At 70.1% G+C, this 356,603-nt stretch carries 292 protein-coding genes, 1 tRNA gene, 1 rRNA gene, 10 pseudogenes and 1 riboswitch; of the genes and pseudogenes, 123 read left to right on the forward strand and 181 right to left on the reverse strand.

Features of this window, described 5'->3' with window-relative positions:
- Positions 1–66: 66 nt before the first annotated feature.
- The 3 genes and pseudogenes from ACWCRD_RS26745 to ACWCRD_RS26755 form a co-directional block, all read left to right on the forward strand.
- Positions 67–8,289, forward strand: a pseudogene (locus ACWCRD_RS26745) (SDR family NAD(P)-dependent oxidoreductase); the annotation flags it as partial.
- A gap of 122 nt (positions 8,290–8,411) precedes the next feature.
- Complete coding sequence (locus ACWCRD_RS26750; protein WP_450968576.1) at positions 8,412–14,750, forward strand: type I polyketide synthase; 6,339 nt, start codon at positions 8,412–8,414, stop codon at positions 14,748–14,750.
- 72 nt (positions 14,751–14,822) lie between these two features.
- On the forward strand, positions 14,823–17,924 hold the full coding sequence (locus ACWCRD_RS26755; protein WP_450968577.1) for a type I polyketide synthase: 3,102 nt from the start codon (positions 14,823–14,825) through the stop codon (positions 17,922–17,924).
- Between the two features lie 83 nt (positions 17,925–18,007).
- On the opposite strand, the gene ACWCRD_RS26760 is transcribed toward ACWCRD_RS26755, so the two are convergent.
- The gene (locus tag ACWCRD_RS26760; RefSeq protein WP_450968320.1) at positions 18,008–19,234 is read right to left on the reverse strand and encodes a cytochrome P450; all 1,227 of its coding nucleotides are present in this window, start codon (positions 19,232–19,234) and stop codon (positions 18,008–18,010) included.
- Positions 19,235–19,910: 676 nt separating this feature from the next.
- Here ACWCRD_RS26760 and ACWCRD_RS26765 point away from each other — a divergent pair.
- Positions 19,911–20,494: pseudogene (locus tag ACWCRD_RS26765) on the forward strand (IS110 family transposase); the annotation flags it as partial.
- Positions 20,495–21,086: 592 nt separating this feature from the next.
- Here ACWCRD_RS26765 and ACWCRD_RS26770 read toward each other — a convergent pair.
- The gene (locus ACWCRD_RS26770; RefSeq protein ID WP_450968321.1) at positions 21,087–21,302 is read right to left on the reverse strand and encodes a hypothetical protein; all 216 of its coding nucleotides are present in this window, start codon (positions 21,300–21,302) and stop codon (positions 21,087–21,089) included.
- A 19-nt stretch (positions 21,303–21,321) separates the two neighbouring features.
- Here ACWCRD_RS26770 and ACWCRD_RS26775 point away from each other — a divergent pair, with 19 nt between their 5' ends.
- Positions 21,322–21,804 (forward strand): hypothetical protein, encoded by a 483-nt coding sequence (locus tag ACWCRD_RS26775; RefSeq protein ID WP_450968322.1) that lies wholly within the window; start codon positions 21,322–21,324, stop codon positions 21,802–21,804.
- A 96-nt stretch (positions 21,805–21,900) separates the two neighbouring features.
- On the opposite strand, the gene msrB is transcribed toward ACWCRD_RS26775, so the two are convergent.
- From msrB to ACWCRD_RS26795, 4 genes are all read right to left on the reverse strand, one after another.
- Complete coding sequence (gene msrB, locus ACWCRD_RS26780) at positions 21,901–22,308, reverse strand: peptide-methionine (R)-S-oxide reductase MsrB (protein WP_450968323.1); 408 nt, start codon at positions 22,306–22,308, stop codon at positions 21,901–21,903.
- A 13-nt stretch (positions 22,309–22,321) separates the two neighbouring features.
- A complete protein-coding gene (gene murC / locus ACWCRD_RS26785; RefSeq protein ID WP_450968324.1) occupies positions 22,322–23,710 on the reverse strand; it encodes a UDP-N-acetylmuramate--L-alanine ligase in 1,389 nt (462 codons plus the stop codon).
- A 147-nt stretch (positions 23,711–23,857) separates the two neighbouring features.
- Positions 23,858–24,331, reverse strand: coding sequence for an indole-3-glycerol phosphate synthase (locus tag ACWCRD_RS26790; RefSeq protein WP_450968325.1), 474 nt, complete (start codon positions 24,329–24,331; stop codon positions 23,858–23,860).
- A gap of 133 nt (positions 24,332–24,464) precedes the next feature.
- On the reverse strand, positions 24,465–25,304 hold the full coding sequence (locus ACWCRD_RS26795; RefSeq protein WP_450968326.1) for a pyrimidine reductase family protein: 840 nt from the start codon (positions 25,302–25,304) through the stop codon (positions 24,465–24,467).
- 37 nt (positions 25,305–25,341) lie between these two features.
- Here ACWCRD_RS26795 and zapE point away from each other — a divergent pair, with 37 nt between their 5' ends.
- The 8 genes from zapE (at position 25,342) to ACWCRD_RS26835 (ending at position 31,944) form a co-directional block, all read left to right on the forward strand.
- Positions 25,342–26,448, forward strand: coding sequence for a cell division protein ZapE (gene zapE, locus ACWCRD_RS26800; protein ID WP_450968327.1), 1,107 nt, complete (start codon positions 25,342–25,344; stop codon positions 26,446–26,448).
- Between the two features lie 191 nt (positions 26,449–26,639).
- A complete protein-coding gene (locus ACWCRD_RS26805) occupies positions 26,640–27,032 on the forward strand; it encodes a hypothetical protein (protein WP_450968578.1) in 393 nt (130 codons plus the stop codon).
- 98 nt (positions 27,033–27,130) lie between these two features.
- Entirely contained in the window at positions 27,131–27,709 is a 579-nt protein-coding gene (locus ACWCRD_RS26810; protein WP_450968328.1) for a carbonic anhydrase, read from the forward strand.
- A gap of 8 nt (positions 27,710–27,717) precedes the next feature.
- Positions 27,718–29,175 (forward strand): SulP family inorganic anion transporter, encoded by a 1,458-nt coding sequence (locus ACWCRD_RS26815; protein ID WP_450968329.1) that lies wholly within the window; start codon positions 27,718–27,720, stop codon positions 29,173–29,175.
- A gap of 101 nt (positions 29,176–29,276) precedes the next feature.
- Complete coding sequence (locus ACWCRD_RS26820; protein WP_450968330.1) at positions 29,277–30,089, forward strand: slipin family protein; 813 nt, start codon at positions 29,277–29,279, stop codon at positions 30,087–30,089.
- A gap of 178 nt (positions 30,090–30,267) precedes the next feature.
- On the forward strand, positions 30,268–30,819 hold the full coding sequence (locus tag ACWCRD_RS26825) for a YbhB/YbcL family Raf kinase inhibitor-like protein (RefSeq protein ID WP_450968331.1): 552 nt from the start codon (positions 30,268–30,270) through the stop codon (positions 30,817–30,819).
- A gap of 69 nt (positions 30,820–30,888) precedes the next feature.
- A complete protein-coding gene (locus ACWCRD_RS26830; protein WP_450968332.1) occupies positions 30,889–31,746 on the forward strand; it encodes a polysaccharide deacetylase family protein in 858 nt (285 codons plus the stop codon).
- Positions 31,747–31,764: 18 nt separating this feature from the next.
- Positions 31,765–31,944 carry a hypothetical protein gene (locus ACWCRD_RS26835; RefSeq protein WP_398960511.1) on the forward strand — a complete coding sequence of 60 codons (180 nt, stop codon included), beginning with the start codon at positions 31,765–31,767 and terminating at the stop codon, positions 31,942–31,944.
- Positions 31,945–32,092: 148 nt separating this feature from the next.
- Here the strand turns inward: ACWCRD_RS26835 and ACWCRD_RS26840 are convergent, their stop codons facing one another.
- Both ACWCRD_RS26840 and ACWCRD_RS26845 read right to left on the reverse strand, forming a co-directional pair.
- Positions 32,093–32,764, reverse strand: coding sequence for an ABC transporter (locus ACWCRD_RS26840; protein ID WP_450968333.1), 672 nt, complete (start codon positions 32,762–32,764; stop codon positions 32,093–32,095).
- Positions 32,761–33,633 carry an ABC transporter ATP-binding protein gene (locus ACWCRD_RS26845; RefSeq protein ID WP_450968334.1) on the reverse strand — a complete coding sequence of 291 codons (873 nt, stop codon included), beginning with the start codon at positions 33,631–33,633 and terminating at the stop codon, positions 32,761–32,763. The genes ACWCRD_RS26840 and ACWCRD_RS26845 overlap by 4 nt, the downstream gene beginning before the upstream one ends.
- Positions 33,634–33,686: 53 nt before the next feature.
- On the opposite strand from ACWCRD_RS26845, the gene ACWCRD_RS26850 reads away from it, so the two are divergent.
- The 6 genes and pseudogenes from ACWCRD_RS26850 (at position 33,687) to ACWCRD_RS26875 (ending at position 39,556) form a co-directional block, all read left to right on the forward strand.
- Positions 33,687–34,403 (forward strand): peptidyl-tRNA hydrolase, encoded by a 717-nt coding sequence (locus ACWCRD_RS26850; RefSeq protein WP_450968335.1) that lies wholly within the window; start codon positions 33,687–33,689, stop codon positions 34,401–34,403.
- A 109-nt stretch (positions 34,404–34,512) separates the two neighbouring features.
- Positions 34,513–34,602: pseudogene (locus tag ACWCRD_RS26855) on the forward strand (DUF4142 domain-containing protein); the annotation flags it as partial.
- A gap of 169 nt (positions 34,603–34,771) precedes the next feature.
- Positions 34,772–36,082 carry a DUF692 domain-containing protein gene (locus ACWCRD_RS26860; protein ID WP_450968336.1) on the forward strand — a complete coding sequence of 437 codons (1,311 nt, stop codon included), beginning with the start codon at positions 34,772–34,774 and terminating at the stop codon, positions 36,080–36,082.
- 72 nt (positions 36,083–36,154) lie between these two features.
- Entirely contained in the window at positions 36,155–36,913 is a 759-nt protein-coding gene (locus ACWCRD_RS26865; protein WP_450968337.1) for a DUF4142 domain-containing protein, read from the forward strand.
- A 103-nt stretch (positions 36,914–37,016) separates the two neighbouring features.
- Positions 37,017–37,817: a TIGR04222 domain-containing membrane protein gene (locus tag ACWCRD_RS26870; protein WP_450968338.1), complete on the forward strand. Its 801-nt coding sequence runs from the start codon at positions 37,017–37,019 to the stop codon at positions 37,815–37,817.
- A 98-nt stretch (positions 37,818–37,915) separates the two neighbouring features.
- Positions 37,916–39,556 carry an alpha/beta hydrolase gene (locus tag ACWCRD_RS26875; RefSeq protein WP_450968339.1) on the forward strand — a complete coding sequence of 547 codons (1,641 nt, stop codon included), beginning with the start codon at positions 37,916–37,918 and terminating at the stop codon, positions 39,554–39,556.
- Between the two features lie 22 nt (positions 39,557–39,578).
- On the opposite strand, the gene hemQ is transcribed toward ACWCRD_RS26875, so the two are convergent.
- The gene (hemQ, locus tag ACWCRD_RS26880) at positions 39,579–40,310 is read right to left on the reverse strand and encodes a hydrogen peroxide-dependent heme synthase (protein WP_365832890.1); all 732 of its coding nucleotides are present in this window, start codon (positions 40,308–40,310) and stop codon (positions 39,579–39,581) included.
- A gap of 4 nt (positions 40,311–40,314) precedes the next feature.
- The gene (gene hemG, locus ACWCRD_RS26885) at positions 40,315–41,805 is read right to left on the reverse strand and encodes a protoporphyrinogen oxidase (protein ID WP_450968340.1); all 1,491 of its coding nucleotides are present in this window, start codon (positions 41,803–41,805) and stop codon (positions 40,315–40,317) included.
- Between the two features lie 129 nt (positions 41,806–41,934).
- On the opposite strand from hemG, the gene ACWCRD_RS26890 reads away from it, so the two are divergent.
- Complete coding sequence (locus ACWCRD_RS26890; RefSeq protein ID WP_450968341.1) at positions 41,935–42,909, forward strand: DUF4349 domain-containing protein; 975 nt, start codon at positions 41,935–41,937, stop codon at positions 42,907–42,909.
- 48 nt (positions 42,910–42,957) lie between these two features.
- Positions 42,958–44,346, forward strand: a complete 1,389-nt coding sequence (locus ACWCRD_RS26895) for an FAD-dependent oxidoreductase (protein WP_450968342.1) — start codon at positions 42,958–42,960, stop codon at positions 44,344–44,346.
- Between the two features lie 100 nt (positions 44,347–44,446).
- On the opposite strand, the gene ACWCRD_RS26900 is transcribed toward ACWCRD_RS26895, so the two are convergent.
- Complete coding sequence (locus tag ACWCRD_RS26900) at positions 44,447–44,767, reverse strand: hypothetical protein (RefSeq protein WP_450968343.1); 321 nt, start codon at positions 44,765–44,767, stop codon at positions 44,447–44,449.
- A 125-nt stretch (positions 44,768–44,892) separates the two neighbouring features.
- Between ACWCRD_RS26900 and ACWCRD_RS26905 the strand changes: the two genes are divergently transcribed.
- On the forward strand, positions 44,893–45,717 hold the full coding sequence (locus tag ACWCRD_RS26905; protein WP_450968344.1) for a rhomboid family intramembrane serine protease: 825 nt from the start codon (positions 44,893–44,895) through the stop codon (positions 45,715–45,717).
- Between the two features lie 16 nt (positions 45,718–45,733).
- Here ACWCRD_RS26905 and hemE read toward each other — a convergent pair whose 3' ends face one another.
- On the reverse strand, positions 45,734–46,810 hold the full coding sequence (hemE, locus tag ACWCRD_RS26910) for a uroporphyrinogen decarboxylase (protein WP_450968345.1): 1,077 nt from the start codon (positions 46,808–46,810) through the stop codon (positions 45,734–45,736).
- Between the two features lie 168 nt (positions 46,811–46,978).
- On the opposite strand from hemE, the gene ACWCRD_RS26915 reads away from it, so the two are divergent.
- The 3 genes from ACWCRD_RS26915 to ACWCRD_RS26925 all read left to right on the forward strand — a co-directional run bounded on the left by ACWCRD_RS26915 (position 46,979) and on the right by ACWCRD_RS26925 (position 50,038).
- The gene (locus ACWCRD_RS26915) at positions 46,979–47,608 is read left to right on the forward strand and encodes a DUF3000 domain-containing protein (RefSeq protein WP_390696428.1); all 630 of its coding nucleotides are present in this window, start codon (positions 46,979–46,981) and stop codon (positions 47,606–47,608) included.
- Between the two features lie 222 nt (positions 47,609–47,830).
- A complete protein-coding gene (locus ACWCRD_RS26920; protein WP_030939825.1) occupies positions 47,831–48,493 on the forward strand; it encodes a response regulator transcription factor in 663 nt (220 codons plus the stop codon).
- A gap of 240 nt (positions 48,494–48,733) precedes the next feature.
- Complete coding sequence (locus ACWCRD_RS26925) at positions 48,734–50,038, forward strand: HRDC domain-containing protein (protein WP_450968346.1); 1,305 nt, start codon at positions 48,734–48,736, stop codon at positions 50,036–50,038.
- Between the two features lie 7 nt (positions 50,039–50,045).
- Here the strand turns inward: ACWCRD_RS26925 and ACWCRD_RS26930 are convergent.
- A pseudogene (locus tag ACWCRD_RS26930) lies at positions 50,046–50,494 on the reverse strand (hypothetical protein); the annotation flags it as partial.
- On the opposite strand from ACWCRD_RS26930, the pseudogene ACWCRD_RS26935 reads away from it, so the two are divergent.
- The 3 genes and pseudogenes from ACWCRD_RS26935 to ACWCRD_RS26945 form a co-directional block, all read left to right on the forward strand.
- A pseudogene (locus tag ACWCRD_RS26935) lies at positions 50,495–50,921 on the forward strand (LacI family transcriptional regulator); the annotation flags it as partial.
- A 128-nt stretch (positions 50,922–51,049) separates the two neighbouring features.
- Positions 51,050–52,276 carry a thiolase family protein gene (locus ACWCRD_RS26940; protein WP_344401850.1) on the forward strand — a complete coding sequence of 409 codons (1,227 nt, stop codon included), beginning with the start codon at positions 51,050–51,052 and terminating at the stop codon, positions 52,274–52,276.
- Positions 52,273–54,399 carry a 3-hydroxyacyl-CoA dehydrogenase NAD-binding domain-containing protein gene (locus tag ACWCRD_RS26945; protein WP_450968347.1) on the forward strand — a complete coding sequence of 709 codons (2,127 nt, stop codon included), beginning with the start codon at positions 52,273–52,275 and terminating at the stop codon, positions 54,397–54,399. Before ACWCRD_RS26940 ends, ACWCRD_RS26945 begins: the two co-directional genes overlap by 4 nt.
- A 444-nt stretch (positions 54,400–54,843) precedes the next feature.
- Here ACWCRD_RS26945 and ACWCRD_RS26950 read toward each other — a convergent pair whose 3' ends face one another.
- Positions 54,844–55,860 carry a hypothetical protein gene (locus ACWCRD_RS26950; protein WP_450968348.1) on the reverse strand — a complete coding sequence of 339 codons (1,017 nt, stop codon included), beginning with the start codon at positions 55,858–55,860 and terminating at the stop codon, positions 54,844–54,846.
- A gap of 129 nt (positions 55,861–55,989) precedes the next feature.
- Here ACWCRD_RS26950 and ACWCRD_RS26955 point away from each other — a divergent pair, with 129 nt between their 5' ends.
- Complete coding sequence (locus ACWCRD_RS26955; protein WP_450968349.1) at positions 55,990–56,880, forward strand: NAD(P)-dependent oxidoreductase; 891 nt, start codon at positions 55,990–55,992, stop codon at positions 56,878–56,880.
- Between the two features lie 35 nt (positions 56,881–56,915).
- Entirely contained in the window at positions 56,916–57,290 is a 375-nt protein-coding gene (locus ACWCRD_RS26960; protein WP_450968350.1) for an NTP pyrophosphohydrolase, read from the forward strand.
- Between the two features lie 27 nt (positions 57,291–57,317).
- Here the strand turns inward: ACWCRD_RS26960 and ACWCRD_RS26965 are convergent, their stop codons facing one another.
- The 9 genes from ACWCRD_RS26965 to ngcE form a co-directional block, all read right to left on the reverse strand.
- Positions 57,318–58,814, reverse strand: a complete 1,497-nt coding sequence (locus ACWCRD_RS26965; protein WP_450968351.1) for an amino acid permease — start codon at positions 58,812–58,814, stop codon at positions 57,318–57,320.
- A gap of 147 nt (positions 58,815–58,961) precedes the next feature.
- Positions 58,962–60,890, reverse strand: a complete 1,929-nt coding sequence (dxs, locus tag ACWCRD_RS26970) for a 1-deoxy-D-xylulose-5-phosphate synthase (RefSeq protein ID WP_450968352.1) — start codon at positions 60,888–60,890, stop codon at positions 58,962–58,964.
- A gap of 259 nt (positions 60,891–61,149) precedes the next feature.
- Positions 61,150–62,475, reverse strand: coding sequence for a sugar ABC transporter permease (locus ACWCRD_RS26975; protein ID WP_450968353.1), 1,326 nt, complete (start codon positions 62,473–62,475; stop codon positions 61,150–61,152).
- A complete protein-coding gene (locus ACWCRD_RS26980) occupies positions 62,472–63,263 on the reverse strand; it encodes an ATP-binding cassette domain-containing protein (protein WP_450968354.1) in 792 nt (263 codons plus the stop codon). The genes ACWCRD_RS26975 and ACWCRD_RS26980 overlap by 4 nt, the downstream gene beginning before the upstream one ends.
- Positions 63,264–63,512: 249 nt before the next feature.
- Positions 63,513–64,622, reverse strand: a complete 1,110-nt coding sequence (locus ACWCRD_RS26985) for a sugar ABC transporter substrate-binding protein (RefSeq protein WP_450968355.1) — start codon at positions 64,620–64,622, stop codon at positions 63,513–63,515.
- A 122-nt stretch (positions 64,623–64,744) separates the two neighbouring features.
- Positions 64,745–65,944, reverse strand: a complete 1,200-nt coding sequence (locus tag ACWCRD_RS26990; protein ID WP_450968356.1) for an ROK family transcriptional regulator — start codon at positions 65,942–65,944, stop codon at positions 64,745–64,747.
- 205 nt (positions 65,945–66,149) lie between these two features.
- On the reverse strand, positions 66,150–67,073 hold the full coding sequence (locus ACWCRD_RS26995) for a carbohydrate ABC transporter permease (protein WP_450968357.1): 924 nt from the start codon (positions 67,071–67,073) through the stop codon (positions 66,150–66,152).
- A 6-nt stretch (positions 67,074–67,079) separates the two neighbouring features.
- Entirely contained in the window at positions 67,080–68,006 is a 927-nt protein-coding gene (locus tag ACWCRD_RS27000) for a carbohydrate ABC transporter permease (RefSeq protein ID WP_344401837.1), read from the reverse strand.
- Positions 68,007–68,064: 58 nt separating this feature from the next.
- Complete coding sequence (gene ngcE / locus ACWCRD_RS27005; RefSeq protein ID WP_450968358.1) at positions 68,065–69,519, reverse strand: N-acetylglucosamine/diacetylchitobiose ABC transporter substrate-binding protein; 1,455 nt, start codon at positions 69,517–69,519, stop codon at positions 68,065–68,067.
- A 368-nt stretch (positions 69,520–69,887) separates the two neighbouring features.
- Between ngcE and ACWCRD_RS27010 the strand changes: the two genes are divergently transcribed.
- Positions 69,888–73,691: a GH92 family glycosyl hydrolase gene (locus ACWCRD_RS27010; RefSeq protein WP_450968359.1), complete on the forward strand. Its 3,804-nt coding sequence runs from the start codon at positions 69,888–69,890 to the stop codon at positions 73,689–73,691.
- A gap of 207 nt (positions 73,692–73,898) precedes the next feature.
- On the opposite strand, the gene ACWCRD_RS27015 is transcribed toward ACWCRD_RS27010, so the two are convergent.
- On the reverse strand, positions 73,899–74,972 hold the full coding sequence (locus ACWCRD_RS27015; RefSeq protein ID WP_450968360.1) for a lytic polysaccharide monooxygenase auxiliary activity family 9 protein: 1,074 nt from the start codon (positions 74,970–74,972) through the stop codon (positions 73,899–73,901).
- 580 nt (positions 74,973–75,552) lie between these two features.
- On the opposite strand from ACWCRD_RS27015, the gene ACWCRD_RS27020 reads away from it, so the two are divergent.
- Together ACWCRD_RS27020 and ACWCRD_RS27025 are read left to right on the forward strand one after the other, a co-directional pair.
- The gene (locus tag ACWCRD_RS27020; RefSeq protein ID WP_450968361.1) at positions 75,553–76,416 is read left to right on the forward strand and encodes a helix-turn-helix domain-containing protein; all 864 of its coding nucleotides are present in this window, start codon (positions 75,553–75,555) and stop codon (positions 76,414–76,416) included.
- 45 nt (positions 76,417–76,461) lie between these two features.
- A complete protein-coding gene (locus tag ACWCRD_RS27025) occupies positions 76,462–76,899 on the forward strand; it encodes a hypothetical protein (RefSeq protein WP_450968362.1) in 438 nt (145 codons plus the stop codon).
- Positions 76,900–77,167: 268 nt separating this feature from the next.
- On the opposite strand, the gene ACWCRD_RS27030 is transcribed toward ACWCRD_RS27025, so the two are convergent.
- From ACWCRD_RS27030 to acnA, 4 genes and pseudogenes are all read right to left on the reverse strand, one after another.
- Positions 77,168–77,413, reverse strand: coding sequence for a DUF397 domain-containing protein (locus ACWCRD_RS27030; RefSeq protein ID WP_450968363.1), 246 nt, complete (start codon positions 77,411–77,413; stop codon positions 77,168–77,170).
- A gap of 192 nt (positions 77,414–77,605) precedes the next feature.
- Positions 77,606–79,162 carry a HAMP domain-containing sensor histidine kinase gene (locus tag ACWCRD_RS27035; RefSeq protein ID WP_450968364.1) on the reverse strand — a complete coding sequence of 519 codons (1,557 nt, stop codon included), beginning with the start codon at positions 79,160–79,162 and terminating at the stop codon, positions 77,606–77,608.
- Between the two features lie 29 nt (positions 79,163–79,191).
- A pseudogene (locus tag ACWCRD_RS27040) lies at positions 79,192–79,350 on the reverse strand (DNA-binding response regulator); the annotation flags it as partial.
- Positions 79,351–79,513: 163 nt separating this feature from the next.
- The gene (gene acnA, locus ACWCRD_RS27045; RefSeq protein ID WP_450968365.1) at positions 79,514–82,231 is read right to left on the reverse strand and encodes an aconitate hydratase AcnA; all 2,718 of its coding nucleotides are present in this window, start codon (positions 82,229–82,231) and stop codon (positions 79,514–79,516) included.
- A gap of 445 nt (positions 82,232–82,676) precedes the next feature.
- Between acnA and ACWCRD_RS27050 the strand changes: the two genes are divergently transcribed.
- The 5 genes from ACWCRD_RS27050 to ACWCRD_RS27070 all read left to right on the forward strand — a co-directional run bounded on the left by ACWCRD_RS27050 (position 82,677) and on the right by ACWCRD_RS27070 (position 88,037).
- Complete coding sequence (locus ACWCRD_RS27050; RefSeq protein ID WP_450968366.1) at positions 82,677–84,206, forward strand: helix-turn-helix domain-containing protein; 1,530 nt, start codon at positions 82,677–82,679, stop codon at positions 84,204–84,206.
- A gap of 372 nt (positions 84,207–84,578) precedes the next feature.
- Positions 84,579–85,550 (forward strand): ABC transporter ATP-binding protein, encoded by a 972-nt coding sequence (locus tag ACWCRD_RS27055; RefSeq protein ID WP_450968367.1) that lies wholly within the window; start codon positions 84,579–84,581, stop codon positions 85,548–85,550.
- Positions 85,547–86,293, forward strand: a complete 747-nt coding sequence (locus ACWCRD_RS27060; protein ID WP_450968368.1) for an ABC transporter permease — start codon at positions 85,547–85,549, stop codon at positions 86,291–86,293. The genes ACWCRD_RS27055 and ACWCRD_RS27060 overlap by 4 nt, the downstream gene beginning before the upstream one ends.
- A 29-nt stretch (positions 86,294–86,322) precedes the next feature.
- Positions 86,323–87,438 carry a sensor histidine kinase gene (locus ACWCRD_RS27065; RefSeq protein WP_450968369.1) on the forward strand — a complete coding sequence of 372 codons (1,116 nt, stop codon included), beginning with the start codon at positions 86,323–86,325 and terminating at the stop codon, positions 87,436–87,438.
- Positions 87,435–88,037 (forward strand): response regulator transcription factor, encoded by a 603-nt coding sequence (locus ACWCRD_RS27070; protein ID WP_232646950.1) that lies wholly within the window; start codon positions 87,435–87,437, stop codon positions 88,035–88,037. Before ACWCRD_RS27065 ends, ACWCRD_RS27070 begins: the two co-directional genes overlap by 4 nt.
- Positions 88,038–88,047: 10 nt before the next feature.
- On the opposite strand, the gene ACWCRD_RS27075 is transcribed toward ACWCRD_RS27070, so the two are convergent.
- From ACWCRD_RS27075 to ACWCRD_RS27145, 15 genes are all read right to left on the reverse strand, one after another.
- Entirely contained in the window at positions 88,048–88,212 is a 165-nt protein-coding gene (locus tag ACWCRD_RS27075; protein WP_232646949.1) for a hypothetical protein, read from the reverse strand.
- A gap of 78 nt (positions 88,213–88,290) precedes the next feature.
- Positions 88,291–89,127 carry an ABC transporter permease gene (locus tag ACWCRD_RS27080; RefSeq protein ID WP_450968370.1) on the reverse strand — a complete coding sequence of 279 codons (837 nt, stop codon included), beginning with the start codon at positions 89,125–89,127 and terminating at the stop codon, positions 88,291–88,293.
- Positions 89,124–90,104, reverse strand: coding sequence for an ABC transporter ATP-binding protein (locus ACWCRD_RS27085; protein ID WP_450968371.1), 981 nt, complete (start codon positions 90,102–90,104; stop codon positions 89,124–89,126). Before ACWCRD_RS27085 ends, ACWCRD_RS27080 begins: the two co-directional genes overlap by 4 nt.
- A 31-nt stretch (positions 90,105–90,135) precedes the next feature.
- Entirely contained in the window at positions 90,136–91,242 is a 1,107-nt protein-coding gene (locus ACWCRD_RS27090) for a thiopeptide maturation pyridine synthase (protein WP_450968372.1), read from the reverse strand.
- Complete coding sequence (locus ACWCRD_RS27095; protein ID WP_450968373.1) at positions 91,239–93,641, reverse strand: lantibiotic dehydratase; 2,403 nt, start codon at positions 93,639–93,641, stop codon at positions 91,239–91,241. The genes ACWCRD_RS27090 and ACWCRD_RS27095 overlap by 4 nt, the downstream gene beginning before the upstream one ends.
- A complete protein-coding gene (locus ACWCRD_RS27100; RefSeq protein ID WP_450968374.1) occupies positions 93,638–95,491 on the reverse strand; it encodes a TOMM precursor leader peptide-binding protein in 1,854 nt (617 codons plus the stop codon). The genes ACWCRD_RS27095 and ACWCRD_RS27100 overlap by 4 nt, the downstream gene beginning before the upstream one ends.
- Before the next feature lie 13 nt (positions 95,492–95,504).
- Entirely contained in the window at positions 95,505–96,923 is a 1,419-nt protein-coding gene (locus ACWCRD_RS27105) for a nitroreductase family protein (protein WP_450968375.1), read from the reverse strand.
- Between the two features lie 4 nt (positions 96,924–96,927).
- Positions 96,928–97,905: a lantibiotic dehydratase C-terminal domain-containing protein gene (locus ACWCRD_RS27110; protein ID WP_450968376.1), complete on the reverse strand. Its 978-nt coding sequence runs from the start codon at positions 97,903–97,905 to the stop codon at positions 96,928–96,930.
- Positions 97,898–100,549 carry a lantibiotic dehydratase gene (locus ACWCRD_RS27115; protein WP_450968377.1) on the reverse strand — a complete coding sequence of 884 codons (2,652 nt, stop codon included), beginning with the start codon at positions 100,547–100,549 and terminating at the stop codon, positions 97,898–97,900. The genes ACWCRD_RS27110 and ACWCRD_RS27115 overlap by 8 nt, the downstream gene beginning before the upstream one ends.
- Positions 100,546–102,126 carry a SagB family peptide dehydrogenase gene (locus ACWCRD_RS27120; protein WP_450968378.1) on the reverse strand — a complete coding sequence of 527 codons (1,581 nt, stop codon included), beginning with the start codon at positions 102,124–102,126 and terminating at the stop codon, positions 100,546–100,548. Before ACWCRD_RS27120 ends, ACWCRD_RS27115 begins: the two co-directional genes overlap by 4 nt.
- The gene (locus tag ACWCRD_RS27125; RefSeq protein WP_450968379.1) at positions 102,123–103,772 is read right to left on the reverse strand and encodes a TOMM precursor leader peptide-binding protein; all 1,650 of its coding nucleotides are present in this window, start codon (positions 103,770–103,772) and stop codon (positions 102,123–102,125) included. The genes ACWCRD_RS27120 and ACWCRD_RS27125 overlap by 4 nt, the downstream gene beginning before the upstream one ends.
- Positions 103,765–105,747, reverse strand: coding sequence for a hypothetical protein (locus ACWCRD_RS27130; RefSeq protein WP_450968380.1), 1,983 nt, complete (start codon positions 105,745–105,747; stop codon positions 103,765–103,767). Before ACWCRD_RS27130 ends, ACWCRD_RS27125 begins: the two co-directional genes overlap by 8 nt.
- Positions 105,748–105,867: 120 nt before the next feature.
- Positions 105,868–106,035, reverse strand: coding sequence for a thiomuracin/GE37468 family thiazolyl RiPP peptide (locus ACWCRD_RS27135; protein WP_232646937.1), 168 nt, complete (start codon positions 106,033–106,035; stop codon positions 105,868–105,870).
- A 58-nt stretch (positions 106,036–106,093) separates the two neighbouring features.
- Positions 106,094–106,261 (reverse strand): thiomuracin/GE37468 family thiazolyl RiPP peptide, encoded by a 168-nt coding sequence (locus ACWCRD_RS27140; protein ID WP_232646936.1) that lies wholly within the window; start codon positions 106,259–106,261, stop codon positions 106,094–106,096.
- Positions 106,262–106,321: 60 nt separating this feature from the next.
- Complete coding sequence (locus ACWCRD_RS27145) at positions 106,322–107,395, reverse strand: LLM class flavin-dependent oxidoreductase (RefSeq protein ID WP_450968381.1); 1,074 nt, start codon at positions 107,393–107,395, stop codon at positions 106,322–106,324.
- Positions 107,396–107,813: 418 nt separating this feature from the next.
- On the opposite strand from ACWCRD_RS27145, the gene ACWCRD_RS27150 reads away from it, so the two are divergent.
- On the forward strand, positions 107,814–109,853 hold the full coding sequence (locus ACWCRD_RS27150; protein ID WP_450968382.1) for a radical SAM protein: 2,040 nt from the start codon (positions 107,814–107,816) through the stop codon (positions 109,851–109,853).
- 191 nt (positions 109,854–110,044) lie between these two features.
- Positions 110,045–110,464 carry a winged helix-turn-helix transcriptional regulator gene (locus tag ACWCRD_RS27155; protein WP_450968383.1) on the forward strand — a complete coding sequence of 140 codons (420 nt, stop codon included), beginning with the start codon at positions 110,045–110,047 and terminating at the stop codon, positions 110,462–110,464.
- A gap of 147 nt (positions 110,465–110,611) precedes the next feature.
- Here the strand turns inward: ACWCRD_RS27155 and ACWCRD_RS27160 are convergent, their stop codons facing one another.
- Positions 110,612–111,304, reverse strand: a complete 693-nt coding sequence (locus ACWCRD_RS27160) for a M24 family metallopeptidase (RefSeq protein ID WP_450968384.1) — start codon at positions 111,302–111,304, stop codon at positions 110,612–110,614.
- 454 nt (positions 111,305–111,758) lie between these two features.
- On the opposite strand from ACWCRD_RS27160, the gene modA reads away from it, so the two are divergent.
- From modA to ACWCRD_RS27175, 3 genes are read left to right on the forward strand one after another with little or no spacing between them, the layout of a single operon-like run.
- Positions 111,759–112,583, forward strand: coding sequence for a molybdate ABC transporter substrate-binding protein (modA, locus tag ACWCRD_RS27165; RefSeq protein WP_450968385.1), 825 nt, complete (start codon positions 111,759–111,761; stop codon positions 112,581–112,583).
- Positions 112,580–113,434 carry a molybdate ABC transporter permease subunit gene (modB, locus tag ACWCRD_RS27170; RefSeq protein WP_450968386.1) on the forward strand — a complete coding sequence of 285 codons (855 nt, stop codon included), beginning with the start codon at positions 112,580–112,582 and terminating at the stop codon, positions 113,432–113,434. Before modA ends, modB begins: the two co-directional genes overlap by 4 nt.
- Positions 113,431–114,516, forward strand: a complete 1,086-nt coding sequence (locus ACWCRD_RS27175) for an ABC transporter ATP-binding protein (protein WP_450968387.1) — start codon at positions 113,431–113,433, stop codon at positions 114,514–114,516. Before modB ends, ACWCRD_RS27175 begins: the two co-directional genes overlap by 4 nt.
- Before the next feature lie 69 nt (positions 114,517–114,585).
- Here ACWCRD_RS27175 and ACWCRD_RS27180 read toward each other — a convergent pair whose 3' ends face one another.
- Positions 114,586–115,044 (reverse strand): DUF6299 family protein, encoded by a 459-nt coding sequence (locus tag ACWCRD_RS27180; protein WP_450968388.1) that lies wholly within the window; start codon positions 115,042–115,044, stop codon positions 114,586–114,588.
- A 251-nt stretch (positions 115,045–115,295) separates the two neighbouring features.
- Here ACWCRD_RS27180 and ACWCRD_RS27185 point away from each other — a divergent pair, with 251 nt between their 5' ends.
- Complete coding sequence (locus tag ACWCRD_RS27185; RefSeq protein WP_450968389.1) at positions 115,296–115,490, forward strand: DUF5999 family protein; 195 nt, start codon at positions 115,296–115,298, stop codon at positions 115,488–115,490.
- A 9-nt stretch (positions 115,491–115,499) separates the two neighbouring features.
- On the opposite strand, the gene ACWCRD_RS27190 is transcribed toward ACWCRD_RS27185, so the two are convergent.
- Together ACWCRD_RS27190 and ACWCRD_RS27195 are read right to left on the reverse strand one after the other, a co-directional pair.
- On the reverse strand, positions 115,500–115,898 hold the full coding sequence (locus ACWCRD_RS27190; RefSeq protein ID WP_450968390.1) for a RidA family protein: 399 nt from the start codon (positions 115,896–115,898) through the stop codon (positions 115,500–115,502).
- Positions 115,895–117,070, reverse strand: a complete 1,176-nt coding sequence (locus ACWCRD_RS27195; protein WP_450968391.1) for an acyl-CoA dehydrogenase family protein — start codon at positions 117,068–117,070, stop codon at positions 115,895–115,897. Before ACWCRD_RS27195 ends, ACWCRD_RS27190 begins: the two co-directional genes overlap by 4 nt.
- A gap of 125 nt (positions 117,071–117,195) precedes the next feature.
- Between ACWCRD_RS27195 and ACWCRD_RS27200 the strand changes: the two genes are divergently transcribed.
- Together ACWCRD_RS27200 and ACWCRD_RS27205 are read left to right on the forward strand one after the other, a co-directional pair.
- Entirely contained in the window at positions 117,196–118,788 is a 1,593-nt protein-coding gene (locus tag ACWCRD_RS27200) for an AMP-binding protein (protein WP_450968392.1), read from the forward strand.
- A gap of 15 nt (positions 118,789–118,803) precedes the next feature.
- Positions 118,804–119,616: a PaaX family transcriptional regulator gene (locus ACWCRD_RS27205; RefSeq protein ID WP_450968393.1), complete on the forward strand. Its 813-nt coding sequence runs from the start codon at positions 118,804–118,806 to the stop codon at positions 119,614–119,616.
- Positions 119,617–119,650: 34 nt separating this feature from the next.
- Here the strand turns inward: ACWCRD_RS27205 and ACWCRD_RS27210 are convergent, their stop codons facing one another.
- Both ACWCRD_RS27210 and ACWCRD_RS27215 read right to left on the reverse strand, forming a co-directional pair.
- Positions 119,651–122,041: a bifunctional salicylyl-CoA 5-hydroxylase/oxidoreductase gene (locus ACWCRD_RS27210; RefSeq protein WP_450968394.1), complete on the reverse strand. Its 2,391-nt coding sequence runs from the start codon at positions 122,039–122,041 to the stop codon at positions 119,651–119,653.
- Complete coding sequence (locus tag ACWCRD_RS27215; protein WP_450968395.1) at positions 122,026–122,853, reverse strand: enoyl-CoA hydratase family protein; 828 nt, start codon at positions 122,851–122,853, stop codon at positions 122,026–122,028. Before ACWCRD_RS27215 ends, ACWCRD_RS27210 begins: the two co-directional genes overlap by 16 nt.
- A 300-nt stretch (positions 122,854–123,153) precedes the next feature.
- Between ACWCRD_RS27215 and ACWCRD_RS27220 the strand changes: the two genes are divergently transcribed.
- Entirely contained in the window at positions 123,154–123,612 is a 459-nt protein-coding gene (locus tag ACWCRD_RS27220) for an ATP-binding protein (protein ID WP_450968396.1), read from the forward strand.
- 15 nt (positions 123,613–123,627) lie between these two features.
- Here ACWCRD_RS27220 and argF read toward each other — a convergent pair whose 3' ends face one another.
- Entirely contained in the window at positions 123,628–124,635 is a 1,008-nt protein-coding gene (gene argF / locus ACWCRD_RS27225; RefSeq protein WP_450968397.1) for an ornithine carbamoyltransferase, read from the reverse strand.
- 61 nt (positions 124,636–124,696) lie between these two features.
- Positions 124,697–125,920, reverse strand: a complete 1,224-nt coding sequence (locus ACWCRD_RS27230) for an arginine deiminase (RefSeq protein ID WP_450968398.1) — start codon at positions 125,918–125,920, stop codon at positions 124,697–124,699.
- A 131-nt stretch (positions 125,921–126,051) separates the two neighbouring features.
- Here ACWCRD_RS27230 and ACWCRD_RS27235 point away from each other — a divergent pair, with 131 nt between their 5' ends.
- Together ACWCRD_RS27235 and ACWCRD_RS27240 are read left to right on the forward strand one after the other, a co-directional pair.
- Positions 126,052–127,221: an SPFH domain-containing protein gene (locus ACWCRD_RS27235; RefSeq protein WP_450968399.1), complete on the forward strand. Its 1,170-nt coding sequence runs from the start codon at positions 126,052–126,054 to the stop codon at positions 127,219–127,221.
- Between the two features lie 166 nt (positions 127,222–127,387).
- Entirely contained in the window at positions 127,388–128,281 is an 894-nt protein-coding gene (locus tag ACWCRD_RS27240) for a hypothetical protein (protein WP_450968400.1), read from the forward strand.
- A gap of 296 nt (positions 128,282–128,577) precedes the next feature.
- Here the strand turns inward: ACWCRD_RS27240 and ACWCRD_RS27245 are convergent, their stop codons facing one another.
- From ACWCRD_RS27245 to ACWCRD_RS27265, 5 genes are all read right to left on the reverse strand, one after another.
- A complete protein-coding gene (locus ACWCRD_RS27245; protein WP_450968401.1) occupies positions 128,578–129,828 on the reverse strand; it encodes an MFS transporter in 1,251 nt (416 codons plus the stop codon).
- A gap of 2 nt (positions 129,829–129,830) precedes the next feature.
- Positions 129,831–131,939: a RiPP maturation radical SAM C-methyltransferase gene (locus ACWCRD_RS27250; protein ID WP_450968402.1), complete on the reverse strand. Its 2,109-nt coding sequence runs from the start codon at positions 131,937–131,939 to the stop codon at positions 129,831–129,833.
- A gap of 231 nt (positions 131,940–132,170) precedes the next feature.
- Positions 132,171–134,765: a polynucleotide kinase-phosphatase gene (locus ACWCRD_RS27255; RefSeq protein ID WP_450968403.1), complete on the reverse strand. Its 2,595-nt coding sequence runs from the start codon at positions 134,763–134,765 to the stop codon at positions 132,171–132,173.
- Entirely contained in the window at positions 134,762–136,234 is a 1,473-nt protein-coding gene (locus tag ACWCRD_RS27260; protein ID WP_450968404.1) for a 3' terminal RNA ribose 2'-O-methyltransferase Hen1, read from the reverse strand. The genes ACWCRD_RS27255 and ACWCRD_RS27260 overlap by 4 nt, the downstream gene beginning before the upstream one ends.
- Before the next feature lie 42 nt (positions 136,235–136,276).
- Positions 136,277–136,507: a winged helix-turn-helix domain-containing protein gene (locus tag ACWCRD_RS27265; RefSeq protein ID WP_450968405.1), complete on the reverse strand. Its 231-nt coding sequence runs from the start codon at positions 136,505–136,507 to the stop codon at positions 136,277–136,279.
- Positions 136,508–136,641: 134 nt separating this feature from the next.
- On the opposite strand from ACWCRD_RS27265, the gene ACWCRD_RS27270 reads away from it, so the two are divergent.
- Together ACWCRD_RS27270 and ACWCRD_RS27275 are read left to right on the forward strand one after the other, a co-directional pair.
- Positions 136,642–136,941: a hypothetical protein gene (locus tag ACWCRD_RS27270; protein ID WP_450968406.1), complete on the forward strand. Its 300-nt coding sequence runs from the start codon at positions 136,642–136,644 to the stop codon at positions 136,939–136,941.
- Between the two features lie 127 nt (positions 136,942–137,068).
- On the forward strand, positions 137,069–137,578 hold the full coding sequence (locus tag ACWCRD_RS27275) for a hypothetical protein (RefSeq protein ID WP_450968407.1): 510 nt from the start codon (positions 137,069–137,071) through the stop codon (positions 137,576–137,578).
- 1,179 nt (positions 137,579–138,757) lie between these two features.
- On the opposite strand, the gene ACWCRD_RS27280 is transcribed toward ACWCRD_RS27275, so the two are convergent.
- The 5 genes and pseudogenes from ACWCRD_RS27280 to ACWCRD_RS27300 all read right to left on the reverse strand — a co-directional run.
- A complete protein-coding gene (locus ACWCRD_RS27280) occupies positions 138,758–139,225 on the reverse strand; it encodes a helix-turn-helix domain-containing protein (protein WP_450968408.1) in 468 nt (155 codons plus the stop codon).
- Positions 139,226–139,683: 458 nt separating this feature from the next.
- A complete protein-coding gene (locus ACWCRD_RS27285) occupies positions 139,684–140,064 on the reverse strand; it encodes a hypothetical protein (RefSeq protein ID WP_450968409.1) in 381 nt (126 codons plus the stop codon).
- A gap of 1,199 nt (positions 140,065–141,263) precedes the next feature.
- Complete coding sequence (locus ACWCRD_RS27290) at positions 141,264–141,863, reverse strand: recombinase family protein (protein ID WP_450968410.1); 600 nt, start codon at positions 141,861–141,863, stop codon at positions 141,264–141,266.
- Positions 141,864–142,262: 399 nt separating this feature from the next.
- On the reverse strand, positions 142,263–143,975 hold the full coding sequence (locus tag ACWCRD_RS27295; RefSeq protein WP_450968411.1) for a recombinase family protein: 1,713 nt from the start codon (positions 143,973–143,975) through the stop codon (positions 142,263–142,265).
- Positions 143,976–144,014: 39 nt separating this feature from the next.
- Positions 144,015–144,128, reverse strand: a pseudogene (locus ACWCRD_RS27300) (hypothetical protein); the annotation flags it as partial.
- Between the two features lie 408 nt (positions 144,129–144,536).
- Here ACWCRD_RS27300 and ACWCRD_RS27305 point away from each other — a divergent pair.
- Positions 144,537–145,592: a DNA-binding protein gene (locus tag ACWCRD_RS27305; protein WP_450968412.1), complete on the forward strand. Its 1,056-nt coding sequence runs from the start codon at positions 144,537–144,539 to the stop codon at positions 145,590–145,592.
- A 302-nt stretch (positions 145,593–145,894) separates the two neighbouring features.
- Here the strand turns inward: ACWCRD_RS27305 and ACWCRD_RS27310 are convergent, their stop codons facing one another.
- The 14 genes from ACWCRD_RS27310 to ACWCRD_RS27375 all read right to left on the reverse strand — a co-directional run bounded on the left by ACWCRD_RS27310 (position 145,895) and on the right by ACWCRD_RS27375 (position 157,151).
- Positions 145,895–146,113, reverse strand: coding sequence for a hypothetical protein (locus ACWCRD_RS27310; protein WP_450968413.1), 219 nt, complete (start codon positions 146,111–146,113; stop codon positions 145,895–145,897).
- Between the two features lie 43 nt (positions 146,114–146,156).
- Entirely contained in the window at positions 146,157–146,468 is a 312-nt protein-coding gene (locus tag ACWCRD_RS27315; RefSeq protein WP_450968414.1) for a hypothetical protein, read from the reverse strand.
- Positions 146,469–146,536: 68 nt separating this feature from the next.
- Positions 146,537–147,373: a hypothetical protein gene (locus ACWCRD_RS27320; RefSeq protein WP_450968415.1), complete on the reverse strand. Its 837-nt coding sequence runs from the start codon at positions 147,371–147,373 to the stop codon at positions 146,537–146,539.
- Complete coding sequence (ccmA, locus tag ACWCRD_RS27325; protein WP_450968416.1) at positions 147,360–148,283, reverse strand: heme ABC exporter ATP-binding protein CcmA; 924 nt, start codon at positions 148,281–148,283, stop codon at positions 147,360–147,362. The genes ACWCRD_RS27320 and ccmA overlap by 14 nt, the downstream gene beginning before the upstream one ends.
- 4 nt (positions 148,284–148,287) lie before the next feature.
- Positions 148,288–149,295 (reverse strand): sporulation-delaying protein SdpB family protein, encoded by a 1,008-nt coding sequence (locus ACWCRD_RS27330; RefSeq protein ID WP_450968417.1) that lies wholly within the window; start codon positions 149,293–149,295, stop codon positions 148,288–148,290.
- Positions 149,289–149,843, reverse strand: a complete 555-nt coding sequence (locus ACWCRD_RS27335; protein WP_450968418.1) for an SdpA family antimicrobial peptide system protein — start codon at positions 149,841–149,843, stop codon at positions 149,289–149,291. Before ACWCRD_RS27335 ends, ACWCRD_RS27330 begins: the two co-directional genes overlap by 7 nt.
- Before the next feature lie 120 nt (positions 149,844–149,963).
- On the reverse strand, positions 149,964–150,620 hold the full coding sequence (locus ACWCRD_RS27340) for a sporulation delaying protein family toxin (protein WP_450968419.1): 657 nt from the start codon (positions 150,618–150,620) through the stop codon (positions 149,964–149,966).
- 161 nt (positions 150,621–150,781) lie between these two features.
- On the reverse strand, positions 150,782–151,816 hold the full coding sequence (locus tag ACWCRD_RS27345) for a hypothetical protein (RefSeq protein ID WP_450968420.1): 1,035 nt from the start codon (positions 151,814–151,816) through the stop codon (positions 150,782–150,784).
- Positions 151,817–152,331: 515 nt separating this feature from the next.
- Complete coding sequence (locus ACWCRD_RS27350) at positions 152,332–153,552, reverse strand: amidohydrolase family protein (RefSeq protein ID WP_450968421.1); 1,221 nt, start codon at positions 153,550–153,552, stop codon at positions 152,332–152,334.
- A 32-nt stretch (positions 153,553–153,584) separates the two neighbouring features.
- Positions 153,585–154,730: an MAB_1171c family putative transporter gene (locus tag ACWCRD_RS27355; protein ID WP_450968422.1), complete on the reverse strand. Its 1,146-nt coding sequence runs from the start codon at positions 154,728–154,730 to the stop codon at positions 153,585–153,587.
- The gene (locus tag ACWCRD_RS27360; RefSeq protein WP_450968423.1) at positions 154,727–155,206 is read right to left on the reverse strand and encodes a hypothetical protein; all 480 of its coding nucleotides are present in this window, start codon (positions 155,204–155,206) and stop codon (positions 154,727–154,729) included. Before ACWCRD_RS27360 ends, ACWCRD_RS27355 begins: the two co-directional genes overlap by 4 nt.
- Positions 155,207–155,322: 116 nt before the next feature.
- Positions 155,323–155,775 (reverse strand): helix-turn-helix domain-containing protein, encoded by a 453-nt coding sequence (locus ACWCRD_RS27365; RefSeq protein ID WP_450968424.1) that lies wholly within the window; start codon positions 155,773–155,775, stop codon positions 155,323–155,325.
- A gap of 85 nt (positions 155,776–155,860) precedes the next feature.
- A complete protein-coding gene (locus ACWCRD_RS27370; protein ID WP_450968425.1) occupies positions 155,861–156,004 on the reverse strand; it encodes a hypothetical protein in 144 nt (47 codons plus the stop codon).
- A gap of 223 nt (positions 156,005–156,227) precedes the next feature.
- A complete protein-coding gene (locus ACWCRD_RS27375; RefSeq protein ID WP_450968426.1) occupies positions 156,228–157,151 on the reverse strand; it encodes an LLM class F420-dependent oxidoreductase in 924 nt (307 codons plus the stop codon).
- A 238-nt stretch (positions 157,152–157,389) separates the two neighbouring features.
- On the opposite strand from ACWCRD_RS27375, the gene ACWCRD_RS27380 reads away from it, so the two are divergent.
- A complete protein-coding gene (locus ACWCRD_RS27380) occupies positions 157,390–157,554 on the forward strand; it encodes a hypothetical protein (protein WP_181922541.1) in 165 nt (54 codons plus the stop codon).
- A gap of 24 nt (positions 157,555–157,578) precedes the next feature.
- Here the strand turns inward: ACWCRD_RS27380 and ACWCRD_RS27385 are convergent, their stop codons facing one another.
- From ACWCRD_RS27385 to ACWCRD_RS27400, 4 genes are all read right to left on the reverse strand, one after another.
- Positions 157,579–158,049, reverse strand: a complete 471-nt coding sequence (locus ACWCRD_RS27385) for a DUF6099 family protein (RefSeq protein ID WP_450968427.1) — start codon at positions 158,047–158,049, stop codon at positions 157,579–157,581.
- Positions 158,050–158,246: 197 nt separating this feature from the next.
- Positions 158,247–158,573: a nucleotide pyrophosphohydrolase gene (locus ACWCRD_RS27390; protein WP_450968428.1), complete on the reverse strand. Its 327-nt coding sequence runs from the start codon at positions 158,571–158,573 to the stop codon at positions 158,247–158,249.
- Positions 158,570–159,769 (reverse strand): ATP-binding protein, encoded by a 1,200-nt coding sequence (locus ACWCRD_RS27395; protein ID WP_450968429.1) that lies wholly within the window; start codon positions 159,767–159,769, stop codon positions 158,570–158,572. Before ACWCRD_RS27395 ends, ACWCRD_RS27390 begins: the two co-directional genes overlap by 4 nt.
- A gap of 75 nt (positions 159,770–159,844) precedes the next feature.
- Complete coding sequence (locus ACWCRD_RS27400) at positions 159,845–160,234, reverse strand: cell division protein SepF (RefSeq protein WP_450968430.1); 390 nt, start codon at positions 160,232–160,234, stop codon at positions 159,845–159,847.
- A 234-nt stretch (positions 160,235–160,468) separates the two neighbouring features.
- On the opposite strand from ACWCRD_RS27400, the gene ACWCRD_RS27405 reads away from it, so the two are divergent.
- The gene (locus ACWCRD_RS27405; protein WP_450968431.1) at positions 160,469–162,208 is read left to right on the forward strand and encodes a hypothetical protein; all 1,740 of its coding nucleotides are present in this window, start codon (positions 160,469–160,471) and stop codon (positions 162,206–162,208) included.
- A gap of 6 nt (positions 162,209–162,214) precedes the next feature.
- Here ACWCRD_RS27405 and ACWCRD_RS27410 read toward each other — a convergent pair whose 3' ends face one another.
- Positions 162,215–162,730, reverse strand: a complete 516-nt coding sequence (locus ACWCRD_RS27410) for a YceI family protein (protein ID WP_450968432.1) — start codon at positions 162,728–162,730, stop codon at positions 162,215–162,217.
- A gap of 144 nt (positions 162,731–162,874) precedes the next feature.
- Between ACWCRD_RS27410 and ACWCRD_RS27415 the strand changes: the two genes are divergently transcribed.
- Entirely contained in the window at positions 162,875–163,399 is a 525-nt protein-coding gene (locus ACWCRD_RS27415; RefSeq protein WP_450968433.1) for a MarR family winged helix-turn-helix transcriptional regulator, read from the forward strand.
- A 65-nt stretch (positions 163,400–163,464) separates the two neighbouring features.
- On the forward strand, positions 163,465–166,584 hold the full coding sequence (locus ACWCRD_RS27420) for an FAD-binding and (Fe-S)-binding domain-containing protein (RefSeq protein ID WP_450968434.1): 3,120 nt from the start codon (positions 163,465–163,467) through the stop codon (positions 166,582–166,584).
- A gap of 10 nt (positions 166,585–166,594) precedes the next feature.
- On the opposite strand, the gene ACWCRD_RS27425 is transcribed toward ACWCRD_RS27420, so the two are convergent.
- Together ACWCRD_RS27425 and ACWCRD_RS27430 are read right to left on the reverse strand one after the other, a co-directional pair.
- Positions 166,595–167,329: a YcnI family protein gene (locus ACWCRD_RS27425; protein WP_450968435.1), complete on the reverse strand. Its 735-nt coding sequence runs from the start codon at positions 167,327–167,329 to the stop codon at positions 166,595–166,597.
- A gap of 39 nt (positions 167,330–167,368) precedes the next feature.
- Complete coding sequence (locus ACWCRD_RS27430; protein ID WP_450968436.1) at positions 167,369–167,968, reverse strand: hypothetical protein; 600 nt, start codon at positions 167,966–167,968, stop codon at positions 167,369–167,371.
- Between the two features lie 108 nt (positions 167,969–168,076).
- On the opposite strand from ACWCRD_RS27430, the gene ACWCRD_RS27435 reads away from it, so the two are divergent.
- From ACWCRD_RS27435 to ACWCRD_RS27445, 3 genes are all read left to right on the forward strand, one after another.
- The gene (locus ACWCRD_RS27435) at positions 168,077–168,535 is read left to right on the forward strand and encodes a DUF5990 family protein (protein WP_450968579.1); all 459 of its coding nucleotides are present in this window, start codon (positions 168,077–168,079) and stop codon (positions 168,533–168,535) included.
- Between the two features lie 246 nt (positions 168,536–168,781).
- Positions 168,782–169,111: a DUF6153 family protein gene (locus tag ACWCRD_RS27440; RefSeq protein WP_450968437.1), complete on the forward strand. Its 330-nt coding sequence runs from the start codon at positions 168,782–168,784 to the stop codon at positions 169,109–169,111.
- Positions 169,112–169,203: 92 nt separating this feature from the next.
- The gene (locus tag ACWCRD_RS27445; RefSeq protein ID WP_450968438.1) at positions 169,204–169,842 is read left to right on the forward strand and encodes a DUF305 domain-containing protein; all 639 of its coding nucleotides are present in this window, start codon (positions 169,204–169,206) and stop codon (positions 169,840–169,842) included.
- Positions 169,843–169,974: 132 nt separating this feature from the next.
- Here the strand turns inward: ACWCRD_RS27445 and ACWCRD_RS27450 are convergent, their stop codons facing one another.
- The 4 genes from ACWCRD_RS27450 to ACWCRD_RS27465 form a co-directional block, all read right to left on the reverse strand.
- Positions 169,975–170,928: an XdhC family protein gene (locus tag ACWCRD_RS27450; protein ID WP_450968439.1), complete on the reverse strand. Its 954-nt coding sequence runs from the start codon at positions 170,926–170,928 to the stop codon at positions 169,975–169,977.
- 136 nt (positions 170,929–171,064) lie between these two features.
- Positions 171,065–175,153: a molybdopterin-dependent oxidoreductase gene (locus ACWCRD_RS27455; RefSeq protein ID WP_450968440.1), complete on the reverse strand. Its 4,089-nt coding sequence runs from the start codon at positions 175,151–175,153 to the stop codon at positions 171,065–171,067.
- Between the two features lie 172 nt (positions 175,154–175,325).
- Positions 175,326–175,772 carry a hypothetical protein gene (locus ACWCRD_RS27460; RefSeq protein WP_450968441.1) on the reverse strand — a complete coding sequence of 149 codons (447 nt, stop codon included), beginning with the start codon at positions 175,770–175,772 and terminating at the stop codon, positions 175,326–175,328.
- Positions 175,773–175,807: 35 nt separating this feature from the next.
- Positions 175,808–176,344 carry a DUF2231 domain-containing protein gene (locus tag ACWCRD_RS27465; RefSeq protein WP_450968442.1) on the reverse strand — a complete coding sequence of 179 codons (537 nt, stop codon included), beginning with the start codon at positions 176,342–176,344 and terminating at the stop codon, positions 175,808–175,810.
- Positions 176,345–176,448: 104 nt separating this feature from the next.
- On the opposite strand from ACWCRD_RS27465, the gene ACWCRD_RS27470 reads away from it, so the two are divergent.
- The 6 genes from ACWCRD_RS27470 (at position 176,449) to ACWCRD_RS27495 (ending at position 181,705) form a co-directional block, all read left to right on the forward strand.
- Complete coding sequence (locus ACWCRD_RS27470) at positions 176,449–177,102, forward strand: helix-turn-helix transcriptional regulator (RefSeq protein ID WP_450968443.1); 654 nt, start codon at positions 176,449–176,451, stop codon at positions 177,100–177,102.
- A gap of 242 nt (positions 177,103–177,344) precedes the next feature.
- The gene (locus ACWCRD_RS27475; RefSeq protein ID WP_450968444.1) at positions 177,345–177,971 is read left to right on the forward strand and encodes a hypothetical protein; all 627 of its coding nucleotides are present in this window, start codon (positions 177,345–177,347) and stop codon (positions 177,969–177,971) included.
- A complete protein-coding gene (locus ACWCRD_RS27480) occupies positions 177,968–179,302 on the forward strand; it encodes a copper resistance CopC/CopD family protein (protein WP_450968445.1) in 1,335 nt (444 codons plus the stop codon). Before ACWCRD_RS27475 ends, ACWCRD_RS27480 begins: the two co-directional genes overlap by 4 nt.
- A gap of 61 nt (positions 179,303–179,363) precedes the next feature.
- Positions 179,364–180,398, forward strand: coding sequence for a cupredoxin domain-containing protein (locus ACWCRD_RS27485; protein ID WP_450968446.1), 1,035 nt, complete (start codon positions 179,364–179,366; stop codon positions 180,396–180,398).
- Positions 180,399–180,518: 120 nt separating this feature from the next.
- Positions 180,519–181,034, forward strand: coding sequence for a hypothetical protein (locus tag ACWCRD_RS27490; RefSeq protein WP_450968447.1), 516 nt, complete (start codon positions 180,519–180,521; stop codon positions 181,032–181,034).
- The gene (locus ACWCRD_RS27495) at positions 181,022–181,705 is read left to right on the forward strand and encodes a cupredoxin domain-containing protein (protein WP_450968448.1); all 684 of its coding nucleotides are present in this window, start codon (positions 181,022–181,024) and stop codon (positions 181,703–181,705) included. Before ACWCRD_RS27490 ends, ACWCRD_RS27495 begins: the two co-directional genes overlap by 13 nt.
- A 16-nt stretch (positions 181,706–181,721) precedes the next feature.
- Here ACWCRD_RS27495 and ACWCRD_RS27500 read toward each other — a convergent pair whose 3' ends face one another.
- The gene (locus tag ACWCRD_RS27500) at positions 181,722–182,132 is read right to left on the reverse strand and encodes a hypothetical protein (protein ID WP_450968449.1); all 411 of its coding nucleotides are present in this window, start codon (positions 182,130–182,132) and stop codon (positions 181,722–181,724) included.
- A gap of 196 nt (positions 182,133–182,328) precedes the next feature.
- Between ACWCRD_RS27500 and ACWCRD_RS27505 the strand changes: the two genes are divergently transcribed.
- Positions 182,329–182,766, forward strand: a complete 438-nt coding sequence (locus tag ACWCRD_RS27505) for a transcriptional repressor (RefSeq protein WP_099931868.1) — start codon at positions 182,329–182,331, stop codon at positions 182,764–182,766.
- 23 nt (positions 182,767–182,789) lie between these two features.
- On the forward strand, positions 182,790–184,988 hold the full coding sequence (katG, locus tag ACWCRD_RS27510; protein WP_450968450.1) for a catalase/peroxidase HPI: 2,199 nt from the start codon (positions 182,790–182,792) through the stop codon (positions 184,986–184,988).
- Between the two features lie 22 nt (positions 184,989–185,010).
- On the opposite strand, the gene ACWCRD_RS27515 is transcribed toward katG, so the two are convergent.
- Positions 185,011–185,799, reverse strand: a complete 789-nt coding sequence (locus tag ACWCRD_RS27515; RefSeq protein WP_450968451.1) for a restriction endonuclease — start codon at positions 185,797–185,799, stop codon at positions 185,011–185,013.
- Positions 185,800–185,913: 114 nt separating this feature from the next.
- Here ACWCRD_RS27515 and ACWCRD_RS27520 point away from each other — a divergent pair, with 114 nt between their 5' ends.
- The 3 genes from ACWCRD_RS27520 to ACWCRD_RS27530 all read left to right on the forward strand — a co-directional run bounded on the left by ACWCRD_RS27520 (position 185,914) and on the right by ACWCRD_RS27530 (position 187,699).
- Positions 185,914–186,366: a hypothetical protein gene (locus ACWCRD_RS27520; protein ID WP_450968452.1), complete on the forward strand. Its 453-nt coding sequence runs from the start codon at positions 185,914–185,916 to the stop codon at positions 186,364–186,366.
- 95 nt (positions 186,367–186,461) lie between these two features.
- Positions 186,462–187,382, forward strand: a complete 921-nt coding sequence (locus tag ACWCRD_RS27525; RefSeq protein ID WP_450968453.1) for a hypothetical protein — start codon at positions 186,462–186,464, stop codon at positions 187,380–187,382.
- A 122-nt stretch (positions 187,383–187,504) separates the two neighbouring features.
- Positions 187,505–187,699: a hypothetical protein gene (locus ACWCRD_RS27530; RefSeq protein ID WP_450968454.1), complete on the forward strand. Its 195-nt coding sequence runs from the start codon at positions 187,505–187,507 to the stop codon at positions 187,697–187,699.
- Here ACWCRD_RS27530 and ACWCRD_RS27535 read toward each other — a convergent pair.
- The gene (locus ACWCRD_RS27535; RefSeq protein WP_450968455.1) at positions 187,686–188,291 is read right to left on the reverse strand and encodes a nitroreductase; all 606 of its coding nucleotides are present in this window, start codon (positions 188,289–188,291) and stop codon (positions 187,686–187,688) included. The genes ACWCRD_RS27530 and ACWCRD_RS27535 overlap by 14 nt on opposite strands.
- 156 nt (positions 188,292–188,447) lie before the next feature.
- Here ACWCRD_RS27535 and ACWCRD_RS27540 point away from each other — a divergent pair, with 156 nt between their 5' ends.
- Positions 188,448–188,807 (forward strand): hypothetical protein, encoded by a 360-nt coding sequence (locus tag ACWCRD_RS27540; protein WP_450968456.1) that lies wholly within the window; start codon positions 188,448–188,450, stop codon positions 188,805–188,807.
- A gap of 387 nt (positions 188,808–189,194) precedes the next feature.
- Here ACWCRD_RS27540 and ACWCRD_RS27545 read toward each other — a convergent pair whose 3' ends face one another.
- On the reverse strand, positions 189,195–190,082 hold the full coding sequence (locus ACWCRD_RS27545; RefSeq protein ID WP_450968457.1) for an extracellular catalytic domain type 1 short-chain-length polyhydroxyalkanoate depolymerase: 888 nt from the start codon (positions 190,080–190,082) through the stop codon (positions 189,195–189,197).
- Between the two features lie 595 nt (positions 190,083–190,677).
- Here ACWCRD_RS27545 and ACWCRD_RS27550 point away from each other — a divergent pair.
- On the forward strand, positions 190,678–191,076 hold the full coding sequence (locus ACWCRD_RS27550) for a hypothetical protein (RefSeq protein WP_450968458.1): 399 nt from the start codon (positions 190,678–190,680) through the stop codon (positions 191,074–191,076).
- A gap of 225 nt (positions 191,077–191,301) precedes the next feature.
- Here ACWCRD_RS27550 and ACWCRD_RS27555 read toward each other — a convergent pair whose 3' ends face one another.
- The 3 genes and pseudogenes from ACWCRD_RS27555 to ACWCRD_RS27565 form a co-directional block, all read right to left on the reverse strand.
- Positions 191,302–192,048 carry a polysaccharide deacetylase family protein gene (locus ACWCRD_RS27555; RefSeq protein WP_450968459.1) on the reverse strand — a complete coding sequence of 249 codons (747 nt, stop codon included), beginning with the start codon at positions 192,046–192,048 and terminating at the stop codon, positions 191,302–191,304.
- Positions 192,049–192,894: 846 nt separating this feature from the next.
- Positions 192,895–193,116: a helix-turn-helix domain-containing protein gene (locus ACWCRD_RS27560; RefSeq protein WP_450968460.1), complete on the reverse strand. Its 222-nt coding sequence runs from the start codon at positions 193,114–193,116 to the stop codon at positions 192,895–192,897.
- Positions 193,116–193,526 (reverse strand): annotated as a pseudogene (locus ACWCRD_RS27565) (DUF2975 domain-containing protein); the annotation flags it as partial. The pseudogene ACWCRD_RS27565 and the gene ACWCRD_RS27560, both read right to left, overlap by 1 nt.
- On the opposite strand from ACWCRD_RS27565, the gene ACWCRD_RS27570 reads away from it, so the two are divergent.
- From ACWCRD_RS27570 to ACWCRD_RS27580, 3 genes and pseudogenes are all read left to right on the forward strand, one after another.
- Positions 193,526–193,825 carry a hypothetical protein gene (locus ACWCRD_RS27570; RefSeq protein ID WP_450968461.1) on the forward strand — a complete coding sequence of 100 codons (300 nt, stop codon included), beginning with the start codon at positions 193,526–193,528 and terminating at the stop codon, positions 193,823–193,825. The pseudogene ACWCRD_RS27565 and the gene ACWCRD_RS27570 sit on opposite strands and share 1 nt — an antisense overlap.
- A gap of 190 nt (positions 193,826–194,015) precedes the next feature.
- Positions 194,016–194,483, forward strand: a complete 468-nt coding sequence (locus tag ACWCRD_RS27575; protein ID WP_450968462.1) for an SHOCT domain-containing protein — start codon at positions 194,016–194,018, stop codon at positions 194,481–194,483.
- Positions 194,484–194,761: 278 nt separating this feature from the next.
- A pseudogene (locus ACWCRD_RS27580) lies at positions 194,762–195,082 on the forward strand (ABC transporter permease); the annotation flags it as partial.
- A 10-nt stretch (positions 195,083–195,092) separates the two neighbouring features.
- Here the strand turns inward: ACWCRD_RS27580 and ACWCRD_RS27585 are convergent.
- Together ACWCRD_RS27585 and ACWCRD_RS27590 are read right to left on the reverse strand one after the other, a co-directional pair.
- Complete coding sequence (locus ACWCRD_RS27585) at positions 195,093–196,421, reverse strand: class I SAM-dependent RNA methyltransferase (protein WP_450968463.1); 1,329 nt, start codon at positions 196,419–196,421, stop codon at positions 195,093–195,095.
- 92 nt (positions 196,422–196,513) lie between these two features.
- Entirely contained in the window at positions 196,514–198,568 is a 2,055-nt protein-coding gene (locus tag ACWCRD_RS27590) for an APC family permease (protein ID WP_450968464.1), read from the reverse strand.
- 383 nt (positions 198,569–198,951) lie between these two features.
- Between ACWCRD_RS27590 and ACWCRD_RS27595 the strand changes: the two genes are divergently transcribed.
- Entirely contained in the window at positions 198,952–199,623 is a 672-nt protein-coding gene (locus ACWCRD_RS27595; RefSeq protein WP_030939613.1) for a potassium channel family protein, read from the forward strand.
- Positions 199,623–200,300 carry a potassium channel family protein gene (locus tag ACWCRD_RS27600; protein WP_200699747.1) on the forward strand — a complete coding sequence of 226 codons (678 nt, stop codon included), beginning with the start codon at positions 199,623–199,625 and terminating at the stop codon, positions 200,298–200,300. Before ACWCRD_RS27595 ends, ACWCRD_RS27600 begins: the two co-directional genes overlap by 1 nt.
- A 159-nt stretch (positions 200,301–200,459) precedes the next feature.
- Here ACWCRD_RS27600 and ACWCRD_RS27605 read toward each other — a convergent pair whose 3' ends face one another.
- The 9 genes from ACWCRD_RS27605 to ACWCRD_RS27645 all read right to left on the reverse strand — a co-directional run bounded on the left by ACWCRD_RS27605 (position 200,460) and on the right by ACWCRD_RS27645 (position 209,200).
- On the reverse strand, positions 200,460–201,221 hold the full coding sequence (locus ACWCRD_RS27605) for a DUF3159 domain-containing protein (RefSeq protein ID WP_450968465.1): 762 nt from the start codon (positions 201,219–201,221) through the stop codon (positions 200,460–200,462).
- 3 nt (positions 201,222–201,224) lie between these two features.
- On the reverse strand, positions 201,225–201,623 hold the full coding sequence (locus ACWCRD_RS27610; protein ID WP_115909545.1) for a single stranded DNA-binding domain-containing protein: 399 nt from the start codon (positions 201,621–201,623) through the stop codon (positions 201,225–201,227).
- A gap of 180 nt (positions 201,624–201,803) precedes the next feature.
- A complete protein-coding gene (locus tag ACWCRD_RS27615) occupies positions 201,804–202,490 on the reverse strand; it encodes a response regulator (RefSeq protein WP_450968466.1) in 687 nt (228 codons plus the stop codon).
- On the reverse strand, positions 202,487–205,033 hold the full coding sequence (locus tag ACWCRD_RS27620) for an ATP-binding protein (protein WP_450968467.1): 2,547 nt from the start codon (positions 205,031–205,033) through the stop codon (positions 202,487–202,489). Before ACWCRD_RS27620 ends, ACWCRD_RS27615 begins: the two co-directional genes overlap by 4 nt.
- Positions 205,034–205,155: 122 nt before the next feature.
- Complete coding sequence (locus tag ACWCRD_RS27625; RefSeq protein WP_450968468.1) at positions 205,156–205,848, reverse strand: ABC transporter ATP-binding protein; 693 nt, start codon at positions 205,846–205,848, stop codon at positions 205,156–205,158.
- A 71-nt stretch (positions 205,849–205,919) separates the two neighbouring features.
- A complete protein-coding gene (locus ACWCRD_RS27630; protein WP_450968469.1) occupies positions 205,920–207,098 on the reverse strand; it encodes an alginate lyase family protein in 1,179 nt (392 codons plus the stop codon).
- A gap of 206 nt (positions 207,099–207,304) precedes the next feature.
- On the reverse strand, positions 207,305–208,066 hold the full coding sequence (locus ACWCRD_RS27635; RefSeq protein WP_344401773.1) for a DUF3710 domain-containing protein: 762 nt from the start codon (positions 208,064–208,066) through the stop codon (positions 207,305–207,307).
- Position 208,067: 1 nt separating this feature from the next.
- Complete coding sequence (dut, locus tag ACWCRD_RS27640) at positions 208,068–208,619, reverse strand: dUTP diphosphatase (protein ID WP_450968470.1); 552 nt, start codon at positions 208,617–208,619, stop codon at positions 208,068–208,070.
- Complete coding sequence (locus ACWCRD_RS27645; RefSeq protein ID WP_450968471.1) at positions 208,616–209,200, reverse strand: PaaI family thioesterase; 585 nt, start codon at positions 209,198–209,200, stop codon at positions 208,616–208,618. The genes dut and ACWCRD_RS27645 overlap by 4 nt, the downstream gene beginning before the upstream one ends.
- 58 nt (positions 209,201–209,258) lie before the next feature.
- Between ACWCRD_RS27645 and ACWCRD_RS27650 the strand changes: the two genes are divergently transcribed.
- A complete protein-coding gene (locus tag ACWCRD_RS27650) occupies positions 209,259–209,723 on the forward strand; it encodes a DUF3093 domain-containing protein (protein WP_450968472.1) in 465 nt (154 codons plus the stop codon).
- Positions 209,724–209,729: 6 nt separating this feature from the next.
- On the opposite strand, the gene ACWCRD_RS27655 is transcribed toward ACWCRD_RS27650, so the two are convergent.
- The 4 genes from ACWCRD_RS27655 to ACWCRD_RS27670 form a co-directional block, all read right to left on the reverse strand.
- Positions 209,730–210,653: a hypothetical protein gene (locus tag ACWCRD_RS27655; RefSeq protein WP_450968473.1), complete on the reverse strand. Its 924-nt coding sequence runs from the start codon at positions 210,651–210,653 to the stop codon at positions 209,730–209,732.
- Between the two features lie 13 nt (positions 210,654–210,666).
- Positions 210,667–210,963, reverse strand: coding sequence for a DUF4193 domain-containing protein (locus tag ACWCRD_RS27660; protein ID WP_005481602.1), 297 nt, complete (start codon positions 210,961–210,963; stop codon positions 210,667–210,669).
- A gap of 395 nt (positions 210,964–211,358) precedes the next feature.
- Entirely contained in the window at positions 211,359–212,594 is a 1,236-nt protein-coding gene (locus ACWCRD_RS27665; protein ID WP_450968474.1) for a sensor histidine kinase, read from the reverse strand.
- Between the two features lie 6 nt (positions 212,595–212,600).
- The gene (locus ACWCRD_RS27670) at positions 212,601–213,254 is read right to left on the reverse strand and encodes a response regulator transcription factor (protein ID WP_003993508.1); all 654 of its coding nucleotides are present in this window, start codon (positions 213,252–213,254) and stop codon (positions 212,601–212,603) included.
- A gap of 429 nt (positions 213,255–213,683) precedes the next feature.
- Here ACWCRD_RS27670 and ACWCRD_RS27675 point away from each other — a divergent pair, with 429 nt between their 5' ends.
- Complete coding sequence (locus ACWCRD_RS27675; protein ID WP_450968475.1) at positions 213,684–213,848, forward strand: hypothetical protein; 165 nt, start codon at positions 213,684–213,686, stop codon at positions 213,846–213,848.
- Positions 213,849–214,011: 163 nt separating this feature from the next.
- On the opposite strand, the gene ACWCRD_RS27680 is transcribed toward ACWCRD_RS27675, so the two are convergent.
- On the reverse strand, positions 214,012–214,827 hold the full coding sequence (locus tag ACWCRD_RS27680; protein WP_450968476.1) for an inositol monophosphatase family protein: 816 nt from the start codon (positions 214,825–214,827) through the stop codon (positions 214,012–214,014).
- Positions 214,828–214,835: 8 nt separating this feature from the next.
- On the reverse strand, positions 214,836–215,963 hold the full coding sequence (locus ACWCRD_RS27685; protein ID WP_450968477.1) for a ferrochelatase: 1,128 nt from the start codon (positions 215,961–215,963) through the stop codon (positions 214,836–214,838).
- 231 nt (positions 215,964–216,194) lie between these two features.
- Here ACWCRD_RS27685 and ACWCRD_RS27690 point away from each other — a divergent pair, with 231 nt between their 5' ends.
- The 3 genes from ACWCRD_RS27690 to sepH all read left to right on the forward strand — a co-directional run bounded on the left by ACWCRD_RS27690 (position 216,195) and on the right by sepH (position 220,161).
- A complete protein-coding gene (locus ACWCRD_RS27690) occupies positions 216,195–217,433 on the forward strand; it encodes an MFS transporter (protein WP_450968478.1) in 1,239 nt (412 codons plus the stop codon).
- Complete coding sequence (locus tag ACWCRD_RS27695) at positions 217,393–218,712, forward strand: D-arabinono-1,4-lactone oxidase (RefSeq protein WP_450968479.1); 1,320 nt, start codon at positions 217,393–217,395, stop codon at positions 218,710–218,712. Before ACWCRD_RS27690 ends, ACWCRD_RS27695 begins: the two co-directional genes overlap by 41 nt.
- 402 nt (positions 218,713–219,114) lie before the next feature.
- Positions 219,115–220,161, forward strand: coding sequence for a septation protein SepH (gene sepH / locus ACWCRD_RS27700; RefSeq protein ID WP_450968480.1), 1,047 nt, complete (start codon positions 219,115–219,117; stop codon positions 220,159–220,161).
- A gap of 548 nt (positions 220,162–220,709) precedes the next feature.
- On the opposite strand, the gene ACWCRD_RS27705 is transcribed toward sepH, so the two are convergent.
- The gene (locus tag ACWCRD_RS27705) at positions 220,710–221,561 is read right to left on the reverse strand and encodes a sulfurtransferase (RefSeq protein WP_450968481.1); all 852 of its coding nucleotides are present in this window, start codon (positions 221,559–221,561) and stop codon (positions 220,710–220,712) included.
- 285 nt (positions 221,562–221,846) lie between these two features.
- Between ACWCRD_RS27705 and ACWCRD_RS27710 the strand changes: the two genes are divergently transcribed.
- The 4 genes from ACWCRD_RS27710 (at position 221,847) to ACWCRD_RS27725 (ending at position 226,265) form a co-directional block, all read left to right on the forward strand.
- On the forward strand, positions 221,847–222,650 hold the full coding sequence (locus tag ACWCRD_RS27710) for a VOC family protein (protein WP_450968482.1): 804 nt from the start codon (positions 221,847–221,849) through the stop codon (positions 222,648–222,650).
- A gap of 600 nt (positions 222,651–223,250) precedes the next feature.
- Positions 223,251–224,459 carry an argininosuccinate synthase-related protein gene (locus ACWCRD_RS27715; RefSeq protein ID WP_450968483.1) on the forward strand — a complete coding sequence of 403 codons (1,209 nt, stop codon included), beginning with the start codon at positions 223,251–223,253 and terminating at the stop codon, positions 224,457–224,459.
- A 59-nt stretch (positions 224,460–224,518) separates the two neighbouring features.
- Positions 224,519–225,250, forward strand: coding sequence for a 2OG-Fe dioxygenase family protein (locus tag ACWCRD_RS27720; protein ID WP_450968484.1), 732 nt, complete (start codon positions 224,519–224,521; stop codon positions 225,248–225,250).
- 46 nt (positions 225,251–225,296) lie between these two features.
- Positions 225,297–226,265, forward strand: a complete 969-nt coding sequence (locus ACWCRD_RS27725; RefSeq protein ID WP_450968485.1) for a DMT family transporter — start codon at positions 225,297–225,299, stop codon at positions 226,263–226,265.
- Here the strand turns inward: ACWCRD_RS27725 and ACWCRD_RS27730 are convergent.
- Positions 226,200–227,192, reverse strand: coding sequence for a helix-turn-helix transcriptional regulator (locus ACWCRD_RS27730; protein WP_450968486.1), 993 nt, complete (start codon positions 227,190–227,192; stop codon positions 226,200–226,202). The two genes, ACWCRD_RS27725 and ACWCRD_RS27730, sit on opposite strands and share 66 nt — an antisense overlap.
- A 279-nt stretch (positions 227,193–227,471) precedes the next feature.
- Between ACWCRD_RS27730 and ACWCRD_RS27735 the strand changes: the two genes are divergently transcribed.
- Positions 227,472–227,612, forward strand: a complete 141-nt coding sequence (locus ACWCRD_RS27735) for a hypothetical protein (protein WP_450968487.1) — start codon at positions 227,472–227,474, stop codon at positions 227,610–227,612.
- Positions 227,613–227,617: 5 nt separating this feature from the next.
- Positions 227,618–228,430: a hypothetical protein gene (locus tag ACWCRD_RS27740; RefSeq protein WP_450968488.1), complete on the forward strand. Its 813-nt coding sequence runs from the start codon at positions 227,618–227,620 to the stop codon at positions 228,428–228,430.
- A 289-nt stretch (positions 228,431–228,719) separates the two neighbouring features.
- On the opposite strand, the gene ACWCRD_RS27745 is transcribed toward ACWCRD_RS27740, so the two are convergent.
- The 4 genes from ACWCRD_RS27745 to ACWCRD_RS27760 are packed head-to-tail and all read right to left on the reverse strand — an operon-like array spanning position 228,720 to position 234,089.
- Positions 228,720–229,370, reverse strand: coding sequence for a thymidine kinase (locus ACWCRD_RS27745; protein ID WP_450968489.1), 651 nt, complete (start codon positions 229,368–229,370; stop codon positions 228,720–228,722).
- 45 nt (positions 229,371–229,415) lie between these two features.
- On the reverse strand, positions 229,416–230,609 hold the full coding sequence (locus tag ACWCRD_RS27750; RefSeq protein WP_450968490.1) for an alkaline phosphatase family protein: 1,194 nt from the start codon (positions 230,607–230,609) through the stop codon (positions 229,416–229,418).
- Positions 230,609–231,205, reverse strand: coding sequence for a DUF5998 family protein (locus tag ACWCRD_RS27755; protein ID WP_450968491.1), 597 nt, complete (start codon positions 231,203–231,205; stop codon positions 230,609–230,611). The genes ACWCRD_RS27750 and ACWCRD_RS27755 overlap by 1 nt, the downstream gene beginning before the upstream one ends.
- 55 nt (positions 231,206–231,260) lie before the next feature.
- Complete coding sequence (locus ACWCRD_RS27760; RefSeq protein ID WP_450968492.1) at positions 231,261–234,089, reverse strand: bifunctional acetate--CoA ligase family protein/GNAT family N-acetyltransferase; 2,829 nt, start codon at positions 234,087–234,089, stop codon at positions 231,261–231,263.
- 208 nt (positions 234,090–234,297) lie between these two features.
- Between ACWCRD_RS27760 and ACWCRD_RS27765 the strand changes: the two genes are divergently transcribed.
- Positions 234,298–234,579 carry an HPr family phosphocarrier protein gene (locus tag ACWCRD_RS27765; RefSeq protein ID WP_030605519.1) on the forward strand — a complete coding sequence of 94 codons (282 nt, stop codon included), beginning with the start codon at positions 234,298–234,300 and terminating at the stop codon, positions 234,577–234,579.
- A 140-nt stretch (positions 234,580–234,719) separates the two neighbouring features.
- Here the strand turns inward: ACWCRD_RS27765 and ACWCRD_RS27770 are convergent, their stop codons facing one another.
- The 4 genes from ACWCRD_RS27770 to ACWCRD_RS27785 all read right to left on the reverse strand — a co-directional run bounded on the left by ACWCRD_RS27770 (position 234,720) and on the right by ACWCRD_RS27785 (position 239,564).
- The gene (locus tag ACWCRD_RS27770; protein ID WP_450968493.1) at positions 234,720–235,412 is read right to left on the reverse strand and encodes a GntR family transcriptional regulator; all 693 of its coding nucleotides are present in this window, start codon (positions 235,410–235,412) and stop codon (positions 234,720–234,722) included.
- A gap of 186 nt (positions 235,413–235,598) precedes the next feature.
- Positions 235,599–236,363 carry a M23 family metallopeptidase gene (locus ACWCRD_RS27775; RefSeq protein ID WP_450968494.1) on the reverse strand — a complete coding sequence of 255 codons (765 nt, stop codon included), beginning with the start codon at positions 236,361–236,363 and terminating at the stop codon, positions 235,599–235,601.
- A 12-nt stretch (positions 236,364–236,375) separates the two neighbouring features.
- A riboswitch (cyclic di-AMP (ydaO/yuaA leader) is annotated at positions 236,376–236,572 on the reverse strand.
- 203 nt (positions 236,573–236,775) lie between these two features.
- Positions 236,776–238,164 (reverse strand): M16 family metallopeptidase, encoded by a 1,389-nt coding sequence (locus tag ACWCRD_RS27780; protein WP_450968495.1) that lies wholly within the window; start codon positions 238,162–238,164, stop codon positions 236,776–236,778.
- A complete protein-coding gene (locus ACWCRD_RS27785) occupies positions 238,161–239,564 on the reverse strand; it encodes a M16 family metallopeptidase (protein ID WP_344401754.1) in 1,404 nt (467 codons plus the stop codon). Before ACWCRD_RS27785 ends, ACWCRD_RS27780 begins: the two co-directional genes overlap by 4 nt.
- A gap of 261 nt (positions 239,565–239,825) precedes the next feature.
- On the opposite strand from ACWCRD_RS27785, the gene ACWCRD_RS27790 reads away from it, so the two are divergent.
- Entirely contained in the window at positions 239,826–242,282 is a 2,457-nt protein-coding gene (locus ACWCRD_RS27790; protein ID WP_450968496.1) for a DNA gyrase/topoisomerase IV subunit A, read from the forward strand.
- On the opposite strand, the gene ACWCRD_RS27795 is transcribed toward ACWCRD_RS27790, so the two are convergent.
- Entirely contained in the window at positions 242,279–243,370 is a 1,092-nt protein-coding gene (locus ACWCRD_RS27795) for a CobW family GTP-binding protein (protein WP_450968497.1), read from the reverse strand. The genes ACWCRD_RS27790 and ACWCRD_RS27795 overlap by 4 nt on opposite strands.
- A gap of 321 nt (positions 243,371–243,691) precedes the next feature.
- On the opposite strand from ACWCRD_RS27795, the gene ACWCRD_RS27800 reads away from it, so the two are divergent.
- Positions 243,692–244,231: a DUF6082 family protein gene (locus ACWCRD_RS27800; RefSeq protein ID WP_450968498.1), complete on the forward strand. Its 540-nt coding sequence runs from the start codon at positions 243,692–243,694 to the stop codon at positions 244,229–244,231.
- A gap of 145 nt (positions 244,232–244,376) precedes the next feature.
- The gene (locus ACWCRD_RS27805; RefSeq protein WP_450968499.1) at positions 244,377–244,613 is read left to right on the forward strand and encodes a hypothetical protein; all 237 of its coding nucleotides are present in this window, start codon (positions 244,377–244,379) and stop codon (positions 244,611–244,613) included.
- Between the two features lie 159 nt (positions 244,614–244,772).
- Here ACWCRD_RS27805 and ACWCRD_RS27810 read toward each other — a convergent pair whose 3' ends face one another.
- Positions 244,773–245,936 (reverse strand): citrate synthase/methylcitrate synthase, encoded by a 1,164-nt coding sequence (locus ACWCRD_RS27810; protein ID WP_450968500.1) that lies wholly within the window; start codon positions 245,934–245,936, stop codon positions 244,773–244,775.
- Between the two features lie 109 nt (positions 245,937–246,045).
- On the opposite strand from ACWCRD_RS27810, the gene ACWCRD_RS27815 reads away from it, so the two are divergent.
- From ACWCRD_RS27815 to ACWCRD_RS27830, 4 genes are all read left to right on the forward strand, one after another.
- A complete protein-coding gene (locus ACWCRD_RS27815; protein WP_450968501.1) occupies positions 246,046–247,299 on the forward strand; it encodes a citrate synthase in 1,254 nt (417 codons plus the stop codon).
- 78 nt (positions 247,300–247,377) lie between these two features.
- Positions 247,378–248,319: a sucrase ferredoxin gene (locus tag ACWCRD_RS27820; RefSeq protein ID WP_450968502.1), complete on the forward strand. Its 942-nt coding sequence runs from the start codon at positions 247,378–247,380 to the stop codon at positions 248,317–248,319.
- A 101-nt stretch (positions 248,320–248,420) separates the two neighbouring features.
- Complete coding sequence (locus ACWCRD_RS27825; protein WP_450968503.1) at positions 248,421–250,091, forward strand: ATP-binding protein; 1,671 nt, start codon at positions 248,421–248,423, stop codon at positions 250,089–250,091.
- Positions 250,088–250,768 (forward strand): response regulator, encoded by a 681-nt coding sequence (locus ACWCRD_RS27830; RefSeq protein ID WP_450968504.1) that lies wholly within the window; start codon positions 250,088–250,090, stop codon positions 250,766–250,768. Before ACWCRD_RS27825 ends, ACWCRD_RS27830 begins: the two co-directional genes overlap by 4 nt.
- Positions 250,769–250,822: 54 nt before the next feature.
- Here ACWCRD_RS27830 and ACWCRD_RS27835 read toward each other — a convergent pair whose 3' ends face one another.
- The 3 genes from ACWCRD_RS27835 to ACWCRD_RS27845 all read right to left on the reverse strand — a co-directional run bounded on the left by ACWCRD_RS27835 (position 250,823) and on the right by ACWCRD_RS27845 (position 253,622).
- Positions 250,823–251,875 (reverse strand): ABC transporter substrate-binding protein, encoded by a 1,053-nt coding sequence (locus ACWCRD_RS27835; RefSeq protein ID WP_450968505.1) that lies wholly within the window; start codon positions 251,873–251,875, stop codon positions 250,823–250,825.
- Positions 251,876–251,938: 63 nt separating this feature from the next.
- Positions 251,939–252,802, reverse strand: coding sequence for an ABC transporter permease (locus ACWCRD_RS27840; RefSeq protein WP_450968506.1), 864 nt, complete (start codon positions 252,800–252,802; stop codon positions 251,939–251,941).
- Between the two features lie 4 nt (positions 252,803–252,806).
- A complete protein-coding gene (locus tag ACWCRD_RS27845) occupies positions 252,807–253,622 on the reverse strand; it encodes an ABC transporter ATP-binding protein (RefSeq protein WP_450968507.1) in 816 nt (271 codons plus the stop codon).
- Positions 253,623–253,783: 161 nt separating this feature from the next.
- Between ACWCRD_RS27845 and ACWCRD_RS27850 the strand changes: the two genes are divergently transcribed.
- The gene (locus ACWCRD_RS27850; protein WP_450968508.1) at positions 253,784–254,476 is read left to right on the forward strand and encodes a response regulator; all 693 of its coding nucleotides are present in this window, start codon (positions 253,784–253,786) and stop codon (positions 254,474–254,476) included.
- A gap of 90 nt (positions 254,477–254,566) precedes the next feature.
- On the opposite strand, the gene ACWCRD_RS27855 is transcribed toward ACWCRD_RS27850, so the two are convergent.
- From ACWCRD_RS27855 to ACWCRD_RS27880, 6 genes are all read right to left on the reverse strand, one after another.
- Positions 254,567–256,159, reverse strand: a complete 1,593-nt coding sequence (locus ACWCRD_RS27855) for a solute symporter family protein (protein ID WP_450968509.1) — start codon at positions 256,157–256,159, stop codon at positions 254,567–254,569.
- On the reverse strand, positions 256,156–256,713 hold the full coding sequence (locus ACWCRD_RS27860; protein WP_450968510.1) for a DUF485 domain-containing protein: 558 nt from the start codon (positions 256,711–256,713) through the stop codon (positions 256,156–256,158). The genes ACWCRD_RS27855 and ACWCRD_RS27860 overlap by 4 nt, the downstream gene beginning before the upstream one ends.
- A 69-nt stretch (positions 256,714–256,782) precedes the next feature.
- On the reverse strand, positions 256,783–257,466 hold the full coding sequence (locus ACWCRD_RS27865; RefSeq protein ID WP_450968511.1) for a response regulator transcription factor: 684 nt from the start codon (positions 257,464–257,466) through the stop codon (positions 256,783–256,785).
- The gene (locus tag ACWCRD_RS27870; RefSeq protein ID WP_450968512.1) at positions 257,463–258,614 is read right to left on the reverse strand and encodes a sensor histidine kinase; all 1,152 of its coding nucleotides are present in this window, start codon (positions 258,612–258,614) and stop codon (positions 257,463–257,465) included. Before ACWCRD_RS27870 ends, ACWCRD_RS27865 begins: the two co-directional genes overlap by 4 nt.
- A complete protein-coding gene (locus tag ACWCRD_RS27875) occupies positions 258,611–259,135 on the reverse strand; it encodes a DUF1453 domain-containing protein (protein ID WP_450968513.1) in 525 nt (174 codons plus the stop codon). Before ACWCRD_RS27875 ends, ACWCRD_RS27870 begins: the two co-directional genes overlap by 4 nt.
- Positions 259,136–259,349: 214 nt before the next feature.
- Positions 259,350–261,473: a DNA gyrase/topoisomerase IV subunit B gene (locus tag ACWCRD_RS27880; protein ID WP_450968514.1), complete on the reverse strand. Its 2,124-nt coding sequence runs from the start codon at positions 261,471–261,473 to the stop codon at positions 259,350–259,352.
- A 442-nt stretch (positions 261,474–261,915) separates the two neighbouring features.
- Between ACWCRD_RS27880 and ACWCRD_RS27885 the strand changes: the two genes are divergently transcribed.
- On the forward strand, positions 261,916–262,146 hold the full coding sequence (locus ACWCRD_RS27885; RefSeq protein WP_030945102.1) for a DUF7455 domain-containing protein: 231 nt from the start codon (positions 261,916–261,918) through the stop codon (positions 262,144–262,146).
- Positions 262,147–262,261: 115 nt separating this feature from the next.
- Here the strand turns inward: ACWCRD_RS27885 and ACWCRD_RS27890 are convergent, their stop codons facing one another.
- The 7 genes from ACWCRD_RS27890 to ACWCRD_RS27920 all read right to left on the reverse strand — a co-directional run bounded on the left by ACWCRD_RS27890 (position 262,262) and on the right by ACWCRD_RS27920 (position 273,791).
- Positions 262,262–263,107, reverse strand: a complete 846-nt coding sequence (locus ACWCRD_RS27890; protein ID WP_450968515.1) for a S1 family peptidase — start codon at positions 263,105–263,107, stop codon at positions 262,262–262,264.
- Positions 263,108–263,243: 136 nt separating this feature from the next.
- Positions 263,244–264,773: an RNA polymerase sigma factor gene (locus tag ACWCRD_RS27895; protein ID WP_450968516.1), complete on the reverse strand. Its 1,530-nt coding sequence runs from the start codon at positions 264,771–264,773 to the stop codon at positions 263,244–263,246.
- Positions 264,774–265,199: 426 nt separating this feature from the next.
- A complete protein-coding gene (locus ACWCRD_RS27900; RefSeq protein ID WP_450968517.1) occupies positions 265,200–266,087 on the reverse strand; it encodes a FadR/GntR family transcriptional regulator in 888 nt (295 codons plus the stop codon).
- A gap of 161 nt (positions 266,088–266,248) precedes the next feature.
- Positions 266,249–268,264, reverse strand: a complete 2,016-nt coding sequence (locus tag ACWCRD_RS27905) for an ATP-binding cassette domain-containing protein (protein ID WP_450968518.1) — start codon at positions 268,262–268,264, stop codon at positions 266,249–266,251.
- An 89-nt stretch (positions 268,265–268,353) separates the two neighbouring features.
- Complete coding sequence (locus ACWCRD_RS27910) at positions 268,354–269,112, reverse strand: NUDIX hydrolase (RefSeq protein WP_030939512.1); 759 nt, start codon at positions 269,110–269,112, stop codon at positions 268,354–268,356.
- Between the two features lie 131 nt (positions 269,113–269,243).
- Positions 269,244–271,163, reverse strand: coding sequence for a glycogen debranching N-terminal domain-containing protein (locus ACWCRD_RS27915; RefSeq protein ID WP_450968519.1), 1,920 nt, complete (start codon positions 271,161–271,163; stop codon positions 269,244–269,246).
- A gap of 855 nt (positions 271,164–272,018) precedes the next feature.
- The gene (locus ACWCRD_RS27920) at positions 272,019–273,791 is read right to left on the reverse strand and encodes a DUF4192 domain-containing protein (RefSeq protein WP_450968520.1); all 1,773 of its coding nucleotides are present in this window, start codon (positions 273,789–273,791) and stop codon (positions 272,019–272,021) included.
- 131 nt (positions 273,792–273,922) lie between these two features.
- Between ACWCRD_RS27920 and ACWCRD_RS27925 the strand changes: the two genes are divergently transcribed.
- The gene (locus tag ACWCRD_RS27925; RefSeq protein ID WP_450968521.1) at positions 273,923–276,088 is read left to right on the forward strand and encodes a RecQ family ATP-dependent DNA helicase; all 2,166 of its coding nucleotides are present in this window, start codon (positions 273,923–273,925) and stop codon (positions 276,086–276,088) included.
- A gap of 304 nt (positions 276,089–276,392) precedes the next feature.
- On the forward strand, positions 276,393–277,028 hold the full coding sequence (locus ACWCRD_RS27930) for a hypothetical protein (protein ID WP_450968522.1): 636 nt from the start codon (positions 276,393–276,395) through the stop codon (positions 277,026–277,028).
- Positions 277,029–277,367: 339 nt separating this feature from the next.
- On the opposite strand, the gene ACWCRD_RS27935 is transcribed toward ACWCRD_RS27930, so the two are convergent.
- From ACWCRD_RS27935 to ACWCRD_RS27945, 3 genes are all read right to left on the reverse strand, one after another.
- Complete coding sequence (locus ACWCRD_RS27935; protein WP_450968523.1) at positions 277,368–278,006, reverse strand: hypothetical protein; 639 nt, start codon at positions 278,004–278,006, stop codon at positions 277,368–277,370.
- Between the two features lie 68 nt (positions 278,007–278,074).
- Positions 278,075–278,776: a ribonuclease HII gene (locus ACWCRD_RS27940; RefSeq protein ID WP_450968524.1), complete on the reverse strand. Its 702-nt coding sequence runs from the start codon at positions 278,774–278,776 to the stop codon at positions 278,075–278,077.
- 81 nt (positions 278,777–278,857) lie between these two features.
- On the reverse strand, positions 278,858–279,481 hold the full coding sequence (locus ACWCRD_RS27945) for a TetR/AcrR family transcriptional regulator (protein ID WP_450968525.1): 624 nt from the start codon (positions 279,479–279,481) through the stop codon (positions 278,858–278,860).
- 184 nt (positions 279,482–279,665) lie between these two features.
- Here ACWCRD_RS27945 and ACWCRD_RS27950 point away from each other — a divergent pair, with 184 nt between their 5' ends.
- Positions 279,666–281,213: an MFS transporter gene (locus ACWCRD_RS27950; RefSeq protein ID WP_450968526.1), complete on the forward strand. Its 1,548-nt coding sequence runs from the start codon at positions 279,666–279,668 to the stop codon at positions 281,211–281,213.
- 310 nt (positions 281,214–281,523) lie between these two features.
- Here the strand turns inward: ACWCRD_RS27950 and ACWCRD_RS27955 are convergent, their stop codons facing one another.
- The 3 genes from ACWCRD_RS27955 to ACWCRD_RS27965 form a co-directional block, all read right to left on the reverse strand.
- Positions 281,524–282,441, reverse strand: a complete 918-nt coding sequence (locus tag ACWCRD_RS27955; protein WP_450968527.1) for an ADP-ribosylglycohydrolase family protein — start codon at positions 282,439–282,441, stop codon at positions 281,524–281,526.
- Between the two features lie 12 nt (positions 282,442–282,453).
- Positions 282,454–283,113 (reverse strand): histidine phosphatase family protein, encoded by a 660-nt coding sequence (locus ACWCRD_RS27960; protein WP_344401721.1) that lies wholly within the window; start codon positions 283,111–283,113, stop codon positions 282,454–282,456.
- Between the two features lie 133 nt (positions 283,114–283,246).
- Positions 283,247–283,852 (reverse strand): YdbC family protein, encoded by a 606-nt coding sequence (locus ACWCRD_RS27965; protein ID WP_450968528.1) that lies wholly within the window; start codon positions 283,850–283,852, stop codon positions 283,247–283,249.
- 161 nt (positions 283,853–284,013) lie between these two features.
- Between ACWCRD_RS27965 and ACWCRD_RS27970 the strand changes: the two genes are divergently transcribed.
- Positions 284,014–284,547 (forward strand): TerD family protein, encoded by a 534-nt coding sequence (locus tag ACWCRD_RS27970; RefSeq protein ID WP_450968529.1) that lies wholly within the window; start codon positions 284,014–284,016, stop codon positions 284,545–284,547.
- Positions 284,548–284,554: 7 nt separating this feature from the next.
- Here the strand turns inward: ACWCRD_RS27970 and ACWCRD_RS27975 are convergent, their stop codons facing one another.
- The 3 genes from ACWCRD_RS27975 to nrdR form a co-directional block, all read right to left on the reverse strand.
- The gene (locus tag ACWCRD_RS27975; protein ID WP_450968530.1) at positions 284,555–285,271 is read right to left on the reverse strand and encodes a DUF6215 domain-containing protein; all 717 of its coding nucleotides are present in this window, start codon (positions 285,269–285,271) and stop codon (positions 284,555–284,557) included.
- A 163-nt stretch (positions 285,272–285,434) separates the two neighbouring features.
- Positions 285,435–288,329, reverse strand: coding sequence for a vitamin B12-dependent ribonucleotide reductase (locus ACWCRD_RS27980; RefSeq protein ID WP_450968531.1), 2,895 nt, complete (start codon positions 288,327–288,329; stop codon positions 285,435–285,437).
- Between the two features lie 163 nt (positions 288,330–288,492).
- A complete protein-coding gene (gene nrdR, locus ACWCRD_RS27985) occupies positions 288,493–289,053 on the reverse strand; it encodes a transcriptional regulator NrdR (RefSeq protein WP_450968532.1) in 561 nt (186 codons plus the stop codon).
- 564 nt (positions 289,054–289,617) lie between these two features.
- Here nrdR and lexA point away from each other — a divergent pair.
- Positions 289,618–290,397: a transcriptional repressor LexA gene (lexA, locus tag ACWCRD_RS27990; RefSeq protein ID WP_115909488.1), complete on the forward strand. Its 780-nt coding sequence runs from the start codon at positions 289,618–289,620 to the stop codon at positions 290,395–290,397.
- Positions 290,398–290,552: 155 nt separating this feature from the next.
- On the opposite strand, the gene ACWCRD_RS27995 is transcribed toward lexA, so the two are convergent.
- The 4 genes from ACWCRD_RS27995 to ACWCRD_RS28010 all read right to left on the reverse strand — a co-directional run bounded on the left by ACWCRD_RS27995 (position 290,553) and on the right by ACWCRD_RS28010 (position 297,783).
- Positions 290,553–292,529 (reverse strand): ATP-dependent DNA helicase, encoded by a 1,977-nt coding sequence (locus tag ACWCRD_RS27995; protein ID WP_450968533.1) that lies wholly within the window; start codon positions 292,527–292,529, stop codon positions 290,553–290,555.
- A 223-nt stretch (positions 292,530–292,752) separates the two neighbouring features.
- Positions 292,753–293,562: a GNAT family N-acetyltransferase gene (locus tag ACWCRD_RS28000; protein WP_450968534.1), complete on the reverse strand. Its 810-nt coding sequence runs from the start codon at positions 293,560–293,562 to the stop codon at positions 292,753–292,755.
- Positions 293,563–293,640: 78 nt separating this feature from the next.
- Positions 293,641–295,578, reverse strand: a complete 1,938-nt coding sequence (locus ACWCRD_RS28005; protein ID WP_450968535.1) for an IucA/IucC family protein — start codon at positions 295,576–295,578, stop codon at positions 293,641–293,643.
- Between the two features lie 405 nt (positions 295,579–295,983).
- Complete coding sequence (locus ACWCRD_RS28010) at positions 295,984–297,783, reverse strand: diaminobutyrate--2-oxoglutarate transaminase family protein (protein ID WP_450968536.1); 1,800 nt, start codon at positions 297,781–297,783, stop codon at positions 295,984–295,986.
- Positions 297,784–297,921: 138 nt separating this feature from the next.
- Between ACWCRD_RS28010 and ACWCRD_RS28015 the strand changes: the two genes are divergently transcribed.
- On the forward strand, positions 297,922–299,154 hold the full coding sequence (locus ACWCRD_RS28015; RefSeq protein ID WP_450968537.1) for a trypsin-like serine peptidase: 1,233 nt from the start codon (positions 297,922–297,924) through the stop codon (positions 299,152–299,154).
- 87 nt (positions 299,155–299,241) lie between these two features.
- On the opposite strand, the gene hflX is transcribed toward ACWCRD_RS28015, so the two are convergent.
- From hflX to miaA, 6 genes are all read right to left on the reverse strand, one after another.
- Positions 299,242–300,735, reverse strand: a complete 1,494-nt coding sequence (gene hflX, locus ACWCRD_RS28020) for a GTPase HflX (RefSeq protein WP_450968538.1) — start codon at positions 300,733–300,735, stop codon at positions 299,242–299,244.
- A gap of 145 nt (positions 300,736–300,880) precedes the next feature.
- The gene (locus tag ACWCRD_RS28025) at positions 300,881–302,422 is read right to left on the reverse strand and encodes a M1 family metallopeptidase (RefSeq protein ID WP_450968539.1); all 1,542 of its coding nucleotides are present in this window, start codon (positions 302,420–302,422) and stop codon (positions 300,881–300,883) included.
- Between the two features lie 118 nt (positions 302,423–302,540).
- A complete protein-coding gene (locus ACWCRD_RS28030) occupies positions 302,541–304,664 on the reverse strand; it encodes a RelA/SpoT family protein (RefSeq protein WP_450968540.1) in 2,124 nt (707 codons plus the stop codon).
- 298 nt (positions 304,665–304,962) lie between these two features.
- Positions 304,963–305,853 carry a diaminopimelate epimerase gene (dapF, locus tag ACWCRD_RS28035; protein WP_450968541.1) on the reverse strand — a complete coding sequence of 297 codons (891 nt, stop codon included), beginning with the start codon at positions 305,851–305,853 and terminating at the stop codon, positions 304,963–304,965.
- A 107-nt stretch (positions 305,854–305,960) separates the two neighbouring features.
- Positions 305,961–306,464, reverse strand: a complete 504-nt coding sequence (locus ACWCRD_RS28040) for a hypothetical protein (RefSeq protein ID WP_450968580.1) — start codon at positions 306,462–306,464, stop codon at positions 305,961–305,963.
- A 108-nt stretch (positions 306,465–306,572) separates the two neighbouring features.
- Positions 306,573–307,511 (reverse strand): tRNA (adenosine(37)-N6)-dimethylallyltransferase MiaA, encoded by a 939-nt coding sequence (gene miaA, locus ACWCRD_RS28045; RefSeq protein WP_450968542.1) that lies wholly within the window; start codon positions 307,509–307,511, stop codon positions 306,573–306,575.
- 182 nt (positions 307,512–307,693) lie between these two features.
- Between miaA and ACWCRD_RS28050 the strand changes: the two genes are divergently transcribed.
- Positions 307,694–307,963 (forward strand): hypothetical protein, encoded by a 270-nt coding sequence (locus tag ACWCRD_RS28050; RefSeq protein WP_450968543.1) that lies wholly within the window; start codon positions 307,694–307,696, stop codon positions 307,961–307,963.
- A gap of 63 nt (positions 307,964–308,026) precedes the next feature.
- Positions 308,027–308,296, forward strand: coding sequence for an antitoxin (locus tag ACWCRD_RS28055; protein ID WP_450968544.1), 270 nt, complete (start codon positions 308,027–308,029; stop codon positions 308,294–308,296).
- Between the two features lie 71 nt (positions 308,297–308,367).
- Here the strand turns inward: ACWCRD_RS28055 and ACWCRD_RS28060 are convergent, their stop codons facing one another.
- Genes ACWCRD_RS28060 through ACWCRD_RS28075 form a run of 4 tightly spaced genes read right to left on the reverse strand, consistent with a single transcriptional unit; the run spans position 308,368 to position 312,336 of the window.
- Complete coding sequence (locus tag ACWCRD_RS28060; RefSeq protein WP_450968545.1) at positions 308,368–309,105, reverse strand: class III extradiol dioxygenase subunit B-like domain-containing protein; 738 nt, start codon at positions 309,103–309,105, stop codon at positions 308,368–308,370.
- Positions 309,106–309,159: 54 nt separating this feature from the next.
- Positions 309,160–310,677 carry a tRNA (N6-isopentenyl adenosine(37)-C2)-methylthiotransferase MiaB gene (gene miaB / locus ACWCRD_RS28065; protein ID WP_450968546.1) on the reverse strand — a complete coding sequence of 506 codons (1,518 nt, stop codon included), beginning with the start codon at positions 310,675–310,677 and terminating at the stop codon, positions 309,160–309,162.
- 58 nt (positions 310,678–310,735) lie between these two features.
- Positions 310,736–311,389 carry a response regulator gene (locus tag ACWCRD_RS28070; protein WP_450968547.1) on the reverse strand — a complete coding sequence of 218 codons (654 nt, stop codon included), beginning with the start codon at positions 311,387–311,389 and terminating at the stop codon, positions 310,736–310,738.
- On the reverse strand, positions 311,389–312,336 hold the full coding sequence (locus tag ACWCRD_RS28075) for a sensor histidine kinase (RefSeq protein ID WP_450968548.1): 948 nt from the start codon (positions 312,334–312,336) through the stop codon (positions 311,389–311,391). The genes ACWCRD_RS28070 and ACWCRD_RS28075 overlap by 1 nt, the downstream gene beginning before the upstream one ends.
- 182 nt (positions 312,337–312,518) lie before the next feature.
- On the opposite strand from ACWCRD_RS28075, the gene ACWCRD_RS28080 reads away from it, so the two are divergent.
- Both ACWCRD_RS28080 and ACWCRD_RS28085 read left to right on the forward strand, forming a co-directional pair.
- The gene (locus tag ACWCRD_RS28080; protein WP_344401700.1) at positions 312,519–313,004 is read left to right on the forward strand and encodes a cation:proton antiporter regulatory subunit; all 486 of its coding nucleotides are present in this window, start codon (positions 312,519–312,521) and stop codon (positions 313,002–313,004) included.
- Between the two features lie 4 nt (positions 313,005–313,008).
- Entirely contained in the window at positions 313,009–314,229 is a 1,221-nt protein-coding gene (locus tag ACWCRD_RS28085; RefSeq protein ID WP_450968549.1) for a cation:proton antiporter, read from the forward strand.
- Positions 314,230–314,989: 760 nt separating this feature from the next.
- Here the strand turns inward: ACWCRD_RS28085 and ACWCRD_RS28090 are convergent.
- On the reverse strand, positions 314,990–315,394 hold the full coding sequence (locus ACWCRD_RS28090) for a pyrophosphohydrolase domain-containing protein (RefSeq protein WP_450968550.1): 405 nt from the start codon (positions 315,392–315,394) through the stop codon (positions 314,990–314,992).
- Positions 315,395–315,506: 112 nt separating this feature from the next.
- On the opposite strand from ACWCRD_RS28090, the gene ACWCRD_RS28095 reads away from it, so the two are divergent.
- Positions 315,507–316,508, forward strand: coding sequence for a TAXI family TRAP transporter solute-binding subunit (locus tag ACWCRD_RS28095; protein WP_450968551.1), 1,002 nt, complete (start codon positions 315,507–315,509; stop codon positions 316,506–316,508).
- Between the two features lie 8 nt (positions 316,509–316,516).
- Here ACWCRD_RS28095 and ACWCRD_RS28100 read toward each other — a convergent pair whose 3' ends face one another.
- Both ACWCRD_RS28100 and ACWCRD_RS28105 read right to left on the reverse strand, forming a co-directional pair.
- The gene (locus tag ACWCRD_RS28100; protein WP_450968552.1) at positions 316,517–317,920 is read right to left on the reverse strand and encodes a sensor histidine kinase; all 1,404 of its coding nucleotides are present in this window, start codon (positions 317,918–317,920) and stop codon (positions 316,517–316,519) included.
- A 9-nt stretch (positions 317,921–317,929) separates the two neighbouring features.
- Complete coding sequence (locus ACWCRD_RS28105) at positions 317,930–318,616, reverse strand: response regulator transcription factor (protein WP_450968553.1); 687 nt, start codon at positions 318,614–318,616, stop codon at positions 317,930–317,932.
- 295 nt (positions 318,617–318,911) lie between these two features.
- Between ACWCRD_RS28105 and ACWCRD_RS28110 the strand changes: the two genes are divergently transcribed.
- The 8 genes from ACWCRD_RS28110 to ACWCRD_RS28145 all read left to right on the forward strand — a co-directional run bounded on the left by ACWCRD_RS28110 (position 318,912) and on the right by ACWCRD_RS28145 (position 325,294).
- Positions 318,912–319,688, forward strand: a complete 777-nt coding sequence (locus tag ACWCRD_RS28110) for an amino acid ABC transporter ATP-binding protein (protein WP_030947272.1) — start codon at positions 318,912–318,914, stop codon at positions 319,686–319,688.
- Between the two features lie 80 nt (positions 319,689–319,768).
- Positions 319,769–320,605, forward strand: a complete 837-nt coding sequence (locus ACWCRD_RS28115; protein ID WP_450968554.1) for a glutamate ABC transporter substrate-binding protein — start codon at positions 319,769–319,771, stop codon at positions 320,603–320,605.
- A gap of 118 nt (positions 320,606–320,723) precedes the next feature.
- The gene (locus ACWCRD_RS28120) at positions 320,724–321,389 is read left to right on the forward strand and encodes an amino acid ABC transporter permease (protein WP_450968555.1); all 666 of its coding nucleotides are present in this window, start codon (positions 320,724–320,726) and stop codon (positions 321,387–321,389) included.
- Positions 321,386–322,306 (forward strand): amino acid ABC transporter permease, encoded by a 921-nt coding sequence (locus ACWCRD_RS28125; RefSeq protein WP_450968556.1) that lies wholly within the window; start codon positions 321,386–321,388, stop codon positions 322,304–322,306. Before ACWCRD_RS28120 ends, ACWCRD_RS28125 begins: the two co-directional genes overlap by 4 nt.
- A gap of 175 nt (positions 322,307–322,481) precedes the next feature.
- A complete protein-coding gene (locus ACWCRD_RS28130; protein WP_450968557.1) occupies positions 322,482–324,083 on the forward strand; it encodes an FAD-dependent monooxygenase in 1,602 nt (533 codons plus the stop codon).
- Positions 324,084–324,201: 118 nt separating this feature from the next.
- On the forward strand, positions 324,202–324,249 hold the full coding sequence (locus ACWCRD_RS28135) for a hypothetical protein (protein ID WP_309506048.1): 48 nt from the start codon (positions 324,202–324,204) through the stop codon (positions 324,247–324,249).
- A 32-nt stretch (positions 324,250–324,281) separates the two neighbouring features.
- On the forward strand, positions 324,282–324,866 hold the full coding sequence (locus ACWCRD_RS28140; protein ID WP_450968558.1) for a cysteine dioxygenase: 585 nt from the start codon (positions 324,282–324,284) through the stop codon (positions 324,864–324,866).
- Positions 324,863–325,294, forward strand: a complete 432-nt coding sequence (locus tag ACWCRD_RS28145) for a rhodanese-like domain-containing protein (RefSeq protein ID WP_450968559.1) — start codon at positions 324,863–324,865, stop codon at positions 325,292–325,294. Before ACWCRD_RS28140 ends, ACWCRD_RS28145 begins: the two co-directional genes overlap by 4 nt.
- Positions 325,295–325,460: 166 nt before the next feature.
- Here ACWCRD_RS28145 and recX read toward each other — a convergent pair whose 3' ends face one another.
- Together recX and recA are read right to left on the reverse strand one after the other, a co-directional pair.
- Positions 325,461–326,366: a recombination regulator RecX gene (gene recX, locus ACWCRD_RS28150; protein ID WP_450968560.1), complete on the reverse strand. Its 906-nt coding sequence runs from the start codon at positions 326,364–326,366 to the stop codon at positions 325,461–325,463.
- Positions 326,367–326,369: 3 nt separating this feature from the next.
- Positions 326,370–327,494: a recombinase RecA gene (gene recA / locus ACWCRD_RS28155; RefSeq protein ID WP_450968561.1), complete on the reverse strand. Its 1,125-nt coding sequence runs from the start codon at positions 327,492–327,494 to the stop codon at positions 326,370–326,372.
- 361 nt (positions 327,495–327,855) lie between these two features.
- Here recA and ACWCRD_RS28160 point away from each other — a divergent pair, with 361 nt between their 5' ends.
- On the forward strand, positions 327,856–328,662 hold the full coding sequence (locus ACWCRD_RS28160; protein WP_450968562.1) for a hypothetical protein: 807 nt from the start codon (positions 327,856–327,858) through the stop codon (positions 328,660–328,662).
- Between the two features lie 30 nt (positions 328,663–328,692).
- Here ACWCRD_RS28160 and ACWCRD_RS28165 read toward each other — a convergent pair whose 3' ends face one another.
- Positions 328,693–329,958 (reverse strand): AI-2E family transporter, encoded by a 1,266-nt coding sequence (locus tag ACWCRD_RS28165; protein ID WP_450968563.1) that lies wholly within the window; start codon positions 329,956–329,958, stop codon positions 328,693–328,695.
- Between the two features lie 60 nt (positions 329,959–330,018).
- Positions 330,019–330,213 (reverse strand): DUF3046 domain-containing protein, encoded by a 195-nt coding sequence (locus ACWCRD_RS28170; protein WP_030947308.1) that lies wholly within the window; start codon positions 330,211–330,213, stop codon positions 330,019–330,021.
- A gap of 80 nt (positions 330,214–330,293) precedes the next feature.
- Here ACWCRD_RS28170 and ACWCRD_RS28175 point away from each other — a divergent pair, with 80 nt between their 5' ends.
- Entirely contained in the window at positions 330,294–331,238 is a 945-nt protein-coding gene (locus ACWCRD_RS28175; RefSeq protein WP_450968564.1) for a hypothetical protein, read from the forward strand.
- An 11-nt stretch (positions 331,239–331,249) separates the two neighbouring features.
- On the opposite strand, the pseudogene ACWCRD_RS28180 reads toward ACWCRD_RS28175, so the two are convergent.
- Positions 331,250–331,372, reverse strand: a pseudogene (locus ACWCRD_RS28180) (AzlD domain-containing protein); the annotation flags it as partial.
- Positions 331,373–331,553: 181 nt separating this feature from the next.
- Here ACWCRD_RS28180 and ACWCRD_RS28185 point away from each other — a divergent pair.
- The 3 genes from ACWCRD_RS28185 to ACWCRD_RS28195 are packed head-to-tail and all read left to right on the forward strand — an operon-like array spanning position 331,554 to position 338,289.
- Positions 331,554–336,599 carry an ATP-dependent helicase gene (locus ACWCRD_RS28185; RefSeq protein ID WP_450968565.1) on the forward strand — a complete coding sequence of 1,682 codons (5,046 nt, stop codon included), beginning with the start codon at positions 331,554–331,556 and terminating at the stop codon, positions 336,597–336,599.
- Between the two features lie 56 nt (positions 336,600–336,655).
- Positions 336,656–337,492, forward strand: a complete 837-nt coding sequence (locus ACWCRD_RS28190; protein WP_450968566.1) for an Fpg/Nei family DNA glycosylase — start codon at positions 336,656–336,658, stop codon at positions 337,490–337,492.
- Positions 337,493–337,524: 32 nt separating this feature from the next.
- Positions 337,525–338,289, forward strand: coding sequence for an SDR family NAD(P)-dependent oxidoreductase (locus ACWCRD_RS28195; protein WP_450968567.1), 765 nt, complete (start codon positions 337,525–337,527; stop codon positions 338,287–338,289).
- On the opposite strand, the gene ACWCRD_RS28200 is transcribed toward ACWCRD_RS28195, so the two are convergent.
- The 9 genes from ACWCRD_RS28200 to ACWCRD_RS28240 form a co-directional block, all read right to left on the reverse strand.
- Entirely contained in the window at positions 338,237–338,515 is a 279-nt protein-coding gene (locus tag ACWCRD_RS28200) for a hypothetical protein (protein ID WP_450968568.1), read from the reverse strand. The genes ACWCRD_RS28195 and ACWCRD_RS28200 overlap by 53 nt on opposite strands.
- Positions 338,516–338,768: 253 nt before the next feature.
- Positions 338,769–339,143 (reverse strand): helix-turn-helix domain-containing protein, encoded by a 375-nt coding sequence (locus tag ACWCRD_RS28205; protein ID WP_450700374.1) that lies wholly within the window; start codon positions 339,141–339,143, stop codon positions 338,769–338,771.
- 109 nt (positions 339,144–339,252) lie between these two features.
- Positions 339,253–339,798, reverse strand: a complete 546-nt coding sequence (locus tag ACWCRD_RS28210) for a CinA family protein (RefSeq protein WP_450968569.1) — start codon at positions 339,796–339,798, stop codon at positions 339,253–339,255.
- Positions 339,795–340,517, reverse strand: coding sequence for a CDP-diacylglycerol--glycerol-3-phosphate 3-phosphatidyltransferase (gene pgsA / locus ACWCRD_RS28215; protein ID WP_450968570.1), 723 nt, complete (start codon positions 340,515–340,517; stop codon positions 339,795–339,797). The genes ACWCRD_RS28210 and pgsA overlap by 4 nt, the downstream gene beginning before the upstream one ends.
- Positions 340,514–341,983, reverse strand: a complete 1,470-nt coding sequence (gene rimO / locus ACWCRD_RS28220; protein WP_450968571.1) for a 30S ribosomal protein S12 methylthiotransferase RimO — start codon at positions 341,981–341,983, stop codon at positions 340,514–340,516. The genes pgsA and rimO overlap by 4 nt, the downstream gene beginning before the upstream one ends.
- 98 nt (positions 341,984–342,081) lie before the next feature.
- Complete coding sequence (locus tag ACWCRD_RS28225; RefSeq protein ID WP_450968572.1) at positions 342,082–342,921, reverse strand: helix-turn-helix domain-containing protein; 840 nt, start codon at positions 342,919–342,921, stop codon at positions 342,082–342,084.
- 243 nt (positions 342,922–343,164) lie between these two features.
- Entirely contained in the window at positions 343,165–345,858 is a 2,694-nt protein-coding gene (locus ACWCRD_RS28230) for a DNA translocase FtsK (protein ID WP_450968573.1), read from the reverse strand.
- A 124-nt stretch (positions 345,859–345,982) separates the two neighbouring features.
- Positions 345,983–346,666: a response regulator gene (locus tag ACWCRD_RS28235; protein ID WP_115909444.1), complete on the reverse strand. Its 684-nt coding sequence runs from the start codon at positions 346,664–346,666 to the stop codon at positions 345,983–345,985.
- 244 nt (positions 346,667–346,910) lie between these two features.
- Complete coding sequence (locus ACWCRD_RS28240) at positions 346,911–352,382, reverse strand: HAMP domain-containing protein (RefSeq protein ID WP_450968574.1); 5,472 nt, start codon at positions 352,380–352,382, stop codon at positions 346,911–346,913.
- Between the two features lie 376 nt (positions 352,383–352,758).
- Between ACWCRD_RS28240 and ACWCRD_RS28245 the strand changes: the two genes are divergently transcribed.
- The gene (locus tag ACWCRD_RS28245; RefSeq protein WP_450968575.1) at positions 352,759–355,512 is read left to right on the forward strand and encodes a SpoIIE family protein phosphatase; all 2,754 of its coding nucleotides are present in this window, start codon (positions 352,759–352,761) and stop codon (positions 355,510–355,512) included.
- A 52-nt stretch (positions 355,513–355,564) separates the two neighbouring features.
- Here ACWCRD_RS28245 and ACWCRD_RS28250 read toward each other — a convergent pair.
- From ACWCRD_RS28250 to rrf, 3 genes are all read right to left on the reverse strand, one after another.
- A tRNA-Thr gene (locus ACWCRD_RS28250) sits at positions 355,565–355,640 on the reverse strand.
- A gap of 95 nt (positions 355,641–355,735) precedes the next feature.
- Positions 355,736–356,398, reverse strand: coding sequence for a DegT/DnrJ/EryC1/StrS family aminotransferase (locus tag ACWCRD_RS28255; protein ID WP_450968581.1), 663 nt, complete (start codon positions 356,396–356,398; stop codon positions 355,736–355,738).
- Between the two features lie 114 nt (positions 356,399–356,512).
- Positions 356,513–356,603, reverse strand: a 5S ribosomal RNA gene (rrf, locus tag ACWCRD_RS28260); the annotation flags it as partial.

A 356,603-nucleotide genomic window follows, 5' to 3' on the forward strand; every position in this document is an offset into this window, starting at 1 on the left:
CACTTCACCCAACACGGCCGACGCACCCGACAACTCCCCGTCAGCCACGCCTTCCACTCCCCCCACATGGACCCCGCCCTCCACGACTTCCACCACACCGCCACCCAACTCCACTTCCACACCCCCCACATCCCCATCGTCTCCACCCTCACCGGACACCTCGCCACCCCCGAACAACTCACCTCCCCCGACTACTGGACCCACCACATCCGCCAAACCGTCCGCTACCACCACGCCACCCAGACACTCCAGGAACTCGGCGTCACCATGTACGTCGAAGTGGGCCCGGACGCCGCGCTCACACCCGTTACTCCCGGCGCCGTCCCAGTGCTGCGACGGGGGCGCGACGAGACGCGTTCGGTCCTCTCCGCGCTGGCCGCCGCCCACACGCGCGGCGCTCATGTCGACTGGGGGACATTCGGCGTCGAGCCGGACACGGCACTGGACCTGCCCACCTATCCGTTCCAGCGCGAGCGGTACTGGATGCGCGCCACGGCGCGGCCGTCCGAGGCCGGGCCGGTGCTGAGCGATCCGGTGGAACTCGCCGCGGGCGGTGGGCTGTTGTTCTCCGGCCGGGTGGGCCTGGGGCCGTTGCCGTGGCTCGCCGACCACGCCGTGGACGGCACGCCGCTCGCTCCGGCCAGCCTCTTCGCCGAACTGGCGCTGCGCGCGGGCGAGCGGGTCGGCCACCCGGTGGTGGACGAACTGACCCTGGAGGCACCGCTGCTCCTGCCGACCGAGGGCGCCGTATCGGTGCAACTGACCGTCGGGGACGTGGACACGGACGGCCGACGTCCGTTGGCGGTGCACGCCCGGTCCGACACGGACGACCCCTGGGTGCGCCATGCCTCCGGAGCGCTGGCCGCGGACGACGCGGTCGCCCCCTCGGGTGAGGACGGGGTGTGGCCTCCGTCCGGTGCGGTGGCCGCCGACGTCGAGGACGTGTACGCGCGGCTCGACGCTCTCGGGTACGGCTACGGGCCGGCCTTCCGGAACCTGCGGGCCGCCTGGCGCCTGGGTGACACGCTGCTGGCCGAGGTGGCGCTCCCCGCCGAAACGGCCGATGGCACCGAGGAGTTCACCGTCCACCCGGCCCTGCTGGACGCGGCCCTGCATCTGCTGCCGGTGCGGCACGAGACGGATGACGAGGTGGTGCTGCCGTTCTCCTGGTCGCGACTGCGGCTGCACGCCACCGGCGCACGCGTGCTGCGGGTGCGGCTGGAGCCCGTCGGTACGGACTCGGTGTCGTTGCTGGCGACCGATCCCGCGGGCGATCCGGTGCTGTCGGCGGAGTCCCTCGCGCTGCGTGCACTGCTCGCCGGCGCCTTGACGGCGACGGCACGGCCCATGGTCGATCCGCTCTACACGATCGAGTGGGTCTCCGCGCGAACAGGGACGGTCGGCGGCATGGAAGAGGCGCGCACGGTGACGGAGCGCGTCGACGACACTCCGGGCGCCGCGTCGCGGACCCTGGCGCTGGTGCAGGGGTGGCTGGCGCGGGAGTCGGACGACGACGCCCGGCTCGCCGTGGTCACCTCCGGCGCGCTCGCCGCCACCGCGGACGACACCGTGCCGGGCCTGGCAGCCGCGTCCGTATGGGGACTGATGCGTACGGCCCAGAGCGAGCATCCGGGGCGGTTCGTGCTGGTCGACAGCGACGGGACGCCGGAGTCCGAGACCGCGCTGCCTGCGGCGCTCGCCACCGGCGAGCCCCAACTCGCCCTCCGCAAGGGGCAGATCCTGGTACCCCGGCTCACCGAGGTGCCCCGGGGCGCCACGGCACACGGCGACGCGGAGACGCCCCCTCGTGACCCGGCGCAGGGCACCGTGCTGATCACGGGCGCCACCGGGGCGCTGGGCGCACTCGTCGCGGAGCGCCTCGTCACCCGGCACGGGGTACGGCATCTGCTGTTGACCAGTCGCCGAGGCCCCGAGGCCCCCGGTGCCGGGGAGTTCATCGACCGGCTCACCGCGCTCGGCGCGGAGGCCACGCTCGTGTCCTGCGACACCGCCGATCGCGAGGCACTGGACCGGCTGCTCGCCTCCGTCCCGGCCGAGCACCCCCTCACCGCCGTCGTCCATGCTGCCGGACTGCTCGACGACGGGGTGCTGGCGGACCTGACCGCCGAGCGGTTGGACACGGTGCTGCGGCCCAAGGCCGACGCGGCGCTGCTGCTGCACGAGCTGACCGTCGACCACGACCTGGACGCGTTCGTACTCTTCTCCTCCGTCACCGGGATCCTCGGCACAGCGGGCCAGGCCAACTACGCAGCCGCCAACGCCTACTTGGACGCTCTCGCCCAGCACCGCCACGCCCTGGGGCTCCCCGCGACGTCCATCGCCTGGGGGCTGTGGGACACCGGCGACGGCATGGCGGGCGCGCTCGACGCGACGGACCTCGCCCGGCTCACCCGCGGCGGACTCGCCCCGCTCTCGCCCGAGCAAGGGCTCGGCCTGTTCGACGCGGCGCTTCACTCACCGCTCCCGCTGCTGGTCGCGACCCGCTTCGCGCTCGCGGCGCTCCGGTCGCCGGACACACCGGCCCCCGCGCCGCTGCGCTCGCTGGTCCGTGCCGTGCCCCGTCGAGCGGCCGTCGCCTCGGCGGGCGGCTCCCTGGCCGAGCGGCTGGCCGCGCTGCCGCCCGCCGAGGCTGAACGCGAGGTGGACGAGCTCGTCCGCGCCACGGTGGCCACGGTCCTCGGACACACCGACAGCCGGGCCGTCACCCGCGACCGGGCTTTCGGCGATCTGGGCTTCGACTCGCTCGCAGCCGTCGACCTGCGCAACCGGCTCGGCGCCGCCACCGGCCTGCGGCTGCCCACCACCCTGGTGTTCGACCACCCCACTCCGGGCGCGCTCGGCGTACGGTTGCTGGACGAACTGCTCGGCTCCCGCTCCGGGTCCGCGCGGGCCGTCATCACCGCCCCCGTCGGCACCGGGGCGGACCGGGATACGGACGCCGTCGCCGTCGTCGCCATGGCCTGCCGGTTCCCAGGCGGGGTGACCTCGCCCGAGGACCTGTGGCGGCTGGTGACGGACGGCACGGACGCGATCTCCGGCTTCCCCGCCGACCGGGGCTGGGACCTGACCGCCCTGTACGACCCGGAGGGAGGCCGCCCCGGGACGTCGTACACCCGCGAGGGCGGGTTCCTGTACGACGCCGCCGCATTCGATCCCGAGGTGTTCGGGATGAGCCCCCGGGAGGCCCTGACCACCGACCCGCAACAGCGGCTGCTGCTGGAGACGGCCTGGGAGACCTTCGAGCGCGCCGGCATCGACCCGCGCTCCCTGCGCGGCTCCCGCACCGGGGTCTTCGCCGGCGTCATGTACAACGACTACGGCGCCCGTCTGCACCAGGCCCCGCAGGCGGCGGAGGAGGTCGAGGGCTATCTGGTCAGCGGCAGCGCGGGCAGTGTGGCCTCAGGGCGGGTGTCCTACACGTTCGGTCTGGAGGGACCGGCGGTCACCGTCGACACCGCCTGCTCGTCCTCCCTGGTCGCCCTTCATCTCGCGGCCCAGGCCCTGCGCAACGGCGAGTGCGACCTGGCCCTCGCGGGCGGCGTCACCGTCATGGCCAGTCCGGCCACCTTCGTCGAGTTCAGCCGCCAGCGCGGGCTCTCCGCCGACGGCCGCTGCAAGTCGTTCGCGGCAGCGGCCGACGGCACCGGCTGGAGCGAAGGCGCCGGACTGCTGCTGGTCGAGCGACTGTCCGACGCCCGCCGCAACGGCCACCAGGTTCTGGCCGTCGTACGCGGTTCGGCCGTCAACCAGGACGGCGCCAGCAACGGCCTCACCGCACCCAACGGGCCCTCCCAGCAACGTGTCGTCCGACAGGCGCTGGCCAACGCAGGGCTGAACACGGCGGACGTGGACGCCGTGGAGGCACACGGCACCGGCACCCGCCTCGGCGACCCCATCGAGGCACAGGCCCTCATCGCCACCTACGGACAAGACCGGCCCGCCGAACGCCCACTGTTCCTGGGCTCGGTGAAGTCGAACATCGGGCACACCCAGGCCGCGGCCGGCGTCGCCGGCGTCATCAAGACGGTCATGGCGATGCGGCACGGGACGCTCCCCCGCACCCTGCACGTCGACGAACCCACCCCCCACGTCGACTGGACAGCAGGCGCCGTCCGACTCCTCACCGAATCCGTGCCCTGGCCGGAGCACGACCGGCCCCGCCGGGCCGCCGTCTCCTCCTTCGGCATCAGCGGCACCAACGCCCACGTCATCCTCGAACACGTCCCGGATCCCGCACCGGAGACCGAAGAACGCTCCGGCGCACCCGTGCTCTGGCCGCTGTCGGCACACACCCCGCAGGCACTGCGTGCCCAGGCGGCGCGGTTGGCGGAATTCCTGACCGCTCGACCGGACGTCGACCCGGCCCGCGTGGCCCGCGCACTGGCGACCGGGCGGGCAGCGCTGGAGGACCGGGCCGCCTTCGTGGCCGCGGACGTGGAGGAAGCCGTAGGCGCGCTGATCGCGCTGGCCGTAGGCGAGGAGTCCGGAACCACCGCACCGTCCCAGGAGCCACGAACGGCGTTCCTGTTCACCGGGCAGGGCAGCCAGCGCGCCGGGATGGGACGCGAACTGTACGCCACAGAGCCCGCCTTCGCCGAAGCCTTCGACGCAGCCTGCGCCGCACTCGACCCCCACCTGGACGTGCCGCTGCGCGACGTCGTCTTCGCCGACGACCCCACCCTCCTCAACCAGACCCGCTACACCCAACCCGCCCTCTTCGCCCTCGAAACCGCACTGTTCCGACTCCTCCACCACCACGGCGTACGCCCCGACGTGCTGCTCGGTCACTCCATCGGGTCGGTGACCGCCGCCCATGTGGCCGGGGTGCTGTCGCTGATCGACGCGGCCACCCTGATCGCTGCCCGGGGCCGGCTGATGCAGGAGCTGCCGCCGGGCGGCGCCATGGCCGCTCTGTCGCTCTCCGAGGCGGAGACCCGCCCGCTGCTCACCGGGCTGGAGGAGCAGGTCGGCATCGCCGCCCTCAACGCTCCGCGGTCCACGGTCGTCTCCGGGACCGAGGACGCCGTACGGGAGGTCGTCCGGCAGGCATCCGAACTGGGCGCACGCACGAAGACGCTGACGGTCAGTCATGCCTTCCACTCGCCTCTGATGGAGCCGGTACTCGCGGCGTTCCGCGAGGCAGTGGCGGGACTGACCTTCGCCGCACCCCACATTCCCGTGATCTCCGACCTCACCGGCCGGGCCGCCGGCGCCGAGGAACTCGCCTCCCCGGACCACTGGGTGCGTCATGTCCGCGAGACCGTGCGTTTCGCCGACGGGCTGCGGACCCTGGCCACGGACGGCGTGAGCGTGTTCGTGGAGCTGGGACCGGACGCCGTGCTGACCTCGCTGACCGGCGACACACTGGCCGACGCCGTGACCGTTCCCCTGCTGCACCGTGACCGGTCCGAAGCCGGGGCTCTGCCGGAGGCACTGGCCGCGCTGTGGTGTGCCGGGGTCCCGGTGGACCGCCGGTCGTGGTCCGGACCGAAACCCGGTGCCCTGGCCGAGCAGCTGCCGACCTATCCGTTCCAGCGTGAGCGCTACTGGCTGGACGTACCGGCACGGCCCGCTGTGCCGGCCGACGACGGCTCGCGGCCGCATCCGCTGCTGGACGGGGCGGTCCGGCTCGCCGACGACACCGCGACGGTCCACACCGGCCGGCTGTCCCTGGACGGCCACCCCTGGCTGGGCGAACACGCCCTGTTGGGAACACCAGTCCTGCCCGGCACGGCGCTGCTCGAACTGGCCCTGCACGCGGGCCGCGAGTCCGGCTCGCCCGTGGTGGAGGAGCTCACTCTCCAGGCCCCGCTGCCGCTGTCGGAGCAGCAGGCGGTACGGGTCCAGGTGGTCGTGTCCGGCGCCGACGACGAGGGACGCAGGACCTTGACCGTGCACTCCCGGACGGAAGGGGCCGACTGGACCCGGCACGCCTCGGGCGTCCTGGCGACCGACACGGTTCCCGCCGCCGCGCCCACCGCAGGGTCGTGGCCTCCGCCGGACGCGGAACCAGTGGATCTCAGCACCGCCTACGAGACGTTGGCATCCCTCGGTTACGCGTACGGGCCGCTGTTCCAGGGGCTGCGGGCCGCCTGGCGACGGGACGGGGCCTGGTTCGCCGAGGTCGCTCCCGGCGCAGGCGCCCCGGCCACCGAGGAGTTCACGCTGCACCCCGCGCTGCTCGACGCCGCGCTCCACCCGCTGGCGCTGGAGGGTCCGGGTGCCTCGGGAGGACTGCGCGTGCCCTTCTCATGGGAGGGCGTGCGCTGGTACGGCAACCACCGTGCCGGGCCACTGAGGGTCCGGCTCACGCCCGAGGGTCCGGACCGTGCCGCGCTGTCACTGACCGACGAGACCGGGGCACCTGTGCTGACCGCCGAGGCGGTGCTGGTGAGGGAGGCCGATCCCGCGGTCCTGACGGCGGCCCGCCGACCGGCCCGAGTGCTGCACCGCGTGGACTGGGTACCGACGACCGTGCCCACAAGGGCCGCGGACTGGCTGCCGTTCGACCAGGCCGACACCGCGGGCTCCGCGCCGTACACGGTGCTCCAGGCGGACGACGGGCTGACGCCCTTCCGGCTGCTGGAGATCCTGCGCGACTGGCCGGCCGACGAGGGCCACGCCGCCACCCGGCTCGTCGTCGTCACCCGGGACGCGATCGCGGTGCGGCCAGGCGAACCTCTGGCCGGACTGGCACAGGCACCGCTGTGGGGTCTCGTACGCACCGCGCAGACCGAGCACCCCGGCCGGTTCGTGCTCGTCGACACGGACGGCACCGCCGCCTCCGAGGCCGCGCTCGGCACGGCACTGGCGAGCGGGGAGCCACAACTTGCCCTGCGTGAGGGGCGGTTGTCGGTGCCGCGGCTGGCGCCGATCACGGTCCGGAACAGTGGCTCGCCGTTCCGGGCGGCGGGACGCGGCACGGTACTGCTGAGCGGGGCCACGGGCGCGCTGGGCGGGCTGCTCGCCGAGCACCTCGTCGTCCACCACGGCGTCCGCCATCTGCTGCTGACCAGTCGGCGGGGCCCCGACGCACCGGGGGCGTCCGCCCTCGTCGAGCACCTCACCGCCCTCGGCACCGAGGTCGTGCTCCGCGCCTGCGACATCGCCGACCGCACGGCTCTCACAGAGCTGCTGGCGTCGGTGTCGCCGGACCACCCTTTGAGCGCCGTCGTCCACGTGGCGGGCGTCACGGCGGACGCCACGCTCGAGTCGCTCACCGAGGACGCGTTCGCCGAGGTCATGCGTCCCAAGTCCGAGGCCGCCCAACTGCTGCACGAACTCACCCGGGGGCTGGCCCTGGACGCGTTCGTCCTGTTCTCCTCGGTCGCCGGGGTCGTCGGCAACGCGGGCCAGGCCAACTACGCCGCCGCCAATGCCCACCTCGACGCCCTCGCCCAGCACCGGCAGGCACTCGGTCTGCCCGCCGTGTCCCTGGCCTGGGGGCTGTGGGAGACCGAGGAGGGTATGGGGAAGGCTCTCGGCCCGGCGGATCTGGCCCGGATCGCCCGCACCGGTATCTCCCCGCTCGGGACGGCCGAGGGGCTGGACCTCTTCGACGCCGCACTGGCCTCAGGACAGGCGGCCCTGGTCCCCGCGCGCCTCGACCTGACGGCCCTGCGTGGGCTCGACGACCCGGACCGCGTCCCGCCGCTGTTGCGCGGCCTGGTCCAGCCGAACGCGCCGAAACCACGGGGCGCGGCGCAAGAGGGCGCGCGCCGGCGGGACGACGCGGTCGCGCCGTGGGTGCGCAAGCTCGCCGAGGCGTCCGCCGCCGACCGGCCACGTATCGCGCTCGACCTGGTGCGCGGCGCGATCGCCGAGGTCCTCGGCCACGCCCCGAACCGGCCCGTTCCCGCGGACCGGGGCCTGCTCGACCTCGGCTTCGACTCGCTGACCGCGGTCGAACTGCGCAACCGGCTGGGCGTGGAAACCGGTCTACGGCTGCCCACGACGGTGCTCTTCGACCAGCCGACCGCCACCGCGCTCGCCACGCACCTGTTGGACGAACTCGCGGACCGGTTGCCCGGCGGCGCGGCCACGGCCCTCGCGCGGATCGCGGAACTCGAGGCCGCGTGCGCCGACGACACACTCGGTGCCGAGGCCCTGGACCGGATCGCCGCTCGCCTGAGCACCGTGCTGGCGCGCCTCGTCCCCGACCAGGGCGGCGCCCCCGACGACGGCGCCGCGACGGCGTCCGCCCAGCTCGACCAGGCTTCCGACGACGAGCTCTTCCAACTCATCGACGGTCAGCTCGGAACTGAGTGATCCACCGCGGTCCCACACGACCGCACGCTCCGCACACCCCGTATGACCCGTAGGGCTCGTCTGACGAGGAGAGTTGACGCCGCATGACGAACGAGGCCAGGCTCCGCGACTATCTGAAGCGCGTGACGAACGATCTGCTGCAGACCAGGGAGCGGCTGTCCCGCGTGGAGGCGGAGCGGCACGAGCCGATCGCGATCGTCGGCATGGCGTGCCGCTATCCGGGAGGGGTGCGCTCACCCGAGGACCTGTGGCGGATCGTCGAGTCCGGCACCGACGCGATCACGCCGTTCCCCGAGAACCGCGGCTGGGACACCACGGGGCTGTACGACCCCGATCCCGAGCGTGCCGGAAGGACGTATGCGCGGGAGGGTGGTTTCCTGCACGACGCGGACCGGTTCGACCCGGCGTTCTTCGGCATCAGCCCGCGTGAGGCGCTCGCCGTGGACCCCCAGCAGCGGCTGCTGCTGGAGACGGCCTGGGAGACCTTCGAACGCGCGGGGATCGACCCCCGCTCCCTGCGCGGCTCCCGCACCGGGGTCTACGCCGGGGTGATGTACGGCGACTACGGCGGCCGTATCCGCAAGGCGCCGGATGGCCTGGAGGGATACATCGGCACCGGCAGCGCGGGATCGGTCGCCTCGGGGCGGCTGTCGTACACCTTCGGTCTTGAGGGCCCGGCGGTGACGGTGGACACGGCGTGCTCGTCCTCGCTGGTCGCCCTGCACCTGGCCATGCGGTCACTGCGGGAGGGTGAGTGCGATCTGGCGCTGGCCGGCGGCGCCACGGTGATCTCCACACCCGGACTCTTCGTGGAGTTCAGCCGACAGCGGGGGCTGTCCCCGGACGGCCGCTGCAAGGCCTTCGCGGCCGCGGCGGACGGTACCGGCTGGGGCGAGGGTGTAGGGCTGCTGCTGGTGGAGCGGCTGTCCGACGCCCGCCGCAACGGTCACCCGGTGCTGGCCGTCGTACGCGGTTCGGCCGTCAACCAGGACGGCACGAGCGGCCAGCTCTCGGCCCCGAACGGCCCGTCGCAGCAGCGGGTGATCCGGCAGGCCCTGACGGACGCCGGGCTCGGCGCAGCCGACATCGACGCGGTCGAGGCGCACGGTACGGGCACCCGGCTCGGGGACCCCATCGAGGCACAGGCGCTGCTCGCGGCGTACGGCCACGACCGACCGTCCGAACGGCCTCTGCTGCTGGGGTCGTTGAAGTCGAACATCGGGCACACCCAGGCCGCCGCGGGCGTCGGCGGCGTCATCAAGATGGTCCAGGCGATGCGCCACGGCCTGCTCCCCCGCACCCTGCACGTCGACGAACCCACCCCCCACGTCGACTGGACCGCCGGCGCCGTCCAACTCCTCACCGAAGCACGCGAATGGAGGCCGGACGAACGGCCTCGCCGGGCCGCCGTGTCCTCCTTCGGGATCAGCGGCACCAACGCCCACGTGATCCTGGAGGAGGCACCGGTCCCGCAATCCGCGGAGTCCGGTGCGGCAGCCGGGGAGGTCCCGGCTCCGTGGCTGTTGTCGGGTCACAACGAGCAGGCACTGCGGGACCAGGCGGCCCGCCTGCGCGAATACGTCGAGACACACCCCGACACGGAACTCGACGCCGTGGCCAAGGTACTGGCCGACGGCCGCGCCCACCTCGACCACCGAGCCGTCCTCACCGCCGAGAACCGGGACGAGCTGGTACAGGCGCTCGACGCCCTGTCCGGCGGGGTCGAGAGCCCGAACATCGTGCGGGGCTCCGTCACCACCCCCGGCAAGGTGGTGTTCGTCTTCCCCGGCCAGGGCTCCCAATGGGACGGCATGGCCACCCACCTCCTGGCCACCTCCCCCGTCTTCGCCGACCACCTCACCCAAGCAGCCCACGCCATCCAGCAACACACCGGCTGGAACCTCCTCGACGTCCTCGCCAACACCCCCGACGCACCCCCCGCCGACCGCGTCGACGTCATCCAACCCGCCCTCTTCGCCGTCATGACCAGCCTCGCCAAACTCTGGCAACACCACGGCATCCACCCCGACGCCGTCATCGGCCACTCCCAAGGCGAAATCGCCGCCGCCTACACCGCCGGAGCACTCACCCTCGACGACGCCGCCAAAATCGTCACCCTCCGCTCAAAAACCCTCCTCACCCTCGCCGGCACCGGCACCATGGCCTCCCTCCCCCTATCCGCCGACGACACCCGCACCCTCCTCACCGACCACACCGACCTCCACATCGCCGCCCTCAACGGACCCACCACCACCGTCATCGCCGGCGACACCGACCAACTCCACCACCTCGTCACCACCCTCAACGAACAGAACATCCAAGCCCGCACCATCCCCGTCGACTACGCCTCCCACACCCCCCACGTCCACCCACTCCACAACACCCTCCTCGACCTCCTCGCCGACATCCGCCCCAAAGCAAGCACCACCGCCTTCTACTCGACGCTGACAGGCACCCCACTCGACACCACCCGACTCACAGCCGACTACTGGTACGACAACCTCGCCAACCCCGTCCTCCTCCACCCCACCATCCAAACCCTCCTCAACGACGGCCACACCACCTACATCGAAACCAGCCCCCACCCCGTCCTCACCACCCCCCTCCAAGACACCACCAACAACACCGCCGTCATCACCGGCACCCTCCGCCGCAACCACGGCACCCTCACCCGCTTCCACCAATCCCTCGCCCACCTCCACACCCACGGCCACCCCACCCACTGGCACACCCCCACCCCCACCACCCACCCCACCAACCTCCCCACCTACCCCTTCCAACACCACCGCTACTGGCTCGAAGGCCCGGCGGCACACGGCGATGCGGGCAGTCTGGGACTCGACTCCAGCGACCATCCCGTGCTGTCTTCGATCACCACACTCGCGGAGGGCGACTCGGTGGTCCTCAGCGGGCGGCTGTCGACGCAGTCCCAGCGCTGGCTGGTGGACCATGCCGTGGGCGGAACCGTGCTGCTGCCCGGTACCGCGCTCCTTGAGTTCGTCCTCCAGGCCGCGCAGGCGGTCGGCCGCAACAAGGTCGACGAGCTGACCCTTGAGTCGCCCCTCGTCCTCCCGGGGCGCGGCGCGGTGCGTGTGCAGGTCGCCGTGGAGGCAGCCGACGACGACGGTGGGCGCAGGATCACCGTGCACTCCCGGCCCGACGGAGCGGAGCCCGACACGCAATGGACGCGTCACGCCACGGGCGTGCTCGCTCCCCCGGCACAGGTGCCCGCGGCCTCCGAGTGGGCTGTCTCCTGGCCCCCCGCAGACGCGGACCCGCTGGATGTGACGGACCTTTACGACGAACTCGCCGATCTGGGCTACGAGTACGGGCCGACCTTCCGGAACCTGTCCGCGGCCTGGCGCTCGGGCGACACCGTGTACGGGGAGGTCGCGCTCGCGTCCGAGTTCCACGACGACGCCGCCCGGTTCGCCCTGCATCCGGCGCTGCTCGACTCTGCCCTGCACACGATGGGCCTGGGCGGCTTCCTGGGCTCGGGGGTCCGGTTGCCGTTCAGCTGGAACGGGGTCTTCCTGGCGGCCACCGGGGCCACGGCGCTGCGCGTGGCGATCGCTCCGGGTACGGGCGGGGAGGACTCGGTGACGGTGTCCGTCGCCGACCCCGGCGGCGCCCTGGTGGCCGCCGCCGAGTCGCTCACTCTGCGGCCCGTCGCCCCGGACCAGTTGGCGACCGTACGGCGGCCTTCCGGGGCCGCCCGGTCCCTGTACGAGCTCGGCTGGACCGAACTGTCGCTCGCCGGCACGGAGCCCGGTGTGTCGTACGAGGTCCTGGACGCCACGGAGGTGTCCGCGGGCAAGGTTGCGTCGGCGGTCCGGGACGGGGTGACGGATCTGCTCGGCCGGTTGCGGGAGCGGCTGGCGGAGCCGGAGTCGGCTCCGGACGTTCCTCTCGTGGTGCTGACCCGGCGCGCCGTCGCCGCCGCGCCGGGTGATCCGGTGGATCTGGCGGCCGCGCCGCTGTGGGGTCTGACCAGGTCAGCCGCCACCGAGCACCCCGGCAGGGTGGTCGTGGTCGACATCGACGGCACGCTTGCGTCACGGGATGCCCTCTCCGCCGCCGTGGCCACGGGTGAGCCGCAACTCGCCCTGCGTGACGGCCGGTTGCTCGTACCCCGGTTGGCTTCCGCCACGGTGGACGAGGGTGTGGCACTGCCCGGGGACGGTTCCGCGTGGCGGCTGGAGACGCCCGGGGGCTCGCCGGACGACCTGCGGGCCGCAGCGCACCCGGCGGCGGACGCGCCGCTCGCCGCCGGTGAGGTGCGGCTCGCGGTGCGCGCCGTCGGCCTCAACTTCCGCGATGTGCTGAGCGTCCTGGGCATGGTCCCGGCGGGTTCTCCGCTCGGTACGGAGGCGGCGGGCACCGTGTTGGAAGTCGGTCCGGGTGTGGAGGGGCTGACCATCGGCGACCGGGTCTTCGGGCTGGTGCCGGGCGCCGTCGGCCCGCGGGCCGTGGCGGACCGGCGGCTGCTCGCCCGGATCCCGGAAGGCTGGTCATTCGCGACGGCGGCGGGTGTGCCGGCCGTCTTCACCACGGCCTACTACGGTCTGGTCGAACTGGCCGGGCTGCGCGCCGGGGAACGGCTGCTGGTCCACTCGGCCGCGGGCGGTGTCGGCCTCGCCGCGCTGCAGGTCGCCCGCCACCTGGGGGCCGAGGTGTTCGCCACCGCGAGCCCGGCCAAGTGGGGTGCGCTGCGGGCGCTGGGCCTGGACGACGCACACCTCGCGTCCTCTCGTACAACGGAGTTCGAGGAGCACGTGCGCGCGGCCACGGACGGGCAGGGTGTCGACGTCGTGCTCAACTCGCTCACCGGCGAGTTCGTCGACGCTTCGCTGCGGCTGCTGCCGTCCGGCGGTCGGTTCGTAGAGATGGGGATAGCCGATCTGCGCGACCAGCCCGGGATCGACGCCGTCCGGCCCGGTGTGGCGTATCGGCCGTTCGAGCTCCTGGGGATGGATCCCGAGCGGGTCGGGGAGGCCCTCGCCTCGGCGCTGGAGCTGTTCGAGCAGGGCGTACTGGCACCGCTGCCGGTTACCACCTGGGACGTACAGCAAGCCCCGGCCGCGTTCCGGTACTTCTCCCAGGCCAAGCAGGTGGGCAAGGTCGTGCTCACGCTCCCCTCCCCTCAGGAGCGGGGGACCGTCCTGATCACCGGGGGCACCGGCACGCTGGGCTCGGCGCTCGCCCGCCATCTGGTGAGGGAACACGGGGTACGGAGCCTGCTGCTGACGGGCCGACGCGGCGCCGAGTCACCTGGTGCCGAAGAACTCGCGTCCGAACTCAGGGAGTTGGGTGCCCACGTACGGATCGAGCCATGCGACACGGCCGACCGGGACGCCCTCGCCGAGCTCCTGGACTCCATCGACCCCGCACGACCGCTGACCGACGTCATCCACGCGGCAGGCGTCCTGGACGACGGAGTGCTGGCCTCCCTGACAGAGGAGAAGGTGGCGGCGGTGCTGCGGCCCAAGGTGGACGCGGCCTGGAACCTGCACGAGCTGACCCGTGGCTCGGACCTGTCGTCGTTCGTGCTGTTCTCCTCCGCTTCGGGCCTGCTGGGCGGGGCCGGGCAGGCCAACTACGCGGCAGCCAACGTGTTCCTGGACGCCCTGGCCGGGCACCGGCGCGATCTCGGTCTGCCCGCCGTGTCGCTGGCGTGGGGCATGTGGGAGAACGCGAGCGGCATGACCGGGCACCTGGCTCAGGCAGACCTGGCCCGCATCACGCGCGGCGGTCTCGTACCGATGACCCTGCCAGAGGGCATGGCTCTGTTCGACGCGGCGCTGGAGGACGGCCGGCCGCTGCTCGTCCCGGCACCGCTGGACCTGGCGGGACTGCGGGCGGACGCCGGCTCCGCCTCGGTGCCCACCGTGCTGCGGGCACTGGTACGCGGACCGGTCGTACGGCGTGCCGCGCAGGGCGCCCAGACGGCGGCGGGGACCCTCGCGGAACGGCTGGCTGCACTGCGCGGACCGGAGCGCACACGGACCGTGCTCACCCTGGTGCGTGAGCAGGTCGCCGCGGTCCTCGGGCATCTCACGCACGACGACATCACGGCCGACCGGCCCTTCAAGGAGATCGGCTTCGACTCGCTGACCTCCGTCGAACTGCGCAATCGGATCTCCACCGCGACGGGGTTGCGGCTGCCGACGACGCTCGTCTTCGACTTCCCGACCCCCGAGGCGCTCGCCGGGCACCTGGTCGGGCTGCTCGCACCGGACGACCCCGCGGCGGAACTCGACCGTCTGCTCGCGTCGATCGCCGTCGACGCCCCCGGCTTCCCACGGCTCAGGGAACGCCTGCGTGCGGCCCTGTGGCGGTGGGAGGAGGAGACGCGGGACGGCGATACGGCGGCCGAGGCCCCCGCGGACGACCCCGACTTCGCCGAGGCCAGTGACGAGGACCTTTTCCGTGCCCTCGACGAGGAGCTCGATGCGACCTGACCTGCCTGGATCGGAGAGGACAGAGAAGAGAGTGCGATGGCGATGAGCAACGAGGAGAAACTACGCGACTACCTGCGCCGGGCGACCACCGATCTACGGCAGGCCCGCCGCCGTGTGCGGGAACTGGAGGAGAGGGACCACCAGCCGATCGCGATCGTCGCGATGAGCTGCCGCCTCCCCGGCGGGGTCACGTCGCCCGAGGACCTGTGGGAGCTCGTGTCGAAGGAGCGGGACGCGGTCTCCGGCTTCCCGACGGACCGGGATTGGGACATGGAGGCACTGTACGACCCCGACCCGGACCGGGCCGGTACGGCCTACACCCGTGAGGGGGGATTCCTGCACGACGCGGGCGAGTTCGACGCCGCGTTCTTCGGCATGGGGCCACGCGAGGCGGTGGCCACGGATCCGCAGCAGCGGCAGCTCCTGGAAGTCGCGTGGGAGACGTTCGAACGGGCCGGGATCGCGCCGGAGTCACTGCGCGGCAGCCGGACCGGCGTGTTCGCCGGAGTGGTCGCCCAGGCGTACGTTCCACCCGCAGGGCGGGTGCCCGACGGGTACGAGGGCCATTTGATGACCGGCAACGCGACCAGTGTGGCGTCCGGGCGGGTCGCCTACCATCTGGGCCTCGAGGGTCCGGCCGTCACGCTGGACACCGCCTGCTCGTCGTCGCTGGTGGCGATGCATCTGGCGGCGCAGTCGCTGCGGCGTGGCGAATGCGATCTGGCGCTCGCGGGCGGGGTCACGGTGATGGCCACGCCACTGCTTCTCGTCGAGTTCAGCCGCCAGCGCGGCCTGTCTCCGGACGCCCGGTGCAAGGCGTTCGCGGCGTCCGCCGACGGCACGGGATTCGCCGAGGGGGTCGGCCTGGTGCTGCTGGAGCGGCTGGCCGACGCCCGCCGCGCCGGACACCGGGTGCTCGCCGTCCTGCGAGGCTCCGCGGTGAACCAGGACGGGGCGAGCAACGGGCTGACGGCTCCGAACGGCCCGACCCAGGAACGCGTCATCGAGCAGGCGCTGGCCGACGCCCGGCTGGCCCCGCAGCAGGTGGACATGGTCGAGGCACACGGCACGGGCACCCGGCTCGGTGACCCCATCGAGGCACAGGCGCTGATCGCCGCCTACGGGCGGGGCCGGGCCGACGGCGAGCCGCTGCTGGTGGGGTCCCTCAAGTCGAACATCGGGCACACGCAGGCCGCGGCAGGCGTCGCCGGGGTCATCAAGACGGTACTGGCGATGCGGCACGGTGTCCTGCCCAAAAGTCTCCACATCAAGGAGCCCACGCCTCATGTCGACTGGTCGGCGGGCGCGGTGGAACTGCTCACCACCGCCATGCCCTGGCCGGACCGGAACCGGCCGCGCCGGGCTGGGGTCTCGTCTTTCGGGATCAGTGGGACGAACGCGCACGTGATCCTGGAACAGGCACCGACGGACACGTCCGGCGTCCCCGAGCCCGTCCTCGAAGGGGCCGACCCCGCGGAACCGTCCCCGGTCCGGCAGCCCACGCCGACGACGCCGTGGCTGTTGTCTGCTCGGACCAGGTCCGCGCTGCGTCACCAGGCCGCGCGACTGGCGGACCATCTGGCCACCACGCCCGACGCGGATCCCGTGGCCGTGGGCCGCACTCTGGCACTGGGACGGAACGCCTTCAAACACCGGGCTGTCGTCCTGGCGGTCAGTCCGGACGAGCGACTCGCCGCGCTGCGGAGCGTCGCCACGGGCCGCCCCGACCCCAGGGTGGTGACCGGCACGGCCGCCGAACGGCTGTCCACGGCCTATCTCTTCACCGGCCAGGGCAGCCAGCGCCCCGGCATGGGGCGCGAGTTGTACGAGCACCAGCCGGTTTTCCGGCAAACGGTGGACGAGCTGTGCGAGGCCTTCGACGAGCTTCTGGAGCGCCCCCTAAAGCCACTGCTCTTCGCCGCGCAGGACAGTGCGGAAGCAGAGCTGCTCGACCGCACCGAGTACGCCCAACCCGCCCTGTTCACCGTAGAGTTGGCGCTTTTCCGGCTACTGAGGAAGCTGCTTCCGGAGCCGGACTACCTGGGCGGCCACTCCATCGGCGGCCTCACGGCCGTCGCGGCGGCCGGTGCCCTGTCCGCGGCCGACGCCTGCACTCTGGTCGCCGCGCGGGGCCGCCTGATGGGCAGCGGGCCCTCGGGCGGGGCGATGACGGCCTGCGAGGCCTCCGAGGAGGAGGTGCTCGCCCTGCTCGCCGACTACCCCGGGCAGGTCGACATCGCCGCACTCAACACCCCAGCCTCGACCGTGGTCTCGGGCGACGCGGACGCGGTGGCGGAAATCGCGGCACGTCTCGCCGACCGCGGCCGACGCACCCGCACGCTGCGGGTCAGCCACGCCTTCCACTCGGCCCACATGGACGACATCCTCGACCCCCTGCGCCAGGTCGTCTCGTCCCTGCGCTTCACCGAACCGACCCTCCCGGTCGTCTCGGACCTCACCGGTCGTCCGGTGGGCGTCGAGGACCTGCGGCAACCCGACTACTGGGCCCGTCAGTTGCGATCTCCCGTCCGCTTCGGATCACTGGTGGCCGCGCTGTACGAAGCGGGCGTGACCGCCTTCGTCGAAGTGGGCCCGGACGCGGTGCTGGCACCTCTGGTGCCCGCCTGCCTGCCTGCCAACGCCGCCCCCGTCGTCGTACCGGCCCTGGTGCGGGACCGCTCGGAGCAGAGCTCGCTCGCCACGGCGCTGTCACGGCTGCACGCGGCCGGAGGCGCGGTCGACTGGCGGACCTGGTACGGCGAACAGCCGGCCCCGGGAGCCGACCTGCCGACGTACCCGTTCGAGCACCATCGCTACTGGTGGCCACCCACGACGCTCGCGCCGTCCGTCCCGGACTCCGTGCCGCCGCCGTACGCCGCGCCCGAACCCGTGGCCGACGTGGCCGAGCCACCGCCCACCGTACTGGAGGGCGAGGGCTCGATGCTCGACCTGGTCCGGGTGCACACCGCGGATGTTCTCGGACACGCCTCGCCCGGCGTGATCGGCGAGGAGGACAACTTCCTCGACATCGGCCTGTCGTCCTTCAGCGCACTGGAGGTGCGCAACCGCTTGTGCGAGGCCACTGGACTGCTGCTGCCGCCCGTGCTGCTGTTCGACCATCCCACGCCCGGCGCCGTGGCCCGGTTCCTGGAGGAGCAGTTGCCGGCGGCCTGACGCACGGAGGGCGGCGGTACCGGCAGGACTTCGGTACCGCCGCCCTCCGTCTCGGATCGACAGGCGCGGCTCGGGGCGCGCCTTCACCAGGTGACGGGAAGCCTCACGATCCCCTGAACGGAGCCGCCGGGTTTCGTGCCGAGCCGTTCGACCGGTTCGGCGAGTCGCAGGGCAGGCATCCGCTCGGTCAACCGGTCCAACGAGATCTCCAGTTCCGCCCGGGCCAGGTTCTGTCCGATGCACTGGTGGACGCCGTACCCGAAGGCCAGGTGATGGCGAGTGCCCCGGCCCACGTCGAGGGTGTCGGGGTCGGTGAACACGTCGGCGGAACGATTGGCCGCGGCATTCGGCAGATAGACCCCGTCGCCCTCCTTGATGACCACGGAGCCGACCTCGATGTCGGCCGCCGCCACGCGTTGCAACTCATCGGCGACGGACAGGAACCGCAGCAGTTCCTCCACCGCCCCGGGTATCAGGCCCGGATCGGCCCGAAGCCGGGCCCACTGCTCGGGGTGCTCCAGCAGGGTCAGGATGCTCAGCCCGATCATGTTGGCCGTGGTCTCGTGGCCCGCTACCAGGAGGAACATCGCAATGGACGCTATTTCCTCCCGGCTCAGGTCACCGGTGGGCAGCCGGGTCTCGATGAGTTCGTCCAGCAGTCCGGGGGCCGCCCCGCGCGCATCGGCCCTGCAGAGTTTCGCGCCGATCAGTTCGTCGAAGTAGCCGACGAGAGCGGCACCCGCGGCGGCCGCTTCCTCAGCGGTGCCGGTCGCCATGAGCATCCGGCGGGTCTGCTCCTCGAAGAACTCGTGGTCCACGTAAGGGACTCCGAGAAGCTCGCAGATCACGGTGGACGGTACCGGCAGCGCGAACTGGGTGACCAGGTCCGCCGACTCGTCCTCGGCCAGCAGGGCGTCGATCCGCTCGTCCACGATCCTCCGGATCGAGGGCCTGAGTCCGGTCACCCTCTTCACCGTGAAGCTCGGGATGAGCATGCGGCGCTGGATGTCGTGCTCAGGCGGGTCCATGCCCACCAATGCGGTGAGCTTCGCGGCCGCCATCCGGGGCACCAGGACGGGGAAGTCCGGCCGGGTGCGGTCCGAAGACAGCCGCGGATCGACGAGAAGCCGCCGTGTCTCGCCGTAGCCGGTCACCACCCAGGCCACCCGCCCGTCGTAGAGCCGTACCCGGGACACCGGCCCACGCTCCCTCAACTCGGCGTATCCGTCCGGCGGGTGATACGGACAGGTGCGGGACATCGGAAACTCCGGCAACTCCGCGGATGTCCGCAGCAGGTCGTCACCGCTCATATCGCTCTCCCAGCTTCGGGACTTGTGAGAGGCCGCCCCTTCGGGCGGGGTCGCCCATGGAAATCCCGGATCCTCCGGGACTGCGATTAAGCAGCTCTAAACCGCGCGCGTGACCGTGTCGTGGATCTTGTAGCTGTCGAGGTTCGGTCGCCCGCGGTCCGCCAATTCGGCCGGGGGATCCCGTACTGCGATTGAGCCTTCGGCTGTCCTCGGTCGCGGCGTCGGCACATGACGCGTCCGTTGGCGAACTCGTTGACGGGGCCTTCCACACCGGAGCGGATCGCGTACGTCGGCCCCATCCACGCGACGGCTTCAATCCGCCCCACTCTGCAGCGCAGACTCCCGCCGATGGACAGACAAGGCGTACGCCGCGACCCTCGCCACCAGCGCACCCATCTCGGAATCGGCACCAGACGCCACACCGGGCCGCCTCGTGCCTCACTGCCCGCCCATTACCTTCCGCGTAGAGCCCGGTTCGGGTTCGTGGCCTCCGGGGCCGGTATGGCTCTTTGCCCCTGTCCTTCATGATCCGGGGGGGTGCTGTCGCCGGTCCCGGCGGCACCGGTTGATCGCTGATCGAAGCGTGTCCGCCTTCGGGCAGGGCTGCGTAATGTGGCTGCCGATCTCCGGGTACCGGGGCGGGTCACCGGTTGTGACTCCGGGGAGGGAAAGCCCGGTGACCCGCAACGACTTCACATCGATCGATGTGTTCTGCGCCCTGGACGTGGGCAAGTCCACCCAGCACGGCACGGCTTTGCCGGCCGACGGCCGTACGACCTTCGACAAGCCGCTGCCCAACGGCGAGCCCCAGCTGCGGGAGCTGTCCGCCCGCCTCAAACGCAAGGGAAGAGTCCTGGTCGTGGTCGACCAGCCGGCCTCCATCGGCACCCTGGCGGTGACCGTCGCCCGCGCTTGTGGATGCGAAGTCGCCTATCTGCCGGCCTGTCGATGCGCCAGGTGGCCGATTGCCACGCCGGCGCCGGCAAGACCGACGCCCGCGACGCCTACGGCGTTGCCGATGCCGCCCGCACCATGCCCCACCTGCTGCACAGCATCGAAGCCGACGAGAGTGTCCGGGCCGAACTGACCATGGTCCTGGGTTACGACGACGACCTCGCCCGGGACGCCACCCGCACCTCCAACCGGCTGCGCGGACTGCTCACCTCGATCCATCCGACCCTGGAACGCGTCCTGGGACCAAGGCTGCGCCACCCGGCGGTCCTGGCCGTGCTCCAGACCTTCGGCTCCCCGGCCGCTCTGGCCCACTGAACGGTCCATCTGACCTCGTACGGAGCCCACCACGACGGTCCGCCGGGACAGCGGCGCGACATCTTGGCCGTCGACGCGGCCCGGCATCAGAAATGGCAGCTCGCGGCAGAGCTCACGCAGGACGCCGGCCGTCACATCGCCTGGACGGCCGGCCGGTCACTGCACACCGACACTGACCGGGCACCGCGGCAGGATCTGGGACCTGGCAACCCTTGAGATGCATGGCCGCCCCCACGCCTTGACAGCTGGTCAGGACGGGACGGCCAGGCTATGGGACCTCGACTCGGCGACGACGACGTCCGAACTCGGGGACCACGGTGCTCCGGTGGGAGGCGTGGTGGCTACAGAGGCGACGGCCGCCAACTCGCCGTGACTGGCTGCGACAGCGGCGAGTTGCGGGTATGGGACCTGGCCACAGGACATCTCCTGTGGACCGCCCCGGCCCATACGGATCCCAGCTGGTCCATGGTGGGCGTGCGCTACGAGGGGGTCTCCGCAGTGGCCAGCGCGGGCGAAGACCGGGTGATCCGCTACTGGGAACTCGCCACCGGAGCTCCGCTCGCCACCACACACCTGTCCGCCATCAATAGTCGGCAGCGACGAGTCCCTCGGACTCCTCAACGAGGATCGTCCTCATGCCGACGCCGTCTCCGATCTCGCCGCCGCGTCGTTGGACGGATCCATGTACATCCTCAGCGCGGGCGAGGGCGGTGTCGCGCAGTTGCATCCGCTGGACGGCAGCAGCACTGCACGGCAGGTCACCGGCCACATCACTGTGATCACCCGCCCGCGCGTTCATCGCCACCTTCTTCCGCGACGTGGCGCGCTATCTCGGCGGGCCGGACGACGCTGCCCGCGTTGCGGCGCGAGAGGAGGTCGCAGGCGTCATCTCCTCGACGGGCGCCCGCGTGGTCCTCGCCCACTCCCTGGGAAGCGTCGTGGCCTACGAGGCCCTCCACGCCCACCCGGAACTCGAAGTCGACCTGTTCCTGACACTCGGCTCCCCCCTCGCACTCCGCCACGCAGTCTTCGACCGCCTGTCACCCGCTCCGCTCGCCGACACCGGCGAACGGCCCACGGGGGTGCGCCGGTGGGTCAGCCTGTCCGATCACGGGGACATCGTCGCCGTCCCTCGCCCCTTCAAGCGGCGCTTCCCGGCAGTCGATCTCGATCTCACGAACAGCATCGCCCCCTTCGCCTTCCACCGCGTGGCCCCCTGTCTACGGTCCTCTGCTGTGGCCGCGACGTTGGCGCCGTACCTCGTCAAAGACACCGATGTACGCGGATCCGATGCCAACTGATCCGAGAGAGAGTGGGCGACCACACCGCCGATGCCCCGCGCTGAACCTCCGCGCGGGGCATCACTGCTACTCATGGCACTACAAAGCGGCCTCCGGTCACTCCTCGTCCGGCGCCAGCCGCAGCGAGATCGAGTTGATGCAGTACCGCTGATCGGTGGGCGTCGGGTACCCCTCACCCTCAAACACGTGCCCCAGATGCGACCCACACCGCGCGCACCTCACCTCGGTGCGCACCATGCCGTGCGAGCGGTCCTCGATCAGCTCGACCGCGTCGGTGTCCTTCGGGTCGTAGAAGGACGGCCAGCCGCAGTGCGACTCGAACTTCGTGGTGGAGGTGAACAGTTCGGCGCCGCACGCGCGGCACGAATAGACGCCCGTCGTCCTGGTGTCGGTGTACTCACCCGTGAAGGCGGGCTCGGTCGCAGCCTGGCGCAGGACGGCGTACTCGGCCGGGGTCAGCTCCGCACGCCACTGCTCGTCCGGCTTTTCGACGTCGTACGACATGAAGCTCAGCCCCTTACTTCGCGAGACGGTCCAGGATGCGCGGTCCGAGGTCGGTGACGTCGCCCGCGCCCATGGTGAGAACGAGATCACCCGCCTTCGCCATTCCCGCCACGACCTCGGGCACCTCGGCCTTGTCGTGGACGGGCGTCACGTCCGCGCCCGCGGCCCGGGCCGCCTCGATGATCAGCTCGCTCGTCACGCCGGGGATCGGGTCCTCGCGGGCCGGATAGATGTCGAGGACCACCGACGCGTCCGCCAGGGCCAGCGACTGCCCCATCTCCTTGCCGAGCTCCTGCGTCCGTGAGAACAGGTGCGGCTGGAAGACGACCAGGATCCGCGCCTCGCCCGCCGCGGCGCGCATGGCCTCCAGGTCGGCGGTCATCTCGGTCGGGTGGTGGGCGTAGGAGTCGATGACCTGGACTCCGGCAGCCTCGCCCTTCAGCTGCAGTCGGCGCTTCACACCGGTGTACGCGGCCAGGGCCGGGGCCAGCTCGGCGGCGGGGACGCCCAGCGCGACGCCCGCCGCGAGGGCGGCCACGGCGTTGTGCGCGTAGTGACGGCCGGGCACGGAGACGGCGAAGGTGAGCTCCTGCCCCTCCAGCAGGACCGTGACCTCGCTCTTCAGCCCCTGCGGTACGACCGACAGGACCCGTACGTCGGCGTCCTCGGCCTCGCCGTAGGTCACCGTCTTCACCGAACCGGCCAGCCGCCGGGTCAGCTCACGCGCACCCTCGTGGTCGGCGTTGATCACCAGCGTTCCGCCGGGCACGATCCGTCCGGCGAACGTCTCGAAGGACTCGTAGATCTCGTCCATGGACGCGTAGTTGGCGTGGTGGTCCAGCTCGACGTTGAGGACGATCGCGACCTCGGGCGCGTACTTGTGGAAGCTGCGGTCCGATTCATCGGCCTCGGCGACGAAGATCTCACCCTCGCCGTGCAGGGCGTTGGAGCCGGGCGCGTCCAGGTCGCCGCCGATCGCGTACGAGGGCTTCAGCCCCAGCTCGCTCAGCGAGACGGCCAGCATCGAGGTCGTGGTCGTCTTGCCGTGCGTACCGGCGACCGCGATCGGCCTGAGCCCGTCCATCAGCGAGGCGAGGGCGTCGGACCGGTGCACCACCGGAATCTCCAGCTCGGCGGCCCGGGCCAGCTCCGGATTGTCCTTCCGGATCGCCGAGGACACGACGACACAACTGGCGTCGTCGGCGAGATGCTCCGCCGCATGCCCGATATGCACGGTCACACCCAGCGCCCGCAGCGCCTCGGCCGTAGCGGACTCCTTCGCATCACTACCGGCAACCTTGCCCCCGCGCTGAGCAAGAATCTTCGCAATCCCCGACATCCCGGCCCCACCGATGCCGATGAAATGCGGTCGCTCCATGGCGGGGGGAAGGCCGGGTGCCATGCGTGTCTCCCTGTACGGCTGGTCTTTCGGATGTCTCAGCGCCCCAGCCTATTGCCTCCGGTGACGACACCCCCCTAGGGGCGCGGGGAACTGCGCGACAAGCCCCCACCAACCCGCATCCGCAAAACACCCAAACCCCTACGGCGCCTATGCCTTACTGTGCGAAAACAGCTTCAGCACAGGCACACCCACCTTGTGCCGCGCCCGAGACGCCCAGTCCCGATGAAAGAACTCCTCCACGTAGTGGGGATCGGTCAGCACGATCACCTCATCCGCCCCCACCTCGTCCACGAGCCCCTTCAACGCATCCAACGGATGATCCTCGATCAGCCGCCCCTCAGCGGAGCTGCCCGCAGCCTGCAAGGCCCGCAGCGACACCTCCAACGCGCGCTCCCCGAAGGGCCTCGCGGCCTCCCCCTCGGGGACGTCCCGCTCGCGTGCGACCTCGTCCAGCTCGCCGAGCGCGACGTCGTCGATGGCCCGCAGCAGGCGGTCCGCCTGGTCGCCGCGGGGCTGGAGCAGCACGTGGAAGGAGACCTCCTCGTCCCCGTGCAAGCTGGTGACGAACTCCACGTCTGCGGACGTCAGGGCCTTCTCGATCATCAATACGCTTGTGAACACCGGGCGCCCCTTCTGCGGAAACCATCCTGCCCCGTGCTGTCACGGGGACTGCGAGATTCAGTGTGCCCGCCCCGGGCAAAGCGGAACGGTAGGTTCCGTCGTTTTCGGGACCGGCGGTACCGCTGAACGATTCTCAGGGCCGCCGGTAGCGGGTGAAGAGGAAACCCTCCTCCTCCAGCAGCGACGCGAGGACGAAGCGCTGCGGAACCGCGACCGACGGTCCGCCCGCGATGCGCTGTGCGTCGCCGGCGGTGAGCATCGGGGAGACGGCGAGGCAGAGCTCGTCGAGCACTCCGGCCGCCACCAGCTGGCCGAGCAGCCTTGGACCCCCCTCGGTCAGCAGCCGGGTGTACCCGAGCTCGCCCAGGGCCCGTACGGCGCGGGCCGGCTCCACGCCCACCCCGTCACCGGCGATCACCACCCGGGCGCCGGCCTTCTCGGCGGCGGCGACCCGGTCCGGGGCCGCCGCGGCGCCCGTGAGGACCAGGGTCGGCACCACCGGCGAGGTGAACAGCGGGAGGGAGAAGTCCAGGTCCAGGCTGGCGCTGACCACCGCGATCGCCGGCGCCGGCGCCTGCCCGGCCGCCTGTCGCAGCTCCGCGAACTCCGCCCGCGCGCGTGCGGGCCGGTACCCCTCCTGACGTACCGTTTCCGCACCGACGACCACGACGTCCGCCAGCCCGCGCAGGGTGCCGAAGATCCGCATGTCGGCGGCGCTGGAGATCGGCTGCGAACGGCCGTCGTGCTGGGCGGCCCCGTCGAGCGTGGAGACCATGTTCGCGCGCAGCCACGGGACGGGTCGGCCCCCCGCGGTGGGTTCGGGGTAGGCATAGGCGGCGGCTAGTTCGGCGAGGCTCCACTCGCGGTCGGCCGGGGCCTCGGGCCCGCCGGCCCCACCGGTCACACCCTCCTCACCGGGAGTTCCAGGGGCTTTCGGCACTGTCTCGTCGGTCACAGGGAACAGGCGTCGCATGTCGTGCAGTGTGGCACGGCGCTTAGCATGGGGAACCGTGTCGTCCTCCCCTTCCGCCCCCGGCCTCAGCCCGATAGCCGACGCGGCCCCGCTGTCCCTGTGCGCCCGCGCGCCGCACGTCCCCGCGGACCGCCTGGTCGCCGAGATGGTGCCGCCGCCGCGCTTCGACTCGGTCCGCTTCAGCACCTACATACCGGACCCGAACCAGCCCAGCCAGACCGAGGCGGTCCGCGTCCTCGAAGGCTTCGCGGCCGGGCTCGGCGGGGCACACGCCGTCGGCGGCGGTAAGCGCGGCTTCTTCGGATTCGGGAAGCCGAAGGCGCCGAAGATCCCGGCCGGCCCCCGCGGTGTCTACCTCGACGGCGGTTACGGCGTCGGCAAGACACACCTCCTCGCCTCCCTCTGGCACGCCACCCCGGCGGAGCCCGCGCTCAAGGCGTTCGGCACGTTCGTCGAGCTCACCAACCTGGTCGGCGCCCTCGGTTTCCAGCAGACCGTGCAGACCCTGAGCGGCCACCGCCTGCTGTGCATCGACGAGTTCGAGCTCGACGACCCCGGCGACACCGTCCTCGTGTCGACCCTGCTCGGCCGGCTCGTCGACGCCGGAGTGGCGCTCGCCGCCACCTCCAACACCCTTCCCGGCAAGCTCGGCGAGGGCCGTTTCGCGGCGGCCGACTTCCTGCGCGAGATCCAGGGCCTGTCCGCCCACTTCCGCGCCCTGCGCATCGACGGCGAGGACTACCGCCACCGCGGCCTGCCCGAGGCACCGGCACCCTTCTCCGACGAGCAGGTGACGAAGGCGGCGTACGCCACCCCGGGCGCCTCGCTCGACGGCTTCCCGCACCTCCTCGACCACCTGGCCAAGGTCCACCCCAGCCGGTACGGCGCGCTGACCGACGGCCTGAAGGCGGTCTGCCTCACCGACGTCCGCCCCGTCCCCGACCAGTCGACGGCCCTGCGGCTCGTGGTGCTCGCGGACCGGCTCTACGACCGCGAGGTGCCGGTGCTGGCCTCCGGGCTGCCCTTCGACCGGCTGTTCAGCGAGGAGATGCTGAACGGCGGCTACCGCAAGAAGTACTTCCGGGCGATCTCCCGGCTCACCGCGCTGGCGCGCGACGGCAAGGGACTCGCCGAGAGCGACTAGTTCACGCCACCCCACCAGCACATTTCAGGCTCTCTTCAGCTCGAAACGCTAAGTTAACCCAGCAAATACCTCCGCCGGGTTAACCTGCTTCTTGACCATACGTTGACCCGCATCTGACCCTTCATTGGTCAGTGGTTGAGCCGGCGTTGGTACAGACAAGAGGCGTGAAGCACCTGGAGGGGGGGGCGTACATGTTCCGGATCACCACGGCCCGGACCGCGATTGCGGTTCTCGCCGCCGTCCTGCTCGCCCTCCAGTTCTTCGCATCCACGGAGTCCTTCACATCCGCGCACACGGGCCGTCAGGTCGAGGCCAAAGCCCAGACCGGAATCAAACTGTCCGGGAAGGCACTGCGCAACGACTCGGTCACACACCGCCACTGCGGCCACTCCGGGGACCCGACCGGTCCCCTGCGCACCCGCGACCGGCACCGCGCCGCGGACAGCACACCCGAGGGTCCCGAGCGCGCCGTACCGGTCAAGGACCCGGCCGCCGCTGACGAACCAGCCGCATCCGGGGCCCCTCTGACGTCGAGACCCTCGACGCATCACGCTCCGGCAGCACTTCAGGTCTTCCGCTGCTGACAGCAGAGCGGCTCTTCGCAGAGCAGTTCCCCCACACCTGTCCTGCCCCACCCCACACCGACGCGCCGTCGTGGCGCGCCAGGAGGAGTCACCACATCATGCAGCCCCTCATCGACAACGCCCGTACGTTCGGACAGCGCCCTGAGGAGTTCGCCAAACTCGCCGAAGGCCAGTCCCCGCAGGTGCTGTTCATCACCTGCTCCGACTCCAGGGTCGTCCCGGCCCTGATCACCGGTGCCCGCCCGGGCGAGCTCTTCGAGCTGCGCACCGCGGGCAACATCGTCCCGCCGTTCGCCTCCGAGCACCCCACCAGCGAGGCGGCCACCATCGAGTACGCCGTGGAGGTGCTCGGGGTCGACGACATCGTCGTCTGCGGCCACTCGCACTGCGGCGCCGTCGGTGCCCTCGTGCGCGGCGACGACCTGACCGCCGTCCCCGCCGTACGCGACTGGCTCGCGCACGCCACCCCGCGCCCGGCAGGCGCGGTCGAGGACCCGGCCGTCACCGAGGGCGTGCAGAGCCACGTCCTGACGCAGCTGCTGCGGCTGCGCTCGTACCCTTTCATCGAGAAGAAGCTGAAGGACCGTCAACTGTCCCTGCACGCCTGGTACTACGAGGTCCACACCGGCGCCGTCCTGGCGCACGACACCGCCTCCGACCTCTTCAAGGCCCTGTGAGCGCCGCGATGACGACCAAATACCCTTACCTGAGGCAGGACTTCCTCGCCTCCATAGTCGTCTTCCTGGTCGCGGTACCGCTGTGCGTCGGCGTGGCGGTCGCCTCCGGCGTCCCGGCGGAGCTGGGCCTCGTCACCGGCATCGTGGGCGGCCTCGTCACCGGGTTCCTGCCCGGCAGCAGCCTCCAGGTCTCGGGGCCGGCCGCCGGCCTGACCGTGCTCGTCTTCGAGGCCGTCAGCGAGTTCGGCGTCGGCACGCTCGGCGTGATCGTGCTGATGGCCGGTCTGCTCCAGCTCGCCATGGGCTTCCTCAAGATAGGCCGCTGGTTCCGGGCGATATCCGTCTCCGTCGTCGAAGGCATGCTCTGCGGCATCGGCCTGGTGATCATCGCCGGGCAGATCTACGCGGCGGCGGGCCTGAAGGCCCCGTCGAGCGGCCTCGGCAAGATCGCGGGGCTGCCGGGGGCTTTCGCCGACGCCCTCGGCAGCACCGAGGCCCTGGCCTCGCTCGCGATCGGGGCGGGCACCATCGCCGTCATCGTGCTGTGGAAGAAGCTGCCGAAGGCGGTGCAGTCCGTACCCGGTGCCCTCGCCGCGGTGGTCCTGGCCACGGTCGCCACCCTGGCCTTCGGTCTGCCGGTCGCCACCGTCACGGTGGAGGGCCTGTTCGGTGTCATCCAGATGCCCGGGGCCTCGGCCTTCGGCGAGCTGGCCACCCCGGCCATCTGGGGCACGATCGTCGCGTTCGCGCTGATCGCCTCGGCGGAGAGCCTGTTCAGCGCGGCGGCCGTGGACCGGCTGCACGACGGTCCGCGCACCGAGTACAACAAGGAGATGGTCGCCCAGGGCGTGGGCAACACGGTCTGCGGTCTGCTCGGCGCCCTGCCGATGACCGCGGTGATCGTGCGCAGCTCCGCCAACGTCAACGCGGGCGCGAAGACCAAGGCCTCGCGGGTGCTGCACGGCGCCTGGCTCCTGCTGTTCGCCGCCGCGCTCCCCTCCGCCCTCGCGCTGGTCCCGATTCCGGCCCTGGCCGGCATCCTCGTGCACGCGGGCTGGAAGCTGATCCCGTTCCGCCAGATCTCGTCGCTGTGGCGCAGCCACCGGGGCGAGGCACTGATCCTCGTGGTGACGGCCGTGTCGATCGTCGCGGTGAACATGTTCGAGGGCGTGCTCATCGGTCTGGCCCTGTCCGTGGTCAAGACCGCATGGGAGGCCTCGCATCTCAAGACCGAGGTCATCGACAAGGGCGCGGGGCCCATCCAGGTCCACCTCTCGGGCAACGCCACCTTCCTGCGGCTGCCGAAGATCCTCGACAGCCTGGAGGCGCTGCCCCAGGACCGCCCGGTCGAGCTGGACCTGTCCGGGCTGCACCACCTGGACCACGCCTGCCGTACGGCGCTGGAGAACTGGGCCGAGCGGCACAGCGCGGTCGGCACCGAACCGGTGCGGGTCACGGCCGCATAGCTCGCCGGTGGCTGGTCCCGGGTCCGTCGTGGCCCGGGACCAGCCACCGGGCATATCGTTACAGGAGCAGACATACCAGCCCTCTGGCAGAGGGGGTCGTGATGGTTCCTGAGCTGGTGACGGCGGCCGTGGTGGCCGGTTCCGCGGGGATCGTCTACCTCGCCGCGGCGGCGAAGGTCGTCAAGCAGTTCGAACGCGGAGTGGTCTTCCGCCTCGGGCGGCTCGCCGGTGCCGTGCGGGAGCCCGGATTCACGATGATCGTCCCGTTCGTGGACCGGCTCAGCAAGGTGAACATGCAGATCGTCACGATGCCGGTGCCGGCCCAGGAGGGCATCACCCGGGACAACGTGACGGTGCGCGTGGACGCCGTCGTCTACTTCAGGGTGGTCGACGCGGCGAACGCACTGATCAAGGTCGAGGACTACAAGTTCGCGGTCTCGCAGATGGCGCAGACATCGCTGCGGTCGATCATCGGAAAGAGCGAGCTGGACGACCTGCTCTCCAACCGCGAGAAGCTCAACGAGGGCCTGGAGCTGATGATCGACAGCCCGGCCATCGGCTGGGGTGTGCAGGTCGACCGGGTCGAGATCAAGGACGTGTCCCTGCCGGACGCGATGAAGCGCTCCATGGCCCGCCAGGCGGAGGCCGACCGGGAGCGGCGGGCCCGGGTCATCAACGCGGACGCCGAACTCCAGGCCTCCAAGAAGCTTGCCGAGGCCGCCAAGCAGATGTCCGAGCAGCCCGCCGCGCTCCAGTTGCGACTGCTGCAGACGGTGGTCGCGGTGGCCGCCGAGAAGAACTCCACGCTCGTGCTCCCCTTCCCCGTGGAGCTGCTGCGGTTCCTGGAAAGGGCGCAGGAACACCAGCCGCCGCCTGCGCCGGCGCCCCCGCCGGATCAACAGATCGAGACATGACACGTGCGACCGGCGTGGTTCCCGCGCCGCGCGCCGGCAGATCCGGCCCCATAGCGGTACGGACCGGAATCTTCTGCCCTCGGGCAGGAGAGGGCGTCGAACGCCCGGCACGACGTTCGCGGTGACGGGGCCCTGGCGCAGGTAGCGGGGGCGCAGGGGCGCGGCTAGCGTTTCGTCCATGCATCGCAGGCTCGTGATCGTCGCCGCCGCGGCGGCAGTGGGGCTCGCCTCGGGGTGCGGGGACGACGGCGGTGGTACGTCCGTCCCCCCACCCAGCGCCGCGCGGCGGATCACCGTGACGAGCAGCGCCTTCTCCGAGGGCGGCACCGTCCCCCGCAGCTACACGTGCGACGGGGCGGACGTATCACCGCCGCTGAGCGTGTCCGGCGTGCCGGACGGTACCGCCGAACTGGTCGTGCTGGTCGAGGACCCGGACGCCCCGCAGGGCACCTTCGTGCACTGGCTGATGTGGGGCATCGACCCGCACGACACCCACTGGGCCGCGGGCCAGGTACCCAAGGGCGCCACACAGGGCCGCAACGGCTTCAAGAAGAACGCGTACGGCGGCCCCTGCCCGCCCAAGGGCAAGCCCCACCACTACGTCTTCTCGGTCTACGCCACCGACAAGGCCCTCACGCTGTCGGCCGACGCCACGGCTGACGACGTCAAACGCGCGCTGACCGGCCACACGGCGGCCTCGGGCACCCTGACGGGCCGCTACGGGCGCTGATCGCCGGGCGTCGACCGGAGCAGTGCGCCGATACACGATTCACCCGCTTCATCCCTTTATGTTCGTACGATGATCAGTCTCGTACGACCTGTACGCGTACGCCGAGCAGCCGCCGCCTGTGCACTCGGGGCCATGCTCACCGCCTGTGGCGCCCCCGAGGCGTCCCACGCCGCTCGCCCGGCCCCCTCCGCGACCTCCGCCGGCCCGTCCCGGCCACCGACCCTGGCTCCCGGCCCCGCCGGTCTCACCCCGGTCTTCAAGAACGGCCCCCGTACACAGGGCAGAACGGTCGCCCTCACCTTCGATGCCGACATGACCGCCGATCAAGGAGCGCGGGCCGCGGCGGGCGAGCGGTTCGACAATCCGGAGCTGATCGCGACGCTGCGGGCGCTGAAGGTTCCGGCGACCGTGTTCATGACCGGGCGGTGGGCGGACGAATACCCGGCGCAGGCGCGGTCCATCGGCCGGGACCCGCTCTTCGAGGTCGCCAATCACTCCTACAGCCACTACAGCTTCACCGGGAACTGCTACGGCCTGCCGACCGTCTCCGAGGACCGGATGCGGTCGGACGTGGAGCGTGCGTACACCGCGTTCCGCAGGGCCGGGGTGCCGGACGCGAGGCCGTACTTCCGCTTCCCGGGCGGCTGTTACGACCGGCAGGCCCTGAGGGCGCTGGCCGCGACCGGCGTCACCGCCGTGCAGTGGGACGTGGTGAGCGGCGACGCTTTCGCCACGGACGCGGACGCGGTGGCCCGGCAGGTGCTGGAGGGGGTGCGGCCGGGCTCGGTCGTCGTCATGCACTGCACACGCAGCGCGGCGCCGGCGACCGAGCAGGCGGTCCGCCAGATCGTGCCGGAGCTACGCAAGCAGGGCTACCGGTTCGTAAAGGTGTCCGAACTGATCGGGGCCGCAGGGGGTCGGCAGTGAGCGGCTTACGCTGGGCATGTGAGCGAGGACTACTGCACCATCCGCGACGCGACGAAGCCGCCCCGGGCGGACGGGCCGCCGTATGCCGAGTGCGTGCTCTGCCGCGAGCCGACGGAGTACCCGGAGTCGTACAAGGGGATCACCCTGTGCCCGGTGTGCGAGTGGCAGGAGGCTCAGCGCACCGCCTGCTCAGGCTGAGCAACGGGACGCGAGGGCGAAGGTCACCGCGCCCCTCAGGGGCGCGGTGAACTGCGCGACCAGCCCCCACCGGCCCGCAGGATCACCACCTCTGCCAGCGCAGCACCGGCCCGCAGGGTCATCACCGCGCTACCAGCGGAGCGTCCGCTCAAGGTGAGCGGCGGGACGTGAGGGCGCAGGTCGCTGCGACGGCCGCTGTTGCGAGGACGGCTGCCGTGGTCAGTGGGAGCAGGGGGACGGGGATCCTGCCCGACTGGGAGCCGGCGACCAGGTCGCTGACTGCCGCCTGGGCCGGGGAGCCCGTGGTCACCGCCGACAACAGCGCCGTGAGCAGCATCGCCGGGACCGCTCGGCCGGGTGCGCGCAGTACCGGCCAGTTGGTCAGTGCGCCGACCGCCGTGCCGAGCAGTGCGCAGGCCTGCGCGGCGAGGAGCCCGGCCGCGGCCGCCGGCAGCGGTGCGATCCGGGTCCGGTTGTCCGTGCTGACCGGCGCGCTGATCAGGGTCACGACGAGGACCGCGGCCGTACCGAGCGCCGCCGCGGCGATCAGGGCCACCAGCAGCCGGGCCAGATGCGCCCGCCCCGGCCCGGAGGCCGCGGCCACGCAGGCACGGGCCGCGGGCGGTTCGACGGTGACGCAGATCCGTACCAGCCAGGCGGCGACGGGCAGCAGGGCCGCGGCAGCGTAGCCCAGTGAGTCGAGGACGGGCTGCCCGCTCTGCACACCGATGCCGAGGAACGCCGCGTACAGGATGACCGGCGGCAGCCAGCGCTGCGAGCGCAGCAGAAGGGCGGCCTGGTAGCGCAGGAGGGCGGTCATCGGCGGCGGTCCTTGGCGTGTTCGTCGATGGGCTGCACGCTGACCACGTGCCAGGGCGGGCGGGCCGTCAGCAGGGTGCGCAGCACGACGTCCGAGTGGGAGGCGGGGACGGTGAGGCGGTAGCTGCCGGGCGCGGCCTCCTCCGCGGAGACGAGCGCGCCCAGTGCGTCGACGGGCGGCTGCCCGCCCTGCGGGCCCTGCACCTCGACCACCACCTGCGGGCCGTCGTGAGCCGCGGCGGTCTCGCGGGCACGGCGTTCGAGGCCGCCGTCGCGCACGGTGTACGTGGTGTCGGGCGCCCCCGCCAGACGGCGCGGGTCGTGGTCGACGAAGACCACGGCGCAGCCCGCGGCGGTGCGCTCCGCGACGGCCCGCTCCAGCTCGTCGCGGGCGGCCGCGTCCAGGCCCGTCCAGGCCTCGTCGAGGACGAGCAGCTCCGGCTCGGCGAGCAGTGCCTGCGCGACGGCGACCTTCTGGCTGCTGCCCTTCGACAGCTGGGCCATGGGGGTGCGGGCATGGGCGGCTGCCCCGAAGCGGTCCAGCCACTCGCCCGCGGCGCGGATCGCCGTACGGCGGGAGAGGCCGTGGACGGTGCCGAGGTGGGTGAGGTAGCCGTGCGGGGTGAACGGGAGGGCCGACGGGAAGCGTTCGGGAACGTAGGCCGTGCGGGGGCGGCCGGTGATGCGGCCCTCGCTGGGGGCGTCGAGGCCGGCCAGCAGACGCAGGAGGGTGGACTTGCCGGTGCCGTTCGGTCCTTCGACGCGGGTCAGTGTGCCCGGCGTCACGGCGAGGTGGACGCCGCGTAAGACCCAGGGGCCGCGGATGCCGTAGCGGCGGCCGACGTTGTCGAGCCGAAGATCACGTTGCATGGAGGCATCCTCGCAAAGTGGCACTGCCCGGCACCCCCTTAAGGTTGGCCGATGTGAGCCAAGATGTGACGTCCGCCGACGACAGCCCTTTCCGGTCCGAGCCCAACGAGCGCGATCAGGCACCCCAGTTCGTGCTGCCTCTCGTCGTACACGTCGAGAAGGCCGCGCCGCCCGCCCGTACCGACGCACTGGAGACCGCCGCCCGGGCCGTACTGGTGATGCTCAGCGACGAGCGCTCCCTCGGCGACGGGGAGTGGGCCCAGGTCATGCGGGACTGGCAGGACGCCCGCATCCGCAAGGTGGTGCGGCGCGCCCGCGGTGCCGAGTGGCGGCGGGCCGAGGCGCTGCCCGGGATCACGGTGAGCGGCAAGTCGGCGGAGGTACGGGTGTTCCCGCCGGTACCGCTCGACGGATGGCCCAAGGACCTGGCCAGGCTGCAGGTCTCCGGCACGGATCTCGACGATCCGGAGCCGCCGGCGAAGGCGGATCCCGCGGTGCCGGTGCTGTGGCTGAACCCCGCTCTCGGCATGTCCGCCGGCAAGGCGATGGCACAGGCGGGGCACGGTGCCCAACTGGCCTGGTGGGAGCTGTCGGACGAGGAGCGGACGGCCTGGCGGGACGCGGGTTTCCCGCTCGCCGTACGGAGCGCCGACCCGGAGCGCTGGGGCCGACTGACCACGAGCGGACTGCCGCTGGTGCGTGACGCGGGCTTCACCGAGATCGCGCCCGGCTCCTGCACGGTGGTGGCCGATCACCCGGCGCTGCGCTGACCTGGATTGCCGTGCTGGACGCACCGCGCTGGACGTGCAGCTTTACCGTCCCGTTTGGTTTTTTACCTGTTGTTTGAACAACGGGGGTGCGCCGCGCGTACTTCCCCGCATGCGGATCAACGGTACGGCCCTGCTCGTCGCGGCCGTCGTCGTCACCATCGGAGCCATCGCGTTCCCCGTGTGGTCCTACGCCGACCGGTACGACCGGCCGGATCCGGTGGACTCCGTGGGTGTGCTGCGGTGAGCCGAGCCGGCCGGACCGAACCTCAAATGTTGCTCTGAAGGTTCCGGCCACGGGATTCACGTCCGAGCGGCGGGGCCATACCCCCGTCACGTTCTTCGAGGAGCCGGCAGGGAGGGGACGGACCATGAACCGACTGGGAACGGGCATCGGGTGGCGGCCGGAGATCGCCGACGCCGTGGAGCGCATGCCGGGCATCGACTGGGTCGAGGCCGTGGCCGAGAACGTGTGCCCCGGGCACCTTCCCGAGTCGCTGCTGCGGCTGCGCGCCCGCGGGGTGGCCGTGATCCCGCACGGCGTCTCGCTCGGCCTCGGCGGCGCCGACCGGCCCGACGAGCACCGGCTCAACGCACTCGCCGAGCGGGCCGAGGCGCTGGGCGCGCCGCTGGTCACCGAGCACATCGCTTTCGTACGGGCCGGTGGGCCGCTGACGGCGTCCCCGCTCCTGGAGGCCGGGCATCTGCTGCCCGTACCGCGCACCCGGGACGCCCTCGACGTGCTGTGCGAGAACGTCCGCATCGCGCAGGACGCGCTGCCGGTGCCGCTCGCCGTCGAGAACATCGCCGCGCTGATCTCCTGGCCGGGCGAGGAGCTGACCGAGGGGCAGTTCCTGTACGAGCTCGCCGACCGGACGGGCGTACGGCTGCTGATCGACGTGGCCAACCTGCACACCAACCACGTCAACCGCAGCGAGGACCCGGCCAAGGCGCTCGCGGAGCTGCCGCTGGAGGCCATCGCGTACGTCCATGTAGCGGGCGGCTTCGCACGCGACGGCGTCTGGCACGACAGCCACGCCCACCCGGTGCCGCAGCCGGTCCTCGACATCCTGACCGACCTGGCCGCACGGGTCTCGCCGCCCGGGGTGCTGCTGGAGAGGGACGAGAACTTTCCCGAACCTGCCGTGCTGGAGGGGGAGTTGGAGGCGATCCGGGCAGCCGTGGCGAAGGGACGGGCGATACGCGAGGAGACCGTGGCAGAGGCGGCGGAGGCGGTCGTGGGCTCCGTCGCCGCCCCCGCGACCGACTCCGCCCGCCAGCGGCTCGGGCTCGCTCAGACCGCCCTGCTGTCCGCGCTCGTCGCCGGGACGCCCGTGCCGGAAGGGTTCGACCGGGTGCGGCTGGGGGTGCAGGCGCGGGCGCTCGCCGGGAAGCGGGCGGATGTCGTGGCCAAGGTCGCGCCCGAGCTGCCGGTGATCCTCGCGGAAACGTACCGGCCCGCCTTCCTCGCGTACGCCCAGCGTCACCCGATGACCGGCGGCTATCGCCGGGACGCCCTGGACTTCGCCGGGCAGCTGCTGCTCGACGGAAGCCTCGGGGAGGGGCGGGCCCGGCGGGAACTCAGGGAGTGGTGGCTGGAGCGGTCGGGGCCCGTCCCGCGCTCGCGGCGGCCGGCGGTGAGGATGGCCAGGGCGGCCCGGAGGGTGCTGCTGCACCGCTGAGCGCCAGGGTGACAGCCGCAACAGCGGGGCCCACCGAACCCCGCAGTAATATGCCGTGCCGTAGGAGGCACCATGCGACCGCGACCACCTGTCACCGGCCGAGGCATATTCAGCGGCACCGGGGTCATCATCATCGGCCTGACGGCCACCCTGCTGGCGTTGATCTTCCCGATCTGGTCGTACGCCGACCGGTCCGGCACCGGCGTCAGCGCCGACGTACTGAACGCCGACACCGTCTCGACGCAGTACGGTCCGCTGTCCGCGCTCGACCGCGACTTCATCACGAAGGTCCGGTTGGCCGGCCTGTGGGAGCTGCCCGCCGGACAGCAGGCCGAGCAGAAGGGCACCACCGACGCCGTACGGACCGCGGGCCAGCATCTGGTCCTGGGGCACACCTTCCTCGACCAGCGGGTGCGGGACGTGGCGGCCAAGCTCGGGCTGCAGCTGCCCAACGAACCCAACGACCAGCAGAAGCAGTGGCTGGCGACGCTGAACGCGGCGCAGGGCACGGACTACGACAGCAAGTTCGCCAACATCCTGCGGCTGGCCCACGGCAGGGTGTTCTCGGTCGTCGCCCAGGTCCGCGCGAGCACCCGCAACTCGCTGGTGCGTGCGCTCGCCGACGACGCGAACACGACCGTGCTGGACCACATCAAGGTCCTGGAGGCCACGGGCTACATCAACTGGGACGCCCTCGCCCAGGGCATGGCCTCCCCGAGCACTCCCCCGCCGGCCGATCCGACCACGGGCCCCGGCCCCGTCGTCCCGCTCGAGCCGTCCTCCTCGCCGACCTACACGCTGCCGCCGGCCGCCTCCAGCCCGCCGCCGTGACCGCCGCCGGGCCGACAAACGGAACGTCACATACCCACAACACTCCGTCCGCATGGTGAACAAGGCATGGCATTTCCCCGGGCATCTGGCATAGAAACGCGGCATGTTCTGGGTTGTTCTCCTGCTGCTGGCCTGGGCCGCCGCCGGCACCGCGTGCACGCGGTTGTGCCTGGCCGCCGTACGTGCGGCGGCCGGGGACGCGGACGTCGGAGCACCTGCCCGGCGTCATGATCTGACGCTCTACGAGGCCGCGTTCCTGTCCGGCGGACCCGGCAGGGTCGCCGATCTGACCATGGTCTCCATGGCCCGGCAGCGGCGTCTGCTGCTCGCCCACACGGGCTGGGCGACGGTGGTCGACCCGCGCGGCCGGGACGACATGGAGCGGTCCGTCATAGGGGCCATCGGACCCGGGGGACAGAGCCGCATCGCCCCGGTCCGGGCCGCGGCGGCCTCCGCGGACGCGGTCGCCGGCCTCGGCGACCGGCTCGTCGACGCGGGCCTGGCCGTGCCCGCCGATGCCCGGACCACCGTCGCTGCCGGAGTGCGCCAGGTGCAGCTCGCAGCGGTGGCCGTGCTCGTACTGGGCGCGGTCGCGTTGCTGGTGCCCGCCCAGCCGGACATGCCGCGCGGCCTGGTCGCCCTGTGGTTCGCGCTGCCGCTCGCGCTGACGCTGAGCTGCCTCGCCATCGCCCGGGTCGAGGCCCACCCCTACTCGCGCTGGGCCTCCCCGGCCGGGCAGCGGCTGCTGGGCGCCCTGACCAGGCGTGCCTCGAACGGTGACGACCGCACGTATCTCACCACCGTCGCCGTACGAGGCGTCCGCGCGATCGGCGAACCGGACCTGCGCGCGGCCTTCGCGCACCGCGACCAGTCCTGGCGCGAACCACACGCCAGGGGCGCATAGGGGGCATTGAGGCCGACACCGCCGGGGCGGTGCTTGCCTTCTGCATGCACCGAACGAAACATCCCTTTTGTCGCTGCCATGCACCGAAGGGATACGCCATGAGAGCTGCCGCCCTCTACTCGGCCGCCGGATCATTGCTCCTGACCGCCCTCGCGGCCGCCCCGGCAGGCAGCACCCCCGTCGCCCCGGACGCGGCCGAGCTGCAGGGCACGGCGGTGGCCGCCGCGCGCGCCCGGGCGGCCGGCATCGAGTTCGGGAAGTGCGCCGCCGCGCAGGACATGCCGGGCACCATGGAGTGCGGCACGGTGTCCGTGCCGCTCGACTACGCGCATCCCCATGGCAAGCAGATCAAGCTGACCGTCAGCCGGGTGACGGCCACGCACAAGGACCCCCAGAACAGCAAGCGGCGGGTGCCCCGGCAGGGCGCCCTGGTCTACAACCCCGGCGGGCCCGGCGGTGACGGACTGTACTTCCCACTCGTCGGGATGCTCCCGGAGTGGAAGCGGCTCGCGGCGGCCTACGACCTGATCGGCTACTCCCCGCGCGGCGTCGGCAGGTCCTCGCCCCTGTCCTGCGAGGAGCCCAAGCTCTTCTTCAAGGCACCCTCGCAGGCGCCGACGTATCCCTCGGAGGCGTACAAGCAGGAGCGCATCAAGGAGGCCAAGGCCTATGCGACAGGCTGCGCCAAGCGGTCCGGTGGGGGGCTGCAGTACTTCAACTCGCTCAACAACGCCCGTGATCTGGACGTCGTGCGGGCGGCGCTGGGAGAGGGGAAGCTGACGTTCATGGGTGCCTCGTACGGCACCTACTTCGGGGCGCTGTACGCGACGCTGTTCCCCTCGCATGTGCGGCGGATGGTGTTCGACTCGGCGGTGAACCCGGATCCCGAGCAGATCTGGTACCGCAACAACCTCGACCAGTCGGCCGCGTTCGAGAAGCGCTGGGCGGACTTCCGGGAGTGGATCGCCCGGCACGACGACGTGTACGGGCTGGGGAAGACGGCCGACGAGGTGCAGGCCAGCTATGAGAAGGCGAGCGAGCGGCTGGCGGCGAAGCCGGCGGGCGGCAAGGTGGGACCGGCGGAGCTGCAGGCGGCGTTCCTGTCGGCCGGGTACTACGACGACTACTGGGCGACCCGTGCGAAGGCGCTGTCGGCGTATCTGAAGGGCGATGCGAAGCCGCTGGTCGAGCAGGCCGGTCCGGCCACCGAGACGGCCGCCGAGGCGGAGAACACCAACGCGGTGTACACCGCCGTCGAGTGCAACGACGCGCCCTGGCCGACGGACTGGAAGGTCTGGGACCAGGACAACACGCAGCTCGCGCGCGTGGCCCCCTTCGAGACCTGGGACAACGCGTGGATGAACCTCCCGTGCGCCTACTGGCCGGCGCCCCGGCAGCAGCCCCTCGATGTGCGGACCGGGCCGGGTGAGCTGCCGCCGACGCTGATCCTGGCCGCCGAGCGGGACGCGGCGACGCCGTACGACGGTGCCGTGGAGCTGCACCGGCGGCTGAACGGCTCGGTCCTGGTGACCGAGCGGGGGGCGGGCACGCACGGCATCGCGGGCGGCCCGAACCGGTGCGTCAACGGCTACCTGGACGCGTATCTGCTGGAGGGCCGGCTGCCGGAGGAGCAGGCGTCCTGCGCCCCGCACGCGGAGCCGAACCCGGCCGCGACGGACGGCCGGGCCCACCCGGCGCCCATCAAGGAGAACCTGAAGGGCAAGACCGCCCGGCCGTGACCACCCGACAACCGGGCCGGGGCTACGCCAGGCCCGCGACGAGTTCCGCGATGTCCTTGCGGCGCCCCGTGTAGAACGGGACCTCCTCGCGGACGTGCATGCGGGCCTCGGAGGCGCGCAGGTGGCGCATGAGGTCGACGATGCGGTACAGCTCGTCGGCCTCGAAGGCCAGGATCCACTCGTAGTCGCCGAGGGAGAACGAGGCGACCGTGTTGGCGCGCACGTCCGGGTAGCCGCGGGCCATCTTGCCGTGGTCGGCGAGCATGCGGCGGCGGTCCTCGTCGGGCAGCAGGTACCAGTCGTAGCTGCGCACGAAGGGGTAGACGCTGACGTAGTTGCGGGGCGTCTCGTCGGCGAGGAAGGCCGGGATGTGCGAGCGGTTGAACTCGGCGGGGCGGTGCAGCGCCATGTTCGACCAGACGGGCTCCAGGGCGCGGCCGAGCCTGGTGCGGCGGAAGAGGTTGTACGCCTCCTGCAGCTGGTCGCTGGTCTCCGCGTGCCACCAGATCATGAGGTCGGCGTCGGCGCGCAGGCCCGACACGTCGTACGTGCCGCGGATCGTCACGTCCTTGGCGGCGAGCTGGTCGAACAGCTCCTGGACCTCGTCGGCGTAGCCCGCGCGGTCCTCGGGCAGCACGTCCTTCAGCTTGAAGACGGACCACAGGGTGTAGCGGATGACCTCGTTGAGGTCCTTGGCCAGCTTGCCCTTGTTCGCGATGCGGTCCGGGGCGGTGGTGGGGGCGTCGTCACTCATGTCGCTATTCTCCCGCTCCGCCGTGCAGACTCTGCACCGGGTGGGCGGTGAGCTCCTCCACACCGCTCAGGTCCCCGCCGATCTGGTCCACGGCGGCGTACGCGCTCGCGATGCAGGCCGGGATGCCGACGCCGTCGTACTGGGCGCCGCAGACGGCGAGGCCCGGCAGCTTGGCGACGTGCTCGCGGATGCGGGCCACGCGCGCGTGGTGGCCGACGGGGTACTGGGGCAGGCCGTCGGTCCAGCGGGTGACGCGGGTTTCGAGGGGCGTGGCGTCCAGTCCGGTGGCCTCGCGCAGGTCGTGACGGGAGACGTCCACCAGGCCGGCGTCCTCGCGCTCAAGGATCTCGGTCTCGCCGTACCGCCCGACGGAGGTGCGCAGGACGACCGTGTCCGGGTTCTCCTCGGCGATCCAGCCCCACTTCTGGGACGCGAAGGTCGACGCCTTGATGGTGCGCCCGTCGACCGGCGGGACGAGGAAGCCGCTGCCCTGGGGGAGGGCGGTGTCGGCACGGCGGTAGGCGAGGGTGACCAGGGCCATGGAGGCGTACTCGACGGCGGCGAGCTCGGTGGCGGCCTCCGGGGCATCCGGGCGCAGGAGGCCGGCGGCCGCGGGGGCGGGGACGGCCACGACGACGGCGTCCGCGTGCAGCACACGGTCTCCGGCGACGACGCGCCAGCCGCCGGAGGTCCCGCGGCGCAGCTCGGTCACCGGCGTCCCGGTCAGGATCTCGCCGCCGCGTGCGCGCACCGAGTCCGCCACCGCGAGGGGCAGGCTGCCGATGCCGCCCCGGATCCCCATGAAGACCGGTCCGGTCTGCTGGGCGGCGGCCATCCTGGCCTGGAGCTCGCGGACGCCCTGAGTGAGCGAGTCGTGCGTCTTGGCGACCTGGTACAGCTGCGGGACCGCCGAGCGCATCGAGATGCGGTACGCGTCGCCCGCGTAGACACCGCCGAGGAGGGGTTCCACCAGGCGGTCGACGACCTCGCGGCCGAGCCGGGCCGCCACGTACTCCCCGACCGCGATGTCGTCGCCGACCTCCGTGCGCGGCAGGTCGGCGTCGCGCTCGATGCGGGCCAGGCCCTCCTCGGACAGGACGCCGGTCAGCGCGGCGGCGGTGCCGGGGACGCCCATGACGTGGCCCTTGGGCATGGGGCGCAGGGCGCCGCGGGTCCAGATCGAGGCCGTCGCCGTGGCCGGCGGCTGGAGCCGGTCGTCGAGGCCGACCTCGCGGGCGAGAGCCACCGCCTCCGGTCTGCGCGCCAGCATCGACTCGGCGCCGAAGTCCACGCGGGCGCCCGCGACCTCGCCGGGCAGCAGCTTGCCGCCGACGCGGTCCGACGCCTCCAGCACGGTCACCCGCGCGCCCCGCCGCAACAACCGGTGGGCGGCGGCCAGTCCGGCGATCCCGGCTCCGACGACGACGACCCGCCCGGTGCCCGTACGACTCTCCACTTCGCGCATGTCCTCAAGCGTCTCAGACCCCTCTGACAACCCGTCGGCGACCTGGTGTCCTTCACGAGTCCCGACCGTGACCGCATCGGGACCGTCCTGGTCCAACGTCCCGGCCCTTCGGGGCGTCGAAGGAGCGTCAGTCACGACGACCCTCGGGGGTACACCCACATGCGCGCACCACGTCCCGTACGACCCGTCCCGGCCCTGGCCGCGCTTCTTCTCGCCGCGGCACTCGCGCTCACCGGATGCAGCGGGAGCAACTCCGACTCCGGTGGCAGCAGCACTGCCGACAAGGCCGCCCGCAGCGACGGGAAGGCCGCCGCGCCGGGTGGCGAGAGGAACGCGAGCGGCGCCGGGGCCACCAAGCGGACGCCGAAGCTCACCGCGAGCAGCATCATCCGCACCGCCTCGCTGACCGTGCAGGTCAAGGACGTACCGAAGGCGCTCGACGAGGCCCGCACGGCCACCGAGAACGCGGGCGGCTATGTCGGCGACGAGACCACCGGCCGGGACGAGAAGGGCCGCGAGCGCACTCGTGTCGTGCTGCGTGTGCCGGTCGGCAAGTACGACGAGGTCCTCGCCGGCCTCCAGGGCGCGGGCAAGCTCCTCGACCGCACCGCGAAGGCCGAGGACGTCACCGACCAGGTCGTCGACGTGGACAGCCGCATCAAGTCGCAGCGGGCGAGCGTCGCCCGGGTCCGGGAGCTGATGGACCGGGCCGGCAAGCTCAGTGACGTGGTGGAGCTGGAGGGCGAGCTGAGCAACCGGGAGGCCGACCTGGAGGCGCTGCTCGCCCAGCAGGCGTCCCTGAAGGACCGCACCAGCCTCGCGACGATCACCCTGTCCCTTTCGGAGACACCGGTGAAGGCTGCCGCGAAGGACGAGAGGCCCGGGTTCCTGGACGCGCTGGCCGGCGGCTGGGGCGCGTTCCTGACGATGCTGCGCTGGCTCGCCGTGGCCTTCGGCGCGGTGCTGCCGTTCGCCGCGGTGGCTGCCCTGATCGCGCTGGTGTGGCTGCGGCTCGTCCGGCCCCGGCTGCCGCACCGCCCGGCCCCCGCGCCCATGACCACCGCACTCGGTCCGCTGCCGACGGCCCGTCCGGCACCGCAGACACCGGACACGCGCGAGAACGACCAGGACTGATCGGCACGAGGCCCGGCCTGAAATGCCGCGCCCCCGTAGCGTGTTCGCATGGACATGAGCGCTACGAGGGAACGACTGGTCGTGATCGGCGGCGACGCCGCGGGGATGTCCGCGGCATCGCAGGCACGCCGCCTGAAGGGCCCCGACGAACTGGAGATCGTGGCGTTCGAGCGCAGCCACTTCACCTCATACTCGGCGTGCGGCATCCCGTACTGGGTGGGCGGCGACGTCGACGAACGGGACCGGCTGATCGCCCGTACGCCCGAGGAGCACCGCGCGCGGGACATCGATCTGCGCATGCGGACGGAGGTCACGGAGATCGACGTGGCGGGCGGCCGGGTACGCGCGCGTGACGTCGATTCCGGCGACGAGTCCTGGACGTCGTACGACAAGCTCGTGATCGCGACCGGTGCCCGCCCGATCCGCCCGGACATGCCCGGCGTCGACGCCCCCGGTGTGCACGGCGTGCAGACACTGGACGACGGCCAGGCGCTCATCGACTCCCTCACGCGCGCGCGTGGCCGTCGCGCGGTGGTCGTCGGGGCGGGCTACATCGGCGTGGAGATGGCGGAGGCTCTCATCAAGCGCGGCTACGAGGTGACCGTCGTCAACCGCGGCAGCGAGCCGATGTCCACGCTCGACCCCGACATGGGCCGCCTGGTGCACGAGGCCATGGAGGGCATGGGCATCACCATGGTCGACGACGCCGAGGTCACCAAGGTGCACACCGGCGAGGACGGCCGGGTGCGGGCGGTGGCCACCGAGGACGCCGAGCACCCGGCGGACGTGGTGATCCTGGGCATCGGCGTACGCCCTCAGACGGCGCTGGCCAAGGCGGCCGGGCTGCCCCTCGGTTCCCATGGGGGCCTGCTCACCGACCTGTCGATGCGGGTGCGCGGGCACGAGAACATCTGGGCCGGCGGCGACTGCGTGGAGGTCCTCGACCTGGTCTCGGGCCAGGAGCGCCACATCGCCCTCGGCACCCACGCCAACAAGCACGGCCAGGTCATCGGCACCAACATCGGCGGCGGTTACGCCACCTTCCCGGGCGTCGTCGGCACCGCGGTGTCGAAGGTCTGCGACCTGGAGATCGCCCGCACGGGCCTCCGGGAGAAGGACGCCCGCCGGGTCGGCCTCCAGTTCGAGACGGTCACCATCGAGTCCACCAGCCGAGCCGGCTACTACCCGAACTCCTCCCCCATGACGGTGAAGATGCTCGCCGAGCGGCGGACCGGCCGCCTGCTCGGCGTCCAGATCGTCGGCAGGGAGGGCGCTGGAAAGCGCGTCGACATCGCAGCGGTGGCCCTGACGGCCGGAATGACGGTGGAACAGATGACAGCCCTGGACCTTGGCTACGCCCCACCGTTCAGCCCGGTCTGGGACCCGGTACTGGTAGCCGCCCGCAAGGCATCACGAGCGGTGGCTCAAGGCTTTTAGGGGCGCGGGGCTGTGTCGATCTGCGGCTCCGCCGCATGGGCGCGACCAGCCACAACAGATCCGCAGCCGGCAATCAACCCGCGCCCCCACGACGAAACCCCTACGCCGAACCATTGATCCGTTCAATAGCCTGACGCGCCTGCTCCGCCGGAGGCCGCGGCGGCAACGACGACACAGACGCCGTTGCCGTCACAGCCGCCGGCTGCTCCCCCGCCGGCTTGGCATGCGCAGCATTCCGTACGGACCGCAGCCGGTGGCTCACCGCCTCGTCCAGCGTCACCGGCCGCTGCATCTGCGAAGCCAGCCGTCCGGCCTCCTGGCCGAGCCGTGCGACGTCCTCCCAGGGCAACCTCACCACCAGGGAGATCTCCGCCTCCCCGTCGGGCGTGGCGTGCATCGGAGGAGTAACTCGGTCGTTCATCGCCTGTTCCTCACGTCGTCCCCGCGACCCGCCTTCCCCGTGCCGCGGGCGGTTGAGGAGACATACGCACGCGCGCGTGACGGCGTTCACCGATTCGGGCGGTCCACCGGGGGCACTAATTCCTTGTGGTCATACCCGTCCATGACGTGAACCCGGTGCGGCGCACCCCCTGGGTGACGTACGCACTGATCGCCGCGAACGTGTACGTCTTCCTGTCCACGCCCGGCATCGCCGGTTCCGTGGCGGGCGACAGCAGCCTGTCCCAGTTGTGCCATCTGCAGGCGTTCCTGGACCACTACGCGGCCGTACCAAGGGAGTTGATCCACCACCAGATGCCCCGGGTGGTCCCCACCGGCGACATAGGAGTGGGCGCGCACGGGGCGGGCTGTGTGGTGGCGCCGCCGAGCTACGACAAGTCGCCGCCCGTGTCGGTCTTCACCGCGATGTTCCTGCACGGCAGCTGGCTGCACCTGCTCGGCAACATGCTCTTCCTGCTGATCTTCGGCAACAACGTCGAGGACCGCATGGGGCACATCAGGTACGCGCTGTTCTACGTCGTCTGCGGTTACGCGGCGTCGTACGGCTTCGCGCTGGCCAACGCCGACTCCTCCGACCCGCTGATCGGTGCGTCGGGAGCCATCGCCGGGGTCCTGGGCGCCTATCTGGTGCTGTATCCGAAGGCCAGGGTCTGGATCCTCGTGCCGTTCCTGCTCTTCCTGCCGTTGAGACTGCCGGCCTGGCTCGTGCTGGGCTTCTGGTTCGTGCTGCAGGCCCTGTACTCGTCCGGCGAGGGCGTCTCCACCGCGGGGACGGTGGCGTACGCGGCGCATGTCGTCGGCTTCCTCGTCGGCATGCTGCTCGCCTGGCCGCTCAAGCCGGGCACGCCCCCGCCGCCGGAACCGCGCGGCCTGGTGTTCGGCAGGAGGGCGCGGCCCCGGCACACGTGGTGAGCCGTCGAGAAGAGCTCTAGCGGGCCGTCTGCGTGTGGACGTACTCCGCGAGCCGGGTCAGTGCGTCCGGGTCGGTGGACGGCATGACGCCGTGGCCGAGGTTGAAGATGTGGCCCTCGAGTCCCGCGGCCGAGTCGAGGACCTCGCGGGTCTTGGCCTCGACGGCCTCCGTGGAGGCGAACAGGACGGTCGGGTCGAGGTTGCCCTGGAGCGCCTTGCCGGGGCCGACCCGGCGGGCCGCCTCGTCGAGCGGTACACGGAAGTCGACGCCCACGACGTCCGCGCCCGCCTCGCCCATCAGCTGCAGCAGTTCGCCCGTGCCGACACCGAAGTGGATGCGCGGCACGCCGTACCCGGCGACCGAGTCGAGGACCTTCGCGGAGGCGGGCAGCACCGAGCGGCGGTAGTCGGCCGGGGCGAGGGCGCCGGCCCAGGAGTCGAAGAGCTGGACGGCCGAGGCACCCGCCTCGATCTGCACCTTCAGGAAGACGGAGGTGATCTCCGCGAGGCGGTCGAGCAGGTCGGCCCAGAGCTCGGGGTCGCCGTACATCATCGCCTTGGCGTTCTCGTACGTGCGCGACGGGCCGCCCTCGACGAGGTAACTCGCAAGGGTGAAAGGCGCCCCGGCGAAACCGATGAGGGGGGTCGCGCCGAGCTCGCGCGTCAGCAGGCCGATCGCCTCGGTGACGTACGAGACGTCCTCGGGGGTGAGGTCGCGCAGCTGGGCCAGGTCGGCGCGGGTGCGGATCGGGTGCGCGACGACCGGGCCGACGCCGGGCTTGATGTCGAGGTCGATGCCGATGGCCTTGAGCGGGACGACGATGTCGCTGAAGTAGATCGCCGCGTCCACGCCGTGCCGGCGCACCGGCTGGAGGGTGATCTCCGTGATGAGTTCGGGGCGGGTGCAGGACTCGAGCATCGGGACGCCCTCGCGCACCTTGCGGTACTCGGGCAGGGAGCGCCCGGCCTGCCGCATGAACCACACGGGCGTGTGCGGCACGGGCTCGCGCCTGCACGCCTTGAGGAAGGCCGATTCGTACGTCGCTGCCTGCTGTGTCCGGGCCTGGCCCGCGGGGCTCTCGTTCGCACTCACGACCGCAAGTCTCGCACGGCGCCGCGGGCGCTACGGCCGGGGTTCATGAGGCACTATCCGGACATGCGGACCCCGCACGGGTGTCCCTCCCTGCGCGAAGCCCCCGTTCCCCTTAATCTTCCCCGCATGGCTGCGGCTCAGGGACGACTGTCGGACGGCGCTGACGGAATGGACGACACCAAGGAGGGGGATCGGAATGGCGGTGGTACGCCTCCTCCGTTGCCCTTTCGGGCTGCCGTCGACGCGCTGAGGACCGCGCGGCTGCGGCCGCAGATCGAGATCGAGCCGGCGCCGGCGCCCAAGCGGCTCGCGCCCTTCGCGTACGCGTTGGAGGCGACCGTCGTCGACGGCGACCAGGACCTGGCCGACGGCCGCCTGGTGCTGCTGTACGACCCGGACGGGCACGACGCCTGGCGGGGCGCCTTCCGGCTGGTCACGCTGGTGCGCGCGGAGCTGGAGCCGGAGATGGCCGCCGACCCGCTGTTGCCGGACGTGTGCTGGTCCTGGCTGACCGGCGCGCTGCAGGCACGCAGTCTGTCGTACGGCGAAGCGAGCGGCACCGTCACCCGGGCGAGCTCGCACTACTTCGGCGGTCTGGCGGAGCGCCCGGCGGCCTCGCAGATCGAGATCCGTGCCTCCTGGACGCCCCGAGAGGGCCTCGGCGGGGTTCCGGACACGGCATCCCACCTGGCCTCCTGGTGCGATCTGCTGGCCCAGGTCGCGGGCCTGCCGCCGGCCGGTCCGGGCGACGCGTCGGTCGTGACGCTGCCGCAGCGGCGGGACCCGCAGGCACGCTGACCGGCACCTCGGTCGTCGCCTTGACCGTCACTTTGTCGATACGGCCACTTTCGGTCACGAACAGGGCCGCGAACGAACTGATTCGTTCATCGCACGATCGATCGCGTGTCCGAATTGCACTAATTGATACTCACTAAATCGTGATCTTTCCCTAAAGGACTTCGGGTTTGGTGCCGAAGACGACTGTGACCTTGAAAGCCGTCCCGCACCCCAGGAGGCCTGGTGTCCGTTCTCCTCGAGCAGCCCGCAAGCCTGGTCGCCTACCGCCCGAACAAGCCGACCGCCATGGTGGTCGTGGCCGATCCCCGCGTCCGCTCCACCGTGACCCGCCATCTGTGGGCGCTCGGTGTGCGTGACGTCATCGAGGCCTCATCCATCGCGGAGGCTCGTCCCCGCATCGGCAACCCCCGCGACATCTGCGTCGCCGACGTCCACCTGCCCGACGGCTCCGGCCTCACCATCCTCTCGGAGACCCGCGCGGCGGGCTGGCCCAACGGCCTCGCCCTGTCGGCCGCCGACGACATCGGTGCCGTGCGCAACGCCCTCGCGGGCGGCGTCAAAGGCTATGTCGTCACCGGCACCCGTACCAACGTCGGGCTCCCCACCCGACCGGGCGCCGCCCCCATCGGATCCGCCGCCGCGCGCATGCACCGCCGCCCCCCGGGTGCCCCGAGTCACCCGGGTGGCTACCGCGAGCTCTCCGGCCGCGAGGTCGAGGTGCTGCGACTGGTCGCTGAGGGCCAGTCGAACAAGGCGATCGGCGTTTCGATGGGCCTGTCCGCGCTGACCGTCAAGAGCCACCTCGCCCGCATCGCCCGCAAGCTCGGCACGGGCGACCGCGCCGGGATGGTGGCGGTGGCCCTGCGGACCGGCATCATCCACTGACCCGTAGGTCTCTGCCCCTCACCTCTCCCCTCCCCCTCTTCCCCCTCCCCTCCCCGCCGCTCTCCCCTGTACATCTCTGCCATTCACGGACGTGAACAGGATCGGCCGCTGATTCTCCGCCCGTGTCCCACCTGTCGTGAACCGGATCTTTCACCGACCTGACTGGTTTACGACCCCCAGGCGCCCGTCGACGGAACGTTACGTCGGCGGGCGCTGTCCATACACAGATACCCTTGACACGTGACCGACGCCCAAGAGACCGCAGCAGACAGCTCACTGCGAACCACCGGAGGCGCCCCTCCGGAAGACGGCGGAACATCTGTTACGGGGGCGCCGAACGCAGAACCGAGCCCGGAGCCGACCCCTTTGCTCGAGCCGCGCGAGGGCATCCCGCCCGTGATCGCCGACGCGGACGCGCTCGCCGAGGTGGTCGCCGCCTTCGCGGCCGGTTCAGGGCCCGTCGCCGTCGACGCCGAGCGCGCGTCCGGCTACCGCTACGGACAGCGCGCTTATCTGGTGCAGCTGCGCCGCGAGGGCGCCGGGACCGCGCTGATCGATCCCGTGGCCTGTCCCGATCTCTCCGGCCTGGGTGAGGCGCTCTCCGGCGTCGAGTGGGTGCTGCACGCGGCCACTCAGGACCTGCCGTGTCTGCGCGAGATAGGCATGGTGCCGACGCGGCTGTTCGACACCGAGCTCGCGGGACGTCTCGCCGGGTTCCCCAGGGTCGGCCTCGGCGCCATGGTCGAGAACGTCCTCGGCTTCGTACTCGAAAAGGGCCACTCCGCCGTCGACTGGTCGACCCGCCCGCTGCCCGATCCGTGGCTGCGGTATGCGGCGCTGGACGTCGAGCTCCTGGTGGATCTGCGCGACGCGCTGGAGAAGGAGCTGGACCGGCAGGGCAAGCTGGAGTGGGCCAGGCAGGAGTTCGACGCGATCGCCTCGGCTCCGCCGCCGGAGCCCCGCAAGGACCCCTGGCGGCGTACGTCCGGGATGCACAAGGTGCGGCGGCGCCGGCAGCTCGCCGTGGTGCGGGAACTGTGGCAGACGCGGGACCGGATCGCCCAGCGGCGGGACGTGTCGCCGGGCAAGGTGCTCGGGGACGCCGCCATCGTGGAGGCGGCGCTCTCCCTTCCGGGCAACGTGCACGCGCTGGCCGCCCTGAACGGGTTCGGGAACCGGATGGGGCGGCGTCAGCTGGAGCAGTGGCAGGCGGCGGTGGATCGCGCCAAGGCCCTGGCGGAGGCGCAGCTGCCGGCGCCGGGGCAGCCGGTGACCGGGCCCCCGCCGCCGCGCGCCTGGGCCGACAAGGACCCGGCCGCCGCGGCCCGTCTGTCGGCGGCCAGGGCGGCGGTGTCCGCACTGGCCGAGCAGCTGAACATGCCCCAGGAGAACCTGATCACGCCGGACACGGTGCGGCGGGTGTGCTGGGAGCCGCCGAAGGTCGTCGACGCGGACTCGGTCGGTGCGGCGCTGGCGGGTTTCGGCGCGCGGGCCTGGCAGGTCGAGCAGGTGACGCCGGTGCTGGTCGCCGCGTTGTCCGCCTAGGAACACCTCACCTGGTCGCCCCCCTCGTGAAGCCGTTGTAGATGTAGCGCTGCAGACACAGGAAGACGATCAGTGTCGGCAGGATGACCAGAATCGCTCCTGCCGAGATCGTTTCCCAGTGCGCGCCGAACGGGCCCTTGAAGCGGAACACGGATGTCGAGATCACGCCAAGATCCTGGGACGGCATTTGAACATCCCGAAGCTGTTGACGATCTGGAAGGTCGCCACCTGGGTGGTGACGCCGGGCACCAGGGCGGCGAGCAGGAAGAGCGCCACCACCAGTTTCTCGAAGCGGAACGTGAACCGGTCGATGGCGTACGCCGTCATCGAGCCGATGAGGACCGTGCCGCCGATGGCGAAGACCAGAGTGAAGGCCGTGTTGCCGAAGGCCGAGAGCATCCGGCCGTCCTGGAACGCCGTCACGTAGTTGTGGAAGTTGAGCGGATCGTCGGGCAGGGGTCGATCCTGGTCGACTTCCGGCTGGACGATCCGCAGGTGGCCGCGGTCGAGCGGCTCGGGATGCCGGTGGTGGCCGTGGGGCACCCCGCGCTGACGGGCGGACTGACGTCCGTGTGGACCGACGACGCGACGGCCGTGACGGAGGCCGTGCGGTATCTCGCGGCGTTGGGGCATCGGCGGATCGCGCGGGTGGGAGGTGCGGCGGCCCTTGGGCACACGGCGACGCGGACTTCCGCCTTCGACGGGGCGGCACGCGTTCTTGAACTGGCGGGGACTGTCTGCGATGAGTCATGACGTGCATGGGTTCGGGGCGGATGTGGCCCGGACCTTGTTCGGGGTGATCACCGGCGAAGGACCGGGATCGCATGCCGTACCCACGCCGGTGCTCACTCCGCGTGGCTCGACGGCACCTCCAGGAGTGTGACGTTCACCGCTCCAGCCGTCAGGGGTGTGCAGGCACGTTACCCGCAAGTAGCATGGGCCTGAGCGCGCGCTCAGCGCTTGCGCTTGCGCCGTGCAGCAGTGCCATCCCGCATCTGGAGGAGAGCCATCGTGCCTCGTACCGTCAGGGACGTCGTCTTCGTCGACGGCGTCCGTACCCCGTTCGGCAAGGCGGGCCCGAAGGGCATCTACCACGAGACCCGTGCCGACGACCTCGTCGTGAAGGCGATCCGGGAGCTGCTGCGCCGCAACCCGGGTCTCGACCCCAAGAAGATCGACGAGGTCGCCATCGCCGCGACCACGCAGATCGGTGACCAGGGGCTCACCCTCGGCCGCACGGCCGGCATCCTCGCCGGGCTGCCGCAGTCGGTCCCGGGCTACTCCATCGACCGCATGTGCGCCGGCGCCCTGACGGCCGTGACGACCACCGCCGGTTCGATCGCCTTCGGTGCGTACGACGCCGTCATCGCCGGTGGCGTCGAGCACATGGGCCGCCACCCGATGGGCGAGGGCGTGGACCCGAACCCGCGCTTCGTCAGCGAGAAGCTGGTCGACGAGTCCGCGCTGTTCATGGGCATGACCGCGGAGAACCTGCACGACCGCTACCCGACGATCACCAAGCAGCGCGCCGACGAGTACGCCGTGCGCTCGCAGGAGAAGGCCGCCAAGGCGTACGCCAACGGCAAGATCCAGCAGGACCTGGTGCCGATCTCGGTGCGCCGCACCAACGCCGAGGCCGGTGAGACGGGCTGGGGCCTGGTCACCGCCGACGAGCCGATGCGCCCGGGCACCACCCTGGAGAACCTGCAGGGCCTGAAGACGCCGTTCCGTGTGCACGGCCGCGTCACCGCCGGCAACGCCGCCGGTCTGAACGACGGTGCGACCGCCTCGATCATCGCCTCCGAGGACTTCGCCCGCGAGAACAACCTGCCGGTCAAGATGCGCCTGGTCTCGTACGCCTTCGCGGGCGTCGAGCCCGAGGTCATGGGCTACGGCCCGATCCCGGCGACCGAGAAGGCCCTCGCCAAGGCGGGCCTGTCGATCGAGGACATCAACCTCTTCGAGATCAACGAGGCCTTCGCCGTCCAGGTGCTCGCCTTCCTGGAGCACTACGGCATCGCCGACGACGACGCCCGAGTGAACCAGTACGGCGGCGCGATCGCGTACGGCCACCCGCTGGCCTCCTCCGGCGTCCGTCTGATGACGCAGCTGGCCCGCCAGTTCGAGGAGCAGCCGGAGGTCCGCTACGGCCTCACCACCATGTGTGTCGGCTTCGGCATGGGCGCCACGGTGATCTGGGAGAACCCGAACCACAAGGACGCCGGAGGCAACAAGTGAGCACCACCGAACTCCTGAAGGGCGCGGCCGAGCTGTTCCCCGACGAGGTCGTGACGTCCGCGCACGTACGCCACCTCGACCTGCCGTTCGGCGCCGGGCGCTTCGCCCTGATCACGCTGGACAACGGCTTCGACCACACCAAGCCGACCACCTTCGGCCCGGCCTCGCTGGCGAACCTGAACACCGCCATCGACCAGGTCGAGAAGGAGGCCTCGGCCGGCGAGATCGTCGGTGTCGGTATCACCGGCAAGCCGTTCATCTTCGCGGTCGGCGCCGACCTCAAGGGCGTCGAGCTCCTCAAGGAGCACAAGGACGCGCTGGCCATCGGCAAGGGCGGCCACGAGGTCTTCAAGCGCCTGTCGGGCCTCGCGGTGCCGACCTTCGCGTACTACAACGGCGCCGCGATGGGCGGTGGCGTCGAGGTCGGTCTGCACTGCAAGTACCGGACCGTCTCGAAGGCGCTCCCCGCCTTCTCCCTCCCCGAGGTCTTCCTTGGTCTGGTCCCCGGCTGGGGCGGCTGCACGATCCTGCCGAACCTGATCGGCGCCGACAAGGCCGTCTCGGTGATCATCGAGAACAGCCTCAACCAGAACAAGCAGCTCAAGGGCCAGCAGGTCTTCGACCTCGGTATCGCGGACGCGATCTTCGAGGGTGCGGACTTCCTGGAGCAGTCGCTGATCTGGACCGCTCAGGTGCTGAAGGGCGACGTCGAGGTCGAGCGTCCCGTGATCGACCGCGGTGAGGCCTGGGACCAGGCCGTCGCCAAGGGCCGTTTCATCGCCGACTCCAAGGTGCACGGCGCCGCTCCGGCCGCCTACCGCGCCCTGGACATCATCGCCGCCGCCAAGAACGGCGACCTGCAGCAGGGCTATGACGCCGAGGACAAGGCCCTCGCCGACCTGATCATGGGTGGCGAACTGCGCGCCGGCATCTACGCCTTCAACCTGGTGCAGAAGCGCGGCAAGCGTCCCGCCGGAGCGCCGGACAAGTCGCTCGCGCGTCCGGTCACCAAGGTCGGTGTCGTCGGCGCGGGCCTGATGGCCTCGCAGCTCGCCCTGCTCTTCCTGCGCCGCCTGGAGGTGCCGGTCGTGCTGACCGACATCGACCAGGAGCGCGTCGACAAGGGTGTGGGCTACGTCCACGCCGAGATCGACAAGCTGCTCGGCAAGGGCCGGATCAACCAGGACAAGGCCAACCGCCTCAAGGCCCTGGTCACCGGTGTGCTGGACAAGGCCGAGGGCTTCTCCGACGCCGACTTCATCATCGAGGCCGTCTTCGAGGAGATCGGCGTCAAGCAGCAGGTGTTCGCGGAGGTCGAGGCGGTCGCGCCGGCGCACGCGATCCTCGCCACCAACACCTCCTCGCTGTCCGTCTCCGAGATGGCGTCGAAGCTGAAGAACCCCGAGCGGGTCGTGGGCTTCCACTTCTTCAACCCGGTCGCGATCCTCCCGCTCCTGGAGATCGTCCGCGGCGAGCAGACCGACGACGCCTCGCTGGCGACCGCCTTCGCGGTGGCCAAGAAGCTGAAGAAGACCGCGGTGCTGGTGAAGGACGCCCCGGCGTTCGTCGTGAACCGCATCCTCACCCGCTTCATGGGCGAGATCCAGAACGTCATCGACGAGGGCACCCCGGTCGAGGTCGCCGAGAAGGCCGTCGAGCCGCTCGGTCTGCCGATGTCCCCGCTGGTGCTCCTGGAGCTGGTGGGCCCCGCGATCGGTCTGCATGTCTCGGAGACCCTCAACCGGGCCTTCCCGGACCGCTTCACGGTCTCCCCGAACCTCGCGGCCGTCGTCAAGGCGGGCAAGCGCGGCTTCTACGTCTACGACTCCGGCAAGCCGGAGCTGGACCCGGAGGTCGCCGCGCTGCTGAAGCAGGGCGATGTCGTCCTGACCGAGGAGCAGGTCCGTGACCGTGTCCTGGACGCCGTCGCCCAGGAGATCGGGCTCATGCTCGACGAGGGCGTCGTCGCCGAGGCCCAGGACATCGACCTCTGCCTGATCACGGGCGCCGGCTGGCCCTTCCACCTGGGCGGCATCACGCCGTACCTGGACCGCGAGGGTGTCTCCGAGCGCGTGAACGGCAAGAAGTTCCTGGCTCCGGGCCTCGCAAGCGTCCCCGCGTAGCGCTCCGCTTCGTACGCCGGTGCCCTGCATGCCGACCTTGGTGTGCAGGGCACCGGCGTTTCGTGCGCCCCAACCGGGGGTTCCGCTCCCGGGCCCCCGGTGCCGGCCTGAACGGCCTGGTCCTCGACCGCCGGACGGGCTGAGGTGGCCGGCAGCGGCGCTCCAAAGCCGCCGGACGGGCTGGAAGTCACTGGGAGCGGCGTTCAGGAACCACCGGGCGGGCTGGAGTTACCGGCACGGGCGTTCAGAACTCGCCGGACGGCATGCAAATGCCCGGGCCTGCGCTCAGAAAACCGCGAGCGCCTTCAAACTGCCGACCTGCCCGGCGCCCCGCAAGGGGCGCGGGGCCGTATCCATACGTGGCTCCGCCGCGTGGGCGCGAGCAACCATCCCCCGGCCCCCGGCCGCCGCCGTACAAGCCCAACGCCCCGCCCCTCGGGCGCCTCAGACCTCCCGCCAGGCCTCCAGCGCCAGCCCCGTCTCCTCCTTGCGGCGGGTGAGCAGCAACCGTCCGGTGGACGGGGACAACGTTGCTGCCACCACGCGGCCGTCCTCGTCCACCGCGAGGGACACCGTGGCGTCCGAGGGCAGGGCCGGGCCCGACTCGGTCCACCAGGCGCCGGCCGACTCCTGCTCCGTCGGGTACGCGGCGAAGGCGACCCGGCCGCTCGCCGAGCGCTGTGCGAGCAAGGTGCAGTCGTGGCCGTCGAGTTCGCAGCGCACCGCGGAGACGGGGCCGGGTCCCGCGGAGGGCAGCAGGGTGACGGGCTTGGCGCCGGGGCGCCAGGCGCACAGGTCGCCCGGCTCGTCGGTGTAGAAGAGGGTCGTACCGTCCGGAGACGTGGCCAGCGCGCGCAGGGTGTCCGGGCGGACCTGAGCCTCCAGCGCCTCCTCCAGGGACGGCTGGGCGCCCGCCTCCTCCTGCCGCCAGTGCAGGATGCCGCCGGGGACGGCCGCGTACACCTCGACGCGCCCCGACTCCCCCGTCACCGCCGCCAACTCCCCCTGTACATCACGCCCCTTGAGGTCCTGCCAAGGCTCCCAGCCGCCCTTCTCCTTCTGCGCGACCATGCTCACCCCGCCACCGTTGTTGCGGACGAAGACATGGGCGCGTCCCTCGGCGTCGACGGCGACGGCGGGCGGGCCGGTACGGGATCCCTTCCTGTCCGGGTGCCCGAGCGGAGCCCAGTCGAGGGCGGCGAGCCGGGGCCGGAAGTGGGTGGAGTGCACGAGGCCCGCCTCGCCGGACACGGTGGGCCGCCAGGAGACCAGATGGGCGTACGAGTCGCTGCCCTGTCCGACCGCGGGCGACGGGTGCAGCTGCTGCTCCCCGCCGACCCGGTGCGGGGCCGTCCACGGGCCGCCTGGTGAGCGCTCCGCCCGGCACAGCAGGGCGTCGTCGGTGGGGAGGTAGACACTGAGCCGGCCGTCACGGCCGCGTAGGAGCCAGTCGCCGTTCACCGCTTCACTCTAGGCCGGGCGACACACGGGACGCGGCCCGGCCCCTGCGTCCTCGTACGTGCGGCCGGGCGCCGAGGGGGCAGGCTGTTCCTGAGCAACCACAGCAACAGTGAGAAGGAAGCCGATCTCATGACCGACAAGCGCACCGTGAGCATCCTCGGCACCGGCATCATGGGCGCCGCCATGGCCCGCAACCTCGCCCGCGCCGGCCACTTCGTCCGCGCCTGGAACCGCACCCGCGCCAAGGCCGAGCCGCTGGCCGCCGACGGGGCGCACATCGCCGACACGCCCGCCGAGGCCGTCCAGGGCGCCGATGTCGTCCTGACCATGCTCTACGACGGTCCGACCACCCTGGACGTCATGCGCCAGGCGGCCCCCGCGCTGCGCCCCGGCGCCGCCTGGGTGCAGTCGACCACGGCCGGCATCGAGGCGGTCACCGCACTGGCCGCGTTCGCCGCCGAGCACGGCCTCGTCTTCTACGACGCCCCGGTGCTCGGCACCCGGCAGCCGGCGGAGGCCGGGCAGCTGACCGTGCTGGCCGCCGGGCCCCTCGAGGGCCGGGCGGCGGTGGAGCCGGTGTTCGACGCGGTCGGCGCCCGCACGCTGTGGACCGGGGACGACGGCACGGCCGGCAGCGCGACCCGGCTGAAGCTGGTCGCCAACAGCTGGGTCCTCGCGGCGACCGCGGCGACCGGTGAGGTGCTCGCCCTCTCCCAGGCCCTGGACGTCGACCCGCAGAACTTCTTCGACCTGATCGCGGGCGGCCCGCTCGACATGGGCTATCTCAAGGCCAAGGCCGGCCTGGTCCTGAACGACCAGCTGTCTCCGGCCCAGTTCGCGGTGGCCACGGCCGCCAAGGACGCCCGTCTCATCGTCGAGGCCGGGCGGGAGAACGGCGTCCGTCTGGATGTCGCCGCCGCGACCGCCGAACGCATGGAGCGGGCCGCCGCGCAGGGCCACGGCGAGGAGGACATGGCCGCCGCGTACTTCGCCAGCTTCGACGAGAAGCCGGTGGACTGAGCGGCCGGCGGCGGCCGCTGTGCGAACCTTGCCGCATGAGTGAGAGCGACCCCCTGCTCGTGATCGTGGATGCCGCGAACGTCGTCGGGTCGGTGCCCGACGGCTGGTGGCGTGACCGGCGGGGGGCCGCGGAACGCCTCCGCGACCGGCTCGCGGCCGACGGCCTTCCCGGCCACCTGGGTCCCGTGGAGATCGTCCTCGTGGTGGAGGGCGCGGCGCGCGGGGTGGAGACGGTGCCCGGCGTCCGGGTGGAGTCGGCGCCGGGCAGCGGGGACGACCACATGGTCGACCTGGTCGCCGGGGCGGGGGAACGCCCGGTCCTGGTGGTGACCGCGGACCGGGAACTGCGGCGCAGGGTGCGGGATTTGGGGGCGGAGGTATCGGGACCCCGTACCGTCAGGCCTGTGTGACGACGGAACTGCCCCGCCCCGGCGGCCTCAGGACCTCGCCGCCCCCGTCTGCTCGCCCCGCGCCAAACGGCTGTGGGAGCGGCCGTAGAGGAAGTACACGACGAAGCCGATCACCATCCAGATGGCGAACCGGAGCCAGGTCTCGGCCGGCAGGTTCAGCATCAGCCACAGCGAGGCGCACACCGACAGGACGGGGATGACCGGGACCCACGGGGTGCGGAAGGCGCGGTGCAGGTCGGGGCGGGTGTTGCGGAGGATGATCACGCCGATCGCGACGACGACGAAGGCGAAGAGCGTGCCGATGTTCACCAGTTCCGCCAGTTCGCTGAGGCTGGTGAAGCCGGCGACGATCGCGATGATCACGCCGAGCAGGATGGTCGGCCGGTGCGGGGTCCTGAACCGCGGGTGGACGTGCGAGAAGAAGGTCGGCAGCAGTCCGTCGCGGCTCATCGCGAAGAAGACCCGGGTCTGACCGAGCAGCAGGATCATGCAGACGGTGGTCAGGCCGACGGCGGCACCGAAGCTGATGAAGCCCGCGAACCAGGGGTGCCCGGTGGCCTTGAAGGCGTCGGCGAGCGGGGCGCTCACGGACAGCTTGGTGTAGTGCTCCATCCCGGTGACGACGATCGACACGGCGACATACAGCACCGTGCAGATGACGAGCGAGCCGAGGATGCCGCGCGGCATGTCCCGCTGCGGGTTCCTGGTCTCCTCGGCGGCCGTGGCGACGACGTCGAAGCCGATGAACGCGAAGAAGACGACGGACGCGGCGGTGAAGATGCCCATCACGCCGAAGTTGGAGGGCGCCCAGCCGAACATCAGCTGGATGAGCGGGGCCTTGAGGCTGCCGCCCGCCTCCACGGTCTGCGACTTCGGGATGAACGGCTTGTAGTTGTCGCCCTTGACGAAGAACAGGCCCGCGACGATCACGGTCAGGACGACGGTCACCTTGATGGCGACGACGACGGACGTGACCCGCGCGGAGAGCTTCGTGCCGACCACGAGGATCGCGGTCAGCACCAGGACCAGGGCGGCGGCGAGGATGTCGAAGCCGAAGCCGTGCGCCCCCTCCCTGCCGCTCAGCCTCTCGGGCAGATGCAAGCCGGCGTTGTCGAGGAGCGAGGCGATGTACCCGGACCAGCCGACGGCCACCACCGCCGTACCGAGCGCGAACTCCAGGACCAGGTCCCAGCCGATGATCCAGGCGGGCAGTTCGCCCAGGGAGGCGTACGAGAAGGTGTACGCCGAGCCGGCCACCGGGACCGTGGAGGCGAACTCGGCGTAGCAGAGCGCGGCGAGGCCGCAGGCGACGCCGGCCGCGACGAAGGCCAGGGCGACGGCCGGGCCGGCGTTGTTCTTGGCCACCGTGCCGGTGAGGACGAAGATGCCGGTGCCGATGATGACGCCGACGCCGAAGACCGTCAGATCGAGCGCGGAGAGGGATTTCCTGAGCGCGTGCTCGGGTTCCTCGGTATCCAGGATGGACTGCTCGACCTTCTTCGTCCGGAAGAGGGTGCTGCTCACGGGCTGACCTCCCACGCTTCGTCGTCCTCGACATGATCGAGAGGGGGCGTAGTGCGTATGCCCCGACGCGGGCGGATTCACGCGGATGGGCCGCTTCCACCACCCCTGGTGGCGGTGGAAGCGGCCCATCCGGTCGGGTCGTGCGGGTCAGTCGCGCGCGGGCTCCACCGAGTCGACCTCGGCCGCCTCACGGTCGAAGCGGCCGTCGAGCTTGGAGACCAGGCCGGTGACCTGGCGGGCGATGTCGGGGGCGGTGAGCCCGATCTCCGTCATGACCTCGGCGCGGGAGGCGTGGTCGAGGAAGCGCGGCGGGATGCCGAAGTCGCGCAGCGGTACGTCGACGCCCGCGTCGCGCAGGGCCTGCGCGATCGACGAACCGACACCACCGACACGGGAGTTGTCCTCGACGGTGACGACCACGCGGTGCCGCTCCGCGAGGGGCGCCATGGCCTCGTCGACGGGCTTGACCCAGCGCGGGTCGACGACGGTGGTGGAGATGCCCTGCTTGTCGAGCAGGGAGGCGATCTCCAGGCACATCGGAGCCAGGGCGCCCACGGAGACGAGCAGCACGTCCGGGGTGTCCGTGCCGGGCTCGCGCAGGACGTCCATGCCGCCCACCCGGCCCACGGCGGCTACGGCGGGGCCGACAGCGCCCTTGGAGAAGCGCACCACGGTCGGCGCGTCCTTGACCTCGACGGCCTCCCGCAGCTGGGCGCGCACCTGGTCGGCGTCGCGCGGCGCGGCGAGCCTGAGCCCCGGCACGACCTGCAGGATCGACATGTCCCACATGCCGTTGTGGGAGGGCCCGTCGGTGCCGGTGATGCCGGCCCGGTCCAGGACGAAGGTGACCCCGCACTTGTGCAGCGCGACGTCCATCAGGACCTGGTCGAAGGCCCGGTTGAGGAAGGTGGCGTAGACGGCGAAGACGGGATGCAGTCCGCCGGTGGCGAGGCCCGCCGCGGAGACGGCGGCGTGCTGCTCGGCGATGCCGACGTCGTAGATCCGGTTCGGGAAGGCGTCCGCGAACTTCTTCAGGCCGACCGGCTGCAGCATCGCCGCGGTGATGGCGACGATGTCCCCCCGCTCCCGGCCGAGCCGGACCATCTCGTCGCCGAAGACGGACGTCCAGTCGGCACCGGAGGCCTTGATGGGCAGGCCGGTGTCGGGGTGGATCGGACCGATGCCGTGGAAGCGGTCCGCCTCGTCCTGGAGGGCCGGCTGGTAGCCGCGGCCCTTCTCGGTGAGGCAGTGCACGATCACCGGGCCGCCGAACCGCTTGGCCCGCGCGAGGGCGGACTCCAGGGCCTCGATGTCGTGACCGTCGATGGGACCGACGTACTTCAGGCCGAGGTCCTCGAACATGCCCTGCGGTGCGATGAAGTCCTTGAGGCCCTTCTTCGCGCCGTGCAGCGTCTCGTAGAGCGGCTTGCCGACGACGGGCGTGCGCTCCAGCAGGTCCTTGCCGCGGGCCAGGAACCGCTCGTACCCGTCCGTCGTACGAAGAGTCGCCAGGTGGTTCGCGAGGCCGCCGATGGTCGGGGCGTACGAGCGCTCGTTGTCGTTGACGACGATGACGAGCGGGCGGTCCTTGGCGTCGGCGATGTTGTTGAGGGCCTCCCAGGCCATGCCGCCGGTCAGGGCGCCGTCACCGATCACGGCGACCACGTGGTCGTCGCGCTCCAGGATCTGGTTGGCCTTGGCCAGGCCGTCGGCCCAGCCGAGCACCGTGGAGGCATGGCTGTTCTCGATGACGTCGTGCTCGGACTCGGCCTGCGAGGGGTAGCCGGACAGGCCGCCCTTCTGCTTCAGCTTCGCGAAGTCCTGGCGGCCGGTGAGCAGTTTGTGCACATAGGACTGGTGGCCCGTGTCCCACAGCACCTTGTCCTTCGGGGAGTCGAAGACGCGGTGCAGGGCGATGGTGAGCTCGACGACGCCCAGGTTGGGGCCGAGGTGGCCGCCGGTCTTGGAGACGGCGTCGACGAGGAAGGTCCGGATCTCCTCTGCCAGCTGGTCCAGCTGCTCCAGGCTGAGCCGGTCCAGATCGCGCGGTCCCCTGATGCGGGTCAGCAGCGGCACCCGTGCCTCCTTGCAGTAGAGCTGTTGCCGGGCTCGTCGAGTCTAATGTTCCGCCCGTACGCCCGACGCCCGGGCAGTGCGTGATAGGTCACGCGATCGGCTGTACCCAAGACCGGCCTTGCCTATGACATGACTGTGCCCGGCGCCGCCGTTGGCACCGGGCACAGGTGTGGAGAGGGGCGCGGGGAACTGCGCGACCAGCCACAACGGACCGGCACCCGCAATACCACCGCACCCCCGACGGCGCTCCGCGCGGCCGCTATGCGCGACCCGCAGCCTTCTGACTCCTACGGCTGACGGAGTCGATGACGACCGCACCGAGCAGAACCGCACCCGTGATCATGTACTGGATGGACGTGTTCATGTTGAGCAGGTCCAGTCCGGTCTGGATGGACTGGATGACCAGCATGCCGAGGAGGGCGGACCACACGGTGCCACGGCCGCCGAACAGCGAGGTGCCGCCGATGACCGCGGCTGCGATGGCCAGCATCAGCGTGTTGCCGCCACCGGCGTTCAGCGTGGCGCTGGCCGTCTGACCTGCGAAGAACATACCGCCGATGGCCGCGAAGCCGCCGGAGATGGCGAACACGGTGATCCGGACCATCGGCACGTTGATACCGGCGCGGCGGGCCGCCTCGATGCCGCCGCCGACCGCGAAGACCTTGCGGCCGTAGGTGGTGCGGCGCAGCACGAAGTCGACGACCACCAGTGCCGCGAGGAAGATCACCAGGGCGTTGGAGACACCGGAGGAGTTGTTCAGCACGGCCGCGGCGGCGAAGGACGCCACGGCGAGTACGGCGACCCGCAGCAGGATCTCGCTGGTGGGCCGGAACGGCACCCCGGCCTCCTTGCGCCGGCGCTGCTCCATGAACGAACCCACGAGCATGGACAGCACGCCGAGGCCGGCCAGCAGGTAGGCGCCGATGATGGCCTGGTCCATGAAGAAGGAGCTCTGGCCGAGCAGGTGCACCGGGCCGGAGTCGGACGGGATGTTGATGGTGCCGCTGGAGCCCAGCAGCCACAGCATCAGACCGTTCCAGCCGAGGAAGCCGGCCAGGGTGACGACGAACGCCGGTACGCCGATCTTCGCGAAGAACCAGCCGTGCAGGGCACCGATGCCGACGCCGATCAGAATCGACAGGACCAGGGCCAGCCAGGCGTTCACGCCGTGGGTGACCACGAACACGGCGAACAGGGTCGAGGCAAGGCCGCTGACGGAGCCGACGGAGAGGTCGATCTCGCCGAGCAGCAGCACGAACACCAGACCGATGGCGAGCATGCCGGTGGCCGAGAGGAAGTAACTGATGTTGGAGAGGTTGTCGGCGCTGAGGAAGCGGTCGTTCTTCAGCTGGAAGATCGTCCAGATGACGATCAGGCCGATGACGACCGGCAGCGAGCCCAGCTCGCCGCCCTTCACCTTGCGCTTGAACTCGGTGAGGTAGCCCCTGAGGCCCTCTTCACGGATCAACAGGCGCGGGTCGACGACGGTGACGGCCGCGGCCGTGGGGTCGTCGGCGGGAGCGACGGTGTTCTGGTGCTCCAGCTCCGGCTGTTCTTTGCTCACGGTGTTGGACGTGTCGCTCACTTTGCCGCCTCCGTGCTGCGACGCCCCGCACGACGGGTCACGGCGTTGTCCGTGGCACCGGTGATCGCGGCGATGATCTCTTCGTGGCTGGTGTCCTTCACCGGGAAGGAACCGTTGTTCCTGCCCAGGCGCAGAACGGCGACGGTGTCCGCGACCGCCTTCACGTCGGCCATGTTGTGGCTGATCAGGATGACGGCGAGGTTCCGCTCGCGCAGCCGCTCGACCAGGTCGAGGACCTGCGCGGTCTGCTCGACGCCGAGGGCGGCGGTGGGCTCGTCCAGGATGACCAGCTTGGGGTCGCCGATCAGGGCGCGGGCGATGGCGACGACCTGGCGCTGACCACCCGACAGGCTCGCGATCGGGATGCGCACGCTCGGGATGCGGATCGAGAGCGTGCTCAGCAGGTCGCGGGCCTGCTTCTCCATCGACACCTCGTCGATGACCCTGCGGCGCAGCAGCTCGCGGCCCAGGAAGAGGTTGCCGACCACGTCGAGGTTGTCGCACAGGGCGAGGTCCTGGTAGACCGTCGCGACACCGATTCCCTGGGCGTCGTGCGGCTTGTTGATGCTCACCGGGTTGCCCTGCCACTCGATGACGCCCTCATCGATGGGGTGGACACCCGCGATCGTCTTGACCAGGGTCGACTTTCCTGCACCGTTGTCGCCGACGAGCGCGACGACTTCTCCGGCGTGGACCTCCAGATCGACGTCGGTGAGGGCCTGGACCGCACCGAATCGTTTGGAGACTCCGCGCAACGCCAGCACGGGCGTAGCGGACACGTGAACCATCTCCTTCGCCGCCTGACCGGCGGGGATGCCGCGCTTGGGGTGAATGCGCGGAGTGATGTGCTCAATCGCACGAGGTTTACAAGATGAACATGTTCGAAACCGCCGCCCAAGGCAACGGTTCCGTCCGACGCCCGTCCCGGCAGCGGGGTATGAAGGCCGGGGCGGGCGTCGGACAGGTTCGCGGGGGCCGCGGTGCGGCCCTTGCTCGCGGGTGGGAACGCTCGGGGTGAGCGCTCCCACCGGGGAGTGCTACTGGAGCCCGGCGGTCTTGCAGGCCGAGGCGAACTGCGCGGTGCAGATCTGCGCGACCGTGTACAGGCCGTCCTTCACCACGGTGTCCTTGATGTTGGCCTTGGTGACCGACACCGGGGTCAGCAGCTGCGAGGGCACCTTGTCGCCGGAGCCGCTGGTCTGGGTGGTGGTCGTCAGGGACGAGATGCTCTTGCCCTGGAGCAGGTCGACCGCGAGGGTGGCCGCGGCCTCGGCCTCCGGCTTGAAGGCCTTGTAGACCGTGGCGGACTGGGTGCCCGCGACGATCCGCTGGATGGCCGCCAGCTCCGCGTCCTGACCGGTCAGCGGGATGCCCGAGATGCCGGCGCCCTTCAGCGTGGTGGCGATACCACCGGCCATGCCGTCGTTGGCGGAGTAGACGCCCGCGATGTTCTTGGCGCCGAGCTGGGTGATGGCCGCGGACATCTTCTGGGCGGCGACGGTGTCCTTCCAGAGGCCGGACTGCTCGTAGGCGATGTTCACCTTGCCGTCCAGGACGCTGTGGGCGCCCTTCTTGAACTGCGCGGCGTTCGGGTCGTTGTCGTCACCGTTGATCATGACGACCTTCGACGACTTGGTCGCCTTGGAGCCGAGCGCGGTCAGCAGCGCCTGGCCCTGCAGCTCGCCGACCTTGACGTTGTCGAAGGAGACGTAGGCAGAGACGGGACCCTGGGCGAGGCGGTCATAGGCGACGACCTTGATGCCCTTGTTGACCGCCTGCTGGATGGAGGACTTGATAGCGGCCGAGTCCTGGGCGCTGATCACGATCACCTTGACACCCTTGGTGATCATGGTGCTGACCTGCTGCGCCTGCGTGGTCGCGTTGGCGTTGGCGTTGGCGTACTGCACGTCACAGCCGGAGCAGAGCGCCTTGACCTTGGTCTCGAAGTACGGCTTGTCGAACTTCTCGTAGCGCGTCGTCACGCTGTCGGGAAGCAGCAGGCCGATGGAGCCGGTCTTGGAGCCACTGCTGCTGGAAGAGCTGTTGGAAGAGCTCTTCTTGTCGCCGGCCTTGCCACAGGCGGCCAGCGTGAGGGCCATCGAAGCCGCGACGGTACCGACGACGACTCTACGCATCGTTGCGTTCATTTGGAGGTGCCTCCCTGACAGGGCCGCAACGCTGCGGCCGAGGTGGCTGGAAGTCAACTCGGCCACGCGTGCGACGTCAAGAAGTAAATACTTAACGAGATGGCAACGGCGTCATGCGTTCTCTAAGTGAAGGCAGGTGTCACAGTCGACAAGGTGCCGTCCAAAAGGGTCGAATCGCCCATCTCGCTGAGCGCGAGAGCGAGCGCTCCGAGCACCTCCGCACGGCCCCCAAGTGCCCCCGGGAGAACGGACAGTTGGCGCGCTGCACTGGGGATGGCGTAGCGGCCGACTGACTCCCTGATCGGCCCGAGCACCAGCTCACCGGCCTCGGCGAGATCACCGCCCAGGACCACGCGGCTCGGGTTCAGCAGATTGCAGAGATTGGCGACTCCAGAACCGATGTGACGGCCGACGTCGGCGATCACCCGACGGCAGCCCGGGTCTCCGTCCCTGGCCAGTCGCACGACGCCTTCCATCGTCAGGTCGGTGCCGTGGCTCGACTGGAGCAACGGAAGCACATAGCGCGCTGCCGCAAAGGTTTCCAGGCATCCCCGGTTACCGCAGCGGCAGACAGGGCCGGATTCATCGAGTGTAATATGTCCGATTTCTCCTGCGGTGCCACCGGGACCCCGATAGATCTTCCCGTCGATCACCAGACCCGCGCCGACACCGCTCGCGACCTTGATGTACGCCAGGTCCCTGACCCCCCGGCCACTGCCCCAGACCAGCTCGCCGAGGGCGCCGAGGTTGGCGTCGTTGTCCACGTGCACGGGCACGCCGAGCCGCCCTCGCAGCTCCTCTGCGGGCTTGGTGCCGATCCAGCCGGGCAGGATCGCGGACGAGCCGAGGGTGCCGGACTCGACGTCGATCGGACCGGGCACACCGAGGCCCACGCCCGCGACTTTGGACCGGTCGACACCCGTTGCTGCAATCAGGCGATTGACCAGCTCTTCCGCCCGGTCGAAGCCCTGCGCGGAGGAGGCGTCCACGTCCAGCGGCTCGGACTCCTCGGCCAGCACCTGGTGGGCGAGATTCCCGACCGCGACGCGCAAATGCGTGTGCCCGAAGTCCACGCCGATGACGATCCCCGCGTCACCGCTGAGGGAGACGCTGCGGGCTCTTCGGCCGCCCGCCGATGTGGGCGTGACCTCGACCGTTCCGCCGTCCTTGAGCTCGCGGACGATGTTGGAGACCGTTGCCGCGGACAGCCCTGTGGTCCTCGCGATCTCCGCCTGCGTGAGTGACCCGGCCAGCCGGACGGCCCGTACGACCCGCTCCAGGTTGGCTCGGTGCAGTGACGACTGCGACCCCGGAGTCTCCACGACGACCTCCTGCGCGCGGGACCGCTTCAATGAGGCCCCGTCTATGTCCAACTAGTGAACTCTAAGCTGAGCTGTTCGGGTCGCCTCCCGTCAAGAGGTTGAACTGTTTCCGGGCCGTTGAACACACCCGGACGCACGCGCACAGACGCGTGCGCGCCGTTCCCCCGAGCCCCGGGGAACGGCGCGCACGCCGGGCGTGGGAGCGCTACTTCAGCGCGCCCGCCGTCAGCCCCTGCACCACCTGCCGCTGGAAGACGATGTACGCCGCCAGCACCGGCAGCATCGCCATCACCAGGCCGGCGAAGAGCCCTGACCAGTCGCCCTTGTACCCCTGGCTGGCCGCCAGCTGCACCAGGCCCTGGGTGAGCACGCGCTTGTCCGGATCGGTGTTGAGCACCGTCGGCAGCATGTACTGGTTCCACTGTCCGAGGAAGTTGAAGATCCCCACGCTGATCAGGCCGGGCTTGGCCATCGGCAGCATGATCTGGAAGAACGTCCGGCTGTGCGAGGCCCCGTCGACGAAGGCCGCCTCCGCGACCGAGGTCGGCAGGGTGCGGAAGAACGCGGTCAGGAAGAAGACCGTGAACGGCAGCGAGTAGGCGATGTAGACCAGGATCAGGCCGTGGATGGTGTTCAGCAGGCCCATGTTGTTCACGACGTAGAACAACGGGACCAGCGCCAGCATGATCGGGAAGCTCATGCCGCCGATGAAGAGGAAGTAGATGAAGCGGTTGCCCGGGAAGTCGAACCGGGCGAGCACATACGCCGCCATCGAGCCCAGCACCAGCGTGCCGATGAGCGAACCGCCCACCACCAGGATGGTGTTGAGGAAGTAGTCGCTCATGTTGGCGTCGGTCCAGGCCCGCGCCCAGTTGTCGAAGTGCAGCTTGTCCGGCAGCGCCCAGGGCGAGCTGAAGATGGAGCTGTCGTCCTTGAAGGAGGTCATCACCGCCCACAGCAGCGGCATGACGACCATGAACGCCCACAGGACGAGCATCCCGTGGGAGAAGACGTTGAGGACGTTGCCCTCCTTCTTCTCCTGGGCGGGCGCCCTGGGCGGCACGTCGACCTTGGAGACGGAGGCACCGGACTCGGCCGGTACGGGGGCAGGGGTATCGGTCGTCTTCATGTGTGATCAGTACTCCAGCCGCTCGCGCCGGCCCAGCCGCATCACGATCGCCGCGAAGGCCAGCGTGACGATGAGCAGGGCGACGCCGATGGTGGTCGCGTAGGCGGCCTGTCCGTCACGGAACGCCTTCTGGTACACGTACAGGACCATGACGGTGGTCGAGTAGTCGGGACCGCCGGGCCCGGTCGTCATGATCTGTACGACCGCGAACGACTCGGCCCCCAGCGCGAGGATGCCCATGTAGACCCAGCCGGACTGCACGGTGTCCCAGAGCAAAGGCAGGGTGATCCGGAAGAACGTGCTGACGCGGCTCGCCCCGTCCAGCAGCGCGGCCTCGTACAGGTCCGCCGGAATGGAGGCCATACCGGCGGAGAAGAGGACCACGAAGAAGCCGACCGAGGACCAGACCAGCACCGCCATCACGCACCACAGGGCCAGGCTCGGGTCGCCCAGCCACAGCGGCTGGACGCTGTCGAGCCCGATTCCCCGCAGCAGGGAGTTGATCGCGCCGCTGTCCGGGTTGTACGCGAAGGCGAACAGCAGGGCGACGATCGCGATCGAGAGCACCTGCGGGAAGAAATAGACGATTTTGTAGAAGGACGAACCGCGGACACCGGAAATCACCGGGCCGCCCCGCCTTCTCCGCCCGCCGACATTGATCATGAAGGCGAAGAACAACGCCAGACTGATCGTCACCACCGGCAGCACCAACGCGAACAGCAGGCTGTGCTGCAACGACTTCCAGAAGATCTCGTCGTCGAGCATCCTTTTGTAGTTGTCGAAGCCGACCATCTTGAATTCGGGGCTCAGGCCGGTCCAGTCCGTGAACGAGTAGTAGATGGACTGGATGAACGGCCAGACGACGAACAGCGCATAGAGCCCCAGGGGCAGCGCCAGAAACCCCACGATGAACCGGTACTTGCCGTGCTGCATTACTACCTACCCCGATCTCTGGGCGGGTGCTGCCTGTGTTGCCGGTGGTGACGGACCCTCACTGGTGCTTGTAGTGCTTGATCGACGAGTCCTTGGCGGCCGCGTCGGCGAAGCCCTGGATCTTCTTGATGGCTTCGGCCGGGGTGATACGGCCGGCCATCATCTCACCGAGGCCCGCCACACCGATCTGCTCCTTCTGCAACTGGACGTACCAGTCCTGCAGGCGTGGATTCAGCACATTGTTCCCGGCCAGCTTCAGCGCCGCGACACCGGACTTCAGACCCGGGGTCAGGGAGATCCCGGTGGTGCCGCCGTTGAACGCGGTCAGCGACTTGACCTTGGTGGTGAAGTTCTTCGAGGAGGCCTCGCTGAGCATGATGCGCAGCTGCTCCATGCCGCCCTCGGGGTTCTTCGCCTTGGCCGGGACGATGAAGGGCTCGCCGCCGGAGGCCCAGATCGTGCCGAAGGGCATCTTGTCGGAGCTGTCGATGCCGGTGGGCGCGGAGACCGCCAGGTTGAAGTCGGCGGGGATGACGTTCGCCGACTCGTTCTCCACCCAGGAGCCGTTCGGGATGAACAGCGCCTTGCCCTTGGCCCACGCGGTCTGCGACTGGATGTGATCGAGGCCGGGGGTGCCCTGGAGGATGTAGCCCTTCTTGTAGAGCTCGTAGTAGGCGTCGAAACACGCCTTGACGGCCGGGTGCTTCCAGGCGTTCGGCTCGAGGTTGTCGATGGCGTCGAGGACCTCGCGGCCGCCGACCTTGCCGATCATCGGGTACAGCGAGAAGGGGATGTAGTACGGGTACTTGCCCGCGTACGTCCAGCCCGCCATGCCCTTCTTCTTGGCCTTCTCGCACACGGCGAGCATCTCGTCCCAGGTCTTCGGGTACTGCGCGTCGAGCGAGTCCAGCGCCTTCTGCGAGTACCAGACGCCGTACACCGTGTAGGCGTAGTACATGATCCAGACCGGGTTGCCGTCGAACTGGCCCATCTCCACGATGCCGGGGCGCAGCGTGTCGCGGACCTTCTTGTTCGGGTCGTCGTAGGAGGGGGCGTCGAGGAGCGGGGTGAGGTCGGCGAGCTGGTTCTTGCCGACCAGGACGCCCATGTCCATCTGCTCGGCGCCGGAGTTGTCGATGAGGTCCGGCGGGGTGCCCTGGTTGAAGCGGGGCTGGAGCGTGGACTGGATCTTCTGGGTGGCGGAGAACTTCACCTTCGCCTCGGGGAAGTTCTTCTCGTAGATCTTCACGGCGTCCTGGGCGTACTCCTTGCCGAAGCCGCCGTCGAACAGGACGAACTCCATGCCCGCGGTGTCGTTCACGCCCAGCGGGTTCTTGGCGGTCTTCTTGCCCGCCTTGGCCTTGCTCCCGTTGCCGCCACCGCCACTGCTGGCGCAGGCCGACAGGAAGCTCATCGTGGGTACGGAGATCAGTCCGAGCGCAGCGGACCGCTTGATCAGATCGCGGCGGCCGACACCCGCGTTGCCGGTGTTCTCGGCGGAAGTGGATCCCATGCTCAAGTCCTCGCCTTCTCCAGGACTCAGGCGGTGAACCGGATCCTCCCCGGCACCGCGGTCAGGTTCAGCAGGGTCGTGCAGGAAGTGCGGATCGTGAAAGAACGGATCGGGTGAATCGCCGACAGGTATAGTCCACTTCCCGCCAACGGAGCAAGATCGAATGCAAGGTTGGCCAATGGTCTTATCCGAGTTGAGACCTCCAGGAAATATGAGGCGCCTGTGGCCACCTTGCCGGAAAAATCCGCGACATACGCCCCGAATGCCACAGCCAACACCCTTGACATCACTGAGCACTTGACCCACTACTGGTCTCTGCGCGTCGCATTTGACAACGTTGTCCGGAGCGGCAGGGAGGGTGTCTGCGTATGCGGCACAGAGCTCGGCACAGGTGGGGTCCGGCGGTCGTGATCATGGCCGCCTTCGTCATGGCGGTGGGCTCGCAGGGGGCGGCGGTCGCCCTGCTCGACGCGCCGCCCAAGGCGGACCGGGAGTTCGCCTCCTCCTTCGAGGCGGGCGATCCGGCCCCGGACTGGCTCAACACCGTCGACACGGCGGTGGACGGCAGCAAGCGGGCCTCGGGGGTCGACGGCGGCTACAGCACCGGCATCCCGGGCAATGTGACCGACCATGTCACGGATGTGCGCGCCAGTGCCGAGAACACGGACGGCGGCGAGGTGAAGGAGAACCTCGTCGACGGCGAGTCCGGCACCAAGTGGCTGGCCTTCGCGCCCACCGGCTGGGTCGAGTTCGACCTGGACAAGCCGATCAAGCTGGTGACCTACGCGCTGACCTCGGCCAATGACGTGGCCGAGCGCGATCCGAGGGACTGGACCCTGCAGGGCTCCACGGACGGCAAGGACTGGAAGACCGTCGACACCCGCTCCGGCGAGTCCTTCTCCGAGCGCTTCCAGACCAGGTCGTACGACCTCCCCGAGCCGGCCGAGTACCAGCACTTCCGGCTCGACATCACGAAGAACAACGGCGCGGACATCCTGCAGCTGGCCGATGTGCAGTTCTCCACGGGCGGCAGCGGCGGCCCGGTCCCGCAGGACATGCTCTCGCTGGTGGACCGCGGCCCGAGCGGATCGCCCACCGCGAAGGCGGGCGCCGGGTTCACCGGAAAGAGAGCCCTGCGTTACGCCGGACGGCACACCGCCGGCGGGCGGGCGTACTCGTACAACAAGGTCTTCGACGTGAACGTGGCCGTGGGCCGGAACACCCGGCTGTCGTACCGGATCTTCCCGTCGATGGCGGACGGGGACCGCGACTACGACGCCACGAACGTGTCGGTGGATCTCGCCTTCACGGACGGCTCCTATCTGAGCGATCTCGGCGCGAGGGACCAGCACGGGTTCGCGCTGTCGCCGCAGGGCCAGGGCGCCTCGAAGGCCCTCTACGTCAACCAGTGGAACAACGTGGCCTCGCAGATCGGGTCGGTCGCCGCCGGAAAGACGGTCGACCGGATCCTGGTGGCGTACGACTCCCCCAGGGGCCCGGCGAGGTTCCGCGGCTGGCTGGACGACATCGCGATCAGGCCGGTCGCGCCGGAGCAGCCGAAGGCCCATCTGTCCGACTACGCGCTCACCACCCGCGGCACCAACTCCAGCGGCGGCTTCTCACGCGGCAACAACCTCCCCGCGACCGCCCTGCCGCACGGCTTCAACTTCTGGACGCCGGTGACCAACGCGTCCTCGCTGAGCTGGCTGTACGACTATGCGCGTGCGAACAACGACGACAACCTGCCGACGATCCAGGCGTTCAGCGCCAGTCACGAGCCGAGCCCGTGGATGGGCGACCGGCAGACCTTCCAGGTGATGCCGTCGGTCGCGCCGAGCGCCCCGGACACCGGGCGTCAGGCCCGTGAGCTGGCCTTCCGGCACGAGAACGAGACCGCGCGGCCGTACTACTACGGGGTGCGGTTCGAGAACGGGCTGAAGGCCGAGATGGCCCCGACCGACCATGCGGCGGCGCTCCGGTTCACCTACCCCGGTGACGACGCGAGCGTGATCTTCGACAATGTGACGGAACAGGCGGGCCTCACGCTCGACAAGGACAACGGGATCGTCACCGGCTACTCGGACGTGAAGTCCGGGCTGTCGACGGGCGCGACCCGGCTGTTCGTGTACGGCGTGTTCGACAGGAAGGTGACGGACGGCTCGTCGAGCGGGGTCAAGGGCTATCTGCGCTTCGACGCCGGCGAGGACCACACGGTCACCCTCCGGCTCGCCACCTCGCTCATCAGCATCGACCAGGCCGAGGACAACCTCCGCCAGGAGATTCCGGACGGCACGTCCTTCGACGCGGTGAAGATTCGCGCCCAGCGGATCTGGGACCGCCTGCTCGGCAAGGTCGAGGTCGAGGGCGCGACGCCGGACCAGCTGACCACGCTGTACTCGTCCATGTACCGGCTGTACCTGTATCCCAACTCCGGCTTCGAGAAGGTCGGTTCGACGTTCCGGTACGCCTCCCCGTTCTCGCCGATGCCCAGCCAGGACACACCGACGCACACCGGCGCGAAGATCGTGGACGGCAAGGTGTACGTCAACAACGGCTTCTGGGACACCTACCGGACGACCTGGCCGGCGTACTCGCTGCTGACACCGGGTCAGGCGGGCGAGATGGTGGACGGTTTCGTGCAGCAGTACAAGGACGGCGGCTGGACCTCGCGCTGGTCCTCCCCCGGATACGCGGATCTGATGACCGGCACCTCCTCGGACGTGGCGTTCGCGGACGCGTACATCAAGGGCGTGAAGTTCGACGCGAAGGCGGCGTACGAAGCGGCCGTGAAGAACGCGACGGTGGTGCCGCCGATGTCGGGCGTGGGCCGCAAGGGCATGGCGACCTCGCCCTTCCTCGGCTACACCACGACCTCCACCAACGAGGGCTTCTCATGGGCGATGGACGGCTACAACAACGACTACGGCATCGCCCGGATGGGCCAGGCTCTCTACCAGAAGACCGGTGACGAGCGGTACAAGGAGGAGTCCGAGTACTTCCTCAACCGCGCTCAGGACTATGTCAACCTCTACGACAAGTCGGCCGACTTCTTCCAGGGCCGAAACGACCGGGGCGACTGGCGACTCGACGCGTCCAAGTACGACCCACGGGTGTGGGGGTACGACTACACCGAGAGCAACGGCTGGGGGTACGCCTTCACGGTCCCGCAGGACACCCGGGGACTGGCGAACCTGTACGGCGGCAAGGGCGCGCTGGCCCAGAAGCTGGACCGGTTCTTCTCGACCCCGGAGACGGCCGACCCGCAGTTCGCCGGGTCCTACGGGGGCGTCATCCACGAGATGACCGAGGCCCGGGACACCCGGATGGGCATGCTCGGGCAGTCCAACCAGCCCGCCCACCACATCCCCTATCTGTACGACGCGGCCGGACAGCCGTGGAAGACGCAGGAGAAGGTGCGCGAGATCCTCTCGCGGCTCTACACCGGCAGCGAGATCGGCCAGGGCTACCACGGCGACGAGGACAACGGCGAGCAGTCGGGCTGGTACCTCTTCTCGGCCCTCGGCTTCTACCCGCTCGTCATGGGCAGCGGCGAGTACACCATCGGCTCCCCGCTGTTCACCAAGGCCACCGTGCATCTGGAGAACGGCCACGACCTGGTGGTCAAGGCGCCCGGGAACAGCCGGAGGAACATCTACGTCCAGGGTGTGCGCTTCAACGGGCAGGCGTGGAACTCGACTTCGCTCCCCCACTCGCTGCTCGCCAGGGGCGGGGTCCTGGAGTTCGACATGAGCGCGAAGCCGTCGTCGTGGGGCACGGGCCAGAACGCGGCGCCCGTGTCGATCACCCAGGACGACAAGGTGCCGACACCGCGCGCGGACGTGCTGAAGGGCGGGGGGCCGCTGTTCGACAACACCTCGGCCACGGACGCGACGGTGACCTCCGTCGACCTCCCGGTCTCCGGGCCGGTCAAGGGCCTTCAGTACACGCTGACGTCGTCCGCCGACCGCGCGTTGGCGCCGACCGGCTGGACGCTCCAGGGATCGGACGACGACGGCACCACCTGGCAGACACTCGACAAGCGGTCCGGCGAGTCCTTCACCTGGGACCGGCAGACACGCGCGTTCACCGTGGGCTCCCCGGGGACGTACGGGAAATACCGTCTGGTCCTCGACGGCGAGGCGGTGCTGTCGGAGGTCGAACTGCTCGCCTGAGCAGTGGCGTTGGTTACCTGCCGCCTCAACTGGTTTGACAGGGCTGTCGGTTGAGGCGGTAGGGTCTTGCGCAGACCGTGCGACAACGTTGTCGTCGCATCCGGTGTCGCAGAGCCAGCACCACCCGGGCAGGTACTCCCCCGGCCTGCACCGGCTCGCGGACCCGGTGGCCGACCCATCGCCACCGGGTCCGCCCCGAGCGGCCCTTCAGCCGACGCGGCAGGGCAGGTTCGTCGCCGTGTCACCGCCGTCGCCCGTGACGACGTATCCGAAGGTCGTGCTCTTCCCCGGATCCAGCGAACCGTTCCAGTCGGCGTTGTGGACCATCACGTCCTGGCCGTCGTAGGTCGCGTTGCCGTTCCAGAGACTGTCGGCCTTCTGGCCTCCCGGCAGCGTCCAGTCGACCATCCAGCCCAGCATCGGGACGTCGCCGGTGTTGGTGACGGTCACCTCGGACTGGTAGCCGCCGCTCCAGCTGTTGGTGGTCCTGCGGACGGCCTCGCACTTGCCCGGTACGGGGTCGGTCGGGTTGCCGGGGTCGTGGATGCCCGTGACCTCGCCGTGGCCGCCGTCGAAGACGACGTCGGAGCAGGAGTAGAAGGTCTCCGCGCTGTCCGAGCGCTGCCAGACCATGTAGATGATGTGGCGGCCCGACTTGTTGGCGGGCAGCTGCCCCGTCCAGGAGTAGTTGGCCTCGACCGTGCCCGGGGTGCCGTGGAGGGGCGGGTGGTCGACGCTGAGGAAGGGCTTGTCCTCGATGTCGGCCCAGGTGAGTGGCTTGGTCGGGTCGAAGCCGTCCTTGGTGATGTAGACGTAGAACCAACCCGGGTGCGCCGCCCAGGCGTTGTACGAGAAGTCGACGGTCGCGCCCGAGGTGAGATGGGTGAGCGGCCAGTCGCCCCGCGCGAGGTTGAACCCGGTGAAGTTGGGGTTGCCGCCGCTGCAGAGCTGACCGTCCGGGACGAAGCCGCGGGTGCGGCCGGCGCCGTCGGAGCGCAGCACGGAGAACCAGTTGTAGAACGGCGTGGTGCCGCTGGCCTGTTGGGCCGCCTTGCAGGCCGGATTGACCGGTTTGATCTCACCGGTGCTGGTGAGGGCGTCCTGCCAGCACAGGAAGGTACGACTGCCGGGTTTCATGGGGGTGCCGTGCGCCTCCGCCTTGCCGCCTGCCGTGATGACGAGGGCGAAGGCGGGGAGGGTGGCGAGGAGCGAGACGAGGACGAACAAGAGAGCCCTGGTGGTTAATCGGCGCGCCGGTCGGCGCGTTATTGTCAGGATCATGACATTCGTGTCCTTCAAGTACGGCCGGGTGGATGCGGGTGTGCGGGTATGAGCGAGGCGGGAGCGACCCGGGGCGGCGGGTTCCGGTCCGCCGTCCCATATGGGAGCGCTCCCACCTCACCCTGGTGGAAAGTAGCGCTGCTTGGCTCACTTGTAAACGACTGGCGCAGTGGTCGTCCCGGGCCGCAGCGGCACGACACGCGACGAGTCGGTCTGGTTCCTGAGGAACTCGAAGAACACAGGTCACTTCTTTCGCGCGCCCCAGCGCCTTTTCGTGCGCCGTTCTGAATTTCGCGCGCCGCCCGCGCTCCCTGCTTCCACAACTCGGAACTCTGTCCGGCGACTTCGGAGAAAGTACGACTGGCCCTGCGTTGTTTCAACGACGGGAAGGGTGACAGAAGCGCTGATCACAGAGGTCTCGTGGGCTCGTCCACGCCCCATGACCACGCTGGCGCGATCATGCCAATGTCTATCAGCTCTATTCTCTTTGAGCGATGCATAATGATGGGATCGAAGAGCTAGGAACTTTCCGTGCATGGCCGCTCAGGTTCAGGGTACGTGCACCGTCTAAGGAGCGGCGATGACACCCCCCGTGGACCCCAGTCTCAACCGGCGAAAGCTACGCCTTGCCCTGCGGCAGGCGCGTGAGCGTGCCCGGATGACCCAGCGTGAGGCCGCCGAGCGGGTGGAGTGGTCGCAGTCGAAACTCATTCGGGTGGAGACCGGCACGGTCAGTGTGTCCGTCAGCGATCTACGGGCCCTCATGGCCTTGTACGACATCACCGACTCCGCCACCAGGCAGGAACTCGAGGATGCAGCCCGGGGCAGCAAGGGGCCCAGTTGGTGGTCCAGGTATCACGACGTCGCCACGCCCCAGTTCGCCCAGTACCTGGGATATGAGAGCGCCGCAACGTCTCTGCACACCTATCACCCCATCGTCGTCCCCGGCCACCTCCAGACACGGGGTTACGCGGAGGCGCTCCTCGCCCCTCGCGGTCTGAGTCCTGAACGGGCGCGCCGGGTCGTGGATTTGAGGCTGGAACGGCAGGAGAGGATGTTCGACGTCTCCGCCGCCGGCCCCGTGACCACCTTTGTCCTGGACGAGGCCGCGCTACGGCGCCAGATCGGAGGTGAGGAAGTGCTTGCCGAGCAGCTCCAGCAGCTGCTCGACTTCAGCGAACGCGACAAAGTCACGATCCGGGTACTGCCTTTCAAGGCCGGAGCACATTACAGCACCCTCGGCAGTTTCGTCCTGTTGGGCTTCTCCGACGACGACGATCTGCTGTATTTGGAGCACGCCGCAGGCAGCATGACCGGCGGCGAAGACCTGGAACTGCTGGCCCGTTACCAGGAGTGCTTTCAAACGATCACGGATCTGGCACTCGGCGCCACCGAGTCTCTCGACCTGATCGATCACATCAAGCAAGACCTCGCTGGCCGCTAGTTCTGCGGCACCGACGGCTGGTGGTGAGCCAGGGGGAGGACCGACGTGGTCTTCAGGTCGATATGGCAGGGCCTGCGACAGCCGTGGGCCCGCAGCGAAGAACCCGGTACCGAAGCGACCGGGCTGTCCGACGTGGAACTGAAAGCGCAGGCCATCCAGGACGAGAAGCAGTCGCAGAACCTCATAGCCATAGAGAAGGCCCGGGGCTCGATGAAGCTGAGGTTGGTGCTCGCCCTCGGCGGCCTGGGACTGATCGCCTTGATCGTGCTGGTCGTGGCGTTGGTGGTCGCCCTCCGAGCGGCCGCTCACCTCAAGCTTCCCTGGCACCCGATAGCCACCGTCGTCTGCACGCTACTGGGCTCGTCAGGTGTCAGCGGCCTGGTGGGCTGGCGGGTGAGGAAGAAGATCCTGACGCGCCCTCAGGCCGCCGCTCAGTCGGAGAATCCCCCGGCAGGCGATCCGGACCAGGTGGGGACGACATAGTGGTGATCCCCGCCCGCCACACTCCCGTGCCGACGGCCACGGACAGTGCCACGACCACCCACAGGATCCGTTTGGCGAGCAGGTTGTCGACGAGGAGTGACGCGAGGGCAGCGGCCACAGTCGCCGCCGCGCCGGCGCTGAGCGCGTAAGTGACGGCCCCGCCCACCACCGCGGACCGTTTCCGTGTCCTCTTCCCCGAATGCTGCACCGCTGATGCCCCGGCACCCATAGAGGCCCCCTACCTACTGCCGATGGCTGTTCAATGACGTCACGGGCCCTCTAACTCCCCCTGCATCACCGCACGGACGAACTCCGTCCAAGCAACGGCGGCGAAGCTCAGATGTGAGGGTCCGGGCCTTTTGGAGTCGCGCGCGAGCACTCGGTCCTCCCCCACGGCGACCTCCACGCACTCGGTCTCATTGCCACACATGCTGCTCCTGCGCCACAAGGGTTGCCCCTTATGCACCACCTCAGCCCTCCTGCCCCCCGATGCGCCCGGGCAGTGCCCATCCATGTTAGTGGACGGTTGTGCACCACCGCAGGCAAGTACCCCCAAACGTCAGGCCGGGAACCACACGCGGCAGCCGAATGACTACACACGGCTACTGATACTCAGCGTAGAGGAGCCGCATCTCCGCAGCCATACCCGATCCGGTCCATATGCCGTACGCCATTGCGAGCGACACAGCCCACGCCGAGCAGCCCACTACATTCGCATTCCCAACCTGCGTCCGGGGCAACCGCCTTGTCCTTCATTTGGCTCAAGTCGCCTTGTTTGCTGGCGGTTTGAGGCCAGCAGAATGCCCGCGTCCGCCTCGTCGGTCGCCGGCAGCTCGACGGTGAACTCCGTGTGCCCGGGGCGGCTGTTCACATCGATCCGTCCGCCGTGCGCTTGGACGATCGCCGCCGCGATGGCCAGCCCGAGCCCCGACCCGCCCGCCGTCCCCGGTGCGCGTGAGCGGGACGTGTCGGCGCGGGTGAAGCGCTCGAAGACCTTCGGGAGCAGGTCCGGGGAGATGCCGGGGCCGTTGTCCCGCACCCGGACGACGCACCGCTGTGGCATCGCTTCCACCTCCGCGACCACCGTGGTGCCCGCGGGTGTGTGCACACGGGCGTTGGCCAGCAGGTTGGCCACCGCCTGCTGGAGGCGGGCCGCGTCGCCGGTGACCAGGGGCGGGGTCTCGGTGAGGGGGAGGGCGAGTTGCCAGTCGTGGCCGCTGCCTGCCGCCCGTGCGGCCCAGAGGGCCTCGGCGACCACGGCCGCGAGGTCGACCTCGGCGGACTGGAGGGGCCGGCCCTCGTCCAGGCGGGCGAGCAGCAGCAGGTCCTCCACCAGGCCTGTCATACGGGCCGACTCCGCCGAGACGCGGCGCCAGGCCAGTACCGGCTCGATGCGGTCCGTGCCGCGGTTCATCAGTTCCGCGTAGCCCGCGATGGACGCGAGGGGGGTGCGCAGTTCGTGGCTGGCGTCGGCCAGGAAGCGGCGCATCCGTTCCTCGCTGCGCCGGCGTTCGGCGAGGGAGGACTCGACGTGGTCGATCATGCGGTTGAGGGCGGCTCCGACCTGGCCGACCTCACTGGCGGGGTCGGTGTCCCGGGCCGGGACGCGGGTGAGGCCGGTGACCTCCCCGCGGGCGAGCGGGGAGCGGGAGACCTCGACCGCGGTGGCGGCGACCCGGCCGAGGGGGCGCAGCTGACGTCGTATGACCACGGCGCAGACGATGCCCGCGACGGCAAGGCCGGCGGCCGCGACGCCCGCCTCCGCCTCGACCAGTCCGTCGATCATGTGCTGTACGCGGTCCATGGGGAGTCCGGCGAGGACGCGGACCCCGTCCGAGTCGAGCCCGGCGAGCCGGTAGGTGCCGAGGCCGGGGACGGTGACGGTGTGCTTGGAGCCGTTGGGTGCGATGCCCTTCAGGGCGGTGCGCTGGAGAGCGGTCAGGTTCTGCGGCGGGGCGTCCTGGCTGACGATCGCCGCCGAGAGGACCCTGCCGTGGCCGTCCAGGCGGGCGGCGATCATGCCGACGGGGTGACCGTTCTCGGTGAGGAAGGAGAGGTTCGCCTTGTCGTCCCGGTGCAGAGCGGCCCCGCCCAGACTGCGCTCGGCGGCATTGCCGACGCGGCCGTCCAACTCGCCCATGAGGGAGGCCCGTTGGACCACGGCGGTGGTGAACGTCATCGCCGCGCACACGACGACGAGGGTGGCGCCGACGAAGAGCAGCAGTCGGGCGCGCAGCGAGCGGGCGACCGGGCGGGCGGTCATCTGCCGTCCTCCGTCGGCGTGATGGTGTCAAGACCGTCGATGCGGTGCTCCACGGCGTCGCGGGCGGTGAGCGGGAGGGCGGGGAGTTCCGGGTTCTCGTGGCGGAGCCGGTGCAGGACCTGGATGCCGTCGAGTTCGGGCGGCATCCCGTCGAGTACCACGGCGTGCGGGGCGCAGTGGGCGATGCGCCGTGAGGTGCCTGACATGTCTCGATACTGTCCCGGTCCGCTGAGGGAACCCTGTGTTCCACCTGAGGGTGGGTGATGACCTGGGATTTCCCGGCCGGGACACGGCGAGGGCCGCACCCCCGGCGTACCGGGGATGCGGCCCTCGACTGCCTTGCTGCGCCGCTTACTTGCGGATCAGGCTGCGCAGCACGTACTGCATGATGCCGCCGTTGCGGTAGTAGTCGGCCTCACCGGGGGTGTCGATGCGGACGACCGCGTCGAACTCGACGCCCGTGTCGGTGGTGACCTTGACCGTGCGCGGCGTGGTGCCGTTGTTGAGCTCCTCGACGCCCGCGAAGGAGAAGGTCTCCTCGCCGGTCAGACCGAGGGACTCGGCGTTCGCGCCCTCCGGGAACTGCAGCGGCAGGACGCCCATGCCGATGAGGTTCGAGCGGTGGATGCGCTCGTACGACTCAGCGATGACGGCCTTGACGCCGAGCAGCGCGGTGCCCTTGGCGGCCCAGTCGCGGGACGAGCCGGAGCCGTACTCCTTGCCGGCCAGGACGACCAGCGGGATGCCCTGCTCGATGTAGTTGCGCGAGGCGTCGTAGATGAAGGAGACGGGCGCGTCGGGCTGGGTGAAGTCGCGGGTGTAGCCGCCCTCGGTGCCCGGCGCGATCTGGTTGCGCAGGCGGATGTTGGCGAACGTACCGCGGATCATGACCTCGTGGTTGCCGCGGCGCGAGCCGTAGCTGTTGAAGTCGCGGCGCTCGACGCCGTGCTCCGTGAGGTACTTGCCGGCCGGGGTGTCGGCCTTGATCGCACCGGCCGGGGAGATGTGGTCGGTGGTGACCGAGTCGCCCAGCTTGGCGAGCACGCGCGCGCCCGTGATGTCGGAGACCGGGGTGGTCTCCATCGTCATGCCCTCGAAGTACGGGGGCTTGCGGACGTAGGTCGACTCGGCGTCCCACTCGAAGGTGTTGCCGGTCGGGATCGGCAGCGCCTGCCACTGGGCGTCGCCCGCGAAGACGTCCTGGTAGGACTTGTTGAACATGTCCTCGCCGATGGCGTTGGCCACGACGTCGTTGACCTCGGCCTCGGAGGGCCAGATGTCCTTCAGGAAGACCGGGTTGCCGTCCTGGTCGATGCCCAGGGCGTCCTTGGTGATGTCCACCTTCATGGAGCCCGCGATGGCGTACGCGACGACCAGCGGCGGGGAGGCCAGGTAGTTCATCTTGACGTCGGGGTTGATCCGGCCCTCGAAGTTCCGGTTGCCGGAGAGGACCGAGGTGACCGCGAGGTCGTGGTCGTTGACGGCCTTGGAGACCTCCTCCGGCAGCGGGCCGGAGTTGCCGATGCAGGTGGTGCAGCCGTAGCCGACGAGGTTGAAGCCGACCTTGTCGAGGTACGGGGTCAGGCCCGCCTTGTCGAAGTAGTCGGTGACGACCTTGGAGCCCGGGGCGAGGGTGGTCTTGACCCACGGCTTGCGGGTCAGGCCCTTCTCGACCGCCTTCTTGGCCACCAGCGCGGCGGCGACCATGACGTACGGGTTCGAGGTGTTGGTGCAGGACGTGATGGCGGCGACCGTCACCGCGCCGTGGTCGATCTCGTACGTCGAGCCGTCGGGGGCGGTCACGGTGACCGGGTTGGACGGGGCGCCGTTCGGGGCGACGGCCGGGGCGTCGGAGGCCGGGAAGGACTCCTGGCCCGCCTCGTCCACGACGTCCACGTAGTTGCGTACGTCCGTCTTGAACTGCTCGGCGGCGTTCGCGAGGACGATGCGGTCCTGCGGGCGCTTCGGGCCGGCGATGGAGGGGACGACCGTGGACAGGTCCAGCTCGAGCTTCTCGGAGAAGTCCGGCTCGGCCTTCGGGTCCAGCCAGAGGCCCTGCTCCTTGGCGTACGCCTCGACGAGCGCGACCTGCTGGTCGGAGCGGCCGGTCAGGCGCAGGTAGTTCAGCGTCTCGTCGTCGATCGGGAAGATCGCGGCGGTGGAGCCGAACTCCGGCGACATGTTGCCGATGGTGGCGCGGTTGGCGAGGGAGGTGGCGGCCACACCCTCGCCGTAGAACTCGACGAACTTGCCGACGACGCCGTGCTTGCGGAGCATCTCGGTGATGGTCAGCACGAGGTCGGTGGCGGTGGTGCCGGGCTTGAGCTCACCGGTCAGCTTGAAGCCGACGACGCGCGGGATCAGCATGGAGACCGGCTGGCCGAGCATCGCGGCCTCGGCCTCGATGCCGCCGACGCCCCAGCCCAGCACACCGAGGCCGTTGACCATGGTGGTGTGCGAGTCGGTGCCGACGAGGGTGTCGGGGTAGGCCTGGCCGCCCCGGACCATGACGGTACGCGCGAGGTGCTCGATGTTCACCTGGTGGACGATGCCGGTGCCGGGCGGGACGACCTTGAAGTCGTCGAAGGCCGTCTGGCCCCAGCGCAGGAACTGGTAGCGCTCGCGGTTGCGGCCGTACTCCAGCTCGACGTTCTGCGCGAAAGCCTCGTTGGTGCCGAACTTGTCGGCGATGACGGAGTGGTCGATGACCAGCTCGGCCGGGGAGAGCGGGTTGACCTTCGCGGGGTCGCCGCCGAGCTCCTTGACGGCCTCACGCATGGTGGCGAGGTCGACGACACAGGGCACGCCGGTGAAGTCCTGCATGATCACACGGGCGGGCGTGAACTGGATCTCCTGGCTGGGCTGCGCCTGGGAGTCCCAGCCGCCGAGAGCGCGGATGTGGTCGGCGGTGATGTTCGCGCCGTCCTCCGTGCGGAGCAGGTTCTCCAGCAGGACCTTGAGGCTGTACGGCAGTCGGGCCGAGCCCTCCACCTTGTCCAGCCGGAAGATCTCGTACGACTCGTCGCCCACCTGCAGCGTGCTGCGGGCGTCGAAGCTGTTCGCCGACACGACAGTCTCCTTCATTGATGTGCGCGTACTCACCACGATCCTGCCGCCACGGCATCTCGGCCGATCCGCTAAGGTAAGGCTAAGTTAGGCGTGCCTTACCGAGGTGGCGGCTGTGGTGCTCCTCGGCAGATATCTCGATGTCGAGATAACTCTAGTACATGGGGCCGGGATGGTCATGCCCGACCTCGTCACAGCCGCACCCTCACGCCTCCGTCCACCGCGCCCGCACGACTGGTCCCGCCAGGCGATTATCCGGCGAAAAGGGGCATTTGGCGCGGGCGGCCATCAGGGCGCAGGGTCTGGGTACTCGCCTCCCGCGGGGAAGTCCGTCCGAGCGGAGGGAGGCGTTCGCCCACCGGCCCCCCATGAGGCGGCGTTGACGGCCCGTCACTCGAATGGACCCTCTTCACGTGCCTCATCTCATATCTGAGATAGCCTCAACCCCATGGCAGACGACTACCTCGTACGCATCGGCAAGCTCATCCGTGACGCCCGGCAACATCGTGGCTGGACACAGGCCCAGCTCGCGGAGGCACTCGGCACCAGCCAGAGTGCCGTCAACCGCATCGAGCGCGGCAATCAGAACATCAGCCTTGAGATGATCGCTCGAATCGGGGAAGCCCTGGAGAGCGAAATCGTCTCCCTGGGCTACGCGGGGCCGATGCATCTGCGGGTGGTCGGCGGCCGTCGGCTGTCCGGCGCCATCGACGTCAAGACGAGCAAGAACGCCTGTGTGGCGCTGCTGTGCGCCTCCCTGCTCAACAAGGGCCGCACGGTGCTGCGCCGGGTGGCGCGGATCGAGGAGGTCTACCGGCTCCTGGAGGTGCTGGGCTCCATCGGTGTGCGCACGCGCTGGATCAACGACGGCGTGGACCTGGAGATCGTGCCGCCCGCCGAGCTGGACATGGCGGCGATCGACGCCGACGCCGCCGTACGGACGCGGTCCATCATCATGTTCTTCGGTCCGCTGCTGCACCGCATGGACCACTTCAAGCTCCCGTACGCGGGCGGTTGCGACCTGGGCACGCGGACCATCGAGCCGCACATGATCGCGCTGCGCCGGTTCGGCCTCGACATCACCGCCACCGAGGGGCAGTACCACGCGCTGGTGGACCGGACCGCGCGGCCCGACCGGCCGATCGTGCTGACCGAGCGCGGGGACACCGTCACCGAGAACGCGCTGCTGGCCGCCGCCCGCCACGACGGCGTCAGCGTCATCCGCAACGCGTCCTCCAACTACATGGTCCAGGACCTGTGCTTCTTCCTGGAGACGCTGGGCGTCAGGGTCGAGGGCATCGGTACGACGACCCTCACGGTGCACGGTGTGCCGCAGATCGACGTCGACGTCGACTACTCCCCCTCCGAGGACCCGGTCGAGGCGATGAGCCTGCTGGCCGCCGCGGTGGTGACGGAGTCGGAGCTGACGGTGCGTCGCGTGCCCATCGAGTTCCTGGAGATCGAGCTGGCGGTCCTGGAGGAGATGGGGCTCGACCACGACCGCACGCCCGAGTACTTCGCGGACAACGGCCGTACCCGGCTGGTGGACCTCACCGTGCGGCCCTCCAAGCTGGAGGCGCCGATCGACAAGATCCACCCGATGCCGTTCCCGGGCCTGAACATCGACAACGTCCCGTTCTTCGCGGCCATCGCGGCCGTGGCGCAGGGCAAGACACTGATCCACGACTGGGTCTACGACAATCGCGCGATCTACCTGACGGACCTCAACCGCCTTGGCGGCCGCCTCCAACTCCTCGACCCGCACCGGGTGCTGGTCGAGGGCCCGACCCGCTGGCGCGCCGCCGAGATGATGTGCCCGCCCGCCCTGCGGCCCGCCGTGGTCGTCCTGCTGGCGATGATGGCGGCCGACGGCACGTCCGTGCTGCGGAACGTGTACGTCATCAACCGGGGTTACGAGGATCTGGCGGAACGGCTGAACTCGGTCGGGGCGCAGATCGAGATCTTCCGGGACATTTGATATACCGATGCCGATGCCGCCGCACCCAGTCTGACCTGCTACTTAGCGGGTCGGACAGGGGTGCGCCGGGAGTGCCCTGGTCAGCGGGCCAGGGAGACGATCGATTCGCCGGCCTCCAGTTCCTCGGAGGCGTAGAAGTGGCGCAGGGCGTGGAAGCCGTGTTCCCGGGACGGTTCCCACACACGAGCGTCGTCGTCGCTGTCCTCCTCGGGCGCAGCGACACTTGCCGGTTCACGCGCCCGCGCTATAGTGCCGAAACCCCCGATCACTGTCTTGAGGACCCCCGGGTGAGCAGGGGTTGACTTTTGTCATCTCGCGCTCGTGACAGGGCGGCACTGCCGAGCCCGGTCACCGGACGGGAGTCTGGTGACCATGGCAACGACACAGGCGGTGCTGACGGCCGAAGGGCTGCGGTACCGGTACGGAGAGACCGTCGCACTCGCAGGCGTGGACCTGCGGGTCGACCCGGGAGAGTGCGTCGCGCTGCTCGGACCCAACGGGGCCGGGAAGTCCACACTGGTGGCGCTCGCGGTCGGACTGCTCGCGCCGCAGCAGGGGACCGTGCGGATCCTGGGCGGTGATCCGCTCCGCGCGACGACCCGTCGGCGGCTGGGCGTGGCGCAGCAGACCCTGGGATTCCCTAACACGCTGACCGTGGGCGAGCTCGTGAGCGGTGCCGCCGTCCGCGGCGGGCTGCCGGCGACCGCGGCTGTGCCGGTCCTGGAGGAACTCGGGCTGACCGATCTGGCGCGCAGGCGGGTGGCGAAGCTGTCGGGCGGTCAGAAGCAGCGCGTGCAGTTGGCGATGGCACTGGTCACCGAGCCGGCGCTGCTGGTCCTTGACGAACCGACGGTCGGCCTGGACACCCAGGCCCGGCGGCACTTCTGGGAGATCCTGGCGCGGCGCCGGGCACAGGGCACCGCCGTGCTGGTGACCACGCACCTGATCGAGGAGTCGGCCGCGGTCGCGGACCGTGTGGTGGTGCTCGACCACGGTCGGGTACTTGCGGACGGGTCGCCGCAGGAGCTGGTCTCCCGCCTGCCGGACCGGACCGTGACCGTCCGGACCACCCTCGACCAGGACGGACTGGAGCGCCTGCCGGGTGTGCTCAGGCTCGGGCGGGAGCACGGTCTGGTGACGATCCAGACGCGTTCGCCGGAGGACCTGCTGCGCGTGCTGCTGGACCGGGACCCGCAGGTGTCGGAACTGCGGGTACGGGACGCCGGTCTGGAGGAGGCCGTGGTTGCACTGACCGACGGCGGGGAGGCGGTCGGACCTTCCCCGTCCGCGCCGTCGCGGACTCGTGGAACCTCAGGACGCACTCACGAAGGCAGCAAGGCATGAACATGATGACGGTTCGGGTCTTCCGCGCCGAACTGCGGGACGAACTACGGTCGATCGTGCGGGAACCCACCTCGTTGTTCTTCGGCGTCCTCATGCCGGTCGGGATCTTCGTGCTGTTCAACCTGCTGTACGGGCACGATGCCGTGCAGGGCCTGTCGGCCGGTACGGCGATGGTGGCCACGTTCGGCACCTACGGGGTGATCACTGTGGCCTCGCTGCAGCCGGGGATCGGGGTCGCACAGGACAGGGACCTGGGCTGGCTGCGCATGAAGCGGGTGTCCGCCGTACCGATCTGGATCAGCCTCACCGCCAAGGCCACCGCCGCGCTCCTGTACGGCGTGGGCGTGCTGGTGCTGATGGGGGCGGCGGCCGCGGCCTTCGGCACGCTCCACGCCTCGCCCTGGGCGCTGTTGCGGGTGGCGCTGGTGCTGCTGCTGGGCAGTGTCCCGTTCACGCTGTTCAGCGTGGCTGTCGGTTTCCGGTTCCGCACGGGCGCGACGAGCGCGCTGCTCAATGCGGTGCTCTTCCCGCTGGCGGTGCTGTCCGGGCTGTGGATGCCGATCCGGTTGCTGCCCTCGGTCGTCCGGGACATCGCCGAATTCCTGCCCACGTACCACCTCGCCCAGCTCGGGCTCGCCCAGCTGGGTCAGGGCACCTCCCTGCTCCACGTGCTCGCCTTGGTGGTCACCACAGTTGTGGCGGCCGGTGTGGCGGCGGCGTCCTACCGGCACGCGCGGATCTGAGGCCGGTCCGACATGGGCAGGACGTGGACATGAGCGGCTTCGACGGTATGGCTGCCGGGTCCGTGGCCGAGCGCCTGCGGACCTGGGAGTGGATCTATCTCGGCTACCTGGTGTTCCTGCCGGCGCAGCCGTACTTCTCCCCGGATCCCGCGTGGTGGGAGTGGCCGCTGGCGATCGTGGTGTGCGCGGCCACGGTCCTGCTGTACGCGATCGCCCTGCTGCGGAGCCGGTCCGCGTGGGGCGTCTGGGCGTCGGTGGTCCCGATGGCCGTGCTCGGCGCGCTGGCCACGCCGTTCAACGCCGCCGCCAGCGTGCTGTTCATCTATGCCGCGGCCGCCGCGGGCAACTCGCTGCCGTGGCGGGTCGCGCGGCGCTGGTTCGCCGGCCTGACCGTGCTGGACTGCGCCACGGCACTGCTGTCACAGGTACCGGTGTCCTACCGGCTGCTGGGTTTCGGTTCGGCGCTCGTCATGATCTGGGTGATCGGGCTGCTCGAACTCAGGCAGCGCGACCGGAGGCAGGAGCTGGAGAACCAGCGGCTCCGTAACGACCAGGTCGAACTGCTCGCGACCCTGGCGGAACGCGAACGCATCGCGCGTGACCTCCACGACCTGCTCGGGCATTCGCTGACCGCGGTGGTGATGCGCGCGCAGCTGACCAAGGAACTGGTGCTCGCCGATCCCGAACGGGCGCGCGCCGAGTCCGAGGAGATCGAGCGCAACGCACGGGAGGCGCTGGCCGCGGTGCGCAGCACGGTCACCGGCTGGCGGCGGACCAGCGTCCGGGCGGAGCTGGAGGTGGCACGGCGTACGCTGGCCGGGACCGGGGTGACGTTGCGGGTGAACGTCGACGGCGAGCCGGCCCTGGTCGCGGCGACCGACCACGAGCTGGGGCTGGCGCTGCGCGAGGCGGTGACGAACGTGGCCCGGCACGCGCGGGCCTCCAGCTGCCACATCGGACTGGACACGGACGGGGAACGGGTGCGCTTGGTGATCGCGGACGACGGGATCGGCGGCGACGCCCCGGAGGGCACCGGGCTGACCGGGCTCCGGGAGCGGATCACGAAACTCGGGGGCTCGGTGCAGCGCTCCGGCTCCGCCGGCACGACGCTGGTCATCACGGTGCCGGTGGAGGCGGCCGGATGATCCGGGTGGTGCTGGCCGAGGACCAGGGCATGGTGCTGGGCGCGTTCGCGTCCCTGCTGGACCTGCAGGCGGACATCACGGTGGTGGCGACCGCGACCGACGGCGACGGCGCGCTGGCCGCGGTGCGCGAGCACCGGCCGGATGTGCTGGTGACCGACATCGAGATGCCCGGCCGTACGGGTCTCGACCTGGCCGTGGAGCTGAACCGCCTGGGTGACCCCACCCGGGTGCTGATCGTGACCACGTTCGCGCGCAGTGGCTACCTGCGGCGCGCGGTCGACGCAGGGGTGTCCGGGTATGTGCTCAAGGACGCACCGATCGGTGAACTGGCAGCGGCCCTGCGCCGGGTGCACGCGGGCGAGCGGGTGGTCTCGCCGGAGCTGGCGGTGGCCGCGTGGGACGCGGCCGATCCGTTGACGGAGCGGGAACGTGAGCTGCTGCGCGCGGTCGCGGAGGGGGCGGGCAACGCAGAGATCGCGGCGCGCCTGTGCCTTGCCGAGGGGACCGTCCGCAACTACCTCTCCAGTGCCATGGCCAAGCTGGGCGCGCGCAACCGGACCGAGGCGGCCCGGGTGGCCCGGACCCGCGGCTGGCTCTGAAGGCTGCCCGTCAATCGCGGTCCCGGTTACGGCCGTTGGTGAGCGCGTAGAGGGTTCCGAGCAGTATTCCGCCCACCACGCAGACACCGACCCCCATCGTGGAGCTGATCATGAAGCCGCTCACGACGAGGGCCGCGAAGACCATCGGTGCGGCGGTCCTGAGGTTCCTGTTCATCTGTCGTACTCCTTCTTCCTCTTCTTCTCGGACTCTTCTTCTCGGACTCTTCTTCTCGGACTTCTTCTTGAGGTGGTCTCAGCCGAGCGCCCGGGACATGAATCCCCTGATGCCGATCACCGCGGTGACCGCCATGGCGAACAGCAGCACCAGTGCGTCCGTCCACAGCGGGATCGACGACGGCGGACCGGGCAGTGCCGCGGCTCGCAGTCCTTCGCTCACGTACGTCAGCGGGTTGATCGCGGAGATCACCTGGAACCACCTCAGGTGACCGAGGGACGACCAGGGGTACTGGACGGACCCCGTGAACGTCAGCGGGGCCATGACGAGCGAGAAGGTGACACCGATGCGGTCCGGCGACACGATCGTGCCCAGTGTGAGACCGAGGCCGGCCCCGGTCGCCGAGCCGAGCAGCAGGATCAGCAGCGCGCCCGGCCAGGCGGTGAGCGGCCAGCCGGCGCCGCCCAGCACGAGGAACCCGACCGGCGCCATGACCAGCCCGGCGAACAGGCCGCACAGTGTTCCGAACACCATCTTGGCGACGGCGACCAGCTCTCCCGGCAGCGGTGCGAGCAGCCTGTCCTCGATCTCGCCGGACCACGAGAAGTCCATGATCAGCGGCATCGCGGTGTTCTCCAGGGAGACCAGCAGCGCGTTGAGCGCCATGACGCCGGGCAGCAGGGTCGCGCCGAAGTCACCCCTGGTGTAGCCGGCCTCGCCGAGCACCTTGCCGAAGACGAAGAACAGCAACAGCGGCTGGACGATCACCTGCAGCAGGAACGCGGTCGGCCGACGGGTGGTGGTGTACACATCGCGCCACAGCACCGCCAGGAAGGTCCGCGCCACGGAACCGACGTCGCCACGCGGTCGCCGGGCGGCCTCGACGGCCTCGGCGCCTTCGCTCACGGTGGTCATCGCAGTTCCCTTCCGGTCAGACTGATGAACACGTCTTGGAGGCTCGGCCGGGCGATCGACAGATCGACCAGCTCGACCCCGCGGTCGACGATGGTGCGCAGCACGTCCGGCAGCAGGACCGACGGGTCCTTCTCGGTCCGCACCCGGAAGTACTGGCTGTCGTCGGTCCCGGACCCGCTCGGCGCGTCGTGCTCGGCGGTGCCGGAGCCGGGCAGATCCGTCAGCGCGGCGAGGATCTCGGCGCTCGGCACCTGCGCACCGCGTACCTGTGCGGTGATCGTGGTGCCGCCCTGCAGTGCCCCGGTCAGCGCGCGCGGCGTGTCCAGCGCGAGAAGCCTGCCGTGGTCGACGACGCCGATGCGGTCGGACAGGCTCTCGGCCTCGTCCATGTCGTGGGTGGTGAGCACCACGGTGACGCCCCGGTCGCGCAGTTCGCGGATGCGTTCGTGCAGGAACAGCCGTGACTGGGGATCCAGGCCGGTCGACGGCTCGTCGAGGAACAGCACTTCGGGCGCGTGCATCAGGGCCCGCGCGATGACGACCCGCTGCGCCTGGCCGCCGGAGAGCCGCTCGACCCGTTGGCCGGCCTGCTCGGTGAGCCCCATCAGGTCGAGCAACTCCTCGGCGCGGCTGGTCCGTTCGTCCTTGCCGACGCCGTGGTAGCGCGCGTGGAAGAGCAGGTTCTGCCGTACGTCGAGGGAGCGGTCCAGGTTCTGGCGTTGTGGTACGACGGCGAGCAGTCGCTTCGCCGCGGCCGGCCGGGCCACCACGTCCGTACCGAAGACCAGGCACCGGCCGGACGTCGGCCGTATCCGGGTGGTCAGCACACCGACGGTGGTGGACTTGCCGGCCCCGTTCGGGCCGAGCAGGCCGAAGACCTCGCCCCGGTCGACCGTGAAGCTCAGACCGTCCACGGCGGCCGGTGCGTGCGGGTGGTAGCGCTTGACGAGTTCACTGACGGAGACGGCGTGGGTCACGGTTTCGTCCTTCCTCGGGTTCGTGGGCCGGTCACAGCCGGCCGCCGCTGTCGACGAAGCCGATCAGGTCTTCGATCCGGTCCATCGCGGTCACTCCGTGTACGTCCTCGACGGCGCGGGAGACGACGTGGCAGATCAGGTTGCGTTCCATCTCGCCGATGCCGAGCCGGTACATGTTGAGGTAGAGCCAATTGAGCACGACCCGGTACTGCTGGAAGGTGTTCCAGCCGCCCAGTTGGTCGGCCGCCGTCCGGTGGCCGCCCAGGACCCGGTGGAACTCGCTGCGGTCCGACCAGGCGCTCCAGGTCGAACCCCATGCCTCCGGCTCGCCGTTCATGTCGGTGCTGAGTGCCAACTCGCCCGTGCCGATCAGCTCGTTGGCCCGATTGCGATAGCGGAGCAGGGTGTCGAGGAGGTCGCTGAACGGGACGACGTCGTGGTAGTCCGCCGCCCCGGTGATCTCGACGACCCGCTGCCGGAAGGTACCGGCGTTGGCGTCGTAGACCTGGTCGAAGCGTGCGCGCAGACCGTCGGGCATCTTGGCCAGGAAGGCGTCGGCGTGTCCGCGGTAGGACATGTAGCCGTAGGTCACCGGCGGCAGGAAGCGGTTCGCCGCCCCGATGAACAGGTCCACCGCGAGCGCCATCTTCGAGCCCCCGCCACGGATCCAGCCGAGGATGTCGAACACGAGGTCGTTGGTGTCGACGTAGTAGTCGGCGAGCAGGTCCGCCGCGGCCGGTCCGCCGAGCACGTACTGGCGCCGGTCGTAGGGCTCGGTCTCGACGGTGTTGTTGGGCGCCCAGGGGGTCAGCGGCCCGCGTTCGCACTCCACCTCGGCCAGCCGGACGTGCTCGGCGTGAGCTGCCTGCTCGTCGAGGAGGACGGTCGACGGATGCGCCCGCAGGTACGTCTCCAGCACGTCGGCCACGGCCGGTGCGACGACCTCGTCGAAGACCTCGGCACCCGCCTGGATCGGGATACGCACATGCGGCCCGCGCCGCCAGTGCGGCTGGTAGTACACCCTGGCCGCCGAAGGGGCCACGGCCGTGATGAAGGGGCGTACCGCGTCGAGCAGCAGATCGGTGCGGTCGCCGTCGTGGTGGAACACGTTCACGGTGCGCCACACGGACTCTGTCATTCCTGGTCTCCTCGGCAGTCGAGCTCGATGACGTATTCGGTCACTCTCGGCACGCCGTGGTGGTCGAGGAGAGCGGCCTCGGGCTTCGGTGTGACCTCCTGGAACACCGCCGCGGCGGCCGGATCCCCGGCCAGCCGCTCGAAGGCCAGGACGAGGGGCGGCGATCCGATGTCGACGTACATCGGTTTGCGGCTACGGTCGCCCGCGAACGAACCGGCCGGGACCGCGCCCATGCGCAGCACGGACACGAAGAACCTCGGCGGGAGGCCGTGCCCGGTCAGCCAGGTCGTCAGCGTGAGCAGGAAGTCCGCGTCGGACTGGCCGGCCGCGCGGCGCGGGAGCGTTCCCGGCTGCGCCACCCAGGTGGCCCGCCGGAGCACCACCTGCCCGATGCTCAGCCGCGGCGCGTGCAGGACGCGGCCCTGTCCGCTCCCGGCGCTCGCGTCGTGCAGGAGCGGCTGGTCGGGGCGCAGCAGCAGGGGATTCTCGCCGAACGCCTCGATCAGCAGGGCCATGACCGGCGGGAGCTGCCGCTCGTAGGACAGTCCGCCGTGGACCGGGCGGACGACCGAGCCGCCGTCGAACAGGGCGGGCAGTCCGTCGCCGTCCAGGCCGACATTCAGCCGGGCAGGCGGCGGGTAGTCGAGCCGGTATGGCAGGGCCGCCTCGCGCTGGTTGAGCGAGGTGGCGAGGGTGTGGGTGAACTCCGCGTACATCGGCGTGCCCGGGTACACCGCATCGACCGGGAGCGGGTCGTCCGCGACGTAGCGCAGCAGTCGGCGAACGTGTGAACGGGCCCGGCCGAACCCGGAGTTCACCGCGTTGACGACCAACTTCTCGCCGTCGCGCTGCGCGTACACGGCGACCGAGCCGACCGGGCGCACCCAGGGCGGCAGCGCGTCGAGGACCTGCTCGATCCGCTGCCGGTCCGGCAGCGCGCGCCGGATCTCGGCGACCAGGTCCACCAGGTGGCGCACCTCCGGGACCGGGCTGGCCGCCAGGGTTGCGGTCAGCCCGGTCATGTCGAAGGCGACCGCGGCGGGGTGCAGCCGCCTGGCCTCATGGCCGTCGCGGACGAGTTCGGCGTAGAACCGGTCGAACGGCACCGGCGCCTGCGCGCCGAAGCGCTCCCGGATGAACGCGGCGACCGCCAGTCTGAACGGCAGCGTGTGGTCGAAGACCGCGAGCAGCCGGCAGGCGAGAGCCAGGTCGTCCAGTGCGTCCTGCCAGGACGGCAGCCCCGCCTCGACCAGGACTCCGGGGACGACCGACTGCTCGGTCACCACGTCCCGCAGCTTGCCCGTGATGCCGACGTCCCGCAGCCGTTCGTGGAGCGCCGCCCCGAGCACGACCCGGTCGGCTCCCTTGGCGCTCCCGTACGTCTGCAGCCCCTCCCGGACCGGAACCAGTTCGAGAACCCGTTCGGCCAGCTGCCGCAGCGGGTCGATGCCGTGGTCGTCGAAGTCCGGCTGGAGCAGGAGCAGTCCGCTCGCCACGAGTGAGCGCAGATATCCGGACGCCTGCTCGGGCGGCGCGGGAAGGCCCGCCGCGAGCGCGGCGAGGGTCGGCCGAGCGGCGGCGGCCCGCAGGCAGTGCCGCAGCGGCGGTGTCAGCGGCAGGGTGAGGAGGTCCTCCGCCGGTGCCGGGCCGAGGAACCGGACGGTGTCGGCCTCCAGCCGCGCACTGGGGTTGATCCGGACCGTCGCCCCGGACGACCTTTCGGCCAGGGGGGTGAGGACCGACAGGTCGAGTTCGACGATCGACCGCGCCCCCTCGGTCGCGGTCCAGCGCAGGGCCGGCCCGTCCGGAACGAACCGGCCGAGGCCGCTGGCGGTGAACGTGCTGAACGGGCTGGTCTTGACGGCGGCGCGGGCGACGTAGAGGGCCAGCCGGATCAGTTCCTGCCGGCCGGGCCTGCGCCCGAGCACCTGGTGCAGGGTGGGGCTGGCATGGGCGAGGCCCTGGTCGAACCGGGGATCCGCGCTGGTCTCGCGCAGGGCGGCGTCGATGGACCGGGACGCCTCGGCCAGTACGGCCGGCAACCGCTCACGGTCGGCGCGGTAGCGCCCCAGCCTGCGGCCGAACTCGGCTATGTCCGCGGCGAGTTCGTCACCGAGGGACGCGGCGACCCGGGGGTCGGCGAGCAGCCGGCCGGGGTCACGCTGCTGGTGGACGGTGCGGCGCAGTGCCACCAGCCTGGGCTTGGCCCCGGGGTCGCCGAGCGCGCCGATCACGTCGTGGCAGCGGTCGGACAGTCCCGCGGCGGCGGCCGTCAGCTCGGCCGCGGTACCGGCGAGCGCGAGCAGCTCGCTCCGCAGGCCGTGGTCGACGAGCCGGTCGACCACGTCCGCGGGCAGGCCCGCGACGCGTACTCCGAAGGTGGTGGCGTGGCGGGTCATGGGAACGGGTGGGGGTGGGGGTTGAGGTCGGTGTCGGTCAGTGGGCGCGGCGCGTGGCCGAGCCGGTGGGGCACCTCCCGCAGCCGCGGCAGCCCGGTGGTCCGCCGGTTGCGGTGGCCGAAGGTCATGGACAGCGCACCGGGCGCGATCACCTTCACGCAGTGCAGGTCGGCGGCTTCGTGCAGGGGCGAGGTCTGGTCGACGACCACGACGTCCATGCCGCCCGCCAGCATCCGGCCGACGGCCTCGGTCAGGTCGTCCCGCAGGTCGGTGTGGAGCGGCCACGGGCTGCGGGCGATCACCTCGTCCCAGCCGGTCATGCGGTCGCCGTCGAGCAGGAACGAGAAGCGGTCGAACGCCTCCGGTGTCGCGGCGCACAGCGCGTGGTCGGTCATGATCCGCACCAGTTCGGGGTCGGCGGCCATCCGCCTGGCCCGTTCGGCTTCGGCCGGGTACCTGGTCAGCTCCTGTTCGACGATGGGCGCCAGTTCACCGAGGGCGGTGAGCACGGCGGCGACCGGGTCCAGCGCCGAGCCGCTGGTGCAGACGACCTTCGGCCGCCTCTCGTCACCGGTGCTGTCCTGCGCGAGCACCCAGAACGCACGGATCCCCTCGGTCAGGGTGATGTCGAAGGCCCGCACACGGTAGCCGTGGCGTTCGATGCGTTCCGCGACGAGCCGGATGCGCGGATCCGGTGCGCGGGCAAGGTCCACCTCGGGCACGGGCAGCCTGGCGTACCAGGTCATCAGGAACGCGTCGCGCTCGACGACCTCCAGGATCCCGTGCAGGACCGCTTCCTCGATGCAGCCGCCGAGCGCGCAGCCGTTGGAGATCTCGAAGGTGAACGGCTTGTCCGCCCGGGTGCCCGGCTGCAACGGCATCCGGTAGTACGCGTGGGTCTCCGGCACGAGCACCGGCCGGGCCCGGCCGAACGAGTACGCCCACACCCAGGACACCTCGGCGTCCTCGGTGAACGGCTGGTACTGGCAGTCCGGCTCCAGGTAGCGCTCCGGGGCGAGCAGGCCGAACGTACGGGGGTCCAGGGCATCCTCGGCCAGTTCCGCGTAACTGCCGCGCACGGTGGTCCGCTTGCCCCAGGGCCACTGGCCGCCGAGCCGTTCCAGTGCCTCGGCGACCGCGGTGGCCCGGCTCGACGCGAAGTCACGGGTGCGCCCGAACCCCGCCTCGCCCCGGTAGCCGTACTCGGCCAGGACCGCTTCGGTCAGCGGGACCATCGAGTCGCGCATGCCGCGGGGCGGGGCGACCACACCGGTCTCGGCGTCCACGTAGAGCCGGGTCAGCCGGGACTCGGAGAGTTCGCGGATCCTGCTGGAGCGGGCCCGGGGCTTGGGCCGGGCGAGGGGCACGATCTCGGCTCGTGCGGCCGTGTCGTCGGGCAGCTCGCCGCAGACCGCGCACAGCGGGTCCGGGAGGAACGCGTGCCGGGTCAGCGACAGGTCGCGCAGGCCGAGGTACCAGCAGCGGTCCCCGGCGACGCCCGACTGCAGCACGTCGCACACGGCCTCGGCGGCGAAGCCGGACAGCCAGGCCGAGGGCCGGGTCGCGATCCGCTCGTCCTCGCGCAACTCGCCCGTCCAGGGCGCCCGTTCGGGCGCGCTGGAGCGCCATTTCTGCAGGCACCAGACGCAGCCGGGCTCGCCGGGCCGGACCACCGGGCCGATCACGGCCCGGTCGAGTTCGGTCCACACCGGCAGCCAGGGCTCGCCCCGGTCCTGCGCCGCGGTCCAGTCGCCGGTGTCCCAGCCGTCGCGCGCCACCACCAGCATCGACGGCGGGCGCCGGGCGATGGCGTCGGCCAGCAGGCCGTCGCCGAGTACGGTGTCGCTCACGAGCCGTTCCCTCTCACCAGGTCAGCCGGAACTCGGGGCGCGGCCCGGCGGGGTGCTCGGTGCCGAACTGCGCCACCAGCAGGCTCCGCTTGCGCCCCTCCAGGCCGAACCAGCCGTCCAGCAGGTGCGTGAGCACGTCGTTCTGGATCCGGCCCGCCACCTCGGCGGCTGCGGCGGCGAGGCAGGCCCGGTGCAGTGCGGCACCGGCCGCCGCCTGCTGCACGCGGTACCAGCGGGAACCGAACCGCTCCTCGGCCGCCTCGGCGTCCCCCACCGGCAGCAGCCATACGTTCGCCGTGCGGGCACCCTGCTGGGTCAGCGCGGCAAGGGAGGCTTCGCGCAGCACCTGACGGGGGTTGCCGCCCTCGCCGACCGGTTTCAGCTGGTGCTCGTCGGGCAGGTAGCGGTAGGCGCCGTCCGGGACCCCGGGCACGTCGGCGATGACGCAGTAGAACTCGACCAGGTTCGCCGGGAGGTCCCAGCGCACCGGCCGGCCGTAGGCGGTGAGGATCGCGGCCAGCGTGCCGATGGGCATGCTCGCGCCGCTGAAGCCGCGCATGGCCGCACGACGGTTGCGCGTTCCGGCCCGCAGGTCCGCCTCCGCATGCGGCAGGCTGATCCGTCCGGTCTCCCCAGGGGGCGCGGAGGGCAGCGGCTGCGGGGCTGGGCGGCTCTCGGTGAGCACGGCCGCATGTGCGGCGAAGGCGCGCGGGAAGGCGGACAGCGCAGGGCCCTCGAACGCGGCGGGCACCGGTGCGACGAGCTCGACGACCGCGTGCACCCCTTCGCTGCGCGGGTCGAGCCCCAGCAGCTCGGTGAGGTCGGCGTCGGGGAAGCACAGCCGGGCCGTGGCGTCCTCGTCGGCGGCGGCCACCAGCGCCTGGGCCACCTGGATCCCGGCCTCCAGGCAGGCGAGACGGTAGTACATCTCGCCGTACTTGGCGGCCAGCCGCCAGAACACATTGGTCTGCACGAGGATCGTCGTGGCCGGCCGGGACGCCGCCCAGCTCCGGTGGTCACCCGAACGCAGCCGCACCAGGTCGTGCCGGGCCGGGTCGTAGTAGTAGACGCCGGCGGGCACCTCCGAGTCGGGCCCGGCGATCACATACCACTCGGCGCTGTACCGGGCGCCCCCCGACGGCGTCGGACGGCGGGTCACCAGCCACTGCAGCGGATCGTCGTCCGGGATGGCCTCGAAGCTGTCGGTGAAGGGCAGCATGTCCAGCGGGGTCAGCCACTGGGCCCGGGTGATGCCGCCGAGTTCGGCGAGCTGCCTGCCGAGCCGGTGCTCGGACTTCTCGGGCGGCCAGGGCAGCGGGTGCCGCGGTGCGCCCGGGTAGCTCTTGACCACCCGGGGCGGGTACGCCTCCGGGTTCGCCACCTCGGTCGGCGTGTGCACGTTCTCGTGGTAGCGGGTCGCCTCGTTGCTCATGGGGTCACACGCCGCACAGGTCGAAGGCGGTTCTGGTCAGGAGCAGCCGCAGGTGGGACTCCTGGGCCAGGCTGATGCCCAGCCGGTTGCACATCAGGTGCATGCACCGTTCCACGATCAGCTGCGGGACCAGGTGGTTGATGTGCTGCAGCACATCGGCGGGAGCCTCGAAGTCGGGGTAGGCGTCCAGCTGACCCAGCAACTCCAGTTCGACCAGGGTGTCGTTGGCCTCCCGCACGGTCTTCAGCCAGTTGCTCGCCACCGACGAGTCCGGCAGCGCCACCCCCCTGGTCGCCGCCCACACCGTCTCCAGGCCGGCGCGCAGCTGGGCCTTGTTGGCGTCGAAGTACCGCTCGAAGTCCGACGATTCCAGCAGCTGGGCGGCGGAGCCGCCGCTCTCGACCATGAACCGTGCCTGGTAGGCGAGTTCGGGCAGGATGCCGGTGAAGACCGTACGGTTGGCGGCCATCATGGCGAAGGCGTCCATGGCGCGCTGTCCCGGGGTCCGGCCGCGGGCGATCAGTTCGACCGCCAGGGCGCTTGCGGCCATGAACTGCTTCTCGACGGCCTCCAGTGCGCGGCCGCTGCCGAACACAGAGGTCTCGGGCACGTAGTCGATGAACGCGACCGAGTTGTCCGGGTGCAGCACCGTGTCGTAGTCGGTCATCTGCTCCAGCGCGGCGAGTGCGGCGGCGGACTCGGTGTAGCCCTGCTCGGTCAGTTCGGACTGCGACGGCGACGTGCGGTAGAACTCCGCGGCCGTCGCCTCGATGGCCGAGCGGACCTCCTCGGCCTGCTCCGGGCGGGCGCGCACCCGCAGCCGGACGTGCGGGCCGCCCTCCCAGTAGCGGAGGAAGAAGAAGCCATCGGCCAGCCCGGCCCGGCCCAGCCGTTCGACGACGGGCCTGACGACGCCGACGATCACGGCGTCCTGGTCGCCGTGGTAGAAGAGGTGGGCGCTGACCCAAGTGTGCTCAGACATATGTGACTCCGGGCTCGTTCAGTTCCACGATGTACTCCGCCACGTGCTCGCCGCGGACCTGGCCGGGGTCCGGCAGCATCTCGCTGATCTGCACGATCGCGTCGGGTTCGGCGAGTCGGCGTTCCAGGCCGAGCAGCAGCAGCGCGCTCGCGAAGTCCACGTAGTTCGGTTTGGTGTCGTTGCTCGGCCCCTGCCTGTTCTCGCCCTGGCCGAGAAAGGCCGGGTCGAGCACGGTGACGAAGCACCGCTCGGGGATGCCGTGTTCGGCCAGCCAGGCGGCTGTTTTCAGCATCCAGGCCGCACCGGTCTCGGCATCGGCCCGCCGGGGCAGCCGGTCCGCGCGGGTCATCCACATGGCGCGGCGCAGCACCACGCCGCCCACCATCAGCCGGGGCAGGTGGCGTACGCCGTCGTCCGCCCGCGGGTCCGAGGTCATCCTCAGCTCGGTGTGCGCACCGAACCAGGTGTTGGACTCGCCGAACGCCTCGATCATGAAGCGGGCGGCGGGCGGCAGCAGCCGGTCGGCGCCGAGACCCGGGTGCACCGGGCATATCCGCCTGCCCAGCCGCCGCGACACCAGCGCGAGCAACCCGTCGTCACCGCTGTGCACATAGAGGTCGTTGACCGGTACCCGGTCGTCGTCCGTGCGCGTGCTGCGGACACCGGGGTAGTCGACGACCAGCCCCACGCCCGGCTTGCGGACGTTGACGGCGGAGCGGGCCACGGCCTCGAACTCGGCGAAGAGCATGTCGCCGCGGTGCACGGCCGGCCCCGGTTCGTCCGGGACGTCGGCGTGCAGGTCGAGCACGTCCAGGATCTGCCGTACCCGGTTGCGGCCGCGGCCGAAGCCGCAACCGATGCTGTTGACCACCAGTTCCGGCCCGCGCACGGCGTCGGCGAGCTGGCAGTAGACCGCGAGCGAGGTCGGTGTGCGGACCCAGTCCGGCCATTCCTTGGCCAGCGTCCGCACCTCCTCGGGGTCGACGCGGACCACGCCGTCCCCGTCGGGCCTCCGCTCGCCCAGCAGCCGCTTGACGGCGGTGCGCAGGCGGTGCAGCTCGCGCACGGCCCCGACCGGGCTGTCCGCGGCGGCGAACCGGCTGTGTGCGAGGAGCGACCCCTGCCCGGCCGGGCCCGAGGCGGCGCCGGCGGACTGCTCGGCCAGCACGTCCCGGTAGAACACCAGCAGCGGGATCTGCGCGCCGGCCGGGTAGCGGCTGCGGAACATCTCGCTGAGCGTGAGCTTGAACGGCAGATCGGGACCGATCAGGCCGAGCAGGGTACGCACCGCGTCCAGGTCGTCCAGCAGCGGCCGCCAGCCCGCCCGGTCCAGTACGGCCGTCGTTCCGGGGTGCACGGCGTTCTCGTAGAAGCTGTACCGGGCGAACTCCTGGGCCATCTTCGGGCTGTGGGCGTGGGCGTGGTCGCCCACCTCGCGCAGTGCCGTGTCCAGTCCGCGGACGACGGCTTCGCGGACGGCGACGCGGTCGCCGGGTTCGGTGACCGCCGGGTAGCTCGACAGGGCCTCGGCCACCCCCAGCAGGGTCCGGTCCAGCCGTTCCAGGCCGGGCTGCCGGCGCTGCCGCAGCCAGGCACGCAGGTCGCCGACCGGGTCCGCGGACTGGTCGGCGAGCGGCGGGACCAGTTCCAGCAGGCCCAGCGTCACCAGCCGGCGCAGGAACACGTCGACCTGGTTCCCGTCCGCGGCCAGGGCCAGGAGCTCGCCGCGCAGGTCGTCGAAGGTGCTCCGGCCCGTGGTCAGTTCCAGCACGCGGCGCAGGGTCGGGGTGAGCGCGAGGGTGTGCACGTACTCCCCCGGCCGACGGCCCAGGAACAGCAGGGCGCCGTCCAGGGCCGTGGCGCTGGGGTTGATCCGGATCCGGCAGCCGCCGACCAGCTCGGGGCGTTCGCAGACCGCGCGCGCGATCCGGTGCAGCGATCCGACGCTTGCCTCGGTCGCGGTCACCGCGGTGAGCTGCCCCCCGGCCGGCTGGACGAGGTCCTCGGCCCGGCCCCAGGCGGCCAGGCCGCTGCTGGTGAACGTGGAGTACGGGCTGGTCTTCGCCGCGGAACGGGCCAGGTACTGCGCCAGGCGCAGCACGGTCTGGCGCTGCGGGGCACGACCGGTGTCGAACCACTTCCGCAGGGCCAGGAACATGTCCGGGTTGGCGTGCACGAGACCGAGCTGGAACGCGGGCAGCCGGGCCGCGGCGAGCAGGGACTCGTAGCTCGCGGCCCAGTCCTGTTCGAGCTGCTCCGGCAGTGCCGCGAGCAGGCGGTCGCGTTCGTCGAGCCGCGCCGTCCATTCCCGTACCGGGCCGGCCAGTTCGGCGGGGAGGCCGGCCAGCCGTTCCGGGCCGACGTGCCGACCGCGGTGCACGGCCCTGCGCACCGCGACGAGCCTGGCCTTGAGCTCGCCGTCGCCGGTGGCGCCGACCGCCGCGTGCAGCAGGTCCGACAACTCGCCGGCCGCCACGGCGATCTCGGCGCGCAGCGGTACCAGGCTGGTGGCGGTGCGCCAGCTCCGCACGCAGCGCAGTCCTTCCAGCGCGGCGAGCGGGCTGCCGGCGAGGCGGACCACGGCGGCCGGAGCGAGCACGTACTGCGCCGGCTCGGGGCCGGTTTCCTGCGACCTGTCCCTCACTGAGCCCCCTCCGGTTCGACGGGCACGATCACGCGACCGCCCGGGCCGGTCCTGGCCAACAGGATCTGGAAGACCGGGGCGTGGCGTTGTTCGGTGAGTCCGAGCGCCGCGCGCACTCCGTCGGCGTGGTAGGCGTTGACGATCCGGCCGGAGACTCCCTGCGCGGCGGCCGCGACGCACACGCGGTGCGCGAGCAGTCCGGCCTCCTGGTTGAGCACCCGGTAGCCGCGGTCGCCGAAGGTGTCGAAGGCCCAGTCGCGGTCGACGACGAGATGGACGACGGCGTTCATGTTCCGGAAGACCGGTCCGGGGATGGTGACGCGTTCGATCGCGGTGAGGGCGTCCGTGCCGCCCTGCCCTGTGTCGGGGGTCGCCGGGCGGACCGGGTGCAGCGCGCCGGTGCCCTGGTCGAGCCGGTAGCAGCCCGCAGGTATGCCGGTGAGGTCACCGACGGTCAGGAAGATCTCCACCGGCACCGGCGCACCCGCCGGGACGGCATCGCTGCTGACCCCGGTGCGTACCCGGGCCAGCCGTGCCCACAGTTCGGGTCCGTCGACCTGCGAGGCGACCGGCCGGAAGATCCCGGGACCGGAATCGCGGGCCCGCAGCACCTGCGCCAGGTCCACTTCCGGAGCGGCCGTCCGGGGCGGGGCCAGCGGTTCGGCTGCGGGCAGCGCGGGCGCGGCCGGTTCGGCCGTCGCGAAACCCCCGGTGTCGGTGCGGAGGGACGCGCGGTTGACCGCCGTCAGCGTCGGACATGCCTGCGCGACCCGCAGTCCGCTGCGGACCACGTACGGCTCGATCGGGTCGAGGGTCCCGGCCAGTGCCGCCGCCGTTTGCACCGCCTCCCGGCGCCGGATTCCAGGGTCGGCACCGGCGAGGTGCAGCGGCAGGACCACGAGCGCCGGCTCCTCGTCGGGGTCGAGCCCGAGCAGCTTGTTGACCGGCTCGTCGACGAACTGGTGGTGCACATGGGCCCGCAGGCCCATGGACCGCGCCACCAGGTCGAGGTTCCCGGTGAGCAGACCGGCCTCCTGGGTGCACAGCCGGTAGGCGTAGTCGCGGTAGATGTAGGCGGCCTTGGAGAACAGCCCGGAGAGCACGAGTACGGCCTGAGGCGGCGCACCCGTGGATCCGGTCGCCCGGGCCAGCAGCTCCCGGTGGTCCCCGTCGCGCAGCCGCACCAGCGAGTGGTGCGGGGCGTCGTAGTGGTGGACGCCCTCGGCCAGGCACACGTACAGCTGGACGGCGAACAGGCAGCGCGCCGACGCGACCATCCGGTGGTAGGGCCAGGTCCCGTTGGTGTCGAACTCCTGCCGGGAGATGCCGTAGCCGTAGCGCAGCAACGTGGAGAGCGCCTGCTCGTCGAGCGCCTCGACCCCGGTCAGCCGCCGGGGCACCCTGGTCGTCAGCGGGCGCCGGGGCAGGCCCCGGTAGATCTTGAACTTCAGCGGCTCGTCCGGGTTGGCGTACTCCGACTGCCGGGTCTCCATCGCCTCGGCGAGGTCCTCCAGGCTGACCCGCAGGAACTCCCGGCCCACGCGGGCCTCGTGCTCGATCACGGCTGCCCCGGTCACGGGAAGGGATGCGGGTGCGGGTTGCGCACCTCGGGCAGCCTGGGCAGCCCGGTCACCCGCCGGGCCGTGTGTCCGAAGGTCATCGGCACCGACCCCGGTGCCATCACCTTGACGCATGTGAAGCCTCCAGCTGTCTGTTCCATGGAGGTGGTGTCGACGGCGACGACGTCCATGCCGGCCGCCGCGAAACGCCGGACGCACTCGTCGAGATCCGCGCCGATGTCGGCGTTGACCGGCCACGGCCGGCGTTCGAGTCCCTGCTGCCAGGTCGATGTCACCGGGTCGTCGAGCAGGAACGAGTACCGGTCGAAACTGGCCGGATCGGCCGCGCAGAGCAGGTGGTCGGCCATCGACACGACCTCGTCCGGGTGGCCGGCCAGATGCCGGGCGCGCTCGCTCCAGCCCGGATCGAGCGCGAGGATCGTCACGTACTCGACGGTCTGGCTCAGCTCGTGCAGCGCGGCCAGGATCGCCTCGGCCGGGCGCAGTCCGCTGCCGCCGGTCGACACGGCCCTGGGCCGGCCGGTCCCGGTGACGTCCTCGGCCAGGGTCCAGAACGACGGGATCCCGTGCTCCCGCGTGGAGTCGAACACGTGCACCCGGTACCCCTGGCGCTCGATGCGCTCGGCCACCAGCGGGATACGGCGATCGGGCACCGTGGCGAGGTCGATGCGAGGCAGGGGAATCTGCCCGTACCAGGCCATCAGGAAGGCGTCGCGTTCGGCGACCTCGAGGACGCCGTGCAGCACGGCCTCCTCGTAGCAGCCCCCGAGCGCGAAACCGCTGGAGATCTCACAGGCGAACCTGCGCTCGCCGGCGGGCATCGGCGACCGGTGGTAGACGAAGCTCTCCGGCACCAGTACCGGCCGGCCGCGGCCGAAGGAGTACCCCCACACCCAGTCGGTCACCGCGTCCTCGGTGAACGGCCGGTAGGGGAAGTCCGGGGTCAGGAACCGGTCGTCGGGATACAGGCCGAGCGAGCGCGGATCGATCGCGGCACCGGCCACGTCGGCGTAACCGGCCCTGACGCCGGTCCGCCTGGCCGGCGCGTACGCGGCGAGCCGTTCGAGCGACTCGGCCACCGCGATGGACCACGCGGAGGCGAAGTCCCTGGTGCGGCCGTAACCGGCCGGCTCCATCGGGGCACCGGGTACGGCCAGAACGGCCCCGGTGAACGGAAAGGCGTGCTGGGTGTAGGCGGTGACCGAGGGGATCAGGCCGCTCTGCTCGTCGACGTAGGCCGCCCGGAGTGCGCCCTGGTCCAGCGGGCGGACGCGGCTCGACTCCGGCGACAGCTTCGGCCGCGCCTCCCGGACGGGCCTCGCCGCCTGCTCGGTGTCGGCCGGCAGCACCGAACACGCCGGACAGTGCGGATCGTTGAGGAAACCGTGGCGGGACAGCGCGAGCGTGGCCGTGTCGACGATCCAGAACCGCTGGGCCCCGGGCCGGACCGCGGCCAGTTGGGCGACGGTGTCGGCCAGGAAGCTCGGCAGCTCCCGGTCCGGCGCCACGGCCGCCATCTCGGCGGCGCGTTCGGTGGAGGCCGACGCGGCACGACGCGTGCGCAGGCACTCCGGACAGCCCGGCGCCCACGGTCCCACGACCACCTGATGTGGTTCGCGGAGCACCTGCGGCTGGTCAGCCATGGACGACCACGGCACGCACGACGAACGGACAGGCCCGGGCCACGGAGGCATCGTGGTCCAGCGGGACCGCGACCACCCGGCCGCCTTCCCGGGTCAGCCCGGCCACGACCTCTTCCAGGGGCGCCGAACGGGGCCGCGCCCCGGCCGCATCCTCGGCGGCGGTCCCACGCAGGGCCACAGGCAGCTCGGGCACGGGCGCCGGCGCGTAACCGGGCTGGTCCGTGACCCGGGCCTGGTAGGCGAGCAGGGTCCGCTCCAGCCCCTGCTCCAGCGCCACGCCCGCCTCCAGGTCGCTGACGTACGCGACCGTGCCGGTCGGGGTGGTGAACGCGAACGTGGGCAGGCCGAGCAGGCCGGACAGGTCGTGGACCTCGAAGGACTGCTCGACGATGCCCAGCAGCTTCAGGTAGCGCTCACCGCGCGGGGTCAGCTCAGCGGTGTCCATGTCCAGCCGCGGCAGTGGTCCGGCGGCGGCCGAAAGTGCCTGCGCGACGCGGTCGTTGGCCGCCGCCACCACCGCGGCGCGCACGGCGTCGGACCAGTCCAGCCCACTGGCCGCGGTCCGCGCGGGGAAGACCTCCGCGGCGTCGACCGTGACGTGTTCACCGGTCAGCACGTCCAGGCCGTACAGCCTCTCGCCCTTGCGGGAGTCGGCCATGACGGCCGCGTAGCGCTCGAACGCGTGCCGGACGGCCCGCTGGCGCGACTCGACCACGGTCTCGCCGCAACCGTGGACCGGGAAGGGACCACCGGCCAGGCCGACCGGGTCGGAGACCACGACCTCGCTGACGAACAGCGGCAGTTGCTCGTAGTCGCGCTCGGTGACCTCGGCGAACACACCGGTCCGCGGGTCGACGAAGTCCACCGCGCGCCGGGCCAGTTCGTCGTCGTCGACAGGAGCCGCGGCGGCCAGGGCGGTCAGCCGCGCCGGGTCGTCGGGAACCACGGGCCGGGCGAGTGGGTGCGGCAAAAACGCGTGCTTCGAGGTCTCCAGCGTCTCCAGGTCGAATCGCACCAGGTGAGCGGCCCCGCTGCCCTCGTCGATTCCGGTGAGATGGCGGAACGCCGCGAAGCACAGCTGGTTGGCGACCAGTGCGACGGTGGGTCCGCGCAGGAACTCGCTCGGGGCCACCTCGGGGTGGTCCCGCAGATCCGCACCGGTCAGGTCCGAGGTGAGTGCGGACAGTCGACGCCACGCCGAATCCCACGCGGTGGCCTCGTCGTCCTTGCCGATCACCGGGCCGATCCACGCCTCGTCACCCGCCACCAGCGCCTGCCCGAACGCGGCGCCCGCGGCGATGGCGGCTGCGGGCAGCAGCCGGGCCCGTTCGATCATGGGGCGGTCGGCGACGTGCAGCACCATGGTGGCGTCCGCAGTCAGCAGGTCGAGCGGCCGGGCGTCGGCCTCCAGGTACTCGATCCGCTGCTCCGGGTCCTGTTCACGGGACGCGGCCAGGTGCTCGTCGACGCGGTCGCGGTCGAAGTGCGACTCGGCGAACGGTGCGAGCCGTACCGTACGCACACCGGCGCGCAGCTGCGAGTTGGCCAGGGCCTGCAACAGCGGACCGGATCCGGTCAGCACGAGGGAGCTGTTGCGATAGGTCTCGAAGCGCAATTCCGGCGAATCGGTGAAGTACTCGATGAACGAGATGTTGGCCGCGTAGGTGGTGGCCAGCTCGCCGGACAGGGTGTGCGGACGGTCGTCCAACACATTTTTTACGTAACCCTTGCCCTGCAGGAGCAGAATCAGTTTCGCCAGTGCGCTACGGCTGGATTCCGGCACGGCGGCGCACAGCTCGCCGAGCGTCCTGGTGCCGTCGAGCATCGGCGCGATCCGCTGGATGAATTCGTACGTCGACGCGCCCTTGAGTATTGACCCGCCCAGGTTGCTGCGGATGTACGCACCCTCCGGAACGCGCATGACGTAGACGTCACCGCGCAGTCGTGGCCGTATCCGCTCCACATCGACTCCCATGACCACCGCTTCTTTGCAAATTCATTGACAACTGGCCAGCAGGAAGGGCCGAGAGCCACCCGGTCCCTTTTGGTGAACACGCACCGGCTAGAGCACATGTGCCGAGAATTCAGCGCCCGATCAGGTGCAGGAGCAGCACGGGCAACAGCAGCAGCAGCTGCTCTGGCCCTTTGACGCGGACAGCTCCGTCAGGCCGTAACCGGCCGTCACCGACGCGGGCACCACCTCGCCCAGGTCCACCAGCTCGAAAGCGCTGTCATCCAGCACCAGGCTGTCGAAGTCCTCCATGTCGTTCACCTCCTTCGCCTGTCTCGTGCGGAGCACATGTGCCGGGGCAGGCCCCGGATCAGGTGCAGGAGCAGCAGGGGCAGCAGCAGCAGCAGCTGCTGGCGCCGCCGGAAGCGGACAGCTCCGTGAGGCCGTAGCCGGCCGTCACCGACTCGGGCACCACCTCGCCCAGGTCCACCAGCTCGAAGGCGCTGTCATCCAGCACCAGCTCGTCGAATCCCTCCATGTCTTTCACCTCCTTTCGGCGTACGGCCGATGCGGTCCCGATCGGGACCGGCACCGACGGTCAGAGTGCTTTCACCTCCGGCAGAACCTGGTCACAGAAGAGCTCCAGGGTCTGCCGAGCTTCGGGGAGCGGCATCGCGCCGAAATCGACCTGCCACAGGATCTGGTCGACGCCGCCGATGTCCTCGTTGAAGGCACGGATGCGGTCGATGACCGTGGCCGGCGATCCGACGATCGCACCGCCTTCGGTGTAGAGCTTCTTGGGCTGCATGCCGCGCAGCATCCAGCCGAACCCGGAGTAGCCGCGGTAGGCCGAGGACTCCCGCCTGTCCCAGGGGCTCACTGCCTCCGCCCATACGTCGAGGTAACGACGCAGGTAGGTCTCCGCGATCTCGGCCGCGCGCTCGTCGGTCTCGGCGACCACCAGCGGCAGGCTGGCCGAGACCCGGGGCCGCAGTTCCGAATCACCGTGCGCCGCCTGGAAGGCGTTGCGGTAGAGGGTCAGCTGGGCGCGGAACTCGTGCGGCGAGATCATCGGCGTGATCAGCAGCCCGAGCCCCTCCGTGCCCAGCCAGGTGAAGCTGTCCGGTGTGCGCACCGCGGCACCCCACATCGGCGGGTGCGGCTGCTGGGTGGGCCGCGGCAGTCCGGTCACGTCGCGGTAGGAGAAGAACGGCGTCTGCTCACTGACCTTCTCCTCGGTCCAGATCCGCCGCACCGCGCGGATCGTCTCGCGGAATCGGTCGACGCTCTCGTCCATCTCCACACCCAGCGCGTCGAACTCGTCCGGCAGGTACGCCCGGGCGAACCCCACGTCGAGCCGGCCACCGCTGATCGCGTCCACCTGCGCGGCTTCCGCCGCCAACTGGATCGGATGGTGGAAGACCGGCAGGACGCATCCGGTGATCAACCGGACCGAGCTCGTCCGAGCGGCCACCGCGGACAGGAAACCCAGCGGGCTGGGGCAGTAACCGCCGTAGTGATGCAGATAGTGCTCGGTCATCTTGACCGAATCAAGGCCACCGGCCTCCGCCTGGACCGACAACTCAAGCGCATCACGGAAATAGGTCTGCGGAGATTTCATCTCCGGCGTGCAGTCAGGAAGAAAAGAAAGCCCGAAGCGCACCGATACCACACTCCATATATCCGCCGGATGAATTCCGGAGGTTCACTGCCCGAACACTGGGGCCGGTCGGCACGCCACCAGGTGTTTCGGCGCTGACGCTACATGGGGGCACTGGGGCCGTCAATTACGCCCCGACATTTTTACGAATCTCAAATAAAGCTCAAATCTGGCCCGGTATCCTCGGGGATACTTACGGTGCCTGGGGTGCGTTATTGACGCCAATGCGCGCCGCTGGAAATGTTGGCGGCAATTGGCGGCCATTGACCGTGGCCTTGCGTCGGGGCAACGGCACCGCAAAGCGGAGCCGGGCCGGACGGGACGGACCGGCGGGGACGACTCCCTCCTTCCTCCTCACGCACGAACGGGCGCGCGAGGGCCACTCCGGCGTCCGAAACATTCGTCTTGCTCGATTTATTTGGATGTGACTATGACCTCCGCCATCGAGACGAACGACGTCGCCCGTACCGGCGCGCAGCCGCTGGTGCCCGACGGGCGGAAACCCGTCCAGCTCCTCGAGTTCACCGCGATGCAGGGGGTCCGGTACAGCGTCACCCTCGGCTACCTCAAGGCGGCCGCGATCGCCGACCCCGTACTCGACGCGGCATGCGACTTCCGGATCAGCGTGCGCGAGCAGAGCGGCGGGGAGCAGGCGACGAAGGAACTGCTCGACACCTGGGACGAGCCGTTCGTCGTCGCGCTGACGGTGTTCTTCTGGAACCGCGCCCAGTCCCTGGAGCTGGCCCGCCAGGTGAAGGAGCGCTGGCCGGACTGTCGCGTCGTCGTCGGCGGAAACGACGTCAGCTACCAGCAGGAACCGCTGTTCGCCGAGGCGCCCTGGCTGGACGTGCTGGTGCACGGCGAGGGCGAACTGCGCTTCCGTGACCTGCTGCACGCCTTCCTGACCGACGGGGACCTCGCCGCGATCCCCGGCATCAGCCACTGGCGCGACGGCGCCGTCGTCACCAACCCGGACGCGGACCGCATCACCGACCTCGACCAGGTCGTCTCGCCGATTCTCACCTCCGTGTACTCGGACGAGGAGATCACCGGCTCGTCCATGATCGTCTACGAGACCAACCGGGGCTGCCCGTACGGGTGCGCCTTCTGCTACTGGGGAGGCGCGACCAACTCCAAGGTCCGCCAGTTCGACCTGGAGCGGATCTTCGCCGAGCTGGACCGGCTGATCCGGCTGATGCCCCAGGACGCGACGCTGTTCATCGCGGACGCGAACTTCGGCATCCTCGGCCGCGACCGGCAGATCGCCGAGCACATCGTGGAACTCTGCCGGCGGTACAACAAGCGGCTGATCGTCAGCACCAACTGGGCGAAGAACGGCAACGAGCGCATCGTGGAGATCGCGAGCATGCTGCACGCCGCCGACCTGACCGGTGCGATCACACTGTCCGCGCAGTCCTTCGACGCGGACGTGCTGAAGATCGCCAACCGCGCCAACATCCGCACCGACCACTACCGCCGGCTGCTGTCCCGCTTCCGCGAACTCGACGTCCCCACCTACACCGACCTCATCTGGGGCCTGCCCGGGGAGACGTTCGACAAGTACCTCAACGGCGTCGAGGAGGTGCTGACCGCGGGCGGATCGCCGGTGATCTATCCGTTGCTGCTGCTGAACAACACCGAGTACTCGCGCGACTCCTTCCGGGACGAACACGCGTTGAGGACGCGCTGGATGCCCGCCGACATCACCAATCCCGAACTCGTCGCCGACGTGGTCGTGGAGCACGGGTGCATGACCGCCGACGAGTGGGTGCGGGGCATGGAGTTCCGGGTGTCCATGACGCTGTTCCAGAAGATCCTGCTGCGCTGCGCGCTCCGCGTCCTCCATACGACCACGGGCGTCCGCATGGTCGACCTGTGCCGCCAGCTGTGGTCGTTCCTGCTGGACGACTGTGCCGACCCGTTCATGCGTGCCGTGGCGCGCGATGTCTCCGCCGTCTACCGGGACCCGTCCTCCCTGGACATGGCGATGCTGAAGACGGTCATGGGCAACCGGGCCATCGTGCCCGAAGAGGTGCACTACCAGGCGTTGTTGTGCCGCGCCGTGCGCACCGGGCGTGCCACCGCGGACCTGCTCAAGGCGGCGGTCGACCACCTGTGCACCTGGCTGGCCGGCACCGGGTTCGAGGTCGACCGCGTCCTGGTCGACGGTGCGCTGACCCTTGACATCGCGGCGACGACGATCCTGCGCGCGAGTCTGCACGGGGAGCTCTCCGAGACGGACTTCGCCGTCCCGAGGCGGGGCTGGGACCTGCTCGTCGCTTCGGGGGACGTGCCGTCGAGCCTCGACACCGGCAACCAGGGGAGCATCGTGCGCGGCACGGTGTGGGCGCCACCGCGCTGGATCCACTTCCCGATCAGTGTCTACGCGCTGTCCATCTGGCACGGTACCGGCCGGCCGCTGTACGACCTGCTGTTCGCTCTGCCCGACGAACTGCCGGCCGTCGCGTGACCCGTGCGCACCCGCCGGGCCCTGTCACCTGGGGTGCCACCCCTTATTGACACCTTTTTGTCTGGACAACATCATGAACACATCACCTGCACCACCTGACCAGGGTGCATCATGCGCACTACGCGCAGCCCGGGATGATTCATCTCCGTCTCAAGGCGGCTGCTGCGCCCCATGGATATCAAGGGGGGACCATGACCACCGAACGCCCCGTCCACAGCCCCGACAGCACCTGCCGCGCCATCATCGACCAGATCAGCGACAAGTGGTCGATGACCGTCATGGCGGTCCTCGACGAGCCGAGGCGGTTCAATGAGATCAAGCGCCACATCGACGGCGTGACCCACCGGGTCCTGACCCAGACCCTTCGTCGCCTGGAGCGCAACGGGATGATCACACGCCGAGTGCTGCCGACCTCACCGGTCGGGGTCGAGTACTCCCTCACTCCACTCGGCGAATCTCTGAGGGAACCGTTCAACCGGTTGCACGCCTGGACCGTCGCCAACACAGACCAGATCCGGGCGCACCAGATGGCATACGACCGGCGGGCGCACTGCTGCCCGGACCAGGACTCCTCAGTGCCACACCGGCCGCGGGGACCGGAACCCGCCTGATCCGCCGACGGGCACGCGGCCCCGGCGGATGACACATGGAACACGGACGCGGGTGCGGGGAGGGCGCGGCGGCGTCTCCTGCCGTAGGTGCACCGTGTCCATGATCACGCGGGCGTGGCGGAAGGAAGCGCGACCACGCCTTCGTGATCAGAGGGTGAGCAGCTCCTCGTGGAAGCCGCCGAACTCCCGTTCCCGGTCGATGAGATGGATCTCCAGGATCCAGTGGCAGGTGCGCCCGGCCTTGTCGGTGCGGCGCAGTGGGGTGTCGTTGGCGGGGGTGATGTACGACTCCGCGTCCGCTCCGTCGATCCGTTCGTGGGGGAACTCCCCGACCAGATGCCCGGCGTGCCAGCCGCCCAGCTCCCACCCGGCCGCGGCGGCCATCCGCTCCACCTCGGCGTACAACCGCTTGCCCGTGATGTCGGAGTCTGCCTCGAAGAAGCGGCGGCCCGCGGCGAAGATCTCCGGCAGGTCGTCGCGAAGTCGCTGCTTGACCGGGTCGTCGCCGAGGACGAAGGTCCGGCCGAAGTCGGCCTCGTACTCCTCGAAGATCGGCCCGAAGTCGGCGAACACGATGTCGTCCGTGCCGATCACCCGGTCCGGCGGATTCTCCCTGTACGGCACCAGCGTGTTCGGGCCGGAGCGCACGATCCGCTTGTGCCAGTGCCGGGTCGTGCCGAACAGCTCGTTGGCCAGGTCCCGGATCCGGTCGCTGACCGCCCGCTCCCCCTGCCCGGGCGCGATCAGCCCGCGCTCCTCGACCTCCGCGAAGAGCCGCACGGCCTTCGCCTGGGCGTCCAGCAAGCGCTGCGCACGCGTGGGTTCGTCATCGTCCGCCATGGGCCGAACGTAGTTACCCGGATCGTTCACGGCAACGACCGGTGTAGTGACGGGCCCGCGTCCTTGAGGACGTCGTGCAGGAGTGGGCCCGTGAAGGTGTGCTGCCGGTCGGTCCGGGTCGCCGGTGAGGACGGGTTCCGCCGCGGGTCGTGCGGCCGTACGGGCAGCTGCGAGGGTCGGACTCACGGGCTGCCACCTCCCGCAGGACCGTATCCGGACCACCCTCCCGTACAAACGCACATGCCATGCCAGCAGATCACAGTTCCGGCTCATGCGATGCGACAGCAGACTTTCGCCTTGCATCTGCGGAAGTATCATCGGCGCAGGCCGTTCCGGGTGCCCGGTGTTCCGGCGGTCGCCGTGATCAAGTCGACCCACGTGGTCGTCGAGAGACCGTGGAGAAGGTCGCGAGACCGTAGCTGAGTCCGTCAGGACCTCAAGGGAGTTACCCGTGATGACCCGTTCCGTGCGTGGGACCCGCCGGATGCTGCAGGTGACCGGTGTGAGCGCCGCCGCGCTGCTGGCCCTGAGCGCCTGTTCGTCCTCCGACTCGAACGCCACCAAGTCCGACACCTCGGCGCCGGCGTCCTCGTCGCCGAAGCTGTCGGGCACGGTGACAGTGTTCGCCGCCGCCTCGCTCAAGGAGAGCTTCACGACGCTGGGCAGGGAGTTCGAGAAGGCCCACCCGGGTACGAAGGTGACCTTCAGCTTCGGTGGCAGCGACACCCTCGCCGCGCAGATCACCGGCGGCGCCCCGGCCGACGTCTTCGCCGCGGCGAGCCCCAAGACGATGAAGATCGTGACGGCCAAGGGTGACGCGGTGGGCACCCCGGCCACCTTCGTGCGCAACCAGCTGGAGATCGCCACCCTGCCGGGCAACCCCGACAAGGTCGCCTCCCTCAAGGACCTCACCAAGTCCTCGCTGAAGGTCGTGCTGTGCGACAAGACGGTGCCGTGCGGCGCCGCCGCCCAGAAGGCGCTCGACGCGAGCAAGCTGAAGCTCACCCCGGTCTCCTACGAGCAGGACGTCAAGTCCGCCCTCAACAAGGTGGTGCTGAAGGAGGCCGACGCCGCGGTCGTCTACAAGACCGATGTGAAGGCGGCGGGCAGCAAGGTGCAGGGCGTGGAGTTCCCCGAGTCCGCCGACGCCGTCAACGACTACCCGATCACCCTGCTCAAGGACGCGCCGAACGCCGCGGCGGCCAAGGCGTTCATCGCCCTGGTGCAGTCCGCCGAGGGCCGGCAGGTCCTGACCGGGGCCGGGTTCCTCAAGCCGTGACCCCTCCCTCCCCGGACCAGGCCTCAGCCGCGGACACCCTGACCGGTGGCCCGCGGCGCCGCCGAGTCCTCAGGGGCGGTGCTCCGCTGCCTCTTCTCGTACCCGCGCTGATCGGCCTGGCGTTCCTGGTCCTGCCGCTCGTCGCCCTGCTCGTCAGGGCCCCGTGGCGGAGCATGCCCGACCTGCTGACCAGCACCGAGGTGTGGCAGGCGCTCCAGCTGTCCCTGGTCTGCGCGACGGCGGCGACCGCGGTGAGCCTGGTGCTCGGCGTACCGCTGGCCTGGCTGCTGGCCCGGGTCGAGTTCCCGGGACGTGGTGTCGTACGGGCTCTGGTCACCCTGCCGCTCGTGCTGCCGCCGGTGGTGGGTGGTGTCGCGCTGCTGATGGCGCTGGGGCGCAACGGGGTGCTGGGGAAGTGGCTGGACTCCTGGTTCGGTGTCACCCTGCCCTTCACCACCGCCGGGGTCGTGGTCGCCGAAGCCTTCGTGGCCATGCCGTTCCTGGTCATCAGCGTCGAGGGCACCCTGCGCGCCGCCGACCCGCGCTACGAGGAGGCGGCCACCACGCTCGGTGCCTCCCGCTTCACCGCGTTCCGCCGGGTCACTTTGCCGCTCATCGCCCCCGGTGTCGCCGCGGGCGCCGTGCTCGCCTGGGCCCGCGCGTTGGGCGAGTTCGGTGCGACGATCACCTTCGCGGGGAACTTCCCGGGCCGCACCGAGACCATGCCCCTCGCCGTCTATCTCGCCCTCCAGAACGACCCGGAGGCGGCGATCGCCCTCAGCCTGGTCCTGCTGGCGGTGTCGATCGCCGTGCTGGCGGGGCTGCGAGACCGCTGGATGACCCCCTCATGACCGACATCGACAAGGCCGCCGTGGGCGCCCCCACCCGCACCGGAGAGGGTCTCGACGCCCGGCTGCTGGTCGAGCGCGGCTCCTTCCGCCTCGACGTGACGCTGAGGGCGGCGCCCGGTGACGTGGTCGCCCTCCTCGGCCCCAACGGCGCCGGCAAGACCACCGCCCTGCGCGCCCTGGCCGGGCTCGTGCCGCTCACCGGCGGCCATCTGCGCCTGGACGGCGAGCAGTTGGACGCTGTGCCGCCCGAGTCCCGCCCGGTCGGTGTCGTCTTCCAGGACTATCTGCTCTTCCCCCATCTGACCGCCCTGGACAACGTGGCCTTCGGGCCGCGCTGCCACGGCGCCACCAAGGCCGAGGCCCGCGCCGAGGCCGCCGTATGGCTGGAGCGGATGGGCCTGACCGGACACGCCGGGGTGAAACCCCGCCGCCTCTCCGGCGGCCAGGCCCAGCGCGTCGCCCTGGCCCGCGCGCTGGCCACCCACCCCCGCCTGCTGCTCCTCGACGAACCCCTTGCCGCCCTCGACGCCCGCACCCGCCTCGACGTCCGGGCCCAGCTCCGCCACCACCTCGCGGACTTCGAGGCCGTCGCCGTACTCGTCACGCACGACCCGCTGGACGCCATGGTCCTGGCCGACCACCTGGTCGTCATCGAGGACGGCCGCGTCGTCCAGGAGGGCACCCCCGCGCACATCGCCCGCCATCCGCGCACCGACTACATCGCCCATCTGGTCGGCCTGAACCTCTACCGAGGAGAGGCCGAAGGCCACACGGTCCGCCTCGACGACGGCCCCGCCATCACGACCGAGGAAGACCTCACCGGCCCCGTCTTCGTGGTCTTCCCGCCCGGCGCGGTCACCCTCTACCGGGACCGCCCCACCGGCGCCAGCGCCCGCAACCTCTGGCGTTGCGAAGTGGCCGGCCTGGAGACCCACGGCGACCAGATCCGCGCCGCCCTCACCGGCGAACTCCCCCTCGCCGCCGACCTCACCACGGTCGCCGCGGCCGAACTCGACCTGCACCCCGGCGGCACGGTCTGGGCGACGGTGAAGGCGGCACAGACCCACGCCTATCCTGCCTGAGGCGCCCCGGCGGTGGGTTCGAGCGCGTGCGCGCCGCCGGGCGGGTCCGGCGGCGCGCACGGGTGGCGGTCAGGCCTTGGTCAGGGTGACCTCGTGCCGGTCGTCGGCGTGGATGCGGGGCAGCGGCAGGATCCCCTCGAAGCGGAGTTCCGCGACCGTGGCCTCTACGCTGACCTTGCCCGGGCCGATGGCCGGGGACGGTCTGCTGGAGTTCTCCCAGCGGTGTGTCACCCCGTCGCACACGGCGAGCGTGCCGCCGATGCCCTGGATCAGGGTCGAGGTGCCGTGGGTCGCGGAGGCCTTCGTGGTGCTCACCGAGGAGCTGACGAACGCCGCGCCCGCGCTGTCCGTGCAGCGGTAGGTGCCGGAGAGGGTGACGGTGCCGTCGGCGGAGATGTGGCCCGTCGGGTCGACGGTCACCGTCTCCTCCAGCTCCGCGGCCTTGTACGGGGCCGCGGTCACGGCAGGAGCGGTGAGCAGGAGCAGGGCGGCACCGGCGGCGAGGGCCAGGGCGGGTCGCTTGAACATCGGAAACCTCCAGTGGGTGGGGCTTCCACTGGTACCCGCCGGGCACGCTCCCGGTCGTGACCGTCACCCACTCGGTGGCGAGTCCGCACCGACGGTCGTGGAACCGTCCTGGTGTTGTCCGCGTGTTGTCACGCTTCACGTCCGGGCGTTCCGATGCCCCGCGGCGGAGCCGCATAATCGACACTGCGGGACAAGAGCATGGTCTACCCATGGGGACCGGCGGACGGTCCCGACCTTCGTGGAGGTGCGCCATGTGTTCCCACCGGACTTCGTGCCCTTCCTTCGACGAGCTCGCCGTGCACGTCGTCGCCGCCCACCCCGAACAGGGCTGGAGCCTCCTGTGCGACGGCGCGATCGTGTTCGACGACAGCGGTGAGCTGACGCCCGACGGCAAGGCCGTCGCACCGCACCGGGCACCGGCCGAGCGGCTCGCCGTCGCCGCCTGATCAGCACGCCTAGGGCAGCACCGCGAACCCGTCCAGTTCCACCATCGCCTCCTCGTCCCACAGGCGCACGACCTCCACGACCGCCATCGCCGGGTAGTCACGTCCCGCCAACTCCCGCCACAGGCACCCCAGTTCGGGGGCGTGGGTACGGTAGGCGGCGACATCGGTGGCGTAGACCGTGACGCGGGCCAGGTCCGCGGGGGTGCCGCCCGCCGCGCGCAGGGCGGTGAGGAGGTTGGTGAGGGCCCGTTCGAACTGGGCGGGCAGCGTGTCGCCGGTGACCTTGCCGTCCGTGTCGAGCGCGGTCTGGCCGGCCAGGAAGACGACCCGGGTGCCGGTGGCGACGACGGCGTGGGAGAAGCCGGCGGGCGGGGAGAGGTCGGGCGGGTTGACGCGCTCGGTGCTCACTCGGATGCCTCCACGTCGGCAGACGGTCCGTTGTCCGGCTCGCCGGCCGGCTCCTTGTACAACTCCTTGGCGATGATGCCGCGTTGGACCTCGCTCGCGCCCTCGTAGATGCGAGGGGCGCGCACCTCGCGGTAGAGGTGTTCCAGGAGGTGGCCGCGGCGCAGGGCGCGGGCGCCGTGCAGCTGGACGGCCTGGTCGACGACGTACTGCGCCGTCTCGGTGGCGAGCAGCTTCGCCATCGCCGCACGCTTCGGGACATCGGGGGCGTGCTCGTCGTACGCTGTCGCCGCCGCGTACACCATGAGGCGGGCCGCCTCGGTGCGCAGCGCCATCTCGGCGACCTGGTGGGCGACGGTCTGCAGGTCCTTCAACTTGCCGCCGAACGCATCCCGCCGAGCCGTGTGCGCGAGGGTCGCGTCCAGCGCCGCCTGCGCCATGCCGACCGCGAACGCACCGACGCTGGGGCGGAACAGATTGAGGGTTCCCATGGCGACCCGGAACCCGCGGTCGGCCTCACCGAGCACATCGTCCGCCGTGACGGGCACGCCGACGAAGTCGAGGGCGCCGATGGGGTGCGGCGAGAGCAGGTCGAGGGCCCTGCCGGTCAGGCCGGGACGGTCGGCGGGTACGAGGAAGGCGGTCACACCGCGGGCGCCGGCGCCGGGGGTGGTGCGCGCGAAGACGGTGTAGAAGTCGGCCTCGGGGGCGTTGGAGATCCAGCACTTCTCGCCGGTGAGCCGCCAGCGGCCGGGGCCGTCGGGACGGGCGGTCAGCGACAGCGCCGCCGCATCGGATCCCGCCCCCGGCTCGCTGAGCGCGAACGCGGCGACCGCGCTCCCCTCGCTCACCCGGGGCAGCCAGTGCTCCCGCTGGGCCGGCGTGCCGTACGCATGGACCGGATGGGCGCCCAGCCCCTGCAGCGCGAGGGCCGTCTCCGCCTCCGTGCAGGCGTACGCGAGCGACTCCCGCATCAGACAGAGGTCGAGGGCCCCCGAGGTGAACAGCCGCTCCAGGAGCCCGAGTTGGCCGAGTTCGGCGACCAGCGGGCGGTTGACGTGCCCCGGCTCGCTCTTCTCCGCCTTCTCCACGAGCGGGCGCAGCCGGTCGGCAGCGAGAGCCCGCAGCTCGGCACACCAGGCGGTTTGTACCGGATCGAGCGAGAATACGGGCATTGGCGGTCCCCTCTCTCGACATGACCCCTCGACGATATCGCGCACTGTTGACTGTCGTCACCAACACGATACGCTCCAGACGCGAGCCCACCAGGACGCCCACAACGGCAAGGGGGCGCACCGCCATGAACGTCTCGGCCCACGTCGACACCTTCGCGCGCGACCACCTCCCGCCGCCCGAGGAGTGGCCGGAACTCCGGTTCGACCTGCCGGAGCTGCGTTACCCCGATCGGCTGAACTGCGCCGCCGAGCTGCTGGACCACGCCGACCCCGGCCGCCCGGTGTTCCACACCCCTGCCGGGCCCTCGTGGACGTACGGCGATCTGCGGGCCCGCGTCGACCGCATCGCGCATGTCCTGACGGGGGACCTCGGCATCGTCCCCGGCAACCGCGTCCTGCTGCGCGGCCCGACCACGCCCTGGCTCGCGGCCTGCTGGCTGGCGGTGCTGAAGGCGGGCGGGATCGCGGTCACCGTGCTGGCCCAGCAGCGGCCGCACGAGCTGGAAGTCATCTGTGACATGGCGCTGATCCGGCACGCCCTGTGCGACATACGCGCCGTCGACGACCTCGCCAAGGCCGAGATACCGGGCCTGCGGATCACGACGTACGGCGGCGACGCCCCCGACGACCTCCTGCACCGCCCGGCGCCCGACACCCCGTACCCGACCGTCGCGACGGCGGCCGACGACGTCGCGCTGATCGCGTTCACCTCGGGCACGACCGGCCGTCCCAAGGGGTGCATGCACTTCCACCGGGATGTGCTCGCCATAACCGACACCTTCGCCAAGCATGTGCTGCAACCACATGAGGACGACGTCTTCGCGGGCAGCCCCCCGCTCGGCTTCACCTTCGGGCTCGGCGGTCTTGTCGTCTTCCCGATGCGGGTCGGCGCCAGCGCGCTCCTGCTCGAACAGGCCCATCCCCGGCAGTTGCTGGCGGCGGTCGCCGAGCACCGGGTCTCCGTGCTGTTCACCGCGCCGACGGCCTACCGCGCGATGCTCGACGAGCTGGACGCCCACGACACCTCGTCCCTGCGCCGTTGCGTCTCGGCCGGCGAGAACCTGCCCGCCGCCACCTGGCAGGACTGGTACGAGCGGACCGGGCTGCGCATCATCAACGGCATCGGCGCCACCGAGCTGCTGCACATCTTCATCTCCGCGGCCGACGAGCACATCAGGCCCGGCACGACGGGCGTGCCCGTGCCCGGCTGGCACGCGCGCGTGCAGGACGAGAACGGCCGGCCCCTGCCCGACGGCCGGCCGGGGCTGCTCGCGGTGCGCGGGCCCGTCGGCTGCCGCTACCTCACCGACCCGCGCCAGCGCGTCTATGTGCGCGAGGGCTGGAACGTCACCGGTGACACATACGTCCGTGAGAACGACGGCTACTTCCGGTATGTCGCCCGCGCCGACGACATGATCATCTCGGCCGGGTACAACATCGCGGGGCCGGAGGTGGAGGACGCCCTGCTGCGCCACCCGGACGTGGTGGAGGCGGCCGTCGTGGGGCGGCCCGACGAGGCGCGCGGACAGGTCGTCGTGGCGTATGTCGTCCTCAGGGAGGGGGCCGAGCGGGACGCCGAGGCCTTGCGCGGCTTCGTCAAGTCCGAGCTCGCGCCGTACAAGTGCCCCCGCGAGATCGTCTTCCTGGACGCCCTGCCCCGCACGGCGACGGGCAAGCTGCAGCGCTTCAGACTGCGCACGGAAAGTGACCGGCACTGATGCCGAAGACCTAAGATGATCAACGTGTCCGACCAGCATGCACCACGGTCTCTCATCGTCACGCTCTACGGCGCGTACGGCCGCTTCGCGCCGGGCCCCGTGCCCGTCGCCGAACTGATCCGGCTGCTGGCCGCGGTCGGCGTGGACGCACCCTCGGTGCGCTCGTCGGTCTCCCGCCTCAAACGCCGCGGACTGCTGCTGCCGGCCCGTACGGCGCAGGGCGCGGCCGGGTACGAACTCTCGCCGGACGCCCGTCAGCTGCTCGACGACGGCGACCGGCGCATCTACTCCACCGCCCCGCCCGAGGACGAGGGCTGGGTGCTCGCCGTGTTCTCGGTGCCGGAGTCGGAGCGGCAGAAGCGGCACGTGCTGCGCTCCCGGCTGGCCGGGCTCGGGTTCGGCACGGCGGCACCCGGGGTGTGGATCGCTCCCGCCCGGCTGTACGAGGAGACCCGGCACACCCTCCAGCGGCTGCACCTCGACCCGTACGTCGACCTGTTCCGCGGCGACCACCTCGGGTTCGCGGCGACCGAGGAGGCGGTCGCCCGCTGGTGGGACCTGGCCGCGATCGCCAAGGAGCACGAGGCCTTCCTCGACCGGCACGCGCCCGTGCTGCACGAGTGGGAGCACCGGGCGGACACCCCGCCCGAGGAGGCGTACCGCGACTACCTCCTCGCCCTCGACTCCTGGCGCCACCTCCCCTACACCGACCCCGGCCTGCCCGCCCGCCTCCTCCCCGAGGACTGGCCCGGCGTGCGCTCGGCGGCCGTCTTCCGGGAGCTGCATGCGCGGTTGAGGGACGCGGGGGCCGAGTTCGCGGGCGTATGACCCCCGAGGTCCTCGCACGCGACGGCGTGCTCTGTCAGGTCTCCAGGGTCAGGCGGGGTTTGGGGGCGTCCGTGCGTCCCGTCTGCGGGCGGCGGCTGCCCGCGCGGTACGGGGCCGGCCAGACGACGCCGGGGCCCTCGTAGCCCTGCTCGGCTGCGGCATGCAGGGTCCAGTGCGGGTCGTAGAGGTGAGGGCGGGCGAGCGCGCACAGGTCCGTACGGCCTGCCAGGATCAGGGAGTTGACGTCGTCCCAGGAGGAGATCGCGCCGACCGCGATCACGGGGAGGCCGGTGGTGTGGCGGATGCGGTCGGCGTACGGCGTCTGGTACGAGCGCCCGAACTCCGGGCGGTCGTCGGCCACGACCTGCCCCGTCGACACGTCGATGGCGTCGACACCGTGCGCGGCGAAGGCGCGGGCGATCTCGACGGCGTCCTCGGCCGTCGTACCGCCTTCGGCCCAGTCGGTGGCCGAGATGCGGACGGTCATGGGCTTCTCCTCGGGCCACACGCCGCGTACCGCGTCGAAGACCTCCAGCGGGAAGCGGAGTCGTTTCTCCAGCGAGCCGCCGTAGGCGTCGGTACGGCGGTTGGTGAGCGGGGAGAGGAAGCCGGAGAGCAGATAGCCGTGGGCGCAGTGGAGTTCGAGGAGGTCGAAGCCCGCGCGGGCGGCCCGCCAGGCGGCGGACGTGAACTGCTCGCGGATGTCGGTGAGTTGGGCACGGGTCAGCTCGCGCGGGGTCTGGCTGCCCGGCTTGTACGGCAGCGGTGAGGCCGCCGCCAGGGGCCAGTTGCCGTCGGGCAGCGGTTCGTCCATGCCCTCCCACATCAGCCTGGTCGAGCCCTTGCGGCCGGAGTGGCCGAGCTGCACGCCGATCGCGGTGCCGGGCGACTGGGCGTGCACGAACGCGGTGATCCGTTTCCAGGACTCGGCCTGCCGTCCGGTGTAGAGGCCGGTGCAGCCGGGGGTGATCCGGCCCTCCGCGCTGACACACACCATCTCGGTCATCACCAGGCCGGCGCCGCCGAGCGCCCGTGCGCCCAGATGGACGAGGTGGAAGTCGCCGGGGACGCCGTCGACCGCCGAGTACATGTCCATGGGCGAGACGACGACCCGGTTGCGCAGGGTCAGACCGCGCAGCCGGAACGGCGTGAACATGGGCGGCGTACCGGGCGGGCAGCCGAACTCGCGCTCCACTGCTTCGGTGAAGCGGGCGTCGCGCAGCCGCAGGTTGTCGTGGGTGACGCGGCGGCTGCGGGTGAGCAGGTTGAAGGCGAACTGGCGGGGCGGCTGGTCGAGGTAGAGCCCCAGGTTCTCGAACCACTCCAGGCTGGCGCGGGCCGCGCGCTGGGTGGAGGCGACGACGGGTTTGCGTTCCGTCTCGTAGGCCGCGAGCGCCTCGGCCAGTGTGGGCTGTTCCTCCAGGCAGGCGGCGAGTGCGAGGGCGTCCTCGACGGCGAGCTTGGTGCCGGAGCCGATGGAGAAGTGGGCGGTGTGGGCGGCGTCGCCGAGCAGGACCACGTTGCCGTGGGACCAGCGCTCGTTGACGACCGTACGGAAGGTGGTCCACGCCGACTTGTTGGAGCGGAGCGGGCGGCCGCGGAGGGCTTCGGAGAAGATCTTGGCGCAGCGTTCGACGGACTCCGCCTCGTCGAGGTCCTCGAAACCGGCGGCCCGCCACACGTTCTCGTGCATTTCTACGATCACCGTCGAGGCGTCGGGAGCGTAGGGGTAGCCGTGCAGCTGCATCACGCCGTGTTCGGTCTCGGCGATCTCGAAGCGGAAGGCGTCGAAGGCGAAGTCGGCGGCGAGCCAGATGTAGCGGCAGCGGTGGGTGGCCACCCGGGGGCGGAACACATCGGCGTAGGCCTCGCGGGTGGTGCTGTTGACTCCGTCGGCGGCGATGACCAGGTCGTACGACTGTGCCAGCCAGTCGGGGTACGGGGCTTCCGAACGGAAGCGGAGTTCTACGCCGAGGGCGTGACAGCGGTCGTGGAGGATCTCCAGGAGGCGTTTTCTGCCGAGGGCGGCGAAACCGTGTCCTGAGGAGGCCTGGCGGGTGTTGCGGTGGACGATGTGGATGTCGTCCCAGCGGGTGAAGTGCTTCTGGAGGGCCTCGTAGACCACGGGGTCGGCGTGTTCGATGCCGCCGAGGGTTTCGTCGGAGAGGACTACTCCGAAGCCGAAGGTGTCGTCGGGGGCGTTGCGTTCCCACACCGTGATTTCGCGCTGTGGGTTGAGCCGTTTCAGGAGGGCGGCGGCGTACAGGCCGCCGGGGCCGCCGCCGATGATCGCCACTCGTAGGGGGTGGCTGGTCGCCGTCGGCGGGTGCGGGTTCGTTGTGGCTGGTCGCGCCCCCGCGGCGGTAGCCGCAAATTCAACACAGTCCCGCGCCCCTGGGGTGGGCATGGTCACCGTCCCCTCCATTTGGGAGGGCGTTTTTCTGTGAACGCCGCATGGAACTCCGCGTAGTCCTCGCCGTTCATCAGCAGCGCCTGGGTTGAGGCGTCCAGTTCGACGGAGGCCGCGAGCGGCATGTCCAGTTCGGCGGTCAGCAGCGCCTTTGTCTGGGCGTATGCCAGGGCCGGGCCGTCGGCCAGGCGGCGGGCCAGGTCCTGTGCCGCCTCGTCGGCGCGGCCCTCGTCGGTCAGTTCGCTGATGAGGCCGATGCGTTCCGCCTCGGGGGCGCGGACCGGTTCGCCCAGCATCAGCAGGCGGGTGGCGTGCCCCAGGCCCACGACCCTCGGCAGCAGATACGCCGCGCCCATGTCGCCGCCGGACAGGCCCACCCTGGTGAACAGGAACGCGAACCGGGCGGACGGGTCCGCGACGCGGAAGTCCGCCGCCAGGGCGAGGACCGCCCCGGCGCCCGCCGCCACCCCGTGCACCGCCGCGATCACCGGGAACGGGCACTCCCGTATCGCCCGCACGGTCTGGCCGGTCATCCGGTTGAAGTCGAGGAGCTGGGCGGTGTCCATGGACAGGGTCGCGCCGATGATCTCGTCGACATCGCCGCCCGAGCAGAAGCCGCGGCCCTCGCCGGCCAGGACCAGCGCCCGCACGGACCGCTCGCGGGAGAGTTCGGCGAGCAGGTCGCGCAGGTCGGCGTAGGCGCCGAAGGTGAGCGCGTTGAGTTTCTCGGGGCGGGCGAGGGTGACCGTGGCGACCCCGTCGGCGTGCTCCACGCGCAGATGCCGCCAGTCGGAGGTGCGGGCGGCGGAGCCGGTGAAGGGACTCATGACGTGCGGCCTCCTCGGGGGGCGGGCACTGCCTCACTGAGCTCTACCCTTCGAAGTTATCACCCATCCGTGACTGTCGTCATGAGGGCGCGATAGAGCTGTCCGAATGTGACCCGGCTCGGTCACATCCGTCACGGCTCGTCGACAGAGCGGCTACGACGGGAGCGGCGCCGCGAGGCAAGCCGTTGCTACGGGTAAGCCGCCCGTCAGCGGGGCCGAAGGTCCCGCACGGTGCCCGCCGGGCGTCTCGTCGGGCGGCGCCGTACGATTCGTAAAAGTTGAAAGCAGGACAGCCTGCTCATGAACGGACCCGCCTTGTACGACCGCCCCTCCGCGTCCGCCGCCTCCTGGCGCATCGCACTGCCGCACTCCGCCGCGGCCGTGCCCGTGGCCCGTGCACTCGTGCGCACGGCGCTGGCCGAGCTGGAGCACGGGGCCGACTGCGACACCGCGGAACTGCTCACGGCGGAGCTGGTCGCGAACGCCGTGGAACACACCGTCGTCGGCGACTCCCCGATAGAGCTCGTGGTGGAGCTGCTGCCGAGCGGCTGCCAGGTCGAGGTGCACGACCCCGACCCGGTGCCGCCCTTCGATCTCACCTGGCCGGGCGCGGAGATGCCCGACCCCTGGCAGGAGCACGGGCGCGGACTGCTGCTGATCCGCGCGCTCAGTTCGTCCTGCGGTCACCGGCCGACGACGTCCGGCAAGGCCGTGTGGTTCCGTCTGCCGGTGGTGCCTCTGCAGCGGCGTCCCGCCTGAGCACGGGGCCGGGCCTCACGCCAGGGTCGCGACCAGGACCGCCTTGATGGTGTGCATACGGTTCTCGGCCTCGTCGAAGACCACGGAGTGCTCCGACTCGAACACCTCGTCGGTGACCTCCAGCTCCGTGAGGCCGTGCCGCTCGTGGACCTCGCGGCCGACGCGGGTGCCGAGGTCGTGGAAGGCCGGCAGACAGTGCATGAACTTCACGTCCGGGTTGCCGGTGGCGCGCAGCACGTCCATGGTCACGGCGTAGGGGCCGAGCAGCGCTATGCGCTCGTCCCAGACCTCCTTGGGCTCCCCCATCGACACCCAGACGTCGGTGGCGACGAAGTCGGCGTGGCGCACGCCCTCCTTCACGTCCTCGGTGAGGGTGACCCGGCCGCCGGAGGCGAGGGCGAGCTGCTGGGCCACCTCGACGATCGTCTCGTCCGGCCACAGCACCCGGGGCGCGACGATCCGGACGTCCATGCCGAGCAGGGCGCCGGTGACCAGGTAGGAGTTGCCCATGTTGTAGCGGGAGTCGCCGAGGTAGGCGAAGACCGTCTCGCCCAGCGGCTTGTCGCTGTGCTCGGTCATGGTGAGCACGTCGGCGAGCATCTGGGTGGGGTGCCACTCGTCGGTGAGGCCGTTGTAGACGGGGACCCCGGCGTACGCGGCCAGCTCCTCGACGACGCCCTGTCCGTGCCCGCGGTACTCGATCGCGTCGTACATCCGCCCCAGCACGCGCGCGGTGTCCTTCACGGACTCCTTGTGCCCGATCTGCGAGCCCGCGGGGTCGAGGTAGGTCGTCGAGGCGCCCTGGTCGGCGGCGGCGACCTCGAACGCGCAGCGTGTGCGTGTCGAGGTCTTCTCGAAGATCAGAGCGATGTTCCGGCCCCGCAGGTACTGCGTCTCGGTCCCGGCCTTCTTGGCGGCCTTCAGCTCGGCGGCCAGCTCGATCAGGCCGAGGAACTCCTGCTGGGAGAAGTCGAGCTCCTTGAGGAAGTTGCGGCCGGCGAGGGCGGTCGGGACTGTCGCCATGGGGGCGCTCCAGAAATGCGGGGACGAATACCGCTGGAAGTCTATACGACGATTCGCATTTCTATACGGCATCCCGTTCGACCGGACAGCTCATACAGCGCGGGCCGCCTCGACCCCGCCCCAGTTCGCTGCCGGGGATCTCGATGACCTCGATGCCCTGCTTGCGCAGATGGGTGTTGGTGGTGGCGTTGCGTTCGTAGGCGACGACGACGCCCGGCTCGACGGCGAGGACGTTGCAGCCGTCGTCCCACTGCTCGCGCTCCGCGGCGTGCACGTCCTGGGTGGCGGTCAGGACGCGGATCTCGCTCAGCCCGAGGGCGGCGGCGATCGCGCGGTGCATGTGCTCCGGCGGGTGGTCGGTGACCTTGAGCTCCTTGTCGCCGGCGCCCGGCTCGATGGTGTACGAGCGGAGCATGCCGAGGCCCGCGTACTGGGTGAAGGTGTCGCCGTCGACCATCGTCATCACGGTGTCGAGGTGCATGAAGGCGCGCCGCTTCGGCATGTCGAGGGCCACGATCGTCTGCGCGGAGCCGGCCTCGAACAGCTTGTGCGCCAGCATCTCCACCGCCTGCGGGGTGGTGCGCTCGCTCATGCCGATCAGGACGGCGCCGTTGCCGATGACCAGGACGTCGCCGCCCTCGATGGTGGACGGGTAGTCGGCCTGTCCCTCGGACCAGACGCGGAAGTCCTCGTCGCGGAAGAGGGGGTGGTGGCGGTAGATCGCCTCGAAGTGGACCGTCTCACGCTGCCGGGCCGGCCAGCGCATGGCATTGACACAGACGCCGTCGTAGATCCAGGCGGAGGTGTCGCGGGTGAAGAGGTGGTTGGGGAGCGGCGCGAGGAGGAAGTCGTCGAGGTCCATGACGTGGAAGCGGACGGAGGTGGGCTCGGCGTGGGCGTCCAGGAACTCGCGCTTGGTCATGCCGCCGACCAGGGCCTCGGCCAGTTCCTGTGCGGGGAGGGTCTCGAAGGCGGCTCTGAGGTGGTCGGTGGCGAGGACGCCGTACTCCTTCTCGTCGAAGACGCGGTCCAGGACGAGCGTTCTGGCCGCCGGGATCTCCAGGGCCTCGGTGAGCAGGTCGCCGAAGAGGTGGACGGCGACCCCGCGGTCGCGCAGGACGTCGGCGAAGCCGTCGTGCTCGGCGCGTGCCCGGCGCACCCAGAGCACGTCGTCGAAGAGGAGGGCGTCCTTGTTGCTGGGGGTGAGCCTTTTGAGCTCGAGATCCGGCCGGTGGAGTATGACGCGGCGCAGCCGCCCGGCCTCGGAGTCGACATGCATTCCCATGCCTCCATCCTGACCACCGGGGGCCTTCTTGACCCGCTGGTGGACGGATTCTTCGCCTTCTTGTTTTCGTCCCCTTGACGATAAACACTCACGGCGGTTATCGTCTAACGGACGAGAATCGAGGGGGTTCGATGGCCGACATCACACGGCGTCTGGGCTGGCGCCATCTGCGCGGCGCGCCGACGGCGCACATCCGGCACCAGCGCGCGGGGAAACTGCTGCACGACGGCCCGGGGCTCAGCTTCTGGTTCCGTGCGCTGACCGCGGCGCTCTCCGAAGTCCCGGTCGACGACCGGGAGCTGGCCATGACCTTCCATGCCCGTACGTCCGACTTCCAGGACGTGGCGGTGCAGGCGACGGTGACGTACCGGATCAGTGACCCGGCGCTCGCCGCGGCCCGTCTTGACTTCTCCGTGGACCCGGACACCGGGGTGTGGCGGGGCGCGCCGCTGGAGCAGCTGGGGACGCTGCTGACGGAGACGGCCCAGCAGCATGCGCTGGACGTCCTCGCTCGTACGTCACTGTCGTCGGCGCTGGTGGACGGGGTGGCGGCGGTACGGGAGCGGGTCGCGGCGGGGCTGGGCGCCGAGCCGCGGCTGCCGGCGACCGGCATCGAGGTCGTCGCCGTCCGTGTGGTGGCGCTGCGTCCGGAGCCGGAGGTGGAGCGGGCCCTGCGCACGCCCGCCCGCGAGCAGATCCAGCAGGAGGCCGACCGGGCGACGTACGAGCGGCGGGCCGTGGCCGTCGAGCGGGAGCGGGCGATCGCCGAGAACGAACTGGCCAGCCAGATCGAACTCGCCCGCCGCGAGGAGCAGTTGGTCGAGCAGCGCGGCACGAACGCCCGGCGGGAGGCCGAGGAGCACGCGGCGGCGGACGCGGTACGGGCGGAGGCGGAGGCGGCGCGGACCGTGAAGCTGGCGCAGGCGGAGGCGGACCGCTCACTGCGGCTGGCCGACGCGGAGGCCACGCGGTCCGTACAGCTCGCGGACGCCGAGGCGCGGCGTACCGAGCGGCTGGCGGAGGCGGAGGCGGCGCGGACGGTGCGGATGGCCGATGCCGAGGCGGCTCGTTCGGTCCGCCTCGCCCGCGCCGAGGCCGAGGGCGCGCGCGAGGTCGGGGAGGCGCGGGCCCAGGCACAGGCGGCCTGGCTGCGGGTGCATGGAGAGGTGGACGTCGCGACCCTGCACGCCCTCGCCGGGACCCGGCTGGCGGAGAACCTGCCGAACATCGACAGCGTGACCATCTCACCGGACGTACTTACGGGACTGCTCGCCCGGCTCGGCAACGGTGAGCGGACGTGAGGACGGGAGCCGGACGGGCCGGATTCCCGGGGGTGAGGGCGCTCGGTCCGTCTCCGGCCGACCGGGCCGTGTTCCGCGACACGGCCCCGAGCGCCGGGCAGCCACCGTCCACCGCCGGACCGACGGGAACCCTGTCCCGGCCCGTCCGCTGCGTGGAGTGCGCCGCGTGAGCCTCGCGCCGCGTGTCGTTCTCGTCCATCGGACCACGGAGTACGAGGAGTTGGTGGCCCACCACGGTACGCACGGGCAGGCCGCCTTCTTCCTCTCCTCCCGGGGCCGGGACATCGCGGAGGTGGCCGAGCGGCACCGTCGCACCCGGCGTGCTCTCGCCGAGGTGACCGCCGCGATTCCGCTGACCTGGCGTCAGGCACAGGTGGAGCGGGGCGACCTGGACCGTTTCCTGTTCGCGCCGGAGGACGTGGTGGTGGTCGTCGGGCAGGACGGGCTGGTGGCGAACGTCGCCAAGTACCTCGCCGGGCAGCCGGTGGTGGGCATCGACACGGACCCCGGGCGCAACCCGGGCGTCCTGGTACGGCACCGACCCGCGGACGCGGCGGCGCTGCTCCCTGCGGTGCGTACGAGCGCCGTGGACGAACTCACCATGGTCGAGGCGGTCGCAGACGACACCCAGCGGATCGTCGCGCTCAACGAGATCTACCTGGGCGCCGCCGGACATCAGACGGCCAGGTACCGCCTGGGCCTCGAGGGCGACGGGGGTGTCGTCGAGGCCCAGGCTTCGTCCGGGGTGCTGGTGGGGACGGGGACCGGCGCGACGGGATGGATCCGCTCGGTGTGGCAGGAGCGGGGCGCCGCCCTGTCGCTGCCGCGCCCGACCGACGACCGGCTGCTGTGGTTCGTACGGGAGGCATGGCCGTCACCGGCCACCGGGACGTCGTTGGTCGCAGGCGAACTCGCGGCCTCGGCCCGCCTCACCCTCACCGTCGAGTCCGAGCGGCTGATCGCCTTCGGGGACGGGATGGAGCAGGACGCACTGCAGCTGACATGGGGCCAATCGGTGCGGGTGGGCATGGCGGGGACGTCACTGCGCCTGGTCGGGTAGCACCCCCATCGGGACGCTCGGCCTGCCCGCCACCCGGCCGCGCCCGTCGCGGCCGTGGCGGCCGTGGCGGCCGTGGCGGCGCTGCGGCTCTCGCCGCAGATGGCCGGCTGAGCCTGGCGGTGCGCCCACAGCATGGCACCGGACGCCGGCGCGGCCGCCGGCCACGAGGGGGTCGTTGGTCGCAGGCGAACTCGCCGCCTCGGCCCGTCTCACCCTCGCCGTCGAAGCCGAGCGGTGATCGCCTTCGGGGGCGAGATGGAGGGAGACGCACTGCACCCGACGTGGTGGCGGGGACATCACTGCGCCTGGCCGGGTAGCGACAGCTCCCGCACCGGCGCCCACAGCGTCGCACCGGAGGCCAGTGCGATCGTCGCTGCCGCCAGCAGTACCGGTACGTTGCCCAGCGCCGCTGCCAGTGCCCCGCCGCCCAGGGCGCCGACCGGCACCGTCGTCAGGAGTGCCGCCTGGTTGAAACCCGCGACGCGGCCCTGCATTCCGGATGGCGCGATCAGTTGCTGGAGGGTGGTCAGGGAGATGGTCCAGACGGTGACGGCGAGGCCGTACGAGACCTGGTACGCGAGGAGGAGCGGGAAGGCGGGGCCGGTGGATGCCGCCGGGATCAGGTAGCCCGCGGCGCCCGCCACCAGTCCGCAGATCCTCGTCGTCCGCCACAGCCCCAGACGTGCGCCGAACCGCCTGGCCACCACGATCCCGAGCACGGTCGCCGCACTGAACATGGCGTACGTCGTGCCCAACTGCCAGGCGGGCAGGCCCAGTTCACGGCTCGCGTACAGGACGTAGAGCGCGGCCGAGGCGCCGCTGCCCAGATTGAGTCCGGCGCCGGCCAGCACCATGCGGTACAGCCGCCGTTCCCGCCGTACGACCTCGAGTCCCGTCCGCAGGGCGGAAGTCGGCGAGCGCCCGGGGACTTTGTGCGGTGCGGGCGGGGTGTCGAGAGTGGCGGGCAGGGCGAAGAGCACCAGTGCCTCGACGGCGTAGGCGATGCTTCCGGCCGTCAGTGCGGCGCCGGTTCCGGTGAGGCCCACGAGAACCCCGCCGAGGGCCGGGCCGCCGATCTGACCGATGGTGCGGGCGCCGGTCAGCACGGAGTTGGCGGCGAGCAGCCGGTCGGCGCCGACGACCCGGGGCAGCGCCGCCTGGACGGCGATGGACAAGGTGAAGGTCAAGGCGCCGGACACCGCGGCGACCGTATAAAGATGCAGCCAGGTCAGGTGCCCGGCGGTCCGGGCGAGCGGGACGGAGCCGATGACCAGGGCCTGCAGGGATGTCGCCAGGACCAGCAGTCGTCGCAGCCGTACGCGGTCGACCAGCACTCCGGCGAAGGGGCTCAGCACCGCGCCGGGCAGATAGGTCAGCGCGAGGATCACCGAGGCGGCGAACGGCCCGGCGTCCAGGACCGTGACGGCGAGCAGGGTCAGGGCGAGCGCGGTGATCTGGCGGCCGACGGAGCCTGCCGTCTGTTCCGCGCAGAGCAGGACGAAAGGGCGGTGGCGTCGTAGGGGCCGGGTCTCGGGCGGGGCGGTCACCCTCAGATTCCGGTGCAGGGCACGGGCCAGCGCCCAAGGCGGGGTGGCAGGGCGACCGCCCGGCCATCCGTGACCAGGGCCAGTCCCTCGTCCGCCAGCAGCTTCGCCGCTTCCCGTTGTCTGACGCCCAACTCGGCCAGTGGCGTGGGTTGTTGAAGGGTGTCGAAGGTGGCGAGGAGGTCGGGGTCGTCGAGCGTGTAGCGGGCCGCCACCCCCCTGTCCCTCCGGTCCATGACGATGACGAAATCGGGGCCGCGCCGGTAGTGGAGCATCTCGTAGGCATACCCCGGCTCGTCGAGCCGCACCGGCACGCCCCATGTGGGGAGAGAGACGTATGTCCGCCCGTCACGGAACAACAGGCCGAGGTCGAGGGCACGGCCAAGCCACTCGTCCAGGTCCTCGGCCGTGACACGGTGACCGTCCTCCTGCAGCAGACGGTGCAGCGCCGGGACGGTCCGCCCGTCCTCCAGCCGGCGCAGGGCGGCAGCCCGCCAGCCGGTGAACCTGTGTGTGCGCCGCGGCCAGCCCGCCCGCCGGTCGTGCACCAGCAGGGTCTCTCCGTCCTCGGCGAACGTCAGCCGCGATGTCGAGTGGACGGTGAGCCAGTGCTCGACGCCCTGCTTCAGGCGGGCCTCCGCCTCTCCCCCGATGCCTGCGTCCTCCGTGTCGAACAGATAGACGAGATCGGTGAGTTCGTCCTCGGGCAGGTCGTAGACGTGCCGGTACATCTCGGCCGGGCTGCGCCTGCCGAAGCCGAGGCCGGGGTCGTTGAAGTGGGGGCTGAACCGTTCGAGCTGGATGCGGTGGGCGCCGCTCGGGGGCTGGAGGTGGACCAGGGCCGGGAGCTGGTCGATGACGGCTGTGTAGTCGTCGGCGGTCTCGCCCGGGAAGCCGTAGAGGAAGTTCCAGGAGCAGGTCAGCGCGTGGTTCTCGCACTCGCGCAGGGTGCGGACGTTGCGGGCCCCGGTGACGCCCTTGTCCATGAGGTCGAGGACACGGCTGCCGAGGCTCTCGATGCCCGGCTGGATGTGCACGGTGCCCGAGTCGGCGAGGAGGGCCAGCTGGTCCGGGGTGAGGTTGGACTTGACCTCGTAGTGCATGCGTAGGTCCCAGCCGCTGGCGGCGGCCCGCGGCAGGAAGTCCTTGAAGTACGCCATGTCGATGATGTTGTCGACGGTGACCACGTCGAGGATGCGGTGCCGGCGCACCAGGCGGTCGACCTCGGACCAGAGGCGCTCGCCGGGCTTGGCACGGAAGGCCATGGCCGAACCGTTGAGCCCGCAGAAGGTGCAGTGGTGCTTCTCGCCCCACCAGCAGCCGCGCGCACCCTCCACGACCAGCTTGGGGTGCACGTACTCCGCGACCGGGGAGGCCTCCAGCGCCGAGTGCCAGTCGTCGTAGTCGGGCGAGGGGATGTCGGCGGGCGCCACCGTGCGCCGCGACTCGGGGTTGGCGCGTGAGACCCCGCCCTCCCACCAGCACAGGCCCGGCACGTCCGCGGGAGGTGTGCCGTCGTCGAGGTGGCGCAGCAGCGCGGGGAAGGCGTACTCGCCCTCGCCACGCACCACATGGTCGACGAAGCGGTGGTTGCGGTGCAGGGCGTGCCCCATGGGGCCGTCGCAGTTGCTGCCGCCGAAGACGATCGTCACCTGCGGGCGGCGGAGCTTGAGCTCGCGGGCGAGCGCGAGGGAGGACACGTTCTGCATGAAGGTGCTGGTGAATCCGACGACAGCGGGCTCGTCGGCGAGTACCTCGTCCGCGCAGTCAGCGACGAAGTCGGCCGCGTGCGCGCGCATTTCGCATGCCGTGTCCACGTCGATCCCGTGCCGGACGGCGTAGTCGCGCAGTCGCGCGGTGCCCCAGTCGGGATCGTCGTAGAGGGCTCCGGAGAAGACCCAGTCGCCCAGGCCGTGGAAGATCGAGTCGCTGCCGACCCGCACGTAGTCACCCGGTCGCAGCCGTCCCCCGGAGCGTTCCAGCAGGAACTCCGCCCAGCGCAGGGAGCCGTGGAACTCGCGCACCTCGTCCTGCGGGCGGGTGCGCGAGACCAGAGCGTGCAACAGGCCCAGCTGAAGCGAGGGCAGATCGATCGGATGCCAGGGCATCGTCACGAGCGTGATGCCCGTGCCGCCCCGCCGACCGGTCAGGGCGTCGGCCGTTTCTCCACGATGCGCGGCTGCCGGTTGGTCTTCTCTTCCTCCCGGACCACTACCTTCTTGATCTCCACGCCTGCCCCGCCCTCCTCGAACTCCCCCGATTCGTAAGGTTGTTCAAGTTAGGCGGGGCTGCGCGTGTGACACAAGGTTTCCCTGGCGCTTGTGTGAACACGGCTCACGATTGGCTCAAAGCCGCGGGTCCACCGGCTCCGACTCCAGCGCCAGCACCCCGAACACGGCCTCGTGCACCCGCCACAGCGGCTCGCCCTCCGCCAGCCGGTCCAGGGCCTCCAGGCCCAGGGCGTACTCGCGGATCGCCAGCGACCGCTTGTGGTTCAGGAAGCGGCTGCGCAGCCGGACGAGGTTGTCCGGGCGGGTGTACTCCGGACCGTAGATGATCCGCAGGTACTCGCGGCCCCGGCACTTGATGCCGGGCTGCACGAGCCGCCCCTCCTCGCTCCTCACCAGCGCGCCCAGCGGCTTGACGACCATGCCCTCGCCGCCGCGACCGGTCATCTCCAGCCACCAGTCGACGCCGGCCTGCACCGACTCCGGGTCGCCGGTGTCGACGTAGAGCCGTCGGGTGGTCTGCAGCAGGCCGCTGCCGTCGTGCTCGACGAGCCGGTCGAGCAGTGCGAGCTGCTCGTCGTGCGGGAGCCCGGCGAGGCTGCGGCCCTGGACGGCCAGGATCTGGAAGGGGGCGAGTCGTACGCCGTCCAGGCCCTCGGTCGTCCAGCAGTAGCGGCGGTACGCCTCCGTGAACGCGGCCGCGGCCGACGCCCGTTCACGCTGGCGCGCCAGCAGGTCGGCCACCTCGACGCCCCGGGACGCGGCACCCTCCAGGGCGGCGAGCGCACCGGGGAACACCGCCCCGGACGCGGCGCCGACGGCAGCGTACTGGGACCGCAGAAGCCCCGCGGCCTTCAGCGACCACGGCATCAGCTCGGCGTCCAACAGCAGCCAGTCGGTGGCGAGTTCGTCCCACAGACCGGCCGCGTCAACCGCCGCGCGCACGCGCCCGAGGATCTCCTCCGTCACCGACTCGTCGTCGAAGAACGGCCGTCCGGTACGGGTGTACAGCGCCCCGGTCGGACCTCCCCCACTCTCGGCTTCGCTCGAGCGGGCGGTACCCCCACCGCCGAACCGCTTGCGCGCCGCCTCCGCGTCCCGGCACACCAGGGCCACCGCACGCGAGCCCATGTGCTTCTCCTCGCACACGACCCGCGCCACCCCGTCGGCCGCGTACTGCGCGAAGGCCTCGACCGGGTGCTCCAGGTAGCCGTCCACGTGCGAGGTCGCCGTAGGTGCCATGGTCGGCGGCAGGTACGGCAGCAGACGCGGGTCGACCGCGAAGCGGCTCATGACCTCCAGGGCCGCGGCCGCGTTCTCCTCGCGGACGGCCACCCGGCCGGAGTGGCGGGTCTCCACGACCCGGCGGCCGTGCACGTCGTTCAGGTCCAGCGGCCGGCCGTCGTGCCCGCCGGGCGCCTCGGTCAGCAGCGGCCTAGCCGGCTCGTACCAGACCTGCTCGGCCGGTACGTCGACCAGCTCACGCTCCGGCCAGCGCAGCGCGGTGAGCTTGCCGCCGAAGACGGCGCCGGTGTCCAGGCAGATGGTGTTGTTGAGCCAGGTGGCCTCCGGGACGGGCGTGTGGCCGTAGACGACCGCCGCCCGGCCCCGGTAGTCCTCCGCCCACGGGTAGCGGACCGGCAGCCCGAACTCGTCGGTCTCGCCCGTGGTGTCGCCGTACAGCGCGTGCGAGCGGACCCGGCCGGAGGTGCGGCCGTGGTACTTCTCGGGCAGACCGGCGTGGCAGACCACCAGCCGGCCGCCGTCGAGGACGTAGTGGCTGACCAGCCCGTCGATGAACTCCCGTACCCGGCCACGGAAATCGTCGCTCTCGCCCTCCATCTGCTCGATGGTCTCGGCGAGGCCGTGGGTGTGCTGGACCTTGCGGCCCTTGAGGTACCGGCCGTACTTGTTCTCGTGGTTGCCCGGTACGCACAGCGCGTTGCCGGACTCGACCATCGACATCACGCGGCGCAGTACGCCCGGGCTGTCCGGGCCGCGGTCGACGAGGTCGCCGACGAAGACGGCCGTACGGCCCTCGGCGTGGACGCCGTCGACGTAGCCCAGCTTGCCGAGCAGCGACTCCAGCTCGGAGGCGCAGCCGTGGATGTCGCCGATGATGTCGAAGGGGCCGGTGAGGTGGGTGAGGTCGTTGAAGCGCTTCTCGGTGACGACGGAGGCGTTCTCGATGTCCTCCACCCCGCGCAGGACGTGCACCTTGCGGAAGCCCTCGCGCTCCAGGTGCCGTATGGACCGGCGCAGTTCGCGGATGTGGCGCTGGATGACCCGGCGCGGCATGTCGGCCCGGTCGGTGCGGGCCGCGTTGCGCTCGGCGCACACCTCCTCCGGTACGTCCAGCACGATGGCGATGGGCAGCACGTCGTACTGCTTGGCCAGGTCGATCAGCTGACGGCGGGCGTCCTGCTGCACGCTGGTCGCATCGACCACGGTGCGACGGCCGGCCGCCAGGCGCTTGCCGGCGATGTAGTGCAGGACGTCGAAGGCGTCCCTGGTCGCGCTCTGGTCGTTCTCGTCGTCGCAGACCAGGCCGCGGCAGAAGTCGGAGGAGATCACCTCGGTCGGCTTGAAGTGCCGGCGGGCGAAGGTGGACTTGCCGGAGCCGGAGGCGCCGACGAGGACAACGAGGGAGAGGTCGGTGACGGGGAGGACCCGTCCCCGCTTCTCAGCTGCGTTCTTCGCTGTCTCGGTCATGCTGCCTTCGCCTCCTTCTCCGTTTTCTCCGTCTTGATCTGGAACACGGCCATCTGGGTGGGCGGGCCCACCTCCGGGTCGTCCGGCCCCACCGCCACGAACTCCACGCCGTACCCGTGCCGTTCGGCCACCGTGTGCGCCCAGCTCCGGAACTCCTCGCGGGTCCACTCGAAGCGGTGGTCACCGTGCCGGACATGGCCGGCCGGGAGGGACTCCCAGCGGACGTTGTACTCGACGTTCGGGGTCGTCACCAGGACGGTCCTCGGGCGGGCCGCGCCGAACACCGCGTACTCCAGGGCGGGCAGCCGCGGCAGGTCGAGGTGCTCGACGACCTCGCTGAGCACGGCGGCGTCGTAGCCCTTGAGCCGCTTGTCCGTGTACGCGAGCGAGCCCTGGAAGAGCTTGACGCGCGAGGCCTGGCGCTCGCCCATGCGGTCCAGCTTCAGCCGCCGCGAGGCGATGGTCAGGGCGCGCATGGACACGTCGACGCCGACGATCTCGGTGAACCGCGGGTCCTTGAGCAGCGCCTGCACCAACTGGCCCTGTCCGCAGCCGAGGTCGAGCACCCGGGCGGCGCCGGACGCGCCGAGCGCGGCGATGATCGCGTCGCGTCGCTGCACGGCGAGCGGGGTGGGCTTCTCCTCCGTCTCGGTCTCCGCCTCGACGGCGTTGTCGATGTCCTCGACCTCGCTGTCGTCCGCCTCCGCGAGCCGCACCAGCTCCAGCCGCTCCATCGCCTCACGCGTCAGCGACCAGCGGCGCGAGAGATAACGGCTGGTGATCAGCTTCTGCTCCGGGTGGCCGGGCAGCCAGCCCTCGCCGGCCCGCAGCAGCTTGTCGACCTCGTCGGAGGCCACCCAGTAGTGCTTGGCGTCATCGAGGACCGGCAGCAGGACGTAGAGGTGGCGCAGGGCCTCGGCAAGGGTGAGTGCCCCGCCCTCCAGGACGAGCCGCACATACCGCGATTCGCCCCACTCGGGGAACTGGGTGTCCAGCGCCACCGGTTCCACGGTGACGGTCCAGCCCAGCGGCTCGAACAGCCGTCGTACCAGCTCCGGGCCGCCGCGGGCGGGCAGCGCGGGCACCTCGACGCGCAGCGGCAGCGGCTGCACGGCACGCTCCGGCCGGGCGTTGCACACGCCGCGGATCGCGCTGGAGAACACGCTGCTCAGCGCCACCGCGAGCAGCGAAGAGGCCGCGTACGGGCGGTCGTTGACGTACTGCGCGAGCGCCGCGTCGGGCGCGCCGCCGCGTCCCTTGCCCTTCCCCCGCCGCACCAGCGCCACCGCGTCGACCTCCAGCAGCAGCGCCGCCGTGCAGCGCTCGGCATCGGCCTCGGGGTAGAGGACGTGCGCCGTGCCGTGGGACAGCTTGGTTGAGAACAGGTTGTCAGGGTGCTTGTGGAGGAGAAAGCCCAGGTCAGTAGCCGGGTTGCTCTCGTCGCCAGTAGTGGAGATCGTCAGGAACACATGACCGAGTATGGGTGCCGGTGGGCCAAGTCCGGTACTGGATTACGTGGGCTCGGAGACGAAGTAGCCACGGCCGCTGACCACATACACAACGCCCTCAGCGCGGAGTCTGGCCAGTGCTCGGGATGCCGTTGACTGCGACACGTCGAACTCTGCTGCCAGTGCCACAGTGCCCGGTACGCGCGCACCAGGGGCGTACATGCCCTCTCGGATACGTCGCCGGATCTCCTCCGCAACCTGCGGCCAGTGAGGCTCTGCCCTGTTGATCTCCACCTATTCAGGGTGCGAGAGATTCACCCAACGTGCTATCGAGGTAGTCAGCTACCCAGGTAGTCTGGTCAGCCACAAAAGGACCCCCGCGACCTGGTGAGAGGTCCGGGGGCGTGACCGACTGCGAAGGAGTCGATATGGCAGATCGTAGCGTTGTTCGGCTACTCCCTTGGGGTGGACCAGAGGGCAAGAGGGCACACCTGGTCACCGATGGGACTCCTACACCCCTGGCACTCCTGGCAGACAGGATCGAGAGTCAGCAGATCGAAACGGCAACGGTCATCGTTGAGTTGGCACGACCGATGGTGGGCGAGGAAGCCAAGCTGACAGCAGATGAGCTGAGGTGGATTGCCGGACGTTTGATCGAGAGCCTGACTGACGTACTCAACATCGCAGAGAGCCGGGGACAGAGGCTTCCGGAGTACGAGGAGGAATAGGTCTCCCCTACCCGCCAGAGAGCCCCTGGGCGCGTTCCTGGGGGCTCTCGCATGTCCAAGCGCTGATGTTCCTCTGATGTCCCTCAAGTGAGGGTCCAACGGCCTTGCTGCTGGGCATCCTTGGCCCATGTCGCTTCCCGTCATCGCGATCATGATCTCTGTCGTGAGCGCCCTGTTCACTGCTACAAACGCAGGAATCTCGTATGCCACCTACAAACGCGCTAAACCGAAGGTGGAAATTTCCTGTAACTGGTGCACCGAAGACGGCTGGGTATACGTTCGCATTGACTTTGTCAACAAGGGAATGACTCCGGTTAGAGCGGAAGAAACATCCCTTGAGGCAAGCCCCTACCTGTTTCCTATGCCGTGGAGTACCCGGCGATGGCCCTATAGCCTGCAAGCTGACATCGTCAAAGGAGGCGAGGAACGCTCTATTGAGCCCTTTGATGGCATCAAGTGGATCGTTCGCAGCGCCAGGCCTGTCCCCTACGCAGAACGGGCCGAAACGAAACGCGTACGGATCACCGCGACCCTCACAAATGGGCAGAGCATTCGAACCCAATGGCTGCTATACCCAACACCCTCGGACCTGTGGCGGCGCTTCTACGAGTTCGACAACCAGCCGGAAGCGGAATGACTCATGTCTGTTTGTCAGTGCCTCATGAGATAGTCATAGCTCAAGTAACCGACGCCTCATGAGGAGGAAGCATCAAAACACCAGAACGCAAGAGAGCCGACAAGTTGAAGGTTGGCGATAGCCTGAAGCTCTACAACGGTAAGACTGCTGAGATTTTGTCGATTGAGCCAGCGATCAACCAGGTGGGAAGAAAGGCATTGATCCTCACTCTGTACAAATCGCCCAAGATGGCTATTAAGACCGGTCGCATCATGACCATCGTGTAGATCTACCGATGCACTACCCGGCTCAGCAGTAGCCCCCGACCACACCCCCAGGGGCGGGAGTAGAGCCACCCGTACGCCCCTCATAGCCCCTAGCGCCTACTCCTGGCCCAGATTGCCAGGGAGACGCTGCGGGGCTCTCAGGGAGCCCTGTAGGGCGCAGGGCGCTACTGGTAGACTCCACCCCCTGGACAGTTAAGGAGATAGGGAATATCTAGAGAAAAGATATATTCCTCCTTCGGAGGAATTGATATCTATAAAGAATCTCTTCCCTATATATATCTCTTTTTAAAGAACAGTGTAACCAAGGTTCTATCACGCCTCCAGGCGTGAGGTCAACAGGACCAACTCTAGGCCCATTTTCTGGGTTATTTCAAAAACGGAAAATGCCGAGCCGGCTGAAATAGCCATTACAGGAGTAACTCCAAGAGGGAAAGATACCCATCAAAACCAGGAGTCACAGCGAATTCATTAAATTAATTCCATAATCCGTATCCCCAAAAAGGATACTGTTTTGAAATGCATACCCAGTTTTCATGGGTAATTGGAATTCGTACCACAATGCGCGGGAATACTGTGCATAATGTTGAGTTCCCTTGTTCTCCAGAGGAGATAGGAGCAGAGGCGCAGAGCGCCGATGCGGTCACCAGAGGGAGATACCTAAGCCAGAGGAGCGTAGCGACGATGGCAGGTATCCAAGGGACCAAGGGATTTCCCTAACTCCTGGTCTCTCTTGGAATCTCCAACGTACCGGCCGCCGTAGGCGGTTGGTACGTATTCCTTCTTTCTGTATTTTTCTTCTTTCTCTTTCTTTCTATATATTTAGTAGCTCACTGGTGAACTACCCGGTAGCTCATCCATGAACTACCCCTAGCCCATATTTGAGCTACCCCCTAGCTCATCCATGAGCTACCCCCTATTGAGATGGGGGAAGCTCTGGCAGCTTTCTGCGCTCCACTGAAGGCTTGTAGTTCCCGTCAATAGCCGGGTTTTCAAATGCCTTGTAGTGCACTGCTGGAATGGCGCAGTAGTAGAAGTTCGAAGTTCCGATACGGTTCTGTACCGTAAGCCATCCGTGGCTAATGAGTTCTTCAACGTATCTCTTGATGGACGGCACGGACTTACCCATATCCTCGGCCAGAGTCTTGTGCGATGGGAACGCCTGTCGATTGCTTCCAGCGTAGTCATTGATGATCTCCCAAAGGATCTTTGCATCACTGGATATCTCCTTGGCGTACTTGAGGGCCCTTGGCGCAATGCTGAAATGCCCGGCAGCGTACTGGACTCCCTCTTGGTCTAAGACCATTGCCCATTCTGAGGTCTTTACCCCGTTGACTACTAAGTCCTTGCGCCCGCCTTTGGTGAATTTGTTTGTGTCAGTCATTTCTGTTAAACTCCTTATAGAGATTTTGCTTATGGCTCGCGTTGCTCCTCGGAACATTCAATTCTCGCCCTTTCGCTGGGTCGGTCATCCCTGAGAAGCCCTGTAGGTTCCCCCCTATGGGGCTTCTTCTATTTCCCGGTAGAATATAGGTATATTCCTTTTCTTGGCGAAAAACTCCTCTAGCTGGACCGGCCCTAGAGGAGTTTTTCTATTTAGTAGGCCCGTAGATGTAGCGGGCTCAGATTTGTGAAGCGGACTTTTCTTGATTTCTCCCAGGATATCGAGGCCGGCTCGGGGTACAAATTCGCAGCCTTCAATAAAGCGAGAATTTCATCGTAATCAGCTTCAGGGAATTCTCGCAAAAAGTGTTTCCTCAGATAGACCGAATCAGCTTCGTACCCGTCCTGAAGCATCGTGAGCAGTGCGATAGCTGGAGTGTCTAGCTCTTCCATAGCGGCTCACAGCAAGTGCAGGTGAGTGGTACGCGCTCCCATAAAGCCCTGGGTACTTGAAGTCAGCTCATGCACGATTCCCTCTCGCTTCAATGCTTCCAGCACCTCTCGAAAGTTCACCCCTGGGTAAGACTCGTTGAAGTCGTGCTGAACCTCTGTGGTCACGGCTGGAATGTTCTGTGCGGCATAAGTCTTGATGATGTTGACTAACCCTGGACCGGCATGGCTCGTTAACTCCTGTAGTCGCTGCTCCTCTGCCATACGCGCTACTAGCTGCGCCTTTTCCTCTGCCAGTGCTCTACGCTCTGCCTGTACTTCCGGATCTAGAGTCGTGCTCCACCAGGAGCGCTCTTGTGTTCCAAAACTGAATGCTCTTGTGTCTGTCATTGTTTTTCTCCTCTGTCGATTACTTCACGCGATACCAAAATGGCTTAATGCTGCGATCTATCTCTAGGTACCCGAACCGCTCGGCATCCTCAATTGCTCTTTGGACTGCCTTACTGCCGCTATTGGTACTCACTACTTTGCTCAGGTCTTCCTGGCTGATCTGTATTCCGTCTACTGCTATGCCAAGAAACCAAACCAAGAGTTTGGTGTAGGCCGATAGTCTTTCATCAAACAGGAGCTTGAATACCTCTTGCGGATTCCATCCGTCCTTTGTGGCTAATGGCATTCTCGTCTTCCCTTCCATAAACGGGTTGGTGTTGACTCTATTATCTCACATTCCGCTCCATTAACGGAATCACTCCGACCCGTCAACGGAACCCTAGAAACATCAAAGGCACTCAGCCGGTTAATTCCAGCTGGGCGCCTTCTGATTTTTACAGGAGAATCTACTTACAGAGCTGCCGCAATTGATTCAGCAATAGTCGCAGCCTCGCCTAGAACGTAAGGGGATTGAGCGGCGCAGGAGACTTCTCCTGGTCTGGTGAGGTCACCCCTACTGCGGGCATACCGTTACGTGAGCTGTGGACGCCTTTTAGGAAGCTCTCGTTACGGCTCTCAGGTGTTGGGGGTGTCTCAGGCTTGCCTCTGCCGTTAGATGGCTCAACAGAGCTTTGCCCAAAATGGGCTGTCTGTGTAGTGCTTCCACTGGTTAGATCCATAATCATTGCCTTTCTAGTGCTGGTTTTACTCCTCCCTTTAATTGTCCCATTTCTGGAATCGAAAATAAAGAAAACCCCCGGATGAAATCCAGGGGCTTTCCCAATTGGTTATTTCAGGTTACCACTTGGGGTGTACACAAACACCTCCCCCCGGTATACGCAACACGCTTTAGTCCGGGATTTAGTCCGTACTCCATATTGAAATAGCAGTAGGGTTCATCCTTATGGTCGGGCATGCAAAGACATATTCCTGTCTTTTCCCCATTGCAGGGATAGCGCAAAGTCCTCCCAGGGTACAGACGGTGCTGAAACCCTGTTTTACGAGACTCCCGCCAATTCATGTACTTTTCTATTGGCCATACGAATATGAACAATGCTGGCGCAGCAGCAATGCCGATCCAAGCCCAACCAACGATGGCACCGATAACGGTTCCGATGATTCCCATGGTTCCTGTCTCCTGGTTCCAGTCTGGTTAGGCTTCAGCTCTTAGCGTCGTGAACCGACAGAGCCTGAGAGATGGCACCGACAGAGGGGTTACGGCTCTCTCCGCTCCCTGTCTTGTAGGTGAGGTGCGGCTGAATCTGCCGGATGGTGAATCCCTTGTCCCGGAGCGCCACAGCTTGAGCGGTAAGAGCCTCAGACATGACCGGACGGCGACCACCTACGCGACCACGCTTACGCGCTGCCTCAAGGCCCTTGTGCGTCTCCTTCACGATCTCCCTGCGCCTGTCCTCGGCAAGGGCAAACGCTAGGTCCAGAATCAGGCTGCGCTCTGTGTGGTCGCCCTTGGCAATGCCTTCCAGGACACGCACGGCATAACCCTTCTGGAACAGCTCATTGAGCATCAGCAGTCCCTCAAGGAGGTTCCGGCCGAGTCGGTCTACGGCCTGAACGGTGAGCATGTCTCCCTCGCGCATGTAGTCGAGAGCAGCAGACAGACCAGGGCGCTCCGCAACGGTGAGCTTTCCGGAGATCTTCTCCTCAAAGACCTTCACGCACCCTGCCTCAGTGAGTGCGTCGTGCTGTCGAGCCGTCTCCTGCTTGTCGGTGCTCACCCGAACCATGCCGACCAGTGCCATGACTACCCCTCCGCGTTCATCAAACCCCTGCCCCAACAAGATGAACAGTACCAGATAGATGAACGGGTTGATGAACAGATTCGGCTATCCGCAGGGTCAACCTGGGCCGTGTCGGCGCAGGTTCATCTAACGATCGTTTGATGAACGCTCGCACCAACCTCTGACGCATACTCAGGTGACTTTTCAGCACTCAGTCAGGCTGTGCAATGTCAAGCATCGTTACCAAGATATGACCTGCCCCACCCTTAAAAGTTTCGTTAAGGGAAGTGGCCTGCCTGGTCTGTCACGAGTTAGACGAGTCACTACCCAGACCAGTATCCGGAAGAGGTTCTAGAAGACACAGAAAAGCCCCTATGGCGCCCTCCCGACTCAGGAAGGTACCCAGGGGCTCTCTCGTCCTCAGACGCTCTCAGGGGCGCTCAAGAGCTTCTGATGTAGCTGATCAATAACCTCGGGAACAACCGACGTATCCACCAGCTTGCTTGGGAAGTCCCTGAGTTCCGGGTTCGTCCAGTGCGCCGGTACGTTCCATCCGTGCAACTGCCACCCCTCAACAGAGGCGGAGTCCAGCCCCGCAGCGCTGGCAAGTTCCTGTAGGTCACCGAGGAACACGACTACGCCGTGACTCGCTTTGGATGTTGCACTCTTCCAGACGTAGACGCGTACGTCCCTGCCTGTGAGGTAATCCCTACGTTCCTCGGTGCGCATACCTCCCCACTTCTGAGCCCACGTCAGACCAGTCTCTACGTATCGAGTCACTGAGGGGCGCACAGGCTTGGCTTTCAACTCCTTCTGTTTTCTGGTGAGGTTCCCGTGCATGCGCCAGTAGGACTCTTCCTTCTCTGACTCGTCGTACCGGCCGTTCTCATAGTCCTTCTCCAGCCTGAGCAGACGTGCTGTGACCTGCTCCAGCTCTGCTGTGTGGTCCTCCCCCGGCTCGGTCACCTTCACCACTTCCGGCAGGCCGCCAAGCTTGTCCAGGAGGACTCCCTCAAAGATCTCATTCAGGAAGTCCTCTGGAATCCTCGCCGGAACGGCACAGGGCATTGCCTTGGAGCGTGACGTACAGGAGTAGTGCCGGTAGACCTTGGATTCCCCGGTTGCCAGAGTCTTCTTAAGCCTGTGACAGAACATCCGTGCTCCGCAGCTTCCGCACCGTGCAACCCCTGTCAGCAGAGAGGCTTGGTCGCTGCGCCGGATGTTCGATACACCCCGGGACTTGACTGCCGCTACGGTGGCTTGCCATTCGGCATGAGTGAGAATCGGGTACTCCGTAGCCATGACCAAGTTCCCCTGATCATCCTCGTACGGCTCACCCTTGTACGCGAGGAAGCCAGCACAGGCAGGGTGCTTGAGGATGTTCTGAACAACCCTGGGAGTCCAGTTGGTTCCCTTGGGTTCCGTCAGAGCGTTCCCGTTCCTGCGCTTTGGGTCCTTCCCTCTCAGTACCCTCAGATAGTCACGCCATGTAAGAACTCCCTTGGCGTTCAACTCTCGGGCTATCTGGTTGGTAGAGACTCCAGCACGCACCCGCTCTGAGATCTCTCTCAAGAGCTTGGCGTAGTTGGTTTCCGGGACCAGTACGTAGTGCTTCCCGTCCGGTGAGTCCGCGTATACGTAGCCGAAGGGTGTGATGCCTCCCGCGTACAGGCCGTTCCGGCGTAGGTAGTCCCGTGCGTCAGAGACACGCTGCCGGATCTTCCTCAACTCCGCTGCTGCCTGAGTTGCCTTGGCGTAGGCGATGAGCCGTCCCGTCTCGGTGGAGATGTCGAACGAGGGATCATCCAGGACAACGAGAGTCTTCCCCCAGTCCAGAACGTTCTTCACAAACGCCATGAAGTGGAGGTCATCACGGCTCAGGCGGTCCTGTGTGGTGACTGCCAGCACGTCCCACTTCTCCCGCCCTTCCTCGGTGAGCCACGGGCCCATAGAGGGGCGCTCAGGGAGGTCTACAGAGCCGGACACCGAACGGTCCTCCACCACACCCGCTACGGGGTAGCTGAGCCCTTGAGCCCACGTGTGGAGGTGTTCCAACTGCCGTGGGATGGACGTTGATTCGTCGGTGTCCACGCTGATCCGTGCGGCGAGTAGCGCCCTCTGTGTCTCTGCCATGGGCAGAGCGTAGGGCAGTTTCAACCTATGTATCTACGGAGTGCCGTAGGAGGTGGAGAACGCCTGCGCCCTGTCGGGGTGCTTGTGCAGCAGGAAACCGAGGTCGGTGGCGGGGCGTTCGGGTGTGCCGGTGGTGGTGATGGTCAGGAACATGACGAGGAGACCTCGAAACGGGTTCTGAACTGCGGATACTCGCCGTGCTCAGTGCACATTGAGTGCACGCTCGCCGGATGCCGAAGGAACACGGCTACGGAGAATCGCGCCCTTTTGATCACGGCTCCTGGCCCCTTCTGAAGACGGTAGCGGCGCTGCGCTACGGTCAGTCGGCCACGGGAGCGCCCCTGGTTCGGCGCGCCCGTTCAACGTACATCGACTACGTGGAACAGACTCAGGATTTTCGCTCGGCCGTAGTCACTCGGCATGCGGAATCAGAGCAGAATGCGGCAGCTCAGGAGGCGCCGGGATGCGCGCCGAGCAGTAGCCGGACACTACGGAACCAGGGTTCAGCAGGTCGGTTAAGGTCACCTATCACGTGGTGACCGGCAGTCGGGGTGAGCGGATATGGCGATCGAGCGCGTTTCGGTCATCGGCGGAGCGCAGCCTGTGGAGGCCCGGGAAGTAGGGCTGCCTGACCTGGGGCTGCGGGAGCGGGCCGATCTGCAGCAGTGGATCATCGGCGACCCGTCCCTCATCGAACCTGGTCTCCTCATCCTGACCGAGGAGTACGACAAGTGGGCGACGTCGAGCGGGGACAGGGTCCGCGACCGGCTGGACCTACTGGCCCTCGATTCCGAGGGCCACCTCGTCGTCATCGAGCTCAAACGCGACGGCGCCCCGGACGACGTGCATCTGCAGGCCGTCACCTACGCCGCCATGGTGTCCCGATTCACCGAGGACGATCTGGCCCGCATCCATGCCGAGTTCCTCCGGCGTTCCGGCCGCGAGTGCGACACGCAGGAGGCCCTGCGGCTCATTCGGGAGCACTGCGACGGCGACGAGTTGGACGTCGCGCTGCTCAAGCAGCCTCGGCTCGTCCTGGTCGCCCGGTCCTTCCCCCGGCAGGTGACCTCATCGACGGTGTGGCTGAACGAGATGGGTCTTGATATCAAGCTGGTCCAGTTCCGGCTCTGGGACACCGGCGCAGGTCATGTGATGACCACCTCGGTGCTCTACCCGGTGCCCGGGCTTGAGGAGTTCACCGTGGTCCCCGCCCGCGCCGAGAAGGCCGAGACGGCCCAGCGGGCGGCGAACAGCACCCGCAATCGCAAGGCGGTGCTGCGAATCCTCGACAACGGATCGGTGAAGCCCGGCCAGACACTGCGCTTCCGCGCATTCCCGGAATCTCTGGCCTGGAACAACGACGACCTCGACAAGTGGGTGGCCGAGGACCCCAGGCGCAGCCGCGCGACCTGGACAGGCGACCGCAGCAGGCCCCTGCGATGGGAGTACGACGGTGACGTCTACGCGCCGACATCGCTCGTCAAGGAGATGGTCGAGCAGCTGACCGGGAACCGCCCCCGCTACGCCTTCGGAACCAAGTACTGGGTGGACGACAGCGGACGGGACCTGGCCGAACTCGCGGACCTCCCTCCCGAGGGCGGCGCGGCCTCCGAGTGAACCCGGCCGACGTCACCTGGCCCTCCTCGCCGCCTGACGGGCGCCGTGGACGGCGAGAGCCGCAGCAGGAGCCCGTACCACGATCCGGTGAGGCGGTCGGCACGATCCCAATCAGTCCGGTCACCGGGAACAGCGCATCAGCACGGTGGCGGGGCCCGTCCACAGTAACCACCGAGTCCTGGAGGCCATCCAGCAGTCCCGGGAGACCGGAAGCGCGGACGAACCCGTACCCGGGACTCTGGCCGACGAGTCGGCGGCCGGGGCCTGGGCAGGCCCCGCTGCCCCGCCGCTCTGCGTCATGCCTACATCCACCCCGCGTCGTGTGACCGAGCCGCCGCGAGCTGCCCCTCGGTGAGAGCCGACGGGTCCGGCCTGCTGACCACCGCCCAGTGCTTGCCGACGGGGCAGCGGGCATAGCGCGTGGACGGGGTGAGACGCAGAGACTTGATGCCGACGAACGGTATCCATGTGGCCGTGTAGAGGTGCCCTGCCGCGCACTGCACGATCGACTTCCTGGCCACGTGTCTCCCTTCTCCTTGGTGTCTCAGGCTTCTCATGGGTGTCTCAGGCGGACTCGACCTTGAAGTTGCTGCCGTTGCGCGGGCCGAGTCGCGCTGTCACCCGCGGCTGTGTGCGTGCGTCGCCCGGCACCGTGAGTTCCTCAGTGCCTACGCCCAGTCGCGCCCCGCGCTGGCCTTTGTAGCGGAAGAACACGGCGATCTCGTGGACTCCCGGCTCGATCGACACCTCCGTCGTGCCCCACCTCGCGGGCCACTCGACGCCGTCGATCTCCACCACCGGCCTCGTCAGGGCGCGGTGGAAGGGCAGTGCCACCAGCGACGGACGGATGTCGACGAGGACCTTCACCATGACCATCACCGAATTCCTTGCCTAGTTACCTATCTGCGTACTTGCGTCGAGTTGCTGCCGTACGTCGACGTGCCTCAAGCCGACGACGACAGCACCGACTCCGGGCGGAAGCCTTTCGCGATCCCGATCAGGCTGCCCACCGCGATCAGTACGGTCACCCCGCCCGCGTACAGCAGCAGCCTTGTCGGGCCCAATGGGTCCAGGGCCATGGACATCGCCAGCAGGGCGCCGAAACCCGGCAGCATCGCGGCCAGGCTGACCAGGCCGCCGCCATTGCCCGCAAGGGCGCCGGCACCGGGTTGGGACAGACGCGGAAACAACAGGTTGAGCAGCAGGGCGAGGGCCGCGCCCGCCCAGGTGGCGAGGAGTGGGAGTACCAGAGCGAGCGTCAGGTAGCCGGCGTCCGGCCTGAGGCTGTCGTGGTGCAGAACGCTGGACAGCGCGAGAGCGAGGGCACCGAGCACGCTCATCACCGCCCACTGACCCGTCGTGACGACGAGTGCGTAGCCGAGCAGTCCGCCCGCGATGCTCGCCGGGTTGTAGGGGGCGCCGAGCATCACCTCGAGCGCGCCGACCCCGGCCTCCGCTCCAACCACGTTGCGCACCGCGAGACCGGCGCCCACCGTGCCGTGCAGGGCGACGACGCCGGGCATCAGCACGAGCAACAGCCCGGCCGCGACCGTGTCCCCGTGCGCCCCGTACTGCAGGCCGAGCCGGGCGCTGCTGGCCGCGCCGTTCATGTCCGAGTCGTCGGCCAGCAGGGGCAGGGCGACCATCGAGGCGACCGTCAGCACGAACGGCAGGAACACCGTGGCGAAGTTTCGCAGCCGCTCCCGTCTCATCCGCCACAGCAGAGCGGACGTCAGGATCCTGGCCCGCGTCACATCGAACGGGAGACTACGCCGCGTCACGGGATGTGCCTTCCCTTTGCAGTTGCTGATAGACGTCCTCCAGCGGGTTCCGGGCGGGTACCACCTCTCGTACGCCGATCCCTTCCCTCACCAGGTCGGCGACCAGCGACTCCGCCGCCCCCTCGTCGGGCACCTCCACGACTACGGCACCCCGCTGCTCCTCGTAGCGGTGGCCGAGCCGATCGAGGACCGCCGGTACGTCGCCGGAGCCACGGATGCGCAGCCGGTAGGCGCTGCCGAGCAGGGCGGTGCGCAGCGCGGCCGGTTCACCTCGGCCAACGATGCGTCCTTCCTGCAGCACCGTAACGTCGTCGGCGAAGCGGTAGGCGTCGGCCAGGGCATGCGTGGAGACGACGACCGTGTGACCTTGGTCGGCCAACTTGCGGAGGTGGTCTGCCAGTTGCTCCGTAGTACTCGGGTCGAGGCCCGACATCGGCTCATCCAGCAGCAGAATCGGCGGTTGTCCCAGAAACGCCTTCGCCAGGCCGGCACGCTGGTTCTGGCCGCGGCTGAGGCTGCCGATGCGGCGGTCTGCGAGGTCGGTGAGGCCAAGCAGGTGCAGGACTTCCGCGATCCGCTCCTCGGAAGGCCCCGGCGGCAGGCCGAGGATGCGCGCCCAGTACCGCAGGTTGTCCACGACACTCAGCCGCGGTGCGAGCGCCGAGCGATGTGTGGCCAGGGCGATCTGGGACTTGGCCTCCGTCTGCGCGTTCGGGTCGGTGCCGTCCACGAGAACGGTGCCCTCGAAGGGCGCGAGAATTCCGGCGAGCACACGGAACGCCGTTGTCTTGCCGGCGCCGTTCGGTCCGAGCAGTACGTGAATTCCCGCACCGTATTCCAGATTGACGTCCCGGAGCACCAACCGGCCCCGGTAACCCGCAGAGACATTCAGGACTTCCAGCTTGGCCACCGGCTCAACGTAGCACTGCCGGTGAGCGACCAACTGAGCTGTCATCAGGGCCTTTTCCAGGGGGGAGTTGCTCGGCGGGGGGTTGCTCGGCGGGCGTCGCGTCCGGCGATGTGTGCAGCAGTGGCATCGACGCGACAACCGAGCAGCCGATCATCACGAGGGCGAAGCTCCACAGGCCCATCAGCAGGATGATCGAGCCGTGCAGCAGGATGTCGAGGACCAGGCCCACCTTGCGCCAGCGATCAGAGCCCAGGATGCAGACGGCGATGAGTAGTTCGACGACGAGTGCGCCCCAGGTCATGCCGATCACGATCACCGGATACTTGGAGAGGGCGAGCAGGAGCCCGTCCCAGGGCTTGGCCACGCCGAACATGTTGTCGCGCAGGAAGTAGTACTCAGCCGTGCCGTTGGCCCAGTCGGCGACGCCGAACTTGCTGATGGCGGTGTCGAGATAGATGTAGGCGAGCTGCAGCCGGACCGCCCAGAACGCGGCGTAGGCGACGGCGTGCCCGGACGGGCTGAGCGGTTTCGTCGGCGGGCTCCACTGCCAAGTCCGGTTGTCCGTGAGGAGGATCGGCAGCATGAGGAGAGACATGACCATGCCCACGGACTCGCCACCGTCCGGCACGGTGATGCTCACCGCGATCGAGTAGATGGCCCACAGTTGCGGAATCGCCGTCCAGCGCGGCCGGTACCCGACTGCGGCCACCAGGAGCACGGCAACCAAGGTCCATCGGGCGTACTCCGCATGGGAGGTACCACCCACCAGGCAGTACGCGGACGCGGCGCGTACTCCCCCGCAGCGCGCGCCGTTGCTGATGGTCAGGACCGGGGTGAGCAGCGCCTTCGACGGGGTGATGAGCACCACGGTCAGCTCGGCGAAGCAGATCAACGTGCGCCCTACACCGAACCATCGTGAGCGGAAGTCGAAGGCGGAGAGCCGGCGTTGGAGCCGGGCGGTTTGTTCCTCGGCCATTGTGGAGACAGCGGTACGGGAGGCGGCTATCAGCATGAGACATCCAGGTGGGCGATTCTGATGGTGCGCCGGTCATATGGCACGAGGTTCCGGTACGACCAGGGCACGACGCGTTCCTGAGTGATGAAGGAGTCCCCGCACACGGTCCTTACGGGGTTCCGGTTCTTGACCTTCTCGGCCGGGCGTGCGGCCGCTTCGTGGAGACAGATCTCCAGATTTCCCGCGCACGGCTCCCATCGGGTCACCGAGGTGTTGATGTACGCGATCTCGGGACCCTGAGCGCGCTGGCTGCGGTTGAGTCCGAAGAGGTTCGACGGATTGCCCTGCGGGGTCTTCAGGAGATTCTTGGAGTGCTTTCCGTCGAAGGCGTAGGTGCCGATCTGGATGCCCTCCGGGTCCTTGGTGAAGAAGGCCCAGATCTCTGGGGTGACTTCGTTGAAGTACTGGCGTGCGCCCTTGGAATGGCGACTGCTGAGTGCGTTGCTCGGCAGCGTGTAGAAGAGCGCGACGAGAAGGTAGGCGACCATGACTGCCAGCGTGCTCGCGAAGATGTACAGCTGCCGCCTTGCGACAGGCGTCGACATGCGCGGATTTTTCCTTTCCCCGTGGAACGGACGGGACACTCCCTGCCGTGCTGACGCCCCTGCGGGGGCCTGCCGCGCCGCGGTCGCGGCAGGCCCCCGCGAAGAGACATCAAAGAGACATCAGAGAGCAGCGGTGACCGCCGCGACGAAGTCGTTCGCGTCGAGCTGGTCCGACTGCTTCAGATCGAAGCTGTAGCTGGCTGCGGCCGGAGCTATCACCACGACCACAGCAACCTCCGCGCCCGCGGCGACGTTGGTGCCCACAGCGACGTTGATGCCGGCTGCGACGTTCGCCACGGTCACGATGTTGGACTTGGTCCACACCCAGCCGTTGGGGCGCGCGATGACTGCACTGTCGAGCGTCTTGGCCTTGCTGTCCGCGGCCATGGCTGCCTTGAGGTCGTCGTTCAGCGCCACCATGCCCTGCTGCACCGTGAACGGGTCCTCGGACTGGACCGCCGTCGTCACCTTGGCGTGGAAGGAGGAGTCGACCTGGTGCAGCTTGTTCATCAGGTACGACAGCTGCGCAGGCGTCACCGAGGCATCCGAGCGGCGGCTGCGAATCTGCTTGGCCAGCTCCGGGTGGTCCTGGGCGGCCTTGCCCTGGCCGAAGACCAGGAAAGCGACCACGTCACTGTCCGAGTAGCCCTGCGCCGCCTTGGCCGCGGCAGCCGGGGCCGTGTGCGCCGCCTGAGTGTCCGCCGAAGCGGTGCCGACCAGGCCGGTCGCCAGGGTGGCGGTGAGCACGGCACCGATCAGCGGCTTCTTCAATCTCATGACGGAGTTTCCCCTGTTCATTGAAGAGATTCCCGAGAATTCCCATTGAATTTACGGGCGTTGAGGTTTTCCCTCAGCGACTCAAAAGTTATTCGAGAATCCAATCGGCGACAAGGATTGCCCGACCGGAGGTTGATACAGGGGGTCTATTGGGCAACGTTTCAGGAATTGTTTTCCAGCGCGCGGGCCACATGAAGCCAGGCCTCCGCGTAATCCCGGGCGATTCGCGCGACATCATCAGCGCGATGAGCCGGAACACCAAGGACGAGCTTCTGCCACCCCGCAGGACCTGCCGGATGAATGCTCAGCAGCTGCAGGAACCTGCGCCCCGATTCGGAGTGCCGCACGGAGGGGTCGCGGCGCAGACTGTCGAGCAGCGCGGCACCCGTGAGGCCGGTGGAACCGCTGAGCCCGCCGGAGCCACCGGAACCGCCTTCGCTGTGACCACGCGGCGCGTCACCGTCCGACGGACCGCCACCCCTCAGCCTGGGCGGCAGCAACTCCCGTCCCTGACGGAACCGTTGACGTACGTCGCTCGCCGTCGCCAGGGACGTCCCCGCGCGTCGGGCGAGCTCGCGCAGTGAGATCTGCGGATCCTGCGCCAGTAACTGGCCGGCGAGCAGGCGTCCTTCGGCCGGATTCAGCGGCCGCGCACGGCCGTCGAGGCCCACCCGCTTGTTCGACTGTGGCCCGTCTTCGGTCGAACACCCCCGGAGGGCCGCCACAGCCTTGGCCGACAGACAGGTCATCGAGGCGATGCGCCGGTCGGACCAGTGCGGGTGCGAGGCAATGATACGCCTCGCGGCTGCGGTCCTGTCGTGGAACGAAAGTGGTTTGCCATGAGCCAGGTTGAGCTGGACTGCAAGCAGGAAGGCGGCCTCTTCGTCGCCGTCGAAGTACCGGACCTCGATGTCGCTCTTTCCGCGCAGCTCCGCCGCCCTGATCCGGTGGACGCCGTCGAGTACCCGCATCGTCGGGCGGTGCACAACGACAGGCGGCAGCGGTACACCGAGGTCGGCGAGCGTCCGTACGTGCCGGTCGTCTGCGCCCGACGTGCGGGGCGAACTCACTCCGGACAGCAGGTGGATGGGCACCCGCTCCACGGTCCGATCGAAAACTGCACCAAGTTCCTGCTGCGTTACCGTACCGACCGCTCCCACCACGGTCTCCGGATTCACCGATGTTGCCGACGCCACAGCACCCTCTCCCCGTGAGTGGAGCCAACTGATGGCTCCGCCCGGCGGTCGTCCGTCGCCTCGGAATTCGGAGGCAACGGCTGGGCTTTCACCACAGTTGAGATCATCGTGCGTCAAGACCCTAGCCCAGCCGACTACTTCCTTCAACTGACATGCAGCAGCTGAACCCTACGTGGATTCACCTGAGTGGAAAACTCGGTCAATGGCAGGTGGCGGGGAGACGTGATCACACAGGAGACCAATCGCTGGCCGGCGGCCGAACTCAACTGGCTCTTCGTGACCGCCCGGTACCAGGCAGGCTGCGAGGACGGGCGCCCTGCACGAGCAGGTGGCCAGTGCCATTCGGTGCGCCATCGTCGGGGGAAACCGAGTGCCAGGTGGCCCCCCGGCGGACTCGTTGAGGCACGGCACAGGCAGGCGTGAGTGAAGGGGGCTGCAACTCGATCCGGCCGGGCGGCTCGGGAGAGCCGGTCCTGACTGGACGTCGTTCATGCCTCGCGCCCCCGAAGCCGCCCTCAGACTCCAGCATCCGCACAGCGGGCCTGTTCAGGCGAATGGGGTCGGCCGGCCGCCACCACGAGTCGAATGTCGTGCAGAGCTTTCAGGTCGTCCAGGGGGTTGCCTCCGACCACCACCAGGTCGGCCCGGAATCCTGGGGACAGACGGCCCGTGTCGTGGGCGAGGCCGAGGGCGTCGGCGGCCTCGACAGTGGCGGATGCGATCACCTCGGCCTTGGACAGTCCGATGTGTTCCAGGAACTCCAGGCTGGATGCGAGGCCGTCGAAGCCGGAGCGTGGTATCCCCGCATCGGTGCCGGCGATCAGGCGCACGCCCTGCTCGGCCATTCGGCGGGCGGGGGAAAAAGCCTCTCGGGCCCGTTCAGGTCCGACCCGTTCGGCGAATGACTGCCAGTTGGGGTGGGTGGCCGGACACACACGGATTCCTCTGGCCACGATCTCCGCGACCAGATCCTCGCGGAGATCGACTCCGCCGTCCGCTGTCATCCAGGTGCAGTGTTCGATGGTGTCGACCCCAGCGGTGATGGCCGCGGCGATTCCCGTGGTGCCATGTGCGTGGGCCGCGACAGGAAGGCCGGCCCTGCGCGCCTCTTCCACAGCTGCAGCCAGTTCCTCCGTGGTGAACTGAGGTTCCCAGATGGCGGGACCGCCGCGGGTCAGGCCGCCTCCGGTTGCCATCAGCTTGATCACGTCCGCGCCCTGTCGTGCACTGTGCCGTACGGCTTTCCGAATCTCTTCCTCACCGTGGACCTCACCGCCGAGAAACCAGCAGTGGCCCCTGCGTGACGTCACGGGTGGACCGGCCGCCATGATGCGCGGTCCGGTCTGCCTTCCCGCTGCTATCTCGTCCCGGAGCCGGAGGGCAAGGCCGCCGCGGTCGCCGAGATCGCGGACGGTGGTGACTCCGGAGCCGAGGAGCTTCCGGGCACGCCCCGTCATGTCGTCCAGCAGTATGGCGTCATCACTCGCACGCAGTGAGGCAACCGGATCGGAGCCTGCGTCGAAGCTCAGGTGGACATGACAGTCGATGAGTCCGGGAAGCACAGTGGCGTCGGGGAAGGACAACGTCTGGTGGTCTCGCGTGGCCTGCGTCTCCACATGCTCGCGATGGCCGACAGCGACGATCCGGTCTCTGGTGATGAGGACCGCCGCATCCCGGATGTGTTCATTGACCGGACCGAGCAACATGTACCCGGCATTGATCAGAAGGTCAGCCACGCCGACTCCCTCGGTTCTGTCCGCTTTTCTTATTAGGTGTCACGGGATGTTCGGCGGTCCAGCGCGTCCGAGAGCATGACGAGCTGTCGGACGTCCTCGTCGAAGTTCTGGGTCTGCGGTACGGCCACGGCAGCCGCGCTGTATGGAGCTTCGCGGCCTTCCGCCTGGGTCTTGAGAGCGGCACGCAACCGGTCCGCAAGAAGATCGGCCGCCGAATCGGATTGGACGGGTCCTGTCACATCTGTCTGCTCGAGGTACGGGCTGATGCGCACCAAGCCGTCGCGGCACTCGATGGCGCGACGGTAGTAGCGACGGTCCACCCCTCGCGGCCGCCTCAGAAGTCCGCGTGGGCTGAGTCGGTCGTGGTGCAGGGCATGCTGCGGGTACGCCTCATGCAGCAGGCTCCACAATGGCTGCAGGCGGTGGTACGCCCTCCGTCGGTGCCGACGCAGGCGCATAACCGACAGTCGGGTACGGACAGCCGGGTAGCCGATTCCGATGACGAACAGGACGATCGCCACTCCAATGAGATGTCCGGAGATCTTCGTAATTCCGGGAGAGACCGTGCCGCCACGCCAGCGAACCACCGTCAGCGCGGCGCGGATCGCACTGGCGGCGGCTATGGTCGCGAGCGCGAACCCGATGAGCCGCAGGCCTGCGGCCAGGGGGCCCCGGGATGCTCGCCGACAACGCAGGGTCCAGAGCAGTGCCATGGTCAGGGCGTAGACGAGATACAAATCGGCGAGGAGATAGAAGACCGCGAGGCCGGAAACCCGCATGTCGACAGTCTTGTAGTCGCCTCCCGTGTCCTGTCCGGCGGCGGCAATCGTGGCCAGTGAGGTGCCCAGGATGGTGACCACGAGAGGCAGTGCCTCCCAGCGCGCACGCACTCGTCCTCGTTCGGAATCGGCCGCGGAGTACAGGTAGAAGCACATCAACCAGAAGACCATGCAGAACACGAAGATGTTCTGCACCAGCCGCGGAGCTCCGACCCCGCCGACAGAGCGGATGACGCGAGCCGAAGGGGACAGAGCGAGACCGAAAGAGGCAGCCGCGCATATCAGACACAACGTGACTGCACGCAATGGAGCGTCGTGCGGGGCTCTGATGAGCTGACGGGTTTTCCAGCCTACGATCAGGACGAAGGCCGCGCCGACAAACAGTGTGATCGCGATCACTGCCATCCCTGCCGATCGCTGAGCGCAGCCTGGACCCGGCCGACTGTCGGGTCTGTGGACGACGGCGAGTCGACGAAGTCCAGAACGGAGGCCCATTCGAGGATGATGGTGGCGACCAGCTCAGCCTCCCGCTCGTGTGCCTCTTCGTAGGAGGAACGCCGAAGTGCTTTTCTGATGACGTCGGTTGGCAGGTCTGGAAACTGCCTCTTCAAGAACTCGTCATCAGACTCCGGACCCCTGTGATCCGCGATGATGTGGCCGATTTCGTGCAGGATGATGTGGTCCTGGTGAACTTTGCTGGTTTCGAGCTGGTAAAAGATGTAGTCGGCCGAACCCGACGCGATCCACAGCCCGAACGGGCCGGGCACCGGCAAGGGATAGGGCATCAGCCGGATAGGGCGTCCCCGCTGCTCCCCAAGTAGTCGGCACAGGACTTCGACTTTCAGCGGTGGCTGTATGTCGAGTTGTTGCAGCATGCGCCTGCAGTGTCGGCGCAGCTTCCGTTCGCGCAAGGTGTTCCCCCGGTGTTCCTGGTCATGGTCCGGTGTCACACATACAACACGGTGTGGTTGCGCAGCGAGAGGGGATCAAGTCATTGGCCAGGCGGTTTCTGCCGCTCGGCCTGCTCCAGGCGATAGACGACGTCGAGGAGATCCATGACCTGCTTACGGCGGTCCGCGGACAACTCGCCGGCTCGCATCGCCATGAGCTTCACGTCGCTCGCGGCAGGATCCTCAGCCAAACGTGCTTGGACCTCGGTCAGTTGCTGCAACTGCTGCGTGATGCGATCACCGGCCTCACCCTCGAGAAAGTAGGCTGTCGCGACTCCGAAGAAATCGGCCAGTGCCTCAAGGTGTCTCAGCGTCGGGTTGGTCTTGATGCCCTTGCGCAGCTGCCAGATGTAACTCTGGGAGATCGTCACTCCTTTGCCTCTGATTGCAGCCGCGACGTGTTCATTGCTGTACTCGCGGCCGGCTTCGGATCGGATGGCCGCGAAGAGCCTGTTGAGCTTGTCCGCCAGGCTGTGGTCGGCTTCGTGGGTCATCGAGCCTCCTTGCTGCGCACCCCGACATGGTTCCACTGAGGTGAACACCTGCAAAGTGTAGCCGAGTTACGTCAGTTGAAAAGGGTCACCCGGCGCGCCGGCGCACGGAGTGATGGTCGCGGTTGTCCCCGGCGTAGGCGTAGCTGCCGGAGGCGTCGACGGCCGTCGTCGCCGTGCCCTGGGACGTGGCCGCCTGCTGGGTGACGGAACCCGAGCTCGAGCGGGTCACCTGTGTGCGGTGCGGGCCCGCTTGGTACTGCGTCGCCGAAGAGACCGTAGGTCAGGAACATGCGGAGACAGACTCTCCGACAGGCGGACGGTCTTGGGCGACGTACGCACGAAAGCCCCCAGGTGGTGATCCTGGGGGCTCGGCAGGACGACAGTCTCACCTTCGCATACGGCGGCCGACCTGCGCCCTTGTTTATTGCTACGAGGGGTCGTTACGGCGGTTGCTACGACAGCTGCGACTGCACCTGGGCGGAGATCAGCTCCAGGTGGTCCAGATCGGCCAGGTCGAGGATCTGGAGGTAGAGGCGGCCGGCGCCGGTCTCCGCATAGCGGCCGATCTTGTCGACGACCTCGGACGGGGTGCCGGCCAGGCCGTTGGCCTTCAGTTCGTCGACCTCGCGGCCGATCGCGGCGGCCCGGCGGGCGACTTCCTGGTCGTCCTTGCCGACGCAGACGACCAGGGCGTTGGAGTAGACGAGGTCCTCGGGTCGCCGGCCGGCCTCCTCGGCGGCGGCGCGGACCCGGGCGAACTGGCGCTCGCTGTCCTCGATCGAGGCGAAGGGCATGTTGAACTCGTCGGCGTACCGCGCGGCCAGCCGCGGGGTGCGGGTCGCGCCGTGGCCGCCGACCAGGACCGGGATCTTCTCCTGGGCGGGCTTGGGCAGCGCGGGCGAGTCGGTGAGGTCGTAGTACTTGCCGTGGAAGTCGAAGGTGTCGCCGACCTTGGTCTGCCACAGGCCCGTGACGATCTCGAGCTGCTCCTCGAGCCGGCCGACCTTCTCCTTCGGGAACGGGATGCCGTACGCCTTGTGCTCCTCCTCGAACCAGCCGGCACCGAGGCCGAGTTCGACGCGGCCGCCGGACATCTGGTCGACCTGCGCGACCTGGATGGCGAGCACGCCGGGCAGACGGAAGGTGCCGGCGGTCATGAGGGTGCCCAGGCGGATGCGCTTGGTCTCGCGGGCCAGTCCCGCGAGGGTGATCCAGGCGTCGGTGGGGCCGGGCAGGCCGTCCACGGAGCCCATGCGGAGATAGTGGTCGGAGCGGAAGAAGGCGTCGAACCCCAGCTCCTCGGTGGCCTTGGCCACCGCGAGCAGCGTGTCGTAGGAGGCCCCCTGCTGGGGCTCGGTGAAGATGCGAAGATCCATACCTCCATCCTGCATGCAACGGTGCCGGTCAACCCCACCGGTCCCTCCGGGCACTCCCGTCCACGGTCGGGTGAAAATCCCTCATCGGCGGGCTGGTCCACACCCGCGCCAGTGACCCGCCCCGGTGGTGGTCGTTGGCTCGTGCGGAGCCGGACCGCCCGGCACCCGCGCCGGCGGCCGTCGCCGGGATGTCACCCGATCGGCCTCCTGGCGGGGGCCTGGGGCCGAGGAGGCCGTCATGTCCGAAGAGTCCGTGCCGCAGCAGGGCGGCGGCACCGGCCGGCCGAAGGGCTTGCTGCAGCAGATGGAGGAGCTGATGGCGGCGCTGAACGCGGACCTGTCGGCCCTGGACGCGGATCTGCAGTCCGCGGGGCGGGGCGCGGAGGAGAGCGAGGCCGGCTGAGACACCGGGGCCCCCGGGGCCGTTCTAACCCGCCTCCCGCTCGGGTAACGCCTCTTCCCGGTCCGCGAGTCTGCGCAGCATCTCCCGGACCCGGTCCCTGGACTCGTCCGCCGCGTCGATGGCCTCCATGCACTGCCAGTAGGTGCTCTCGTCGTCCGCGGCGCAGGCGAGTCCCACCAGGGCGATGCCCACCTCGCCCAGGAGGCCGCCGAGGCAGAGCAGGGCCTGGCGGGCGTCGCCCAGGTCGGTGAGCTGGGCCGCGCGCAGGTCCTCGGTGGCGAGGTGCGGGTTGTCGAGGACCCCGCAGCCCCGGCCCGCCAGCTCCGTCAACCCCAGTGCCTCGCCGCGCAGTTCGGGCGGCCCGGAGACCGCGAGGCGGCTGCCTATCGCCTGCGCCAGGGCCTGCGCCTGCCACACCTCGGTCATGGTCTCCGGAGCGTCGCCGCTCCCTGCAAGGGCACGTCTGCTCGTCACGATGAGCCGCACAGCGTCCATGCCGCTGCCCCCGTCTGTCTGGACGCGCTGCCCGCACGTCCGCCCGAACTCCGTTGTCCACTACCCAGAGTGAGGGCGTGCGGGACGAATAGCCAGAGGAAGACCGAAATCTGTGGACAACAAATCGGTTTCGGGCCGGTTTTTGACTCCGGAGAGTGAAAGTGGACTGAACCACTCCCGAAGGCCGCCCTGTTCGACTACGGCGCCGGGAACCTCCGTTCGTTGCGGTCGATCTTCGCGTCGAGCGCCACGAGCGGGTCGATGTCCAGGACGTCGCACAGCTGCAGCAAGTAGGCGAGCACGTCCGCCACTTCGTCCGTCACGCGGTGCGCGGTGTCCGGGTCGTCCATGACGCGGGCGGACTCCTCCGGCGTCAACCACTGGAAGATCTCGACCAGTTCGGAGGCCTCCACGCTGAGCGCGGCGACGAGGTTCTTGGGGGTGTGGTACTGCCGCCAGTTGCGGGCGGCGGCGAAGTCGGCCAGCCTGCGCTGCAGTTTCGCCACGTCGAGATGATCGGTCACGGCTCCAGGTGTACCACCGTGAGGGGCTCCTGCCCGGCCGTCCCGGCGGCCCACGAGGCGTCGCTGACCGCGGCCACGACGCGGATGTGGCCGCGGTCTGCGGTCCGCAGGGCCAGCCGCAGCAGCTCCCGTCGCTGCCGGGGGTCCAGTGAGCGGTCGAAGCCGTCGGCGAGGACGGTGAGCGTCTGCATGGCCGCGGGCACCTCGCCTGCGGTGTCCACCTCCAGGACGCCCGGCCCGGTCAGCAGGACCAGCGCGAGGGCGAGGTATCTCAACTCGCCGTCGCCCAGGCGCCGCAGAGCCGTCCGGAAACCGTCGCCGCGGTCGAGGAGGGCCTGCACCGTCCCGTCGCCCAGCGGCTCGGCGAGAACGTCGGCTACCGGCCCCGCGCAGCCGGCGCGCACCGCCTCGACGAGCAGCGCGTGTCGTCGTGTGCACTCGGCGCGGGTGCGCCACAGGACGTCGGCGAGGTTGTCGCAGCCACCGAGGAGCAGTCCGGAGCCGAGCGGGGCGGGGGCCCGCATCCGCCCGGGGCGCGGATCGCAGGCGAAGACGGACCGCAGGGCGACCACCATCTGTTCGGCGGCGGCGAGCACCCGGCGCTGTCCGTCGGTCTTGCCGGCCACCCGCAGTGGCAGCAGGGCGGTGCCGAGCCGGTCGTCGGGCAGCGGCGCCCGCGTCACCGGCGCCGAGCCCGCGGTGTGCCAGGCGGCCTGCACGGTCCGGCGGGAGGGGTCGCGCAGGGCGGTCTCCAGGAGCACAAGACCGCCCGCGGTCAGCCGCTCGCCCACGATGCGCAGTTCGGGTTCGGCCTGCACGGCGACGTCGAGCCGGACCGGCCCCTCGGGCCCGTCGGCCGTACAGCCGATACGGAAACCGCGCCGCCGCTGCGCATCGGGCCGCGCCCGCTCGGGCACGCAGTCGGCCGCGTCGGGGAACACCACCCCGACCTCGGCGCCGCCACCGAGCCGGGCCAGTGCCTCGTACGCCCGCAGCGCACTCGTCTTCCCGCAGCCGCTGCCCCCGGCGAAGAGGGTGACCGGCCCGAGCACGAACCCGGCCCGCCGGTGTCCGGCGAAGGCGGACAGCCGCAGCTCGGTGACGCAGGGCCGGTCCGGGCGCGGGCGCTCCGCGAGGGTGCGCAGCGGGGACGAGGTATCGGAGTTCGGCGCGGGCGGCACGGATGACACGGTCATGTCCGGACCGTAGGACCGTGCCCGGAAGGTGAACCGTTACGGCGTCGGGAGCTTCCTACGATCGGGGGACCAGGGTCAGGAGCCGGCCACCGAGGCGCTCTCCACCAGGTCGGTGACCTCGGTGTCCGCGGGGGCCAGCAGGAAGACGTTGCGGTCGACGCGGTGCATGCCGCTCGCGAGGCCGAAGACGACTCCGGTGCTGAAGTCCAGGACGCGCTTGGCGACCTCGGCCTCCGCCCCGCTCAGGTCGAGCAGGACGGGAACGCCTGCCATCAGGGTCTCGGCGACCTCTCGGGCGTCGGCGAAGACATTGACCCTGAGGACGACGAAACGCCGCCGGGCCTCCGTCGGGGCTTCCGGGTGCGCGCGGTGGTCCACCGCGGACGGCCAGGCGTCGCGTCCGCGCAGCGGCACGACCTGGGCGAGCCCTTCCCACTGTTCATCGGTGACGTCGTGGCTGTTCACCGGCTCCCCCCGAACTGACTCGCACTCATTGCCTGCACCAGCCAATTCTTACGCCAAGTCACCCGTTCGGCCCAACAGCGACACGGTCCGCGACCGTCACAACCGTTCCGCGGCGACGAGAACCGGTCAGGTATGAGCCGGTTCCTGATCGAACAAGGCCTCTTACCCGCCTCACACCGGATTCTTCACCTCCGGCCGCGTACTGCTCACCGGGCGCCACTAACGTGCCCCGACGTGCACTTGGCAGAAACCCAGCTGGTGACACCCGGCCGGCGGACGCAGTCGGCGGTGTCCGCCGCACCGGAACCCCCCGCGCAGTGGCATCGCGTGCTGACTCTGCTGGCGAACGTCAGCCTGTTCATCGGTACGCGCACGGTGTGGACGCAGGCGGCAAGTCACCGGCCGGCCGTGGCTGCCGTCATCTCGGTGTGTTACGCCTCGATCCTGGCGTGCGGGGTGCTGGCGCTCGTCGTGCGCCGGGCCCGGTCGCTCGCGCGGCTCGACGCGGTCGTGCTGGTGACCGCCGTGGTCCTCGCCCTGTGCGCCTGGGCCATGAACCACGGCGGCTCGGACGAGGCGGTGCTGACCACACAGGCCGCCAAGGAGCTGGTCGCGGGCCACTCCGTCTACGGGCATCCGTGGCCCTGGCTCTTCCAGAAGGGCATCGCCCTCACCACGACCTTCGACGGCGGCTACGACTACACCTACGGCTATCCCCCGCTCGCCCCGCTGCTCACCGCACCCCTGCTGTGGATCGGCCACGGCGGCGCCCCGGCGACGGCGGTCAGCACGGGCGCGCTGATCGTCGGCACGGTCGTGCTGTGGCGGATGCTGCCCGTGCAGTGGCGGTCGGCGGCGACCATGGCGTGCCTGGGCTTCGGGTTTCTGCCGACCTACGGCCGTGAGGGCTACCCGGCGATCATCGCGCTGGCCCTGCTGATCCCGGTGGTGGTGCGCTGGCCGCGGATCGGGCAGGGCGGGCGGCTCGGCGCGGCCGGTGTCGCGCGGGCCGCATGCCTGGGTGCCGCGTGTGCCGCACAGCAGCTGCCCTGGTTCCTGACGCCGTTCCTGCTGGCCGGGATCTACGCGGTGCGCCGCGGCGAGCTCGGCGGACGGGCCGCGACGCTGGTGGTGGCGCGGATCGCCGGGATCACCGCGACCGTGTGGCTGCTGATCAACACGTACTTCGTCGTGAGCGAGCCGAGCAGCTGGATCGGTGGCATCGCGCTGCCGCTGACCCAGGGGGCGACGCTGCACGGGCAGGGCCTCGTGGGCGTGTCCCTGTACTACACGAACGGCAGCGACCGGGTCGACTGGTACGGGCACGCGAGCATGCTGCTGGCCGCGGCCCTGCTCGGGCTGCTGATCCTGTTCATGCGCCGGCTGGGGCCCGCGGCTACCGTCCTGCCCTGGTGCGCCTTCTATTTCGCGACCCGGTCCCAGGACGGCTACTACCTGATGATGACGCCGCTGTGGCTGGCGACCGCCATCACCGCACCGCCGTCCGAGTTCGTACGGGCCTGGCAGCCGCGCCCGCGTCTGCTGACCGGCCCCCGCCGGCGCCCGGCGCTGACCGCGACGGCCGCGCTGCTGGTCGCCCCTGCGCTGGTCAGCGCCATCGTGGCGGTCACCGGGAAGCCGCCGCTCAGGATGGAGGTCGCCTCAGTGCGCCGGACGGCGGCGGACGCGAACGTCCTCAGCCGGCTGAGCCTGCGGGTCACCAACAAGGACGACAGCGCCCTGGAACCGCACTTCATGCTCACCGTCGGCCAGGGCCTGCGCCAGTACTGGACGGTCCTGAAGGGACCGGCCACCCTGCCCGCGCACGCATCGGCCGACTATGTGCTCCGGGCGCCCGACGGGAAGTTCACCCTGCCGGGGCCGAAAGGCCGGCTCCGGCTGCGGGTCTTCACGCCCAGCCCGCAGACGCTGTCCAGCATGGACCTCCACCTGCGGGTGCGCGGCACCCGCTGACGCGCGTCAGGCCGCCGTACGCACGAAGCGGAGGGTGGCGGCGACCGTGGTCAGGCCGCGGATCATGCCCAGCTGGTTCCAGCCCAGGCCGAATTCGCCGCGGTCCACGGTGAACTCCGTGTCCAGCGTGAGCGCGTCGGCGTCCGCACCGGACAGGCGGGCGGTGAGGGTCTGCGGGCGGCTGATGCCGCGCACGGTCAGCTGACCGGACACCTCGACGGTGTCGCCGGCGCCCGCCTTCGCGCTGCGGACGGCGAAGGTGATCTCGGGGTGGTTCTCGGTGTCGAAGAAGTCGGCCGAGCGCAGGTGCTCGTCCCGCTTCTTGTTCTTGGTGTCGAGGGTGGCGGCGTCCAGGGTCAGGGTGCCGGTGGCGGAGCCGTCGGGCTGTACCTCACCCTGTCCGCCGACGGCGTCGAAGGTGCCCTTGACGGTGACGAGGCCCCACATCGTCTTGTGGCGCAGGGCGACGGTGGAAGCGGCGGCGTCGAGCTGCCAGACACCGGTTTCGACGGCGACGGTCATGATCTTCTCCAGTGAGCGTGAGCGGGGATCCGGGGGATCTGAGGGAGAACAAGTGCTTCAAATTTGGATGACTACGACCGTAGACCATTATCCAAATCTGGACAACCCTTCGGTCCAAAATTGAACAACGGGTAGACTCGAACCATGGCCGACCCCGAGGAGCACCCCACCGACCTGCCCGAATGCCCGTCCGCGCAGGGTGGCGGACTGCTGCCCAAGGAGCTGCGGGCCTGGATGGTGATGCTCGGAGCCGTGGGGGCGGTGGAGCAGGAACTGCGGTCGGTCGTGAAGGAGCGCCTCGATGTCTCGCACGACGAGTTCCTGATCCTGTGCCTGCTCGCCGAGCAGCCCAGGACGGGGCTGCGCATGACGCGGATCGCGGAGCTGCTCGGCCGCCCCAAGACCCGGCTCACCTACCAGATCGCCTGTCTCCAGCACGCCGGTCTTGTCACCCGCCAGTCGGTCTGCGGCGACAAGCGGGGCATCGAGGTGGCCCTCACCGACAAGGCCCGCCGGCTCCTGGAGGAGGCCTCCGGCACCCTGGCCTCGACGGTCACCCGGGCCCTGACCCATGTCATGGGCCCGGACCAGCACGAGGCGATGTGCGGCCTGCTGCCCGAGCTGGCCAAGGAGGCCGCACTCGCCGAGAAGCCCGGACAGCACACCTAGCGCGTGCTGACCCGCCCCCTCCTGGGTACTCGGCGGTCCCGTGCCGGCGATCGCAGGAGGGATCCATGGGCGCACTGGACCTGCCCGAACCCGTCGTCCGCAGCGGAGCCGCGCCGCCGGTCGACACGGCGGGCCTCGAGGCCGCGCTGCGTGAGCGGGTCGACGGCGAAGTCCGCTTCGACGCCGGGAGCAGGGCCGCCTACTCCACCGACGCCTCGAACTTCCGCCAGACCCCGATCGGCGTCGTCGTGCCCCGCACCCCGGAGGCGGCCGCGGAGGCGGTGGCCGTCGCCCGCGAGTACGACGCGCCCGTCCTGTCGCGCGGCGGCGGGACCAGCCTCGCCGGCCAGTGCACCAACGCGGGCGTGGTGATCGACTGGTCGAAGTACTGCCACCGGCTCGAGTCCGTGGACCCGGACGCCCGCACCTGCATCGTCCAGCCGGGCATCGTCCTCGACGACCTGAACCGGCAGCTCGCCCCGACCGGCCTGCGCTACGGCCCCGAGCCCGCCACCCACATGAACTGCACCATCGGCGGCATGATCGGCAACAACTCCTGCGGCGCCACCGCGCAGGCCACCGGCAAGGTCGTCGACAACATCGCCCGTCTGGAGGTGCTGCTCTACGACGGCACCCGGTTCTGGTGCGGTGAGACGAGCGACGAGGAGTACGCCGAGATCGAGCGCCAGGGCGATCTGCGGGCCGCGCTCTACCGGCAGTTGCGGGCCCTGCGGGACCGGTACGGCGACGAGGTCCGCCGCCGCTACCCGGACATCCCGCGCCGGGTCTCCGGCTACAACCTGGACTCGCTGCTGCCCGAGCACGGCTTCGACGTCGCGGGGCTGCTCGTCGGCAGCGAGTCGACGCTGGTCACCGTCCTGCGGGCGGAGCTGGAGCTGGTGCCCGTGGTCAAGGAACGGACGCTGGTCGTCCTCGGGTTCCCGGAGATCTCCGTGGCCGCCGACGCCGTACCGGCGATCCTGCCGTACGAGCCGATGGCGCTGGAGGGCGTCGACGCGCGGCTCATCAAGGACGAGCGGATCAAGCACCTCAATCCCAAGGCCCGCGCCCAGATGCCCAAGGGAAACGCCTTCTTGATGGTGCAGTTCGGCGGGGACACCCTTGAGGAGTCCGACGAGCGGGCGCACCGGATGCTCGACGGGCTGCACGAGTCCGAGCACGACGCCGAGGTCGCCTTCCTCGACGACCCCTCCCACGAGGAGGAGCTGTGGCAGGTGCGCGAGTCCGGCCTCGGCGCCACCGCGCACATCCCGGGCAGGCCCGACACCTTCGAGGGCTGGGAGGACTCGGCGGTGGCGCCGGAGCGGCTCGGCGACTATCTGCGCCGACTGCGCCGCCTCTACGACGAGTTCGGGTATCTCAGCGACACCGGACCCAGCCTCTACGGCCACTTCGGGCAGGGCTGTGTGCACACCCGGATCCCCTTCGACCTGTACTCGGCCGACGGGGTGGCCACCTACCGGCGGTTCATGGAACGGGCGGCCGATCTGGTCGCCGAGTTCGGCGGGTCCTTCTCCGGGGAGCACGGGGACGGGCAGAGCCGCGGTGAGCTGCTGCCGCGGATGTTCGGCGAGGAGCTGGTCGAGGCGTTCGGGCGGCTGAAGGCGGTCTTCGACCCGCTCGACCGGATGAACCCGGGGAAGGTCGTGGCGCCGTACCGGCTGGACGAGAATCTGCGCCTGGGCGGCGACTGGGCCCCGTACGCCCCCCGTGACCTGCACTTCCGCTTCCCGCACGACGGGGGCTCCTTCGCCGAGGCCGCCAACCGGTGCGTCGGCGTGGGCAAGTGCCGGCAGCTGACCAACCAGGGCGGCTCGGTGATGTGCCCCTCGTACCAGGTGACCCGGGAGGAGGAGCACTCCACGCGGGGGCGGGCGCGGCTGCTGTTCGAGATGCTCGACGGGCACGGCGACAGCGCGATCCGGGACGGCTGGCGCTCGGAGGCGGTACGGGACGCGCTCGACCTCTGTCTGGCCTGCAAGGGCTGCAAGAAGGACTGTCCGGCCGATGTGGACATGGCGACCTACAAGGCGGAGTTCCTGTCGCACCACTACGAGGGCCGGCCCTGGCACAGGCCCCGCTCCGACCTGTCCATGGGCTGGCTGCCGGCCGTCGCCCAGGCCGTCGGCCGGGCCAGGCTCGGGCCACTCGTCAACGCGCTCACCCACACCCCGCCGCTGTCCCGGGCGGCCGTGGCGGCCGCCGGGGTCGAGAACCGGGAGATACCGCTGTTCGCGGGGCGGACGCTGCAGCAGTGGTTCGCAGGCCGTGGTGAGACGTACGGCGACGGGTCCCGCGGCAGTGTCCTGCTGTGGCCGGACACCTTCACCAACTTCTTCCACCCGCATGTCGGGCAGGCGGCCGTGGAGGTGCTGGAGCACGCCGGCTGGCGGGTCGAGCTGCCGCGGGAGCCGCTGTGCTGCGGCCTGACATGGATCTCGACCGGTCAACTCGCCATGGCCGAGCGGGTGTTGAGCCGCACGGTGCGTCGTCTCGCCGGGCATGTCCGGGCGGGCGGGCTGGTGGTCGGCCTGGAGCCCAGTTGCACCACCGTGTTCCGTTCGGACATGAGCGAGCTCTTCCCCGGCGACCGTGACGTGCGCAGGCTCCGCGACCAGACGGTGACGCTGGCCGAGCTGCTCACCGAGCACTCCCCCGGCTACCAGCCCCCGCAGGTGCCGGACCGTTCGGCGCGGGCGCTGGCGCAGGTGCACTGCCACCAGCATGCGGTGCTCGGCTGGGACGCCGACCGCGAACTGCTCGGCCGGGCGGGCGTCGACGCGGAGCAACTGGAGTCCGGCTGCTGCGGTCTGGCCGGCAACTTCGGCTTCGAACGCGGTCACCTGGACGTCAGCGAGGCCTGCGCGGAACGCGTGCTGCTGCCCCGGCTGCGCGAGACCGACCCGGCGACGGTGCTGCTGGCAGACGGCTTCAGCTGCCGCACCCAGGTCCACGAGTTCGACAGCGGCGGCCACGAGGCGGTGCACCTCGCGGAGTTGCTGGCCTCGGCGCTGCCCGACGGTGCGCACGGCAGCGCCTACGGCGTCGGCGCGGGCGTACGGCCGGCCCCGCCGGGCCGCCGCGCCCAGTCCCTCGCCCTGGCCGGGGTGGGGCTGGGCGCGGCGGCCGCCGCAGCGGGCGTGACCCGCCTGCTGCGGCGGTGAGGAACCGCGGTCAGGAGGTCTTGGCGGAACGGTTGCGGACGAGCGCGAACGCCGCTGCCGCCAGGCCAAGCACGCCCACGACCAGCCCGGCGACACCGAGCCCGCGGGCGGTGGAGTCGCTGCCGGCCGCGCTCGACGTGGAGCCGGCGGCGCTCTTGGGCGCCGCCGACGAGGCCGAGGCGCTGCCCTCCTCGGCGCCCTTGGCGGTCAGCTTGAGGACCGGTGCCGGGTTCTCCGGCTCGTCCGCACCGGGCTGAGCCACGTCGATCCAGCGGACGGTCTTGCCGTCGGAGTACGTCTGGAGGGTCTTGAAGGTCAACTGGTCGGTGTCGTCGGGCAGTTGACCGAAGGCGACGTTGAAGTCCTGGTACTGCCCGGCTCCGATCCTGCCGCCCGTCCAGGTGATCTCGGAGACGGCGTCGGTGATGGTGCCGTCGTCGGTCTTGACGGGTGTCTTCAACTTGGTGTTGGTGACCTTCGCCGTCCAGCCGTTCTGCGGCGGCGACACGAGCACGCCGAGCACGGGGTGGTCGGTGGGCAGGAACACCTGCACCTTGGTGGTGCTCGCGGTGTCCTCCTCGTTGGGGACGCGGAAGGTGAGGACGCCGTCCGTGGCGCCCTTCGCATAGCTCTCGGGGTGGACGGTGACGTGCGCGGAGGCGATTCCCGCGGCGGCCAGGAGCCCGGCAGCGGTCAGCGCGCTGACGGTGCCGACGCGGCGCAGGGCGGTGCGTGCAGTGGACATGGGTGAGCTGATCTCCGTACTGAGGAAGGGATGTCGAGGTCAGATCGCGTACGACATCCCCGGCGGCGGACCGCGCCGCTGCACCGCGTGCCGCAGCAGCAGCCCCCGCAGCGGTCGCGGACCGTCGGCACCCGGGCGTACGGCGTCCGGCGCGGCCGGCACGGTCTTTGCCCCGCCGCGCACCCGCCACCAGGCCGCCAGGCCCGGTACGAGCGTGACGGCCCGCCGCAGCAGCGACCACAGCGCGGCCTCACCGCGCCGCAGCCACCAGGTCAGCACCACGGCCGCGCCGGCATGGGCGGCGGTGGCGTGCGGTGTCAGGGCGTGGGAGTGGCCCATGTGCATGGCGCCCATGCCCTGCATGCCGTGCATGAGCATCAGGGGGTGCGGGCGTACGGCGTCGAAGGCGAGGTGCAGTCCGCCCTGGGCCGTGAGCGTGCCCGCGCCGATCGCGGCCAGCGAGCGCTCCCGGGCGCCCAGCAGACAGCCGGCGCCGAAGACCGGTACGAACCCGGCGGCCTGCACCCACACGGGCGGAGCCGTCCCGGTCGCCAGTGCGTGTCCCCCGGCGGCGAGCAGCACGCACAGCGCGGCGAACACCGCCGCGCGCAGCACGCGTACCGAAGGGGACGCCCTCATGGCGCCCGATCCTGCCACGCGCCGGGGTGGCTGCACCCGGCGGATCCCCAAGCACACAGGTGCAGACTGGAGACCCGCGAAGAAGTGCCGAGCGAAGGCGGTGACGGGGTGACGGCCGGACTGCGCATCCGTATCGACGGCGTCGACCTGCCGGGCCGGGCCTGCGGGCCCGGCGGTGACATGCCCTCGTACTCCAACATCCATGTGGCCGTGCAGCGCCGGGACCGGCCGGGCGAGCTTCTCGATCCGCAGCCGGGCGACGCCGTGTCCGCGAGTTGGACGCTGGAGTGCACGGTCACAGGTACGGACGTCAAGGGGCCGTATGTTCAAGGGCGTCCGGGCGGGCGCTTCGTCTACCTGTCCTGGGGCACGGTCGACGACTCCGGTGCCTTCGGCATGTTCCGGCGGGCCAAGCTGATGCTGGACGCCGTGCCCGCCGAGGTGCTCGGCGCCGCCGTGCGCGAGGGACTGCTGGTGGGGCGGCTGCAGCTGACCGACGCCCGCGGAAACCCGCTGTGCGCACGGGTGGCGCCGCCGCACATCGCCTGGAGCGCGGGACGGGGGTGACGGCCCGGGGCCCGCGGCGGTCTGCGTAACATGGGCGCCGTGACAGCCCTTGCACACCATCGCGATGCGCCGCCAAGCGCTCCGCGGGCTGTGCGGGGCGCTGCGCCGGCTGTGCCAATGAGCGGCTTCGCGACGGGGCCGCGATCGGCCCTCGATCGTCTGCGGCGTCGTCGTGGCTGGTCGCGCCGTTCCCCGCGCCCCTTCGGGGCGCTGCCGAACCGTGGGGGACTTCCCTCGGTCTTCTTGATGCTCGGGCTGCTGGCCGGGCTGCTCGCCATGCACGGCCTGGCGCCCGGCGGCGCCCTTCACGAGCACCCCGCTCCGCGGCACGTGACGGCGGCGGTCGCCCTGCACGGCGACTGTGCGGGCGACGACTGCGGTGGTGGCCACGCCCAGCACGCCGACCGGACCTGTGCGTCCGGCGCCCTGAGCGGCGGGCCCACGCTGCCCGCGCTCGTCGCCGACCCGGTGGCCGCGCCTGCCCTCTCCGACGCCCCCTGCCCCTACGCGGGCACGGCCCCGGACGGTGCACGCGCGCCGCCCTCCCTGGCGGAACTGCAACTCCTGCGGATCTAGACACCACGCGGCACCGCGCCCCCGCACGACGGCGACGCGGTGCGCCTCGGCACGTACAGATCCCTTTCACGCAGCAACGCAGGAGTTCCAGCATGCGCAACACCCGTACCTCCGTGGCCCGTCGCACCGCCCTGGTGGCCGCGACCGTCACCGCCGGGCTCGTCCTGGCCGCCTGTGGCGGCGGCAGCGACAGCGGGAGCGGCGGCCAGGACAGCCACAGCTCCGGCTCGTCCTCGTCCTCGCCTTCGTCGAGCGCCGCCGCTCACAACGCACAGGACGTGTCCTTCGCGCAGGGCATGATCCCGCACCACCAGCAGGCCCTGGAGATGGCGAAGCTGGCGGCCGGCCGGGCCTCGTCCGCCAAGGTCAAGGATCTCGCCGCGCGCATCGAGAAGGCGCAGGACCCGGAGATCCGCACCATGAGCGGCTGGCTGAAGTCCTGGGGCCAGTCCGTGCCGTCGGCGATGCCCGGCATGGACCACTCGGCCCATTCCGGCATGGCCGGAATGATGGACACCAAGGACATGGACAAGCTGGCGAAGGCGTCCGGCGCGGAGTTCGACACCATGTTCCTGACCATGATGATCGAACACCACAAGGGCGCCGTACAGATGGCCGGCACGGAGAAGACCAAGGGCGCCTACACCCCCGCCACCACCATGGCGGACGCCATCATCACCGGCCAGACCGCCGAGATCAAAGAAATGAACAAGCTCCTCGGCAAGGCCTGACGTCCCGGGGAGGGGCCGGTGTCCGGTCCCTCCCCGCCGCCCTGAAGGGGCGTGCCCCTGAAGGGGCGCGGGGAACTGCGCGACCAGCCACAACGACGCAGCAGACAAAAACACTCAGCGCCCCCACGAAGCTCACCGCCCAAGCGCTGCAAGCACCTCCGCACAGACGGCCAAGGCCGTCTCCGCCGGCGTACGCGCCCCGATGTCCAGCCCGATCGGCCCATGGATACGCCCGAGTTGCCCCTCGTCCAGGCCCGCCGCCATGAGCCCGGCGGCGCGCCGCTCCTGTGTATGGCGGGAGCCCAACGCACCGACGTACGGGATACCGGAGGTCAGCGCGGTGTGCAGGGTGGGCACGTCCACATCGGGCTCATGGCTCAGCATGATCAGACAGGCGGCGGCCGGATGCGAGACAAGTAGCTTGCCCGCGTCCCGGGCGACCGACGTCACCGTGGCCCGCCAGCCGAGCAACCCGGCCTGGGCGACGAGGAGTTCGGCGAGTTCGCCGCCGCCGACGATGACGAGGTGGGGGACGGCGGGGCAGGTCTCGACGAGGCAGAGTCCGGCCTCGGTCGCGTGCACCTCGCGCCCGGCGCGGTGGCGGGCGAGCAGGTCGCGGGCGCCGGCGGCGGCCTGGGGCGGCACGTCCGGGCCGTCGGCCCGGTCGTCCGGGGTGACGACGACGCTGACGGCATGGGTCCGCCGCTCGTCCAGCCAGGTGACCAGCGCCGCGTCGGCACCCGCCGCGAGCAGTTCCCACCAGCGGGCCGGTACGGCGGCCAGGGGCTGGAGCAGGATCTCGGCCTGGCCCCCGCAGGTCAGCCCGGCCTGCTGCACACCGTCGTCGTGCACGGCCACCGCGACCACCCGGGCGGTGTGACCGGGCGGGAGCGAGGCCGCCTCGGCGGCCAGTTGCCGGTCGAAGGCGCCCCGGTAGAGCCGGCCGTGGCAGTGTCCGTCCTCGTCGACGAGGATCGCGTCGGCCGGATGCCGCGGCCCGAAGCCCCGCTCGCTGAGCGGCCGCGCAAGGACCGCCGCACGGCTCTGCGCCGTCCACTGCAGTGCCCTGTCCGCCAGTTCACGCATGTTCACCTCGCGATGTGCGCGCCGGCCAGCGTCGCCGCCCGCTCTTCTGCCGGGGGTCCGGGGGCCCGCGGCGGAGCCGCTGACGTCTCAGCCCCCGGAATGATGCAGCACGCATGGATCCAGCGTAGTCCGCAGGTCAGTACACGTCCCTGACGTAGCGCTTCTCGCTCGCGAGCTGTTTGACGTATGCCGCCGCGCCCGCCTCGTCCAGGCCGCCGTGCACCACGGCGATGTCGCGCAGGGCCTGGTCGACGTCCTTGGCCATGCGGGAGGCGTCGCCGCAGACGTAGAAGTGGGCGCCGTCCTGGAGCCAGGACCACAGCAGCGGGCCGTGTTCGCGCATGCGGTCCTGGACGTAGACCTTGGCGCGCTGGTCCCTGGAGAAGGCGGTGTCCAGACGGGCCAGGGTGCCGTCGGCGAGGAAGGCGGTGAGCTCCTGTTCGTAGTAGAAGTCGGTGGCCCGGTGCTGCTCGCCGAAGAACAGCCAGTTCGGGCCACGGTGGCCGAGGGCGCGGCGCTGTTCCAGGAAGCCGAGGAAGGGGGCGACGCCGGTGCCGGGGCCGACCATGACCATCGGGGTGGCGGGGTCGGCGGGCGGGCGGAAGTGTGCGGAGCGCTGGACGTGCACCGGTACGGGGGTGTCCTGCTCGGCGTCGGCGAGGAAGGGCGAGCAGACGCCCTGGCGGGGGCGGCCGTGCAGGTTCTCGTAGCGGACGACGGAGACGGTCAGTGAGACCAGGTGGGGGTCGGTCAGCGGGCTGGACGATATGGAGTACAGGCGTGGCTGCAGGCGGCCCAGCGCGTCGGCCCACTCCTGGGCGTCGGCCCCGACCCGGTGCTCGGCGATCACGTCCACGGCCTGCCGGCCCCAGGACCACTTCGCCAGCTCGCCCTTGTTGTCGGGGCGCAGCAGTTTCTTCAACTCCCGTGGGTCGCGGGCCCGTTCGGCGACGAAGCGGAGCAGGTCGGGGCTGACGCGGGTGATGTCGAGATGCCGGAGCAGGGCCTCGCCGAGGGGGACCTCGCCGGCGCCCTTGACCTCGACCGCCGTCTCCGCGTCCAGGCCGGTGACGGCCAGCCACTCGGCCACCAGTTCAGGGGAGTTGAGGGGCCGGACGCCGAGCGCGTCGCCCGCCTCGTAGAGCAGCGGGCTCTCGCTGTCGCGGGTGTCGAAGGTGAACCGGCGGACCTCCTTGCCGGCGCCGGGGAGGCTCAGCAGGCGGTTGCCGGTGAGGCGGGCGGTGACGGGGGCGGGTTTCCTCGTGCGCGGGGTGGGCGGGGTCGGGGGCGGGGCCGCCGGTGCGAGGGCGGGGCGTTCGGGCGTACCTGACAGGGCGGTGAGCACCTGGTCGAGCCAGGCGTGGGCCGCGTCCTCGTAGTCGGGTTCGCAGTCCGTGCGCGGGGCGAGGCGCAGTCCGCCGAGCTCGTCGAGGCGCTGGTCGAGGCGGCGGCCGTGGCCGCAGAAGTCGTCGTAGGAGGAGTCGCCGAAGGCGAGGACGGCGAAACGCCTCCCCTCCATGCGCGGGGTGTCGGGCGCGGTCAGGGTCTCCCAGAAACCGCTGCCGTTGTCGGGCGCGTCGCCGTCGCCGAAGGTGCTGGTGACCAGGAGCAGGTCCGCGCCGGACGGCAGCGCGGCGGGGTCGGCCTCGTCCATGCCCAGCAGCGAGGCGGCGTGTCCGTCGGACTTGACCCGCTCGGCGACGGCGGCGGCGAACTCCTCGGCGTTGCCGGTCTGCGAGGCCCAGAGGATCACGACCTCACGGCCGGGTGACGACGTGGTCGGTACGGCGGTGTCGGCGGCCCGCGAGTACATGCCGGCCAGCACCCCGTTGACCCACAGGGCGTGCTCGGGGCTGAAGGGCGCGGAGGGCGGCAGCACCGGCACGCCCGGGGCACCGGAGGGGATGCCGGCGAGGAACCCGACGAGGTACTGCCTCTCCTGCGCACTGAGCACGGGCGGCGGAGCGGGTGCGAGCCCGAAGGGATCGGAAGCGGCAACCGCGACCGGTGCCGTCTCAACTTCCGTTTCCCCGCCCGGATTTCGTACGGTGACCGGAGTCGACACCTTGGTCAGCGACACCGCGCACACCTTCAGCTCGGGCTGGAAGGACAGCGGGTCGACGGCGTCGCTCGTGACGGCGTTGACGCTCAGGTACTCGCCGAACAGGTCGTTCCAGTGGAACGGCGCGAAGCAGTTCCCGGGCCGCACCCGGTCGGTGACCACCGCGGGCAGCACGGCCCGGCCGCGCCGCGAGGCGACCTCCACCGAGTCGCCGTCGCCGACGTCGAGTGCGGCGGCGTCCTGCGGGTGGAGCTCCACGAACGGCCCGGGGTTGAGCTTGTTCAGCTTGGGCACCTTCGCCGTCTTGGTCAGCGTGTGCCACTGGTGCTGCAGCCGCCCGGTGTTCAGCACGAACGGGTAGTCGTCGTCGGGCATCTCGGCGGCCGGGAGGTGCGGGCGGGCGAAGAAGGCGGCACGGCCGCTCGCGGTGGGGAAGGTGAGGGAGCCGTCCTCGCCGATGTAGCGGATCGGGTTGCGGTCGGGCCCGTCGCCGCTGGCGGCGGGCCACTGCACGGGGGTTTCCCGCAGCCGCTCGTACGTCACCCCGCGCAGGTCCCAGCCGGTCCTCGGGTTCCAGGCCTGCTTGATCTCCTCGAAGATCTCCTCGGCGCTGTCGTGGGCGAACCCCTTCTCGTAGCCCATCTCCCGGGCGACGGCCGCGATGATCCGCCAGTCCGCCGTGGCCTCGCCGGGCGGGTCGGCGGCGGGCCGGGCCAGGGTGAGGTTGCGCTCGCTGTTGATGAGGACGCCCTCGGTCTCGGTCCACAGGGCGGCCGGCAGGACCACGTCGGCGTACGCGTTGGTCTCGGTGTCGGCGAAGACGTCCTGGGTGACGACGAACTCGGCGGCCTCCAGGCCCTCGATGACCGTCTTGCGGTTGCCGACGGAGGCGACCGGGTTGGTGCAGATGATCCAGCAGGCCTTGATCTCGCCGTCGGCCATCTTCTGGAACATCTCGACGGTGCCCTTGCCGACCCCGTCGGCGCGGATGGTGCCGGGTTCCAGGTCCCACAGCTCCTCCACGAACGCGCGCTCCTCGTCGACGAGCACGGACCGCTGGCCGGGGAGACCGGGGCCCATGTAGCCCATCTCGCGGCCGCCCATGGCGTTGGGCTGGCCGGTGAGGGAGAACGGGCCGCTGCCCGGCCGGCAGATCGCCCCCGTCGCGAGATGCAGGTTGACCAGGGCGTTGGTGTTCCAGGTGCCGTGCGTGGACTGGTTGAGGCCCATGGTCCAGCAGCTGGTCCACTCCCCCGCCTCGCCGATCAGCCGGGCGGCCTCCCGGATGTCGTCCTCGGGGATGCCGGTGATCCCGGCGACGGTGGCGGGCGGGTAGTCGGCGAGGAAGGCGGGCATATCCTCCCAGCCGTCGGTGTACCGGGCGATGAACTCGGCGTCCGTGTGGCCGTTCTCGTACAGGAGGTGCAGCAGCCCGTTCAGCAGCGCCAGGTCGGTTCCCGGCTTGATCTGCAGGAACAGGTCGGCCTTGTCGGCGGTGGCGGTGCGGCGCGGGTCGACGACGACGAGCTTGGCGCCGGCCGATTTCACCCGTTCCATCATGCGCAGGAAGAGGATCGGGTGGCAGTCGGCCATGTTGGAGCCGATGACGAAGAAGAGGTCGGCCCGGTCGAGGTCCTGGTAGGAGCCGGGCGGTCCGTCGGCGCCGAGCGAAAGCTTGTAGCCGGTGCCCGCGCTGGCCATGCACAGCCGCGAGTTCGACTCGATCTGGTTCGTCCTGACGAACCCCTTGGCCAGCTTGTTCGCCAGGTACTGCGCCTCCAGGCTCATCTGTCCGGAGACGTAGAAGGCGATCGCGTCCGGCCCGTGCTCGTCGACGATGGCGCGAAGGCGCCGGGCCGTCTCGCTGACGGCGGCGTGGACGGCGTCCGGTACGGGCTCCTCGCCCCGCTCGTGCCGGACGAGGGCCGTGGTCAGCCGCCCGGGAGCGGCGAGCAGGTCGGCGGTGGTCGCGCCCTTGGTGCACAGGCGGCCGAAGTTCGCGGGGTGCTCCTTGTCGCCGGACGCCTTCAGGACCGTGCGGCGTCCGTCCGGTCCGAACCCGATGTCCAGCACGATGCCGCAGCCCACCCCGCAGTACGAGCAGACCGTCCGCACCTTCGGCGCCGTCGTCGTGTTGGCGTTCCGCGAGTCCGGCGCGGCCACGGGCACCCCCTGCCTCTCATGATCGTCCCGTACGGGTGGAGCTTCCGTGACGGTACGAAATGCCCATTACACCGATGTCTCCTGGGCCGGTCATCAGGGGTTACGCCGGGCGCACAGGGGTCGGGAGGGCGGTGTGAGAGGTCCTTCGGGGAGCGGATCGGGGGGTGAGAGGTCAGCTGCCGACCCCGATGGCCGCCAGCAGCACCAGCACCAGGGTGGTCGCGGCCAGCAGGCCGTGGGCGCCGACGACCGGCACGGGCAGATGCCGTTCGGCGGGAGTCGTCGCCTCGGTTCCGCCTGGGGCCATCACCTCGGTCACGGCGGGGGCCGCGCGGTACACGGGGATCCAGCGGGCGAGCATGGTGAACCCGAGCAGGGCGACGGCGACGAGCACGCCGAAGGACGCCCAGGCCAGGGCGGTCCTGTCGGCGGCGAGATAGACGATCCACACCACCAGTCCGGCGGCCGCCAGCAGGAAGTGCCCGAAGACCAGCGGCGCCGGGAACCGGGTGGTCCCGGTCTGCTGCTGGCGCAGGCCGCCGCCGGAGATCCAGCGGACGAGGAGGAAGAATCCACCGAGGGCGGTGACGATCCAGGCGACGAGAGCGGCGATGTCCATGTCCGGCTCCAGTGGCTCGGGCCCAGTGGTTCTGGTCAGGGCGTCGTACGGGTACTGCGGTACCCCTCCGTCTGCACGGACTCGGCGGCCACGCGGACGCCGTAGCGGTAGGCGAGCTTGCCGCCCAGGTATCCGGAGACACCGAGGGCGGCCAGGGCGACGGCGGAGAGTGTCAGCTGCCCGTTGCCGACGCTCTGCCCTCCCGCGTAGCCGTCGCCCTGGCGCCAGGCGAAACCGGCCGCGTAAGCCGCGGTCACGGCGAGGTTCAGGGACATGTGCACCAGCGCCGTACGGAAGGCCGGTGTCCCGGTGGGGATGGCGAACAGGTCGAGGAAGCCGACGCCTGCCGCGGCCAGGGCGCCGAGCACACCGATCGCGATCAGCCAGGCCGAACCGTGGGTCAGGAAGCCCGGCCGGTCGACGATCTTGGAGGCGATGTCGAAGACCAGGCTGCACACCCAGGCCCCGATCGGCACGGTGACCAGGATCGGATGGAACGGATGCCCGTACGGGCCCGCCAGCGCACCGCTGACCGGCTGCTTCGCCTGACGTAGCTCACTGTCGACCGTCATGGCCCACCTCGCCTGAGAGGCATTTCACCCACAAGTGTTGGTCTTATTCGCGCGGAGGTCAACCGCAAGCGCCGAGTACCCCGAATCGGAGTTACCGTGAGCCCGTGACCTCCGGCTCCGACCCCATCTCCGCGCTCGCCGTCCTCGGCGACGAGTCACGGCGCCGACTGCTGGACTTCGTACGGCGGGCCCGGCGGCCGGTGACCCGCGAGGAGGCCTCGGCGGCGGTCGGGATCTCCCGCAAGCTCGCGGCCTTCCACCTCGACAAGCTGGTGGCTTCGGGCCTGCTGCAGTCCCGGCACGGCGGCCACGGCCCGCGCCGGGTCGGCCGCGCGCCCAAGGTGTACGAGCCCACCCCGCACACCCTCTCCCTGAGCCTCCCACCGCGCCGCCACGACCTGCTGGCCTCGCTTTTGACCGAGGCCCTGACGGCGCAGAAGCAGGGGGAGAACGCGCAGGAGGCGGCTTTGCGCGTGGCCGGGGAGAGGGGCGAGGCCGTGGGCGCCGAGGCGGGGGCCGGCGACCTCATGGCCACCCTGGAATCGCTCGGATTCGAGCCCGCCGAGGAGGGAGCCGGGCGCACGGTGCTGCACAACTGCCCCTTCCATCCGGTCGCCGCGCAGGCACCGGATCTGATCTGCGGCATGAACCACGCCTTCCTGCGCGGCTGTCTCGCCGCGTCCGGCCACCCCGAGACGACTGCCGTGCTGACCCCGCAACCCGGTATCTGCTGCGTCGAGTTGCGAACCGAGCGATAACAACCGGCGGGAGCCGGCAGGGAAATGCCGTGTGCGTTCGAATTCACGGTCCCTTCGTTTTCTCCACGGAATACCACCGGAATGCAATGCGTGCATTGGGGCGGTGAGGTCCGTTCTCACAGCGACCCCCCGGTCGGAAATGAGGCAACGAAACCATCGATTAACTGACGCGTAGCGGACGGGAATCGTCACACCTGTGCACTCCTCGTCACCGCCGTTCACGCACAGCGTCAGGAGGGACCATGTCCTTCTTTGCCAGGGGGTCCTGGCCAGCAGACCATCGCGACGAGATCGTCGCGGGCGCGCTCGTCGCGGCCGTCGTCGTGGTCCTCGGATACGCCTCGGGCATTGGCGCCCAGGCACCGACGACCATCGACACCGCGTCCCCGCCAGCGTCCGAGACCTCTCCCCAACCGCACCAACCCACGGCCCGCTCCGCAACCGGACCTCCCGACACCGCCGTCGGGAATTACGGCGCCGGCTCGGCGGGCGGCTATTGGCCGGGCGGCAACGACGCCGGAATTCCCGTGGGGGGCGGTATGCCGTCCACCGGCGGGGAAAGCGGCCACGGTCACGGTACGGGCGGATCGCACGGCGGACCGGGGGGCGGATCCACCACCGGCCCCTCGCCCTCCCCCACTCCGACCCCCTCGCCCTCGGGCAACTGCGACGAGGGTGAAGTCCACCTCGTACAGCCGCTGTTGAACGGCGTGGTCACTCCGGTCACCGGCCTGCTGGACGGGCTCCTGGCCCCGGCCTCCCCGAGTCCGTCGCCCTCTCCGTCCCCGTCGTCGTCGGCCGGCGCCCTCTCCTCGCTGTGCGTCGGTGTCGCCGCCTCGCCCTCGGTCGTCCCGGAGGTACTGCCGTGAGACGCCGCGCCGCGTCCCTGCTCGCCCTGCTCCTGACCGCGCTCGCGGCCCTGCTGTTCGCGGCACCGCCTGCCTCGGCCCACACGGAGCTGAAGTCCTCCATGCCGAAGGACGGCGCCCGGCTCCTGCACACCCCCGCCACCGTGCGGCTCACCTTCAGCGAACCGGTCGAACCGGCCGACGTGCACATCAAGGCGGCGGGCAAGCCACTGGCCGTGTCCCGGGGCGGCCACGGCAACGACACCATCGAGGTCACCGTCCCGAAGATCTCGGCGCAGGAACAGAGCAAGGACCGGGGTGACCTGAGCCTGATCTGGCAGGTACTTGACATGGAGGACGGGCATCTGACGTCCGGGACGCTCTCCTTCCGCCTCACCGCGAAGGCGGGCCGGTCGGCCGAGGCGGCGGCGCTCCCGGAGCCGTCCGAGGCGGTGCACTCCGCCTGGGTCGCCGTCCGCTGGGCCGGTTATCTCTCCCTCGCCCTGTTCGTCGGCGGTCTGGCGTTCCTCGCGCTGCTCTGGCCGCAGGGCGCGTGGGACCGTCGTACCCGCCGCGTCCTCACCCTCTCCTGGGCCGCAGGTCTCGCGGCGAGTCTGCTCGCGCCCGGACTCCAGGCCGCGTACGGAACGATGGGCACGCTCGGCGCCGTGTTCCGGCCCGGCACCTACACCGACCTGTTGAACACCGAGGTCGGCGTCGTGGCCGCCTGCCGGATGCTGATGTGGGTGCTCGCCGCCATCGCGCTGGCCGCCCTGCTGCAGGGCGGGGACCGGGCCGCACGGTCGCCCGGCTGGCGCGTCGGCGCACTCGCCGTCACCCTCGGACTGCTGCGGACGACGAGCATGACCGGCCACAACTCCGAGGGCACGCACCCCGGTTGGGGCGCGGTGGCCGACCTGGTCCATCTGCTCGGCGTCTCGGTGTGGCTCGGCGGCCTGACGGTGCTGCTGCTCGGGGTACTGCCCCGGCGCCGCCCCGACGAACTGTCGGCCGTCGTGAACGGCTACTCCCGGCTTGCCGGGGTGTCGGTCGCGGCGATCGTGGCGGCGGGGGCGGTGCTGACCTGGCAGGTGGTCGGGTCCTTCGACGCCCTCTTCCACACCGGCTACGGGCAGCTGCTGCTGGTCAAACTCGCCGTGCTGGCCGCCGTGTTGCTGATCGCCCAGCGCAGCCGCGGCTGGGTGCGGACGCGGCTCGACATCGCCGTACTGCTGCGCGGCGACCGCGCCACCGTGCGGCCCTTCGTCCACTCGGTCGCGGCCGAGACGGGGCTCGTCCTCGTCGTACTCGCCGCGACGAGTCTGCTGGTCACGTCCGCTCCCGGCCGCTGACCCGCACCCCTGTCCCACCCCTCTCCCCTCACCAGGGAACTCACAAGGGAGAAGCACCACCATGCACACAGAGGAAACCACCGCACCCGCGCCGCACCACCGGCGCTCCCGTGCGGGCAACCGGGTGCTGCTGGCCACCGGCCTCGGCGCCGGCCTCGCCGCCGTGGCCGGCCTGGGCCTGCTCCAGGCGTCCGCCGGGGCCGCGACCCCGCAGACCGCCGCCCCGGCGGCCGAGGCGCAGTCGATGCCGGACATGAACCACTCGGCCACCAAGGCCGCGGCGGCCAAGTACACCATCGAGATCAAGAACTACAAGTTCGCCCAGCCCAAGCTGACCGTGAAGGTCGGCGACACCGTGAAGTGGATCAACGAGGACTCCGCTCCGCACACGGTCACCACCACCAGCGGCCCGGCCAAGTTCGACTCCGGGACCCTGCAGAAGGGCGACAGCTGGTCGTACACCTTCACCAAGGCCGGGACGTACCAGTACTACTGCGCGGTCCACCCGGACATGACGGCGTCGATCACCGTGGTCGCGAACAGCGGCGGCGGCTCGGGCGGCTCCACCGGGGGCGGCACGGGCGGCTCGACCGGAGGATCCACCGGCGGCTCCACCGGCGGCTCCACCGGCGGCTCGACGGGCGGCTCCACCGGCGGCTCCACGGGTGGCTCGACCGGCGGCTCCACCGGCGGTTCGACCGGCGGGGGCAGCAGCTCCGGCGGTACCGGAGGCGACGGCGGCGACTGCGTCAGCGTCCAGCAGGTCCTGCTGCCGATCCTGCAGCACATCGACAAGGCGCACCTGGAGGAGTCCCCGGGCCAGCAGGTCCAGGACGCGCTCAAGCTCGACAGCTACCTCAAGATGCACACCGTCTGGCTGGAGTCGATCCTCACCCCCGCGGTGAACGGCACCGGCAGCGTCGCCGACGACACCCTCGGCGTGCTTCTGCAGCACATCGACAAGGCGCACCTGGAGGAGTCCCCGGGCCAGCAGCTCGCGGACATCCTCAACCCGGACGCCTACGTGAAGATGCACACGGTCTGGGCCGAGCACCTGCTCGCTCCCACCGAGAACTACGTCACCAACTCCTGCTGAACCAACTCCTGTTGGCTTCGTCCAGCAGGACGCGGCGGGCCGGCCGAGTCGCAGTCGGCCGGCCCGCCGCTCGCTCCATTCTCCCCGCCCGTCACTCCGCTCGCCCATCGAGGTGCCGAGATGACCACCGAGACCCAACCCACCGCCGTCCTGCCCCCGGCCCGCCCGGGCCCCGACTGGCTGCCCGACCCCGGCACCTACGGCGCCGTCCCGGACCGGTGCATCGTCGAACTGACCGCCCGCTTCGGCCCGTTGACCACCTTGCGCCGCCGCCTCACCGCCCTGGACGCGACCCTCACCGTGGCGCCCGACTCCGACGACTGCGTGCTGAGCCTGGAGCTGGCCGGCCGGCCGCTGGGCGGCAGGGTGCTCACCTTCGTCAGCACCAGCCTCACGCCCACGGACGAGGCCACCCGGCTGCACGTCCCCGGCGAACTGGCCCTGGCCGGTGAACCGGCCCCGGCCCTCTTCGGCTTCCGTGTCGTCGAGCGCACCACCGACCGGCTCCTGGTCCTCGGCACGCTCCGGCTGCCGTACCGCCCCCTGCGCCGTACGACCGGCCTCGCCCTGCCCCGCATCCGTCCCGCAGACCGCATCCGGCTGCTCGTAGCCGCGGAGTTCACATGCCCCGTCTGACCGCCTTCCTCGGCGCCCTCTTCCTGGCGGGCGCCGCGCTCGTCCTGCCCGCCCCCGCGGTGCAGGCGGCCGCCGGCCACCAAGTCCTCATGTCCGGCTACGCGTTCTCGCCCCGCACCCTGACCATCACCGCCGGGGACACGGTCACCTGGACCAACCAGGACCAGGCGCCCCATGACGTCGAGACCACCTCCGGGCCCGCCTCCGTCCACTCCCCGATGCTCAGCAAGGGCGGCAGCTGGAGCCACACCTTCACCACGCCGGGGACCTACGGCTACCTCTGCACCGTGCATCCGGGCATGACGGCCCAGCTCGTCGTGCAGCCGGCCGCCGCGCCCGCGCCCACCGTGCAGCAGCACCAGCACCAGACGGCCGCCGCCCCCGCCACCCGACCCGCCGGCGCGATGCCGTCGTCCATGCACATGGGCCACAGCGCCGAGGCCGCCGCCCCCGGAACCACCACGAGCCCGTCCCCCTCCCCCACGGCCTCCGCCTCCGCCCCCGCGGCGGCACAGCCCGCCGTGGACAACGCCGCCTCCGCCATCCGCCCCCTCAGCCCCCTCCTGCTCCTCACGGGTGTCGTAGCAGGCGTGGCCGTCCTGTGCCTGCTCCTGGTCGGCTCCCGCTCGGCCGCCGCCGCGTCCCGGAACGAGGAGGCGGGTACGGGCTGACCTCGCGCCGGGCCTGTCACGCCCGGCGCAGCACCACCAGCACGACCAGCAGCACGGTTGCGCCCGCGCTCGTCCCGTGGGCGACGACCGCCGTCAGCGGAAAGTGGCGCTCCGCGGTCCGTGCGCCCCGGGAGTGCCGTCCCGAGCTGGGCAGCCAGCGCAGCAGCATCATGAAGCCGAACGCGGCGACGACCAGCACCACGGCGCAGGCCGCCCAGGCCGTGCCCCGGACCGCGCCCGCGAGGTAGGCCGTCCAGCAGGCCAGACCGGCGACGGCCAGCACGACATGCCCCACGACGAGCCACAGCGGCAGCCGCGTCACCCCCGGCGTGCGCTGCCGCAGGCCGCCGTGGCGGATCCACACAGAGGCCAGATAGCCGCCGAGCCCCGCGGTCAGCAGCCACGCGCACAGTACGAAGACACTCACGCGCTCCAGCACAGCGCAGGGAACGAGCGCAGAACGGACATCCATTCACTGATTCACCCGTAGGCGTGAACAGTGGTGCGAACCCCTTGCCAGCCATTGATCTGCGGGGGTTCCCCCGGAGGTCATCGAGCGGCCATCAAACCTGTCTCGTTCGTTTTCTTGAATCATTCGTGTTTGTGCGGGTAGCTTGGGCGCCATGACTTCACCCCAGACTCCGACCACCGCCGAGGAGCTGCGCGGTGCCGGCCTGCGGGTGACGGCCGCCCGCGTCGCGCTGCTCGAGACCGTCCGCGAGGGTGATCACCTCGGCGTCGAGGCGATCGCCTCGGGTGTGCGGGACCGTGTCGGCCACATATCCCTGCAAGCCGTGTACGAGGCGCTGCACGCCCTCACCACGGCCGGACTCGTACGTCGCATCGAGCCGCCGGGCAGCCCGGCCCGGTTCGAGGGCAGGGTCGGGGACAACCACCACCACCTGGTGTGCCGCTCGTGCGCCGCCGTCCTCGACGTCGACTGCGCGGTCGGTCATGCCCCCTGCCTCACCGCTTCGGACGACCGAGGCTTCGCGATCGACGAGGCCGAGGTCATCTACTGGGGCCTGTGCCCCGACTGTTCCACCGCTCGCACGGCCTGAGCACCAAACCCGGAAGGATTCGCATGTCTGAGAACACCCCCGCCGAAGGGGCTAAGTGCCCGGTGGCGCACGACCGCGCCCTGCACCCCACCCAGGGCGGTGGCAACCGTCAGTGGTGGCCGGAGAAGCTCAACCTGAAGATCCTTGCCAAGAACCCCGCCGTGGCCAACCCGCTCGGTGAGGAGTTCGACTACGCCGAGGCGTTCCAGAGCCTCGACCTGCCGGCCGTGAAGCAGGACATCGCCGAGATCCTGACGGACTCCAAGGACTGGTGGCCGGCCGACTTCGGGCACTACGGCCCGTTCATGATCCGTATGGCCTGGCACAGCGCGGGCACCTACCGCATCAGCGACGGCCGTGGCGGCGCCGGTGCCGGTCAGCAGCGCTTCGCCCCGCTGAACAGCTGGCCGGACAACGGCAACCTGGACAAGGCCCGCCGTCTGCTGTGGCCAGTGAAGAAGAAGTACGGCAAGAGCCTGTCCTGGGCCGACCTGATGATCCTCGCGGGCAACGTGGCACTGGAGTCCATGGGCTTCACGACCTTCGGCTTCGGCGGTGGCCGCGAGGACGTATGGGAGTCGGAGGAGGACGTCTACTGGGGTCCCGAGAAGGTCTGGCTCGACGACCAGCGCTACACCGGCGACCGTGAGCTGGAGAGCCCGCTCGGCGCGGTCCAGATGGGTCTGATCTACGTCAACCCGGAGGGCCCGAACGGCAACCCGGACCCGATCGCCGCGGCCCGCGACATCCGTGAGACCTTCCGCCGCATGGCGATGGACGACGAGGAGACCGTCGCCCTCATCGCCGGTGGTCACACCTTCGGCAAGACCCACGGCGCGGGCCCGGCCGACCACGTCGGCGCCGACCCCGAGGCCGCCCCGATCGAGGCCCAGGGCCTCGGCTGGAAGAGCACCTACGGCTCCGGCAAGGCCGGCGACGCGATCACCTCCGGCCTGGAGGTCACCTGGACCGCCACGCCGACCCAGTGGAGCAACGGGTTCTTCAAGAACCTCTTCGAGTACGAGTACGAGCTCACCGAGAGCCCGGCCGGCGCGAAGCAGTGGGTCGCCAAGGACGCCGAGGCGATCATCCCCGACGCCCACGACGCGTCGAAGAAGAAGCTCCCGACGATGCTCACCACCGACCTGTCACTGCGCTTCGACCCGGTCTACGGTCCGATCTCGCGCCGGTTCTACGAGAACCCGGAGGAGTTCGCGGACGCCTTCGCCCGCGCCTGGTACAAGCTGACCCACCGTGACATGGGCCCGAAGTCCCTGTACCTCGGCCCGGAGGTCCCGGCGGAGACCCTGCTGTGGCAGGACCCGCTGCCGGAGGCCGAGGGCGAGCCCATCGACGCCGCCGATGTCGCGGCGCTCAAGGCCAAGCTGCTCGACTCGGGTCTGTCCGTGGCCCAGCTGGTGTCCACCGCGTGGGCGTCGGCCTCGACGTACCGCAACAGCGACAAGCGCGGCGGTGCCAACGGCGCCCGTATCCGCCTTCAGCCGCAGGCCGGCTGGGAGGTCAATGAGCCCGACGAGCTGGCTCAGGTGCTGCGCGTCCTGGAGGGCATCCAGGCGGAGTTCAACGCGAACTCGGGCGCCAAGAAGGTCTCCCTGGCCGACCTGATCGTCCTCGGTGGCGCCGCCGCCGTCGAGAAGGCCGCCAAGGACGCCGGTCACGACATCGAGGTGCCCTTCACCCCGGGCCGTGTGGACGCCACGGAGGAGCACACCGACGCGGAGTCCTTCGCCGCGCTGGAGCCCACCGCCGACGGCTTCCGCAACTACCTGGGCAAGGGCAACCGCCTGCCGGCCGAGTACCTGCTGCTCGACAAGGCCAACCTGCTGGGCCTGAGCGCCCCCGAGCTGACCGTCCTCGTCGGCGGTCTGCGCGTCCTCGGCGCCAACTACCAGCAGAGCGCGCACGGCGTCTTCACGGACACCCCCGGCAAGCTGACGAACGACTTCTTCGTCAACCTGCTCGACCTGGGCCACACGTGGTCGCCGGTCTCCGAGGACCAGACGGTCTTCGAGTGCCGTGACGACGCGACCGGCGAGGTCAAGTGGACCGGTACCCGTGCCGACCTGGTGTTCGGCTCGAACTCCGAGCTGCGTGCGCTCGCCGAGGTCTACGCGGCCGACGACGCCAAGGAGAAGTTCGTGAACGACTTCGTCGCGGCGTGGGTCAAGGTGTCGAACGCGGACCGCTTCGACATCGCCTGATCCGCCCGGCCACCCAGCTCGGTCACCGGGCAAGGCCACTGACGTCCGGGCCGTCCCTCAGGGGGCGGCCCGGGCGTCGCCTTCTGCGCCCGTACGTCTTCCGCCACCGCGCCAGGTGACGGGCATCGCCCTGTCCGTGACCGCTGACCCCCATCAGCGAGGGCAACGAGGCACCGCTGTTCCATGCCCCGAGCAGGTCGCGGTTGACGGCGACGATGCCGTTCCTGACCACGACGTCCATGGCTTGCTTGCTGAACCGGGTCGTCGTCACGAACACCGCGACGTCCGCCCCGAAGTGCACCTTCGACCCGAGCAGATCCCGTACCTCCCGGCTGGCGATGACGGCACTCGGCGTGTACCGCTTGCACTGCACGACCATCGCCCGCCCGTCCGGCAACCGCCCGACCACATCGGCCCCTTGGTCACCCGATCCGCCGACCCGCCGCACCGCACGGCACCCGTCCCGGCGGCACAGCGCGGCGACCAGCTCCTCGAACTCCGTACCGCTCATGGCGTCCACTTCGGCCAACGACCGATGCCCGGCGGCGACCGCGTCCCGCTGCCGCCACGCCCGGTCCCGGCCGCGCAGGATCCGGTCCGTACGCCACAGCCACCAGCCGAGGCCGCCAAGAGCCGCCGCGACGACGACCCCGACGACGTACATCCAGATCGCCGACCAGAACACGGCCAGCACCAGTACGCCGGCCAGACCGGCACCCGCCCGGCGCGAGAGCGCGTCCCGCCGCGCCGCCCGCCGCCGCTGCCGTCCCTTGCGCCGCGCGGCCATCCGCACCACCCCCCGATCCCTCACGGGCAGTGTGAGCATGGCCGGGAGCGGCGGAAAGACCGCATACCGGCCATGACGGCCAGAACGGTGCGGGCCCCGCACGACGGCGCAGTGCGCCCGGCTGCGTAAGGTGAACCCGTGACTGCCACGCAGCCCGCCCCGAGCACGGCCGGGGCCCGCCACCGCCAAGTGGTGCGGCCGGCCGTGCTGGTTGCGGTGCTGCTCGGGCTGTTCCTCATGCACGGCGGCCCGGCCGCGGCTGAAGGCGGCTGCCACGGGGCCATGGCGGACACCGCGGTCACGGCGGTCACGCAACCGGCGCCGGCCGCCATGGCAGCGCACCCGGCCGACCACTCCAGGGCGGGCGACAAGGCGACCCCGCGCACGGACGAGACCATGCGGGGCGCGCTGTGCCTGGCCACCCCTCCCCGCTCGGCGAGCCCGCTGCCGCCGCTCGCCACGGCCGTCCTGGTCCTGCCCGTCGCCGCCCTGCTGCCACGGGCCCCACGGGCGTACGTGGGCACCCGCCGCAGGGGACCACCCCTGGGCGGACGCGAACTCCTCCTCCAGGCGTGCATCGCACGGACGTGACGAGACCCCGGACACCGGCTCACCGCCGCGGTCCGGCACCGGTCCCACGTCCGTCACTCGCGCCGTATCGCGGCGCCCACCTGGAAAGACACCTTATGTCCAAGCGCTCTCGGACGCCCCGCCGCCTCCTCATGGCGGCCACCACCACCTCGGTACTCACCCTGGCGCTGGCCGCCTGCGGCTCGGGCACCGGCTCCGGCCACAGCTCCGCCATGCCCGGCATGGACCACGGGAACACGCCGTCCCCCTCCGCATCGGCCGACGCCATGGCGTCGATGCCCGACATGGACACCGCCGCCACCGGCAACGGCCTGGCCGCCGCCCGGGACGGCTACCGCATGATCTCGAGCACCACCGGCCTCCCCGCCGACCGGTCGGCCGACTACCGCTTCACCGTGACCGGCCCGGACGGCAAGCCGGTCACCGACTACACCGTCGACCAGACCAAGCGGATGCACTTCTACGCCGTCCGCACCGACCTCACCGGCTTCCAGCATGTGCACCCCGCCATGGCCGAGAACGGCACCTGGACCGCGCCGCTCGCCGCGCTGAGGCCGGGCACCTGGCGGCTGTACACCTCCTTCACCCCGGCCACCGGCTCAGGCAAGGGCAAGGACTTCGTCCTCAGCCGCACGGTGAAGGTGTCCGGCAGGCCGATGACCGCAGCCCTGCCCGATGCGTCCGGCACCACCACCGTCGACGGCTACACGATCGCGGTGAAGGGCGACCTGCTGGCCGGCACGGCCCGCCGGCTGACCGCCACCGTCACCAGCAACGGCAAGCCGGTCACCGACCTCCAGCCCTACCTGGACACGTACGCCCACCTCACCGCCTTCCACCAGGGCGACCTGTCCTTCGCCCACCTCCACCCGGAGACGAAGGTCAACGGTGACCATGGCGGACCGACCCTGACCTTCCACGCCGAGTTCGCCCAGTCCGGAAACTGGCGGCTCTTCCTGCAGTTCCAGACCGCCGGCAAGCTGCACACCGCAGCGCTCACCCTCCACGTGAACTGACCGCCGCACCCGTCTAACCCCGGCCCGTCCCCCTGCCGGAGGGAGGGGCCGGCCCTTACGGGCGCCCGGGGACGGCGACCTCTTTCGAAACGAGACATGAGGGCCGCTGCCCGTGCCTGATCGTGCGGGAGGGTGCCGTCCGCGCGTACTCGGCGGAGTCGCGCAACCAGTACTCGCAGTCCAAGGTCCGCGGCCACCTGGTCCTGCTGGTCACCGATCAGGCCCGCAATCCGGAGGCCTTCGGCGGCCGGCCGAAGCCGGTCGGCGCCGAACCAGATCTTCGTAGAACACCCGGCCGGCAGCTCAGACTCCGATGAAGCTCACTGTTTCCGTGATGTCGGCCCGCGCGGTACGCAGCCGCGACACGCCTTCCTTCTCGTATCCCACCGAGAGGCCGCAGAACAGCACGCGCCCGTCGTCGGCGCCGACGGTCTGGCTGACGGTCGTGCGGTACATCGTCCACATCACCTGGGGACAGCTGTGCAACCCTTCCGCCCTCAGCAGCAGCATGACCGTCTGCAGATGCATCCCCGCGTCCGCCCACTGCCCGGGCCCCATCGTCCGGTCGAGGCAGCAGAACAGTACGACCGGCGCCCCGAACGCCTGCGAGTTCAACGCGGCGATCTTCCTGGGCCTGTCGGGGTCGTCGCGCTCGATCCCGAGCGCTTCGTACCGTTGGGCGGCCGCGGCGGAAAAGCGGTCCAGATACGGTGAGGTCAGTTCGGCGGGGTACATCGGATACTCCCGCTCATCCTCCGGGTCTCCCGCCAGCGCCCTGGCCGCCGCACGCCTCTTCAGCTCGGCCAAGGGCTCGCCCGTCACGACATACAGATGCCACGGCTGGAGGTTTCCACTCGACGGAGCCCGCGCCGCCGCGGCAAGCACTCGTTCGAGCACCGCTTTGGACACCGTTCCCTACTCGTACCGGATAGCTGTACGCCGCGTCCGGCGGTCGGCCGGAGGTGCGCCCCTTCACGGACGGCCAGCGCAGAGCCGCACCCGCCTTGCCAGCAAGATCGCCTGGGCAGCGGTGCGCCTCGCCGCGCCTGATCGGCTACTGGCAAGGTGACCGTGAAGGCGACCGGCCGCCCTGACAGGTGGGCGACCGGCCTGACCGCCCACACCGCCGCCCGGCTCCTGCTGGTGACGCCCGCCACGGCCGCTGCCCTGACCGCCCTGCGCCTCCTGACGGCCCTGTTCCTGCGCCTGCGCTCTCACGGCACCGGCCTCGGCCGGGACCTCTTCATCACGCAGAACACCCCCAACGTCTTCCTGTGGCTGGCGATGACCGCCACCCTGGCCCCCACCACAGGCCACCACCCCTCGGTGATCGCCTCAGCGTCGCACTCGTCTTCTTCACCGCGGGCGGTCCACGCCGACGAACAGATCTTCCTCCACGCCCACCGCCGCGACCTGCCCCCGTGACCGAGGAGGTGCTGGACCTCGTAGAGCGAGACTCCCTTCTGGACCAGCCACGAGGCGCAGGTGTGGTGTATGGAGTGCGGCGGGTGGTGCGGGACGAGCCGCTGCTCGCCGTCGGTGTCGAAGTAGTGGGCACCTTCGAGGGCGGGCCACCAGGTCTGCTGACGCCAGTTGGCCCCTTCTCGACAGGGTCCGGATCCAACTCTGGACGTCCATGCCGGTGGTGGCCCGCATCTCCAAGTCCGCCCAGGAGGGCATGACATGGTTCTTGATGTTGGCTGCATCGCCGCGCAGTGCGTGGGGCTCAACGATGCGGGCGTTCCACCAATGGTCGTGGCACTACCGCGCAGTCGACGCCGGTAGATGCCGTGGTCGTGGCCGCGGTCGGCCCTAGGGTGCCAGGCCCATGAACTTCAGGGCCAGCAGCGCCATGCCAGGTTTGGGCAGCTCGTGGCCGTACCCCTGGAAGCTGTTGGCCTCGACCGGTGGTCTCGTGCTGGCGCTTCCGTAGCGGGTCCTGGTCCAGATCGACTGGGGCTGGTCGGTGAAGACCGGGGTTTGGCTGACACCGAGAACGTTGGTCCACTGTTTGATCTCTTCGCCGAGGTTGTGGTGGTTGAGGGCGGCGTCCTGGGTGCCGTGCCACAGTTGCATACGCGGCCGTGGCCCGGTGTAGCCGGGGTAGGCGGCGCGGGCCAGGTCGCCCCACTCCTGCGGAGTCTTGGTGATGTTGCCTGTGGAGCAGTCACTGTTCCAGCCGCGGAAGGTGCCGGTGTAGAAGCAGTGGTACGGCACGCCCATGAACGCCGATCCGGCTTTGAACACGTCCGGGTAGTCGGCGAGCATGACGTTGGTCAGCATCGCGCCAGAGGAGATGCCGGTCATGTAGACCCGGTGCCGGTTGGCGCCGCGGTTCGCGATCTCCCACCGCACCATGGACATCACGCCGGCCGGGTCGCTGGAGCCGTCGTGTTTCAGCGCGGCGTCCGATGCGACGTCCCAGCACTTGATGTCACCGGTGATCGAGGGGTAGACGACGATAAATCCGTACTGGTCGGCCAGGGACGCGAATTCGCTGCCGTTGAACATGTCAGGGCCGGAGCCTGTGCACCAGTGCGCCGCCACGAGCACTGCCGGATGACGGGGCAGCTTGGCCGGCACGTATTCGTACATCTGCAGGTTCGTGGGGTTGTAGCCGAAGTCGTCGACCTGGGTCAACGTCGCGGCGGACGCCGGTGATGCGAACGCCAGGCTGCCCGCTATGACGCTCAAAGCCATGGCCGCCGCTGTCGCTGCCTTCCTCAACCGCCCTCCCGTCCTGCCGACGTGTGTCGACCGCGCCAGGCTGCCGGCCGCGACCGTGAATCGACGTCGTTGTCTGCCCATGCTTCCTCCCACGTGCGGATGCGTTTACTGGCCCCCCACTGCAGCGGCCTTCCTTCATCAAGGTGTCGAAGCGCTTCAACTGACTTCAACCGACCGCGAGGCTAGCGGCGCACTTCCCGTTCGACAAACACTTCGATGAATCAAATCCTCATCCTTTCAAGGGTGTTTGCGTAACAGGTGCCGCCTGCCCACTATTCGAAGCGCTTCGATACTGGACCTGACCGAGGGGCCGCCGTGTGAATGACCCGTCCCTGTTGCCCACCGCTGAGTGGGTGCCGTACCGCAACCTTGCGCTCCCGGTGGACAAGCGCATCGACGCTCCCGGCCGGGGAGGTGGCACCCGGCGGACACCAGTTACGAGGCAGTGACAATCGGGGGCCAACTTCTCAGCGCGCCAACTGCTCTTCTTCGGTGGAAGCGCGCCAATCAGGCAGCTACGAAGCCCAGCCGGCGCAAAGGGCACCAAGGAATCCAGGGAGACCCGAGCATGAAGCTTGGTATGAAGCGGCTCGCGGCAGTCGGCGCGGTGGGTGTGGTCTCAGCAGTGATGGCGGCGTCCCCGGCATTCGCGAAGAGCGACATCTCGATCGAGGCCACCCCCCACACCGTGCATGCCGGCCACGTGGTGAAAGTACACGGCCAGGGTGACGACGACGCCCACTGGGAAACCGTCCTCGTCATACAGGAGCGGTCCGGCAAACCCGGCCGGTGGGGCCACTGGCACGCCGCCACGCGGACCTTCAAAGCCGATGCGTGGGCAAATGTGAAGGCCACGCGCCCGGGCGAGCTGCAGTTCCGTTCGGTGCTCTACGCGACCGACGAGCACCACAAGCACCCGAAGACGGACCGCATCTCCGCGCCGGTGACCATCCGCGTCGTCCGCTAGCCGACGCAGGAGCACCGCACGCCGATCGACCGCCTACGCCGGAGCGGCACGGCCTGGCCGACGGTGGTCAGCCGCGGCCTTCGTCCGTCATGGTCCCGGGTGTTTCTCGCTCCGGCCCACAGGACGTGACGAAGGCCGCTCTGACGTGTGGCGTTTTACCCGGCGTGGACACGTGCCAGTCGGGTTCGACGCCGGCAGGTGAAAGATCGAATTCAGGCTGCCTCGTCAGCTCGCGGGAAGGCTGAACCTGTAGCCCTGCCGGGTCAGCCAGGGAAGCAGTTCGCGCAGGGCCGCCACGGTCTGGCTGCGGTTGCCGCCGCCGTCGTGCATGAGGACGACGCCGCCGGGACGCAGTTCCCGTTTCACGGTGGCGACGATCGAGGCGACACCGGGGCGCGACCAGTCACGGGGGTCGACGGTCCAGCCCAGCGGGCGCAGACCGTCCTGCACCGCTATCCGGCGGTTCTCGGGGCTGAAGTCGCCGCCGGGTGCACGGAACCACCCGATCCGGGTGCCTGGCCCACCGGCCTTGCTGATCATTTCCTTGGCTGCGGTGATCTCGTGGACCTGCGTGGCGTGCGGGAGGATACGCATCGGCTGGGGGTGATCCACGGTGTGGTCGCACAGCCGGTGGCCGTCGGCGAGGATGCGCTTGACCAGGGCGGAGTTCGCGGCGGCCTGGTTGCCTATCTGGCAGAAGGTCGCCTGCGCGTGGTACTGGGCGAGCAGGTCCAGGACCTGACCGGTGAACGGCCCCGGGCCGTCGTCGAAGGTGAGTGCCACAGTCCGGCCGTACGTCGCCGCACTGTGGACGACCGAAGCGCTCGGGGCGCCTGCAGGGGCGCCCTGCGCGCTGACGTCGGTTGCGGCCGCGCTCGCGCCGGCACCGACACCGGCCAGGGCGAACGAGACGGCCACCGTGCTGCCGAGAGCCGCACGGCGCAGCAGACGGACGGACTTGGAGTTCGGCATTCTGTTCTTGCTCCTGGCATGGCTGGCCATCTCGGGATGGCGATGGCGGGACCCCACGACGATGACCGAATGCCTATCCAAAGCAAAGGATTCACCGGTATTTGCAGCCTTTGTCACAAACCGGTCGATGGTGACTCTTCGTATCAGGTGCTGCCGCTCTCCCCGACTGGGCGTCATAGGCCGCGCGCTGGACCGCCTGGCATGAGCGCGAAACAGCCGAAAGGTCATCCACGCAGGTCAGCGCCCCACAGACGTCCAACACGGCAGGTCACGGTCCACACCGGTCTCTTCCGGGACATGTGACCAGCAGGGCTCCGAAGCTCTGCGCGCAGCGTCGCCGGCATTCGGCACACCCTCGGTCAGCGCCCACACCGCACATCATGCGCACGCCCGAAACCGCAGGCCAGGAGCCCTTCGTGGCCGGTTCAAGGAGGTCGGTGCATTCCAGGTGATGCGTCATCGGAAAGACACCAGAAGGGGAAGGACCTGACGTATTCGCAGGTCAGATGCCATTTGCAGCCCCACCAAAAGGCCCTACAGGCGCTCGGAGCGTCAAACGAGCGGCCCAGTCCAGGATCCGCGGGCCCTGGCGGGAAGCTGCTGTTACCTCACTCCACGGCCTTCCGTGGCGGTGGTCACGGAGGACCTCGCGATCGCCGTGGCCGGCCGCCGACCGACTGCGCTGACGTACCAGGCGGGCTCGATACACAAGGGCGAACCCGGCAGAGGCGCCGCAGACCGGCTGACGTGGCGGTACTGCGGGTGATCAGCGATCCGCGTCCATGTGGTCCACGTGCCGTGCCAGGCCGGTGGTGCCAGGCGTTTTCCCGCCCGCCATGGGGCACGTCATCCGCCCGCGGCGTCCTCGGCCTCCCAGCGCAGCAGGTCGCCCGGCTGGCACTTGAGCACCTCGCAGAGCGCGGCGAGCGTCGCGAAGCGCACCGCCTTGGCGCCGCCGTTCTTGAGTACCGCCAGGTTGGCGGGCGTGATCCCGACGCGGTCTGCGAGCTCGCCGACGGACATCTTCCGCCTGGCCAGCATCACGTCGATGTCGACGGCGATCGGCATCAGATCACCTCGTCCAACTCGGCCTGCATCTGCGCCGCTTCGACGTCCCGCGCGACGGCCTGGGCGAGCAGCATCCGCAGCACGAGCACGATGAGCGCGACACCCAGGATGGCCACGCCAACCCCGCCCATGATGACGGTGACGCCCGGGTCGTCCCGCTGGCCCGGCGCATTGAGGGCCGTGACCGTGAACAGGAGGGCAGCCGCCACGATCGCGCCGATCACGGCGTCGACGTAGCGGAAGGCGGCGTGGGAGAACACGGTTCCGCGTCGCACCATCGTCACCAGCCGCCATATGCTGACCAGGGCGACCTGCGCCGAGATCATGCCCAGGATCGTGATCACTCGCAGAGGGGTCAGCGGGAGCGACCCGTCCTCCGGGTCGCTCCGGGTGACCAACACCCACACCAGTGATCGGATGGGCGCTGTCCCTGCTGTCGGCGGCGCTTCTGTGGTGGTGGTCCCAGCATCTGTTGCTGGGCGGCAGGATCGGCTGGCGGAGCCTGCTGCCGGGAGCGCCGCTGGCGGGCACGGGCACGGTGGTGCTGAGCTGGGCCGCCGGCCTGTTCGTCCCCAAAGCCATGGAGCGCAGCCTGGAGGAGTTCGGCCCGTTGGGGCCCGTCTTCACGTTTCTGTCCTGGCTGATCGCCGTGTTCCTGGTGGCCGTTTCGGGCCTCGCCCTCGGCGAGTACGTCGCCTCCTGCGAGTAGTACCGGACGGCCGCCGTACCCCGCCACCGTACGAAGGCCGACCCCTGATCCGACCTCGGGAACGTGTCGACCGGGCGGGCTGGACGGCCCGCACGCTCACCCCCGAAGGGTGAGGCACCGGGCCCGGCCCGTGCGCACGCTGAAGGGAGCACAACGGCGGCCGGGCGAGCGCCCGGGATGGAGGAGAGACATGAGCGCGCAGACGTACCTGGCGTACGACTACCCCATGCTGAGCGTCTTCTGGAGCATGCTCCTGTTCTTCCTGTGGATCATGTGGTTCGTCCTGCTCTTCCGCATCGTCGTCGACATCTTCCGTGACGACGAAATGAACGGGTGGGCGAAAGCCGGCTGGCTGGTGTTCACCATCGTCCTGCCCTTCCTGGGCGTCTTCGTCTATGTGATCGCCCGCGGCAAGAACATGGGCCGCCAAGAGATAGCACAGGCCCGGGCGCAGCAGGACGCCTTCGACGCCCGCATCAGGGAGGCCGTGAGCGACCAGGGTCAACGCAGCAGCGTCGAAGAGCTCGCCAGGCTGTCCGAGATCCGCGCTCGCGGCGACATCACGGACGAGGAGTTCAGCAAGGCGAAGGAACTGGTCCTGACCGGCCACGGGCCGGCCACCGGCTCGGGCACCACCCCCTCCGCCTACGGACGCTGAGCACGCGCAGGACGACACGAAAAGGGGTACCGGGGCGTTGTCCTCCCGTGCCGGGCTCACCGGGCCTCTTCACCTCTTACCGCCCACCCGGAATGCCCCCTGGGGCCGTCAACGACGGCGCGGTCCGTACCGATGTCGACGGACCACTGGGCCCCGGCAACCTGCTGACGCACGGTCACCGACCGGCCGGTGCCCCTGGCTGCGTCGATCACGACGGCCATGGCCCGCCGCTGCTCCCGGGCGAGGGCCGTCCGTCCCCGGATCCGCACCACCGCGGCGGCCAGACCGCACAGGATGCCACGGCCCTTGAGTGGCTCGCGGCCTTTGGACTGCTCACGCTGTTCGCCCCGGCGCTCACCTGGATCACGGTCGGGATGGGCCTGATCAGCCCGAACACCGAGGCGGCCAGCAACACCGCCATGCCGCTCGTCTTCCTCCCGCTCATCTCCAGCACCTTCGTCCCCCTCCACGCGATGCCGGGCTGGTTCCAGCCGATCACCGAGTACCAGCCGTTCACCCCGGCCATCGAGACCCTGCGCGGCCTGCTGCTCGGCACCGGGATCGGCCACAACGGCTGGCTGGCCGTCGGCTGGTGCCTGGAACCGCAGGTCAGGAGCCCTTCGCGGCCGGCTCAAGGACGGCAACACACTCCAGGTGATGCGTCATCGGAAACAGATCGAACGCCCGCAACGACCGCACCCGGTACCCCCCGTCCCGGAAGTACCCCAGGTCCCGCGCCAGCGCCGCCGGGTCGCAAGCCACGTATGCGATTCGGCGGGCGCCCAGGGATGACAGGTGGGCCACCGTCTGGCGGCCGGCGCCCGAGCGTGGGGGGTCCAGGACGATGAGGTCGACCTCGGTGATTCCGGTGCGCGGCAGTACCGCTTCGACCTTGCCCTGTTCGATCCGCACCCGTTCGAAGTCGGCGAGGTTGTGCCGGGCGTCCTCGACGGCCCGCTTGCCGGACTCGATGCCGAGGACCGCGCCCTTGTCGCCGAGCCGGTCGGCGAGGGCACCCGCGAACAGGCCCACGCCGCAGTACAGGTCGAGTGCCATCTCGCCCTTGCGCGGCAGCAGGCCCTGCATGACCGCGGTCACCAGGGTGTCGGCGGCCTTCGGGTGGACCTGCCAGAAGCCGCCGCTGCCGACCCGGTGCGTACGGCCGTCCGCGCGCTCTCGGACGAAGGGACGGCCATGGACGCGGTGCACCCCGCCGTCCTTCTCCTCCACCCGCATCACGGACACCGGCTTGTCCAGCTCGACGATCGGAAGGCGGGCGCCCGGCTTCGGCGTGAGGATCACCTGGCGGTCCTGCGATCCCGTCGCCGCGATGGCGTCGATCGACGCCATGCCCGCCCAGTCGCGCTTCTCGATGCCCAGCTCGCTGACGCCCTCGGCCGCGATCATGCAGTGGTCGATCGCCTCGACCTCGTGCGAGCGGTGCCGGCGCAGACCGGCACGGCCGTCGGCGTCCACCGCGTACTGCACCCGCGTCCGCCAGGCAGGCACCTCGCCCGCGGGCAGCTTGTCGCCCTCGGCCGGCATCACCGTGCCGTCCCAGCCGGCCTCCTCGGGCGTCAGGCCCGCGAGCCGCTGCAGCTGCTCGGCGAGCACCTCGCCCTTCAGCCGCCGCTGCGCCCCCGGCTTGGCGTGCTGCCAGTCGCAGCCGCCGCAGCGGCCCGGACCGGCGTAGGGGCAGGGCGCCTCGATGCGGTCCTTGGAGGCCGAGAGGACCTGGACGGCGTCCGCGCGCAGGAAACGGGCCCCCTCCTCGCCCTCCGTGACCCGCGCCACCACCCGCTCACCGGGCAGCGTGTGCCGGACGAACAGCACCTGGCCCTCGGCGGTACGGGCGATGCAGTGCCCGCCGTGGGCGACGGGGCCGATCTCGACCTCGTACTCCTCCCCGACCAGCGACTTCTTCGGTTCTGCCTGCATGGCGGGGTGACTCCACAACATCGAGAGGGAAACGGCCGGACAACAGCCCACCAGTCTACGTGGGTGTCGTCCGGCCGTTGACCGACGTGGTGTCAGCCCTTGGAGCCCGAGGGCTGCTTCGGCCGGCCCTCCTGGGCCGGACCGCGGCGCACCGAACCCGGCGCGTTCCACTCCTGCCGCTTGCGGGCCCTGCTCTTCGCCGCCTCCGAGGACTGCAGCTGGTAGGGCACGGACGTCACCATGATGCCCGGCGTGAACAGCAGCCGGCCCTTGAGCCTGAGCGCGCTCTGGTTGTGCAGCAGATGCTCGTACCAGTGACCGACCACGTACTCGGGGATGATCACGGACACCGCGTCGCGCGGCGACTCCTTGCGCAGGCCCCTGACGTACTCGATGATCGGCCGCGTGATCTCGCGGTACGGCGAGTCGAGCACCTTCAGCGGTACGTCGATGCCGCGCCGCTCCCACTCCTCCTTCAGCGCCTTCGTCTCCGCCGCGTCGACGTTGACGGTGAGCGCCTCCAGGCTGTCCGAGCGCATCAGCTTGGCGTAGGCCAGGGCACGCAGCGTGGGGCGGTGGATCTTCGAGATCAGGACGACCGAGTGGACGCGGGAGGGCCGTACGCTGTCGTCGCTCGGGCCCTCGGGCGCCGCGATCTCGGCGGCCACACCGTCGTAGTGCTTACGGATCGCGGTCATCGTCGCGTAGAAGATCACCATGCCGAGCAGGGCGACCCAGGCGCCGTGCGTGAACTTGGTGACCAGGACGACGACCAGCACCAGGCCCGTGAAGAAGGCGCCGAAGGCGTTGATCGCGCGGGAGCGCACCATGTGGCGGCGCTTGGCCTGGTCCTTCTCGACCGCCAGGTGGCGGTTCCAGTGCCGGACCATGCCGGTCTGGCTGAGCGTGAAGGACACGAACACGCCGACGATGTACAGCTGGATCAGCCGGGTCGAGTCGGCGCCGTAGATCACGGTCAGGAAGGTGGCCGCGCCCGCGAGGAGCACGATGCCGTTCGAGAACGCCAGGCGGTCGCCGCGGGTGTGCAGCTGGCGGGGCAGATAGCGGTCCTGGGCGAGGATCGAGCCGAGCACCGGGAAGCCGTTGTAGGCGGTGTTGGCGGCCAGGAACAGGACCAGGGCGGTGGCCGCGGCGAGCACCACGAACAGGAAGCTGCCCTTGCCGAAGACGGCCTCGGCCACCTGGGTGATCACCGGGTTCTGCACATAGCCGGAGCCGATCGCGACGCCGTGCTTGAGCAGGTCGGTGGCCGGGTTCTCGGCCATGCGGACCTTGGTCGTCAGGGCGAGGACGATGATCCCGCAGAACATGGTGACGGCGAGCAGACCCATCGCGGCCAGCGTGGTCGCCGCGTTCTTCGACTTGGGCTTGCGGAAGGCCGGCACACCGTTGGAGATCGCCTCGACACCGGTGAGCGCGGCACAGCCGGAGGAGAAGGCCCGCAGCATCAGGAAGACCAGCGCGAATCCGGCCAGCCCCTGGTGCTCGGCCTTGATCGTGTAGCTCGCCGTCGGCGCCCGCATGGTGTCGCCCAGCACCAGCCCGCGGAACGCACCCCACGCGATCATGATGAACACGCCGCCGACGAACACATACGTCGGGATCGCGAAGAGCTTGCCGGACTCCTTGACGCCGCGCAGGTTCATCAGCGTCAGCAGCACGATCACGGCGACGGCGCACAGCACCTTGTGCTCGACCACGAACGGGACCGCGGAGCCGAGGTTCTCGATGCCGGAGGCGATCGAGACGGCGACGGTGAGGACGTAGTCGACGAGCAGGGCGCTGGCCACGGTCAGTCCCGCCTTGGCGCCCAGGTTGGTGGTCGCGACCTCGTAGTCGCCGCCGCCGCTGGGGTAGGCATGCACGTTCTGCCGGTAGGAAGCGACCACGGTGAACATCAGCACGACCACCGCGAGGGCGATCCAGGGGCTGAAGTGGTACGCCGACACGCCCGCGATGGACAGGACCAGCAGCACCTCTCCCGGGGCGTAGGCCACGGAGGACAGCGGGTCGGAGGCGAAGACGGGGAGGGCGATGCGCTTCGGCAGGAGCGTTTCGCCCAGCCGGTCACTGCGCAGTGCGCGCCCGATCAGGATCCGTTTGGGCACGTCGGTCAGTTTGGACACAACAGGTAATCGTAGGCGTTCGAACGGGCACCCATCCACCCTCCCCCACCCATCTGCCCTCCGAGTGAAAACAAAGGGGGCTCCGGCGACGGATTCCGCAGGTCGTCCCGCCCTCATGCCTATATGACAATCACCGCCCCAGTTGCCGCCCCTTGGAGGTTCCATGCATGCCACCGCAGAGCTGATCGGCGCCGCGGCGGCCCTCGTCGGCCTCGGAATCCTGACTCTTGCCAGCGTCCGCAGCATCAGCCGTCGCTGAGGTCACACGCGGCGCGGCAACCGTGCACAGGGGTGCCGACGTCCTACCGCGCGTGTGTAGCTTGGGCGTCTGTCTGAGACCCTGATGTGGCTGAGCAGTAACTCTTGACACCGGAAGGACGGTCGTGCACATCGTCATCATGGGCTGCGGAAGAGTGGGTTCCGCGCTGGCCCAGACCCTGGAGCAACAGGGGCACACGGTCGCAGTGATCGACCAGGACCCCACGGCCTTCCGCCGCCTCGGGCCCGGATTCGGCGGCCGTCGGGTCACCGGGATCGGCTTCGACCAGGACACCCTGCGCGAGGCCGGCATCGAGGAGGCCGGTGCCTTCGCCGCCGTGTCCAGCGGGGACAACTCGAACATCATCTCCGCGCGGGTGGCCCGCGAGATGTTCGGCGTGGAGAACGTCGCGGCCCGTATCTACGACCCGCGTCGTGCCGAGGTCTACCAGCGCCTCGGCATCCCCACGGTCGCGACGGTCCGCTGGACGGCCGACCAGATGCTGCGCCGACTGCTGCCCTCGGGCGCCGAGCCGCTGTGGCGCGACCCCACCGGCGGTGTCCAGCTCGCCGAGGTGCACGCCTCCGCCGCCTGGGTCGGCCACAAGATCAGCAAGTTGCAGGAGGAGACGGGCGTCCGCGTGGCGTTCCTGACCCGCCTCGGTGAGGCGATCCTGCCCAGCTCGCAGACGGTGCTGCAGGAGGGCGACCTGGTGCACGTGATGATGCGCACCGACGAGGTCGACAAGGTCGAGGCGTCCTTCGCCAAGGGTCCCGAAGAGGAGGGCGGTCACTGATGAGGGTCGCCATTGCCGGTGCCGGCGCGGTCGGCCGCTCGATCGCGGGCGAGCTGCTGGAGAACGGTCACGAGGTCCTGCTCGTCGACAAGGCGCCGACCGCCATCTCGGTCGAGCGCGTCCCGCAGGCGGAGTGGCTGCTGGCCGACGCCTGCGAGATCACTTCGCTGGACGAGGCGGCGCTCCAGCGCTGCAACGTGGTGATCGCCGCGACGGGCGACGACAAGGTGAACCTGGTCGTCTCGCTCCTGGCGAAGACGGAGTACGGCGTCCCGCGTGTCGTGGCCCGCGTCAACAACCCCAAGAACGAGTGGCTCTTCAACGAGTCCTGGGGCGTCGACGTGGCGGTCTCGACCCCCCGTCTGATGTCGGCCCTGGTCGAGGAAGCGGTCTCGGTCGGCGACCTGGTACGCCTGCTGCGCTTCAGCCACGGTGACGCGAACCTGGTGGAGCTGACGCTGCCGGAGGAGTCGGCCCTGGCCGGCACCCAGGTCGGCGACGTCGAATGGCCCGAGGACACGTCCCTGGTCACGATCATCCGCGGCACCCGAGTCCTCACCCCGTCCCGCGACGACTCCCTGGAGCCGGGCGACGAACTCCTGTTCGTCGCCGCCCAGGCCCGGGAGGAGCAGCTGGAGGACCTGCTCTCGGTGCGGCGCGAGGACACGGCGGGCTGATCGCTCGTCCGGTACGACGAAGGGCGCCCCTGAACCCGGGGGCGCCCTTCGTTTTGTTTTTTGCAGCGCGTCCGGCGTTCGAGTCTTTCAGCCCGTCCGGCGTTTGAGGACGAGGCCGCCAGGCCGAAAGCGGGGGTCTGGGGGCGCAGCCCCCAGGGACTACGCCTCCCGCCGGTGCCGCCCGCCACTCGGCTCAGCCCCCGCGGCAGCGGCATCGGCAGCGGCCCGCTCCTTCTCGGCCTGCTCCTCCGCCTCCATCTCCGCGAACACGTCGATCGGCGCGGGCGCCTTCGCCAGGAACACCCAGGTGAGCCACACGGCCAGCAGGAACGGGGGAATCTTCAGCGCGACCAGCACCCAGCCCAACTGCGCCGTGTTCGCCCACCAGTACAGCGGGAAGAGAATCGCGCACTTGGCGAGCAGGATGAGGCCCCAGGCCCAACTGGCCTTCGCATAGGCCTTCTTGCGTCCCGGATTACGCGTCCGCCAGGAGAGGTTCTCCTTGAACACCGGCCCGAGGATCAGCCCGAGCAGCGGCACCCCGCACAGGGTCGTGACGATGTACGCCAGCGCCAGGCCCAGCGTGTAGAGCATGCCGGGGAGGTAGAAGTCCTTGGCGTTGCCCGTCATCATCGCGAAGACGACACCGAAGGCGACACCGAAGACACCGCTGAACGCGTGCTTGACGGTGTCCCGCATGACCAGGCGGACCACCACGAGCAGCAGGGACACGGCGAGGGCGGCGATGGCCGACCAGTGCAGGTCCTTGTTGATCGTGAAGATGGTGACGAAGAGGAGGCCGGGCAGCACCGTCTCGACCATGCCCCGCACTCCGCCGAACGCTTCGAACAGGGCGGCCTCGGTCACCGCCCGGGCGTCGTCGGCTTGAGTGTCTTCGGTCGGCTTGTCGAGCGACGTCACCGGCTACTCCCGTCCGAGGGGTCTCAGTTCGTATTTCGGATTGAACAGCACCCGGCGGCCCCGGCTGAGCGAGACGCGGCCCGATGCGATCAGCCTGCGCCCCGGTTCTATGCCCACGATGGAGCGCCTGCCGAGCCACACCACGTCCAGGGCGGCGGAGCCGTCGAACAGCTCGGCCTCCAGGGCCGGGACGCCCGCGCGCGGCCGCAGGGTGACCGTGCGCAAGGTACCAGTAACCGTGACGATCTGTCGGTCGTGACAGTCACCGATCCGGGTGCATCCGGCGGTCTCGGTGTCCTCCCGCAGCTCCTCGGACTCCAGGTCCTCCTGCGAAGAGGAGAGCCGGTCGAGCATGCGCCGGATCCGGCCCACCGGCTTTTCGGATTGAGGAACAGCACTCATATCTGAAGCGTACCGGGGTGCACTGACAGCTACGTACCCGCGACCCCGGCGCCCGAACCGACGCTCTCTACCTCTCGAACCGGTACCTCGTGTCACCTCTCGAACCGGTACCCCATCCCAGGCTCCGTGATGCTGCATCCCCCGGGGGACAACCCCCGGACCCCCGGCCCACCGCGCAGCTCACTTCTCAAAGCGGTACCCCATCCCAGGCTCCGTGATGAAGTGCTCAGGGTGCGACGGGTCCGCCTCCAGCTTCCTGCGCAGCTGGGCCATGTACACCCTCAGGTAGTTCGTCTCGGTCCCGTATGACGGACCCCACACTTCCTGGAGGAGCTGCTTCTGGCTCACCAGCCGGCCCGTGTTGCGCACCAGCACCTCCAGCAGATGCCACTCGGTGGGCGTGAGCCGTACGTCCTTGCCGCCCCGGTTGACCTTCTTCGCGGCCAGGTCGACGGTGAACCCCTCGGTCTCCACGGTGGTCACGTCGTCCTCGCCGGCGCCGACCGGCTCGGCGCGGCGCACGGCGGCCCGCAGCCGGGCGAGCAGCTCGTCCATGCCGAAGGGCTTGGTGACGTAGTCGTCGGCGCCGGCGTCGAGGGCCTCGACCTTCTCGTCGGAGGTGTGCCGGGCGGACAGCACCAGGATCGGCACGCGGGTCCAGCCGCGCAGTCCGCGGATCACCTCGACGCCGTCCATGTCGGGCAGGCCCAGGTCGAGGACGACCACATCGGGGTGGCGGGCGGCGGCGAGCTGCAGGGCGGTGGCGCCGTCGTGGGCCGCGTCGACCTCGTACTTGCGCGCCTTGAGGTTGATCACGAGGGCGCGCACGATCTGCGGCTCGTCATCGATGACCAGCACACGGGTCATGTGGCCTGCCTTTCGGGTTCCGCCGGGTGGAGAAGCTCGGGCGCGCGCGGTCCCGCCGCGCGCAGGGTGAGGACCATGCTGAGGCCGCCGCCGGGTGTGTCCTCGGCGGTGAGAGTGCCGCCCATGGCCTCGGCGAAGCCGCGCGCCACGGCGAGGCCGAGGCCCACACCGGCCCCGCGCGGGGCGTCGCCGTAGCGCTGGAAGGGCTCGAAGATGCGCTCCTTGGCATCGTCGGGGACGCCGGGCCCGCGGTCGACCACGCGCACCTCGACGCGGTCGGCGATGGCGCTGGCGGCGACCAGTACCGCCCGGCCCGGCGGGCTGTACTTGACGGCGTTCTCGACCAGGTTGGCCACCGACCGCTCCAGCAGGCCTGGGTCCACGTCGACCATGGGCAGGGTTTCCGGCACGTCCAGCTCGACGCTGTCCTCGGGCACTCCGACCAGCGCCATCGGTACGACCTCGTCGAGGTCGACCTCGCGGATCAGCGGGGTGACCGTGCCGGTCTGCAGGCGGGACATGTCGAGGAGGTTGCCCACCAGGTGGTCGAGCCGGTCGGCGCCCTCCTCGATGCCTTCCAGCAGCTCCGCCTGGTCCTCCTCGGACCACGCCACGTCGTCCGAGCGCAAGGACGACACGGCCGCCTTGATCCCGGCCAGCGGGGTACGGAGGTCATGGCTCACGGCGGCCAGCAGCGCCGTACGGATGCGGTTGCCCTCGGCCAGCGTCCGGGCCTGTTCGGCCTCCTCCTGGAGGCGCCGGCGGTCCAGTACGACCGCCGCCTGGGCGGCGAACGCGGCCAGCACCCGGCGGTCCTCGGCGGGCAGCACCCGCCCGGTCAGCGCCAGCGCCATGTGGTCCCCGGCCGGTACGTCCACGTCCGCCTCGTCCGGCCGCTGCACGGCGGGACCGAGGCCCGCGCGGCCCGCGCAGGTCCACGGGTCGTGGTCGCCGGCCCGCTCCAGCAGGGCCGCCGACTCCATGCCGAAGGTCTCCCGGACCCGTTCGAGGAGCTCCTCCAGGCCGGTCTCGCCGCGCAGCACATTGCCCGCGAGGAACGACAGGATCTCCGACTCGGCGCGCAGCCGGGCCGCCTGGTGGGTGCGCCGGGCGGCCAGGTCGACCACCGAGGCCACCGAGACGCCGACGCCCACGAAGATCACGATGGCGACGATGTTCTTCGGGTCGGCGATGGTCCAGCGGTGCAGGGGCGGTGTGTAGAAGTAGTTCAGCAGCAGCGAGCCCAGCGCGGCCGAGGCCAGCGCGGGCAGCAGGCCGCCGAGCAGCGCCGCCGCGACCGTCACCGCCAGGAACAGCAGCATGTCGTTGGCGAGTCCGAGGTGGACGGCGTTCAGGAGCACCGCGAGGATCGCGGGGCCGAGCACGCCGACCAGCCAGCCCGCGATGATCCGCGACCGGCCCAGCCGCGCCCCCCGGGCCACCGGCAGCCCGCGGCCCTTGCCCGCCTCGTCGTGCGTGATCAGGTGGACGTCGAGGTCGGGCCCCGAGTCGCGGGCGACCGTCGCGCCGACGCCAGGGCCGAAGACGTACTGCCAGCTCTTGCGCCGTGAGACGCCGAGCACTATCTGGGTGGCGTTGACCCCGCGCGCGAAGGCGAGCAGCGCCGCCGGTATGTCGTCGCCGACCACGTGGTGGAAGGTGCCGCCGAGGTCCTCCACGAGGGTGCGCTGCACGGCCAGTTCCTTCGGCGAGGCGGCCGTCAGCCCGTCGCTGCTGGCTATGTAGACGGCGAGCACCTCACCGCCCGCACCCTTCTCGGCGAGGCGCGCGGCCCGCCGGATGAGGGTGCGGCCCTCGGGTCCGCCGGTCAGTCCGACCACGATCCGCTCCCGCGAACCCCATATCTTCGACACCCGGTGGTCGCTGCGGTACTGCTTCAGATACTCGTCGACCCGGTCCGCCACCCACAGCAGGGCGAGCTCCCGCAGGGCGGTCAGGTTGCCGGGCCGGAAGTAGTTCGACAGGGCCGCGTCGACCTTGTCGGGCTGGTAGATGTTGCCGTGCGCCATCCGCCGGCGCAGCGCCTGGGGCGACATGTCGACGAGCTCTATCTGGTCCGCCCGCCGCACCACCTCGTCCGGCACGGTCTCCCGCTGCCGTACGCCGGTGATCGACTCGACGACGTCGCCGAGCGACTCCAGGTGCTGGATATTGACGGTCGAGACGACGTCGATGCCGGCCGCGAGCAGTTCCTCCACGTCCTGCCAGCGCTTGGCGTTGCGGGAGCCGGGGACGTTGGTGTGGGCGAGCTCGTCCACCAGGGCCACCTGGGGGCTGCGGGCGAGGACGGCGTCGACGTCCATCTCGGTGAACGCCGTGTCCCGGTACGCCAGCTCCTTGCGGGCCACCTGCTCCAGGCCGTGCAGCATCACCTCGGTGCGCGGGCGCCCGTGGTGCTCCACGAAGGCCACCACGCAGTCGGTGCCCCGCTCCACCCGCCGGTGCGCCTCGGAGAGCATCGCGTACGTCTTGCCGACGCCCGGTGCCGCACCGAGGTAGATCCGAAGCTTGCCGCGTCCCATGGCCCCATTGTCTTCCGGTCACTGCTGCCCACGCAGCGTCGACCTTACGGCCGGCGATCGCGACAAAAGGTCCCGTCAGCGGCGTCGGAGCCGTCTTTGACGGAACTCTGACGCCGTGCCGCTCAGGTCTCGACGATCTCCCCGTCGCGCAGCTCCAGCACCCGGTCGGCGAGGTCCAGCAGGGTGGCGTCGTGGGTGGCGACCAGGGCGGTGACCTGTTCGCTGTCGACGACGGCCCGCAGCAGCTCCATGACGGCGTGCCCGGTCTCGGCGTCCAGCTGGCCGGTCGGCTCGTCGGCGACGAGGAGGGAGGGGCTGTTGGCGAGGGCGCGGGCGATGGCGACCCGCTGCTGCTGGCCGCCGGACAGCTCGCCGGGTCGCTGTGTCGCGTGGTCGGTGAGGCCGACGAGGGCGAGCAGCAGGTCGACGCGCTCCTCGCGCTCGCGCACCTCGGCCCGGCGCAGCCGCATGGGCACACCGACGTTCTCGGCGGCCGTGAGGATGGGGATCAGCCCGAAGGACTGGAACACGAAGCCGACGCGGTCGCGCCGCAGGGCCAGGAGTCCGTCCTCGCCGAGCTGCGACAGGTCGAGGCCGTCGACGCTCACCCGCCCCTCGTCGGGCACGTCGAGTCCGCCGACGATGTTGAGGAGCGTCGTCTTGCCCGACCCGGAGCGCCCCTTGAGGGCCACGAGTTCGCCTCGCGGCACCTCGAAGGAGACCCCGCGCAGGGCGTGCACGGCGGCCGCTCCGTGGCCGTAGGACTTGTGGATGTTCTCGACCCGCACCATGGTCTCGGTGACCACCTGGCTCATGTGCCCTCCCCCGTGCAGCCGTCGGCCGGGCGTCAGTATCGTCACTCGCCGCCCGGTTCTTCAACGGTCGGTCAGCTCGGATTGTCCCCGTGGGTGAGGGTCTCCCAGGCGACGAAGAGGCTGTTGGTGCCGGCCGGGCGCTGCTGCTCGGTCAGCGTTCCGGTGTTGCTCATCGCGATGCCGAGGCGGTTGTGCAGGGCGTTGTAGCCGACCTCGGTGACGGGCCCGAGCCCGAGTTTCAGCGAGCCGCCGCACAGCCAGCCCGGGACGGCGGCGCCCAGCTGGTACTTGGCCTGGAACCCGAGCGCCTGCCGCAGCCGTTCGCCGACGTCGGTGCCGTACAGGTCCTGGCCCTGGATCCGGCTGGTCTCGGCGACGTGCGAGATCGCGGAGATGCCGTATCCCGTGTGGGTGAAGTCGCGGCAGGTCTCCTGGGTGAGCCCGGTGACGAAGGTGGACTGCCCCTGCCAGTAGCTGACGATCTTCGCCTTGGTGTCGAGGTGCTGGCCGGGCACGGTCTTCGGCAGATCGCCGTCGGAGGAGAGATAGACGTACGCGGCGGTACGGGTCCGGAACTTCGCCATGGCCTTGTCGTACGACGCCTTGTCCTCGAGGAAGACGGAGATGCCGACCGCGGCCTCCGTCATCGACAGTTCCCAGTTGCCGTTGGAGTCGGAGCCGTTGATGATCTCGGGGAGGTAGACGTTGCGGAGCATGGTCGCGAAGCGGCCGGAGTTCGCCCAGCCGCCGGAGTACGTGTACTTGATGATCTCGGCGGCCTTCGGCCAGGAGGAGCCCGCCCAGCCGGTCTGCAGGGGCGCGTTGCTGTTGGTGTGCTCCTTGATCACGGCGGACCAGGCGTCCATCAGCTCGATGGACTTCTTCGCGTACCGGTCGTCGCGGGTGATGTACCAGGCGAGTGCGTCGGTGTACGCGGCGATCGCGTCCTGGCGCTCGTCCGTGCAGCCGTGGTCGGGGTTGGAGTAGGAGCCGCATTCGACGGTCGCCCGGGGTTTCGGCGTGCGGTTCAGGTCGGCGTACCTGCTCGCCATCAGCTGGTCGAAGGCGCCCTTCCAGGGCTGGGCGCCCGCGTTCACCTCGGTCCGCGCGAAGTCCAGTTGCGCCTTGGAGACGGTGACGCCGGGGTGCACGAAGACGGTGGGAGCGGCGTCGGCATGACGGGCCGCGGGCCAAGTGATCATGCACACGACAAGCGTGGAGGCGGTCGCGAGGAGTGCGATACGACGCATGGTGGGGGTCATCCGTTCTCGTATGTGAACGTTAAGTGCCTTTATGAACAGACGCGTTGAGCGGAGACCGTAGGTACAGACCAATAAGCCGTCAAGAGTTCACGCACACAAAAGAGCCGCACCCCAAGGGGTGCGGCTCTCGAACAGTCTCGCCCCGAAGGGGGCGCGGGGCTGTGTCTGATATGCGGCTCAGCCCAGCGGAGCGCTCAGCGGACCTCGGTGATCTCCGGTCCGCGCTGCAGCTGCCCCATGCCGCCGGAGAAGCGCGAGCCCTCCTCCTGCTGAACACCCTCGGGGACCATCTGGGCGTCGTTCGGCAGCTTCAGGACGATCGGGTCGCGGGGCGCCATCGGGCCCTCGCCGCGGACCACGACCGTGTCCCGGAAGATCTGCTCGAGCAGGCCGGCCGCCTGCGGCTGCACCGCGCCCTGGCCGGAGATCACACCGCGCAGGAACCAGCGGGGACCGTCCACACCGACGAACCGCACGACCTGGAAACCGCCCGTGCCGTCCGGCAGCTGCACCGGCACCTGGGCACGCAGCTCCCAGCCCAGCGGGCCCTCGACCTCGTCGATGATGCCACCCTGCTGGGTGATGCCGGAGCCGATCTCCTCGCGCACCTCGGCCCAGATGCCCTCGCGCTTGGGGGCGGCGAAGGCCTGCAGCTGGATGGCGCTGTCGCGCAGCACGACGGTCGCCGCGACGATCGCGTCGCCCGCGACCTCGACCCGCAGCTCCATGCCGTCGACGCCGGGCACGAACAGCCCGCCCAGGTCCACCCGGCCCTCGGCCGGGTCGCGCACCTCGGAGTCGTCCCAGGGCCCGTCCGGCCGCGGCTCGGGCTCGAGCCTCACACGCTCGCGCTCGCCCTCTTCGTCGTCCGCCTCAGTGTCGACAAAGTCGACGACCTGCTCGGCCTCGCCGGCCGCGTCCTCGGCGGCACCCTTCTTCTTGCGACGTCCGAACACGTCACTGTCCTTCCCGGTCGGATACGACCGAAGCGTATCGATTCCCACCCGTAGTGCCGCCCACGGCGGCCTGACCGCTTGTGCTGCTCGTTCCGGCCACCGCCGCATGACCTCCGGTGGACCCGAAGCCCCCTTCGGCCCGCGCCGAGCCGGGAAGCTCCGCGACCTCCTGGAAGCGGACCCTCTCGACCTGCTGGACGACCAGTTGGGCAATCCGGTCGAAGCGCTCGAACCGCACGGCCTCGCGCGGGTCGAGATTCACCACGATCACCTTGATCTCCCCACGGTACCCGGCATCAACCGTCCCCGGGGCATTCACCAGGGCGACACCGCAGCGGGCGGCGAGCCCGGACCGCGGGTGCACGAAGGCCGCGTACCCCTCCGGGAGCGCGATCGACACCCCCGTGGGCAGCACGGCCCGCTCGCCCGGCTGCAGTTCACACGCCTCGGTGGTACGCAGATCGGCGCCCGCGTCACCGGGATGTGCGTACGACGGAAGCGGTACGTCCGGGTCGACGCGCCGGATCGGTACGTTCACGGGGTCACGGCTCACGGATTCACCTCGAAGGCGCGCGAGCGCCGGCTCTGGTCCGGGTCGTTCATGGCGGCCCGGATCTCCTCCGGGCGGCCGTTGTCGATGAAGTGGTCGACCTTCACCTCGATGAACAGCGCGTCGGCGCGCAGGGCCACGGGCCCGTCCGGGCCGCCGATGCGTCCGGTGGCGGACGAGTAGATCTTGCGGCCCGCCACCGCCGTGACCTCGGCCTCCAGATACAGCACCGTCCCGACCGGAACGGGCCGCACGAAGTCCGTCTCCAGCCGTCCGGTCACGGCGATCGTCCTGAGCAGCCAGTTCAGCGAACCGAGAGTCTCGTCCAGGGCGGTGGCCAGCACCCCGCCGTGGGCCAGTCCGGGCGCCCCCTGGTGAGCGGGCTGGACGGTGAACTCCGCGGTGATCGTGACGCCTTCGCCGGCCCGTGCCTCCAGGTGCAGTCCATGGGGCTGCCCGCCGCCGCATCCGAAACACTGTTCGTAGTGGGCACCGAGCAGCTCACCGGGCGCGGGAGCATCAGGGTGCCGCACCGGTTTCACCGCGTCGGCGGGAGGCTGAAGAGCTGGGGAAGTACCACTCACAGCCGCAGACCTTACCCGCGCGTCCACCAAATCCGGACACCATGCCAAGCTTGGCTGCATGCAGCTCTCCGCCACCCCTTACGAAGAACGCCTCACCGCCCCCCGTTCGTGGTGGCTGATCTCCTTCCTGGTGGGCGTCTCCTTCGCCCTGATCCTGCTGCCCTTCGGCACCCTGCCGCTGCTCGGCGGCCTGGTCGGCGGCACGGCGGCGATGGCGGTCGCGGCGAGCGCGTACGGCTCGGTCCGCATCCGGGTGGTGGCCGGCTCGCTCATCGCGGGCGAGGCGAAGATCCCGGTGACGGCGCTGGGCGAAGCGGAGGTCCTGGACCCGGAGGAGGCGCGCGCCTGGCGCACCTACAAGGCCGACACCCGCGCCTTCCTCCTGCTGCGCGCCTACATCCCCACGGCCCTGCGCGTGGAGGTCACCGACCCCGAGGACCCGACGCCGTACCTGTACCTGTCGACGCGGGAGCCGGAGCGCCTGGCCCAGGCGCTGAGGACGGCCCGGGAGGCCGTGGCGTAACCCCCCTCAGCCCGCTGAGCCGTCCCCCAGCTCCAGCGGCCGCTCCGGGGCTTCCAGGGGCGGGAGTTCGGGGAGTGCGTCCCACGGCACCTGGATCTTTCTCAGGTCCCCCCGGATCCGCGCCGCAAGCTTCTTGGTGTCCCGGCGGTTCATGACCGCCCCTACCGCGGCTCCCACCATGAAGGGCATGAGGTTCGGCAGGTCGCGGACCATGCGTTTCATGATCTGCTGGCGCAGTTCGCGCTTCATGGGACCGTTCAGCGCGGAGCTCACGGTCGACGGCTTGGTCACGTCGACCCCGCGCTCTCCCGACCAGGAGTTGAGATACGCGGTGCTGCGCTGCTTGAGGTTGCCGGGCGGGCGTACGCCGTAGACCTCGTGGAGTTCGGCGATCAGTTTCAGCTCGATCGCCGCGACCCCGGTGATCTCGGCGGCCAGTTCCGTCGGCATCGCGGGCGGTACGGGAAGCATCGCCGCGGCTCCGATCCCCGCGCCGACCGTCGAGGTGGCGGCCGCCGCCCCCGCCACGAGCTTGTCCGCGAGCTGCTCGGGCCCCAGGCCCGGGAACTGTCTGCGGAGCGCCGCGAGGTCCCGTACGGGGATCCGCGGGGCGTTCTCGATGATCCTGTCCGCGACATACGCCAGGCCCGCCCTGGCGGCGCTGCCGCCCCTGCGGACGCCTTCCCTGGCCTTGTCGCGGATCACCGCGGCCCGTCTGGCGCCGGGCACGCGTGTCCGCGGCGGGGCCGGGAGGTCAACCCGGCCGGCCGATGGGTCGAGCGAGGCCGGTCCTGCGGGCCCTGTGGTGCCCGGTGTCGTACCGGACGGGCCCCGCTCGTCATCACGCGCGCCGTGAGGGCCGTCGGACGGCCCTTCGTCCGCTCCCGGCATGAGGGAGCGGCGCTTCCAAGGTGGGGTCGAGCCGGTCACGGCCGACCCGGCCTCAGTCGCAGTCGCGGCAGATCGGCTGACCGTTCTTCTCGCGGGCCAGCTGGCTGCGGTGGTGCACCAGGAAGCAGCTCATGCAGGTGAACTCGTCCTGCTGCTTCGGCAGCACCCGGACGGCCAACTCCTCGTTCGAGAGGTCCGCGCCGGGCAGCTCCAGGCCTTCGGCGGCCTCGAACTCGTCGACGTCCACTGCGGAGGTCGACTTGTCATTACGCCTGGCCTTGAGCTCTTCAAGGCTGTCCGAGTCGACGTCGTCGTCGGTCTTGCGTGGGGTGTCGTAATCCGTTGCCATGTCGCGCTCTCCCCCTCTGGGTGTCTGCGGTGTCTCCAGCGCACGTAACGCGTGAGAGGCCGGACTTGTGCCCGACCCGAGGCGGAGATTTTGCCTCACATCAAGGTCTGTTACTCAATCGACACCCAACCGGACTCCTCAAGAGTGATCGGCTTGGATGGCGAACGGGACCGTACACGGTCCCCCTACCGCACTTCAAAGGCGCCTCACCCTGTACTTCCCGTGATCAGGACACCCGAAAACCCGGATTTTCCCGGCTTTACGGCAGTCATCATGATCACGGAGAGTAGATGGCCAGAAAATCGCCCTTGTGATCGATCACACATGGGATGCTCCGTCCGGCGGCCAGAAAATTCCGCGCAAAGCGAACATCCCCGTGTGTCGGCGACATGATCTCAGATCGGCAGCGCGACGCGCATCACGAGTCCACCCCCCTCGCGGGGTTGGGCCGAAATGTGCCCGCCGTGGGCCCGGGCCACCGACCGGACGATGGAAAGACCGAGGCCGACGCCCTTGTCGCTGCCCGTGCGCTCCGTGCGCAGCCGCCGGAAGGGCTCGAAGAGATTGTCGATCTCGTACGCCGGTACCACCGGTCCGGTGTTCGACACCACCAGGACCGCCTGGCCGTGCTGGACCTCGGTGGTGACCTCGACCCAGCCGTCCTCCGGCACGTTGTACCGCACGGCGTTCTGTACGAGGTTCAGCGCGATCCGCTCCAGGAGCACGCCGTTGCCCTGCACGACCGCGGGCTTCTGCTCGCTGCGGATCACCACGCCCTTGGCGTCCGCCTCCGAGCGCACCTGGTCGACGGCCTGCTCGGCCACCTCGGCGAGGTCCACCGGCTTGCGCTCGACGATCTGGTTGTCGCTGCGGGCGAGCAGCAGCAGGCCCTCGACGAGCTGCTCGCTGCGCTCGTTGGTGGCCAGCAGCGTCTTGCCGAGCTGGTGCAGCTCCGCCGGCGCGTTCGGGTCGGACAGGTGCACCTCGAGGAGCGTGCGGTTGATCGCGAGGGGTGTGCGCAGTTCGTGCGAGGCGTTGCCGACGAAGCGCTGCTGGGCGGTGAAGGCGCGCTGCAGGCGCTCCAGCATGTCGTCGAAGGTGTCGGCCAGTTCCTTGATCTCGTCGTCCGGGCCGTCCAGCTCGATCCGGCGGGACAGGTCCGAGCCGGCCACGGCGCGGGCTGTGCGAAGGATCCGGCCGAGCGGGGAGAGCACCCGGCCGGCCATGGCGTAGCCGAAGGCGAAGGCGATGATCGCGAGGCCGAGCAGGGCGAGCAGGGAGCGGCTGAGCAGGTCGTCGAGGGCGTGCTGGCGCTGGATGGCGTCGCAGTTCTCGAGGATCGAGGCAACCTCGCTCTTCGGAGCCGAGTCCACCGCGGGGCAGGTGGTGCTGGTGATGTCGAAGTTGCCGGACACCGAGAATGCCTGGCCCAGGCCCTGATGGAGGGCCTGGGCCGCCAGCAGGTAGATGATCGACAGCAGCAGGATGCCGGCGATCAGGAACATGCCGCCGTACAGCAGCGTGAGGCGTATGCGGATGGTGGGGCGCAGCCAGGGGAACGGCGGCTCGGGCTTCCTGGGGTCCCAGGTGGGCTTGGGGGGTGCCGTGGGGAGAGCGGGTGTTGCGGCCATCGCGCATCAGATCCGGTAGCCGGAGCCGGGCACGGTGACGATCACGGGCGGCTCGCCCAGCTTGCGGCGCAAGGTCATGACGGTCACGCGCACGACATTCGTGAACGGGTCGGTGTTCTCGTCCCAGGCCTTCTCCAGGAGCTGCTCGGCGGAGACGACGGCGCCCTCGGAGCGCATCAGCACCTCCAGGACGGCGAACTCCTTGGGTGCGAGCTGCACCTCCTTGCCGTCGCGGAAGACCTCGCGGCGGTTGGGGTCGAGCTTGATGCCCGCCCTCTCCAGGACCGGCGGCAGCGGCACACTCGTGCGCCGGCCGAGGGCACGCACGCGTGCGATGAGCTCGCTGAACGCGAAGGGCTTGGGGAGATAGTCGTCGGCGCCGATCTCCAAACCCTCGACGCGGTCGCTGACATCGCCGGAGGCAGTGAGCATCAGCACGCGCGTGGGCATGCCGAGTTCCACGATCTTGCGGCAGACGTCGTCGCCGTGGACGAGCGGGAGGTCGCGGTCGAGGACGACCACGTCGTAGTCGTTGACGCCGATGCGCTCCAGGGCGGCCGCGCCGTCGTACACGACGTCGACGGCCATGGCCTCCCGGCGCAGTCCGGTGGCCACCGCATCGGCGAGCAGTTGCTCGTCCTCGACGACGAGTACGCGCACGTCGCTTGTCCTTCCTGATGTCCACCCGCGTAGCGCCTGCAAGGGCACACGCGGGCAGGGGTCTTCATGAGTGTGTGCCTCCATCCTGCCCTTTTCGGTCATAAGTCGGCGGTAAGGCGGGTGGGCGGAGGATGAGCGCAGGATGAAGGACAGGTGTGAGACCCGGGAATGCGAGATTTTCTCGCCGGGTTGAGGTTTCCGTGGAAGGAAGCGGGGGGAGGACGGTTCATACCCCGCGATCACGCTCTGCTAGTGCCGCAACACCATGCGGCACGGCGCAATCCGCTTTCCGCAGAGTGGGCGTGGGTGTCCGGCACCGTCGCCGCCCCCGGCGCCCGTGTGCCGGGCACCTGATGGAGACGTGATCGCCCCTTCCCAACGGCACACCCCCGTGCCACCGACCCACGACCCAGGACGAGGGGGCGCAGCATGGACGCATTCACCGCAGGACTTCTGCAGCGCATAAGGACGACCGAGTCCGAGATGACGCGGGCTCGCGACGAGGGCGACGACTTCCTCGTCGAGGTGGAACAGGCCGAGCTCGACGACCTGCGCCGCCTCGCCGCCGAGCACGGTGTGGAGGTCGGCGCCTAGCGTCTGCGTCTGATCAGCGCGTACGTACGACAGCGGGCCCCCGGCGAATCCAGCGCCGGGGGTCTGCTTGTCCGGGTCGTTCGCCTGCGGGGGCGCCTCAGCCGGCTACGGCTCTCTCCGGCCGGTGTCCGGCGGTGCAGTGGGCGTTGCAGGGCCTGTGACGTCAGTCGTGCCAGGCGCCGAAGTCCTCAAGGAGGCGCTGGAGCGGCTCGAAGACGCCCGGGGTGCCGGCGATCGTCAGGGCGTGTGCGGGGCGCTCTCCGGGGCGTCCACCGGTCAGCGCGCCCGCTTCCCGGGCGATGAGGTCGCCGGCCGCGAGGTCCCACGGGTGCAGCCCGCGCTCGTAGTAGCCGTCGAGGCGGCCGGCCGCGAGGTCGCACAGGTCGACGGCGGCCGAGCCGCCGCGCCGGATGTCGCGCAGCCGGGGGATCAGCTTCTGCGCGACCTCGGCCTGGTGGGCGCGGACCTCGGTGACGTAGTTGAAGCCCGTGGAGACCAGAGCCTGGTCGAGGGGCGGCGCGGGGCGGCAGGCCAGCTCGCGCTCCCCCTCCCAGGGACCCGTGGCGTGCGCTCCGCCGCCGCGGACCGCGTGGAACGTCTCGCCGCGCATCGGGATCGCGACGACCCCGACGACGGTCTCGCCGTCCTGCTCGGCCGCGATGGAGACAGCCCAAGTGGGCAGCCCGTACAGGTAGTTGACCGTGCCGTCGAGCGGGTCGATCACCCAGCGGATCCCGCTGGTGCCCTCGGTGGAGGCGCCCTCCTCGCCGAGGAAGCCGTCGTCCGGGCGGTGCTCGGAGATCAGGTCCGTGATCAGCTTCTCCGCCGCGATGTCCATCTCGGTGACCACGTCGATCGGGCTCGACTTGGTCGCGGCGACCGCGAGGTCGGCCGGGCGGCCGTCGCGCAGCAGCGCCCCGGCGCGGCGGGCGGCCTCCTGGGCCAGTGCGAGCAGTTCCTGATGCAGGGGGTCGGTCACGGGGCTCCTCACGCGTAGGGACTGTCGACGCCCGCGGCGGCCGGGCGGGGGGCACGGGCCGGGCAGCAGCCGACCGGGCAGACGTTGTGGCTCGCACCCAGCGTGCCCAGGGCGCAGGGCGTGACCTCCTCGCCGCGCTCCACGGACGCCCGTTCCAGGACGAGGTCGCGGATCGCGGCGGCGAAGCGCGGGTCGGCGCCGACGGTGGCCGAGCGGCGCATCGGCAGACCCAGCTCCTCGGCCTTCGCCTTCGCCTCCGTGTCGAGGTCGTAGAGGACCTCCATGTGGTCGGAGACGAAGCCGATGGGGGCGATGACGACCGCCGGGGCGCCGGCCGCGTGCCGCTCCTCCAGGTGGTCGCAGATGTCGGGCTCGAGCCACGGGATGTGCGCGGCCCCGGAGCGCGACTGGTAGACGAGCTGCCAGGGGTGGTCGATGCCGGTGCGCTCGCGGACCGCGTCGGCGATGAGCTGAGCGACCTCCAGGTGCTGCTCGACGTACGCACCGCCCTCGCCGTGGTCCTCGACCGGGCCGGAGGTGTCCGCGGACGCGGTGGGGATCGAGTGCGTCGAGAACGCGAGGTGCGCGCCGTCCCGGACGTCCTCGGGGAGGTCGGCCAGGGACTGCAGGACGCCCTCGATCATGGGCTCCAGGAAGCCCTCGTGGTTGAAGTAGTGCCGGATCTTGTCGATCTTCGGCAGCTCCAGGCCCTCGGCCTCCAGCTCGGCGAGCGAGTCGGCGACGTTCTCGCGGTACTGGCGGCAGCCCGAGTACGAGGCGTAGGCGCTGGTGGCGAGGACCAGGATGCGGCGGTGGCCGTCGGCGACCATCTCGCGCAAGGTGTCCGTCAGATAGGGCGCCCAGTTGCGGTTGCCCCAGTGGATCGGCAGGTCCAGGCCGTGGTCCGCGAAGTCCTTGCGGAGGGCGTCCAAGAGGGCGCGGTTCTGGTCGTTGATGGGGCTGACCCCGCCGAACCGGAAGTAGTGCTGCCCGACTTCCTTCAGGCGTTCCTTGGGGATGCCCCGCCCGCGCGTCACGTTCTCCAGGAACGGGACCACGTCGTCCGGGCCCTCCGGGCCGCCGAACGAGAGCAGGAGCAGGGCGTCGTAGGGGGTGGCATCGAGCGCGTCTGACATGGCTCGATCCTGCCACCCGGCACTGACAGCCGGGAAACGGCGGGGTGACGAGCGGGGGCGGCCCGCATTCCGGACGAGTTCACCCGCCGCATTGCCGGGTGCATTAGGGTGACCCGACTCGTAAGCTGTATCAGCTGTATTCGCACCTTACTGAGCTCCAGCCAGCACCTTTCCGTTGTCAGAACCCTTCCGTCGTCAGAACCTTTCTGAGCCGTAGCCATCGGAGACCCCGTGCCCAGCCCCTACCGCGCCCTGTTCGCCGCCCCCGGCACCAAGGGCTTCTCCGCCGCGGGCCTCCTCGGCCGGATGCCGTTGTCGATGATGGGCATCGGCGTGGTCACGATGATCTCCCAGCTCACCGGGCGCTACGGGCTCGCGGGCGGCCTGTCGGCGACCATCGCGCTCGCCGCCGCGGCGATCGGGCCGCAGATCTCGCGGCTGGTGGACCAGTACGGGCAGCGCAGGGTGCTGCGGCCCGCGACGCTCGTCGCGCTCGTCTCGGCGGCCGGGCTGCTGCTCGCCGCGCACTTCCGGTGGCCGGACTGGGTGCTGTTCGTGTGCGCCGCCGGCATCGGCTCGGTGCCGAGCCTCGGCGCGATGATCCGCGCCCGCTGGGCCGCCCTGTACCGGGGCACTCCGCAGCTGCACACCGCGTACTCCTTCGAGTCGGTGGTGGACGAGGTGTGCTTCATCTTCGGGCCGATCATCTCCATCGGCCTGTCCACGGCCTGGTTCCCGGAGGCGGGGCCGCTGCTCGCCGCCTGCTTCCTGGCGACCGGCGTCTTCTGGCTGACCGCCCAGCGTGCCACCGAGCCCGAGCCGCATCCCCGGGAGAAGCACGGCGGTGGCACCGCACTACGCGCGCGTGGCCTGCAAGTGCTGGTGGCCACCTTCGTGGCGACCGGGACGATCTTCGGTTCCGTCGACGTGGTCACCGTGGCCTTCGCCGACGAGCGGGGACACAAGGCGGTCGCGAGCGTCGTGCTCGCGCTGTATGCGGCGGGTTCCTGCATGGCGGGGGTCGTGTTCGGGCTGCTGCACTTCAAGGGGGCGCCCGCCCGCCGCTGGCTGCTGGGCATATGCGCGACGGCCGTGAGTATGATCCCCCTCCTACTGGTCGGAAACTTGCCGTTTCTGGCCGTGGCGCTGTTCGTTGCGGGTCTGTCCATCGCTCCCACGATGATCACGACGATGTCCCTCATCGAAGAGCACGTACCACGCGCACAGTTGACCGAGGGCATGACCTGGGTGAGCACCGGCCTCGCGGTCGGCGTCGCACTCGGCTCATCGGTCGCCGGCTGGGTCATCGACGCGGCCGGCGCACGTGCCGGGTACGGGGTTCCGGCGGTGTCCGGGGCCGTCGCGGTCACGGTCGGTTTCCTGGGGTACCGCCGGCTCAGCAGGCCGGCTCCGCGTCGGGGAGGCACCGTTGAGCAGCACAGCGAGCGGGAAGAACGGCACGTGGCGTAACTGGGGCGGCAACGTCACGGCCCGGCCCGCGCGGGAGGTCGAGCCGGCCTCCGTGGAGGAACTGTCGGCGGCCGTACGGCAGGCCGCTCAGGACGGGCTGACGGTGAAGGCCGTCGGCACCGGGCACTCCTTCACGTCCATCGCCGCCACCGACGGTGTATTGATCCGCCCTCAACTGTTGACCGGCATCCGCAAGATTGATCGCGACGCCATGACGGTCACGGTGGAGGCCGGCACCCCGCTCAAGAGGCTCAACATGGCGCTGGCCCGCGAGGGTCTGTCGCTGACCAACATGGGCGACATCATGGAGCAGACGGTCTCCGGCGCCACCAGCACGGGCACGCACGGCACCGGCCGCGAGTCGGCCTCGATAGCCGCCCAGATCAAGGGACTTGAGCTGGTCACGGCCGACGGTTCGGTGCTCACCTGCTCCGAGAAGGAGAATGCGGACGTCTTCGCGGCCGCCCGGATCGGCCTCGGCGCCCTCGGTGTCGTCACCGCGATCACCTTCGCCGTGGAGCCGATCTTCCTGCTCACCGCGCGCGAGGAACCGATGCCGTTCGACCGGGTGCTCGCCGAGTTCGACCAACTGTGGGCCGAGAACGAGCACTTCGAGTTCTACTGGTTCCCGCACACCGGCTCCACCAACACCAAGCGCAACAACCGCAGCGCGGGCCCCGAGAAGCCGGTGAGCCAGATCGCGGGCTGGTTCGAGGACGAGTTCCTCTCCAACGGCGTCTTCCAGGTCGCCCAGTGGGTCGGCCGGGCGGCGCCCGCGACCGTCCCGACGATCGCCCAGATCTCCAGCAAGGCCCTCTCCGCCCGCACTTACACCGACATTCCGTACAAGGTCTTCACTTCACCGCGCCGGGTGCGCTTCGTGGAGATGGAGTACGCCGTCCCGCGCGAGGCCCTGGCCGAGACGCTGCGCGAACTGAAGACGATGGTGGAGCGCTCGGGTCTGCGGATCAGCTTCCCCGTCGAGGTGCGCACGGCCCCCGCCGACGACATCACACTCTCCACGGCATCGGGCCGCGACAGCGCGTACGTCGCCGTCCATATGTTCCGGGGGACGCCTTATCAGGCGTACTTCACCGCCGCCGAGCACATCTTCACCGCGCACGAGGGGCGGCCGCACTGGGGCAAGGTGCACACGCGGGACGCCGAGTACTTCTCCGGGGTCTATCCGCGCTTCGGCGAGTTCACCGCACTGCGGGACCGGCTCGATCCGGACCGGCGCTTCCAGAACGACTACCTGCGGCGGGTGTTGGGGCCGTAGCCATTGGTTCCGTTTCTGCCGATTCCGTGAAGTACGCCACGTTCAAGATCCCAAAAGCCCCGCAACGGGCGGCCGGGTCCGGTCCGTTGCCAGAAGTTGGGCGGCGCGCCAATCCACGCACGTGGCCCGAATGGAGTACTGTTGCGAGCCCTGGGTCCGGTCTCCCGCCAGGGCGTCCGTGACCTTCAAGGACCGCCGGGAGGGGGCTAGTTGCACAGGGTGACGGAGTTGGTCACTTAGCGTTGCGAATAGGTAACCGTGCCATAACGGCGATCCAGGGCCCTGGCCCGACACGCCGGGCAACTCGGCAAGGTTGTGGCAGGCTGCACCCGGGCAGGCCACACTCGACTAGCGGAAGCAGCGACGCACGTGACGTCGGCAGGCACCACCCGGGAGGTCCCCATGCCCGAACTGCGTGTCGTGGCCGTCTCGAATGACGGCACACGGCTGGTGCTGAAGGCTGCCGACGCAACGGAGTACACGCTTCCGATCGACGAACGGCTGCGCGCCGCCGTCCGCGGCGACCGGCCCCGCCTCGGCCAGATCGAGATCGAGGTGGAGAGCCATCTCCGCCCCCGTGACATCCAGGCGCGTATACGCGCCGGTGCCTCCGCGGAAGAAGTCGCCCAGCTCGCGGGCATCCCCGTCGACCGCGTACGGCGCTTCGAGGGCCCGGTGCTCGCGGAGCGCGCGTTCATGGCCGAGCGGGCCCGCAAGACGCCCGTCCGCCGGCCCGGTGAGAACGCCGGACCCCAGCTCGGCGAGGCCGTCCAGGAGCGGCTGCTGCTGCGCGGTGTCGAGAAGGACACCGTGCAGTGGGACTCGTGGCGCCGCGACGACGGCACCTGGGAGGTCCTGCTGGTCTACCGGGTCGCGGGCGAACCACACTCGGCGAGCTGGACGTACGACCCGCCCCGGCGGCTCGTCCAGGCCGTCGACGAGGAGGCGCGCTCGCTGATCGGCGAGTCCGAGGATCTCGCCGCGCCGGAGCCCAGCTTTCCGTTCGTGCCGCGCATCGCACGGCTGCCGCGCGACCGTCCGCTGGACCGTGCCCTCGACCGGCCGAGCCTGCCGGCGCAGGCGTCCGAGCCCGCCGAGGAGAGCACGGGTGAACGGGACTCGCTGACCAGCCTGTTGGAGGCGGTACCGAGCTTCCGCGGCGATCTGGTGGTCCCGGAGCGTCCCGCGGAGGCCTCGCCCCCGCCGCCACCGCCGGAGGAGCCGGCCGCCGCCGAACCCGAGGAGGAGGAGCCCCCGGCCCCCGCGGCCTCGGCCGGTTCCGCCTACGCGGACGTCCTCATGCCCCGCTCCGTCACCAGCCACCGCGACCGCCTCGTCGGCGCCACGGACCGCCAGGCCGAGGCCGACGGCGTCCGCCCCGGCCGCCGCGCGGCGGTCCCCAGCTGGGACGAGATCGTCTTCGGCACACGTCGCAAGAAGCAGGAGTAGTCGACCGCACGGAAGTCTGCACGACAACGAGGGCCGCGCCGACCACGCGCGGCCCTCACTCATACACGGCCTGCGAGCAGTCGCACCGCATGGGCCCCGGCCCGCCGAAGGCCGGCACCCGGCCGACCACCTGCGTAGCCTGCGCGCAGTCGTCCCCCACAGGGCGGCACCCGACCACCACCTGCGCAGCCTGCTGGGCATTCGTGCCACTCGGGGCAGCGCCCGGCCGCGGTCTGCGGCACCGAGGTGCCGTCTACACCGTCGGCGCGGGCGAGACGCCGGGGACCGCGTGGAGTGCGGCCCGGATGCGCCGGCCCACCACTTGCCCAGCCTGCGGGCCACACCGGGCACCACCCGACCCACCGCCTGCGCAGCCTGCGGACAGTCGGCACTTCGGGCAGCGCCCGACGCATCACCTGAGTAACCTGCGGGCATTCGTGCCGCTTCAGGCAGCACCCGACCCCGCGTAGCCTGCGGGCAGTCGTGCCGCAAGGGGCGGCACCCGGCCAGTGCCGGCGTGTGAACCCACCGCCACCCGCGACCCAGGCCTACTGGGGGTCGGCCCCCACAGCGACCGGCCGTGACGGATCCGACGACCACTCCGACCACGAGCCCACGTACAGCGCCGCATCGATGCCCGCGACCGCCAGCGCCAGCACCTCGTGTGCCCCGGAGACACCCGAGCCGCAGTACACGCCGACCGGTGAACCGTCGGCCGCGCCAAGTGCCTTGAACCGCTCGGCGAGTTCCTCCGCGGGCAGGAACCGGCCGTCCGCGGCCACGTTCTCGTTCGCGGGCGCCGACACCGCCCCGGGAATGTGCCCGCCGACCCGGTCGATCGGCTCCACCTCCCCGCGATACCGCTCCCCCGCGCGCGCGTCGAACAACACCCCGGCCCGCGCCAGCGCCGCCGCGCCGTCGGCGTCCAGCAGCCCCGCCCCACCCGCAACCGGCTCGAAGTCGCCCTCCGCAGGCGCGGGTGCCGACGTCTCCAGCGGCCCCTCCCAGGAAGGCAACCCGCCGTCGAGGACCCGCACGTCCGGGTGACCCGTCCAGCGCAGCAGCCACCAGGCACGGGCGGCGGCCCAGCCCTGTCCGCCGTCGTACACGATCACCGGCGTCCCGGCCGAGACACCCGCCCGTCGCATCGCGGCGCCGAAGACCCCGAGGTCGGGGAGCGGGTGGCGGCCGCGTTCGCCGGGCGCGGAGGCGAGCTCCGAGTCCAGGTCGACGTAGACGGCACCAGGGATGTGCCCGGTCGCGTACTCGGCCCGGCCGTCGAAGGGCGGCTCGCCCGCTGCCTTGGCCACACTGAGCTGCCAGCGGACATCGAGCAGTACGGGCGGGCGCGGCCCCGCGAGCTCGCTCGCGAGTTCGGAAGCGGAGATGATGGCGTTCATGGCCCCCATCCTTGCGCACGGGGTGGCCGCATCGTCCACGTCCGGCTACTCTGCTCGGCCGGACAGGCTCGATCACGAGGCGTACGGGTTCGGGCACATGCTGTACAGCTGATCGACACCCGGCGGCAATCGCACAGAAACGGACGACAAACCGCACACCGGGCATCCTCCTGGCATGCGGCGCGCCCGGAGCGCGCGGTCGCATCTGTGGTGCGAGCATCTGCACGGAGATCCGGAGTGCGGAAGCGACCCGGCGACCGCGAGGGGTCGAGGAGAGAGTTGACGATGACGGAGGCACGGGGGTCGGCCGGCCCGAACGGCGAGACGGACGCTCGGCACGCGCCCGGCACGCCCTGCTGGGTGAGCCTGATGGTGCACGGTCTGGCCGCGACCCAGGACTTCTACGGTGCGCTGTTCGGCTGGGAGTTCCAGCCGGGCCCCCAGCAGCTCGGCCCGTACGCGCGGGCCCTGCTCGACGGCTACGAGGTGGCCGGCATCGGCCAGCTGCCGCCGGACCGCCATCTGCCGATCGCCTGGACGCCCTACCTCGCCTCCGACGACGTGGACCAGACCGCGGAGACGGTACGGCTGTGCGGCGGCACGATCGGGGTGGGGCCCCTGGACGCCGCCGAGGCCGGCCGTCTCGCGATCGGCTCGGACCCCGTCGGCGCCGTCTTCGGCATCTGGCAGGCGGCCGAGCACCTCGGCACGGCTCTCACGGGCGTGCCCGGCACCCCGGCCTGGAACGAGCTGCTGACCTTCGAGTCGGCGAGCGTGGCCAAGTTCTACGAGACGGTCTTCGGCTACGAGGAGGAGCCGGTCGTCTCCGCCGACTTCGACTACGTGAGCCTGCACATCGAGGGCCGCCCGGTCGCCGGCATCCACGGCGTGGGCACCGCCCTGCCGCGCGACCGGGGCCCGCACTGGATCACGTACTTCGAGGTCGCCGACACGGACGAAGCCGTCGTCCGCCTCGTGGACCTGGGCGGCCACGTCCTCAAGTCCCCCAGGGACAGCGCCCACGGGCGCGTGGCAACGGTCGCCGACCCGGAGGGCGCCCGCTTCTCACTGATCCAGAGCCCACGCTGAGCGCAGGACGATCCTTCTGGGCCTGCGACACCGAACTCGGCCAGAGATGGTCGCACCCTTTCACGGGCGGCGGTCGTGGACGATCGTCTGGTGCGAGGGCGCTCCATGTGGAGGCGGGCCGCTTCCTGCGTCTCCATGACGGCTCGGCACGCAGAGGACGTACGCGTATCTGCTGGTGGACCACCTGCGGTGGCTGGAGCGCGAGTGCCTGGCCTTCGCGAGCACGACATCACCCTGCGCCTGTCATCGCGACCTCTTCACCGCCCTCGACCAGGCCGCCCGCTGAGTGACTCTGGCCGTGTGCCCCATGAGAAACCCGTAGGTGAACTCGCCAATTGCGACGAGTGGGCGGAACGGTGGGACGGAGGTAGACGCGCCAGGGACCGAGCGGGTGCGGGGCCTGGCGAGAGGGCGTACTCCGCCTGGGCCCACCTTGCCCGGGCGAAAGGGACCAGAGCATGCGGGGCCCGGCTCCCGTTCAGCCGACCTGTGGTTTCCGGTACCGGTCGTGGCCGGGCGCGGACGTCCGGAATCCATTGTCCGCCGCCTCCCAGCACGGAAGTCTCCTGATCCGTGACCAGTGCAGAGGTTGGAGAGGCCATGCGTCCCCCGCTCATTCGTTCTTTCTCACAGCTCGGTTCCCTGGACCCGGACCGCCCCGTCGTGACCCTGTTCAGCGGCGGCCTGGACAGCTCGTACCTGCTGCTGCGGCTGCGCCGGATGGGCGTCCGTGAGGTGCACGCCGTGAGCGTCGACATCGGCGAGGACGAGTCCAGTACGTACAAACGCCAGGTGGCCGAGGCGCTCGGCGCGACGATCCACATCCTCGACCGGCGTGCGGAGTTCGCCGACCGGTATGTCGCTCCCGCGATCGCCGCCCAGGCCGTCTACCTCGGCATCCACCCCGTCAGCTCCACGCTCAGCCGTCCACTGATCGCCCACAGCGCCGTCGGACTGGCCCGCGGACTCGGCGCACAGGCCGTGCTGCACACCGCCAACCGCTCGCAGAACACCCTGCGCCGCCTCAACGGGGCGCTGCGGCTGCTCGGCTACGAGGGTGCGTTCGGCAGCCCCTACGACCTCGATCCCGTCAGCCGTGACGACAAGCTGGTCGAACTGAGGGCCGCAGGCATCGATCTGCTCGCCGGGCGCATCGTCAGCGGAGATTCCAATCTGTGGTGCCGGGAGTTCGAGTCGGGCATCCTCGACGACCCCGAGCTCCACGAGGTCCCGGAGGAGATGTACGCCTGGAGCCGGCCGACCGCCGCTCCCGGCGACACAGACACCCTGACGGTCACCTTCGAACACGGGCTTCCCACCGCCGTCGACGGCGAACCGCTGCCGCTGACCGTGCTGATCGACCGTCTCAACCGACGGGTGGGTGCGTACGGACTCGGCCGCTACTCCGGCCTGGAGCACCTGGAGCACGGCGAGAAGGTCCTGGAGATCCGAGAGATGCCCGCCGCCTGGCTGCTGCTCAGCAGCTACCGGCACATCGAGAGCGCCTGCCTGGAGGCCGAACTCATCCGTGAGAAGCGACACCTGGAACAGGTCTGGACGCGCGAGGCCCTCGAAGGCCGCTGGTTCGGAGAACTGCGGCTCGCCACCCAGGAGTTCATCGACGCCTGCGCATCCCGTACCACCGGGTCCGTGACCTGGCGGCTGCGCACCGGCGGAGCCGACACACGGTCCATCACCGCCGGAGTGCCGCTGTATCTCCGCGACCGTGAGGCATGGGAGGAGCAGGCGATCGACGCGGAGTCGGCGCCGTTCGCACGTGGGCGGGAGGCGTTCCTCACCACCGTCTGACTCCTTCTCCCTCCCTCCTCCGCTTCCCCTTCGCTTCTCTTCTCCTACGGAGTACCGCCATGACCGCTGCCGCCACCCACCACCCCGTCGCCGTCGATGCCGTCAACGCCCTCGCCGGTCCCGGCGGCCATCTGATGCCGGCCGCCGCGCTGTGCGCACTCGCCGGTGTCGATGCCGCCGACTGGACACGGTTCGCCGCGCACTGGGACGAGCTCACCCTCGACACGTACATGGCCGACGGCGGCACCTACCGCTTCCGCCGCTACGGCCAGTTCGAGCTCGACCCGGCCGCGGGCGAGCTCACCCTGCTCCCGCACGCCCCGTACCGTCAGGAATCGGACATCAACCCGCTCAACGGCGGTATCGAGCGGGTCTTCGACCCACTGACCGAGTCATTCGCCGGCGACCCGCTGCTGCGCTCCGTGCTCGTCGAGCTCGGCAGGATCTTCACCGCCGTCGAAGGTACGACGTCGTGGAACGTGAAGCTGCACCCGTACCGCATCATCGCCTCCGGGGACCAGCAGGGCCAGCCCGCGCCCGAGGGGCGGCACCGTGACGGCGTCACCTTCATCACCTCACTGATGATCGGCCGCACCAACGTCACCGGCGGCGAGAGCGGCGTCTACACCGACGAGGGCGAGCACCTGCTCACCGCTACTCTGTCCGAGCCCGGTGACCTGTTGCTGGGCGACGACCGCCGCACGCTGCACTCGGTGACCCCGGTACGGCCGGTGGACCCCGAACTCGCCGCCCACCGCGACGTCCTGGTCATCGCCTACACCGCGCGCTGAGCCGCCGCCCCCGCCCGTCTTCCGCTTCCGCAGAGGAGTCCCCCACATGACCGTCGCTACGGCCCGCCGCGCCTGGCTGACCGATCTGCCCGTCCTACTGGTGGCGGTGGTGTGGGGTTCCAGCTATCTCGCCGCCAAGGGCGTCACCACGACGCAGACCGTCCTCGCCGTGCTCGTGCTGCGGTTCGCCGTGGTGCTGCCGGTGCTGGCCGTCGCCGGATGGCGCAAGCTACGAGTCGTGAAGGGGGCACAGATACGGGGCGCCGGCGTCCTCGGACTGATCCTCTCCGGGATCTTCCTCCTTGAGACGTACGGCGTCGTGCACACGTCGGCGACCAACGCCGGGCTCATCATCAGCCTCACCATGATCTTCACGCCGATCGCGGAGGGCCGGCTGACGGGCACCCGGCCCTCGCGGTCGTTCGTCGCGGCCGCGGGGCTCTCGGTGCTCGGTGTGCTGCTCCTCACCCAAGGTGCCGGCTTCAGCGCGCCGTCCCTCGGTGATCTGCTGATGCTGGGCGCGGCCGTCGCCCGTACCGTGCACGTCCTGGCGATGTCACGCATGCCGTCGGTACAGGGCGCGGACGCGCTGTCGATGACCACGGTCCAACTGGGCAGCGCGGTCGTGGTGTTCGCGCTGCTCTCCGCGGTGCCCGGCACCGGAAGTACCCCGTGGGCGGCCACGGCGGACTTCGGGATCGGGGACTGGCTCGGGCTGCTCTACCTCTCCGCGTTCTGCACTCTGTTCGCGTTCTTCGTGCAGATGTGGGCGGTGCGCCGGACATCCCCGTCGCGGGTCAGCCTGCTGCTCGGCACCGAGCCGGTGTGGGCCGCCGTCGTCGGGATCGCGCTCGCCGGGGACCGGCCCGGGTGGCTGGGCCTGCTGGGCGCGTGCCTCGTGCTCGCGGGCACGGGGTGGGGGCGCGGGGCGGCCGCACCCCGGCAGGCGTCAGTCGTCGAGCCAGCCGAGCCGGACGGCGCAGACACCGGCCTGGAAACGGCTGGCCGCGCCTAGCCGTTCGGTCAGCTCGGAGACGAGCCGGCGGACCGTACGCTCGGAGACCCCGAGCTTGCGCGCCATCGCCTCGTCGGTGAGTCCGCCCGCGAGCATCCGCACCAACTCACGGTGGCGGCCGGTCGGGTGCCAGTCGCCCTCGGGGCTGTCGGTCGCGGACTCGGTCAGCACAGCGGCGCTGGCCCAGCAGTGCTCGAAGATCCCCTGGAACACACGGACCAGGGTCTCGCCGCGCAGCACGACGGCGGCGATCTCCCCGTCCGTGGTCTGGGACGCCGGCACGATCGCCAGCGAGTGGTCGACCACGATCAGCCGCAGTGGCAGGGTGTGCGCGGTGCGGACCTGGGCGTCGGCGCCGTTCAACCGGCGCAGATAGGCCGTCATGTGCGGAATGGCGGCGGCCGAGCCCAGATGGATCGTACGGATGCGTACACCGCGGGCGAGCACGAGCCGGTCGCGCTCCAGACCCGCCTCGACCATCGCGGCGGGCAGCGCACGCCCCGGGTGCATCGAGAGCACCTCCTCCTCCACCCGTTGCGAGGCGTCCTCCAGGACGGCCGACACATTGGCCGTGCCGGTCACCACCTCCATCTGTACGGAGGACAGCTGGCGGGCGTGCACCGGCTGAAAGTCCGCGACGACCTGGGCAAGCGCGGAGCGGGTCTGCCCTACGGCGGTCAGCAGGGCGCTCGTGTGCTGCTCCTCGTCGAGGAGCAGATTGCGCAGCGCGGTGTCGGGAGCGAGAGCCGTCCAGCCGTTGCGGTTGTCCGACGACGGTACGAACAGGCCGAGCCGGCGGAGCTGTTGGAGTGCCTCGGCGAGTTCCGTCCCGCTCCAGCCACGGTCCTCGGTGAGCGTCTCCGAGCGCCAGGCGGCGTTGTCGAGAGCGAGGCGGTAGAGCTCCTGGGCCCTTGCGCGTGCGTCCACCTGAAATCGTCCCCCAAATGATCCACCGGCACCGCGCCCCCGTCGTCCCGGCGGTGCCCTGTGGGGGATCTTAGGAACGCGCCGCGCAGCAGCACAGTCACGGTCCGGAGTTCGGACAGGTCGACGTCCTGGTCGACGTCCGCCCCTGGCCATGGCCGCTCCCGGAACTCCCTTGGGCATGGCCGCGGATGACCGTGCCGGACATGCTGATCACACAGCGATCACCCGCTGAGCACTCACTCATCACCCACCGCACGACGAATCACCAGGGGGACACCCATGTCTGCTTCTCACCTGTTCCGCGGCCTGTTCGCGACGCTCGCCGCGGTATTCGTCCTCGGCGGCGCGACAGGCACCGCGACGGCCGACACCGACCTTCAGGTCGTCGCCGCGAGCAGCGACTCGCTCATCTGGGGCTGATCCCGGTGACCCGACCCAGCGTTGCCGTCGTCGCGCCGTTGACCGGCCCGCGCACGGCGTGGGGCGCGGCCCTTCTCGGCCGGCTGGAGCGGGTCAGGGCCCTCCACCCGGATGCTGCCGAGTGGCACGTGCACGACGAGACGTCACATGTCGCCCATACCGTCGTCGGCGCCGGGTACGCGGCGGTCGTCGGCCACACCGACACGGAGGCCGCCAGGCAGGCGCTGGCGGTGTACCAGGCCGCCGGCCTGCCGTGCCTGCTGCCCTTCGTACGAGCCGGGGCGCCCGCACTGAGCTGGGCGCCGGACAGGGACGCGCTGGCCCGCACGATCGTCGAGGGCGCGATGGCGCTGGGCGCGGTGGCGCTCGCGGTTGCCCCGTACGAGGAACCCGACTGGACGACACTGGCGCTGGGAGTCGCCGAGGAAGCGGCGGCGGCCGGTCTCGCGCTGGGCCCCGGGGGCGCGCTGGCGGTGCTGGCACCCCAGGACCGGTTCGCGCGCCTCGCGACGGGCACCGGCCCCGTCCTCACGCCGGTGGAGTGCGGGCTGGTCTCCTTCGCCGAACTGTGCCGGGCGGCACGGGACCGTGAGGTGTGGGCCGTCCATCCGCAGATCTGCGCGGTACGCCGCGCCAAAACCGCCCTCACAGCGCTCGCCCAGACCCTGACCGAGGCCCCCGGCCTGCGCGGAACGGCGCTGACGACCGCGGTACGGGCCCACTCGGGAACCCTGCTCACGGCTGACGGAGCGCTTCTGGGCGGCGGTTGGCTGGTCTCCCGGCTGCCCTGGGTCTGCCCGGCGAGGGAACCACTCTGAACCCTTACCCGACGCCGCACAGACGCGAAGACCGTGAACCCGGCGAAACCGCTGATGGCGGGGTCTTCGGGCACCCAGTACACGGGCCGCCTCGGCGCCCCGCCGTCCCCCGCGCCGTAGGGCAAAAGCCCCCCTCAACGACAAGCCGCCCTGCCATAACCCCAGCTCAGCCCGCCATCCTTCGGCCACGCGCCCCGCCCAGGACGCGAACCTGCGAGCAAGGCCACACTCACTCCCCATGGCCAGCGCGGCCGGCAATCAAGTCGACGCGCCTCTCCTCGTCCAGAGGTCAAGTGGCAGTGACCGGCAACACGTCCGGCGACAACGCCGCTGCCCGCGCCGCGGTGCTCGTCATCCGCCGACGGTGATGACGTCGGCACAGCACCTCGTACCCGACCTCCGCCACCGACTGAGCCACGTCGCCCACGACGACCTGCTCCCCCTCGACGACCATCTCTCCACCCACGGTGCGCGCATTGTGCGTGGCCCGGGCACCGCACCAGCACATCGCCTCGACCTGCAAAGTCTCCAGGCGATCGGCAAGTTCGATCAGACGCTGGGAACCAGGGAAGAGTCTCGTCCGAAAGTCGGTGGTGATGCCGAACGCGAAGACGTCCAGCTCCAAGTCGTCCACGATCCGGGCCAGTTGGTCGATCTGTCCGGACAGCAGGAACTGGGCCTCGTCCACGATCACATAGTCGACCCGGCCGCCCCGAGACAGCTGCTCCACCACATATCCGTACAGATCCAGCCCCGGCCCGGCCTCAACCGCGTCGGTCACCAGCCCAAGACGCGACGACAGCTTGCCCTCGCCCGCACGGTCGTCACGCGTGAAGATCAGCCCCTGCAGACCACGCGCCGATCGATTATGTTCGATTTGTAGCGCCAAAGTCGACTTCCCGCAGTCCATGGTTCCGGAGAAGAACACCAGCTCGGGCATGGGGAGTTGAGCACCTTTCGGTGAAGGGGAACGGAGGGGTGGGCCTCAGGAGCGTACTTCGAGCAGGGGGACCAGTTGTTCGGCAGGGGTCATCGAGCCGTGGTTGCCGACCATCGCCGACTCCTTGGGCTCCCGCTCGGAGGCGATGATCAGGACGTCGTCGCGGGCGGCCGCGACCACGTCGCCGATGCGGGCGTACACGCGCTCGTCGATGTGCGGTCCGAACCAGCCCGCCGTGATCGCCTCGTCCCGCGAGGCCACCCAGAACTGCTCGCCGAGCACCTCGCGCCAGCAGGTGAGGACGTCGTTCTCGGCGCCGGGCACCGCGTACACGTGCCGGGCGCGGCCCTCGCCGCCCAGCAGGGCGACACCGGCGCGCAGTTCCCAGTCCTCGTCGAAGTCGATGCGGTGCTCTTCGTCGAAGGGGATGTCGACCATGCCGTGGTCGGCGGTGACGTACAGCGCGGTACGAGGCGGGAGTTGCTCGGCGAGGCGCTGGACGAGACGGTCGACGTGCATGAGCTGGCCGCGCCAGGTGTCGGACTCGACGCCGTAGCGGTGGCCGGCGCCGTCCAGTTCGGCGTAGTACGTGTAGACCAAGGAGCGGTCGCCGACGGCCAGTTGCGCGGCTGCGAGGTCCATGCGGTCCTCGCCGGACAGCCGGCCGTGGAATGTTCCGCCGCTGAGGGCGACCTGGGTCAGCGGGGTGTTCTGGAAGGTCGGCGAGGTCACCTGGGCCGCGTGCACCCCGGCCTGTTCGGCCAGCTGGAAGACGGTGGGGTACGGCTGCCAGGCGCGCGGCGACGTCCACGGCCGCCAGCGCAGCTGGTTCATCAGCTCGCCGGTCTCCGGGTTGCGCACGGTGTAGCCGGGCAGGCCGTGCGCGCCGGGCGGCAGACCGGTGCCGACGGAGGCGAGGGAGGTCGCGGTGGTCGCCGGGTAGCCCGCGGTCAGGGGGCGGCCGGTGCCGCCGCGCGAGGTACCGAGGAGCGAGGTCAGGAAGGGCGCTTCGTCCGAGTGCGCCTTCAGCTGCTCCCAGCCGAGCCCGTCGATCAGGAACACGCAGTTGCGGTCGGCGGGGGTCAGCTCGATGATCGCGGCGGTCATGTCCGGCACGCCCATGCCTGCGGCCAGTGTGGGCAGCAGGTCGGCGAGGGAGCCGCTGCCGTACTCGGGCTGTGGCGCGGAGTCGACGGCGAGGGGTTCCGGGTGGGTGTCCCAGGGAGCGGACTGCGACATCAGCGGGTGGTGTCCGCGGTGGCCTCGGAGAGCGACTGGGCGAAAGCGAGCGCCTGGCGGACGGTCTCCGGTCCGTCACCGGCCTCGCTGACGCGCAGGCTGAGGTCGTCCGCCGTCGAGTTGCCGGTGTATCCGTGGTCGGCGTCGCAGTTGGGGTCGCCGCAGGCGGCCGGCTCGAGGTCGATGCGCGAGACGGCGCCCCAGCCGATGGTGAGGACGACCTCGCGGGGCAGGGTGCCCGGCTGGTACTGCTCCGGGTTGGCGACCACGCGGCTGACCACGACCGAGGAGATCCGGCCGAGCTTCACGGACTCCGTCGAGGTCGTGGCGTACGGCGTCGGGGAGGTGGTGTCCGCGGCCTGCTCGTCGGTGTGGCTGACGATGAAGCGGTTGCCGGTGAGGACGAGCACCGTGACGTGCCGCCGCACCTCGTTCGCGTCGAAGGTGGTCTCCTGGTGGACCAGGTACGACCGGATGGGCTCGCCGCCCACGGCGGCCTCCACCGCCTCGGCCACGAGGGCCGGGTAGTAGCCGCTGCGCTCGATCGCCGCGCGCAGCCCCTGGGTCGTCGTACTGGTCTTGGCCATGACGTCCATCCTACGGGGGTGCACTGACTGCGAGGCACCGGTCAGCGTCGTCTTGGCGCACGTCTCAGTAGACGGGAAGGGTGCGTGGCCCGAGGTCGTCACGGGCCGGTGGCGGCGCGAGGCGGACGGAGGCGCCGAGGACGGTCAGACCTCGGGGTGCGACGACGACCGGTTCCAGGGTCACCGCGACGACCTCGGGGTGGTCGTCGACCAGTCTGGAGACCCTCAGCAGCAGCTCTTCCAGTGCGGGGGTGTCGACCGGGGTGGAGCCGCGCCAGCCGAACAGGAGCGGCGCCGTCCGGATCGACCGGACCAGGGAGGTGGCCTCCCGGTCGGTGACCGGGACCAGCCGGTGCGCCATGTCGCCGAGCAGCTGGGAGGCGGCTCCGGCGAGCCCGAAGGACAGGACGGCCCCGGCCGCCGGGTCGATGACGGCCCGTACCACCGTGTCCACGCCGCGCGGTGCCATCCCCTGCACCACCGGCCTGAGCTCCTCCGGCTTCCCGAACAGCTCGGTCAACTCGGCGTACGCGCGCCGCAGTTGCTCCTCGTCCGCGAGATCCAGGCGTACGCCGCCCAGGTCGGCGCGGTGGCGCAGGTGCGGGGCGGTGGCCTTGAGGGCGACGGGGTAGCCGAGGGTCTCGGCGGCCCGGACCGCGTCGTCCGGGGTGAAGGCGGGCACCGCCCTGCGCACGGGGATGCCGTACTGCCCGAGCAGCTCGCAGGTGTCCTCGGTGCCGAGCGTGAGCCCCTGCCCGCGCGCGAGCATCCGGTCGATGAGCCGGGCGGCGCCCTTCTCGTCGATGTCCTCGTACTCGGGCACCTTGCCGGGGTCGGCGCTGTCGCGGCGCCATTGCGCGTACTTCACGGCTTCGCCGAGGGCACGGACGGCGCGCTCGGCGGCGGGGTAGGCGGGGATGAGGCGGGAGCAGGTGGCGGGGGCCGCGGGCTCCTGTGTGCGTGCCGGAGGGGGCAGTTGCTGTGAGGGGCGCAGCCGGCGGGTGGCGGTCGCCGTGGTGTCCGGCTGCGGTGCGGTGCTGGTCGCGGCCGACAGGGCCGCAGCGAGGCCGCCGAGTTCCACGTGCACCACCAGTACGGGCTTGCCCGGCACGGACTCCGCGGCCGATCGCAGCGCCTCCGCCAGCTCGGCATCCCCCGGCGACCCCTCGCCGATCGCCGGGATCGCGGTCACCACCACCGCATCGCACGAGTCGTCCCCGAGGGCCCGCAGCAGCGCCTGGTGGAAGTCCTCCGCCGAGGCGCCGGTGGTCAGGTCCAGTGGCCTGAGGGGCCTGAGCCCCTCGGAGAGGCAGGCGTCGTACGTGAGCAGCCCGAGGGACTCGGAGTTCCCGAGGATCGCCACCCGTGGGCCGGCCGGCAGGGGCTGCCGTGCGAGCAGCAGGCCCGCGTCGACCAGCTCGGTGATCGTGTCCACGCGGATCAGGCCGGCCTGCCTGAGCAGCGCGGACACCGTGGCGTGCGGCAACCGGGTGGCCCGTACGGCATGGCCCTGCGGGGCGGATCCGGCGCCCTGGACCACGACCAGCGGCTTCGCGGCGGCCGTGCGCCGGGCGAGGCGGGTGAACTTGCGCGGGTTGCCGATGGACTCCAGGTACATGAGGACGACATCGGTGTCGGGGTCGTCGTACCAGTACTGGATGAGGTCGTTGCCGGACACGTCCGCGCGGTTGCCGGACGACACGAAGGTGGACACGCCCGTGACTCCGGTGACGCCGCCGCCGCGGCGCTGCAGCCTGGACAGCAGCGCGATGCCGATGGCGCCGGACTGGGCGAACAGACCGATCCGGCCGGGGCGGGGCATCTCGGGGGCGAGTGAGGCGTTGAGTCGTACCTCGGAGGACGTGTTGATGATCCCGAAGGCGTTCGGCCCGATGATCCGCATGCCGTACGTGCGCGCGTGCCGTACGAGTTCGCGCTGGCGCTCGCGCCCCTCGGGCCCGCTCTCGGCGTACCCGGCGGAGACGACGACGAGTCCCTGCACGCCGTGCTCTCCGCACTCGGTGACCGCCTCAAGGACATGCTCGGCGGGCACGGCGACGACCGCGAGATCGACGGGGGCGTCGATGTCCCGGACGGAGCGGTGGGCGGGGACGCCGGCGAGTTCCTTGACGTCTTCGGGGAGCGCCTTGTTCACGGCGTACAGCGACCCGGTGAAGCCTGCGTCCCGGATGTTGTCGAGGATGCTGCGGCCCACGCCTGAGGGGGTGCGGCCCGCACCGACGACGGCGACCGAGCCGGGCATGAGCAGCCGTCGTACGGACCGCGCCTCGGCACGCTGCTCACGCGCACGCTGGACGGCGAGGGAGCGGTCGGTGGGTTCGAGGTCGAACTCCAGGCGTACGACGCCGTCCTCGAAGCTGCGCTTCTGGGTGTACCCGGCGTCCGTGAACACCTTGATCATCTTGGTGTTGGCGGGCAGCACCTCGGCTGCGAAGCGGCGGATGCCACGCTCCCGGGCGACCGCGCCGATGTGTTCGAGGAGGGCGGAGGCGACACCGCGCCCCTGGTGGGCGTCCTGCACGAGGAAGGCGACCTCGGCCTCGTCGGCCGGGGCCGAGGCGGGCATGCCGTCGGCACCGATGCGGTCATAGCGTACGGTGGCGATGAACTCGCCGCCGACCGTGGCCGCGAGTCCCACCCGGTCCACAAAGTCGTGGTGCGTGAAGCGGTGGACGTCCTTGGCGGACAGACGAGGGTAGGGCGCGAAGAAGCGGTAGTACTTCGACTCGTCCGAAACCTGCTCGTAGAAGCTGACTAGGCGCTCGGCGTCATCAACGGTGATGGGGCGGATGCGCGCGGTGCCGCCGTCGCGCAGCACCACGTCGGCCTCCCAGTGGGCGGGGTACTCGTGCCGGTCCGGCGAGGTCTGCATGGGCCCCAGAGTACGGCTCGCGTCTGACAACGGCGCGAGGCAGTCTGTGGAGAACACGGCAGTCCGTCGAGAAGAGAACAAGGACGGAAGTCGGGCCGAGGCCGCGGCCCGACCGCCCACCCCGGACGGGACACAGAACCGCTCCGGAGACGTTTCACGTGTGGGAAACTGGTCTAGACAACCCTGAGACTCTGAAGGGCAGCATCACATGGCTGAGCGCCGCGTCAACGTCGGCTGGGCCGAGGGCCTCCACGCCCGCCCCGCTTCCATCTTCGTCCGGGCCGCCACGGCCGCAGGTATCCCGGTGACGATCGCCAAGGCCGACGGAAACCCCGTCAACGCGGCCTCCATGCTGGCCGTTCTCGGCCTGGGCGCCCAGGGCGGCGAGGAGATCGTCCTCGCCTCCGAGGCCGAGGGTGCGGACGTCGCCCTCGACCGGCTGGCGAAGCTGGTCTCCGAGGGGCTCGAGGAGCTTCCCGAGACCGTCTGATCACGGCACCACAGAAGGGCTCGTCCGAATTGCCGGGCGGGCCCTTTGCTTTTTCCGCGCAGGGGCGGTGGAATTATCGATCGCGGGCAGCAGAAATAATGCCCCCGCGAATTGTTCCCTCTTTGTATACGGCGCGCGTGTTAATGCCGCAGGCCCGACATGTTTACGGCATGTTGCGAGTTCCTCACACCGTTCGCCCGCTCCGGGCCGCCGAACCGCAGCCGGTGCACCGCGCTCGAACGCTCGGTGTGCAGCGTCGTCACCACCCGCGCGCGCTCGCTGTCGCCGCGGGCCACGGCGTCGACGATCGCGCCGTGCTCCGCCCAGGACTCCACGGGGTTGGCCGGCGCCTCCACCGCGTACATCCAGGCGATCTTGTGGCGCAGCTGGGTCAGCATCGAGGTCAACGCGGGGCTGCCGGAGGCCTGGGCGAGCGTCTCGTGGAACCAGCCACCCAGGGAGCGCAGATCCTCGCTGCTGCCCCTCCTGGCCCGCTCCTGGCCCAGTCTGACCAGGCCGCGCAGCACCTTGAGATGGGCGTCGGTGCGCCGCTGGGCGGCCCGGGAGGCGCCGAGCGGTTCCAGCAGCATGCGCATCTCCAGCAGGTCGGCGGCCTCCTGCTCGGTGGGTTCCGCGACGCACGCGCCCGCGTGCCGCCGGGTCACGACGAAGCCCTCGGCCTCCAGGGTGCGCAGGGCCTCGCGCACGGGGACGCGCGAGACGCCGTAGCGGCGCGCGAGGAGTTCCTCGGTGAGGCGGCTGCCGCGCTCGTAGACACCGGCGACGATGTCGTCCCGGATCGCCGTGCACACCGAGTGCGCCGGAATACGCATGACCGACCTCCGACTTAATCCCCGTGAAACGTCGATGATTGACGTGTATCGGTGACTCTATTGCACGGAGCCGGAATTTCCGACGGCGGGTTGGAATCCATGGATATTTTTTGGACAGCGGGGCGGCAGAAACACCGAAAGCCCCGGCTCGGGAGCCGGGGCTTCAGCAGATCCTGCGATCCGTCGTCAGACGTTCACGCCATGCGAGCGCAGGTAGGCGACGGGGTCGATGTCCGAGCCGTACTCGGGCGTCGTGCGGGCCTCGAAGTGCAGGTGCGGTCCGGTGGTGTTACCGGTCGCGCCGGAGAGGCCTATCTGCTGGCCCGGGGTGACCGTCTGGCCCACCGAGACGCCGATGGACGACAGATGGCCGTACTGGGTGTACGTGCCGTCGTTCATCTTGATCACGATCTGGTTGCCGTAGGCGCCGCCCCAGCCGGTCTGCACGACGGTGCCGGCGCCGACCGCGTGGACGGCCGTGCCGCTCGCGGCGTGGAAGTCGATGCCGGTGTGGCTGCCGGAGGACCACAGGGAACTGCTGGCCCGGTAGCCGGTGGAGACGTACGAGTTCGATATCGGCGCCACGAACGTGTTGAGGCGCTTGCGCTCGGCCTCGCGGGCGGCGCGCTCCTTGGCCTCGCGCTCCTGCTTGGCCTGGGCGGCGGCCTTCTCGCGTGCCGCCTCCAGGGCCGCCTTCTTGAGCGCGGCCTCCTCAGCGGCCTGCTTCTGGGCGTCGGCCTGGGCGTCGATCTTGTCGGCGATGGTGTTGCCGATGGTGATGACGGGGGTGAGGCCGGTCTGCTCGACGGCGTTGTCGGCGGCGAGCGCGGGGGCTGCGAGGCTGCCGATGACGCCGGTGGCGGCGAGGGCCGCGACCCCGGCGGCACGGGTGGTGGTGCGGTGCATCCGTGCGGGACGACGGTGCTTCCCGGTGGCGCGCGTGAACGCCATGTGGTGGCTGGTCCTTTCCTTCCCTCTCGCCTACCGGGTTAGCTGACGGGTTCGGAGCAGGAAGGTCTCCTACGGACCCCCTCGCTGCACGCGCGGGCGTCCGATTCACCCCAGGGACTTGGGCCCCTCCAGCCGCGAAGGCGGCGACAGGAGGGCGGGTCCCCGGCTCCCCTGGCTCGCGCCGTACGGGGACTCGGCGATGGCTGTCCGGTGCCGCGGATGCGGCGCGGTGCCTGACGGACAGCCCGGAAGACGCTAAGCGGGGCCGCTTTCAATCCCCAAACGGATCACGGCGTTTGTAGCGCATCCCACAGGGCAGACAGGCAACTCTCCTTCGATTCTCTGCCAATTCGGACATAAGAGGGCCCTGGTGACGCATCCCTCACCAGGGCCCTCCCACGCGCGCGTGCCGCTACTCGGCCGACACCACGGTGACTTCACCGATCCCGAGCGCCGCGACGGGCTCCTTGATCTGCGCCGCGTCACCGACGAGAACCGTCACCAGGCGGTCCACCGGGAAGGCGCTCACGACCGCCGCGGTGGCCTCCACGGTGCCGGTCGCGGCGAGCTGCTGGTACAGCGTGGCCTGGTAGTCGTCGGGCAGGTGCTGCTCGACCTGGTCGGCCAGCGTGCTCGCGACGGCAGCCGCGGTCTCGTACTTCAGCGGCGCCACACCGACGAGGTTCTGTACGGCGACATCGCGCTCGGCGTCGGTGAGGCCGCCCTCGGCGAGGGTCCGGAGCACCTTCCAGAGGTCGTCGAGCGCCGGGCCGGTGTTCGGCGTGTCGACGGAGCCGCTGATGGCGAGCATCGCGGCACCGGAGCCGTCCGGGGCGGACCTGAGGACCTGGCCGAACGCGCGCACACCGTAGGTGTAGCCCTTCTCCTCGCGCAGGACGCGGTCCAGGCGCGAGGTGAGGGTGCCGCCGAGGCAGTACGTGCCGAGCACCTGGGCGGGCCACACGCGGTCGTGCCGGTCGGCGCCGACGCGGCCGATGAGCAGCTGCGTCTGGACGGCACCGGGACGGTCGACGATGATCACCCGCCCGGTGTCGTCGGCGGTCACCGGCGGCACGGCGCGGGGTTCGGCCTTGGAGCCGGTCCAGGCGCCCAGGGTGTCGCCGAGCAGCGCGTCCAGGTCGATGCCGGTGAGGTCGCCGACGATGACGGCGGTGGCCGTGGCGGGCCGGACATGGCGGTCGTAGAAGGCGCGTACGGCCGCCGCATCGATCTTCTCGACCGTCTCCTCGGTGCCCTGGCGCGGGCGCGACATGCGCGAGGTCGCCGGGAACAGCTCCTTGGAGAGCTCCTTGGCGGCACGGCGCGAGGGGTTGGCCAGCTCGTGCGGGATCTCGTCCAGGCGGTTGCGGACCAGCCGCTCGACCTCGCTGTCGGCGAACGCGGGCGCCCTGAGGGCGTCGGCGAGCAGACCGAGTGCCTTGGCGAGACGGGAGGCCGGGACCTCCAGGCTCAGACGTACGCCCGGGTGGTCGGCGTGCGAGTCGAGGGTGGCGCCGCAGCGCTCCAGCTCGGCGGCGAACTCCTCGGCGGAGTGCTTGTCGGTGCCCTCCGAGAAGGCCCGCGCCATGATCGTGGCGACGCCTTCGAAACCGGCCGGCTCGGCCTCCAGAGGTGCGTCAAGGAGCACCTCGACGGCGACGACCTGCTGGCCGGGGCGGTGGCAGCGCAGAACGGTCAGGCCGTTGTCGAGCGCGCCGCGCTCGGGGGACGGGAAGGCCCACGGCTTGGCCTCGCCCGCCCGGGGCTGCGGGTGGAACTGCATCGTGGCGAGCTCGGTCACTTGGCCGCCTCCTCGTTCTGGTCGGTGGCTTCCACCGTGGCTTCGGACTCGGGGTCTTCAGGGAAGTCCTCGTCCTGGGTGTGCTCCGCGGACTCGGGCGAGAGCGGCTCGTAGACGAGCACCGCGCGGTTGTCGGGGCGCAGGCGGGCCTTGGCGACCTCCTGGACCTCCTCGGCCGTCACCTCCAGGACGCGCTGGACGGCGGTGAGGGCGAGCTGCGGGTCGCCGAAGAGGACGGCGAAGCGGCACAGTTCGTCGGCGCGGCCCGCGACCGTGCCGAGCCGGTCCAGCCACTCGCGCTCCAACTGGGCCTGGGCGCGCTCCATTTCCTCGGCCGTGGGGCCCTCCGCGGCGAACCGGGCGAGCTCCTCGTCGATGGCGGCCTCGATGACCGGCACCTCGACGTCCCCGGAGGTCTTCACGTCCAGCCAGCCGAGGGAGGGCGCTCCGGCCAGCCGCAGCAGGCCGAATCCGGCCGCGACGGCCGTACGGTCGCGCCGTACCAGCCGGTTGTACAGGCGGGAGGACTCGCCGCCGCCGAGGACGGTGAGCGCCAGGTCGGCGGCGTCCGCCTCGCGCGTGCCGTCCTGCGGCAGCCGGTAGGCCGCCATCAGGGCGCGCGCCGGGACCTCCTCCTCGATGACCTCGCGCAGCTGCTCACCGATGATCTCGGGCAGCGAGCCGTCGCGGGGCTCCGGCTTCCCGTCGTGCGAGGCGATGGACCCGAAGTACTTCTCGATCCAGGCGAGCGTCTGCTCCGGGTCGATGTCCCCGACGACCGAGAGGACGGCGTTGCCCGGCGCGTAGTACGTGCGGAAGAACGCGCGCGCGTCCTCCAGGGTCGCCGCGTCCAGGTCGGCCATCGAGCCGATCGGCGTGTGGTGGTAGGGGTGGCCCTCCGGGTAGGCGAGGGCGGTCAGCCTCTCGAACGCCGTGCCGTACGGCACGTTGTCGTAGCGCTGCCTGCGCTCGTTCTTGACGACGTCCCGCTGGTTCTCCATGGACTCGTCGTCGAGGGCGGCGAGCAGGGAGCCCATCCGGTCGGCCTCCAGCCAGAGGGCGAGCTCCAACTGGTGGGCGGGCATGGTCTCGAAGTAGTTGGTGCGCTCGAAGCTGGTGGTGCCGTTCAGCGAGCCGCCGGCGCCCTGCACCAGCTCGAAGTGCCCGTTGCCCTTGACCTGTCCGGAGCCCTGGAACATCAGGTGCTCGAAAAGGTGAGCCAGGCCGGTACGTCCCTTGACTTCGTGGCGCGAGCCGACGTCGTACCAGAGGCACACCGCCGCGACCGGGGTCAGGTGATCCTCCGAGAGCACCACGCGCAGGCCGTTGGCCAGGCGGTGCTCGGTCGCTGTCAGGCCCCCGGTGCCTGCCTGGTCTGTGGCCGTGTGACCCATGGGCATGTACGTCCCTTCGCCTCGCGGATGCGGTGGTTCGAACCGCGGTTTTCCTGCCGGTCCTGCCACTGTATGCAAGCGTGCAGATCGTCGGCGAAGTTCCCGGCCGACGTACGCCCACAGCGGATCGCGTAGCCTTCCGCCACGCCGGGAACCTACTTCGACGCCAGGTCCTCGTCCGCGTTGTCAGTGCCGCGGTCCACAATGGTCGCGTCAGAACCCGTTCACGCTTCAGCGCGAGCAGCCAGAAAAGAGGAGCCGGCAGCGATGGCCCGCCGCAGCACGAAGACCCCGCCGCCCGACGACTCGTTCGAGGAGCGCATCCTCGACATCGACGTCGTCGACGAGATGCAGGGCTCCTTCCTCGAGTACGCGTACTCGGTCATCTACTCCCGAGCCCTGCCCGACGCCCGCGACGGCCTCAAGCCGGTCCACCGCCGCATCGTCTACCAGATGAACGAGATGGGGCTGCGCCCCGACCGCGGCTATGTGAAGTGCGCGCGCGTGGTCGGCGAGGTCATGGGCAAGCTGCACCCGCACGGCGACGCGTCGATCTACGACGCCCTGGTACGCATGGCCCAGCCCTTCTCCATGCGCGTGCCGCTCGTCGACGGCCACGGCAACTTCGGCTCGCTGGGCAACGACGACCCGCCGGCCGCCATGCGGTACACCGAGTGCCGCCAAGCGCAGGCGACGAGCCTGATGACGGAGTCGATCGACGAGGACACGGTCGACTTCGCGCCCAACTACGACGGCCAGGAGCAGGAGCCGGTCGCCCTGCCCGCGGCCTTCCCGAACCTGCTGGTGAACGGCTCGTCGGGCATCGCGGTCGGCATGGCGACGAACATGCCGCCGCACAACCTCGCCGAGGTCATCGCGGCCGCCCGGCACCTGATCCGCTACCCGGCCGCGGACCTCGACACCCTGATGAAGCACGTTCCCGGGCCGGACCTGCCCACCGGTGGCCGCATCGTGGGCCTCGCCGGCATCCGGGACGCGTACGAGACGGGCCGCGGCACCTTCAAGATCCGTGCCACGGTCGAGATCGAGACCGTCACCGCCCGCCGCAAGGGCCTGGTCATCACCGAACTGCCCTTCACGGTCGGCCCGGAGAAGGTGATCGCCAAGATCAAGGACCTGGTCGGCTCCAAGAAGATCCAGGGCATCGCCGACGTCAAGGACCTCACCGACCGCGCGCACGGCCTGCGCCTGGTCATCGAGATCAAGAACGGCTTCGTGCCGGAGGCCGTCCTGGAGCAGCTGTACAAGCTGACGCCGATGGAGGAGTCCTTCGGCATCAACAACGTCGCACTGGTGGACGGCCAGCCGCTCACCCTGGGCCTCAAGGAGCTCCTGGAGGTCTACCTCGACCACCGCTTCGAGGTCGTGCGCCGCCGCAGCGAGTTCCGCCGCACCAAGCGCCGCGACCGGCTGCACCTGGTGGAGGGCCTGCTGACGGCCCTCGTCGACATCGACGAGGTCATCCGGCTGATCCGCTCCAGCGAGAACAGCGCGCAGGCGAAGGAACGCCTGATGGAGCGCTTCTCGCTCTCGGAGATCCAGACCCAGTACATCCTCGACACACCGCTGCGCCGTCTCACCAAGTACGACCGCATCGAGCTGGAGTCGGAGAAGGAGAAGCTGAACGCGGAGATCGCGGAGCTGACCCGGATCCTGGAGTCGGACGCGGAGCTGCGCAAGCTGGTCTCCTCCGAACTGGCCGCGGTGGCCAAGAAGTTCGGCACCGAGCGGCGTACGGTCCTGCTGGAGGCCTCGGGCGCCCCGGCGGCCGCCGTACCGCTGCAGGTCGCGGACGACCCCTGCCGGGTGCTGCTCTCCTCCACGGGCCTGCTGGCCCGCACGTCGAACGGCGAGCCCTTCCCGGAGGACGCCGACGCCCGGCGCACCAAGCACGACGTGATCGTGTCGGCGGTCCCGGCGACGGCACGCGGCGAGATCGGCGCGGTGACCTCCTCCGGCCGCCTTCTGCGGATCAACGTCGTCGACCTTCCCCAGCTGCCGGAGACGGCGTCGGCGCCGAACCTCTCCGGCGGTGCGCCCCTGTCGGAGTTCCTCTCCCTGGAGGACGACGAGACGGTGGTCTGCCTGACCACGCTGGACGAGTCCTCCCCCGGCCTCGCCCTCGGCACCGAACAGGGCGTCGTCAAGCGAGTGGTCCCCGACTACCCGTCCAACAAGGAGGAGTTGGAGGTCATCACGCTCAAGGACGGCGACCGGATCGTCGGCGCGGTGGAGCTGCGCACCGGTGAGGAGGACCTCGTCTTCATCACGGACGACGCGCAGCTGCTGCGCTACCAGGCCTCGCAGGTCCGGCCCCAGGGCCGTCCGGCGGGCGGTATGGCGGGCATCAAGCTCACCGAGGGCGCGAAGGTCATCTCCTTCACTGCGGTGGACCCGGCGGCGGATGCGGTCGTGTTCACGGTCGCGGGCTCGCGCGGCACGCTCGACGACTCGGTCCAGACGACGGCCAAGCTGACCCCGTTCGACCAGTACCCGCGCAAGGGCCGCGCCACCGGCGGGGTGCGCTGCCAGCGGTTCCTCAAGGGCGAGGACTGCCTCTCCCTGGCCTGGGCGGGTACCGTCCCGGCCAAGGCGGCCCAGAAGAACGGCACCCCGGCCGACCTCCCCGAGATCGACCCGCGCCGCGACGGCTCGGGCGTGTCCCTGCCGAAGACGGTGGCGGTGGTGGCGGGCCCCGTCTAGGCCGGTGGCTCCACGAGATCCTCTTCCGGATCCTGTACGTAGCGCAGGACGCCCCACATACCGTGCTCGTCGGCGGTGTGCGGGGCGTCGCTGTTGCACGCCTCGAGTTCCTTGCCGAGGGCGGGCGCGTCGATGCCGGAGCCGATGAGGACCAGCTGGGTGAGGCGGGCGTCGCCCGGCGCCCAGGGCTCCGGGTAGAACCGGAGGAAGCGCCCCACCACGTGCACGGCGTAGCGGTGGTGGACGTCGTACGCTCCGAAGTCGACGTACCCCTTGATCCGGTACAGCCCTTCGGGCCTGCTGTCGAGGAATTCCATCAACCGGCGTGGGTTCAGGGGCACTTCGGAGCTGAAGGACAGGCTGTCGTAGGCCGCGTGCAGATGATCGGCGTGTCCGTGCTCGCCGTATTCCTCATGTTCACCGTCTTCGCCGGGTTCGTGCAGGTCGTCGAAGGACAGCTGCCCGATGCGCTCCTCGCTGGGCCTGCAGTCGAAGAGCAACTCGGGATCGATGCGGCCGTAGGTGGCCGGGACGACGGCTGCACGGTCGATGAGGGAGCGGACGAGCCCGAGGACGCGCTCTGCGTCCGGTGCCCGGTCGAGCTTGTTGACGACGACGAGGTCGGCCAGGGCGAGGTGCCGGTCGATCTCGGGGTGCTTCACGCGCGTGTCGTCGAACTCGGCGGCGTCGACGACCTCGACGAGCCCGCCGTACACGATCCCCGGTTGCTCACTCGCGAGCACCATGCGCACGAGTTCCTGGGGCTCGGCGAGGCCGCTGGCCTCGATCACGATGACGTCGATGCCGGCGGAGGGCCGGGCGAGCCGCTCGAGATAGAGGTCGAGCTCGCTGACGTCCACGGCACAGCACAGACAGCCGTTTCCGAGCGAGACGGTGGAATCACCGAGCGCTCCGGCCACGGCCATGGCGTCGATCTCGATGGCACCGAAGTCATTGACGACGGCACCGATACGGCTGCCACCGCTGCGGTGGAGGAGGTGATTGAGAAGGGTGGTCTTGCCGGAGCCCAGGAATCCGGCGAGTACGACGACCGGGATCTGCCGGAGGCTGTGGCTCGGCTGACTCAACGTGCGACCTCTCTGACACCGACGCGTGCACCGGATCGCGGTCCCGGCGCACACACGAGGATTGAATGCCGGACCAGGATACGAGCCGGAATAATCCCCGCGAAGTGAACGATTGTTAGCAGCACTTGCGGGGCAGACGTTGGGCAAGGCGCCGGAGCGGGCGACCCTCGCTTCCCTCCATGCGCCTCCTCTCCGCCTCCCTGCCGATCAGAGCCGCTCGGCACCCTGGGAGACGGCAAGCGCCGCCCACCGCTCGCCGGTCCCCATCAGTCGACCCGCACCCCGACGACCGGCGGACGGCCGCCTGACCCGGGGGTTGACATGGCCACACAGAACTTTGGGACGCGGGGGCTCGGTGCCGCCGCAGCCGCAGGGGCCGCCTTCGCCGTGGGAGCCCTCACCGTCGTCGCCGCGTACCGGCATTGGTACGCAGACCCGCGCTCACGCAACGAAGAACTCGATGCCCGACGAGCGCGGCTCGTCGACCATCAGCGCCTTCAACTCCGCCTGCTCGACAAGGCCATGGACGATCCTGAACTGGCCGCCGTGCTGAGCACCGTCGAAACCGACTCACCTGCGCAGCGACGGCAGTACCTCTTCGCCAACGCCCTCTACGCCAATGCCGTCTTCGGCTACCGCATCGGCATCGCCGATCTGGAAGAGCTGCGGGGGCACCTTCGGGTACTGGTCCGCAATGCCGTCTTCCGCGCGTACTGGGAGGCCACCCGCCCGCACCGGGCCAGCCTGCAGAACGACTCGGAAGAGGGACGTGTCGGCATGATGGTGGACACGCTCATTCGCGATCTGGATGAGGCCGACACGGACGAATGGTGGGTGGTGGGTGAACCTCCTGCCGACTGAGGACGGTGCAAACAAAGGGACAACACGGTACTGCATGCGGCCAGTTGGCTCAGTCGTGCGGCCATCCGAGTGGTAACGTCTGCGGTATTCTCCGTCCCCATGAGTCACAGTGAGTAACAACCGACGCATGAGGACCTGATCCCCCTTGAAAATCGTGCGCCGGATCGGCGCCTCCCCCCGCGAGCGCGGCAGCATGTCCGGCGAGACCTGCCCGGACATCTTTGAGCTGAGCGATGGCAACTTCGCGGTCATCGGAACCGAGGCCACCGCAGAGCTCGACGATCTGCTCCCTTCCGACGCGGCCCGCGCCGACCATGAGCGGATCGTGATCGTGAGCAGGGAAACCCTGCTTCGCGCCAAAACGGACATCCCTGACGCCTGACCCCTCGGGCGACGAGCCACCCTCGCCTCGTTCCCGTCCCTCGCCCCGCCGCACCCCATCGAGGAGCGGTACGGGCCGTTCCGAGCAGTTCGACACCTCGGCCGCTGCTCTGTCCTCACCGTAGGCCCGGCGCCAGAAGCACCGGGCCGCACGTATGTCTCAGGCCGCCCCGGGCACCGCCACCGGCGCTCCCGGCCCCACATACCGCGCCACCGGCCGGATGATCTTCGAGTCCTCCGCCTGTTCGAGGATGTTCGCGCTCCAGCCGACCACCCGCGCCGCTGCGAACGTGGGGGTGAACATCTCGCGGGGCAGGCCGCACAGTTCCATGACCACGCCCGCGTAGAACTCGACGTTCGTGTGGAGTTCGCGGCCTGGCTTCAGTTCCGCCAGGATGCTCTCGACGTGACGCTCGACCTCCACGGCGAACTCCACGCGCGGGCCGCCGAAGCTCTGGGCCACCTCGCGGAGCATCCGGGAACGGGGGTCCTCGGTGCGGTACACGGGGTGGCCGAAGCCCATGATGCGGTCGCCGACGAGGACGCGTTCGCGGATCCAGGGGTCGATGCGGTCCGGGGTGCCGATCGCGTCCAGAGTGTCCAGCGCACGGCTGGGCGCACCACCGTGCAGCGGACCGGAGAGCGCCCCCACGGCTCCGACCAGGCAGGCGGCGACGTCCGCTCCCGTCGACGCGATGACCCGCGCCGTGAAGGTTGACGCATTGAAGCCGTGATCAATGGTTGAGATCAAGTACTGCTCGACCGCCCGGGCCCGCTTCGGCTCCGGCACCGAACCCGTCAGCATGTAGAGGTAATTGGCCGCATAGGAGAGATCACCCCGGGGCCCCACCGGTTCGAGACCGCGACCCAGCCGGTGCAGCGCCGTGAGCAGGGTCGGCACGGCCGCAGCCGCCACGAGGGTGTCCTGACGGCGGGCGGCCGCGTCGATGTCGTACACCGGTCGGAAGCCCTTCGCCGCACCGAGCAGCGACAGCGCGGTGCGCATACCGGCCAGCGGGCCCGACCGCCCGCTCGCCGCCGCTATGGCGGGCAGGGCCGCCCGCACCTCGTCGGGAAGCCCCCGCAGGGCGGCCGTTTCGTCGGTGAACGCCGCGCGTTGCGCCTCGTCCGGCAGTTCGCCGTGGACCAGGAGATGCCAGACGTCCTCGAAGCCGCGGGTCTGCGCGAGTTCGACGGCCGAGTACTGGCGGTAGTGGTAGAAGCCCTCGAGCCCCCGGACGTCCCCGATCTCGGTGTCGGTGACGACGACACCGGCGAGCCCCCGCGGCACGTCGACGGTGGCGGCTGACCTGTTGACGGACATGATTCCTCCCTGGACTTGATTCAACTGTCGATGCTTGACTAGTTCGCTGTCAATATTGATTGAATCAATGCCTTGGATCCATGCGTCGTGATGCGGATACGGTGACCCCATGCGCGATCAAGACCCCTCCGCCGGTCACGCCGACCGCCGGCTGACCACCAAGGAAGCCGCCGAACTGCTGGGCGTGAAGCCCGAGACCGTGTACGCGTACGTGAGCCGCGGCCAGCTCGGCAGCCGCCGCGTCCCCGGCGGCCGGGGCAGCACTTTCGACGTCAAGGAGGTGGAGGCGCTCGCCCGGCGCAACAGACGCGAGAGCAGCGGCAGTTCACCATCGGGCGGCGACCTCTCCGTGCGGACCCGCATCACACTCATCGAGACGGACCGGTACTTCTTCCGCGGCGTCGACGCCACCGAACTGGCCACGCGCCACTCCTACGAAGAGGTCGCCGAGTGGCTGTGGACCGGCCGGCTGCGCCCCGGCGTGGTGTTCACCGCACCCGAGGCCCCCGTCGCCCTGGCCCGCCGCGCCGTCGAGACACTGCCCGAACACACCGGACCGACCGACCGGCTGCGGGTTGCGGCGATCGCCGCCGCGGTGGCGGACCCGCTGCGCTTCGACCTCTCCGAGGACGCCGTGCTCGGCACCGCGCGCACGCTCATCCCCACCCTGGTCGCGGCCCTGCCGCCGGCCCGGCGCGGCCACCGTGACGAGGGCCCGCTGGCACACCGCCTGTGGGCGCGGCTGACCGGAGTCGACCCCGACGAGGCCTCGCTGCGCGTGCTGGACACCGCGCTCGCCCTGCTCGTCGACCACGACCTCGCCGCCTCGACGCTCGCCGTGCGCGTCGCCGCCTCGGCCCGCGCCCACGCCTACGCGGCGGTCTCCGCCGGGCTCGGCGTGCTGGAAGGCCCCCTGCACGGAGCGGCCAGCGGCCTCGCCCACCGGCTGCTGCTCGACGTGCTCGACGAGGGCAATGCGGCCCCCGTCATCGCAGAAGAGCTGCGCGCGGGCCGCCGCATCCCGGGGCTCGGTCACCGGCTCTATCCCGGCGAGGACCCACGCGCGCGTGTCCTGTTCGGCCTCCTGGAGGAGATCCCCCGCGCCGCCCCCGCCCTGGCCGCGGCCCGCGACATCGTGACCACCACCGCCCGCCACACTCCGCTGCACGCCAATGTCGACCTGGCCCTGGCCGTGTTCACCGCGTCCTCGGGCATGCCCTCCACCGCGGGCGAGACCATCTTCGCCGTAGCGCGTACGGCGGGCTGGATCGCTCATGCGCTCGAGGAGTACGGGGAACGCCCGCTGCGCATGCGGCCCAGTGGCCACTACGTCGGCCCGAAGCCGCCCCAGCCGTTGCCGTAGCAGGATCGACCCCTGTCGGCGCAGGACACGGACGCGGCCGGAAGTCGCGGGGAGCCAAGTCAGGTTAGGCTCACCTCTGTGAGTACGTGCTCAATCGTGTCCCGGGAGCTCGACGAGCCCCTTTCGGGAACCGCGGCCACCGCGAGGACCTGGCTGCTGCTGGAGCAGCCGGGTCCCTGGGGCGCCAAGGCGCTCACTTCGAGCCACCTCGATCCGGCCCTCGGCCGCGCCCTGGAGGCGGCCGCCGAGGGCACGGGCGTACGCATCGCGCTGATCCGCCGCCCCGGACGGCACGCCGACTGCGGCACTCCCACCGCGCGGCAGGTGTACGCGGCCCACACGGCACCCGGCAACGCATGGCTGCACTCGGCAACGGTCCGCGATCCGCGGGCCCTGCTCGACCTCGACTTCACCGCGCTCGGCAAAGGCGCGCACCACACCTTCGACACGGCGCTCGATGCCCGACCGCACGCCGGTGCTCCGCTCGCCCTCGTCTGCACCAACGGCAAGCGCGACCGCTGCTGCGCGCTGCTCGGTCGCCCGCTCGCGGCCGAGCTCGCCGCCACCGAGGTGGAGGGGGTCTGGGAGGTCACCCATCTGGGTGGCCATCGCTTCTCGCCCACACTGCTCGTCCTTCCGCACGGGTACGCGTACGGCCGCGCCGAGGCCCCCGCCGTCAGGAAGGTCCTGCATGGCGTCCAGGAGGGACAGATCGTCGTCGAGGGCTGCCGCGGGCGCTCCGCCTGGGAGCGGCCCGGTCAGGCGGCCGAGCTGGCCGTGCGCTCGGCCGTGCGCGAGTACGCGGCGGACGCCCTGAGCGTCGTACGAACGGACGGGGCCGCGCCGCGCTGGCAGGTGACCGTCGCTCACGCGGACGGACGCCGGTGGCGCGTCGAGGTGGCGCAGGGCGCGGCCCTGCCGCCCCGCCCGGAGAGCTGTGGGACGTCGATTCTCGGTTCACCTGCGCGGATGGAGGTCTTGGCGGTGCACGAGCTGAGCATGACCGCGCTCGCGAGTTGACCGGCCCGCTCCATGCTTCGGCGGTTTGGCGCAGCATTGATCAAGAGATGCATGCCACACCCCCTACGGCAGCTTCGGCACGTCCACGTACCGTCGTGGGTATGAGCCCCACTCCCCCAGCCCGCCGCCTGCGCCTCGGTCTGCCCAAGCGGGTGTTCTCGCAGGTGCTGCTGATGCAGGTGGCGATCGCCGCGGGGGTCGCGGTGCTCGCGACCGGACTGTTCCTGGCTCCGCTGAGCAAGCAGCTCGACGAGGAGGCGATGCGCCAGGCGCTCGCCATAGCCGAGACCACTGCGCAGAACCCGCAGATCGCCGAGGGGCTCCTGCACACCCCGCCGACCAGGGACGGCCCGGTGCAGAAGGAAGCAGAGCGGATCCGGCGGGCCACACACGCCGAATACATCGTGGTGCTGGACCTGCACAAGGTGCGCTGGTCGCATCCAACAGCGTCGGAGATAGGCAACATTGTCTCCACCGACCCGCACGACGCCCTGGCCGGCAAAGAGGTCATGGAGATCGACAGCGGCACCCTGGGCCGCTCGGCCCGCGGCAAAGTGCCCCTGCGGGACAGCCACGGCAAGATCATCGGAGCGGTCTCGGTCGGTATCAAGTACGACAGCGTGCGGGCCGACCTCATCGGCGCGATCCCCGGACTGCTCGCCTACGCCGGCGGCGCACTGGCCGTCGGTGCGCTGGCCGCCTGGCTGATCTCCCGGCGGGTCCAGCGGCAGACCCGCGACCTGGCCTTCTCCGACATCTCGGCGCTGCTCGCGGAGCGCGAGGCGATGCTGCACGGCATCCGGGAGGGCGTCGTCGCCCTGGACCGGGCCGGTCGGATACGCCTCCTGAACGACGAGGCACACCGGCTGCTGAGCATCGACGCGGACGCCGTCGGCCGGTCCCCCGACGAGGCGCTCGGCCAGGGACGTACGGCCGACATCCTGGCCGGCCGGGTGACGGGCACCGACCTGCTCACCGTGCGCGGCCAGCGCGTCCTGGTCGCCAACCGCATGCCCACCGACGACGGCGGCGCCGTGGCCACCCTGCGCGACCGCACCGAACTGGAGCAGCTCGGCCGGGAACTCGACTCGACGCGCGGCCTGATCGACGCCCTGCGCGCCCAGGACCATGAGCACGCCAACCGTATGCACACGCTCCTGGGGCTGCTCGAACTGGAGATGTACGACGATGCCGTGGAGTTCGTCGGAGAGGTGGTCGGAGACCACCGGGTCACGGCCGAGCAGGTCACCGAGAAGATCCAGGACCCGCTGATCGCCGCGCTGCTGGTCGGCAAGGCGACCGTTGCGGCCGAGCGCGGTGTCGCCCTGTGGGTCTCGGACCGGACGCGGCTCCCGGACCGGCTGATCGACCCCAGGGGGCTCGTCACCATCGTCGGGAACCTGGTGGACAACGCGCTCGACGCGGTCGCCGGCACCCTCCACGCGCGCGTGGAGGTCGAGTTGCGCACCGAAGGGCGTACCGCCGTCCTCAGGGTGCGCGACACCGGGCCCGGAATCCCGGCGGAACAACACGAGTTGATCTTCACTGACGGGTGGTCCACGAAGGAACCGCCCGCCCACCGCAAGCGCGGCATCGGCCTGTCCATGGTGCGCAGGCTCGCGGAGCGGCAGGGCGGCAGCGCGACGGTGGGCGAAGCGGACGGTGGCGGGGCGGAGTTCACCGTCGTCCTGCCGGAAGCACTGACCGAGCCGGCGCCGGAGCCTGCCCTCACGGCAGCCGCGGACACGACCGTCAAGGAGGAGTCGCGATGATCGAGGTCCTGGTCGTGGACGACGACACCAGGGTCGCCCAGGTCAACGCCGCCTACGTCGAGAAGGTGCCGGGCTTCCACGTGGCCGGCGAGGCGCACAGCGCCGCCGAGGCACTCCGTCAGCTGGAGACGCTGCCCCGTCTCGACCTGGTCCTCATGGACCATTACCTGCCCGACGACACGGGTCTCGCGGTCGTCCAGGAGATGCGCCGGCGCGGCCACCAGAGCGACGTGATCATGGTGACGGCGGCCCGTGACGTGTCGACCGTGCAGGCCGCGATGCGGCACGGCGCCTTGCAGTACCTGGTCAAGCCGTTCGCCTTCGCGGGCCTGCGCGCCAAGCTGGAGGCGTACGCGGAGCTGCGCCGCACGCTCGACGGCGGCGGCGAGGCGGAGCAGGCCGAGGTGGACCGCATCTTCGGTGCCCTGTCGGCCTCTTCTGAGCCGGGACTGCCCAAGGGTCACTCCCCCACCACCGCGGAACTCGTACGTCAGTCCCTGATGAGCGCCGAGGGGCCGCTGTCGGCCCAGGAGGTCGCCGACCGGACGGGAGTGAGCCGCCAGACCGCCCAGCGCTATCTGAAGCTCCTGGAGCGCACGGGGCGGGCCCGGCTCACCCTGAAATACGGCGACGCGGGCCGCCCTGAACACCGTTACGTGTGGGCGACCCGCGCCTGAGGGCACGGCCGGTGGGGGCGGGGGAAGGGGCCGTGCCCTTTCCCCTATACGGATTCAGCCCGCGGCCTTCTCCACGAACTCGGTGGTGAACGTCTTGCTCAGGTCCACCTTGGCGTTCTTGATGTTGGGGTTGAACGCCTTGAGGACCTTCTCGACGGTCTCGGGGCCGTCCTTGGGCATGACGCCGTCCTTGGTGAACATCGGCAGTGTGCTCTCGATGGCTGCCGCGTACAGGATCTTGTTGCCCTGTGAGTAGTCGGCGGGCATCTTGTCGGCGATCTGCGTCGCGCTGTGGGTGGACATCCACGTGAGCGTCTTGACGAATGCATTGGCCAACTTCTGGACGGTGTCCTTGTGACTGTTGACCCAGTCCGTCTGCATGTACAGGCTTGACGACGGGTAGGGGCCGCCGAGCGCCTCCTGGGAACCCTCCGGCGTCCGCATGTCGAGGAGGACCTTGCCCGCCTTCTTGTCGAGGATGGTGGCGACGGTCGGGTCGGTCGTCATGCCGCCGTCGATGGCGCCCTTCTGGAGCGCCGAGATGAAGGTCGGTCCCGCGCCGACGGCGACCGGCGTGAACTCGCTGACGTTCACCCCGTTCTTGACGGCGAGGTACTTGGTGAGGAAGTCGGTCGACGAGCCGAGACCGGTGATCCCGAGCTTCTTGCCCTTGAAGTCCTTGGGCGACTTGATGTCTCCCGCCGCCTTGCTGGAGACGATCTCCACCTCGCCGGGCGCGTGCGAGAACTGGACCACGGACTCCACCGACTTGCCCTTGGTCTGCAGGTCGAGGGTGTGGTCGTAGAAGCCGACGGCCCCCTGGACCTGCCCGGAGACGAGCGCGGTCTCGGCCTGGACACCGGCGGGCTCGCTCAGCATCTCCACGTCGAGGCCCTCAGCGTCGAAGTAGCCGAGCCGCTGGGTGAGCATCGCGGGCAGGTAGATGACCTTGTCGAGGCCACCGACCATGATCTTGACCTTCGTGCCCTTGCCGTCACCCTTGCTGGTGGAGGTGGTGCTGGCCGCCTCGTTCGCACAGGCGGTGAGCGAGGAGAGGGTGAGCAGGCCGGCGGCGGCCAGGGTGGTGTATCTGGCGGACTTGCGCATGAGGGTTCACGTCCTTGTGAGAGGGCGGTGCGGAAAAGACCGGGGAGTGGCTTGTGAGGGCGTTCAGCTGTCGGAACCCGACGGCTTCCACCGGAAGATGCGGCGCTCGGCGAAGGTCAGCAGCCCCTCGGCGGCGAGTGCGACGACGGCGAGGATGACCATGGCCGCGTACACACCGGCCGTGTTGAAGGTCCCCTGCGACTGCGAGATGAGCAGGCCGACGCCCTTCGTCGCGCCGATGTACTCGCCGACGATGGCGCCGATGAGAGCGAAGCCGAAGCTGACATGGAGGCTGGTGAAGATCCACGAAGTGGCGGACGGCACGACCACTTGAAGGGTCACTCTGCGGTCGCTCGCGCCGAGGATCCGGGCGTTGGAGACAAGGTTGCGGTCGACCTCACGAGCGCCCTGGAAGGCGTTGAAGAAGACCGGGAAGAAGACCAGGACGACCGCCGACGCGACCTTGGAGGCGGGACCGAGTCCGAACCAGATCATGAAGATCGGAGCAAGGACGATCCTGGGTATCGAGTTGAGCACCTTGATGTATGGACCAAGGACATCGGCGAGAAAGGTGATCCGTCCGAGGGTGATGCCGAACAGGACACCGGCGATCACACCGAGGACCCAGCCGAGCAGCGCCTCGTACAGCGTGTACCAGATCTGCTCGCCCAGGGACCCGATGGCGGTCCCGTGTGTCACCCAGGTGTAGATCTGGTCCCAGACCTTCGAGGGCATCGAGAAGTTGAACGGGTCGATGGCCTCGGTCCGGGCGAGCAACTCCCACAGACCCAGCACGGCGACCAGGAGAAGTACGCGGGTGACCGTGACGACGATCTTGCGTCTACGGGCGGCACGCGCGCGTGACTGCGCACGGTCCGTCTTGTTTCCGGGTTCGGTCAAGGTCAGCGCGACCTGTGCTTCGGGCATGACGTCAGGCGACATGGGCGGCACCCCTCTCACGGGTGATGCGGACCTCTTCGCCGAGGGACTCCCAGATCTCGCGGTAGATCTCGATGAACCGCGGCTCCAGGCGCACCGACTCGACCTTGCGCGGCCGCGGCAGGTCGATGTCGAAGACCTGCTTCACGGTGGCCGGGCCTGCCGTCATGACGACGACCTTGTCCGCCAGCGCGATCGACTCCTCCAGGTCGTGCGTGACGAAGACCACGGAGGCCCCCGTGCCCTCCCACAGCTCGAGCAGCTCGTCCGACATCAGCGCCCTGGTCTGCACGTCGAGCGCCGAGAACGGCTCGTCCATCAGCAGGATCTCCGGGTCGTTGACGAAGGTCGCGGCGAGTGCGACGCGCTTGCGCTGGCCACCGGAGAGCTGGTGCGGGTAGCGGTCCTCGAAGGCGGCGAGCCCGACCCGGGCCAGCCACTCACGCGCCTTCTCCTTCGCCTCCGACTTGGGCACACCACGAAAACGCGGGCCCGCCACGACGTTCGACAGCACGGTGCGCCAGGGGAAGGTGGCGTCCTGCTGGAAGACGAAACCGACCTTGCCGCCGACGCCGCGAACCGGCTCCCCGGCAACCAGAACCTCGCCCTCGGTGGGCTCCTCCAACCCGCTGACCAGGGTCAAGGTGGTCGACTTGCCGCACCCCGTGGGGCCGACGACGGCCACGAACTCGCCACGCCCGACCGTGAGGTCCAGCTCCCTGACGGCCGTGTGCAGACCCCCCGACGGGGTCCTGAAGATCTTGCTCGCGCCCCGTAGCTGGATGGCGGGGCTGGTGTCTGCGCTCATGGCCGGGGACGGTAGATGTGGCCGGGGCCGCAGCAGCAGCCTTGTGAGCGCATGCCGTTCTTTTGCTTGCAACAGACTGTTGTGCTCGTTTTGCGCGCGCTACAACAGCGGAGCCGAAACACGGGCTCAACGCTCGCCAGGCCTTGACAGAAAGAGGCCCGATGATTGACGTCCTGGTCGTGGACGACGACTTCCGCGTCGCCGAGATCAACGCCAAGTACGTGGGAAAGGTTCCCGGCTTCCGGGTCGCCGCCCGCGCACACAGCGCTGCCCAGGCGCTGGCCGGCGTGCAGCGCGGAACCATCGACCTGGTCCTGCTCGACCACTACCTGCCCGACCAGACGGGCCTCGAACTCGTCCACCGCATGCGGGAACAGGGCCTCGGCACGGACGTCATCATGATCACCGCGGCCGGCGACGTGGCGACCGTGCAGGCCGCGATGCGCCTCGGCGCGCTGCACTATCTCGTCAAGCCGTTCACCTTCGCCGCCCTGCGCACCCGCCTCGACTCGTACGCCGCGCTGCGCCGCACCGTCGACCGCGTCGGCGGCCGTGGCATCGCAGGCCAGGAGCAGGTGGACCGGATCTTCGGCGCCCTGCGCACCGCGCCGGCACCGTCGTCACCAGGCCTGCCCAGCGGCCACTCGGAACCGACGACCGACCTGATCTGCCGGGTCCTGCACCACGCCGAACACCCGCTCTCGGCCCACGAGGTGGCCGCGGAGACCGGCCTGAGCCGCTCCACAGCCCAGCGCTACCTCCGCCACCTGGAACAAGCCGGCCGCCTCCGCCTCTCCCTCAAGTACGGCGACACCGGGCGCCCGGAACACCGGTACGCGTGGGTGACGCCGTAGCCCGACGTCCGCGCTGTGCGCCGTACAACGGCGCGGCAGACTGCACGACGACAACGAGGCGTCTGTCTACGACGGTGAGGGCGGCGCTTCCTACGCGGCCCCCGCCCCTGTCAGCGCCCGCACCTCGGTCTCCGCGTGCTTGGCCTCGTCGGGAACCTCGTCGGAGGTGACCGTGCCGAGCCAGCCCGCGAGGAAGCCCATCGGGATCGACACGAGGCCTGGGTTCTGCAGCGGGAAGTACTGGAAGTCGACGGCCGGGAACAGCGATTCCGGACTGCCCGAGACCACGGGGGACAGCACGACCAGGGCGAGTGCGGGGACCAGCCCGCCGTACACGGCCCACACGGCACCGCGAGTGGTGAAGCCGCGCCAGAACAGCGAGTAGAGCAGCACTGGAAGGTTCGCGGACGCGGCGACGGCAAAGGCGAGGCCCACCAGGAAGGCGACATTGAGGTCACGGGCCAGCAGACCGAGGGCGATCGCGACCACGCCGATGCCGACCGAGGCGACGCGCGCCACGGCCACTTCGCTGCGCGGCTCGGCACGGCTGCGCCGCAGTGACGCGTACAGGTCGTGGGCCACGGACGCCGAGGAGGCGAGCGTGATTCCGGCGACCACCGCGAGGATCGTGGCGAAGGCGACGGCGGCGACGACCGCGAAGAGAACCGTTCCTGCCGTGGAGTTCGCGCCCCCGCCCAGAGCGAGCGCCAGGAGCGGGACGGCTGTGTTCCCGGCCGCGTTCGACTCGCGTACCGCATCCGGTCCCACGATCGCGGCCGCCCCGAAGCCGAGGACGATCGTCATCAGGTAGAAGCCCCCGATGAGCCCGATCGACCAGAGCGCCGAACACCGCGCCGCCCGGGCGGTGGGCACGGTGTAGAAGCGGGACAGAATGTGCGGCAGCCCCGCCGTGCCCAGCACCAGGGCGAGCCCCAGGCTGATGAAGTCCAGGCGGGCGGTCCAGTCCCCGCCGTACTTGAGACCCGGGGCCAGGAACGCATCGCCGTGACCACTGCGCGCGGCCGCCGTCAGCAGCAGCCGGTCGAAGTCGCCGTGGAAGCGCAGCAGAACGAGCACGGTCAACGCGACCGTGCCGGCGAGCAACAGCACCGCCTTGACGATCTGGATCCAGGTGGTGGCCCTCATCCCTCCCAGAGACACATAGATCACCATGAGAGCGCCGACACCGATGACGGTCCAGGCCCGCGCAGCCGTGCTCGTGTCCCCGAGCAGCAGCGCGACCAGGCTCCCCGCCCCCACCATCTGCGCCACCAGATACAGGACGGACACGGTGACCGAGGAAGTTCCCGCCGCGATCCGCACGGGCCGCTCGCTCATGCGTGCCGCGACCACGTCGGCGAGCGTGAACCGCCCGCAGTTGCGCACGAGTTCGGCGACGAGGAAGAGCACCACCAGCCAGGCGACGAGGAAGCCGACCACATACAGCAGTCCGTCGTATCCGAACAGCGCGATGAGCCCTGTGACGCCCAGGAAGGAAGCGGCCGACATGTAGTCGCCCGCGATGGCAAAACCATTCTCCATGGGTGAGAAAAGACGCCCGCCCGCGTAGAACTCCTCCGCCGAGCCCTGCCGGTTGCGGCTCACCCACGTCGTGATCGCCAGCGTGATGGCGACGAACACGCTGAACAGAAACAGCGCAAGGGTCTGATGGCCGCCCGTCACAACGCACCACCCCCAACCCCGCGCGTCAACTCCTGTGTGTTCCACCGCAGTTCGAGCGCCGCCCGATCGCGGCGCAGCCGCGCATGCCGGGCGTAGGCCCACGCGAACAGGAAGGTGCTGAGGAACTGCCCGAGCCCGGCGAGCATCGCCACGTTCATGGCGCCGGCCACGGGATACGCCATCAACCCGGGCGCGGTGGTGGCGGTCACGAGGTATGCCACGTACCAGAGGAGGAAGACAGCGACTCCCGGCACGACGAACCTGAGGTATCTGCTGCGCACTTCCTGGAACGCCGCGCTGCGCTGCACCTCGAGATACACCTCGGCCGCAGCGGCAGTCTCGTCCTCCCCCGGCCGGCTTGCAGGCTCAGGCTCGGGTCCGACACCTGCGACGCCGTCCGACTCGCCCCATCCGGAGGCGAGCGCGTCGTACCACGGGTCGTCGTACCTCGCACCTCCGGAAGCCGCTGCAGGGGACGGGTCGTGATCGCGGTGCCCGGCCGAACCATCGGCGCCACCCCCGCCTCCGCAGGGACGGCCATTGCTTGACTGCATGCCCAAGGATGGACAGAACGGATAGATCCCCGACTCTGCTTCTCCGCGCTCTTCACCCCATCAGGTGACTCATCCCGCCGGTGGCCGCGCGAGCCCCTTCGCATACGCGTAACGCACCGCCTGGGCACGGTCCTTGAGCCCCGTCTTGGTGAAGAGGTTGTTGATGTGAGTCTTCACGGTCGCGGTGGAGACGTGCAGCTTGCGGGCGATCTCCTGGTTGCTGAGGCCGTCGGCGATCAGCAGCAGCACCTCGGTCTCGCGCGCGGTGAGCCCGTCCGGCGCTTCCGTCACAGCCGGCGGCTGGGGCTCCGGGCCGGACAGCCGCTCCAGCAGCCGCCGTTGGATGCTCGGCGACAGCCCGGCGTCCCCGGACAGCACGCTCTGCACGGCCCGTACGATCTCGTCACCGCCCGCGTCCTTGGTGAGATAGCCCCGTGCCCCGGCCCGCAACGCGGGGAACAGGGACTCGTCATCGGCGTACGTGGTGAGCACCACGACCTGCGTTCCCGGATACTCCGCGCGAATGCGCCGGGTCGCCTCCACACCGTCGCAGCGCGGCATGCGCAGGTCCATCAGCACCACGTCCGGGGCGAGTTCCGCCACGAGTTGCACGGCCTCGTCCCCGTCCCCCGCGGCCCCGACGACCTCGATCCCGGGCAACAGGCCCAGCAGCATCACGATGCCCTCACGCACCACGGTCTGGTCGTCAGCGACCACCACGCGCGCGGGCCGCTGCTCCGCCCCTTCCGTCATACGGGCACCTTCAGCGTCACCGCGAACCCCTCCTCGTCCGGTCCGGCCTCCAGCGAGCCGCCCAACAGCTCGGCACGCTCGCGCATGCCCAGCAGACCGTACCCGGCGCCCGCCCCGGCGAGTTCGCCCGGCGTGCCGCCCGAGTCCCGTACATCCAGCGTCACTTGATGGTCGCTGTAGTCGAGCCGCAGCCGCACCTTGGCCCCCGGCGCGTGCTTGCGCACGTTCGTCAGGGCTTCCTGCGCGACCCTGCGCACGGCCTGCGACGCCTCCGCGGGCAGCTGCCTGCGCTCACCCGTAATGGTGACCTCGGCACCGGCCGACGTACCGACGAGCTGTGAGAGGAAGTCCTCCAGCGGAGTCAGCTCCCCGCGCAGCGCCGAGAGCGCCTGCCGTGTCTCGTCGAGTCCGTCACGGGCCATTCCCCTTGCCGCCACCACCCGCTCCAGGATCTGGTCCCGGCCGGCGCCTCGCTCGATGAGCAGCCGGGCTGCCTCGAGGTGCACGAGTTGGGCCGAGAGGCTGTGCGCCAGCACGTCATGGATCTCCCGTGCGATCCGGGCCCGCTCCGCGAGCGCCGCCGACTCCGTCTCCGCGGCCCGGGCGGCACGCTCCTGCGCCAGCAGGCGCTGGGCGCTCCCGCGGGCTTCGGCGTCGAGGCGCAGGACGTAACCGGCCAGGGCCAGGCCCGCCGTAGTCGCCGCAGTGGTCAGCCACACGTCGTTGTTGACCGCGGCGTAGGACGCGAGGGCCACGGAGGCCGTCGGCCAGGCGACCGCCAGCGGCAGCCGTTCCAGCGCGGTGACGGCGCAGCCGCACCAGAGGACGAGGGCCGGCGCCCGGAAGCCCAGGGCCTGGGCCCCGACGGCCAGTCCCATGAGCAGAAGCAGGATGGCCAGGGAGGGCCAGAGCCGGTGCTGGAACGTGGTCCGGTAAAGGGCCCAGGCGAGTACTCCGGCCACGACCACACCGAGGCCACCCACGACCGTCACCCAGCCGTGGACCCGGCTGCTGTCGAAGGCGCCCCACAGCAGGATGGCGAGGGCGAACACTCTCACGGCCCAGGCGAGCATGCGCCTCGGTCGCGAGATGCCTGTCCGCCCGAGCGCCTCCCGGGAGGGCCAGCGCATCCAGGCGTTCTGCGTCACACGCGCTCCTTCCGCGCCGGGCGGACCATGAAGTCACCGTACGCCGTGCCCCCACCGTCCGCGGGAGCCATGGACTGCGCCCGCCAGACCAGGATCCCGGAGCGGACCAGCAGGGTGGCCGCGAGGGCGACGAGCAGGGCGGAGCTGCCCTGATGGACTCCGAAGAGCATGCCGAGCGCGAAGAGGCCGACACGCAGGGCGATACCGGCGATCCAGACCGCCACGCTCGCCTTGGTGCTCTTGCTCCACACGGTGCCGTCCGGCTCCGTCCATATGCGGGTCGTCCAGGCCCATCCGGCCCCGGTGGCCAGGCCGACGAGCAGTTCGGCGCCCAGCAGAACGACCGACTCCGTGGGGTGGTGGGCGTCGAGGACACCGGGTTCACGCAGGGCCACGAAGGCGAGGACCACGGGCAGCAGCCACCAGCGCCTGCCGACGCCGATCTGCTGGGCGCGGAACTGTCGCACGACTACGAGAACGACGACAGCCGCGATCGCCAGCGCGTTGACGAACCCGGACATCAGAGCCTCCGTGAGCGAAGAGGGGAGTCGGCAGCGAGTGCTGTCGACGCCTTCGACGCTACGGAAGTTCCCAGGTCAGCAGATCGGAGCAGGGGTGGATCGGGGGTGGATCCGGACACCGCTGTCGGCTCCACCCACGGGTGGAGCCGACACCCGGCACACCGGCCGCCCCCGCCGGGTCCGACCCCGGCCCGGCCCCGGCCGAGTGCAGCCGCTACGCGTCGATGCGCGACCGGTCCAGCGTCGCCGCCGAGCTGGAGATGAACTCCTTGCGCGGTGCCACGTCGTTGCCCATCAGCAGGTCGAAGACCGTCTCTGCGGAGTCGAGGTCGGAGAGGTTGATCCGGCGCAGGGTGCGGTGCCGCGGGTCCATGGTGGTCTCGGCCAGCTGGTCGGCGTCCATCTCGCCGAGGCCCTTGTAGCGCTGGATGGAGTCCTTGTAGCGGATCCCCTTGCTCTGGAACTCCAGCAGCTTGTCGCGCAGTTCACGGTCCGAGTACGTGTAGACGTACTTGTCCTGGCCCTTCTTCGGCTGGACGATCTCGATGCGGTGCAGCGGCGGCACCGCGGCGAAGACCCGGCCCGCCTCGACCATGGGCCGCATGTACCGATGGAACAGCGTCAGCAGCAGGGTCCGGATGTGCGAGCCGTCCACATCGGCGTCGGTCATCATGATGATCTTGCCGTAGCGGGCCGCGTCGATGTCGAACGTCCGGCCCGAGCCGGCTCCTATGACCTGGATGATCGCGCCGCACTCGGCGTTCTTGAGCATGTCGGTCACGGATGACTTCTGGACATTGAGGATCTTGCCGCGGATCGGCAGCAGCGCCTGGAACTCGGAGTTCCGTGCGAGCTTGGCGGTGCCGAGCGCGGAGTCCCCCTCGACGATGAACAGCTCGCTGCGGTCCACGTCGTCGCTGCGGCAGTCGGCGAGCTTCGCGGGCAGCGACGAGGACTCCAGGGCCGTCTTCCGGCGCTGGGCGTCCTTGTGCTGGCGGGCCGCGATGCGCGTCCGGGCGGCGGCGACGGCCTTCTCCATGACCACACGGGCCTGCGCGGCGGCATCCCGCTTCGTGGAGGTCAGGAACGCCTTGAGTTCCTTGGAGATCACGGTGTTCACGATGCGCCGGGCCGCCGAGGTGCCGAGGACCTCCTTGGTCTGGCCCTCGAACTGGGGCTCGGCGAGGCGGACGGTGACCACCGCGGTGAGGCCCTCGAGGGCGTCGTCCTTGACGATGTCGTCCTCTGCGACGCGCAGCAGCTTCTTCGCCCGCAGCACCTCGTTCATCGTCTTGGTGACCGCCTGCTCGAAGCCGGCGACGTGGGTGCCTCCCTTGGGGGTGGCGATGATGTTGACGAACGACTTCAGGGTCGTGTCGTAGCCGGTGCCCCAGCGCATCGCGACATCGACGCCGAGTTCGCGGGTGACCTCGGTGGGCGTCATCTGGCCGTGGTCGTCCAGGACCGGCACCGTCTCCTTGAAGGTGCCCTGGCCGGAGAAGCGGAGGACGTCGTTGACCGGCTTGTCGCTCGCCAGGTACTCGCAGAACTCACTGATGCCGCCGTCGAAGCGGAAGGACTCCTCACCCTTGCTGCCGCCCTCGCCGAGCCCGAACTCGTCCCGGACGACAATGGTCAGGCCGGGCACCAGGAACGCCGTCTGACGGGCGCGCTGGTGCAGGTGCTCCAGGGAGAGCTTGGCGTCCTTGAGGAAGATCTGGCGGTCGGCCCAGTAACGCACGCGCGTGCCGCTGCGGGTCTTGGGGATCCGCTTGGCCTTGCGCAGCCCACTGCTGGCCTCGAACTTGGCCTCGGGGCCGTTCGCGGCGAAGGCACCCGGCACGCCGCGGCGGAAGCTGATCGCGTGGGTGTGGCCACCGCGGTCCACCTCGACGTCCAGGCGGGCCGACAGGGCGTTCACCACGGAGGCGCCCACACCGTGCAGACCGCCGGAGGCCGCGTAGGAGCCGCCGCCGAACTTGCCGCCGGCGTGCAGCTTGGTCATGACGACCTCGACGCCGGACAGACCGGTCTTGGGCTCGACGTCGACCGGGATGCCCCGGCCGTTGTCCCGGACCTCCACCGACCCGTCGTCGTGGAGGATCACCTCGATGTGGTCGCAGTAGCCCCCGAGGGCCTCGTCCACGGAGTTGTCGATGATCTCCCACAGGCAGTGCATCAGACCGCGGCTGTCGGTCGACCCGATGTACATGCCCGGGCGCTTGCGCACGGCCTCGAGCCCCTCAAGGACGAGCAGGTGCCGCGCGGTGTAGTTGGAACCGTCCCGGTCTGCTCCTGCCAGCAGCGCTGTGGACGGCACGGACGTCTCGGCGGTCACGCGGTTCGCTCCTCGCTGAATTTCAGGTGGGGCCCTGGTGGGTAAGGACCCGGCTTCGGTCGCCGTCAAGAGGGTACCGAGGCCTGGTAGAGCCGTTGTAACGCCACCCTCGTCTGGAGTTAAGACTAGTCCACGGTCGCATGCATGTTCGATCCCTCGATGGAGTGAAGTACATATCACGTTCCCTTCGAGGCATGAACCATTTAGGCTCCGGGCACGTCCTCATGAACAACCGGCAAGCCAGCCGGGAGGACCTGACATTGACAGACTGCGCGAACCCGTACGACACACAGACACGCAATACGGCACATTCGCCGCCAACCGGCAGCAGACAGCCGGCCTCGAAAGATTTTTTCGAGGAAAAGCCCGGGGCGGGAACGTTTTAGGGCTGGTTGGATGTTGACCCTGGTACGACAGCTCGTCGAGCTAGAGAAGAGGCGACGTGACTACTGTTCTGACCCCCGCGAGCCCACTGACGGCCGCCGATCGCTGCGACCGCTGTGGCGCGCAGGCCTACGTGCGCGTTGTCCTGCTCAGCGGCGGAGAACTGCTCTTCTGCGCCCACCACGGCCGCAAGTTCGAGCCGGAACTCAAGAAGATCGCCGCTGAGATACAGGACGAGACGGAGCGGCTGACGTCCGTTCCGGCATCCGCCTCCGAAGAAGAGCGCTGATACCTCGCACATACGACGAGCCAGCTCCGGCACAGGCCGGTACGGGCGGCGCGGCCCCTGCCTCAGGGACCGCGCCGCCCGCGCTCGTACCGCCCCAGATGCCGTCCGGGCACCGTCAGTGGGCCCTGCCCCCGCTCCGCCGACCCATCCCTCGTAGGGCCTCGGAGACGCGCGTATAGACGCCGGGGCTGCCCGCACGACCGCAGCCGCTTCCCCAGGACACGAGTCCGATGAGCTTGCCCTGGGCGACAAGGGGCCCACCGCTGTCCCCCTGGCAGGCGTCGTGGCCGCCTCCGGCCTCCCCGGCGCACAGCATGCTCTTGGCCTGGTACGTGCCATCGGCGCTGCCTGGATACGCCTCCTGGCACCGGGCGTCGGGCAGCACATGCACGCGTGTCGCCCGCAGCGTGTGCGCATAGTCCCCGCCGCCGGTGAGATCGCCCCACCCGGAGACGGTCGCGCTGGTGCCCGGCTTGTACGCAGGATCGCCGGCGGCCGCCATTGCGATGACCGACCTGCGCGGCAGCGGTCTGGAGAGGGTGAGCACGGCGAAGTCCTCGGCGTTGCTGTCGCTGTCGAAGGTCGGACTCACCTGGACGTCACGTACCGAGATCTCCCGGCCGCGGTCCGAAAGCAGGTCCGTACGGTTCGCGATGACCTTGAGGTCGTGGACGCGCTCCGGCGGCGCCCCCAGGACGTCCTCGCCCATGCAGTGGGCCGCGGTGAGCACGGTCGTACGGCTGATGGCCACACCGCCGCAGAACTGCCCCGCACGCGTACCTCCGAACCGGTCACGACTGGAGAGCGCCACCGTCCACGGGCTCTCGGACACATCGATCGGGAAACTCCCTATGACAACGCTGTCGGCGGCCGCGGGAGCAGTGGAAAGCAACGGTATTGCGGTCGCGGCAGCCACAAGGGCCAGCGGCCGGGCCAGCGCCCGGACAAAGGGACGACGCATACGAGCTCCTCACTCTGGGATGTCGTGGGAGACCCAGAGTGATCCAGCTCGTCACAGCCCGCACCTGCGCGACAGCACGAAAAGGCCCGGTCCTCCACGCGGGAGGACCGGGCCTTCGATGTCGTACGACGGCGTCCTAGTCGAGGTAGTCGCGCAGCACCTGAGAACGCGACGGGTGGCGCAGCTTCGACATGGTCTTGGACTCGATCTGGCGGATGCGCTCGCGCGTGACGCCGTACACCTTGCCGATCTCGTCGAGGGTCTTCGGCTGACCGTCGGTGAGACCGAAGCGCATCGAGACGACGCCCGCCTCGCGCTCGGACAGGGTGTCGAGCACGGAGTGCAGCTGCTCCTGCAGGAGTGTGAAGCTGACCGCGTCGGCCGGAACGACCGCCTCGGAGTCCTCGATGAGGTCACCGAACTCGCTGTCGCCGTCCTCGCCCAGTGGGGTGTGCAGGGAGATGGGCTCGCGGCCGTACTTCTGGACCTCGATGACCTTCTCGGGGGTCATGTCGAGTTCCTTGGCCAGCTCCTCCGGGGTGGGCTCGCGGCCCAGATCCTGGAGCATCTGGCGCTGCACGCGCGCGAGCTTGTTGATGACCTCGACCATGTGCACCGGGATACGGATGGTGCGGGCCTGGTCGGCCATGGCGCGGGTGATCGCCTGACGGATCCACCAGGTGGCGTACGTGGAGAACTTGTAGCCCTTGGTGTAGTCGAACTTCTCGACCGCGCGGATCAGACCGAGGTTGCCCTCCTGGATGAGGTCCAGGAAGAGCATGCCGCGACCGGTGTAGCGCTTGGCCAGGGAGACCACCAGACGGAGGTTGGCCTCCAGGAGGTGATTCTTGGCGCGGCGGCCGTCCTCGGCGATGATCTCCAGCTCTCGCTTGAGCTTCGGGGCCAGCTTGTCGGCGTTGGACAGCTTGTCCTCGGCGAACAGGCCCGCCTCGATGCGCTTGGCGAGCTCGACCTCCTGCTCGGCGTTGAGCAGGGGGACCTTGCCGATCTGCTTGAGGTAGTCCTTGACCGGGTCGGCGGTGGCACCGGCCGCGGCGACCTGCTGGGCCGGCGCGTCGTCCTCGTCCTCATCGGAGAGCACGAAGCCCGCGCTCTCGGCGCCCTCGGGCTCGTCGGCGCCCTTGGGGGTGTCCTCGAGCACCTCCTCCTCGAGGACCTCGGCGTCGTCCTTCTTGGCGCTGGTCTTCTTGGCCGCCGTCTTCTTGGCGACGGTCTTCTTCGCGGGCGCCGTCTTCTTGGCGACCGCCTTCTTCGCAGCGATCTGCTTGGCGTCGTCCTCGACGGGCGTGTCGGCGGCGGGCGCCTCGGGGGTGGCGGTGGCGGTGGCCTTCTTGGCGGTCACCGTCTTCGCTGCGACCGTCTTGGTGGCGGTGCGCTTGGCCGGACTCTTCGCTGCGACGCTCTTTCGGGTGCGCTTGGGCTCCGCGGCACTGACCATCAGCGTCACACCCTCTTCCTCGAGGATCTGGTTGAGGCTGCGCAGTACGTTCTTCCACTGAGTGGCCGGAATCTGGTCAGCTTCGAAGGCCCGACGCACATCGTCGCCGGCGATCTGCCCCTCAGCCTTTCCCCGCTCAATCAGAGCCATGACAGAGACGGACTCGGCGATCTCCGGCGGGAGCGTACGGGATGTGCTGGCCGACACGAACAACCTCTCGGAACGTTGGAAAACGGCTTCCGGCCCCGTCCAGGACGGACAGGAGCCGACCGCCGGCTTGGGGATTGGGCCGACGGCGCGGGCGGGACCGGGAAGATGCACAGCGCCGCAAACGGCGTCCGTATTCCCTCCTCGGCTGTCACCTCTTAGGTCATCGCGCTGTTTCCCCGAGCGTTACGCCCAATCTGCGTGGTCCGAATCACACCCTGTAAGCACCTAAAGGCGGTCAGACAGGGACATACAGGGTCACCCGGGGGCGGGATCGGGGCTTTCCCAAGGCCTCCGCGACCCGTGGCGCCGTCGGACCCCGCAGGATCCCGGAGATCCTGCGGGGTCCGACGGAGGCGGTTCGGCGGCCGAGCCATGCCCCAGGAGGGGGAGGCATCTCCCGGCCGCGCCGCCCGCGGGCTGCGGTCAGTGTTCGCGCGGCGCGGGCACCACGCGCTCCACCTCGGGGTGGACGGTCAGCAGTTGGCGCATGGCCGACTCGGCCGCCGCGCCGTCCCCGGTACCGAGGGCGTCGACGATCCTGCCGTGGTGCGCCAGCGAGGTCTCGTTCGGCCGGTCACAGCCGGTCACCGGGCCGCCGGAGACGTGGAGGGCGGCCGAGACGATCCCGGAGAGGTGCTCCAGCATCCGATTGCCCGCAACCTGGATCAGCAGGGAGTGGAACTCGGCGTCGGCGCGGGAGAAGGTGATGGCGTCACCCTGTCCCATGGCGTGGCCCATGATCTCCACCATGTCGGCGAGCCGCTGCTGGACGTCCTCACGCCCGTGCCCGGCGGCGAGGCGGGCGGCGAGCGGTTCGATCGTCCAGCGCAGTTCGCTCAGCTCGCGGCGCTGATCGTCGCGCTGCGGCCCGAAGGCGCGCCATTCGATGATGTCCGGATCGAGCAGGTTCCAGTCGCTGACCGGGCGCACACGCGTACCGACGTTCGGGCGAGCGCTGACCAGGCCCTTGGCCTCCAGGACCCGGAGCGACTCACGGACGACGGTGCGGGAGACCTCGAAACGCTGGCCGATTTCCTCGGGCACCAGCGGACGGTCGGCGCCCAGATCGCCGGAGACGATCATCTGGCCCAGCTGCTGGACGAGTTGGCCGTGCAGCCCGCGTCCGCGGCTGCCCGCGGCGCGTCGGCCCACGCGGCCCAGCTCCGGGTCCGCGCTCTCCCAGGCGGGGGCTCCGACGCGGTCGACCACATGGGCCTCGGCGTAGGGGTAGCGGTCGAGATCGCCCGGGCCGGCCAGACCGGAGTCGGTGGAGCGGGCGGCGGTCATCATGGTGTGCGCAAGGGTACTCACGGATCCTTTGTCGGCGCGGTCTCCAACTCCCTTGAGGTCTTTGGTGAAAAGCACACGAAAGGGTGATCGCTCACCCCGTCGCAATTGACGCCTTATCGGAAAGAAATGGGCTTTCCCCAGGGAGTTGCGCACAGGGTAGGACGAAAGCGCACGGACGGTTGTCATCGGGCCCTGCTGCGCAGGGTGGTGAGCAGATACGCGCAGAGCAGAGCGGTGAGCGACAACGTCAGGGCACCGCCGACGGGTTGGGCGATCACCCTCGCCGCGGCCCACAGATAGCGCTCTCCCCCGAAGGGCCACTGCAGCAGGAACACCTCGCGCAACCGCAGCGGAAGTCCGGCCGCCATCCGCACGGACGATCCCGCCAAGGCCTTCTGTACGAGCGGAACGACGACGACCGGTACGGAGATCACGGCCGCGAGTCCTGCCGTGGTGGACCGGAAGACGCCCGCGGCCAGCACTCCGGCCCAGGCACATCCGACGACGAGACCGAGCCAACTTGCGCTCAGCGAAAGCCAGTCCATGGGAACTTGCATGAGCTCCCGTCCGTAGACGATGTAGAGCACCTCGGCGTCGCAGCCGACCGTGAGGAAGGCCAGCATCAGCGCGGTGGCCGTGGCGACGAGGAGTTTCGCGGCGAGCAGCCCCAGCCGACGGGGCACGGTGCCGCGATCCGCCGCAAGTGCGGGATGGCGGAACTCGTCGCCGAAGGCCAGCGCGCCGAGGAGTCCCGCACCGAGCGCGGCGGGCGGCAGCGGCAGCTCACGCGGCCACGCGGCCAGCAGGCGCGCCTGTGGGGTGTGTCCGATCCGGGCCAGGAGAACGGCGGCGAGGGCGGACACGACGAGTACCAAGGCCCCGGTGACGAACCCGGTGCCGATGCCGGCGGCGCGACGGATTTCGTAGCGCAGAGGCCGCAGGGGGCTGGGAGCCGGGCGGACGGAGATGGGGGGCGGGAGGGAGGGCGGGCCGTCGAGGGCGCCTGCTTCAGCCGGGCGTACGGCCGGCGTCGGGGCGCGCCCCGCCGGCACACGTGACTGGGGCGCGTGGAAGGGTGCCTTCAGCCTGCCGACCTCACCGGGCACGTCAGCCGGGGACTGCGGTTCGGGGTGCGCTTCGGACGAGGCATCGGCCGGAGTCGGGGAGGTCGGTTCGGCGCCTGCCTGCCCGGCCGCGTCAGCCGGGGTCGAGCAGTGCGCTGCCGCGTCGGGCCCGAGGGCCCCGTCCGAGGCGGGTGGCTCGTCCGGCACCTGCGGCTCGTCGGCGGATTCCGGCCCGTCGACCGGGGATTGCACCGCTCCGGGCCCCATGTCGCCGATTTCGTCGGCGAGTTGATGTACGAGGATGCCATGGCGGAACGCGGTCTCTCCGACCTCGGCACAACTACTGCCGTAGACGGAGAGGCGGTTGCCGCCCTCGTGCACGACTTCGACGGAGCGATGGCCGGTGCGGGCTTCCTTGGTGAGCAGGGCGGCGAGCCGCACGACATGCGGGCTGCGGACGGCGACACGGGGGCGCAGCCGGGTGCGGGCGAAGTCCTCCGCGTCCTGGTCGGCGACGAGCCTGCCCCGCTCCAGCGTGATGACCCGGTGGGCGCTGCGCGCCGCCTCCTTGGGGTCGGCCGTGGTGAGCAGGACCGTACCGCCCTGAGCGGCGTGTGCGTGCAGCATGCCGTACAGCCAGCGGGACTCGCGGGGGGAGAGACCGCCGGCGGGTTCGTCGAGCACGAGCGTGTGCGGGTCGGACAGCAGGGCGCAGGCCAGGCCGAGGCGGCGGTCCATCCCGCGCGAGAGGGTGCCGAGGCGTTCGTCGCGCAGACTGACGAGGCCGACCACCTCGAGGACCTCGTCGGCGCGGCGGGCTGGAACTCCTGCCGCGGCGCACAGCATGCGGAGATGGCCACGGACGGTACGGGCCGGGTGCCCCGGTACATCACCCAGGAGCACGCCGACTTCGCGCCCCGGATGGGCGATGCGGTGCAAGGGGCGGCCCTTGAAGTAGGTGATGCCACGGCCCTGTTGGAGTTCGAGCATGAGTTTGAGTGCGGTCGTCTTGCCCGCCCCCGGCGCGCCGAGCAGCGCGGTGACGCGGCCTGCGCGCACGTCGAAGGAGACGTCGTCGACCGCGGGCGGAAGCTCCTTGCGGGGATTGCTGGTCAATCCGTAGGCCTGGATCACCCGAAGCAAGATAGCGCGCTATGTCCGATTTTTCGGGTATAGCGCGGCCCTCTCTGCAGGCCGTGGCCGGTCCGCCCGGCACCGTGCCGTCACACTTCGGGGCGCAGCATCGGGGGGTTGAGCAGTGTGGCGCCGCCGGCCCGGAACAACTGGGCTGGGCGGCCGCCCTGGCGAGTGGTGGTCCCGCCGGTGGGGACGAGGAACCCGGGTGTACCTGTCACCTTGCGGTGGAAGTTGCGCGGGTCGAGGGCCACGCCCCACACCGCTTCGTAGACCCGGCGCAGCTCGCCGACGGTGAACTCGGTGGGGCAGAACGCCGTGGCGAGCGACGAGTACTCGATCTTGGAGCGGGCGCGCTCCACACCGTCGGACAGGATCTGGGCGTGGTCGAAGGCGAGCGGCGCCACAGGTTCGCCGTCCCGGCCGTAACCGCCCTGCTGCAGCAGTTCCTCGACCGGCGCCCAGCGCGCATTGCTGGCGTCTCCGCCCGCTCGGGGTGCGGGCAGGTCGGGGGCGAGTGCCAGGTGGGCGACGCTGACCACGCGCATCCGCGGGTCCCGCTTGGGGTCTCCGTAGGTCGCGAGTTGCTCCAGGTGGGCACCGTTGTCCTGGGCGGGAACGGCAGGGTCGTGGGCACGCAGCCCGGTCTCCTCGGCCAGCTCACGCGCGGCTGCCTGTGCCAGATCCTCGTCGGCCCGTACGAAGCCGCCGGGGAGCGCCCAGCGCCCCTGGAACGGTGGTTCGCCCCTGCGTACCGCCAGCGCGCACAGGGCATGCCGGCGCACGGTCAGCACGACCAGGTCCACGGTGACGGCGAAGGGCGGAAATGCTGACGGGTCGTAGGGCATGCGGCGATCATAGTCGTCTGCCTGACGATAAACACTCCTTTCGCCGGCCGCTTCGACGGCTGATCCACTTCGCTCCGGTATGAGCCGCACCCCCTGGTCCCGGGTGCTGTGCGGTGGTACGTCGTCCCAGGTCACACTCCTAATTGCAGCCCGTCGGCGGCCTCCTCCACCATGGCGAGGCCGAGGCGGCTGACCCGTACGGAGAAGGGAGCCCCGGCGATGCGCAGTCCCCTCAGAACGATCTCGCCCAGGGGGGCACTGTGCATGGGCCGCAGTGTGATCGTCCCGGCCGGAGCGTCCGGACGGATACCCGCGAGAGTCACCAGCAGCAGCACACCGGCGGCCGCCGCCGTGGCGGCCGGACGACAGGCCGCCGGGTGCGGGAGGGGAGCACTCCCGGCGGTGCGCTGCTCCCCCGCGTACATCTCGGGCAGCCGGTGTCCGAAGCTCTCGGCCGCCGCCAGGGCGCCCCTCAACAGCGAACCCGCCTCCTTCTCGTAGCCGGCGGCAGCCAGGCCTGCGACGGCGATCGCCGTCTCGTGGACCCGCACGGCGCCGCTTCGGTGGCCGAACGGGTTGTAGCCGGCTTCCTTCACGCCCAGTCCGCGCAGCCCCCAGCCCGAGTCCATCCCCGGGCCGCCCAGCAAGCGGGCGAGCTGTTCGGTCTGCACCTTGTCGAGCAGCCCGAGGGCCGGCTCGCCCCCGCCGAGCAGGCCGGTGTCGAGGAGATGGGCGGCGGCAGCACCCAGGTACGGCAGCGGGGTGCCGTCGGGGGCGCGAGCGGCGGCCGGCCTGCCGCCACCCCGGTCGTCGACCCAGAAGTCCCTCCTGAACTCCGCCCGCAACATCTGGGCCCACTGTCGCAGCTCGGCGCCGCCCGGCCTCCCGCAGCCATCGAGCAGATCGGCCCCCAGCAGGGCCGCACGGTGGGCGTGGGCCTGCGTCTCGCAGCGGACCGGACCGCCGGGCTGCGGGTCACTCAGGTAGGTGCCCTCGCCGACGGTCGTCCGCAGCCAGGCCAGGCAGCGCTCGGCCGCCGGCAGCAGTTCCTCCGTCTCGGCCTCGGGAAGGCCCCAGCGGCGGGCCTCCGCGAGGAGCGCGGGGAAGAGCAGCGTGGCTTCCGTGCCGGTACAGCCTGGCGGCAGATGGATGCCCGCGTCCCGTCGGGGACCGGGGATCATGCCGGACTGCGGCCCCACGCCCCGGAGTTGGGTGCGCGCGAGGCTGCGCAGCGTGCCTGCGGCGAGCCGGGTCCCGAGGGACAGCGTCATCCGCGCCGCCGCCAGTGCCTCGGCCGGGGCCGGGCCGCACCGCCAGGGGGCTCCTGCCGCGAGCTGTATGTCGGAAGGGTCGGCGGGGTCGCGCAGCAGCAGGGCATGGAGATCCTCGACGCTCGTCCGCAGCAGCGGCTGGACCCTGGGGTCGTCACCGGACCCCCTGGCGGCGGCAAGAGGGCTCGTGGCCGCGCGGCGCACGGCCCGGACAGGGCCCGCTCCCTCCGGCCGTACCCGCAGCTCCACGCTGGTGCTGCCGCCCGGGGACAGCTCGAACTCCCAGCGCAGCAACCCTGCGGAGGCCAGTGCGTCCGCGGGCGGCGGATCTGCCGTGACCGACGAGTTCCCGGCGGCGCCGGACCAGCGCAGGCCCGAGTCGTGGACACTGGCGGGCAGTTCGGGCCCGGCGGTGCCCGACGCAATGGCGCCCAGGTCGGCCAGGTCCGTGCCGAGGGCGACTTCGAGAGGCACACGCAGGGGGCGCCGGGCCGCACTGTGCAGGGTGATGCGCTCCGTCCCGTCCGCATGGCGGATCCGCTCGACGACGAGGTCCGGGTCCGGGCCGGAGTGTGGCGAGGCACGCAGCGTGCCCACGAAGCGGGCTCGGCCGGACGAGGTCATCCGGGCGTGCACCGCCAGCGGTTCGCGCCCGGCCACGCGGACCTGGCAACGGGAGAGCACGCGTCGGCCCGCCCGGTAGAACCCTTCCAGCCCCTGACCGGTCATCTGCCCGTCCTCGGACGAGATGGCCAGCCCCGGGAGTGCGACGCAGATCATGGCGGTGTGCGTGGACGGCAGTTCGACGGACCGGCGGGGCGTCGGCGGCGTTGCGGCTCGGGAGGGTGGAGTTGCTCCTGGGGGCGAGAAGGTGGACGAGCGGGGCGTCTGACCCGGGGGCGAGGGCAGGATCCGACTCCGGCTTGAAGGTGACGGCAGTGCGTGTTGCCGACCTGTGAGTGGCTCGGGGGGCCGGGGCGGGTCGGCCGACCCGGGTGGGGGCTGATCCGGAGGCGTCGGGCTGGACGCAGAGCGGCCCGGCTCGGTCGGCTCGAGTGCACAGCGCCCGGGGTCGTGCGGGCGAACGGCGGTGAGGCCCCGGTCGGTCGACCTGCCAGGGAGTCGATCCTGACAGGCCGCCCCGATCGCCGATCCGGGTCGTTCCGTCGCCCCGGGCGGGTACCGGTCCTGGCCGCTCGGTGCAGAGGCGTGCGTGCTGTCGGCAGCGGACCGGGCGTCGCGCAGGGCGGAACGGTCCGCGTGGGCCGGCAGGGGGGCGCCCGCCCCGGGAGACAGCGTGGGCCGGCTTGCGCCGGAAGTGTCGTCGCCGGCAGCGGAGGGCGGAGTCGGCTGATGCATGGGGCGGCTTCTTCTGCGCTCGGTGCACCTCGGGCGTATGCGGCGCCGGGTGAGAGGATCCGGACGGTCGTGGACTGTGTGGCGGCCTCACCCATCCAGGCGTTCCGCCACTCAGGTGAACGGAAGAGCAGTCCTCCGGGTCACGCTCGCGACGGGCCCGCCCGGATGGTCGGCGGCGACGCTGATCAACGCCGCCGAATTCTGGTTGCGGCGCGCGGAGCGTCCCGCAGCCGGCGTCGGTCCGCCCGCCCCGGCCATCCCTCGTCCCCTACCTGCTCACGACTGCTCCCCTGTGCCGTCGCTTCCGGGACGCAGGCCTTCGGGGCACTGGTCGCCGAGGCGCGCGGCGCCCTTCCCGGGGGTACGCGAGCGGGTGCGACCAGTCCGTGTGGAGCCGGGGCGGGTGCCGCTCGCCACTGCCGTCCGCGGGCGCGGGACGCTCGTGCCACTCCCCCGGCCTTCCGCCCTCGCCGAGCGGGAGTGGCTGCGGACCGTGCCGCTGGAGCGGACACGGCGTCGCGGGCGGGAAGCCTCCTCCGACCTCGGATCCGGCACCGATCGCGACACAGATTCCGACTCCAGCACCGACTCCGACTCCGATCCCGAGACCGATCCTGAGACCGATTCCGACACCAGCTCCGACTCGACGGCCTGGACCGTCACCGGTTCTGCGGTTCCCGCTGTGTCGTGCGACTGCTCGACTGCCGTCTGCCTCCGGTCCTGTCGCTCCGCTCGCAGGCAGCGGCGGATCGACTCCGGGTCCAGCCCTTCGTTGCAGGCCTGGTGCAGCAGGCGGGCGAAGAGGTAACCCGGATCCGCGCCGAGCGCCATGGCGAGGGCTTCCCGGGCCTCCAGGTCGTCACCCGTGGACCAGGCGACCCAACCGGCCAGTGTCAGCGGTGCCGCCGCGTGTTCGCCGTAGGGTCCGACGCACCTGCGGGCCAGGGCCCGCCAGAGCCTGAGTGCGAGCGCGGCCTCCTCGCCCTCCATCCACTCGGCCGCGCGGTCCCGGGTCGCACGGTCCTGCAGGCCGAGAATCAGGGTCGCGGCTTCGTCGTGTGCGAGCAGTTCGTCGTCGCGGAGGTCCGCCGTGAGCGTGCCGGACACGGGCGGTGCGCCCGCAAGTCGGCGCATGATCTGCGCGGACAGCTCCAGTGTCTCCTCGGCGACACCCTCGCGGCTGGTGCCGTCGAGGATCCTGGGGACCAACGCCATGCTCGCGGCATCCAGGGCACTCTCCTGCTCCAGGGCGGCCGCGGTCTCCCAGGGCAGCAGCCTGGCCCGCAGTTCCCGCAGAGTGCCCCGTACCTGCAGGCCGGCGTAGGTGGCGGCGGCGGCCAGCACTGAGGTGCCGGGCAGGCCCATGGGCAGGCCGTCGGGCGGACAGCACGCCTCGTTCGCGCAGCAGTACGACCAGAAGCGGCCGTCCGAGATGCACAGCGCCTCGATCACGGGCACATCGAGCTGTCCGCACTCGACACGCAGTTTCTGAGCCAGCGGGCGCAACCGCTCCATGACCTGCCGACCCGATTCGCCCTTCGCCGGCTCCTGGCAGAGGTACGCGACCATCTGTTCGGGCCGGGCGCCCCTGCGCTCACTGCCGGTGACCAGCCCGTGGGCCAACTGCTGGGCGACGGAAGCCCAGTCGTCCGCACTCGCCGGAATGCCGAGCCGGGCACGGCCGCCGAAGCGGCCGCGGCCGTCCCGGTCGTGCAGGGCGACCAGGACGATGCTTTCCTCGGGCCGGTACCCCAACAGATAGGGCAGGGCATCGGCCAGTTCGGCCGGGGTGCGCAGCGTGACCTGGTGCTCGGGGCCATGACTGTCGTAGGCGGTGCAGTCGACGTGGTCCGGGCGGCCCGGGCGCTCCTCGTGCGCGTCTTGTGCAGCGTGCTTGCCCTGCGTGTCACACCCGCCGCGGTCGTCCGAAGCGGCCGGGCCGACGTGCTTTTCCCGGCCGGGGTCGCCGGGTCCGTCGTGGCGCTCGGCGCCTTCACGTCCGGCCTTGCCGTTTTCGGGGGATCCAGTGGTTTCGCCGTGGTTCGTCATGCGCCGACGATCTCGCGGATCGCAATATTCCGGTTTGCCCTGTGGATAAGTCGGGCCAGGGACACGTCAAGGGCCTGTCTCCTCCACAGGCCTGGCCGGGCTTGTCGGTGGCGTCCTGTTTGATGGGGTGCATGGAGCACACGAGCAACGCGGAACTCCGGGCGGCCGCGGACGCGGTCCTCGCCCGCCTCGTCGGGGACGCCACGGGCGCGGCCCGGCTGCGCGAGGACCAGTGGCGGGCGATCGAGGCGCTGGTCGCCGACAGACGCCGGGCGCTCGTCGTGCAGCGCACGGGGTGGGGCAAGTCCGCGGTCTACTTCGTGGCGACGTCGCTGCTGCGGGCCAGGGGCAGCGGGCCCACGGTCATCGTCTCCCCGCTGCTTGCGCTGATGCGCAACCAGGTCGAGGCGGCAGCCCGGGCGGGTATTCATGCGCGGACGATCAACTCCTCGAACACCGAGGAGTGGGACACCGTTCAGGACGAGATCGCCGCGGGCGAGGTCGACGTCCTGCTGGTCAGTCCGGAGCGCCTCAACAATCCGGACTTCCGGGATCAGGTACTGCCCAAGCTCGCCGCCGCCACCGGGCTCCTGGTGGTGGACGAGGCCCATTGCATCTCCGACTGGGGGCACGACTTCCGTCCGGACTACCGGCGGCTGCGCACCATGCTCGGCGATCTGCCGCCGGGCGTCCCGGTGCTCGCGACCACTGCCACCGCCAACGCGCGCGTGACCGCCGACGTCGCCGAACAGCTCGGCACGGGGGGCTCGTCGGACGCCCTGGTGCTGCGGGGCCCGTTGGACCGGGAGAGCCTGAGTCTGAGCGTGCTGCGGCTGCCGGACGCCGCACATCGTATGGCCTGGCTCGCCGACCACCTGGGCGAGTTGCCGGGTTCCGGGATCATCTACGCGCTCACCGTGGCCGCGGCCGAGGAGGTCACCGCTTTCCTGCGGCACCGTGGTCACACCGTCGCTTCCTACACGGGCAGGACCGAGAACGCCGACCGGCAGCAGGCCGAGGACGACCTCCTCGCCAACAGGGTGAAGGCCCTGGTCGCCACGTCCGCGCTGGGCATGGGGTTCGACAAACCGGATCTCGGATTCGTGGTGCACCTCGGCTCGCCGTCCTCGCCCATCGCCTACTACCAGCAGGTGGGCCGCGCCGGACGCGGGGTCGAACACGCCGAGGTGCTCCTGCTGCCGGGGAAGGAGGACGAGGCGATCTGGGAGTACTTCGCATCGCTCGCCTTCCCGCCGGAAGACCTGGTGCGCCGCACTCTCGACGTCATGGCGCGCGCGGACAAACCCTTGTCGCTGCCCGCCCTGGAGCCCTTGGTGGAGCTGCGCCGGTCCCGCCTGGAGACCATGCTCAAGGTGCTCGACGTGGACGGGGCGGTCAAGCGGGTCAAGGGCGGCTGGATCGCCACGGGGCAGCCGTGGACGTACGAGGCGGAGCGGTACGACTGGGTCGCGCGCCAGCGCAGGACCGAGCAGCAGGCGATGCGGGAGTACTCCTCGACGACCGACTGCCGCATGGAGTTCCTGCAGCGCCAGTTGGACGACGAGGGCGCCAAGCCCTGCGGCCGCTGCGACAACTGCGCGGGCGCGCGGTTCACCACGGACATGTCCAGGACCGCGTTGGACGCGGCACGTGTCGATCTCGGCCGGGCGGGCGTCGAGGTGGAGCCACGCCGTATGTGGCCGACCGGCCTGCCGGCGATCGGCGTAGATCTCAAGGGACGCATCCCGGTCGGTGAACAGGCCGCTCCTGGGCGGGCGTTGGGCCGCCTGTCGGACATCGGCTGGGGCAACCGGCTGCGGCCGATGCTGGCCCCACAGTCCCCGGACGCTCCCGTGCCGGACGACGTGGCGAAGGCCGTTGTGGGAGTGCTCACCGACTGGGCCAAGGGACCGGGGGGATGGGCTCCCGGAGTAGTCGACCCGCAGCCGCGCCCGGTGGGTGTGGTCACCGTCTCCTCGCGCACCCGCCCCCAGTTGATCAACTCCCTGGGTGCGCGTATCGCGGAGATCGGCAGACTGCCGTTGCTCGGCTGCGTGGACTACACGAGCGACGCGGCCCACGTCTCGCGCAGCAACAGTGCGCAGCGCCTGAAGGCCCTGTCCGGCACACTGACCGTGCCGCCCGCCCTCGCTTCCGCTCTCGCCGAGGCCGCGGGGCCGGTCCTCCTCGTGGACGACTTCACCGAGACCGGCTGGACGCTCGCGGTCGCGGCCCGCCTGCTCCGACGTGCCGGTGCGCAGGGAGTGTTGCCACTCGTCCTGGCCGTCCAGGGCTGACCGCGGCACCGCACGCCGCTCGGCAGCCGCGCCTTGAAACCCTCCGCTCCAACGGTGCACGAACTCGAGGTGAACGGTCGGCGCATGCGTCGTGACGCAACGTACTGGGTAGGGATATAAACCGCACACCGCCGCGTTTCGGTCAGTGGCCCCAATTGCTCGTTGCCGCATCCAAGTTCGACAGGAAGAATTGAACTCCGCTCCCCGCACGGCTCGTCCGTGGTCCGGTAGGGCTCTGCTGCGGCGTGCGCTCCCCTGAACATGACCCCGCCCCCAGTGTGGGCGCGTAGCCGAAGGGAGGACCGTGACCTTCGGATTCGCTCCGTCCTCGGCGGCATCCACGTCGACGTCTGCCGACCTGTCCGCCGCATCCGCCAACCCTCTCACCCGCATGCTCGAACCCGCGGAGTGGGCCGCCGCCGGAATTCCTCTGCTGCGCAATCCCCGAGAGGTCGTCAGCGGACTCCATTCCCGGCATCACCCAAGGCCCGCGACCGCGGTGGTGGCCGTCCTCGACCCGGACGAACGCCTGTGCGCGAGCGCTTCGTTCACCCGCCGCCCGGCTCCCGCGGACGGCTGGATGTTCCGCAATACGCTGCTTGCGCAGCTTCGCCGGGTCATCCCGCACGACCTGCGGCGCCGCACACCGGTGCGCACCGCGGTGCTGCTCTACTGCCGTGAGGGCGACGCGCGTTGGACCGAGGAGGACGGCGCATGGATGTGGGGCCTGCGTGACGCCTGCACACTGCACGGGCTGCGCTGCGGGGCGTACATCACGCTGACCCGGGACGGCTGGCAAGTGCTCGGGGAGGGCCGTGGGGGGCGCCGCCCCAACGCGGACTCCTCACCGGAGCCCTTCGGCATGTCCGAGGCGCCGCCTCCGCTGCCCCGCACCGGTGGTGCCGCCTCGGAGGTCCTGCGCCGCGCCGCAGCCCGCTGAGAACGCCGACGGATCAGGCCCGACCGACCAGCAAGCTCCCTTCGTACGCCGGCTTCGCCGCGCACCGAACGAGGGGAGTTGCACACACTCCGGTCAGGGCCGCCCGTCGGCGCTCCGAGCAGTCACCGCCGCATGCTCTGGGAGACGTTCGCTGCGAGAACGACGGACGCCCGCCCAGCGCGCCGGCACTCCCCCTCGCCCGTCACACCACAGGAGCAGGCGGATGCGCGCACCGGGCGTCGCGGCCATATCTGCGCATGCCGAAACGCCCGCTGTGCCGATGTCGCCGCAGCGGCGTCCTCGTCGCTCCGGTGTCCCCGTGGACATTCCGGAACAGACTCAGACACCCGCGCCCAGCACCGAGTTGATCTGCTGCGGGTCGCCGCACACGATCAGCAGGGCTCCGGCCCGGGTGAGGGCCAGCGGCAGGGCGGAGGCGACCGCCGCCTCGGAGCCGCCGTTGACGGCGACCACGACCACGGGGCGCGAGGCTGCGCGACCGGCGGCAGAGGCGTCGGTGTAGAAGACGTCGTCGCCCGCGTCGTGCTGCGCCCAGTAGGAGGCCTCACCGAAGGACAGTTCGTGGGCGGCCCACGGGTGCTGTTCACCAGTGGTGATCACCAGTACGTCACCGGGGGCGCGCCCCGAGTCCAGAAGCAGGTCCACGGCTTCCTCGGCGGCGTCGAGTGCGCCCTGCGCCGAGGCCGGGATCAGCTGGATCTGCGGGGTGGCCGAAGCAGTGACGGCGGCAGGGGCGGCCGGGACCGGGGGTCCGGGCGTGGCGACGGCCACGTCACGCGACGCGCGCTGCACCGGCGGCGTGGGCCGGAGCGGACCAGGCCGGCCGGGACGCGGCGGAGCCGCGGGACGGGGACCAGGTACGGGACGGGGGGTCGGCGCGGTGCGGCCGCTGGCCGGCGTGGCGCGGGGACCCTGGGCACTCTCGTGAATCTGAGGCTCCTCGGGAATGAGAGGCATGGGCTGATATTTATCAAACGTTGGTGCGGCTCGCGTCGGCGGGTGGCACATGAGCGCGAGCGGATTCGTCAGAAGTCGAAGCCGAGCTGACCCTCGATTTCCGGAACGCCTCCGTCCGCCCAACTGCGGACCTTCTTGAGATGTCGCCACTGGGGCAGCGCATCAAGATACGCCCACGACAACCGGTGGTACGGGGTGGGCCCCCGCTCCGCCAGTGCGGCCTTGTGCACGGGCGACGGATACCCGGCGTTGTCCGCAAAACCGAAGTCTGCATGGTCGATACCCAGTTCGGCCATCATTTTGTCGCGCTGGACCTTGGCGATCACCGAGGCCGCCGCGACCGCCACGCACGACTGGTCGCCCTTGATGACCGTACGGACCTGCCAGGGCGAGCCCAGATAGTCGTGCTTGCCGTCGAGGATCACCGCGTCGGGACGGACCGGCAGAGCCGCCAGGGCGCGCCCCGCCGCCAGGCGCAGTGCCGCGGTCATGCCCAGCTCGTCGATCTCCTCCGGCGTGGCGTGCCCCAGCGCGTACGAGGTCACCCACTTCTGCAGTTCCACGGCAAGAACCGTGCGCCGCTTGACGGTGAGCAGCTTGGAGTCGGTGAGGCCCTCGGGAGGCCGACGCAGTCCTGTGATCGCCGCGCAGACGGTGACGGGGCCGGCCCACGCACCGCGCCCCACCTCGTCGACACCGGCAATGATCTTCGCTCCGGTCGTGGCGCGAAGGGAGCGCTCGACGGTGTGTGTAGGCGGTTCGTACGGCATGGCGCCCTCAGCCTACGCCCCGCGGATCACCCGGCGACACCCCGGCTCCCACTCCCGCTTCAGGACGGCGGCTCCCTGTACTCAGTCGCCCCCTGGTCGCAGCAGCGGAACCATCAACTGGTCGATCATCTCCTCAAGATCACGATCGTCCCATTCGCTTCCGCGCAGCTTGGAGCGGTACATCATCATGGCCGGGATGACATCGAAGACATAGCTGTTCGCCGCGTCGGGCCGCACCTCGTTCCGCTCTATTCCGCGGGTGATGACCTCTCGAAGCAGCTTGATGGTGGGCTCCACGATTCCGTCGAAGATCACGCCGTGAAAGCGCTCCGCTTGAATCGGGTCGCATTCGTGAATCACGGAGCGGACCGCGAAACCGGGTCGCGAGAACATCGCCTCACGCGCCTGCCGGCACAGCGCGAGCAGATCTTCACGCACGCTGCCCAGGTCGGGCGCCTCCTCTATGCGCGGGAGCCCGGCCTGCAGGGCGTCAGCGACGAGGTCCTCCTTGGACGGCCAGCGCCGGTAGACGGCGGCCTTGCCGGTCTGGGCACCGGCGGCGACGCCCTCCATGGTCAGGCCGTTCCAGCCGACCGTGCTGAGTTGTTCCAGGGCCGCATCGAGGATCGCGCGTTCGAGCACGGCGCCGCGCCGACGGAGGGAGGCCGCCTGAGCGGGGGCGGCCGTCCAGCGCGAAGTAACCATCTGCGTATCTCCAGCGAGCAGGGGGAGCGGAGTTTTCGGGGGTGGGAGCACCAGGTGGCAGCAACGGGGGATTCGCCACGTGACACCAATTTAAGTGAACGCTTGCGTTCACTATCGGGGACTCACTACGGTTGACGCGACAGTGAACGCGAGCGTTCACTAACGCACTTGTGGGGGACCCATAGTGACAACCTCTCAGTTGATCAAGGAACAGAAGCCAGGTGCGGCTCGCCGGGAGGGGCATCCCGGCATTGCGCTCGCAGTCATCGCGGCCTGCCAACTCATGGTGGTGCTCGACGCGACGATTGTGAACATCGCGCTCCCGCACATTCAAGACGCTCTGAAGTTCAGCACGACCGACCTCACCTGGGTCGTCAGCGCCTACACGCTCACCTTCGGCGGCCTGCTGCTTCTGGGGGGCCGCGCCGGTGACATCCTCGGCCGCCGCCGGGTCTTCATGACCGGCATCGTGCTGTTCACCTTCGCCTCGCTGCTCGGCGGACTCGCCCAGGAACCCTGGCAGTTGTTGGCCGCACGCGTCCTGCAGGGCATGGGTGGCGCCATTGCGTCGCCCACCGCTTTGGCGCTCATCACCACCACGTTCCCCGAAGGCCCCGAGCGCAACCGGGCGTTCGGCGTCTTCGCCGCGGTCTCCGCGGGTGGCGGCGCGATCGGTCTGCTGGCCGGCGGCATGCTCACCGAGTGGCTCAACTGGCGCTGGGTGTTCTTCGTCAACCTGCCGATCGGCATCCTGATCACCCTGCTCGCGCCGCTCTACATCAGCGAGTCCGAACGGCATACGGGCCGCTTCGACATCGCGGGGGCCGTGACCTCGACGGCGGGCATGGCGTCCCTCGTCTACGGCTTCATCCGCGCAGCGGACGACGGCTGGCGGGACAGCCTGGCCATCGGCTCCTTCGCCGCCGCCGTGGTCCTGCTGGTGGCCTTCGCGCTGATCGAGTCCCGGGCCAAGGAGCCGATCACTCCGCTGCGGATGTTCGCCGACCGCAACCGCTCCGGAACATACGTGATCATGTTGAGCCTGGCCGCGGCGATGTTCGGGATGTTCTTCTACATCGTTCTCTTCGTGCAGAACGTGCTGGGGTACAGCCCGATCCGGGCCGGTCTCGCGTTCCTGCCGGTGACCGTCGTGATCGCGCTCGGCGCCGGGCTGTCCCAGCGGTTCCTGCCGGTGCTGGGGCCCAAGCCGTTCATGCTCACCGGCTCGGCTCTCGCGGTGATCGGACTGGCCTGGCAGACCCTCATCAGCTCCAGCAGCTCCTATGCCGGCGGAGTGCTCGGTCCGATGCTGGTCTTCGGCTTCGGCATGGGTCTGAACTTCGTGACGCTGACGGTCACCGCGGTCTCCGGTGTCGCCCAGCACGAGGCGGGTGCGGCCTCCGGACTGCTCAACGCCACACAGCAGGTGGGTGGTTCGCTCGGCCTGTCCATTCTGACGACGGTGTTCGGGTCGGCCAGCAAGGACGAGGCGCAGAAGCAGCTGCCGAAGTTCCTCGCGGGCGGTTCGGCGCAGCAGAAGGCAGAGTTCGCCAAGACGCACCAGCTGCCCGGAACCTGGGGACACGAGGTGCTCGCCCAAGGGATTTCCATGGGCTTCGTGGCGGCCGCGGCCATGGCCGTACTCGCCTTCGGCACAGCCTGGTTCGTGATCCGGGTCCGCAAGAGCGACCTGGAAGCACTCGCCGGCACGGCGGGAGCGGCGGTCGGCTGAAACAGCCGCTCCCGCAGGGGGCCGCGGAGGGCCGGACCGAGTAGTCCAGGGGACCGACGGCGAGGACGTCGGTCCGGCCCTCCGCATACGTTCCGCAGGGCACAGCAAGCTCAGGGTGGAAAGCACCGCCCACACGACCACGAACTGCACGACCACCCCCGGACCTTTCGCACGTCAGGTGCGGTACACCCGCTCCTGCGCCACACCGCTGATGTCACGACAACGCCCGCCCGGTCACGCAGAGTTCCCGGCGAGCACAGAGAGTTTCCAGCGGCGATCTCCAGGCAAACTGCACAGGCCCCCAGAGGGTTCAAACCGACGGTGTCCGTACGGTCGGCACCCAGTCCGGCAGTGCCTCCGTCCGCCCTGCCCACTCGGCAGGTGGCAGGCCGCCCTTCCCGGCGGCGAGCACCCCGCCCACGATGGCGCAGGTGGTGTCCACGTCACCACCCACCTGCGCGGTCGTCCAGAACGCCTCCTCGAAGTCGCCGAGGGCCCGCGCGGCCGACCAGAGCGCGAAGGGCACGGTGTCATGGGCGGACGTTCGCCGTCCGCAGCCCAGTACGGCCGCGACGGTGCCCGAGTCGGCGTAGTCGAGCATGTCCCGTGCGCGCCGCAGGCCCGCGCCGACGGCGCTCTTCGGGACGAGTGCGACGACTCCGTCGAGAAGTGCCTCCGGGCTCGGCGGGCCGTCGGGGGCGGCGACCAGCGCGGCGGCCGCCGCAACCGCCATGGAGCCGACGACGGCCTCGCGGTGCTGGTGCGTGGGGTATGCAGAGATCTCCGCCTGATGCGTCGCCTGTTCCGGGTCGTCCGCGTACCAGGCGCCCAGCGGGGCGATCCGCATGGCCGCTCCGTTGCCCCAGGAACCCTGTCCGTTGAAGAGCTCGGCGGCCAGCTCGCGCCAGTCCCCGCCCTCGCGAACCAGCCGCAGCAGACGATTGACCGCGGGACCGTACCCCCGGTCGAAGTCATGGTGGTGGGCGAAGGAATGCGCCAGGGCGTCCTGGTCGATGCGGTGGTGGGCGGCCAGGACCGCGACCACGGAGCAGGCCATCTCCGTGTCGTCGGTCCACTGCCAGGGGCCTGGTGGCAGCTCGCGACGCTTCAGCAGCGGATAGTTCGCCGGTACGAAGAACTGCGAGCCCAGTGCATCCCCCACCGCCAGTCCACGCAGGCTGGCCACGGCGCGGTCCAGGCGCCCGTCGGAAGAGGAGTCAGGGGTCATTGCTCTGCCACTCTATCCGGTGATCCCGTACGGTTCCGGATCTCGCCAGCGTTCGAAAGGCCGGTCAAGCACGTACTTGCCGTCGTCCCCGAGAACGAGCATCCGCATCTCCGCGTTCCCCGGATTCGACAGCGACTCGAATTCCGCGACCGTCCAGTGGAACCAGCGCATGCAGAACAGCCGCATTGCCAGGCCGTGGGTCACCAGCAGCACGTTGGACGGGTGGTCGGGGGCCTCGAAGCTGCGGTACAGGCTCTCCAGGAAGCCGCCCACCCGGTCGTACACGTCGGCACCGGACTCCCCCTGGGCGAAGCGGTAGAAGAAGTGGCCGTACGCATCCCGGTAGGCCTTCTGGAGGCGCACGTCGTCACGGTCCTGCCAGTTGCCCCAGTCCTGTTCGCGCAGCCGGGGCTCCTCCCGCACCCGTATGAGCTCGGGATCGAGATGGAAGGCGCGCAGGGTCTCATGCGTACGGCGGTACGGCGACACATACACGCTGACGCGCTCACGGCCGAAGACCTCGCGCAACCGCTTGCCGGTCTCCTCGGCCTGCTGCCAGCCCCGCTCGGTCAGCGCGAGCGCATGGTCGGGCTCCCGCTCGTAAACGGTGTCATCAACATTGCCCGTTGACTCTCCGTGCCGGACAAGGACGATGCGCCGTGGTCGTGCCATGCCAAAACCCTAGATCGGGTGACGGCCGATCGAGCACTCGTAGAGCCTCCATACAGCGTAGGTCACACACTTCCTGCACCACTGGCCACACCAAACCGCTCGATTAACGAGTCCAGTTTTCAAACCGAAGGCGTCAGACCGTCCAGGTCGGCTCCAGCTCAATGATGTCCCCCGTGAGGGCCGCCACGTCGGCCTCCGTCTGTGCCCGCAGGGCGAGCCGCTCCACGCGCTCCGTGCGGTACTTGCCGTGTTCGGCGGCCGATCGCCACATGGACAGCACCAGGAACTCGTGGCCCGGAGCCTCGCCGAACAGGCCCCGGATCATGCCGGGAGAGCCGGCCATGGCCGGGTTCCAGACCTTCTCCTGCATCAGCGTGAAGTGCTCGGCCCGTTCCTCGTGCACTCGGCAGAGGGCGACCCGCAGCAGGTCCGCGTCCGTGAAGCGCGGTTCGAAGCCGGTCTTCACGTCGAAGCGGTAGTCGAAGAGCTTGACCTGGGCATCCTTGAAGGTGCCCGACTGTGCCGCCGCAAGCCGATCATGGGAACGGGCCATGAAGGAGTCGTAGAAGGCACGGCTCTCCCAGAAGGCAAAGGTGTGGGCAACCCCTGTGCGTCCCCGGCTCCAGCCACCGCCTTGTCCCCGAAACCCCGGCTCCCCCAGAAGCCCCGCCCACTTTCGCTGCCCCCGCTCGAAGCCGCGGCGGTCCACCACGGTGCAGCGAATCCACTTGACCAGCACCGCGCCATGGTAAGGCCACAGAGCGTGGCGCCGGTCACGCTCCGGTGGACAGCTCCGGCGCACACCGGCACGCGCGCGTGGCAGGATGGACAACAGGCCCAGTCCGTCGCGCAGTTCGGGCCGGACAGGGGCACACGGGGAGACGGGGAAGGGGAGGTCCGGTGACCGGCATCAACAAGGGGATCCGCAAGGTCGAGGTCGCGCTCAAGTGGGACCCCAGTCCGGCGGGACAGGCAGCCACCGATCTCGACATCGTCGCCGCCACCTATCCGGCGGACGACGCGTACGGCGATCCCGCCTATGTGGTGCACTTCGACAGTCGTTCCCCGGACGGCACGATCTACCTCAACCGGGACAGCAAGGACGGCAAGGGCTTCGGCTGGGACGAGGTCATGACGCTGGAGCTGGACCGGCTCAGCGAGCGGTACGCGCGCGTGGTGGTCGGCGTCGTCATCCAGCAGCGCACGGCGCACCGGACCTTCGTCGGCGTGATCAACCCGGGGCTGCGCATACGGGAGGGCTACACCGTCCTGGCCGAGGACGACTTCGGTGACGTCCTCGGGGCCACGGCGGCGACCGTCGGGGAGTTCATACGCGACGAGTCCGGCGAGTGGACGTTTCGTCCCGGGATCCACGGCTTCGAGGACGACCCGGCGTCGTTCACCCGGGACATGGGCCGGGCGCACCAGCCCTGACGTCCGGTCAGCGGACAGTCCATCCCGGGACCGTCGGCAGCACCTTCTCGGCGACGCGGAACAGGGCCGCGTCGTCGGGCGTCGCGAAGTCCTGGCGCCAGATGGAGACTTCGAAGTAGCCCCCGCCGTCCTTGGCGTCCCGGGCGACCAGCAGGCTGCGAGCGATACCGCCAGGACCACTCTTGGCCTTGCCGCCCCCGAGGTTGAAACTCAGGGCGATGGTCCGGTCCGAGTAGACGACCGCCGGGTGTCCGAGCACCGTCTTCTTCTCGGCACCGGTGCCCAGCAGGCCGGCCATGTCGGCCATGTCGGCCACGCCGAGATCGTCGTCGGATGCCGAGAGCCTCAGGGAGTACGTCTTCAGGTCGACGTCCGCCTCGGGGGTGGTGGTTTTCGTGCCGTCGGCCGAGGTGATCGTGCTCTCGTTGCCGTCGGCGGTCTCCGCGTACTCGTCCGGTGTGCCGAGCAGTGCGGGCAGGTCCGGACGGTTGAGTGCCGTGCAGAGCCGGGCACCCGAGACCGGCTTCGACGGCTTGCTCTCGTGCGTGGCCGTGCACGTGGCCGGCCCGCGGTCGGCGGACGCCTTCGAGTCCAGGTCCAGCGCCCACAGGAGTCCTGCGAGGCCCCCGACCACCACGATCGCGGCGATCACCTGAGCCGCCACGTTCACGGGCTTCCCAGGCTCGCTCGTTGCCTTTTTGGAGTCGGCGAAATCGTCGACCATGTCCCCCACGTTCCCCACCCTGCCGTTCGCGCCGGTCGTGCGCGGGGGGAGCCTAGCCTGTGATCACCCTGCAGGGGAACAAGTTTTCGCATGGAGTGAAACGCCGAGGGCGGCGGAGCCGTGAAACGCTCCGCCGCCCTCGACAGCTGGTTCAGTACCGGCGTCAGCTGCAACCGCTGGTCGAGCCGCAGCCCTCGCAGATGTAGCAGGAGCCGGCCCGCTGCATCTTCGTACCGCAGGAGAAGCACAGCGGGGCGTCGGCCTGGATTCCCAGCTGCATCTCCACCAGCTCGGCGCTGGTGTGGGCCTGCTTCGGGGCGGGCTTGGCCGCCTCGACCTCGGCACGCGGCGTGGCGACGGCCTTGAGCTCCTGGGCGCGCGGAGCCGACTGGGCGAGGCCCTCGACGTCCACCTCGTCCTCTGAGGGCTCGTACGAACCGGTCTCCAGGTGACGCTGGCGCTCCTCGGCGGAGTGGATGCCGAGGGCGGAGCGCGTCTCGAACGGCAGGAAGTCCAGCGCCAGGCGGCGGAAGATGTAGTCGACGATCGACTGCGCCATCCGCACGTCCGGGTCGTCCGTCATACCGGCCGGCTCGAAGCGCATGTTGGTGAACTTCGAGACGTACGTCTCCAGCGGCACCCCGTACTGGAGGCCGACCGAGACGGCGATGGAGAAGGCGTCCATCATGCCCGCGAGTGTCGAGCCCTGCTTGGACATCTTCAGGAAGACCTCGCCGAGACCGTCGTCCGGGTAGGAGTTGGCGGTCATGTAGCCCTCGGCGCCGCCGACCGTGAAGGACGTCGTGATGCCGGGACGACCCTTGGGCAGACGCTTGCGGACCGGGCGGTACTCGATGACCTTCTCGACCGTCTCGCGGATGGCCGCCTCGGCCTTCTCCGTGACCTCGGCCTTCTCCTTCTCCTTGGTCTTGGCGGAGAGCGGCTGGCCGACCTTGCAGTTGTCGCGGTAGATGGCGAGCGCCTTGACGCCCATCTTCCACGCCTCGAAGTAGATCTCCTCGACCTCCTCGACGGTCGCCGACTCCGGCATGTTGACCGTCTTGGACAGGGCGCCGGAGATCCACGGCTGGATCGCGGCCATCATGCGGACGTGGCCCATCGCGGAGATGGAGCGCTCGCCCATGGCGCAGTCGAACACCTCGTAGTGCTCGTGCTTGAGGCCGGGGGCGTCGACGACATTGCCGTGCTCGGCGATGTGGGCGACGATCGCCTCGATCTGCTCCTCCTGGTAGCCCAGGCGGCGCAGGGCCTGCGGAACCGTGCCGTTGACGATCTGCATCGAGCCGCCGCCGACCAGCTTCTTGAACTTGACGAGGGCGAGGTCGGGCTCCAGGCCGGTGGTGTCGCAGGACATCGCCAGACCGATGGTGCCGGTCGGGGCGATGACCGACGCCTGGGAGTTGCGGAAACCGTTCTTCTCACCGAGGCGCAGCACGTCCTGCCAGGCCTCCGTCGCGGCGGCCCAGACCGGCGTGTCCAGGTCGTCCATGCGAACGGCCACGCTGTTGGCGTCGGCGTGCTGCTTCATGACGCGGTTGTGAGCACTGGCGTTGCGGGCGTAACCGTCGTACGGGCCCACGACCGCGGCGAGTTCGGCGGAGCGCTTGTACGACGTGCCGGTCATCAGGGAGGTGATGGCACCGGCGAGGGCGCGGCCGCCGTCGGAGTCGTAGGCGTGACCGGTCGCCATCAGCAGGGCGCCGAGGTTGGCGTAGCCGATGCCGAGCTGGCGGAACGCGCGCGTGTTCTCACCGATCTTCTGGGTCGGGAAGTCCGCGAAGCAGATGGAGATGTCCATCGCGGTGATGACGAGCTCGACGACCTTCGCGAAGCGCTCGACCTCGAAGGACTGGTGGCCCTTGCCGTCGTCCTTCAGGAACTTCATCAGGTTGAGCGAGGCCAGGTTGCAGGACGTGTTGTCCAGGTGCATGTACTCGCTGCAGGGGTTCGAGCCGTTGATCCGGCCGGACTCCGGGCAGGTGTGCCAGTGGTTGATGGTGTCGTCGTACTGGATGCCCGGGTCGGCGCAGGCCCAGGCGGCCTCGGCCATCTTGCGGAACAGGGCCTTGGCGTCGACCTCTTCGATGACCTCTCCGGTCATCCGCGCGCGCAGGCCGAACTTGCCGCCCTGCTCGACCGCCTTCATGAACTCGTCGTTCACACGGACCGAGTTGTTGGCGTTCTGGTACTGGACGGAGGTGATGTCCTCGCCACCCAGGTCCATGTCGAACCCCGCGTCGCGCAGGGCGCGGATCTTCTCCTCCTCCTTCACCTTGGTCTCGATGAAGTCCTCGATGTCGGGGTGGTCGACGTCGAGGATGACCATCTTGGCGGCACGGCGGGTGGCGCCACCGGACTTGATGGTGCCGGCGGACGCGTCGGCGCCGCGCATGAAGGAGACCGGACCGGAGGCGTTGCCGCCCGAGGACAACAGCTCCTTGGAGGAGCGGATGCGGGAGAGGTTCAGGCCGGCTCCGGAGCCGCCCTTGAAGATCATGCCCTCTTCCTTGTACCAGTCGAGGATCGACTCCATGGAGTCGTCGACGGCGAGGATGAAGCAGGCGGAGACCTGCTGGGGCTGCGGGGTGCCCACGTTGAACCACACGGGGCTGTTGAAGCTGAAGATCTGGTGCAGGAGGGCGTACGCCAGCTCGTGCTCGAAGATCTCGGCGTCGGCGGGCGAGGCGAAGTACTTGTAGTCCTCGCCGGCCTTCCGGTACGTCTTCACGATGCGGTCGATGAGCTGCTTCAGGCTCACCTCGCGCTGCGGGGTGCCGACGGCACCGCGGAAGTACTTGCTGGTGACGATGTTGACCGCGTTCACCGACCAGAAGTCGGGGAACTCGACGCCGCGCTGCTCGAAGTTGACCGAGCCGTCGCGCCAGTTGGTCATGACGACGTCACGGCGCTCCCAGGCCACCTCGTCGTACGGGTGCACGCCGGGGGTGGTGTGGATGCGCTCGATACGCAGTCCCTTGGTCGCCTTGGTGCCCTTGGCGCGGGAACTCCGTGCCGGACCGCTCGCCGTCTCTGTCATGCCGCCTCCCTGGTACGGGCTAAAACGCCCTGAAGTGCCCCGATGTTCCCGTGGCACGTGTTGTGTCTGGTGTTGCGGGCATCTCGCGCTGCCGCCCGCAACGGGTCTTCGATGGCCGCCGTCCGGCCGGAATCGGGGCCTCCGCCCGGTTCCGGCCCGCCGATCAGTCGGCGGCGTGGGCGGGCTCTGGGACCTGAGCAGTCCCTTCGGGCCCGCAATCTTCTTCCTGGCCCCCCGCGACAGCGTCCTCGCGGTCGTCGTCGTCCGCGGCGACGGGTCGCCTCTCCTCCCTGAGTTCCGCGATCGCGGCCTCGAAGTCGTCGAGCGAGTCGAATGCCCGGTAGACGGAGGCGAATCGCAGATACGCGACGAGGTCGAGCTCCTGCAACGGGCCGAGTATGGCCAGCCCCACGTCATGGGTGGTCAGTTCGGCGCTTCCGGTGGCCCGCACCGCCTCCTCGACCCGCTGGCCGAGCTGGGCGAGTGCGTCCTCGGTGACAGGCCGCCCCTGGCATGCCTTGCGCACGCCATTGATGACCTTGGTACGACTGAAAGGCTCGGTGACTCCGGACCGCTTGACCACCATGAGCGAGCACGTCTCCACGGTCGTGAAACGACGGGAGCAGTCCGGACACTGGCGGCGCCTGCGGATCGACGTGCCGTCGTCGGTCGTACGACTGTCGACGACACGGCTGTCGGGGTGCCTGCAGAAGGGGCAGTGCATGAACTCCCAACCCTCCTCACAGCAGACTCAATAGCCTCGCTGGACCTCATGGGCCCCTCGAAGCAGCCCCAAGCATAGGCGATCGCCAGGAGCCTGAAGACCCGGGGGACCACAACTTCTGGGCTGCTGCCGCAATCCAACCACTACATGTGGGGATTGGCCCATGCATGCACTCCCTGCGCGCGTGTCGCGCTGTATCGGCATGTGCCACACGACCGGTGCGGCGCAGCGGATCCGCGGGTGCACAGCCGTACCGTTACGGCAGATGCGGAGATACCGTGGGCGCCACAGGGAGGCGACGTGGGGCTCCCGCAGAGATGGAGACCTGTGCCCGGTTGACGGAATGCCGGATGGCAGACTGGGGCAGGAACCCACGAGGTCAGCACCCCGGCGGTGAAGAGTACAACAATGGGCCCTTTTGTCCGCCAGGTGCCGCGTTAGCCATACACCCAGACACATGATCAAGTACGGCGATCCGCGTTTTTTCACTCGAACGTGTGTTTGGCGCAACCTTTCGAAAGCAACTACCGTTGTCCAGCAGGGAGACCATCGAGAGGGGCCGACGTGACCACCACCGCAGACAGTGCCACCATCACTGCCCAGGACCGCTCCCAGGGCCGACTCGAGCCGGTGCATGCGATGAACGAAGCCGTGAATCCCGAGGGGCCAAAGCGCTCCCTGCCGGGCCGACCTCCAGGCATCCGGGCGGACAGCTCGGGCCTGACCGACCGGCAGCGCCGGGTGATCGAGGTCATCAGGGACTCCGTACAGCGGCGCGGCTACCCGCCGTCGATGCGGGAGATCGGCCAGGCGGTCGGCCTCTCCAGCACCTCCTCGGTCGCACACCAGCTGATGGCACTGGAGCGCAAGGGCTTCCTGCGCCGTGACCCGCACCGCCCGCGCGCGTACGAGGTCCGCGGTTCCGACCAGGGTGCCTCCGTGCAGCCCACGGACACCGCCGGCAAGCCCGCCGCGTCGTACGTCCCACTGGTCGGCCGTATCGCCGCCGGTGGCCCGATCCTCGCCGAGGAGTCGGTCGAGGACGTCTTCCCTCTCCCCCGCCAGCTGGTCGGTGACGGCGAGCTGTTCGTGCTGAAGGTCGTCGGCGACTCCATGATCGAGGCCGCCATCTGCGACGGCGACTGGGTCACGGTGCGCCGCCAGCCGGTCGCCGAGAACGGTGACATCGTCGCGGCCATGCTGGAGGGCGAGGCCACCGTCAAGCGCTTCAAGCGCGAGGACGGCCACGTCTGGCTCCTCCCGCACAACGCGGCGTACGAGCCGATCCCCGGCGACGACGCGACCATCCTCGGCAAGGTGGTGGCAGTGCTGCGGCGCGTATGACGGCTGCGGCGGGCGGTTCGTGGCGAACCACCCTCTGACCGGGCCCCGGGACCCCTGCGCCGGTTCCGGGGCCCTGTGCTGCCCGCTCCCCCGCAAGCGGGTGTTGCGCCTGGTGGTTCGGTCTGTCGCGGCGGCGCGACAGACCAAACCCCCACTCATTCGGCCTCTGACTTCTTCGCCGCCGCGTCGATCGCCGCCAGCGACTTCCGGACCTGGTTACGGTCCGTCGTGTACCAGAAGTCCGGCAGTGACGCCTTCAGATAGCTGCCGTAGCGCGCCGTGGCCAGTCGTTGGTCGAGTACGGCGACCACCCCGCGATCCCCCGAGGCCCGTACGAGGCGGCCGGCGCCCTGGGCCATGAGCAGCGCGGCGTGTGTGGCGGCGACTGCCATGAAGCCGTTGCCCCCGGCATCCTCCACCGCCTTCTGGCGGGCGCTCATCAGCGGGTCGTCCGGACGCGGGAAGGGGATCTTGTCCATGACGACCAGCTGGCAGCTGGGGCCGGGGACGTCGACGCCCTGCCAGAGTGACAGCGTGCCGAACAGGCAGGTCTTCGGGTCGGCGGCGAAATTCTTGATCAGCTCGCCGAGCGTCTCCTCGCCCTGGAGGAGGATCGGGAACTCCGGGATCCGGGAGCGCAGTTCCTCGGCGGCGAGTTGCGCGGCGCGCATGGAGGAGAAGAGGCCGAGGGTGCGGCCTCCGGCCGCCTGGATCAACTCCGTCAGCTCGTCCAGCATGTCCGCACGGTCGCCGTCCCGCGCGGGGCGCGACAGATGCTTGGCGACGTAGAGGATGCCCTGCCTGGGGTAGTCGAAGGGCGAGCCGACGTCGACGCCCTTCCACTGCGGGAGGTCCTCGCCCTCGGTGCCTTCCGGTGCGAGACCGAGGGAGGCGCCGACGCCGTTGAAGTCGCCGCCCAGCTTCAGCGTCGCGGAGGTCAGGACGACCGAGCGGTCCGCGAAGAGCTTCTCCCTCAGGAGCCCCGACACAGACATGGGGGCAACGCGGAGGGAGGCTCCGAAGCGGTCGTGGCGCTCGTACCAGACGACGTCGTACTCGGAGCCGTTCGTGATCCGCTCCGCCACGTCGTGCACCGTCTCGACGGAGGCCAGCGCCTGCTTGCGGACCGCGTCCTCGTCCTGGACTGACTTGTCCCGGGTCGCGCCGATCCCGGAGATCACCGTGCGGCAGGCGTCGCGCAGTGCCATGAGCGCGTACCCGAGGTCCTCCGGGATCTCCTCCAGACGGCCCGGCAGGGCCAGTTCCATCAGCCGCTCGAAGCCCTCGGCGGCGGTCTGGAGCTGGTCGGCGGCCTTCTCGTTGACCAGTTTCGCGGCACGACGGACTGCGCGGTTGACCTGGCCCGGCGTGAGTTCGCCGGTGGCCACTCCGGTGACCCGGGAGACGAGTTCGTGCGCCTCGTCGACGATCAGCACCTCATGCTGCGGGAGGACCGGGGCGCCCTCGATGGCGTCGATCGCGAGCAGGGCGTGGTTGGTGACGACCACCTCGGCGAGCTTGGCACGCTCGCGGGCCATCTCGGCGAAGCACTCGGCGCCGTACGCGCACTTCGTGGCACCCAGGCACTCCCGGGAGGAGACCGACACCTGCGCCCAGGCCCGGTCGGAGACGCCGGGTGTGAGGTTGTCGCGATCGCCGGTCTCGGTCTCGTCCGACCACTCGCGCAGTCGCAGCAGGTCCTGACCCAGCTTGCTGGTGGGCGCGGCCGCCTCGAACTGGTCGAACAGCCCCTCCTCCTCGTCCTGCGGGACACCCTCGTGGAGCCGGTGCAGGCACAGGTAGTTCGATCTGCCCTTCAGCATGGCGAACTCCGGGCGGCGGCGCAGCAGGGGGTGCAGCGCTTCGACGGTGCGCGGCAGATCCCGCTCGACGAGCTGGCGCTGCAGGGCGAGGGTGGCCGTCGCCACGACGACACGCTCCCCGTGCGCGAGCGTGGGCACGAGGTAGCCCAGCGACTTTCCGGTGCCGGTGCCGGCCTGGACCAGGAGATGGGAACCGTCGTCGATCGCCTCCGCGACGGCTTCGGCCATGGTCACCTGGCCGGGGCGCTCCGTACCGCCGACGGCAGTGACGGCAGCATGCAGGAGTTCGGGGAGTGAGGGCTTCGTCATAGCGCGACCACCCTACGACCCGGCACTGACAAACGGGTGATCAAGACGGGGACGAAGGGCGGGATCAAGGCCGGCTGCTCCTCGGGTGAGGGTTAGGAGTGGATCACTCGGGAAGATCGGCTCGGGTGCCCTCGGGACCGGCGCTGTGGAAAACGGATGTGGGGCAGTGGGAACCGGATCGGCTCGGGCGGTGTACCAGAAGTGATGCTGCTGCGACACGGCGTCACAGCAGATCGCGCAGGGACCGGTCTCGGATCATGAGGGCGGCCCGCTTGGCGGGCAGGTCGACCTCGGCGGCGAACCGGAAGCCGGCGCTCAGAAAAGCAGCGACAGAGGGGGTGTTGCGAAGATCGGGTTCCGCAATGACGCGTGCGCAGGCGGGCCGCTTGTCCAGGGCGAGGTCGGCCGCGGCTCTGAGCAAGGTGCCGCCGAGCTTGCGGCCTCGGTCGGCGACCCCGCCGATGAGGAGGTGCAGCCCGGTGTCATGAGGCCGAGCGGGATAGTGGCGGGCCACCGGGTCGAGGTCCGCGCGGTAGATCTCCCAGTAACTCATTGGTGTGCCCTCCAGCACGCCGAGGCACGGAACACTGCGTCCGTCGCCGGAGAGCTGGGCCCGCAGGTGGCTCTCGGTCCGGCTCGTAGGGCCGGCCAGCTCCCAGAACTCCGCGACGGCAGGGTCGTTCATCCAGCGGCTGATCAGCGGTAGGTCCCGCTCGACGTGCACGGGGACAAGGTGGAAGACACCCGCGGGTGTGACGACCGGCCCCCAGTCGGCCACACGGTCGAGGAGGTCGTCGTCGGCTCTGGTGACGGAGACGGGCGGTGCCGGATCCTCGCACCGGCTTCGTTGCTCCTCGGAGTCCGTTTCCGCTGCAAAGAGTGCAAGCAGTTCGTCGGGCAGCCGCAGGTCCAGTGTGTCCTCGTTGTCCGTGCCCGCGCCGGTGCTGCTCTCGGCCGCAACGGGGCTCGAGTCGGCGCCGTGGGCCGTGCCGGGGTGGGTGGCTGCGTGTGCGCTGGCGTCGGTGGGAGGCACGGCGCCGCTCCTCTCAGAAGACGGGATGGGGCATGTTCCTCAGAAGCGAAGGGAGGTGACGGGGGTCGGGTGCGGCTTTCAGGAATGCAGGGGGTTGGCGATGGTGACGTAGACGGACTGGGTGTCGACCGGACCGACGAGTTCGTCGAGGCCGTGCAGACGGGTCAGCAGATTGGCCTTGCAGCGCAGGACGGGTGAGTCCAAGAGGTGGGCAGGAAGTGACGTGCCCAACCGGGCAGGGCCGGAGGCGACGTCATTGAGGAAGTGGCGGAAGGCGGCGAGCAACAGCTGTTCGTCGGCCAGGCGCTGCGAGCCGAAGGCACCGATGAGGCCGAGCACGTTGTTGATCGCGAGGTAGTAGGCGAAACGCTCGTCGGTGACCTCGTCGGAGACGAAGGTGTCACTGTGCTCGCCGATACCGGGCAGCCGGGCGTCGAGCTGGGTGCGTCGGGACTCCCGGAGGTAGTAGCCCTGGTTGTCGCGGTAGCGGCCGCCGGCGGGCCAGCCGTCGGCGTCCAGCAGAAGCAGCGTGTTCTGCTGATGCGCCTCCAAGGCGATCCCCGCCTCCGCGTCGAGCCAGAGCACGGGGCGGACGACCTGCTGGAGGTAGCGCAGGAACCACTCGACGGCAACGGCCGTACGGGGGCGACCGGTTCGGCCCGCAAGGCGCGTGACGACCGTGGCCAGCCGCGACGGCAGGGGCGGCGGGCCGTCTTCCGTGCGGCGGGCGGCGCGCGCCGACTTGCTGTCTGTCGGGGCCTGCGGCCGGGGCGAGACGAGGCCGGCGATGCAGGAGACGTCGTCGGACGGGCTGAACGGGTTGTGGCGGATCATCACGTCGAGTCCGGCCACGGGGCTGCCGTCCGGCGCGTCGACCGCGAGCCAGGCGGGGTCGCGAACGATGTCGAACCCGGGGTGGGCAGCCTGCCACTGCCTGGACAGGCCGCTGCGTAGCAGTCGGTGGACCTCGACACCTCGGTGCAGTTCCTTGCGGAGGTTCTCCCGACGGGAGTTGGTGATCCGCAGGCCCAGCGACAGTTTCAGCATGGCGGGGGAGCCGGTCCGGTGCACGGTGCGTACGGAAGAGGTGGGATGCCAGGGTGAGCCGTGCGCGCCGAGGTCACGGAGGAGCCCGGCATCGAACAGGGGCGCGGTGTCGGCGCGTTGCCGCACCTCGCGCCACTGCCAAGGGTGCAACGGGAGGGCTGCGTAGCCCTCGGGCAGCGCCAGCCCGGCTTCGGCGAGCCGTGCCATGAGTTGGGGCGCGGGGACGGGACGGCCGCGCTCGGTCCAGGCGGAGTCCCAGGCAAGTGCAGAAGGGGCGACAGCCAGCCAGTGCAGAGGGAAGGAGCCGCGCAGTTCAGGTGAGTACGACCGCGCCTCGGCGTCGGAGAGACCTTCGCGGCTCTTGGGAGTGGGATGCAGCGGGTGCCCGAGTACGAGTGCCTGCTCGGCAGCGAGGAAGAGGTCTGGTCCGTCGGCGGGGCGCTCCCGGCGCTCGTGGATGAAGGTGACGGTACGGCGGAGGGAGTCGGCGACGCGGGCGACGAGGTCCGGGCCGGATGTGGAGGCGATGGGGGCGGGGGCCGATGTCCGCGCGGTCCCGGGACGGCAGGCGCCGCCGGTCTCGGGTCCGGCGGTCGCGGGCTGGGCGGCGGTGTCGTTGCCACGGTCGGGCGTTTCCCTGGCCAGCAGTGCGGCGATGGTGACCGCGTCGGCCGGTCGGGAATGTGCGGGGGCGTTGGCGAGGCGCGGGAGACCGAATCGGTGCCATCCCGTCGGGGACCAGTAATCGACGGGGGCGAGGAGGGCCGTGCCGCTGGCGGCCAGGGGGATACGGAGGGTTCCGTCCTCAGGGGCGTGGAGACCGGCTTCGCGCACCCAGCAGCGCAGCAGGTTCTCGACCGCCGCGGCCTCGGCTGCGATGTGCGGGTCCGGGTGATCGAGGAGATCGGCGCCGGCGTGACGCGGGCTCTCGGCGACGGGGGCTTTGCGCTGCTCCGGAACCCGCTCCATGGAGCGACCGTCCCCCGGGGTTCCGCCCTCGGCCGAAGTCCGAGCCGGCCTCTGTTCCGACTCCCGTTCCGCGCCCCGCCCCAGCTCCGGTTCCCGCGCAGCGACTCGTCCCTGCTGGTGAGGCGCCGATGGGGTCGCCCGTGCAGGTGGAAGCTGCTGCGAGGGCGGTGCTTCGGAGGAGCCTCGCTCGGGGGCGTGGGTGCGAGCGTCGGATGCAGGGGTGGGGTTCAAGGCGGTCCTCGTGGGTGGTTCTGGTTCGCGCGGTGACGAACCTGGGCCTTACTGCGCTACCGGCGAAGTGGAGGTATGGGCATCCTGGTTTCAAGGGGTTCGGGGCGTTCAGGGGGTGCGAGGCGTGCGCAGGCGTGGACGTTGGCGCCGACGGCACGGACGAGCGTGCACGCATCAGGTGCCGTGGTGGCCCGCCCGCTCGGCGCGCTCGCCCTGTCGTCGGTGCTGGGGATCAGGTCCGTGCGCCCGTCTTATTCCAGGTGGTCGGCCGGAGCGGTCGCGGGCCGCCGCTTCCACGGCATCGGCCAGTCGGTCCAGCACGGCAGCCGCCTGTTCGTCGCTGATCGTCAGTGGCGGGAGGAGCCGCACGACGCTTGCGTGGCGGCCCCCCACTTCGACGATGAGGCCACGTCGCAGGCACTCCCGCTGGACGGCGGCCGCGAGTTCGGGATCGGCCGGGCGCGGGCCGCCGGCGCGGGAATCCGGCACCGCCGCCGGAACCGTCCCGCGGTGGAGGGGCCCGCAATCCGCCAAGCGAACGGGCGCGCCCGCGCGACTGCTCCGATCCGACCCGTCGGTCTCCCAACCCAACTCGGCGGAACCTCCGTCCAGCCCTCCACACGTCCCAGGCGCCGAGTCCAGTCCCCTGCGCCCCGCGCAATCCCTTTCCGCGTCCACGAGTTCCAGCCCGATCATCAGCCCCCGCCCCCGCACATCCCCGATGCAGGGAAACTCACGTGCCAGGGACCGGAGTTGGGCCAGCATGCGGGAGCCGAGGGTCGCCGCACGCTCGGCGAGGTGGTTTTCTCGGACGTAGGCCAGGGTGGCCGTGCCTGCGGCCATGGCGAGTTGGTTGCCGCGGAAGGTGCCCGCGTGGGCGCCGGGCTCCCAGACGTCGAGGTCGTCGCGGTAGACCACCACGGCCAGGGGGAGGCTGCCGCCGATGGCCTTGGAGAGGACCATCACATCGGGGGTGATGCCACTGTGCTCCACCGCCCAGAAGGCACCGGTCCGTCCGACTCCTGTCTGGACCTCGTCGGCGATCAGCGGGATGGAGCGGGCCGATGTGATCGTTCGCATGCGCCGCATCCACTCGTCCGGCGCTGGGATCACCCCGCCCTCACCCTGGACGGGTTCCAGGATCATTCCCGCGGGACGGCGCACCCCCGATTTGGGGTCGTCGAGGACGGATTCGGTCCAGTGTGCGGCGAGTTCCGCGCCGCGGGGCCCGCCGACTCCGAAGGGGCAGCGGTAGTCCTGGGGATAGGGAAGGCGGGCGACTCGTACGTCCGAGGCGTCCCCGGACGCTTCAAGGGCTCCGGCGGTCATGCCGTGGTAGGCGCCGGTGAAGGCCAGCAGCCCGGTGCGGCCGGTCGCGGTGCGGACGAGCTTCAGCGCGGCCTCCACCGCGTCGGTGCCCGCCGGCCCGCAGAACTGCACGCGCGCGTGGTCGGCGAGGCCACGCGGCAGGGTGTGGAACAACTCGGTGACGAAGGCGTCCTTGACGGGGGTCGCCAGGTCGAGGACGTGCAGCGGGGCACCCGAGTCGAGGACTGTGCGGATGGCCTCCAGCACCACGGGGTGGTTGTGGCCGAGGGCGAGCGTCCCGGCTCCGGAGAGGCAGTCGAGGTAGCGGCGGCCGTCGGCACCCTCGATGGTCAGCCCCCGGGCCCGGACGGGCACGATCGGCAGGGCACGCGCATAGGTGCGCGCCGCCGACTCGCGCGCCGACTGCCGCCGCAGGATCCCCTCGTGCGCGGCCCGGCCGGTCGCGGACACCTCACCGGCAGCACACCGCCCAAGAGTTCCCTCGGACGCGCTCCCGCCGCATGCAGACTCGGCCACGACTCCCTGTCCTCCCACCGGGGAACCGCACACGGACAGCAGAACCCCCACCGGTACCAACCCCCCACCGCTCACCGGGTTACGGGTTGTCTCAAGATCCTTTCCGTGACGGAACCGTTGCCGTTCCATCGGAAGTCCCCCACAGCGAGCGCATAGTGTGTGATGCCGTTCCAAGAAGCCGTGAAGGCACGTGGATCACCTGCTTCGAGCGTGGATTCACGGACGCAGCACCCGATTTGTTCAGTTCATCCCAGGGGGAGTCAGCGCATGCGATCCATCAGGCCGTCCGTCACCGTTCGCCGGGAGAGGGGTGGCCGCCGCAGAACCTCCCCCGTTCTGGCCGCCGTTGCCCTCACATCGGTGCTGGCGCTCACCGCCACCGCCTGCAACTCGGGCAACGACAAGGCCGACGGTCAGGCCTCCGCCTCCGCGAGTGACACCGGCAGCAGCGGTGACGGCAAGATCAAGATCCCGGACGACATCAAGAACAAGCTCAAAGAGCACGGGTTCGACATCGACAAGTGGAAGCACGGCGCCTGGAAGAACTGGAACAAGGACGACTGGCTGCGCGAGGCCGACGAGTTCATCAACCCGATCATCAAGGGGCTGTGGAACCCGGACCGGATGCGGAAGGCCAACGACCCGGACAAGGGCGTCAACGAGAACGACCTCTCCGGTGACCAGGGCGTGACCGACCCCACGCCGGCGCCCGTGGACGCGAAGGCCGTGGCACCTACGTACCACGCCAACGCGGCGGCGTCCGGGAAGGTGTTCTTCGACTCCCCCGAGGGCACGATGGTCTGCTCGGCGACGGTCGTGGAGGACCCGGCCCACCCCGGCAAGTCGAACCTCGTGTGGACGGCGGGCCACTGCGTGCATGCAGGCAAGAAGGGCGGCTGGTACCGCAACATCGCGTTCGTGCCGTCGTACAACAACGCGGGCAGGTCGGCCGCCCAGCTGCAGAACGCCACCAGGGAGGAGGCCGCTCCGTACGGCGTCTGGTGGGGCGACTGGGCGCAGACCTCTCAGCAGTGGATCGAGAAGGGCGGCGAGACCGGCGGTGACGGTGCCTCCTACGACTACGCCGTCATCCATGTGACGCCGGAGAAGGGCGGCAACGGCAAGTCGCTGGAGGAGACGGTCGGTTCGGCGCTGCCTGTCGACTTCAACGCTCCGGCCGTGCCGAAGGTTCCCAGCATCACCGCGACCGGTTACCCGGCAGCACCGCCGTTCGACGGCCAGAGGATGTTCCAGTGCACCGACAGGCCGGGACGCCTGTCGATCAACGCCTCGGACCCCACGATGTACCGCATCGGCTGCACCATGACGGGCGGTTCGTCCGGCGGCGGCTGGGTCGCGACCGGCTCGGACGGCAAGCCGGCGCTGGTGTCCAACACCTCGATCGGCCCGGTGACTTCGGGCTGGCTGGCCGGACCGCGGCTGGGTGCTGTGGCCAAGGGTGTGTACGACTCGGTGAGCAAGAAGTTCGCCGGTCAGTAGAGCTGCTCGTGCTGAAGGCCCGCCCCCTCCTCGGTGAAGGGGCGGGCCTTTGGCGATACTCGATTGTGCGGTGATACGGCCTGCGGCTCAGACCGCCGGGGCCGGGACATACGGCGCGAGGTCCGCCGCCAGCTCCTCGTGCACCCGCACCTTGAGCAGAGTGCCCTCCGGGGTGTGCTCCTCGGAGATCACCTCGCCCTCGTCGTGCGCGCGGGCGACCAGCTTGCCGTGGGTGTACGGCACCAGCGCCTCGATCTCGACGGACGGCCTGGGCAGCTCGTTGTCGATGAGCGCGAGCAGTTCCTGGATGCCCTTGCCCGTGCGGGCCGAGACGGCGATGGAGCGCTTCTCGATCCGCATCAGCCGCTGAAGGGTCAGCGGGTCGGCCGCGTCCGCCTTGTTGATCACGACGATCTCGGGTACGTCGGTGGCGCCGACGTCCCTGATCACCTCGCGCACTGCGGCCAGCTGCTCCTCCGGCGCCGGGTGCGAGCCGTCGACCACGTGCAGGATCAGGTCGGACTCGCCGACCTCCTCCATGGTGGAGCGGAACGCCTCGACCAGGTGGTGCGGCAGGTGCCGGACAAAACCGACCGTGTCGGCCAGCGTGTACAGGCGGCCGCTCGGGGTCTCCGCCCGGCGGACGGTCGGGTCCAGGGTCGCGAACAGGGCGTTCTCGACCAGGACACCTGCTCCGGTCAGGCGGTTGAGCAGCGAGGACTTACCGGCGTTGGTGTAGCCCGCGATGGCGACGGACGGCACCTTGTTGCGCTTGCGCTCCTGGCGCTTGATCTCGCGGCCGGTCTTCATCTCCGCGATCTCCCGGCGCATCTTCGCCATCTTCTCGCGGATCCGTCGCCGGTCCGTCTCGATCTTGGTCTCACCGGGACCACGGGTGGCGAGGCCGCCGCCCTTGCCGCCGCCCATCTGCCGGGACAGCGACTGACCCCAGCCGCGCAGCCTCGGCAGCATGTACTGCATCTGTGCGAGCGCGACCTGCGCCTTGCCCTCTCGGGACTTGGCGTGCTGGGCGAAGATGTCGAGGATCAGGGCCGTACGGTCGATGACCTTGACCTTGACGACGTCTTCGAGGTGGATGAGCTGGCCCGGGCTGAGCTCACCGTCGCAGATGACGGTGTCCGCGCCCGTTTCGAGAACGATGTCCCGCAGCTCGTAGGCCTTGCCGGAGCCGATGTAGGTGGCCGCGTCGGGCTTGTCGCGGCGCTGGATCACGCCGTCGAGCACGAGCGCGCCCGCGGTCTCCGCGAGGGCGGCGAGCTCCGCGAGGGAGTTCTCCGAGTCCTGCACGGTCCCCGTGGTCCAGACGCCGACGAGCACGACACGCTCCAGGCGGAGCTGGCGGTACTCGACCTCGGTGACATCCTCGAGCTCGGTGGAGAGGCCGGCCACACGGCGCAGAGCCGCGCGCTCGGAGCGGTCGAACTGGTCGCCGTCCCGCTCTCCGTCGATCTCGTGGCTCCAGGCGACGTCCTCTTCCATCAGGGCATCGGCCCGAAGACGCTCGGGGTAGGTGTGCGCGAAGCGCTCAGTGTCCTGGGAAGGGGATGAAGAGGAGGTCATTGGATCCTTACGTCGATGGAGATACCGGTACGGCGATCGCGAGAGCGGTCACTGTGGACAACGTACGAGTACCCCGGGAGATTCCCCGCGACCCGTGCCGCCGACCCGAAGATGGTCGCACGGCACGGCCCGTCCGGTCATCGCCTTATTTCGCGGATTTCACGGCCTGCGCACCGGGTGCCGCGGGCTTCCAGTCCGGGTGACCGGGCATCGGCGGAGTCTTCTTGCCGTACAGCCAGCCCTCGAAGAAGCCGCTCAGGTCGCGCCCGGAGATCCGGGAGGCGAGCCGTTCGAAGTCGGCGGTGGTGGCCGTACCGTCGCGGTGGAGGCTCACCCAGGACCTTTCCAGACGCTCGAAGGCGGGGCTGCCGATCTCCTGGCGCAGGGCGTAGAGCACGAGGGCGGCGCCGTCGTAGACGTTGGGCCGGAAGATGCTGATCTTCTGGCCGGGGTCGGGCGCCTTGGGTGCGGCCGGCGGGCCACCGGCGGCTCGCCAGCCGTCGGAGGCGGCGTACGCGGCCTTCATGCGCGTCTCCATGGGCTTGTGTCCCACCTCCTCCGCGTACAGCGCCTCGTACCACGTGGCGTGCCCTTCGTTGAGCCACAGGTCGGACCAGGTCTGCGGGCTGACACTGTCGCCGAACCACTGGTGGGACAGCTCGTGCACCATGATCGACTCGACGTACCACTTGGGGTAGGTGTGGCCGGTGAACAGCTCACTCTCGAAGAGAGAGAGCGTCTGGGTCTCGAGTTCGAAGCCGGTGGACGCCTGTGCCATGAGCAGGCCGTACGTCTCGAAGGGGTAGTGGCCGACCTTGCTCTCCATCCAGGCGATCTGGTCGGGGGTCTTGGCGAGCCACGGTTCGAGTTCCTTGACGTCCTTGGTGGGCACGACGTCGCGCATGGGCAGGTGGTGCGGCCCGGTGCGGTGCAGCACGGTGGAACGGCCGATGGACACCTGGGTGAGCTCGGTGGCCATGGGGTGCCGAGTGCGATACGTCCAGGTGGTCGACCTGGGGCCGCGCTCCACGCCGGTCGGCAGGCCGTTGGCCACGGCCGTGTAGTCGTTGGGGGCGGTGATCCGGATGGTGAACAGCGCCTTGTCGGAGGGGTGGTCGTTGCAGGGGAACACCAGGTGTGCGGCATCGGCCTGGTCGGCCATGGCGAGCCCGTCCTCGGTGCGCACCCAGCCGCCGTCCTGGTCCTTGGCGGCCACGGGGTCGCTGGTGTGCCGCACGGTGATCCGCGTCCAGGTGCCCCGGGGCAGCGGCCTGGCGGGCGTGACGACGAGGTCGTCACCCGCGCTGGTGAAGCCAGCCGGCTCACCGTTGACCTGGACCGATTCGACCTTGCCGTGGGCGAAGTCGAGGTTCAGCCGGTCCAGGTCCGCGGTCGTCGAGGCGTTGATGGTGGTGACGGCCTGGAGGGGCTTGCTGTTGGTGCCGGGATAGGTGAACGAGAGGTCGTACGACTGCACGTCGTAGCCGGGGTTGCCGAGGTCCGGGTAGAGGCGGTCGCCGATGCCCAGGGGAGTCGGGGGCGAGCTCGCGGCCAGCAGGCACACGGAGACGGCGGAGGCGAGCAGTGCGGTCGCCCTCAGGCGGCCTGCAGGGCGGCGGAACCGAGCCGCGGTGCCGGGACGCGGGCCGTCGGGTCGTGGGGCCTGGGAGCGCGGGGTGAGCAGCATGGATCACGGCTATCAGCGCGCGCGTGCCGGACGGCGACGACTCGCGTTCGGCCCACCCGAATGGGTAGGTCGGGTGCAGGTGTGCGGCTCTGGCGCCGTGGGGCGCGCGGCCCGGCGCTCACCCGCCCGGCGTCTGCGCCCGGCTCACGTCGTACACCCCCGGCACATTGCGCATCGCCCGCATCAAGGCGGGCAGGTGGGCCGCGTCCGGAAGCTGGAGGGTGTACGTGTGGCGGACCCGCTGCTGGGTGGGAGGTTCGACCGTCGCGGACACGATCTCGGCGCCTTCGAGTGCCATGGCCTCCGTCAGGTCCGCCAGCAGATGGGGGCGGACGAACGATTCGGCGAGCAGCGTGACCCGGCACTCGGTGGTGTCCCCCCAGCGCACGTCGACCTCCGCGCGCCCCCCGCTCTTCATGCGCTCCACGGCGGCGCACTCGACACGGTGGACGGTGACCACACCGCCCCGCACGGCGAAGCCGGTGACCTCGTCGGGCGGTACGGGCGTGCAGCAGCCGGCGAGCCGTACGGTCGCGCCGGGCTGGTCGACCGTGATGTCGGCGGTGGTGGGACGTGAGCTCAGTCCCTCCGCCGCGGGCCGAAGGGCGACCGAGGGCTCCTCGTCGGTCTCCTGCGCTGCCTGCTGCGCCTCCTCGTGCGTCGGGTGGGCCGCGAGCCACCGCTGGATGGCGATACGGGCGGCAGGCGTGTGGGCGTGCTCCAGCCACTCCCTGGAGGGCTCGGAGGCCGGGTCCTGGCCCATGAGGAGCTGGACGGTGTCGCCGTCCCGCAGGACGGTGCTCAGCGTCGCCAGGCGGCCGTTGACGCGGGCGCCGATGCACGCGTGCGCGTCCTCGCCGTACTGGGCGTACGCGGCGTCCACGCAGGTGGCGCCCTCGGGCAGCCCGAGCGTGCCGCCGTCCGGTCGGAAGACGGTGATCTCACGGTCCTGGGCCAGGTCCTCGCGGAGGGTGGACCAGAACGTGTCCGGGTCGGGCGCGGCCTCCTGCCAGTCGAGGAGGCGGGAGAGCCAGCCCGGGCGGGTGGGGTCGACGCGCTCGCCGTCGGCCGGAGCGTTCTCCTCAGGAGGAGGGGCATAGGGATTGCCGAGCGCGACGACGCCGGCCTCGGCGACCTTGTGCATCTGGTGGGTGCGGATGAGGACTTCGGCGACCTGTCCGTCCGCGCGGGCGACCGCGGTGTGCAGGGACTGGTACAGGTTGAACTTGGGGACGGCGATGAAGTCCTTGAACTCCGAGACCACGGGCGTCATACAGGTGTGCAGTTCGCCGAGGACGCCGTAACAGTCCGCGTCCTCGTTCACCAGCACCAGCAGGCGGCCGAAGTCGCAGCCGCGTAGCTGGCCGCGCTTGCGGGCGACGCGGTGGACGGAGACGAAGTGCCGTGGCCGGATGACGACTTCGGCCGGGATGTCGGCCTCGCGCAGCACACCTCGTACCTCGTCGGCGATCTCGGCGAGCGGGTCGTCGGCGCGGGAGGCGTTGTCGACGATCAACTCCCGTGTGTGCTCGTACTCTTCGGGGTGGAGAATCGCGAAGACCAGGTCCTCCAGTTCGGTCTTCAGCGCCTGGACGCCGAGCCGCTCGGCGAGCGGGATGAGGACGTCGCGGGTGACCTTGGCGATGCGGGCCTGTTTCTCGGGGCGCATGACGCCGAGGGTGCGCATGTTGTGCAGCCGGTCGGCGAGTTTGATCGACATCACGCGGACGTCGCTGCCGGTGGCGACGAGCATCTTGCGGAAGGTCTCGGGTTCGGCGGCGGCGCCGTAGTCGACCTTCTCCAGTTTCGTGACGCCGTCGACGAGATAGCGGACCTCCGAACCGAACTCCTCGCCGACCTGATCGAGGGTCACGTCCGTGTCCTCGACGGTGTCGTGGAGCAGAGAGGCCGTCAAGGTGGTGGTCTCCGCGCCGAGTTCGGCGAGGATCAGCGTCACCGCGAGCGGGTGCGTGATGTACGGCTCGCCGCTCTTGCGCATCTGGCCGCGGTGCGAGGACTCGGCCAGCACGTAGGCGCGGCGCAGGGGTTCGAGGTCGGCGCTCGGGTAGTGGGCGCGGTGGGCGTCGACGACATGGCTGATGGCGCTGGGCAGCCGGTCACGGGAGGCGGGGCCGAGCAGGGCGGCACGGCCGAGGCGGCGCAGGTCGATCCGCGCCCGCCAGCGCGCCGCTGGGCCTGTTACCGGACCTGGGGTCGCGGGATTCGTCGCCTCCGCACTCATGGGCACCTCCGGCTGCGTGGACCGGCGGACGGGGTGCCCCATGGCGGACACGGCTCAGGGGATGGCAACGGTCCCCCGTCCGGGCCGGTGCTTGATGCTACCGAGCCCATCACGTGCGGCCGACCGCCTCTCGCCGAGCGTGAAACGGATCACCCATTCGAGCGAAGGTCTGGAGGTTTACGGTTTCGCGCCACGCGACAGGGAGCCGCCCGTGATTTCGAACGCGCCGACGTCGCCCCGGAGCAACTCCCGTGCACCACCCGGCACACAGGCCTCGGATCCCAAGCCGCCATCGTGTTCAGCGAACGAATGTTTCCAGCCACTCGGAGTCGATCTCGCCCTCGGCGACGATCACTGCGGGGCCGGTCATCTCGATCTCGCCGTCGGGCTGTTCGGTGATGACCAGGGTCCCGCCGGGCACGTCGACGGTGTAGGTCACCGGGCTCCCGGTGACGGCAGGGTCGGCGCCGTCCCGGCGGGCCGCGGCCACGGCGACGGCGCATGCGCCCGTGCCGCACGAGCGGGTCTCGCCGGAGCCGCGCTCATACACGCGCAACGCGACGTGCCGGGGGCCGCGGTCGACCACGAACTCCACGTTCACGCCGTCCGGGTACGCGGAGGCCGGGCTGAACGGCGGCGGTGCGTACAGGTTTCCGGCGTGCGCGAGGTCGTCGACGAAGGCGACCGCGTGCGGGTTGCCCATGTTCACGTTCCGCGCGGGCCAGCTGCGCTCGCCGACGGTCACCGTGACGTCCCCTTCGGGGAGGCGCGCCCTGCCCATGCCGACGGTGATGTCGCCCGCGGCGGAGCCGCTGTCGGATGCGGTCTTTGCGATGTGCACGCTCTTCACGCCCCCGCGTGTGGCCACCGCGAGGTCGCCCTCGGCGACGTGCCCGGCGCGCTGGAGGTAGTGCGCGAACACCCGCACGCCGTTGCCGCACATCTCCGCGATCGAGCCGTCGCCGTTGCGGTAGTCCATGAACCACTCGGCCTCGGCCGCCATGTGCTGCGCCTCGGGGTGCGCGGCGGACCGCACCACGTGCAGCAGGCCGTCACCACCGATGCCCGCGCGGCGGTCGCACAGCGCGGCGACGGCGGTCGGGGGCAGGTCGATGGAGTTCTCCGGGTCCGGCACGATCACGAAGTCGTTCTCCGTGCCGTGGCCCTTGAGGAAGGCGATGCGGGTCATTCCTCGATGGTATGTGACTGTCGTTGTTCGGCTCCGGGCCGGTCGGGGCTCGTCGCGCCCACGCGGCGGAGCCGCATGTCGTCACAGCCTCGCGCCCCTGAAGGACCTCAGCGCAGCCTTGCCACGCGCCATACCGCCAGCACCACCACCGCGGCCACTACCACTACGTAGGCCAGGACGACCCGCCAGTCAGGGCGGCGCCCGGAGCCCCTCGGTGGGAGCCCGGGGCCCGTGTACCCCACCCGGCGGGCGGCCATCATGCCCCAGCCGGCCGCGCAGGAGCAGATCAGCAGTCCCAGCATGGCGATGACGGCGCCGCTGTCACCGAAGTCGAAGGCGAGCGGGAAGGCGAACATCAGGGAGCCGAGCGCGGCGAGGGCGACGATGGGGGCGAGCTGCCAGATGCGCAGGCGGCGCTGCGGGCGCAGCTCGACCTCGACCTCGGGGCCACCGGCGAACATCTCCTCCGGCTCGGGGCCGTCAGCTGTGACTCCGCCCTGCGTGTCGTCGGGCCCGTCGGGGCTCAGACGGTTCTCGTCCTGCTCCGATTCACCGCTCTCGACGGTGAGCGGCTCGGTGCCTTGTGCAGTGTCGCGAGGGCCGGCCTCCATCGCCACGCGCCCTCCCAACTAGGACTCCACTTGGTCGATCGAAGCTCGATGATGGCACGGCGCCGGATGCCGGAACGGCGGCCGGAGCGTCCCGATGCCATGACGTGATCAGGCTGTAACCGGTCGTTCGACCAACGCCAGTGCACGCTGCGGAAGTTCTGTGAGATCCGCCGCAGCCCCGCTCAGCCAGTGCACACGGGGGTCGCGCCGGAACCAGGAATCCTGCCGGCGCGCGAAGCGCTTGGTGGCGCGCACGGTCTCGGCCCGCGCCTCCTCCTCGGTGCACGCCCCGGCCAGCGCCGCGAGCACCTGCTGATAGCCGAGCGCACGAGCAGCCGTACGGCCCTCGCGCAGGCCCTGCGCCTCCAGCGCACGCACCTCGTCCACGAGCCCGGCCTCCCACATCCGGTCGACCCGGCGTGCGATGCGCTCGTCGAGTTCGGGACGGGCCACGTCGACGCCGATCTGGACGGTGTCGTAGACCGAGTCATGGCCGGGCAGATTGGCGGTGAAGGGCTGACCGGTGATCTCGATCACTTCGAGGGCCCGGACGATACGGCGGCCGTTGCTGGGCAGGATCGCATGCGCCGCCTCGGGATCCGCGGCGGCAAGTCTGGCGTGCAGTGCGCCGGAGCCGCGCAGCGCGAGTTCCTCCTCGAGCCGGGCCCTGACCTGGGGGTCGGTGCCGGGGAACTCCAGGTTGTCGACGGCCCCCCGGACATACAGGCCGGAGCCGCCGACCAGGATCGGCCAGCGGCCTTCCGCGAGCAGGCCGTCGATCTTGGTGCGGGCGAGCTTCTGGTACTCGGCGACCGACGCCGTGACGGTCACGTCCCAGATGTCGAGGAGGTGGTGCGGAATGCCGCCCCGCTCCTCGGGCGTCAGTTTGGCGGTGCCGATGTCCATCCCGCGGTAGAGCTGCATGGAGTCGGCGTTGACGACCTCGCCTCCGAGCTGCCGGGCGAGGAAAACGCCCAGATCGGACTTTCCGGCCGCGGTCGGTCCGACGACGGCGATGACTCGGGGGGCGGGGGGTGCGCTGCTCACCGCACCAGTCTCGCAAACCCCGAGGGCACTCCTCGAACGAGTTACGTGACGGCACGGGAGCCGGGTCGTTGCCCGTTGCGAGGCTCTCGCCGCCGGTTTCGGGGGGCGGCGACCCGGGCGGCGCAAACGGACGCACCGGACGACGCGGGATTTCGCCCGCACGAGTAACGTATGGAGTGGATATGGGCGTTTTCGCACGACTTCTGCGGAGGTCGAAGGCTACCGAGGAGGCGTCAACCGCCGAGGCTCAGGCCGACACACCGACGGCCGAGCCCGCGACGGAGGAGGCGGCAGAGGCGAAAGGGTCGGCCGAGGCCGAGGAGCTGACCGAGGGCGAACCGGAGGCGACGGAGGCCGTCGAGCCCGCCTCCGGTGAGGCCGTCGAGATCCCGAAGCAGCAGTCCGGCGAGGAGGCGGCCGACAGGGACGCCGGTGAGGACGCCCGCACGTAACCGCCCCTGACCCGGGTGAGCCGCAGGGGCGTGCCGAGCCGGGGAACGACGGAAGGTGGACCCATGGGTCTCCTGAACAACCTGAAGGCCAAGCTCAACCCGGCCAAGGACAAGGTCTCCGGCCTCGCGCAACAGCACGGGGACAAGATCACGCACGGTCTCGACAAGGCCGCGAAGGTCGTCGACGAGAAGACCAAGGGCAAGTACAGCGACAAGATCCACTCCGGGACGGGCAAGGCCAAGGGCGCCATGGACCGACTCGCGCACAAGGACGACACGGGGGCAGGCGGTGGCACGACCGCACCGCCGGACTCCACGCCGCCTGCTTCCTGAACGGCACGGCACACCGACGGACGGCCGCGGGGCCCGAGGGCTCCCGGCCGTCCGCCGTTCACCCCGCGCCTCTATGACCAGGTGGCGACCATGTAGCCCACGCCGTACGGCGCGTCCTCGTACAGCAGCGCGCCCGCGAGGTCCGTCCCTTCGGCCGCGCCCGCGAGGACCTGCCAGGGAGCCCGGCCCGATGCCTTCAGCTCGGACGCCAGCTCGGTGTCCAGGGCCTTGAGGGCCGCCACGTCCGCCGCTCCCAGCGCACGCGCGAGCTCCGCGTCGAACGGCGCCGCGCGTTCGTCGAGGTAACCGGGAGCCTTGAGCGTGCGGCAGGCGCTGGCGTCGCCCATGACCAGCAGCGCCACCCGCTCGGGCCCGGCGGCGATCTCCCTCCCGACGTGAATACACCGCTCGGCCGCCAGAGGTTCCCCCACGCCGAGTCCCTCGATCGGGGCGTGGGACCAGCCGGTGCGCTGCAGCAGCCACGCGGCGACCGCCAGCGAGGGCGGAAGCAACCGCTCCGAGGCCGCCTGAGCCGGGACTTCGGCCTCGGCATGCTCGGCCCTGCCGAGCCGTACGTCCACGTCGACGCCGAAGCCGCGGAAGGAGCCACGCGTGCCCTCGGGATACGTGCCTCGGCCGCTCTGCCCTGCGGGACCGACGACGACGAGCCGGTCCGGACGGGCGGCCGCGAGCACACCGACCGCGTCCGTGCACGCGGCACGCGCGACGTCCATCTCGGCGGCGGCACCCGCGGCGACCTCGGGTACGAGCAGCGGCGGGCAGGGGCAGACTGCGGCGACGACAAGCATGATCGGCAGGGTAACCCCGCCGCCCGGCGGCGGACACCGCGCCGGGCGGAGCGGTCAGTCGCAGCCGCAGCCGCTCCCCGTCGCCACCGGCAGCGGCTCCGGGACACCGATCTTCGGCAGGCCCAGCAGGACGCCAGCAGGCTTCGCCGCCTCTGCCGCGTTGCGCTTCTCCCAGGCGTCGCCCGCGCGCGTGCGGCGCACGCCGAGGACGGTTCCCTCGGCGAGGAGGTGGTGCGGGGCGGCGTACGTTATCTCGACCGTGACCACGTCGCCGGGTCGCACGTCCTGCTCGGGCTTGGTGAAGTGGACCAGGCGGTTGTCCGGGGCGCGGCCGGAGAGGCGGTGGGTGGCGCCGTCCTTGCGGCCCTCGCCCTCGGCGACCATCAGCTCCAGGGTGCGGCCGACCTGCTTCTTGTTCTCCTCCCAGGAGATCTCCTCCTGAAGGGCGACGAGACGCTCGTAACGCGCCTGGACGACCTCCTTGGGGATCTGGTTCTCCATGGTCGCGGCCGGGGTGCCGGGACGCTTGGAGTACTGGAAGGTGAAGGCCTGCGCGAACCGCGCCTCACGCACGACGTGCAGGGTCTGCTCGAAGTCCTCCTCCGTCTCGCCGGGGAAGCCCACGATGATGTCGGTGGTGATCGCGGCGTGCGGGATGGCGGCCCGTACCTTCTCGATGATCCCGAGGTAGCGGTCCTGCCGGTACGAGCGGCGCATCGCCTTCAGGACCGTGTCCGAGCCGGACTGCAGCGGCATGTGCAGCTGCGGCATCACGTTGGGGGTCTCGGCCATCGCCGCGATGACGTCGTCGGTGAAGTCGCGCGGGTGCGGGGAGGTGAACCGGACGCGCTCCAGGCCCTCGATCCTTCCGCAGGCGCGCAGCAGCTTGCTGAAGGCCTCGCGGTCGCCGATGTCGGAGCCGTACGCGTTGACGTTCTGGCCGAGCAGGGTGATCTCGGAGACGCCCTCGGCGACCAGGGCCTCGATCTCGGCGAGGATGTCGCCGGTGCGGCGGTCCTTCTCCTTGCCGCGCAGGGCCGGGACGATGCAGAAGGTGCAGGTGTTGTTGCAGCCGACGGAGATCGACACCCACGCCGCGTAGGCGCTCTCACGGCGCGTCGGCAGGGTGGAGGGGAACGCCTCCAGGGACTCGGCGATCTCGACCTGGGCCTCTTCCTGCACGCGCGCGCGTTCCAGCAGGACCGGCAGCTTGCCGATGTTGTGCGTGCCGAAGACGACGTCCACCCAGGGCGCCTTCTTCACGATGGTGTCCTGGTCCTTCTGCGCGAGACAGCCCCCGACCGCGATCTGCATCCCGGGGCGCTTCGTCTTCATCGGGGCGAGGCGGCCGAGGTTGCCGTACAGCCGGTTGTCGGCGTTCTCGCGCACCGCGCAGGTGTTGAAGACGACGACGTCCGCGTCCCCGTCCGACCCCTCGGGCGCACGCACATACCCGGCCTCTTCGAGCAGCCCTGACAATCGCTCGGAATCGTGGACGTTCATCTGGCACCCGTAGGTGCGCACTTCATAGGTCTTCACGCCCACTGCCTGGCTCCGGTCGATGCTGCTCATGTGACAAGGGTAGGCGGTGCCGGAAGTGCCTCCCGCCGCCCTGTGGACAACCGGGGGCTCAGGGCTCGATGAGGCCCGCGCGGATCGCGTAGCGGGTGAGTTCCAGGCGGTCGCGCATGCCCAGCTTGTGCAGCAGGTTCGCGCGGTGGCGCTCGACCGTCTTCGCGCTGATGAAGAGCAGTTCGCCGATCTCCTTCGAGGTGTGGCCCTCGGCGACCAGTTTGAGTATCTCCTCCTCTCGCTCGGTGACCGGCCGCGCGGGCAGGTCGTCGCCCCGGCGCAGGCGGTCCAGGTAGGAGCGCACAAGGGCCCGCTCCGCGCCCGGGTACACGAACGGCTCGTCGCGCACCGCCGCCCGGCAGGCCCCGACCAGGTCGCGGTCGGCGGCGGACTTGAGGACGTAGCCGCCGGCTCCGGCCTTGAGGGCCTCGAAGAAGTACTCCTCGTTGTCGTACATCGTGAGCATGAGGATGCGCAGGCCGGGCAGGCGGCGGGAGAGTTCACGGGCCGCCTGGAGGCCCGTCATACGGGGCATGGCGATGTCCAGGACGGCCAGATCGACGGCACGCGCGCGTGCCAGTTCGACGGCCTCCGCCCCGTCCCCGGCCTCGGCGACGACGTTCAGATCGGGCTCGCCGTCCAGGATGAGCCGCACGCCCTGGCGTACGAGCGCATGGTCGTCGGCGAGCAGCACGCGCGCGGGGGATGCCATCAGCGGCCTCCGGCGGTGACGGGGACCCGCAGGCGCACATCGGTGCCGTCCTCGGGGCCGGGTCCGAGCGAAAGGTCGGCTGCTATGAGCAGCGCGCGTTCGCGCATGCCACGGATTCCGGCGCCCTCCGGGGTCGTACCGAGGCCCTTGCCGTTGTCGCGTACGAGGAGTTCGACGCCGTCCGCGACCGGCCGGAGGCGGACCTCGGCGCGGTCGGCGCCGGCGTGCCGGGCCGTGTTGGTGAGTCCTTCCTGGGCCACGCGGTAGATCACCAGCTCCGACTCCTGGGTCAACGGGGGCAGGTCGCCGGTGATGTGGTGGCGCACCGTCAGCCCGTGGGTGGTGAACTCGGCGGCGAGTGAGCGCAGGGCGCTGACCAGGCCGAGTTCCTCCAGGACGCCGGGGCGCAGCCGACGGGCGATACGGCGGATCTCGTCCAGGCCCGCCCTGGTCGCCTCCTGCGCCTGGCCCACCTCCCCGCGCAGTTCCTCGGGGGCGCGGTCGGCGACACGCTTGAGCTGGAGGAGGACGGCGGTCAGGGTCTGGCCCACCTCGTCGTGGAGCTCACGGGCGATGCGCTGCCGCTCGCGCTCCTGCGCGGACAGGGCGCGGGCCGCTCCGGCCGCGCGTTCGCTCTCCAGCCGGTCGAGCATCGTGTTGTACGTCGTGATCAGCTCGGCCGCCTCCGCCGGACCGGCGACGACCGCTCGGGCGCCGGGGCGCAGCAGGTCCGCGGTGGCCATGGCCCGGCCGAGCCGCCGCAGCGGAGCGAGCCCGGCACGCAGCACGATCGCGTTGCCTGCCAGCAGTGCGCTCAGGCCCACGACGACGACCAGCGCCTCGGCCGGCAGGACGGGGGTCGACACGGTGACCGGGCCCAGTAGCAGGGCGGCGGCCGCGACCAGGCCCATGGCGTTGAGGGAGAAGATCCGCCAGAACAGTGACACGGTCCTCCCTGGTTCCGCGGACGCTCCCGATGTGGCTCCGGCCAGCCTCGCCGTCCGCCCCCGGCCGCGTATATCCGTGACGTCACCCATGTCGCCACCGTACGGGCGGATGGCAGCATGCGAAGCGGCCGGGGTTGATCACCGGCAGACCACGACCATGCCGCCAGGACAAAGGGAGAAACGTGTCTGCGCCACGACTGAGGGCGACGCCGCTGCCGGGCATCGGGGTCCAGTACGACCTGGTGACCCGCGACCAACGCCATCTGTCGGTGGTGGCACACCGCGACGGCGCGCGCACGGTGAATGTGTACCGGGCCGACGACCCCGACTCCTGTGCCCAGTCGCTGCGGCTGTCCGGCTCCGAGGCGGGCGCGCTGATCGACGCGTTGAAGCCTTCCCATCACAGCGCGAGCCTGCTCTACGCCTCCGATCTGGGGCTGGTGGCCGAGCGGATCGAGTTGGCCGCGGCCTCGCGCTGGAACGGGCGGGTGCTGGGCGACACGCGGATGCGGACCGAGACGGGCGCGTCGGTGGTGGCGGTGCTGCGCCGGGCCGAGGCCATTCCGTCGCCGGCGCCGGACTTCCGGCTGGCTGGCGGTGACATCGTGATCGTCGTCGGCACACGCGAGGGTGTCGACGCCGCCGCGGCGATACTCGGGCGGGAGTGAACCGGTGCACTCCGCGGTGTTGTTGATCGAGTTCGGTTCCATTCTGCTCGGCCTGGGCCTGCTCGGCCGGGCCGCCGCCCGCTTTCAGCTCTCCCCCATTCCGCTGTACCTGCTGGCCGGCCTGGCCTTCGGCGAGGGCGGGCTGCTGCCGCTGGGGGCGAGCGAGGAGTTCGTCGCCATCGGCGCCGAGATCGGCGTGATCCTGCTGCTGTTGATGCTGGGCCTGGAGTACACGGCCGGTGACCTGGTCACCAATCTGAAGGCGCACTACCCGTCGGGCCTGGTCGACTGTGCGCTCAACGCCGTGCCGGGCGCGGTTGCGGCACTGCTGCTCGGCTGGGGGCCGGTGGCCGCCGTGGTGCTGGCCGGAGTCACCTGGATCTCGTCTTCCGGGGTGATCGCGAAGGTGCTCGGTGATCTGGGCCGGGTGGGCAACCGGGAGACGCCGGTGATCCTCAGCGTGCTCGTGCTGGAGGACCTGGCGATGGCGGTGTACCTGCCCATCGTGACCGCGCTGGTGGCCGGCGCCGGGCTGCTGGCCGGGAGCGTGACGCTGGCGGTCGCGCTGGGGGCCGCGGGGCTGGTCCTGTTCGTGGCCGTGCGCTACGGGCGCGTCATCTCACGGTTCGTCTCCAGTGACGACCCGGAGAAGCTGCTGCTGGTGGTGCTGGGACTGACGATCCTGGTCGCGGGCGTCGCACAGCAGCTCCAGGTGTCGGCGGCCGTCGGTGCCTTCCTGGTGGGTATCGCGTTGTCCGGGGAGGTCGCGGAAGGCGCCCACACCCTGCTCAGCCCGTTACGCGACCTGTTCGCCGCGGTGTTCTTCGTGTTCTTCGGGCTGCACACCGACCCGGCGAGCATCCCGCCCGTCCTGCTGCCCGCCCTCGCACTGGCCCTGCTCACGGCGGCGACGAAGATCGCCACCGGCTACTGGGCGGCCCGCCGGGCCGGAATCTCCGTCAAGGGCCGCTGGCGCGCGGGCGGCGCGTTGGTGGCGCGCGGCGAGTTCTCGATCGTCATCGCCGGTCTGGCGGTGAGCGCCGGCATCGAGCCGTCCCTGGGCCCACTGGCCACGGCGTACGTCCTCATCCTGGTCGTCCTCGGCCCCCTCACCGCCCGCTACACGGAACCACTGGCCCGGCGCCTGAACGAGCGCCGCAATGCCCGTACGGATTCCCCGGAGCCGGCAAGGGAGGGCGTGTCGGTGGGCGAACGACGGTCCTGAGTGCAGGGCTGGCGCAGGGCTCAATCGCCGTCGTGGGTCGAGATGCGGAAGCGCGGAGGTCGGAAGCTCCTGGGGGCGATTGACGGCGTCGCCGACAGGCCGTCGCAGGGACTCAGCCGCCGTCGGGGGTGGATCGGCCGGTGGACGGCTGACGGGCCCGTAGACGGCCGCCGCGAGAACACACGCCCGCCAGACACCCATCGAGGCGACTGACCTCGTCGCCGGCAGGCCACCGCCTACTCACCCGCCGACGCGGACCGATCGGCCCGTGGACGACTGACGGCCCATCGACCAACCACCGCGAAACACACGCCCGCCGAACACCCCACGGAGGCGACCAACAGCCTCGCCGACCGGCCGCCGCCCACTCGCCCCCGACGCGGACCGATCGGCCCGTGGACGACTGACGGCCCATCGACCAACCACCGCGAAACACACGCCCGCCGAACACCCCACGGAGGCGACCAACAGCCTCGCCGACCGGCCGCCGCCCACTCGCCCCCCGACGCGGACCGATCGGCCGGTGGGCAGCTGACGGACCCGTCGACGGGCATTGCCGGGAACGCACGCCCATCGGCCCCCTCGGGAAAACTGACAGCCTCGTCGGCAGACCGCCGTATGGCTCATGCACCGCCGTGCACCCCCAGCCGGTGGCCGGCGGAGCGGCCCCTCGGCAGCCTCGCCCCGAGGCTGATGCACCGCCGCTCGCCCAGCAGACGCTGGAGGCGGAACGGGGTCTCGGCGGTACTGCCGCAAGGCCTCATATGCCGTCCGGCGACCACCCCTGTCGGCGTAGTACCGCCGACACGTCCGGGGCCTCGTAGTGGTCGCCCTTGAGGACCTTGCCGTCGGCGCGGCGGGTGACCAGGCCGTCGGGGCCCAGCTTGGTCATGTTGGAGCGGTGGATCTCGGCGATCACCGCGTCCAGGTCGATGCCGTGGACGAGGGCGGTGCCGTAGGCCACGTAGACGACGTCGGCCAGTTCGTGGGCGAGCTTGTCGAGCGGGCCCGTGACCGAGACCTCGGCGACCTCCGCGGCCTCCTCCGCGAGCAGTTCACCGCGGTGGGCGGCCAGCGAGGGCGGGACCTCGGTGGGCGTACTGCGGGCGTCGAGCCCGACGGCGAGGTGGAATCGGCGAACCAGGTCGGCGGGCGATGAGCTCATACGGCGACTGTATCGACCGCCACTGACAACGCCCGGTCGTGATCCCGTTGTGACCCCTGCCCCGGTCAGCAGCCCTGGTCAGCACCGTGTTCCGGCTGGCAGGATCCCTGGCATGTCCAAGAGGTTCCCCCGGATCGGCAGACGCCGGGCCCTGCAGGGTGCGGCTGCCGGCTTCGTCGCCCTCGGGTTGCTGCTGTGGTGGCTGCTGCCCCTGGGTGAGGCCCCTCCGAGCGGAACGATCACCATCAGCACGGGAACGCAGGCCGGGGTGTACCAGCAGTACGGCAAGCTGCTGCGCACCGCGCTCGACAAGGACATGCCGAACCTGAGGGTGAAGCTGCTGACCAGCGACGGCTCCCAGGAGAACGTCAGGCGGGTGGCCACCGGCAAGGCCGACTTCACCATTGCCGCGGCCGACGCGGTCGAGACCTACGAGCTCGCGGCCCACAACCCAGGCGCCGACCAGTTGCGCGGCGTCGCCCGCCTGTATGACGACTATGTGCAGCTCGTCGTCCCGCGCGACTCGCACATCACGTCCGTCGCGGACCTCAGGGGCAAGCGGGTGGCCATAGGACCGCCCAGCTCGGGTGTGCGGCTGATCGCCGACCGGGTGCTCAACGCGGTCGGCATCGACGCGGCCAGGGACATCACGCCGTTCTCCGACGGCATCGACACCGGCCCGGACCAGCTGAAGCAGGGCAGGATCGACGCGTTCTTCTGGTCGGGCGGGCTGCCCACGGAGGGGCTGCAGAAGCTCGCCGGCACCTTCGCCTTCCGGTTCGTGCCGATCACACCCGGCCTCGTCGCCAAGCTGCACGACCAGGACCGCGCCACCCGCTACTACCGCGCCACCAACATGCCGGAGTCGGCCTACCCCAGCGTCCAGAACGGGGTCGCCGTGCCGACGCTCGCCGTGTCCAACCTGCTGATGACACGCAAGGACATGGACCCGCGGCTCACCGAGTGGATGACCCGCACCGTGATCAGGAGCCGGGACGGCATCGGCACGAAGGTCCACTCCGCCCAGCTCGTCGACCTGCGCACCGCGATCTACACCGACCCCCTGGCCCTGCACGAGGGCGCCCGCCGCTACTACCGCTCGGTCAAGCCGTAGGACCGCCGTCAGACCGCAGGGCTGTTCCTCGGCACGGACACCGTCACGGTGAGCCCGTGCGGCTCGTGACGGCCGTACGAGATCGAGCCGCCACCCGCGGCGAGCAGCGTGCGCGAGATGGACAGGCCGAGACCGGAGCCCTTGATGTTCTGGTGGCGGCTGCTGCGCCAGAAGCGGTCGCCGACACGGGCGAGTTCCTCGTCGGTCAGGCCAGGACCGTTGTCGGTGACCACGACGGTCGAGGTGTCGCCGTCGGCCGCGACCGTGACCTCGACGCACTCGTCCTTCGGCGTGAACTTGACCGCATTGTCGATCACCGCGTCCAGCGCGCTGGAGAGCGTGACCGGGTCGGCCCAGGCGGTGGTCGGCGGGCAATTCCCCACCAGCCGTACGCCCTTGGCCTCCGCGGTCGGCGCCCAGGCCGCGACGCGCTCGGCGGTCAGCGCACCGATGTCGGTGATCCGCAGGTCGGCCTCGGTGTGCTCGGCCAGGGCCAGGTCGAGCAGGTCGTCGAGGACCTCCGCGAGGCGTTTGCCCTCGGTGCGGACCGATGCGATCTCCTCGTTGTCCTCCGGCAGTTCGAGAGCGAGCAGTTCGATGCGCAGCAGCAGCGCCGCAAGGGGGTTGCGCAGCTGGTGCGAGGCGTCGGCGACGAAGGCGCGCTGCTGCTCCAGCACGTCCTCGACGTTGTCCGCCATCTCGTTGAACGCGTGGGCCAGGCGCCGGAGTTCCGGAGGACCGCCCGCAGCCGCGACCCGGGTCTTCAGACGGCCGCTCGCGATCGCGTGAGTGGTGGCGTCCAGCACCCGTACCGGCCTGAGCACCCAGCCGGTCAGCCTCAGCGCGGCACCGACGGCCAGCAGCATCGCGGCGATCTCTCCCACGCCGATGACCAGCCAGCCGTTCAGGATCCGCGAACGCAGCGCCCCGGTGGGCGAGTCGGTGACCACGACCGCCACGACATCGCCGTCCCGGATGACCGGTGAGGCGACGACCAGACGGTTGCGCTGCCAGGGCCACACCTGCTTGGGGTCGTGGCTGCGGCGGCTGAGCAGTGCCTCGGCGAACGCCTCGCGCACCTCGGCCCTGTCGGGGAGGACGAAGGTCTGCGGCGCCTGGGCCATGGGGACGCCGGTACGGCAGAACACCCCGGCCCGGATGCCGTAGACGCCGTAATAGCTGTCGAGTTCGCTGCTCAGTGTCTCCAGGCGCGGGTCCGTGGACGTACGCGTGGAACTGCACGCGTCGGTGACGAACTGGGCGAGGGACGCGAAGCGCGCCGTGTCGTCGATCCGGTCGACGACGACCTTCTGCTGCTGGGCGGCAGCCACGCTCACGGCGAGCGGGATGCCGAGCGCGAGCAGCACGGCCGCCATCAGGACGATCAGCAGCGGAAGAAGACGAGTACGCACCCGTGCACGCTACGAGGACGGGGCGACAAGCCGGTAACCGACGCCGCGTACGGTCTCGATCAGGGCCGGCATGCGCAGCTTGGCGCGCAGGGACGCGACGTGCACCTCCAGGGTGCGTCCGGTCCCCTCCCAGCTGGTGCGCCACACCTCGCTGATGATCTGCTCCCGGCGGAAGACGACCCCGGGGCGCTGCGCGAGGAGGGCGAGGAGATCGAACTCCTTGCGGGTCAGTTGGACAACCGAACCGTCCACGCTGACCTGTCGGGTGGGCAGCTCGATGAGCATCGACCCGAGGCGCAGCCGGTGGTCGCCTCCCGCCCCGGCGTCCTCGTGGACGCTGCGCCGGCTGACGGCGTGGATACGGGCGAGCAGTTCCCCGGTGTCGTACGGCTTCACCACGTAGTCGTCGGCGCCGAGGTTGAGGCCGTGGATGCGGGAGCGGACGTCGGAGCGCGCGGTGACCATGATCACCGGGGTGCTGGTGCGCTTGCGGATCTTGCCGCAGACCTCGTAGCCGTCCTGGTCGGGCAGGCCCAGGTCGAGCAGGACGACGCCGAAGCCGTCGCCCTCCGGAACGAGTGCCTGGAGAGCTTCCTCGCCGCTACGCGCGTGCGTGACGTCGAAACCGTGCCGCGCCAGAACCGCAGAAAGAGCAGCGGCGACATGGTTGTCGTCCTCGACGAGGAGCAGTCTCATCCGGGCCTCCTTCGGTTCATCGGCCGTACGATCAGGATGGATGGAGCGAGATGGAAAAACGTGTGCACGCGCGCGTGCACAACGCAGTCACGCTGATGGACGAGGACGGCGTCAAGTGGGTTCCGGTTGCGGACCGCTTTAGTTACCCGGCCGATACCGGCCCCCGCGCAACTGCTACGACATGTGTCCGATTGCTATCGGATCGTGATGCTCAGATTCCCCTCAGATGTAATGACGCTGGTGGAACGGGGTTACTACTGTCCTGCGAAACCGAGGAGGACGGAGCCCGATAGCGATGACCGAAGTATCGGTGGCCAAGGAAGATGTGGCCGCGACCGGCGAACTGGTCGTCCTGAAGAGCGTCAACAAGCACTTCGGCGCGTTGCACGTACTCCAGGACATCGACCTGACGATCGCCCGCGGCGAGGTCGTCGTGGTCATCGGGCCCTCCGGGTCCGGTAAGTCCACCCTGTGCCGCACCATCAACCGCCTGGAGACAGTCGACTCGGGCTCGATCACGATCGACGGCAAGGCGCTGCCCCAGGAGGGCAAGGAGCTGGCCCGGCTGCGCGCCGACGTGGGGATGGTCTTCCAGTCCTTCAACCTCTTCGCGCACAAGACCGTGCTCGAGAACGTGATGCTGGGCCAGATCAAGGTCCGCAAGGCCGACAAGAAGAAGGCCGAGGAGAAGGCCCGGGCCCTGCTCGACCGGGTCGGCGTGGCCACCCAGGCGGACAAGTACCCCGCGCAGCTCTCCGGCGGCCAGCAGCAGCGCGTCGCCATCGCGCGGGCGCTGGCCATGGACCCGAAGGTCATGCTCTTCGACGAGCCGACGTCGGCCCTCGACCCGGAGATGATCAACGAGGTCCTCGAGGTCATGCAGCAGCTCGCCCGCGACGGCATGACCATGATCGTCGTCACCCATGAGATGGGCTTCGCACGATCGGCTGCAAACCGCGTGGTCTTCATGGCGGACGGCCGGATCGTCGAGGAAGCTGCGCCCGACCAGTTCTTCAGCAATCCGCGCAGCGACCGCGCCAAGGACTTCCTGTCGAAGATCCTTCACCACTGACGGTTCGCCCCCGCCCGGCCCTCGCCGGCTCTCCTCTCTCCGCCGGCGCTCCTCTCTTCACCAGCCAAAGGATGTTCACCATGAAGCTCCGCAAGGTCACCGCCGCTTCGGCCGCCGTGCTCGCCCTCGCTGTGGCGGCCACGGCATGTGGATCGAACAACAGCAACAGCAGCGGTTCGTCCGGTGGCGGCAAGAAGATCAAGATCGGCATCAAGTACGACCAGCCCGGCCTCGGTCTGAAGGAGCCGAACGGTACCTTCTCCGGCTTCGACGTGGACGTGGCCACCTACGTGGCGGGCAAGCTCGGCTACAAGCCCGACCAGATCCAGTTCGTCGAGACCAAGAGCGCCGACCGCGAGAACGCGCTCCAGCGCGGCGACGTCAAGTTCATCGTGGCCTCGTACTCGATCACCGACGAGCGCAAGCAGAAGGTCGACTTCGCCGGTCCTTACTTCCTGGCCCACCAGGACCTGCTGGTCAAGAAAGACTCGCCGATCAGCAAGGGCACGGACCTCAACGGCAAGAAGCTGTGTTCCGTGACCGGCTCCACCTCGGCGCAGAAAATTGTGAAGATCGCCCCCAAGGTCAACCTCAAGGAGAACAGCGGCTACTCGGAGTGCGTCGCCAGCCTCCAGAGCGGGGCCGTGGACGCACTGACCACCGACGACTCGATCCTCGCGGGCTACGCCGCGCAGTCCCAGTACAAGGGCCAGTTCAAGCTCCTCGGGCTCAAGCTCAGCAACGAGAACTACGGCATCGGTGTGAAGAAGGGTGACACCGCGACCGTCAACAAGATCAACGACGCTCTGAAGAGCATGGTCAGCGACGGCACCTGGAAGAAGGACGTCGAGAAGAACTTCGGCCCGGCCCAGTACAAGTACGAGCCCGCCCCGAAGATCGGCGTCATCGTCAAGTAATCCAGGAAACCGCGGCCACCGCAGGGTTCCACAAGGGCCGCGCCGCCGCCCGCCGCGCTCACGGCGGCGGCGCGCCACGCCCTCCTCGTACGCCACACACCCGGAAGCGCGGGAGATCGTGTTCGACTTTCTTCATGGTTATGACGTCCTGGGGGCGTTCTGGATGACGGTGAAACTCACCGCCCTCTCCGCCGTCGGCTCCCTGATCTGGGGCACCCTGCTGGCCGGGATGCGGGTCAGTCCGGTCCCGCTGATGCGCGGGTTCGGCACCGCCTACGTCAACATCGTCCGAAACATCCCCCTGACGGTCATCATCGTCTTCAACTCGCTCGGCCTCGCCGACATCTTCGGTGTGACGCTGGGCGCTTCCGACTTCAAGGTGCAGGGCTTCAGGCTGGCCGTGCTCGGTTTCATCGCCTACACCTCTGCCTTCGTCTGTGAGGCGCTGCGCTCCGGCATCAACACGGTGCCGCTGGGGCAGGCCGAGGCGGCCCGCGCCATCGGGCTGAGCTTCAGCCAGACCCTCCGGCTGATCGTGCTGCCGCAGGCGTTCCGTTCGGTCATCGGTCCGCTGGCCAACGTGCTGATCGCACTGACCAAGAACACCACTGTGGCGGCCGCGATCGGCGTGGCCGAGGCCGCCGCCCTGATGAAGACGATGATCGAGAACGAGGCTCAGACGCTGCTCATCGGCGCGGTCTTCGCCTTCGGCTTCGTGGTTCTGACCCTTCCCACCGGCCTCATCCTCGGCTGGCTGGGCAAGCGACTGGCGGTGAAGCGATGACCTCGGTCCTCTACGACGCCCCGGGCCCCCGGGCCAAGCGGCGCAATGTCCTCCTCTCGGTGGTCTTCGTCGTCCTGCTCGCCCTTCTGGCGTGGTGGATCTGGCAGACGCTGGACGACAAGGGCCAGCTGAAGTGGGCCCTGTGGCAGCCGTTCACCACGTCCGAGGCATGGACGACGTATCTGCTGCCGGGCCTCGGCAACACCCTGAAGGCCGCGGCGCTCTCCATGATCATCGCCCTCCCGTTGGGCGCGTTCTTCGGCATCTCGCGTATGTCCGACCACCGGTGGGTGCGGGTACCGGCCGGAGTGGTGGTCGAGTTCTTCCGCTCGATCCCGGTGCTGCTGCTGATGCTGTTCGCGAACGAGTTCTACTCCCGCTACACGAACGTCACCACGGACGACCGGCCCCTGTACGCAGTCGTCACCGGCCTGGTGCTCTACAACGCCTCGGTCCTCGCCGAGATCGTCCGGGCCGGCATCCTGGCGCTCCCCAAGGGGCAGACGGAAGCGGCGTACGCGATCGGCCTGCGCAAGGGCCAGACGATGACCAGCATCCTGCTCCCGCAGGCGGTGACGGCCATGCTGCCGGCCATCGTCAGCCAGCTGGTGGTCATCGTGAAGGACACCGCGCTGGGCGGCGTGATGATCGGCTACGCGGAGCTGCTCAGCGCGCGCAGCACGTTCGCAGCCAACTACGCCGACGTCATCCAGAGCTTCGTCGGCGTGGCGATCATCTTCATCATCGTCAACTTCCTCCTCACCAGCTTCGCGAGCTGGCTGGAGGGCAGGCTGCGGCGCAGCAAGAAGAGCACGGGCGCGGTCCTCGGCGAGGACACCGTCGAAGTCAACCCCGCCGCGATCAGGGGCACCTACGGGACCGGCGAAGCCGGCGGTGGCTTCGGCGGCGGTGTCTGATGATCAGTCGACTCGCCTGATCCGCACGGAGGCAGTGGCGTGATCGCCACTGCCTCCGTCGCTTGACGCAAACCCCGCCAATGGGTTGCATACGTTCTGTGATCGTGCACCCTGCTCCAACTTCCTGTTCACATACGTCCCTCAGGACGCCGCCACGAGCAGGGGGCGCCGCGCCGTGGACCCGGTGATCATCGTCGGCGCGGGGCCCGTCGGGCTCACGCTCGCCCTGGCGTTGGCACGTCAGGAAGTGCCCTGCGTCGTGCTGGACGAGGGCCCCGGCAAGGAGGAACCGCGCCCCGCGCGCACCGTTGTCCTGCGCGAGGACACCGCCGCCCTGATGGAGCGGCTGAGCGGACAGCCGCTCGCGCAGGAGGGAGCCCGCTGGGCCGGATGGCGGTCGATGCGGCGCAAGCAGGTGATGCGCGAGGTCACGTTCGGCGGCGACGAACCCGCTCCGCTGCACATCGCCCAGCATGTGCTGACCGGCGCCCTGCGCGCCGCCCTGGCCGCCGAGCCGCTCGTCGAGGTCGCCGTGGACAGCCGCCTCGACACCGTCGAGCAGGAGGCCTCGGGAGTCACCGCCCACACCCGCGGCCCCAAGGGCACCTGGTGGCGCGGCAGTTACCTGGTCGGCTGCGACGGCCCGCGCTCCACCGTGCGCAAACTGCAGGACATCCGCTTCCCGGGCCGTACGGCGGTGGAGCGGCACGCCGTGGCCGCGCTGCGCACGGAACTTCCATGGGCGGACGAAGCGTTGCTTCACCGGATGCCGCCGTGGCGGACGTCGGGCCCCTCGGCCGGGGAGGTGACCGCCCGCCCCCTCCCGGACGGCGTATGGCGCCTGGACTGGCTGCTGCCGCCGGGCAAGGACCTGGTCACGCCCGAGCTGCTGCTGGCCCGCATCCGGGAGACCCTGGCCGGCTGGACCGGGGGCCCGACACCGCCGTACGAGCTCCTCGACACCGGAGTCCACACGGTCCACCACCGTCTGGCCCGCCGCTGGCGGGTCCGCCGGGTCTTCCTCGCCGGGGACGCCGCGCACCTGCTTGGCGCGCTGGGCGCGCAGGGGCTCGACGAGGGGCTCAGGGACGCCGACAACCTGGCCTGGAAGCTGGCGCTCGCCTGGCACCACGGGCCGCACGAGGCGCTGCTCGACAGCTACCAGGCGGAGCGACGCGGAGTCGTCGCAGGCCGGCTGCGCGCCGCCGACCAGGCCCTGCCGCTGCTGCGCGGCGGCGGAGGGCTGCGCGCGTACGTGCCCGGCTCGGCCCGCGGCCACGATGCGCTGCTCACGGACGGCCACCTGGGGCGCGGAACACTCGGCGCGCCGGGGGCGTACGCTGCCTCCCCGCTCGCTCCCCGGCATCTCGAAGCCGAGGTCCCCGTGGACACGGCGCCGGGCGAGCCGGTCACCGATGTGCGGGTCACCGCGGAGGACGGCACCTTCGTACAGCTGCGGGACCGGCTCGGGCGCGGAGCCCTGCTGGTGGTGCTGATCGCGCCGGGCACGGCGGTGTGGGACCGCAAGCACTGGATGGCCGCGGGGATCATGCCGCGGCTGGCGGCCGCGGTGGCCGCGCTGCCGCACCCCGCCGAGTTGCTGGTCGCGGAGAGCTATCCCGGCGCGGCGGCCCACACCGTGTTGCTGGTACGGCCGGACGGCCACCTGGTCACGGCACTGGGCGGAGTGCGGCCGGCCGAGCTCTACTCGGCGGCGGAGGCGACGCTGGGAGGGCCGGCGAAGGCGGAGGCCACGGCCGGATCGCCCTCGAAGTGACCCTACTCACCGTCACCCTGTGGTCCACATAGTGACGGTGAGTTGACCGCTCTGGACCGTCAATGGTGTACTCCGGTACGTGACCGACACCTATGTGCGCCTGTGGCGGAGGGTCCATATGGACCTCGTCCGCTATGCGGGCTGCGTGTGTCGTCCGTCCTGCTGAATTCGCATCCCCCTTCCCGCGCGCGCCATCCAATGCTGCCGCGCGCCCCCGCGAACGCTTCTTCAGGACGGTGCCACGTGTCTGTCTCTTCTCCTGCCCCTGCCTCCGTCGCCGCAGCCGCCCAGGTTCCGACGCAGGCGGACCTCCTCGACTTCGTACGGCGTACGGCCGCCGACGCGGAGCTGATCGCCTCCCTCCCGCTCGATCCCGAGGGCCGCACCTGGGTACGCCTGGAGGGGCCCGGTGGCAGCGAGGCCTGGCTGATCGGCTGGCCGCCCGGCACGGGCACCGGCTGGCACGACCACGCCGAGTCCGTCGGCGCCTTCGTGACGGCGTCCGGTGAGCTCAAGGAGAACTCGCTCGCCGCCCGGCTGCCCGCCGACGGCTGGAAGACCCTGGAACTCACCGACGGCGTGGACCGGGAACGGCGGCTGCCGACCGGCAAGGGCCGAGCCTTCGGCCGTCACCATGTCCACGAGGTGCTCAACGAGTCCACCGGCCAACACGCGGTCTCCGTCCACGCCTACTACCCGCCCCTGCCGCAGATCCGCCGCTACAGCCGCGTGGGCCAGGTCCTGCGCCTGGAGCAGGTCGAGCGCCCGGAGGACTGGCAGTGAGCGGCGAGGGTCCGGTCGACGGGCAAGTGGGCGGCGCGGGCGAACAGCCCGTCGGCATCGACGAGTTGCTGGAGCGGGTGCGCGGGGGCTACGAGCGGATCGAGCCGAAGGAGGCTTACGACGCTGCTCGCTCCGGCGACGCACTCCTGGTCGACATCCGATACGCCGCCCTGCGCGAACGGGACGGCCTGATTCCCGGCGCCCTGGTCGTCGAGCGCAACGAGCTGGAGTGGCGTCTCGACCCGCAGGGCAGCCACCGCGTGCCCGAGGCCACGAGTCACGAGCTGCGGGTCGTGGTGATCTGCAACGAGGGCTATGCGTCGAGCCTCGCGGCGGCCTCTTTGCACGGTTTGGGGCTGGGACGGGCCACGGATCTGGTCGGCGGGTTCCAGGCGTGGAAGGCGGCGGGACTGCCTGTGACGTCATAGGCGGTCGGCGATCGGTCGGCGCCGACGCCGACGCTTCTCAGCCGTCCGACATGGCCTCGATGCCGACGACAGCACCAAGGAGGGACCGCGCCGCAGGGTTCGACGGTCACGCCGTACTGAGCGCGGCACGCATCCCGGCGGCCACATCTCTACGGCTCGTGCCCCGTCAGAACCCCTCGTCCCCGAGGAACTCCGTGTCCTCCCCCTCCTCCTCCAGCGCCTGCCGCACCACCCGCAGCGCCATGCCCTCGGAGTAGCCCTTGCGGGCGAGCATGCCCGCGAGGCGGCGCAGGCGCTTGTCGCGGTCGAGGCCGCGTGTGGAGCGCAGCTTGCGGGCGACGAGTTCGCGCGCGGTCGCCTCTTCCTGGTCCGAGTCGAGCTGGGAGACGGCCGCGTCGATCAGCGTGGAGTCGACGCCCTTGGTCCGCAGCTCCTGGGCCAGTGCCCGCCGAGCGAGCCCCCGGCCGTGGTGCCGGGACTCCACCCAGGCGTCCGCGAACGCGCTGTCGTTGATCAACCCGACTTCCTCGAACCGCGACAGCACCTCATCGGCAGCCTCGTCCGGAATCTCCCGCTTGCGCAGGGCGTCGGCGAGCTGCTTGCGCGTGCGCGGGGTCCCGGTGAGCAGGCGCAGGCAGATCGCCCGTGCCCGCTCCACCGGGTCCCCTGAGGACTCCTCCTGCTCGGCCCTCGACGAGGAGACGGAGCCCCCGTCCTCACCGGACGGCTCGCCGCGGCGCCTCTGTGGGCGCCTTCGGGAGCCGCCCGCCCCATGGGTCCGGCCGACACGGCGCGAACCGCCACCGGACGAGCCGAAACCGTCCGGTCCCCCGTCCTCCGGCCACTCGCCGCCGCCCGGCTCGCCGCCGCCCGGCTCGTCGCCGTACGACCCCCCGGTGCCGTACGCCGTCATGCCGCGTGACCTCGCGCGGTCGTGTCCCCCCTGCGCGCCGTGCCCCGCGTCAGCCCCGTACGCATCGCCGTCCGGCCCGGCAAGAGCCGCGTCGCTCCCGTCCCGCCCTCGCGGAGGGTCCGGGTAGCCGTACTCGGCCCAGTCGGTTCGCCGTGTCATACGTCAGCTCTTGGCAGCCGGAGCCTTGGTCTTGGCTGTCTTGGCCGCAGGAGCAGGCACCGCCTTCGTGGCCTCGTCCGCGGTGGCGGAGACGGCGGCGTCGGCGCCCGGCTCAGCGGTGGGCTCCTCCGGACGCACGCCGACGCCCAGCTTCTCCTTGATCTTCTTCTCGATCTCGTTGGCCAGGTCGGGGTTGTCCTTCAGGAAGTTGCGCGCGTTCTCCTTGCCCTGGCCGAGCTGGTCGCCCTCGTACGTGTACCAGGCGCCGGCCTTGCGGACGAAGCCGTGCTCCACGCCCATGTCGATCAGGCCGCCCTCGCGGCTGATGCCCTGGCCGTAGAGGATGTCGAACTCGGCCTGCTTGAAGGGCGGGGCGACCTTGTTCTTGACGACCTTGCAGCGGGTGCGGTTGCCGACCGCCTCGGTGCCGTCCTTCAGGGTCTCGATGCGGCGGATGTCGATGCGCACCGAGGCGTAGAACTTCAGCGCCCGGCCACCGGTCGTGGTCTCCGGGGAGCCGAACATCACGCCGATCTTCTCGCGGAGCTGGTTGATGAAGATCGCGGTGGTCTTGGACTGGTTGAGCGCGCTGGTGATCTTCCGCAGGGCCTGGCTCATCAGACGGGCCTGGAGACCGACGTGGCTGTCGCCCATCTCGCCCTCGATCTCCGCGCGCGGGACGAGCGCGGCGACGGAGTCGATGACGATGAGGTCGAGGGCGCCGGAGCGGACCAGCATGTCCACGATCTCCAGGGCCTGCTCGCCGTTGTCCGGCTGGGAGAGGATCAGGTTGTCGATGTCGACGCCGAGCTTCTTCGCGTACTCGGGGTCGAGGGCGTGCTCCGCGTCCACGAAGGCGACCTGGCCGCCGGCCTTCTGCGCGTTCGCCACCGCGTGCAGGGTCAGGGTCGTCTTACCGGAGGACTCCGGGCCGTACACCTCCACGACACGGCCACGCGGCAGGCCGCCGACGCCGAGTGCGACGTCAAGTGCGGTCGACCCGGTGGGGATGACCTCGATGGGCTCGTTCGGCCGCTCGCCGAGGCGCATCACGGCGCCCTTGCCGAACTGCCGTTCAATCTGTGCGAGCGCGGCGTCGAGCGCCTTCTCGCGGTCGGTTCCTGCCATGGGTTCCACCCGGTTTGCTTGAGTCGATCGCTTCACGTCAAAGACGCTAACGCCTGCCACTGACAATGCGCCCCGACGCCCGTCCGGCCTGTGGATAACTCGGGTACATCTCCGTCAAAACCACGGCGAATTACCCGTCGAGAGCCTCGCCGGAGCCTCCATAAGAATGGATGTTCGATTTTCGTGTCAAGCGCACCATGCGACACCTCCGACCCTACGTCCGCGGTCCGACAACGGGCCGGACCGCGAGCCGTACGGCCGCTGTTCGTGCCTGCGTCCGGTCCGACTACTCCCCGCGGCGTACAGCGGGTGTCTCCGGCCGGACGACGACCGGAGGGGGCGCTCTCGCAAGGCTGACCGCATGGAGACCACGAAGCTCACCCGGGAGGGCGGCACGGCGGAACGTCACCCTGTCGTCGCGGCCACGGCGGAGGCCCGCCCGGCGGAGCGCCTCTGCCACGCCGTCGGCCTTCTCCTGATCCTCTCCGGCCTTGTGCACCTGGTGGTGTTCGCCGTCGACGGCGGCCCCTGGGACGGGCCCGTCTCCTGGCGCAAGCCCGTCACCTTCGGGCTGTCCTTCGGAGCGACGCTGATCGCGGTGACCTGGGTGACGTCGTATCTGCGCATCGGTTCGCGGCTGCGCGCGCTGCTCCTCGTCGTGTTCGCTGTCGACTGCGTCGTGGAGGTCGGCGGTATCACTCTTCAGGCCTGGCGCAGGGTGCCCTCGCACCTCGACATGGAGACACCGTTCGACACCGCGGTTTCCATGACGCTCGCGGTGGGTGGTGGTGTCCTCGTGGTGCTGCTCACCGTGTTCGCCGTCGCGTCGTTCCGGCACCGGCCCGCAGGTCCCGCAGGGATGGCGCTCGCGGTGCGTTCCGGCTTCGCGATCCTGCTCGTCGCGCTCGCTTCGGGCGCCGCGATGATCGCGCGCGGTGTGGTGCTCACCCGGACCGGGCACCAGGAGGCTGCCTACCACTCGACGGCGCCGCTCAAGCCGCTGCACGCGGTCAGCCTGCATGCGGTGCTCGTCCTGCCGCTGCTGGCACGGCTGCTGTCCGGCACGTCCTGGAGCGAGCCGGCCCGGCGGCGGATCGTGGCCGCGGCGACTGGTTGCTACGTGGCTGCCGTCATCGGCACCGGGGTGTGGGCCGTCCTCACGTACTGAGCTGGTTGTGCCCGCTCATCGGACCGTGCCTCAGGAGGAACCCTCCCCGGCTTCCACCGCTTCGTCCTGCGCCACCCCCGGCCGCCGCATCCACAACTGCCTCGCGCGCGTGAGCAGACCCGGCCCCGATCCGCCTCTCCGGTGACCGTGGACACGAGGGTCGTCCGTGACGGCGTACCGCTTCACGTACGCCCCCAGGAACGCCTGCAGCGTGGCGACCGCGGGGATGGCGATCAGCGCGCCGACGGCACCGAGGAGCGCGGTGCCGGCGATGACCGAACCGAAGGCGACGGCGGGGTGGATGTCGACGGTCTTCGCGGTCAGCTTGGGCTGGAGCATGTAGTTCTCGAACTGCTGGTAGACCACGACGAAGATCAGCACCCACAGCGCGTACCAGGGATCGACGGTGAAGGCGATCAGCATGGGCAGGGCGCCCGCGAGGTAGGTGCCGATGGTCGGGATGAACTGGGAGACCAGGCCCACCCAGACGCCGAGCACGGGCGCGTAGGGCACACCCAGGATCTGCAGCAGGATGTAGTGCGCTATGCCGGAGATGAGCGCCATCAGGCCGCGCGAGTAGATGTAACCGCCGGTCTTGTCGACGGCGATCTCCCATGCACGCAGCACCTCGGCCTGACGCGCGGGCGGCAGTACGGAGCAGATCGCGCGGCGCAGCCGCGGGCCGTCCGCAGCGAAGTAGAACGAGAACAGCACAATCGTGAGCAGTTGGAAGAGGCCGCCGATGACCTGCGCGGACACGTCCAGCACACCGGTGGCGCTGTTCTGCACGTAGTTGCGCAGCCAGTTGGAGCGGAGCAGGCCCTCCTGGACGTCTACGCGTCTGAGCTCGGTGTGGAAGTGCGTGTTGACCCAGTTGATGACGGAGTCGAGGTAGTTCGGGAACTCCTCGACGATCTTGATGATCTGGCCCGCGAGCATGGAGCCGAGCAGGGTGACGAAGCCCGCCGCCATGATCATTACGGCCAGGAAGACGAAGCCCGTGGCCAGTCCCCTGCGTATGCCGCGCGAGGCCATCCAGCTCACCGCGGGCTCGATGGCCAGAGCCAGGAAGAACGCGATGAGAATGTTGATCAGCAGGCCGGTGAGCTGATGGAAGGCCCAAGTGCCCAGCTGGAAGGCCGCGTAGAGGGCGAGGACGAGCACCGCGGCGCGCGGCAGCCAGCGCGGCATGCGAACGCTGGGCCCGGCGGCGTCGGCAGGGGGCCTGCCGGGCGGCGTCGTGCCGAACGGGGATGCGTGCTGGGCCGTCTGCCCGGCCTCGTCAGTGGGTGCCACGGATAAAGTCTCGCCCACTGGTCTGACAATCAACTACGGCCCTGCGATCTTCGTGACCGATCAGTGCTTCTCCCGCGGAACGTCCATGACTGTGCAGACCACTCGCCACACGTCCTTGGCATCCCAGCCGGCGTCCAGTGCCCCGTGCACCGTGCGACCGCCGAGCTCCGCCATCACGTGGTCGCGTGCGAAGGTGTCGGCGTATCCCGGACCGAAGTGATCCGCCATCCGCTGCCAGAAGACCGTCAACCGCATGACTCCAGTATCCCGCCCCTGAGGGTGGGCCTGGGCCGGGACCCCTTGCCGAGACCGCTTTCCGCCCTACGGTCTGACGCATGTCCGAAACAGGAGCTTCCCCACTCCCTGCCTCACCCCCGGCACGCTCCCCGCTGTTCCGCGCGGAGCACTTCGTCTGGCTCACCGCGCGCGTGCTGGAACAGCGCCTCTTCGCGTACCACTTCCTGAACGGGGGCGCCGACCCGGTGGAGACCGCGCTGGACGCGTACCGCAACGAGGACGGTGGGTACGGCCACGCGCTGGAGCCCGATCTGCGCGGTCCGGTCAGCCAGCCGCCGCACACTGTGCACGCGCTGCGTGTTCTGGATGCCATCGGGCGCTGTGGCGGACAGCGGATGGAGCGCGTGTGCCGCTATCTGACGGCCGTGTCCACGACGGACGGTGCCCTGCCGGCGATCCGTCCCAGTCAGCGCGGCTATCCCGCGGCCCCTTTCATGCCGATCGTGGACGACCCGCCCAGCGAACTCCTCACCACGGGCCCGGTGGTGGGTCTGCTGCACCGCAACGAGGTGTGGCACGCCTGGCTGTTCAGGGCCACGGACTTCTGCTGGCATGCGGTCGAGTCGCTGGACAAGTCCCACCCCCACGAGATCGAGGCCGCCGTGGCCTTCCTGGACTCCGCTCCCGATCGCCCGCGCGCGGAGGCGGCTGCCGACCGCCTCGGCCGCCTGGTGCGCGAACACCGGCTCGCGGCTCTGGAACCCGACCGCCTCGACGCGTACCCGGTCGCCCTCGGCTATGCGCCCGGTGAGCACCACTTCCCGCACGACTACGCGAAGACGCCGAGCTCTCTGGCGCGCGCGTGGTTCACGGATGCGGAGATGACGCGCTCCCTCGACTTCCTCGCGGACGCGCAGCACGAGGACGGCGGCTGGCCCGTCAGCCGGCACCGGTGGGCACCGGGCACCGCCCTGGAGGCTCGCCCCATGGCGACGATCGAGGCGCTGCACACCCTCAGGGCGCACGGTCGTCCCATCGGCTGAGCCGGACGCCGTCACCCGCCCATGGCACGCACTCCGGCGGTCACCACGACGGCCGCCGCCACGACGAGGAGGAACGGGGCGCGCAGGATCAGCGCCACGGCGGCTGCGGTGAGCCCTGCAACCCGCGCGTCGAGGCAACCCGCCGCTCACTTCAGCTCACCACCGGCCTCTCAGACACCGGGCCGCGGGCGGCGGGCTCGCCGTACCGCCGCGCCCCCGACCCACAACGAACGAAACCGCGCCCGGCCGCCCAAGCCCAGCGCAGCGAACCCACAGGCCAGAGCCATTGTCAGTGGCCGGGTGCAGGATGGACGCATGGTCAGCTCCGCACACCGAGCCCTCGACGGCTTCTCCCCCGCGACCCGCGGCTGGTTCACGGGGGCCTTCTCCGCGCCCACCGCGGCCCAGGCGGGCGCGTGGCAGGCCATCAGAGAGGGCTCGGACGTGCTGGTGGTCGCCCCCACCGGCTCCGGCAAGACCCTGGCCGCGTTCCTCGCCGCCCTGGACCAGCTGGCCTCGACACCGCCGCCCGCAGACCCCAGGAAGCGCTGCCGCGTCCTGTACGTGTCGCCGCTCAAGGCTCTCGCGGTCGACGTCGAGCGCAACCTCCGCAGCCCCCTGACCGGTATCCGCCAGGAATCCGTGCGCCGGGGCCTGCCCGAGCCCGAGGTGAAGGTGGGCATCCGCTCCGGCGACACCCCGCCCGCCGAGCGCCGCGCCCTGTCCACCCGCCCCCCGGACATCCTGATCACCACCCCGGAGTCCCTGTTCCTGATGCTGACGTCGGCCACGCGCGACGCGCTGACCGGCATCGAGACGGTGATCCTCGACGAGGTGCACGCGGTGGCGGGCACCAAGCGCGGCGCGCACCTCGCGCTCTCCTTGGAACGACTGGACGAGATCCTGCCGAAGCCGGCCCGCCGCATCGGCCTCTCGGCGACGGTCCGCCCGGTCGACGAGGTCGCGCGCTACCTCTCACCGCGCCGCAAGGTGGAGATCGTCCAGCCGAAGTCGGGCAAGGAGTTCGACCTCTCGGTCGTCGTCCCGGTCGAGGACCTGGGAGAGCTGGGCGGCTCCCCGGTCGCCGACGGGTCGGAGGGCACCGAGCGCCCCTCGATCTGGCCACATGTCGAGGAGCGGATCACCGACCTCGTCCAGGCCCACCGCTCCACGATCGTGTTCGCCAACTCCCGCCGCCTCGCGGAGCGCCTGTGCAACAGGCTCAACGAGATCGCGTACGAGCGGGCCACCGGCGAGCCCCTGGACGAGCACCACGCTCCGGCCGAGCTCATGGGCGGCTCCGGAGCGGCGCAGGGTGCACCACCCGTCATCGCCCGTGCCCACCACGGCTCGGTCTCCAAGGAGCAGCGCGCCCTCGTCGAGGAGGACCTCAAGGCGGGCCGCCTGCCCGCCGTGGTCGCCACCTCCAGCCTCGAGCTGGGCATCGACATGGGTGCCGTGGACCTCGTCGTCCAAGTGGAGTCCCCGCCGTCCGTCGCCTCCGGTCTGCAGCGCGTGGGCCGCGCGGGACACCAGGTGGGCGCGGTCTCCACCGGCGTGGTCTTCCCCAAATACCGCGGCGACCTCGTCCAGGCGGCCGTGGTCACCGAACGCATGCGCACCGGCTCCATCGAATCCCTCAAGGTCCCCGCCAACCCCCTGGACGTCCTGGCACAGCAGCTGGTGGCGATGACGGCCCTGGACACCTGGCAGGTCGACGACCTGCTCGCCACGGTCCGCCGGGCCGCGCCCTTCGCCTCGCTCCCGGAGTCGGCGTTCACGGCGGTCCTCGACATGCTCGCGGGCCGCTATCCGTCCGACGCGTTCGCCGAGCTGCGCCCGCGCGTGGTGTGGGACCGCGTCACCGGCACGGTCACCGGCCGCCCCGGCGCTCAGCGACTCGCCGTCACCTCTGGCGGCACCATCCCCGACCGCGGGCTCTTCGGAGTCTTCCTCGCCGGAGCCGACCCCAAGAAGGGCGGCGGCCGGGTCGGCGAGCTCGACGAGGAGATGGTCTACGAGTCACGCGTGGGCGATGTCTTCACGCTCGGCACCAGCTCCTGGCGCATCGAGGACATCACGCGCGACCGCGTCCTGGTCTCCCCCGCGCCGGGCGTACCGGGCCGGCTCCCCTTCTGGAAAGGCGATCAGCTCGGCCGCCCGCTCGAACTGGGCCGCGCGGTCGGCCAGTTCCTGCGCGAGGTCGGTTCGCTGTCCAAGGAGGACGCCCGGCTGCGCCTCCTCGCGGCAGGTCTGGACGCGTGGGCCGCTGACAACGTCCTGTCCTATCTGGACGAGCAACGCGAGGCCTGCGGCCATGTCCCGGACGACCGCACCATCGTCGTGGAGCGCTTCCGCGACGAGCTCGGCGACTGGCGGGTCGTCGTCCACTCCCCCTTCGGCGCCCAGGTGCACGCGCCGTGGGCACTCGCCCTCGGCGCCAAACTCTCCGAGCGGTACGGCATGGACGCCCAGGTCATGCACGCCGACGACGGCATCGTGCTGCGCCTCCCGGACGCCGACCTCATGGGCCTGGACCTGCTCGACCAGGAGCCGATGAAGGCAGGCACGGAGTACGACGCCGACCAGGCACCCGTCGGCGCCGCGGACGTCGTCTTCGACAAGAGCGAGGTCGACCAGGTGGTCACTGACCAGGTGGGCAGCTCCGCCCTGTTCGCCTCCCGCTTCCGCGAGTGCGCGGCCCGCGCGCTGCTGCTGCCGCGACGCAACCCGGGCAAGCGCACCCCGTTGTGGCAGCAGCGCCAGCGCGCCTCCCAACTGCTCCAGGTGGCCAGCGAGTTCGGCTCGTTCCCGATCGTCCTGGAAGCGGTCCGCGAGTGTCTCCAGGACGTCTTCGACGTCCCCGGCCTCGTCGAGCTGATGGGCGACCTGGAGTCCCGCAAGGTACGCCTCGTCGAGGTCACCACCCCCGAGCCCTCCCCCTTCGCCCGCTCCCTCCTCTTCGGATACGTCGCCCAGTTCCTCTACGAGGGGGACTCGCCGCTCGCCGAGCGCCGCGCGGCCGCGCTCTCCCTGGACTCGCGGCTGCTCGCCGAGCTGCTGGGCCAGGCGGAGCTGCGCGAACTGCTCGACGCCGAGGTGCTGACCGAGCTGGAGCGGGAGCTCCAGTGGCTCACCGAGGACCGGCGCGTCAAGGACGCCGAGGGTGTCGCCGACCTGCTGCGCCTGCTCGGCCCGTTGACCGACGCGGAGCTGGCCGAGCGCGGCGCCGAGCCGCACTGGGCGCAGGAGCTGGCCCGCGCCCGCCGCGCGATCAAGGTCCGTATCGCCGGGGCGGACCACTGGGCGGCTATCGAGGACGCTGGCCGCCTGCGCGACGCCCTCGGCACGGCCCTGCCGGTCGGCGTCCCGGAGGCTTTCACGGAGCCGGTGAAGGACCCCCTCGGTGACCTCCTCGCCCGCTACGCCCGCACCCACGGCCCCTTCACATCGGCCACGGCGGCGGCCCGCTTCGGCCTGGGCGTGGCCGTCACGGAAGGCGCCCTGCAGCGCCTCGCGGCGAACGGCCGTGTCGTGCAAGGCGAGTTCCATCCGGCGGGCATCGGCCAGGAGTGGTGCGACGCGGCAGTGCTGCGCCGGCTGCGCCGCCGTTCCCTGGCCGCGCTGCGGCACGAGCTGGAACCGGTGGCACCGGCCGCACTCGCCCAGTTCCTGCCGCAGTGGCAGCACATCGGCAAGGGGCACGGCCTGCGCGGTGTCGACGGGCTGGTGCGTGCCGTCGAGCAGTTGCAGGGCGCATCCGTGCCGGCGTCGGCCCTGGAGAAGCTGGTGCTGCCGTCCCGAGTCGTCAACTACACGCCCGCGATGCTCGACGAGCTCACCGCCGCCGGAGAGGTCGTCTGGGCCGGCGCAGGCGCTCTTCCCGGCAAGGACGGCTGGGTCTCCCTCTATCTGGCGGACGCTGCTCCCCTGCTCCAACCCCCGCCACACCCCCTGGAACTGACCGCGCTCCACCAATCCGTACTGGACACCCTCTCCGGGGGCTACGGCCTGTTCTTCCGCCAGATCGCCGACCAGGTCCGCGCGACCACCCACCCCGACGTCACCGATCCCCAACTCGCCGACACTGTCTGGGACCTGGCCTGGTCCGGCCGCCTCACGAACGACACACTGGCCCCCATGCGCTCCCTGCTGGGCTCGGGCCGCACCGCGGGCTCCACGGCCCACCGCGCCAAGCGCAGCGTCCCCCGCGGGCGTTACGGCTCCCTCACCGCCGCGGCCCGCCCCGCCTCCCGCAGCGGACCGCCGACCGTCGCCGGCCGCTGGTCCCTGCTCCCCGCACGGGAGGCGGACCCGACGGTGCGCGCGCACGCCGTCGCCCGCACCCTCCTCGACCGGCACGGCGTGGTCACCCGGGGCGCCGTCTCCGCGGAAGGCATCGAGGGTGGCTTCTCGGCGACGTACCGCATCCTGTCCGCCTTCGAGGAGAGCGGCCAGGCACGGCGCGGCTATGTGGTCGAAGGGCTCGGCGCGGCCCAGTTCGCGATGGACGGCGCGGTGGACCGCCTGCGCGCGGTGTCCAACGCCCGCGACCGCGGCGAAGCCCTGCCGCAGCCCTCGGCCGAGGGCACGCCGAGCGGCTACCCCGCCGGTTCCTTCGGCTCGTCCCACGCCTTCACCGCGCCCGGCGACCCGAGCGCCGGAACGCCCCACGGCCACACACCCCACAGCTCCGACGATCCCGACACCTTCGACTGGACGGCCGGCTTCGACACGGACAGCGGCACCGCCCGGAGCGGGGACCGTGCCCGCCGGGACCGGCCCGAGTTCGACATCACCGGCTTCGAGGACGACTTCGGTCTCCCGCCGGCCCGCGCCTCCCGGGACGAATACGTCTCGCCCCGCGACTTCGCGTCCCCAGGCGCAGGCGGCCCCCGAAGCGGCCCCGGCTCGCCACCCGTCTCGTACGGCTCTGCTTTCCCCGATCGCCGCCCCCGCCCCACTCCCGACTCCCGAGCAGTCGTCCTCGCCGCAGCCGATCCGGCGAACGCGTACGGCGCGGCGCTGCCCTGGCCGGAGCCCCCGACCGGCGCGGGGCACAAGCCGGGGCGAAAGGCGGGCTCCCTGGTGGTCCTCGTCGACGGTGAGCTGACGCTCTACATGGAGCGCGGCGGCAAGACGCTGCTGGCCTGGCCCGCCGACCCGGAAGGCACCGCCACCGAGGACCCCCGTCTGCAGGCAGCGGCGCAGGCTCTGGCCGCAGCCGCCCGAGCGGGCTCCCTCGGCACGGTCACGGTGGAGCGGGTCAACGGCGCCTCGGCCCTGACGTCCCCCATCGGCACCCTCCTGGAAGGAGCAGGCTTCATCGCGACCCCGCGGGGCCTGCGTCTCAGGGCGTAACCGCAGGGCCCCCGCTCTCCGAGCCCGCGCGCACCCACCCGTGACACCCTTGACCCATGCCCGAAGGAGACACGGTCTGGCAGACGGCGAGACGCCTGCACGACGCCCTCGCCGGCAAGGTGCTGACCCGTAGCGACTTCCGGGTGCCCAAGTACGCCACGACCGACCTCACCGGCCGTACCGTCCTGGACGTCACCCCGCGCGGCAAGCACCTTCTGACGCGTGTAGAGGGCGGCCTGACGCTCCACTCCCATCTGAGGATGGACGGCTCCTGGAAGGTGTACGCGAACGGCATGCGCTGGACCGGCGGCCCGTCCCACCAGATCCGCGTGATCCTGGGCAACGCCGACCGCACAGCCGTCGGCTACCGCCTCCCCGTCCTCGATCTCCTGCGCACCGCCGACGAACAGCGCGCCGTCGGCCACCTCGGCCCCGACCTCCTCGGCCCGGACTGGGACCCGCAGCAGGCGCTCGCCAACCTGCTCGCCGACCCCGCCCGCCCCCTCGGCGAGGCCCTCCTGGACCAGCGCAACCTCGCCGGCATCGGCAATGTGTACAAGAGCGAGCTCTGCTTCCTGCTCGGCGCCACCCCCTGGCTCCCCGTCGGCGCGCTGCCCGCCGACCGCGCGGCGAAGCTGCCCGCGCTCGCCAAGAAGCTCCTGGAGGCGAACCGCGACCGCCCTGTCCGCACCACGACGGGCCGCCGCGGCCAGGACCTGTTCGTGTACGGCCGCGCACCCCGCCCCTGTCTGCGCTGCCGCACCTCCGTCCGTGTGGCCGACCAGGGCGACGGCTCCCGCGAGCGCCCCACCTACTGGTGCCCGAACTGCCAGACGGGACCGGCGCCGAGCACCGCCCCACCCCGCACAACTCCACGCCGCACGACTAATTGACGACCCGTCAGACACCCCCGTACCGTCCCTTCATGCCCGTGAAGGCGTACGAACTCACCGGACGCATCGCATTCGTCACCGGGGCGGCCGGTGGCATCGGCCGCGCCTCGGCCGTGCTGCTCTCCGAAGCCGGCGCCACGGTCCACTGCGCCGACCGCGACGCACAGGGCCTGCACGAGACGGCGACCCTGATCAAGGACGGCGGTGGCACCGCCCACGTCCACCACCTCGACGTCACCGACCGGGGGCAGCTCAGACAGGCCGTCGAGTCCTGCGAGCGCCTGGACGTGATGGCCGCGGTCGCCGGGATCATGCACAGCAGCCCCGTCCTGGAGACCCGGGACGAGGACCTCGACCGGGTGCTGAGCGTGAACTTCAAAGGAGTGCTGTACGCCTGCCAGGAAGCCGCCCGTCGGATGCTGGAGCGGAAGACCGGTGGCAGCATCATCACCATGGCCTCCGGCGCCGTCGACACCGGCCGCCCCGGCCTGCTCTGCTACGGCGCGGCCAAAGCGGCCGTCGTCCAGCTGACGAAGACCCTGGCGAACGAGGTCGGCCGGCACGGCATCCGGGTCAACGCCGTCGCCCCCGGCTGGATCCGCACCCCCATGACCGACCGCCATGAAGCGGAGGCACAGGCGCAGACCGAGGCGCTGATGGCCCGGATGTCACCGCTGGGCCGGGTCGGCGAACCGGAGGACGTCGCTCACACCGTGCTGTATCTGGCCTGTGACGCCTCGTCGTTCACGACGGGCCAGATCCTGCGTCCGAACGGCGGGGTGGCGATGCCGTGGTGACGCGGCCCGTCCGCCAGGCCACCCGCCACCGCCCTGCCCCCACGGCGTCCGTCGCCCGCCCCTTCGGCACACAGTGCACCGGCAGCAGACCCAGCCCCCAGCCCCCGGCAGCGACCGCCCCCTCCAGCACGCCGGCACCGGGCGCAAACGCCAGCCGCAGCACCGCCCACCACCACAGCACCCCGAGCCCGAGAAACGCCCCCCAGCGCACTGTCGGCCGTGCCATGGACGCCACCTCCGGCCCCGAAGCTAGACCGCCGCCTTCGCCCCCGGAAAGGGCGCACCGACGGCACATGGGCGCAACGCATCGCAGGTATCCACCATGACCGCCCCGAGCCGCACCGGCAAACGGACCCGGACAGCCGTACAAGGCGCCCCCGACAACACGAAAACCCCGACCGCTCCTCCCCAGTTCTCCCTGGAGAAGCCCCGGCCGGGGCCTTGCACGTGCACGTCGGCTCAAGTCACGCGCGTGAATGTCACGCGGCGACCACGTCCACCGCCTCGGCGGGCGCCTTGATGGTCACCCGTTCCGGTGGCACACCGGTCACCGACACGGAACCCAGCATCGGACGAACCGACGCGGGCACAGGCTCGGTGGCCGCAGCAGACTGGGCCAGCTCGGCGAGGGCGAGCTCGTCGCTCACTTCTCGCATGAGCTCGGACATCCGTACGTCCAGCGCGTCGCAGATGGCGGAGAGCAGTTCGGAGGAAGCCTCCTTCTGCCCCCGCTCCACCTCGGAGAGATAGCCGAGTGAGACTCGGGCGGACGAGGAGACTTCGCGCAGAGTACGGCCCTGGCGCTGGCGCTGCCGACGCAGCACGTCACCCAGCAGGCGACGGAGCAGAATCATCGGTGGCTCCCTCCTCGGACCGCGTAGCCGCATCCTTCACGCCCCACCGTACCGCCTCGCGCTGCGGCCGTGCGGGGAGCGATGTCGTGTTCACTCAGGGCTGCAAACATCAAAACCCCCCGTTCTGTTCCGTATCCTGTGCCAGCTCATTCCCGGACTGTTCGCTCGCAAGCTCCTTCAGGAGCAGTGCGAGTACGCTCCGTACACTCTCCATACGAATTTCCGCACGGTCGCCGTTCAACCGCAGGGCCTCGACTTTTCCGCCACCGGCGGAACCGGAATCCGCTCCGAAGGGGCCGTCCACGGCCACGAAAACCACCCCGACGGGCTTCCCGTCCTGCGGTTCCGGGCCCGCGACACCGGTCGTCGCGATGCCCCAGTCGGCGCCCAGCGCCTTGCGCACGCCGGCCGCCATCTGGGCCGCGACCTGCGGGTCCACCGCTCCGCGCTGTGCCAGCAGGGTGTCGTCGACGCCCAGCAGTTCGTGCTTCAACTCGGTGGCGTAGGCGGTCACCGAGCCGCGGAACGCCTTGGACGCTCCTGGGGCGGCTGTGATTTCCGCCGCAACCAGCCCGCCCGTGAGCGACTCGGCGACCGCGAGGGTCTCGCCCCTCACCGTCAGTAGTCGTACGACGTCGGCGGCCGGAGAATTCACGCTTCCGTCTCCTCCAACGCGGCCTTGCGCTCGGCGATTCCCTGCCTGCGCAGCACAATGGCCTGTCTTACATAGTCGAGCCCGGTCGCCACGGTCAGCACGACCGCCGCGGCCATCACCCAGAACCTCAGGGTGGCCAGCCAGCCCGTCAGCGCCAGGACATACATCCCCACCGCCACGCCCTGGGTGAGCGTCTTCAGCTTGCCGCCACGGCTCGCCGGGATCACGCCGTACCGGATGACGAGGAAGCGCAGCAGCGTGATCCCCAGTTCCCTGCCCAGGATGACGATCGTCACCCACCACGGCAGGTCGCCCAGCGAGGAGAGACAGATCAGCGCCGCCCCCATGATCGCCTTGTCGGCGATGGGGTCGGCGATCTTGCCGAAGTCGGTGACGAGGTCGTAGGTGCGGGCCAGATGACCGTCGAAGAGGTCGGTGATCATGGCGACGGCGAAGGCGGCCCAGGCGAAAGAGCGCCATGCCGGGTCGTACCCGCCGTCGGCCAGCATCAGAGCGACGAAGCCGGGCACGAGGAGCAGCCGGAGCATGGTGAGCAGGTTGGCGACGTTCCAGACGCTGGCCTGGTTGACGGCCGCGGCGGCCAGCTTGCCGCCCCTCGGGGACTTCGCCCCTGTCTGCCGGTCGGAAGCGGCGGGGCCGGCCGGCGAGGAATCCGCCGGGGAGGAGCCGTTCGCCGCCGATGCCGGTACTCCGGTCATCTGCCCGCCTCCTCACTACACCCGAGCGAGCCCGTCAGCGGCTCGGCCACCAGGTCGACACCTTCCGTACCGACCACCTTCGCCTCGACCATACGGCCGACGCTCAGCCCTTCGCCGCTCGTGAGCAGCACCTGGCCGTCCGTCTCCGGCGCCTGGTGCGCCCCGCGGCCGTACACGCCGTCCTCGTCCACGGACTCCACGAGCACGTGCACGGTCTCGCCCAGGCGCTCCTCGGCACGCTGCGAGACGAGCTCCTCGGCCAGCCGTGAGACACGTGCCAGCCGCTCCGCCACGACGTCCTCGGCCAGCTTGTTGTCGTACGTCGCCGCCTCCGTGCCCTCCTCGTCCGAGTAGCCGAAGACGCCGATGGCATCCAGCCGAGCGCCGTTCAGGAACCGCTCCAGCTCCGCCAGGTCGTCCGCGCTCTCGCCCGGGAAGCCCACGATGAAGTTGGAGCGCACGCCCGCCTGGGGGGCCTTGCTCCGGATGGTGTCGAGCAGCTCCAGGAAGCGGTCGGTGTCACCGAAGCGGCGCATCGCCCGCAGTACGCCGGGGGCGGAGTGCTGGAAGGACAGGTCGAAGTACGGGGCGACCTTCGGCGTCGAGGTCAGCACGTCGATCAGGCCGGGACGCATCTCGGCCGGCTGGAGATAGCTCACGCGCACGCGCTCCAGGCCGTCGACCACGGCGAGCTCCGGCAGAAGTGACTCCAGCAGGCGGATGTCGCCGAGGTCCTTGCCGTACGAGGTGTTGTTCTCGGAGACCAGCATGATCTCCTTGACGCCCTGCTCGGCCAGCCACCGCGTCTCGTTCAGCACGTCGCTCGGGCGGCGGGAGATGAACGAGCCGCGGAAGGACGGGATGGCGCAGAAGGAGCAGCGGCGGTCGCAGCCGGAGGCGAGCTTCACCGAGGCGACCGGGGCGCCGTCCAGCCGGCGGCGCAGGGGCGCACGGGGGCCGGAGGCGGGCGCGAGGCCCTCCGGGAGGTCCACGGGGCCGTGCCCGGGCAGGGCGACCTCGGCGGCCGATTCCTGTCGCTCGGCGGGGCTGATCGGCAGCAGCTTGCGCCGGTCGCGCGGGGTGTGGGAGGCGTGGATGCCGCCGTTCAGGATGGTCTGCAGTCGGTCGGAGATGTCCGCGTAGTCGTCGAAGCCGAGTACGCCGTCGGCCTCGGGAAGGGCCTCGGCGAGCTCCTTGCCGTACCGCTCGGCCATGCAGCCCACCGCCACGACGGCCTGGGTTCTGCTGTGGCCCTTGAGGTCGTTGGCCTCCAGGAGGGCGTCGACGGAGTCCTTCTTGGCGGCCTCGACGAAGCCACAGGTGTTGACGACGGCGACGTCCGCTTCCGCGGCGTCCTCCACGAGGTCCCAGCCGTCCGCCTCCAAGCGGCCTGCGAGCTCCTCCGAGTCCACCTCGTTACGGGCGCAGCCAAGGGTGACGAGTGCGACGGTACGGCGTTCAGGCATGCGCTCAAGACTACTTCGTCTCACTGACAGCCCACGTCGACGGGGTTGGCCGATCTTGGCCAACCCCGTATGAGCCCTGCTCCGCTGTCAGCCGACTGTCAGCCGGCCTGGGGGTCACCCTTCGTGTACGTGAGGCGCTCCACCGCGCCGGACTGGAAGTTGTCGTCGATCTTCTTGCCGTTGACGTAGAGCTGGATCGCGCCCGCGTCGCCGAGAACGAGGTTGATCTTCTCGCTGTCCTGGAAGGTCTTGGAGTCGCCCTGCTTGAGGAGCCCGTCGAAGAGCAGCCGGCCGTTGTGGTCCTTGGCCGAGATCCAGCTGCGGCCGTTGGCGGCGCTGACCTGGACGGTCACCTTGTCCTGGGGCGCGGCCGCGATGGCGCTGTCCGAGGGGTTGGACTTCGGGATGTCGGACTTGCTGCTCTTGGGCGTGGGCGAGGCCGGCTTGCTGGCCGAGGGCGTGGATCCCTCGGCGACCTGGGTCTTCGCGCCGCTGTCGTCGCCGCCCTTGAACGCGGTGAAGCCGACGAAGCCGACCACGGCGACGATCGCGGCGACCATGGCCGCGGTCCAGTTGGGTCCGCGCCGCTCGGGGCGGATGCGTTCCGCCTCGAAGAGGGGGGCGGCGGGGGTCGGCGCGGGGCGGCCCCCGTGCTGGGCGTCGTACTGCGCGAGCAGCGGGGCCGGATCGAGGTGGACAGCCTTGGCCAGGGTCCGGATGTGGCCCCGGGCATAGACGTCGCCGCCGCAGGGGGCGAAGTCGTCGGCCTCGATGGCGTGCACGATGGCGATGCGGACCCGGGTGGCGTTGGTGACGTCGTCGACGGTCAACCCGGCCGCGATTCGTGCCTGCCGGAGGGCATGGCCGATGGAGCGGTGGGCTTCCGCGCGATCGTCTTCGAACGGACGCTCGTCTTCAGGGGAGTTGCCGATGGACACGGGGGCGCCTTTCGAGCGTTTAAGCCACCTGTGCTGGAGGTTCAGTCTATGGGGGGTGCGAAAGGGTGGGGCAACCGGGCGGTCGGACTTTGTAGCCCATCGGAATGGCCGGACACGCCGATGGTGGGTGCGCGATGGTCGCTTCCCTCAACTTGACGTACGTGGACGGGAAACGGTTGCTCAATGATCCCTTACGGGTGAGTCACGATCGGACATCGGTGGCCCTCCCGCGCGAGCCTCTTCTCAAGCCTCCCCGCGGATCACCGCGAGCACGCCGTCCAGCTCGTCAGCCTTCACAAGAACATCACGAGCTTTCGACCCTTCGCTCGGTCCGACGATGCCCCTGGACTCCATGAGGTCCATGAGCCGCCCGGCCTTGGCGAAGCCGACGCGCAGTTTGCGCTGGAGCATGGACGTCGACCCGAACTGGGTGGAGACCACCAGCTCGGCGGCCTGGCACAGCAGGTCGAGGTCGTCGCCGATCTCCTCGTCGATCTCCTTCTTCTGCTTGGTGCCCACAGTGACGTCGTCCCGGAAGACGGGCGCCATCTGGTCCTTGCAGTGCTGGACGATCGCCGCGACCTCCTCCTCGGTCACGAAGGCGCCCTGCATACGGGTCGGCTTGCTCGCACCCATCGGCAGGAAGAGGCCGTCGCCCTTGCCGATCAGCTTCTCGGCACCGGGCTGGTCGAGGATGACGCGGCTGTCGGCGAGCGAGGAGGTGGCGAACGCGAGCCGCGAGGGCACGTTCGCCTTGATCAGACCGGTGACGACGTCGACCGAGGGCCGCTGCGTGGCGAGCACCAAGTGGATGCCCGCCGCGCGCGCGAGCTGCGTGATGCGCACGATCGCGTCCTCGACGTCCCTCGGCGCGACCATCATCAGGTCGGCGAGCTCGTCGACGATCACCAGCAGATACGGATACGGCTGCAGCTCCCGCTCGCTGCCCTCGGGCTGCTTCACCTTGCCGCTGCGGACGGCCGCGTTGAAGTCGTCGATGTGCCGGAACCCGAACGCGGCCAGGTCGTCGTACCTGAGGTCCATCTCCCGTACGACCCACTGGAGCGCCTCGGCGGCCCGCTTCGGGTTGGTGATGATCGGCGTGATCAGGTGCGGGATGCCCTCGTAGGCGGTCAGCTCGACCCGCTTGGGGTCGACGAGGACCATACGGACGTCCTCGGGAGTTGCGCGGACCATGATTGACGTGATCAAGCAGTTAATGCACGACGATTTACCGGAACCGGTGGCTCCGGCCACGAGGACGTGCGGCATCTTCGCGAGGTTGGCCATCACATAGCCGCCCTCGACGTCCTTGCCGAGCGCGACCAGCATCGGATGGTCGTCCTCGGCCGCCGCCGCCAGGCGCAGCACGTCTCCGAGGTTGACCATCTCGCGGTCGGTGTTCGGGATTTCGATGCCGACCGCGGACTTGCCGGGGATCGGGCTGATGATCCGCACGTCCGGGCTGGCGACGGCGTACGCGATGTTCTTGGTCAGCGCGGTGATCCGCTCGACCTTCACCGCGGGGCCGAGCTCGACCTCGTAGCGCGTGACCGTCGGCCCGCGGGTGAAGCCGGTGACGGCGGCGTCCACCTTGAACTCGGTGAAGACGTTGGTGAGTGACGCGACCACGGCGTCGTTGGCGGCACTGCGCGCCTTGCCGGGGCCGCCGCGCGTGAGGAGGTCGAGGGAGGGCAGGGAGTAGGTGATGTCACCGGAGAGCTGAAGCTGCTCGGCGCGGGCGGGCAGGTCGCTGGGCGCCTCGGGCGCGGGCTTGGTGAGGTCCGCGACCTCGACCTTCAGCTTCTCCTGCTTGGGGCGCGCGGCCGGCACAGCCTTCGGTGCCGGTGCGGGGGTCGGTGTGCTCTCCTCGCGGTCTCCGACGCTCACCCCCTGGGTGAGGTCGGCGACGATCGGCGAGGGCGGCATACCGTGCAGGACGGCGCCGTCGAGCGCGGCGGCCGCAGCCGCCGCGACGTCCACGGCGTCCATGGGGCGCTGCATGTCGGGCTGCGGGACCGCCGACCTGCGCGGGCGGCCACGACGCCGCGAGAGGGCCTCCTGCTCCGCGCCGTCGGGGTCGTACGACCCGGGGGCCGGACCACGCCTGCGCGTGCGCGCGGGCAGCGCCTCGCGCCACTGGTCGTCGTAACGCTGATCGTCATCGGTGAACTCGTCCTCCTCCGGGTCGTGGAGGACGCCGAGCTTCACTCCGAGCAGCCGCAGCCGCTGCGGAATGGCGTTGACGGGAGTGGCCGTGACGACGAGCAGACCGAAGATCGTCAGCAGCACGAGCAGAGGCACGGCGAGGATGTCGCCCATCGTGTACGTCAGCGGGGTCGCCGCCGCCCAGCCGATGAGGCCGCCGGCGTCCCTTATCGCCTGCATCCCCCCACTGCGGGCGGGCGCCCCGCAGGCGATGTGGACCTGGCCGAGCACACCGATGACGAGCGCGGACAGGCCGATCACGATGCGGCCGTTGGCCTCGGGCTGCTCGGGGTGGCGGATGAACCGCACGGCGATGACCGCGAGCAGTATCGGCACCAGCAGGTCGAGGCGGCCGAAGGAGCCGGTCACCAGGATCTCGACCAGGTCGCCGACGGGCCCGCGCAGATCGGCCCAGGTGCCCGCGGCCACGATGAGCGCGAGGGCGAGCAGCAGCAGGGCGACACCGTCCTTGCGGTGGGCCGGGTCGAGGTTCTTCGCGCCGTTCCCTATGCCGCGGAAGACGGCGCCGACGGCGTGCGCGACGCCGAGCCAGAGGGCGCGGACGAGCTTGTAGACGCCCCCGGTCGGATTCGGCGCAGGCTTCGGCGGTGGCGCCGACTTCTTCGCCGCGGCTTTCCTGGCCGGGGCCTTTTTCGCAGCGGCCTTCTTCGCCGGAGCCGCCGCCTTCTTCGCGGGCTGCTTCTTGGCAGCGGAGGGACGTGAGGCCATAGAGGTGAGGTTACCGGTGGAGGCGACAGCGGACACGTGTGCCTACTGCTTCACCCGTTCGTGTCGCCCTGAAGCGGGCGCGGAACTGACGCGTCCTCATGGACAACTGGTCCACGCCCAGAAGTCAGTTCTGCGAGGACACCGAGGACGCGCTGCCGGCGCCCGGTTCCAAGGCGTCCAGCGCCCGCCGCAATCCCGTGAGTTTGCGTTCGAGATGGGCCGCGGTCGCCACGGCCGCCGCATCCGCCGACTCGTCGTCGAGCTGCTTCGACAGCGCCTCGGCCTGCTCCTCGACCGCCGCGAGCCGCGCCGACAGCTCGGCGAGCAGGCTGGCGGGCTCCTTGGCCTCGCCGGCCGCGGTCTTGCCGCCGCCGCCCTCCAACTGGAGCCGCAACAGCGCCGCCTGCTCCCGCAGCTGGCAGTTCTTCATGTACAGCTCGACGAAGACCGAAACCTTCGCGCGCAGCACCCACGGGTCGAACGGCTTGGAGATGTAGTCCACCGCGCCGGCCGCATACCCACGGAAGGTGTGGTGCGGGCCGTGGTTGATCGCGGTGAGGAAGATGATCGGGATGTCCCGGGTCCGCTCTCGCCGCTTGATGTGCGCCGCTGTTTCGAAACCGTCCATTCCCGGCATCTGGACGTCCAGCAGAATGACCGCGAAGTCGTCCGTGAGCAGTGCTTTGAGCGCTTCCTCCCCGGACGATGCCCGCACCAGCGTCTGATCGAGCGCAGAGAGGATGGCCTCCAGCGCAAGCAGATTCTCCGGCCGGTCATCGACCAGGAGGATCTTGGCCTTCTGCACCATGGCCCGCCCTCCTCGCCCCGGATGTGCACCGGGCGCCGCCCCTGGGGACGACTCCCTTTCGCCGCCCGTCCTTGTGCCGGTCATCGTAGCCGCACCCCGCCCGTCGCCACACCCTGTCACCGCGATGTCACTGTGCACGTAGCAGAAACGTAGCGGGAGACCAGAAGGTTCCCCGAATCCCGTACTTCTACACGGCTTCGGGCACACTGAGTCAGCAACTCCGCGTGAACATCGATGGTTCCCGTCACTCCCCCCGCATCCACTGCTCCATCACCGACAGCAGGTGATCGGGATCGACCGGCTTCGTCACGTAGTCGGAGGCACCCGACTCGATCGCCTTCTCCCGGTCGCCCTTCATCGCCTTCGCGGTCAGCGCGATGATCGGCAGGCCCGCGAACTGCGGCATCCTGCGGATCGCCGTGGTCGTCGCGTAGCCGTCCATCTCGGGCATCATGATGTCCATCAGGACGACTGCGACGTCGTCGTGCTGTTCCAGGACCTCGATGCCCTCGCGGCCGTTCTCCGCGTACAGCACGGACAGCCCGTGCTGCTCGAGCACGCTGGTCAGCGCGAAGACGTTGCGGATGTCGTCGTCGACGATCAGCACCTTCTGGCCGCCGAACCGGATGCCGCGGTGCACCTGCGGCGCCGCGTCCTGCTCGGCCGCCGACCACTGCTCCTGAGACGCCAGACGCTGGTCGGCGTCGAATCCGTGCCTGCGGCGGCGCCTGAAGAGCGCTGCCGCGCCGTTCTGCGTCTCCCGGTACGACTTCACCTCGGCCGGCGTCTCGATCTCCGCCTCGGACAGATGAGCGAGGTCCGAGGCGGCCACCAGGTCGCCGGCGTTCAAGGAGGGCAGGGCCTGCTGGTAGCCCTGCGGTGGCAGTTCGCTCGGGTGCAGCGGCAAATACAGCGTGAACGTCGAACCGCGTCCCGGCTCGCTCTGCGCATGGATCTCACCGCCGAGCAGCTGCGCGATCTCCCGCGAGATCGACAGCCCCAGGCCGGTGCCGCCGTACTTTCGGCTCGTCGTGCCGTCCGCCTGCTTGAACGCCTCAAAGATGACGCGCATCTTGCTGGCGGCGATACCGATACCGGTGTCGGTCACCGAGAACGCAATCAGATCCGCGTCCGGGTCGCTCATCGACCCGGCCTCCAGCAGCTGCTCCCGGATCGCCGCCGGCACCTCCCGGCCGGCCGGCCGGATGACCAGCTCCACGGCCCCGGAGTCGGTGAACTTCACCGCGTTGGACAGCAGGTTCCGCAGCACCTGCAGCAGCCGCTGTTCGTCGGTGTGCAGCGTGGCGGGCAGCTCGGGCGACACCCGTACGGACAGGTCGAGGCCCTTCTCCGCGGTCAGCGGCCGGAAGGTGGCCTCCACGTAGTCGACGAGCTGGACGAGCGCGATACGCGTCGGGGAGACGTCCATCTTGCCCGCCTCGACCTTGGACAGGTCGAGGATGTCGTTGATCAGCTGAAGCAGGTCCGATCCGGCGCCGTGGATGGTCTCGGCGAACTCGACCTGCTTCGGGGTGAGGTTGGAGTCCGCGTTGTCGGCGAGCAACTTGGCCAGGATCAGCAGCGAGTTGAGCGGTGTGCGCAGCTCGTGCGACATGTTGGCGAGGAACTCGCTCTTGTAGCGCATCGACACGGCGAGTTGCTCGGCGCGCTCCTCCAGGACCTGCCGCGCCTCCTCGATCTCCGTGTTCTTGACCTCGATGTCGCGGTTCTGCTGGGCCAGCAGCTCGGCCTTCTCCTCCAGTTCGGCGTTGGACGCCTGGAGGGCCTTCTGCCGGTTCTCCAACTCGGCCGAGCGCTCCCGGAGTTGCTCGGTCAGCTCCTGCGACTGCTTCAGCAGCTGCTCCGTCTTGGTGTTGACGGAGATCGTGTTGACGCTGGTCGCGATCATCTCGGCGATCTGGTTGAGGAAGTCCTTCTGGATCTGCGTGAACGGGTTGAAGGAGGCCAACTCGATGACACCGAGCACCTTGCCCTCGAACAGCACCGGAAGGACGATCACTTGCGCGGGCGGTGCCTCGCCGAGGCCGGAGGAGATCTTCAGATAGCCGCTGGGCGCGTTCTCCACCAGGATCGTGCGCTTCTCCTCGGCGGCCGTCCCGATCAGTGCCTCGCCCGGCCGGAACGACGTCGGCATGGAGCCCATCGAGTAGCCGTACGACCCCAGCATGCGCAGTTCGTACGCGTCCTCGCTCTCGGCGTTCAGGTCCTTGCCGTCCATCAGCGGCATCGCCACGAAGAACGCGCCGTGCTGTGCCGAGACCACGGGCGTCAGCTCGCTCATGATCAGGGAGGCCACGTCCTGCAGATCGCGGCGGCCCTGCATCAGCGCCGAGATACGGGCGAGGTTGCCCTTCAGCCAGTCCTGCTCCTTGTTGGCGATCGTGGTGTCGCGCAGGTTGGCGATCATCTTGTTGATGTAGTCCTGGAGCTCCTGGATCTCGCCGGACGCATCGACGTCGATCTTCAGGTTCAGGTCACCACGGGTCACCGCGGTCGCCACGCGCGCGATGGCGCGCACCTGCCGGGTAAGGTTTCCTGCCATTTCGTTCACGGACTCGGTCAGGTCGCGCCAGGTGCCGTCGACGTCACGCACGCGTGCCTGACCGCCGAGCTGTCCTTCCGTGCCCACCTCACGAGCCACCCTGGTGACCTCTTCGGCGAAGGACGACAGCTGGTCGACCATCGTGTTGATCGTCGTCTTCAGCTCGAGGATCTCGCCGCGGGCGTCAATGTCGATCTTCTTGGTCAGGTCACCCTTGGCGATGGCGGTGGTGACCATGGCGATGTTGCGCACCTGGCCGGTCAGGTTGGACGCCATGCCGTTCACGGAGTCGGTGAGGTCCTTCCACGTACCCGCCACACCCGGCACATGCGCCTGGCCACCGAGGATGCCGTCCGTGCCCACCTCGCGGGCCACCTTGGTGACCTGGTCCGCGAACGAACTCAGCGTCTTCACCATGGTGTTGAAGGTGTCAGCGAGCTGCTGGACCTCGCCGCGCGCCTCGATCGTCACCGTCCGCGTCAGGTCGCCGTTGGCGACCGCCGCCGCGACCTGGGAGATGTTGCGCACCTGCATGGTCAGGTTCTTGGCCATCAGGTTCACGTTGCCGCTGAGGTCCTTCCAGATGCCCGTGACACCCGGAACGTGCGCCTGGCCGCCCAGGATGCCCTCGGTGCCCACCTCACGGGCCACCCGGGTCACCTGCTCGGCGAAACTGGACAGCTGGTCGACCATGGTGTTGACCGTCGTGACGAGCTCGAGAATCTCGCCCTTCGCGTCAACAGTGATCTTCTTGGACAGGTCGCCCTTAGCGACCGCCGTCGTGACCTCGGCGATGTTGCGCACCTGGATGGTCAGGTTGTTCGCCATGAAGTTCACGGACTGCGTGAGGTCCTTCCAGGTGCCGGAGACACCCTGCACCTCGGCCTGACCGCCGAGCTGCCCCTCCGTGCCCACCTCACGGGCGACCCTCGTGACCTCCTCCGCGAACGACGACAGCTGATCCACCATCGTGTTCAGCGTGTTCTTCAGCTCCAGGATCTCCCCGCGCGCATCCACGGTGATCTTCTGGGACAGGTCACCGCGGGCGACCGCGGTGGCGACCTGGGCGATGTTGCGCACCTGGGCCGTAAGGTTTCCTGCCATTCCGTTCACGGAGTCGGTCAGGTCGCGCCACACGCCGGCCACGCCCGGCACCTGCGCCTGACCGCCGAGGCGGCCCTCCGTGCCCACCTCGCGGGCCACCCGGGTCACCTGGTCGGCGAACCCGGAGAGCTGGTCGACCATCGTGTTGATGGTGTTCTTCAGCTCCAGGATCTCCCCGCGCGCATCCACGTCGATCTTCTGGGACAGGTCACCCTGGGCGACCGCGGTGGTCACCTGGGCGATGTTGCGCACCTGGGCCGTAAGGTTCCCGGCCATGCCGTTGACGGAGTCGGTGAGCTCCTTCCACGTACCGGCCACACCAGGAACGACCGCCTGGCCGCCCAGCCGGCCCTCAGTGCCCACGTCCCGGGCCATCCGGGTCACCTGGTCGGCGAAGGACGACAGCTGGTCCACCATCGTGTTCACGGTGTTCTTCAGCTGGAGCATCTCGCCCGAGACGTCCACGGTGACCTTCTGCGACAGATCGCCGTTGGCGACCGCCGTCGTCACCTGGGCGATGTTGCGCACCTGCCCGGTGAGGTTGCGGAACGCGGTGTTGACCGAGTCGGTCAGGTCCTTCCAGGTGCCGGCCGCGCCCGGCACCTGCGCCTGCCCGCCCAGCTCACCCTCGACACCGACCTCGCGCGCCACGCGCGTGACCTCGGAACCGAACGACGACAGCTGATCCACCATGCCGTTGACGGTGTTCTTCAGCTCGAGCATCTCGCCGGCCACGTCGACGGTGACCTTCTGGGAGAGGTCACCGTTGGCCACCGCCGTGGTGACGGCTGCGATGTCCCTCACCTGAATGGTCAGATTCCGGAACACCGTGTTGACGGAGTCCGTCAGGTCCTTCCACGTACCCGCCGCGCCCGGCACGTTCGCCTGGCCGCCCAGCTGTCCCGCGGCGCCGACCTCGTTGGCCACGCGTGTGACCTCGTCCGCGAAGATCCGCAGCGTCTCCGTCATCTGGTTGATCGTGTCCGCGAGCTGCGCGACCTCGCCTCGTGCGGAGACGGTGACCTTCTGCGACAGGTCACCGTTGGCGACCGCCGTGGTGACCTGGGCGATTCCGCGCACCTGCGCCGTCAGGTTGCCGGCCATGAGGTTCACCGAATCGGTGAGGTCCTTCCACACGCCGGCCACGCCCGGCACCTGCGCCTGCCCGCCGAGTTCACCCTCGGTCCCCACCTCGCGCGCGACTCGCGTCACCTCGGAGGAGAAGGACGACAGCTGGTCCACCATCGTGTTGACGGTGTTCTTCAGCTCCAGCATCTCGCCGGCGACATGAACGGTGACCTTCCGCGACAGATCGCCCTTGGCCACCGCGGTCGTCACCAGGGCGATGTCCCGCACCTGGGCCGTCAGCCGGTACGCCATCGTGTTGACGGAGTCCGTGAGGTCCTTCCACGAACCCGACATGCCACGCACGCGTGCCTGCCCGCCCAGCTTGCCCTCGGTGCCCACCTCGCTGGCCACGCGCGTGACCTCGTCGGTGAAGGTCGACAGCTGGTCGACAAGGTTGTTTACAGTCCGCCCGACCTTGAGGAACTCCCCGCGCAGCGGATGCCCGGTCCCGTCCGGCGCCTGCGTCCGCAGCTCCATGCGCGGCGAGAGATCGCCCTCCGCGACCGCGGACAGCACCCGGCCGACCTCGGAGACAGGCCGTACCAGGTCGTCCACGAGCGCGTTGGACGCCTCGATGGCGGCCACCCAGGAGCCCTCGTAGGCGCCCGTCTCCAGCCGTTCGGTGAGCTTGCCCTCACGGCCCACCATGCGCCGTACCCGCGACAGCTCACCCGTCAGATGGAGATTCCGGTCGGCCACCTCGTTGAAGACAGCCGCGATCTCCGACATCACGCCGTCTCCGGACACCGTGAGCCGCTTGCGGAAGTTCCCGTCGCGCATCGCCACGAGAGCCGCCAGCAGCCGGTTCAGAGAAGCCGTGTCCACTGCGGTCGTCCCGCCGCGCGGTTTGCGCTGGTTGTTCAGGGACTGTCCGCCTTTCGCGCGCGTCTTAGTGCCCCGCGTCGCTGCGCCAGACTCCACTGTGTCCCTCCCGCAGGGGTCGACCGTTACTGCTGTGCTCCGGTACTACCGCTGGACGTACCAGTTACTGCTGCCTGTTTCTGCCCGATGTACCAGGCCGCACCACGGGCTGCTGCCCACTGCACGCGGAAGCCACTCGGCCTGTCCGGACCTTCACAAGAAGCTTGCCCAGTGTTTCACCCTGCCTGAACCCGGCCATAACAGTTCGGCAGCTTCGCACATCGTCCGCACACCCTCTGGGCGGAAACACTGCAGACCGGCATCCGCATGGCCGTCGAAGGTAAGTAACCTTGCATGCGGCTGTCCAGCCGCGCCGGTCCGTCCGGCCTGGGCGGTGGCACGAGAACGAGCGGGCATCGGAGGGGCGGCCGCACACATGACCACCGGACTGATCCCGGGGGGACAGCCCCCGGACCCCCGGCCGACGGGCGGTCTGCCGCATCAGCGGCACGAGCCGGTCGGCCAGGCAGCCCTGCCCGTCGACAACCGGCCGAGGAGTTCTGTGATCACCGCGCGCGCGGCCGCCAGCTTCGAGCCCGTCGGACGATCGGTAGCGACCGCCCGCTCCTTCGTCCGCGACACCCTCCAGGGCTGGGGCTTCGCCGACATCGTCGACGACGCCGTGGTCCTCACCAGCGAGCTGGTCACCAACGCCGTCGTCCACGCGGGCACCTCCGCGGACGTCCTGTGTCTGCGCAGCGACGAAGGCGTACGGATCGAGGTGGCCGACCGGTACCCGGAGCGCGAGATCCCTCTCCAGGGTCACCCCGTCAACATGGGCAGCCCGGACCGCGAGGGCGGCCGCGGGCTCCAGCTCTGCGCCGCACTCGCCGGCCGCTGGGGTGTCGAGTACACGCCCACCCACAAACAGGTCTGGTTCCAGCTCGACCTCCCCGAGCGCGCCGTGGGCACCCGCGCTGCCGGCCCGTCCCTCCCCGCCGACCTCCTCCCCCTCGCCGACGGGCGGGTCCGTGTCGCGGTCGTCCAGATCGACCGCAGCGGTTCCATCACTTCGTGGAACGAGGACGCGGAGGAACTCTTCGGTTACCCCGCCGAACAGGTGATCGGAAAGCCCCTTACCGATCTCGCCGCGTGGCCGCACACCCCGGGCACCAGCACCGGCATCGCCGAGGCCCTCCAGCTCTCCCGCTGGGAGGGCAGCTACGGCATAAGGGGCGCCAACGGCCGCGTCACCCCCGTGTACGCCTCCCACCTCCGCGTCCGCGACACGGGCGGCGAGCCGTCCACCGTCTGCCTCCTCGTCCGGGACCACGAACGGGCCGTCCTGCAGACCCCGCTGCGCATCCCGGCCTCCGACACGGCACCCACCGCCGACGGCCAGAGCACCGACCCCTTCGAGGTCTTCATCGGCTCTCCGGCCCCGGACGACCTCGACGGCCTCCTCCAGCGCACGGTGGAACGCGCCCGCGACATGCTCGACGCCGACTCCGCCTTCCTGCTGCTCGCGACCGACGACGAGACGGAGCTGGAGGTCCGCGCCTCCACCGGCCTGCCCTCCGCCCGACAACGCTTCGCGCGCGTGCCCGTCGAGGCAGGCCCCGGCCGCTACGGCTCGGCCCGCATGCCGGCCGTCCACGACGACCTCACGGCCGTACCCGGCGCCGTCCCGCTCCTCAGCGGCACGGGCATGCGCTCGGTCGTCACGGTCCCCCTGAAGGTCGAGGGCCGCCTCACCGGCTCCCTCGGCGTGGCGGCCGAGAGCCCCGGCAGATACTCGAACGAAGAAGCCCTGCGCCTCCAATTCGCCGCCGACCGCATCGCGTTGGCCGTCGAGTCGGCCCGCCTCGGCGAACTGGAACGCCTGCGCCGAGGCTCGCTCAGCTTCCTCGTCGAGGCCTCCGACCTCCTGGCAGGCACCCTGGACCGCGACCAGACCCTGGCCCTGATGGCCCAGATGACGGTCCCCACGCTCGCCACGTGGTGTGCCGTCTACACGATCGCCGACCAGGCCTCCGAGCCGTATCTGTCGTACGTCCTGCACGAGGACGAGGAACTGATCGACGGCATCAAGTCGCTGCTGTCGAAGGTCCCGCCGCCCGACCCGGTACCGACCCCCGGCGCCCGCGTCTGGTCCGCCCCCGGTGAGGTCGCCCACCGGGCGGCCCTGCGCAGCTCCATGCGGAGCCTGGGCCTGAGCGGCGGCCCGACCCACCAGATGGCCTCGGGTATCGGCCCCACGCTCGCCACCGCCTCCGCGGTCGGCGGCGAAACCGTCGTACTCCCCCTGGTGGCGCGCAACCGAGTCATCGGCATGCTGACCCTCGGCAAGCCCACGGACGAACACTTCCGTCAGGAAATCCTGGAACTGGCCGAGGACTTGAGCCGACGGGCCGCCCTGGCCCTCGACAACGCCCGCCTGTACTCGGAGCGCACGGCCATCAGCCAGTCCCTCCAGCGAAGCCTCCTGCCCCCCGAACTCCCGGAGATCGACGGCGTGGAGGTCGAGGTCATCTATCGGGCGGCCGGCGAGGGCAACGAGGTCGGCGGTGACTTCTACGACCTCTTCCCGATCAGCGACGGCGCCTACGGCTTCGCCATCGGCGACGTCTGCGGTACGGGCCCGAACGCGGCGGCGGTCACGGGCCTCGCCCGGCACGCGCTCCGTCTCCTGGCCCGCGAGGGCCTCAGCGGCCCGGCGGTCCTGGAGCGACTGAACTCGGCCATTCTCGACGAGGGCGCCCGCAGCCGCTTCCTGACCCTCCTCTACGGCGAGCTACGGCCGCAGGAGGACGGCAGCGCCGAACTGAAGGTCGTCTGCGCCGGCCACCCCCTCCCGCTCCGCCTGCGCCAGGACGGCACGGTCGAGCCGGCCGCCGAACCGCAGCCGCTCCTGGGCGTCATGGAGGACCTGGAGCTCTACGAGCAGACCGTCACCCTCGACCCGGGCGACGTTCTCCTGTGCGTCACGGACGGCGTCACCGAGCGCCGTGAGGGCACCCGCATGCTCGGCGACGACGGCCTCACCGACGTCCTGACGACCTGCACGGGCCTCACCGCCGGAGCGGTTGCCGCGCGCATCATGCGCGCGGTGGAACGCTTTGCGTCCGACGCCCCGTCCGACGACATGGCAATCCTGGCGATGCGGGTCCCGGGCCTCCACAAGGACTGAGGGACCCCCGCACACGAAAAAGGCCCCGCCCAATTGGGCGGGGCCTTTCGTCTGGAGCCCCCAAACGGAATCGAACCGTTGACCTTCTCCTTACCATGGAGACGCTCTGCCGACTGAGCTATAGGGGCCTGTCACCCTGAGGAGTTCTCCCCGCGGCAACGGAATAGATCATACCCCGAACGGACACGTGCTCCCAACCGTGTCGTGCAGTGCAGACCGCCGCTCAGAAAGCAGGCTGAAGCAATCCGCCCAGTGCATTGCACGCGCCCACGATCCGCTGCATGTCCCGCTTGGTCAACGCGGCGTCGACAGGAAGCGCGAGGGTCTCGTCGGCGGCCCGCTCGGTCTCCGGCAGGGACACGCACCGGCGGAATTCCGGCAGCCGGTGCACAGGGGTCTTCACCGGCACCCGGCACTCAACTCCCCTGGCACGCACGGCCCGAGCGAAGGCATCCCGATCCGGCCGCCCGTTCCCCGGCACCCGCACCACGTACTGCTGATAGGTGTGCCCGTCACCACCGTCGGGCGTCCGCACCCCCCTCAACTTGGCGTCGAGATAGGCGGCCCGCTCCCTACGCTGAGCGATCTCGTCGTACGGCACCTCGGACTCCCCGTGCTCGAGCACCAGAAGCCCGTGCCGCTGCCCCACACCGTGCAGCCGCGCGATGTCGGCCGGCCGGCCGAAGCGGTGTACGACAACGACCGCCGCCGTCCGCGGAGTTATGGCTGCTTCGACAGCGGCCGGGTCGAGGCAGTACGTCAGCGGATCTATGTCGGCGAACACCGGCAGCGCGCCGGCGAGGGCGACGGCCTCCGCGACCTCGCAGTTCCCGAAGGCTGGCACGACAACCTCGTCACCGACTCCGACGCCGGCGGCCCTGAGCATTGCAGCAGTACCCATGCTTCGGATGGTTGTTGCGCAACGTGAACTTCAAGTGACGGAGAACAAAAAAGGGTTGGACCCCGAACCGAAGTTCAGGATCCAACCCTTTGAATAATTGTTCGGCGGCGTCCTACTCTCCCACAGGGTCCCCCCTGCAGTACCATCGGCGCTGTAAGGCTTAGCTTCCGGGTTCGGAATGTAACCGGGC

Source organism: Streptomyces sp. NPDC002092, assembly GCF_053593775.1.

Excerpts from the sequence above, each read along its gene's own strand:
- ACWCRD_RS26760 (WP_450968320.1), bottom strand. The coding sequence starts at position 19,234 with ATGAGCGGTGACGACCTGCTGCGGACATCCGCGGAGTTGCCGGAGTTT.
- ACWCRD_RS26770 (WP_450968321.1), bottom strand. The coding sequence starts at position 21,302 with ATGAACGCGCGGGCGGGTGATCACAGTGATGTGGCCGGTGACCTGCCG.
- msrB (WP_450968323.1), bottom strand. The coding sequence starts at position 22,308 with ATGTCGTACGACGTCGAAAAGCCGGACGAGCAGTGGCGTGCGGAGCTG.
- murC (WP_450968324.1), bottom strand. The coding sequence starts at position 23,710 with ATGGCACCCGGCCTTCCCCCCGCCATGGAGCGACCGCATTTCATCGGC.
- ACWCRD_RS26795 (WP_450968326.1), bottom strand. The coding sequence starts at position 25,304 with ATGCGACGCCTGTTCCCTGTGACCGACGAGACAGTGCCGAAAGCCCCT.
- ACWCRD_RS26805 (WP_450968578.1), top strand. The coding sequence starts at position 26,640 with ATGTTCCGGATCACCACGGCCCGGACCGCGATTGCGGTTCTCGCCGCC.
- ACWCRD_RS26810 (WP_450968328.1), top strand. The coding sequence starts at position 27,131 with ATGCAGCCCCTCATCGACAACGCCCGTACGTTCGGACAGCGCCCTGAG.
- ACWCRD_RS26815 (WP_450968329.1), top strand. The coding sequence starts at position 27,718 with ATGACGACCAAATACCCTTACCTGAGGCAGGACTTCCTCGCCTCCATA.
- ACWCRD_RS26820 (WP_450968330.1), top strand. The coding sequence starts at position 29,277 with ATGGTTCCTGAGCTGGTGACGGCGGCCGTGGTGGCCGGTTCCGCGGGG.
- ACWCRD_RS26825 (WP_450968331.1), top strand. The coding sequence starts at position 30,268 with ATGCATCGCAGGCTCGTGATCGTCGCCGCCGCGGCGGCAGTGGGGCTC.
- ACWCRD_RS26830 (WP_450968332.1), top strand. The coding sequence starts at position 30,889 with ATGATCAGTCTCGTACGACCTGTACGCGTACGCCGAGCAGCCGCCGCC.
- ACWCRD_RS26840 (WP_450968333.1), bottom strand. The coding sequence starts at position 32,764 with ATGACCGCCCTCCTGCGCTACCAGGCCGCCCTTCTGCTGCGCTCGCAG.
- ACWCRD_RS26845 (WP_450968334.1), bottom strand. The coding sequence starts at position 33,633 with ATGCAACGTGATCTTCGGCTCGACAACGTCGGCCGCCGCTACGGCATC.
- ACWCRD_RS26860 (WP_450968336.1), top strand. The coding sequence starts at position 34,772 with ATGAACCGACTGGGAACGGGCATCGGGTGGCGGCCGGAGATCGCCGAC.
- ACWCRD_RS26865 (WP_450968337.1), top strand. The coding sequence starts at position 36,155 with ATGCGACCGCGACCACCTGTCACCGGCCGAGGCATATTCAGCGGCACC.
- ACWCRD_RS26870 (WP_450968338.1), top strand. The coding sequence starts at position 37,017 with ATGTTCTGGGTTGTTCTCCTGCTGCTGGCCTGGGCCGCCGCCGGCACC.
- ACWCRD_RS26875 (WP_450968339.1), top strand. The coding sequence starts at position 37,916 with ATGAGAGCTGCCGCCCTCTACTCGGCCGCCGGATCATTGCTCCTGACC.
- hemQ (WP_365832890.1), bottom strand. The coding sequence starts at position 40,310 with ATGAGTGACGACGCCCCCACCACCGCCCCGGACCGCATCGCGAACAAG.
- ACWCRD_RS26890 (WP_450968341.1), top strand. The coding sequence starts at position 41,935 with ATGCGCGCACCACGTCCCGTACGACCCGTCCCGGCCCTGGCCGCGCTT.
- ACWCRD_RS26895 (WP_450968342.1), top strand. The coding sequence starts at position 42,958 with ATGGACATGAGCGCTACGAGGGAACGACTGGTCGTGATCGGCGGCGAC.
- ACWCRD_RS26900 (WP_450968343.1), bottom strand. The coding sequence starts at position 44,767 with ATGAACGACCGAGTTACTCCTCCGATGCACGCCACGCCCGACGGGGAG.
- ACWCRD_RS26915 (WP_390696428.1), top strand. The coding sequence starts at position 46,979 with ATGGACGACACCAAGGAGGGGGATCGGAATGGCGGTGGTACGCCTCCT.
- ACWCRD_RS26955 (WP_450968349.1), top strand. The coding sequence starts at position 55,990 with ATGACCGACAAGCGCACCGTGAGCATCCTCGGCACCGGCATCATGGGC.
- ACWCRD_RS26960 (WP_450968350.1), top strand. The coding sequence starts at position 56,916 with ATGAGTGAGAGCGACCCCCTGCTCGTGATCGTGGATGCCGCGAACGTC.
- ACWCRD_RS26980 (WP_450968354.1), bottom strand. The coding sequence starts at position 63,263 with ATGGTTCACGTGTCCGCTACGCCCGTGCTGGCGTTGCGCGGAGTCTCC.
- ACWCRD_RS26985 (WP_450968355.1), bottom strand. The coding sequence starts at position 64,622 with ATGAACGCAACGATGCGTAGAGTCGTCGTCGGTACCGTCGCGGCTTCG.
- ACWCRD_RS26995 (WP_450968357.1), bottom strand. The coding sequence starts at position 67,073 with ATGAAGACGACCGATACCCCTGCCCCCGTACCGGCCGAGTCCGGTGCC.
- ACWCRD_RS27000 (WP_344401837.1), bottom strand. The coding sequence starts at position 68,006 with ATGCAGCACGGCAAGTACCGGTTCATCGTGGGGTTTCTGGCGCTGCCC.
- ngcE (WP_450968358.1), bottom strand. The coding sequence starts at position 69,519 with ATGGGATCCACTTCCGCCGAGAACACCGGCAACGCGGGTGTCGGCCGC.
- ACWCRD_RS27010 (WP_450968359.1), top strand. The coding sequence starts at position 69,888 with ATGCGGCACAGAGCTCGGCACAGGTGGGGTCCGGCGGTCGTGATCATG.
- ACWCRD_RS27015 (WP_450968360.1), bottom strand. The coding sequence starts at position 74,972 with ATGATCCTGACAATAACGCGCCGACCGGCGCGCCGATTAACCACCAGG.
- ACWCRD_RS27020 (WP_450968361.1), top strand. The coding sequence starts at position 75,553 with ATGACACCCCCCGTGGACCCCAGTCTCAACCGGCGAAAGCTACGCCTT.
- ACWCRD_RS27030 (WP_450968363.1), bottom strand. The coding sequence starts at position 77,413 with ATGGATGGGCACTGCCCGGGCGCATCGGGGGGCAGGAGGGCTGAGGTG.
- ACWCRD_RS27035 (WP_450968364.1), bottom strand. The coding sequence starts at position 79,162 with ATGACCGCCCGCCCGGTCGCCCGCTCGCTGCGCGCCCGACTGCTGCTC.
- ACWCRD_RS27050 (WP_450968366.1), top strand. The coding sequence starts at position 82,677 with ATGGCAGACGACTACCTCGTACGCATCGGCAAGCTCATCCGTGACGCC.
- ACWCRD_RS27055 (WP_450968367.1), top strand. The coding sequence starts at position 84,579 with ATGGCAACGACACAGGCGGTGCTGACGGCCGAAGGGCTGCGGTACCGG.
- ACWCRD_RS27060 (WP_450968368.1), top strand. The coding sequence starts at position 85,547 with ATGAACATGATGACGGTTCGGGTCTTCCGCGCCGAACTGCGGGACGAA.
- ACWCRD_RS27065 (WP_450968369.1), top strand. The coding sequence starts at position 86,323 with ATGAGCGGCTTCGACGGTATGGCTGCCGGGTCCGTGGCCGAGCGCCTG.
- ACWCRD_RS27070 (WP_232646950.1), top strand. The coding sequence starts at position 87,435 with ATGATCCGGGTGGTGCTGGCCGAGGACCAGGGCATGGTGCTGGGCGCG.
- ACWCRD_RS27075 (WP_232646949.1), bottom strand. The coding sequence starts at position 88,212 with ATGAACAGGAACCTCAGGACCGCCGCACCGATGGTCTTCGCGGCCCTC.
- ACWCRD_RS27080 (WP_450968370.1), bottom strand. The coding sequence starts at position 89,127 with ATGACCACCGTGAGCGAAGGCGCCGAGGCCGTCGAGGCCGCCCGGCGA.
- ACWCRD_RS27090 (WP_450968372.1), bottom strand. The coding sequence starts at position 91,242 with ATGACAGAGTCCGTGTGGCGCACCGTGAACGTGTTCCACCACGACGGC.
- ACWCRD_RS27095 (WP_450968373.1), bottom strand. The coding sequence starts at position 93,641 with ATGACCCGCCACGCCACCACCTTCGGAGTACGCGTCGCGGGCCTGCCC.
- ACWCRD_RS27105 (WP_450968375.1), bottom strand. The coding sequence starts at position 96,923 with ATGAGCAACGAGGCGACCCGCTACCACGAGAACGTGCACACGCCGACC.
- ACWCRD_RS27110 (WP_450968376.1), bottom strand. The coding sequence starts at position 97,905 with ATGTCTGAGCACACTTGGGTCAGCGCCCACCTCTTCTACCACGGCGAC.
- ACWCRD_RS27125 (WP_450968379.1), bottom strand. The coding sequence starts at position 103,772 with ATGGCTGACCAGCCGCAGGTGCTCCGCGAACCACATCAGGTGGTCGTG.
- ACWCRD_RS27130 (WP_450968380.1), bottom strand. The coding sequence starts at position 105,747 with ATGGGAGTCGATGTGGAGCGGATACGGCCACGACTGCGCGGTGACGTC.
- ACWCRD_RS27135 (WP_232646937.1), bottom strand. The coding sequence starts at position 106,035 with ATGGAGGACTTCGACAGCCTGGTGCTGGATGACAGCGCTTTCGAGCTG.
- ACWCRD_RS27140 (WP_232646936.1), bottom strand. The coding sequence starts at position 106,261 with ATGGAGGGATTCGACGAGCTGGTGCTGGATGACAGCGCCTTCGAGCTG.
- ACWCRD_RS27150 (WP_450968382.1), top strand. The coding sequence starts at position 107,814 with ATGACCTCCGCCATCGAGACGAACGACGTCGCCCGTACCGGCGCGCAG.
- ACWCRD_RS27155 (WP_450968383.1), top strand. The coding sequence starts at position 110,045 with ATGACCACCGAACGCCCCGTCCACAGCCCCGACAGCACCTGCCGCGCC.
- ACWCRD_RS27160 (WP_450968384.1), bottom strand. The coding sequence starts at position 111,304 with ATGGCGGACGATGACGAACCCACGCGTGCGCAGCGCTTGCTGGACGCC.
- modA (WP_450968385.1), top strand. The coding sequence starts at position 111,759 with ATGACCCGTTCCGTGCGTGGGACCCGCCGGATGCTGCAGGTGACCGGT.
- ACWCRD_RS27175 (WP_450968387.1), top strand. The coding sequence starts at position 113,431 with ATGACCGACATCGACAAGGCCGCCGTGGGCGCCCCCACCCGCACCGGA.
- ACWCRD_RS27180 (WP_450968388.1), bottom strand. The coding sequence starts at position 115,044 with ATGTTCAAGCGACCCGCCCTGGCCCTCGCCGCCGGTGCCGCCCTGCTC.
- ACWCRD_RS27185 (WP_450968389.1), top strand. The coding sequence starts at position 115,296 with ATGTGTTCCCACCGGACTTCGTGCCCTTCCTTCGACGAGCTCGCCGTG.
- ACWCRD_RS27195 (WP_450968391.1), bottom strand. The coding sequence starts at position 117,070 with ATGCCCGTATTCTCGCTCGATCCGGTACAAACCGCCTGGTGTGCCGAG.
- ACWCRD_RS27200 (WP_450968392.1), top strand. The coding sequence starts at position 117,196 with ATGAACGTCTCGGCCCACGTCGACACCTTCGCGCGCGACCACCTCCCG.
- ACWCRD_RS27205 (WP_450968393.1), top strand. The coding sequence starts at position 118,804 with ATGATCAACGTGTCCGACCAGCATGCACCACGGTCTCTCATCGTCACG.
- ACWCRD_RS27210 (WP_450968394.1), bottom strand. The coding sequence starts at position 122,041 with ATGGAGGGGACGGTGACCATGCCCACCCCAGGGGCGCGGGACTGTGTT.
- ACWCRD_RS27215 (WP_450968395.1), bottom strand. The coding sequence starts at position 122,853 with ATGAGTCCCTTCACCGGCTCCGCCGCCCGCACCTCCGACTGGCGGCAT.
- ACWCRD_RS27220 (WP_450968396.1), top strand. The coding sequence starts at position 123,154 with ATGAACGGACCCGCCTTGTACGACCGCCCCTCCGCGTCCGCCGCCTCC.
- argF (WP_450968397.1), bottom strand. The coding sequence starts at position 124,635 with ATGGCGACAGTCCCGACCGCCCTCGCCGGCCGCAACTTCCTCAAGGAG.
- ACWCRD_RS27230 (WP_450968398.1), bottom strand. The coding sequence starts at position 125,920 with ATGGGAATGCATGTCGACTCCGAGGCCGGGCGGCTGCGCCGCGTCATA.
- ACWCRD_RS27235 (WP_450968399.1), top strand. The coding sequence starts at position 126,052 with ATGGCCGACATCACACGGCGTCTGGGCTGGCGCCATCTGCGCGGCGCG.
- ACWCRD_RS27255 (WP_450968403.1), bottom strand. The coding sequence starts at position 134,765 with ATGACCGAGACAGCGAAGAACGCAGCTGAGAAGCGGGGACGGGTCCTC.
- ACWCRD_RS27270 (WP_450968406.1), top strand. The coding sequence starts at position 136,642 with ATGGCAGATCGTAGCGTTGTTCGGCTACTCCCTTGGGGTGGACCAGAG.
- ACWCRD_RS27275 (WP_450968407.1), top strand. The coding sequence starts at position 137,069 with ATGTCGCTTCCCGTCATCGCGATCATGATCTCTGTCGTGAGCGCCCTG.
- ACWCRD_RS27280 (WP_450968408.1), bottom strand. The coding sequence starts at position 139,225 with ATGACTGACACAAACAAATTCACCAAAGGCGGGCGCAAGGACTTAGTA.
- ACWCRD_RS27285 (WP_450968409.1), bottom strand. The coding sequence starts at position 140,064 with ATGACAGACACAAGAGCATTCAGTTTTGGAACACAAGAGCGCTCCTGG.
- ACWCRD_RS27290 (WP_450968410.1), bottom strand. The coding sequence starts at position 141,863 with ATGGCACTGGTCGGCATGGTTCGGGTGAGCACCGACAAGCAGGAGACG.
- ACWCRD_RS27295 (WP_450968411.1), bottom strand. The coding sequence starts at position 143,975 with ATGGCAGAGACACAGAGGGCGCTACTCGCCGCACGGATCAGCGTGGAC.
- ACWCRD_RS27305 (WP_450968412.1), top strand. The coding sequence starts at position 144,537 with ATGGCGATCGAGCGCGTTTCGGTCATCGGCGGAGCGCAGCCTGTGGAG.
- ACWCRD_RS27315 (WP_450968414.1), bottom strand. The coding sequence starts at position 146,468 with ATGGTCATGGTGAAGGTCCTCGTCGACATCCGTCCGTCGCTGGTGGCA.
- ACWCRD_RS27330 (WP_450968417.1), bottom strand. The coding sequence starts at position 149,295 with ATGCTGATAGCCGCCTCCCGTACCGCTGTCTCCACAATGGCCGAGGAA.
- ACWCRD_RS27335 (WP_450968418.1), bottom strand. The coding sequence starts at position 149,843 with ATGTCGACGCCTGTCGCAAGGCGGCAGCTGTACATCTTCGCGAGCACG.
- ACWCRD_RS27340 (WP_450968419.1), bottom strand. The coding sequence starts at position 150,620 with ATGAGATTGAAGAAGCCGCTGATCGGTGCCGTGCTCACCGCCACCCTG.
- ACWCRD_RS27360 (WP_450968423.1), bottom strand. The coding sequence starts at position 155,206 with ATGCTGCAACAACTCGACATACAGCCACCGCTGAAAGTCGAAGTCCTG.
- ACWCRD_RS27365 (WP_450968424.1), bottom strand. The coding sequence starts at position 155,775 with ATGACCCACGAAGCCGACCACAGCCTGGCGGACAAGCTCAACAGGCTC.
- ACWCRD_RS27375 (WP_450968426.1), bottom strand. The coding sequence starts at position 157,151 with ATGGATCTTCGCATCTTCACCGAGCCCCAGCAGGGGGCCTCCTACGAC.
- ACWCRD_RS27380 (WP_181922541.1), top strand. The coding sequence starts at position 157,390 with ATGTCCGAAGAGTCCGTGCCGCAGCAGGGCGGCGGCACCGGCCGGCCG.
- ACWCRD_RS27385 (WP_450968427.1), bottom strand. The coding sequence starts at position 158,049 with ATGGACGCTGTGCGGCTCATCGTGACGAGCAGACGTGCCCTTGCAGGG.
- ACWCRD_RS27395 (WP_450968429.1), bottom strand. The coding sequence starts at position 159,769 with ATGACCGTGTCATCCGTGCCGCCCGCGCCGAACTCCGATACCTCGTCC.
- ACWCRD_RS27410 (WP_450968432.1), bottom strand. The coding sequence starts at position 162,730 with ATGACCGTCGCCGTCGAAACCGGTGTCTGGCAGCTCGACGCCGCCGCT.
- ACWCRD_RS27415 (WP_450968433.1), top strand. The coding sequence starts at position 162,875 with ATGGCCGACCCCGAGGAGCACCCCACCGACCTGCCCGAATGCCCGTCC.
- ACWCRD_RS27420 (WP_450968434.1), top strand. The coding sequence starts at position 163,465 with ATGGGCGCACTGGACCTGCCCGAACCCGTCGTCCGCAGCGGAGCCGCG.
- ACWCRD_RS27425 (WP_450968435.1), bottom strand. The coding sequence starts at position 167,329 with ATGTCCACTGCACGCACCGCCCTGCGCCGCGTCGGCACCGTCAGCGCG.
- ACWCRD_RS27430 (WP_450968436.1), bottom strand. The coding sequence starts at position 167,968 with ATGAGGGCGTCCCCTTCGGTACGCGTGCTGCGCGCGGCGGTGTTCGCC.
- ACWCRD_RS27440 (WP_450968437.1), top strand. The coding sequence starts at position 168,782 with ATGCTCGGGCTGCTGGCCGGGCTGCTCGCCATGCACGGCCTGGCGCCC.
- ACWCRD_RS27445 (WP_450968438.1), top strand. The coding sequence starts at position 169,204 with ATGCGCAACACCCGTACCTCCGTGGCCCGTCGCACCGCCCTGGTGGCC.
- ACWCRD_RS27450 (WP_450968439.1), bottom strand. The coding sequence starts at position 170,928 with ATGCGTGAACTGGCGGACAGGGCACTGCAGTGGACGGCGCAGAGCCGT.
- ACWCRD_RS27460 (WP_450968441.1), bottom strand. The coding sequence starts at position 175,772 with ATGGACATCGCCGCTCTCGTCGCCTGGATCGTCACCGCCCTCGGTGGA.
- ACWCRD_RS27465 (WP_450968442.1), bottom strand. The coding sequence starts at position 176,344 with ATGACGGTCGACAGTGAGCTACGTCAGGCGAAGCAGCCGGTCAGCGGT.
- ACWCRD_RS27475 (WP_450968444.1), top strand. The coding sequence starts at position 177,345 with ATGTCCTTCTTTGCCAGGGGGTCCTGGCCAGCAGACCATCGCGACGAG.
- ACWCRD_RS27485 (WP_450968446.1), top strand. The coding sequence starts at position 179,364 with ATGCACACAGAGGAAACCACCGCACCCGCGCCGCACCACCGGCGCTCC.
- ACWCRD_RS27490 (WP_450968447.1), top strand. The coding sequence starts at position 180,519 with ATGACCACCGAGACCCAACCCACCGCCGTCCTGCCCCCGGCCCGCCCG.
- ACWCRD_RS27495 (WP_450968448.1), top strand. The coding sequence starts at position 181,022 with ATGCCCCGTCTGACCGCCTTCCTCGGCGCCCTCTTCCTGGCGGGCGCC.
- ACWCRD_RS27505 (WP_099931868.1), top strand. The coding sequence starts at position 182,329 with ATGACTTCACCCCAGACTCCGACCACCGCCGAGGAGCTGCGCGGTGCC.
- katG (WP_450968450.1), top strand. The coding sequence starts at position 182,790 with ATGTCTGAGAACACCCCCGCCGAAGGGGCTAAGTGCCCGGTGGCGCAC.
- ACWCRD_RS27525 (WP_450968453.1), top strand. The coding sequence starts at position 186,462 with ATGTCCAAGCGCTCTCGGACGCCCCGCCGCCTCCTCATGGCGGCCACC.
- ACWCRD_RS27545 (WP_450968457.1), bottom strand. The coding sequence starts at position 190,082 with ATGGCTTTGAGCGTCATAGCGGGCAGCCTGGCGTTCGCATCACCGGCG.
- ACWCRD_RS27550 (WP_450968458.1), top strand. The coding sequence starts at position 190,678 with ATGAAGCTTGGTATGAAGCGGCTCGCGGCAGTCGGCGCGGTGGGTGTG.
- ACWCRD_RS27555 (WP_450968459.1), bottom strand. The coding sequence starts at position 192,048 with ATGCCGAACTCCAAGTCCGTCCGTCTGCTGCGCCGTGCGGCTCTCGGC.
- ACWCRD_RS27560 (WP_450968460.1), bottom strand. The coding sequence starts at position 193,116 with ATGCCGATCGCCGTCGACATCGACGTGATGCTGGCCAGGCGGAAGATG.
- ACWCRD_RS27575 (WP_450968462.1), top strand. The coding sequence starts at position 194,016 with ATGAGCGCGCAGACGTACCTGGCGTACGACTACCCCATGCTGAGCGTC.
- ACWCRD_RS27585 (WP_450968463.1), bottom strand. The coding sequence starts at position 196,421 with ATGCAGGCAGAACCGAAGAAGTCGCTGGTCGGGGAGGAGTACGAGGTC.
- ACWCRD_RS27600 (WP_200699747.1), top strand. The coding sequence starts at position 199,623 with ATGAGGGTCGCCATTGCCGGTGCCGGCGCGGTCGGCCGCTCGATCGCG.
- ACWCRD_RS27610 (WP_115909545.1), bottom strand. The coding sequence starts at position 201,623 with ATGAGTGCTGTTCCTCAATCCGAAAAGCCGGTGGGCCGGATCCGGCGC.
- ACWCRD_RS27615 (WP_450968466.1), bottom strand. The coding sequence starts at position 202,490 with ATGACCCGTGTGCTGGTCATCGATGACGAGCCGCAGATCGTGCGCGCC.
- ACWCRD_RS27620 (WP_450968467.1), bottom strand. The coding sequence starts at position 205,033 with ATGGGACGCGGCAAGCTTCGGATCTACCTCGGTGCGGCACCGGGCGTC.
- ACWCRD_RS27625 (WP_450968468.1), bottom strand. The coding sequence starts at position 205,848 with ATGAGCCAGGTGGTCACCGAGACCATGGTGCGGGTCGAGAACATCCAC.
- ACWCRD_RS27630 (WP_450968469.1), bottom strand. The coding sequence starts at position 207,098 with ATGCGTCGTATCGCACTCCTCGCGACCGCCTCCACGCTTGTCGTGTGC.
- ACWCRD_RS27650 (WP_450968472.1), top strand. The coding sequence starts at position 209,259 with ATGCAGCTCTCCGCCACCCCTTACGAAGAACGCCTCACCGCCCCCCGT.
- ACWCRD_RS27660 (WP_005481602.1), bottom strand. The coding sequence starts at position 210,963 with ATGGCAACGGATTACGACACCCCACGCAAGACCGACGACGACGTCGAC.
- ACWCRD_RS27665 (WP_450968474.1), bottom strand. The coding sequence starts at position 212,594 with ATGGCCGCAACACCCGCTCTCCCCACGGCACCCCCCAAGCCCACCTGG.
- ACWCRD_RS27675 (WP_450968475.1), top strand. The coding sequence starts at position 213,684 with ATGGACGCATTCACCGCAGGACTTCTGCAGCGCATAAGGACGACCGAG.
- ACWCRD_RS27685 (WP_450968477.1), bottom strand. The coding sequence starts at position 215,963 with ATGTCAGACGCGCTCGATGCCACCCCCTACGACGCCCTGCTCCTGCTC.
- sepH (WP_450968480.1), top strand. The coding sequence starts at position 219,115 with ATGCCCGAACTGCGTGTCGTGGCCGTCTCGAATGACGGCACACGGCTG.
- ACWCRD_RS27705 (WP_450968481.1), bottom strand. The coding sequence starts at position 221,561 with ATGAACGCCATCATCTCCGCTTCCGAACTCGCGAGCGAGCTCGCGGGG.
- ACWCRD_RS27710 (WP_450968482.1), top strand. The coding sequence starts at position 221,847 with ATGACGGAGGCACGGGGGTCGGCCGGCCCGAACGGCGAGACGGACGCT.
- ACWCRD_RS27715 (WP_450968483.1), top strand. The coding sequence starts at position 223,251 with ATGCGTCCCCCGCTCATTCGTTCTTTCTCACAGCTCGGTTCCCTGGAC.
- ACWCRD_RS27720 (WP_450968484.1), top strand. The coding sequence starts at position 224,519 with ATGACCGCTGCCGCCACCCACCACCCCGTCGCCGTCGATGCCGTCAAC.
- ACWCRD_RS27725 (WP_450968485.1), top strand. The coding sequence starts at position 225,297 with ATGACCGTCGCTACGGCCCGCCGCGCCTGGCTGACCGATCTGCCCGTC.
- ACWCRD_RS27735 (WP_450968487.1), top strand. The coding sequence starts at position 227,472 with ATGTCTGCTTCTCACCTGTTCCGCGGCCTGTTCGCGACGCTCGCCGCG.
- ACWCRD_RS27745 (WP_450968489.1), bottom strand. The coding sequence starts at position 229,370 with ATGCCCGAGCTGGTGTTCTTCTCCGGAACCATGGACTGCGGGAAGTCG.
- ACWCRD_RS27750 (WP_450968490.1), bottom strand. The coding sequence starts at position 230,609 with ATGTCGCAGTCCGCTCCCTGGGACACCCACCCGGAACCCCTCGCCGTC.
- ACWCRD_RS27755 (WP_450968491.1), bottom strand. The coding sequence starts at position 231,205 with ATGGACGTCATGGCCAAGACCAGTACGACGACCCAGGGGCTGCGCGCG.
- ACWCRD_RS27760 (WP_450968492.1), bottom strand. The coding sequence starts at position 234,089 with ATGCAGACCTCGCCGGACCGGCACGAGTACCCCGCCCACTGGGAGGCC.
- ACWCRD_RS27765 (WP_030605519.1), top strand. The coding sequence starts at position 234,298 with ATGGCTGAGCGCCGCGTCAACGTCGGCTGGGCCGAGGGCCTCCACGCC.
- ACWCRD_RS27770 (WP_450968493.1), bottom strand. The coding sequence starts at position 235,412 with ATGCGTATTCCGGCGCACTCGGTGTGCACGGCGATCCGGGACGACATC.
- ACWCRD_RS27775 (WP_450968494.1), bottom strand. The coding sequence starts at position 236,363 with ATGGCGTTCACGCGCGCCACCGGGAAGCACCGTCGTCCCGCACGGATG.
- ACWCRD_RS27785 (WP_344401754.1), bottom strand. The coding sequence starts at position 239,564 with ATGCCCATGGGTCACACGGCCACAGACCAGGCAGGCACCGGGGGCCTG.
- ACWCRD_RS27790 (WP_450968496.1), top strand. The coding sequence starts at position 239,826 with ATGGCCCGCCGCAGCACGAAGACCCCGCCGCCCGACGACTCGTTCGAG.
- ACWCRD_RS27800 (WP_450968498.1), top strand. The coding sequence starts at position 243,692 with ATGGCCACACAGAACTTTGGGACGCGGGGGCTCGGTGCCGCCGCAGCC.
- ACWCRD_RS27810 (WP_450968500.1), bottom strand. The coding sequence starts at position 245,936 with ATGTCCGTCAACAGGTCAGCCGCCACCGTCGACGTGCCGCGGGGGCTC.
- ACWCRD_RS27815 (WP_450968501.1), top strand. The coding sequence starts at position 246,046 with ATGCGCGATCAAGACCCCTCCGCCGGTCACGCCGACCGCCGGCTGACC.
- ACWCRD_RS27825 (WP_450968503.1), top strand. The coding sequence starts at position 248,421 with ATGAGCCCCACTCCCCCAGCCCGCCGCCTGCGCCTCGGTCTGCCCAAG.
- ACWCRD_RS27830 (WP_450968504.1), top strand. The coding sequence starts at position 250,088 with ATGATCGAGGTCCTGGTCGTGGACGACGACACCAGGGTCGCCCAGGTC.
- ACWCRD_RS27835 (WP_450968505.1), bottom strand. The coding sequence starts at position 251,875 with ATGCGCAAGTCCGCCAGATACACCACCCTGGCCGCCGCCGGCCTGCTC.
- ACWCRD_RS27840 (WP_450968506.1), bottom strand. The coding sequence starts at position 252,802 with ATGCCCGAAGCACAGGTCGCGCTGACCTTGACCGAACCCGGAAACAAG.
- ACWCRD_RS27845 (WP_450968507.1), bottom strand. The coding sequence starts at position 253,622 with ATGAGCGCAGACACCAGCCCCGCCATCCAGCTACGGGGCGCGAGCAAG.
- ACWCRD_RS27850 (WP_450968508.1), top strand. The coding sequence starts at position 253,784 with ATGATTGACGTCCTGGTCGTGGACGACGACTTCCGCGTCGCCGAGATC.
- ACWCRD_RS27860 (WP_450968510.1), bottom strand. The coding sequence starts at position 256,713 with ATGCAGTCAAGCAATGGCCGTCCCTGCGGAGGCGGGGGTGGCGCCGAT.
- ACWCRD_RS27865 (WP_450968511.1), bottom strand. The coding sequence starts at position 257,466 with ATGACGGAAGGGGCGGAGCAGCGGCCCGCGCGCGTGGTGGTCGCTGAC.
- ACWCRD_RS27875 (WP_450968513.1), bottom strand. The coding sequence starts at position 259,135 with ATGTCCGGGTTCGTCAACGCGCTGGCGATCGCGGCTGTCGTCGTTCTC.
- ACWCRD_RS27890 (WP_450968515.1), bottom strand. The coding sequence starts at position 263,107 with ATGCGTCGTCCCTTTGTCCGGGCGCTGGCCCGGCCGCTGGCCCTTGTG.
- ACWCRD_RS27910 (WP_030939512.1), bottom strand. The coding sequence starts at position 269,112 with ATGCCCTACGACCCGTCAGCATTTCCGCCCTTCGCCGTCACCGTGGAC.
- ACWCRD_RS27915 (WP_450968519.1), bottom strand. The coding sequence starts at position 271,163 with ATGATCTGCGTCGCACTCCCGGGGCTGGCCATCTCGTCCGAGGACGGG.
- ACWCRD_RS27920 (WP_450968520.1), bottom strand. The coding sequence starts at position 273,791 with ATGACGAACCACGGCGAAACCACTGGATCCCCCGAAAACGGCAAGGCC.
- ACWCRD_RS27925 (WP_450968521.1), top strand. The coding sequence starts at position 273,923 with ATGGAGCACACGAGCAACGCGGAACTCCGGGCGGCCGCGGACGCGGTC.
- ACWCRD_RS27935 (WP_450968523.1), bottom strand. The coding sequence starts at position 278,006 with ATGCCTCTCATTCCCGAGGAGCCTCAGATTCACGAGAGTGCCCAGGGT.
- ACWCRD_RS27940 (WP_450968524.1), bottom strand. The coding sequence starts at position 278,776 with ATGCCGTACGAACCGCCTACACACACCGTCGAGCGCTCCCTTCGCGCC.
- ACWCRD_RS27945 (WP_450968525.1), bottom strand. The coding sequence starts at position 279,481 with ATGGTTACTTCGCGCTGGACGGCCGCCCCCGCTCAGGCGGCCTCCCTC.
- ACWCRD_RS27955 (WP_450968527.1), bottom strand. The coding sequence starts at position 282,441 with ATGACCCCTGACTCCTCTTCCGACGGGCGCCTGGACCGCGCCGTGGCC.
- ACWCRD_RS27960 (WP_344401721.1), bottom strand. The coding sequence starts at position 283,113 with ATGGCACGACCACGGCGCATCGTCCTTGTCCGGCACGGAGAGTCAACG.
- ACWCRD_RS27975 (WP_450968530.1), bottom strand. The coding sequence starts at position 285,271 with ATGGTCGACGATTTCGCCGACTCCAAAAAGGCAACGAGCGAGCCTGGG.
- ACWCRD_RS27980 (WP_450968531.1), bottom strand. The coding sequence starts at position 288,329 with ATGACAGAGACGGCGAGCGGTCCGGCACGGAGTTCCCGCGCCAAGGGC.
- nrdR (WP_450968532.1), bottom strand. The coding sequence starts at position 289,053 with ATGCACTGCCCCTTCTGCAGGCACCCCGACAGCCGTGTCGTCGACAGT.
- ACWCRD_RS27995 (WP_450968533.1), bottom strand. The coding sequence starts at position 292,529 with ATGACGAAGCCCTCACTCCCCGAACTCCTGCATGCTGCCGTCACTGCC.
- ACWCRD_RS28005 (WP_450968535.1), bottom strand. The coding sequence starts at position 295,578 with ATGGAGCGGGTTCCGGAGCAGCGCAAAGCCCCCGTCGCCGAGAGCCCG.
- ACWCRD_RS28010 (WP_450968536.1), bottom strand. The coding sequence starts at position 297,783 with ATGGAACGGCAACGGTTCCGTCACGGAAAGGATCTTGAGACAACCCGT.
- ACWCRD_RS28015 (WP_450968537.1), top strand. The coding sequence starts at position 297,922 with ATGCGATCCATCAGGCCGTCCGTCACCGTTCGCCGGGAGAGGGGTGGC.
- hflX (WP_450968538.1), bottom strand. The coding sequence starts at position 300,735 with ATGACCTCCTCTTCATCCCCTTCCCAGGACACTGAGCGCTTCGCGCAC.
- ACWCRD_RS28025 (WP_450968539.1), bottom strand. The coding sequence starts at position 302,422 with ATGCTGCTCACCCCGCGCTCCCAGGCCCCACGACCCGACGGCCCGCGT.
- ACWCRD_RS28030 (WP_450968540.1), bottom strand. The coding sequence starts at position 304,664 with ATGAGTGCGGAGGCGACGAATCCCGCGACCCCAGGTCCGGTAACAGGC.
- dapF (WP_450968541.1), bottom strand. The coding sequence starts at position 305,853 with ATGACCCGCATCGCCTTCCTCAAGGGCCACGGCACGGAGAACGACTTC.
- ACWCRD_RS28040 (WP_450968580.1), bottom strand. The coding sequence starts at position 306,464 with ATGGAGGCCGGCCCTCGCGACACTGCACAAGGCACCGAGCCGCTCACC.
- ACWCRD_RS28050 (WP_450968543.1), top strand. The coding sequence starts at position 307,694 with ATGGGCGTTTTCGCACGACTTCTGCGGAGGTCGAAGGCTACCGAGGAG.
- ACWCRD_RS28055 (WP_450968544.1), top strand. The coding sequence starts at position 308,027 with ATGGGTCTCCTGAACAACCTGAAGGCCAAGCTCAACCCGGCCAAGGAC.
- ACWCRD_RS28060 (WP_450968545.1), bottom strand. The coding sequence starts at position 309,105 with ATGCTTGTCGTCGCCGCAGTCTGCCCCTGCCCGCCGCTGCTCGTACCC.
- miaB (WP_450968546.1), bottom strand. The coding sequence starts at position 310,677 with ATGAGCAGCATCGACCGGAGCCAGGCAGTGGGCGTGAAGACCTATGAA.
- ACWCRD_RS28070 (WP_450968547.1), bottom strand. The coding sequence starts at position 311,389 with ATGGCATCCCCCGCGCGCGTGCTGCTCGCCGACGACCATGCGCTCGTA.
- ACWCRD_RS28090 (WP_450968550.1), bottom strand. The coding sequence starts at position 315,394 with ATGAGCTCATCGCCCGCCGACCTGGTTCGCCGATTCCACCTCGCCGTC.
- ACWCRD_RS28095 (WP_450968551.1), top strand. The coding sequence starts at position 315,507 with ATGTCCAAGAGGTTCCCCCGGATCGGCAGACGCCGGGCCCTGCAGGGT.
- ACWCRD_RS28105 (WP_450968553.1), bottom strand. The coding sequence starts at position 318,616 with ATGAGACTGCTCCTCGTCGAGGACGACAACCATGTCGCCGCTGCTCTT.
- ACWCRD_RS28110 (WP_030947272.1), top strand. The coding sequence starts at position 318,912 with ATGACCGAAGTATCGGTGGCCAAGGAAGATGTGGCCGCGACCGGCGAA.
- ACWCRD_RS28115 (WP_450968554.1), top strand. The coding sequence starts at position 319,769 with ATGAAGCTCCGCAAGGTCACCGCCGCTTCGGCCGCCGTGCTCGCCCTC.
- ACWCRD_RS28125 (WP_450968556.1), top strand. The coding sequence starts at position 321,386 with ATGACCTCGGTCCTCTACGACGCCCCGGGCCCCCGGGCCAAGCGGCGC.
- ACWCRD_RS28140 (WP_450968558.1), top strand. The coding sequence starts at position 324,282 with ATGCTGCCGCGCGCCCCCGCGAACGCTTCTTCAGGACGGTGCCACGTG.
- recX (WP_450968560.1), bottom strand. The coding sequence starts at position 326,366 with ATGACACGGCGAACCGACTGGGCCGAGTACGGCTACCCGGACCCTCCG.
- recA (WP_450968561.1), bottom strand. The coding sequence starts at position 327,494 with ATGGCAGGAACCGACCGCGAGAAGGCGCTCGACGCCGCGCTCGCACAG.
- ACWCRD_RS28160 (WP_450968562.1), top strand. The coding sequence starts at position 327,856 with ATGGAGACCACGAAGCTCACCCGGGAGGGCGGCACGGCGGAACGTCAC.
- ACWCRD_RS28170 (WP_030947308.1), bottom strand. The coding sequence starts at position 330,213 with ATGCGGTTGACGGTCTTCTGGCAGCGGATGGCGGATCACTTCGGTCCG.
- ACWCRD_RS28175 (WP_450968564.1), top strand. The coding sequence starts at position 330,294 with ATGTCCGAAACAGGAGCTTCCCCACTCCCTGCCTCACCCCCGGCACGC.
- ACWCRD_RS28185 (WP_450968565.1), top strand. The coding sequence starts at position 331,554 with ATGGTCAGCTCCGCACACCGAGCCCTCGACGGCTTCTCCCCCGCGACC.
- ACWCRD_RS28190 (WP_450968566.1), top strand. The coding sequence starts at position 336,656 with ATGCCCGAAGGAGACACGGTCTGGCAGACGGCGAGACGCCTGCACGAC.
- ACWCRD_RS28195 (WP_450968567.1), top strand. The coding sequence starts at position 337,525 with ATGCCCGTGAAGGCGTACGAACTCACCGGACGCATCGCATTCGTCACC.
- ACWCRD_RS28200 (WP_450968568.1), bottom strand. The coding sequence starts at position 338,515 with ATGGCACGGCCGACAGTGCGCTGGGGGGCGTTTCTCGGGCTCGGGGTG.
- ACWCRD_RS28205 (WP_450700374.1), bottom strand. The coding sequence starts at position 339,143 with ATGATTCTGCTCCGTCGCCTGCTGGGTGACGTGCTGCGTCGGCAGCGC.
- pgsA (WP_450968570.1), bottom strand. The coding sequence starts at position 340,517 with ATGACCGGAGTACCGGCATCGGCGGCGAACGGCTCCTCCCCGGCGGAT.
- rimO (WP_450968571.1), bottom strand. The coding sequence starts at position 341,983 with ATGCCTGAACGCCGTACCGTCGCACTCGTCACCCTTGGCTGCGCCCGT.
- ACWCRD_RS28230 (WP_450968573.1), bottom strand. The coding sequence starts at position 345,858 with ATGGCCTCACGTCCCTCCGCTGCCAAGAAGCAGCCCGCGAAGAAGGCG.
- ACWCRD_RS28235 (WP_115909444.1), bottom strand. The coding sequence starts at position 346,666 with ATGGTGCAGAAGGCCAAGATCCTCCTGGTCGATGACCGGCCGGAGAAT.
- ACWCRD_RS28245 (WP_450968575.1), top strand. The coding sequence starts at position 352,759 with ATGACCACCGGACTGATCCCGGGGGGACAGCCCCCGGACCCCCGGCCG.
- ACWCRD_RS28255 (WP_450968581.1), bottom strand. The coding sequence starts at position 356,398 with ATGCTCAGGGCCGCCGGCGTCGGAGTCGGTGACGAGGTTGTCGTGCCA.